This window comes from Corynebacterium maris DSM 45190, assembly GCF_000442645.1.
In the GTDB taxonomy this organism is placed as follows: Bacteria; Actinomycetota; Actinomycetes; order Mycobacteriales; family Mycobacteriaceae; genus Corynebacterium; species Corynebacterium maris.
This window is the reverse complement of sequence record NC_021915.1, coordinates 1,422,680-1,884,052: the sequence shown is the minus strand read 5'-3', so window position 1 is coordinate 1,884,052 and position 461,373 is coordinate 1,422,680. Positions and strand designations below refer to the sequence as shown.

General features: G+C 66.7%; 426 protein-coding genes, 8 tRNA genes, 3 pseudogenes and 2 riboswitches (2 of these 439 only partly in view). Of the genes and pseudogenes, 290 read left to right on the top strand and 147 right to left on the bottom strand.

Annotated elements, in window-relative coordinates:
* The 3 genes from B841_RS08860 to ileS form a co-directional block, all read left to right on the top strand.
* Positions 1 to 197: the 3' portion of a YggT family protein gene (locus B841_RS08860; RefSeq protein ID WP_020935156.1), read on the top strand. Its footprint begins 94 nt before the window's first position; the window shows 197 of its 291 coding nt (coding positions 95–291); its start codon lies beyond the left edge, outside the window; its stop codon occupies positions 195 to 197.
* Positions 198 to 405: 208 nt separating this feature from the next.
* On the top strand, positions 406 to 1,488 hold the full coding sequence (locus tag B841_RS08855; protein ID WP_020935155.1) for a DivIVA domain-containing protein: 1,083 nt from the start codon (positions 406 to 408) through the stop codon (positions 1,486 to 1,488).
* 376 nt (positions 1,489 to 1,864) lie between these two features.
* Complete coding sequence (ileS, locus tag B841_RS08850; RefSeq protein WP_020935154.1) at positions 1,865 to 5,077, top strand: isoleucine--tRNA ligase; 3,213 nt, start codon at positions 1,865 to 1,867, stop codon at positions 5,075 to 5,077.
* On the opposite strand, the gene B841_RS08845 is transcribed toward ileS, so the two are convergent.
* A complete protein-coding gene (locus tag B841_RS08845) occupies positions 5,074 to 5,439 on the bottom strand; it encodes a hypothetical protein (RefSeq protein ID WP_020935153.1) in 366 nt (121 codons plus the stop codon). The genes ileS and B841_RS08845 overlap by 4 nt on opposite strands.
* 28 nt (positions 5,440 to 5,467) lie before the next feature.
* Here B841_RS08845 and B841_RS08840 point away from each other — a divergent pair, with 28 nt between their 5' ends.
* Positions 5,468 to 6,319, top strand: coding sequence for an EamA family transporter (locus tag B841_RS08840; protein WP_020935152.1), 852 nt, complete (start codon positions 5,468 to 5,470; stop codon positions 6,317 to 6,319).
* A 24-nt stretch (positions 6,320 to 6,343) separates the two neighbouring features.
* The gene (locus B841_RS08835) at positions 6,344 to 7,744 is read left to right on the top strand and encodes a DNA polymerase IV (RefSeq protein ID WP_020935151.1); all 1,401 of its coding nucleotides are present in this window, start codon (positions 6,344 to 6,346) and stop codon (positions 7,742 to 7,744) included.
* Here the strand turns inward: B841_RS08835 and B841_RS08830 are convergent.
* Positions 7,741 to 8,655 carry an asparaginase gene (locus B841_RS08830; protein WP_041632243.1) on the bottom strand — a complete coding sequence of 305 codons (915 nt, stop codon included), beginning with the start codon at positions 8,653 to 8,655 and terminating at the stop codon, positions 7,741 to 7,743. The genes B841_RS08835 and B841_RS08830 overlap by 4 nt on opposite strands.
* Before the next feature lie 175 nt (positions 8,656 to 8,830).
* Here B841_RS08830 and B841_RS08825 point away from each other — a divergent pair, with 175 nt between their 5' ends.
* Positions 8,831 to 9,457 (top strand): hypothetical protein, encoded by a 627-nt coding sequence (locus B841_RS08825; RefSeq protein WP_020935149.1) that lies wholly within the window; start codon positions 8,831 to 8,833, stop codon positions 9,455 to 9,457.
* Positions 9,458 to 9,464: 7 nt separating this feature from the next.
* On the opposite strand, the gene B841_RS08820 is transcribed toward B841_RS08825, so the two are convergent.
* Positions 9,465 to 10,475, bottom strand: coding sequence for a hypothetical protein (locus B841_RS08820; protein WP_020935148.1), 1,011 nt, complete (start codon positions 10,473 to 10,475; stop codon positions 9,465 to 9,467).
* A 55-nt stretch (positions 10,476 to 10,530) separates the two neighbouring features.
* Here B841_RS08820 and lspA point away from each other — a divergent pair, with 55 nt between their 5' ends.
* The 3 genes from lspA to B841_RS08805 are packed head-to-tail and all read left to right on the top strand — an operon-like array spanning position 10,531 to position 12,643.
* On the top strand, positions 10,531 to 11,124 hold the full coding sequence (lspA, locus tag B841_RS08815) for a signal peptidase II (protein ID WP_404825438.1): 594 nt from the start codon (positions 10,531 to 10,533) through the stop codon (positions 11,122 to 11,124).
* Complete coding sequence (locus tag B841_RS08810; RefSeq protein WP_041631848.1) at positions 11,121 to 12,047, top strand: RluA family pseudouridine synthase; 927 nt, start codon at positions 11,121 to 11,123, stop codon at positions 12,045 to 12,047. The genes lspA and B841_RS08810 overlap by 4 nt, the downstream gene beginning before the upstream one ends.
* Positions 12,044 to 12,643, top strand: coding sequence for a hypothetical protein (locus tag B841_RS08805; RefSeq protein ID WP_020935145.1), 600 nt, complete (start codon positions 12,044 to 12,046; stop codon positions 12,641 to 12,643). The genes B841_RS08810 and B841_RS08805 overlap by 4 nt, the downstream gene beginning before the upstream one ends.
* On the opposite strand, the gene rarD is transcribed toward B841_RS08805, so the two are convergent.
* Complete coding sequence (gene rarD / locus B841_RS08800; protein WP_020935144.1) at positions 12,640 to 13,509, bottom strand: EamA family transporter RarD; 870 nt, start codon at positions 13,507 to 13,509, stop codon at positions 12,640 to 12,642. The genes B841_RS08805 and rarD overlap by 4 nt on opposite strands.
* 56 nt (positions 13,510 to 13,565) lie before the next feature.
* Between rarD and B841_RS08795 the strand changes: the two genes are divergently transcribed.
* The 6 genes from B841_RS08795 (at position 13,566) to B841_RS08770 (ending at position 22,483) form a co-directional block, all read left to right on the top strand.
* On the top strand, positions 13,566 to 14,252 hold the full coding sequence (locus B841_RS08795; protein WP_020935143.1) for a DUF6308 family protein: 687 nt from the start codon (positions 13,566 to 13,568) through the stop codon (positions 14,250 to 14,252).
* 51 nt (positions 14,253 to 14,303) lie between these two features.
* Entirely contained in the window at positions 14,304 to 17,867 is a 3,564-nt protein-coding gene (dnaE, locus tag B841_RS08790) for a DNA polymerase III subunit alpha (protein WP_020935142.1), read from the top strand.
* 146 nt (positions 17,868 to 18,013) lie between these two features.
* On the top strand, positions 18,014 to 19,228 hold the full coding sequence (locus tag B841_RS08785) for an epoxyalkane--coenzyme M transferase (RefSeq protein ID WP_020935141.1): 1,215 nt from the start codon (positions 18,014 to 18,016) through the stop codon (positions 19,226 to 19,228).
* 11 nt (positions 19,229 to 19,239) lie between these two features.
* Complete coding sequence (locus B841_RS08780; RefSeq protein ID WP_020935140.1) at positions 19,240 to 19,761, top strand: GNAT family N-acetyltransferase; 522 nt, start codon at positions 19,240 to 19,242, stop codon at positions 19,759 to 19,761.
* Between the two features lie 111 nt (positions 19,762 to 19,872).
* Complete coding sequence (locus B841_RS08775; protein ID WP_041631847.1) at positions 19,873 to 20,985, top strand: MFS transporter; 1,113 nt, start codon at positions 19,873 to 19,875, stop codon at positions 20,983 to 20,985.
* Between the two features lie 295 nt (positions 20,986 to 21,280).
* A complete protein-coding gene (locus B841_RS08770) occupies positions 21,281 to 22,483 on the top strand; it encodes a cobalamin-independent methionine synthase II family protein (RefSeq protein ID WP_020935138.1) in 1,203 nt (400 codons plus the stop codon).
* Positions 22,484 to 22,553: 70 nt separating this feature from the next.
* Here the strand turns inward: B841_RS08770 and B841_RS08765 are convergent, their stop codons facing one another.
* Positions 22,554 to 23,723 (bottom strand): PucR family transcriptional regulator, encoded by a 1,170-nt coding sequence (locus B841_RS08765; RefSeq protein ID WP_020935137.1) that lies wholly within the window; start codon positions 23,721 to 23,723, stop codon positions 22,554 to 22,556.
* Between the two features lie 133 nt (positions 23,724 to 23,856).
* Between B841_RS08765 and B841_RS08760 the strand changes: the two genes are divergently transcribed.
* Entirely contained in the window at positions 23,857 to 25,080 is a 1,224-nt protein-coding gene (locus tag B841_RS08760; protein ID WP_020935136.1) for an FAD-dependent monooxygenase, read from the top strand.
* 27 nt (positions 25,081 to 25,107) lie between these two features.
* Here B841_RS08760 and B841_RS08755 read toward each other — a convergent pair whose 3' ends face one another.
* A complete protein-coding gene (locus B841_RS08755; RefSeq protein ID WP_041632238.1) occupies positions 25,108 to 26,958 on the bottom strand; it encodes a choice-of-anchor I family protein in 1,851 nt (616 codons plus the stop codon).
* A 223-nt stretch (positions 26,959 to 27,181) separates the two neighbouring features.
* Here B841_RS08755 and ilvA point away from each other — a divergent pair, with 223 nt between their 5' ends.
* Positions 27,182 to 28,474 carry a threonine ammonia-lyase IlvA gene (ilvA, locus tag B841_RS08750; protein ID WP_020935134.1) on the top strand — a complete coding sequence of 431 codons (1,293 nt, stop codon included), beginning with the start codon at positions 27,182 to 27,184 and terminating at the stop codon, positions 28,472 to 28,474.
* Here the strand turns inward: ilvA and treZ are convergent, their stop codons facing one another.
* A complete protein-coding gene (gene treZ, locus B841_RS08745; RefSeq protein ID WP_020935133.1) occupies positions 28,475 to 30,244 on the bottom strand; it encodes a malto-oligosyltrehalose trehalohydrolase in 1,770 nt (589 codons plus the stop codon).
* A 55-nt stretch (positions 30,245 to 30,299) separates the two neighbouring features.
* Between treZ and B841_RS08740 the strand changes: the two genes are divergently transcribed.
* From B841_RS08740 to B841_RS08725, 4 genes are all read left to right on the top strand, one after another.
* The gene (locus B841_RS08740; protein WP_020935132.1) at positions 30,300 to 30,947 is read left to right on the top strand and encodes a YigZ family protein; all 648 of its coding nucleotides are present in this window, start codon (positions 30,300 to 30,302) and stop codon (positions 30,945 to 30,947) included.
* Positions 30,948 to 30,961: 14 nt separating this feature from the next.
* On the top strand, positions 30,962 to 31,192 hold the full coding sequence (locus B841_RS08735; RefSeq protein ID WP_041631846.1) for a hypothetical protein: 231 nt from the start codon (positions 30,962 to 30,964) through the stop codon (positions 31,190 to 31,192).
* Positions 31,193 to 31,201: 9 nt separating this feature from the next.
* Positions 31,202 to 31,582, top strand: a complete 381-nt coding sequence (locus B841_RS08730; protein WP_020935130.1) for an RNA-binding S4 domain-containing protein — start codon at positions 31,202 to 31,204, stop codon at positions 31,580 to 31,582.
* A gap of 91 nt (positions 31,583 to 31,673) precedes the next feature.
* Positions 31,674 to 33,383 (top strand): FAD-binding protein, encoded by a 1,710-nt coding sequence (locus B841_RS08725; protein ID WP_020935129.1) that lies wholly within the window; start codon positions 31,674 to 31,676, stop codon positions 33,381 to 33,383.
* Here B841_RS08725 and B841_RS13405 read toward each other — a convergent pair.
* The 8 genes and pseudogenes from B841_RS13405 to B841_RS08685 form a co-directional block, all read right to left on the bottom strand.
* Entirely contained in the window at positions 33,376 to 33,834 is a 459-nt protein-coding gene (locus tag B841_RS13405) for a hypothetical protein (protein ID WP_020935128.1), read from the bottom strand. The genes B841_RS08725 and B841_RS13405 overlap by 8 nt on opposite strands.
* Positions 33,831 to 34,307: a hypothetical protein gene (locus B841_RS08715; protein ID WP_020935127.1), complete on the bottom strand. Its 477-nt coding sequence runs from the start codon at positions 34,305 to 34,307 to the stop codon at positions 33,831 to 33,833. Before B841_RS08715 ends, B841_RS13405 begins: the two co-directional genes overlap by 4 nt.
* Before the next feature lie 29 nt (positions 34,308 to 34,336).
* Positions 34,337 to 35,401 carry an Atu2307/SP_0267 family LLM class monooxygenase gene (locus B841_RS08710; RefSeq protein ID WP_020935126.1) on the bottom strand — a complete coding sequence of 355 codons (1,065 nt, stop codon included), beginning with the start codon at positions 35,399 to 35,401 and terminating at the stop codon, positions 34,337 to 34,339.
* Positions 35,402 to 35,476: 75 nt separating this feature from the next.
* Positions 35,477 to 36,538: pseudogene (locus tag B841_RS08705) on the bottom strand (LLM class flavin-dependent oxidoreductase).
* A gap of 28 nt (positions 36,539 to 36,566) precedes the next feature.
* Positions 36,567 to 37,601 carry a GTP pyrophosphokinase gene (locus B841_RS08700; protein ID WP_020935123.1) on the bottom strand — a complete coding sequence of 345 codons (1,035 nt, stop codon included), beginning with the start codon at positions 37,599 to 37,601 and terminating at the stop codon, positions 36,567 to 36,569.
* 28 nt (positions 37,602 to 37,629) lie between these two features.
* The gene (treY, locus tag B841_RS08695; protein WP_020935122.1) at positions 37,630 to 40,155 is read right to left on the bottom strand and encodes a malto-oligosyltrehalose synthase; all 2,526 of its coding nucleotides are present in this window, start codon (positions 40,153 to 40,155) and stop codon (positions 37,630 to 37,632) included.
* A 105-nt stretch (positions 40,156 to 40,260) separates the two neighbouring features.
* A complete protein-coding gene (locus tag B841_RS13400; protein WP_020935121.1) occupies positions 40,261 to 40,806 on the bottom strand; it encodes a hypothetical protein in 546 nt (181 codons plus the stop codon).
* A gap of 162 nt (positions 40,807 to 40,968) precedes the next feature.
* Positions 40,969 to 42,384 carry an MFS transporter gene (locus B841_RS08685; protein WP_020935120.1) on the bottom strand — a complete coding sequence of 472 codons (1,416 nt, stop codon included), beginning with the start codon at positions 42,382 to 42,384 and terminating at the stop codon, positions 40,969 to 40,971.
* A gap of 162 nt (positions 42,385 to 42,546) precedes the next feature.
* Here B841_RS08685 and B841_RS08680 point away from each other — a divergent pair, with 162 nt between their 5' ends.
* Positions 42,547 to 43,710: a PucR family transcriptional regulator gene (locus B841_RS08680; protein WP_020935119.1), complete on the top strand. Its 1,164-nt coding sequence runs from the start codon at positions 42,547 to 42,549 to the stop codon at positions 43,708 to 43,710.
* Here B841_RS08680 and B841_RS08675 read toward each other — a convergent pair.
* The 3 genes from B841_RS08675 to B841_RS08665 all read right to left on the bottom strand — a co-directional run bounded on the left by B841_RS08675 (position 43,707) and on the right by B841_RS08665 (position 48,165).
* Positions 43,707 to 45,104 carry an exonuclease domain-containing protein gene (locus tag B841_RS08675; protein WP_318532925.1) on the bottom strand — a complete coding sequence of 466 codons (1,398 nt, stop codon included), beginning with the start codon at positions 45,102 to 45,104 and terminating at the stop codon, positions 43,707 to 43,709. The genes B841_RS08680 and B841_RS08675 overlap by 4 nt on opposite strands.
* 89 nt (positions 45,105 to 45,193) lie before the next feature.
* The gene (glgX, locus tag B841_RS08670; protein WP_020935117.1) at positions 45,194 to 47,593 is read right to left on the bottom strand and encodes a glycogen debranching protein GlgX; all 2,400 of its coding nucleotides are present in this window, start codon (positions 47,591 to 47,593) and stop codon (positions 45,194 to 45,196) included.
* A 35-nt stretch (positions 47,594 to 47,628) separates the two neighbouring features.
* Positions 47,629 to 48,165, bottom strand: a complete 537-nt coding sequence (locus B841_RS08665; RefSeq protein WP_020935116.1) for a TetR family transcriptional regulator — start codon at positions 48,163 to 48,165, stop codon at positions 47,629 to 47,631.
* 247 nt (positions 48,166 to 48,412) lie between these two features.
* Between B841_RS08665 and B841_RS08660 the strand changes: the two genes are divergently transcribed.
* Together B841_RS08660 and B841_RS08655 are read left to right on the top strand one after the other, a co-directional pair.
* Complete coding sequence (locus tag B841_RS08660) at positions 48,413 to 49,159, top strand: hypothetical protein (RefSeq protein ID WP_041631845.1); 747 nt, start codon at positions 48,413 to 48,415, stop codon at positions 49,157 to 49,159.
* A 45-nt stretch (positions 49,160 to 49,204) separates the two neighbouring features.
* A complete protein-coding gene (locus B841_RS08655) occupies positions 49,205 to 49,792 on the top strand; it encodes a hypothetical protein (protein WP_156844743.1) in 588 nt (195 codons plus the stop codon).
* Between the two features lie 7 nt (positions 49,793 to 49,799).
* Here the strand turns inward: B841_RS08655 and B841_RS13395 are convergent, their stop codons facing one another.
* Positions 49,800 to 50,894 carry a YbjN domain-containing protein gene (locus tag B841_RS13395; RefSeq protein WP_020935113.1) on the bottom strand — a complete coding sequence of 365 codons (1,095 nt, stop codon included), beginning with the start codon at positions 50,892 to 50,894 and terminating at the stop codon, positions 49,800 to 49,802.
* A gap of 204 nt (positions 50,895 to 51,098) precedes the next feature.
* Here B841_RS13395 and hisD point away from each other — a divergent pair, with 204 nt between their 5' ends.
* The 6 genes from hisD to hisH are packed head-to-tail and all read left to right on the top strand — an operon-like array spanning position 51,099 to position 56,391.
* Entirely contained in the window at positions 51,099 to 52,409 is a 1,311-nt protein-coding gene (gene hisD, locus B841_RS08645) for a histidinol dehydrogenase (RefSeq protein ID WP_020935112.1), read from the top strand.
* A gap of 3 nt (positions 52,410 to 52,412) precedes the next feature.
* Entirely contained in the window at positions 52,413 to 53,546 is a 1,134-nt protein-coding gene (locus B841_RS08640) for a histidinol-phosphate transaminase (protein ID WP_020935111.1), read from the top strand.
* Positions 53,547 to 53,574: 28 nt separating this feature from the next.
* On the top strand, positions 53,575 to 54,177 hold the full coding sequence (gene hisB, locus B841_RS08635; RefSeq protein WP_020935110.1) for an imidazoleglycerol-phosphate dehydratase HisB: 603 nt from the start codon (positions 53,575 to 53,577) through the stop codon (positions 54,175 to 54,177).
* Between the two features lie 10 nt (positions 54,178 to 54,187).
* Complete coding sequence (locus B841_RS08630; protein ID WP_245561036.1) at positions 54,188 to 54,412, top strand: hypothetical protein; 225 nt, start codon at positions 54,188 to 54,190, stop codon at positions 54,410 to 54,412.
* Positions 54,390 to 55,721, top strand: a complete 1,332-nt coding sequence (locus B841_RS08625; protein WP_020935108.1) for an MFS transporter — start codon at positions 54,390 to 54,392, stop codon at positions 55,719 to 55,721. The genes B841_RS08630 and B841_RS08625 overlap by 23 nt, the downstream gene beginning before the upstream one ends.
* Before the next feature lie 34 nt (positions 55,722 to 55,755).
* On the top strand, positions 55,756 to 56,391 hold the full coding sequence (hisH, locus tag B841_RS08620; RefSeq protein WP_020935107.1) for an imidazole glycerol phosphate synthase subunit HisH: 636 nt from the start codon (positions 55,756 to 55,758) through the stop codon (positions 56,389 to 56,391).
* A 13-nt stretch (positions 56,392 to 56,404) separates the two neighbouring features.
* On the opposite strand, the gene B841_RS08615 is transcribed toward hisH, so the two are convergent.
* The 5 genes from B841_RS08615 to B841_RS08595 form a co-directional block, all read right to left on the bottom strand.
* Entirely contained in the window at positions 56,405 to 56,938 is a 534-nt protein-coding gene (locus B841_RS08615; RefSeq protein ID WP_020935106.1) for a DinB family protein, read from the bottom strand.
* Positions 56,931 to 57,872, bottom strand: coding sequence for a glycine betaine ABC transporter substrate-binding protein (locus B841_RS08610; RefSeq protein ID WP_020935105.1), 942 nt, complete (start codon positions 57,870 to 57,872; stop codon positions 56,931 to 56,933). Before B841_RS08610 ends, B841_RS08615 begins: the two co-directional genes overlap by 8 nt.
* A gap of 67 nt (positions 57,873 to 57,939) precedes the next feature.
* Positions 57,940 to 58,605 (bottom strand): ABC transporter permease, encoded by a 666-nt coding sequence (locus tag B841_RS08605; protein ID WP_020935104.1) that lies wholly within the window; start codon positions 58,603 to 58,605, stop codon positions 57,940 to 57,942.
* Positions 58,602 to 59,243 (bottom strand): ABC transporter permease, encoded by a 642-nt coding sequence (locus B841_RS08600; protein ID WP_020935103.1) that lies wholly within the window; start codon positions 59,241 to 59,243, stop codon positions 58,602 to 58,604. Before B841_RS08600 ends, B841_RS08605 begins: the two co-directional genes overlap by 4 nt.
* On the bottom strand, positions 59,240 to 60,058 hold the full coding sequence (locus B841_RS08595) for an ABC transporter ATP-binding protein (RefSeq protein WP_020935102.1): 819 nt from the start codon (positions 60,056 to 60,058) through the stop codon (positions 59,240 to 59,242). Before B841_RS08595 ends, B841_RS08600 begins: the two co-directional genes overlap by 4 nt.
* A 129-nt stretch (positions 60,059 to 60,187) precedes the next feature.
* On the opposite strand from B841_RS08595, the gene priA reads away from it, so the two are divergent.
* From priA to B841_RS08550, 9 genes are all read left to right on the top strand, one after another.
* Positions 60,188 to 60,925, top strand: coding sequence for a bifunctional 1-(5-phosphoribosyl)-5-((5-phosphoribosylamino)methylideneamino)imidazole-4-carboxamide isomerase/phosphoribosylanthranilate isomerase PriA (gene priA / locus B841_RS08590; RefSeq protein WP_020935101.1), 738 nt, complete (start codon positions 60,188 to 60,190; stop codon positions 60,923 to 60,925).
* A gap of 6 nt (positions 60,926 to 60,931) precedes the next feature.
* Entirely contained in the window at positions 60,932 to 61,723 is a 792-nt protein-coding gene (locus B841_RS08585; RefSeq protein WP_020935100.1) for an inositol monophosphatase family protein, read from the top strand.
* A gap of 44 nt (positions 61,724 to 61,767) precedes the next feature.
* Positions 61,768 to 62,544, top strand: coding sequence for an imidazole glycerol phosphate synthase subunit HisF (gene hisF, locus B841_RS08580; protein WP_020935099.1), 777 nt, complete (start codon positions 61,768 to 61,770; stop codon positions 62,542 to 62,544).
* Positions 62,544 to 62,906: a phosphoribosyl-AMP cyclohydrolase gene (gene hisI / locus B841_RS08575; RefSeq protein WP_020935098.1), complete on the top strand. Its 363-nt coding sequence runs from the start codon at positions 62,544 to 62,546 to the stop codon at positions 62,904 to 62,906. Before hisF ends, hisI begins: the two co-directional genes overlap by 1 nt.
* Positions 62,903 to 63,574, top strand: a complete 672-nt coding sequence (locus B841_RS08570) for a TIGR02234 family membrane protein (RefSeq protein WP_245561035.1) — start codon at positions 62,903 to 62,905, stop codon at positions 63,572 to 63,574. The genes hisI and B841_RS08570 overlap by 4 nt, the downstream gene beginning before the upstream one ends.
* Before the next feature lie 108 nt (positions 63,575 to 63,682).
* On the top strand, positions 63,683 to 64,498 hold the full coding sequence (locus tag B841_RS08565; protein ID WP_020935096.1) for an indole-3-glycerol phosphate synthase TrpC: 816 nt from the start codon (positions 63,683 to 63,685) through the stop codon (positions 64,496 to 64,498).
* A 62-nt stretch (positions 64,499 to 64,560) separates the two neighbouring features.
* Positions 64,561 to 65,535 carry a prolipoprotein diacylglyceryl transferase gene (gene lgt / locus B841_RS08560; protein ID WP_020935095.1) on the top strand — a complete coding sequence of 325 codons (975 nt, stop codon included), beginning with the start codon at positions 64,561 to 64,563 and terminating at the stop codon, positions 65,533 to 65,535.
* 129 nt (positions 65,536 to 65,664) lie between these two features.
* Complete coding sequence (gene pyk, locus B841_RS08555) at positions 65,665 to 67,089, top strand: pyruvate kinase (RefSeq protein WP_020935094.1); 1,425 nt, start codon at positions 65,665 to 65,667, stop codon at positions 67,087 to 67,089.
* A 195-nt stretch (positions 67,090 to 67,284) separates the two neighbouring features.
* Positions 67,285 to 68,517, top strand: coding sequence for an NAD(P)/FAD-dependent oxidoreductase (locus B841_RS08550; protein ID WP_020935093.1), 1,233 nt, complete (start codon positions 67,285 to 67,287; stop codon positions 68,515 to 68,517).
* A gap of 4 nt (positions 68,518 to 68,521) precedes the next feature.
* Here the strand turns inward: B841_RS08550 and B841_RS08545 are convergent, their stop codons facing one another.
* The 3 genes from B841_RS08545 to B841_RS08535 form a co-directional block, all read right to left on the bottom strand.
* Positions 68,522 to 70,918 carry a glycogen/starch/alpha-glucan phosphorylase gene (locus tag B841_RS08545; RefSeq protein WP_041631842.1) on the bottom strand — a complete coding sequence of 799 codons (2,397 nt, stop codon included), beginning with the start codon at positions 70,916 to 70,918 and terminating at the stop codon, positions 68,522 to 68,524.
* A gap of 154 nt (positions 70,919 to 71,072) precedes the next feature.
* A complete protein-coding gene (locus tag B841_RS08540; protein WP_020935091.1) occupies positions 71,073 to 72,326 on the bottom strand; it encodes an amidohydrolase in 1,254 nt (417 codons plus the stop codon).
* A gap of 52 nt (positions 72,327 to 72,378) precedes the next feature.
* A complete protein-coding gene (locus B841_RS08535) occupies positions 72,379 to 73,707 on the bottom strand; it encodes a DUF4921 family protein (RefSeq protein WP_020935090.1) in 1,329 nt (442 codons plus the stop codon).
* Between the two features lie 36 nt (positions 73,708 to 73,743).
* Here B841_RS08535 and B841_RS08530 point away from each other — a divergent pair, with 36 nt between their 5' ends.
* Complete coding sequence (locus B841_RS08530; protein WP_020935089.1) at positions 73,744 to 74,145, top strand: hypothetical protein; 402 nt, start codon at positions 73,744 to 73,746, stop codon at positions 74,143 to 74,145.
* Here B841_RS08530 and B841_RS08525 read toward each other — a convergent pair.
* On the bottom strand, positions 74,115 to 75,170 hold the full coding sequence (locus tag B841_RS08525) for a glycerate kinase (protein ID WP_020935088.1): 1,056 nt from the start codon (positions 75,168 to 75,170) through the stop codon (positions 74,115 to 74,117). The two genes, B841_RS08530 and B841_RS08525, sit on opposite strands and share 31 nt — an antisense overlap.
* Before the next feature lie 350 nt (positions 75,171 to 75,520).
* Here B841_RS08525 and gdhA point away from each other — a divergent pair, with 350 nt between their 5' ends.
* Positions 75,521 to 76,867 carry an NADP-specific glutamate dehydrogenase gene (gdhA, locus tag B841_RS08520; protein ID WP_020935087.1) on the top strand — a complete coding sequence of 449 codons (1,347 nt, stop codon included), beginning with the start codon at positions 75,521 to 75,523 and terminating at the stop codon, positions 76,865 to 76,867.
* A gap of 102 nt (positions 76,868 to 76,969) precedes the next feature.
* Here gdhA and B841_RS08515 read toward each other — a convergent pair whose 3' ends face one another.
* The 3 genes from B841_RS08515 to B841_RS08505 all read right to left on the bottom strand — a co-directional run bounded on the left by B841_RS08515 (position 76,970) and on the right by B841_RS08505 (position 78,951).
* Entirely contained in the window at positions 76,970 to 77,380 is a 411-nt protein-coding gene (locus B841_RS08515; RefSeq protein WP_020935086.1) for an ATP-binding protein, read from the bottom strand.
* On the bottom strand, positions 77,373 to 77,702 hold the full coding sequence (locus B841_RS08510; protein ID WP_020935085.1) for an STAS domain-containing protein: 330 nt from the start codon (positions 77,700 to 77,702) through the stop codon (positions 77,373 to 77,375). The genes B841_RS08515 and B841_RS08510 overlap by 8 nt, the downstream gene beginning before the upstream one ends.
* Positions 77,703 to 77,799: 97 nt before the next feature.
* The gene (locus tag B841_RS08505) at positions 77,800 to 78,951 is read right to left on the bottom strand and encodes a PP2C family protein-serine/threonine phosphatase (RefSeq protein ID WP_052337744.1); all 1,152 of its coding nucleotides are present in this window, start codon (positions 78,949 to 78,951) and stop codon (positions 77,800 to 77,802) included.
* Between the two features lie 323 nt (positions 78,952 to 79,274).
* Here B841_RS08505 and B841_RS08500 point away from each other — a divergent pair, with 323 nt between their 5' ends.
* From B841_RS08500 to ffh, 18 genes are all read left to right on the top strand, one after another.
* Complete coding sequence (locus tag B841_RS08500; protein WP_020935083.1) at positions 79,275 to 80,036, top strand: DivIVA domain-containing protein; 762 nt, start codon at positions 79,275 to 79,277, stop codon at positions 80,034 to 80,036.
* 47 nt (positions 80,037 to 80,083) lie between these two features.
* Positions 80,084 to 80,623 (top strand): YceD family protein, encoded by a 540-nt coding sequence (locus B841_RS08495; protein ID WP_020935082.1) that lies wholly within the window; start codon positions 80,084 to 80,086, stop codon positions 80,621 to 80,623.
* On the top strand, positions 80,620 to 81,384 hold the full coding sequence (gene rnc, locus B841_RS08490; protein WP_020935081.1) for a ribonuclease III: 765 nt from the start codon (positions 80,620 to 80,622) through the stop codon (positions 81,382 to 81,384). Before B841_RS08495 ends, rnc begins: the two co-directional genes overlap by 4 nt.
* Entirely contained in the window at positions 81,377 to 82,213 is an 837-nt protein-coding gene (gene mutM, locus B841_RS08485; RefSeq protein ID WP_020935080.1) for a bifunctional DNA-formamidopyrimidine glycosylase/DNA-(apurinic or apyrimidinic site) lyase, read from the top strand. Before rnc ends, mutM begins: the two co-directional genes overlap by 8 nt.
* Positions 82,214 to 82,303: 90 nt before the next feature.
* Positions 82,304 to 83,767 carry an alanine/glycine:cation symporter family protein gene (locus B841_RS08480; RefSeq protein ID WP_020935079.1) on the top strand — a complete coding sequence of 488 codons (1,464 nt, stop codon included), beginning with the start codon at positions 82,304 to 82,306 and terminating at the stop codon, positions 83,765 to 83,767.
* Positions 83,768 to 83,810: 43 nt separating this feature from the next.
* Positions 83,811 to 83,999: a hypothetical protein gene (locus B841_RS08475; RefSeq protein WP_020935078.1), complete on the top strand. Its 189-nt coding sequence runs from the start codon at positions 83,811 to 83,813 to the stop codon at positions 83,997 to 83,999.
* Positions 84,000 to 84,011: 12 nt separating this feature from the next.
* On the top strand, positions 84,012 to 84,296 hold the full coding sequence (locus B841_RS08470) for an acylphosphatase (protein WP_041631840.1): 285 nt from the start codon (positions 84,012 to 84,014) through the stop codon (positions 84,294 to 84,296).
* A 21-nt stretch (positions 84,297 to 84,317) separates the two neighbouring features.
* Positions 84,318 to 87,785, top strand: coding sequence for a chromosome segregation protein SMC (gene smc / locus B841_RS08465; protein WP_020935076.1), 3,468 nt, complete (start codon positions 84,318 to 84,320; stop codon positions 87,783 to 87,785).
* A gap of 51 nt (positions 87,786 to 87,836) precedes the next feature.
* On the top strand, positions 87,837 to 89,771 hold the full coding sequence (ftsY, locus tag B841_RS08460; protein ID WP_020935075.1) for a signal recognition particle-docking protein FtsY: 1,935 nt from the start codon (positions 87,837 to 87,839) through the stop codon (positions 89,769 to 89,771).
* A gap of 213 nt (positions 89,772 to 89,984) precedes the next feature.
* Complete coding sequence (locus B841_RS08455) at positions 89,985 to 91,469, top strand: ammonium transporter (protein ID WP_020935074.1); 1,485 nt, start codon at positions 89,985 to 89,987, stop codon at positions 91,467 to 91,469.
* A gap of 6 nt (positions 91,470 to 91,475) precedes the next feature.
* Entirely contained in the window at positions 91,476 to 91,814 is a 339-nt protein-coding gene (locus B841_RS08450) for a P-II family nitrogen regulator (protein ID WP_020935073.1), read from the top strand.
* Between the two features lie 377 nt (positions 91,815 to 92,191).
* The gene (locus tag B841_RS08445; protein WP_020935072.1) at positions 92,192 to 95,065 is read left to right on the top strand and encodes a DUF4040 family protein; all 2,874 of its coding nucleotides are present in this window, start codon (positions 92,192 to 92,194) and stop codon (positions 95,063 to 95,065) included.
* Positions 95,062 to 95,424 carry a cation:proton antiporter subunit C gene (locus B841_RS08440; protein ID WP_020935071.1) on the top strand — a complete coding sequence of 121 codons (363 nt, stop codon included), beginning with the start codon at positions 95,062 to 95,064 and terminating at the stop codon, positions 95,422 to 95,424. The genes B841_RS08445 and B841_RS08440 overlap by 4 nt, the downstream gene beginning before the upstream one ends.
* On the top strand, positions 95,424 to 97,037 hold the full coding sequence (locus tag B841_RS08435) for a monovalent cation/H+ antiporter subunit D family protein (protein ID WP_020935070.1): 1,614 nt from the start codon (positions 95,424 to 95,426) through the stop codon (positions 97,035 to 97,037). The genes B841_RS08440 and B841_RS08435 overlap by 1 nt, the downstream gene beginning before the upstream one ends.
* On the top strand, positions 97,037 to 97,414 hold the full coding sequence (locus B841_RS08430; RefSeq protein WP_020935069.1) for a Na+/H+ antiporter subunit E: 378 nt from the start codon (positions 97,037 to 97,039) through the stop codon (positions 97,412 to 97,414). The genes B841_RS08435 and B841_RS08430 overlap by 1 nt, the downstream gene beginning before the upstream one ends.
* Complete coding sequence (locus B841_RS08425; RefSeq protein ID WP_020935068.1) at positions 97,411 to 97,668, top strand: monovalent cation/H+ antiporter complex subunit F; 258 nt, start codon at positions 97,411 to 97,413, stop codon at positions 97,666 to 97,668. Before B841_RS08430 ends, B841_RS08425 begins: the two co-directional genes overlap by 4 nt.
* On the top strand, positions 97,668 to 98,000 hold the full coding sequence (locus tag B841_RS08420) for a cation:proton antiporter (protein ID WP_020935067.1): 333 nt from the start codon (positions 97,668 to 97,670) through the stop codon (positions 97,998 to 98,000). Before B841_RS08425 ends, B841_RS08420 begins: the two co-directional genes overlap by 1 nt.
* 136 nt (positions 98,001 to 98,136) lie before the next feature.
* The gene (gene ffh / locus B841_RS08415; protein ID WP_020935066.1) at positions 98,137 to 99,744 is read left to right on the top strand and encodes a signal recognition particle protein; all 1,608 of its coding nucleotides are present in this window, start codon (positions 98,137 to 98,139) and stop codon (positions 99,742 to 99,744) included.
* Positions 99,745 to 99,823: 79 nt separating this feature from the next.
* Here the strand turns inward: ffh and B841_RS08410 are convergent, their stop codons facing one another.
* Entirely contained in the window at positions 99,824 to 101,956 is a 2,133-nt protein-coding gene (locus tag B841_RS08410) for an acyltransferase family protein (RefSeq protein ID WP_020935065.1), read from the bottom strand.
* A gap of 334 nt (positions 101,957 to 102,290) precedes the next feature.
* Here B841_RS08410 and rpsP point away from each other — a divergent pair, with 334 nt between their 5' ends.
* Positions 102,291 to 102,794, top strand: a complete 504-nt coding sequence (rpsP, locus tag B841_RS08405) for a 30S ribosomal protein S16 (RefSeq protein WP_020935064.1) — start codon at positions 102,291 to 102,293, stop codon at positions 102,792 to 102,794.
* 241 nt (positions 102,795 to 103,035) lie between these two features.
* Entirely contained in the window at positions 103,036 to 104,199 is a 1,164-nt protein-coding gene (locus B841_RS08400) for a TIGR04053 family radical SAM/SPASM domain-containing protein (RefSeq protein ID WP_020935063.1), read from the top strand.
* Here the strand turns inward: B841_RS08400 and B841_RS08395 are convergent.
* Positions 104,196 to 104,540 (bottom strand): cupin domain-containing protein, encoded by a 345-nt coding sequence (locus tag B841_RS08395; RefSeq protein WP_041632224.1) that lies wholly within the window; start codon positions 104,538 to 104,540, stop codon positions 104,196 to 104,198. The two genes, B841_RS08400 and B841_RS08395, sit on opposite strands and share 4 nt — an antisense overlap.
* Positions 104,541 to 104,632: 92 nt before the next feature.
* The gene (locus tag B841_RS08390; protein ID WP_020935061.1) at positions 104,633 to 105,421 is read right to left on the bottom strand and encodes a class I SAM-dependent methyltransferase; all 789 of its coding nucleotides are present in this window, start codon (positions 105,419 to 105,421) and stop codon (positions 104,633 to 104,635) included.
* Positions 105,422 to 105,518: 97 nt separating this feature from the next.
* On the opposite strand from B841_RS08390, the gene rimM reads away from it, so the two are divergent.
* The 4 genes from rimM to B841_RS08370 all read left to right on the top strand — a co-directional run bounded on the left by rimM (position 105,519) and on the right by B841_RS08370 (position 110,048).
* On the top strand, positions 105,519 to 106,022 hold the full coding sequence (gene rimM / locus B841_RS08385; protein WP_020935060.1) for a ribosome maturation factor RimM: 504 nt from the start codon (positions 105,519 to 105,521) through the stop codon (positions 106,020 to 106,022).
* Between the two features lies 1 nt (position 106,023).
* Positions 106,024 to 106,869, top strand: a complete 846-nt coding sequence (gene trmD, locus B841_RS08380) for a tRNA (guanosine(37)-N1)-methyltransferase TrmD (RefSeq protein WP_020935059.1) — start codon at positions 106,024 to 106,026, stop codon at positions 106,867 to 106,869.
* Positions 106,870 to 106,970: 101 nt separating this feature from the next.
* Positions 106,971 to 107,693: a DedA family protein gene (locus tag B841_RS08375; protein WP_041632223.1), complete on the top strand. Its 723-nt coding sequence runs from the start codon at positions 106,971 to 106,973 to the stop codon at positions 107,691 to 107,693.
* 39 nt (positions 107,694 to 107,732) lie between these two features.
* A complete protein-coding gene (locus B841_RS08370) occupies positions 107,733 to 110,048 on the top strand; it encodes a Tex family protein (RefSeq protein WP_020935057.1) in 2,316 nt (771 codons plus the stop codon).
* Positions 110,049 to 110,056: 8 nt separating this feature from the next.
* Here B841_RS08370 and B841_RS08365 read toward each other — a convergent pair whose 3' ends face one another.
* The 5 genes from B841_RS08365 to B841_RS08345 all read right to left on the bottom strand — a co-directional run bounded on the left by B841_RS08365 (position 110,057) and on the right by B841_RS08345 (position 113,963).
* The gene (locus B841_RS08365; RefSeq protein ID WP_020935056.1) at positions 110,057 to 111,160 is read right to left on the bottom strand and encodes a ThiF family adenylyltransferase; all 1,104 of its coding nucleotides are present in this window, start codon (positions 111,158 to 111,160) and stop codon (positions 110,057 to 110,059) included.
* Positions 111,161 to 111,949: a thiazole synthase gene (locus B841_RS08360; protein WP_020935055.1), complete on the bottom strand. Its 789-nt coding sequence runs from the start codon at positions 111,947 to 111,949 to the stop codon at positions 111,161 to 111,163.
* A 6-nt stretch (positions 111,950 to 111,955) separates the two neighbouring features.
* Positions 111,956 to 112,156: a sulfur carrier protein ThiS gene (thiS, locus tag B841_RS08355; RefSeq protein WP_020935054.1), complete on the bottom strand. Its 201-nt coding sequence runs from the start codon at positions 112,154 to 112,156 to the stop codon at positions 111,956 to 111,958.
* A gap of 10 nt (positions 112,157 to 112,166) precedes the next feature.
* Positions 112,167 to 113,312 (bottom strand): glycine oxidase ThiO, encoded by a 1,146-nt coding sequence (gene thiO, locus B841_RS08350; protein ID WP_020935053.1) that lies wholly within the window; start codon positions 113,310 to 113,312, stop codon positions 112,167 to 112,169.
* Positions 113,313 to 113,963: a thiamine phosphate synthase gene (locus B841_RS08345; protein ID WP_020935052.1), complete on the bottom strand. Its 651-nt coding sequence runs from the start codon at positions 113,961 to 113,963 to the stop codon at positions 113,313 to 113,315.
* A riboswitch (TPP riboswitch) is annotated at positions 113,963 to 114,076 on the bottom strand. (Overlaps the previous gene by 1 nt.)
* A 227-nt stretch (positions 114,077 to 114,303) precedes the next feature.
* On the opposite strand from B841_RS08345, the gene rplS reads away from it, so the two are divergent.
* The 11 genes from rplS (at position 114,304) to B841_RS08290 (ending at position 123,040) form a co-directional block, all read left to right on the top strand.
* Entirely contained in the window at positions 114,304 to 114,648 is a 345-nt protein-coding gene (gene rplS, locus B841_RS08340; protein ID WP_020935051.1) for a 50S ribosomal protein L19, read from the top strand.
* Positions 114,649 to 114,866: 218 nt separating this feature from the next.
* Entirely contained in the window at positions 114,867 to 116,252 is a 1,386-nt protein-coding gene (locus B841_RS08335) for a GntP family permease (protein ID WP_020935050.1), read from the top strand.
* A gap of 66 nt (positions 116,253 to 116,318) precedes the next feature.
* Positions 116,319 to 117,095: a signal peptidase I gene (gene lepB / locus B841_RS08330; RefSeq protein ID WP_020935049.1), complete on the top strand. Its 777-nt coding sequence runs from the start codon at positions 116,319 to 116,321 to the stop codon at positions 117,093 to 117,095.
* Positions 117,096 to 117,107: 12 nt separating this feature from the next.
* The gene (locus tag B841_RS08325; protein ID WP_020935048.1) at positions 117,108 to 117,755 is read left to right on the top strand and encodes a ribonuclease HII; all 648 of its coding nucleotides are present in this window, start codon (positions 117,108 to 117,110) and stop codon (positions 117,753 to 117,755) included.
* On the top strand, positions 117,752 to 118,057 hold the full coding sequence (locus B841_RS08320; RefSeq protein ID WP_020935047.1) for a DUF2469 domain-containing protein: 306 nt from the start codon (positions 117,752 to 117,754) through the stop codon (positions 118,055 to 118,057). The genes B841_RS08325 and B841_RS08320 overlap by 4 nt, the downstream gene beginning before the upstream one ends.
* 23 nt (positions 118,058 to 118,080) lie before the next feature.
* Entirely contained in the window at positions 118,081 to 118,545 is a 465-nt protein-coding gene (locus tag B841_RS08315) for an SRPBCC family protein (protein WP_052337743.1), read from the top strand.
* 159 nt (positions 118,546 to 118,704) lie between these two features.
* A complete protein-coding gene (locus B841_RS08310; RefSeq protein WP_020935045.1) occupies positions 118,705 to 119,100 on the top strand; it encodes a YraN family protein in 396 nt (131 codons plus the stop codon).
* Entirely contained in the window at positions 119,087 to 120,607 is a 1,521-nt protein-coding gene (locus B841_RS08305; RefSeq protein WP_020935044.1) for a YifB family Mg chelatase-like AAA ATPase, read from the top strand. The genes B841_RS08310 and B841_RS08305 overlap by 14 nt, the downstream gene beginning before the upstream one ends.
* Positions 120,604 to 121,773 carry a DNA-processing protein DprA gene (gene dprA, locus B841_RS08300; RefSeq protein WP_020935043.1) on the top strand — a complete coding sequence of 390 codons (1,170 nt, stop codon included), beginning with the start codon at positions 120,604 to 120,606 and terminating at the stop codon, positions 121,771 to 121,773. The genes B841_RS08305 and dprA overlap by 4 nt, the downstream gene beginning before the upstream one ends.
* A 20-nt stretch (positions 121,774 to 121,793) precedes the next feature.
* On the top strand, positions 121,794 to 122,030 hold the full coding sequence (locus B841_RS08295) for a DUF5808 domain-containing protein (protein ID WP_020935042.1): 237 nt from the start codon (positions 121,794 to 121,796) through the stop codon (positions 122,028 to 122,030).
* A gap of 59 nt (positions 122,031 to 122,089) precedes the next feature.
* Positions 122,090 to 123,040: a tyrosine recombinase XerC gene (locus B841_RS08290; protein WP_020935041.1), complete on the top strand. Its 951-nt coding sequence runs from the start codon at positions 122,090 to 122,092 to the stop codon at positions 123,038 to 123,040.
* Here B841_RS08290 and B841_RS08285 read toward each other — a convergent pair.
* On the bottom strand, positions 123,037 to 123,531 hold the full coding sequence (locus B841_RS08285; RefSeq protein WP_020935040.1) for a M23 family metallopeptidase: 495 nt from the start codon (positions 123,529 to 123,531) through the stop codon (positions 123,037 to 123,039). The genes B841_RS08290 and B841_RS08285 overlap by 4 nt on opposite strands.
* A 378-nt stretch (positions 123,532 to 123,909) precedes the next feature.
* Between B841_RS08285 and rpsB the strand changes: the two genes are divergently transcribed.
* From rpsB to B841_RS08260, 5 genes are all read left to right on the top strand, one after another.
* The gene (gene rpsB, locus B841_RS08280) at positions 123,910 to 124,821 is read left to right on the top strand and encodes a 30S ribosomal protein S2 (RefSeq protein WP_020935039.1); all 912 of its coding nucleotides are present in this window, start codon (positions 123,910 to 123,912) and stop codon (positions 124,819 to 124,821) included.
* Positions 124,822 to 124,996: 175 nt separating this feature from the next.
* Positions 124,997 to 125,821: a translation elongation factor Ts gene (tsf, locus tag B841_RS08275; RefSeq protein ID WP_020935038.1), complete on the top strand. Its 825-nt coding sequence runs from the start codon at positions 124,997 to 124,999 to the stop codon at positions 125,819 to 125,821.
* Between the two features lie 254 nt (positions 125,822 to 126,075).
* Positions 126,076 to 126,759 carry a UMP kinase gene (gene pyrH, locus B841_RS08270; RefSeq protein ID WP_052337820.1) on the top strand — a complete coding sequence of 228 codons (684 nt, stop codon included), beginning with the start codon at positions 126,076 to 126,078 and terminating at the stop codon, positions 126,757 to 126,759.
* A 101-nt stretch (positions 126,760 to 126,860) separates the two neighbouring features.
* Positions 126,861 to 127,418, top strand: a complete 558-nt coding sequence (frr, locus tag B841_RS08265) for a ribosome recycling factor (RefSeq protein WP_020935036.1) — start codon at positions 126,861 to 126,863, stop codon at positions 127,416 to 127,418.
* Positions 127,419 to 127,548: 130 nt separating this feature from the next.
* Positions 127,549 to 128,484: a phosphatidate cytidylyltransferase gene (locus B841_RS08260; protein WP_020935035.1), complete on the top strand. Its 936-nt coding sequence runs from the start codon at positions 127,549 to 127,551 to the stop codon at positions 128,482 to 128,484.
* Positions 128,485 to 128,501: 17 nt separating this feature from the next.
* Here the strand turns inward: B841_RS08260 and B841_RS08255 are convergent, their stop codons facing one another.
* Entirely contained in the window at positions 128,502 to 128,957 is a 456-nt protein-coding gene (locus tag B841_RS08255) for a LapA family protein (RefSeq protein WP_020935034.1), read from the bottom strand.
* A 105-nt stretch (positions 128,958 to 129,062) separates the two neighbouring features.
* Between B841_RS08255 and rlmN the strand changes: the two genes are divergently transcribed.
* The gene (gene rlmN / locus B841_RS08250) at positions 129,063 to 130,160 is read left to right on the top strand and encodes a 23S rRNA (adenine(2503)-C(2))-methyltransferase RlmN (protein ID WP_020935033.1); all 1,098 of its coding nucleotides are present in this window, start codon (positions 129,063 to 129,065) and stop codon (positions 130,158 to 130,160) included.
* Positions 130,161 to 130,291: 131 nt separating this feature from the next.
* On the opposite strand, the gene B841_RS08245 is transcribed toward rlmN, so the two are convergent.
* Complete coding sequence (locus B841_RS08245) at positions 130,292 to 130,804, bottom strand: DUF2631 domain-containing protein (protein ID WP_020935032.1); 513 nt, start codon at positions 130,802 to 130,804, stop codon at positions 130,292 to 130,294.
* 205 nt (positions 130,805 to 131,009) lie between these two features.
* On the opposite strand from B841_RS08245, the gene dxr reads away from it, so the two are divergent.
* From dxr to B841_RS08225, 4 genes are all read left to right on the top strand, one after another.
* Positions 131,010 to 132,194, top strand: coding sequence for a 1-deoxy-D-xylulose-5-phosphate reductoisomerase (gene dxr, locus B841_RS08240; RefSeq protein WP_020935031.1), 1,185 nt, complete (start codon positions 131,010 to 131,012; stop codon positions 132,192 to 132,194).
* Between the two features lie 29 nt (positions 132,195 to 132,223).
* Positions 132,224 to 133,435, top strand: a complete 1,212-nt coding sequence (locus B841_RS08235) for a M50 family metallopeptidase (RefSeq protein ID WP_020935030.1) — start codon at positions 132,224 to 132,226, stop codon at positions 133,433 to 133,435.
* A 213-nt stretch (positions 133,436 to 133,648) separates the two neighbouring features.
* The gene (gene ispG, locus B841_RS08230) at positions 133,649 to 134,815 is read left to right on the top strand and encodes a flavodoxin-dependent (E)-4-hydroxy-3-methylbut-2-enyl-diphosphate synthase (RefSeq protein ID WP_020935029.1); all 1,167 of its coding nucleotides are present in this window, start codon (positions 133,649 to 133,651) and stop codon (positions 134,813 to 134,815) included.
* 62 nt (positions 134,816 to 134,877) lie between these two features.
* Entirely contained in the window at positions 134,878 to 136,728 is a 1,851-nt protein-coding gene (locus B841_RS08225) for a penicillin-binding transpeptidase domain-containing protein (RefSeq protein ID WP_041632218.1), read from the top strand.
* A 7-nt stretch (positions 136,729 to 136,735) separates the two neighbouring features.
* Here B841_RS08225 and B841_RS08220 read toward each other — a convergent pair whose 3' ends face one another.
* Positions 136,736 to 138,274: a DUF5129 domain-containing protein gene (locus tag B841_RS08220; RefSeq protein WP_020935027.1), complete on the bottom strand. Its 1,539-nt coding sequence runs from the start codon at positions 138,272 to 138,274 to the stop codon at positions 136,736 to 136,738.
* 110 nt (positions 138,275 to 138,384) lie between these two features.
* Between B841_RS08220 and map the strand changes: the two genes are divergently transcribed.
* The gene (map, locus tag B841_RS08215; RefSeq protein ID WP_404825437.1) at positions 138,385 to 139,260 is read left to right on the top strand and encodes a type I methionyl aminopeptidase; all 876 of its coding nucleotides are present in this window, start codon (positions 138,385 to 138,387) and stop codon (positions 139,258 to 139,260) included.
* A gap of 134 nt (positions 139,261 to 139,394) precedes the next feature.
* On the opposite strand, the gene B841_RS08210 is transcribed toward map, so the two are convergent.
* The 4 genes from B841_RS08210 to B841_RS08195 form a co-directional block, all read right to left on the bottom strand.
* On the bottom strand, positions 139,395 to 139,787 hold the full coding sequence (locus tag B841_RS08210; protein ID WP_020935025.1) for a hypothetical protein: 393 nt from the start codon (positions 139,785 to 139,787) through the stop codon (positions 139,395 to 139,397).
* Positions 139,788 to 139,829: 42 nt separating this feature from the next.
* Positions 139,830 to 140,201, bottom strand: a complete 372-nt coding sequence (locus B841_RS08205) for a hypothetical protein (RefSeq protein WP_020935024.1) — start codon at positions 140,199 to 140,201, stop codon at positions 139,830 to 139,832.
* A gap of 481 nt (positions 140,202 to 140,682) precedes the next feature.
* Positions 140,683 to 142,086, bottom strand: coding sequence for a mycothione reductase (gene mtr, locus B841_RS08200; RefSeq protein WP_020935023.1), 1,404 nt, complete (start codon positions 142,084 to 142,086; stop codon positions 140,683 to 140,685).
* A gap of 83 nt (positions 142,087 to 142,169) precedes the next feature.
* A complete protein-coding gene (locus tag B841_RS08195; protein ID WP_020935022.1) occupies positions 142,170 to 143,216 on the bottom strand; it encodes an alpha/beta hydrolase in 1,047 nt (348 codons plus the stop codon).
* A 253-nt stretch (positions 143,217 to 143,469) separates the two neighbouring features.
* Between B841_RS08195 and mqo the strand changes: the two genes are divergently transcribed.
* The gene (gene mqo, locus B841_RS08190; protein ID WP_020935021.1) at positions 143,470 to 144,969 is read left to right on the top strand and encodes a malate dehydrogenase (quinone); all 1,500 of its coding nucleotides are present in this window, start codon (positions 143,470 to 143,472) and stop codon (positions 144,967 to 144,969) included.
* Positions 144,970 to 145,280: 311 nt separating this feature from the next.
* Here mqo and B841_RS08180 read toward each other — a convergent pair whose 3' ends face one another.
* Positions 145,281 to 146,732: a protein adenylyltransferase SelO gene (locus tag B841_RS08180; protein WP_020935019.1), complete on the bottom strand. Its 1,452-nt coding sequence runs from the start codon at positions 146,730 to 146,732 to the stop codon at positions 145,281 to 145,283.
* A gap of 57 nt (positions 146,733 to 146,789) precedes the next feature.
* On the opposite strand from B841_RS08180, the gene cobA reads away from it, so the two are divergent.
* The 4 genes from cobA to B841_RS08160 all read left to right on the top strand — a co-directional run bounded on the left by cobA (position 146,790) and on the right by B841_RS08160 (position 150,885).
* Entirely contained in the window at positions 146,790 to 147,545 is a 756-nt protein-coding gene (gene cobA / locus B841_RS08175) for a uroporphyrinogen-III C-methyltransferase (protein WP_084482010.1), read from the top strand.
* A 323-nt stretch (positions 147,546 to 147,868) separates the two neighbouring features.
* Positions 147,869 to 148,972: a TRAP transporter substrate-binding protein gene (locus B841_RS08170; RefSeq protein ID WP_020935017.1), complete on the top strand. Its 1,104-nt coding sequence runs from the start codon at positions 147,869 to 147,871 to the stop codon at positions 148,970 to 148,972.
* Positions 148,973 to 149,563, top strand: coding sequence for a TRAP transporter small permease (locus tag B841_RS08165; protein WP_020935016.1), 591 nt, complete (start codon positions 148,973 to 148,975; stop codon positions 149,561 to 149,563). It begins immediately after the preceding gene.
* The gene (locus tag B841_RS08160; protein ID WP_020935015.1) at positions 149,563 to 150,885 is read left to right on the top strand and encodes a TRAP transporter large permease; all 1,323 of its coding nucleotides are present in this window, start codon (positions 149,563 to 149,565) and stop codon (positions 150,883 to 150,885) included. The genes B841_RS08165 and B841_RS08160 overlap by 1 nt, the downstream gene beginning before the upstream one ends.
* A 192-nt stretch (positions 150,886 to 151,077) precedes the next feature.
* On the opposite strand, the gene B841_RS08155 is transcribed toward B841_RS08160, so the two are convergent.
* From B841_RS08155 to yaaA, 3 genes are read right to left on the bottom strand one after another with little or no spacing between them, the layout of a single operon-like run.
* Positions 151,078 to 151,842 carry a DUF1648 domain-containing protein gene (locus B841_RS08155; protein WP_020935014.1) on the bottom strand — a complete coding sequence of 255 codons (765 nt, stop codon included), beginning with the start codon at positions 151,840 to 151,842 and terminating at the stop codon, positions 151,078 to 151,080.
* A gap of 34 nt (positions 151,843 to 151,876) precedes the next feature.
* Positions 151,877 to 152,662, bottom strand: a complete 786-nt coding sequence (locus tag B841_RS08150; protein ID WP_041631838.1) for a DUF1648 domain-containing protein — start codon at positions 152,660 to 152,662, stop codon at positions 151,877 to 151,879.
* 10 nt (positions 152,663 to 152,672) lie between these two features.
* Positions 152,673 to 153,377, bottom strand: a complete 705-nt coding sequence (gene yaaA / locus B841_RS08145) for a peroxide stress protein YaaA (RefSeq protein ID WP_020935012.1) — start codon at positions 153,375 to 153,377, stop codon at positions 152,673 to 152,675.
* 32 nt (positions 153,378 to 153,409) lie between these two features.
* On the opposite strand from yaaA, the gene B841_RS08140 reads away from it, so the two are divergent.
* Both B841_RS08140 and B841_RS08135 read left to right on the top strand, forming a co-directional pair.
* A complete protein-coding gene (locus B841_RS08140) occupies positions 153,410 to 155,167 on the top strand; it encodes a proline--tRNA ligase (RefSeq protein ID WP_020935011.1) in 1,758 nt (585 codons plus the stop codon).
* 25 nt (positions 155,168 to 155,192) lie between these two features.
* The gene (locus tag B841_RS08135; protein WP_020935010.1) at positions 155,193 to 155,561 is read left to right on the top strand and encodes a DoxX family protein; all 369 of its coding nucleotides are present in this window, start codon (positions 155,193 to 155,195) and stop codon (positions 155,559 to 155,561) included.
* On the opposite strand, the gene B841_RS13390 is transcribed toward B841_RS08135, so the two are convergent.
* Positions 155,558 to 156,400, bottom strand: a complete 843-nt coding sequence (locus B841_RS13390; protein ID WP_020935009.1) for a DUF4439 domain-containing protein — start codon at positions 156,398 to 156,400, stop codon at positions 155,558 to 155,560. The genes B841_RS08135 and B841_RS13390 overlap by 4 nt on opposite strands.
* Positions 156,401 to 156,437: 37 nt before the next feature.
* On the opposite strand from B841_RS13390, the gene rimP reads away from it, so the two are divergent.
* From rimP to B841_RS08080, 10 genes are all read left to right on the top strand, one after another.
* Positions 156,438 to 157,022 carry a ribosome maturation factor RimP gene (gene rimP, locus B841_RS08125; RefSeq protein ID WP_020935008.1) on the top strand — a complete coding sequence of 195 codons (585 nt, stop codon included), beginning with the start codon at positions 156,438 to 156,440 and terminating at the stop codon, positions 157,020 to 157,022.
* Complete coding sequence (gene nusA / locus B841_RS08120; RefSeq protein WP_020935007.1) at positions 157,019 to 158,041, top strand: transcription termination factor NusA; 1,023 nt, start codon at positions 157,019 to 157,021, stop codon at positions 158,039 to 158,041. The genes rimP and nusA overlap by 4 nt, the downstream gene beginning before the upstream one ends.
* Before the next feature lie 151 nt (positions 158,042 to 158,192).
* Complete coding sequence (locus B841_RS08115; RefSeq protein ID WP_020935006.1) at positions 158,193 to 158,537, top strand: YlxR family protein; 345 nt, start codon at positions 158,193 to 158,195, stop codon at positions 158,535 to 158,537.
* Positions 158,538 to 158,641: 104 nt separating this feature from the next.
* Entirely contained in the window at positions 158,642 to 161,515 is a 2,874-nt protein-coding gene (gene infB, locus B841_RS08110) for a translation initiation factor IF-2 (RefSeq protein WP_020935005.1), read from the top strand.
* A gap of 99 nt (positions 161,516 to 161,614) precedes the next feature.
* The gene (locus tag B841_RS08105) at positions 161,615 to 162,424 is read left to right on the top strand and encodes a metallophosphoesterase family protein (protein WP_020935004.1); all 810 of its coding nucleotides are present in this window, start codon (positions 161,615 to 161,617) and stop codon (positions 162,422 to 162,424) included.
* A gap of 78 nt (positions 162,425 to 162,502) precedes the next feature.
* Positions 162,503 to 162,964, top strand: a complete 462-nt coding sequence (rbfA, locus tag B841_RS08100) for a 30S ribosome-binding factor RbfA (protein WP_020935003.1) — start codon at positions 162,503 to 162,505, stop codon at positions 162,962 to 162,964.
* Complete coding sequence (locus B841_RS08095; RefSeq protein ID WP_020935002.1) at positions 162,964 to 163,956, top strand: DHH family phosphoesterase; 993 nt, start codon at positions 162,964 to 162,966, stop codon at positions 163,954 to 163,956. The genes rbfA and B841_RS08095 overlap by 1 nt, the downstream gene beginning before the upstream one ends.
* A complete protein-coding gene (locus B841_RS08090; protein WP_020935001.1) occupies positions 163,953 to 165,293 on the top strand; it encodes an MATE family efflux transporter in 1,341 nt (446 codons plus the stop codon). Before B841_RS08095 ends, B841_RS08090 begins: the two co-directional genes overlap by 4 nt.
* Positions 165,290 to 166,114: a metallophosphoesterase family protein gene (locus B841_RS08085; RefSeq protein ID WP_020935000.1), complete on the top strand. Its 825-nt coding sequence runs from the start codon at positions 165,290 to 165,292 to the stop codon at positions 166,112 to 166,114. Before B841_RS08090 ends, B841_RS08085 begins: the two co-directional genes overlap by 4 nt.
* A 16-nt stretch (positions 166,115 to 166,130) precedes the next feature.
* Entirely contained in the window at positions 166,131 to 166,781 is a 651-nt protein-coding gene (locus B841_RS08080) for a 4'-phosphopantetheinyl transferase family protein (RefSeq protein ID WP_020934999.1), read from the top strand.
* A gap of 18 nt (positions 166,782 to 166,799) precedes the next feature.
* Here the strand turns inward: B841_RS08080 and truB are convergent, their stop codons facing one another.
* Positions 166,800 to 167,693 (bottom strand): tRNA pseudouridine(55) synthase TruB, encoded by an 894-nt coding sequence (truB, locus tag B841_RS08075; RefSeq protein ID WP_020934998.1) that lies wholly within the window; start codon positions 167,691 to 167,693, stop codon positions 166,800 to 166,802.
* A 29-nt stretch (positions 167,694 to 167,722) separates the two neighbouring features.
* Here truB and B841_RS08070 point away from each other — a divergent pair, with 29 nt between their 5' ends.
* The 4 genes from B841_RS08070 (at position 167,723) to B841_RS08055 (ending at position 172,610) form a co-directional block, all read left to right on the top strand.
* Positions 167,723 to 168,712, top strand: a complete 990-nt coding sequence (locus tag B841_RS08070) for a bifunctional riboflavin kinase/FAD synthetase (RefSeq protein ID WP_041631837.1) — start codon at positions 167,723 to 167,725, stop codon at positions 168,710 to 168,712.
* Positions 168,713 to 168,771: 59 nt separating this feature from the next.
* Entirely contained in the window at positions 168,772 to 169,734 is a 963-nt protein-coding gene (locus B841_RS08065) for a nucleoside hydrolase (protein WP_020934996.1), read from the top strand.
* Between the two features lie 125 nt (positions 169,735 to 169,859).
* A complete protein-coding gene (gene rpsO / locus B841_RS08060) occupies positions 169,860 to 170,132 on the top strand; it encodes a 30S ribosomal protein S15 (RefSeq protein WP_020934995.1) in 273 nt (90 codons plus the stop codon).
* Between the two features lie 204 nt (positions 170,133 to 170,336).
* Positions 170,337 to 172,610, top strand: a complete 2,274-nt coding sequence (locus tag B841_RS08055) for a polyribonucleotide nucleotidyltransferase (RefSeq protein ID WP_020934994.1) — start codon at positions 170,337 to 170,339, stop codon at positions 172,608 to 172,610.
* A gap of 79 nt (positions 172,611 to 172,689) precedes the next feature.
* On the opposite strand, the gene B841_RS13870 is transcribed toward B841_RS08055, so the two are convergent.
* Both B841_RS13870 and B841_RS13380 read right to left on the bottom strand, forming a co-directional pair.
* Entirely contained in the window at positions 172,690 to 173,466 is a 777-nt protein-coding gene (locus tag B841_RS13870; protein WP_156844739.1) for an AMIN-like domain-containing (lipo)protein, read from the bottom strand.
* Positions 173,467 to 173,539: 73 nt separating this feature from the next.
* On the bottom strand, positions 173,540 to 173,935 hold the full coding sequence (locus B841_RS13380; protein ID WP_020934992.1) for a hypothetical protein: 396 nt from the start codon (positions 173,933 to 173,935) through the stop codon (positions 173,540 to 173,542).
* A gap of 123 nt (positions 173,936 to 174,058) precedes the next feature.
* Between B841_RS13380 and dapB the strand changes: the two genes are divergently transcribed.
* From dapB to B841_RS08010, 7 genes are all read left to right on the top strand, one after another.
* A complete protein-coding gene (dapB, locus tag B841_RS08040) occupies positions 174,059 to 174,805 on the top strand; it encodes a 4-hydroxy-tetrahydrodipicolinate reductase (protein WP_020934991.1) in 747 nt (248 codons plus the stop codon).
* Positions 174,806 to 174,808: 3 nt separating this feature from the next.
* A complete protein-coding gene (thyX, locus tag B841_RS08035; RefSeq protein WP_020934990.1) occupies positions 174,809 to 175,567 on the top strand; it encodes an FAD-dependent thymidylate synthase in 759 nt (252 codons plus the stop codon).
* 66 nt (positions 175,568 to 175,633) lie between these two features.
* Positions 175,634 to 176,542, top strand: a complete 909-nt coding sequence (dapA, locus tag B841_RS08030; RefSeq protein ID WP_020934989.1) for a 4-hydroxy-tetrahydrodipicolinate synthase — start codon at positions 175,634 to 175,636, stop codon at positions 176,540 to 176,542.
* A gap of 2 nt (positions 176,543 to 176,544) precedes the next feature.
* The gene (locus tag B841_RS08025) at positions 176,545 to 178,659 is read left to right on the top strand and encodes a ribonuclease J (RefSeq protein WP_020934988.1); all 2,115 of its coding nucleotides are present in this window, start codon (positions 176,545 to 176,547) and stop codon (positions 178,657 to 178,659) included.
* A gap of 75 nt (positions 178,660 to 178,734) precedes the next feature.
* Positions 178,735 to 179,358 carry a TIGR03085 family metal-binding protein gene (locus B841_RS08020; RefSeq protein WP_245561033.1) on the top strand — a complete coding sequence of 208 codons (624 nt, stop codon included), beginning with the start codon at positions 178,735 to 178,737 and terminating at the stop codon, positions 179,356 to 179,358.
* Between the two features lie 68 nt (positions 179,359 to 179,426).
* Positions 179,427 to 182,615, top strand: coding sequence for an FtsK/SpoIIIE family DNA translocase (locus B841_RS08015; RefSeq protein ID WP_084482006.1), 3,189 nt, complete (start codon positions 179,427 to 179,429; stop codon positions 182,613 to 182,615).
* Positions 182,616 to 182,860: 245 nt separating this feature from the next.
* Positions 182,861 to 184,009 carry a TerC family protein gene (locus B841_RS08010; protein ID WP_041631836.1) on the top strand — a complete coding sequence of 383 codons (1,149 nt, stop codon included), beginning with the start codon at positions 182,861 to 182,863 and terminating at the stop codon, positions 184,007 to 184,009.
* Between the two features lie 79 nt (positions 184,010 to 184,088).
* Here B841_RS08010 and B841_RS08005 read toward each other — a convergent pair whose 3' ends face one another.
* Positions 184,089 to 184,391: a YciI family protein gene (locus B841_RS08005; RefSeq protein WP_020934984.1), complete on the bottom strand. Its 303-nt coding sequence runs from the start codon at positions 184,389 to 184,391 to the stop codon at positions 184,089 to 184,091.
* Between the two features lie 77 nt (positions 184,392 to 184,468).
* Here B841_RS08005 and pgsA (B841_RS08000) point away from each other — a divergent pair, with 77 nt between their 5' ends.
* The 4 genes from pgsA (B841_RS08000) to B841_RS07985 all read left to right on the top strand — a co-directional run bounded on the left by pgsA (B841_RS08000) (position 184,469) and on the right by B841_RS07985 (position 186,950).
* Positions 184,469 to 185,062, top strand: a complete 594-nt coding sequence (gene pgsA / locus B841_RS08000; RefSeq protein ID WP_245561032.1) for a CDP-diacylglycerol--glycerol-3-phosphate 3-phosphatidyltransferase — start codon at positions 184,469 to 184,471, stop codon at positions 185,060 to 185,062.
* The gene (locus B841_RS07995; protein ID WP_020934982.1) at positions 185,062 to 185,598 is read left to right on the top strand and encodes a CinA family protein; all 537 of its coding nucleotides are present in this window, start codon (positions 185,062 to 185,064) and stop codon (positions 185,596 to 185,598) included. The genes pgsA (B841_RS08000) and B841_RS07995 overlap by 1 nt, the downstream gene beginning before the upstream one ends.
* Positions 185,599 to 185,640: 42 nt before the next feature.
* The gene (locus B841_RS07990; protein ID WP_020934981.1) at positions 185,641 to 185,988 is read left to right on the top strand and encodes a helix-turn-helix domain-containing protein; all 348 of its coding nucleotides are present in this window, start codon (positions 185,641 to 185,643) and stop codon (positions 185,986 to 185,988) included.
* 119 nt (positions 185,989 to 186,107) lie between these two features.
* Complete coding sequence (locus tag B841_RS07985; protein WP_020934980.1) at positions 186,108 to 186,950, top strand: PspA/IM30 family protein; 843 nt, start codon at positions 186,108 to 186,110, stop codon at positions 186,948 to 186,950.
* A 98-nt stretch (positions 186,951 to 187,048) separates the two neighbouring features.
* On the opposite strand, the gene B841_RS07980 is transcribed toward B841_RS07985, so the two are convergent.
* Genes B841_RS07980 through B841_RS07970 form a run of 3 tightly spaced genes read right to left on the bottom strand, consistent with a single transcriptional unit; the run spans position 187,049 to position 188,958 of the window.
* On the bottom strand, positions 187,049 to 187,663 hold the full coding sequence (locus B841_RS07980; protein WP_020934979.1) for an energy-coupling factor transporter transmembrane component T family protein: 615 nt from the start codon (positions 187,661 to 187,663) through the stop codon (positions 187,049 to 187,051).
* A complete protein-coding gene (locus B841_RS07975; protein ID WP_020934978.1) occupies positions 187,660 to 188,364 on the bottom strand; it encodes an energy-coupling factor ABC transporter ATP-binding protein in 705 nt (234 codons plus the stop codon). Before B841_RS07975 ends, B841_RS07980 begins: the two co-directional genes overlap by 4 nt.
* A gap of 3 nt (positions 188,365 to 188,367) precedes the next feature.
* Positions 188,368 to 188,958 (bottom strand): biotin transporter BioY, encoded by a 591-nt coding sequence (locus B841_RS07970; protein WP_020934977.1) that lies wholly within the window; start codon positions 188,956 to 188,958, stop codon positions 188,368 to 188,370.
* An 89-nt stretch (positions 188,959 to 189,047) separates the two neighbouring features.
* Between B841_RS07970 and B841_RS07965 the strand changes: the two genes are divergently transcribed.
* The 6 genes from B841_RS07965 (at position 189,048) to B841_RS07940 (ending at position 194,885) form a co-directional block, all read left to right on the top strand.
* On the top strand, positions 189,048 to 189,263 hold the full coding sequence (locus B841_RS07965; RefSeq protein ID WP_020934976.1) for a DUF3046 domain-containing protein: 216 nt from the start codon (positions 189,048 to 189,050) through the stop codon (positions 189,261 to 189,263).
* A gap of 249 nt (positions 189,264 to 189,512) precedes the next feature.
* Positions 189,513 to 190,664 (top strand): recombinase RecA, encoded by a 1,152-nt coding sequence (recA, locus tag B841_RS07960; RefSeq protein ID WP_020934975.1) that lies wholly within the window; start codon positions 189,513 to 189,515, stop codon positions 190,662 to 190,664.
* Positions 190,654 to 191,250, top strand: a complete 597-nt coding sequence (gene recX / locus B841_RS07955; RefSeq protein WP_020934974.1) for a recombination regulator RecX — start codon at positions 190,654 to 190,656, stop codon at positions 191,248 to 191,250. The genes recA and recX overlap by 11 nt, the downstream gene beginning before the upstream one ends.
* A 399-nt stretch (positions 191,251 to 191,649) precedes the next feature.
* Positions 191,650 to 192,861, top strand: coding sequence for a quaternary amine ABC transporter ATP-binding protein (locus tag B841_RS07950; RefSeq protein WP_020934973.1), 1,212 nt, complete (start codon positions 191,650 to 191,652; stop codon positions 192,859 to 192,861).
* A 4-nt stretch (positions 192,862 to 192,865) separates the two neighbouring features.
* A complete protein-coding gene (locus tag B841_RS07945; RefSeq protein ID WP_020934972.1) occupies positions 192,866 to 193,921 on the top strand; it encodes an ABC transporter permease in 1,056 nt (351 codons plus the stop codon).
* Positions 193,922 to 193,979: 58 nt separating this feature from the next.
* The gene (locus B841_RS07940) at positions 193,980 to 194,885 is read left to right on the top strand and encodes a glycine betaine ABC transporter substrate-binding protein (protein WP_020934971.1); all 906 of its coding nucleotides are present in this window, start codon (positions 193,980 to 193,982) and stop codon (positions 194,883 to 194,885) included.
* A gap of 90 nt (positions 194,886 to 194,975) precedes the next feature.
* Here B841_RS07940 and B841_RS07935 read toward each other — a convergent pair whose 3' ends face one another.
* Genes B841_RS07935 through gluA form a run of 4 tightly spaced genes read right to left on the bottom strand, consistent with a single transcriptional unit; the run spans position 194,976 to position 198,285 of the window.
* Positions 194,976 to 195,914, bottom strand: a complete 939-nt coding sequence (locus B841_RS07935; RefSeq protein WP_020934970.1) for an amino acid ABC transporter permease — start codon at positions 195,912 to 195,914, stop codon at positions 194,976 to 194,978.
* Positions 195,915 to 196,601: an amino acid ABC transporter permease gene (locus B841_RS07930; RefSeq protein ID WP_020934969.1), complete on the bottom strand. Its 687-nt coding sequence runs from the start codon at positions 196,599 to 196,601 to the stop codon at positions 195,915 to 195,917. It abuts the gene before it with no gap.
* A gap of 48 nt (positions 196,602 to 196,649) precedes the next feature.
* Positions 196,650 to 197,525 (bottom strand): glutamate ABC transporter substrate-binding protein, encoded by an 876-nt coding sequence (locus tag B841_RS07925; RefSeq protein ID WP_020934968.1) that lies wholly within the window; start codon positions 197,523 to 197,525, stop codon positions 196,650 to 196,652.
* A 31-nt stretch (positions 197,526 to 197,556) separates the two neighbouring features.
* On the bottom strand, positions 197,557 to 198,285 hold the full coding sequence (gene gluA, locus B841_RS07920) for a glutamate ABC transporter ATP-binding protein GluA (RefSeq protein ID WP_020934967.1): 729 nt from the start codon (positions 198,283 to 198,285) through the stop codon (positions 197,557 to 197,559).
* 203 nt (positions 198,286 to 198,488) lie between these two features.
* On the opposite strand from gluA, the gene miaB reads away from it, so the two are divergent.
* The 3 genes from miaB to B841_RS07905 all read left to right on the top strand — a co-directional run bounded on the left by miaB (position 198,489) and on the right by B841_RS07905 (position 201,857).
* On the top strand, positions 198,489 to 200,042 hold the full coding sequence (gene miaB, locus B841_RS07915; protein WP_020934966.1) for a tRNA (N6-isopentenyl adenosine(37)-C2)-methylthiotransferase MiaB: 1,554 nt from the start codon (positions 198,489 to 198,491) through the stop codon (positions 200,040 to 200,042).
* Positions 200,043 to 200,158: 116 nt separating this feature from the next.
* On the top strand, positions 200,159 to 200,881 hold the full coding sequence (locus tag B841_RS07910) for an Rv2732c family membrane protein (protein ID WP_020934965.1): 723 nt from the start codon (positions 200,159 to 200,161) through the stop codon (positions 200,879 to 200,881).
* A gap of 55 nt (positions 200,882 to 200,936) precedes the next feature.
* On the top strand, positions 200,937 to 201,857 hold the full coding sequence (locus B841_RS07905; RefSeq protein ID WP_020934964.1) for a quinone oxidoreductase family protein: 921 nt from the start codon (positions 200,937 to 200,939) through the stop codon (positions 201,855 to 201,857).
* Positions 201,858 to 201,873: 16 nt separating this feature from the next.
* Here the strand turns inward: B841_RS07905 and B841_RS07900 are convergent, their stop codons facing one another.
* The 3 genes from B841_RS07900 to B841_RS07890 form a co-directional block, all read right to left on the bottom strand.
* Positions 201,874 to 203,049: a baeRF2 domain-containing protein gene (locus B841_RS07900; RefSeq protein WP_020934963.1), complete on the bottom strand. Its 1,176-nt coding sequence runs from the start codon at positions 203,047 to 203,049 to the stop codon at positions 201,874 to 201,876.
* A 188-nt stretch (positions 203,050 to 203,237) separates the two neighbouring features.
* Complete coding sequence (locus B841_RS07895; protein ID WP_156844737.1) at positions 203,238 to 204,383, bottom strand: GNAT family acetyltransferase; 1,146 nt, start codon at positions 204,381 to 204,383, stop codon at positions 203,238 to 203,240.
* A 1-nt stretch (position 204,384) separates the two neighbouring features.
* On the bottom strand, positions 204,385 to 205,758 hold the full coding sequence (locus tag B841_RS07890) for a DUF349 domain-containing protein (protein WP_052337742.1): 1,374 nt from the start codon (positions 205,756 to 205,758) through the stop codon (positions 204,385 to 204,387).
* A gap of 165 nt (positions 205,759 to 205,923) precedes the next feature.
* On the opposite strand from B841_RS07890, the gene B841_RS07885 reads away from it, so the two are divergent.
* Both B841_RS07885 and miaA read left to right on the top strand, forming a co-directional pair.
* A complete protein-coding gene (locus B841_RS07885; protein ID WP_020934960.1) occupies positions 205,924 to 206,547 on the top strand; it encodes a hypothetical protein in 624 nt (207 codons plus the stop codon).
* A 2-nt stretch (positions 206,548 to 206,549) separates the two neighbouring features.
* Positions 206,550 to 207,470: a tRNA (adenosine(37)-N6)-dimethylallyltransferase MiaA gene (gene miaA / locus B841_RS07880; RefSeq protein ID WP_041632205.1), complete on the top strand. Its 921-nt coding sequence runs from the start codon at positions 206,550 to 206,552 to the stop codon at positions 207,468 to 207,470.
* A gap of 12 nt (positions 207,471 to 207,482) precedes the next feature.
* Here miaA and B841_RS07875 read toward each other — a convergent pair whose 3' ends face one another.
* Both B841_RS07875 and B841_RS07870 read right to left on the bottom strand, forming a co-directional pair.
* Positions 207,483 to 208,013, bottom strand: coding sequence for a hypothetical protein (locus B841_RS07875; RefSeq protein WP_020934958.1), 531 nt, complete (start codon positions 208,011 to 208,013; stop codon positions 207,483 to 207,485).
* 50 nt (positions 208,014 to 208,063) lie between these two features.
* The gene (locus tag B841_RS07870) at positions 208,064 to 208,807 is read right to left on the bottom strand and encodes a hypothetical protein (protein WP_041631833.1); all 744 of its coding nucleotides are present in this window, start codon (positions 208,805 to 208,807) and stop codon (positions 208,064 to 208,066) included.
* A 295-nt stretch (positions 208,808 to 209,102) separates the two neighbouring features.
* Here B841_RS07870 and B841_RS07865 point away from each other — a divergent pair, with 295 nt between their 5' ends.
* From B841_RS07865 to B841_RS07835, 7 genes are all read left to right on the top strand, one after another.
* Entirely contained in the window at positions 209,103 to 210,056 is a 954-nt protein-coding gene (locus B841_RS07865; RefSeq protein ID WP_041631832.1) for a carbohydrate ABC transporter permease, read from the top strand.
* A 2-nt stretch (positions 210,057 to 210,058) separates the two neighbouring features.
* Positions 210,059 to 211,078, top strand: a complete 1,020-nt coding sequence (locus B841_RS07860) for a carbohydrate ABC transporter permease (protein ID WP_084482005.1) — start codon at positions 210,059 to 210,061, stop codon at positions 211,076 to 211,078.
* Between the two features lie 63 nt (positions 211,079 to 211,141).
* Entirely contained in the window at positions 211,142 to 212,455 is a 1,314-nt protein-coding gene (locus B841_RS07855) for an ABC transporter substrate-binding protein (protein ID WP_020934954.1), read from the top strand.
* Between the two features lie 53 nt (positions 212,456 to 212,508).
* Positions 212,509 to 213,642, top strand: a complete 1,134-nt coding sequence (locus B841_RS07850; protein WP_020934953.1) for an ABC transporter ATP-binding protein — start codon at positions 212,509 to 212,511, stop codon at positions 213,640 to 213,642.
* Between the two features lie 77 nt (positions 213,643 to 213,719).
* Positions 213,720 to 215,294 carry a GTPase HflX gene (hflX, locus tag B841_RS07845; RefSeq protein WP_020934952.1) on the top strand — a complete coding sequence of 525 codons (1,575 nt, stop codon included), beginning with the start codon at positions 213,720 to 213,722 and terminating at the stop codon, positions 215,292 to 215,294.
* 46 nt (positions 215,295 to 215,340) lie between these two features.
* Entirely contained in the window at positions 215,341 to 216,633 is a 1,293-nt protein-coding gene (locus B841_RS07840; protein ID WP_020934951.1) for a uracil-xanthine permease family protein, read from the top strand.
* Positions 216,634 to 216,647: 14 nt separating this feature from the next.
* Positions 216,648 to 217,121 carry a hypothetical protein gene (locus B841_RS07835; RefSeq protein WP_020934950.1) on the top strand — a complete coding sequence of 158 codons (474 nt, stop codon included), beginning with the start codon at positions 216,648 to 216,650 and terminating at the stop codon, positions 217,119 to 217,121.
* Between the two features lie 3 nt (positions 217,122 to 217,124).
* On the opposite strand, the gene B841_RS07830 is transcribed toward B841_RS07835, so the two are convergent.
* The 4 genes from B841_RS07830 to lexA all read right to left on the bottom strand — a co-directional run bounded on the left by B841_RS07830 (position 217,125) and on the right by lexA (position 220,354).
* Positions 217,125 to 217,397: an HPr family phosphocarrier protein gene (locus B841_RS07830; RefSeq protein WP_020934949.1), complete on the bottom strand. Its 273-nt coding sequence runs from the start codon at positions 217,395 to 217,397 to the stop codon at positions 217,125 to 217,127.
* A gap of 97 nt (positions 217,398 to 217,494) precedes the next feature.
* The gene (locus B841_RS07825; protein ID WP_020934948.1) at positions 217,495 to 218,505 is read right to left on the bottom strand and encodes a 1-phosphofructokinase family hexose kinase; all 1,011 of its coding nucleotides are present in this window, start codon (positions 218,503 to 218,505) and stop codon (positions 217,495 to 217,497) included.
* A 179-nt stretch (positions 218,506 to 218,684) separates the two neighbouring features.
* Positions 218,685 to 219,464, bottom strand: a complete 780-nt coding sequence (locus B841_RS07820) for a DeoR/GlpR family DNA-binding transcription regulator (protein ID WP_020934947.1) — start codon at positions 219,462 to 219,464, stop codon at positions 218,685 to 218,687.
* A gap of 167 nt (positions 219,465 to 219,631) precedes the next feature.
* A complete protein-coding gene (gene lexA, locus B841_RS07815) occupies positions 219,632 to 220,354 on the bottom strand; it encodes a transcriptional repressor LexA (protein WP_020934946.1) in 723 nt (240 codons plus the stop codon).
* A 667-nt stretch (positions 220,355 to 221,021) separates the two neighbouring features.
* Between lexA and nrdR the strand changes: the two genes are divergently transcribed.
* A complete protein-coding gene (gene nrdR / locus B841_RS07810; protein WP_020934945.1) occupies positions 221,022 to 221,477 on the top strand; it encodes a transcriptional regulator NrdR in 456 nt (151 codons plus the stop codon).
* 37 nt (positions 221,478 to 221,514) lie between these two features.
* Here nrdR and hrpA read toward each other — a convergent pair whose 3' ends face one another.
* The gene (gene hrpA / locus B841_RS07805) at positions 221,515 to 225,420 is read right to left on the bottom strand and encodes an ATP-dependent RNA helicase HrpA (RefSeq protein ID WP_041631831.1); all 3,906 of its coding nucleotides are present in this window, start codon (positions 225,418 to 225,420) and stop codon (positions 221,515 to 221,517) included.
* 135 nt (positions 225,421 to 225,555) lie between these two features.
* Here hrpA and B841_RS07800 point away from each other — a divergent pair, with 135 nt between their 5' ends.
* Positions 225,556 to 226,713 carry an ICP22 family protein gene (locus B841_RS07800; protein WP_020934943.1) on the top strand — a complete coding sequence of 386 codons (1,158 nt, stop codon included), beginning with the start codon at positions 225,556 to 225,558 and terminating at the stop codon, positions 226,711 to 226,713.
* A gap of 137 nt (positions 226,714 to 226,850) precedes the next feature.
* Here the strand turns inward: B841_RS07800 and B841_RS07795 are convergent, their stop codons facing one another.
* Positions 226,851 to 227,828, bottom strand: coding sequence for a hydrogen peroxide-inducible genes activator (locus B841_RS07795; RefSeq protein WP_041631830.1), 978 nt, complete (start codon positions 227,826 to 227,828; stop codon positions 226,851 to 226,853).
* Positions 227,829 to 228,117: 289 nt separating this feature from the next.
* Between B841_RS07795 and B841_RS07790 the strand changes: the two genes are divergently transcribed.
* From B841_RS07790 to B841_RS07780, 3 genes are all read left to right on the top strand, one after another.
* The gene (locus B841_RS07790; protein ID WP_020934941.1) at positions 228,118 to 228,438 is read left to right on the top strand and encodes a PadR family transcriptional regulator; all 321 of its coding nucleotides are present in this window, start codon (positions 228,118 to 228,120) and stop codon (positions 228,436 to 228,438) included.
* A gap of 6 nt (positions 228,439 to 228,444) precedes the next feature.
* Entirely contained in the window at positions 228,445 to 229,158 is a 714-nt protein-coding gene (locus tag B841_RS07785; protein ID WP_020934940.1) for a hypothetical protein, read from the top strand.
* A gap of 95 nt (positions 229,159 to 229,253) precedes the next feature.
* Positions 229,254 to 230,132 (top strand): sulfurtransferase, encoded by an 879-nt coding sequence (locus B841_RS07780; protein ID WP_020934939.1) that lies wholly within the window; start codon positions 229,254 to 229,256, stop codon positions 230,130 to 230,132.
* A 94-nt stretch (positions 230,133 to 230,226) separates the two neighbouring features.
* Here the strand turns inward: B841_RS07780 and B841_RS07775 are convergent, their stop codons facing one another.
* Positions 230,227 to 231,030: a metal-dependent hydrolase gene (locus B841_RS07775; RefSeq protein WP_041631829.1), complete on the bottom strand. Its 804-nt coding sequence runs from the start codon at positions 231,028 to 231,030 to the stop codon at positions 230,227 to 230,229.
* A gap of 165 nt (positions 231,031 to 231,195) precedes the next feature.
* Here B841_RS07775 and B841_RS13375 point away from each other — a divergent pair, with 165 nt between their 5' ends.
* The 3 genes from B841_RS13375 to B841_RS07760 all read left to right on the top strand — a co-directional run bounded on the left by B841_RS13375 (position 231,196) and on the right by B841_RS07760 (position 233,569).
* Positions 231,196 to 232,047, top strand: a complete 852-nt coding sequence (locus B841_RS13375) for a hypothetical protein (RefSeq protein WP_020934937.1) — start codon at positions 231,196 to 231,198, stop codon at positions 232,045 to 232,047.
* 329 nt (positions 232,048 to 232,376) lie between these two features.
* On the top strand, positions 232,377 to 232,688 hold the full coding sequence (locus tag B841_RS13370) for an SdpI family protein (RefSeq protein WP_020934936.1): 312 nt from the start codon (positions 232,377 to 232,379) through the stop codon (positions 232,686 to 232,688).
* Between the two features lie 251 nt (positions 232,689 to 232,939).
* Positions 232,940 to 233,569: a HEAT repeat domain-containing protein gene (locus tag B841_RS07760; RefSeq protein WP_020934935.1), complete on the top strand. Its 630-nt coding sequence runs from the start codon at positions 232,940 to 232,942 to the stop codon at positions 233,567 to 233,569.
* Here the strand turns inward: B841_RS07760 and B841_RS07755 are convergent, their stop codons facing one another.
* From B841_RS07755 to B841_RS07745, 3 genes are all read right to left on the bottom strand, one after another.
* Positions 233,570 to 234,904, bottom strand: coding sequence for a D-serine ammonia-lyase (locus B841_RS07755; RefSeq protein WP_020934934.1), 1,335 nt, complete (start codon positions 234,902 to 234,904; stop codon positions 233,570 to 233,572).
* Positions 234,905 to 234,993: 89 nt separating this feature from the next.
* Positions 234,994 to 237,534: a DEAD/DEAH box helicase gene (locus tag B841_RS07750; protein ID WP_020934933.1), complete on the bottom strand. Its 2,541-nt coding sequence runs from the start codon at positions 237,532 to 237,534 to the stop codon at positions 234,994 to 234,996.
* Positions 237,535 to 237,579: 45 nt separating this feature from the next.
* Complete coding sequence (locus B841_RS07745; protein WP_020934932.1) at positions 237,580 to 238,656, bottom strand: PAC2 family protein; 1,077 nt, start codon at positions 238,654 to 238,656, stop codon at positions 237,580 to 237,582.
* Between the two features lie 282 nt (positions 238,657 to 238,938).
* Between B841_RS07745 and B841_RS07740 the strand changes: the two genes are divergently transcribed.
* Positions 238,939 to 240,078 carry a DUF4192 domain-containing protein gene (locus B841_RS07740; protein ID WP_020934931.1) on the top strand — a complete coding sequence of 380 codons (1,140 nt, stop codon included), beginning with the start codon at positions 238,939 to 238,941 and terminating at the stop codon, positions 240,076 to 240,078.
* 9 nt (positions 240,079 to 240,087) lie between these two features.
* Here the strand turns inward: B841_RS07740 and galE are convergent, their stop codons facing one another.
* The 6 genes from galE to B841_RS07710 form a co-directional block, all read right to left on the bottom strand.
* Complete coding sequence (gene galE / locus B841_RS07735) at positions 240,088 to 241,077, bottom strand: UDP-glucose 4-epimerase GalE (RefSeq protein ID WP_020934930.1); 990 nt, start codon at positions 241,075 to 241,077, stop codon at positions 240,088 to 240,090.
* 48 nt (positions 241,078 to 241,125) lie between these two features.
* Positions 241,126 to 241,815 carry a metal-dependent transcriptional regulator gene (locus B841_RS07730; protein ID WP_020934929.1) on the bottom strand — a complete coding sequence of 230 codons (690 nt, stop codon included), beginning with the start codon at positions 241,813 to 241,815 and terminating at the stop codon, positions 241,126 to 241,128.
* A 236-nt stretch (positions 241,816 to 242,051) separates the two neighbouring features.
* Positions 242,052 to 243,032: a sigma-70 family RNA polymerase sigma factor gene (locus B841_RS07725; protein WP_020934928.1), complete on the bottom strand. Its 981-nt coding sequence runs from the start codon at positions 243,030 to 243,032 to the stop codon at positions 242,052 to 242,054.
* Between the two features lie 195 nt (positions 243,033 to 243,227).
* Positions 243,228 to 243,662 carry a D-aminoacyl-tRNA deacylase gene (gene dtd, locus B841_RS07720; RefSeq protein ID WP_020934927.1) on the bottom strand — a complete coding sequence of 145 codons (435 nt, stop codon included), beginning with the start codon at positions 243,660 to 243,662 and terminating at the stop codon, positions 243,228 to 243,230.
* Positions 243,663 to 243,666: 4 nt separating this feature from the next.
* Positions 243,667 to 245,217, bottom strand: a complete 1,551-nt coding sequence (locus tag B841_RS07715; RefSeq protein WP_020934926.1) for a DUF7782 domain-containing protein — start codon at positions 245,215 to 245,217, stop codon at positions 243,667 to 243,669.
* The gene (locus B841_RS07710; RefSeq protein ID WP_020934925.1) at positions 245,214 to 245,720 is read right to left on the bottom strand and encodes a DUF3099 domain-containing protein; all 507 of its coding nucleotides are present in this window, start codon (positions 245,718 to 245,720) and stop codon (positions 245,214 to 245,216) included. Before B841_RS07710 ends, B841_RS07715 begins: the two co-directional genes overlap by 4 nt.
* A 93-nt stretch (positions 245,721 to 245,813) precedes the next feature.
* Between B841_RS07710 and B841_RS07705 the strand changes: the two genes are divergently transcribed.
* From B841_RS07705 to B841_RS07690, 4 genes are all read left to right on the top strand, one after another.
* The gene (locus tag B841_RS07705; protein WP_020934924.1) at positions 245,814 to 246,053 is read left to right on the top strand and encodes a DUF3039 domain-containing protein; all 240 of its coding nucleotides are present in this window, start codon (positions 245,814 to 245,816) and stop codon (positions 246,051 to 246,053) included.
* Positions 246,050 to 247,813: a DEAD/DEAH box helicase gene (locus tag B841_RS07700; protein ID WP_041631828.1), complete on the top strand. Its 1,764-nt coding sequence runs from the start codon at positions 246,050 to 246,052 to the stop codon at positions 247,811 to 247,813. Before B841_RS07705 ends, B841_RS07700 begins: the two co-directional genes overlap by 4 nt.
* Positions 247,814 to 247,939: 126 nt before the next feature.
* A complete protein-coding gene (locus B841_RS07695; protein ID WP_020934922.1) occupies positions 247,940 to 248,392 on the top strand; it encodes a DUF4190 domain-containing protein in 453 nt (150 codons plus the stop codon).
* Entirely contained in the window at positions 248,382 to 249,683 is a 1,302-nt protein-coding gene (locus B841_RS07690) for a DUF418 domain-containing protein (RefSeq protein ID WP_020934921.1), read from the top strand. Before B841_RS07695 ends, B841_RS07690 begins: the two co-directional genes overlap by 11 nt.
* Before the next feature lie 67 nt (positions 249,684 to 249,750).
* On the opposite strand, the gene B841_RS07685 is transcribed toward B841_RS07690, so the two are convergent.
* A complete protein-coding gene (locus B841_RS07685) occupies positions 249,751 to 251,130 on the bottom strand; it encodes an RNA polymerase sigma factor (protein ID WP_041631826.1) in 1,380 nt (459 codons plus the stop codon).
* Between the two features lie 232 nt (positions 251,131 to 251,362).
* Entirely contained in the window at positions 251,363 to 252,157 is a 795-nt protein-coding gene (gene ppgK, locus B841_RS07680) for a polyphosphate--glucose phosphotransferase (protein WP_020934918.1), read from the bottom strand.
* Between the two features lie 51 nt (positions 252,158 to 252,208).
* Between ppgK and B841_RS07675 the strand changes: the two genes are divergently transcribed.
* Positions 252,209 to 253,081, top strand: coding sequence for an inositol monophosphatase family protein (locus B841_RS07675; protein WP_020934917.1), 873 nt, complete (start codon positions 252,209 to 252,211; stop codon positions 253,079 to 253,081).
* A gap of 122 nt (positions 253,082 to 253,203) precedes the next feature.
* Positions 253,204 to 253,497, top strand: coding sequence for a DUF4193 domain-containing protein (locus B841_RS07670; RefSeq protein WP_020934916.1), 294 nt, complete (start codon positions 253,204 to 253,206; stop codon positions 253,495 to 253,497).
* An 89-nt stretch (positions 253,498 to 253,586) separates the two neighbouring features.
* Here B841_RS07670 and B841_RS07665 read toward each other — a convergent pair whose 3' ends face one another.
* A complete protein-coding gene (locus tag B841_RS07665; RefSeq protein WP_156844866.1) occupies positions 253,587 to 254,117 on the bottom strand; it encodes a DUF3093 domain-containing protein in 531 nt (176 codons plus the stop codon).
* Between the two features lie 121 nt (positions 254,118 to 254,238).
* Between B841_RS07665 and dut the strand changes: the two genes are divergently transcribed.
* The 4 genes from dut to dxs all read left to right on the top strand — a co-directional run bounded on the left by dut (position 254,239) and on the right by dxs (position 259,140).
* Positions 254,239 to 254,709: a dUTP diphosphatase gene (gene dut / locus B841_RS07660; protein WP_020934914.1), complete on the top strand. Its 471-nt coding sequence runs from the start codon at positions 254,239 to 254,241 to the stop codon at positions 254,707 to 254,709.
* A gap of 113 nt (positions 254,710 to 254,822) precedes the next feature.
* Positions 254,823 to 255,674, top strand: a complete 852-nt coding sequence (locus B841_RS07655; protein WP_020934913.1) for a DUF3710 domain-containing protein — start codon at positions 254,823 to 254,825, stop codon at positions 255,672 to 255,674.
* Positions 255,675 to 255,897: 223 nt separating this feature from the next.
* Positions 255,898 to 257,151, top strand: coding sequence for a class I SAM-dependent RNA methyltransferase (locus B841_RS07650; RefSeq protein ID WP_020934912.1), 1,254 nt, complete (start codon positions 255,898 to 255,900; stop codon positions 257,149 to 257,151).
* A gap of 81 nt (positions 257,152 to 257,232) precedes the next feature.
* Positions 257,233 to 259,140 (top strand): 1-deoxy-D-xylulose-5-phosphate synthase, encoded by a 1,908-nt coding sequence (gene dxs, locus B841_RS07645; RefSeq protein ID WP_041631824.1) that lies wholly within the window; start codon positions 257,233 to 257,235, stop codon positions 259,138 to 259,140.
* A gap of 35 nt (positions 259,141 to 259,175) precedes the next feature.
* Here dxs and B841_RS07640 read toward each other — a convergent pair whose 3' ends face one another.
* On the bottom strand, positions 259,176 to 260,378 hold the full coding sequence (locus B841_RS07640; protein WP_020934910.1) for an HRDC domain-containing protein: 1,203 nt from the start codon (positions 260,376 to 260,378) through the stop codon (positions 259,176 to 259,178).
* A 5-nt stretch (positions 260,379 to 260,383) separates the two neighbouring features.
* Positions 260,384 to 261,040 (bottom strand): DUF3000 domain-containing protein, encoded by a 657-nt coding sequence (locus B841_RS07635; protein ID WP_052337818.1) that lies wholly within the window; start codon positions 261,038 to 261,040, stop codon positions 260,384 to 260,386.
* Positions 261,041 to 261,176: 136 nt separating this feature from the next.
* On the opposite strand from B841_RS07635, the gene hemQ reads away from it, so the two are divergent.
* Both hemQ and B841_RS13365 read left to right on the top strand, forming a co-directional pair.
* Positions 261,177 to 261,899, top strand: coding sequence for a hydrogen peroxide-dependent heme synthase (hemQ, locus tag B841_RS07630; protein ID WP_020934908.1), 723 nt, complete (start codon positions 261,177 to 261,179; stop codon positions 261,897 to 261,899).
* Positions 261,900 to 261,909: 10 nt separating this feature from the next.
* Positions 261,910 to 262,920 carry a serine hydrolase domain-containing protein gene (locus B841_RS13365; RefSeq protein ID WP_020934907.1) on the top strand — a complete coding sequence of 337 codons (1,011 nt, stop codon included), beginning with the start codon at positions 261,910 to 261,912 and terminating at the stop codon, positions 262,918 to 262,920.
* A 78-nt stretch (positions 262,921 to 262,998) separates the two neighbouring features.
* Here B841_RS13365 and msrB read toward each other — a convergent pair whose 3' ends face one another.
* The 9 genes from msrB to B841_RS07580 form a co-directional block, all read right to left on the bottom strand.
* Positions 262,999 to 263,430, bottom strand: coding sequence for a peptide-methionine (R)-S-oxide reductase MsrB (gene msrB / locus B841_RS07620; RefSeq protein WP_020934906.1), 432 nt, complete (start codon positions 263,428 to 263,430; stop codon positions 262,999 to 263,001).
* A complete protein-coding gene (locus B841_RS07615; protein WP_020934905.1) occupies positions 263,427 to 264,704 on the bottom strand; it encodes a glycosyltransferase family 87 protein in 1,278 nt (425 codons plus the stop codon). The genes msrB and B841_RS07615 overlap by 4 nt, the downstream gene beginning before the upstream one ends.
* Before the next feature lie 46 nt (positions 264,705 to 264,750).
* A complete protein-coding gene (locus B841_RS07610; RefSeq protein WP_052337817.1) occupies positions 264,751 to 265,524 on the bottom strand; it encodes a pyrimidine reductase family protein in 774 nt (257 codons plus the stop codon).
* Between the two features lie 52 nt (positions 265,525 to 265,576).
* A tRNA-Gly gene (locus B841_RS07605) sits at positions 265,577 to 265,652 on the bottom strand.
* Positions 265,653 to 265,671: 19 nt separating this feature from the next.
* A tRNA-Val gene (locus tag B841_RS07600) sits at positions 265,672 to 265,743 on the bottom strand.
* A 19-nt stretch (positions 265,744 to 265,762) separates the two neighbouring features.
* Positions 265,763 to 265,833: transfer RNA gene (locus B841_RS07595), tRNA-Cys, on the bottom strand.
* Between the two features lie 42 nt (positions 265,834 to 265,875).
* Positions 265,876 to 265,948 (bottom strand) — tRNA-Gly (locus B841_RS07590).
* A 19-nt stretch (positions 265,949 to 265,967) separates the two neighbouring features.
* Positions 265,968 to 266,039 (bottom strand) — tRNA-Val (locus tag B841_RS07585).
* Positions 266,040 to 266,061: 22 nt separating this feature from the next.
* Positions 266,062 to 266,137: transfer RNA gene (locus B841_RS07580), tRNA-Gly, on the bottom strand.
* A 251-nt stretch (positions 266,138 to 266,388) separates the two neighbouring features.
* Here B841_RS07580 and B841_RS07575 point away from each other — a divergent pair.
* The 11 genes from B841_RS07575 (at position 266,389) to B841_RS07525 (ending at position 276,377) form a co-directional block, all read left to right on the top strand.
* A tRNA-Val gene (locus B841_RS07575) sits at positions 266,389 to 266,460 on the top strand.
* Positions 266,461 to 267,301: 841 nt separating this feature from the next.
* Positions 267,302 to 267,580, top strand: a complete 279-nt coding sequence (locus B841_RS07570) for a hypothetical protein (RefSeq protein ID WP_020934903.1) — start codon at positions 267,302 to 267,304, stop codon at positions 267,578 to 267,580.
* A gap of 272 nt (positions 267,581 to 267,852) precedes the next feature.
* Positions 267,853 to 268,419, top strand: a complete 567-nt coding sequence (locus B841_RS07565) for a copper resistance CopC family protein (protein ID WP_020934902.1) — start codon at positions 267,853 to 267,855, stop codon at positions 268,417 to 268,419.
* A 12-nt stretch (positions 268,420 to 268,431) separates the two neighbouring features.
* A complete protein-coding gene (locus tag B841_RS07560) occupies positions 268,432 to 269,028 on the top strand; it encodes a copper chaperone PCu(A)C (RefSeq protein WP_020934901.1) in 597 nt (198 codons plus the stop codon).
* Positions 269,029 to 269,096: 68 nt separating this feature from the next.
* Positions 269,097 to 270,329: a Dyp-type peroxidase gene (locus B841_RS07555; RefSeq protein ID WP_020934900.1), complete on the top strand. Its 1,233-nt coding sequence runs from the start codon at positions 269,097 to 269,099 to the stop codon at positions 270,327 to 270,329.
* 179 nt (positions 270,330 to 270,508) lie between these two features.
* Entirely contained in the window at positions 270,509 to 272,572 is a 2,064-nt protein-coding gene (gene thrS / locus B841_RS07550; protein WP_020934899.1) for a threonine--tRNA ligase, read from the top strand.
* Positions 272,556 to 273,158 carry an HIT family protein gene (locus tag B841_RS07545; RefSeq protein WP_020934898.1) on the top strand — a complete coding sequence of 201 codons (603 nt, stop codon included), beginning with the start codon at positions 272,556 to 272,558 and terminating at the stop codon, positions 273,156 to 273,158. The genes thrS and B841_RS07545 overlap by 17 nt, the downstream gene beginning before the upstream one ends.
* A complete protein-coding gene (gene pgsA, locus B841_RS07540) occupies positions 273,151 to 273,837 on the top strand; it encodes a phosphatidylinositol phosphate synthase (protein WP_020934897.1) in 687 nt (228 codons plus the stop codon). Before B841_RS07545 ends, pgsA (B841_RS07540) begins: the two co-directional genes overlap by 8 nt.
* Before the next feature lie 6 nt (positions 273,838 to 273,843).
* Positions 273,844 to 274,800 carry a phosphatidylinositol mannoside acyltransferase gene (locus B841_RS07535; RefSeq protein WP_020934896.1) on the top strand — a complete coding sequence of 319 codons (957 nt, stop codon included), beginning with the start codon at positions 273,844 to 273,846 and terminating at the stop codon, positions 274,798 to 274,800.
* Between the two features lie 9 nt (positions 274,801 to 274,809).
* On the top strand, positions 274,810 to 275,928 hold the full coding sequence (locus tag B841_RS07530; RefSeq protein WP_041631822.1) for a glycosyltransferase family 4 protein: 1,119 nt from the start codon (positions 274,810 to 274,812) through the stop codon (positions 275,926 to 275,928).
* Entirely contained in the window at positions 275,925 to 276,377 is a 453-nt protein-coding gene (locus B841_RS07525) for a hypothetical protein (protein WP_020934894.1), read from the top strand. The genes B841_RS07530 and B841_RS07525 overlap by 4 nt, the downstream gene beginning before the upstream one ends.
* On the opposite strand, the gene B841_RS07520 is transcribed toward B841_RS07525, so the two are convergent.
* Positions 276,364 to 277,578, bottom strand: coding sequence for a glycosyltransferase 87 family protein (locus B841_RS07520; protein ID WP_020934893.1), 1,215 nt, complete (start codon positions 277,576 to 277,578; stop codon positions 276,364 to 276,366). The genes B841_RS07525 and B841_RS07520 overlap by 14 nt on opposite strands.
* A gap of 97 nt (positions 277,579 to 277,675) precedes the next feature.
* Here B841_RS07520 and B841_RS07515 point away from each other — a divergent pair, with 97 nt between their 5' ends.
* The 12 genes from B841_RS07515 to B841_RS07460 all read left to right on the top strand — a co-directional run bounded on the left by B841_RS07515 (position 277,676) and on the right by B841_RS07460 (position 292,463).
* On the top strand, positions 277,676 to 278,503 hold the full coding sequence (locus tag B841_RS07515; RefSeq protein WP_020934892.1) for an acyl-CoA thioesterase: 828 nt from the start codon (positions 277,676 to 277,678) through the stop codon (positions 278,501 to 278,503).
* A gap of 116 nt (positions 278,504 to 278,619) precedes the next feature.
* Positions 278,620 to 279,375 carry a YebC/PmpR family DNA-binding transcriptional regulator gene (locus B841_RS07510; RefSeq protein ID WP_020934891.1) on the top strand — a complete coding sequence of 252 codons (756 nt, stop codon included), beginning with the start codon at positions 278,620 to 278,622 and terminating at the stop codon, positions 279,373 to 279,375.
* A 161-nt stretch (positions 279,376 to 279,536) separates the two neighbouring features.
* Positions 279,537 to 280,112 carry a crossover junction endodeoxyribonuclease RuvC gene (gene ruvC, locus B841_RS07505; RefSeq protein WP_020934890.1) on the top strand — a complete coding sequence of 192 codons (576 nt, stop codon included), beginning with the start codon at positions 279,537 to 279,539 and terminating at the stop codon, positions 280,110 to 280,112.
* 12 nt (positions 280,113 to 280,124) lie between these two features.
* Positions 280,125 to 280,736: a Holliday junction branch migration protein RuvA gene (ruvA, locus tag B841_RS07500; RefSeq protein WP_020934889.1), complete on the top strand. Its 612-nt coding sequence runs from the start codon at positions 280,125 to 280,127 to the stop codon at positions 280,734 to 280,736.
* A gap of 6 nt (positions 280,737 to 280,742) precedes the next feature.
* On the top strand, positions 280,743 to 281,825 hold the full coding sequence (gene ruvB, locus B841_RS07495; RefSeq protein ID WP_020934888.1) for a Holliday junction branch migration DNA helicase RuvB: 1,083 nt from the start codon (positions 280,743 to 280,745) through the stop codon (positions 281,823 to 281,825).
* A gap of 81 nt (positions 281,826 to 281,906) precedes the next feature.
* On the top strand, positions 281,907 to 282,290 hold the full coding sequence (gene yajC, locus B841_RS13360) for a preprotein translocase subunit YajC (RefSeq protein ID WP_020934887.1): 384 nt from the start codon (positions 281,907 to 281,909) through the stop codon (positions 282,288 to 282,290).
* Between the two features lie 223 nt (positions 282,291 to 282,513).
* A complete protein-coding gene (gene secD / locus B841_RS07485; protein ID WP_041631821.1) occupies positions 282,514 to 284,385 on the top strand; it encodes a protein translocase subunit SecD in 1,872 nt (623 codons plus the stop codon).
* A 3-nt stretch (positions 284,386 to 284,388) separates the two neighbouring features.
* Positions 284,389 to 285,591 (top strand): protein translocase subunit SecF, encoded by a 1,203-nt coding sequence (gene secF / locus B841_RS07480; protein WP_020934885.1) that lies wholly within the window; start codon positions 284,389 to 284,391, stop codon positions 285,589 to 285,591.
* A 57-nt stretch (positions 285,592 to 285,648) separates the two neighbouring features.
* The gene (locus B841_RS07475) at positions 285,649 to 287,346 is read left to right on the top strand and encodes an ABC transporter substrate-binding protein (RefSeq protein ID WP_245561031.1); all 1,698 of its coding nucleotides are present in this window, start codon (positions 285,649 to 285,651) and stop codon (positions 287,344 to 287,346) included.
* A complete protein-coding gene (locus B841_RS07470; RefSeq protein WP_041631820.1) occupies positions 287,306 to 287,872 on the top strand; it encodes an adenine phosphoribosyltransferase in 567 nt (188 codons plus the stop codon). The genes B841_RS07475 and B841_RS07470 overlap by 41 nt, the downstream gene beginning before the upstream one ends.
* Positions 287,873 to 287,910: 38 nt before the next feature.
* On the top strand, positions 287,911 to 290,193 hold the full coding sequence (locus B841_RS07465; protein WP_020934882.1) for a RelA/SpoT family protein: 2,283 nt from the start codon (positions 287,911 to 287,913) through the stop codon (positions 290,191 to 290,193).
* A 245-nt stretch (positions 290,194 to 290,438) separates the two neighbouring features.
* Positions 290,439 to 292,463, top strand: a complete 2,025-nt coding sequence (locus tag B841_RS07460) for a bifunctional metallophosphatase/5'-nucleotidase (protein WP_020934881.1) — start codon at positions 290,439 to 290,441, stop codon at positions 292,461 to 292,463.
* A 234-nt stretch (positions 292,464 to 292,697) separates the two neighbouring features.
* Here the strand turns inward: B841_RS07460 and B841_RS07455 are convergent, their stop codons facing one another.
* From B841_RS07455 to B841_RS07445, 3 genes are all read right to left on the bottom strand, one after another.
* On the bottom strand, positions 292,698 to 293,045 hold the full coding sequence (locus B841_RS07455) for a hypothetical protein (protein WP_020934880.1): 348 nt from the start codon (positions 293,043 to 293,045) through the stop codon (positions 292,698 to 292,700).
* Between the two features lie 208 nt (positions 293,046 to 293,253).
* Positions 293,254 to 293,583: a hypothetical protein gene (locus B841_RS07450; protein WP_020934879.1), complete on the bottom strand. Its 330-nt coding sequence runs from the start codon at positions 293,581 to 293,583 to the stop codon at positions 293,254 to 293,256.
* Positions 293,584 to 293,706: 123 nt separating this feature from the next.
* Entirely contained in the window at positions 293,707 to 294,555 is an 849-nt protein-coding gene (locus B841_RS07445) for a peptidylprolyl isomerase (RefSeq protein WP_020934878.1), read from the bottom strand.
* Between the two features lie 153 nt (positions 294,556 to 294,708).
* On the opposite strand from B841_RS07445, the gene tpx reads away from it, so the two are divergent.
* The 3 genes from tpx to hisS all read left to right on the top strand — a co-directional run bounded on the left by tpx (position 294,709) and on the right by hisS (position 297,259).
* Complete coding sequence (gene tpx / locus B841_RS07440) at positions 294,709 to 295,206, top strand: thiol peroxidase (RefSeq protein WP_020934877.1); 498 nt, start codon at positions 294,709 to 294,711, stop codon at positions 295,204 to 295,206.
* A 90-nt stretch (positions 295,207 to 295,296) separates the two neighbouring features.
* Positions 295,297 to 295,938: an MBL fold metallo-hydrolase gene (locus tag B841_RS07435; protein WP_020934876.1), complete on the top strand. Its 642-nt coding sequence runs from the start codon at positions 295,297 to 295,299 to the stop codon at positions 295,936 to 295,938.
* A 37-nt stretch (positions 295,939 to 295,975) separates the two neighbouring features.
* Positions 295,976 to 297,259, top strand: a complete 1,284-nt coding sequence (gene hisS, locus B841_RS07430; protein WP_020934875.1) for a histidine--tRNA ligase — start codon at positions 295,976 to 295,978, stop codon at positions 297,257 to 297,259.
* 81 nt (positions 297,260 to 297,340) lie between these two features.
* Here hisS and B841_RS07425 read toward each other — a convergent pair whose 3' ends face one another.
* From B841_RS07425 to B841_RS07415, 3 genes are all read right to left on the bottom strand, one after another.
* A complete protein-coding gene (locus B841_RS07425) occupies positions 297,341 to 298,024 on the bottom strand; it encodes an FMN reductase (RefSeq protein WP_041631819.1) in 684 nt (227 codons plus the stop codon).
* 72 nt (positions 298,025 to 298,096) lie between these two features.
* Entirely contained in the window at positions 298,097 to 299,230 is a 1,134-nt protein-coding gene (locus tag B841_RS07420; RefSeq protein WP_020934873.1) for an LLM class flavin-dependent oxidoreductase, read from the bottom strand.
* A gap of 106 nt (positions 299,231 to 299,336) precedes the next feature.
* Positions 299,337 to 300,071 carry a CBS domain-containing protein gene (locus B841_RS07415; RefSeq protein ID WP_020934872.1) on the bottom strand — a complete coding sequence of 245 codons (735 nt, stop codon included), beginning with the start codon at positions 300,069 to 300,071 and terminating at the stop codon, positions 299,337 to 299,339.
* 62 nt (positions 300,072 to 300,133) lie between these two features.
* Between B841_RS07415 and B841_RS07410 the strand changes: the two genes are divergently transcribed.
* Complete coding sequence (locus B841_RS07410; RefSeq protein ID WP_020934871.1) at positions 300,134 to 302,863, top strand: SNF2-related protein; 2,730 nt, start codon at positions 300,134 to 300,136, stop codon at positions 302,861 to 302,863.
* A 31-nt stretch (positions 302,864 to 302,894) separates the two neighbouring features.
* Here the strand turns inward: B841_RS07410 and ypfJ are convergent, their stop codons facing one another.
* Positions 302,895 to 303,791 (bottom strand): KPN_02809 family neutral zinc metallopeptidase, encoded by an 897-nt coding sequence (ypfJ, locus tag B841_RS07405; protein WP_084482001.1) that lies wholly within the window; start codon positions 303,789 to 303,791, stop codon positions 302,895 to 302,897.
* A gap of 138 nt (positions 303,792 to 303,929) precedes the next feature.
* Here ypfJ and aspS point away from each other — a divergent pair, with 138 nt between their 5' ends.
* The 16 genes from aspS (at position 303,930) to B841_RS07325 (ending at position 321,015) form a co-directional block, all read left to right on the top strand.
* The gene (aspS, locus tag B841_RS07400) at positions 303,930 to 305,729 is read left to right on the top strand and encodes an aspartate--tRNA ligase (protein ID WP_020934869.1); all 1,800 of its coding nucleotides are present in this window, start codon (positions 303,930 to 303,932) and stop codon (positions 305,727 to 305,729) included.
* 120 nt (positions 305,730 to 305,849) lie between these two features.
* Positions 305,850 to 307,052, top strand: a complete 1,203-nt coding sequence (locus B841_RS07395; RefSeq protein WP_020934868.1) for a phosphotransferase family protein — start codon at positions 305,850 to 305,852, stop codon at positions 307,050 to 307,052.
* A gap of 15 nt (positions 307,053 to 307,067) precedes the next feature.
* Positions 307,068 to 308,432, top strand: coding sequence for a replication-associated recombination protein A (locus B841_RS07390; RefSeq protein WP_020934867.1), 1,365 nt, complete (start codon positions 307,068 to 307,070; stop codon positions 308,430 to 308,432).
* A 52-nt stretch (positions 308,433 to 308,484) separates the two neighbouring features.
* Complete coding sequence (gene alaS / locus B841_RS07385; RefSeq protein ID WP_020934866.1) at positions 308,485 to 311,148, top strand: alanine--tRNA ligase; 2,664 nt, start codon at positions 308,485 to 308,487, stop codon at positions 311,146 to 311,148.
* Between the two features lie 134 nt (positions 311,149 to 311,282).
* Positions 311,283 to 311,825: a Holliday junction resolvase RuvX gene (gene ruvX, locus B841_RS07380; RefSeq protein WP_020934865.1), complete on the top strand. Its 543-nt coding sequence runs from the start codon at positions 311,283 to 311,285 to the stop codon at positions 311,823 to 311,825.
* The gene (locus B841_RS07375; RefSeq protein WP_052337739.1) at positions 311,818 to 313,047 is read left to right on the top strand and encodes an endolytic transglycosylase MltG; all 1,230 of its coding nucleotides are present in this window, start codon (positions 311,818 to 311,820) and stop codon (positions 313,045 to 313,047) included. Before ruvX ends, B841_RS07375 begins: the two co-directional genes overlap by 8 nt.
* Before the next feature lie 15 nt (positions 313,048 to 313,062).
* Positions 313,063 to 313,881, top strand: a complete 819-nt coding sequence (locus B841_RS07370) for a shikimate dehydrogenase (protein ID WP_020934863.1) — start codon at positions 313,063 to 313,065, stop codon at positions 313,879 to 313,881.
* 10 nt (positions 313,882 to 313,891) lie between these two features.
* Positions 313,892 to 314,320, top strand: a complete 429-nt coding sequence (locus B841_RS07365) for a prepilin peptidase (protein WP_020934862.1) — start codon at positions 313,892 to 313,894, stop codon at positions 314,318 to 314,320.
* Positions 314,321 to 314,356: 36 nt separating this feature from the next.
* Complete coding sequence (gene aroC / locus B841_RS07360) at positions 314,357 to 315,574, top strand: chorismate synthase (protein ID WP_041631816.1); 1,218 nt, start codon at positions 314,357 to 314,359, stop codon at positions 315,572 to 315,574.
* A complete protein-coding gene (locus B841_RS07355; protein ID WP_020934860.1) occupies positions 315,567 to 316,154 on the top strand; it encodes a shikimate kinase in 588 nt (195 codons plus the stop codon). The genes aroC and B841_RS07355 overlap by 8 nt, the downstream gene beginning before the upstream one ends.
* Before the next feature lie 29 nt (positions 316,155 to 316,183).
* Positions 316,184 to 317,257, top strand: coding sequence for a 3-dehydroquinate synthase (gene aroB, locus B841_RS07350; RefSeq protein WP_020934859.1), 1,074 nt, complete (start codon positions 316,184 to 316,186; stop codon positions 317,255 to 317,257).
* Between the two features lie 18 nt (positions 317,258 to 317,275).
* Positions 317,276 to 317,725, top strand: coding sequence for a type II 3-dehydroquinate dehydratase (aroQ, locus tag B841_RS07345; protein ID WP_020934858.1), 450 nt, complete (start codon positions 317,276 to 317,278; stop codon positions 317,723 to 317,725).
* 44 nt (positions 317,726 to 317,769) lie between these two features.
* Positions 317,770 to 318,864, top strand: a complete 1,095-nt coding sequence (locus B841_RS07340) for an aminopeptidase P family protein (protein WP_020934857.1) — start codon at positions 317,770 to 317,772, stop codon at positions 318,862 to 318,864.
* A gap of 43 nt (positions 318,865 to 318,907) precedes the next feature.
* A complete protein-coding gene (gene efp / locus B841_RS07335; protein ID WP_020934856.1) occupies positions 318,908 to 319,471 on the top strand; it encodes an elongation factor P in 564 nt (187 codons plus the stop codon).
* Between the two features lie 11 nt (positions 319,472 to 319,482).
* Complete coding sequence (gene nusB / locus B841_RS07330) at positions 319,483 to 320,064, top strand: transcription antitermination factor NusB (protein ID WP_020934855.1); 582 nt, start codon at positions 319,483 to 319,485, stop codon at positions 320,062 to 320,064.
* Between the two features lie 93 nt (positions 320,065 to 320,157).
* On the top strand, positions 320,158 to 321,015 hold the full coding sequence (locus B841_RS07325; RefSeq protein ID WP_020934854.1) for a PPK2 family polyphosphate kinase: 858 nt from the start codon (positions 320,158 to 320,160) through the stop codon (positions 321,013 to 321,015).
* On the opposite strand, the gene B841_RS07320 is transcribed toward B841_RS07325, so the two are convergent.
* From B841_RS07320 to B841_RS07310, 3 genes are read right to left on the bottom strand one after another with little or no spacing between them, the layout of a single operon-like run.
* Positions 321,012 to 321,467, bottom strand: a complete 456-nt coding sequence (locus B841_RS07320; RefSeq protein WP_020934853.1) for a hypothetical protein — start codon at positions 321,465 to 321,467, stop codon at positions 321,012 to 321,014. The genes B841_RS07325 and B841_RS07320 overlap by 4 nt on opposite strands.
* Complete coding sequence (locus B841_RS07315; RefSeq protein ID WP_020934852.1) at positions 321,454 to 321,963, bottom strand: YbjN domain-containing protein; 510 nt, start codon at positions 321,961 to 321,963, stop codon at positions 321,454 to 321,456. The genes B841_RS07320 and B841_RS07315 overlap by 14 nt, the downstream gene beginning before the upstream one ends.
* A gap of 46 nt (positions 321,964 to 322,009) precedes the next feature.
* Positions 322,010 to 323,380, bottom strand: a complete 1,371-nt coding sequence (locus B841_RS07310; protein ID WP_020934851.1) for a TIGR01777 family oxidoreductase — start codon at positions 323,378 to 323,380, stop codon at positions 322,010 to 322,012.
* A 189-nt stretch (positions 323,381 to 323,569) separates the two neighbouring features.
* Between B841_RS07310 and pyrR the strand changes: the two genes are divergently transcribed.
* The 29 genes from pyrR (at position 323,570) to secG (ending at position 354,669) form a co-directional block, all read left to right on the top strand.
* Positions 323,570 to 324,145: a bifunctional pyr operon transcriptional regulator/uracil phosphoribosyltransferase PyrR gene (gene pyrR, locus B841_RS07305; RefSeq protein ID WP_020934850.1), complete on the top strand. Its 576-nt coding sequence runs from the start codon at positions 323,570 to 323,572 to the stop codon at positions 324,143 to 324,145.
* A complete protein-coding gene (locus B841_RS07300; RefSeq protein ID WP_020934849.1) occupies positions 324,142 to 325,062 on the top strand; it encodes an aspartate carbamoyltransferase catalytic subunit in 921 nt (306 codons plus the stop codon). The genes pyrR and B841_RS07300 overlap by 4 nt, the downstream gene beginning before the upstream one ends.
* A gap of 1 nt (position 325,063) precedes the next feature.
* Complete coding sequence (locus B841_RS07295) at positions 325,064 to 326,398, top strand: dihydroorotase (protein WP_020934848.1); 1,335 nt, start codon at positions 325,064 to 325,066, stop codon at positions 326,396 to 326,398.
* A 62-nt stretch (positions 326,399 to 326,460) separates the two neighbouring features.
* Positions 326,461 to 327,609, top strand: coding sequence for a glutamine-hydrolyzing carbamoyl-phosphate synthase small subunit (gene carA / locus B841_RS07290; RefSeq protein WP_020934847.1), 1,149 nt, complete (start codon positions 326,461 to 326,463; stop codon positions 327,607 to 327,609).
* Between the two features lie 36 nt (positions 327,610 to 327,645).
* Entirely contained in the window at positions 327,646 to 330,996 is a 3,351-nt protein-coding gene (gene carB / locus B841_RS07285) for a carbamoyl-phosphate synthase large subunit (RefSeq protein WP_020934846.1), read from the top strand.
* Positions 330,996 to 331,802 carry an orotidine-5'-phosphate decarboxylase gene (gene pyrF, locus B841_RS07280; RefSeq protein WP_020934845.1) on the top strand — a complete coding sequence of 269 codons (807 nt, stop codon included), beginning with the start codon at positions 330,996 to 330,998 and terminating at the stop codon, positions 331,800 to 331,802. Before carB ends, pyrF begins: the two co-directional genes overlap by 1 nt.
* Before the next feature lie 225 nt (positions 331,803 to 332,027).
* Positions 332,028 to 332,351, top strand: a complete 324-nt coding sequence (mihF, locus tag B841_RS07275) for an integration host factor, actinobacterial type (protein WP_020934844.1) — start codon at positions 332,028 to 332,030, stop codon at positions 332,349 to 332,351.
* A 3-nt stretch (positions 332,352 to 332,354) separates the two neighbouring features.
* On the top strand, positions 332,355 to 332,933 hold the full coding sequence (gmk, locus tag B841_RS07270; protein WP_020934843.1) for a guanylate kinase: 579 nt from the start codon (positions 332,355 to 332,357) through the stop codon (positions 332,931 to 332,933).
* Between the two features lie 29 nt (positions 332,934 to 332,962).
* Complete coding sequence (gene rpoZ / locus B841_RS07265) at positions 332,963 to 333,253, top strand: DNA-directed RNA polymerase subunit omega (protein WP_041631815.1); 291 nt, start codon at positions 332,963 to 332,965, stop codon at positions 333,251 to 333,253.
* Between the two features lie 147 nt (positions 333,254 to 333,400).
* Positions 333,401 to 334,702, top strand: coding sequence for a bifunctional phosphopantothenoylcysteine decarboxylase/phosphopantothenate--cysteine ligase CoaBC (gene coaBC / locus B841_RS07260; RefSeq protein ID WP_020934841.1), 1,302 nt, complete (start codon positions 333,401 to 333,403; stop codon positions 334,700 to 334,702).
* An 87-nt stretch (positions 334,703 to 334,789) separates the two neighbouring features.
* Positions 334,790 to 336,025: a methionine adenosyltransferase gene (metK, locus tag B841_RS07255; RefSeq protein WP_020934840.1), complete on the top strand. Its 1,236-nt coding sequence runs from the start codon at positions 334,790 to 334,792 to the stop codon at positions 336,023 to 336,025.
* Between the two features lie 11 nt (positions 336,026 to 336,036).
* Positions 336,037 to 338,067, top strand: coding sequence for a primosomal protein N' (locus tag B841_RS07250; RefSeq protein WP_020934839.1), 2,031 nt, complete (start codon positions 336,037 to 336,039; stop codon positions 338,065 to 338,067).
* Positions 338,068 to 338,122: 55 nt separating this feature from the next.
* Positions 338,123 to 338,632, top strand: coding sequence for a peptide deformylase (gene def, locus B841_RS07245; protein WP_020934838.1), 510 nt, complete (start codon positions 338,123 to 338,125; stop codon positions 338,630 to 338,632).
* Positions 338,633 to 338,680: 48 nt separating this feature from the next.
* A complete protein-coding gene (gene fmt, locus B841_RS07240) occupies positions 338,681 to 339,616 on the top strand; it encodes a methionyl-tRNA formyltransferase (protein WP_020934837.1) in 936 nt (311 codons plus the stop codon).
* Positions 339,613 to 341,097 (top strand): RsmB/NOP family class I SAM-dependent RNA methyltransferase, encoded by a 1,485-nt coding sequence (locus B841_RS07235; protein ID WP_041631814.1) that lies wholly within the window; start codon positions 339,613 to 339,615, stop codon positions 341,095 to 341,097. Before fmt ends, B841_RS07235 begins: the two co-directional genes overlap by 4 nt.
* Positions 341,098 to 341,107: 10 nt before the next feature.
* Positions 341,108 to 341,764 carry a ribulose-phosphate 3-epimerase gene (gene rpe, locus B841_RS07230; RefSeq protein ID WP_020934835.1) on the top strand — a complete coding sequence of 219 codons (657 nt, stop codon included), beginning with the start codon at positions 341,108 to 341,110 and terminating at the stop codon, positions 341,762 to 341,764.
* A complete protein-coding gene (gene ribD / locus B841_RS07225; protein ID WP_020934834.1) occupies positions 341,765 to 342,757 on the top strand; it encodes a bifunctional diaminohydroxyphosphoribosylaminopyrimidine deaminase/5-amino-6-(5-phosphoribosylamino)uracil reductase RibD in 993 nt (330 codons plus the stop codon). It abuts the gene before it with no gap.
* On the top strand, positions 342,757 to 343,374 hold the full coding sequence (locus tag B841_RS07220; protein WP_020934833.1) for a riboflavin synthase: 618 nt from the start codon (positions 342,757 to 342,759) through the stop codon (positions 343,372 to 343,374). Before ribD ends, B841_RS07220 begins: the two co-directional genes overlap by 1 nt.
* Before the next feature lie 11 nt (positions 343,375 to 343,385).
* Positions 343,386 to 344,657, top strand: a complete 1,272-nt coding sequence (locus tag B841_RS07215; RefSeq protein WP_020934832.1) for a bifunctional 3,4-dihydroxy-2-butanone-4-phosphate synthase/GTP cyclohydrolase II — start codon at positions 343,386 to 343,388, stop codon at positions 344,655 to 344,657.
* A 19-nt stretch (positions 344,658 to 344,676) separates the two neighbouring features.
* A complete protein-coding gene (ribH, locus tag B841_RS07210; RefSeq protein ID WP_020934831.1) occupies positions 344,677 to 345,150 on the top strand; it encodes a 6,7-dimethyl-8-ribityllumazine synthase in 474 nt (157 codons plus the stop codon).
* Between the two features lie 31 nt (positions 345,151 to 345,181).
* Positions 345,182 to 345,733, top strand: coding sequence for a PH domain-containing protein (locus tag B841_RS07205; protein ID WP_020934830.1), 552 nt, complete (start codon positions 345,182 to 345,184; stop codon positions 345,731 to 345,733).
* A 9-nt stretch (positions 345,734 to 345,742) separates the two neighbouring features.
* Complete coding sequence (gene uvrC, locus B841_RS07200) at positions 345,743 to 347,794, top strand: excinuclease ABC subunit UvrC (protein WP_020934829.1); 2,052 nt, start codon at positions 345,743 to 345,745, stop codon at positions 347,792 to 347,794.
* A gap of 46 nt (positions 347,795 to 347,840) precedes the next feature.
* Complete coding sequence (rapZ, locus tag B841_RS07195) at positions 347,841 to 348,740, top strand: RNase adapter RapZ (protein ID WP_020934828.1); 900 nt, start codon at positions 347,841 to 347,843, stop codon at positions 348,738 to 348,740.
* Between the two features lie 84 nt (positions 348,741 to 348,824).
* Complete coding sequence (locus B841_RS07190; RefSeq protein WP_041631812.1) at positions 348,825 to 349,778, top strand: gluconeogenesis factor YvcK family protein; 954 nt, start codon at positions 348,825 to 348,827, stop codon at positions 349,776 to 349,778.
* Positions 349,779 to 349,855: 77 nt separating this feature from the next.
* A complete protein-coding gene (gene whiA, locus B841_RS07185) occupies positions 349,856 to 350,836 on the top strand; it encodes a DNA-binding protein WhiA (RefSeq protein ID WP_020934826.1) in 981 nt (326 codons plus the stop codon).
* A 299-nt stretch (positions 350,837 to 351,135) separates the two neighbouring features.
* On the top strand, positions 351,136 to 352,140 hold the full coding sequence (gap, locus tag B841_RS07180; RefSeq protein WP_020934825.1) for a type I glyceraldehyde-3-phosphate dehydrogenase: 1,005 nt from the start codon (positions 351,136 to 351,138) through the stop codon (positions 352,138 to 352,140).
* Between the two features lie 148 nt (positions 352,141 to 352,288).
* The gene (locus B841_RS07175) at positions 352,289 to 353,506 is read left to right on the top strand and encodes a phosphoglycerate kinase (protein WP_020934824.1); all 1,218 of its coding nucleotides are present in this window, start codon (positions 352,289 to 352,291) and stop codon (positions 353,504 to 353,506) included.
* Positions 353,507 to 353,548: 42 nt separating this feature from the next.
* Complete coding sequence (gene tpiA, locus B841_RS07170) at positions 353,549 to 354,334, top strand: triose-phosphate isomerase (RefSeq protein ID WP_020934823.1); 786 nt, start codon at positions 353,549 to 353,551, stop codon at positions 354,332 to 354,334.
* Between the two features lie 101 nt (positions 354,335 to 354,435).
* A complete protein-coding gene (gene secG / locus B841_RS07165) occupies positions 354,436 to 354,669 on the top strand; it encodes a preprotein translocase subunit SecG (RefSeq protein ID WP_020934822.1) in 234 nt (77 codons plus the stop codon).
* 63 nt (positions 354,670 to 354,732) lie between these two features.
* Here the strand turns inward: secG and pgl are convergent, their stop codons facing one another.
* From pgl to tkt, 5 genes are all read right to left on the bottom strand, one after another.
* Complete coding sequence (gene pgl, locus B841_RS07160; RefSeq protein WP_020934821.1) at positions 354,733 to 355,500, bottom strand: 6-phosphogluconolactonase; 768 nt, start codon at positions 355,498 to 355,500, stop codon at positions 354,733 to 354,735.
* 22 nt (positions 355,501 to 355,522) lie between these two features.
* Positions 355,523 to 356,452, bottom strand: coding sequence for a glucose-6-phosphate dehydrogenase assembly protein OpcA (locus B841_RS07155; protein ID WP_020934820.1), 930 nt, complete (start codon positions 356,450 to 356,452; stop codon positions 355,523 to 355,525).
* A 21-nt stretch (positions 356,453 to 356,473) separates the two neighbouring features.
* Positions 356,474 to 358,012 (bottom strand): glucose-6-phosphate dehydrogenase, encoded by a 1,539-nt coding sequence (gene zwf / locus B841_RS07150; protein WP_020934819.1) that lies wholly within the window; start codon positions 358,010 to 358,012, stop codon positions 356,474 to 356,476.
* Between the two features lie 78 nt (positions 358,013 to 358,090).
* Positions 358,091 to 359,173: a transaldolase gene (tal, locus tag B841_RS07145; protein ID WP_020934818.1), complete on the bottom strand. Its 1,083-nt coding sequence runs from the start codon at positions 359,171 to 359,173 to the stop codon at positions 358,091 to 358,093.
* 26 nt (positions 359,174 to 359,199) lie between these two features.
* Entirely contained in the window at positions 359,200 to 361,302 is a 2,103-nt protein-coding gene (gene tkt, locus B841_RS07140; protein ID WP_020934817.1) for a transketolase, read from the bottom strand.
* Positions 361,303 to 361,575: 273 nt separating this feature from the next.
* Between tkt and B841_RS07135 the strand changes: the two genes are divergently transcribed.
* On the top strand, positions 361,576 to 362,523 hold the full coding sequence (locus B841_RS07135) for a heme o synthase (protein ID WP_318532939.1): 948 nt from the start codon (positions 361,576 to 361,578) through the stop codon (positions 362,521 to 362,523).
* Positions 362,524 to 362,979: 456 nt separating this feature from the next.
* Here the strand turns inward: B841_RS07135 and B841_RS07130 are convergent, their stop codons facing one another.
* The 4 genes from B841_RS07130 to mptB all read right to left on the bottom strand — a co-directional run bounded on the left by B841_RS07130 (position 362,980) and on the right by mptB (position 367,323).
* Positions 362,980 to 363,942 (bottom strand): COX15/CtaA family protein, encoded by a 963-nt coding sequence (locus B841_RS07130; RefSeq protein ID WP_020934815.1) that lies wholly within the window; start codon positions 363,940 to 363,942, stop codon positions 362,980 to 362,982.
* Positions 363,943 to 364,014: 72 nt separating this feature from the next.
* The gene (locus B841_RS07125; protein WP_052337816.1) at positions 364,015 to 364,716 is read right to left on the bottom strand and encodes an ABC transporter permease; all 702 of its coding nucleotides are present in this window, start codon (positions 364,714 to 364,716) and stop codon (positions 364,015 to 364,017) included.
* A 67-nt stretch (positions 364,717 to 364,783) separates the two neighbouring features.
* Positions 364,784 to 365,707, bottom strand: a complete 924-nt coding sequence (locus B841_RS07120) for an ABC transporter ATP-binding protein (RefSeq protein ID WP_041631811.1) — start codon at positions 365,705 to 365,707, stop codon at positions 364,784 to 364,786.
* A gap of 11 nt (positions 365,708 to 365,718) precedes the next feature.
* Positions 365,719 to 367,323 (bottom strand): polyprenol phosphomannose-dependent alpha 1,6 mannosyltransferase MptB, encoded by a 1,605-nt coding sequence (gene mptB, locus B841_RS07115; RefSeq protein ID WP_041631810.1) that lies wholly within the window; start codon positions 367,321 to 367,323, stop codon positions 365,719 to 365,721.
* 211 nt (positions 367,324 to 367,534) lie between these two features.
* Here mptB and B841_RS07110 point away from each other — a divergent pair, with 211 nt between their 5' ends.
* The 9 genes from B841_RS07110 to B841_RS13620 all read left to right on the top strand — a co-directional run bounded on the left by B841_RS07110 (position 367,535) and on the right by B841_RS13620 (position 377,332).
* On the top strand, positions 367,535 to 368,173 hold the full coding sequence (locus tag B841_RS07110; RefSeq protein ID WP_156844863.1) for a helix-turn-helix transcriptional regulator: 639 nt from the start codon (positions 367,535 to 367,537) through the stop codon (positions 368,171 to 368,173).
* Positions 368,170 to 369,615: a Fe-S cluster assembly protein SufB gene (gene sufB, locus B841_RS07105; protein WP_020934810.1), complete on the top strand. Its 1,446-nt coding sequence runs from the start codon at positions 368,170 to 368,172 to the stop codon at positions 369,613 to 369,615. The genes B841_RS07110 and sufB overlap by 4 nt, the downstream gene beginning before the upstream one ends.
* Before the next feature lie 6 nt (positions 369,616 to 369,621).
* Positions 369,622 to 370,785, top strand: coding sequence for a Fe-S cluster assembly protein SufD (sufD, locus tag B841_RS07100; protein ID WP_020934809.1), 1,164 nt, complete (start codon positions 369,622 to 369,624; stop codon positions 370,783 to 370,785).
* Between the two features lie 41 nt (positions 370,786 to 370,826).
* Positions 370,827 to 371,585 carry a Fe-S cluster assembly ATPase SufC gene (gene sufC, locus B841_RS07095; RefSeq protein ID WP_020934808.1) on the top strand — a complete coding sequence of 253 codons (759 nt, stop codon included), beginning with the start codon at positions 370,827 to 370,829 and terminating at the stop codon, positions 371,583 to 371,585.
* Between the two features lie 2 nt (positions 371,586 to 371,587).
* Entirely contained in the window at positions 371,588 to 372,850 is a 1,263-nt protein-coding gene (locus B841_RS07090) for a cysteine desulfurase (protein WP_020934807.1), read from the top strand.
* A 5-nt stretch (positions 372,851 to 372,855) separates the two neighbouring features.
* Positions 372,856 to 373,311, top strand: coding sequence for a Fe-S cluster assembly sulfur transfer protein SufU (gene sufU / locus B841_RS07085; RefSeq protein WP_020934806.1), 456 nt, complete (start codon positions 372,856 to 372,858; stop codon positions 373,309 to 373,311).
* A complete protein-coding gene (locus B841_RS07080) occupies positions 373,308 to 373,703 on the top strand; it encodes a metal-sulfur cluster assembly factor (protein ID WP_020934805.1) in 396 nt (131 codons plus the stop codon). Before sufU ends, B841_RS07080 begins: the two co-directional genes overlap by 4 nt.
* Before the next feature lie 99 nt (positions 373,704 to 373,802).
* On the top strand, positions 373,803 to 375,431 hold the full coding sequence (locus B841_RS07075; RefSeq protein WP_020934804.1) for an ABC-F family ATP-binding cassette domain-containing protein: 1,629 nt from the start codon (positions 373,803 to 373,805) through the stop codon (positions 375,429 to 375,431).
* A 185-nt stretch (positions 375,432 to 375,616) separates the two neighbouring features.
* Entirely contained in the window at positions 375,617 to 377,332 is a 1,716-nt protein-coding gene (locus B841_RS13620) for an RtcB family protein (protein ID WP_020934803.1), read from the top strand.
* A 21-nt stretch (positions 377,333 to 377,353) separates the two neighbouring features.
* On the opposite strand, the gene B841_RS07065 is transcribed toward B841_RS13620, so the two are convergent.
* The 3 genes from B841_RS07065 to B841_RS07055 form a co-directional block, all read right to left on the bottom strand.
* Positions 377,354 to 380,053: an HAD-IC family P-type ATPase gene (locus B841_RS07065; protein WP_020934802.1), complete on the bottom strand. Its 2,700-nt coding sequence runs from the start codon at positions 380,051 to 380,053 to the stop codon at positions 377,354 to 377,356.
* Positions 380,054 to 380,223: 170 nt separating this feature from the next.
* Positions 380,224 to 381,588 (bottom strand): PFL family protein, encoded by a 1,365-nt coding sequence (locus B841_RS07060; protein ID WP_020934801.1) that lies wholly within the window; start codon positions 381,586 to 381,588, stop codon positions 380,224 to 380,226.
* Positions 381,589 to 381,600: 12 nt separating this feature from the next.
* Complete coding sequence (locus tag B841_RS07055) at positions 381,601 to 381,870, bottom strand: ACT domain-containing protein (RefSeq protein ID WP_020934800.1); 270 nt, start codon at positions 381,868 to 381,870, stop codon at positions 381,601 to 381,603.
* 101 nt (positions 381,871 to 381,971) lie between these two features.
* On the opposite strand from B841_RS07055, the gene B841_RS07050 reads away from it, so the two are divergent.
* Positions 381,972 to 382,592 (top strand): NAD(P)H-binding protein, encoded by a 621-nt coding sequence (locus B841_RS07050; RefSeq protein ID WP_020934799.1) that lies wholly within the window; start codon positions 381,972 to 381,974, stop codon positions 382,590 to 382,592.
* A gap of 8 nt (positions 382,593 to 382,600) precedes the next feature.
* Here the strand turns inward: B841_RS07050 and B841_RS07045 are convergent, their stop codons facing one another.
* Both B841_RS07045 and acnA read right to left on the bottom strand, forming a co-directional pair.
* A complete protein-coding gene (locus B841_RS07045) occupies positions 382,601 to 383,164 on the bottom strand; it encodes a TetR/AcrR family transcriptional regulator (protein WP_020934798.1) in 564 nt (187 codons plus the stop codon).
* A 96-nt stretch (positions 383,165 to 383,260) separates the two neighbouring features.
* Complete coding sequence (acnA, locus tag B841_RS07040; protein WP_020934797.1) at positions 383,261 to 386,056, bottom strand: aconitate hydratase AcnA; 2,796 nt, start codon at positions 386,054 to 386,056, stop codon at positions 383,261 to 383,263.
* Between the two features lie 189 nt (positions 386,057 to 386,245).
* Between acnA and B841_RS07035 the strand changes: the two genes are divergently transcribed.
* The 3 genes and pseudogenes from B841_RS07035 (at position 386,246) to B841_RS07025 (ending at position 388,705) form a co-directional block, all read left to right on the top strand.
* Entirely contained in the window at positions 386,246 to 386,713 is a 468-nt protein-coding gene (locus B841_RS07035) for an Rv1476 family membrane protein (protein WP_020934796.1), read from the top strand.
* A gap of 470 nt (positions 386,714 to 387,183) precedes the next feature.
* Positions 387,184 to 387,591: pseudogene (locus B841_RS07030) on the top strand (NlpC/P60 family protein); the annotation flags it as partial.
* A 31-nt stretch (positions 387,592 to 387,622) separates the two neighbouring features.
* Entirely contained in the window at positions 387,623 to 388,705 is a 1,083-nt protein-coding gene (locus B841_RS07025; protein WP_020934794.1) for a ferrochelatase, read from the top strand.
* Here the strand turns inward: B841_RS07025 and B841_RS07020 are convergent.
* Complete coding sequence (locus B841_RS07020) at positions 388,672 to 389,433, bottom strand: hypothetical protein (RefSeq protein ID WP_020934793.1); 762 nt, start codon at positions 389,431 to 389,433, stop codon at positions 388,672 to 388,674. The two genes, B841_RS07025 and B841_RS07020, sit on opposite strands and share 34 nt — an antisense overlap.
* A gap of 34 nt (positions 389,434 to 389,467) precedes the next feature.
* Here B841_RS07020 and B841_RS07015 point away from each other — a divergent pair, with 34 nt between their 5' ends.
* From B841_RS07015 to B841_RS07005, 3 genes are read left to right on the top strand one after another with little or no spacing between them, the layout of a single operon-like run.
* Positions 389,468 to 390,301, top strand: a complete 834-nt coding sequence (locus tag B841_RS07015) for a DUF3097 domain-containing protein (RefSeq protein WP_020934792.1) — start codon at positions 389,468 to 389,470, stop codon at positions 390,299 to 390,301.
* 24 nt (positions 390,302 to 390,325) lie between these two features.
* Positions 390,326 to 390,754: an NfeD family protein gene (locus tag B841_RS07010; protein WP_084482089.1), complete on the top strand. Its 429-nt coding sequence runs from the start codon at positions 390,326 to 390,328 to the stop codon at positions 390,752 to 390,754.
* The gene (locus tag B841_RS07005) at positions 390,755 to 391,963 is read left to right on the top strand and encodes an SPFH domain-containing protein (protein ID WP_020934790.1); all 1,209 of its coding nucleotides are present in this window, start codon (positions 390,755 to 390,757) and stop codon (positions 391,961 to 391,963) included.
* Here the strand turns inward: B841_RS07005 and B841_RS07000 are convergent.
* From B841_RS07000 to B841_RS06985, 4 genes are all read right to left on the bottom strand, one after another.
* Complete coding sequence (locus B841_RS07000; RefSeq protein ID WP_041631806.1) at positions 391,928 to 392,467, bottom strand: hypothetical protein; 540 nt, start codon at positions 392,465 to 392,467, stop codon at positions 391,928 to 391,930. The genes B841_RS07005 and B841_RS07000 overlap by 36 nt on opposite strands.
* 22 nt (positions 392,468 to 392,489) lie before the next feature.
* Entirely contained in the window at positions 392,490 to 393,182 is a 693-nt protein-coding gene (locus B841_RS06995; RefSeq protein ID WP_052337738.1) for a TVP38/TMEM64 family protein, read from the bottom strand.
* A 54-nt stretch (positions 393,183 to 393,236) separates the two neighbouring features.
* Positions 393,237 to 393,746: a nuclear transport factor 2 family protein gene (locus tag B841_RS06990; RefSeq protein ID WP_020934787.1), complete on the bottom strand. Its 510-nt coding sequence runs from the start codon at positions 393,744 to 393,746 to the stop codon at positions 393,237 to 393,239.
* An 83-nt stretch (positions 393,747 to 393,829) separates the two neighbouring features.
* A tRNA-Leu gene (locus B841_RS06985) sits at positions 393,830 to 393,915 on the bottom strand.
* A 128-nt stretch (positions 393,916 to 394,043) separates the two neighbouring features.
* Here B841_RS06985 and B841_RS06980 point away from each other — a divergent pair.
* On the top strand, positions 394,044 to 394,583 hold the full coding sequence (locus B841_RS06980; protein ID WP_020934786.1) for a YbhB/YbcL family Raf kinase inhibitor-like protein: 540 nt from the start codon (positions 394,044 to 394,046) through the stop codon (positions 394,581 to 394,583).
* Here B841_RS06980 and B841_RS06975 read toward each other — a convergent pair.
* The 3 genes from B841_RS06975 to B841_RS06965 are packed head-to-tail and all read right to left on the bottom strand — an operon-like array spanning position 394,580 to position 397,515.
* Positions 394,580 to 395,677 (bottom strand): quinone-dependent dihydroorotate dehydrogenase, encoded by a 1,098-nt coding sequence (locus tag B841_RS06975; RefSeq protein WP_020934785.1) that lies wholly within the window; start codon positions 395,675 to 395,677, stop codon positions 394,580 to 394,582. The two genes, B841_RS06980 and B841_RS06975, sit on opposite strands and share 4 nt — an antisense overlap.
* A 4-nt stretch (positions 395,678 to 395,681) precedes the next feature.
* Complete coding sequence (locus B841_RS06970; protein WP_211215532.1) at positions 395,682 to 396,653, bottom strand: YncE family protein; 972 nt, start codon at positions 396,651 to 396,653, stop codon at positions 395,682 to 395,684.
* A 49-nt stretch (positions 396,654 to 396,702) separates the two neighbouring features.
* Entirely contained in the window at positions 396,703 to 397,515 is an 813-nt protein-coding gene (locus B841_RS06965; protein ID WP_020934783.1) for an aldo/keto reductase, read from the bottom strand.
* Positions 397,516 to 397,584: 69 nt separating this feature from the next.
* On the opposite strand from B841_RS06965, the gene B841_RS06960 reads away from it, so the two are divergent.
* From B841_RS06960 to B841_RS06920, 9 genes are all read left to right on the top strand, one after another.
* A complete protein-coding gene (locus B841_RS06960; RefSeq protein ID WP_020934782.1) occupies positions 397,585 to 398,412 on the top strand; it encodes an undecaprenyl-diphosphate phosphatase in 828 nt (275 codons plus the stop codon).
* 10 nt (positions 398,413 to 398,422) lie between these two features.
* On the top strand, positions 398,423 to 399,655 hold the full coding sequence (gene mshC, locus B841_RS06955) for a cysteine--1-D-myo-inosityl 2-amino-2-deoxy-alpha-D-glucopyranoside ligase (RefSeq protein WP_020934781.1): 1,233 nt from the start codon (positions 398,423 to 398,425) through the stop codon (positions 399,653 to 399,655).
* 15 nt (positions 399,656 to 399,670) lie between these two features.
* On the top strand, positions 399,671 to 400,054 hold the full coding sequence (locus B841_RS06950) for a hypothetical protein (RefSeq protein WP_211215531.1): 384 nt from the start codon (positions 399,671 to 399,673) through the stop codon (positions 400,052 to 400,054).
* On the top strand, positions 400,044 to 400,727 hold the full coding sequence (locus tag B841_RS06945) for an HAD family hydrolase (RefSeq protein WP_020934779.1): 684 nt from the start codon (positions 400,044 to 400,046) through the stop codon (positions 400,725 to 400,727). The genes B841_RS06950 and B841_RS06945 overlap by 11 nt, the downstream gene beginning before the upstream one ends.
* Positions 400,714 to 400,977: a phosphoribosyl-ATP diphosphatase gene (locus B841_RS06940; protein ID WP_020934778.1), complete on the top strand. Its 264-nt coding sequence runs from the start codon at positions 400,714 to 400,716 to the stop codon at positions 400,975 to 400,977. The genes B841_RS06945 and B841_RS06940 overlap by 14 nt, the downstream gene beginning before the upstream one ends.
* Positions 400,978 to 400,984: 7 nt before the next feature.
* Entirely contained in the window at positions 400,985 to 401,827 is an 843-nt protein-coding gene (hisG, locus tag B841_RS06935) for an ATP phosphoribosyltransferase (protein ID WP_020934777.1), read from the top strand.
* 52 nt (positions 401,828 to 401,879) lie between these two features.
* A complete protein-coding gene (gene aspA, locus B841_RS06930) occupies positions 401,880 to 403,310 on the top strand; it encodes an aspartate ammonia-lyase (RefSeq protein ID WP_020934776.1) in 1,431 nt (476 codons plus the stop codon).
* A 72-nt stretch (positions 403,311 to 403,382) separates the two neighbouring features.
* Positions 403,383 to 404,690, top strand: coding sequence for an anaerobic C4-dicarboxylate transporter (locus B841_RS06925; RefSeq protein WP_020934775.1), 1,308 nt, complete (start codon positions 403,383 to 403,385; stop codon positions 404,688 to 404,690).
* A 26-nt stretch (positions 404,691 to 404,716) separates the two neighbouring features.
* Positions 404,717 to 406,372: a formate--tetrahydrofolate ligase gene (locus B841_RS06920; RefSeq protein ID WP_020934774.1), complete on the top strand. Its 1,656-nt coding sequence runs from the start codon at positions 404,717 to 404,719 to the stop codon at positions 406,370 to 406,372.
* A 17-nt stretch (positions 406,373 to 406,389) separates the two neighbouring features.
* Here B841_RS06920 and B841_RS06915 read toward each other — a convergent pair whose 3' ends face one another.
* Positions 406,390 to 407,199, bottom strand: a complete 810-nt coding sequence (locus B841_RS06915; protein WP_020934773.1) for a RecB family exonuclease — start codon at positions 407,197 to 407,199, stop codon at positions 406,390 to 406,392.
* A gap of 36 nt (positions 407,200 to 407,235) precedes the next feature.
* Between B841_RS06915 and B841_RS06910 the strand changes: the two genes are divergently transcribed.
* The 11 genes from B841_RS06910 to B841_RS06860 are packed head-to-tail and all read left to right on the top strand — an operon-like array spanning position 407,236 to position 419,682.
* The gene (locus B841_RS06910; protein ID WP_020934772.1) at positions 407,236 to 408,435 is read left to right on the top strand and encodes a M18 family aminopeptidase; all 1,200 of its coding nucleotides are present in this window, start codon (positions 407,236 to 407,238) and stop codon (positions 408,433 to 408,435) included.
* A gap of 16 nt (positions 408,436 to 408,451) precedes the next feature.
* Positions 408,452 to 409,288: a tRNA (adenine-N1)-methyltransferase gene (locus tag B841_RS06905; protein ID WP_020934771.1), complete on the top strand. Its 837-nt coding sequence runs from the start codon at positions 408,452 to 408,454 to the stop codon at positions 409,286 to 409,288.
* Between the two features lie 9 nt (positions 409,289 to 409,297).
* On the top strand, positions 409,298 to 410,755 hold the full coding sequence (gene arc / locus B841_RS06900; RefSeq protein WP_020934770.1) for a proteasome ATPase: 1,458 nt from the start codon (positions 409,298 to 409,300) through the stop codon (positions 410,753 to 410,755).
* An 8-nt stretch (positions 410,756 to 410,763) separates the two neighbouring features.
* Complete coding sequence (dop, locus tag B841_RS06895) at positions 410,764 to 412,233, top strand: depupylase/deamidase Dop (RefSeq protein WP_052337815.1); 1,470 nt, start codon at positions 410,764 to 410,766, stop codon at positions 412,231 to 412,233.
* 2 nt (positions 412,234 to 412,235) lie between these two features.
* A complete protein-coding gene (locus tag B841_RS06890; RefSeq protein ID WP_020934768.1) occupies positions 412,236 to 412,427 on the top strand; it encodes a ubiquitin-like protein Pup in 192 nt (63 codons plus the stop codon).
* 17 nt (positions 412,428 to 412,444) lie between these two features.
* Entirely contained in the window at positions 412,445 to 413,752 is a 1,308-nt protein-coding gene (pafA, locus tag B841_RS06885; protein ID WP_084482088.1) for a Pup--protein ligase, read from the top strand.
* 14 nt (positions 413,753 to 413,766) lie between these two features.
* Positions 413,767 to 414,666 (top strand): helix-turn-helix transcriptional regulator, encoded by a 900-nt coding sequence (locus tag B841_RS06880; RefSeq protein WP_020934766.1) that lies wholly within the window; start codon positions 413,767 to 413,769, stop codon positions 414,664 to 414,666.
* Complete coding sequence (locus B841_RS06875) at positions 414,663 to 415,646, top strand: helix-turn-helix transcriptional regulator (RefSeq protein ID WP_020934765.1); 984 nt, start codon at positions 414,663 to 414,665, stop codon at positions 415,644 to 415,646. The genes B841_RS06880 and B841_RS06875 overlap by 4 nt, the downstream gene beginning before the upstream one ends.
* A gap of 10 nt (positions 415,647 to 415,656) precedes the next feature.
* A complete protein-coding gene (tatA, locus tag B841_RS06870; protein WP_020934764.1) occupies positions 415,657 to 415,956 on the top strand; it encodes a Sec-independent protein translocase subunit TatA in 300 nt (99 codons plus the stop codon).
* Between the two features lie 36 nt (positions 415,957 to 415,992).
* Positions 415,993 to 416,973, top strand: coding sequence for a twin-arginine translocase subunit TatC (tatC, locus tag B841_RS06865; protein WP_245561030.1), 981 nt, complete (start codon positions 415,993 to 415,995; stop codon positions 416,971 to 416,973).
* 21 nt (positions 416,974 to 416,994) lie between these two features.
* Positions 416,995 to 419,682, top strand: coding sequence for a DEAD/DEAH box helicase (locus B841_RS06860; protein ID WP_020934762.1), 2,688 nt, complete (start codon positions 416,995 to 416,997; stop codon positions 419,680 to 419,682).
* Positions 419,683 to 419,943: 261 nt separating this feature from the next.
* Here the strand turns inward: B841_RS06860 and B841_RS06855 are convergent, their stop codons facing one another.
* Both B841_RS06855 and B841_RS06850 read right to left on the bottom strand, forming a co-directional pair.
* Positions 419,944 to 421,440, bottom strand: a complete 1,497-nt coding sequence (locus B841_RS06855) for a DUF4389 domain-containing protein (RefSeq protein WP_020934761.1) — start codon at positions 421,438 to 421,440, stop codon at positions 419,944 to 419,946.
* Between the two features lie 338 nt (positions 421,441 to 421,778).
* A complete protein-coding gene (locus B841_RS06850) occupies positions 421,779 to 422,369 on the bottom strand; it encodes a DUF3267 domain-containing protein (protein ID WP_020934760.1) in 591 nt (196 codons plus the stop codon).
* Positions 422,370 to 422,711: 342 nt separating this feature from the next.
* On the opposite strand from B841_RS06850, the gene B841_RS06845 reads away from it, so the two are divergent.
* Positions 422,712 to 423,614, top strand: a complete 903-nt coding sequence (locus B841_RS06845) for a CPBP family intramembrane glutamic endopeptidase (protein ID WP_020934759.1) — start codon at positions 422,712 to 422,714, stop codon at positions 423,612 to 423,614.
* A gap of 272 nt (positions 423,615 to 423,886) precedes the next feature.
* On the opposite strand, the gene B841_RS06840 is transcribed toward B841_RS06845, so the two are convergent.
* Positions 423,887 to 424,489 carry a trypsin-like peptidase domain-containing protein gene (locus B841_RS06840; RefSeq protein ID WP_169466580.1) on the bottom strand — a complete coding sequence of 201 codons (603 nt, stop codon included), beginning with the start codon at positions 424,487 to 424,489 and terminating at the stop codon, positions 423,887 to 423,889.
* A gap of 22 nt (positions 424,490 to 424,511) precedes the next feature.
* On the opposite strand from B841_RS06840, the gene B841_RS06835 reads away from it, so the two are divergent.
* The 7 genes from B841_RS06835 to B841_RS06805 are packed head-to-tail and all read left to right on the top strand — an operon-like array spanning position 424,512 to position 431,236.
* Positions 424,512 to 425,591, top strand: coding sequence for a M24 family metallopeptidase (locus B841_RS06835; protein WP_020934757.1), 1,080 nt, complete (start codon positions 424,512 to 424,514; stop codon positions 425,589 to 425,591).
* A 5-nt stretch (positions 425,592 to 425,596) separates the two neighbouring features.
* Positions 425,597 to 426,379 (top strand): 4,5-DOPA-extradiol-dioxygenase, encoded by a 783-nt coding sequence (gene ygiD / locus B841_RS13865; protein WP_041631803.1) that lies wholly within the window; start codon positions 425,597 to 425,599, stop codon positions 426,377 to 426,379.
* A 3-nt stretch (positions 426,380 to 426,382) separates the two neighbouring features.
* On the top strand, positions 426,383 to 427,090 hold the full coding sequence (locus B841_RS13860; RefSeq protein ID WP_020934755.1) for an SDR family oxidoreductase: 708 nt from the start codon (positions 426,383 to 426,385) through the stop codon (positions 427,088 to 427,090).
* Positions 427,091 to 427,109: 19 nt separating this feature from the next.
* Positions 427,110 to 428,357, top strand: a complete 1,248-nt coding sequence (locus tag B841_RS06820; protein ID WP_020934754.1) for a lipase family protein — start codon at positions 427,110 to 427,112, stop codon at positions 428,355 to 428,357.
* 10 nt (positions 428,358 to 428,367) lie between these two features.
* On the top strand, positions 428,368 to 428,856 hold the full coding sequence (locus B841_RS06815; RefSeq protein ID WP_020934753.1) for an FxsA family protein: 489 nt from the start codon (positions 428,368 to 428,370) through the stop codon (positions 428,854 to 428,856).
* Positions 428,856 to 430,343: an apolipoprotein N-acyltransferase gene (gene lnt, locus B841_RS06810; protein WP_020934752.1), complete on the top strand. Its 1,488-nt coding sequence runs from the start codon at positions 428,856 to 428,858 to the stop codon at positions 430,341 to 430,343. Before B841_RS06815 ends, lnt begins: the two co-directional genes overlap by 1 nt.
* 2 nt (positions 430,344 to 430,345) lie before the next feature.
* Complete coding sequence (locus tag B841_RS06805) at positions 430,346 to 431,236, top strand: polyprenol monophosphomannose synthase (RefSeq protein ID WP_020934751.1); 891 nt, start codon at positions 430,346 to 430,348, stop codon at positions 431,234 to 431,236.
* A 63-nt stretch (positions 431,237 to 431,299) separates the two neighbouring features.
* Here B841_RS06805 and B841_RS06800 read toward each other — a convergent pair whose 3' ends face one another.
* Positions 431,300 to 431,683, bottom strand: coding sequence for an RNA polymerase-binding protein RbpA (locus B841_RS06800; RefSeq protein ID WP_041631802.1), 384 nt, complete (start codon positions 431,681 to 431,683; stop codon positions 431,300 to 431,302).
* An 18-nt stretch (positions 431,684 to 431,701) separates the two neighbouring features.
* Between B841_RS06800 and B841_RS14120 the strand changes: the two genes are divergently transcribed.
* The 5 genes and pseudogenes from B841_RS14120 to B841_RS06775 all read left to right on the top strand — a co-directional run bounded on the left by B841_RS14120 (position 431,702) and on the right by B841_RS06775 (position 438,255).
* Positions 431,702 to 432,106: a hypothetical protein gene (locus B841_RS14120; RefSeq protein WP_404825432.1), complete on the top strand. Its 405-nt coding sequence runs from the start codon at positions 431,702 to 431,704 to the stop codon at positions 432,104 to 432,106.
* Positions 432,107 to 432,123: 17 nt separating this feature from the next.
* Positions 432,124 to 432,819 carry a YceI family protein gene (locus B841_RS06795; protein WP_245561029.1) on the top strand — a complete coding sequence of 232 codons (696 nt, stop codon included), beginning with the start codon at positions 432,124 to 432,126 and terminating at the stop codon, positions 432,817 to 432,819.
* 868 nt (positions 432,820 to 433,687) lie between these two features.
* A complete protein-coding gene (locus B841_RS06790) occupies positions 433,688 to 435,049 on the top strand; it encodes an MFS transporter (RefSeq protein WP_041631801.1) in 1,362 nt (453 codons plus the stop codon).
* A gap of 201 nt (positions 435,050 to 435,250) precedes the next feature.
* A riboswitch (TPP riboswitch) is annotated at positions 435,251 to 435,355 on the top strand.
* Positions 435,345 to 436,139 (top strand): hydroxyethylthiazole kinase, encoded by a 795-nt coding sequence (thiM, locus tag B841_RS06785; protein WP_020934746.1) that lies wholly within the window; start codon positions 435,345 to 435,347, stop codon positions 436,137 to 436,139. (Overlaps the previous riboswitch by 11 nt.)
* Positions 436,136 to 438,255: pseudogene (locus B841_RS06775) on the top strand (bifunctional hydroxymethylpyrimidine kinase/phosphomethylpyrimidine kinase). Before thiM ends, B841_RS06775 begins: the two are co-directional and overlap by 4 nt.
* A gap of 4 nt (positions 438,256 to 438,259) precedes the next feature.
* Here the strand turns inward: B841_RS06775 and B841_RS06770 are convergent.
* Positions 438,260 to 439,531, bottom strand: a complete 1,272-nt coding sequence (locus B841_RS06770) for a class I SAM-dependent methyltransferase (protein WP_041631800.1) — start codon at positions 439,529 to 439,531, stop codon at positions 438,260 to 438,262.
* A gap of 142 nt (positions 439,532 to 439,673) precedes the next feature.
* Between B841_RS06770 and B841_RS06765 the strand changes: the two genes are divergently transcribed.
* A complete protein-coding gene (locus tag B841_RS06765) occupies positions 439,674 to 441,023 on the top strand; it encodes an NAD(P)/FAD-dependent oxidoreductase (protein ID WP_020934742.1) in 1,350 nt (449 codons plus the stop codon).
* Between the two features lie 71 nt (positions 441,024 to 441,094).
* Here B841_RS06765 and B841_RS06760 read toward each other — a convergent pair whose 3' ends face one another.
* On the bottom strand, positions 441,095 to 441,706 hold the full coding sequence (locus B841_RS06760) for a class I SAM-dependent methyltransferase (RefSeq protein ID WP_020934741.1): 612 nt from the start codon (positions 441,704 to 441,706) through the stop codon (positions 441,095 to 441,097).
* A gap of 89 nt (positions 441,707 to 441,795) precedes the next feature.
* Between B841_RS06760 and B841_RS06755 the strand changes: the two genes are divergently transcribed.
* From B841_RS06755 to B841_RS06750, 3 genes are read left to right on the top strand one after another with little or no spacing between them, the layout of a single operon-like run.
* Entirely contained in the window at positions 441,796 to 442,839 is a 1,044-nt protein-coding gene (locus B841_RS06755; protein ID WP_041631799.1) for a magnesium and cobalt transport protein CorA, read from the top strand.
* A gap of 58 nt (positions 442,840 to 442,897) precedes the next feature.
* Positions 442,898 to 443,377, top strand: a complete 480-nt coding sequence (locus tag B841_RS13350; protein WP_169466577.1) for a PhoD-like phosphatase N-terminal domain-containing protein — start codon at positions 442,898 to 442,900, stop codon at positions 443,375 to 443,377.
* A complete protein-coding gene (locus B841_RS06750) occupies positions 443,295 to 444,773 on the top strand; it encodes an alkaline phosphatase D family protein (RefSeq protein WP_245561082.1) in 1,479 nt (492 codons plus the stop codon). Before B841_RS13350 ends, B841_RS06750 begins: the two co-directional genes overlap by 83 nt.
* Here the strand turns inward: B841_RS06750 and B841_RS06745 are convergent.
* A complete protein-coding gene (locus B841_RS06745; RefSeq protein ID WP_020934737.1) occupies positions 444,770 to 445,204 on the bottom strand; it encodes a PaaI family thioesterase in 435 nt (144 codons plus the stop codon). The two genes, B841_RS06750 and B841_RS06745, sit on opposite strands and share 4 nt — an antisense overlap.
* A gap of 170 nt (positions 445,205 to 445,374) precedes the next feature.
* On the opposite strand from B841_RS06745, the gene gndA reads away from it, so the two are divergent.
* Positions 445,375 to 446,832: an NADP-dependent phosphogluconate dehydrogenase gene (gene gndA, locus B841_RS06740; protein WP_020934736.1), complete on the top strand. Its 1,458-nt coding sequence runs from the start codon at positions 445,375 to 445,377 to the stop codon at positions 446,830 to 446,832.
* Between the two features lie 77 nt (positions 446,833 to 446,909).
* Here the strand turns inward: gndA and B841_RS06735 are convergent, their stop codons facing one another.
* The 3 genes from B841_RS06735 to B841_RS06725 all read right to left on the bottom strand — a co-directional run bounded on the left by B841_RS06735 (position 446,910) and on the right by B841_RS06725 (position 452,268).
* Entirely contained in the window at positions 446,910 to 447,998 is a 1,089-nt protein-coding gene (locus B841_RS06735; RefSeq protein ID WP_169466574.1) for a hypothetical protein, read from the bottom strand.
* Between the two features lie 517 nt (positions 447,999 to 448,515).
* The gene (locus B841_RS06730; RefSeq protein WP_020934734.1) at positions 448,516 to 451,401 is read right to left on the bottom strand and encodes a hypothetical protein; all 2,886 of its coding nucleotides are present in this window, start codon (positions 451,399 to 451,401) and stop codon (positions 448,516 to 448,518) included.
* Positions 451,402 to 452,268, bottom strand: a complete 867-nt coding sequence (locus tag B841_RS06725; RefSeq protein WP_020934733.1) for a DUF4132 domain-containing protein — start codon at positions 452,266 to 452,268, stop codon at positions 451,402 to 451,404.
* A 358-nt stretch (positions 452,269 to 452,626) separates the two neighbouring features.
* On the opposite strand from B841_RS06725, the gene B841_RS06720 reads away from it, so the two are divergent.
* The 3 genes from B841_RS06720 to B841_RS13345 are packed head-to-tail and all read left to right on the top strand — an operon-like array spanning position 452,627 to position 456,278.
* The gene (locus B841_RS06720; RefSeq protein ID WP_020934732.1) at positions 452,627 to 453,943 is read left to right on the top strand and encodes a DEAD/DEAH box helicase; all 1,317 of its coding nucleotides are present in this window, start codon (positions 452,627 to 452,629) and stop codon (positions 453,941 to 453,943) included.
* A gap of 13 nt (positions 453,944 to 453,956) precedes the next feature.
* A complete protein-coding gene (locus B841_RS06715; RefSeq protein WP_020934731.1) occupies positions 453,957 to 454,835 on the top strand; it encodes a hypothetical protein in 879 nt (292 codons plus the stop codon).
* Positions 454,836 to 454,847: 12 nt separating this feature from the next.
* Positions 454,848 to 456,278 (top strand): vWA domain-containing protein, encoded by a 1,431-nt coding sequence (locus tag B841_RS13345; protein ID WP_020934730.1) that lies wholly within the window; start codon positions 454,848 to 454,850, stop codon positions 456,276 to 456,278.
* Positions 456,279 to 456,360: 82 nt separating this feature from the next.
* On the opposite strand, the gene B841_RS06705 is transcribed toward B841_RS13345, so the two are convergent.
* The 5 genes from B841_RS06705 to secA2 all read right to left on the bottom strand — a co-directional run bounded on the left by B841_RS06705 (position 456,361) and on the right by secA2 (position 461,284).
* A complete protein-coding gene (locus B841_RS06705; RefSeq protein ID WP_020934729.1) occupies positions 456,361 to 456,930 on the bottom strand; it encodes a MerR family transcriptional regulator in 570 nt (189 codons plus the stop codon).
* A gap of 124 nt (positions 456,931 to 457,054) precedes the next feature.
* Positions 457,055 to 457,651: a bifunctional nuclease family protein gene (locus B841_RS06700; RefSeq protein WP_020934728.1), complete on the bottom strand. Its 597-nt coding sequence runs from the start codon at positions 457,649 to 457,651 to the stop codon at positions 457,055 to 457,057.
* Positions 457,652 to 458,395 (bottom strand): transcriptional regulator FtsR, encoded by a 744-nt coding sequence (gene ftsR / locus B841_RS06695; RefSeq protein WP_084481994.1) that lies wholly within the window; start codon positions 458,393 to 458,395, stop codon positions 457,652 to 457,654.
* A gap of 47 nt (positions 458,396 to 458,442) precedes the next feature.
* Entirely contained in the window at positions 458,443 to 458,874 is a 432-nt protein-coding gene (gene odhI, locus B841_RS06690) for an oxoglutarate dehydrogenase inhibitor Odhl (protein ID WP_020934726.1), read from the bottom strand.
* Positions 458,875 to 458,992: 118 nt separating this feature from the next.
* Positions 458,993 to 461,284: an accessory Sec system translocase SecA2 gene (gene secA2 / locus B841_RS06685; protein WP_020934725.1), complete on the bottom strand. Its 2,292-nt coding sequence runs from the start codon at positions 461,282 to 461,284 to the stop codon at positions 458,993 to 458,995.
* A 64-nt stretch (positions 461,285 to 461,348) separates the two neighbouring features.
* Here secA2 and B841_RS06680 point away from each other — a divergent pair, with 64 nt between their 5' ends.
* Positions 461,349 to 461,373: the 5' end (the start) of a bifunctional alpha/beta hydrolase/OsmC family protein gene (locus tag B841_RS06680; RefSeq protein WP_041632163.1), read on the top strand. 1,133 nt of this gene lie beyond the right edge of the window; 25 of the gene's 1,158 nt are visible here — the first part of the coding sequence; its start codon is at positions 461,349 to 461,351; its stop codon lies beyond the right edge, outside the window.

Genomic DNA, 461,373 nt, shown 5'->3' with positions numbered 1-461,373 from the left:
CCCGCTCATTCTCACCCCCGCGGTGGTTCATGATGGTGGCGGAACCCATTTTCGTGCTGACGGATCCGCCGGTGCGGATGCTGCGCAGGTGGATTCCTCCCCTGCGCATGGGGGGAGTATCCCTGGATCTCAGTGTTCTGGTGTTGTTTTTCATCCTCCAGATCCTGCTCATCATCACGCAGGTCGTGTTCTTCTGACCGCTGCGCGGACAGTAGTGAAAAGGGTCGACCCCGGCCAGGGGTTCAGGCCGACCCCGCCGGAAAAAGTGCGCCGCCTACCGCTACACTTGGTGGAAACAACCGGTATTATGAATAGAAATGTCTCCGGTGGGGTCGTGTCTCCGCACACAACCCCACCTCACCCGCTAGGGTGGCATGGACGGATACAGACTCGAAGGGAACGCGAATGCCGCTGACACCAGCTGACGTGCACAATGTCGCTTTCAGTAAGCCGCCGATCGGCAAGCGAGGCTACAACGAGGACGAGGTCGACCAGTTCCTCGACCTCGTGGAAGACACGCTTGCGCAGCTCATTGATGACAATGAGAAGCTGCGGGCCGGCGCTGGCGCCGGCGCCGACGCCGCGAAGTCGCAGGACTCCGACTCCAAGGTCGATGAGGCTGAGCTGCGCCGCGAGGTCGAGGCGAAGCTGCGTGGCGAGTACGAGGCCAAGCTCGCCGACGCCAAGCGTTCCACGGAGAAGGCCGAGGCAGAGGCCAAGTCCGCCAAGGCCGACGCGGAGAAGGCGCGCAAGGCCGCCGATGAGGCGCAGCGCGCTTCCGCACAGCAGAGCAAGGCCCCGGCTCCGGCTCCGGCCGCCGCTCCCGCTGCAGCGGCCTCCGGCGCCGCGAACGTGGACACCCACATGCAGGCCGCCAAGGTTCTGGGCCTGGCCCAGGAGATGGCGGACCGTCTGACCTCCGAGGCGCAGGCCGAGTCCCGCTCCATGCTGGATGAGGCCCGCACGTCCGCGGAGAAGCAGCTCACCGACGCCGACACCCAGTCGCGTAGCCAGCTGGAGAACGCCCGTAAGCAGGCGGAGCAGACGACGTCTGAGGCGCAGCGCAAGGCCGAGGAAACCACCTCGCAGGCGCAGAAGCAGGCCGACCAGGTCACCTCCGAGGCGCAGCGCAAGGCCGAAGAGACCACGACGCAGGCGCAGAAGCAGGCGGAGCAGACGACGTCTGAGGCGCACCGCAAGGCCGAGGAAACAACCTCGCAGGCCAACGCCCGCGCCGAGGCCCAGATCAAGCAGGCCGAGGAGAAGGCCGCGTCCCTGCAGGCCGACGCCGAGCGCAAGCACGCCGAGATCATGAACACGGTAAAGCAGCAGCAGACCGCGCTGGAGCAGCGCATCGCCGAACTGCGCACCTTCGAGAAGGAATACCGCACCCGTCTCCAGACGCTGCTGCAGTCCCAGCTCGACGAACTCGAGTCGCGCGGCTCCTCCGCACCGAACGCGGACCCGAGCAACAGCAACACTCAGTAACGCCGCAGCCACCACGCTCCCTCGCTGACCGCCCTCCGGTCAGCCGGGGAGCGTCATGCTTTTCCCGGCTCTTCGCGCCCGGTTGGGCCAAGGAGGAGGCGGTGGGGTTATGATGGGCACAGACAAGCGCTGATCCGGCCATCACCGGGGAGCTTCCGGAAGAACGGCGCGGCCTGGCCGCGGCCCAGTAGAACCGGACGGGTGGGACCGTCACACACCTTCACCACACAACGAAGCGGAGCGGTCTCCGGCCACGGGGACGTTGCTCAAGCGGGGTGGTACCGCGCAGATTCGGGGCACTGTCCCCGGGCCGGCGTCCCCGCGACGATTGGCCCCAACCATTCCCGTTGTGCACGTGAAGGAAGATTTCGCTTAAATGACTGACGCGCAAAACACCACCGGAGCAGTAGGCAGCGCCTACCCCAAGGTCGACATGACCGGCGGCTCCTCCCGCTTCCCGCAGATGGAGGAGCAGGTCCTGCGGTACTGGCAGGAAGACGATACTTTCCAGGCGTCGTTGAAGAACCGGGAAGGCAACGAGGAGTACGTCTTCTACGACGGCCCGCCTTTCGCCAACGGGCTGCCGCACTACGGCCACCTGCTCACCGGTTACGTCAAGGACATCATCCCGCGCTACCGCACCATGGCCGGTTACCACGTGCCGCGCGTGTTCGGCTGGGACACCCACGGCCTGCCCGCGGAGCTGGAGGCGGAAAAGCAGCTGGGCATCACCGACAAAGGCCAGATCGAGGAGATGGGCCTGGCGAAGTTCAACGAGTACTGCGCCACCTCCGTGCTGAAGTACACGGAGGAGTGGAAGGAGTACGTCACCCGTCAGGCGCGCTGGGTGGACTTCGACAACGGCTACAAGACGATGGACTTGAGCTACATGGAGTCCGTCATCTGGGCGTTCAAGCAGCTCTACGACAAGGGCCTGGTCTACCAGGGCTTCCGGGTGCTGCCGTACTCGTGGGCGGAGCACACCCCGCTGTCGAACCAGGAGACCCGCCTCGACGACTCCTACAAGATGCGCCAAGACCCGACGCTGACGGTCACGCTGCCGCTCACCGGCGCCCGGGAGGGCACGGCCGGGGAGAAGACCCTTGCCGATAACCCGGTGCTGGCGGAGACCGCCGCCCTGGCGTGGACGACCACCCCCTGGACCCTGCCGTCGAACCTGGCGCTGGCGGTGCACCCGGAGGTCACCTACGCCGTGGTCAAGGTCGGCGCGGACTCCTCCGAGGCCGAGTTCGCGGGCAGCCACCTCATCCTGGCGGAGCCGCTGGTCGGCGCCTACGCCAAGGAGCTGGGGGAGGAGCGCGAGGTCGTCGCGACGTTTGCCGGCGCGGAGCTGGAGGGCCTGGTCTACGAGCCGGTCTTCGACTTCTTCGCCGACAACCCGAACTCCTTCCAGATCATCGTGGCCGACTACGTCACCACCGAGGACGGCACGGGCATCGTCCACCAGGCCCCGGCCTTCGGTGAAGAGGACATGGAGAGCTGCAAGGACTACGGCATCGAGCTGGTGATCCCGGTGGACATGGACGGCCAGTTCACCTCCTTGGTGCCGCCGTACGAGGGCCAGCTGGTCTTCGACGCGAACAAGGACATCATCAAGGACCTGAAGTCCGCCGGCCGGGTGCTGCGCCACCAGACCATCGAGCACTCCTACCCGCACTCCTGGCGTTCCGGCGAGCCGCTGATCTACATGGCGCTGCCGTCGTGGTTCGTCGACGTGACCAAGATCCGCGACCGCATGGTCGAGCTCAACCACGAGGGCATCGAGTGGTTGCCGGGGCACGTGCGCGACGGGCAGTTCGGCAAGTGGCTGGAAAACGCCCGCGACTGGAACATCTCGCGTACCCGCTACTGGGGATCGCCGATCCCCGCGTGGGTCTCCGACGACGAGAACTACCCGCGCATCGACGTCTACGGCTCCCTGGACGAGCTGGAGGCCGACTTCGGGGTGCGCCCCGAGTCGCTGCACCGCCCGTACATCGACGAGCTGACCCGTCCGAACCCGGACGACCCGACCGGCAAGTCCACCATGCGGCGCGTCACGGACGTCCTCGACGTGTGGTTCGACTCCGGCGCGATGCCGTTCGCGCAGTTCCACTACCCCTTCGAGAACAAGGAGTTCTTCGAGTCCCACCACCCGGCGGACTTCATCGTCGAGTACATCGGCCAGACCCGCGGCTGGTTCTACCTGCTGCACGTGCTGTCGGTGGCGCTGTTCGACCGCCCGGCGTTCAAGAAGGTCGTCGCCCACGGCATCGTGCTCGGCGACGACGGGCAGAAGATGTCGAAGTCCAAGGGCAACTACCCGAACGTCAACGAGGTCTTCGACCGCGACGGCTCAGACGCGATGCGCTGGTTCTTGATGAGCTCGCCGATCCTGCGCGGCGGCAACCTGATCGTCACGGAGCAGGGCATCCGCGAGGGCGTGCGCCAGGCGATTCTGCCGATCTGGAACGCGTACACCTTCCTGCAGCTCTACGCCTCGCAGGAGGCGGAGTTCTCCTTCGACTCCGAGGACGTGCTGGACCGCTACATCCTGGCGAAGCTGCATGACCTGGTCGAATCCGTGGAAAAGAGTTTGGACGGCACCGACATCGCGGCGGCCACCGAAGAGGTGCGCCTGTTCGCCGACGTGCTGACCAACTGGTACGTGCGACGTTCCCGCGACCGTTTCTGGGCGGGCCAGGAGGAGCACCCGGAGGCCTTCAACACGTTGTACACGGTCCTGGAGGTGCTCACCCGCACCGTGGCGCCGCTGCTGCCGTACGTCACCGAGGTCATCTGGCGCGCCCTGACCGGCGGCCGCTCGGTGCACCTGACGGACTTCCCGGACGCGGCGAAGATTCCGGCCGACGCCCAGCTGGTGTCCGCGATGGACGCGGTGCGCGGGGTGTGCTCGGCGGCGTCCTCGGTGCGCAAGTCGAATAAGCTGCGCAACCGCCTGCCGCTGCCGGGGTTGACCGTGGCGCTGGACGATTCCGCGCAGTTGGAGCCGTTCACCGCGGTCATCCGCGACGAGGTCAACGTCAAGGAGGTCACCCTCACCGACGACGTCGACGCGGTAGGCACCTTCGAGGTCGTGGTCAACGCCAAGGTCGCGGGACCGCGGCTGGGCCGCGACGTCCAGACCGTGATCAAGGCCGTGAAGTCCGGCGACTACCAGCGCGAGGGTGAGACGGTGGTGGCCGGCGGCATCGAGCTCAACGACGGCGAGTTCACCGAGCGTCTCGTGGCGGCCGACCCGGCCTCCACGGCGGCCATCGACGGCCTGGGCGGCCTGGTCGTGCTCGACATGACCGTCACCGAGGAGCTCGAAGCCGAGGGCTGGGCGGCGGACGTCATCCGCGGCCTGCAGGACGCGCGTAAGGCGGAGGACTTCGCGGTCTCCGACCGGATCGCCACGGTGCTGTCCGTTCCGGCCGACAAGAAGGACTGGGCCGAGCGCCACGCGGAGCACATCGCCGCGGAAACCCTGTCCACCGGCTTCACCGTCACCGTCGACGAGATCACCGAGGGCACCGCCCACCAGGTGGTCAAGGGCGTGCAGGCGAGCGTCGTCAAGCAGTCCTAACTGCCGCGGGTACGGCAGGCCTGACCGGTGCCGCGGGCCTCGAGCGCCCGCAGCACCGGGGAGGTGCTGGGCATGCTCAACCGCCCCGAGCCTGAGTGGTCGTAGACCGCGAGGCCGTGGTGCGCGGCGATAAGCTTGATGTCGTCGAGGTTGTCCTGCAGTCCGGCCCACGGCAGGCAGACCGCGATGTGGTCGACGTCGACGAGGCAGTCGCCCGGCAGTGTCTCGGCCACCGCCGCCAGCGGCAGGTGAGCCTCCGCCGCAGGGGCCGGGCGCAGCAGGCAGGCGTGAAACCACGCCTGGAATTCCGCGGCGTCGGTGGGGACCTGCGCCGGGTCGAGGAGAACAATGTCGTAGGCCATGTTCGGGGTAGCCTAACGGGAAGATCCCATGAACACCACACCTGACTCCTGGCGCACCCGGCTGCTGTCCCCGTCCCTGCTCGTCGGCTCCGGCGTGTCGATGTACCTCGGCGCGGCCCTGGCCGTCGGGCTTTTCGACGTCTTGCCGCCCACCGTCGTGGCCTGGCTGCGCATCTCCGCCGGCGCGCTGGTCCTGCTGGCGATCTTCCGCCCGCGGCCCCGCGACTTCTTCGGCGTCGCCGGCCGCAACGCCGCCGTCTACGGCGTGGCGACGATGGCGATGAACATGACGTTCTACGAGGCCATCGCCCGCATCCCGCTGGGCACCGCCGTCGCCGTCGAATTCTTAGGTCCCATCCTCATCGCCGCCGTCGGCTCGCGCAGCGGGCGCGACTGGCTGGCCTTATTCTTCGCCGCCGCCGGGGTCCTCGTCATTTCCGGGGCGAGCTGGGCGGATTCCGCCTCCGGCGTGCTGTTTGCCCTGCTGGCCGGCGCCATGTGGGCCGCCTACATCGTCACCGGCTCCCGCATCGCCGGTTCCGGAGGTTCTTCCGGGACATCCATGGCCGTCGGTTTCACCTGGGCGTCCGTGGCGGCGATCCCGCTGGTCGTGGTTTTGTGGCCGGAGGACGTGGCTATGGCAGGAACCACGATCTTGCTGCTGGCCCTGGGGCTGGGCTTTTTCTCCTCGGTGGTCCCGTACTCGCTGGACCAGGTGGTCATGCGCATGGCCGGGCCCGCCTACTTCGCCGTGCTGCAGGCGATCCTGCCGGTGGTGGCGGCGATCGTCGGCGCTCTGGCGCTGGGCCAATGGCTCAGCCTCGCCGAGGTCGCCGGCATCGCCCTGGTCGTGGTGGCCGTGGTGGTCAAACGTCCCTGACCCGAACGGATAGACTCGGAAGACATGCAACGCTGGGTCCTCCACATCGACATGGACGCGTTTTTCGCCTCCGTCGAGCAACTGACCCGCCCCACCCTGCGCGGTCGCCCAGTGCTCGTCGGCGGGGTCTCCGGTCGCGGCGTAGTCGCCGGGGCCTCCTACGAAGCGCGCGCCTACGGGGCGCACTCGGCGATGCCCACCTACCGGGCGCTCAACCTCGTCGGCCCGCGGGCGGTCGTGGTCGCCCCGCGCAAGGAGGTCTATGCGGCGGCCTCCCGCCGGGTGTTTTCCCTCATCGCTTCCCGCGTCGGGGTGGTGGAGCAGCTGTCCATCGACGAGGGGTTCATGGAGCCGGAGGAGCTCGTCGGTGCCGACGCCGAGGAGGTGCGGGCGTGGGCGGAACGCCTGCGCGCCGAGATCCGCGCGGTGACGGGGCTGCCGTCGTCAGTGGGGGCGGGCGCCGGCAAACAATACGCCAAAATCGCCTCCGACGAGGCCAAGCCCGACGGCACGTTCGTGATTCCGGCGCAGCGCCAGCAGGAGATCCTCGACCCCATGGCGGTGAGCAACTTGTGGGGCGTCGGCCCGGTGACGGAGGCGAAGCTGACCGCGGTCGGCATCGAGACGATCGGCGACCTGGCGGCGCTGAGTGAACGGGAGGTGGAGATCTCCCTGGGCGGGGCGAACGGTCTGGCGCTGTGGGAACTGGCCCGCGGCGTCGACGATCGTCCCGTCGCCCCGCGAGCGGAAGCCAAACAGATCTCCTCCGAGCACACCTACCCGGCGGATCTGACGACCCCGGCGGAGGTGGACGCGGCGCTGCGGCGCGCGGCCGCCGGCGCCCACCGTCGGCTGCTCACAGACGGCCGCGGGGCGCGAACCGTCACCGTGAAACTACGGATGGCGGATTTCCACATCGAGTCCCGCTCGGCGACGCTGGGTTATGCCACCGACGACCCCGACACCCTGGTGGCCACCGCTTTCCGGCTGGTGCGCTACCCGGACGAGGTCGGCCCCATCCGACTGGTGGGGGTCAGCTACTCCGGGCTGGAGGAGACGCTGCAAAACGTGCTCTTTCCCGAACTCGACCGCCAGATCGTGCGCCCGGAGCCCGTGGAGACCGACTATGAGACCGGCGTGTCCGACCACGCCGAGCCCGCCCCGGTCACGGTCACGGAAACCGACGGCATGGCCGTCGCGGCGGGGTGGCGGGCGACCCAGGACGTCCATCACCCCGAACATGGCCACGGCTGGGTGCAGGGCACCGGCAAAGGGGTGATGTCCGTGCGCTTTGAAACGCGCGCCACCGGCCCGGGCATAACGCGCACCTTCCGCGTCGACGACCCCGACCTGGTCCCCGCCGACCCGCTGGACTCGCTGGCGTGGGAGGAGTGGCTGGCGGCCGAGGCCGCCGCGGAGGACTAGAACAGCCCGGCCGGGTCGACGCCGGCGGCCAGCGCGGTGGCCAGGGTGATGCGGGCCTGGCCGGGGGAGAGCACCCCCGCCCCGATCGCACCGCGGGCCTTCAGGCTCGCCCCGCCGCCGGCGCCGCCGTAGGCCAGCGACACTGCCCCGAAGGGCACCCGGGTGGAGATCACCGTCGGCACACCCGCCGCCAGCACCCGGGCGACGCCTTCGCCCATGGCGGAGCCCATGTTCCCGGAACCGAGCGCCTCGATCACCACGCCGTCGGCGGGGGCGGTGGGGGAGAGGCAGGCGTCGACGAACTCGGCCCCCGCACCGGGCCAGGCGGCGAGGATCGGTATCCGCAGGCCCGTCAGTCCCTCGTGGGCGACGGGCGCGGGGCGGGGGCCGGCGTCGCCGGCGAGGGTGAAACCGGCCAGGTCACTGGTATGTGTTTTGATCAGGCCGCGGGCGGGCAGCAGCCGCCCGCCGAAGAACACCAGCACGCCGCGGCCGCGGTTGGCGGGGTCCGCGGCGGCGGCCGCCGCGCCCAGCAGGTTGTCCCGGCCGTCACCCTCCGGATGGTCGAAGGCCCGTTGCGCGCCGGTGAGCACCACCGGGGCGTCCGAGTCGTGGACCAGGTCGAGGGCCAGTGCGGTGTCTTCCAGGGAGTCGGTGCCGTGGGTGAGCACGACGCCGGATGCGCCGTGGTCGATGGCCTCGCGCACTGCGGCGAGGACGTGATCGAGGTCGGCGAGGGTGATGGAGGAGGAGTCCAGCCGGGTCAGGTCGCGGGCGGTGACCTCGGCGTCGCGCAGCCCCGCCGCGGCCACCAGGTCGCGGGCGGACATGGTGGGCACGAGCGCACCGTCGGCGTCGCGGGTGCAGGCGATGGTGCCGCCGGTGGTCAACAGATGAATCGGGCCGTTCATGCGTGTCAGCTTGCCATAACCGGGGTCGGCGGTGGCCGTGGTGGCGGGAAACACGTGGGGAGGGTGTGCGGCGCCCGGGCGGCGGGCGGGTAGACTTACGCGGAGAATTATTGGGTGGCGCGCCGTCGCACCGACTGGGCACTCAACGACGTTAAGAGCACAAGGAGAACTGACGATGAAGCTGACCAAACTGACCGCGCTGGTGGCGGCCGTCGCCGCGAGCACCGCGCTGGCCGCCTGCGGCGACGACGCCGGCTCCGAGGACACCACCACCGCGGAAACCACGGCAGAGACCACCGCCACCGAAACCGCGGTCGCGGAGATGCCGGCCGCTGCGGACCTCAACGAGGTGCTGACCACCGCCACGAACCCGGAGGCGCCCATTGAGGAGCGCCGTGAGACCGTGCAGGGCGGCGAGACCGTCGACCAGGAGCTCTTCGACACCATGGTCGCCTCTCAGCAGGAGTCGGGCGCCCAGTTCCAGGTGGTGGACCCGGTGCTGCCGGGCTACACGCCAGATTCCGTCCTGACCACGGTGAATTTCACGCTGCCGGACATGGAGCCGCAGGTCGCAGAGAACGTCGAATTCGTCTATGAGGACGACCGCTGGAAGCTCTCGCAGTCCTGGGCGTGCACCCTGGTCACCAACACGGTCGCTCCGGAGCAGGTGCCGACGATGTGCGTGGATCCGAACGCCGTGCCGGAGGAGGACGCCGCTCCGGCTGAGGAGCAGGCCCCGGCCGAGGAACCGGCCGCCGAGGACGCCCCGGCCGAGGAGCCGGCGGAGGCTCCGGCCCAGTAGCTTTCCGCTAGCCGTCGAGGCCCGCGGAGAACTCCAGCGCCGTCGTGGTGTCCTGGACGATGCGGGCGTCGTCGGCGCCGCCGTAGATGACGCGGGTGGTGAAGGTGAGCTCGCCGTCGACGGGCAGCGGCTGCGTCAGGTCCACGGTGAGGGCGCCCTCGGAGGCGGTGTTGGAGTTCAGCACCGAAAGGGACTGCTCCTCCAGGTCTTCCGCCCCGGCCACGCCCTCCAGCGACAGTGCGCCGAGCGCCGGGCGCTGCTGGACGTCCACGTCGAGTTCCACCCGGTCGCCGTCGAGCGCGGTGACGGTGTAGGTGGTGGTGCGCAGCATGGTGGAGTCGCCGGTCACCCGCGAGTCGACGGACCAGACGGCGCCCACGCCGATCTCCTCCTCCGGGAAAATCACCGGGGAGGAGATGACCTTCATCACCGCGGCCTCGACCAGGGCGCGGCCTTCGTCGCTGGCGTCCTCGGGGGCGGCGAGTTCCACGGTGGAGACCTGCCCGGTGTCCTCGGCGCGCCAGCCGAAGCGGAAGCCGTCGGTGGTGCGCAGGTCTTCCATCAAGTCCAGGTCGGAGGCTTCCGGGGAGCTCAGCCGGAAGGTGACGTCGCGGGTGGCCTCCTGTTCGCCTTCGAGCGGTTCGTCCGCCGGCGCGGCCACCCCGGTCAGCGGCAGGGTGAGCGTGTCGACGTGCGCGTCCAGCGGGGCCTGCGTGTCGACGGCGTCGGCGCGCATCACGGTCTGATCGAACCCGTCGGACACGGACACCGTGACCTCCTGGTCGGGCCGTTCGTCGTCGACGTCGAGGTAGGACAACACCCGGGTCTCGCCTGCCCCGGCGTCGGCGACGTTGACGCGGGCGGCGTCGACGGGCAGGGCGACGGCCTGTTCCAGGGCGTCGCCGTGGTCGCTGAACTGGTCACCGCCTTCATCGGCGCAGGCCGCCAGCAGCGGGGCCGCGAGTGCGACGGTCACGGTGGTGGTGAGGATCCGGCGGGAAAGACGCGAAAAAGACACACTGTTTAATCTACCGTGCGCCCCGGTGTGGAAGACACAGGGCTCAACGGTGATAATGGGAGGGGTGAGCACCCCTAACGCAGCTTCCCCGCGCCGTTCCCGAGGCCGTCTGGTCCCGTTGATGCTTAGTGTCGTCGTCGGCGTGGCAGTAGTCGATCAGCTGGTCAAGCAATGGATGCTCAATAACTTGGAGCCCGGCGTCCCGGTCCCGGTCCTCGGCGACTGGTTCCGGCTGTTTTTGCTGTTCAATCCGGGTGCGGCGTTCGGGATGGGGGAGGACGCCACGTGGTTGTTCACCACCATCCAGCTCGTGTTCGTCGTCGGCGTGCTGATCGCGGCCCCGTTCATGCGCGAGAAGTGGACGGCCGTGGGGTTGGCGATGATCGGCGGCGGCGCCTTGGGCAATTTGGTGGACCGGTTGTTCCGGGAGCCGGGGTTTTGGTTCGGTCACGTCGTGGATTACATCTCCATCGGTGATTTTGCGGTGTTCAACATCGCGGACGCGTCGATTTCAGTGGGGGTGGGGGTGTTTGTCCTCGCCATGGTTCTCGACGATAAGCGGCAGTCTGACGCCGCGAAGGCGGCGCAGACACAGGAGGCGGAGGGCGCCGATGACGGTGCCCCGGGCCGGAAGGATGTGGATCGATGAGTCGTGAAGTGCGTAGGTTGCCGGTGCCGGAAGGGCTGGAGGGGATGCGTGTCGACGCCGCGGTCTCCCGGTTGTTCGGTATTTCCAGGTCGGCGGCGGCGGAGTTGATCGCTGACGGCGACGTGTTGATCGATCATTCCGCGGCGATGAAGTCCGACCGCCTCAGCTCCGGGGTGATGCTGGAGGTGACCCTGCCGGCGCCGGAGGAGCCGTTGCTGCCGAAGGCGGAGGTGGTGGAGGGGTTGGACGTCATTTATTCGGACTCCGACCTGATTGCGGTGCATAAGCCGGTGGGGGTGGCGGCGCATCCCACGGTGGGGTGGGAGGGCCCGACGGTGTTGGGCGGGTTGGCGGCCGCCGGTTTCCGGATTTCGACGTCCGGCCCGCCAGAGCGCAAGGGCATCGTGCAGCGCCTGGACGTCGGCACCTCCGGGGTGATGGTGGTGGCGGCCAGCGAGCGCGGTTATTCGGTGTTGAAGCGGGCGTTCAAGGAACGCACCGTGGAAAAGACGTATCACGCGTTGGTCCAGGGGCTGCCGGATCCGTTGTCGGGCACCATTGACGCGCCGATCGGGCGACACCCGTCGGCGGGGTGGAAGTTCGCCGTCACCGCCGACGGCAAGGAGGCGATCACTCACTACAAGGTGGTCGAGGCGTTCCGGGAGGCGAGCCTGGTGGAGATTCAGCTGGAGACCGGGCGCACCCACCAGATTAGGGTGCACATGTCAGCCACGGGGCATCCGTGCTGCGGTGACCCGATGTACGGCTCCGATCCGAACCTGGGCAAGCGGCTGGGGCTGATCCGGCAGTGGCTGCATGCCGTGAAGCTGGGCTTCCATCACCCGGCCAACGGCGAATGGGTGGAGATCGAGGCACCGTACCCGGATGACCTGCACCACGCGTTGGAGGTGATCCGCGGATGACACGCAGCAAGGGGACGCTGGCCGCCGTCATCGTCGCCGTCCTGGTGGCGTTGGGGGTGGTGGTCTTCGCCTACAACGATGACGCTACGGGCCGGCCCGTGGCGGAGATCAACGGCGACATGCTGGGCATGGACCCCGAGGAGAGTTTCGGGGAGTACCAACGCCGCGCCGCAGAGTCCCTGGCGGCCGCCCCGGCGGGGGAGGAGGTCTTCGGGCTGATCACCTTCACCGAACCGCTGGCCAGCCCGGAGGCCGACCGGGTGACCGACGGGCTGCGACGCGTCAACGCGATGATCATCGGCATGTCCGCCCCCTACGGGTTGCCGGAGCCGACGGCAGGGGAGACTCGCACGGACGTGTTCGACCGGCAGTTTTCCCGCATCGCGGATTCCCTCGAGGGCGTCGGAGACGTTCCCGTGCCAGAGCGGATGACCGCCGTCATCGCCTACGACGACGGGGAGGCGTTGCGCTCGGTGGCCGAGGACGCCGACGTCGCGGCGGTGGAGACGTTGCCGCCGGACGCCGCCTGGGGGCGTTTCGGGGTGCGACCGGTCCAGGTGCCCGGCGTCGACCCGGCGGAACTGGTGGGACGCTAGCCCGCCGCGGCCGAGCGTCTTTCCCGGCGCTGGGCGAGCAGGTCGCTGAGATAGATCGCCACCGCGATCCAGATGATGATGTAGCCGAGCCAGCGCGCCGGGGACAGGTATTCCTGGGTGACGAACAACGCCCACAGCATCTGCATGGTGGGGGTGATGTACTGCAGCATGCCGATCGTGGTCAGCGGGAGCTGTTTCGCCCCACTGCCGTAAAACAGCAGCGGCAGCGCCGTGACCACGCCGGCGAGCATCAGCATCCCGGCGTGCGTGGGCCCTTCGGTGAGAAACGTCGACTCGTCCCGGCCGGACAGCCAGATCAGATAGGCGACGCCGGCGGGGGCGACGACGAGGGTTTCCGCCGCGACGGAGGCGGTGGCGGAGACGGTGATCTGCTTTTTGATCAGACCGTAGAAAGCGAAGGTCAGCGCCATCCCCAGCGCCATGACCGGGGGCTGGCCGGCCAGGAAGATCAGCACCACCACGCCGACGCCGGCGACGGCGATGGCCCGGACCTGTCTTTTCCGCAGCGTCTCCCGCAGCACGAGGGTGGCCAGCAGCACCGACAGCAGCGGGTTGATGAAATACCCCAGCGCGGCGTCGGCGACGTGGTCGGTGTTGACCGCCAGGACGTAGATGCCCCAGTTGGCGGTGATCAGCACCCCGGCCAGCGCCAGGTAACCCCAGGTTTTCGCCGACGCGTCGCGCAGTTCACGCCACGCGCCGTTGATCAGGATGACCAACACCATCAACACCGCCGTCCAGATCACGCGGTGGGCGATGATCTCCAGCGGCGAGGCCGGCAGCAGCAACGGGAAAAACGCCGGGAAGAACCCCCACAGCAGGTAGGCCAGGACGGTATTGAGCATGCGACTAACCGTAGACCTCCCCCTTTTCGACCGCGCGGGTTGGCTAGAGTGGGGACATGGACAGTGTGACTGGAATTACTCTTCCGCAGTCCCTGCGCGGCGACGCCGAGCGGGCCGTCGAGCATCTGCGCCGCTACTATTCGGCGCGGTTGGAGTCGGTGCCGGAGGACGAGCGCATGCTTTTCGACGGCGCGTTTTTCGACCACTGGGCCCCGGAAGATCCCCGCCCGAACGTCTTCACCGCCGAAGACGTCGTGGCGGTGCAGTTCCTCGATGCGCCCATCGACAACTGGTCGGCGATCGTCCGCATCCTCTACGAGCGTTCCGACGAGCTGTCCCGACTGCTCATCGAGATCGGGCATGACCGTGACCTGGCGACCGTGCCCGTGGCGGAACTCGGACCGGGGTGGCCCGCGGAGAAGCTGAACCGGGCGCTGCAGGAGATCGTGGGCATTGGCCCGGTCATCGCCAGCAAACTCATCGCGCGCAAACGCCCCCACCTGTATCCCATCCAGGACCAGCGGATCCGCGCCCTGACCGGATTGACGGAACACAACTTCGTCACGACCGTCCACGGTGAACTGACCCGCAACGACGTCTTCGCCGAACGGCTGGCGCAGGTGCGTGACCGCGCCGGGCTGGCCGAGAAGATCAGCGTCGTGCGGACCTTCGCCGTCATCGCCTGGTCGGAGCAGGCGCAGATTGACGCGCGTCAGCGTCGGGACTTTCCGTATCGTCCTTGAGGGCCGATCGGTGGATTCCCAACGTGTTCTTCGGCGGATAGGATGACCTTCATGGGGAAGAAGTCGTCATTCGTGCATCTGCACAACCACACCGAATATTCCATGCTCGACGGCATGGCCAAGATCGACATGCTCGCCGACGAGGTCGACCGGCAGGGCATGCCCGCCGTGGGGATCACGGACCACGGCAACATGTTCGGGTCGAACGCGTTTTACCGCAAGATGACCGAAGCCGGGGTCAAGCCGATCATCGGCATCGAGTCGTACATGGCGCCGGAATCGCGGTTCAACAAAAAGCGTGTCCGCTGGGGCACGCCCGACCAGAAGCGTGACGACGTTTCGGCGTCCGGCGCGTACCTGCACCAGACGATGCTGGCGGAAAACGCCACCGGCCTGCGCAACCTGTTCTACTTGTCGTCGATGGCCTCGTATGAAGGTCAGTTGGGCAAGTGGCCGCGGATGGACGCGGAGCTGATCGCGGAGCGCGCCGACGGCATCATCGCCACCACCGGCTGCCCGTCCGGCGACGTGCAGACCCGTCTGCGTCTGGGACAGTTCGACGAGGCCCTGGAGGCCGCGGCGATGTGGCAGGACATCTACGGCAAGGACAATTACTTCCTGGAGCTGATGGACCACGGCCTGCACATCGAGCAGCGCGTGCGCGACGATCTGCTGCGCATCGGCAAGATGCTGGAGCTGCCGGCCCTGGCCACCAACGACTGCCATTACGTGCTCGAGTCGCAGGCGCAGTCGCACGAGGCGATGCTGTGCGTGCAGACGGGCAAGACCCTCCTGGACCAGGACCGCTTCAAATTCGACGGCACCGGCTACTACATCAAGACGGCCGAGCAGATGCGCGATCTTTTCGACGACACGGTGCCCGACGCCTGCGACAACACCTTGTGGATCGCCGAGCGCGTCGAGGACTACGGCGAGATCTGGGAGGCGCACCCGCACGACCGGATGCCGGTCGCCGACGTCCCGGAGGGAGAGACCCCCACCACGTGGCTGGCGAAGGAAGTCCAGCGCGGGCTGGAGGAGCGTTTCGACGGCGCGGAGGTCCCCGAGGACTACCTCGAGCGTGCGAAGTACGAGATCGAAGTCATCGACATGAAGGGCTACCCCTCGTACTTCCTCATCGTCGCCGAGATCATCAAGCACGCCCGTTCCATCGGCATCCGCGTCGGCCCGGGCCGCGGCTCGGCCGCCGGTTCGTTGGTGGCCTACGCGCTGACGGTCACCAACATCGACCCGATGGAATACGGCCTGCTCTTCGAGCGTTTCCTCAACCCGGAACGCCCCTCCGCACCCGATATCGACATCGACTTCGACGACCGCCGCCGTGGGGAAATGATCACCTACGCCGCGGAACGTTGGGGCGAGGACAAGATCGCCCAGGTGGTGACCTTCGGCACCGTCAAGACCAAGCAGGCGATCAAGGACGCCGCCAAGGTCAACTACGGCCAGCCCGGTTTCCAGATGGCCGACCGCATCAACGGGGCACTCCCGCCGCCGATCATGGCCAAGGACATCCCGCTGTCCGGGATCACCGACCCCGAGCACGAGCGTTACTCGGAGGCCACCGAGGTGCGCAACCTGATCCAGAACGATCCGGACGTGGCCAAGATCTACGAGACCGCCCGTGGTCTCGAAGGCGTGGTGCGCCAGACCGGCGTGCACGCTTGCGCCGTGATCATGGCGTCGGTGCCGCTGCTGGATCACATCCCGATGTGGAAGCGGCCCGCCGACGGGGCGATCATCACCGGCTGGGATTACCCGGCCTGTGAGGAGATCGGCCTGCTGAAGATGGACTTCCTGGGGCTGCGCAACCTCACCGTGTTGGGCGACGCCGTGGACAACATCAAGAAGAACCGCGGCGAGTCGATCGACCTGGAAAACCTCGCGGTGGAGGACGAGGGCGTCTACGAGCTGCTCGGCCGCGGCGACACTCTGGGCGTGTTCCAGCTGGACGGCGGCGGCATGCAGGAGCTGCTCAAGCGCATGAAGCCCACGGGCTTCAATGACATCATCGCCTCCCTGGCGCTGTACCGGCCGGGACCGATGGGCGTCAACGCCCACTGGGACTATGCGGACCGCAAGAACGGGCGCAAGCCGATCACCCCGATCCACCCGGAGCTGGATGAGCCGCTGAAGGACATCCTCGACGAGACCTACGGCCTGATCGTGTATCAGGAGCAGATCATGGAGATCGCCCGCAAGGTGGCCAACTACACGGCCGGCGAAGCAGACGGTTTCCGTAAGGCCATGGGCAAGAAGAAGCCGGAGGTGCTGGCCAAGGAGTACGAGAAGTTCTCCGAGGGCATGTTTACCAACGGCTACACCCAGAGCGCCGTCGACGCGCTGTGGGGCACGATCGAGCCCTTCGCGTCGTACGCGTTCAACAAGTCGCACGCCGCGGGTTACGCGTTGGTCTCGTACTGGACCGGTTATCTCAAGGCCCACTATGCGCCGGAGTACATGGCGGCGCTGTTGACCTCGGTGGGCGACAAGAAGGACCGCTCCGCGATCTATCTCTCCGACTGTCGCCACCTGGGGATCCAGGTGCTGCCGCCGGACGTCAACGAGTCCGAGCAGGACTTCATGGCCGTGGGCGAGGACATCCGCTACGGCATGGGCGCCATCCGCAACGTCGGCCACGAGATCGTCGAATCCATCGTGGAGACCCGCCGCACGAAGGGACGGTTCACCTCCTTCGGCGACTACCTGGACAAGATCGACCTGGTGCCGTGCAATAAGCGCGTCACCGAGTCGCTGATCAAGGGCGGCGCCTTCGACTCGCTCGGACACCCGCGCAAGGGCCTGATGCTGATCTCGGACGACGCCGTCGACAGCGTGCTGACCACCAAGAAGGCCGCCGACAAGGGCCAGTTCGACCTGTTCGCCGCTCTGGGCGGGGGAGAAGACGGGCCCGCCGACAACGCCTTCAAGCTGGACGTGCCCGACGAGGAGTGGGACCGCAAGCACGAGCTGACCCTCGAGCGCGAGATGCTCGGCATGTACGTCTCCGGCCACCCGCTGGACGGCTTCGAAGAAGCCCTGGAGATGCAGACCGACACGGCGCTGACGCATATCCTGTCCGGGGAGATGCGCCACGGCCAGGAGGTCACCATCGGCGGCATCATCTCGGGCGTGGACCGGCGCTTCTCCAAGAAGGACGGTTCCCCGTGGGCGATCGTCACGGTGGAAGACCACAACGGCGCCCAGGTCGAGATCCTCGTGTTCAACAAGGTGTACTCGCTGGTGGCTCCGCAGATCGTGGAGGACAACATCATCCTGGCGAAGGCGCAGGTGCGCATCCGCGACGACCGGATGAGCCTGTTCTGCGATGACATCCGGGTCCCGGAGCTGGGCCCGGGCAACGGCGCGGGCCTGCCGTTGCGACTGACGATGCGCACGGAGCAGTGCACGATGGACAACATCCGCAAGCTCAAGGACGTGCTGGCCGCCAACCACGGCGACTCCGACGTGTACCTGAACCTGGTGCACGGCGACCAGTCCCAGTTGATGGTGTTGGGCGATCATCTGCGCGTGGAGCGCACCGGCAACCTGATGGGCGATCTGAAGGCCACGATGGGGCCGGGGATCCTGGGATAAGGCACAGATCTCCTTTCGTAGGTGAATATAAAACTGTGCATTCCTCGCACAGTTGGGCGTTAGGCGGCTAATTTGGGGCAGAGCCACAACCCGGAGCCCCGGTCTGGCTGGAAGCAACGTTTTCATTGATCCAGGAAGGGGCATCCATGTCCGCAGACCGTATTCTCACCACCCACGTCGGCTCCCTGCCGCGCCCGAAAGAGCTCATCGAGGCCAACTACCAGCGCAGCAAGGGACAGATCGACGACGCGGAATTCAACCGCGTGCTGGAGGAATCGGCCCGTCGCGTCGTCGCCAAGCAGCTGGAAATCGGCATCGACGTCATCAACGAGGGCGAGTACGGCCACCTGATGAACGCCGAGATCGACTACGGCGCCTGGTGGTCCTATGTCTTCACCCGCCTGTCCGGCCTCGAGGTCATCGACGCCGAGCGCCACGCCGCGGCACTGGCGAAGCGGCCGACCGACAAGGTCGTGCTCTCCGAGTTCATGGCGCGCCGCGACTTCGAGGCCTTCCCGGCCGTCTACGCGGAATCCGACGCCGGCGAGAACTTCGACAAGGAGGAAGGCGACGTCACCGAATTCCCGGCCGTCACCGGGCCGATCGAATACATCGGCGCCGACGCCGTCGCCCGCGACACCGCCCTGCTGCGTGGCGGCCTCGACGCCGCCGGCGCAGACAACGCCGGTTTCCTCGCCGCCGTGTCCCCGGGCTCCGCGGTGCGGTTGACCAACGAATACTACGAGGACCAGGACGCCGCCGTGTTGGCCGCCGCCAAGCCAATGGGCCAGGAGTACAAGGCCATCACGGACGCCGGTTTCACCGTCCAGATCGACGCCCCGGATCTGGCCGAGAGCTGGGATCAGATCAACCCGGAACCGACGCTCGACGGCTACCTCGACTTCCTTAAGGTACGCATCGACGCCATCAACACCGCCATCGAAGGCCTGCCGCGCGAGCAGACCCTGCTGCACATCTGCTGGGGGTCCTGGCACGGACCGCACTCCACCGACGTCCCCTTCGCCGACATCGTCGACGTCATCCTCGAGGCCAAGGTCGGCGGACTGTCCTTCGAGTCCGCCGGCCCGCGCCACGCGCACGAGTGGCGCGTCTGGCAGAACCGCGAACTGCCGGAGGGCCTCAAGCTCTACCCGGGCGTGATCTCCCACAACACCAACGCCCTTGAGCACCCGCGCTTGGTCGCCGACCGCATCATCCGTTTCGCCGACCTCGTCGGCCCGGAGAACGTCGTCGCCTCCGCTGATTGTGGCCTGGGCGGGCGCATCCACCGCGACATCGCGTGGGCCAAGCTCGGCTCGCTTGCGGAGGGCGCGAAGATCGCCTCCAGCGAGTTGTTCTAATCTGTTACTCCATGAGTAACTTTCACCTCCGTGAGACCACAGAATCCGACCGCACTTACATCGCGCGGCTGAACTATCTGACGGATGTGTTCGGGGACGAGACGCTCGACCCCGGCCCGGGGTTCGAGGAAGACACCCGTTTCTACGTCGACGCCTGGCGCGCTGAGCGCGGAGGCGTCGTCGCCTTCGACCACCGCGGTGTCCCGGCTGGCGCCGCCTGGTTGAACTGGGGCAGTGCTGAGCACCACGGCTTTGGATTCACCCGCCCGGAGGTGCCCGAGGTGGCCATCGCCGTCGAAGGCCGCCAGCGACGCCGCGGACTGGGCGCCCGCCTGTTGCGCGCCGCCACCGCGTTGGCCCAGGATCTGGGGTCTCCGGCGATCTCCCTGTGCGTCGACGAGGCCAACTTGCGCGCGCACGCGCTGTACGTGCGGGAAGGGTTCGTGCAGGTCCGACACGACGTCGCCGAAGGATTTTATGTGTTGGAGAAACCGGCCGTGGTGACGGATGTGCCCCGCGGTGGGCTTGCTTAGTTGACAGTCTGGACGTCGCCGACAGCGCAGGTGGGGGAGCGGCTGCGGTAACACCACCCTAGGTGGCAGGGGAGCCACCGTGTCGTCAGCGAACAGAGTGGGACGAGGCCGATGAGAAAATTACAGATTGCCACTATTTATGTGGGCGGTTTTATCAGTCCTTTCTGGGGACAATCTTTAGCCGCAGTCTTGCCGGAGTTCGCCGACAGTTTCGGTATCACTCTCGACCAAGCAGCAGCAACGATGGCGTTTTTTCTTTTCCCTTTCGCCACCGTGATGTTGTTTTCCTCCCGACTGGTCCGCGCGATCCCGCCGCACCGCGTCGTGCTCACCGCTTATGCGGTCACCCTGATATTTACGTTCGTGTTGATTTTCACCCCGTGGTGGGGTCTGTTCGTGGTGGGATTTTTCGTCATTGGCGTGGCCAGCGCCTTCATCACCCCCGTGCTCCAGGTCATCCTCAAGGCCCTCATCCCGCCCGAGGAACTCGGTTCGGCACTAGGCATATACGCCACCATGCAGTCGCTGGGCCTGTTGTCTGGTCCGTTAATTTCCGGCGTCGCCAGTCTTGTCGACTGGCGGCTGACCTACAGCGTCATCGCAGTAGCGATCATATTCATCCTCTTGGTACGCGTGCCCAACGTCCCTGCCCCGGTTACCGAGCCGGAGTCCTCCTCCGGGCCTGTCAGGTGGATTCCGCTTTTTGTCTACATGGCCGGTGGGTTTGTCGTCGGGGCGGGCATCTTCGGACTGGGTTTCCTGATTGCGCTGCATGTCGAAGACCAGTTTTCCCTCGGGCCGGTGGGAAGAGGGCTGGTCGTGATGAGCGGCGGTGTGGCAGCACTTATTGCCTCCCGCAGAATCGGGATCGCCGCCGATCGGCATGGAGCACACTCCGTATTCGCGGTCAGCGCCTTAAGCGGAACGATCGCGCTTGCTGTGGTTCCCCTAGCGCCGACGGCCTGGCTGGTTGCCCTTGCCTGGGCGGCCGCGGTGCTGGCAGCCCAAGGTGTGCAGATGACCATTAATTTGCTGGTTCTGCGCAGTCCCAGGGGGTCTTCTCTTCTCTCCACGGTTCAAGCCTTCCGGTTTTATGGCTCCGGGTTCGCGCCCCTGATTTTCTTGCCCGTCTATCAGCTGCATTCAGGTTGGGCATTTTGGCTTCCCGCTCTTGCATTAGGCGGGGTGGTGCTCGCACACAAAGCGACCTCCAGCCACCGATAACATCGGGCCCCGAGGCCAGTCACCGGCAGTTATAGGTACACCACGCTAACGGACGTAACCGTAACCATTCAGAAAACTGCAGTACACAACAGTGGGGATATCAGCGAAATCGGCTCAAATGTGAACTTGGAACAGCACCTTATGGACGTCTGCCCCTACGCCACCGTGAAGCCCCGGGGCCGGGCAGACAGCATGGTCTGTTAGGATTTCTCGGGGATGAAACGACGGCAGCGGCGTGACCCCGTCGATCGGATCGTCTCGTACGGACATGAACACGAGGAAAGGACACGCATCCATGGCGAATCACATTCGTACCACCCACGTCGGCTCCCTGCCGCGTACCCCGGAACTGCTGGAGGCCAACAACAAGCGCGCAGAAGGCGCGATCAGCGAAGAGCAGTACTTCGAGATCCTGCAGTCTTCCGTCGACGAGGTGGTCAAGCGCCAGGTCGATCTGGGCATCGACATCGTCAATGAGGGCGAGTACGGGCACATCACCTCCGGCAAGATCGACTACGGCGCGTGGTGGAACTACTCCTTCTCCCGACTCGGCGGCCTGACCATGACGGACGAGGATCGCTGGGCGAACCAGGAAAAGGTCCGCTCCACCCCGGGCAACATCCAGTTGACCTCTTTCTCCGATCGCCGCGACCGCGAGCGTTTCCGCGCTGCCTACGAGGACCCGGAGTCCGGCATCTTCACCGGCCGCGCCGCCGTGGGCAACCCGAAGTTCACCGGCCCGATCACCTACATCGGCCAGGAGGAAGTGGAGACGGACGCGAAGCTGCTGCGTAACGCCGTCGACAAGTTCGGCCGTTCCGACGCCTTCATCGCCGCCCTGTCCCCGGGCTCCGCCGCGCGCCTGAAGAACGAGTACTACGACACCGACGAAGAAATCGTGCAGGCGTGCGCCGACGCGCTGTCCAACGAGTACAAGGCCATCGCCGACGCCGGCTTCACGGTCCAGCTCGACGCCCCGGACCTGGCCGAGGCCTGGGACCAGATCAACCCGGAGCCGACGCTGTCCGACTTCCAGGACTGGCTGAAGATCCGCGTCGACGCCATCAACTCCGCACTCGAGGGCATCCCGCGCGAGCAGTCCCGCCTGCACGTCTGCTGGGGATCCTGGCACGGCCCGCACACCACCGACATCCCGTTTGAGGACATCATCGACGTCGTCCTCGAGGCCAACGTCGGCGGCATCTCCTTCGAGGCGTCCTCGCCGCGCCACGGCCACGAGTGGCGCGTCTGGCAGGACCGGAAGCTGCCGGAGAACTTCCTGCTCTACCCGGGCGTGATCTCCCACAACACCAACGCCGTCGAGCACCCGCGTCTGGTGGCGGACCGCATCATCAAGTTCGCCGAGCAGGTCGGACCGGAGCACGTCGTCGCCTCCACTGACTGCGGCCTGGGCGGGCGTCTGCACGAGCAGATCGCATGGGCCAAGCTCGAGTCCCTGGTCGAAGGCGCGAAGATCGCCTCCGCCGAGCTGTTCTAAGCTCCCGCCGCCGCGCACCTCGCGGCATCGACACGCAGCGCCTCCCCGAATGTGGGGAGGCGCTGCGTCGTCATTGCCTCGGCAGCAAGCCGGCGAGCCGGGCGAGGCGCAGCCCCGTGTGCAGCTCGCGGCGCACCACCCCGTCGCTGAGATCGCCGTCGATGATCGCCCGCAGCTTGTCCAACCGGTAATACAACGTGGAGCGGTGGATGTGCAGCAACCGGGCGGTACGCTGCGCGTCGCCGCCGGCGTCCAGATAGGTCTCCAAAGTCGAGATCAACGCCGGGGAATCCACGGCGCCCACCAGGTCGCGGACGGCGGGCGGCAGGTCGTCGGCCGTGAAATCCTCCACCGGCAACCGTGCCAACGTCCCGTCCAGGCCCACCGACTCCCACGAGGTGACCACGTCATGGTCCGTGGGCGCCAGCCACGAGGCCCGCCAGGCCAGCCGGGCCCGGGCGAAGGAAAGGTGCATGTCCGTCAGCGCAGTCAGCGGCCCGATCCCGGCGCGCACTGGGCTCACCTGTGGGCTGCGCAGAATTCGGGCGAGTCGCTCGGCGACCACCGGGCGAGGGAACACGAGCACGCCCGTGTGATCGTCGAGGACGCCGCCGACCACCGTCGCGGTGGAGGTTTCCCGGACGAACCGGAGCGTGCGCGCCACCGCCTGCGAGGTCTTCTCGTGCTCCAGCCGCGTGGCAGACCGGGGATCCACGCCCAGGGTGACGGCGCAGTAGTGCGGTGAGGAGCTGAGTCGGCGTTCCGCGAGCAGGGCCTCGGCCGCCGCCGTACGGGTGGACGGGTCGTCCGTGACTAGGTCGCGGGTGAGCTCGTGGGAACGCGCCATCCTGCCAGTTTCTTCGCTGCGCCTGGCGAGCAGTAACTCGGCCACCTGCTCGGCGGCGGCTGTGAGGGTTTCCGGCAACGTCGCGTCTTCCGTGGTGTCGCCTACCGGGACGAGCAGGTGGCCGATGATGTGTTTCTGCGGGTCGAGCAACCGGACGAAAGCCGTGGGGCGCAGGCCGGGCGGGGTGTCCACGGAATAGGGCGCGGTCGCCGTGGCCGGAGCGGGCCAGGAATCGCTGTGGGTCAGCAGGTGGAACAACCGCGTGCGATCTTCCGGGGATTCGTGGATGGAGTACGCCACCACGTGCATGGATTCGTCGACGACGACGAGTCGGCGGTCGAGGACTTCCGATAAGTCCTGCAGCGTGTCGTCGAGTTCGGGAAACCGCTCCATGCTCACACACCCTATCCGACACAGTGTCGGAATAGGGGGTGTAAACGCCCCACATTCTGCCGGTGCGCAGCGTCCCGTCCCGCTCCTATGCTCGTCTCCAGTCACCGTCACCCAGCACCCTAAGGAAACGAACATGACCTCGACGTCCACCTCTCGAGCCGGCACCCGTATCGCGATCGTGGGGGCCGGCATCGGCGGGCTCACCCTCGCCGCCGAATTACGTCGTCGCGGCCTCGAGCCCCAGGTCTTCGACCAGGCGGCGGAGCTGCGGGAAGTGGGCGCGGCCGTGGCGCTGTCCGCCAACGCCACCCGCTTCCTGCGCGATCGCATCGACATCGGCGAGGAACTCGCCGTCAAGGCCGCCGACATCGACGGGCTGGTGCTTCGCGACGGCCGCGACGGCCGCGTCCTCAACCGGACGCTGTCCCGGCAGGAATACCACGAGCGCGCCGGGGCGCCCTACTACGGCGTCCACCGGGCGGATCTGCAGCAGATGCTGAAGCAAGCGGTGGGCGACGAGGCCCTACACCTGAACAAACGCTGCGTCCGCGTCGAGGAGGGGCGACAGTCCGCGATCCTGCATTTCGCCGACGGCGACAGCGTCGAGGCGGACCTGGTCATCGGCGCGGACGGCATCCGGTCCCGCCTGCGCCGGGAGCTTCTCGGCTACGACGACGTGCAGTTCTCCGGCTGCCACGGCTGGCGCGGGTTGGTCCCGCCAGAGCAGACGCCCTCGCTGCCCGATCCGGAGGCCATCCAATTCTGGATGGGCCCGCAGGGCCACCTGCTGCATTACCCGATCGGCAACGGCGAACAGAACTTCCTGCTGGTACGCCGCCACCAGGGCCCGTGGGCGGAGAAGTCCTGGGTCACGCCCGCCGAGGAGAACGAGCACCTGGCGGCGTTTTCCGACTGGGACACGGCCGTCGTCGAGATGATCAGCGCGGCACCGGCGGCAGAACGCTGGGGGCTGTTCCACCGCCCGCCGCTGCAAAAGTGGAGCCGCGGGCGCATCACACTGATCGGCGACGCCGCCCACGCGATGGTGCCGCACCACGGGCAGGGTGCGAACCAGTCCATCGAAGACGCCATCGTGCTCGCGGACTGCTTGATGGACGGACTCGAGCAGGGCACCGGCTGGGACCGCGCCCGTCAGCGCTACCAGGAGATCCGGGCCGAGCGCGTCCGGCGGGTGCAGATCACCTCGTTGGCCACCGCCGACGCCCTGCATCTGCCTGACGGTCCGCTCGCCGAGGAGCGCAACGCCCGCTTCGCCGCAGAAGATTTCTGGCAGCGCAGCCTGGCGTGGATCCACGAGCACGTCGCCGCCGACGCCCCGGCGCCGGTCAGCGTGTGACCGGACAGCGGAAGCCGCGTCTGCTCACTACCTGAAGGAGGAGCTGAGCTGGCTGGACCCCGGCAGGCTGGTGGGGGCGGGGGAGGGGTCCTCGTTCTCGGCCGGGGCGCCGTCGGTCACGGAACCGGTGATCTCGAAGATCGTGGTCGTGCCGGAAACCTCGTTGCCTACCGCCAGCAGGTTCTCACCGTTGGGGGAGTCGGCGGCCGGGATGAACACCAGTCCCTCCGGGCCGAGGTCGCCGGACTCCTGCCAGTTCTCCACGACATCTTCGGTCTTTTCGTCGAGCGCGGAGACGGAGAAGTCGCGGTTGTTGACGTAGGCGACGTACCGGGATTCCGCCGGGTCGGTGACGTCGTAGACCATCACTCCGCCGAGGCGCTCCAAGCCGATGAACGCGTAGGTGCGGTCATTGATCTCGCCCAGGGCCACGCCCTCCGGCTCCGGGCCCTTGTTGTCGGAACGCGAATCGAACCATCCCTCGTCGTGGCCGGCGTTGAACAGCAACTCACCGTCTTCGTGCAGGCGCGCTGTGATCTGCTCGAAATCGTCGGCGGAGTTGAAGAGCTCGTTGCCCTCGACGTCGAAGATGGAGAAGGAACGCGACCCGTAGGAGTACAGCTGCTCGAAGCAGGTGCCGTCCTCGTTGAGCCCGTCGGCCACCGTGATGCGCAGCCGCCCGGCGCCGAGATCATCTTGCAGCTCGTCGATCTGTCCCGCGGTCAGGCCCTGGTAGCCCTCGCACAGCCCCGGCAGCGCGTCGCCCTTGTAGTCGACCTCTTCCGGATCACCCAGGTGCTTGATGCGGGCTTCTTCCGAGTAGACGTCCCAGTCGCGGGCGTCGCCCTCGTTGGCCATGACCAGGTATCCGGCGCCGTCCGCGCCGTGGTACGCCTCGATGGCGTCCGGCTGGTGGATGCCCAACACCGGCCAATTCTCGATGTTCACGGCGCCCGTGTCCGCGCCGCCCGAGTCCTCGCCGCCGTCGCGGTCGGAGGCATCCAGCGCAACGACATTGTGGTCCTGGAAACCGAGCGGGAAGATCTCCTCCACGGTCGCGGACTCCAGGTCGACGACGGCCACGGCGTTGTTCTCCTGCAGCGTGGTGTAGAGCTTGCCGTCGATCTCGGTGATGTATTCCGGCTCGAGGTTCTCCGCCACGGTGGTCTCATACGGCTGGCCGTCGACCTCGGTGGGGCCGAAGATACGGATGTCCTCATGCAGCTCGCGCGGTCCGTCGGCGTTCCAGGCGCGGAAATCGGCGACGCGGACGTCGTCCTGGGTCGGGGCCGCCAGTTCCTCCGGCAGCGCCACGACGGAGACAGATCCCTCCGGGTCGACGGAGTAGTCCTCCGCCGGCTCGCCCTCGTTGGCGGAAAACGCGTAGCGGCCGTCGGCGGAGATGCCCACCATGTCCGGCAGGGCTCCGCCCAGCATGACCCGGCCGAGCTCGTCGCCGGTGTTGGCGTCGAAGAAGAGCATGGAGCCTTCGTCGGTCTTGTCCGCCGGTTCGACGTTGGCTACCGCCAGCCCGTCGGCGCGCACGGCGACGGAGTTGATGCCGTTGCCCTCGCCGGCCTGCACCTCACCCGCTAGCACCGGGGCAGTGGGGTTGGAGACATCGAGCAGGTCGATGTTGCCGGACTGCGCGTTGACCACCAGCAGCTGCCGGGTCTGCGGGTGATAGGTGACGATCTCGGCGGCGGACTCGTCGAATTGACCCGAGTCGTAGGAACCGATCGGGGCGATGGAAAAGGCGTCGGCGTCGACGGCGTCAAGGATCGGTTCCTCGACGATGAGGGCGGCGGCCGGGGCCGCGAGCGTCAGGCTGGTGGCCGCGGCGGCGCACAAGGCCACGGCGGAACGGCGGACAGACAAGATTTCAGTCTCCAACTCTGTGAAAGGCATGGCTTCCCGGTGCCAGGCGCCGGGGAATTCTGTAAGTCCCCTCATCAATAGCCGGGCAAGGTGAGGGGAGGGGAAAATCCCGGCCAGTGACAGGTGGCCGCCCCGTGAACAATGAATGAAGCAAGGCCACCGCCCGCGGAAAGTGGGCCTGGCTTGACGGCGGGGCAGGAGGGGGAGACTAGACTCTACGGGCATGACGACCACGACGCAGTCCCAGGAATTCGAGCCCGTGCACGCCTCCGACATTCAGGCCGCCCAGGCGCGAATTTCCACGGTGATTGCGCCGACCCCGTTGCAGTACTGTCCGCGGTTAAGCGACGAGACGGGCTACGAGGTCTACCTCAAGCGCGAGGACCTGCAGGACGTGCGCTCGTACAAGATCCGCGGCGCCTACTACGCGATCTCCAACTTGAACGAGCAGGAGCGGGCCGCCGGCGTAGTGGCCGCCTCCGCCGGCAACCACGCCCAGGGCGTCGCCTACGCCTGCCGCACCATGGGCATCCGCGGCAAGATCTTCGTGCCGAACAAGACCCCGAAGCAAAAACGCGACCGCATCGCCGTCCATGGCGGTGACATGGTCGAGGTCATCCTCACCGGCGCGACCTTCGACGAAGCCTCCGCGGCCGCCCGCGCCGAGGCGGAGGCCACCGGCGCCACCGTCATCGAGCCTTTCGACGCCCGGGACACCGTCATCGGGCAGGGCACCGTCGCCGCGGAGATCCTTTCCCAGCTCACGACGCTGGGCAAGAACCTCGACGCCATCTTCGTGCCCGTCGGCGGCGGCGGCCTGTTGTCCGGGGTGCTCAGTTACTTCGCCGACATGACGCCGCGCACCGCGGTCATCGGCGTCGAACCGGCCGGAGCGAAGTCGCTGGCCGCGGCGCTGGACAACCGTGGCCCAATCGCCTTGGAACAGGTGGACACCTTCGTCGACGGCGCCTCGGTGGGCAAGACCGGCCAGGCCACCTACCAGATCGTGGAGAGCAACCTCGGGCGCCTGCATCTGGTCGACGTCGACGAAGGCGCGGTCTGCACCGACATGCTGGACCTCTACCAGTCGGAAGGCATCATCGCCGAGCCCGCCGGCGCCCTGTCCGTCGCGGGACTGCGTGAGGTCAACCTCGAAGAAGGCGACGTGGTCGTGGCGATCATCTCCGGCGGCAACAACGACGTGCTGCGCTACGCGGAGATCATGGAGCGCTCCCTGGTCCACCGCGGGCTCAAGCACTATTTCCTGGTGAACTTCCCTCAGGAGCCCGGCCAGCTGCGGCACTTCCTCAACGACATCCTCGGCCCCGAGGACGACATCACCCTGTTTGAATACCTCAAGCGCAACAATCGAGAGACCGGCGCCGCGCTCGTCGGCATCGAGCTGGGCAGCGCCAGCGATCTCAGTGGGCTGCTCGCCCGGATGAACGAGTCCCGGATCGACTGCCGCCAGCTCGAGCCAGACACCCCGGAGTACGAGTACCTGGTGAGCAACTAGCTAGGAACGTTTGACCAGCGCGAACTCCCACGGCGCCAATTCGGTGGCCTCGTCGCCGACCTGCGGGTCGGTGAAGGAATACACCAGCTGTCCGCCGTAGGGCACGTGTGCGGTGCGTCCGGAGAGGTTTGCCAGCAGCAGGTGCTCGTCGTTGCCCATCGCCAACCAGGGCGCCATTTCGTCGCCCCCGCCGTCGACCGTCAGCTCGCGCAGGTCCGGGCGCGCCAGCTGCAGCTCCCGGCGCAACCGCAGCAGGGTGGTGTAGCCCTCCAGGATGCGTTGTTGGTCGGCGTCGAAGTTCCAATCTAGCTTCGCGGAGGAATACGTCGCCTCCGACGCCGGGTCCGGCACCTCGTGGTCATCCCACCCGGAGTGGGCGAACTCGCGGCGACGCCCCTCCCGGGTCGCCTCATTGAGGTGCTCGTCAGTGTGCGAGCAGAAGAAGGGGAAAGGCGTCGTCGCGCCGAACTCCTCGCCCATGAACAGCATCGGGGTAAAGGGCGAGCAGTAGATCACCGCCGCTTTGAGCACCTGCTGCTCCGGGCTCAGGTTCATCGACGGGCGATCGCCCGCCGCCCGGTTGCCGGTCTGATCGTGCGTGGTGGTGTAGGTGACCAGCTTCCAGGCGGGCACGTGCTCCTTGTTGATCTCCCGCCCGTGGGTGCGTCCCCGATAAGAGGAATAGGTGCCGGTGAAAAACCAGCCCTCCCGCAGGGCCTTGAGCAGCACCTCCAGGGAACCGAAGTCTTCGTAGTAGGCGTGGTCTTCCCCGGACACCAGCGTGTGCAACGCGTGGTGGATGTCGTCGACCCACTGGCCGTCCAGGCCGTAGCCACCGCCGGCGCGGTCGGTGAGTAGGCGTGGGTCGTTCAGGTCGGATTCCGCGATGAGCGTCTTCGGGATGCCGGTGCGGCCCTGGACATCGTCTGCGACCGCCCGCATCTGTTCCATGATCGAGTAGGCGCCGCGGTCGTCGTAAGAGTGCACCGCATCCAAGCGCAGCCCGTCGATGTGGAATTCGCCCAGCCATTGGCGCACGGAGTCGAGCACGTAGGCGCGCACTTCATCCGACTGGTGGTTGGACAGGTTCACCGTCTCGCCCCAGCCGGTGGAGCCGCCGGCAGTATAGGGCCCGTAGAGGCCGTTGTAGTTTCCGTCGGGGCCGAAGTGGTTGTACACCACGTCCAAGATGACGGCGATCCCGCGGTTGTGGCACGCGTCGACCAGTCGCTTCAGTCCCTCCGGCCCACCGTAGGAGTGCTGGACGGCGAGCCAATCCACCCCGTCGTAGCCCCAGTTGCGCTCCCCGCCGAAGGGATTGACCGGCATCAGCTCGAGGGCGGTGACACCCAGATCACTCAGATGGTCGAGCTTGTCGATGACCGCGTCGAAGGTCCCCTCCGGGGTGAAGGTGCCCACGTGCAGCTCGTAGATCACCATCGACTCCAACGTCCGCCCGGTCCAGGCCTCGTCGGTCCAGGCGAAGTCCTCGGTCACCACCTCGGAAAGCCCGTGAATGCCGTCGGGCTGGGCGCGGGTGCGCGGATCGGGGAACGTGGGGGACCACTCGCCGTCGATGAGCAGCTCGAAGCCATACCGCAGGCCGGGTTCTTTCGTGACCCCCGGCTCCGAGCACACCCACCAGTCACCGGCGCGCTTGGCCATCGGATACACCGCGGAGTCCTCCACGCCGACGCGCAGACGAACCTCCTCAGGGGCAGGCGCCCAAACGGCGAAGAAGTCGGATCCCGGGTAAGTCGCTGTGTCCATGCCCTCCAGGCTATGGATTTTTCCCCCGCCCTGCACGGGTAGGCTCAAAGGCGACATGCAATCCTCCTACCGCCTGCCCCGCGCCGACGTCACCACCGAGTACGAATGGGAGATCAAACGCTCCCGCTTCATCACCCACATCCGCCGCGTCCGCGACTCGGATGAGGCCCGCGACTTCATCCAGGAAATCAAGGCCCGCTACCCGGACGCCACCCACAACTGCAGCGCCTACCTCCACCACGTCGAGGGCTCTAACCCCGTGGAACGCTCCTCCGACGACGGGGAGCCCTCCGGCACCGCCGGCAAGCCCATGCTCGAACAGCTCAAAGGCTCCGGGATGCTCGATATCGCCGCCGTGGTCACCCGCTACTTCGGCGGCGTCAAACTCGGCGGCGGGGGACTGGTGCACGCCTACTCCAACTCCGTCGGTGACGCCCTCCCGCTGGTCGAACAGGTCACCCGCTCCCAAAAAGAGCTCCGCCAGGCCGACTTCCCCCACGCCGACGCCGGCCGGATCGAAGCCGAGCTGCGCGCCCGGGGAGTCGAGGTGGTCGACGTGTCCTATGGAGCCCACGCCACCTACACCCTCGCCGTCGACCCCGGCGGGGCGGAGGAACTAAATGACCTCCTCGCGACGTTGACACAAGGACAGACCTCCACCCGTGAAGCCGGAACCGCCTGGGTGGAAACCGCCGGAGACTAAGTAGGATTGACCCCATGACAATGCAGCCCCGCCCCAGCAACCCCATCGAGAAGCGCAAATCCGACGTGCGCAAATACACCCGCAACACCGCCCTGTGGGTCGGCGGCGGCCTCGTCGGCGGCCTGGGCATGTTCCTCATCTCCGGGTTCGGATCCACCTGGCTCGTCCTCGGCTTCATCATCGCCGTCGTCGGCGGCCTGATCAACGCCAACAAGGTGCGCAAGACCCTCAACGGCAAGGACTAGGAGCACGGGATGACCCAGCCGGACGGAACCCCTGTGCGCATCGACGTGTGGGTGTGGGCGGTCCGCCTCTTCAAGACCCGCGGCGCCGCCGCCGACGCCGTGCGCGCCGGGCACGTCAAACTCAACGGTGCGTCGGTGAAGCCGGCCACGCAGGTCGTGCCCGGCGACACCGTACGCATCTGGAAAGACCACCGCGAAATGACGCTCGAGGTGCTGGCCACCGTGCGCAAGCGCGTCGGCGCGCCCGTCGCGCGGCGCTGCTACGCGGATCACTCGCCGCCGCCTCCGCCGAAGGAAGTGCTGGCGTCCATGCCGGTGCGCGACCGCGGTGCCGGGCGGCCGACGAAGAAGGAACGCCGCGAGCTGGACCGTTTGCACGGGCGCCGGTGAGCGGAAAGTCATACTTGTACGAAAGCCCTAAAATCGGCGCCCCCCGCTGCTACATTTAAGTGAATCACATCACAATGAGCGGGAGGCTATAGTGTCTGGCACTGAAAATGCGGGCAAGGCTTATGACCTGGTTGTCGTGGGCGCCGGCTCCGGCCTATTCGGGGCCATCACCGCGGCACGGGCGGGACTGAAGGTCCTCGTGGTAGAAAAGAGTTCCTATCTGGGCGGATCCACGGCACTGTCCGGCGGCGGCATGTGGCTTCCGGGCAACGACGTCGCCGCCAAGGGAGGGGCGGCCGACGCCCCAGAAAGAGCCGAAGCCTATCTCGATGCCGTGGTCGGCGACACCGCGCCCCGTGAACTGCGGACCACATACATCAAGCACGCAGCCACCGTCGCCGAAGAGCTCAGTACAGCGACGCCCCTGCAGTTTCTGCACATGCGCAACTACGCCGACTATTTTTCTGACGTGGTCGGCGGCTCCGCGACGGGCCGCTCCATTGAACCTCGGCCCTTCGATCTCAACTCACTGGGCGAAGACGCCGCCATGGTGCGCCGCAGCGCGATGCAGGCGCCCGTCCCTATGCCCATCACCGGTAGCGACTACCGCTCGATGAACCTCATGCGTAGCCTGCCTGCCCAGGCAATGCCGCAGATCGTCAAACGCGTCGCCCAGGGCGTCGGCGGGAAGATGCTGGGCAAGAACATGGTTGCAGGAGGGACCGCCCTGGCTGCGGGACTCGTCGCCGGAGCACGCAAAGCAGGCGTGGAGATGTGGACAGACAGCCCCCTGTCCGACCTGATCGTCGACGACGGCCGCATCACCGGCGTCGTCGTGGACAGAAACGGGGAAGCGGTACGGGTCAACACGGCTGGCGGGGTGCTGCTGGCCGCCGGCGGTTTTGACCACAACCTGCAGCTGCGGCACAAGTACCAGTCCACCGCCTTGCGGAAAGGGTGGGCGTTCGGCAACCCCGCCAACACAGGCGATGTCCTGAACATAGCGCAGCAGGTCGGCGCCGCGACTTCTCTGCTGGATCAGGCATGGTGGTTCCCGGCAATCCCGCCCGCCGAGGAGGGCGCGGGGCCCTCCGTGCTCTTGGCCGAGCGTTCCTTGCCTGGCTCGATGATCGTCGACGCCACCGGCAATCGTTTCTTCAATGAGTCGGCGGACTACATGACCGCCGGAAAGATCATACTGGGCCAAGATGACGGACAAGCCCCGCACCTGCCTGCGTGGTTGATCTTCGACCGGCAGTACCGCAACAGCTATGTCTTCGGCGGGGGAGTGATGCCGGGCATGCCGCTCCCCAAGAGCTGGTACGACGGCGGCGTCGCCCACAAGGCCGCGAGCATCGAGGAACTGGCCGACGCCATCGGGGTGACGGGTCTGCCCGCAGGCGTGGAGCGCTTCAACTTGTTGGCGTCGCAAGGAAACGACGACGACTTCGGGCGCGGCCAATCCCACTACGACCGCTACTACGGGGACCCGACGAACACGCCCAACCCGAACCTGCGGCCGCTACGCAAGGGCCCCTTCTATGCGGTACAGGTCGTGCCGGGAGACCTCGGCACTTGTGGCGGGGTGGACGCCGACGAGCACGCCCGTGTCCTAGGAGAGGACGGCGCCCCGATCGAAGGCCTGTATGCCAGCGGAAACGTCTCGGCCAACGTCTTCGGCAAGTTCTATCCCGGCCCGGGCGCCACGATCGGGCAAGGTATGGTCTTTTCCTGGCTCGCCGCCCGGCACGTCACTGAACAGTTAGAGCAGCGGAAGAAGGCGCCAGTAAGCGCTACTTGAGCCGGAACATCCGGGACAGAAAATAGACGGCCGCCGCCCCGATCGCGGCGAGGGGAACGAACACCAGAATGATCGGCCAGCCGTGCAGCCATTCGCCGACCATGATGATCTGCACGCCGACGAAGGTCGCAGCCAGCCAGAGCATCATCTGCACGGCGTTGCGGTATTGTCGCAGTTTGTTGTCTTCGGTGATGGCGACCAGGTAGTTGAAGGTGTGTGGAAAGCGGGCCAAGACGATCAGGCCAATGGCCACGACACCCAGGACAGCCACCGTCACGCGGGCCTCTGTGACGGAACCGGTGCGGGAGACTTCCCCGTCGAAGGAGTATTGCATCGGCAGTTCGCTTGCTAGGCCGAGGGATCCCACCAGGAAATAAAGGGGCACGAGCACCGCGGCGACCACGGTGCCGGCCCGCAGCGCCCGGTGGACGGGATCCAAGGTGATGTTCATGGCTGCACCTTCGTTGACAGGGTCGCGACGAGGGCGTGGGCGTGCTCCGGCGAGGACATGCCAAGACGAATCACGGAGCCGTCGAGAAGATAGACGGCCAGGCAGGTCGTCGAGTGCCCGGCGTCGACGAAGATCTCACCGTCGCGCCGCAGGGAGCCGCGGTTACCCCACTCCCTGCCGAGGGGTGCGATGGGCTCGACGGCGACGGTCTGGATCTGCTCGAAACGCACGCGGGTGCCCCAGAGAGGGAAAAGACGCAGATGGATAACCCCGCCACGTATGGACACCGTCGTGCCGGCTTTCCAGTACGCGGCGACGAACCCCACGCCGAGCAGCATGACGAGAAACGCCGACGTCGGGCTGACGAGGCCAGCCGCAGCGGCCCACCCTAAAAACGCCAGCGGCACGAGCACCAACATGGTCACCGCCCACCGGTAGGAGGGCGGGATCCGGTTGCCGTAGGTCGTGTCCACACCGGTCAGCTTAATCCCTGCGCAGGAGGCTACTGCTCCTCGGCGAGGATCTCGCGCACGCGTGGGATGACTTGCTCGCCGATCAGGCGGATCGACTCCATGGAGTACTCGTGCGGGATCGGGCCGTTGGAGTACTTGAACACGAAACGGTCCAGACCGAGCTGCCGGATGGAACGGGCGGTTTTCTGGGCGACGGTCTCCACCGAACCCAGGTGCATGGCTCCGCGGTCCACCTCATGCAGGAACTTGTGTTTGGTCGGCGCCGGCCAGCCGCGGTCCTTGCCGACGAGCCGCTGCACCGCGTCCCAGTACGGGTACATCTTTTCTTGGGCCTCCTCGTCGGTTTCTGCGACGAAGCCGTAGAAGTGGGCGCCCACGGGCAGTCGTTCGTTGCCGAGCTGCTCATTCGCGCGTTCGTAGAGGTCGACGAAGGGGCGGAAGCGGCGCGGGGCGCCGCCGATGATGGCCAGCATCAGCGGCATCTTGTGCCGGGCGGCACGCACCACGGACTCCGGGGATCCGCCGACCGCCACCCAGGCTTTCAGCGGGGTTTCGGTCGGCGGGTAGAGCTTTTGGTCCTTCAGTCCCGCGCGCGTGGAGCCGGACCAGGTGACAGATCCCCCGGTGCGGTCGGCTTCGAGGATGTGTGCCATGAGGTCGAGTTTCTCCTCGAAGAGCGCCTCGTAGTCGCGCAGGTCGTAGCCGAAGAGCGGGAAGGACTCGGTGAAGGAACCGCGCCCCAGGGTCATTTCCGCGCGCCCGTTCGACAGCGCCTGCAGGGAGGAGAAACGTTCGAAGACGCGGACCGGGTCGTCGGAGGACAACACGATGACAGAGGTCGTGAGCTTGATGTTGTCGGTGCGGGCCGCGATGTTGGCCAGCAGCATGTCGGGCGAGGGCACGGCGTAGTCCTCGCGGTGGTGTTCGCCGATGCCGAAGACGTCGATGCCGACCTCGTCGGCGAGCACCGCTTCGTCGACGACGTTGCGGATGACCTGGCCGTGGGGCAGCAGGTTGCCGTCGGTATCGGATTGGACGTCGCCGAAGGTGTCGAGGCCGAATTCAATGGCGTGCGGGTCGATGAGCTGGGTCATGGGTTTTCTCCTGAAGTTTGTGGATCGTCTATAAAATGAGGATACGTCAACAATGTGTGTCGGTGGGTCGAGGGGTCACGCTGGGCGCCCGAGGATCTCGCGCACCAGCGGGATGACATCTTCGCCGTAGAGACGGATGCTCTCCAGGGCGTGCTCGTGTGGGGCCGGACCGTTGGAGTACTTCAACACGAACCGGTCCAGGTTCAGGTTCTTTACTGTCCGGGCGATTTTCTTCGCCACGGTCTCCGGCGAGCCGGCGTACAAGGAGCCGTGGTCGAGCTCCATGTTGAACTGCCCGTTGGTCGGCGCCGGCCAGCCGCGTTCGGCGCCGGTGTGTCGTTGCTGTGTCTTCCAGTCCTCGAAGATCCGCTCGCGGGCCTCCGCGTCCGTCGCCGCGACCAGCCCGGGGGAGTGCACGCTGACCGGGCCCCGCGGGTGTCCCAGCTGTTCGTTGGCGCGGTGATAAAGGTCGGCGTAGGTCTTGAAGTACATGGGGTTGCCGCCGATGACGGCGATCGCGAGGCCGAAGCGCTGTCGGGCCGCGCGCAGCGCCGACTTGGGGTTGCCGCCGACGGCCACTCAGGCGGACAGAGGGGCGGCGGTCGGCGGGTGCAGGCGTTGTTCGCTTATCGACGCCCGCGTGCTCCCCTCCCAGCTCACCGCCGCATCGTCGCGGTCGGCGTCAAGGACCGCGCGCAATAGGTCGAGCTTCTCCTCGAAGAGCACCTCGTAGTCGCTCAGGTCGTAACCGAACAGGGAAAAAGACTCGGTGAAGGAGCCGCGTCCCACGGTCAACTCCGCCCGGCCCCGCGAGATGGCGTGCAGCGTGGAGAAGCGTTCAAAGACGCGCACCGGATCATCCGAGGACAGCACGACCACCGAGGAGCCGAGCCGGATGCGTTTGGTGCGGGAGGCGATCGCCGCCAGGACGACGTCCGGGGCGGAGACCGCGTAGTCGGGGCGGTGATGTTCGCCGACGCCGAAGAAGTCCACGTCGACCCCCTCGGCGAGCACCGCCTCCTCGATGACGTTGCGGATGACCTGATCCGCCGGCAGCAGGTCCCCGGCCGGGGAGCGGGTGAGGTCGCCGAAGGTGTCGAGGCCGAAGCTGACGGGGCCGGCCGATTTATGTGTCATATCAACAACAGCGCGCCCGGGCGCCGTTTTATTCCCCGACCTCCGGCATGACCCCCGCCTGGCGCAGCGCCTTCAGCCGCGCCGCCAACCGCCGCGGCCGCTGTCCTGCGCGGGTGCCGGTGTCACCGGTGCGCTCCACGTGCAGCTCACCGAAGCGGCGCAGCAGGAGATCGTCGATGAGCCTGACCTGACCGGGGCGGAAACGGTAGGTCAACGCCTTGTTCAACGCGGCGATGTCGTCGTCGTCGAGCAGCTCCGTCAACTGCGCCACCGTCGTGACGCCGTTGGCGGTCAGCAGCTCCTCCAGCCACGGGTAGTGCTCGGAGCGTGACGGCGGGAACCGGTTGCCCACCAACACCGCCAGGATGCCGGGCAGGGTCTCCGCCGACAGCGTCACGTCCCCGGGGCCGTCGCCGCTGCCTTTGGGGCTTTTCAACGCGGCGATCTGGTCGAATTGCTGGTCCGCCAGCTCAATCAACCCCGCAGCCAAGGTGAAGGCGCGGTCGACCTGCGGATCCAGCGGCGTAGAGCCGCGCTTGTAGCGGATGTCGTGCTCGAACTCGGCCCACGCGTGCTGCAGCACGGTGCGCACCTGCACCTCGAAGTGCAGGCCCGCGTATTCGGCCAGGTCCTCGAAATCGTCTGTGACTTCCAGCACCAGGTGGTGCGAGCCATACCCGAAGCCGCCGGCGATGCGGGTTTCCGCGGCCTTGTCCACACTGCGCAGAACAGAGAAAGACTCCCCTAAGGCGTCCAGCGTCACCGGAATCTCGGTGGAGTGGAACACGGTGACCCGCACGCCGATGATGTCGTGGATGTCGGCCAGCGGGTTCGGGTACACCAGGGAGCCGTCGGACCGCTTTTTGCGGGCCTTGGCCTTCAATGAGCGCCATGACTTGGCCCGGGCGGAGACGCGGTCGAAAGTGACGCCGGCGTCGGAGAGGAGGTCCTCGATGGCGTCGGCGAAATCTTGCGCGGCAGTCGGATGGGCGCGCAACCACTCGTGGTAGCGGCTGCCCAGCAGACTGATGGACTGGGTGGCGTCAGAGGTTGGTTCGGGCATCGCCCCTCAATTTACCCTCACCGGGGGGTTAGACGTAGGACGCCTCAATCCGGTCAGAGACCAGCAAAGCAGTGGGGAAGAGATTGAACACCTCAGCGACCGGGACGGTGCCCTCGAAGCTCTGGCCGGTCAACCGGTCGGTCCAGGTGCCCTCCGGCAGGGTCAGCGTGGTGTCCAGCCACCCGCCACGGCCGGCCAACTTGAGCGGACGGCGCGTCGCCAAGGCGATGACCGCAAGTCCGTCGGTGCTGGGGGAATCCGCGAAACCACGGGCCAAGCCGATCAGGTAACGGTCCGAGGGGCCCTCGGCGGACACGGCCTGGTGGGTGCCGTCGATGAACAGCCCGCTGAGTAACCTGCGCGTCTTCAGCGCCTCGTGCACCACGTGCTGCTTCACCCGGTCCGGATTCGCTTCAATGTGCAGGTAGGGGCGCTGCTCCAAGGCTGATTCCCCGGCTTCTTCGGCCGCGGCGCGGGCGGCGTCGGCCTCCGCCTGCCAGTCCACCCCCTCGCACAGTTGCTCCAGCGACTGACTGCGGGCGGTGTAGTCGACGAAACGGCGGTTGTCCGGGTCAACCAGGGAGTCATCGAAAAACTCCTGCCCCTGGTACGTGTCCGGCACGCCGGGGCCGATCAGCTGCAGCATCTTGCGGCCCAAAGACACGGTCAACGCGCCGCGATGCAGCGGCTGAATGAAGGAAGTGATCATGGAGGCCACCGGCCCGTCGATCAACGCGTCGATCCAGTCGATCACGGAACGTTCGAATGCGTCGTCCGGATCGAACCAGGTGGTGCGCAGGCTGGCTTCGCGCACGGCCTTGATGGCGTAGTCGTGGATGCGCTGACGCAGGGCGTCGGACACCTGCCCGTCGACGGGCCACACGCCGATGATGTTCTGAAAGAGGAAGAGCCCGGTCGCGGAGTCCGGGGCCGGCACCTGGGCGATGACCCGGCGCACCAGCTCCGCGAAGTCCTGCGGCGCCTCCGTGAGCTCGATGATGCGGGCGCGGACGTCCTCGGACCGCTTCGCGTCGTGGGTGGACAGAGTCGTCATCGCCTGCGGCCACAGGTTGGCGCGCTCCTGCTGCAACAAGTGGAATTCCGCGGCGGAGACGCCGAAGCTGCCCGGAGCGCCGCCGACCTCCTGGAGCGCCACCAGACGGGTGGCACGGTAGAAGGTGGTGTCCTCGACGCCCTTGGCCATGACGGCGCCGCACACCTGGGCGAAGCGGACTTTGGCCTCGCCGTTGGCCAGCAACGCCGCGGAGATCAGGTCGAGGGCGTCGCTGCGGGAGGGAAAGCGCCTGCCCATCTCGGCGATGACGGAGGCGGTCACCCGCGACAAGGAGATGTAGTCGGCGCGGTAGACGGGGATGGCGGCGACGAGTTCGACGATGGTGAGCTTGAGTTGCTCCTCGGTCACGAAGCGACCGGCGGTGGAGAAGTTGTCGCGGCGGATGGCGCGGGCGAGGCGGCGGACTTCGGCGTCGAGTTCGGTGGCGGCGACTTGGCGTTTGAGTTGTTGTTCCGCGGCGTCGACGGTGGTGTGGTCCCAGGTGGAGCCGGTCAGCTGCAAAGAAAGCATGCTCATGGTGTCTTCGGCGCCGCGGTTGATGAACACGCCGTCGAGTTCACGCAGCGCGTCGTAGCCGGTGGTGCCGTCGACCGCCAGGCGCGGGTCCAGCGGCTCGGTTTCTCCGAGGATCTTCTCGACGAGCAGCCAGCGGTCGGGGCCGACGAGGTTGCGCAGCCGGTTGAGGTATTCAAAGGGGTCGGACAACCCGTCCGGGTGGTCGACGCGGACGCCGTCGATGAGGTCTTCGGCGATCAGTTGGCGCAGCACCCGGTGGGTGTGCTCGAACACGAGGGGATCTTCCTGACGGACGCCGGCGAGTTCGTTGACGGAGAAGAAGCGGCGGTAGGAGATGACGCCGTCGCGCCAGTACATGAGCTTGTAGCTTTGTTTGCGGTAGACCTCGACGGGGTCGTCGTCGACCCCGTCGCAGGTGCCGTCGGCCACAGGGTAGTAGTTGTCGTAGTAGGCGATGACCGTTTCGTCGACGTCTTCGTCGTGGAGCAGTTCGAGTTTGTCCTCGTCGTCGGGTTCGCCGAAGACGGGGATGCCGAGTTTTCCGCCCGCGCCGTTGTCCTCGTGCCAGTCGATGTCGAAGTAATTTTCGTACTCCGACTCCTGCCCGTTTTTCAGGACGTCCCACCACCACTTGTTGAGTTTGGGCACGGCGACGCTCATGTGGTTGGGGACGATGTCGACGACCAAGCCGAGACCGGCTTCGTGGGCGGCGGCGGCCAGGGCGCGGAAGCCGTCGATGCCGCCGAGTTCCGGGTTGACTTCGGTGGGATCGATGACGTCGTAGCCGTGGTTGGAGTCGGGGATCGCCGTCAGGATGGGCGAGAGGTACAGGTGGCTGACGCCGAGGTCGCGCAAGTAGGGAACCAGTTCGGCGGCTTTGTCGAAGCCGAAGGACCGGCCACCGGGGTCCGCCTTGGGGCCGCGGAGTTGCAGGCGGTAGGTGGCGGTGATGGGGCGACGCATAAAGAATCCTCCGAGTGGGTCGACGAGCACTTTTCCACCCCACCCTATTGAATTTGGCGTTTTGGGGGCCGATAAAAGGCGACCACCAGTAAATATTTATCTTTTCTAATGGGATTCGGCAGGAAATCCCCGCTGCCAGACAAGGGGACGCGGTGACAGCCAGGATTCTCGGCCGGCGGATGAGGCAGGCGGCGAAGGGAGATCGGGGAAAGCGAGCAGGGTGTGGCTGTCCGGGAGGAGATACACCGGCTGCGGGGTGGCCAGCAGGGCGCTGAGATGTTCGTTGAGCAGGCGGAAGGGGTGCGGGTGTGCCAGCCAGGCGGAGGCGGGCGCCGCATCCGTGCGGATCTGTAGTCCGCCGCCCTGGACAGGGCGGGTCCAGAAGCGGGTGCCGTGGAGGGTCTGCGCGGCGGCGATCAGCTGGTGGGCGGACTCGTCCCACGCCTGCCTGATGCGTAGGCCGCGCCGGGCCAGGGCGTCTTCGCTCTGCGCGTGGCCGTCCACCTCCACGACGGCGGTCAACGTGCCCGACAGGGCGATGGCGGCGGTGCGCCCGGGACGGTTCAGGTGTTCTCGCCGACGCACGGCGGGCAACAGCACAGGAAGCGGCGGGTCAGCGGGACGGGGTGGGGCGGTCAGCGTGGCGATCATGCGGGGCGGGTCCTTCCTCGACGGTGTCGATGCGGTCTCACTTCCTTAGACTGCGCGGCGCCGTCGTCCGGTTCCGCAGACCCCTAAAGACAGACCACGGGGCGCGGAGGTGAGGTTCACCTCCGCGCCCTGTGGGTCGCGTCGTCACGTGTAGCCGTGCGGTTAGCCGATGCGCTGGCGAACCACCGGCTGCTTCTGCTCGGTCGCGGCGAACGCGGACTGTGCGTCGGCCGGAGTGTCCTGGGAGTCGGCGATCTTCTGCTTGAGCTCCAGGTTGGCCTCCTCCACCCGCTGGTAGTCGCGGGGCGAGATGATGCAGACCGCGATCAGGCTGATGACGGCGGTGGTGATGAAGAACCAGGCCGGGGAGCTGATGTTGCCGGTGCCCGAGATCAGGGCGGAGGCGATCAGTGGGGCAGAGCCGCCGAAGACGGCGATCGGAATGTTGTAGGCCAGGGAAATGCCGCTGGCGCGAACGTTGGTCGGGAAGAGGTCGCTCATCACCGCGTACGGGGTGGAGGCGTACAGGCCCAGGCTGGCCGCGCAGGCCATCAGCGGCCAGAAGAACTCGGCCGGGGTGGCGCCCGGGGCGCTGAAGAAGAACCAGGCGAAGGAAACGATCGCCATGATGGAGGTGGCGATGAGGAAGTTCTTGCGGCCGAAACGGTCAGTGAACATTCCGCCCAGCGGCATGAGCACGGCGGCGGTGCCGGCGGCGATCATGACGAACCAGAAGCGGGTCGTGTTGTCGAATCCGAGGATGGTGGTCAGATAGGTCGAGACGTAGGTCAAGACCATGTAAAACAGGGAAGCCAGCAGGGTGATGCAGCCGGCGACCAGCAGCAGCGACCGCTTCCAGGACATCAAGGCCTTGAGCGGCTGCTTCTCCGTGTGGCCGGAGTGCGCCAGCGCCTTGAACTCGGGGCTGTCCTCGAGCTTGGAGCGGATGTAGGCGGCGATCAGCCCGAGCGGGCCGGCGATCAGGAACGGGATGCGCCATCCCCACTCCTGCATGAATTCGGTGCCGAAGACGGCGGTCATGCCGTTGGCGACGATGCTGCCGACCATCAGGCCCAGGACCGCGGTCATCATCAGCAGGCTGGTGGAAAAGCCGCGGCGCTTCGGACCGGCGTACTCGGCGATGAAGGTGGTCACGGTGCCGATTTCACCGCCGGCGGACAGCCCCTGCACGCAGCGGGCGAAGATCAGCAGGGCCGGCGCGAGGAAGCCGACCGTCTCGTACGTCGGAAGCAGGCCGATGGTGAAAGTGGAGCCGGCCATGAGGAACATGACCAAGGCCATGGTGCGCTGGCGGCCGATGCGATCCCCCAGCGGGCCGAAAACCAGCCCGCCCAGCGGCCGGACGAAGAAGCTGAGGGCGAAGGTGGCGAAGCTGCTGATCAGCGCGACGGTCGGGGAGGCCGAGGAGAAGAAAGCCTGGCCCATGTACACGGCGAGGAAGCCGTAGATTCCGTAGTCGTACCACTCGATGAGGTGTCCGGAGGTGGCGCCGACGAATGCTTTACGACGCCCGCGGGCGCTGATCCCGGCTGGAGGAGAGGACTTGGTGACGGTCATGAAGGCTTCCTTTTGCTCGAACGGGGTGGGTGCGTGACTTCCTCATCACCAGGGACCGTGGCCCGCAGTGCGTTTTGGATACGAGAAGTCTGCAACGTGACCTACACCACAAACAATGTGTAATACCATGAGTTCACGACCGCCCAATTGGAGAAACCCACAATGGAAAAACTCACGTCCGCCACCTCTGACACGACCCTGACCGACCTCGCCAGACTGCTGGAGGAAGAAGCCCACGATCTCTCAGAAGAGGCCATGAACAGGGTGTTCGCGGAAGTGCCGGAATACGCGAACATCGCCCCGGACGACTTACGCCTCTCCGCTCTGACCAACACCCGGCGCGGGGTCGATTGCCTCACTCACCGCAAAATCCGGAACCCCGACGACGCCACCGAACCGCAGCGCATCACCCGCAAACGCATTTCCCAGGGGTTGGCGATCGAATCCATCATCCGGGCTTACCGCCTCACCCTCACGGTCGTGCACGACCGTTTCGTCCAATTGGCGATGGACTCGGACCTTAAGACCCGCGACACGCTGCTCGGCTCCACGCTGCTGTGGCGGCTCGGCGACTGGTTCATCGACCGGGCGGTACGCGCTTACTGCACGTCGGCCGTCACGGAGGAGGTGCGCCGCCAGATCGAAAAAGTGGAGTTGCTGCGCGCCTTGCGCGCCGGGACCCAGGATGCGGAGACGTGGCGGCTCCGCGCCGTCGGGCTGGGGCTGTCGCCGGTCGCCGCCTACCGGGTGCTGATCACCTCCACGGAGGCAAAGCCCCGGTGGGTGGAGTTGGTGGAGAAGTCCTGTTCGCTGCCGCAGGCCAGGGCGGTCGCCGCGGACCTGGGCGATGTGGCCGTCGCGCTGGTCGCAGAGAAGCCCCCCGGGGTCAGGGAGTCGCTCGCGGAGCACCCGGTGGCGGCCGGGCCCGCCCGCATGCTTGCCGACGCCCGCGAGTCTTGTCGCTCGGCGGAGGCGGCCTTCCAGGCGATGCCGCCGGATGTGGCGGGGTGGTGGGACGTGGGCGCGCTCAGCTGGCGCATCGCCGTCCGCGGTTCCGCCGCCATGGCGGAGCTGGTCGCAGCCAAATACACCGCTCCCCTCGAGGAGGAGGGCGAGTTCGGAGAGGTGCTCATGGAATCGGTGTCGGTGTTCATCGATCACCGTCGCGTCCTGCGCAAGGCGGCGGCGGAATTATTCGTGCACGAAAACACCCTGCGTCACCGGCTGCAGCGCTTCGAGCAGGTCACCGGCTCCCGGCTCTCGGAAGCCGACACCTTGATCGAGGTCAGTTGGCTGCGGCACCTGCGGGTGCTCGGGCTGGCTTAGAACGGGGGCTGTTCGTTGAGCCCCAACGCGTCGTAGAGCTTCTCGGCGGGCCAGATCTGGATCCCCTGGCCCTTGTCGTTGAGTTCCTCGGCGCGCTTTTCCTTGCTTGTTTTTGTCGCCCACGTGCCGGTGACCAGGACCGTCGTCTTCTTCGTCACGTTCTTGCCCACCTGGCCGCCGTGCTCGGCGATGCCCGCCCAGAGACGTCCCTTGTCATAGGGGTCGAAATCGCCGGTCAGGGTGACGTTCTGGCCGTGCAGTGGATGATCAGGGTCGGCGGCGGCGTTCGGCTCGGGGATCTCGTCCGGAGTCGCGACCGACTGCCACGGCGCCGGGCCGCGGCGACGCCCGCCCCCGGACTCGGTGCTGACCTGCTCTTCCGTCACTGTGACCTCGTCGGCCGCGGCCTTCGTGCGGTCCGTGTCCCGGAAGTCGGTCCCGGCTCCGCCGACCACCGTCGCGGAGCTCGCCCCCGCGGCCTGGAGGCTACGGGCGGCGCCGGAGCGGTCGCGGAGCACCGGGATGACTTTCTCGGCGGTGATCTCGCCGAGGGTGAAACCGCAGGAGTGCAGAAATTCCATCAGCGTGCCGGAAAAACCGTGCGTGCGGGCCAGGGCGACGGTGATCTCGCCGCAGGCGCGGGCGTCGGCCAACGCGTCGTGGTGGGAGGTCAGGTCCACCCCGAAGTGCTCGGCGACGGTGGGCAGCTTGTTGTTGGCCACCGCCAGCTTGCTGTGTCGCGCCAACGTCAACGAACAGCCGAAGTCCGCGGGGGCGATGGTGACCTCGGAAGCGACGGCGGCGCGGCGCAGCGCGGTGGCGTCGAACTGGGCGTTGTGGGCGACGAACGGCAGCCCGTCCAGGAAATCCACGACCTCCGCCATGATTTCACCGATGCGGGGGCGTCCCGCGACGTCGTCGGCGGTGATGCCGTGGACGTTGATGTTGGCGGGGGAGAAATCGTCCAGGCCGGCCGGCGGGCGGCACAGCCAGGACGCGGAGTCAGCCTCGACGCCGTCGATGTAGCGGACCACGCCGACCTGGCAGATCGAGCCGAAGTCCGAGTTGGCGGTCTCCACGTCGAGCGCGACGAAGTTCAGGCCCGGGATGCCCGACTCTGCGGGGTCGTCGCCGCGCAGCGCGGCTTCGACGTCGGTGACGAAGCGTCGGAGGCTCTCCTCCTGGTGGGGGGAAAACCGCACCCGGACCCCCGCCCCGGACAACTCCACCCAGCCAGGCTCGTAGCGGGTGGGGGACTGGGTGGTGACGCCGGTGATGTCGGCCACCTCCACGGACTCGACCGCGCCGGCGGTGACGTCCTCGCCCTCGACGGCGTGTCCGCGTAGGGCGGCCGACAGGCCGGACCGGTGGATGGTCACGGCCGTGTCGGACACGGTCAGAGTTGCTCCGTGAGCGGCGATCACTTCAGCCTCAACTTTCCTCGCATGGTGGGCCGTGCTGCGGCCCGTGGAACCACCTCAGTCTACTGCTGCGGGTCGTCCTCCCCGTCATCCTCTCCGTTCTGCAGGAGGTCGGGGTTGCCCTGGTATCCCAGGCCCGGGGTGAGTTCGGTTTCGCGTTCGACTTCCATCGGCTCCGAGTTCTCGGTGCCCTCGTCCTCCTCGGGGGCCTGGGCCTGCGCCCGCTCGGCGCCGCCGGTGTCGATCTTGTTGTCCTTGTAGGATTCCTCGACCAACTTGACGCTCTCGCCGTCGTTCTCGTCGTCGTAGACGGGTTTTTCAACCTGCTTGAGCACCGCAGTGGAGCGGGCGTGGACCGTGATCGTGCCCTCGGCTTCGATGATCGCGGATTCCTCCGGGTAGCCGGAGGCCTCGGTGGTGTCGACGACCAGCTGCCACTTCGCGCCCAGGAAGCGGGGCGGGAGAGTGAACTCGATGTCTTCGTGGTGGGCGTTGAACATCAGGATGAACGAGTCGTCCGTGATCGGCTGCCCGCGGCGGTCCGGCTCGGTGATGGCGTCGCCGTTGAGGTAGACCATCAAGGCCTTGCCGAAAGCGAAGTCCCAGTCGTCCTGGGTCATCAACGTGCCCTCCGGGACGAGCCACGCGATGTCGCGGTCGCGCACGTCAGAGCCCAGCGGGCCGCCGGCCAGGAAACGACGGCGGCGGAAGACCGGATGACGGCGGCGGATGTCGATCAACCGCCTGGTGAACTCGTGCAGCGACGCGTTTTCCTCGAGCTGCTTCCAATCCATCCACGCCAGTTCGTTGTCTTGGCAGTAGACGTTGTTGTTGCCGTTTTGCGTGCGCCCCAACTCGTCGCCGTGGCTGAGCATCGGGGTGCCCAGCGACAACAGCAGCGTGGTCAGGAAGTTACGGCGTTGCCGGCCACGCAGCGCCAGAATCTCCGGGTCGTCGGTCGGTCCTTCCACCCCGTGGTTCCAGGAACGGTTGAAGGACTCGCCGTCGTTGTTGTCCTCGCCGTTGGCCATGTTGTGCTTCTCGTTGTAGCTGACCAGGTCGTTGAGCGTGAAGCCGTCATGGGCGGTGATGAAGTTGATCGAGGCGGTGGGGCGGCGGTCGTTGTTGGCGTACAAGTCCGAGGAGCCCGTCAGCCGGGAGGCGAATTCGCCGAGGGTGGACGGCTCGCCGCGCCAGAAATCGCGGACGGTGTCGCGGTACTTGCCGTTCCATTCCGTCCACAGGGGCGGGAAGTTGCCCACCTGGTAGCCGTTGTGCCCGACGTCCCACGGCTCCGCGATGAGTTTGACCTGTGACACGATCGGGTCCTGCTGGACCAGGTCGAAGAAGGTGGCCAGCCGGTCGACGTCGTTGAACTCACGCGCCAGGGTGGAGGCCAGGTCGAAGCGGAACCCGTCGACGCGCATCTCGGTGACCCAGTAGCGCAGCGAGTCGAGGATCAACTGCAGGGAGTGCGGGTCGCGCACATTCAGGGAGTTGCCGGTGCCCGTGTAGTCCATGTAATGGAACTTGTCGCCGTCGACGAGCCGGTAGTACGCCTCGTTGTCGATGCCGCGGAAACAGATCGTCGGGCCGAGGTGGTTGCCTTCGGCGGTGTGGTTGTACACCACGTCCAGGATGACCTCCATCCCGGCCTCATGGAAAGCACGCACCATGCCCTTGAACTCGGCGACGGACGAACCCGGGGTCTGGGCGGCGCTGTAGTCGTGCTGGGGGGCGAAGAACCCGAAGGTATTGTATCCCCAGTAGTTGCGCAGGCCGAGATCGCGCAGGCGGTCGTCCTGCAGGAATTGATGCACCGGCAGCAGCTCGATGGCCGTGACGCCCAAGTCCTTGAGGTAGTCGATGATCGACGGATGCGCCAGGCCCGCGTAGGTGCCCCGCAAGTTTTCCGGCACGTCCGGGTGCGTCATGGTCATGCCCTTGACGTGCGCCTCGTAGATGACGGTCTCGTTGTACGGGATGTTCGGGGAGCGGTCGTCGCCCCAGTCGAAAAACGGGTTGATCACCACCGAGGTCATCGTGTGGCCGAGGCTGTCCTCCTCGTTGCGGCCCGACCCGGGCTCATCGGCGAAGATGTCGTAGGAGAACAGGGACGGGTGGCCGTCGAATTCACCGTCGAAGGCGCGGGCGTACGGATCCACCAGCAGCTTGTTCGGATCGCAGCGCTTGCCGTCGGCCGGGTCGTAGGGGCCGTGGACGCGGTAACCGTAACGCTGGCCGGGCTGGACGCCGGGAAGGTAGCAGTGCCAGATGTAGGCGTCGACCTCTTCGAGGTTGATGCGCTGCTCAGCGCCGTCGTCGTCGATCAGGCACAGCTCCACCCGCTCAGCGACGTTCGAAAAAAGGGCGAAGTTGGTGCCGGCGCCGTCATAGGTCGAGCCGAGGGGATAAGCCTCTCCTGGCCAGACCTGGTCGGCGTATACGTTCGGGTTGCTCATGAGGACAAAGTGTAGCCAAGGAACGCTCCGTGTCCTTATGTCGCTCTCCCGGCCAGCCCTTCCAGAAGCAGATCCACGCCGTATCCGGGATCCATGGCCCCCGGATACGGGACATCGGTGACTTCGGCGAACTGCAGCTGCGACTGCTCCAGGCCAGTGGCTCCGAGCACCTGGTGCAAGAGCGCCCGAGCCCCGGCGCGGCGTTCTTCCGCGGGCAGATTCATCGTCGCCAACGACTGCGCGAAGACGTCGGTGAGTCGGTCGGCGAGGGTCGAGGCCGGCACGGATAAGGCTGCGCCGACCAGCTCGGCGCCGTCCCGGCGGCCCAGCAAGGCGCGGCGCAGGGCGCCGGCGGTGGCACGTGCGTCGGCGCCGGGCCCGGCCAGGACCGGGGCCAGGACCTGTTCCGCGATGGCGCCGATGAGCTCCTGCTTGTTCGCGATGTGCCAGTACAGGGCGCCCGGGGCCACGCTGAGGTGGGAGGCGACTCGGCGCATGCTCATGTCCGCCAGGCCGTAGGAGTCCAGGATTTCGACGGCGGCGTTGATGATGGAGTCGGCGTTTAACTGCACGGTGCCTCACCTTACTCGGCGTTGAAAACACCAAGGGTCCACCCAGCGGGCACGGCTTTCTCACAGCGAGCTGTGAGGCGATGGAGCGGGAAGATCACGAATCGGTTGCTACAGTGAATCACCACGGTGGCGTAGACGTACCGTCAGTCGACGGGAAGTGTCGACGCCACCCGTAAGAACTATCGTAGGCGCAGGTCCAGTCTCAGGCACTGCGCCCCAGCGAACCGACAACACTGAGGAGAACACCGTGACGCTCTACCCCCTCGCGAGGAAGGCGTGTGCCGCGCTGGTCGTGGCGGCGCCCCTTACTCTGGTTGCGTGCGGAGCCGGCGACGTGGATGAAAGTGCCCAGGCCTCCGCCGAGAAAAGCACCGTGACCAGCACCACGGATGCTGAGGAGAGCGAGAATCCGGAGACCGAGGAAAGGTCGGAGGACGCTGAGGAAGACGACGCCGCCCCCGCCCCCGCCCCCGCCTCGACGGAGCCGGAGATCGAGCGGACCGCCGGTGACAATGATCCGGCCGCGGCTGAGGCCGCCGGGGCGGAACTGGCGGCTTCCCTCGATGAGAACACCGAGGTGCGCACCCAGGCTCCGGTCCGGGCTGGCGCGCCGGCAGACGGGGCCGACGTGGCCGCCATCAATGACCTCGTCGGCGGCGCCTACGAGCAGACCACCCTGCGCGGTTGGGTCAGCTACATCCCGAACAACAGCTGCCAGGCGTTGCTCAACGACGTCAACGCTCAGGTGCAGGAGCAGTACGGCACGACGGACATCCTCGACTTCTCCGTCATCCCGGAGACCCCGCTCTCAGAGGTGCCCCAGTACACCGAGGCGCAGGCGACTCTGCAGTCCGTGGACAACGTCGCCGTCGACGGCGCCCAGGCTTCGGCCGACGTCACCGTCAACTCCGGCGGCCAGACCGACACGTCCACCATGCGCTTCCTGCGGGAGGGCGACCGCTGGACCTTCTGTTCGGACGAGTACGCCAGCTAGTCCCGTCCCGAGGTCTGCCCGGGCCAGGGGAGTAGTCTGAAAGCCATGACGGTTTCCACTCCCGAGCCCCAGGCTTCGTCCCCGCCCCGTCGTCAAGCTCAGTCCCGTGGCCCACGTGTGCCGCGGGCCGTGGGCGCCGGCGCGGGGCTTTTTGCCGTCTCCGTGCTCATCTACGGCGTCGTCGGCGCGCTGTGGGGGCTGTGGCGCCCGGCGTATTCCGGGACGGTCACCGACGACGGCGGTTTCGCCGTCGCCGGCGGCGGCAACGTCGCCTTCACCGGCTACATCACCTTCGCCGTCATCACCGGCCTGATGTCCGCGGTCATGGCGATCCTGATGTTCCAGGCCTCACCCGCCACCCGCGGGGCGCCCATGTTGTGGTGGGTCGGGGTCGTGGCTTTCATCGCCGCCGTGGCGTTTTTGGTGGTCGGGGACCTGGTGGCGGCGGCTAGGCACCCGATGCCGGAGGACGTGGATGCGATCACCCCGGACGCGACTTTCAGTGTGGCGCCCGTCTTCCAGCCCGGGGTCGCCTGGCTGGTGGCCCCGTTCATGGCGGTCCTGGCGTACTGGTTCTCGGCGCTGACCGCCGTCCCCGAGCCGGAGCCTTACCTGCCGGCACAGCGCATGTGACCGACCGCTACGGGCCGGGCCACCCAACCGCCGAGGTTCCCGTGACCGCCGCGCTGACGGTGTGCACGGCGTACAGCAGCTGGGACACGGCCACCGCCGTCATATGATCCAGCTGCGCGTCCGTCAACCCGTCGCCCGCGGGGACGGTGTATTCCACCCGCACCTGCACCCCGTCGTCGCCGAGGTGGGCGTAGGCCTTGGCTCCCGCCTTGCCCGCGGCGACGTTGAAGTCGTTGCACACCAGGGCCACCCGCATCCGCGACGCGGGATCCAGGTTCGGATTCCAATGCGCTTTGACCAGGTAACTCGGCCCGTTGTCGACGAAGAAGCCGAAGAGCACCGAGTTGATCCACGCGATGACCACCTCGTCCGTCGTCGCGGTGTTCGGGATGTCCAGATCCGCCAAAATCCCGTCGATGCGCGGCAGGGTGACCGGCTCCGGTTCCAATGAGGGGGCGGGTTCCGGCAATCCGATGAAATTTTTTCCCGACGGATGCTCGATGCGCGATTCGGCGGGGGAGGGAAACAGCGACTCCGCCGCCGCGTCCCAGTCCCCACCCTCGAGGAAGGCCGCCGAGTCCTGGCGCCGCCGATCCTGCTCCGCCTCGTCGGTGTCCGGCGTGGACAGCTCCGGAAAATGTTCGAGCAGATGCGAGACCGCCAGCACCGAGGTCTCCACGGCCACGCTCATCACGGTGGCCAGCTGTTCGTCGCTGAGTCCCGGGCCGGTCAGGCTCATCGAGCACAGGTGCAGGTCCACCCCGCCGTCGTCGAGGTCTCCGCCCAGCGCCATCGACATGGTCGGGGACAGCGACTGCGCGTTCCACTCGTTGAGCACGTCGACGACCCGGTCGACCGCCGAGAAATCCAGCCGGCGGCGCAACCGGGTCCGGCACACCAAAGCTTCCGGGCGCAGCGTCGCCTGCGCCGCGCCGCCGCCTTCGACGGTGACCGTCATCAGATGGTCCAACCAGGGAAAGAGCAACCGGTCCTCGTCCGCCAGGCTCTGAAAACCGAAGCTGTCGGCGGCCTCCTTGGCGCGCCGCACAGTGACGGGACGGACGGGGCCCGGGCCGGGCGAGGGCGCGGAGCGTCGGCCCATGGCGTACCTCCCTTGTCCGGAACCGGGGCGGCCATCTCCCTGGCTGGGTCGGCCGCGTCATTGGCAGCCAGTCTACGGACACCCGGGGCGGGGTTGGCCGACCGCCTCCGTGGCGCGTACCTCAACTCCGAGGGTGACCAGGGCAGGCCTATAATAAAGGAGGTAACGACACAACAGCCGAATCACTTAAGGGAAGTAACGAGGATGCTCAACGTCATCGACCTGCGCGGTCGCACCCCGTCCACCGCCGAATTGCGCCGGGTGCTTCCGCGCGGCGGGACCGACGTCCATTCCGTGCTGTCCACGGTCACCCCGATCGTCGAGGAGGTCCGCGACCGCGGCGCCGCCGCGGCCCTCGACTACGGCGAGCGCTTCGACAAGGTCCGCCCGGCCGCCGTCCGGGTCTCCGCGGAGGAGATCGCCGGCGCCGTCGACACGCTCGACGAGAAAGTCGTCGACGCGCTCAAAGAATCGATCACCCGCATCCGCAAGGTCCACGCGGAGCAGAAGCCTAAGCCGCACACTACGACGCTGGCCGACGGCGCCACCGTCACCGAGGTGTTCCTGCCGATCGAGCGCGTCGGCCTGTACGTCCCCGGCGGCCAGGCCGTCTACCCCTCCAGCGTGCTCATGAACGTCATCCCGGCGCAGGAGGCCGGCGCCACCAGCCTGGTCGTGGCGACCCCGCCGCAGGCCGATTTCGGTGGCCTGCCGCACCCGACCATCCTCGCGGCCTGCCACCTGCTCGGCGTCGACGAAGTCTGGGCCGTCGGCGGCGCTCAAGCCGTCGCCCTGCTGGCCTACGGCGACGACGGGGAGGACCTCGAACCCGTCGACATCGTCACCGGGCCGGGCAACATTTTCGTCACCGCCGCCAAGCGCCTGGTCAACGGCGTCGTCGGCATCGACTCTGAAGCCGGCCCCTCCGAAATCGCGGTGCTGGCCGACGACTCCGCCGACGCCGTCACCGTCGCCTACGACCTGATCAGCCAGGCCGAGCACGACGAGCTCGCCGCGTCTGTGTTGATCACCGACGACGAGGACTTCGCCGAGCGCGTCAACCGGGAGATCGAGGACCGTTACACCGTCACCCTCAACTCCGACCGCGTCAAGCACGCCTTGACGGGCCAGCAATCCGGCGTGGTCTTGGTCGACGACCTGGAGGCCGGCGTCGCCGTGGCCGACGCCTACGCCGCCGAACACCTGGAGATCCACACCCGTGACTCCCGGGCCGTGGCCGAGCGCATCCGGCATGCCGGCGCCATCTTCGTGGGCAACTACTCGCCGGTCCCGCTCGGCGACTACGCCGCCGGCTCCAACCACGTCCTGCCGACCTCCGGCACGGCACGGTTCAGTGCCGGGCTGTCCACCCACACTTTCCTGCGCCCGGTCAACCTCGTCGAATACGACAAAGACGCCCTGGCCGAGATCGGCCCCCACATCATCGCCCTGGCCGACGCGGAAGCGTTGCCCGCCCACGGCGAAGCCATCCGAGCCCGTTTCGAGGAGAACTAGAACGTGAACCACCCTGAATTCCAGTCCGGCACCGTCGCCGCCGACGTCGCACTCGGGCAGCTTCCCCTGCGCGAGGAGCTGCGTGGCAAGTCCGCCTACGGGGCCCCGCAACTGGATGTGCCGGTGCGCCTGAACACCAACGAAAACCCGTACTCGCCGTCGCAGGGACTCATCGACGACCTGGTCGCGCGCGTCGCCACGCTCGCTCCGGAGCTCAACCGCTACCCGGAGCGCGACGCCGTCGAGTTGCGCGATGAACTGGCCGCCTACGTCAGCCGACAGACCGGCGTGACCGTCACCCGCGACAACCTGTGGGCGGCCAACGGCTCCAACGAGATCCTCCAGCAGCTGCTGCAGGCCTTCGGCGGGCCCGGCCGCAGCGCCCTGGGCTTTTTACCCAGCTACTCCATGCACCCGATCCTGGCCTCCGGCACGCAGACGCAGTTCCTCGACTGCCCGCGCGGTGAGGATTTCCGCATCGACATGACCGCCGCGCTCGCCGCCATCGCCGAGCACGCCCCGGACGTGGTGTTCATCACCACCCCGAACAACCCCACCGGCGACGTCACGTCCCTGGCCGACGTCGAAAAGCTGATCCACGCCGCCCCCGGCGTCGTCGTGGTCGACGAGGCCTACGCCGAGTTCTCCCCGTCGCCGTCCGCGGTGACCCTGCTGGAGAAGTACCCCACCAAACTGGTGGTCTCGCGCACGATGAGCAAGGCCTTCGACTTCGCCGGCGGACGCCTCGGCTACTTCGTCGCGGCGCCGGCCTTCATCGAGGCCGTCATGCTGGTGCGTCTTCCGTACCACCTGTCGGTGCTGTCCCAGGCCGCCGCCATCGTGGCGCTGCAACACTCGGAGGACACCCTGGCGACGGTGGACAAGCTGGCCGCCGAACGCGAACGCGTGGCCGCCCGCCTGACCGAACTCGGGTATGCGCTGGTGCCGAGCGAATCCAACTTCATCTTCTTCGGCGACTTCACCGACCAGCACGCCGCCTGGGAAGCTTTCTTGGAACATGGCGTGCTCATCCGCGACGTCGGCGTCGCCGGGCACCTGCGCGTGACCGTCGGTCTGCCGGAAGAAAACGACGCTTTCCTCGCCGCCGCCGAGACAGTCCGCGGCCGAAACCTCTGACCGCCCCATAAGACAAGGAGCCACCGACATGGCTGAGCGCATCGGGAGCCACACCCGCACCACCTCCGAATCCGACATCACCGTCGAGATCAACCTCGACGGCACCGGCCAGACCGACGTCTCCACCGGCCTGCCCTTCTTCGACCACATGCTCACCGCCTTCGGCACCCACGGCGCCTTCGACCTGACCGTGCACGCTCAAGGCGACGTCGAGATCGACGCCCACCACACCGTCGAAGACACCGCCATCGTGCTGGGCGTCGCCTTGCTCGAGGCGGTCGGCGACAAGAAGGGCATCCGCCGCTTCGGCCAGCGTCAGCTGCCGATGGACGAGGCCCTGGTCGAAGCCGTCATCGACATCTCCGGCCGCCCCTACTTCGTCATGAACGGCGAACCGGACTACCTGCACCACACCATCATCGGCGGGCACTACCCGACGGTGATCAACCAGCACTTCTTCGAGACCCTGGCCCTGAACTCGCGGACCACCCTGCACGTCAACGTGCACTACGGCCGCGACCCCCACCACATCACCGAGGCGGAGTACAAGGCCGTCGCCCGCGCCCTGCGCGAGGCCACGGAAGCCGACACGCGCCTGACCGGGATCCCGTCCACGAAGGGCGCGCTGTAACCCGATGGATATGGTTCTGGCCGCTGAGACAAGTGGCCTCGGCGGGTCCCAGTGGTTAATCTGGGGGCTGTTCCTCGTCGCCGGCCTGCTGGTCGGCGGCGTGTATTCCGCCTACCAGAACGGCTCCAAGGCGGCCACGCTGATCATGGCGGTCGTCGCCGCGGTCGCCGTGCTGACGGCGGTGCTGATGTTGTTGGGAGTGATCGGAGAAAGTGTCGGGGCAGGCGAGGCCTAACACCGGGGACGGACAAAACACCAACGTCTGGGCGATCCCCGGGGTGCTGGCCACCCTGGTGGCCGTCGCCTCCGCCTTCGGCGCCTGGTCGCTGCTGCTGCCGGTGCTGCCCACCGCCGTCTTAGAACACGGCGGCTCCGCCACCCTGGCCGGCGGCACGACCGGCATCTTCATGGCCGCCACCGTCGTCACGCAAGTGTTCACCCCGTGGATGCTGCGGCGCTTCGGCTACCGGCCGGTGATGACCGTGGCCGCGTTCATGCTGGGCGTGCCCGCGCTGGGGCACACCTTAGGGATGGACGCCTGGATCGTCCTGCTGTTCTCCGCGCTGCGCGGCACCGGCTTCGGCGCGATCACCGTCGCGCAGTCGGCGCTGGTCGCCGAACTCGTGCCCGCGCGCCTGCTGGGCAAAGCCACCGGACTGATCGGCGTGTTCATCGGACTGTCCCAGATGGTCGGGCTCCCGCTGGGCCTGTTCCTCGCCGACGCCTTCAGCTATAACACCGTGTTCGTCGTCGCCGCGGTGGTCGCCTCCGTCGCGGCCGTGATGTGCCTGCGCATCCCCGCGCTCAAGGCGGACCCGGCGCCGCTGGCGGACCCTGCGGCCGACGTCGCGCCCACCCCGATGTGGAAGCTGGTGGCCGTACCGGCGCTGGCGCTGCTGACGATCTCCATGAGCTTCGGTGCGGTGTCGTCCTTCCTGCCGGCGGCGGTGGAGGACTTGGACGCGGCCGCCGGTTCCGTGCTCGGCGGATTCATGCTGTCCATCGTGGGCGGCGCCTCCCTGGTGTTCCGCTACCTGGTGGGCATGGCCGCGGACCGCTCAGGCCAGCCCGGCCGGCTGCTCGTGCCCTCCCAGCTGCTGGCCCTGACCGGCATGGCGCTGATGACGGCGACGGTCGTGTTCGGCTGGCCGGTCTGGCTGCTGGTGCTGGCGGCGCTGCTCTTCGGCGGCGGTTTCGGCGCCGTCCAGAACGAATCTCTGCTGGCGATGTTCCAGCGCACCCCGCGCTCCAAACTCTCGGAGGCGTCCGCGGTGTGGAACATCTTCTTCGACACGGGCACGGGTCTCGGCTCCGTGGTCTTCGGCGCCGTCGCCTCCATGTTCCTGTTCTCCGGCGCATTCGGGGCGGGCGCCGCCGTCATCGTCCTCGGCCTGGTCATCACCGTCGCCGACCGGATCCTGGGCATCCGCCGCGGCCGGGTCACCCCGATCAGCTTCGGCCGGCCTCGACGTCAGATCACCTCCGGCATGCGGCGCAACCGGCGCCCGCGCCGACCGGGTTTCCGCCGCTCCAGGCAGAAATAACGCGCCGCCGGGGCGGGGCATTAAGCTGGGGAACATGGCTAAAACTGTCGCTCTGCTCGACTACGGATCCGGCAACATCCGCTCCGCCCAGCGCGCCCTCGAGCGCGTCGGCGCCGACGTGACGGTCACCTCCGACCCGAAGATCGCGGTGGCCAAGGACGGGCTCGTGGTGCCCGGCGTCGGCGCGTACGCCGCCTGCATGGCCGGGCTGCGGGACGTCTACGGGCCGCGCGCCATCGGCGAACGACTCGCCGGCGGCCGCCCGGTGTTGGGCATCTGCGTCGGCATGCAGGTGCTGTTCGACTCCGGCACGGAACACGGCGTGACTACCCAAGGGTGCGGGGAGTGGCCCGGCAGCGTCGATAAGCTGCAGGCCGAGATCCTGCCGCACATGGGCTGGAACACCGTCGAGACCTCGGCGGGCTCGGAGATGTTCGCCGGACTCGACGAAGACACGCGATTTTACTTCGTGCACTCCTACGCCGCGCGCACGTGGGACCTGGAGACCGACGGGCTGACCACCCCGCCGACGGTGTCCTGGGCGCAGCACGAGGACGACCGTTTCGTCGCCGCCGTGGAAAACGGCCCGCTGTGGGCCACCCAGTTCCACCCGGAGAAGTCCGGCGACGCCGGCGCGCAGCTGCTGCGCAACTGGCTGCACTCCTTCTGATCCGCCGGCGCCGCTAGAAGATGCCGGCGGGGGCGCCCAACAGCGCGCCGGCGATGTGGTTCGCCGTGCCGACGTGCTGCTGGCAGTCGTCGATGAGCGAGACCAACCGCACCCCGCGGCTGACGTGTGGGGTGTAGGAGACGTCGATGATCTCGGCGAGTTCGGCCTCGCTCAGCGAACGCCAGTACTCGACGACGGCCTGGAGCGTGGCCTCCAGATAGTCGCAGAGCAGCGCCCAATCCTCGACGACGATCGCCCGCGCCTGCTGCTCCGAATGCCCGATGCCGTCGTGGTCGCCCGCCGGCCCCAGCCCGAAACGCTCCTTGAAACCGCCCCGGAACCACAGCTGTTTGTCACCGGTCAGCTCCGCGAGCTGGGAGTCGACCTGGCGACCGGAGTGCCACAGCAACCAGGCGATCGAGTTGGGATGCCCGCCCGGATGCGCGTTGAGCTGCTCGCCGGTCAGTTCCGGGAAGGCGCGGACTGCGTCGACGGGGCGGGCGGCGAATTCCGCGATGACCGCAGCGGCGTCCATGACGTTAATCACGCTCCGCGATGAAGTCCTCGGCGATGACGGAGGGGTCGGCCTTCTCCTCGCCGATGTTGCGCTCGTTGAACTCGATGAGCCGCTCGGTGGTCAGGTCCGCGTTTACGCCGTTGATCACGTCGAGCACTTCCGCCGGGACGTCGTCGGCGCGGTAGAGCGCGGTGACGTTCTCCGGCAGGATGATGGACTCCGGGTCCTCCAAGGTGACCAGCTCGACGGGGTTGCCCTCGGAGTCGTAGTTCGGTGTGGTGGTGTAGATGTTGGCCACGTCCGCCGCCCCCTGCACCAGCGCGGAAACGGTGAGCGGGCCGCCGCCGTCGGAGATGGCGTTGAGTTCGATGGACTCCGCCGGCACCCCGTAGACGGCTTCCAGGCCCTCGGGGTTGAAGGGGCGTTCCATCGTCTCCGGTTGGGAGGCCAGCACGATCTCGTCCAGGTTCGCCAGATCCCCGATGGTGGTCAGGTCATATTCTTCGGCGGTTTCGGGCAGCACCTGGAAGGAATCCGAGTTCTGTCCCGGGGCTAGCTCGCTGATCGCCAGGTCCCCCGGCAGCGCCTCTCTCAGCGCGGCGGCGACCTCCTCGGAATCCGCGCCGGCGGGGACCTCGGCGTCGTAGAACTGCGCCAGCGAACCCGTGTACTCCGGGAACACGTGGACGGAGCCTTCCTCGATCGCGCCGGTGTAGACCTCGCGGGAACCGATGCCGGAGTTGACCTCCACGTCGAATCCCTCTTCTTCGAGGGCGACCGCCCAGACCTGGCCGATGATCTCGGACTCGGGGAAGTTGGCGGTGCCGATGACGATGGTCTCCGCCGCGGCGGCGCCACCCGTGCCGGCGGCGTCCTCGCCGCCCGTCGGATCAGAGTCGGTGCAGCCGACGAGCACGACTGCGGAGGCCGTGAGGGCTGCGAGGAGAGAAAAACGTTTCTTCATGGCGGGGCACTGCTTTCTAGGATATCCGGCGGACGGGTTTCCCGCCATCATAGGTAGGCGGGGACGCTCACGCCGTGACTCCCCGCGGCCGGACCATCCGCTGCGCCCAGCCCAACACCCCGTCGAGGACGAGGGTGACGGCCATGATCAGCAGCGCGCCGGCCAACATGCGGGCATAGTCCTGGACGGCGAGCCCGTCCAGCAGGTAGCGGCCCAGCCCGCCGAGGCCGATGTAGGCGGCGACGGTGGCTGTGGCCATGGTCTGCACCACCGCGGAGCGGAGCCCGCCGACGATGGTCGGGGCCGCCAGGGGAAGTTCCACCTGGCGCAGAATCTGGGCTTCCGTATGCCCGACCGCGCGGGCGGAATCCACCACGTCGGCGGGCACCGACGCCAACCCGGAAAACGAATTGGCCAGGATCGGCGCCAGACCGAGCAGCAACAACACGATGGTGGTGGGCACGATCGGCATCCTGATCCCGAAGCTCAGCTCCAGGGTCAGCCACGTCAACAGCCCCAGCGACGGCAGCGCCCGAAATGCGCCGGAGAGCGCCAACACCGCGGACGCCCCGCGGCGCCGATGCCCCAGCCACAACCCGACCGGCAGGCCGATCAGCGCGGCGAATAAGACCCCGAGCCCGGCGAGCACGAGATGTTCGCCGATGCGCCGAAGATGTTCCGCGACGTAAGCCGGGTCGACGATCAGGCCCAGGGCCTCAAGGAGAAAAGTCATGCGGCTCGCTTCCACGGCATGGTCAGCCGCCCGATGAGGACGAGGACGGCGTCGAACAGCAGCGCCAGCAGCACGGTGGCCACGATGCCCACCGCGATTTCAGTGGGGAAGGAACGCTGGAAACCCTCGGTGAAGAAGGACCCCAGGGAGGAGACGCCGATCAGGGCGCCCACCGAGATCAGGCTGATCGTCGACGCCGAAACCACCCGGGCGCCGCCCAGAATGATCGGGCCCGCCAACGGCAGCTCCACCTGCATCACCCGGCGCAGAGGCCCGTAACCCAACGCCACCGCCGTCTGCCGCTGCACGGCAGGCACGGAGTCGAAGGCGTCCGCCGTGGTGCGCACCTGCAGCGCGATTCCGTACAGCGTCAACGCCACCACCACGTTCAGCGGGGAGACGATCGAGGTGCCCAGCACCAGCGGCATGACGATGAACAACGCCAGTGAGGGGATGGCGTACAGGACGCCCGCCAAGGACACCAGCACGTCGCGGCCGCGCGGCCACCGATGCGCCACCCACCCGATGGGCAGGGCGACGACGACGGAAGCGAGGATCGCGGGCAACGCCAACGACGCGTGCGTCACCGCGAGCTCGCCGATGCGATCCAGGTTGTTTCCGATCCAGGTGAGGTTCATGAGGAGGCGTTCCCCGCCGCCCCGGCCGCGTCGGGCAGAAATCCGACGATGCGGCCTTCCCCGTCGCGCACCGCGTCCCCGTCGATGTGCACGGTGCGGCGGTCACTGCCGATGAAACGGCGGACGAAGTCGCTGGCGGGGTTGCGCAGCAGCTCAGCCGGCGGGCCGGCCTGGGCGATGCGCGCGCCGTCCGCCAGCAACACGATCTCGTCGGCCAAGGAGACCGCCTCGTCCATGTCGTGGGTGACCAGCAGGATGGTCTTGTTCATCGTGTCCTGCAGGGAACGTAGCCCGGCCTGCAACTCCCGGCGCACGACCGGATCCACCGCGCCGAAAGGCTCATCCATCAACAGGATCTTCGGGTCATGCGCCAGGGCGCGGGCCACGCCGACGCGCTGCGCCTGCCCGCCGGACAACTCCGCCGGATAGCGCCGCCGCAACGACTCCGGCAACCCCACCAACTCCAACAGCTCGCCGACGTCACGGGCGGGCGGCTCGCGGCGCAGCGACGGCACCGTCAAGACGTTCTGCTCCACGGTGCGGTGCGGCAGCAGGCCCGAGCCTTGGATGACGTACCCGATGCGGCGGCGCACCTGCACCGGATCGAGCTCGGCGACGTCCTCGCCGTCGATGAGCACCCGGCCCGCCGTAGGGTCGACCATTCGATTGATCATGCGCAACAAGGTGGTTTTTCCGCAGCCGGACGAGCCCACCAGGGCCGTGATGGTGCCCTCGCTGAAAGTGTGGTCGAAGTCCTCGACCGCGGGGCCGGCCGACCCGGGGTAATCCTTGGTGACGCCGTCGAAGGTGATCATCGCGTCCATGTCCTGTCTGTCTGCGGGAGGCGGGCGGCTACCCGGGGAGTGTAAAAAGTGTAGCAACGCCTGGGGCGGGGGAGAGGGGATACCGGGGGCGGCCGGCGGGCTGCCGCTAGGATAGGGCACATGACTTTTACCCTTCTTCCCGCCGTGGACGTCGTCGATGGCCAGGCCGTCCGCCTCGACCAGGGCGAAGCCGGCACCGAAAAATCCTACGGAACCCCGCTGGAATCCGCGCTGAAGTGGCAGGAACAGGGCGCCGAATGGCTGCATTTCGTGGACCTCGACGCCGCCTTCGGCCGCGGCTCCAACCATGAGCTCATGGCGGAGATCACCGGGAAACTCGACGTCAAGGTCGAGCTGACCGGCGGCATCCGCGACGACGAGTCCCTGCAACGCGCGCTGGCGACCGGGGCGCAGCGCGTCAACATCGGCACCGCCGCCCTGCAGAAACCGGAGTGGATCGCCCGCGTGCTCGGCGACTACGGCGACAAAGTGGCCGTGGACATCGCGGTGCGCAACGAAAACGGCGAATGGCGCACGAAGGGCAACGGGTGGGTCTCCGACGGCGGCGACCTGTGGGAGGTGCTCGAGCGGCTCGACTCCGCCGGCTGCCAGCGCTTCGTGGTCACCGACGTGTCGAAGGACGGCACCCTGGCCGGGCCGAACATCGACCTGCTGCGCGAAGTCTCCGCCGCCACCGACGCCGCCATCACCGCTTCCGGCGGAATCTCCTCCATCGCGGACGTCACCGCCGTCGCCGCCCACGCGGACGAAGACATTGACTCCGTCATCATCGGCAAAGCCCTCTACGAAAACCGCTTCACCCTGACCGACGCCCTGGCCGCCGTGGCAGGCAAGTAACCGACGATGCGCACCCTGGAGAACATGCTCGAGGTGGCGGTCGCCGCCGTCGAAGACGCGGAGCGCCTGTTCACGGACGGATTGGGCGCCATGCCCGCCCACCACAAGAAGCAGGGCGACTTCGCCACCGAGGTGGACCTGGCGATTGAAGCGCTGCTGCGCTCTCGCCTGCGCGAAGAGACCGGCATCGACGTCTACGGGGAAGAAGCCGGCGGCGTCTACAACCCCGAAGCCACCTGGATCGTCGATCCGATCGACGGCACCTCCAACTACGCCGCGGGCAACCCCTCCTGCGCCATCCTCGCCACCCTCGTCCTCGACGACGAACCCGTCGTGGCCGTCACCTCGATTCCCACGCTGCGCACCCGCCTGACCGCGGTGAAAGGCGGCCCGGTCCATCTCGGCGGCCGCCCGCTGCCGGCCATCACCGAACGCGACGCCCTGGTCGCCCAAGTCGGGTTCTCCTCGCTGGGCTCCAAAGCCGGCCACGTGTTCTCCGAAACCTCCCGCTTTGAACTGCTGGCCCGGCTGACCGCCTCGCCGCTGCGCCCGCGCATCACCGGCTCCGTCGGCATCGACTTAGGCTTCACCGCCCAAGGCATCTTCGACGCCGCGATCAGCTTTTCGCCGTACATGTGGGACAACGCGGCCGGCGTCCTGCTGGTGCGTTCCGCCGGGGGCGTGGTCACCGACGCCTTCGGCCAGCCGTGGACCCCACGCTCCACGGGCGTCATCGCCGGCACCTCCCCGGCCCACCGCCTCATCCTGAACACGATGAACGACATCCTCGAGACCTAAACACCCCAGCCCCCATCATGACGACACAAAGGACCCCAGAACCCATGTCGGTTGCCATCCGCATCATCCCCTGCCTCGACGTCGACAACGGCCGCGTGGTCAAAGGCGTCAACTTCGCCAACCTGCGCGACGCCGGCGACCCCGTCGAACTCGCCGCCCGTTACAACCAGGAAGGCGCCGATGAACTGACCTTCCTCGACGTCTCCGCCTCCAAGGACGGCCGCGGCACCATGCTCGACGTCGTGCGCCGCACCGCCGAAGAAGTCTTCATCCCGCTGACCGTCGGCGGTGGCGTGCGCTCCGTCGAAGACGTCGATGAGCTGCTGCGCGCCGGGGCGGACAAGGTCTCGGTCAACACCTCCGCGATCGCCCGCCCGGAGCTGCTGCGCGAGCTGTCCGAACGTTTCGGCTCCCAGTGCATCGTGCTGTCCGTCGACGCCCGCCGCGTGCCGGAGGGCTCCGGCCCGCAGCCCTCCGGCTTCGAGGTCACCACCCATGGCGGCACCCGCTCCGCCGGCCTCGACGCCGTTGAATGGGCGCGTCGCGGCCAGGAGATGGGCGTCGGCGAGATTTTGTTGAACTCCATGGACGGCGACGGCACGAAGGACGGCTTCGACCTCGAGCTGCTCCAGAAGGTCCGCGCGGCCGTGTCCATCCCAATCATCGCCTCCGGCGGCGCCGGCAAGGCGGAGCACTTCCCGCCGGCCGTCGACGCCGGCGCAGACGCGGTGCTGGCGGCCACGATCTTCCACTTCGGCGAGGTCTCTCTCACAGAAGTCAAGGACGCGCTGGCGGACGCCGGCCAGGAGGTGCGCCGCTGATGACCCATTCCGATGACCCGGCCGACTACGAGCTGGACCCGCGGATCGCGCAGCGGCTGACGCTCAACGACGCCGGCCTGGTGCCTGCCATCGTCCAAGCCGAGGGGAGCGGGGAAGTGCTCATGCTCGCCTGGATGGACGCCCACGCCCTGGCGTACACGCTGGACACCCGCCGCGGCACCTACTGGTCCCGCTCGCGCGGCGAGTACTGGATCAAGGGGCTGACCTCGGGGCACACCCAGGAAGTCACGGGCGTGCGGCTGGACTGCGACGCCGACGCCGTGCTGGTGACGGTGAAGCAGGTCGGGGCGGCCTGCCACACCGGAACCCGCACCTGTTTCGATGCGGATGTGCTGCTGTGAGTACTTCGGTGACCCCCGCCCCGACCGACCGGAAGGCCTCGCGCATCGGCGCGTTGGCGCTGTTGCTCGCCGGACTGGTGCTGCTCCTGGGCTCGCGCATGGAGTGGCTGGTGGTCGACGTCTTCGACGACAAGTCCGGCGCCGCGTCCCTTTCGGTTCCGGGTTCGTCCTGGTCCACGGAAGCCACCGCCGTGGCCCTGTTGTTGCTCGCCGGCGGGGTGGCGGGTTTCGTGTTGCGCAAGTGGGGCAGACGTATCGTCGGCGCGATCTCGGCGCTGGCGGCCATAGGCGCCAGCTGGAGCCCGATGGCCCTGCTCGCGGGGGAGCCGGACCCGGAGCGGGCCCGCCAAATCCTGGCGGTGGGATCCGCCAGCCAGCGGGCGGATAATCCCGTCACAATTTCCTCGTGGGCGGAAGTCACCGGCATGGAGGTGGCGTCGGCCGGTCCCTCACTGGCGTTGATGGGCGCCGCCGTCGCCTTGTTCGGTGGTGTGCTGCTGGCGTTCAAGCCAGGATCGGACGGGCCGCGACTGAACAAATACGAGAAGAAGTCCCAACGAGAGGCGAAGTTGGCGGAGGACTTGAAAACCAGCCCGGACTCCGGACGCGTCATCTGGGACGCGCTCGACGCCGACATCGATCCCACCGACATCGACCGCGAGAGATAGTCGGGGGTGCTCCGCGATTTTTTCGGCGGGCGGGAAGCAGGCTAACCTTGGTCCATCACTCTCCGGTGTGAGCTTCATCTCTTAAGCGACAAGCGGGAAAGGGGGACAATGACGGTGTCGTTGGCGATACACAATATTGTGGCCGGGGTACTCGAGGACGTCGCGAAGCGCGAAGCCGTCATCCCGTTTGCGGAGATCAAGGCGCGCTCGCGCGACACCGCCCCCACCCGCGACGCCGTCGCCGCGTTGTCCCGCTCCGGCTGTGGCGTCGCCGTCGAGATCAAACGCGCCCTGCCGCACCGCGGCGCCACCGTCGACATTGAATCGATCGCCGCCCTCGCCCGTGACTTCGAGGGCGCGGGGGCACACCTGGTGGCCTGCCAGACGGAGAAGCTGCGCTTCCACGGTTCCCTGGCCGACATGCAGGAGGCGAGGGAGGCCGTGGACCTGCCGATGATGTGCCGTGACATCATCGTCGACCCCTACCAGATCCACGAGGCCCGCTGTTACGGCGCCGACGTGGTCCCACTGCAGGTGGAGCTGCTGGAGCAGGCCCGCTTCGAATCGTTGACGGACCGCATCGAGTCGTTGGGGATGACGGCGCTGGCGGAGGTGCGCACACCGGAGGAGGCCGACCGGGCCATGTCTGCGGGGGTGCGCGTCATCGGGGTGAATGCGTGGTCGATCGCCTCCGACATCCTCAACCGGGAGATCTTCGCGGAGATCGTGCCCGGCCTGCCGCAGGAGATCATGCGTATCGCGCTCGGCGGAGTGCGCTCCGCCGGCGACGTGATCAAGTACGCGTCGGCGGGGGCGGATGCGGTGCTGGTGGGGGAGACCATCATGTCGGCGGAGGACCCGCGCCAGGCGGCGCGCGGCTTCGTCGCGGCCGGGCAACATCCGGCGTGTCCCTCGCGCTGGTGAAACGTCGCCACCCGTAGATCGCGTGAGCCAGGGCGATGAGGCACACTGAGGGGGTGCAAACGATGACTCTCGCGAACATTCCCTCCCCGCCGCAGGGCGTGTGGCACATCGGCCCGCTCCCGCTCCGCGCCTACGCGCTGTGCATCATCGCCGGCATGCTGGTGGCCCTCTGGCTGACCCTGCGGCGCTACACCGCCCGGGGCGGCAACCCCGACACGGTGTGGGACGCGGCGATCGTCGCCATTCCCGCCGGCATCATCGGCGGCCGGATTTACCATGTCATCACGGACGCGGACAAGTACTTCTGCGAAGGGTGCGATCCGTGGGCCGCGCTGAATATCACCGGCGGCGGCCTGGGGATCTGGGGGGCGGTGCTCCTGGGCGGCGTGGCCGTGTGGGTGCTGTTCCGGGTCAAGAAGGTCCCGTTGGGCCCCTTCGCCGACGCCGTGGCCCCCGGCATCATCCTCGCCCAGGCCATCGGTCGGTTGGGCAACTGGTTCAACCAGGAGATCTACGGCCGCCCCACCGATGTGCCGTGGGCGCTGGAGATCTACTACCGCGTCGACGACGACGGGCAGTTCGCCCCGCTGACGGGGCGCTCGACCGGGGAAGTCATCGCCACGGTGCACCCGACGTTTCTCTATGAGCTGCTGTGGAACGTGCTCATCTTCGCGCTCTTGCTGTGGGCGGACCGCCGCTTCCGCCTTGGCCACGGCCGGGTCTTCGCCCTGTACGTGGCCGGCTACACGGCGGGCCGTTTCTGGATCGAGCTGCTGCGCGACGACGCCGCCACCATGATCCTGGGGCAGCGGGTCAACACTTGGGTCTCGGCGATCGTGTTCATCGCCGCCGTCGTCGTGTTCCTGTTGCTGTCCAAGGGTCGGGAGACCCCGGAGGAGGTCGACCCGAAGTTCCACGCGGAGCGGGAGGAAGCGGAGTCGTCCGCAGAAAACACGGCCGAGGGTAAGTCGCAGGTTGCCACAGGATCCGGTTCGACCGCGGTGTCGGAGAAGAAAACACCTGGTAAACGCCAATGACTCCCGCCTCCCGCGTAGCGGGTGCCCTGGAAGGGGCGTAGGTTGGTGAGATGAGTCCGGTCCTGGGTTTCCCGACGTGGGCACCCGGAATCGTGTAAATCATATCTTTGTCAGGATAAGGTGGAGAGCGTGACTAGAAGAACCAAGATCGTCTGTACACTCGGCCCGGCCGTCGCCAGCAAGGAAGGCGTGCTGGAGCTCGTTGAGGCGGGCATGGACGTCGCCCGCATGAACTTCTCCCACGGCGACCACGCCGACCACAAGCAGAATTACGACTGGGTCCGCGAGGCCACCGACGAGACCGGCCGCGCGGTCGGCATCCTCGCCGACCTGCAGGGCCCGAAGATTCGTCTCGGCCGTTTCGTGGAAGGCTCGACCTACTGGGCCACCGGCGAAATCGTGCGCATCACCGTCGACGACGTCGAGGGCACCCACGACCGTGTCTCCACCACCTACAAGGGCCTGGCGCAGGACGCCAAGGCGGGCGACAAGCTGCTCGTCGACGACGGCAAGGTCGGCCTCGAGTGCATCGAGGTCGACGGCAACGACGTCGTCTGCCGCGTCACCGAGGGTGGCCCGGTGTCCAACAACAAGGGCGTCTCCCTGCCGGGGATGAACATCTCGGCGCCGCCGCTGTCCGAGAAGGACAAGAAGGATCTGCGCTACGCCCTGGAACTCGGCGTCGACCTCGTCGCCCTGTCCTTCGTGCGTTCGCCCTCGGACGTGGACCTGGTCCACGAAATCATGGACGAGGTCGGCTACCGCGTCCCCGTCATCGCCAAGCTGGAGAAGCCGGAGGCCATCGACGCGCTCGAGCCGATCGTGCTGGCTTTCGACGGCATCATGGTCGCCCGCGGTGACCTGGGCGTGGAAATCCCGCTGGAGCAGGTGCCGATGGTGCAGAAGCGCGCCATCCAGATCGCCCGCGAAAACGCCAAGCCGGCGATCGTCGCCACCCAGATGCTCGACTCCATGATCGAGAACTCCACCCCCACCCGCGCAGAGACCTCGGACGTGGCCAACGCCGTGCTCGACGGCTCGGACGCGGTCATGCTCTCCGGCGAGGTGTCGGTGGGCAAGTTCCCGCACACCACCGTGCGCACCATGGCGCGCATCGTCCAGGCCGCGGAAACCGGCGGCCTCGTCCCGCCGCTGACGCACCTGCCGCGCACCAAGCGCGGCGTGATCTCCTACTCGGCCCGCGACATCGCGGAGCGGCTCAACGCCCGGGCGTTGGTGGCCTTCACCACCTCGGGTGACACCGCCAAGCGCGTGGCCCGCCTCCATTCCCACCTGCCGCTGCTGGTGTTCACCCCGGACCAGTCGGTGCGTTCCCAGCTCGCTCTGACCTGGGGCGCGGAGACCTTCCTGTGCCGCAAGGTCGACTCCACCGATGACATGATGGCCGAAGTCGACCGCCAGCTGCTGGCGCTGGACGACTACGCCGAGGACGACCTCGTGGTCATCGTGGCGGGCACCCCGCCGGGGGTGTCCGGCAACACCAACATGATTCATGTCCACCACCTCGGTGAAGACGTGAACATCCCGCGCTAGCGCACACCTTCTCCCACCTTCGGCGGGCCCTCTGCGACGCTGTGTCGCAGAGGGCCCGCCGAAGGTGTCCCTGACTTTTCCGCGCCGAACTTTTTCGCTGCGCGGTCGACGGTTTTTCTTCATACTTGGAGGGAAGGACACAGACCCCTGCACGGAAGCGACGTCGCGCGGGGCATGCCGACCGGAGGAGCAGCCATGAAGAAAACCATCGTCGTCGGGGCCGGGATGGTGGGCCTGGCCACCGCCTGGCACCTGCAGCAGCGCGGTTACGACGTCGAGGTGCTGGACAAACACGGCGTCGCCGGTGGGGCGTCCTGGGGCAACGCCGGTTGGCTGGCCCCGGCCAAGACCATCCCGTTGTCGGATCCCAGCCTGTGGCGCTACGGCCCGAAGGCGTTGTTCGACCCGGACGCCGCGCTGTCCATGCCGGTGCGGTTCAACCCGTCCCTGTGGCTGTTTTTGGCCCGCTTCATGGCGCAGGCCACCCAGCGGGCGTGGGACGAGACGATGGCCGCGCTCACCCCGATCGACCGGGCCGCGCTGGTGGCCTTCGAGGAACTCGAGCTGGGCGGGGTGGAGGCGACGTCCACGTCGGGGCCATTCGTCATCGGGTTTGAGGAGGAGTCGCAGTCGCACGGCTTTCTGCGGGAGATCGACGGCGTCGTCCGCCACGGCCAGCAGGCCCCGCTGGAACGGCTGGATGACCCGCGGGAGCTCGCCCCGATGCTCTCCGAGGAGATCCGGGTCGCCTACCGGTTAGAGGGCCAGCGCTTCATCGAACCAGGCCCCTACGTCGAGGCGGTCGCCGAGGCGGTGCGTCGTCGCGGCGGAACCATCCGCACGGGGGCGGAGGTCGTCCACGTCGCCCACCCGGGCGTCGACCGGCGCCCCGCCGTGCTGCTGCGCACCGGGGAAAGGTTGGAGGCGGACACGATCGTCGTGGCCACCGGGGCGTGGTTGTCAGATCTCGCCCGCCCGTTGGGGGTGCGCACCCTGGTGCAGGCCGGCCGCGGATACTCGTTTTCCGTGCCCACAGACGTCCCCGCCCGTCATCCGGTGTATCTGCCGCATCACCGCATGGCTTGTACCCCGTATCAGGGCAGGTTCCGGATCGCGGGCACGATGGAGTTCCGCGGCCCGGACGAGCCGTTGTACCCGCGGCGCATCGAGTCCATCGTGCGGCAGGCCGGCCGCGTCATGACGGGGGTGGACCTGGATGATCGGCAGGACGAGTGGGTCGGCTCCCGTCCGGTCACCCCGGATGGGAAGCCGCTGCTCGGCCGGACGGCGGTGGAAAACGTGTACGTCGCCGGCGGCCACGGCATGTGGGGCGTGGTGCTGGGCCCCGCCTCCGGCAAGTACCTGGCCGAGTTGATCGACACGGGGCAAACCCACCCGGTGATCAGGGACTTCGACCCGTTGCGGTGACCGGTTACTTACGCACCGGGGTCGCTTCCAGCTTCCACACCTCGTCGGCGTAGTCGTGGATGGTGCGGTCGGAGGAGAAGCGGCCGGACTCGCAGACGTTGACCCAGCACATGCGCGCCCAGTCCATCGGGTCGCCGACGTAGTCGGCGGCCATGCGGTCGCGGGTGGCGCGGTAGTCCTCGAAATCGCCGAGCACATAGTACGTGTCGTTGGAATGCGGGCCGTAGCCGTGGATCAGCGAGTTCTTCAGGTCGTGGAACATGCCCGTGCCGCCGTCGTCGAGGGTGCCGTCGTCGAAGGCGTCCAGGGTGCGCTTGAGGCCGGGCGTCGTCTCGTAGAGCTCGTGCGGGGAGTAGTGCTCGAGCAGCTCGTCGAACTGCTCGACGCGGGCGCCGAAGATGTAGGCGTTGTCCTCGCCGACGGCGTCGGCGATCTCGACGTTGGCGCCGTCCATGGTGCCCAGCGTCAGCGCGCCGTTCATCATGAACTTCATGTTGCCGGTGCCGGAGGCCTCCTTGCCCGCGGTGGAGATCTGCTCGGAGACGTCGGTGGCCGGGATGATGTGCTCGGCGGGGGAGACGTTGTAGTTCTCGATGAACACGACCTTGAGGGTCTTCGAGACCTCCGGGTCGTTGTTGACCAGCTCACCGATCTCGTTGATCAGCTTGATGATGGCCTTGGCCCGCACATAGCCCGGGGCGGCCTTCGCGCCGAAGACGAAGGTGCGCGGCGGGACGTCCTGCTCGCCGTCCTCCTTGATGCGGAAGTACAGGTCGAGGATGTACAGGGCGTTCATCAGCTGACGCTTGTACTCGTGCAGGCGCTTGATCTGCACGTCGTAGATCGACTCCGGGTCAATGTCGATGCCCTGGCGGTCCTTGATCCACTCCGCGAAATCGACCTTGTTGGCGGCCTTGATTTCCATCAGCTCGCCCAAGACCTTCTCGTCCGTCTCGTAGGGGCGCAGCGACTTGAGCACGTCCAGGTCGGTGACCCACTCGTCGGAGCCGACCAGGCGGGTCAGCAGCGCCGACAGCCGTGGGTTGCACATCTTCAGCCAACGGCGCGGGGTCACGCCGTTGGTCTTGTTGTTGAACTTCTCCGGCCAGATCGCGTGCCAGTCGCCGAGGGTCTCGGCCTTGATGATCTCGGTGTGGATCGCGGCGACGCCGTTGATCGAGTACGCGGCGTAGCAGGCGATCCAGGCCATGTGGACCAGCCCGTCGGAGACCGGCGCCATGCGGTGGATGGCATCCTCGTCAAGCCCGCGCTCGGTCATGTCCAGGCGGAAGCGGCGGTCGATCTCCTCGATGATCTGCCAGATGCGCCAGAACATCTGCTGGAAGATCGAGATCTCCCAGGTTTCCAGCGCCTCGGTGAGGACGGTGTGGTTGGTGTAGGCGAAAGTCTCGGAGGTGATTTTCCAGGCCTCGTCCCAGCCCAGGCCGTGCTTGTCCATGAGCAGTCGCATCAGCTCCGGGATGGCCAGCACCGGGTGGGTGTCGTTGAGCTGCACGGAGTTGTACTCCGCGAAGTCCGAGAGGTCCTCCCCGTGGTGCTTGATGTAATTGGCGACGATTTCCTGCAGGGACGCGGAGGTGAAGAAGTACTGCTGGCGTACGCGCAGCTTCTTGCCTTCGTAGGAGGTGTCGTTGGGGTACAGGACGCGGCAGATGTCGTTGACGCGTTCGCGCTCGACGATCGCCTCGGTGAAGTGCTGCGAGTTGAAGGCGTCGTAGTCGAAGTCCTCGATCGGCTCCGACTTCCACAGCCGCAGCGTGCCGACGTTGTCGGTGCCGTAACCGGTGATCGGCATGTCGTAGGGGATCGCGAAGACGTCCATGTCGTCGAAACGCACGGTGCGGCGCTGGTGGCCGCGGCGGATGGTGAAGGGGGAGCCGTCCTCGCGCCACGGGTCCGGGTTCTCCTTCTGGAAACCGTCGACGAACTCCTGGCGGAACAGGCCGTAGCGGTACAGCAGCCCGTAGCCGGTGACGGGCAGGTCATGGGTGACCGCGGAATCCAAGAAACAGGCCGCCAGCCGGCCCAGGCCGCCGTTGCCCAACGCGGCGTCGTTCTCCGACTCGAGCACGTCCACCAGGTCGTGGCCCAGCTCTGCGGCGGTCTCTTTGGCGGTCTCCTCCAACTCCAGGTTGGTGAGGTTGTTCAGCAGCGCCCGGCCCATCAGGAACTCAGCGGAGAAGTAGTGCTGCTGACGCGTGGCGCCGTAGGCCTGCCGGGTGTCCTCCCAGTTCTCGGCGATGCGCGCGACGACCGCGCGGGACAGGCCGAACCAGAACTTCCGGCGGGTGGACACGTCCGGGGGCGTTCCTGCCGCTGCGGCGACGTGACTGCCGACCAGGGCGGTGACATTCGATGACGGCGTCGACGATGACGACACTGGACTACCTACCTTCACTCAACGGGATTGCATGACTGATTCGGAGCGGGAAAAGGGGCGCCGCAGAGAAAGCGGACGCGCCTTCAACACACCCGTCCAGCTTATACGCCAGCCCCGCGGTTTTCCGGGCGAGTCACCCCTGCCACGGGCCCCGTCACTTCGCGAGGTAACTCAACACCGCCGCCGCCCCGGCCTGCGTCGTCGCCGTCACCGTCGGCTCATAGTCCGGCAGAAACGTCGACATGTGGTTGACGGGCACATCCGTGTCCAACCGGTTGTTTTTCACGGCCGCATCCCACTGCTCCCGCGGGGTGCAGCCCACCGTCCAAAACAGGTACGGCACGCCGAAGGCCCGCGGGATGAACGCGAAGTCCTCGGAGACCGAGGTGCGCTGGGCGTCGACGGAGTCGGCGCCGAAGACCGCGTCGAAGGTGGGGCGCACCTGCCCGAAGACCTCCAGGTCATTGTTGATCCGCTCGCCGCGGGCGAAGAACTCGAACGTCGGCTCCCCCGGGGCGTCGGAGGCCACACACTCGGCGGTGACGATGCGCTGGATGGAAGTCAGGACCCGCCTACGGGTGGCGGTGGAGAAATACCGGCAGTTGAGCACCAGCTCCGCCGACGGCGGAATGATGTTGTTGGTGGCCCCGGAACGCAACGTGCCCACGGACACCACCGCGAAATCATCGGGGTCGACCTCACGGCCCACCAACCCCTGCAGCCGCACCACGACCATCGCCGCGATGAACGTCGGATCCACCGCCTTATGCGGCATCGAACCGTGCGCGCTGACCCCGGGGATGGTGATCCGGATGGAGTCCGTGGCGGCGAACTGCGGACCGGACATCGTCTGCACCTCCCCGGCGCGACCGGGCATGACGTGCTGGCCGAAGCAGACGTCGGGCCGCGGAACGCGGTGGACCAGGCCGTCGGAGACCATGGCATTGGCGCCGGCGCCGTTTTCCTCCGAGGGCTGGAACAAGGCGATGAACGTGCCGTGCCAGGCGTCGCGGCGGGCGTCGAGAAGCGCGCAGACGCCCATGAGCGCGGTGACGTGCATGTCGTGGCCGCAGGCGTGCATGACGCCGGTCATCGTGCCGTCCGGGCCGGGGCGCAACCGGGTGGAGGCGAAGGGCACGCCGGTGGTTTCCTTGACGGGCAGCCCGTCGAAGTCGGCGCGGAAGAGCACGGAGGGGCCTTCGCCGTTGCGGAAGACGGCGACGAGCCCGAAGCCGCCGATGGGGGAGATGACTTCGCAGTCGAACTTCTCCAATTCCTCGGCGATGGTCGCGGAGGTTTCGGCTTCGTGGCCGGACAGCTCCGGGTGTTCGTGGAGGTGTTCATACAGCGGACGCTGGAAGGACAGGTCCACACCGGAGGTGTGCAGCAGATGGGCGATGGTACTCATGCGCTGGGGCGAGACTCTTTTCTGGGTCGGGGACGTGGTGTTTCGACTATAGCTAGCGCAGATAGGGGTTATAGCGCAGCATGTTGCGGCCGGTGGCGCATTCCATGGCGATGCGGATGCCCTCGTCGATGCGGCGGGCGTCGCGGAGCGCATAGAGTTGCGGGACCACGCGGTCGCGGATGTCGGTGGGGGAGAGGGTGTTGACGTAGATTTTCGTGCCGCCCTCGAAACCGGCGAGGGTGGACACGCGCCATTTGATGTTGATCCGCCACGGCATGGGCATGTCCAGGTCGATGGGTTTATGGTGCCATTCCTCGTTGCAGGGCACGTCCGCGCCGGCGGCGGCGTGGGCGGCATGCACCATGTCGCTCATCGCGCGGATCTCTTCCTGGGTCTGCAGCCAGGGCTCCGGGGTGGGGGATTTGGAGTAGATCTCCAAGGTGGGGAAGCGGTGCCCGACGCCGGCGACCATGACGGCGTGGTCGTTTTCGGCGATGGTGAGGTTGTGATAACCGGCGTAATCCACGGCCCACTCGTTGTACATGTTCGGGTTCCGCCGCAGCCGCTCGATCTCCAGGGCGGACTGGACGCCGCGTTCGTCGATGGCCACCAGTTGTTTGTGCAGGTGATCGAAGGAGGCGCCCGCCGGGGCCAGCCAGTTCTGAAATGCCGCGACATAGGGGACGTAGCGGTTGCGGGCATAAAGGTCGGCGATGGATTCCACGGTCAGCAGGATCAGGCCGAAGTGTTCCTCGGTGGTCAAGGAACCGGAGGAGGCCAGTTGAGAGGTGTCCGTGGCGCCGTCGGCGAAGTGCCGACGAGCCACGATGACGTCGTGCCCGCCCGCGAAGTAGGATTTTTCCAGCTCGTGCCACCCGGCGGGATCGACGGTCTCCGGGGCACGGCCGTTGGCTTTCAGCCGGGTCCGGATGATGGCGTCCACGTGCTGTTTACCCGCCGGGTCCGCCAGGTAGCGCTCCATCCGGCGGTGGACGTCCTCGTTCATCAAAAACCCGTAGTTGTCCACCCAATAGCTGTAGGGCACGATCTCAAACAGGTTGGGCACCCGCCGAAACTCCGCCACGGAATCGCCGTACTGGCCGGGCAGCAGGTCGGTCAGCGTACGCCACCGCCCCTCGTGCCGGATGATGCGGGACTTTTCCGGCGGGGTGTCCAGCGGCCGGCCGGAGCAGAACGCGCACGTGTGCGTCGTCGCGCCGGGCCCCAGCGGGGCGGGGTTCGGAATCGGGACGGACAGCGGTCGTTGGCCCCGCCCGGGCACCGTCCAGACTTGCGTGCCGGAAAACGGGTTCACCTGTTTGATGGTCCCGTCCGTCATGGTCGTCATCGGGTGGAAATGGTCGGGTGAGGGGACGGTCATGCCTCAACAATATTGAAGATTGCCTAATGTGGTGTCATGCCGACAATTCAATTCGACGTTCTCGTTCCGCCCGCCGACGCGACGACGGTGCGTGACACCTTCCAGAACGCCCTCGACATTCTCGCCGACAAAGACAAGATCACCTCCGGCGCCGTCACCATGCAGGAAGCCCCGGACGTCGACGACGCCGTCGTGCAGCAGCTGCACGCCAACCACCGCAACGACCACGACGGCGCGGAGCTGGCGGACGCCACGGTGCACCGCTACCAGATCGTCGTGGACGGGGTCGTGAGCTCCTACAACCAGCTGGCGATGGGGCTGTCGCGCGTGCTGACCCCGGCGGCGACCCTGCCGAACGACCCGCTCGCGGAAATCTCGCGCGAGGCCGACTTCGAGATGCCCGCGACCTACCCCTGGACCGTCGAGATCGTCAGGTAGTCGGCCGCCAGCTGCGCCCCGGCCGTGCGCAGCGCCTCTTCCCGCTGCCCCGGCGTGAGCTCCGCCAGGTCGGCGAGGTCCGCGGCCACGGCCCGCGTGCCGGGGACGTCAGGCTTGTCGACGCCCACCAGCCCCACGACCGCCTCGCCCGCGGCGGTGAGGATCTGCCCGGCGACGGACTGCGCGGCCGGCCCGCCGGTGATGACGAAATCATGGGCCGCGACGTGGGCCGGTAGATCCAGCGCCTGGGCGACGACCTCCACCCCCGGCACGACGTGGACGTGGTCGGCGCTGCCGTGCAGCAGGGCGGACAGCCAGTGCAGCGCGACGGGGATCGCGCCGCCGGCGCCGTAGCCCGGGGTCTCCGGGTCCACCCCGGTGATCTCGCACAGCTGGGCCAGGCCCGGGTGCGAGACGTCCACGCCGGCCATGTCGTCGGCCAACAGCACCCATTCCAGGGCGCCGGCGGCGACGTTGAGCTTTGCGGTGTCGAAATCCGCCAGCGACTCCAACGCGGCGGCCCCTTTACCCAGGGTGAAGCCGGCGGCGTTGAGGGGGTTGACGGCCAGGGCCACGAGGATGCCGGTGCCGCCGTCGACGGTGACGACGTCGCCGAGGCTCAGCACGACGCGGCGGGCGCCGCGGGTGGCGGCGTCGGCGACGAGCACACCCACCCCGTAGGTGTCGCCCTTGTCTCCGACGCCGGCCGGGGCGCCGACCACGGAGGCGGCGTCGATGTAGGCGGTCGCGGTGGCTTGGTCGAAGGTGTAGGCGGCTTCCGTCAGCTGTCCGGCGGCGTCGGTGGTGGGCAGAGTCACGCGTTGCCCGGCGAAGAGCTCGCTCGTCCCGGCCCCGCCATTGGGCAGGGGAGCCAGGGTGACGTCGGCGTCACGGATGACGGAGCGCACCCCTTCGCCGAGGAACTGGGCGGCGTCCTCCGCGGAGACGCCGGGGCAGTCGCTCGGCGCGACGAGCACGCGGGTGGATCCGGAGGCGGGTGCGGGGGCGGAGGAAAATTGGGACATGGCGTTCATCCTTCACGTTTGGAGCGGTGCGCGGGAGGGGTGGTGCGGGGTAAATCCGCGCGATCGTGACAATTATCGCAATGGGTTCCTCCGGCTTTACGCTCACCCCAAGGAAATTGCAGGTTAGTGGCAAGTACCGTGGGGAACACATAGCCGTGTCGGAGCAGCCAAACCGGCGGGCGCGTGAAACTATCTGTGAGTGCGGGTTGCACAGCGGAAATCGACGGTGAAAACTGGCTCCCGTCGGAGATTCTGAGACGAACCCCCAGCGCACCGGCGCCGAGGCAGAATTTCATGAGACGAGTTGGACGCCCCTCGCAGTCGCGGCGGGCAATGAGAAAGGACCCATGATGACGCAGGTCGACGAGCAAGTAACCGAGTATTACAACAAGCTGCTTCAGCGCAACGCCGGTGAGCCCGAATTTCACCAAGCCGTCCGAGAGGTTCTCGACTCGCTGAAGATCGTGCTCGAGAAGGATCCCCACTACGCCGACTACGGCCTGATCCAGCGTCTGTGCGAGCCGGAGCGCCAGGTGATCTTCCGCGTCCCGTGGGTCTCCGACAACAACAACGTCCACGTCTCCCGGGGCTTTCGCGTCCAGTTCAACTCCGCCCTCGGCCCCTACAAGGGCGGCCTGCGTTTCCACCCGTCCGTCAACCTCGGCATCATCAAGTTCCTCGGTTTCGAGCAGATCTTCAAGAACTCCCTGACCGGCCTGCCCATCGGCGGCGGCAAGGGCGGTTCCGACTTCAACCCCAAGGGTCGCTCCGAAGGCGAGATCATGCGCTTTTGCCAGTCGTTCATGACGGAGCTGCACCGCCACATCGGCGAGCAGACCGACGTCCCGGCCGGCGACATCGGCGTGGGCAAGCGCGAAATCGGTTTCCTCTTCGGCCAGTACCGCCGCCTGACCAACCGCCACGAGTCCGGAGTGCTCACCGGCAAGGGCCTGAGCTGGGGTGGCTCGCTGGTGCGCACCGAGGCCACCGGCTACGGCTGCGTCTACCTGACCAAGGAGATGATGAAGGAGCACGGCGAGTCCCTCGACGGCGCCGAGGTCATCGTCTCCGGCTCCGGCAACGTCGCCGTCTACGCCATCGAGAAGGCCCAGGAACTCGGCGCCACCGTGGTCGGTTTCTCCGACTCCTCCGGCTGGGTGCACACCCCCAACGGCGTCGACGTCGAGCTGCTGCGCGACATCAAGGAAAACCGTCGCGAGCGCGTTTCCGCCTACGTCGAAGAAACCACCGGCGACACCTTCCACTCCGACAGCTCCATCTGGTCGCTGGCCGCCGACGTCGCGCTGCCGTGCGCCACCCAGAATGAGCTGACCGGCGAGCACGCCCGGACGCTGGTGGACAACGGCGTGAAGTACGTCGCCGAGGGCGCCAACATGCCGTCCACCCCGGAGGCCATCGAGGTCTTCCGTGAGAAGGGCGTGTGCTTCGCTCCGGGCAAGGCCGCCAACGCCGGCGGCGTGGCCACCTCCGCGCTCGAGATGCAGCAGAACGCCACCCGCGATTCCTGGAGCTTCGACTACACCGACGAGCGCCTGCACCAGATCATGTCCAACATCTTCCGTGTCACGGCCGACACCGCCGCCGAATACGACCACGAAGGCAACTACGTGATCGGCGCGAACATCGCCGGCTTCCGCAAGGTCGCCGACGCCATGCTCGCCCAGGGCGTCATCTAAGCCACCGCCACCGCAATCGCCCCTCGTCGTTGATCGGCGGGGGCGTCGTCTGGGGCGGTGGGCGGTGGATTCTGGGGCCGGCGGGCCGACTGACCCGGGGGATCAGTGGGGGTGCAGCGTCCGCCACAGCGTCCAGGTGTTGCCCTCCGGGCCGGATTCGTGGCGCAACCCGTCCAGGACCGCGTGCGCCAGCGCCAACCCGCGACCCGATTCGGCGTCTGGGCCGGGCAGGCGCACGTCGTCGACGTCGACGGCGGCGGGTGGGGCCGTGTCGCGGATGACGGCGCGTAATTCCTGCGGGCTCGCGTCCAACTCGACGCGCACAGACGCCTCGCCCTCGTTGTGCATCACGATGTTCGTCGTGATCTCACTGACCGCCAGCATAAACAGGGTGCGATCCTGCTCAAAGCCGCTCTGCAACTCTGTGCCCAGGCTCTGGACGGCGTCCAGCACCCGGTCGACGAAGGCCAGTTCTGCGGGGCCGTCGACCACCTGGTCGGGACTGTCACTCATCGAAGGCCTCCTCCGCCGTCGCGTGGCTGCGCAGCACACGATCAAGGTTAGTCAGCTTGAGCACCGTCTGCACGCTTTCGGGCACGGCCGCGATCCGTAAGTCTCCGCCTTTGATCCGGGCGTTCTTCAGCCCGCCGATGAGCGCACCGAGTCCGGAGGAATCCACGAATTCAGTCTGCCCGAGGTCGACGACGATGCGGTGGGTTCCGGCGGCGATCAAGTCGTTGACCGCTGCCCGCAGGCGGGGCGCTCCGGCGGCGGTCAACCGGCCGGCAATGGACACGATGGCGGTGGTGTCGCGGATGTCGGTGGTCAGGTTCATCGGGGCCTTTCAGGTGTGGTTGGTCTTGTCGTTTGACAATGCTGCGACCGGTGCGCGGCAGGCACCGCCAGAATGCCGCTCGCGAGAAAGCGCGCGGTCACCGGTCTCTCCTGACGACGACGACGGTGATGTCGTCCGTGGCGCGTTCGTCGTATGCGAGGTCTTGCACTAGGGCGACGGCCCGTTCCGGGCCGAATTTGCGGATGGTGCGCTCCACGTGCCCGAACGGGTCGGCGGGGTCGAGGACGTCGAGAAGCCCGTCGCTGCAGCAGACGAAGTGGTCCCCGGGTTCCAGCGTGGCGGTCACGGCCGCGCAGGCTTCGGCGTCGCCCGCATCCATGCCCAGCGGCAGGCCCCGGGACCGGAGCGGTTGCCACGATCCGTCGCGGCAGATGATGAAGGCGAGGCCGTGACCGGCGTCGATGAGCTCCATCTTCCCGGTGGCGAGTTCGATGTCGGCGTGCACGGCGGTGACGAACATGTCGAGGTCGCGAAAGTCCTCGATCAGGAGGCGGTCGACCTCCGCCATCGCCTGCCCCACCGGACGGGAAGGTTCCGTGCGTAACGACGCCCGCACCCCGGCGGCGACCAGCGCCGGCCCAATGCCGGAGCCCATGACGTCGGCGAGGGTCACCCGCACGGCGCCGGGCAGCGTCGTCACGTCGTAGAAATCCCCGGCCAGACCCAAATGGGCGGTGGAGTCGGCGGCGATCGTGTAACCCGGGACGGGCGGCCAGGCGGGAGGGACGGTCAGGCGCCGGGCGGCGTCGATTTCTTCGATCTGCTGGTCGCGGCCGAGCTCAATCTCGATCCAATGGGCCATGTCGCGCAACAGTTCGCGCTGACGTTCGCTGAAGGTGCGCGGTTCGGTGTCGATCAGACACAACGCCCCGACCGGTTGTCCGTCCGGCGAGTGCACCGGGTGGCCGGCGTAGAAACGCAGTCCCGGCTCGTTCACGACGGCGGGGTGATCGGCGAGTTCGGCGGATGTGGTCGTGTCCTCGACCACGAAGGCGGCGTTACGCTCCACGGTGTGCTGACAAAACGACACCTCCCGCGGCACCTCCGTGGCGGGCAGTCCGACGCGGGACTTGGACCACTGTCGATCGCGGTCGATGAGATTGACGGCCACCATCGGGACGCCGAATATTTCTTTCGCCAGACGGGTGACACGGTCGACCCGTTCATCGGGAAGGGTGTCCAGGACGTTCATCGCATCCAGTGCGGCCTGTCGTCTTTGCTCACCCATGTGCGTCATTCCCTTCACCACGCGTGCTCGATATGTCGCGACGTGCGTCCTCCAGCCTAATTGGTGGCAGGGTCAGCTGTTTCACAGGTCGGCGGGAGCAACCGAAACGCCCGCTTCCCGATGACTGGGACCAGCGCCGCCGACGGCGAGCCACACGTCGGGTCGGGAGTCGGGAGCCAGCGAAATGCGCACGACCCCGTGTGCCCCACGTTAATAATCTCACTGTGCTGCACCTGTGCGCTGGCCGGGAGGGAGAGGGACGTCGTTGACACGCCGCCCGGTTTCCCGGTCGTGGCGGCGATGCGGAAGGTACGCTTGTCCGCATGTACCGCGTTTTTGAGTCACTCGACGAACTAGTCCAGACCGTGGAGCAGGCCTACGGCGTGCCCATGACCTCCAACTGCATGGTTCCGCGCAACGAGATGCTCGCCCTGCTCGATGATCTCCGCAACGCGCTGCCCATCGACCTGGACAACGCGCAGGACGTCCTGGACCAGCAGGACGAGATCATCGCCGCCGCCGAGGAGCGCGCCCGCGTCACCGTCGAGGACGCCGACCGACAGGCACAAGACATCGTCACCGACGCCCACAACGAGGCTGAGGCGATCGTGGGCAACGCGCAGACCCACGCCACCAACGCCGTCGCGCAGGCCGAGGACCAGGCCGACCGCACCCTCGCGAACGCACAGGCCGAAGCGGACCGATTGGTCTCCGAAGGCAACGCCTCCTACGAACGCAGCGTCAACGAGGGCGTCGCAGAACAGGCCCGATTGGTCGACGAGTCCGAGGTCGTGCGCCGCGCCGACGAAGAGGCCCACCGCATCGTCGACTCCGCCCACGCCGAATCCGACCGGTTGCGCAACGAGGCGGACACCTTCGTCGACGGCAAGCTCGGCGAGTTCGAAGAATCCCTGACCGGTATTTTGCGCACCGTCACCTCTGATCGGGCGGCGCTGCGCCGCGGCGCCGGCGTCGGCCAGCCGACCGGAACGACCGGGGTGACCGGGGCGGGCTATCAACCCCGCGAACGCGTGGAGCGCCGCCCCCGCACCCGTCGCCCGCGCACTGAGAACTACGAGGACTAGCACGGTATACGCATTCCCTGAGGCGGACGGGTAAGCTCAGAACCGTTATGAAATCACCGTTCGTTTTCAACGTTTCCGAACTGCTCCACCAAGGTGCCGCCGGCATGCCCGAGCACCGCACCCAGGTCGGCCCCTCGCCCTCTCGCATCGGCAACGAAATGATCGCCGTCGAGGAAGGGGCGGAGGTCACCCTCGCAGCTGACCTGACCATGCTCGGCTCCGGCATCCTCGTCGACGCCGACGTCACCGCCCAGCTCAGCGGACAGTGCGTGCGCTGCCTCCGCGACCTGAACCGAGATTTGAACCTGCACGTCAGCCAGGTGTTTTCCCTCGAGGACGACTTCGTCGGCGGCGATGAGGCCGAAGACGAGGAAGAAGACGTCCCGCAGGTCAACGAGGCCAACGAGATCGACCTCGAGCAGACCGTCATCGACGAAGCCGTGCTCAGCCTGCCGTTCAACCCCACCTGCGAAGGTGGCTGCGACAACCAGGCCACTGGCGTGCCCGCCCCGGACGGGGTTTCCGGCGAACAGCCCGAGGAGGAAAGGGTGGATCCGCGGTGGGCGGGTCTGGAAAAGTTCCTGTGAGCCGTTCCAAAAAGAAGAAGCTGACCGGGCCGGAAGCGCTCGCCGCGGCCTACGCCGCCGTCGACCACGCCCCGCTGTTGGCCCGACTCGGCGTCGCCCTCAGCGACGATTATCTGCGCCTGGCGCTGACGCACCGCTCCTTCGCCAACGAAAACGGCACCCTGCCGAACAACGAACGCCTGGAGTTCCTCGGCGACGCGGTCCTGGGGTTGTCCGTGGCCAGCCAGCTCTACGCGCAATACCCGTCGCGTCCGGAGTCGGACATCTCGAAGATGCGCGCCTCCATCGTCTCCCGGTACGGGCTCGCCGACGTCGCCCGCGACATCGGCCTGGGCGCTCACATTCTGCTGGGCAAAGGCGAGCTCGCCACTGACGGCCGTGACAAAGGATCCATCCTCGCCGACACCACGGAGGCGCTCTTCGGCGCCATTTACTTGGAGCACGGCTTCGAGGCCGCCCGTGACGTCATCTTGCGGCTGTTCAAAGAAAAGATCGACACCGCCTCCTCCCAGGGACGCCACATCGACTGGAAGACTGCCCTGCAGGAGCGGCTCGCCGAACTCAAGGCGCCCATGCCCGTGTATTCCGCCACCACCGAAGGCCCGGAGCACGACCTGATTTTCACGGCCCAGGCCACCGTCGGGGACCGGACGCTGGGGCAGGGCGTCGGCGGCAGCAAAAAACTCGCCGAGCAGGAAGCCGCCCGCGTCGCCTTCCTGTGGCTGCGTGAGCACCCGGAACAGGTGGCCGGCAGTGCCTGAGCTGCCTGAAGTCGAGGTCGTCCGCAGCGGCCTGGAAGCACACATTCTCCACGCCCGCTTCGACGACGTGGAAGTGCTGCACCCGCGCGCCAACCGGGGTCAGGACACCCCGCTGGAACACCTGTTGTCCGGAGCGACGGTCCGCGCGCTGCGCCGCCGCGGAAAGTACCTCTGGCTGGAGCTGGACCAGGAGCACGCCTTGTTCGTGCACCTGGGAATGAGCGGGCAGATGCTCGTCGGTGCGCCGGGGGCGTGCACGTCGCGGCATCTGCGCATCCGTGCGGAGCTGACGGATCCGGCGGGGGAGCCGGTGGAGTTGGCGTTCGTGGATCAACGCACTTTCGGCCGGTGGCTGTATACGCCGATGGTGGAGGGCGTGCCACAGCCGGTACGGCACATCGCCAAGGACCCGCTGGAGGGCGACTTCGACGCCGTGGCCGTCGCCCGGCGGATGCGTCGGTCGTCGTCGCCGGTGAAGACGGTGTTGCTCAATCAGGAGATCGTCTCCGGGATCGGCAACATTTACGCGGATGAATCCTTGTGGTTGGCCGGGATCAAACCCACGCGCAAGGCGTCGAGTCTGCGACAGCGTGACGCGGTGGCGCTGTTGGCGGCGGCCGAGGAGGTCATGCGCAAAGCCTTGGCGGCGGGCGGAACCAGCTTCGACGCACTGTACGTCAACGTCAACGGCGCCTCGGGGTATTTCTCGCGCTCGCTGAATGTCTACGGCCAGGAAGGCGAACCGTGCCCTCGCTGTGGCGGCCCGATTCACCGGGTGTCCTTCCAAAACCGGTCGACGCATTATTGCCCGGCCTGCCAGACGGGGTAGCGCCTGGTGCGCGGCCTCTGGCGGGGGTGCCCGGGGGTTAAGTGACCAGCGACGTTGGCTGGTGGTGCGGGAGGGGCGTATCTTTTCTTCATGGAAGCGATCGAGTCATTTCTCGCGGACACCGTCAACGGTTATCTCTGGTCCGTGATCCCGTTTTTGCTCATCGGGGCGGGCGTCTACTTTGGAATCCGCACCATTGTGGTGCAGATCCGCTACGTTCCCGACATGTTCCGCGCGGTCGCCGAACCCACCGCAGGTGCGGGCAACATTTCCGCGTTCAAGGCCTTCACCATCTCCGCGGCCTCGCGCGTGGGCACCGGCAACGTGGCCGGCGTCGCCCTGGCGATCAGCATCGGCGGCCCCGGCGCCGTCTTCTGGATGTGGATGATCGCCCTGCTCGGCGGGGCGACCGCCTTCATCGAGTCCACCCTCGCGCAGTTGTGGAAAACGCCGGAGGGCGACGCCTACCGCGGCGGCCCGGCCTATTACATGACCCGTGGCCTGGGGTGGAAGTGGCTGGCGGTCATCTTCGCCGTGGCCATCTCGATCACTTACGGGCTGGTGTACAACGCCATCCAGACCAACTCCATCGTCGAGGCGCTGGGCACGTCTCTGCAGCAGGACTCCCTGGGCTTTCGCGCGCTGGTCGGCGCGGTCATCGCGCTGCTGACCGCCGGGATCATCTTCGGCGGACTACAGCGCATCGCCAGCGTCACCCAGATCATCGTGCCGTTCATGGCCGGCGCCTACATCATCGTCGGCGTGCTGGTCGTGGCGCTGAACTTCTCCGAGGTGCCGGGGATGATCGCGGACATCGTCACCCACGCGCTCGGCATCCAGGAGATCGCGGGCGCCACGGTCGGCGCGGCCTTCATGCACGGCATGCGCCGCGGCCTGTTCTCCAACGAGGCGGGCGAAGGCTCCGCCCCGAACGCCGCGGCCACCGCCACTGTGTCGCATCCGGTCAAGCAGGGGCTGGTGCAGACCCTCGGCGTGTACTTCGACACCTTGCTGGTCTGCTCGATCACGGCGTTCATCATCCTGTTGGGTCCGCAGCCGGAGTACGGCGTCGAGGTCGCCGGGGCGTCGTTCACGCAGGAGGCCCTCGCCGCCTCCGTCGGTGGCTGGGGCGTCCACTTCGTCACCTTCATCCTCTTCTTCCTGGCCTTCAGCTCGATCATCGGCAACTACTACCTCGCCCAGGCCAACATCCAGTACCTCACCGGCTCGACGGCGTGGATGACCGTCTACCGCCTGCTCGTCGTCGCGTTCGTCTTCGTCGGCGCGATCGGTTCGTTGGCGCTGGTGTGGAACCTCGGCGACACGTTCGCGGGCACGATGGTGGTGATCAACTTGGTCGCCGTCGTCCCGCTCGGGGGAGTGGCGATCAAGCTGCTGAAGAACTACGCGGCGCAGAAGAAACTCGGCCTGGATCCCGTCTTCCACCGCGACATGCTGCCGGAGCTGCCCAACGTCGAATGTTGGGACGGCACGGATCCGGCCACCCGTCACGCCCCTGAACGGCTGGCCGCGCTGCGGGAGCGTCGCGGTTAAGCTGTCGGCACGACATCTGTAGACCCGGTGAGGGGGTGGCTCGATGACAATCGTCGTTTCCGTCGTCGCGTTCATCGCGGCCGGGGTGGCGCTGCTGTTGATCCTTGATGCGGTGGACACGCTGGTGGGGAAGGCGGTCCGTCGGTGCCGCCCGGCCCGTTCCCGGCAGCATTATCCGGGCGGGCCGTATCTGGCTGCGGACTCGGGTGCCGCTGACCCGATGTTCCACTAAAGTCGGGGAGCCATGACAGATACTCGCATGACCGCGTTCGTTCACGGCCACGTCCAGGGCGTGGGGTTTCGGTGGTGGGTCCGCTCCCAGGCGTTGGAATTGGAGTTGGCCGGGCACGCCAGCAACCTGCGTGACGGTCGCGTCGAGGTCGTCGCCGAAGGGCCCGAATCCCAGGTGCGCCGACTGTTGACGCTGCTGGAGGAGGAACCTTCCACGACCGCCCGGCCCGGGCGCGTGGACACCGTCGTGACGCAGTGGGCGCAGCCGAAGGGAGAGACCGGCTTCGGGCGCCGGTGAGGGGGTCGATATGCTGTTCGGGTGTATCTGAAAGCCCTGACCCTCAAAGGATTCAAGTCTTTCGCGTCGGCGACGAGCCTGAAGTTCGAGCCCGGAATCTGCGCGATCGTCGGACCGAACGGATCCGGAAAGTCGAATATCGTCGACGCCCTGCGTTGGGTGATGGGCGATCAGGGCGCCAAGAACCTGCGCGGCGGAAAGATGCAGGACGTCATCTTCGCCGGCGGCGGGGAACGTAAGCCGCTGGGGCGCGCCGAGGTCACCTTGACCATCGACAACCGGGATCAGCAGCTGCCCATCGACTACACCGAAGTGTCTGTCACGCGGCGGATGTTCCGTGACGGCGCCAGCGAGTACGAGATCAACGGGGCCAAGGCCCGGCTGATGGACATCCAGGAGCTGCTCAGCGACTCGGGCATCGGGCGCGAAATGCACATCATCGTCGGCCAGAACAAGCTCGGTGAGATCCTCGACTCGAAGCCGGAGGAGCGGCGCTCGTTCATCGAGGAGGCGGCCGGGGTACTCAAGCACCGACGGCGCAAGGAAAAGGCGCAGCGCAAGCTGCAGGGCATGCAAGCCAACCTGGATCGCCTCCGCGACCTGACCGATGAGTTGGGCAAGCAGCTCAAGCCCCTGGCCCGGCAGGCAGAGGCCGCGACGCGGGCGGCCACCGTGCAGGCCGACCTGCGCGACGCCCGGCTGCAGCTGGCCGGCGACCGGGTCGTCCGGTTGCGCCGCCAGCTTGACGACGTCGCCCATAACGCCACCGTGCTGGCGGAGCGGGTCGCCGAGGTCACCGCGGAGCTGGAGGAATCCACCGCCGTCCAGGTGGAGCTGGAGGGCCGGTTGGAGGAGCTCAGCCCACGGGTGGAGGCCGCCCAGCAGCTGTGGTTCCGCTTGTCGACGTTGGCCGAACGCGTTTCCGCGACGTCTCGCATCGCCGCGGAACGCGCCGGCAGCGTCGGCGACGCCGTGGCCTACAGCGGGCCCGACCCGGACGAGCTGGAACGCCGCGCCACACTGGCCGACGAAGACCACGAGGAGTTGCTCGCCGCGGCCGAGGAGGCGGCGGAACAGCTGGAGGTGCTACGCGAGGAGGTCGCCGACCGGCAAGAGGCGCACGACGAGGCGGAAGCGGAGCACCGGGCGCAGGTGCGGGCCATCGCGGATCGCCGCGAAGGTGTGGTGCGGCTGTTGGCCCGGGAGGAGTCCCTAGCAGAGCAGATCGTCGCCGTGGAGGAGCAGATTGCGCGGCAGGGGGAGACGCTCGCGGACACGTTGGAGCGCACCCGCCTGGCGCAGGCCCAGGCGCAGGAGGTGGCCGAGAAACTCACCGAGCTGCAGGGAGGCCGAGCACCGTTGGAGGGGGCGCAGGCGCAGGCCGGCGTCGAATCCCAGGCCGCGGAGGCGCGTCTGGAACAGCTCCAGGAGGAGCAGCGCCAGCGCGAGCGCACCGTCTACTCGTTGTCGTCGCGCATTGAGACGCTGACGGAGTCCGCGCCCAAGGTCGACGCCGCCGAGCTGCTGGACGGGGCATGGGCGCCGTTGGCGGAGTCCGTGCGTGCCGACGCCGGGTTGGAACGGGCGCTGGCCGCGGCGCTGGGGGCGCACGCCTCCGCGCTGAGCGGCGTGCTGAGCGGCGAGGACGTCGCGGCGCTCGCCGACGCTTCCCGCACCGTCCTAGTGGACAACACCACCCAGGGGCAAGGGTGGAGACTGGACACGGGTCTGCCGGCGGGTACAGGATGGTTGCTCGATCACGTGCGCGTCGACGACGCGGTCGTAGGGCCCGTCACCCGTCTGCTCGCCGACGTCGTGCTCACGGGCGACCTCACCCAGGCCCGAGAGGTGGTGGCTGAGGATCCCCGCCTGCGGGCGGTCACTCGCGACGGAACGCTGGTGGGCGAGGGGTGGGTGGCCGCCGGTTCCGGCGTGTCCACGGCCGTGGAGGTCACCGCCCAGATCTCCGCCGCCCACACGAAGCTGACCGCCGCCCGCGCAGAGCGGGAGGACTTGGCCGGCACTGTGGCCGGGGCCAAACAAGCCGCGGAAGACGCCCGGATCAATGCCGCCGCCACCACCGCGGCCCTGCGCGAGCACGACGCTGAGGTGGACGCCTGGCAGCGTGAACACGGTCGACTGGTCAAGCAGCACGAGGTCAACGAGGCCGAATACGCCCGCGCGGTGGAGCGCTCCGCCGGCGCCGACGAGCACGTGGCGCAGTTGCGCGGCGAACTCGCCGACGTGCGGGACCGCATGGCCCGCGTCGGGGACTCGGACGCCCCGCAAGAGGCGTCCACCGCAGAGCGCGATCAGACTGCAGCGGCGCTGAGCCAGGTAAAGGCCATGGAGATGGAGGCGAACCTCGCCGCCCGCAGCGCCGCGGACCGAGCCGCGCAATCCGCCGGCAAGGGGGACGGGCTGCGCCGTCAGGCCGCGCACGAGCGGGAGGCGAAGAACCGCCATGAGCACGCGATGCAACGTCGGCGGCTGGCCGGAGAGCTGGCGGCGGCCGTCGAAAAGCACGCCCGCGACATCGCCGCGCGCGTCGCCGACGCCCTGGAGCGCGCCACCGCCGAACATGACCGTCTCAACGACCAGAAGGCACAGGTCACCGCAGCGTTGGGGCAGGCGAAAAACACGGTCTCCGCCGCCCGTCAGCGGGCGGGGAGGTTGACGGACACCGCGCACGCCTCCGAGATCGCGAAATCGCAGGCGCAGGTGCGCATCGACGAGGCGGAGGCGAAGATCGTCGAACAGCTCGGCGTCCCCATCGCGGATCTGCTGGCCGACTATTCCCCGGATGAGGGCTTTGACCGGGCGGAGCAGGAGGCGCGCCTGAAGCAGGCGGAAAAAGACCTGCGCTCCCTGGGCAAGGTCAACCCGCTCGCGCTGGAAGAGTATCGGGCGCTGGAGGAGCGCCATGAATTCCTGTCGACGCAGCTGGACGACGTGGTCCAGGCACGCGCGGACCTGTCGGACGTGATCGAGAACGTCGACGCCCAGATTTTGCACCTGTTCACCGAGGCGTGGCGGGACGTGGAGAGGGAATTCCCCGCCGTCTTCGACACCCTCTTCCCGGGCGGCGAGGGACGGTTGATCCTCACGGAGCCGGAGGACCTGCTGGCCACCGGCATCGAGGTCGAAGCCCGCCCGCCAGGCAAGAAAGTCAAGCGTCTGTCCTTGCTTTCCGGCGGTGAGAAGTCTCTCACGGCGCTGGCGTTTCTCGTCGCGATCTTCCGCGCTCGGCCCAGCCCGTTCTATGTCATGGACGAGGTGGAGGCCGCCTTGGACGACGTCAACCTGCGCCGGCTCATCGCCTTGTTCGACGAGATGCGTAAGGACTCGCAGCTGATCGTGATCACGCACCAGAAGCCGACCATGGACATCGCCAACGTGCTCTACGGCGTGACGATGCGCGGCGACGGCGTGACCCGGGTGCTCAGTCAGCGGTTGAATCAGGCGGGACAAGCCCCGGATTCCGCATAAACCTGCATGTTCAGCGTGATTTTCGTAGACGATGGTGGCACTGTTGGGAGCATGGACGCAACCCTTATCTGGACTATCGTCGCGATCATCGTCGTCGTTCTCATTGTGGTGGGAATCGTCGTCATCGTCGCCGGCAACAAGCGCAAAGAGTCAAAGACCGTCAGCTTCGAGAAGAAGGAAGAACCGAAACAGCTGACGCAAGAGGAAAAGTCGGGCAATTACCAAGCCCAGGGCGGCTTCAATTTCGCGGCCGCCGCACCGGCGGAACCGGTGGAGAAGGCCCCGCCGGCCGCTCCCACCGAGCCGAAGATGGCCCAACCGCCGCACCCTGAGCCGTCGGCCCCCGAATCCGCCGCGCCGGCGGAGCCGGTGGAACCGAAGGCCTCGGAGCAGCCGAAGATGGCGCAGCCCCCGGCCGAGGAGAAGCCGACGGAGCAGGCGCAGCCTGAGCGGCCGGCCACGCCGTCGACGCCGGGCGGTTCCACTCGGGCGGAGCCCGTGCCGGCCGCCACCGAGCCGGAGATGCAGAAGCCGGCGGTCGGCAAGGATCAGCCGAAGCCTAAGGCCACCGAAAAGCCTGCCGAAACCGCCGCCGACAAGACGGATTCGGAGCAGGAGAAGCTGTCTGCGGCCGGCGCCGCAGCCGCCGCGGGCGCCAGTGGGGTGGCAGGTGCCGCAGCAACAGCCGCCACCACCGGCCCCGACGCCGAAGATGATTCCGAGGAACGAGACGTCACCGTCTCCGAGGACACGGCCGACGTCGCCGAAGAGGTCTCATCCGACACAGGCACGGACACGAGCTCTGCCCCGGAGAAGGTCTCCACGGAGGGGGCGGTGGCGGAGGAGCCGGTCGTGGAGGAAGCGGTCACCGAAGAGCCGGAGATCGTCGAGGAGACCGTCAGTGAGGCGCCGGTCGCCGAAGAGCCGGAGATCGTCGAGGAAGCCGAAGAGGCCGCCGGCATCGCCGCAGTGACGGCTGACGTGGCGGAAAGCGCGCGTGCACAGACCCCGGTTCCCACCGAGCCGGAGCAGTCCCCGGAACCGGCCGAACCGATCGACGAAATCGACCCCGTCTCCGGCCGCATCGGCCGACTCCGCGGACGCCTCTCCCGCTCCCAGAACGCCATCGGGCAGGGCTTGTTGGGCATCCTGACCGCCGGTGACCTCGACGAAGACGCCTGGGAGGAGATCGAGGACACGCTGATCATGGCGGACCTGGGCGCCACGTTGACCATGAAGGTCACCGACTCCCTGCGCGACAAGATCGCGGAACGCGGCGTGGCCTCGGAGGACGAGGCCCGCGCGATGCTGCGGGAAACCCTCATCGAGGCCGGTCGCCCGGAGATGGACCGCTCCATCAGGGCCCTGCCTTTCGAGGGCAAACCCGCCGTCATCCTCGTCGTCGGCGTCAACGGCACCGGCAAAACCACCACGACCGGCAAGCTCGCCCGCGTGCTGGTGTCCATGGGCTCGACGGTGGTGCTCGGCGCGGCGGACACCTTCCGCGCCGCGGCGGCGGACCAGCTGGAGACCTGGGGCCGCCGCGTCGGCGCGACCACGGTGCGTGGCGCCGAAGGGGCGGACCCGGCGTCCGTCGCCTTCGACGCGGTGGCCAAGGGCGTGGAGCAGCAGGCCGACGTCGTGCTCGTCGACACCGCAGGCCGCCTGCACACCGCCACGGGCCTGATGGACCAGCTGGGCAAGGTCAAGCGCGTCGTGGAGAAGAAGTCGAACGTGGACGAGGTGCTGCTGGTGCTCGACGCGACGGTCGGCCAGAACGGCCTGACTCAGGCGCGCGTGTTCGCTGAAGTGGTGGACATCACCGGCGTGGTGCTGACCAAGCTGGACGGCACCGCCAAGGGCGGCATCGTCTTCCAGGTGCAGGAGGAGCTCGGCGTACCGGTCAAGCTCGTCGGCCTGGGTGAGGGGTCGGACGACCTCGCCCCCTTCGAGATCGAGGGGTTCGTCGACGCCCTGCTGGGCTAAATTCGCGGTCCCTGATTTTTGGGCGCTCACCGGGGCATTGGCCATGGTGGGCGCCTTTCTCGTTCTCAAAAAGGTTTCCCCTATATGAGGGTGACCGCATGATTTAAAATGCCCGGCCGCCCTTTCCGGCGCTAACAAACCGGACGTACTGTTTGTTTGTTGGCATCGAAGCCGACAGGCAGAAAACCGAATGAGAATGAAGGAGGGTCGAAGATGAGCCCCGAAGAAACCATGATTGCCTCCGGCAACGCAGGCTGGATGTTGACGTCCGCCTCTCTAGTGCTCCTGATGACCCCCGCCCTCGCGATGTTCTACGGCGGCATGACCTCGCGCCGTGCCGCCCTCAACATGATGATGATGTCTTTCGGCGCCCTCGGCGTCGTCGCCTTGGTCTATATCCTGTGGGGCTGGTCGATGTCCTACGGCACCCAGTCCTGGGCCGGGATCGTCGCCAACCCGCTGGAGTTTTTCGGACTCCGCGACGCAGTCGTCGACGCCGACGGGAATTACCTCGTCGGCGAGTCCGGCTACGCCAACGTCATCGACGTCGCGTTCCAACTGACCTTCGCCGTGATCTCCACGGCCATCATCTCCGGCGCCCTCGCCGAGCGCGTGAAGTTCTCCACCTGGCTGGTCTTCTCCGGCCTGTGGGTGACCTTCGCCTACTTCCCGCTCGCCCACATGGTATGGGGCGGCGGCCTCCTCTCTCACAGTGAAAGCTCCCTCGCAGCCTGGATGTTCGGCGTCACTGACGGAGAGGCCACCATCGCTCCGATCGACTTCGCCGGCGGCACCGTGGTCCACATCTCCGCCGGCACCGCAGCCCTGGTCCTGGCCCTGGTCGTCGGAACGCGCCGCACCTTCCCGACGGGCATCAACCGCCCGCACAACCTCCCGCTGGTCATGCTCGGCGCCGCCCTCCTGTGGTTCGGCTGGTTCGGCTTCAACGGCGGCTCCGCTTTCGCCGCCGATGGGTTGGCGGGGATGGCCTGGCTGAACACGACCGTCGCCACCGCCGCCGCGATGCTCGGCTGGCTCCTGGTCGAGCGCCTGCGCTTCGGCGGCGGCACCTCCCTCGGCGCCGCTTCCGGCGTCGTGGCCGGGCTGGTCACCATCACCCCGGCCGCCGGCGACGTCCACCCGCTCGGCGCCCTGCTGCTCGGCCTGATCGGTGGCGGCCTCGCCTCCTGGGCCATCAGCCTGAAGTTTCGCTTCGGGTTCGATGACTCCCTCGACGTCGTCGGAGTCCACCTGGTCGCCGGCCTGTGGGGCACCGTCGGCCTGGCCTTCGTCTCCACCGACACCGGCGTCTTCACCGGCGGGGGAGCGGACGGCTGGCTTCTGCTGATCGTCCAGGCGGTCATCGCGATCGTCGCCATGGTCTTCTCCGGGGCCGTCACCCTGATCATCGCCCTGCTCCTCAAGGCTGTGATGGGCTGGCGCGTCGACAAGAGAACCGAGCTGGAAGGCATCGATCGTCTGCAGCACCGCGAAACCGGTTACGACATCGCCGGCGAAGGCTCCCGCGGCAGCCAGGTGATCAACCTGCGGGCCATCAAGCCTCAGCCCCATGAGCGGGACGCGACCCCGGAGCCCCGGGAATCCCGCGAGGACCAGCTCCCGCAGCACCCCCAGGCGCGACCCGCGCCGCACGCCCAGGAACCGGCGTCCGCCGGCCCCGCGACAGGACAGGAGTAAAGCGCGATGAAACTCGTGACAGCAGTGGTCAAGCCCTTCACCCTCGGTGAAATCCATTCCGCCCTCGACCGGCTCGGCGTCTCCGGCATGACCGCCACCGAGACCCTCGGCTACGGCCGGCAACGCGGCCACACCGAGGTCTACCGCGGAGCGGAGATCGCCACCGAGTTCGTCACCAAGATCAAGGTGGAGGTTCTGATCTCGGACGCCCAGCTCGACGAGGTGTGCGACGCCGTGATCGCCGCGGCCCACACCGGCGAGGTCGGCGATGGCAAGCTCTGGGTCACCGAGGTAGACCGCGTCGTGCGCGTGCGCACCGGTGAAACCAACGAGGTGGCCGTCTGACCGGGCGCTGACCTCCCCTGAAAACCCGCCGCTCCCTTAGTGGGGGGCGACGGGGTTTTCTTCGTGTCACGGGGGCACTGGGGTGATGTTATCGTGTGACCTGCGACCGGCCGGTGACGAGGTGTGATGATAGCCTTCTGTCTATGTTGCTGAGGGTCGAAGGGAACCAGGACGCGCCGAAACGGGCCAACCGTCGGCGACGTCACGGCGGAACCAACGGCTACACCACGTCCTGGGGGCCGCACCTGTCCGGTCTCGTTCCCTGAGCTGCGCGACTGGAATCCACGACATGTCAGTTCAGTGATCGACCCGTGCCTGCCCGCCCCGCCGCGGCGGGCGTCCGGGTCGTCACGTAAACCTCAAGAACCCGGAATCCGATGTTATTACTCATTCTCGCGTTACTTCTCGCGACGGTGGCATTGGCTCCGCTGGCGGCCCGGCTCCTCGGGCGCAACGCCGGTTGGGCGTTGTCTGTCCCGTTGCTGGCCAGCGCCGTGCTGGCGGCGGTGACCTACGTGCCGTCGTCAAGCGGGGCGCCGCACACCGAAAGCCTGACTTGGTTGCCCTCCCTGGGGGCGAACCTGACCGTCCGCATCGACGGCCTCTCCCTGATTTTTCTCATGCTGGTGCTCATCATCGGCGCCGGCGTGCTGATCTACAGCACCCGCTACCTGGGGAAGGGGCGCCCCTCCTCCTTCTACTTCTACATCAGCGGATTCGCCGCCGCGATGTCGCTGCTCGTGCTCACCGACGACCTCATGGTCTTCTACGTCGCCTGGGAGCTGACCACCTTCTGCTCGTTCTTCCTCATCGCGGACGCGGGGGAGAAGGGACGCCAACCGGCGATCCGCACGCTGCTGGTCACCGTCTTCGGCGGACTGCTGCTGCTGACGGCCACCGTCATCATGGCCGTGACCACCTCGTCGATGCGCATCAGCGAGATCCTCGTCGACCCGGTCTGGACCGACAGCCCCGGGCTGACCGCGATCGTCGCCGTGCTGCTGGCCGGCGCCGCGTTCACCAAGTCCGCCCAGTTTCCCTTCCAGGCCTGGCTGCCGGACTCCATGGTCGCCATCGCCCCAGTCTCTGCCTACCTGCACGCCGCCGCCATGGTCAAGGCCGGCATCTATCTCATTCTGCGGTACACGCCGATGCTCGGTGAGGTGGCCGTCTGGAACGTCCTGCTGATCAGCGTCGGACTGTTCACCGCGTTGTTCGGGGCGATGACCGCGATCCGCCGCGACGACTTAAAGGAACTGTTGGCGTACTCGACCATGAGCCAACTGGGCCTGCTCGTGGCGGTCGTCGGCATCGGCACCCCCACCGCCGTGGCCGCTGCCATCACCCACACCATCGCCCACGCTATTTTCAAGGCGGCGCTGTTCATGTCCGTCGGCATCGTCGAGCACGAAACCGGCACCCGCAGCTACGCCCAGTTGCGCACGATGCGGTTGAAGACGCCGGTGACCAAGGCCATCGTGGTCGTCTCCGCGCTGTCGATGGCCGGCGTCCCGCTGTTCTTCGGCTTCATCAGCAAGGAATACCTCCTGCAGGCCGGCGTCGCCGCGGAATTCCCGCCGAGCGCCGTGGTCCTCATCGTCGCGGCGATCACCGTGACCTCGATGTTCACCTTCGCCTACTCGCTGCGCTACATCATCGGCGTCTTCGGCGGCACGACAAAGACCCTCGCCGAGGTCGACGAGCCCGTCACGGTGCGGGAGGCCGCGCCGACTTTCTGGCTGGTCCCCGCGCTGCTGTCCCTCGCCACGGTCGTCTTCGGGCTGCTGCCGTGGCTGTTGGAAAACCCCGTCGCCGACGCCTCCTCCGCAGCGGCCGGCCAACCCTATGAACCGGGGCTGGCCCTGTGGCACGGCTTCACCGTCCCGTTGGGCCTGTCGGCGCTCATCATCGCCGTCGGCGCCCTCCTGGTGGTCTACTCCGGGCAGGTCGGCCAGGCGCTGCGCGCCTACCGGGCCCCGATCCGGGGCGTCGACGCGGTGGAATACCTGCGCCAAGGCACCATCGATCTGGGCGCGAAGCTGGTCACCGGACCCAGCGGCACGACCTCCATGCGCCGCCACCTGGCGGCCCCGATGCTGGGCCTGCTGGTCATCGCCGTGGTCGGCGTGTGGACCCTGACGGACATCCCCGACGTCGTCGCGGACCGCTCGCGGCCGCTGGACTGGATCTTCGTGCTCATCGTCGCCCTCGGCGTCGCGGCGTCCGTCTCCGCGAAATCGCGGCTGACCGTCGTCGTGGTCATCAGCATCGCCGGTTTCGGCGTGACCCTGTGGTTCTTCAGCCTCGGCGCCGCGGACGTGGCCACCACCCAGCTGACGGTGGAGATCCTCACCGTGGTCATCCTCGTACTCATCCTGCGTCGCCTGCCGGACCGCTTCACGCCGGAGACCAAGGCCGCCAACGTCAGCTCCATCGCCCTGGCCGCGGCCCTGGGCGTGGCGGCGATGCTCGCCGTGTTGGCGCTGACCGGCCGCCGCGAGAAGTCGGCCGCCGCCGAATACTATCTGCGCGAAGCCGAGAACGTCACCGGCGGTTCGAACATCGTCAACACCATCCTGGTGGAGTTCCGTGCCCTGGATACCCTCGGCGAACTGACCGTCCTGGGCTTTGCCGGCATCGGCATCTACGCGCTGCTGAAGTCGCGCCCGCTGCTGCCGGCCCGCCCCGCGCTGATGGACGAGGCCTCCCCGGTGCGCAGCGCACTGGCGAACTCCGTGTTCCTGCGCGTGACCACCCGCCTGATCGGCCCGCTGATCATCGTGATCTCCGTGCTGTTGTTCTTCCGCGGACACAACGAAACCGGCGGCGGCTTCGTCGCCGCCCTGGTGGGCGCGGCCGGATTCGGCCTGCTGTATCTGTCTGCGCCGACGGACCGGGCGGCGAAGGTCAAGTGGCCGTTCCTGGCGTTGATCGGCGCCGGCGTCGCCGTCGGCGCCGCCACCGGGCTGGTCGGTTACCTGGCGGGCTCTTTCCTCGAGCCGATCCAGTTCGAGGTCTTCGGCCTGGCCCAGACGACCTCCCTGGTCTTCGACCTCGGCGTGTACCTGGCGGTGGTGGGCATGGTGCTCACCGCGGTCAACATGCTCGGCGGGGTCCAGGACCCCGGCTCACCGGACGCGCCGCTGGAGCGCGAGCCGGAAGACCATGAACCCGATCCGATGGACACGGCGCCGGTCGTCGGCAGCACCGCCGCGTCCGCCGTCTCCGGCACAGAAGGGATTGACCGATGACACTCGCACTTTCCGTGGGGTTGCTGGTCGGCGGCGGCGTGTATCTGATGATGCGCCGCGACATGCTGCGCATCGCCCTGGGATTCACGTTGCTCAGCCACGGCGTCAACCTGATGCTCATTTCCGCCGGCGGCACCGCCTGGCGCGACGAACCTTTCGGCACACACACGGACACGGCCACGGTGGCCGACCCGCTGCCGCAGGCTTTCGTCCTCACCGCCATCGTGATCTCGTTTTCCATCTCGGTGCTGCTGTTCGTCACCGCGGCCGTGGGCCGCCGCAACGACAACACCCGCCCAGAAATCGACGAGCAGGACGGCGACCCCGCCCGTGACCCCGCTTCGGAGGTGAAGCACTGATGGACACCGGAATGTCCCATGACACGATCGGCGCCATGTTGGCGCTGTTCGTCGCTGTGCCGCTGCTGGCGGCCGGCCTGCTGGTCATCTTTCGCAAGGTCGTCTGGCTGCAGCCGGTCGTCTTATTCGCCGTCCTCGGCGCGTCGTTGGCGGGAGCACTTGCCCTCATCGCCGAACTCGCCGGCGGGGAGGTCATCGCCCACGGGGTGGGCAACTTCGCCTTCGGCGTGGCGATCCCCTTCGCGGCCGACATGTTCACCGCGCTGATGCTGACCACCACCGCGATCCTCGCCCTGCTCAGCGCCTGGTTCGCCGCCGCCTCCGGGCACCTCCGCGAACCTTTCTTCGCGCCCATGGTGCTGGTGCTCATGACCGGCGTGTACGGTGCGCTGCTGACCGCGGACGCGTTCAACTTCTTCGTCTTCATCGAGGTCATGCTGCTGCCGTCCTACGGCCTGTACGCCACCACGATCCACCGCCGCGGCGGGGACCTCATGCTCGGCGGCATGCGCCTGTACATCGCCGCCAACCTGTTGGCGTCGACGACGCTGCTGGCCGGCGTCGCGATGGTCTACGCCACCGCCGGCACGGTCAACCTCGGCCAGCTGGCGGGCGCCGCCTCGGAAGACCCGATGGTGGCCATCGCCATGAGCATCGTGCTGCTGGCGATGCTGACGAAGGCGGCCGTCGTGCCCGTCCACAGCTGGCTGGCGCGGACCTACGCCTACACCTCGCCCGCGATGACGGCCCTGATCTCCGGGCTGCACACCAAGGTGGCGGTCTACGCGATCTACCGCTTCTACGCGGTGGTCTTCGACGGCGACACCCGCTTCCTGTGGATCCTGGTCGCCCTGTTCACCGCGACGATGCTCATCGGCGTGCTGGGTGCGGTGGGGGAGAAGACCACCCGCTCGATCCTGGTGTTCCACATGATCAGCCAGCTCGGCTACATCCTCATGGGCGTCGCGCTGTTCACGGAGCTGGGCCTGACCGCGGGCATCTTCTACCTGGTGCACCACATGCTGGTCAAGGCGTCGCTGTTCCTGTCCACCGGCGCCGTCGAGGTCAAATACGGCACCGGTGAACTGGACAAGGTCACCGACATCGCCCGCCGGGAGCCGCTCATCGCGGTGTCCTTCTTCGCGGCCGCGTTGTCGCTGGCGGGCATCCCGCCGTTCTCCGGCTTCGTGGCCAAGTTCTCCCTCATGCTGGGCACCTTCGAGGCCGGCCGCTACATCGCGCTGGCGGTCATGGTCATCGTCAGCCTGATCACGCTGCTGTCGATGCTCAAGATCTGGAACGGCATGTTCTGGGGCGATCCGAAGACCCCGGCCCCGGACCCGGCCGCCGGGCAAGACCCGGACGGCGAGGGCGCCACCTTAGGCGGCGGCGTCGCGCTGGTGACCCGCACCGAAGAAACCCGCACCGAGGACGACACTGAGACCGCCCCTCGTCGGCGCATCAGCCTGTGGTTGGCGGCCCCGGCGGCCATCCTCGCGCTGTTGACCCTGGCGATCGGGCTCGGCGGAGAAGTCCTGCTCGGCTGGGCGGAAACCGCCGCCCATGGCCTGATGGACACCACCGGCTACGTGGAGGCGGTGAGCAACTCCTAATGACGAACATACTTTCCTGGCCGTTCCGCGTGATCGGATTCTGGCTCTGGTACCTCAAAGAATTCCTGACCTCGAACATGTCGGTGCTCAAAGACATCGTCACGCCCGGACACCTGTCGACGCCCGGCATCGCGCGCTACGAGTGCCGCAGCCTGACCGACGGCTACTACACGCTGTTCGCGGCGTTGGTGACCGTCACCCCGGGCACGCTGGTCGTCGGCGCGGCGGAGACCACCGACGAGGGCGTGCGCGTCATGTACGTCCACGGCATGTACAACGAATCGGCCGACGAGCTGCGCGCAGACCTCCGCGACATGGAGGAACGCATGCTCAAAGGGCTGATGCTGCAGCCGAAGTTCAACGAAGGAGCGCAATGACAGTCATCAACATCGCGATCGTCATCATCGGCCTGACGGCGCTGCCCGGCGCCTACCGGATGCTGATGGGCCCGACCCGCGCCGACCGGGTGTCCGCGGCCGACTTCCTGCTGTTCATCCTGGTGGCGCTGCTGGCGCTGGTCGGCGTGTCCAAGGCCAGCGGCTTCACCTTCGACCTGGTGTTCGTCGCGGCGCTCGTGGGCTTCCTCAGCGCAGTCTCGCTGTCGCGCGCACTGATGAGGGGGACCCGCTGATGGATGCCCTGACCATAATCGCCAACATCCTCGTCATTCTCGGCGCCGTCAACCTCGCCGTCTGCGGCGCGGGCATGCTGTATTTCCGGGACGTCTTCGCCCGGATGTCGGTGCTGGGCACCGCCTCCGGGTTCGGCGTCAGCTTCATCGTCATCGGTGCGTTCCTGCTCGACCCGAGCTGGTGGAACGCGCTGGTCGGAGTGGCCGCCGTGATCCTGTTGATCGGCACCTCCGCCATCGGTTCGACCCTGATCGCACGTTCGGCGCTGCTGCGCGGCAACCGGATCGTGGATCAGCGCTTCAATGAAGCGGAGGTGGAGACAACTTCCTAGGACGGCCGCGCCCCGGGGCGCGGCCGGGAAAGATGTGACTGTCGCGCAGGTGACCGGCTAAGCTGTAGCGGATACCGGATCTGCCGGTCACCTGATTGACCCTGATCGACGAACGCCACGCTAGGGAGTGCACAACGTGTTTGAGTCTCTGTCCGACCGCCTCCAATCATCCCTCAAGGGGCTGCGGGGCAAGGGCAAGCTGACCGAAGAGGACATCAACGCCACCATGCGCGAGATCCGTCTCGCGCTGCTGGAGGCGGACGTGTCGCTCGCGGTCGTGCGTGGCTTTGTCAAGCGTGTCAAGGCGCGCGCCCTCGGCGCCGAGGTGTCGGAGGCGCTGAACCCGGCGCAGCAGGTCATCAAGATCGTCAACGAGGAACTCGTCGACATCCTCGGCGGGGAAACCCGCCGCGTGCAGCTGGCGAAGAACCCGCCGACCGTGATCATGCTCGCCGGCCTCCAGGGCGCGGGTAAAACCACCCTGGCCGGCAAACTGGCCAAGTACTTCAGCAAGCAGGGCCACACCCCGATGCTGGTGGCCTGTGACCTGCAGCGCCCCGGCGCGGTGCAGCAGCTGGAGATCGTCGGTCAGCGCGCCGAGGTGCCCACCTTCGCCCCGGACCCGGGGACCTCGATCGATTCCCACGGCCACGAGATGGGCACCTCCCACGGCGACCCCGTCGCCGTGGCGCAGGCGGGCGTCGAGGAGGCGCGCCGCTCCCAGCACGACATCGTGATCATCGATACCGCGGGCCGTCTCGGCATCGACGAGACGTTGATGACCCAGGCACGCGACATCCGCGAGGCCGTCGACCCGGATGAGGTCCTCTTCGTCATCGACGCGATGATCGGCCAGGACGCGGTGACCACCGCGCAGGCCTTCGCCGACGGCGTCGATTTCACCGGCGTGGTGCTGACCAAGCTCGACGGCGACGCCCGCGGCGGCGCCGCCCTGTCCATCCGTGAGGTCACCGGCAAGCCGATCCTGTTCGCCTCCACCGGCGAGAAGCTCGACGCTTTCGACGTCTTCCACCCGGACCGCATGGCCAACCGCATTCTGGGCATGGGCGACATGCTCTCGCTCATCGAGCAGGCCGAGACGGTCATGGACCAGTCCAAGGCAGAGGAAGCCGCCGCCAAGATCGGCACCGGCGAAATGACGCTGGATGACTTCCTCGACCAGCTGCTCATGGTGCGCAAGATGGGCCCGTTGGGCAACATCATGAAGATGCTGCCGGGCGGCAAGCAGATGAACGACATGGCCGACATGGTCGACGAGAAGCAGCTCGACCGGATTCAGGCCATCATCCGCGGCATGACGCCGGCGGAGCGCACGAACCCGAAGATCTTGAACGCGTCGCGCCGTAAGCGCATCGCGGGTGGTTCGGGTGTGACCGTGGCGGACATCAACCAGCTCATCGAACGCTTCAACGAGGCGAAGAAGATGATGGGCAAGATGGCCGGCCAGATGGGGATGGGCGGGGTGAAGCGTTCGGCGACGAAGAAGAAGCCGAAGGGTCGCCGCACCAAGAGCGGCAAGCGTAAGCCCGTGAAGAACCGGCAGTCCGGCGGCGGCATGCCGAACATGGCGCAGTTGCAGCAGATGCAGCAGCAGATGGGCGGCGGGGGCATGCCCGACCTGTCGCAGATGGGAAATCTGCCGAAGGACATGGACGGCATCGACTTGAATAACCTCGATTTCAACGAGGCCATGAAGCGCATGGGCGGCAAGAAGAAGTTCTAGGCGATCACTCCCGCACGAGCGTGGCGACGGCCCGTCTCACCGATCACGGTGGGGCGGGCCGTCTTCTTGTTTCCTGTCCTTAACGGCCGAGGGCCGGGCCGAGGTAATCCCACACCAGGCCACGCATCGACGAGGCATAGGCGTTGGAGATGTGGTCTTTATCCCGATAGACGGGGATGTTGCCGATGATCGGCGGGCATGTTTCAGCGGCGCAGAACCAGTCGGCGGTGTCTACGGCGACGGCGTTCGGGTACTGCTCGAGCACCGCTGCGGCGGGGTCCACTGGGGAATACACCTGCTCGCGGGGAATGGAGCAAGCGAGGATCGGATCCTCATGGTGGAAGAAGGTGTCTCCGCCAGCCTGGTGTTGCAGCAGGCATTGGTTCGCGTCTTCGACGCCGTCGGCCGGGGGGACGATCCAGGGGTTGTCGCGTAACCCGAGGAAGGGGATCTGGGAGTCGTCCAGGGCCCGCCAAAACGCCTCATAACCCAGTGGCACCGCGTCCGGCCCTGTGCCGTCCCAGTTCAGCGGGCGGGTGGAAGTGGAGACCACCGCCTCCGGATCCAAGTCGATGATCTGGGCCACGGCGCCTTCATTCCAGGCGGCGCAGTCGGCGTCGACGCCGAAATTTTCGCCCAACACCGTCGGGCAAGACTGCCGGAGGAAAGGGATGACCCGGAAACCGAACTCCTGACCGAGCTCATCCAGCGGCACCATCCACGTTTCCGCGTGGGAGCCACCTGCTAAGACGACCGTTTGCTCGGCCGCCGGGTCCCCGTAGACGCACGGATCCCCGTCGATGTTTTCGGTGGCGTAGCGGTCGTGCGGCTCATCGTTGTAGATCAGGCAACCGTCTCCTGCGGGAGCGGGAAAAATGTCGGAAACAAGGGCAAGGTCGGGGCGGGGGTCAACGCCGCCGGGAGCATCGGCCCCCGCGACGACGCGGGCCCCGGGATAGACCGCGGGGTCGAGCTCCTGGTCGTCTATGCGACTGAGATAGCCGGCGTAGAGCGGACCTACGCTGAGTAGAGTGGCGACCAGTCCCGCGACCATCACACCACCGGCTGCGCGACGCTGTCCGGGAGCTCGTCGCAGCGACTCGAGCGCGACCTTGGCGGGGGTTTCTTCGGCGGTCGGCCGGCGGCGGTGTTGCCGCAGCGGGGTTTCCACGAAGCGGTGCGTGACGTCCGCCAGGATCAGGGAGAGCGCGACCACGAGCACGCCCAGCCAGAGCGGGGGCGTCTCGTTGCCCGTGGCGGTGGTCAAGATGATCAGCAGCGGCCAGTGCCACAGGTAGAGCGAGTAGGCGACGTCGCCCAGCCAGATCGCCGGTTTGGAGGCCATCAGCTTCGCTGTGTTCCCGTGGCCGCCACCCACGATGATCAGCACGGCGCCGCTGATCGGGATGAGGGCGGCGGGGCCGGGGAAGGCCAGCGAGGTCGGAATGATCAGGCCCGTGACGGCGATCAGGGCCAGCCCCAGGCCGGTGGCCGGGCCGGCCAGGCGTCGCGGCAACTGCAGGTGCGGCAGGTACAGCACGAGCACCGCGCCCAGGGTCAGCTCCCACATCCGAGCGAACGTCGAGTAGTAGTTTCCCGGGGTGCCGACGAAGCCGTGGCGGCAGGCCCACGCGAAGGAGAGCACAGTGAGCAGGATCAGTATGGGCCCGGCCAGGCGGCGCACCCGTCGGCCGGTCCATCCGTGACGGCTGACCAGCCAGGCGAAGAACAGGGCGAAGGCGATCGCGAACAGGTAGAACTGCCCCTGCACAGACATCGACCACAGGTGCTGCAGCGGGGAGGTGTCCGCGGAGGCCGCGGCGTAGGCGGCCTGCTGGTCGATGAGCTCCCAGTTGAGGTAGTAGAAGAGGCTGGCGTTCAACTGTGACGTCAGCTCCGGGGTGATCAGCTGCGGCGTCAACCACCAGGCGAGGGCGACCGTCGCGATGAGCACCACGGCCAGGGCCGGGAGCAGTCGGCGCACGGTGCGCCACAACGGCCACCAGGGGTTTAAGGAGGCGTTGCGGCGGGCCGCGTAACGCAGCTGCGAGCCGAGGAAAAAGTATCCGGACAGGAGCAGGAAGACGTCCACGCCGCCGGAGACCCGGCCGACGAAGACATGGAAGATGACGACCAGTCCGATGGCGATGCCGCGCAGGCCGTCGAGTTCTGGCCGGTAGGTCGATGAGCGAGTGGTTGTGGTGGTGGACACCCGGCGAATCCTCCTCGCTGGCGATACGGCTATGTGGATATTGACGCAAATAGTCTAGCCGGGGCCCCGAACTCGGGTGGGGAGGGCAGAGCGTAGTCGGACGCAATTTCTTTCCGGACACCCGGGGCGGTACAATCTTTGAGGTTGTGTGCATGTCCTCGTCCGTGAGGGTGTGTCCGCCACATGAACCTGACGCTGCGTCAGCGCCGATCGCGATTATCCGTATCGCCCGGCCAGGCACGCGCAGCACAAGCAAAGGGCTGAACCGGCCCACCGCGCAGACGATGCGGGTGGGTGACTGTACTGCCCGGTGACCACATATTAAGGAGCCATCATGGCCGTCAAGATCAAGCTGCAGCGCATCGGTAAGATCCGCACCCCGCACTACCGCGTCATCATCGCCGACGCCCGCACCCGTCGTTCGGGCAGCGTCATCGAGAACATCGGCGTCTACGAGCCGAAGCAGGAGCCGTCCCGCATCGAGATCGATTCCGAGCGCGCACAGTACTGGCTGGGAGTCGGCGCACAGCCGACCGAGCCGGTGCTCGCCCTGCTGAAGGTGACCGGCGACTGGCAGAAGCACAAGGGACTTGAGGGCGCCGAGGGCACCCTCAAGGTCGCGGAAGAGAAGCCGTCCAAGCTGGACCTGTTCAACCAGGCCCTGGCTGAGGCCAACGACGCTCCGTCCGCCGAGTCCGTCGTCGAGAAGAAGCAGAAGGCCAAGGAAGAGGCGGAGGCCAAGGCCGCCGCTGAGGCTGAGGCTGCCGCCGCCGCTGAGGCCGCCGCCGAGACCGAGTCCGCTGAGGGCGAGGCCGAGGAGAAGAAGGACGAGGAGTAAAGCCTCTCCCGCTCCCTCGAGCTCTTCGGCGCCCCGTGCGAACCTTTACTGGTTCGGGCGGGGCGCCTTTGTGCTTTCCGACGGGCGGTGGACTCAAGGGCTGCGCCGCCCCGGCGGGGATCGCCGCCTGACCCCGTCTTCCGCTGAAGACCCACCCTGATTACCGGGAACCACCTTTAGTTCGGCTATAGTCGTTTTATTAGCCAATAGGTTGATTCTTGACCGACAAAAGGTGGAACCCATGACCGTCTCCCCGCCTCGGCGCTCCCGCGCGGTGCGCACCGTGCGCCACGACATCGCCAGCAAGCCTTTCATCGCCATCTGGGAGGTCACCCGCGCCTGCCAGCTGGTCTGTCAGCACTGCCGCGCCGATGCCCAGCACGAGCCCGCCCCGGGGCAGTTGAGCACCGAGCAGGGTAAGCGGTTGCTGGAGTCCTTGGCCGGGTACGACACACCGCGCCCGCTGGTGGTGCTCACTGGCGGCGACCCCTTTGAGCGGGGTGACTTGGAGGAGCTGACGGCCTACGGTACCGCGCTCGGCCTGAACGTCTCCTTGTCGCCGTCGGTGACCCCGCGCCTGACGCGGGAGCGCCTGGCCGGGCTGCGTGCCGCCGGGGGATCGGCGCTGTCGCTGTCCCTCGACGGGGCCTGCGCCGAGACCCATGACAGCTTCCGCGGTTTCGGCGGCACCTTCGACCGCACCCTGGAGATCGCCCGCGACGTCACGGACCTGGGCTACCGGCTGCAGGTCAACTCCACGCTCACCGCGGACAACGTCCGGGAGGCCCCGGACATGCTGGCCCGCGTGCTGGAGATGGGCGCCAAGCTGTGGAGCGTGTTCTTCCTCGTGCCCACCGGGCGCGGCAGCAGCCTGCGCGGCCTGAGCGCGCAGCAGCGGGAGGACGCGTTGTGGTGGCTGGCGGAGGTCGCCGACCGGGTGGCGATCAAGACGACGGAGGCGCCGCAGTATCGGCGGGTGGCCCTGCAGCGCCGACAGGGCGTGACCCACGAAGGTGGTGAGTTGTACCGGGAATTGACCGCGCGCACCGCCGAGTTGCTCGGCCCGAATGAGCGCCCGCGCACCCCGCGCCCGCCCATGGCGGTCAACGCCGGCAGCGGGTTCGTGTTCATCGACCACGTCGGCGACGTCTACCCCAACGGTTTCCTCCCCTTGCGCTGCGGAAACGTCACAGACGAGGAGTTGGCGGCGATCTACTCGCACTCGCCGGTGTTTCAGGCGTTGCGCGACCCCTCCCGATGGGAGGGAAAGTGCTCGGTGTGCGAGTTCGCCGACGTGTGCGGCGGTTCGCGATCGACGGCCTACGCCCTGACGGGCAATGCGTTGGCCTCTGACCCGACGTGCGCGTATGTCCCCGACCGCGCGGCAGAGGGGGCGGGCCGCTAGTCCTGCTGGTGACGCTCGCCGGTGAGCATCGTCAGCAGCAGGACCGCCACCCCTTGTGCGTCGGCGGGGCATTCCACCGCATGAATGACGTGCTCGCGCAGGTGGATCACCGTGCCCGGCTCCATGCGCACGCGTTCGCCGCCGCAGGTGAAGTCGAGCGTGCCGCTCAGGCACTGCACGGTGATGGGGTGGGCGGCCTTGTGGTCCGGCAGGTCCTGGCCGGGGGCGAAGGAGAAGACGATGAGATTGGCGCCGTCGCCCTGCAGCAGGCGCTTGACTCCGGGGCGGGGACGGTCCGGGTTCGGCTGCGGCGCCAGCTCCGGCAAGGCCAGCACGGTCATGTGGTCGGAGTCGCGCAGCTGACTGTCGCCGAAGGTCTCTGGGTCGTTGACGGGGATGATGTCGTCGGGTCGGTGGGTCATGGCGCTCCAATCTAGCGTTTGGTCAGGATCAGGCCGACGCCGCGCAGGTGTGCGCGGTGCTCGGTGAAGACTCTGCGCATGGCGAGGACGCGGCGGCGAACGTCCGGTTGCCGGGCGACGTTGAAGGCGATGCGTGCCACGCCGAAGACGCCTTCGTCGGCCACTAGGCGGCGTGGATCGAGAAGGCCCATGTCCGTGACGTAGGTGGCGGTGACCTCGAAGCCGGTGTCCTCGGCGAGGGTGACCCATTCGGCGATGGTCAGGGGGCGGGCGTTGACGCGGATGGTTTTCGCCAGCGTGGCGCGGATGTCCGTGGCCACGACGTCCGGAAGGTCGTCGGGGGTCAGGGCCATTTCATGCACGGCGTACGTGCCGCCGGGGCGCAGGAGACGGGCTGCTTCGGCCATGATCTCGCGTTTGGTGCGGTCGCCCTGCATGGTGAGCATCGCCTCGCTGAGGACCATGTCGGCGCAGGCGTCGTCGAGTCCGGTGGCGGAGGCGTCGGCGGTGACCGCCCGGTGGGGAGGGGCGAGGAGGTCGTCGAGCCGGGCGCTGGCTGCCGGGTCGGAGTCGACGCCGAGGTATCTCCCCGGCCCGCGGGCGAGGACGGCGCGGGCGGTGACGCCGAGGCCGGGCGCGAATTCGACGACAGTGCGGCCGGCGACGTCCGCTTGGTCGAGCAGCCAGTCGGTGGTTTCGCGGCCGCCGGGGCGCAGCACCTTCTTGCCCGCACGCGCGAGCAGCCAGTGGCCGCCGACTTTGTCCGCGGGGCGGTCGGAGCCGGGCAGGTGAGTGGTCATGGCGGAAACCTCCTGAAGAAATTTTAAGGTTAGCCTAACCTATCCATCCTGAATAGGGAAGTGTCATCTGTGGCGCCGACCGCTAGACTTTTCAGCCATGGAATTGATGATCGGCCGAGTGATCAAGTCGCACGGCATCCGCGGCGAAGTGGCCGTCGACGTGACCACCGACGAACCTGAGACCCGCTACGCCGTCGGCGCAGAACTCACCGGTCGGCAAGGCAACCGCGAGCAGTCGCTGACCGTGGCCACCGTTCGGCCGCACCAGGGCCGCCTGCTGGTCAAATTCGAGGAGATCCCCGACCGCACCGCCGCCGACGGCCTGCGCGGCATGCGCTTTTTCGCCGCCCCGCTGGAGGCCGACGACAACGACGACGGCTTCTACGACCACGAACTCGAAGGGCTGCGCGTCCTGCACGAGGGCGCCGACATCGGCGAGGTCACCGGCGTGCTGCACAACCCCGGCCAGGACGTCCTGGAGGTCCGGCTCACCGACGGCGCCGAAGCCCTCATCCCCTTCGTCCTGGCCATCGTCCCCGAGGTCGATCTCGACGCGGGCGCCGTGACCGTCACCCCGCCGGAAGGGTTGCTGGATCTCTGACATGCGCCTCGACGTCCTCACCATCTTCCCGGAATACCTCGAACCGCTGCGCCACGCCCTGCTGGGCAAAGCCATCGAACAAAAAATCCTGAGCATCGGCGTCCACGACCTGCGCCAGTGGGCCACCGACCGTCACAAGTCCGTCGACGACACCCCGATGGGCGGTGGCCCCGGCATGGTCATGAAACCGGAGGTCTGGGGCCCGGCGCTCGACGACGCCGCGGCCGGCGCCGGGCCCGTGGCGGAGACCCTTGACCTGACCACCGCCAGCCCGCACCTGAGCGCGCCGCGCCACGACGACTTGGCGGGCGTCGACACACAGACCTACGAGACGGGCGACGAGGACCGCTCCAAGCCGTTGCTGCTCGTGCCCACCCCCGCCGGAAAGCCTTTCACGCAGGCCGACGCACAAGCCTGGTCCACCGAGGAACACATCGTCTTCGCGTGTGGCCGCTACGAGGGCATCGACCAGCGCGTCGTCGACGACGCCGCGAACCGCTACCGGGTGCGCGAGGTCTCCATCGGCGACTACGTGCTCATCGGCGGAGAAGTGGCCGTCCTCGTCATCGCCGAGGCCGTCGTGCGCCTAGTCCCCGGCGTGTTGGGCAATCAGTCCAGCCACCAAGAGGACAGCTTCTCTGACGGGTTGTTGGAAGGCCCCAGCTACACCAAGCCCCGTTCCTGGCGCGGACTCGACGTGCCCGAGGTGCTCACCAGCGGCAACCATGCCCTGATCGACCGGTGGCGCCGCGACCAGTCGCTGCTGCGCACCCGCGCCGTACGTCCGGAGCTGCTGGACGCCGTGGAGCTCAGCGCCGCCGATCGCCGGGCGCTCGAGCAAGGCTGATCCGGGAGGGCTCGTGTCCGGGGCGGGGGAGCACTAGCATTGAGGCGGTGCTCCCCCAAGACCCTTCCCCGAAAGACCGCGACGCCCCGGCCGACGCGGCGATGACGACTGCCTCCGCTGCGCCCGCCGAGAAACAAGAACCGGAGCTGCCGGATTTCCTCGAAAATCCCGACCGCACCGACAAACTCCTGTTCGCGGCGTTGCTCCTCATGGGCCTCTGGTCGCTGGCGTTGATCCCGCTGCGCGCCTGGCTGCTGTCGCACCCGTTGGCTTACACCCTGATGGTCGGCGGCTACACCAGCGCGGTGGTCTCCGGGGCCAACGCCTCGGTGGGTAACGGCCACTGGCTGGTCTTTTTGTTGTGCACGGTGGTGGGGGCGGTGAAATTCATGCCGATCTACTGGGCGATGGGCCGCAAATGGGGTCTGGAATTCATCGACATGTCTCTGCAGTACATGCCGCGGGCGCACCGTGTCTTCCGTCGCGCGGTGGACTCGGAATCCCCGCGGCTGCTGGCAGGCACCGTGGCGCTGATCCCCGTCGCCTACCTGCCGGGCCCGGTGCCGGGCACAGTAGTCAACGCCGTGGCGGGGCTGCTGCGCATCCGCTTCTGGGTCATGCTGGCCATCAACGTCGCCAGCATCCTCGTCGTCAACGGACTGATGATGTGGCTGGGCTATAGCTTCGGCGACCAGGTGCTGGACGTGGTGGAGGTGGTCAACCGCTACCTGCTGTGGATCACCCTGGGACTGCTCGCGCTGATGATCTTCCGGGCCTGGTGGCGCAACCGTAAGAAGGCGGAGGCAGGCGAGCGCGGGAAGTAGACGGCCGACCACGTGGGCGTCCTGCCGTAGAATGATCAAATGATCTTCACCACCATCGCCCGCGAACTCGGCGTGCGCGACGACCAGGTCCGGGCCGCCCTGGACTTGCTCGCCGCCGGCAACACCGTCCCCTTCATCGCCCGCTACCGCAAGGAGGCGACCGGGGGATTGGACGACACGCAGCTGCGCGCCATCGAAGAACGCAACACTTACCTCGTCGAACTCGCCGAGCGCAAGGACACGGTGCTCGCCGCGATCGAGGAACAAGGCAAGCTCACCGACGCCCTGCGCGCCGAGATCACCGCCTGCGAGACCAAGGCCCGCCTCGAAGACCTGTACCTGCCGTACAAGAAGCGCCGGAAAACCAAGGCCGACACCGCCCGCGAGGCGGGCTTGGAGGCACTGACCGACCGGCTCATCGCCGATCCCGAGGTCGATCCCGCCGCGGTGGCCGAAGGCTTTCTCACCGACGGCTTCGCCGACGCCAAAGCAGCCCTGGAAGGCGCACGTGCCATCCTCATCGACCGTTTCGCCACCGACGCCGACCTCGTCGGCGAGGTTCGGGAGAAGATGTACTCCGAAGGGCGGATGACCGCCACGGTGATCGAGGGCAAGGAGACCGAAGGCGCGAAGTACAAGGACTACTTCGACTTCGCCGAACCCTTCACCGCCCTGCCCTCACACCGCACCCTCGCCCTGCTGCGCGGAGAAAAGGAAGGCGTGCTGCAGCTGACTCTCGACGCCGGGGACGACCAGGAGTACGAGAACCTCATCGCCGCGCGCTTCGACCTGCCCACCGCCCGCTCCGAATGGGTCGCCAAGGCCGTGCGCTTCGGCTGGCGCACCAAACTCCAGATCTCCTCCGGTCTGGACGTGCGCCTGCGGCTGAAGGAAACCGCGGAGCAGGGCGCGCTGGACATCTTCGCCACCAACCTGCGTGACGTCTTGCTCGCCGCCCCCGCCGGGCAGCGGGCCACCCTGGCGCTGGACCCGGGCTACCGCAACGGCGTCAAGTGCGCCGCCGTCGACCACACCGGCAAGGTGCTGGCCACCGCCATCGTCTACCCGCACCAGCCACAGAACCAGTGGGAGCGGGCCAAGCAGGAACTCGCCGGCCTGGTGGCCTCGCACGGCGTGGAACTGATTGCCGTGGGCAACGGCACCGCCTCGCGGGAATCGGAGAAACTCGCCGCCGAGGTCGCCGACCTGATCGCCGCCGCCGGCGGGACACGCCCCACCCCGGTCATGGTCTCCGAATCGGGCGCCTCGGTGTACTCCGCCAGCGAGATCGCCGCCGCCGAATTTCCCGACATGGACGTCTCCCTGCGCGGCGCGGTCTCCATCGCCCGCCGCCTGCAGGACCCGCTGGCGGAGCTGGTCAAGATCGACCCCAAATCCATCGGCGTGGGCCAGTACCAGCACGACGTCAACCAGACCGCCCTGGCCACGACGCTTGACGGCGTGGTCGAGGCGGCCGTCAACGCCGTGGGCGTCGACGTCAACACCGCCTCGGTCCCGCTGCTGGAACGCGTCGCCGGGGTGACCGCCACCCTGGCCACAAACATCGTCGCCCACCGCGACGAACACGGCGCCTTCACCACCCGCAAGGAACTGGGCAAGGTGCCCCGCCTGGGCCCCAAGGCCTTCGAACAGTGCGCCGGCTTCCTGCGCCTGCGCGGCGACAACCCGCTGGACGCCTCCGCCGTGCACCCGGAGTCCTACCCCGTGGTCGAACGCATCGCCGCGGCCACCGGCCTGGGCGTCGCCGAGCTCATCGGCAACACCCGCGTGCTGTCGGGCCTTCGCCCGCAAGACTTCGCCGACGAGCGCTTCGGCGTGCCCACCGTCACCGACATCATCGCCGAGCTGGACAAACCCGGCCGCGACCCGCGCCCTGAGTTCAAGACGGCCGAATTCCGCGACGGCGTGGAAAAGATCTCCGATCTTCATCCCGGCATGATCCTCGAAGGCGCGGTCACCAACGTCGCCGCCTTCGGGGCCTTCGTCGACGTCGGCGTCCACCAGGACGGCCTGGTGCACGTCTCCGCGATGAGCGAGAAGTTCGTCGCCGACCCACGTGAGGTCGTCCGCTCCGGGCAAGTGGTCAAAGTCAAAGTCATGGAGGTCGACGTCGAGCGTCAGCGCATCGGCCTGTCCCTGCGACTGGGCGACGAGCCCGGCCAGGACCGCACACCCGCCAAGCGGGAACGGAACAAGGGTGGGCGGGGCGGGGGCCGTGCCACAGCCAGTCAGAAGCCGCGCGGCGGCCGCCCGCAGAAGAATAACCCGCAGAAAAACAAGCAGGACAGCGGCTCCATGGCCGACGCGTTGAAACGCGCCGGATTCGGCAGGTAACCGCGGCCTTAAAGCCCGTTGACCCCGCCCGGCAGGCTGATCAGCTCCACGGACACCAGATCGGCGTGGGCGTCAACGAACTCCGCGCTGCGCCTGCCCGATGCGCAATAGACCACGACGGGCGCGGCGACCCCGTCCAACAGTGCCCTCACGCGCTCCGGGCTGACTTCCGACGTCGGCAGGTGCAGATCCGCGCCCGACGGGATGTCCGCGAGCAGCTTCTCGTGCGGCTCCCGGACGTCGAGTGCCCGCGCCCGGCCCTCCCGCACCAAATCCAGCAGTCTTGCCGCCGCCGGATCACTTTCCATCACCGGGGGAGCGGCGCAGGCGCCCGCCCCGTAGAAATCCTCCAGCTCGGTGACGGGCAGGCGCGCCGGGTCGGCGCGCACGGTGAAAGAGCGCAGAGAGGTGCCCAGGGCGTCGTAGCCGTAGACGCGGCCGGGCACGCTCTCACCGAGTCCGGTGAGGTGTTTGATCGCCTCGGTGGCCATGAGGTTGCCCACCACCGCCGTGGTCACCCCGAGCACGCCGGCGGTGGCGCAGTCCGGCGTGGAGTCCGCGGCCGGCTGGGTAGGGAAGAAGTCGCGCAGGCTCACGCCGCCGTCCACGCCCGGGCCGGAGTGCCACAGCGCGACCTGCCCGGCGTAGCGCAACACGGTGCCCCAGATCAATGGCGTGCCGGTGATCTCGGCGGCGTCGGCGACGAGGTATTTCGTGGCGAAGGTGTCGGAACCGTCGAGCACCAGGTCCACGCGCGCCAGCGCCGAGACGATGTTGTCCGGCGTCAGGCGTTCATGGATAGCGTCGATCTCGATGCCCGGCTGAATCTGGCGCAGCCGATCCGCGGCGGCGTCGACCTTGCGGCGCCCCACGTCGTGCGCGCCGAAGAGGATCTGACGGTGAATGTTGGTCAGGTCGACCACGTCGTCGTCGTAGAGCAGGATCCGGCCGAGGCCGACCGCAGCCAGCGACTGCATGGCGGGGCAGCCGAGGCCGCCGGCGCCGACGACGAGGACGCGGGCATCGGCGAGTCTCTGGGCCTGCGCCATGTCGAAGCCGGGCAGGTTGAGTTGACGGGCGATGCGGCGCAGTTCGTTGTCGGGCAGCGACATTTACAGCACCTGGTCGGCCCAGCTGGCCAAGCCCTCGAAGCTGGAGGAGGCCACGGCGTGCTCGCGTTTGGGGATGCGCCCGGCGGCGCGTGCCAGGCGGCCGGCCTCGACGGCGTGGCGCATCGCTTCGGCCATGGTCACGGGGTCCTGGCAACGGTTGATGGCGCTGGCCAGCAGCACGCCGTCGCAGCCGAGTTCCATGGCTAAGGCAGCATCGGAGGCGGTGCCCACCCCGGCGTCGAGCAGCACCGGCACGTTCGCCCGCGAGCAGATCAGCTCGATGTTGTGCGGGTTGAGCACGCCCAGGCCCGTGCCGATCGGCGAGCCCAGCGGCATGACCGCCGCGCAACCGACGTCCTCCAGGCGCGTGGCCACGATCGGATCGTCGGAGGTGTAGGCCAAGACCGTGAAACCCTCGTGGACGAGCGTTTCGCAGGCGTCGATGAGCTCGGTGGTGTCCGGCAGCAGGGTGTGTTCGTCGGCGATGACCTCGACCTTGACCCAGCTGGTGCCGAGCGCCTCGCGGGCGAGGCGGGCCGTGATCACGGCGTCGCGGGCGGTGCGGCACCCCGCGGTGTTGGGCAACGGGGCGATGCTCAGGCGACGCAGCAGCTCGAAGACGGATTCGCCGGTTGAGCCGGTGCTGGGGGAGTGGCGGCGCATGGCGACGGTGGTCAGCTCCGTGCCGGAGGCCACCAGCGCCTGCTCCAGCAAGTCGTGGGAGCTGGCGCCGCCGGTGCCCATCACGAGGTGGGAATCGAAAGTGACGTCGGCGATGGTCAGGGACATGGCTGCTTAACCTCCCTGCACGGCGGTGAGGACGTCGACCTCGGCGCCCTCGGCAATACGGGTGTCCGCCCATGCGGAGGCGGGCACGACGGCGCCGTCGAGTGCGACGGCGACGCCCTCCCGGGCGCCGACGATGTCGTCGACGAGCTCGGTGACGGTGGGGGCGGCCGCGGCGGTGTGGGACTCGCCGTTGACGGTGAACTTCATGATGGTCTCCTTATAGGTGGGAGTGACGGACAGGGGCGCAGGCACGGAGGTCGACGTCGGGACTCTCCCCTAAGGCGAGCCGGGCGCCGGCCTCCGCGCCGAGGGCGGCCAATAAGATGCCGTGGCGGAAATACCCGGTGGAGACCACCAGGTTCTCCGCCACCGCCCCGAGGTAGGGAAGATCGTCGGGCGTGCCGGGGCGAGCGCCGACGGTGGTCTCCAACAACGTGGTTTCCTCCACGCCCGGCGCCAGGGCGACCGCATCACGGATGAGGTCGTAGACGCCGCCCAGGCGAGGCTTCGGCTGGATGTCTTCGCGACTGGTCGCCCCGAGGGTCAGGGTGCCGTCGTCGCGCGGGATGAGGTAGACGGGCCGGTCCTCGACGAAGCCGCGGATCACCTTGCTCACCAGCGGATCGAGGGCGGCGGGCACCCCCAAGCGCAGAATGTCGCCGTAGACGGGGCGCAGCCGCAGCGGGTTGGTCTCGTCGAACCAGCCGCCCACGCGCCCGGCGCCGAGGCCGTTGGCCAGGATGACCTGGGCGCCGGTGGCATCGTGGCGGGTCCGCTCGCCGACGACCTCAGTCACCGCGCCCGCCCCGTCGCGGACCAGGTTGGTGACCTCGTCTGCGACGAACCGCACGCCCCGGCGCGTCAACGCATCGCGCAGCGCGGCGACCAGCAGTCTGGGGGAGACCTGGTGGTCGCCCGGGATGTGCACGGCTCCGGCGATGGCGGGGCTCAACGACGGTTCCATCCGGCGGGCCTCGCGCACCGTGATGCGCTCGACGGCCATGCCGTGGGTGTGCTGATACCGCGTCAGATCCTCTAAGTGGCCGGCGTCGGCGCGGTCGCCGGCGACGACCAGGGTGCCGTCGGTGCGGTGGCCGGTCGGCAGCGGGGTGGCGGAGTGGAGTCGGTCCACGAAAGACGGGTAGCGGGCCGCGGATTCCAACATGAGCGGAAACAGCGGTTCTTGGCGATACTGCACTTCGGCGGCCGGGGCGAGCATGCCGCCGGCGTGGTGGGTGGCCCCGCTCGCCGGGTCCGGGTCGAGGATCGTGACCCGGGCGCCCGGCACGCCACGTTCGGTGAGTTCAAAGGCGGTGGCCAGCCCGATCACGCCGGCGCCGATGACGTGGGCGGTCTGTGGCATTTAGAACGCCTCCACGATGCGGCGGGCATACGCCTCGGGGTCGGCGGCGTTCATCAGGCCACGCACCACGGCGACTCCGTCGACGCCGGTGGCGGCGAGGTCGGCGGCGTCGTCGGCGGTGACGTCGCCGATGGCGATCAGGGGGACCGGGGAGGCGGCGGCGAGGTCGGGGTATCCGGCCAGGCCGATCGGGGCACGGCCGGAGTCTTTCGTCGGGGTGGCGCGGAACGGCCCGCAGCCGAGGTAGTCCAGGGCGTCGGCCACGTCGTGGGTGGCACGCACCAGCTCCAGCGTGCCGGTGGTCAGCCCGACGACCGCGTCTGGGCCGAGCAGGGCGCGCACGTCACGCACCGGCAGATCGTCTTGGCCGACGTGGACGCCGTGGACGGGGGCGCCGCGGGCACGCAGGGCCAGGGCGACGTCGACGCGGTCGTCCACGAGCACCTTCGCCCGCGGGTTGATCTCGGTGACTGCTTCGGCGACGGCCGCGGTCAGCTCCGTCAAGGTGCGTGCGTCAATGGGTTTGCTGCGCACCTGCACTACGCCGGCGCCGCCGGCCACCGCGGCGCGGGCGGTGTCCACGACTCGGGCGGGGTCGCCTGGGCCGGTCACGAAGTAGCAGCGTAAATCCAGGTTTCGGGTAGGCGTCATGGCGGCATGCCCTCACTTCCTTCGCCGGTGCTAGCCGGACAGGTTCGAACGGTGTCTCGCGCGGGTTACAGCGCGATCTCAGCCCGATGCCTCGGGCGCCCGTGGGTGTGTCTGGGGTCATCTCACAGTGTCACATACTTGATCGACGGCTCAAGAGCCGGGCGGATATTTGGATTCAGTCGCGTCGGTGTGGGACAATGTGCCGGTTGACTGTGCGATCTCCGGACGACGTCCGGGTTTCGGCAGTTCGCGTGACTCTGTTTACGGATACGAACCGGTTGAGCCTCCCGCCAGGGAAGCGCCGCCAGGGTCCTCTGTCCCGAAAAGCTAAGGAATTGCAATGAGCAACATGATCGACAAGGTCGACGCAGCGTCGCTGCGCGACGACATCCCGGCTTTCCGTCCGGGCGACACCCTCGACGTGCACGTCAAGGTCATCGAGGGCGCCACCGAGCGTACCCAGCTGTTCACCGGCGTTGTCCTGCGTCGTCAGGGCTCCGGCATCCGCGAGACCTTCACCGTCCGCAAGGTCTCCTTCGGCATCGGCGTGGAGCGTACCTTCCCGGTCCACACCCCGAACATCGCCAAGATCGAGGTCAAGCGCAAGGGCGACGTCCGTCGCGCGAAGCTGTACTACCTGCGCGAGCTGCGCGGTAAGGCCGCCCGCATCAAGGAGCGTCGCTAAGCCGTCAGTCCCTTGAGGGGACGCGCTTCGACACCCCGTCGCAGACTGGCATACGTGCCGGTCGCGGCGGGGTGTCTTGCTTTCAATGAGAAACCGGGCATGTCGTGGGCGCCTGCGGTGGGGGCCAGTGCTATTTTTAGCCCGCCGGCACACCGCCGGTCAGCCGTAGGCCCGCCGTCGGAACCGGGACGCGGGCTCATCGAGAAACGGATTCACGCATGGACACCTGGGAGCAAACCCTAGGGGCAGGCCCCCTGCTCGGCATCGCCGCGGCGGGCATCGCCCTCATCCTCATCCTCATCATCAAGTTCAAGCTGCACGCCTTCATCACGTTGGTGCTGGTGTCCGTCCTCACGGCCATCGCCGCCGGCATCCCGCTCGGCGACGTCTACGACGTCTCCATGGCCGGGTTCCGCTCCACCCTCGGCGACGTCGGCATCCTCGTCGGCCTCGGCGCGATGCTGGGTAAACTCATCGAGCATTCCGGCGGCGCCCAAGTGCTCGCCGACACCATGATCAGGCGCTTCGGCGAAAAGCGTGCCCCGCTCGCGCTCGGCGTGGCGTCGTTGTTCCTGGGCTTTCCCATGTTCTTCGACGCCGGCCTGGTGGTCATGCTGCCCATCATCTTCGCCGTCGCCACCCGCCTGGGCGGGCCGGTCCTGCTCTACGCCATCCCGGTGGCCGCGTCGTTTTCCGTCATGCACGTCTTCGTGCCCCCGCACCCGGGGCCGGTCGCCGCCAGCACCTTCTTCGGCACGAACTTGGGCCTGCTGATCATCGTCGGACTGCTCGTGGCGGTGCCGACCTTCTATGTCACCGGTTATCTCTGGGGAAAGTTCGTGTCCAGGCGGTTTTCCTTCAGCGTGGACGACCTGCCCCGGGCCATCTTCGGCGGGGACGCCGAAGAGGTGAAGGATCCGCCGAAGGTCGGCACCGTCATCGCCATGCTGCTGTTGCCGATGCTGTTGATCTTCCTCAACACCGGCGCCGACTTCGCCACCAAGGCCGGCCTGATCGCCGGCGACGAGCTGTGGGCGCAGGCCTTCAGCATGCTGGGCACCTCCGGCGTCGCGCTGCTGATCTCCGTGCTGGTCGCGATCCCGGTGCTCGGGCTGCGCCGCGGTGAGACGGGCTCGGCGGTGGAAAAGATCCTCGACTCCTCCCTCGGCCCGATCGCCTCCGTCGTGTTCATCACCGGCGCCGGCGGCATGTACGGCGGCGTGCTGCGTTCCTCGGGCATCGGCGACGCGCTCAAAGACACCATGGACGGCATCGGCCTGCCGGTCATTCTCGCGGTCTACCTCGTCGCCGCCGTCCTGCGCGTCGCCCAGGGCTCCGCGACCGTCGCGCTGACCACCGCCGCCGGCCTGATGGCCCCGGCCGTGCTCGCCGGCGGGTTCAGCGACATGCAGATCGTGGCGATCACCATCGCGTGCGCCGCCGGCTCCGTCATCGCCTCCCACGTCAATGACTCGGGCTTCTGGCTGGTCGGCAGGCTCTTCGGCATGAACGTCTCGACGACGCTGCGCACCTGGACGATCCAGCAGACGCTGGAATCCGTCATGGCCTTCGCCATCGCCGCGGTGATCTTCCTGCTCTTCTGACGCGGCGACCGGGACATCGGATGCGGGCTGCTAAGCTCTGGCAGCGTGAGTGACACTTCCCGCCCGATGCCCGCAGACAACGACGATCCCGGTTCCGCTGCCGGATCCTCGGGGGCCACGGCCGCGGCGGAGAAGAAGCCCACCCCGTGGTACATCGAATTGCCGATCGTGGTGGTGCTGACCCTGATCATCATCGCGGTGCTGCAGACCTTCATCGGGCGGGTCTACCTGATCCCCTCGCAGTCGATGGAGCCGACGCTGCACGGCTGCGAAGGATGCACCGGTGACCGCATCTTCGTGGAGAAGGTCTCCTACTACTTCAGCGACCCGACTCCGGGCGACGTCGTCGTCTACGAGGGCACCGACTCCTGGGACATGGGATATGTCTCCAGCCGGTCGGAAAACGACGTCGTGCGTACGCTGCAGAACATCGGCTCCTACGTCGGCCTCGTCGCCCCGGATGAAAACAACCTGGTCAAGCGCATCATCGCCGAGGGCGGCCAGACCGTCTCCTGCCAGGAGGGCGACCCGTCCGTCATGGTCGACGGCCAACCCACCGACCAGTCCTTCGTCCTGCAGCCCCCGGCCTTCCCGGTGAACCCGACGACCGGTTCCGAGGCGTGCGGCGGCGACTACTTCGGCCCCCTGACGGTGCCCGAGGACCACTACTTCATGATGGGTGACAACCGCACCAACTCCCTGGACTCGCGCGCCCACATCGGCGATCCGCACCAGGGCGCCATCCCGGCGGAGAACATCCGTGGCAAGGTCCAGGCGATCATCCTGCCGTTCAGTCGCATCGGCACCATCGACGACCCGGACATCCAGCCGCAGCAGCTGTAGCGCCGGCGCACCGTGCGACGTCTGAAGCACCTGCGCACCTACGAGGTGGCGCTGTCGAAGGCCGGCCTGGGCCCCGTCGCCGGGGTCGATGAAGCCGGCCGCGGGGCCTGCGCCGGGCCGATCACCGTCGCCGCCTGCATCCTGCCCGAGCACCCCATCGAGGAACTGGCCCGGCTGACGGACTCGAAGAAACTCTCGCCGGCGCTGCGCGAAAAACTCGCCCCCGCCATCCGGCGCCACGCCCTGGCGTGGGCGGTGGTGTCCATCGACGCCGCCGCCATCGACGCCCGCGGCATCCAACCCGCCAACCTCGACGGCATGCGCCGCGCCGTCGCCCGCCTGGACACGCGTCCCGGGTACGTGCTCACCGACGCCTGGAAAATCCCCGGATTGCCCGTCCCGCACCTGCCGATCGTCGGGGGAGACGCGGCCACCCGCTGCATCGCGGCCGCCAGCGTGTTGGCCAAAGTCGCCCGCGACCACGCCATGGTGGAACTGGCCGTCGAACATCCGGCCTACGGCTTCGACGGGCACAAGGGATACTCCACCCGAGCGCACCTGGCTGCGGTGCGCCGCCACGGCGCGAGTCCGGTCCATCGCTACACTTATGCCAACGTCGTTAAGGCGCACCAAGACTTTTTGAAGGAGGCCAGCCCGTGAGCGCTGAGGAGCTCGACAACTATGAGGCCGAGGTGGAGCTGTCGCTCTACCGCGAATACCGGGACGTGGTCAGCCAATTCTCCTACGTCGTGGAGACGGACCGCCGCTTTTACCTGGCCAACGCCGTCGAGCTGATCCCGCACACCAACGGCTCCGACGTCTACTACGAAGTACGCATGTCGGACGCCTGGGTGTGGGACATGTACCGGTCCGTGCGTTTCGTCCGCTACGTGCGCGTGATCACGTACAAAGACGTCAACATCGAGGAACTGGACAAACCCGACCTCATCATGCCGGAATAGCGGACCCGCCTTCCGACGACGCCGTGACCGCACACCGACACACCGCCCCCGAGCCAGGGGAGTCCGCCGCCTTCCACTTCGAGACCACCTGGCGGATCGCAGCGAGCCGACGGCGGGTGTGGGACGTGTTGTCCGACGTCTCCTCCTGGCAAGACTGGTGGCCCGGGCTCTCCTATAGCCGACGAGACGGCGACCACGCCCAGCTGGTGGTGCGCAGCCCCCTGGGATACCGGCTGCGTTTCACCCTGGCCCTGCTGGCTTCAGACCCGCCCGAGGACGCCCGCTTCGGCGTGGCCGGTGATCTGCGCGGCATAGGCCACTTCACCGGCGTGCCCGACGGCGACGGGACCCGGGTGCAGATCGTGTGGTGCGTGGTCACCCGCCGCCGACTGGTGGGGCTGCTGCGGCCGGTCGCCAGGTGGGCGCACGGCGCCGTCATGCGCGCCGGGGAAAAGGGGTTGCGCACCGCGATAGCACACCGCGGATAAACGACGACGGGCGCACCCGCCCACTCTGTGGACAACCCGCGGCGCGGCGCACTTGTCCACAGTCCGCCCAGACCGGGCCGAGGCGAGGGCGCGCCGCAGGGGAGAGTGGCTCAGTGAACACAGCGACACCGACACGTTCACTGAAACGGGGGACCCACCATGACCACACCACACTCCACCGGCGCCACCCGCCCGCGGCGGCGTTCCGCCCGCCTTGGCGCCCGGGGCGAAGACTACGCCGCCGGCTACTACATCCGACGCGGCGCCCGCGTCCTCGCCCGCAACGTCCGCTATCCCGTGGGCGAACTCGACCTGATCGTCGAAGAGGCCGACCGCACCATCGTCTTCGTCGAAGTCAAGACCCGCTCCGGCCACGGCTACGGCGGCGCCGAAGCAGTCACCGGACGCAAACTCGCCCGCATGCGCCGGGCCGCCGCCCGCTGGCTCGACGGGCGCACCTTCCAACCCGTGCGCTTCGACGTCCTCGCCTTGACCGTCCGCGGCCGCAGCTTCGACGCCGACCTCTACGAGGGAGTCGAACATGGCGCTTGGTAGCACGCTCACGACCGCCCTCGACGGCGTCGCCGCCCGCCCCGTCACCGTCGAAGCCAACATCGGCCCCGGACTGCCCGGAATTCACGTCGTCGGCCTCGGCGACGCCTCCGTCCGTGAATCCCGCGACCGCATCCGCACCGCCGTGGCGAACGCCCGCCTGGACTGGCCCAAAACCAAGATCGTCATCTCCATGTCCCCGGCCGCGATGCCCAAGTCCGGCTCCCACTTCGATCTACCCATCTCGTTGGCGGTGCTCTCCGCCCGACACCCGGGCGCAGCCCACCGACTCGCCGAGGCGCTCGTGCTCGGGGAGCTGGGCCTCGACGGCTCCGTCCGGCCCGTCACCGGGGTGCTGCCCGCACTGCTCACCGCCCGGCGCCGCGGCATCCGCACCGTGCTCATCCCGCCCGGCAACGCCGCCGAAGCGGCCTTGGTCGACGACGTGGACGTGCGCTGCGTGCCCAGCCTCGCCGCCGCCTGGGACTGGGCCACCGGGGTAGGCGAGCTGCCCGCCGCCCGCCCCGCCCGTCGCACGACGCCCACCCCGCCCGGACTGGGCGACTTCGCCGACGTCGCCGGCCAGCAGGAAGCCCGCTTCGCCACCGAAATCGCCGCCGCCGGCGCCCACCACATGCTCATGATCGGCCCGCCCGGCTCCGGAAAATCCATGATCGCCCAGCGCCTGCCCGGCGTCCTGCCCGCCCTCACCGGCCACCAGGCGGTTGAAGCCACCGCCATCCACTCCGTCGCCGGCGCCATGGAACCCGTCGTCCACCGCCCGCCATTTATTGCCCCGCACCATTCCGTCACCCGCTCCGCACTGCTCGGCGGCGGCTCCGGCAACCCCCGACCCGGCGCGATCAGCCTCGCCCACCACGGGGTGCTCTTCCTCGACGAGGCCTCTGAAATCCCTGCCCGCACCCTCGACAGCCTGCGCACCCCGCTGGAGCACGGCCGCGTCAAACTCAGCCGGGCCCGCAACGAAGTGATGTTCCCCGCCCAGTTCCAGCTCATCCTCGCGGCCAACCCGTGCCGGTGCGGGGCGGAGGAACCCGCGGCCTGTCGCTGCACCGCCAAGGAACGCGCCACGTATCTGGCGAACCTGTCCGGGCCGTTGCGCGACCGGCTCGACATCGGGGTGCGGATGCATTCCGCCGGCGCGGTCCTGCGCACCGAGGGCGCCGAAGATTCCGCCGCCATCGCGGAACGGGTGGCGCAGGCCCGGGAACGCTCCTGCCTGCGGTGGTCGCGCCACGGCCTGGGGGTCGAGGCCAACGCCCACGTCGAGTCGTCCTACCTGCGCCGGCACGCCCCGGCGGACGACGCCGCCATGGCCCTGCTCGGCGCTTACCTGGCCGCCGGCGACGTCAGCCAGCGCGGCGTGGACCGGGCGCTGAAAGTGGCCTGGAGCATCTGCGACGTAGAGGGCGGCGCAACGCCCACCCTCGACCACGTGGCCCGGGCCGTGGAACTGCGCGCCGGGACGGCAGTGGAGGTGCCGGCATGAGCGTCACCCGACAGGCGTGGGCGTATCTCAACCGGGTGGTGGAAGGCCCCAGCCGGGCGCTGCAGGCACACCTGCAGGCGGGACGCGACGCCGAGGAACTCGCCCGGGGCATACGCGCGCGGGCCTCGTGGCTGGGGCCGTTAGGCCCGGAGACCGAAGCCCGCCACGCTTGGCAGCGCTCCGAGGAAGACCTCGCCGCCGCAGCGCTGGTCGGTGGCCGACTGGTCACCCCGGACGACGCCGAATGGCCGGCAGACGCGCTCGACCACGCCTTCGGCTTCGCCGCCACCGGCTTAAGCGAGCATCTGCGCACCTACCAGTCCGATGCAGTGGCCCCGCACGGGTTATGGGTGCGCGGCCCGGCGCTCACCGGGGCGTTCGCCCAGGCGGTCGGCGTAGTCGGCACCCGGGCAACCAGCGCCTACGGCAGAAAAGTCACGGCCGACCTCGTCCGCGGACTCGCCCCCGCCCAATGGACGATCCTCTCCGGCGGGGCCCTGGGCGTGGACGCCGTCGCCCACGAGACCGCGCTGTCCGTCGGCGGACGCACCGTCGTCGTCGCCGCCTGCGGCCTGGATCAGACCTACCCGAAGACACACCGCGATCTGTTCGCCCGCATCGTGGATTCCGACGGCGCCGTGATCACCGAATATCCGCCAGGCACCACCCCGCAACGCCACCGCTTCCTCACCCGCAACCGACTGGTCGCAGCACTGAGCGCCGGCACCGTGGTCATCGAAGCCGGGTGGCGCTCCGGCGCCTTGAACACCCTCAGCTGGGCCGAAGCCCTCGGCAGAATCCCCATGGCGGTGCCCGGGCCCGTGACCAGCGCTGCCTCCTCCGGCTGCCACGCCCGACTCCGAGAACACCGCGCCCAGCTGGTCACCAGCGCCGACGACATCCGGGCCTTGCTCGAGGCCCTCGGCTCCGTGGACGCCGAATCCCAATACGAACTCGCCTTCGCCCCGGACCAGATCCAGCAGCTCTCCCGCAACGAACTCCGCGTCTACGACGCGCTGCCGCTGCGAGGCGGCGCCGACGCCGACCGCATCGCCACCGCCGCGGGCCTGCCGCTGCCGTTGACGATCCACCTCCTGCTGGATCTGGAACGCCGCGGCATGCTCATCCGGGAGGGAAACGACTGGCGGCGCGCCGGGTTAGGATAGCGAGGAAAAAGGGGGAGAAGGTGAAGGAATCGTCGGCTGGCCAGGCGGCGCGCCGGAGGCGGGCCACAGATCTGACCGGGGACGCCGGAAATTACCGGTGGAAGATCTTTTATGCCAACCCGGAGGACGAGGCGTTCTTCGTGCCCATGCGCTACGGCGGCGGGATGGACTTCAACTATGCGCGGTGGCCGGGCAAGCTCATGGTCGCCCCAGTCATGATTGGGCTGGGGTGGATTCTGTTGTCCCGGTTCTTGTGAACGCCAGCGTCGATCCTGTCGTCACACGAGTACACTCCTGTCACATGGGAGCACAGGAGATGGGCGAGCACGAGACGACGTCGCTGGACGGATCCGACGGATCCCGCAACCGGCAGATGGTGGAAGCGATCGAAGATTTCGCGGAACATCAGTCACTGGTTCTCGGCCGTTCCCCAGCCACGGTGAAAAGTTATCGCTCGGACTTGCTCGACATGGCGGAGCACATCCCCACCTTCACACAGTTCACGATCAACAAACTTCGCTCCTGGCTGGGCCGTTCCGTCGCACAAGGCAAGGCGCGGTCCACGCTGGCCCGCCGGACCGCCGCGGTGCGGGCGTTTTCCAAGTGGGCGCTGCGCCGGGGGCACATCTCCGCCGACGCCGCGGCCCGGTTGGCCACGCCCAAACTGGGCCGCAACCTTCCTTCGGTGCTCACCGCGGATGACGCTGAAAGCGTGGTCACCCGCCCGTTGGCCGCCGACGGCCCCGCCGAACCCGAGGCCTTGCGCGACGCCGCGATGTTGGAGCTGCTGTACGCCACCGGCATGCGCGTCGCCGAACTCTGCGGACTCGACCTGGGCGACGTGGACCTTGACCGGGGCCATGCCCGGGTCACCGGCAAAGGCAACAAGCAACGCGTCGTCCCCTTCGGCGCCTCCGCCGCCGACGCCGTCAAGCAGTGGCTCGCACATGGGCGCAGCCCGCTGGTCTCCGCCAACACCACCGGGGACGCCTACCAGGCTCTGTTCTTGGGCGCCCGCGGCGGGCGCATAGATCAGCGCCAGGTGCGCCGCATCGTCGACAAGATCGCCGCGGAAACCGGGACCGGGGACCTCACCCCGCACGGGTTGCGGCATTCCGCGGCCACCCATCTGTTGGAGGGCGGCGCCGATCTGCGCGTGGTCCAGGAGCTGCTGGGGCACTCCTCCCTGCAGACCACCCAGCTCTACACCCATGTCTCCGCCGAGCGGCTCAAGGAAGTGTTCAAGCAGGCGCATCCGCGGGCTTAAGACACGGGCTTGAGGCGAATCGTGGGGGATTCGAGCAACGATAACGGGTTGAGGTAGACGTCCGGGCCGGTGCGCGCGCCCCAGTGCAGGCCGTCGTGGCCGCTGACCGGAGCGGCCAACGTGCCGATCACTTGCCCGGCGGTGACGCGCTCGCCTTCCGTCACCCGGGCGTGGACCGGCAGGTAACTGGTGCGCACCCCGTCGGCGTGATCCACGGAGACCGAAGGGGTGCCCGCGACGACCCCGGCGAAGGCGACGGTTCCGTCTTCCGCGGCGAGCACGTCCTCGCCGACGGCCAGCGCCAGATCCACGCCACGGTGCCCGCGATGCCAGTTGCGTTCCGGGATGTCCGCCGGGCGCAGCACCCCGGTGGCGCGGGAATCGCCGGTGCTCGGGTCGATGTAGGCGTGGGCGAGAAGGGGAGCGGTCGTCACCGTCAACGCGGCGGCGAGCAACAGGGCCAGGGCGACGGGGTGCGGAAGTCGGTGCATGCCGCCAGCGTGACGGATAGGACGACGGCCCGGCCCGGGCGCTAGGGGCGGGCTGTGGAGAAAGTGGCGGGTGGGGTGACACGGGACGGCGCCTGTGGATGACCTGCGCAGACGGTTTGGCGTAGGGGGCAAAACCCGATATTGTGGGCTCAGCAGTGTGTCTCCAGCGATGGAGGGGCGCTGACTACGCGCGGCGAAAGACCTGTTGCACAGGCATCGCCGCCGACGAGGTCCCGCACCCTCGAGGATTCAAGGGCGCGGGTGTCGGCGGAGATTTCGTCGCCAGGGCGTAGGCAAACCCCATGCCGCAAGGCGGGGGTAAAAACCTGCGTACACCATTGAAAACCTAAACCTTCACTCTTTAAGGAGAGAACCCCCATGGCAGTCGTAACCATGCGCGAACTCCTCGACGCCGGCGTCCACTTCGGACACCAGACCCGTCGTTGGAACCCGAAGATGCGTCGTTTCATCTTCACCGACCGCAACGGCATCTACATCATCGACCTGCAGCAGACGCTGACCTACATCGATCAGGCCTACGAGTTCGTCAAGGCCACCGTCGCCCACGGCGGCCACATCCTGTTCGTCGGCACCAAGAAGCAGGCGCAGGAAGCCGTCCGCGACGAGGCTGAGCGCGTCGGCATGCCGTACGTCAACCACCGTTGGCTCGGCGGCATGCTGACCAACTTCCAGACCGTCTCCAAGCGTCTGAAGCGTCTGCACGAGCTGCGCGCCATGGACGAGGCGGAGGACGGCTACAAGGGTCGCGGCAAGAAGGAAATCCTGATGCTGACCCGCGAGCGCACCAAGCTCGAGCGCGTTCTCGGCGGCATCTCCGACATGACCAAGACGCCGTCCGCCCTGTGGATCGTCGACACCAACAAGGAGCACATCGCCGTCAACGAGGCGCACAAGCTCAACATCCCGGTCGTCGCCATCCTGGACACCAACTGCGACCCGGACGTCGTCGACTTCCCGATCCCGGGCAACGACGACGCCATCCGCTCCGTCAAGGTCCTCAGCAAGATCATCGGCGAGGCCGTCATCGAGGGCAAGCGCGCCCGCGAGGAGCGTCAGCTGGCCGCGGCCAAGGAAGCCGCCGGCGACACCGACGAGAAGGCCACCGCAGAGGCTGAGGCCGCTGCCGAGGCCGTCGCCGCCGCCGACGCTGAGGCCGCCGCCCCGGCGGAGACCGAGTCCCGCGAGAAGGCCGAGGACATCGCTGAGACCGTTGCCCCGAACGAAGAGGCTGTCCCGCCTCAGGCCGAGGCTCCGGCCACCGAGCAGTAAAACCCCCGGCGCGCCCATCACGGTGCGCCCGCAGCCAGCCCCCGGACTGTTTCACCTCCCGCCCTCGCGGCGGACAGGGGAGCAGCCGGGGGCTGGCCCAATCTCGGCGAGATCATTCTGCGTCGAGTAGTCTTTTCCAACGAATACCGTTCCTATACGAGGAGGACCGCCCCCAATGGCGAACTACACTGCTGCAGACGTCAAGAAGCTGCGCGAGATGACCGGCTCCGGCATGATGGACTGCAAGAAGGCTCTCGAGGAAACCGGCGGCGACTTCGACAAGGCCGTCGAGGTTCTGCGTGTGCAGGGCGCCAAGGACGTCGGCAAGCGTGCCGACCGTAACGCCCTGGAGGGCCTGATCGCCGTCTCCGGCAACACCATGGTCGAGGTCAACTCCGAGACCGACTTCGTGGCCAAGAACGCCGACTTCGTCGAGTTCGCCGCCAAGGTCGCCGAGGCCGCCGCCGCCGCCAAGGCCAACACCCCGGAGGAGCTCAAGGCAGCCACCCTCGACGGCCAGTCCGTCGAAGACGCCGTCACCGACATGTCCGCCCGTTCCGGCGAGAAGCTCGAGGCACGTCGCGCCGTCACCGTCGAAGGCGAGAACATCACCTCCTACCTGCACCAGCGTTCCGCTGACCTGCCGCCGGCCGTCGGCGTGCTCGTCGCCTACAACGGCTCCGGCGAGGAAGCCGCCCAGGGCGCGCACCAGGTCGCTCTGCAGATCGCCGCACTCAAGGCCCAGTACCTCACCCGTGAGGACGTCCCGGCCGAGGTCCTGGAGAAGGAGCGCTCCGTCGCCGAGCAGATCACTCGCGAAGAGGGCAAGCCGGAGCAGGCCATCCCGAAGATCGTGGAAGGCCGCCTGAACGGCTTCTACAAGGACGTCGTCCTGCTGGAGCAGGCCTCCGTGTCCGACTCCAAGAAGACCGTCAAGCAGGTCGCCGACGAAGCCGGCGTGGAGATCACCCGCTTCGAGCGTTTCGAGGTCGGCCAGTAGCACTTCCGGCCCCTGACCTGACGCCTGCCCAGGCCGCCAGGTGAACACACCCCACGTGCGTCGCAGAAAAAGCGACTCACGTGGGGTTTGTCGCTATAAAGGCACCATTGGCGCTAAGATGATCACGACCAGAAGGACCGTCGCCACCGCAGCCGAATCGACGGCGGGCGGTGCGACACTACCCACAAGGAGACACCCCGGTGACCACCGCACCCGAGTCAGCGAATCAGGCAACGAACGGCTATAAGCGTGTGATGCTCAAACTCGGGGGTGAGATGTTCGGCGGGGGCACCGTGGGCATCGACCCGGACGTCGTGGAAAACGTCGCCAAGCAGATCGCGGAGGTCGCCCGCACCGGCACCGAAATCGCCGTGGTCATCGGCGGCGGCAACTTCTTCCGCGGCGCCGAACTGCAGCAGCGCGGCATGGATCGCGCCCGCTCCGACTACATGGGCATGCTCGGCACCGTCATGAACTCCCTCGCGCTGCAGGACTTCCTGCTGCAGGAGGGCATCGAATGCCGCGTCCAGACCGCCGTCAACATGGCCCAGATCGCCGAGCCCTACCTGCCGCTGCGCGCCTCGCGTCACCTGGAGAAGGGGCGCGTGGTCATCTTCGGCGCGGGCATGGGCATGCCGTATTTCTCCACGGACACCACCGCCGCCCAGCGCGCCCTGGAGATCAACTGCGACGTCCTCTTCCTGGCCAAGGCCGTCGATGGAGTCTACGACTCTGATCCGCGCGTCAACCCGGACGCCCAGCTCCACAAGGAGATCACCCACCGTGAGGTCATCGAGAAGGGGCTGAAGGTCGCCGACGCCACCGCCTTCAGTCTCTGCATGGACAACGACATGCCGATCCTCGTGTTCAACCTGCTCACCGAGGGCAACATCGCCCGTGCGGTGCGCGGCGAAAAACTCGGCACTCTGGTCGCCTAAACGTCAGTCACCTGCTCGAAACTGATAGATTTGTACGAACAGCACGCGTAAAATCCGGTCTGTTTCTGCAAAGAACGAACACCAACCTGTAAGGACCCCACATGATCAAGGACATTCTGGACGATGCGGCCACGAGCATGGCCGCCTCCGTGGACCACACCCGTGAAGAGCTCGTCACCATTCGCACCGGCCGCGCGAACCCGGCCATGTTCAACAGCCTCGTCGCCGAGTTTTACGGCCAGCTGACCCCGATTCCGCAGATGGCGTCGATTTCTGTGCCGGAGCCGCGCATGCTGCTGATCAAGCCTTACGACCCCTCCTCGATGAGCGAGATCGAAAACGCGATCCGCAACTCCGACCTCGGCGTCAACCCGACCAACGACGGCCAGGTTCTGCGTGTGACCATCCCGCAGCTGACCGAGGAACGCCGCAAGGACATGGTCAAGCTGGCCAAGAGCAAGGGCGAGGACGGCAAGATCGCCGTGCGCAACATCCGCCGCAAGGGCATGGATTCCCTGAAGAAGCTCCAGAAGGACGGCGACGCCGGCGAGGACGAGGTCAACGCAGGGGAGAAGGACCTGGACAAGGTCACCAACGACTACGTCTCCCGCATCGACGACCTCGTCGCCTCCAAGGAAGAGGAGCTGATGGAGGTCTAGCACCTTCACTCTGCGCCTGATTTGCGCCCGCCGCCGGATTAGCATTCCCACCCCGGGGCGGGCGACAATACTATCTGACCTAAAAACAGCCGATCAGCTTGGACGGCACCATGACCCGCAGGAGGACCACATGGGCGTAGCCGATGGCCCCGACGCCTCCCGCGTCGGCCGCATCGGGCTTTTCCGCCGATCGCGCTCAGGACAGGGCAACCCCGACGATCTGCCCAAGCCGAAAAAATCGGCCGGCCGTAACCTGCCCGTCGCCATCGCGGTGGGCGCCGCCCTCGCCGCGGTGGTGCTGCTGTCGGTGTGGATCGGACCCGTCGCCTGGTACCCGCTCGTGGCCGTGGCCATGGGTTTCGCCATGTGGGAAGTCTTGGGTCAGCTGCGGGACAAGGGTTACCGCCTGCCCATGTGGCGGATGATCGCCCTCGGCCAGGCCATCGTCTGGATTTCCTGGCCCTTCGGGGCGACCGGCGTGGTGGCGGTCTTCGCGCTGTCGGCGATGGTGGCGATGTTCAGCCAGCTCTTCCGCTACGGTCGCAAAGCCCCGCCGCAGAATTACCTGCGCGACACCGCCACGGCCGTGTTCATCCTCGCCTGGATTCCGCTCTTCGGCTCTTTCGCGGCGATGCTGTCGTTGTTCGAGTCGAACGGCGTCCCCGGCGGGCTGTACATCATCACTTTCATGCTGTGCGTCGTGGCGTCGGACACCGGCGGATACACGGCCGGCGTGATGTTCGGCACCCACCCGATGGCCCCGGCCATCAGTCCGAAGAAAACCTGGGAGGGCTTCGCCGGCTCTCTTGTCGCCGGGGTGCTCGCCGGGGCACTGGCATTTCAGTTCCTCATCCACGAGCCCTGGTGGCTGGGCCTCGTGTTCGGTGCGCTGCTGGTCGTCGCCTCGAGCCTGGGAGACCTGGTGGAGTCACAGTTCAAACGCGAGCTGGGCATCAAGGACATGTCTGGCCTGTTGCCGGGGCACGGCGGTTTCATGGACCGGCTGGACGGGATGTTGCCGTCGGCGGCCGTCACCTGGATCTTTTTCACCCTCGTCGTCCTCTGAGCCACGCCGCGGTCCCGCTACCTGTACTTCGCGGCCTTTTTCGCCTGCCGACGCAGCTCGAATATGCGCCAGCCGCCGACGAGCGCGGTGATCAAAGCACCGGTGATCGCGGCGAACAGGTAGGCCACGCCCGCCGGGAAGTTCCAGGACCAGGCAAACAGGTTCATCTCGACCTGTTGCTGATTCTGCAGGATGAACACCAGCAGCAGGATCAACAGCAGCGCCCCCAGAATCAACGCCACCCACGCGCCCCCGGCGAGGGACCCGCGGGGCGCGCCGTCGCGGGGTACGTTGTCCCGCTCCGGTTGCGCAGGAGGCTCCGGAGGCACGTCGATCTCGGCGGAGGCGGGGGCCACTTCAGCGGGCATGGCGTCCGGGGTGTATTCCGCCGAAGGGTTGGTCGAATCAAAGCCGTCGCTCGGGCCATGTTCGGACCGGTCGGCGCTGTGGGGCTGATAGTCACGTCGTTCCATGCCCCCATTTAATACCTTTTGAGGCGATTGTGCCGTTGACAGAAGGACGTGGAGAGGTCAACAATTGGGTAACCCCAGGTGAAACATGCAAAGATGGGAACCGTTATGGCTGAACCAGTAAAATTGCAATTCATTGCACCGAAGCGCGGCATGCCGCGCAAGCATTTCGCCGACCTGACCCACCAGCAGCGCGTCGACGCGCTCGCGGAGCTCGGCCTGCCCAAATTCCGCGTCAACCAGATCGCCAAGCACTACTACGGGCGCTTTGAGGCTGACCCGTCTACGATGACCGACCTGCCGGAGGACAAACGCGCACTCGTCGCGGAGAAGCTGTTTCCGGTGCTCATGGATCCGATCCGTGTCAAGGAGACTGACGACGGGGCCACCTCGAAGTCGCTGTGGCGGCTCAACGACGGCACCCTGCTGGAGTCGGTGCTCATGCGCTACGCCGACCGCACGACGCTGTGCATCTCCTCCCAGGCGGGCTGCGGCATGAACTGCCCGTTCTGCGCCACCGGCCAGGGCGGGTTGGACCGCAACCTCTCCACCGGCGAGATCGTCGAGCAGGTGCGCCACGCCGCCGCCACCATGGAGGCCGAGGGCGGACGCCTGTCCAACATCGTGTTCATGGGCATGGGGGAGCCGCTGGCCAACTACAAGCGGGTGCTGTCCGCAGTCCGCCAGATCACCAGCCCGGCCCCGGACGGCTTCGGCATTTCCGCGCGCAACGTCACCGTCTCGACGGTGGGGCTGGCCCCGCAGGTGCGTCTGCTCGCCGACGAAGGGATTCCGGTCACGCTGGCCGTTTCCCTGCACACGCCGGACGACGAGCTCCGTGATGAGCTCGTGCCCATCAACAATCGTTTCTCGGTGGACGACATCCTGGACGCCGCCGTCTACTTCGCGGACAAGACGGGGCGCCGCATCTCCATCGAGTACGCCCTGATCCGCGACATCAACGACCATGACTTCCGCGCAGACATGCTGGGCAGGAAGCTCTACGAGGCATTGGGCCACCGGGTGCACGTGAACCTGATCCCGTTGAACCCCACCCCGGGATCCAAGTGGGACGCCGCGCCGAAGGAACGCCAGGACGAGTTCGTCCGCCGTGTCCGCGCCCAGGGGGTCACCTGCACCGTCCGCGACACCAAGGGTCAGGAGATCGCCGCCGCCTGCGGCCAGCTCGCAGCTGAAGAGCAGTAGGCCCCTGTTCCTCACCCCCGCTCCGCGTATCGACGGAGTGGGGGTGAGACCTCAGCAGGGCAGAGAAGAGACAAAGAAACCGTCCGGCGCCGAAATTTCGGCGCCGGACGGTTGTCGTGGCTGATCAGCGTTTAGCGGAAGGTGTCCTTGACGCCTTCTGCGGCGCCGGAGCGGCCGGCGTCCAGGTTGGCGGTGGACTGGACGGTGCCCTCGGTCAGGCCCGGGGTCGCGCGCAGGTGCTGGACGCGGGCCGGATCGATGTTCATCGAGCGCAGCTGCGAGTCGCTCAGGGTGGAGTAGGCGCCGGAGAGCGTCTTCTGGTCGTAGGTCCAGTCCGGCTCCACGTGGCCGACCGGCTTGTTGTGGCCGGTGAGGGTGCGGGTCTGGCTCCACTTCGGCTCGAAGGCGAAGAGCAGCAGCCCGATGGCGATCAAGGCGGTGAGGACGAGGATCCAGATGGTCTCGACGTGGCCCTCATGGTTGCCGAAGAGGAAGGCGAGCATGATGAACACGCTGATCCAGCCGGTGATCTGAATCGCGGGGCGGGACAGTTCGCTCCAGCCCCAGCCGGCGGACGGAACATCCTCCGTGGAGACGCCGTCGTAAATCTCGGGTTCCTTCTTGTGGGACGCGGTCGATGCCACCTCAAACTCCTTACGCTGATCACTCCTGCCCGGCCCGCCCGGAAGGTGGACGGGGGAGAAGTAATACCGATACTTAATTACCTATTCTTGCATAACCATGTCCGACTCGGAGACCTACCCCACCCGCTCGGGTGCAAACCGAAGGATGATGGCGGGGGTCACCAGGTGCGGACGCACCGGGAGGGGACATGACAGAATAGGGGTCGTGAGCAACCCCAACACTACCGGCCCTTCCCGCGTCCTGATTCTCGGGTCGACGGGCTCCATCGGCACCCAGGCGCTCGAGGTCATCGCCGACCACCCCGACCGCTTCGACGTCGTCGGCGTCGCGGCGGGAGGCTCCGACCCGGACCTGATCATCGCGCAGGCCCGCGCTTTGGGGCTCAAGCCGGAGCAGGTGGCCGTCGCCAAGCGGGAGGCCGCGCAGGCCGTCGGCCGGGCGCTCGGCGGCGAGGTCATCGCCGGCGAGGACGCCGCCCGCACCCTGGTCGAGACGACTCCCGCCGACACCGTCCTCAACGCCCTGGTCGGGTCATTGGGGCTGGCCGCGACGCTGGCGACCATCGAATCGGGCGCCACGTTGGCGCTGGCCAACAAGGAGTCGTTGGTCGCCGGCGGGGATCTGGTGATCTCCGCCGCGCGCCCGGGCCAGATCGTGCCCGTCGACTCCGAGCACTCCGCCATGGCCCAGTGCCTGCGCTCCGGCACGGCGGAAGAAGTCGAGCGGCTGGTGCTGACCGCGTCCGGCGGGCCGTTTCGCGGATGGAGCAGGGAGCAGATGTGGGAGGTGACCCCGCAACAGGCGGCCCAGCACCCGACGTGGTCGATGGGGCAGATGAACACCCTGAATTCCGCGACGCTGATCAACAAGGGCCTGGAGCTCATCGAGGCGAGCCTGCTGTTCGGCATGGCGCCTGAGCGCATCGACGTCACCGTGCACCCGCAGTCGATCATCCACTCCATGGTCACCTTCGTCGACGGCGGCACCGTCGCGCAGGCCTCCCCGCCGTCGATGAAGCTGCCGATCGCGCACGCGCTCGCGTGGCCCTCCCGGGTGCCGAAGGCCCAGCCGGCCCTCGATTTCGCCCGGGCCCACGACTGGCGCTTCGAACCGCTTGACGACGAGGCTTTTCCCGCCGTCGGGCTGGCCCGCCACGTCGCGGCTAAACGCGGTTCTTACCCGGCGGTGTACAACGCCGCCAACGAAGAGGCCGCCGCGGCCTTCCTCGCCGGACGCATCGCCTTTCCCCAGATCGTCGACGTGGTCGGTGAGATCGTGACTTCTGCCGACGAATTCGCGGGTGTAGCCTCAAGCGTCGACGACATACTCACCGTCGAGGCGGAAGCCCGTCGCCGCGCGAACGCGCTCGTTGACACGCTGACCCGCTAAACCACCCCCAGACTTATACGAGGAGCTTCGTGGGCGCTTACCTGCTCGGAGTCCTGCTTTTCGCGCTAGGCATCGCCGTGACCATCGCGCTGCACGAGGCGGGGCACATGCTGACGGCGCGTGCCTTCGGCATGCGCGTGCGTCGATATTTCATCGGCTTCGGCCCCACCCTCTTCTCCAGAAAGAAAGGCCACACGGAATACGGCGTCGCGGCGGTGCCCTTCGGCGGGTACTGCGAGATAGCCGGCATGACCGCGCTCGACGAGGTCACCGAGGAGGAGGCTCCGCACGCGATGCGCACCAAGCCCGCGTGGCAGCGCATCGTCGTCCTGTCCGGGGGAGTGGCGGTCAACCTGCTGCTCGGTCTGGTCGTCATCTACGGCGTCGCGGTCGCCTCTGGCATCCCCAACCCGTATGCGGACACCCGCCCGGTGGTCGGTGAGGTGGTGTGCACCTCCGATCAGCGTGCCGACGGCGCCCTGTCCGAGTGCTCCGGCGCCGGGCCCGCCGGTGACGCCGGCGTCGAAGAGGGCGACCGGATCCTGGCGCTCAACGGGGAGGAACTCGCCGACTTCCATCAGCTGCGCGATACCGTGCTGGAGCTGCCGGGGGAGACGGTCACCCTGACCGTGGAGCGCGGTGAGCGGGTCTCCGAGATCCCCGTCGAGTTGGATTCGGTGACGCGGTACACCACCTCCGGCGACACCTATGAGGCCGGTTCCATCGGGTTGGCGAGCAGCCCCGTCGCCGACGCCGTCCGGCAGTTCGGCCCCGTGGAGGCGGTGCCCGCCACCTTCGCCTACACCGGCCAACTGTTGCAGGCCACGGTGGAGGGGGTGCTGCAGCTGCCGGCGAAGATCCCGGGTGTGGTCGCGGCCATCTTCGGCGCGGAGCGTCAGATGGACGGGCCGATGAGCGTGGTCGGCGCCTCCTTCATCGGCGGCGAGTTGGTGGAGCGTTCCCTGTGGGACTCCTTCTGGCTCATGCTCGCCTCGTTGAACTTTTTCCTGGCGCTGTTCAACCTGTTGCCGCTGCCGCCGCTGGACGGCGGTCACATCGCCGTGGTCATCTACGAGAAGATCCGCGACGTCTTCCGCCGACTGCGCGGCCAGACCCCCGGCGGGCCGGCCAACTACGAAAAGCTCATGCCGGTGACGATCGTGATGGCGGCGCTGCTGATTTCGCTCGGCGGCGTCGTCCTGATCGCGGACGTGGTCAACCCTGTGCGGCTCTTCGGCTGACCTCCGTTGCGGGGTCTGCCCCGTGCCTGCGAAGGCGGCGGGGACAGTCCCAGGAAACGCTCAGGGGATGACCCCGCAGATGCCAGACCCATGCGCTATAACTACGAATTCAACCGTGTAAACGTGGTGTTAGAGTAGGTGCACTGCGCGACGCCGCCCACGAACTACACTGTGCCACCAAGCACGAACACATAACTCATACGAGGAGATTTCATGGCCACACCGATCGGACTCGGTCTTCCCGACGCCCCGCCTCCGACCTTGGCTCCGCGACGCGTCACCCGCCAGCTCAAGGTCGGCGACGTGGGCGTGGGGTCGGACTACCCGGTGTCGGTGCAGTCGATGACCACCACCCAGACCCACGACATCAACTCCACCCTGCAGCAAATCGCCCAGCTGACCACCGCCGGCTGCGACATCGTGCGCGTGGCCGTGCCCAAGCCGGCCGACGCCGAGGCGCTGGAGGCGATCGCCAAGAAGTCGCCGATCCCGGTCATCGCGGACATTCACTTTCAGCCGAAGTACATCTTCTCCGCAATCGACGCCGGCGTCGCCGCAGTGCGCGTGAACCCGGGCAACATCAAGGAGTTCGACGGCCGCGTCAAGGAAGTCGCCCAGGCCGCCGGCGATGCGGGCGTGCCGATCCGCATCGGCGTCAACGGCGGTTCCCTGGATCAGCGCATCCTGACCAAATACAACGGCAAGGCGACGCCGGAGGCGCTCGTGGAGTCCGCCCTCTGGGAGGCCGGCCTCTTCGAGGAGCACGGCTTCGGTGACATCGCCATCTCCGTCAAGCACTCCGACCCGGTCCTGATGGTCGAGGCCTACCGCCAGCTGGCGGCGCAGTGCGACTACCCGCTGCACCTCGGGGTGACGGAGGCGGGCCCGAAGTTCATGGGCACCATCAAGTCTTCCGTCGCCTTCGGCGCCCTGCTGTCGCAGGGCATCGGCGACACCATCCGCGTGTCCCTGTCCGCCGACCCGGTCGAAGAGATCAAGGTCGGCGACCAGATCCTGCAGTCGCTGAACCTGCGTCAGCGCGGCCTGGAGATCGTGTCCTGCCCGTCCTGCGGCCGCGCCCAGGTCGACGTGTACACCCTCGCCGAAGAAGTCACCGCCGGACTGGAGGGCATGGAATTTCCGCTGCGCGTGGCCGTCATGGGCTGTGTGGTCAACGGGCCGGGAGAAGCCCGCGACGCGGATCTCGGCGTGGCCTCCGGCAACGGCAAGGGCCAGATCTTCGTCAAGGGCGAAGTGATCAAGACGGTGCCGGAGGCCAAGATCGTCGAGACCCTCATCGAGGAGGCCTACCGCATCGCCGAGGAGCAGGGGCTGGAAGAGATCCAGGGCACCAAGGCAGAAGTCAAGGTCACCCGCTAGACACGGGAGATCTTGTGCGTGGCAGCGTCGAAGCAGTCTTCGGCGCTGCTATTTTTATGCCCATGAAAAGGGTCGGTGGACTGGTCGCGGTGCTGTTGCTGGTGGCCGGGGTGATCGCGGGCTGCACTCCGAAACCCGTGTCCGCCGAGCCGACCGCCGAAGAATTTCTGTCGGCCTTCGCCGCCCGCGACGCCGACACGGTCGCGGGCCTGGTGGACCAACCGGAGCCCGCCCTCAAGATGATTACCCAGTCCTACGACGGCCTCCAAGCGGAAGGGCTGAGCGCAGAGCTCACCGGAGTCTCCCAAGACGGCACACACGCCACCGCCAGCTACCGCCTGAACTGGCAGCTGCCCCGGGACCGCAACGTGGCCTACGACACGCAGATGGTGCTCACCCAGACGTCCGGGGAGTGGACCGTCCGCTGGCAACCGACCGTCGTGCACCCGCAGATCGGCGCAAATCAACACCTGGAGCTGCGCTCCGTGCCGGCGATGAAAGCCAGCGTCGTCAGTTCGGACGGGGCGGAGCTGATGGCCCCGGGCAGCATGTACCGCGTCCTGGTCGACACGGAGGTGATGCGCGACCCGGAGGAGACCGCCGGGGCGATCGCCCGCGCCGTCAACGCGGCCCACGACCGCGACGAGACGGTGCCCACGATTGATGCGGCGGCCCTGACGGAGGAGCTGTCCGCGGCGGGCGGGACGTATTCGGTGGCTATGATCAACGCCGTTGAAGGCCCCGCCGTGGAGACTGACCTGGCTGAGCGCCGGGAAGTCTTCCTCAACGAAGAGGCCGCCATGGTCTCCACCGACCCCGGTTTCGCACCGGACATCATGGCCCGGATCGGCCCGCTGGTCGCCGACGACTTGGAGGGCGACGCCGGGTGGAAGGTCTCCGCCGTCAACGACAACGGCGCCGTGATCGGCGATCTGGTGTACCACGAACCACACCCCGAACCGGCGGTGCGGGTGAGCCTGGACCGCGACGCACAGGTCGCCGCAGAGCAATCCCTGTCGCAACTGCCGCAGGACATGGAAGCGATGCTCGTCGCGATCCGCCCCTCCACCGGGCAGGTGCTGGCCGTCGCCCAAACGGAAGCCGCCGACCGCGCCGGGGATCTCGCGCTGATGGGCCAGTACCCGCCGGGATCGATTTTCAAGGTCATCACCGCGGCGTCCGGAGTGCAGCAATTGGGGATGGACGCCGACATGGTCGTCGGCTGCCCGGGCACCCAGAACATCTACGGGCGCGTCGTCACCAACTTCAACGGATTCTCCCTGGGCAACGTCCCGCTGAACAACGCTTTCGCGCAGTCCTGCAACACCACCTTCGCGGACATGTCCACGCAGTTGGAACCCGGTCAGCTGCAGGAGATGGGCAAGGCCTTCGGGTTGGGCGTCGACTACGACATTCCCGGGTTGAACACCGCCACCGGTGCGGTCCCGGAGGGGGAAACCCCGCTGGAGCGCACCGAAGCCGGCTACGGGCAGGGGCTGACCCTGTCGAGCCCGTTCGGGGCGGCGCTGATGTCCGCGACCGCGGCCGCCGGCACCCGCCCGGTTCCGTACCTGATCGAAGGCCACGAGACCACGGTCAGCGAGGACGTGCCGTCCCCGGCGCCGGAAACCATCGACCAGGTGCAGCGGATGATGCGCTCGGTGGTGACCTCCGGCACGGCGGCCGGGATGACCGCATCCGGTGACATCCACGGCAAGACCGGCGAAGCCGAAGTCAACGACGGTTCCCACGCGTGGTTCACCGGCTACCGCGATGACCTGGCCTTCGCCTCGCTCATCGTCTACGGCGGCGGGTCGACGATCGCCGTCAACGCGGCGGACCGCTTCCTGAACGCGCTCGACGAGCTGAAGGCCGGACCGCAGATCGCCCCGGCACAGGAGCCGGCCGCCTGATTTCGCGCTAGAAGCTTGAGGAGCCGCCGGCGCCGGAGAACCCGGAACTGAAAGACGTGTTCGTGGCCCCGGAGGACGCCGCCTGTTGTGCCTGGACATTGCTGGTGTGCCAGGACGCCATCACCCAAAACGGGACGAAGTCGTGGTAGCCGTATCCCGGGCGCCAGCCGCGCTCGTACACGGCCGGGGACTTGAGGGCGGTGGCCTCCGCTTCGTCGACGTCGTCGAACTGCTGGCGGCGCAGCTCACCCAGCACGGAACGGTAATCCGCCAGCAGGACCACGAAGTGGTCGAGGAAGTCCTCGTCGCCGGTGCGGGAGGACAGAGAGTCGGCCTGGTCGCGTACCCGTTGCAGTTCGCGGTACAGTCCGCTGTCGGTGTCCTCCAGGCTGACCTGCGCCTCCACGACGTCGGAACGCAGCGCTTCCAGTTCGGTGCGGCGGACGACGTCGTCGCCGTGTTCGAGGCGAAAGAGCGTGTCGATGTTGTCTTCGGCGTAACTGACCTGCCGGGTCGTCAACGCGGCCTCGGTGATTTCGTCTGTTTTGGCCAGGAACTCCTTGTCGGGGGAGGAGGGCGTCAGTTCTCCGAGTGCGTCCACCTCGTCGTGTAGCCGCAGGAAGCGGTCCCGGACCTCCTCCCACTGCCTGCGCATCGTGGCGTCGGCGAAAGGCGAGGCCAGCGAGTGGGCGCGCACGTCGATCTGGTCGAGACGCCCGGCGAGCTGGCCGTATTCCGCGGACACCAGGTCCATTTCCGCGCGTGCCTGGGCGATCTTCCGGGAGCGGGTGCGGGCGGTGGCGCCGGCGGCGGCGGCGAGGGATCCGCCCAGCGCGCCTGCGCCCACGCCGCCGCCGATGATGCCGGCGGTGCGGGAGCCGACGGCGTCGTCGTAGAGGGTTTGACTGAGTTCCTCGACGTCGGTGGCGGAGTTCGCGCCCGCGAATAGCCCGGCGGGGATGTTGTCGTCGCGCACGCCCGGCTGGATGGCGGTGACCGCGTCGTCGAGGTGGCGGCCATCCCGCAGGTGCAGCGCGTCGGCGACGTCGTTGCCGGCGAAGACAAACGACTGGCGCGGATCCAGGCCGACGCCGACGATGAGCACGCCGTCGGCGAAAGAGTCGTCGTCGGCGCCGATCAGCTCAGGGCGGGCGTCGCGGATGAATTCTTCGACGGTGTCGTTGACGTTCTCGTGGTTTTCTGCGAACACCAGGTAGTGCAGCTGGGCGACCACGGCGGGGGCGTCCAACCGTTCCGCGTCGCGCAGCAGGCGTTGTTCGTCGTCGGCGCTGAGCACGCCGTGCGGGTCATGTACCTCGGTGGCCAGCTGCGTCGACGGGGCCAGCGGCCCGGTCGCAGAGACCGCGTAGTCCTGCTGCTGCGGGGTGGGCGTCGCCGCCCCGATCCCCAGGCCTGCGCCCGCGCCGACGAGGAGCGCCACACCAGCGGTGCCGAGGACGATTTTCCCGATCGACGGCGACGAGGACTTGTCGACGGCGGCAGATTCTTCCTCAGTCAAGGCGGTGCTTGGTTTCTCCTCGCTCATAGGGCCATCTTAACTGCATAAATAGGTCTGTGACTAGGGACACTTCTCCTGTCGGTCGTCGGAAGGTCCCGAATCCGTGAATCGCGGGGACCGGGGCTAGCATGGTCGGCATGACTGAACGTGCAATGCTCACCCCCGGAAAACCCGTCCCCGCTCCGCCCGTGCCCGACCACATCGAACGTCCGGAGTACGTGTGGAAGGACACGGTCCAAGAAAACATCGGCGAGCCGTTCGTCCAGACCCCGGAGACGATCGAGAAGATGCGCGAGGCTTCCCGTATCGCAGCCAACGCCCTGGCCTTGGCCGGTGCGGCCGTAGAGCCGGGCAAAACCACCTCGGAGATCGACGCCATCGCCCACGAGTACATGATCGACCACGGCGCCTACCCCTCGAGCCTCGGTTACCGCGGCTTCACCCGCGGCAGCTGCATCTCCCTCAATGAGATCGTCTGCCACGGCATCCCCGATTCCACGGTGATCCAGGACGGCGACATCGTCAACATCGACGTCACCGCCTACAAAAACGGCGTCCATGGCGACACCAACGCGACCTTCCTGGCGGGCAACGTCTCCGAGGAGCACCGACTGTTGGTCGAGCGCACCCGTGAAGCCACGATGCGCGGCATCAAGGTGGCCAAGCCGGGCCGACAGATCAACGTCATCGGCAGGGTCATCGAGTCCTACGCCAAGCGTTTCGGTTACAACGTGGTGCAGGACTTCACCGGTCACGGCGTCGGCCCGACCTTCCACAACGGCCTGGTCGTGCTGCACTATGACTCGGACGCCTACACGGACCTCCTCGAGCCGGGCATGACCTTGACCATTGAACCGATGATCAACTTGGGAGAGCTGCCGTACCGGATGTGGGACGACGGCTGGACCATTCAGAACCGGGACGGGAAATTCACCGCGCAGTTCGAGCACACCATCGTCATCACCGAGGACGGCAACGAGATCCTCACCCTCCCGGACGAGGGCATCGTTTAGCTGCACGCCCGTGCGTCGGCGGTTTCCCGGCAATCGTTCAATGCAAAACACCGCCCGGGCCCCTGAGGGGCCCGGGCGGTGTCGCGTCAGGAGGGGGAAGCCGAAGGATGTTCTCCCCGCATTCCCCACAAGCCTTAGCGCGGCAGCAATCCGACGTACTTGGCGGCGTTGACGGCGGCGACGATCAGGCCGACGACGGCGCCGACGCTGGCGACGGTGTTGAAGTCTTTCCAGTTCTGGGCCCAGGCCGGCAGATCAGGGGAGACGTCGTCGCCGAACATGTCTCCGCCGGTGACCAGAGGGGCCTCGATCTGGCCGTCTTCATTTTCTTTCCAGGCTTCCTGGTCGTGGCCGGCCGCGGAGGAGCCGCTGCTGAGCGCGGTGGTGATGCCGGAGGAGAGCGAGGCGTTCTGCTCCTGGGTCTCGGTGACGTCATCGCCTTCTTGGGCGCCGGCGACGGCGGTGCCGGTCAGTCCGAGGGTGAGGGCGGTGGCTGCGGCCACGGCGGCGGTACGGAAGTTACGCATGATATTCCTTTTCTGAAGGTAGCGGGACTGCGCTGAAGTGGATTAGCCGTGGACGATGGCGTTGTAGATCGGGCCCACCACGAGGCCGATCAGGGAACCGAGGCCGGCGACGACGGTCAGGGCCTGGAAAGCCTGCGCCCAGGCCGGCGCGGAGGACAGGTCGGTGTCCACGCCGAACAGCTCGGTGCCGGTGACGCCTTCGTCACGGTCCAGGGAGCGGCCGATCTGGGAGGACAGGGACGGGTTATTCGGGTCGTTGTCCGTCTCGTAGTCCTTGTCGAGGGGAACGCACGCGTCGACGTTGTCGGTGTGGGTGGAGCAGACGTCATCTTGGGCGACCGCGACAGAGGTGGAGCCAAAAGCCATCGTGACGGCTGCGGCGCCGGCGACGGCTGCTTTACGGATGGAGCGCATGGGGGAATATCCTTTGTGTTTCTTCAAGATCAGCGGGCGAACCGGATGGAAACGCCCGCGCATCCGGCGGCCGGGTTTCGGACTGCGAGGGGGAGAGGCCGGTGCCTGCCTGAGCATAGTTTTGGTGTTGCGTGTGTGCAGTTGGGGAGATGGCTGTGCAGTGGCTTTCTGGTGGGCAGGAACGCCCTGCAAGCCACATCCGTGTGACAGAAGGGGAGGAAGTGACGTTAATCTCAGTGAAAATTTAGTTAGCGCCCTTTAGTTTGGGGGGAAACTTATTTTTGCAATAGGTGGTGACGGGGGTGGCTTTCAGGGGTGATATGTTGCATTTGTACATACTTTGCCCATCGGTCGCTCCGGGGCAGGCCGAGTCCGGTTTCGGGTGGGCTTTCAGGCGCGCAGAAAAGCCGGCGCCCCTTATGGGGGCGCCGGCTGGACACTCGGGGAGAGGGCCCCGTCGGGGCCTCTCGGGCGCCGAGTGTCAGTCCTCGTTGAACTCGAGGCCGAGCAGTGCGTTCTCGGTGACCTCCGGCAGCGCCGGGTGGATCCAGTACTGCTTGGTGGCGACGGTGCGCACGTCCAGGTCGAAGGCCATGATGGTGATCACCTGCTGAATCAGGGTGGCCGCCTGCGGGCCCATGAAGTGCGCGCCGAGCAGCCGGCCGCTCTTCTTGTCGGCGATCAGCTTGACGATGCCGGTGTCATCCTCCATGGCCCAGCCATAGGCGACGTCACCGTAGTTCTGCACCTTGACGGTCAGGTCGAAACCGGCGGAACGGGCCAGCTCTTCGGTCAGGCCGACGGCGGCGATCTGCGGGTGGGTGAAGATCGCGGACGGCACCAGATCGTGCGGCATCGGCTCCATGTCATCGGGGTTCAGGATGTTGTGACGCACCTTGCGGGTTTCCGCGTTGGCGACGTGCTTGAGCTGGAACGGGGAGGAAACGTCGCCGAGGGCCCACACGCCCTCGGCCGTGGTGCGACCGAACTCGTCGACCTTGATGCGCCCGTCCTCGCGCATCTCGATGCCGGCTGCGTCCAGGTTCATCTGATCGCCGTTGGGGGTGCGTCCGGTGGCCACCAGCAGGGCGTCGGCGGTGATCTCGGTGCCGTCGTCGAGCGTCAGCGTGACTTCGTTCTCATCGCCGGAGAATTCCGTGACCAGACGGCCGACGTGAGTGGTGTAACGTTCGGCGGCGAGTTTGTTGAAGCGCTCGGAGATGTCGGAGTCGATCGGACGCAGCAGCGGGGAGCGGTTGACCACCGTGACCTCGGTGCCCAGCGCCTCGAAGACGTGCGCGAACTCCATGGCGATGAATCCGCCGCCGAGGATGGCCAGCCGTTTCGGCTGCTCCGGCAGGCGCATGATGTCTTCGTTGGTGTGGTACGGCACGCCGGAGTCCGCGATGACCGGAGGAATCGACGGTCGCGATCCGGTGGCGACGATGATCGTGTCGCCGGAGATGACCTTCTCCTCCGCGCCCTGGCCGGTCTTGATGGTTTTCGGGCCGACGAAGGAGGCGTGCTGGTCGTAGACGGTGATGTTCGGGGTCTCGTCGCCCCGGCGGTAGGCTTCGCCGCCCTCGGCGATCTTGTCGATCCGGTTGGCGAAGACACGGTCGACGATGCCGGACCAGTCGGCGCCGTGGTACTCGGTGGAGATGTTCAACCGCTCGGACTCTCGGGCCGCGAGGGCCACGTCCGCGGCATAGACGTACATCTTCGTCGGGATGCAACCGACGTTCATGCACGTTCCGCCGAATTTGTCCTTTTCGACGATCGCGATGGATTTGTCGTCGAAATCCTCGGTCGGAATGGAGTTGCCGGACCCGGCTCCGATGATGACGTAGTCATAGTGGGCGTCGACGGCGGGGGTGGTGGTCACTGTGAGAAACGCTCCTGAAATTGAAGATTGCTGTCTTTAATCAACAATAACCCATCTTGGTCGGACTATTCCTGGGGGTTCGCCTATGAAACGCCCTGATCACCGGTGCCGCGCGCCCGTTCGTCCAGCCAACGCGTCGACGTCGTCAGCGCTTCCTCCCGGGCGTGGGGAAGTGACAGGAACACGTCGTGCCGGGCGCCGTCCAGGGCGGCCACGGTCATGTCCTGGCCCAGCGCCGGGGCCCACCGCTGAATCTGGTTCACGTCGAGCACCGTGTCCGCGGTGTCGCTGGCCGCAGAATAGGGCTGCCCCAGATAAGACTTCGTCGAGCACAGCGTCAAAGCGGGGACGCCCACGTCCACCTCGCCGCGGTGCACTTTCGCCTGCCCGGCGAGGACGGCACGCAGCCAGATGACGTACTTGGGGTGCCCGCCCAGCGGCTTCATCCGGGTGTCGAAGTCCCATTCGCCGTGCCGGGACGAGTGGATCGATGCGCCGTAGGTGCCCAGGTTGCCGCCCGGGATCTTGAGGTTGGGCAACTTGGCGCCGAAGGCCTTCAGTGCTGGCCGCAGCAGACGCACCAGCCAGTCCGGGTACTGCATGTCCAGCCACGGTGAGTTCAGGATCAGCCCGCCGATCCGGTTGTGGCGGGCGGGGGAGGTGCGGCGCAGGCGGTCGAGCCACAGCGCTGCGACCAGGCCGCCGGTGGAGTGGGCGATCGGCGTCAGCGACGGGTGGCCCGCCTCGGTGATCAGGGACAGGGAGGCGGTGAGGTCCGGGAAATAGTTGGCCAGGTCGGCGGAGTAGTGCCAGCGCTGACCGTCTTGCCGGGCACGCCCGCATTTACGCAGGTCGACAGCGTAAAAAGCGTAGCCGTGCTCGTGGAAGTGGCGGGCGACGTGCTCCTGGAAGAAGTAGTCCGTCATGCCGGAGACCCACAGCAGTGCCGGCCGGCCGGAAAAATCGGCGTCGTCGCCGGGCGGGCGATGGCGCACCACCGTGGCGACCGCGTCGCCCTCGCCCTCCGGGTCCGGCCCCAGGTGGAGGTCCCGGGATTGGAAATCGGGGCCGAGCAGGTCCTCGTGCCAACGGTCGGAGGGGGCGTCGGTGGGTCCCGGGGTGGTGCTCATAGCCGCCCAGAATAACGGTCATGTAGCACCTGCGCATATGTTGTTCAGGTCACAGCGGGGGCGTGGGCGCCGGGTGGGGAACGGAAATAAGGCACGAAAGGGGGTAAGAAGTCACATCTTCCCACAGCTTTCAACAGTCAAATGCCACCCCCTAATATATGAGGCGTAAGCTGGATTGGAATCTTCGGCCGCCCATTCCTGATGGCTGTCCGAGGCTGATCGACGAGAATCGACAATGAAGAGGTAACAAGAGGTGTCCAACGCCAACGACAGCACCCAAATCACTGATGAGGTCGATGTCGCCCTAGTCGGTGCGGGTGTTATGAGCGCAACGCTCGGAGCCCTGCTTCGTGAGCTTGAGCCGAGCTGGTCGCAGATCATTTTCGAACGACTGGACGGCCCCGCCGAGGAGTCCTCCTCGCCGTGGAACAACGCGGGCACCGGGCACTCTGCGCTCTGCGAGCTGAACTACACGCCGGACCAGAACGGCACGGTGAACATCACCAAGGCCCTGAACATCAACGAGAAGTTCCAGGTTTCCCGTCAGTTCTGGTCGCATCAGCTCAACAACGGCGTCCTCGATGACCCACGCGAGTTCATCAACCCGGTCGATCACGTCTCCTTCGGCCAAGGCGCCGACCAGGTCGACTACATCAAGCGCCGCTACGAAGCGCTGTCCGCCAGCCACCTCTTCCCGGAGATGGAGTACTCGGACGACAAGGACGTCTTCAGCGAGAAGTTGCCGCTGATGGCCGAAGGGCGCGACTTCGAGTCCAACCCGGTCGCCATTTCCTGGACCCCGGTCGGCACCGACGTCAACTTCGGCGCCCAGACCCGCCAGTTCATCACTGCCGCCAAGGCCGCTGGCACCGAGGTCCGCTACGGCCACGAGGTGCTGAGCATCCGCGAAGACGGCGCGAAGTGGAAGATCACCGCGAAAAACGTCCACACCGGCGATAAGCAGGTCGTGCGCGCGAACTTCGTGTTCGTCGGCGCCGGCGGTTACGCCCTGGACCTGCTGCGCGGGGCCGGCGTCCCCGAGGTCAAGGGCTACGCCGGTTTCCCGGTCTCCGGCATGTGGCTGCGCTGCACCAACCCCGAGCTCGTGGAGAAGCACTCCGCCAAGGTCTACGGCAAGGCCTCGGTCGGCGCTCCGCCGATGTCGGTTCCGCACCTGGACACCCGCGTGATCGACGGCGAGAAGGGCCTCATGTTCGGCCCGTACGGAGGATGGACCCCCAAGTTCCTCAAGGAGGGATCCTTCCTCGACCTGTTCAAGTCGATCCGCCCGGACAACCTCACCTCCTACCTGGGCGTCGGCGTCCAGGAGCTCGGTCTGGTCAAGTACCTGGTCCAGGAGATCCTCAAGGACTTCGACGACAAGGTCGAGACCCTGCGCGAGTACATCCCGGAAGCCGACGGCAAGGACTGGGAGACCGTCGTCGCCGGTCAGCGCGTTCAGGTGATCAAGCCGGTCGGCTTCCCGCGCTTCGGATCCCTCGAATTCGGCACCACCCTGATCAGCAACCCGACCGGCACCATCGCGGGCCTGTTGGGCGCCTCCCCGGGCGCTTCCATCGCCCCGGCGGCGATGCTCGAGGTCCTGGAGCGGTGCTTCGGTGACCGCATGATCGAGTGGGCCCCGAAGATCGAGGAGATGTTCCCGTCCTACGGCATCGACCTGGCCGAGGATGAGAAGCTCTACGACGAGATGTGGGAGTACACCCAGAAGACCCTCAAGCTGGACCGCTAACCACGTCCAGCGTCGCCAAGCCGCACCATTTGGTTACCCAAATGGTGCGGCTTTGTGCATGCCCGGGTGCCGGTGGCCGCCGGCGGAGACACCCGCAGCCGCGCCTGCCACCTGGACGGCCGCCGCCTGACATCGACCGTTTTTGGGCCTGTCCGCCGCACCGGAAGCGAAGACCCGCGGCTGGCTCAAGGACCGCTGGGGAGTGTCCTGGTAGATCGTGCCCGCCGACATGGCCGAACTCATGGCCAAACCCCGCGCGTGGGACACGCTCCCGGGCGGGGCAGGCGTTCGTCATCGACGAGTTCCGACGGTTACGTCCCGCAGTAGGTGATGAACGGCCCGAAGGTCTCCGGCGCGGGGCCCACCAGCTCCAGGAGCTGCGAGGAGGCGTTGAACGGGTCCGTCACCGCCGCCAACAGCCGCTGATAGGCGGCCAGATCCCCGCGCTCCGCGTGGCGCAGCGCGTCGTCGACCAGGTGGTTGCGCGGAATGTAGATCGGATGCAGCCGGGCCAGCGTCGCCGCATCAGGAGACGTCTTCCGCCAGGAGGCCACAAACGACTCGACCGCTCCATGATGTTCCGGGGTGACCGACGACAGCACCATACGATCGTCGCCTTCGGCCGCGGGGATCAGCCCCCGGTGAAAGCTCGTGAGGTCCGGAGCGGTCGCCTGTACCAGCGACAGATAAGCCTCCACCAGCGGTGAATCCGCAGTCACGTCGAGCGCCTCACCGATGGAGGCGTGCCGGGCGGCGGTGTAGATCCCAGGGAAGGCGTCGATGGCCTCCTGCGCCCACTCCAGGGCCGTGTTCGGGTCGTCGTCGAACAACGGCAACATCGACTCCGCCAGGCGGGCCAGGTTCCACCCCAGGATCGTCGGCTGCCGGCCGAAGGCGTAGCGTGCACCGTGGTCGATGGAGGAAAACACCGCGTCCGGATCATAACGGTCGGTGAAGGCGCACGGCCCGTAGTCGATGGTCTCGCCCGTGAGCGTGGTGTTGTCCGTGTTCATTACCCCGTGCACGAACCCCAGCCGCAGCCACTGCGCCACCGTGGCGGACTGCGCGTGGGCGACGGCGGTGAACAGTTCCCGGTGCGGGTGCCGTGCCTGGGCGAGCTCCGGGTAGTGCCGACCGATCACATAATCGGCCAACCGTCCGGTCAGGCCGCCCTCCCCGTCCAGCAGGCGGGTGTACTGCATCGTGCCCACCCGGTTGTGCCCCCGTGCCACCCGCACCAGCAGCGCCCCGCGCTCGGGCCCGCCGGCGCGCGGAATGGATCGGCCCGTGGCCACCACCGCCAGTGAACGGGTGGTCGGCGTCCCCAGCGCCGCCATCGCCTCCGACATGAGGTATTCGCGCAGCATCGGCCCCACGGCCCCGCGCCCGTCGCCGCCCCGGGAGAAGGGGGTCGGGCCGGAACCTTTGAGGTGCAGGTCGCGCAGGGATCCGTCGGCGGCGGAGATCTCCCCGAGCAGCAGGGCGCGGCCGTCGCCAAGCCTGGGGGACAGCTGCCCGAACTGGTGCCCGGCATAACCCATCGCCACCGGGCGTGCCGTATCCGGCAGGGCACGGCCGATGAGGAACTGCACCCCCTCGGCGGAGCGCAGCCACTCGGGGTCCAACCCCAGTTCCCGGGCCAGTGGTTCATTGAGGACCAGCAAGTGCGGATCCGGTTGCTCTTCGGCGGACCAGTCGACCGTCAATTCCGGCAGGGCGTCGGCGTAGTCGTGGTGCAGGGTGATCGATGTGAGAGGCGACATGCCCCGAGGGTAACCGTGTGGCCGCGTTCACTGGTAGGGGCCGTACACTATTCAGCCATGACGACACCAACGACCCCTCAGCCCGCGGCAGTCACCCTCATCGGAGGCGGCCCCGGAGCATGGGACTTGATCACGTTGCGTGGCGCGCACGCCCTGCGTGACGCGGACGTGATCCTCACCGACCACCTGGGCCCCACGGGCCAGCTCGCGCAGATCATCGGCGAGGAGGCGGTGGCGGACAAGGAAATCATCGACGTCTCCAAACTGCCTTATGGCCGGCAGGTCGCCCAGGAGGAGACCAACCGGCTGATGGTCGAACACGCCCGCGCCGGGCGGCGGGTCGCGCGGTTGAAGGGCGGTGACCCGTTTGTGTTCGGGCGTGGCTTCGAGGAGGTGCAGGCGTGTGCTGCGGCCGGGATCGCCTGCGAGGTGGTGCCGGGGGTGACCAGCGCTGTCTCTGTGCCGGCGGCGGCGGGGGTTCCCGTGACCAACCGTGGGGTGGTGCATGCGTTTACGGTCGTGTCCGGGCACCTGGCGCCGGAGAATCCGGGGTCGTTGGTGGACTGGGGCGCGCTGGCCCGGCTCGGCGGGACGATCGTGGTGATCATGGGGGTGCGTCACGTGGCGGCGATCACGGCGGCGCTCATGGCGGCGGGGTTGGCGCCGGAGACTCCGGCGGCGGCGATTCAGGACGGGACGACCTCGGGGCAGGTGTCGGTGCGGGCGACGGCGGCCACGCTCGCTGAGGCGATGGCTGAAGCGCGGATCACTTCGCCTGCGGTCTATGTGATCGGCGATGTCGCGGGGCTCTGACGGGGCGCGAATATAGGTATTATCAAATGTGGTAAATACTGACACGGCACCCCCTAAAGGGGGTTAAATGCAAGTAAGGTTCCGGTTATTTCTCCTGCATATGCCGTGCTTAACCGGGGCGGGCTTCCCCTCCTCCTACTTTTTATGGAAATGTAGCACGTAACACCTATTGGATTGTTGCCTGAATTACACTCCCACCCCATGTGTGGCGGCCACCGGGAAGGCCACCGTGACCGTGGGCGGGGGAAGCCCATAGCGCGTGCAACCGGTTCTGTCCGGGCCAGGGCACGCCCCGACACTGAACCTGAACACGGAGTCAGCCCATGAAGCCCAGTGCACTGACGGCCCCGAAACCGGAAGTACCCCGACGTCGCCGCCCCCGGTGGGCCCGCATCGCCCTCACCGCGACGATGGCCGCGGCCGCCCTCGGCCTCAGCGCCTGCGCCAACCTGGGGGGACTGAACCTGGAGACCGTCGGCCAGGAAGACCAGACCACCTACGTCAAGCTCGCGTTGAACCAGACCGAGGCGCACCCCAGCTACATCGCCCTGGACAATTTCTCTGAACGCTTCGCGGAGCGCACCGACGATCGCTGGGTCATCGACATCTACCCCAACGAACAGCTCGGCTCCCAGCAGGAGGTGCTCCAGTTCGTCTCCTCCGGCGCCATCGAGATGGCGATCGTTTCCGGCACCCAGCTGGAAAACCTCAACCGCGATTTCCAGGTGCTGAACATGCCGACGACCTTCAGCGACGTCGAGCACCAGATGGGGGTCATCCGCGACCAGGATATCGTCGGCTCCTTGTTCGACTCCCTGGAAGACTCCAACAACATCACCGTCATCGGCGGCTTCACCCAAGGCTCGCGCTCCATCTACACCGCCGATGGGCCTCTTCGGGTGCCGGCCGACCTGGCGGGGCAGAAGATCCGCGTCCAGGAATCGGACATGCACATCCGCATGATCGAGCTCATGGGCGGCGCAGCCACGCCGCTGTCCTACGGCGAGGTCTACACCGCGATCCAGTCCGGCGTGCTCGACGGCGCGGAAAACAACGAGGTCTCCTACGTCACCCAGCAGCACCACGAGGTCGCCCCGTATTGGTCCTACACCAACCACCTCGTCGGCCTGGACTACATGATCATGCGCTCGGACCTGCGGGAGGCGATGAGCGAAGAGGACCGCCGCATCTTCGACGAGGAGTGGGAGACCGCCATGGTCGAGCACACCGAACTCTGGGACGTCGAAACCCGGGAGTCCATCGAGCGCGGCGAGGCCGCCGGCGCCACCTTTACCGAAATCGACCAGGAAGCGTTCCAGGAGGCGCTGGCGCCGATCGCCGACGAATTCCTGACCACCGACTACCAGCGTGATCTCTACGACGCGATCCGCGCGGACGACGTGGATTCCGCCGGGGAGGAGAGCTAGATGTTGCCCACGATCCGTGACTTCCTGAAGTCCATCCTGGCCGTGCTCAGCGTGACGCTGTTCGCGGTCCTGGTGGCCACGACGACCTGGCAGGTCGTCAGCCGCCAGATCCTCAATGAGCCGTCGACCTGGTCCGAGGAGCTCGCCCGCCTGTTGTTCGTCTGGCTCTCCTTCCTGGGCTCCGCGTTCCTGTTCGGGGAACGCGGCCACATCGCCGTCGATTTCCTGGCCCGCAAGCTTCCCTTCGCCGGCCAGCGCGTGGCCCAACTCTTCGTGCAGGTCATGGTTCTGCTCTTCGCCCTCGTCGGCCTGGTGTGGGGCGGCTACCTGGCGGCGTCCATCGCCTGGGAGCAAAACCTGACGGCCCTGCCGTTCACCATCGGCTGGGTCTACCTGGTCATTCCGATCGCCGGCGTGTTCATCGCCGTTTTCGCACTCATGGACATCGTCGGCCTGTTCCTGGGCGAGATCGAGCCCTACCCGGAGATCGATGACCCCGTCGCCGAGCCGACGGAGCCAGCCGCCTCCGATTCCACCCTTGTCGTGTCCGCCGAGGCGGACTCCACCGATTCGAAGGAGGCAGACCGCTGATGTTGTCCCCTTCTGCGGTGGCCGCACTCATCCTGCTCGTCGGCATCGTCTTGTTGATCGCCGCGTCCGTCCCGATCGCGATCGCCATCGGCTTGCCGTCATTGATCGCCGCCATGGCGGTGCTGGGCCCGGAAAACGCCGCCCAGGCCGTCGCCCAGCGCATGTTCACGGGCACCAACTCATTTTCCCTGCTGGCCATTCCGTTCTTCGTGTTGGCGGGGGCGTTGATGAACTCCGGCGGCATCGCCTCCAGACTCATCGACGCCGCCAAAGTCCTCGTCGGGCGGATGCCGGCCAACCTGGCGATGACCAACGTCGTCGCCAACGGCATGTTCGGCTCCGTCTCCGGCGCCGCCGTGGCCTCCGCGTCCGCGGTGGGCACGGTCATGAGCCCGCGCATGCGCCAGGAAGGCTACGACCGCGCCTATTCCGCCGCCGTGAACGTGGCCTCTGCGCCGGCCGGCATGCTGCTGCCGCCGTCGAACACCTTCATCGTCTACTCCCTGGTCTCTTCGACCTCGATCGCCGCGCTGTTCATGGCCGGCGTCGGCCCCGGCGTCCTCTGGCTGCTGGCGGTCCTGCTGATCGCCGTGTGGCTCGCCCGCAAGGAAAACTACAAGCGCCAGACGGAACACCCCACGATCGCGCAGGCGCTGTACGTCATCTGGCGCGCGGTGCCCAGCCTGTTCATGATCTTCATCGTCATCGGCGGCATCCTGCTCGGCTGGTTCACCCCGACCGAGTCCGCGGCCATCGCCGTGATCTACTGCCTGGTGCTCGGCTTCCTCTACCGCACCTTGCGGATCAAGGACCTGCCCGGCATCCTGCTCAACGCCACCCGCACCACCTGCATCGTCATGCTGCTCGTGGCGGCGTCCTCGGCGCTGTCGTGGGTGATGGCCTTCGCCGGCATCCCGGACCTGATCGCCAGCGGCCTGCTGAGTGTGTCCGAGAGCAAGGTGATCATCCTCTTCATCATCATGATCATCCTGCTGCTCATCGGCACCTTCATGGATCCGACCCCGGCGATCCTGATCTTCGTGCCCATCTTCCTGCCGATCGTCACCGAACTCGGCGTCGACCCGGTGCACTTCGGCGCCATGGTCGTGATGAACCTCTCGCTGGGCGTGATCACCCCGCCGATCGGCAACGTCCTCTTCGTCGGCGCCCAAGTGGCGGGACTGCGCATCGAACCGGTCATCCGCAGGCTGTGGCCGTACCTCGGCGGTCTGATCCTGGCGCTGTTCGCCGTGGTGTTCATCCCGCAGCTATCCATCTGGCTGCCCACCACCCTGGGGCTGATGACGCCCCTGGGTGGATGATGACACACCACTGACTCACGCCCGACGCCGCCGAGGCAGGGAGAACGCACCACAGCGTCCCGTCCCTCGGCGGCGTTGTCCTGTGCGCTCCACGCGGCCCTCACCTCACGTCGGCCCTAGGGGAGGGGACACGGCGCGGACGCCGCCGGGGAACGGGACCGCCCTTCGGCCCCACACATCCCGGCGAGGAGGCTACATCGTCGTGAAAGTCGGGATGACCACGACCGCGGCCACCACCACGAACACCGCCAGCAACGACCACAAAAACCGGCGCCCGGGGCCGTGGGCGTAATTGAACTCCATCGCATCGGGCTGACGCCGGGCCTTGACGATCGGCATCGGGTCCAGCCGGTTGTAATAAAACGCCCCCAGCCGAAACACCTTCTTCTCCTCACCCAACGCCTCCGCCCGCTGCACCTCCTCCAGGTCCGGCTCCGCCTCCGCGCGCACCCGCCGACCCGTGGCGACCACCAGGTTCAGCATCTTCAACAGCCCCAGGAAAGTGGCGACCACGATCACCGGCAACGACAACCGCGACGCCGGGGCCAAGGCGGGCAGCACCGCGACGGGACCGGCGTAAGCCACGCCGACGGCAAAGCCCAGCGCCAACCAGGACCACCCCAGGTTGACGGCCTCGATCTGCTCACGCTGCCGCCTGGCCATCGCGGGGGAGTAGGGCACCGCGACGCCCCTGCCGTCGCGCACCGGCTGCGGGTCCGTCGATCTGCGCGCGTCCGTGCACAACAGCACCGACAGCACGAGCGCCACCCCGCCGAGCACGGGCAGAAACAGCGCCGACCACCACGACCTGTCTTGCACGGTCGACGGGTCCGCCCCCGCGTAATGCACGGGCATCGGATCCGGGATCGAGGGATAACCCACCACAATCACCAGCGCCGACATCACCAACAAAGCCACGGTGGCCGCACGCAGGACGTTGGCCGGGATCTTTTCCATAAAACATCAATCTACCAGCCGGGAAGAAGTCATACTAAAGAATGGTCATCACTATCGGCAGGATGGTCACCGCCCCCACCAACAGCGCCACACACCGATAGAACAGCGCGCCGGGGGGATGCGCCACATTGATGTCGATGTTGCCGGAATTGGCGTACGACAGCCCGATCACGGCCGGATCAGCCGGGTTGCGGTAAAAGAACCCGCCGAGCCGGTACACCTGCCGCTGTGCGTCAGCGGGGGAGAGCAGCCGGTCGCGTTCCAGTTCCTCCTCGTCCGGGGGAAACCATTCCTTCGCCTGCGATTCGGCCCGGAAACTCAGGAACAGCCCCACGACCACGACCACCACCGTGCCCAGCAGCACCAGCACGAGCGCCGGGGTGAACAACCACCGGTAGTCCGGCACCAGCGACGCCGCCGCCAACATGCTCAGCCCCGCCGAGACGGTCAGGCCCAACCACGCCAGCCACCGGTTCGTGGCCGCCAGAAAATGATGCGCCCGCGCATGCGCGGACTCCGAAAACGGCACCCGGACCGCCTGCTCCGTCGCCCCGTCCGTCGGCTGCGGTTCCCACGCCTGGCGACGGACCACCTCCATCACCACGAACATCCCCGCGACGGCCAGGGCAATCGCGGGCAACGCAAACACCGTCGCCCACGACTTGTCCGCGAAGCCGTCCGGCTCCCCGGCGGCGTTGAAGTGCACCGGAATCACCTCCGGCAGGCGCGGATAATGCAGCGCCAGCACGATCGCGGCCACTACCGGCGCACCCAGCGACACGAGGTACACCCAGGAGGCGGCGGAAGGTGGAAGCTGCATACTTCCGAGGCTAGACCACCAGCGTCAACTGTGTGTCTGAAATCACTTCTACGGTCATGCCCGCCGCCTCCGCCAACGAGGCGACGTCGTCGATCGAATCCGCCCGCTTATCCGCCAATTCGCGGGCCAGGACCCCCTTGTGATGCTTGTTGAAGTGGCTGACGACCTTTCGCGTGCCGTCGTCGAGCACACTCTCGACCCGCACCGTCACCGCCCGCTTCAGCGGGCCCAGCTGCTGATACGCCCCAGAACGAAGATCCACCACTAGGCCATCCACCTCTGACAACGCCTCCGTGACGGACGCGCCCCACCGGGATTTCATCGTCCGCCGGTCCAACTTCGAACCCCCGGACAGCCGGTAGCGCGGGATCGGGTCATCCGCCCCCAGGACGCCGAACAGGGCGGACCCCACCGCCAGCTGCCTCCGGTCCGGCAGGGTCGCCGCATCCAACGCGTCGTACAGCACGCCCGTGTACCGCTCCACCGCGGGCATCGTCGGCGCTGAAAACAGCTCTCGATTTGCCTCCGCCTCACCCCGCAACCGCTCCGACAGCCCCAGCTGCGCCATCGCTTCCTCGACCTGCAGCGCAGACAATGCGGCCACCAATTCTTCCCGCACCGGGTTCAGCGAGGGGAAGGACAGGCGGGAAAATTCCAACGGCGCCCCGGCGCCACCGGGGGCCTTGGTCTCAGAAGGGGGCAGGACGATCAACATGTGGATTACGGTACCGGGTACAGTTCTTTGACATGATCACCCGCATGTCTCAGCTGTTCCTGCGCACTTTGCGCGAGGACCCTGCCGACGCTGAAGTCCCCTCCCACAAGCTGCTCGTCCGCGCCGGTTATATCCGCCGTGCCGCGCCAGGAGTCTACTCCTGGCTCCCGCTGGGGCTGCGCACTCTCCGCAAGCTCGAAAACGTCGTCCGCGCCGAAATGGACGCCCTCGGCGGGCAGGAACTGCTCTTCCCGGCGCTGCTGCCACGCGAACCCTTTGACACCACCGGCCGCTGGACCGAGTACGGCGAGGAACTCTTCCGCCTCCAGGACCGCCGGGGCACGGACATGCTGCTGGGTCCGACGCACGAGGAGATGTTCGCCGCCACGGTCAAGGACCTTTACTCCTCCTACAAGGACTTCCCGGTCACGCTCTATCAGATCCAGACCAAGTACCGGGACGAGGCGCGTCCGCGCGCAGGGATTCTGCGCGGCCGCGAGTTCGTGATGAAGGACTCCTACTCCTTCGACATGACCGACGCCGGGCTGGAGGAGGCTTATGCGAAGCACCGCGCCGCCTATCAGCGCATCTTCGATTCGTTGAACATCGACTACGTCATCTGTAAGGCGACGTCCGGAGCCATGGGCGGGTCGGCCTCCGAGGAGTTCCTGGCCGTCAGCCCCACGGGCGAGGACACGTTCGTGCGCGCCACCGAGGGCGACTACGCCGCCAACGTCGAGGCCGTGGTGACCCCGCCGGCCGCCGAACGCGACGTCTCCGGGCTGCCGGAAGCCGTGGTCCATGAGACCCCGGACGCCGAAACCATCGACACGTTGGTGGAGTGGGCCAACGGCGCCGGCGTCACCGTCGACGGTCGGGCCGTCACCGCCGCGGACACCCTCAAGACCATGACCGTCATCGTCAGCGAACCGGGCGTCGAGGAAGACGAGCTCGTCGGCGTGCTCATCCCGGGCGACCGCGAGCTCGACGTCAAGCGGCTCGAGGCCTCCCTCGAGCCGGCCGAGTTCCGGCTGGCCGAGGGCGAGGACTTCGAGAAATACCCCTTCCTGATCAAGGGCTACATCGGCCCGAAGGGGCTCAACGACAGCGGCGTGCGGGTGCTGGCCGACCCGCGCGTGGCCACCGGCACCTCCTGGATCACCGGAGCCGACGAGAAGCGGCGCCACGTCGTCGGCCTGGTCGCCGGCCGCGACTTCACCGTCGACGGCCACGTCGAGGCCGCCGAGGTCAAAGAAGGCGACCCTGCCCCGGAGGGCCAGGGCACGCTGACCCTGGCGCGCGGCATCGAGCTGGGCCACATCTTCCAGTTGGGGCGCAAGTACACCGAAGCCTTCGACATGCAGATCCTCGACGAGAACGGCAAGCGCGCCGTGCCCACCATGGGTTCCTACGGCATCGGCGTCTCCCGCATGATGGCCGTCCTGGCGGAACAAAACCACGATGACAAGGGCCTGAAGTGGCCCGTCGCGGTCGCGCCGTACCAGGTGCATGTGGCCGTGGCGAACAAAGACGCCGCCGCGATGGAAGCCGGCGACACGCTCGTCGAAGAGCTCGACGCCGCCGGCGTCGAGGTGCTGTTCGACGACCGCCCCAAGGTTTCCCCGGGCGTGAAATTCAAGGACGCCGAGCTGCTGGGCATGCCCTTCGCCGTCATCCTGGGCCGCGCCTTCGCCGACGGCAAGGTCGAACTGCGCATCCGCGGCGGAGAAACCCACGAGGTCGCCGCAGACGAGATCGTCGACAAGGTCATCGAGCTCGTGCGGGGCTGAGCGGAGCCGGCGTAGCATCTCCCTCATGCACCGATTCTTCTCAGTCCTGTACGGCGCGGCCGGGGTCGCGCATTTTGCCCGGCCGCAGGTCTTCGACCGGATCGTCCCGACCCGGCTGCCCGGACCGCCCCGGTGGTGGACATACGCCTCCGGCGCCGCCGAACTGGCGGTCGCCGGGCTCATGGCGCGGCCGAAGACCCGCCGGACGGCGGGATACGCCTCGGCCGCGCTGCTGATCGCCGTGTTCCCGGCCAACATCAAGATGGCGTGGGACTGGCGGAACGAACCGGCCCGGCGACGGGCCATCGCCTACGGGCGTCTGCCGCTGCAGTTTCCCCTGATCCGGTGGTCGATGCAGGTGGCTCGCGAGGCGCCGGCGGGGGCCGGTGATTAAAAGGCGTGTAGCTGCGTGGCCTTAGCCGCGTGACCCGCCATCGAGACCAGCCACTCGCGGGTGGCCAGGGAACCGGCGCCCGCGGCGGCGTTGCGCCACGTCAGGTCGGTCGTCTCCGTAATGCGGTTGACCAACTGCCCCGCCTCCGTCTGATCCGTCGGGGCGGCGACGGCGTCGAAGACGTATCCGGGGGCGGCGGCGGGCACCACCCCGGTGGGCTCGAGCGTCTGCGTCAACACCGTGATGCGCTGTTCATGGGCGTCGATGAGGTCCGCGACCCGGGCGTCCCCGGCGTCGTCGAGATACGCCTGCGCGATGTCTAAGGCGTACACCGCGGCGTGCTCGTCCGCCAGCAGAGCGCGGAGCGTCTCGGCGTCGGCGGCGGTCACCGGATCAAGCGGGGCGGGAAGGTCCGGCAATTCCGTCGACGAAGGTGTCGCGGCCACGTCGACGGCCTGGGAGACCAGCAGGTCCACGGACTCCGCCGGCACCCGGGGCAGCGCCTCAAGGTACCCCGCCAGCGACGCTGCGTCGTCGCCGGGGACCGTGTCCGTGTCGCCGGCGGCGTCCTCGAAGTCGCAGGACGGCGGCGGGGTACCATCTTCACCGACGCCACACAAGCGTTCAACTTCCGCGAACAACTCTGTGGCATGGTCGGCACGCAACTCAGCCACAGACGCTTCCGCGCCGGCGTCGGCGCGGGCCTGCCGGGCGAGTTCGAGGACCGCTTCGTTGGGACGCGGACCAAACTGCTCGACGACGCCGTCCACCGCAGCGCACGAGGACAGCGCGGCGGTGAGCAGGGGAGCGGCGAGAAGGGCGGTCAGTCGACGGTTCACGTATGGGACTGTACCGGGCGGCGGTAGAGTAAAACGCATGGCATTCCCGGACGTTGCACAATTGACCGCTCTGATCAGCCCCGCCGTCGACCCGCGCGGATGGGACGTCGAGGCGGTGAAGGTGACCAAGGCGGGCAAGAAATCTGTCGTGGCCGTCAAGCTCGACGCCGACGACCGCCCCACCCTCGACGACCTGGAGGTCGTCTCCACCGAGATCTCTGAGCTGTTGGACGCCGCCGAGGAACGCGGCGACGCGAACTTCGGCGCCGGCTACACCCTGGAGGTCTCCACCCCGGGCGTCGACCTGCCGCTGACCGCGCCGCGCCACTGGCGTCGCAACCGTCACCGGTTGGTGGCCCTGACAGAGGAGGGGCAGAAGTCCCTGTGGCGCATCGGCGCGCTCGCCGAGGACGACAGCGCAGTGATCCTGGTCGCAGCCGACAAGAAGAAAAGCGGTAACCGCGACGTTTCCGTGTTCCCGGAGGACGTCCGTGAGCTGCAACTTTCTTCTGCGCCGATCGCAGTGGTAGAAGTTGAGTTCAACGAATCTCCGGCGACGCAGCTGGAGATCACCGCCAAGACATATCAGGAAGCCACGCAGTGGCGAGAGGAACACAAGTGAATATCGACATCGACGCAATCAGGGGCATCGAAAAAACGCAGGGGGTACGCGTCGAAGACATGATGTCGACGATCGCGCGTGCCCTGCTGCAGGCCTACCGCGAATACCGCGACGGCGACGTCCCTGCCGGCGACGAAGCGATGGACTCCAAGGCGCGGGTCGACATCAACGGCGACACCGGCGAGGTCGCCGTGATCGTCTCTGAATTGGACGAGGAAGGCGCCGTCGTCACCGAATACGACGACACCCCCTCGAACTTCGCCCGTATCGGGGCGCCGACCGTGCGGGACGCCATCGTCCGCCGCTTGCGCGAGGCGGAGGCCGGCCGGGCCTTCGAGGAGTACTCCGAGTACGAGGGCCGGGTCGTCACCGGCCTGGTGCAGCGCGACGTCAAGGCTAATCAGCGCGGGATCGTCATCGTTCAGCTCGGCACCGAAAACGACGCCCAGGACGGCATTCTGCTGCCCGCCGAGCAGATCCCGGGCGAGAAGCTCGAGCACGGTGACCGGGTCAAGGCCTACATCGTCGGCGTCAACCGTTCCAACGCCAACGTGCAGGTCAACCTGTCGCGCACGCACCCGGAACTGGTCCGCGGCCTGTTCGAGCTGGAGGTGCCGGAGGTCGCCGACGGTTCCGTCGAGATCATCAACATCGCCCGGGAAGCCGGTCACCGCTCCAAGGTCGCGGTCATCGGGGGCGTCAAGGGCATCAACGCCAAGGGCGCCTGCATCGGCCCGCGCGGCCAGCGCGTGAACAACATAATGGCCGCCCTCGGCGGCGAAAAGATCGACATCATCGACTACAATGAGGATCCGGGAGTCTACGTGGGCAACGCGTTGGCCCCGTCCAAGGTCGTCCGCGTGGAGGTCCTCGACGAAGAAGAGCAGAGCGCGCGGGTGACGGTGCCCGATTATCAGCTGTCGCTGGCCATCGGCAAGGAGGGCCAGAACGCCCGTCTGGCCGCGCGGCTGACGGGCTGGAAGATCGACATCCATTCCGACGTCGACGCCCAGGCGTAGTCCGGGGCTGCCGCGGAAAACGCCATAGAACCACCGGGAATTCAATTTCCGGTAGTTTTGTTCTAAACTGAGAGACGGCCCATTGGCCGATTGCCGTCAACGACGGTTACTTACCGAACGGTACACGCATCAGCGAGCAGCAAGGAGACGAATGACACAGCCGGGTATTGACGCAGCAGACGCTGCCTCCCCGCGCCGTATTCGCATTCGCACCTGTGTCGCCACCCGTGAACGCCACTCGGATGAGAAACTGCTCCGCGTGGTGGTGGATCCGGAAGATTTCACCGGCCGTCGGCTTCTGGCCGACCCCAAGCGCCGCCTGCCCGGCAGGGGCGCCTGGATCACCCCGCAGTTGTCGGCGCTCGAGACAGCGGAGAAACGTCGCGCCTTCCCGCGCGCCCTCCGACTCTCTACGGCCGTGGACACTGGTCATGTACGCACGTACCTCGCAGAACTTGCAGACGGACCCGACATTGTAAGGAAGACCGAACACTGATGAGCACACAGCGATGAAGCATCAGCGATGAAAGTCCATATTCATTCCTAGAGGTCGAGCTGCCTTCCCGGCACTCGCCCTCTGGCAAACCCTAGAGGAGACAAGTGCCCGGAAAGCTACGCGTCCACGAGCTGGCAAAGCAGCTCGGCGTAACCAGTAAGGAACTTCTCGCCACGCTCAAAGAGCAGGGCGAATTCGTCAAAACCGCATCGTCGACCATCGAACCCCCGGTGATCAAGAAGATGCGTGCACACTACAACGAGGGCGAGGCCGACGACTCGGCTGCGCCCAAGCCGGGTGCAGCGGCACCGAAGCCGGGCGCACCCAAGCCCGCAGCCCCCAAGCCGGGCGCACCCAAGCCCGCAGCCCCCAAGCCGGGCGCAGCGAAGTCGGCTGCCCCGAAGCCGGGATCCGCCGCGCCCAAACCGGGCGCAGCGGCACCGAAGGCTGCCGCCCCGAAGCAGGAGGCCGCCCCGAAGCAGGAGGCCGCCCCGAAGCAGGAGGCCGCCCCGCAGGGCCGCGCCGTGCCGAAGCCCGGCGCAGCGAAGTCGGCTGCCCCGAAGCCGGGATCCGCCGCGCCCAAGCCGGGCGCAGCGGCACCGAAGCCGGGCGCACCCAAGCCCGCAGCCCCCAAGCCGGGCGCCCCGGCGCAGAAGGCCGACGGCGACCGGGCGATGCCGCGTCCCATGCCCAAGCCGGGCGGCAAGCCCCGCGTCGCGAACAACCCGTTCTCGTCGGGCGGCGGCGAACGCCCCGCTCCGCGTCCGGGTGGGCGCCCCAAGCCGGGCCAGGGCGCAGCACGCCCGCGTCCGGGTCAGGGCCAGGGCGGTCCCAAGCCGGGCGGTCGCGCAGGTCAGGGCGGCTCCTCCGAGCGTCCGGCACCGCGTCCGGGCGGCAAGCGTCCGTCGCCGGCGATGATGCCGTCCCACCCGTCCCCGGGCCAGATGCCGTCTAAGGCGGCAGGCACCCGTGGCGGACGTGGCGGCGGCCGTGGCACAGGTGGAGGCCCGCGCCCCGGTGGCGGCGGCGGTTTCGGCCGTGGCGGCCGCCGCGGCGGCACCGCCGGTGCTTTCGGACGTCCGGGCGGCGCACCGCGTCGCGGACGTAAGTCGAAGCGTCAGAAGAGGAACGAATACGAGGAGATGAGGCAGCCGAAGGTCGTCGGCGGCGTTCGTCTCCCCGACGGCAAGGGCCAGACCATCCGTCTGCGCCAGGGCGCGTCCCTCTCCGACTTCGCGGAAAAGATCAACGCCGATCCGGCCGCTCTGGTCCAGGCTCTGTTCAACCTGGGCGAGATGGTCACCGCAACCGCATCGGTCTCCGAGGAGACCCTGCAGCTGCTGGGCGCCGAGGTCAACTACAACGTCGAGGTCGTTTCCCCGGAGGACGAGGATCGCGAACTGCTCGATTCCTTCGACCTGCAATTCGGCGAGGACGAAGGCGACGAAGAGGCGCTCGAGCAGCGCCCGCCGGTCGTCACCGTCATGGGTCACGTCGACCACGGTAAGACCCGCCTGCTGGACACCATCCGTAAGGCGAACGTGGGCAAGGGCGAAGCCGGCGGCATCACCCAGGGCATCGGCGCCTACCAGGTTCCGCTGGAAATCGACGGTGAAGAGCGTCGCATCACGTTCCTGGATACCCCGGGTCACGAGGCCTTCACGGCCATGCGTGCCCGCGGCGCCAAGTCCACGGACCTGGCGATCCTGGTCGTCGCCGCCGACGACGGCGTCATGCCGCAGACGGTGGAGGCCATCAACCACGCCAAGGCCGCGGACATCCCGTTGGTCGTGGCCGTGAACAAGATCGATAAGCCCGAGGCACAGCCGGACAAGATCCGTGGCCAGCTCACCGAGTACGGCATCATTCCGGAGGAGTACGGCGGCGACACCCAGTTCGTCGACATCTCCGCCCGGGAGAACATCAACATCGACGGACTGCTCGAGTCCGTCGTGCTGACCGCTGACGCGGCTCTCGAGTTGACCGCCAACCCGGACATGGACGCGCAGGGGCTCGCCATCGAGGCGCACCTGGACCGCGGCCGTGGCCCGGTGGCCACCGTCATCGTCCAGCGCGGCACCATGCGGGTCGGCGACTCCATCGTCGTCGGCTCCGCACACGGCCGCGTCCGCCGCATGCTCAACGAGTGGGGCGAGGACGTCGAAGAGGCTGGCCCGTCCACGCCGGTGCAGGTCCAGGGCCTGAACGGCGTGCCGGGGGCAGGCGACAACCTGCTCGTGGTCGAAGACGACCGCATGGCCCGTCAGATCGCCGCCCAGCGCGACGCCCGCCGTCGCTCCGCAGAGCAGGCACGCCGTAAGAAGCGCGTCTCTCTGGCGGACCTGGATGCGGTGCTGAAGGAGACCAGCGTCCTCAACCTCATCCTCAAGGGCGACAACGCCGGCTCCGTGGAGGCGCTGGAAGAGTCCCTGATGAAGATCGAGATGGAGGACGAGGTCGAGCTCAACATCATCGACCGCGGCGTCGGCGCCGTCACGCAGACCAACGTCACGTTGGCCGCCGCCTCTGACGCCGTCATCATCGCCTTCAACGTCCGCTCTGAGGGCAAGGCCACGGAAGAGGCCAACGCCGAGGGCGTGGAGATCCGTTACTACACGGTGATTTACCAGGCCATCGAAGAGGTCGAGCAGGCTCTCAAGGGCATGCTCAAGCCGATCTACGAGGAGCGCGATCTGGGCAAGGCCGAGATCCGTCAGATCTTCAAGGCTTCCTCCGTGGGCAACATCGCGGGTTCGATGATCACCGATGGCAAGATGCGCCGCAACGCCAAGGTGCGCATCGTCCGCGACGGCACCGTCGTGGCCTCCGAGGTCAACATCAACTCGCTGCGTCACGAGAAGGACGACGTCACCGAGCTGAACGCCGGTTACGAGTGCGGCATGGTGCTCTCCTTCCAGGACATTCAGGTCGGGGACATCATCGAGGCCTACGAAATGGTCGAGGTGCCGCGCACCTAATGACCCTTGCGGTCTGAAGTGGCGAAGCCACACCGAGAAGCGCCGGGCGGGCGAAGGCAGTGACCTTCGCCCGCCCGGCGCTTCATTACACTCGGTGCCATGCCAGCTACCCTGTGGGCCGTCAGTGACCTCCACGTCACCTTCGAGGAAAACCGGCGGCGCGTGGACGCGCTGCAGCCGCAGCACCCGGACGACTGGCTGATCGTCGCCGGGGACGTCGCCGAACGTATCCCGACGGTCGTCGAGACTCTCGCGGAGCTGAAGGCACGGTTCCGGCGGGTGATCTGGACGCCAGGCAACCATGAACTATTCAACCGTTCCTCCGACCGCGTCAACGGCGAGGCCCGGTACCGGGCGCTGGTGGGGGAGTTGCGCGCCGCCGGCGTCGACACCCCGGAGGATGCGTTCCCGGTCTTCGACGGCGTGACGGTCTGTCCGCTGTTCACCCTCTACGACTACTCTTTCCGCCGCCTCGGACTGACGGCGGCGCAGGCGGTGGCGCAAGCAAACGTCGTCCTCGACGATGAGTTGGCCATCGCCCCCTATGTCGACGTCGTCGACTGGTGCACCCGGCGCCTGGAGTATTCGCGCGCCCGGCTGGAACGGGTCACCGGCCCGACCGTCCTGGTCAATCACTGGCCGTTGGTGGTCGAACCGACGCACCGGCTCACCGAACCCGACATCGCGCTCTGGTCCGGCACCACGGCCACCCGTGACTGGGCGCAGCGCTACCACGCCCGCATCGTTCTCCACGGTCACCTCCACATCCCGGCGGAAACCCGCGTCGACGGCGTCAGCCACGTGGACGTGTCCCTGGGATACCCGTTCGAACCCCGACCGGTGCCGCGCCCTTGGCCGTTCCCGGTGTTGCGGGCCACAGGCAGAGAAAACCTCGCCCGTCAGCGGTAGTGAGGGGTGTGCGACGCAGCTTGCCCCGCCGGGTACGATAAAGGTCATCTGTCCGTCCGACTCAAGGAGGAATCTCCCATGGCTGACTCCGCCCGCGCAGGCCGCATGGCCAAGCGCATCCAGACCATCGTGGCCACGGCCATCGATCAGCAGAACTGGGACCGGCGCCTGGAGCTGGTCACCGTCACCGACGCCCGCGTGACCGGGGACCTGCACGACGCCACCGTCTACTACACCGTCCGCGGACGCGAAATTGAGGACGCCCCCGACCACGAAGGCGCGGAGGAAGCGCTGAACCGTGTCAAGGGGCAACTGCGCAAGATAGTCGGTGACCAGCTCGGCGTGCGTTTCACGCCCACCCTGTCCTTCGCGCTCGACACTGTGCCGGAGGCCTCCGCCCACATGGAGGCGCTGTTGGCGAAGGCCCGCGCCCGCGACGCGGAGCTGGCCAAACTGGCGGAGAACGCCACCCCCGCCGGCGCCGAAGACCCCTACAAGAAGACATCGGGTGAGGACGTAGCCGACGGATCGGACCGCTAGTGGAAGCCGCCGCTGAGAGGGCCGCCCGGTATGCGCGGGCGGCGCATAAACTCGCCGTCGCGAAGACTGTGGCGGTGGTCGGGCATCTGCGGCCGGACGCGGACGCCATCGGCTCGGTCACGGCCCTGACCTTGGGGCTGGAGAAAATCGGCAAGACGGTCACCCCGCTGGTCGGGCAACCGGTTCCGTTCTCCCGCAACCTGCTCAGCATCCCGGGCGCGGACCGGGTGTCGCCGGCCACGGACATCCCGGGCGAGCACGACCTCATCGTCGCCGTCGACTGCGGGTCGGTCGACCGGACCGGCACCTTGACCGGCGCGGTCCTGGCCGCCGCGGAAGATGAGAAGCTGCTGGTCATCGACCACCACGTCTCCAACACCGGCTTCGGCACGGTCAACCTGATCGACACCCGGGAATCCACCACGTCGATGATCCGCGAACTGCTGCTGATGATCGGCGTGCCGCTCGACCGCGACATCGCCCATTGCCTGTACGCGGGCCTGATGACCGACACCGGATCCTTCCGGTGGGGCACCGCCTCCATGCACACGCTGGCGGCGGAGCTGATGTCCTACGGGCTCGACCCCCGCCGCATCGCCGCCGACCTGGTGGACTCCACTTCGGTGGCGGACTTGCAGATGGTCGGCCACGTGCTGGCCAACACCCGCATGGTCGAGGCCGGCGGATTCAACGCGGCGGTGCTGATCGCCGACCAGGCCACCATTGCGGGGCACTCCGAGTCGGCGGTGGAGTCGCTGGCGGATTACGTCCGCGAACTCAACGGCTCCAACCTGGGCGTCGTGCTCAAAGAGCAGGGCCCCGGCTGGTGGGCGGTGTCGCTGCGCTCCTCGCGCTGCGACGTCAGCCAGGTCGCGATCCGACTCGGCGGCGGAGGACACGTCGCCGCCGCCGGCTACACCTCCCGCGGCACCGCTGAGGAGGCTCTCGCGGAACTCGCCACGGTCCTGTCCACGACAGACGTGTCGCTGTGACCCGTACCCAGACCGAGGCCGGGCAGGTGTCGGCCCGGCAGATCTTCGCCCTCGCCTTCCCCGCCCTGGGCGTGCTCGCCGCCACCCCCTTGTATCTGCTGTTGGACACTGCCGTGGTGGGGCAGATGCTGGGGGCCTTCGAGTTGGCGGCGTTGGCCGTCGGCGCTGCCCTGCAGTCTTCCGTGACCACCCAACTGACGTTCTTGTCCTACGGCACCACGGCGCGCGCCTCCCGTCTGTACGGGGCAGGCCGTCGCGCCGACGCCGTGGCCGAAGGCGTGCAGGCCACGTGGGTGGGGCTCGGAGTAGGGGCGCTGCTGGCGGTGCTCGTCTGGCTGTTCGGAGACACCTTCGCGTGGTGGCTGACCGGCGACGAAGCCATCGCAGCAGAAACCGCGCGCTGGCTGTACGTCTCCGCCTTCGCCATTCCGCTGACGCTGGTCGTCATGGCCGGCAACGGCTGGCTGCGCGGCATCCAGGACACCAGAAGGCCGTTGCTGTTCGTGCTGGCCGGCGTGATCCCCGGGGCCGTGGCCATTCCGGTGCTGGTGTCCCGGTTCGGGCTGGTCGGGTCCGCCTGGGCGAATGTGCTCGGCATGGCGATCACCTCCACCTTGTTCGTGGTCTGCCTGGCCAAGGAGCATGAGGGGGACTGGCGGCCGCGGTGGTCGGTGATGGTGCGGCAGCTGGTGCTCGGTCGCGACCTGATTCTGCGGTCGCTGTCTTTCCAGGTGGCGTTTTTGTCGGCGGCCGCGGTGGCCGCGCGTTTCGGCACGGCGCCGCTGGCCGCCCACCAAGTGCTGTTGCAGCTGTGGAACTTCATCACCCTGGTGTTGGACTCTTTGGCGATCGCGGCGCAGACCCTGACCGGTGCGGCGCTCGGTCGGGGTGTGGTGGCGGTGGCCCGGAAAGTGGGCGTCCGCATCATTGTGTATTCGGTGATCTTCGCCGGCGCGTTGGCGGCGGTGTTCGCTGCCGGGTGGACCGTGATCCCGCGGATCTTCACCACCGACGAGTCGGTGTTGGCGGCCATGGCCGGGCCGTGGTGGCTGCTGCTGCTCATGATCGTGCTCGGCGGGGTGGTCTTCGCCATTGACGGGGTGCTGTTGGGGGCCGGCGACGCGGCGTTCCTGCGCACGATCTCATTGCTGTCGGTGCTGCTCGGCTTCCTGCCGGGGGTGTGGTTGGCCTACTTCTTCGATGGCGGGCTCGTCGGCGTCTGGTGGGGGCTGGTGGCGTTCATCGTCATCCGGCTCGTCGCGGTCGTCTGGCGGTTCCAATCGATGCGGTGGGCGGTCGTGGACGAAGAATTGGGCCCCCGGAAGGAGTCGTCGTGAGCGGTCGCACCACGCTGTGGGCGGTGTCGGATCTGCATGCCGCGGTGACGGCGAATGCGGGCCGCATCGATTCGATCCGCCCGGCGGATCCCTCGGATTGGCTGATTGTGGCCGGCGACGTCGCGGAGCGGACCGATCTGGTGCTCAGCGAGCTGGAGTTGTTGCGCCGCCGGTTTGCGCGGGTGATCTGGACCCCGGGCAACCACGAGCTGTTTTCCCGCAGCGGAGACCGGTTCCGCGGCAAGGACAAATACAAGGAGCTGGTGGAGGGCTGTCGGGACCTGGGGGTGGATACCCCGGAGGACCCGTACCCGGTGTTCGGGGCCACGACGATCGCGCCGTTGTTCACGCTCTACGACTATTCTTTCCGCCACCCCGGATTGACGGTGGAGGAGGCGCTGCGGCAGGCGCACGACAACCAGGTGGTGATGACCGACGAGTTCGCGATCGCCCCTTTCGTGGACGTTCGCGGTTGGTGCTGGGAGCGGCTGGCGTATTCGGTCAAGCGGCTGGCGCAGGTGGAGGGGCCGACGATCCTGGTCAATCACTGGCCGCTGGTGCAGGAGCCCACGCTGCGGTTGCGGCACCCGGAGATCGGCCTGTGGTCCGGGACCCGGCACACGCGCAGCTGGCCGTCGCGCTATCACGCCCGCGCGGTGGTGTACGGCCATTTGCACACTCCCTCTGAGCTGATCGTCGACGGAGTGCCGCACTACGAGGTGTCGTTGGGGTACCCGCGGGAATGGCGGGCGTGGGAGAATTCCCCGGCGCCGCGGCCGTGGCCGGTGGAATTGACCTCCCTGCCGAAGGAGGAGATCTAAGGTGCGTGGGTTCGGAATGCTGCCGGATTCGGCGGCGTACTGCTACATGTTCACCGACCCGAGTTCGAACGACCTGACCCGTTTCGAACAGTTGCATCCGCTGGAGAAGACGCTGGTGTCGCAGGCGGTGGATCGCCGAAAGGCGGAATTCGGTGATGCGCGGTGGTGCGCGCATCAAGCCCTGGAGCAGCTCGGGGCGCAGAAAGAGGTCGCCCGTCAACCCATCTTGCGCGGGGAGCGGGGGGCGCCGATCTGGCCGGAAGGCTACACCGGGTCGATGACGCACACCGACGGGTACCGGGCGGCGGTGGTGGCCCCGCTGTCGACGGTGCGCTCGGTGGGGGTGGACGCGGAGCCGGCCGAACGGCTTCCGGACGGGGTGCTCAACTCCATCGCGCTGCGCAGCGAAATCGGGCAGCTGACGAAACTCGTCGATGCGGGCCTGGATCACGCCGACCGGTTGTTGTTTTGCGCGAAGGAGGCCACGTACAAGGCGTGGTTCCCGCTGACCCGTCGGTTCCTGGATTTCCACGAGGCCGAGATTGACTTGCGTGCCGACGGCACGTTCTTCTCCTACCTGCTGGTGCGCCCGACGCCGGTGCCGTTCATCACCGGCACCTGGATGCAGCGCAGCGGCTTCCTCATCACCACCGCGGTGGTGCAGTAGCGCCGCGGGGGAGAAGCGTCAGAGGGTGTTGGGGCGGGCGACGAAGACCGTCGACAGGCGTTTGCCCTTTTCCCGCACCAGGGCGATGGCGCGGCCGTCGGGGGCCACGGCCGCGCGCACGCCTTTTACGCCGCGCGGCTGCAGCCATTTGCCCATGGACAGCGCGTCCGCTTCCTCGTCGGTGACGGCGAGGGTGGGGTAGGCGCGGGGCAGGGCGTCGTCGAGGGGCAGCGACAGCTGCGCCTGCGTCTCCAGATCGGCCAGGGTGCGGGCGTCGTCGAGAGAGAACGGCCCGACGGCTGTGCGGCGCAGCTCGGTCAAGTGCCCGCCGACCCCGAGCGCCTCGCCGAGATCCCGTCCCAGCGAGCGGATGTAGGTGCCCGAGGAGCAGTCGACGCTGACGCGGACGTCGAGCAGGTCGCCGCGGCGGGTGATCTCGTGGACGTCGAAACGCGAGACGGTCACGGGCCGGGCGGGAAGCTCGACCTCCTCGCCGTCGCGCACGCGTTCGTGGGCGCGGCGGCCGTCGATCTTGATGGCGGACACGCTCGCCGGACGCTGCATGATCTCGCCGGTCAGCGCGGCGACGGCGGCCGTGATCTGCTCGTCGGTCACGGCGGCCGCGGAGGCCCCGCCGGTGACCTCTCCGTCAGCGTCGTCGGTGTCGGTGGACTGCCCCAGGCGGATGACGGCGTCGTAGGACTTGGTGGCCAACACGAGGTGCGCCAGAAATCTCGTGCCGCGCTCGATTCCGGCGACGAGCACGCCCGTGGCCATCGGGTCCAGGGTTCCCGCGTGGCCGACCTTGCGCGTCGAAAAATATTTACGCAGGCGCGATACGACGTCGTGAGAGGTCATGCCGGCGGGCTTATCCACCACGACGAGTCCGGAAGTAGAGAGCGAATCGGTCATAACCGGATTCTATGTCGTAGTCTGGGGCGGTGATTATTTGGCATGGACAAGGCGAAGTCCACGAAGAGCTCGACGCCAGCGTGGTGACCATCGGCGTCTTCGACGGCGTGCACCGCGGGCATCAACGTCTGATCAACACGGCGGTGTCCATCGCCGGCGAATTGAAGTTGCCCAGCGTGCTGGTGACCTTTGACCCCCACCCGGTCGAGGTGTTCGCCCCGGAGCGCACCCCCTCGCTGTTGACCAGCACGGCGGACCGGGAACTGATGTGCGCGGAGCTGGGCATCGACGCGGCGCTGGTCATCGACTTCACCACGGAGCTCGCCGGGTTGAGCCCGGAGGAGTACTTCAAGACGATGCTGATCGACGTCCTCGGCGCGAAGCACGTCGTCGTCGGCGAGAACTTCACCTTCGGCGCCGGCGCCGGCGGCACGGCGGAAACCATGATAGAACTCGGCGAAAAATACGACGTCGGCGTGACCATCGTGGAACTGCTCTACGACGACGGCGAGCGGATCTGCTCCACGCACGTGCGCCAGCACTTGGCCGCCGGCGACGTGGCGCGCGCGAACTGGGCGCTGGGACGCACCTACTCATTGACCGGAGAAGTCGTCCGCGGCGCCGGCCGCGGCGGACGGGAATTGGGATACCCCACCGCGAACCAGTATTTCCCGGACTCTGCGACCGTCCCCGCCGACGGAGTCTACGCCGGCTGGTTCGTCGTCGAAGGCAACGTGGCCTTGTCCGGCGACATGGAGGCCGGCGTGGCCTACCCGGCGGCGATTTCCGTGGGCACCAACCCGACTTTCGGGGATGAGCGGCGTTCCGTGGAGTCCTTCGTGCTGGACCGCACGGCGGACCTGTACGGGCAGGTGGCCAGCGTGTATTTCGTGGACAAGGTCCGCGACATGGTCAAATTCCACTCGGTGGACGAATTGATGGACAGCATCGCCAACGACGTCCGCCGCACCCGCCAGCTCCTCATCGACGCACCGCGCCCCAAACCGTTGGGTTATTAGACTGGTCTCCGGGGCGGAAACGCCCCGCCGTCTCATAGTCATCTTTCAAGGAGTTTTGCGTGAAGAAAGTCATTCTCGACCTGGACACCGGCATCGACGACGCCCTGGCCCTGGCCTATGCCCTGGCCTCGCCGGAGCTGGAGTTGATCGGCGTCACCGGCACCTACGGCAACGTGCTGGTCGACACCGGCGTGCGCAACGCGCTGGCCATCCTGGAGCTCTTCGACCGAACCGACGTGCCGGTCTACGCGGGCGTCACGCACGCCTCCACGAAGGACTCCTTCGAGGTGCTGCCGGTCTCTGAGTTCATCCACGGCAAAAACGGCGTGGGCGAAGCCGTCATCCCGGACGCCCGGCGTCAGGTCGAAGACTCCTCCGCCGTGGACTTTCTCATTGAGTCGGTCCGCGAACACGGCGACGACCTGATCATCGTGCCCACGGGCCCGTCCACCACCATCGCCGCCGCCATCGAGCAGGACCGGTCCTTCGCCGAGAACGCCCGCATCATCATGATGGGCGGCGCGCTGACCGTGCCGGGCAACGTGTCCCCGGTGGCCGAAGCCAACGTCAACCAGGACCCGGCGGCCAGCGACACCCTGTTCCGCACGGCCAAAGACGTCACGATGATCGGCCTCGACGTCACCCTCCAGACGCTGCTGACCTACGAAGAGACCAAGACCTGGCACGACCTGGGCACCGTCGGCGGCGACTTCCTGGGCGTGGCCACCGACTACTACATCAAGAGCTACGAGACGAACTCCCCGCACCTGGGCGGCTGCGGCCTGCACGACCCCCTGGCCGTCGCCGTGGCCGTGGACCCGACGCTGGTGGAGACCCTGGACATCAATCTCAAAGTGGAGACCGAAGGGGAGCTGCACGGCCGCGTCATCGCCGACGAGACCCGCATCAACGACCCGGTCAAGACCGCGCACGTGGCGGTCACGGTCGACGTCGAGCGCTTCCTGGAAGAGTTCATGACGCGCCTGACCGGGCTGGCGAAGAACACCGCCGCTCGCGCCTGATTTGGGGTTGGGCCAGCAGGGGGAGTAGAATTTTCCGAGGTATTGCGCGACTGCGGTCCACAGCAGTCGCACCCGCCGAATTCTCGGCGCCTTTCATGTGGACTGAAATAATCAAGGAGAATCTCATGGCGGCTCTGACCACCGAGAAGAAGAAGGAAATCCTTTCCGAGTACGGCATCCACGAGACCGACACCGGCTCGCCGGAAGCCCAGGTCGCTCTGCTGACCCACCGCATCAAGAACCTGACCGACCACCTGCAGTTCCACAAGCATGACCACCACTCCCGTCGTGGCCTGCTGCTGCTGGTCGGTCGTCGTCGCGGCCTGCTGAAGTACCTGGCGGCCGAGGACATCGAGCGCTACCGCTCCCTGATCTCCCGTCTGGGCCTGCGCCGCTAAGTCAGCGACCGGCACAAGACCTCACGCCACCCGCCCCGCCGTTTCGGTGGGGCGGGTGGCGTCGTTTATGGGGTGGGGGAGGTCAGGCGGCGGGGTAGCGTTCTCCGCTGTGAGATCCACCCTGTGCCTGGTAGGATCCGGGCGTTGTACAAAACATCTGATATGCGGCGGCACCGATGATCGCCGAGAGTGGAGAATATACGTATGAGCAGCAAGCACAATCCCAACAATTCTTTTGAGGTCTTCTTCGACGAAGACTTCGGCATCACCGAAGCCGTCGCCACGATCGACAACGGTGACTTCGGCACCCGCACCGTCCGCTTCGAGACCGGTCAGCTCGCCCGTCAGGCCGGCGGCTCCGTCGCCACCTACCTGGATGACGATTCGATGCTGCTGGCCACCACCACCGCCTCCCGGAACCCGCGGGAAGGGCTTGACTTCTTCCCGCTGACCGTGGACGTGGAAGAGCGCATGTACGCTGCCGGCCAGATCCCGGGCGGTTTCTTCCGCCGTGAGGGCCGCCCGTCGACCAACGCCATCTTGGCCGCCCGCCTCATCGACCGCCCGCTGCGCCCGACCTTCGTCAAGGGGTTGCGCAACGAGGTGCAGATCGTGATCACGGTCATGAGCCAGAACCCGGAGGACTACTACGACGTCGTCGCCATCAACGGTGCTTCCGCCGCCACGCAGCTGTCCGGTCTGCCGGTGTCCGGCCCGGTGGGCGCCGTGCGCATGGCGCTGATCGCCGACGATCAGCACCCGGAGGGCCAGTGGGTCGCGTTCCCCAACCAGACCCAGCATGAGCGCGCCGTCTTCGAGATGGTCGTCTCTGGCCGCCTGACCGACGCTGAGCAGGGACGTAAGGGCTCGCAGGACGTCGCCATCATGATGGTGGAGGCCAGCGCCGGCGCGAACGTCGTCCAGCAGGTCAAGGACGGCGCCCCGGCCCCGACCGAGTCCGTCGTCGCCGAGGGCGTCGAAGCGGCGAAGCCGTTCATCCAGACCCTGTGCCAGGCGCAGCAGGGGCTGGCGGAGCACGCCGCCCGCGAAACGCAGGAGTTCGAACTCTTCCTGGCCTACAGCGACAAGGTTTACCAGCTGGTGGAGAAGAAGGCCGCCAAGAAGCTCGGCGAGCTGCTGACCACCGACGGCAAGGCGGCCCGCGACGAGGCCACCAACGAGTACATGGCGCAGATCGAGGAGCAGCTGCTCGACCAGGTCGACGCCGAAGACGCCACGGACGCCTCCAAGCAGATCCGCGCCGCCTACAACGACCTGATGAAGAACCTCGTCCGCGAGAAGATCCTCACCGAGAGCTACCGCATCGACGGCCGCGGCCTGGACCACATCCGCGACCTGGGCGTCGAGGTCGACGTCTTGCCGCGCGTCCACGGCTCCTCCCTCTTTGAGCGCGGCGAGACCCAGATTCTGGGCGTGACCACCCTGGACATGCTCAAGATGGAGCAGCAGATCGACGCGCTGACCCCGCAGACCTCGAAGCGCTACATCCACCACTACAACTTCCCGCCGTACACCACCGGCGAGACCGGGCGCGTCGGCTCTCCGAAGCGCCGCGAGATCGGCCACGGCGCCCTCGCCGAGCGTGCCCTGGAACCGGTCATCCCGTCGCGTGAGGAATTCCCGTACACCATCCGTCAGGTCTCTGAGGCGCTGGGCTCCAACGGCTCCACGTCCATGGGCTCGGTGTGCGCCTCCACGTTGTCGCTGTACAACGCCGGTGTGCCGCTGGTGGCCCCGGTCGCGGGCATCGCCATGGGACTGGTCTCCGGCGAGGTCGACGGCGACACCAAGTACGTCGCCCTGACCGATATTCTCGGCGCCGAGGACGCGTTCGGCGACATGGACTTCAAGGTCGCCGGCACCGCCGAGTTCATCACGGCCCTGCAACTGGACACCAAGCTCGACGGCCTGCCCTCCCAGGTGCTCGCCGACTCGCTGGCGCAGGCCAAGAAGGCCCGCCTGGAGATCTTGGACACCATGGCCGTGGTCATCAGCGGTCCGGACGAGATGAGCCCGAACGCCCCGAAGATCACCGCCATCAACGTGCCGGTGAACAAGATCGGCGAGCTGATCGGCCCGAAGGGCAAGAACATCAACTCGATCACCGAGGACACCGGCGCGGACATCTCCATCGAGGACGACGGCACCGTCTACGTCTCCGCCGCCACGGGCGAGGCCGCCGACGCCGCGATCGAGCGCGTCAACGCGATCGCGAACCCGCAGTTGCCGAAGGTCGGCGAACGTTACCTGGGCACCGTCGTCAAGACCGTCGCCTTCGGCGCGTTCGTGTCCCTGACTCCGGGCAAGGACGGCCTGCTGCACATCTCCAACCTGGGCGGGGGCGAGCGCGTCGAGAAGACCGAGGACGTGGTCAACGTCGGCGAGAAGATTCAGGTCGAGATCGCCGACATCGACAACCGCGGCAAGATCTCGCTGGTGCTGGTCCAGGAGGGTTAGAACCGCAGGAGTTCACCCCGTAAAAAGCGCTGCGACGAGGGAAATCTCGTCGCAGCGCTTTGTCGTGTACGGGGTTGGGTCAGTGCGCGACGTCGACGACGACCCGGGTCGGTTCTTCCAGGAGAGTGACCGAAAAGGCCGACGGGCCGTCGAGGCCGATGACGTACTGGCTGGTGGCCTCGAAAATTCCGTGGAAGGAGACCCCCTGGACGGTGTCCGCGGCCCCGGCGACGGGGCCGGTTTGCGGCCATTCGTCTTCGGGGATGCCAAGGTCGAAGGGGTAGGGGGTGCCGTTGATCATGACGTTGATGGCGTGCGACCCCGGGTAGTCGGCGAGGTGGCCGGAGCCTTGCAGTCGAGGTTCTGGGGTGGACGTCGCATACCAGCCGGGCTGGCCGTCGCCGCTGAACTCGAAGACGACGCGGTCAAAGCCGTCATGGGCGCCCACGCGGACGTTAGTGACCTCCAAGTCGAAGGCCCCGGTGGAAGACGCCTGTTTGATCTCGGTGGTGGGCTGACCGAGCATGCCAGCGCCGGTGCCCCCGGAGTTCTGGCCGGTGGTTTCGGCAGGGGGTGCGGAAGAGGTCGTTTCCGTCGTGGCGGGCGTGTCGGTGGCGGTGTTTTCCGAGGTGGCGTCCTCGGACTGCGCCGTGGTCTCTTCCGAGTCGGCGGTGCCGTCGGCGGGGGCGGCGGTGGACGTGGAGGTGACCGTGGGGCGCACTGTCTCCTCGGCGTCCTGGTCAGTGTCGCCGGTGCCGCAGGCGGCGAGGAAAAGACCGGCTGACAGCGTCAGTGCGGCGGTTGCCGTCAGGCGTGACCGACGAAAGGGGCGTGAATTCTGGGCTGTAGCTGTCATAACTTCAACTCTAGCCGGGAGGGGCCGCTCATCGGGTGGAAAACTCGGATGTGAGGAAATCGTTAAAACGACGTTAAGGAATTCGGACGTCGTCCCCGGCACGGCGCACGATCGCCTGGACGTGTTCGATCGTGGCGTCGGTGACCGGCGCTTGCTCCGCGTGCAGGTACCAGGCGGCCTCCGTGAGCTGGGAGGGTCCTTCAGCAGTGATGTTCGACCTCTCGGTCACCCCTACGCTCATCAGATCTTCATCCACGCGGTAAAACAGCAGCACCGGATCGGAATGGGAGCGTGCGTAGCCGACCCCGCCGTACCAGAGGCGGGCCTGCAGTCCGTCGTCGACGGCCATGACCGCCTCGTGCAGCTGCCGCGCCACCTCCGGGTAGGGCGTGGGCCAGGAATCCATCTTCTCCCGGGCCATGGCCAGGTTGTCCGCGACTTTCTGCTCGGGAGTTCTGCGTGCAGCCATCGTGCGCCTCCTTGTCGTCGATGGGCGGGGAGATCAGAGTGGTCGAGGCCGAGTGTACTGTCGGCCCGCCTAGACTGGTTGACTGAAAGCGACAGTAATGAACCGAAACGTGAAGGAGAACGCATGACCATCAAGGTGGGAGTGGTGGGCGCGGCCGGCCGCGTCGGAACCGCAGTCGTCGACGGGGTCAAGGCCGCGGACGACCTGGAGCTGGTGGCCACCGTCGACAAAGATGACGCGCTGCAGACGCTGGTGGACAACGGGGCAGAGGTCATCGTCGACTTCACCACGCCTTCCGCGGTCATGGGCACCCTCGATTTCTGTGTCAACCACGGCATCCACTGTGTGGTGGGCACCACTGGCTTTGACGACGAGCGCTACGACCAGGTGCGCGCCTGGTGCGAGGCCAACCCTTCGGTCGGCGTGTTGGTGGCCCCGAACTTCGCCATCTCCGCGGTGTTGACCATGGCGTTCGCCAAGCAGGCGGCTCCTTTCTTCGACTCCGCGGAGGTCATCGAATACCACCACCCGACCAAGCTGGACTCGCCGTCCGGCACCGCGCTGAAGACCGCGCAGGGCATCGCGGAGGCACGCCGGGAAGCCGGCATGGGGGAGATGCCGGACGCCACCGAGCAGTCCGTCGAAGGGTCCCGCGGCGCCGACGTCGACGGGGTCAAGGTCCATGCGGTGCGGATGACCGGCATGGTCGCGCACGAGGACGTCATCTTCGGCACCCAAGACCAGTCACTGACCATCCGTCAGGACTCCTACGGGCGCACCTCCTTCGTGCCGGGCGTGCTCACCGGTGTGCGTGGCGTGGCTGAGCGCCCGGGCCTGACCATCGGCCTGGACTCGTACCTGGGGCTGTAGATCATGGCGCATGCTACTGAGCTGGACGTGCAACTGATCGCCGCCACGCAGTTCACCGCGCCGACGGGCGTCGACTGGAGCGCGGACGCCGGGGCCAGCGACGCGGAGGCGCTCGTCGAGTTCGCGGGCCGCGCCTGCTACGAATCCTTCGACAAGCCGAACCCGCGGACGGCGGCGAACGACGCCTACCTCAGCCACATCATGGAGGTCGGCCACCACGCCCTGTTGGAGCACGCGACGGCGACGATGTACGTCCGCGGCATCTCCCGTTCGTGCACCCATGAGCTCGTCCGGCACCGGCATTTCTCGTTCTCCCAGCTGTCGCAGCGTTTCGTCCACACCGACGATGCCCAGGTGGTGGTGCCGCCGGCGATCGCCAAGGACGAGGAGCTGAGCACCCTGCTGCTGCGCGCGGCGGATGAGGCCCGGTTCGTCTACGAGGAGCTGCTCGCCGCGTTGGAGGAGAAGCTCGCGGATGAGCCGAACGCCTTGCTGCGCAAGAAGCAGGCTCGGCAGGCGGCGCGTTCGGTGCTGCCCAACGCCGCTGAATCGCGGCTCGTGGTCACGGGCAACTACCGGGCGTGGCGTCATTTCATCGCGGCGCGCGCCAGCGAGCACGCCGACGTGGAGATCCGCACCCTGGCGGTCACCTGCCTGGACATCCTCGCCGAGCAGGCGCCGGCGTTATTCTCCGACTTCATCGTCACTGAGCTTGACGACGGGACGCGGATGGCCGTCAGCCCCTACGTCAGCGATATCTAACCCTATTTGGGACTGGCGGGGCCTGGATACGCCCATTGCCGCCGGGGCAGGGTAACCTAGGGCACCATGAGCACAGGTTTGACCGCGAAGACCGGAGTAGAAGATTTCGGAACCGTCTGCGTTGCCATGGTCACCCCGTTTGACCGTGACGGCGCCCTCGACGTAGCCGCCGGGCGGCGTCTCGCCGCCCATCTGGTGGATAACGGCGTCGACTCGTTGGTGCTCGCCGGAACCACCGGCGAGTCACCGACGGTGACGGTCGCGGAGAAAATGGACCTGCTCAAAGCCGTGAAGGAAGAGGTCGGCGACCGCGCGAAACTCATCGCGGGCGCCGGCACCAACAACACCGCCACCTCCATCGAGATCGCGCGTGCTTCCGCAGACGCGGGAGCGGACGCGCTGCTGGTGGTGACCCCGTACTACTCCAAGCCGAGTCAGCGGGGGCTGTTGGAGCACTTCACGGCCGTCGCACGCGCCACGGATCTTCCGGTGTGCCTCTACGACATCCCCGGTCGTTCCGGCGTCCCGATCGAGTTCGACACCCTCCGCGCGCTCGCGGAGGTCCCCACGATCAAGGCCGTCAAGGACGCCAAGGGCGATCTGCATGAGGCGGCTCTGCTCATCCAGGAGACCGGCCTGGCCTGGTACTCCGGGGACGATCCCCTCAACGTGCCGTGGTTGTCCGTCGGGGCGTCCGGGTTCATCTCCGTCGTGGGGCACGCCGCCCCGGCGCAGTTGCGTGAGCTCTACACGAGTTTCGAGAATGGCGATCTCGCCCGCACGCGGGAAATCAACGCCGAAGTACTTGCCCCGCTGGTCGCTTCCCAGGCTCGCCTGGGCGGCGCCAGCTTCGCCAAAGCCGCCCTGCGACTGCAGGGCATCGAGGTGGGGGACCCGCGTCTGCCCGTCATCGCACCGAATGACGAGGAGATCGCAGCCCTCCGCCGTGACATGACACAAGCTGGAGTCCTATAAATATGACTGAACCCCGTAATCGTTCCCGTAAGGTCACCCGCAAGGCGGGCCCGCCCGAGGAGAACGCCGGCGCCAACGCGGCCACCAAACAGACCGCACCCGTCTTCCAGGCGCCGGACAAGGCCGACGCCGAGGCTGCGCCCGCCGCACAGCAGGAGCAGGCGCCGAAGGCCAACGCACCGGCCAACCAGAAGGAAGACCGCGGCGCTACGGAGCAGGGCAACCGGAACGAGCGTTCCGGGTCCAACCGTTCGCGCGGCGGCCGCTCCCGCGGCGGCCGTGGCCGTGGTCGCGGTGGCCAGCAGAACCAGGGCGGCCAGCAGAACCAGGGTGGCCGTGGCCGTCGCAACGTGGTCAAGTCGATGCAGGGCAACGACATGACCCAGCGTCTGCCGGAGCCGGGCCGTCAGGCCAAGGGCAGCCTGCGCATCTACAATCTCGGCGGCATCTCCGAGATCGGCCGCAACATGACGGTCTTCGAGTACAACGGCCGTCTGCTCATCGTCGACGCCGGCGTGCTGTTTCCGACCTCCACCGAGCCGGGCGTGGATCTGATCCTGCCGGACTTCGGCCCGATCGAGGACAAGCTGGACAAGATCGACGCGCTCGTCATCACCCACGGGCACGAGGACCACATCGGCGCCATCCCGTGGCTGCTGAAGATGCGTCATGACATCCCGATTTACTCCGCGAAGTTCACCCTCGCGTTGATCGCGGCCAAGACCAAGGAGCACCGCCAGCGTCCGAAGATGCACGAAGTCACCAAGGACTCCGACCTCAACATCGGTCAGTTCCGGGTGCGCTTCTGGACGGTCGGCCACTCCATCCCGGACGCGCTCGGCGTCTCCGTCAAGGCCGGCAACAACCACGTCGTCATGACCGGCGACGTCAAGTTGGACCAGACCCCCTACGATGGCAAGCCGACCGACCTGCCGGCGCTGTCGCGCCTGGGCGACGAGGGCATCGACCTGTTCCTCTGCGATTCGACCAACGCCAGCACCCCGGGCATCTCCAACTCGGAGGCGGGCATCGAAGACACGCTCCTGCGCATCGTCGGCAACGCTCGTCAGCGCGTCCTGCTGGCGTCCTTCGCCTCCAACGTCTCGCGAGTGCAGATGGCGGTCAACGCCGCCGTCGCCGCCAACCGCAAGGTCGCCTTCAACGGCCGCTCGATGATCCGCAACATGGAGATCGCGGAGAAGATGGGCTACCTCAAGGCCCCGCGCGGCACCATCGTCAGCATCGAGGACGCCTCGAAGATGGCCCCGCACAAGGTCATGCTCATCACCACCGGCACCCAGGGCGAGCCGATGGCGGCCCTGTCGCGCATGTCGCGCCGTGAGCACCGTCAGATCACCGTCCGCGACGGCGATCTGATCATCCTGTCGTCGTCCATGATCCCGGGCAACGAAGAGGCGATCTTCCACGTGATCAACAACCTGGCGCAGATCGGCGCCGAGGTGATCACCAACAAGGACGCGAACGTGCACGCCTCCGGCCACGGTTACGCCGGTGAACTGCTGTTCCTGTACAACGCCGCCCGCCCGAAGAACGCCATGCCGGTGCACGGCGAGTGGCGCCACCTACGCGCCAACGGCGACTTGGCGGTCGCCACCGGCGTCAAGCGCGAGAACGTCATGCTGGCGCAGAACGGCGTCGTGGTCGAGCTCAACAACGGCAAGGCCCAGACCGTCGGCCAGTACCCGGTCGGTCACCTCTACGTCGACGGCGTGTCCATGGGTGAGGTCGAGGCCGACACCCTGGCGGATCGCACCTCCCTGGGCTCGGGCGGCGCGGTGTCGGTCACGGCCGTGGTCGACGGTTCGACCGGCCGCCTCCTGGAGGCTCCGCAGGTGTCCACCACCGGCGTCGCCGAGGACGACCGCAAGGTCATCCCGGAGCTGGTTGAGGTCGCCGAGAACACGATGAACAACCTCGCCGGAGAAGGCGAGAACGACCTGTACCGTATGGCGCAGCAGCTGCGCCGCCGGATGAGCCGCCACATCGAGCAGAAGTACAAGCGCGAGCCGGTGATCTTGCCGACCATCGTGCCGCTGAGCTCCACGGCGGGCGACGTCGCGGACGAGGACGTCGAGGCCGCTCGCGAATCCCTCTAAAGTCAAGGATTAAAACTGGACTTTTCCGCACCCCAGCAGCAGTCGCGTAAAGAAAACGTGGCTATGCTGGGGTGCATGTCTTTTGCCTCCGCTGAACGCCGACGCCTCGCCGACCTCTTCCATGAACTCGGCCCTGACGTGCCCACCCTCTGCGAGGGGTGGACCGCCCACCACCTGGCCGCCCACCTGCTGGTGCGCGAAAACCAGCCGCTGGCCACGGCCGGAATGTTTGTGTCACCGCTGGCCGGGCGTCTGGAGTCGGCCATGCAGACTCAGCTGGACCGTGATTTCAGTGCGGTCGTGGAGGAGTGGGCGGCGGGGCCGGGAAAGCTCAACCCGATGCGGTTCGCCGACACGGTGATCAACACCGCGGAGCATTTCGTCCACCACGAGGATCTGCGCCGGGGCGGGGGACTGACGGAATGGGAGCCGCGTGATTTCTCGCAGGCGGTCGACGACCAGCTCTATTCGTCGTTGGCGACCATCGCGCGCGGCCTGGTGAAGGGGTCGGACAAGCCGGTGGTGTTCGTGGCCGGCGGGCGCAAGCCGGTCGTGGCGGCCCGCGGCCGGGGCGTCGCGGAGCGCGGCGATGACGTCGTCCGGGTCAGCGGCGAGCCCGGTGAGCTGCTGTTGTGGGCTTTCGGCCGTGACGCCGTCGAGGTAAGCGTCGAGGGGGATGCGGCGGCAGTGAGTCGTTGATGCAGACGCCGCCGTGAGAAGGTGTGGCGGATGTGAATAGAGGGAATAAAGACACTAAAGTGGCTCGTATGTCTGTGAAGAACACGACGAAGAAGTCCGCCACGTCCGCGAAGAAGAAACCGGCGCCCCGGTCCTCGACGCGTTCTTCCGCGCGCCCGGGAGGTCGAACCAAGACCACGCCACGGGTGTCCAGGCCCTCCGGCCCGTCCACCAAAACGGACCTGACCACCGCCCACCGCGCTGCCGCCACCTCCACAGAGAGGACCGGCAGCGCTTTTAAGCCGGTGGGGGAGGGCATCAGCACGATGTTCGGCGCCGCCGCCCGCGGAGTCGGGTCCCTGACCCGGGGAGTGTCTTCGCTGGGTAAGTCGCCCCGCGGCCGGGCCGACGAGGAGCTGGACCTTTCCGAGACCACCGTCATCAGTCAGAAGGATGCCCCAGTGAGCGATGAGAAAGATTCCCGCAGATCTGCGCGCCCGCGCCGTCGGCAGGCGGATCGTTCGGACCCGGCCCCGGCCAGCCGCCGCGCCGCCAAGACCGATGTCGCCGACGAACCCGGGCAGGACGATGATGGACGGGGAGGCCCGAGCCCCGACGCCATCGGTCTGCTGCTGCTCGCCCTGGCGGCCATTCTCGGCGCCTCCGTGTGGCTGAACATCGCCGGACCCGTCGGCGAGGTCATCGCCACCGGCGTGCACCTGGTCGTCGGCGCCGGTGCGCTCATCTTGCCGGTCGCACTGATCGCGCTCGCGATTGTCCTCATGCTCGATCTGCACCGCAACCGGGAAACCAACGGCAGGGTCGCCCTCGGGGTGGCCATCATCGTGGTCGGGATGCTCGGCCTCATCCACGTCTTCGCCGGCAACCCGGGGGAGTGGGACGGCCGGATGAACGCTGGCGGGGCGATCGGCGCCTGGACCGGAGGTCTGCTGGCCGCCGCGTTCAGCCCGTACGTGGCCATTCCGCTGCTCATCCTCGTGATCGTGTACGGCGCCCTGAAAGTCACCGGCATCACCGTGCGTCAAGGCATCGACGCCCTGACCGAGATGTTCCGGGAACACCGCGAAGCCGCCCTCCTCGACGACGAGGACAACGACGACGACTTGTACGGCGGCGTCGACGACGAGATTGAAGAGCTGGCGGCCGGACGCGGAACCTCCCGCCGCCGCGCCCGCACGCGCTCCGCCCCGGCAGCGTCCCCGATGGAGAATTACCCGCCGGATGAGACTGCCCGCGCCGCGGAAAAGCAGCAGGCGGAAGAAGCCCCGGCCCTGCATCAAGAGCCGCCCGCACGCCGTCCGAAGCAGAGCCGTGCGCCGCAGCCGACGGCGGAGGACGAAGCGCCGGACACCAACGAATTCCCGCCGGTGACGGCCACCCCGCAGTCGGCAGCAGACCAGCCGTCGGCTGAATCGGAGAGCGACGCCGTCAACGTGGCGCAAGAAGGAATGCGCCGGGCCCGGAGCGCGTACTCCAAAAATCAGGCCGCGTCCCTCCCCGCCAGCGCCGTTCCCGCCAGCACGCCGAAGAGCGAGCTGGCGGAGCAGGAGCAGGAGGAGCCGGGGTCGGAACCCGTCGCCCGTGCCCTAGAACCCGCCGGCGATTACGTGCTGCCGTCCACGGAGCTGCTCATCGCGGGCGAGGCGCCGAAGACCCGTACCGAAGCCAACGACCGCATGATCGAGGCCATCACCGACGTCTTCGAGGAATTCAACGTCGACGCCGCGGTCACCGGTTTCTCCCGCGGCCCCACCGTCACCCGCTACGAGGTGGAACTGGGCCCCGGCGTCAAGGTCTCGAAGATCACCAACCTGCAGTCCAACCTCGCCTACGCCGCCGCGACCGACAACGTGCGGCTGCTGACTCCGATCCCGGGCAAGTCTGCGGTGGGCATTGAGGTGCCCAACGCCGACCGCGAGATGGTGCGGCTGGCGGACGTGCTCGAGGCGCCGAACGTGGTGGCCAACCAGGACCCGATGGTCATCGGGCTGGGCAAGGACATCGAAGGCGAGTTCGTCTCCCACTCGGTGCAGAAGATGCCGCACCTGCTGGTCGCCGGTTCCACCGGTTCCGGTAAGTCCGCCTTCGTCAACTCCCTGCTGATGTCGGTGCTCACGCGCGCCACACCGGAGGAGGTGCGTCTGATTCTGGTGGATCCGAAGATGGTGGAGCTGACTCCGTACGAGGGCATCCCGCACCTGATCACCCCGATCATCACGCAGCCGAAGAAGGCGTCCGCCGCGCTGCAGTGGCTGGTCGAGGAGATGGAGCAGCGCTACATGGACATGAAGGCCGGCCGGGTGCGCCACATCAAGGACTACAACGCCAAGGTCAAGGCCGGGGACATCCAGGCCCCGGCGGGTTCGCAACGTGAACTGGCCCCGTACCCCTACATCGTCTGCGTGGTCGATGAGTTGGCGGACCTGATGATGACCGCGCCGAAGGAGATCGAGGAGTCGATCGTCCGCATCACCCAGAAGGCGCGCGCGGCCGGCATCCACCTGGTGCTGGCCACCCAACGTCCGTCCGTCGATGTGGTCACCGGTCTGATCAAGACGAACGTGCCGTCGCGTCTGGCGTTCGCCACCTCGTCGCTGACCGACTCGCGTGTCATCTTGGATCAGGGTGGCGCAGAGAAACTCATCGGCATGGGCGACGCGTTGTTCATCCCGCAGGGTGCGGGCAAACCGCAGCGGCTGCAGGGCGCGTTCGTCACCGACGAAGAAATTGAGGCCGTCGTCGAGGCCGCCAAGGAACAGGCGGCGCCGACCTACACAGAGGGTGTCACCGACGACAAATCTTCGGAGGCCAAGAAGGAGATCGACGAGGACATCGGCAAGGACATGGACGACTTGCTGGAGGCCGTCGAGCTCGTCGTCACCTCCCAGCTGGGTTCCACGTCGATGTTGCAGCGCAAGCTGCGCATCGGCTTCGCCAAGGCAGGCCGGTTGATGGACCTGATGGAATCCCGCGGCGTGGTGGGCCCGTCGCTGGGCTCGAAGGCACGCGACGTGCTGGTCAAGCCCGAGGAATTGGACACCATGTTGTGGGTGATCAAGGGCGCCGACCCGGCGGAGGCGCCGCAGGAGGTGCGCGACGAATGGGAGGTCGCCGACGCCGGAGGCGACGCTCCTGGCGAGGAAGCCGGGTCGACGCCCGCGGACGGCGGGGATCCGGATTCGGAGGGCGCGGAACACACCGGGGAACAGCCCCGCGTGGTCACCGCCACCTACAATCCCTCGGGCGGCGCGGTCTGACCTGCCCGCGGGTAAAATATGGTTGCGGGATGAACTTTAAGCCATGGGTTCGGCTACACTGGCACATCGTGGTGGAGGGGAGTACCCCGAACACGGCATGGACCGTCAGCACGGACGGCGTGCCCCGCGGCTAGCGGGGCACAGCTACCCGGTCATGTCGGCCCCGCGGCCTTGGATAAGGTCACGGGGTGGGGGAGACCTCCGGTCACGTTTCTTATTGATGCGACCGGAGGGATAATTTTCTCATGAGTGTTCCGCTATGGATTTGGGTGCTCACCAGCGTGGTGATCCTCGGCTTCTTCATCTTCGACTTTGTGTCGAACGCGCGCACCCCGCACGAACCCACCCTGAAGGAATCGACCTGGTGGTCGCTCTTCTACGTGGGTCTGGCCCTGCTGTTCGGCGTCTTCGTCTGGGTGCTCTGGGACGCGGAGCACGGGCTGCAGTACTACACGGGCTACGTGACCGAAAAGGCCCTCAGCGTCGACAACCTCTTTGTCTTCGCGCTGATTTTTGCGGCGTTCAAGATTCCCCGTCGCTACCAGCAAAAAGTGCTGCTGATCGGCATCATGATGGCCCTGTTCTTCCGCCTGATCTTCATTCTGCTGGGTGCGTCGCTGATTGCGGCCTGGTCTGACGTCTTCTACATCTTCGCGGCTTTCCTGTTGGTCATGGGCGTCAAGACGATCGTCGACGAAGCCCGCGACGCCGAGCAGACGGACCCGAAGGACATGCGGGTGATCAAGTGGCTGGGCAAGGTCATCCCGATCTCGGACAGCTACAAGCGTGACAACCTGTGGTACCGGGACAAGGGCAAGTTGATCTTCACGCCGCTGTTCATCGCGCTGGTGGCCATCGGCCTGATCGACGTGGTCTTCGCACTGGACTCCATCCCGGCGATCTACGGCATCACGTCTGAGGCGTACCTGGTGTTCACCACCAACGCCTTCTCCTTGATGGGGCTGCGCCAGCTGTACTTCCTTTTGGACGGGCTGCTCGACCGCATCGTCTACTTGGCCTACGGCCTTGGCGCCATCCTGGCGTTCATCGGAGTGAAGCTGCTGTTGCACGCCCTGCACGAGAACAACCTGCCGTTCATCAACGGTGGCGAGGACGTTTCGGTCCCCGAGGTCGGCACGCTGACCTCGCTCGTGGTGATCGTCGGGATCTTGGTGGTCACGGTGCTGCTGTCGCTGTGGAAGGACGCCCGCGACCGCGCCCGCGGCATGGTGTCGAAGGACAAGAACCTCAAGACCGACTACGACGACCACGGCAACAAGCATTACGTGGACAAGGACGGTTACATGATCGACGAGGACGGCAACGAACTCGACTGGGACGGCAACGTGCTGACGGAAAAGGGCGGGGATCCTTCCGCAGGCCATTACCACTAGCGCGCGCCCCGCATAGGACGGCCCCGCCGCACCGCTGACAAACTCAGCGGTGCGGCGGGGCCGTCGGCGTCAGGGAGCGTTAAGAGTTCGACGGGAAAATGTTGATCACCGGGTTCCACTGGCGGATCCGGCGGCCCGCCAGCACCCCTTCCTGATGGAACGGGTCCTGATCCATGAGTTCTACGGCGTCGTGGTAACCGTCGTGTTCACCCAGCTGGAGCAAAATCAGCGCGGATCCGTGGCCGTCGTTGTACGGTCCGGAGGCGACCAGTTTCCCTTGGTCTTTGAGCGAGCCCAGGAATTCGCGGTGGGCCGGACGTAAGCGAACGATGTCCTGGTCGCCGTCGGCGTAGGTGTAGTGGACTGCAAAGTAGTTCGTCATGGTTTTATTCTAGACGGCCCATATCGTTGAACAGGTGAATCAGGGACTATTACCCCCCGCCGGGTAGGGTGGCCGATGTGAATGCAGAATCGACGCGCTCCGGCAGCTCCTACTTTAAGGAGAATTTTAACCTGCCCAATGTGCTGACCAGCCTGCGCATTCTGTTTATCCCGCTGTTCGCTTTTCTGGTGCTCCGCGGGGACGACGAGCATCTCGGCTGGATGTGGGCTGCCTTCGGGCTGTTCGCGGCGCTGATGATCACGGACAAACTCGACGGCGACATCGCCCGCGCCCGCAACCTGGTCACGGACTTCGGCAAGATCGCCGATCCGATCGCGGACAAGGCCTTGATGACGACGGCGTTGGTGTGCCTGAACGCCATCGGCGTGCTGCCGGTGTGGGTGACCGTGGTGATCGTGCTCCGTGAATTCGGCATCACTCTGTGGCGCATGTGGATGCTGCGCCGCGGCAAGGTGATGCCGGCGTCCAAGGGCGGCAAGCTCAAGACCGTGCTGCAGACCCTGGCCGTGGGCCTGTACCTGTGCCCGTTGCCGGAATGGATGGACACGCCCACGTTTATCGTCATGCTCGCCGCCGTGGCGGTCACGGTGGTCACCGGCGTGCAGTACTTGTGGGACGCCCGCGTCCTGGAGCGGCGGGAGCGGAACTGATGTCGACGGCGCAGCGTGTCGTCGCCGGGTTGACCCGGCGGGCAGAGAGCTTGTCGACGTGTGAGTCACTCACCGCCGGGCTACTCGCCGCCGCCGTCGCCGACGTTCCCGGAGCCTCCGCCGTGCTGCGCGGCGGGCTGGTGACGTATGCGACGGACCTGAAGGCGAAGTTGGCGGGCGTCGATGAGCGGATCCTGGCCGAATACGGGCCGGTATCGGAGGAGACCGCGGCGGCGATGGCCGCCGGGGCACGCGAGACGTGCGGCTCCGATTGGGCGCTCGCGCTGACCGGGGTGGCGGGCCCGGAGGGCCAGGACGGGCACCCGGTCGGTGAGGTGTTCATCGGCCTGGCCCGCCCGGACGGCTCCGTCGTGGTTCGTCGCGCCGGACGGGACGGGCACATGCGCTACGCCTGGTCAGCACATGAGGACAAACAGATGGCCGTGCTGGTGGGGGACCGTGGCCAAATCAGGGCGTGGGCGGTCGAGTCCGCCCTTGAATTGATACATGGCGAACTGGGGTACCTCGCGGAGTAGGCTGGTGGAACAAAAATGGGGAGGCCAACGTTGACTTCAGTAATGACGACTAAAACCGCACTGCGATACACACAACTCGCCGCGCCGACTGCCACCGTTACACCTAAGTCCCAGATGCTGCTGCGCGAGGCAATGGGCATGTCTCTGCGCGCCTATCGCGCCGACAAAGGAATGACCCTCCGCGACCTCGCGGAACACGCCCGAGTGTCCCCGGGGTATCTCTCGGAGCTGGAGCGGGGCCGTAAGGAAGTGTCCTCCGAGCTACTGGCTTCCGTGTGTCACGCGCTCGACGCCTCGGTGGCTGACGTCCTCATCGAGGCCGCCAGCATCATGACGATGCCGAGCGTGGACGAGGAGATGGCCAGCACCGCTCCCGCCGCGGCGGAGTAATAGGGCATGCTGGCCCACCCAGGCGCAGGCTCCTCCGCTACCATGGGAGCGAAGCGTCGTGCGTGAGCGACCAGAACGACACAATGAACATTATTTAGGCAGGAAAGGTCGGATCGGACATGGCTAACCCCTTTGTCAAGGCTTGGAAGTACCTCATGGCTCTCTTCGACAGCAAGATCGAAGAAAACGCCGATCCGAAGGTGCAGATCCAGCAGGCGATCGAGGACGCGCAGCGTCAGCACCAGGAGCTCTCGCAGCAGGCCGCCGCAGTCATCGGCAACCAGCGTCAGCTGGAGATGCAGCTGAACCGCCAGCTGGGCGAGATCGAGAAGCTGCAGGCGAACACCCGCCAGGCGTTGCAGCTCGCCGAGAAAGCCCGAGCCGAGGGGGACCAGCAGAAGGCCGTCGAGTACGAGAACGCCGCGGAGGCTTTCGCCGCCCAGCTGGTCACCGCGGAGCAGGGCGTCGAGGACACCAAGCAGCTCCACGACCAGTCCCTGCAGCAGGCGGATCAGGCGAAGAAGGCCGTCGAGCGTAACTCCATGGCACTGCAGCAGAAGGTCAACGAGCGCACCAAGCTGCTGTCGCAGCTGGAGCAGGCCAAGATGCAGGAGAAGGTCTCCGAGTCCCTGCAGTCGATGAACTCGATCACCTCCGGCTCCACCCCGAACTTGGATCAGGTGCGCGACAAGATCGAGAAGCGCTACGCCAACGCCCTCGGCGAGGCGGAGCTGGCGCAGAACTCCGTCCAAGGCCGGATGGCCGAGGTGGAGTCCGCCGGCGTGCAGATGGCCGGCCACTCCCGCCTCGAGCAGATCCGCGCCGAGATGGCCAACGAATCCCTCGGTTCCGGTGGCAGCGCCTCGAACCAGGCCATCACCTCAGGCAACCAGTCCTCCGGCACGACCCCGGCGGACGACGCCGTTCAGCAGCGGATGCGCGAATTGCGCGGCGAAGCCTAACGTCGCGCAGTCTCGGCGCTGGCCGAGCACGACCGCCCCCAGACCCCGCCCTGCAGGGACGCCCTCGTCGGCTCCCCGGGCGGGTTCTTTGTGTTTTCTCAGTCGCCGACGCCTCGGGCCATGAGCGCTTCACCGAGTGCGCGGGCCCGGGTGATGGACCGGATGACCACCGGGGTGCCGAAGGCCATCAACGAGCCACCCGCCCCTCGGGCTTTGCGGGCCTGCAGGACTTCGTGCACCGTGTGCAGGAGCAGGGGAATCAGCCGGATGGTCAACGAGATCGCCAGGGAGACGGTGTCCACGGGCACACCGAGGCGCGCCAACGGACGCAGCCCGTGCTCCAGCGCATCCATGAGTTCGGCGATGGCGGTGGTCAACGTCAGCAACGCGGCCGCCGCGACGGAGGCGCTCAACCCGATCACCATGGCCGCGGCAGAGGCGAGATCGTTCTGCCACCAGTGGAAGGCGCCCAGCGCCAGTAGCACCGGAAGGACCGGCAAGACCTGACCCGCGGCAGTTCGGAGCGGGATGCGGGCGAGGCCGTACCCCAGCACCACCACGGTCAGTGCGGCGGTGGCGCGCGGCAGATCATTCGCAAAAAAGGCGACGAGAATAATGAAGAAAATCAATCCCAGAAACTTGATTCCCGGGTTAATTCGGTGCAGGACGGTGGAACCGGGAACGTAGACGCCCATCGGCAAGCCGCGAATCATGGCTGGGCCGCCATCCGCGAGACGTAGAAGTCGATGACCTCGTCGGGCCGGCCGTCGGCGACGACCCGGGCGTCGTCGAGGCAGATGACCCGGTCGAAATCAGCCAGCAGCTCCAGGTCGTGGGTGACGACGATCAGCTGTTGTGCCAGGGCCGCGAACTCGCGGGCGATGCGGGTGCGGTTGCGCAAATCTAGCAGTGTCGTGGGCTCATCGGCGATGACCAGATCCGGTTCCAGCACCAGCACCGCCGCGAGGGCCAGCAACTGCTTTTGGCCGCCGGAGAGGGTGTGCGGGGAGTCTTGGGCGTGTTCCGTGAGTCCGAAGCGGGCGAGGGCGGCGTCGACCCGGGCAGAGCGTTCGGCCTTCGGCAATTTCAAGCGGCGTAAGGAGAAGTCGATGTCGTCGCGTACCTGGGGCATGACGATTTGGCTGTCTGCGTCGGAGAACACGAACCCCACGCGGCGGCGGATCTCACGGCCGTGCCGGGCGACGGACTTGCCGTCGACGAGCACCTCACCGGACGTCGGTTCCGCCAGTCCGTTGATCAGGCGCGCCAAGGTGGACTTGCCTGATCCGTTGGCGCCGATGACGCCGATTCGGTGCTCGCTCAAGGTCAGGTCGACGGGGCCGAGGATGGTGGCGGAATCGTCTCCCGCGGAGTCGACGTCCAGGCACACGGAACGAAATTCAATGGTGGTCACGGCTTAACGACGCTTCCGGGACAACAGGTCAGGAAACGCCACGTGGATGGCTAGGGCGATGGCGACCATGGCGGCAAATTTGAGGGTGTCCGGCACCAGGAACGGCGCCTGGGAGATGGTTGCGGCGCCGAGGTCGAGGTCCGCGCGCCACATCAGGCCGAGGATCCCGCATGCGTACTGGACCAGCAGGCCAAGGGCTGCGGCCAGCGAGAACCAGCCGAGCTGGGCGCGGCGGCGTCGGGCAGGGGCGCGGTAGGCGACGGCGCCGACGACCACTGCTGAGGCCAGGTATCCCGCCAGGTAACCGACTGTCGGGCCGGCCAGGGCCGCGAGCGTGGTGCGGCCGCCGGCGAGCACCGGCAGGCCGATCAGCCCGATCACCAGGAACAGCAGAACCGCCAGCCCCGCCCGACGGGGGCCCAGCACCAGGCCAGCGAGGACGACGGCGGCGTTTTGTAAGACGATGGGCACACCGGCGGCGCCGAGCGGAATGGCGACGAAGGCCAGCGCGATGATCAGTGCCGCAAAGACGGCGACATAAGCGAGATCCGCGGTCGTGCGACGGGACCCGACGTTCGAGACGGTGGTGGTCATGGAGGTCAAGCCTATCCTTAAACACCGTTCAAGGGGAGCCCGGGGGAGGGGCACGGGGTGGCGGCGGGGAGGCCGGTATCATCCGGGGCATGCGCCTAACGGAGTTTCATCGACTGATCACAGACGAGTTCGGCGAGCAGGAGGGCAAGTGGATCGCCCACTCCCACGTGCTTGCGGGGCTGGGCGGCACCGCCGAGGAGCTCATCGAACGCGGCGTCGACCCGCGGAAAGTGTGGGAGGGGCTCTGTGAGGATTTCGACGTCCCCGAGGGGCGGCGCCTGGGGGTCGACCGACCCGGGTTCTGAGGAGGAAGGACGGCCAAGTCACTTCGAATTGGGGTCGAACATGCGTTCGTGTATGTTCGGGGGTGATGTCAGTGTCCCCGGTTATCCTCGTGCACGTGAATGTGTCGCAGCCGGGAGCCATTCGACCGGACGGCAGAGTCTAAGACAATGAGGGGGTTTCCGCGCCGCCACAGCGCGCCTCGTGCCTGACCAGCACACCACAGCAGGGCCCGACCATCAGCTACTTTGAAGAGAACGGAAGTCAACCACATGGCAAAGAAGAGCGCGAAGACGCAGACCGCCGGCGGGGACCGGACGAAGGCACTCGACGCCGCAATGGCGATGATCGAGAAGGACTACGGCAAGGGCGCCGTCATGCGCCTGGGAGATGAGGATCGCCCGCCGATCCAGGCCATCTCCTCCGGCAACACCGCCATCGACGTCGCCCTAGGCATCGGCGGTTTCCCCCGTGGTCGTGTCGTGGAGGTCTACGGGCCGGAGTCCTCGGGCAAGACGACGGTGGCGCTCCACGCCATCGCCTCCGCCCAGAGGGACGGCGGCATCGCCGCCTTCATCGACGCCGAGCATGCCCTGGACCCCGACTACGCCAAGAAACTGGGCGTGGACACCGACAACCTGCTGGTCTCTCAGCCGGACACAGGTGAGCAGGCCTTGGAGATCGCCGACATGCTGGTGCGCTCCGGGGCGATTGACATCATCGTCATCGACTCCGTCGCGGCCCTGACCCCGAAGGCCGAGATCGAAGGCGAGATGGGCGACAGCCACGTCGGCCTGCAGGCTCGCCTGATGTCGCAGGCCCTGCGCAAGATGACCGGCGCGCTGTACAACTCCGGCACGACCGCGATCTTCATCAACCAGCTGCGCGAGAAGATCGGCGTCATGTTCGGCTCGCCGGAGACCACCACGGGCGGTAAGGCGCTGAAGTTCTACTCCTCCGTGCGCCTCGACGTCCGCCGCATCCAGACTCTCAAGGACGGTCAAGACGCCATCGGCAACCGCACCCGCGTCAAGGTGGTCAAGAACAAGGTGTCCCCGCCGTTCAAGATCGCAGAGTTCGACATCATGTATGGCGAGGGCATCTCGCGGGAATCCTCCGTCATTGACTTGGGCGTGGAGAACGGCATTGTCAAGAAGTCCGGCTCCTGGTTCACTTACGACGGTGACCAGCTGGGGCAGGGCAAGGAGAAGTCCCGGTTGTTCCTCAAGGACAACCCCGACCTGGCGGATGAGATCGAAAAGAAGATCTTCACCAAACTGGGCATCGGTGAGTTCGCCGCGGAAGAGTCCGCGGATGACCCGGCCCTGTCCGTGCCCGGGATCGAGGGCGAGGAAGGCCTGAGCGACGATCCGGTGGACATGGTTCCGAACGTCGACTTCGACGACGAGGACGATGACAAGTAACACCCCCGACCCCGAGAAGATCGCCCAGCTCCGTGAGTCCCTGGCGCAGTACGCGTCTGGGGAGGGAGGTGGTTTCTTCGACCGCGAGGCGGAAGAGGCCAAGGCGCAGGTGCGCAAACGCGCCCTGGGACTGCTTGATCAGCGGGCACGCTCCCGGGAAGAGCTGCGAGGTCGGCTCATCGACGCGGAATTCGACCCGGGCGTCGTGGACGAGGTGCTCGATGATCTGCAGCGTTCCAGATTGATAGACGACGCGACCTTCGCCCACGAGTGGGTGCGTCAGCGACATGCCCGGCGGGGAAAATCCGCCCGGGTGCTCGACCGCGAATTGCGGGAAAAAGGGGTGGACGCAGCTCTTCGGGCGGACGCCCTGGAACAGATCGACCAGTCCGACGAAGAGGCCACTGCACGTACCTTTGCGGAAAAGAAGGCCCGAGCGGTGAAAACCGCCCCCGTCGACCGCGACGACTATAACCGGCAACTGCGCCGCGTGGTCGGGGTGCTCGCCCGCAGAGGATTCGACGGCGGCATGTCGATGCGCCTCGCCCGTGAGGCCCTCGACGCCAGGATCGCAGAGCTGGACTGACACATAATTTCCAGCAAGGCCCCGGCCCCTTGAAGTTCGTACCTGAACTCGAGTGGCCGGGGTTTTGCCTGATCGACCGTCGTGCCGCCGTCTTTCCGTAGAGGCATGGGGAGAAAAATGCCCGCGAGCTGCAAAAACAAATATTGTTATTACTTGGCAATAACTACAGGTGCCGAGGGGCTAGCCCGTTACTGAGCTGGTGGTTTGCGAGTGCTACCCTGGAAAAGCCTGCTATTTCTATTAGGCAAAGCTGGATACTTCTGTTGTGATCAATAGATGTGCCTGTTCCCGACTGTAATATTCACGATGCAATGCGTCGAACGCCGTGGCGGCTAAAGGCATGTCGCGGCAAGACTACGGCGGCAGGAAAATAATTGATAACTTTTTAAGGAATACCTCATGGCAATCATTGAGGCCGAGGGCTTATTCAAAGTTTTTGGCAAACATCCCCGACAGGGCGTAGACGCGTTGCGGGCAGGGGAGCGACGGGAAACGCTTCGCGACCGCGGGCTGACCGCGGCGGTCATCGACGCTTCGTTCGACGTCCAGCCCAGCGAAATATTCGTGGTCATGGGGTTGTCCGGATCTGGAAAATCAACGCTGATCCGGATGGTCAACGGACTGCTTCCCGCGACGGCCGGAGAACTTCGCATCGACGGCCAAACACTGACCGGCATGACTGAAGCTGAAGTGCGCGAGGTACGGCGTCGGAAGATCTCCATGGTCTTCCAGAACTTCGCCCTCCTCCCGCATCGCACAGTCGGTGAAAACGCCGCTTACGCCCTGGAAATCCAAGGCATGAACAAAACAGATCGTGAGGCCAAGGCGGAAGAAGCGCTGTCCATGGTCGGGCTCCGCGGTTGGGGCGGTTACCGCCCCGATGCTCTGTCCGGTGGTATGCGGCAGCGCGTCGGCCTTGCCCGGGCGCTGGCCGCCGACACTGAGGTATTGCTCATGGACGAGGCATTCTCGGCGCTTGACCCGCTCATTCGCCGCGACATGCAGGACCAGTTGATGGAACTGCAGGCCCGACTGAACAAGACGATCTTGTTCATCACGCACGACCTCAACGAAGCAATGCGGCTGGGCGACCGGATCGCCATGATGCGAGACGGACGTATCGAGCAGGTCGGCACCGCAGAAGAGATCCTTCAAAAACCAGCCAACGACTACGTCTCGCGCTTTGTGCAGGACGTCGACCGCACCCGAGTCCTCACCGCCGGAGACATCACGGAGATGCCGCCGGAGACGCTCGGCCCCAACCAGGGACCACGCTCTGCTCACAAGCTGATGCGGGAAACCCAGAACCCCTGGCTCGTCGTACTTAAACGAGACCAGCGCCCCGTCGGCGTGGTGTGGGAACAAGACGTCGCGGAGGCGGTGCGCACCGGTTCCGAGGAGCTGCCTTTCTCCGCGGAGTATGAGGCCCCTGTCGTCCCTGCCACGACTCCGGTCTCGGAACTGTTCGGGCTGGCAGCCAACTACACCAGCCCCATCGTCGTGGTGGGGCATGACGGAAAGTTTCTCGGCGTCGTCCCGCGGGTGACCCTGCTGTCCGCCGTGGGCGACGTACCCAGCACCACCACCATGCTGACCGGAACGGAGGCGTAAGCACATGGACCTGAATTTTGTTCCCCGCCTGCCACTGGGCGACTGGGCAGAAGCGGTCGTTGACTGGCTGACTGACAACGTCGCCTGGTTCTTCAGTCTCATCAGCACGATCACCACCTTCTTGATCGACGGGCTGGCCGACGTTTTGCTGTCGATCCCGGCGTTGATCCTGCTGCTCATTTTCGCCGCGATCGCCTGGGCGATCCGTTCCTGGCGCCTGGCGGTGGGGTCTCTGATCGGGTTCCTGCTTGTGGTGGCGCTGGACCAGTGGGACACCATGCTGCAGACCATGGCGATGGTGCTGGTGGCGACAGTGTTCGCCGTCATCATTGCGGTGCCGCTCGGCATCTGGGCGGCCAGCAACGACACGGTCAGCGCCGTGGTCAAGCCAATCATGGACTTCATGCAGACGATGCCCGCCTTCGTCTACCTGATCCCCGCTGTTACGTTCTTTTCCATCGGCGTGGTTCCGGGGCTGGTGTCCACTGTGATTTTCGCGCTACCCCCTGGCGTGCGCATGACGGAACTCGGCATCCGCCAGGTCGATTCGGAGACCGTGGAGGCCGGACATTCCTTCGGAGCCACCCGCGGACAGATCTTGCGTGGCATTCAGCTGCCATTGGCGGTGCCGAGCATCATGGCGGGCATCAACCAGGTCATCATGTTGGCGCTGTCGATGGCGGTCATCGCTGGCATGGTCGGCGCTGACGGACTTGGCAAGGAAGTCATCGAGGCTATTTCCACTCTAAACCTGGGACTCGGCGTTGAAGCTGGACTGGCCGTGGTGATTCTCGCGGTGTATCTGGACCGCCTGACCGCGGCCCTAGGCTCACCGTCGTCATACCCGACTTCTCTGATGTCTATGGCTCGCACCCGCAGCGCGGAGAAAAAGCAGCGGGCGGACGCTGACCGGACCGCGGCCGAGGACGCGGAGACGAACCCCACCGCGACCCCGGCCAGCGCCCTAAACACCGGCGCCGTCAGCACCACGAGCAGCACCGCGGGGCAGACACACCGCGGTGCGCTCGCAGGCAATGACAACGACTCGAGCACGACATGACGGGCGCGCCGTTGCGCACCCGTCTATTCCTCCATCCACTTATTGAAAGGACATGACAATGTCTATCTTCCGTAAAGTCACCGGCCTACTGGCCGCTGGAACTCTGGCACTGGGCCTGACCGCCTGCGCGGAGTCCGAAGAGAACGCTTCCGGAGACCTGGGCACCATCACGCTCGGATACCTGCCGTCATGGACGGACGGGCTGTCCACCGCCCATCTGCTTGATGACCAGCTCACCGAGATGGGCTACTCCGTCGAGCATCAGACGCTGTCAGATGCGGCGGCCTTGTACACCGGAATGGCCAATGGCGACGTCGATATCTACCCGTCGGCCTGGCCGGAGGTCACCCACATCGAGTACTGGGAAGAGTACTCTGAGGGACTCGAGGATCTGGGGTCTTACTACGAGGGCGCTGCACTCAATATTTCCGTTCCGGAATACATGGAAGACATCAACTCGGTGGCGGATCTGGAAGGCCAGGGCGACCGCTTCGACAACACCATTTACGGCATTGAGCCGGGAGCTGGACTCACCCGCGCCACCCAGGATGACGTCCTGCTGGGCTATGGTCTTGACGACGAATACAACCTGGTGACCTCCTCGACCCCGGCGATGCTCTCCGAGCTGCAGAGCGCCGTGGACAACGAAGAGGACATTCTGGTCACTCTGTGGACCCCTTTCTGGGCGAACAACACCTTCCCGGTCAAGGCTCTCGAGGATCCGGAGGGGCACTTCGGTGAGGCAGAAGCCCTGCACTTCCTGGCGCGCGCCGGGTTTGCGGAGGAGCACCCGGAGTTGGCTGAGTGGATCGGCGAGATCGAGATGACCGACGAGGAGTACAACGACCTCGAGGACCTCGTGGTCAACGAATATGACGACGGTGAGGAGTCGGAGGCTATCCAGGCTTGGCTCGAGCAGTACCCGGACCTGATGCCGGAGCAGCCGGAGATTTCCGAGGAGTAAGCAGCAGGCAGCGCTGATTCTCAGCACTGACAGCGAGAACCGCCGCATCGAGGTATATCGATGCGGCGGTTCTCGTCGTCTGCGGGGCGGTCATTCGGCCGGGTTGCGGATCTCCCGGTAGCCGGGTGCGCGCCAGTCGACGTTGGCGTTGTCTTTGGTGTCGATGCCCTGATCGGGTTGTTCGGGCACGTGGGCGAAGATGTTCCGCCGGGCGCGACCGGCCCGGAGCTGGCGTTCCACCCGTTCCGCCAGGGCGGTCAACCCCCAGTTGAGCAAGATCATGATGATGGCCACGACGATCAGTGAGGCGAGGTAGTTCTGGTAGACCGAGGAGGCCTGGACGCCGGAGCGCACGATCTCCACGTACCCGATCTGGTAGCCGAGGGCGGAATCCTTCAAGGCGATGACCATCTGGGAGATCAGCGCCGGCAGCATCGCGGCGGTCGCCTGCGGCAGGAGCACTTTCCACATGGTCTGGCGGTGCGACAGCCCCAACGCCCGCGCGGCCTCCGTCTGTCCTTTGGGCAGCGATTTGATGCCGGCACGGAGCACTTCAGCGATGACGGAGCCGTTGTACAGGGTCAGCGACACCACCACGGCCGCGAAGGCGAGTTGCTGCGGCGGCACAATCCCATAGACGGCGAAGAGCTGGTAGGTGAAAATCATCAGCAGCAGCACGGGGATGGCGCGGAAGAATTCGACGATGACGCCGCACAACCAGCTGAGCGGGCGTGATTCCGAGAGCCTGCCGAGCCCCAGCAACACGCCGGCGACGATGGCCAGCAGGATGGAGGCGAACGCGGCCGTCAGCGTGCCCCACAGTCCCGGGAGCAGGTAGGTGGTCCAAGTCTGCGGCTGCAGAAACGGCTCCCACTTCACCGCGTCGAGCTGCCCCCGGGAATGAAGGGTCCAGCCGACCCAGCCCAGGGCCGCGAGCAGGACGATCAGCGCAACGAGCGACAGCAGGGTGTTGGTGCGTCGGCCGACGGGGCCGGGGGCGTCGTAGAGGACGGTGGCGCGCACGGTCATTTACTTTTTCACCGCCAGACGGTTCGACAGGGATCCCAGGGACAGCCCCATGGGCAAGGTGAGGATGATGAAGCCCAACGCGAAGGCGCCGAAGATGATGAAGAGCTGATTGGCGTGGATTTCGATGGTCTCTTTCATCAGCAGGGAGGCTTCCGCCACGCCGATGACGGAGGCGATGGTGGTGTTTTTGGTCAGTGCGATGAGCGTGTTGCCCAACGGCACGATGGAGGCGCGCACCGCCTGCGGGAAGATGATGAGCCGGAACAGTTGGCCGAAGCCCAGCCCCAGCGACCGGGCGGCCTCGGCCTGGCCGAAGTGCACCGTGTTGATGCCGGAGCGCAGTGACTCAGCGACGAAGGCGGAGGTGTAGAGGATGAACCCGAGGATGGCGAGACGGAAGTTTTGGTCCGTCAAGAAGGTCGGGGAGGAGCGCTCGGCCAGCTGCAGCCCCAAGTTTTGGTACAGGCCGAAGGAGCAGAACAGGATGATCAGCGTCAGCGGCGTGTTGCGGATCGTGGTGATGTAGAAGGTGGCCAGTGAACGCAGCACCCGCACGGGGGAGACGCGCATGGCGGTCAGCACGATTCCGAGCACCAGCGATCCCAGGGCCGACCAGAAGGTCAGCTGGATGGTGACCCAGAAGGCCGAGAGGATCGCCGGCCAGAGGTCGGCCCACAGTGCTTCCATGACGGTGCGCGTCTCCTTGTCCGTGCGGGCGGTGTATCGAGTGGCGGGTTACTGGTCCAGGAAGGACAGGTCGCCCGGGGTACCCGGGGTCACGCCGTCACCGGCGTCCAGGTTGTCGCTGACGAACTGGTCGAAGGAACCGTCGTCGTGCATTGCGGTCAAGGCGTCGTTGACGGCCTCGGTGGCTTCCTCGTCGCCCTTGGTCAGCCCGACGCCGTAGTGCTCGTCGGTGAAGGGTTGACCGTCCTGCTCCATGGCGACCACCCGGAATTCACCCTGGGACTGGGCGGCGTAGCCGTTGAGGATGGTGGCGTCCGTGGTCATCGCGTCGATGTTGCCCTGACGCAGCGCTTCCGTGCAGGAGGAGTAGGTGTCGTACTCCTGCAGTTGGACGCCGTCGAGGACGTCCTTGACTGTCTGCGCCGGGGTGGAGCCGGTCACGGAACACAGCAGCTTGCCGTCCAAGTCTTCGAGCGTTTCGATGGTGGTGTCGTCCTCGCGTACCAACAACGCCTGGTGGGTCAGGAGGTAGGGGCCGCCGAAGTTCACGGATTCGGCGCGGCCTTCGTTGATGGAGTAGGTCGCGGCGATCATGTCGACTTCACCGTTTTGGATGAGGGTTTCCCGCTGCGCGGAAGGGGTTTCCCGCCAGGAAATCGCGGGATCTTCCCAGCCGTTGGCTTCGGCGATGTGGTTGACCACGTAGGTGGCGACGTCCACGTCGAGGCCGGAGAGGGAGCCGTCGGGGTTGCGCAGGCCCAGGCCCGGCTGGTCGTACTTGGTGCCCAGGGTGACCTCGCCCGCCTCGATGTTGGCGAGCAGGCCGTCGCCGCCGGAGGAGTCGTCGCCGCAGGCGACGAGCGTGACGCCGGCGAGGCCGACGGCGGCGATGGTGGACAGGAGACGGATCGGGGTGCGGGACATGGTGAAACTCCTTAGGGGAAAGAAAGGGGATTTAGTGGGCGAGGATCTTGCCGAGGAAATCCTTGGCGCGACTGGAGGTCGGGGAGGTGAAGAAGTCCTCGGGGGAGGCGTCTTCGACGATGGCGCCGTCAGCCATGAACAGCACCCGGTCGGCGACTTTGCGGGCAAAACCCATTTCATGGCTGACGACGAGCATGGTCATGCCCTCGCGGGCGAGGTCCGCCATGACCTCCAGAACTTCGTTGACCATTTCCGGGTCGAGGGCGGAGGTCGGTTCGTCGAACAGCATGACCTTGGGACTCATCGCCAACGCCCGGGCGATGGCGACGCGTTGTTGCTGCCCGCCGGACAGCTGCGCGGGGTATTTGTGCGACTGGTTGGCGATGCCGACCCGGTCCAGCAGGGCCATCGCCCGTTTTTCGGCGTCGGCCTTTTTGAGTTTGCGCACTTTCATGGGGCCGAGGGTGACGTTGTCCTTGATGGTCATGTGGGGAAAGAGGTTGAACTGCTGAAAGACCATGCCGACGTCCGCGCGTAGCCGGGCGAGGGCCTTGCCTTCCTCGGGCAGGGGCACGCCGTCGATGGCGATGGCGCCGGATTCGACGGTTTCCAGGCGGTTGATGGTCCGGCACAGCGTGGATTTTCCGGAGCCGGACGGCCCGAGCACGACGACCACCTGGCCGGTGGGCACTTCCAGGTTGATGTCGGTCAGCGCCTGAAAGTCGTCGAAATATTTGTTCACGCCCTCCATGCGGATCATGTGGGAGGGGACGGAATTGTCGCGAACTGTGTCCCGTGTCATAGATAGGATGATAGTCAGGTGGGGGTGCGCCGGGAAGATAGTTGGCGGAAGAAACCATTGATACTTTCATTCAAATACCCCCGCACCTCCGGGGCCAGGAAAGAAGCGCTGGTCATAACCACCGGTTCAATGTTTAGGTCACCCCCGCGAGACTGACTACAATGACGCGCGTGGTGCAGCAGACGAGTGACATTTCCCAGACCATCGACGCCCGACGGACGGCCCCCACCTACGAGGTCCGCACGTTCGGCTGCCAGATGAACGTCCACGACTCCGAACGACTTTCCGGCCTGCTGGAGGACGCCGGTTACCTGGCGGCCGGTCAGGGGCAGGAACCCGACCTGGTGGTGTTCAACACTTGCGCGGTGCGCGACAACGCCGACCAGCGACTCTACGGCTCTTTGGGCCAGCTCAAGAGCACGAAGGACAATCATCCGGGCATGCAGATCGCCGTCGGCGGTTGCCTGGCCCAGAAGGACCGCGACACCGTCGTCGAGAAGGCCCCCTGGGTGGACGCGGTCTTCGGCACCCACAACATGGGCGCCCTGCCCGCGTTGCTGGAGCGCGCCCGGCACAACGACGAGGCGCAGGTCGAGATCGTCGAATCCCTCGAGCAATTCCCGAGCGTGCTGCCGGCCAAGCGGGAATCCGCCTACGCCGGCTGGGTGTCCATTTCCGTCGGCTGCAACAACACGTGCACTTTCTGCATCGTGCCCAGCCTGCGCGGCAAGGAAGTCGACCGCCGCCCGGGCGACATCCTGGCCGAGGTGCAGGCGCTGGTCGACCAGGGCGTCAGCGAAGTGACTTTGCTCGGCCAGAACGTCAATTCCTACGGGGTGAACTTCTCCGACCCGGACCTGGGGCGAGACCGCTCGGCGTTTTCCAAGCTGTTGCGCGCCTGCGGCGACATCGACGGCCTGGAGCGCGTGCGCTTCACTTCCCCGCACCCGGCGGAGTTCACCTCCGACGTCATCGACGCGATGGCGGAGACCCCGAACGTGTGCCCCCAGTTGCACATGCCGCTGCAGTCCGGCTCTGACAAGGTGCTCAAGGACATGCGCCGGTCCTACCGTTCGAAGAAGTTCCTGGCCATCCTGGACGAGGTGCGCGCCAAGCTTCCGCACGCCTCCATCACCACCGACATCATCGTCGGCTTCCCCGGTGAGACCGAGGAAGACTTTCAGGCCACTCTTGACGTGGTCGAGCGGGCCCGGTTCACCTCCGCCTTCACCTTCCAGTACTCGCCGCGCCCGGGCACCCCGGCCGCAGAGATGGAGCAGCAGATCCCCAAAGAGGTCGTCCAGGAGCGCTTCGAGCGGCTCGTCGCCCTGCAGGACCGGGTGGCGGGCGAAGAAAACGCCAAGCTCGTGGGCGTCGAAGTCGAGTTGCTCGTGCAAGAAAACGGCCGTAAGAACGACCGGACCAACCGTCTGTCCGGGCGCGCCCGCGACGGTCGCCTGGTGCACTTCACCCCGGAAGGAGCGCTCGACGGTGAGGTGCGGCCGGGAGACGTCGTGACCACGGTGGTCACCGACTCCAAGCCGTATTTCCTCATCGCCGACGCCGGCGTGCTCAGTCACCGCCGCACCCGGGCCGGCGACATGTCGGCCGCGGGCCAGGTGCCCACCACCGCACCGATCGGCGTCGGTCTGGGGTTGCCGCAGATCGGCGCCCCGGCGTCGACGCCGGACGCCGGTCCCGCCTGCCACGCCTGATCTTTCGCCTCCCGCCAGTAGGATGAACCCGTGAGACCCGGTCAGATCCTCGGCGGCCCCAGAGCCGTCGAGGCCTCCGGGGCCCGCACCAACGAGGAAAGCCGAGAAAAGTTTTCATGAGCAGCAGCAATCACGCGGACAACGCACGTGACGTCCAGGGCGCCGACGCCAGCCGCGATCTGGCCGCCGCGGAAAAGAAGGCCGCCCGGCGCATGGAGCTCGGCGGGCACCGGTGGGTGTTGCTCGCCGCGCTGGTGCTGTTCGTGATCTACCTGGTCACCCCGCACGCCGGGCATGTGCTCGGCTACGAGGTCGTCCTGCGCCTTCCGGAATCCGTCGACGGCGGCATCAAGATCACCGAATACCTCTACGCCTGGTTCAGCGCGCTGGGTATCGGCGTGTTCACCACGCTCACCTTGCTCACCCGCCGCGCGGTTTTCGGTCTGATCGCCTGGATGTTCAGCGTCGTCACGCTGATCTTCTCCCTGCTGGCGCTGTGGTTGCGCCAGACCCGCAGCGTCGCGGAGGAGGACATGAGCGTCGGCGTCGGATTTTTCCTCTCGCTCATCGGTGTGGTGCTGGCCGTCTACGCCTACAGTCGGATCGCGCTGCGACGCAGCCCCGAGCAGGCGCAGCTGGCGGACGCCCGCGCCCGGGACGAGAACCTCGACGAGGTCGGCTACGTGCAGCGCGAGGCCATGACCACCCGTCGGCACACCTCCTTCGACAACAACCCCCTTTTCGTCGACGACCGTCGCCAGCGTGCCACCGAGCGTTACCTGGCCTCCCGTCCGGACACCGACGGCAAGGAGGACGAGCAGGACACGCCCGCCCCCTGATCCGCCGAGCCGGAGCCCCTGGCGCATCCGCGCGGCGGTACCTACAGTTCGGGACATGAAGGTTATTGGATTCACCCAGCCCGGATCACCCGACGTCCTGACCGCTTTCGACCTCCCCGCCCCGGAACCAGCGGCCGGGGAAGTGCTCATCCGCGTGCACGCGGCCGCCGTCAACCCGACCGACACCGTGAAACGTGCAGGCGAGCATGCCGACGGGGTGAGCGTGCCCGGCATGGACGCCGCCGGGATCCTCGAGGCCATTGGCCCCGGCACCGAGACCGACCTGGTGATGGGGGACGCGGTCATGGCGATCGTCGTGCCGAACGGCGCGCACGGCGCGTATTCGGAAAAAATCGCGTTGCCGGCCGAGTCCGTGGTGCGCGCCCCTCGAGGGATCGGTCACGTGGAGGCGGCGTCGGTGCCGATGAACGCGCTGACCGCCCGGTTGGCGTTGGACACGCTGGCGCTTGCGCCGGGGCAGACGGTGGCGGTCACGGGCGCAGCCGGCGCCATGGGCGGCTACGCGGTGCAGCTGGCGAAAGCCGACGGACTCCGCGTCGTCGCCGACGCCGCCGACAAGGACAAAGAGCTGGTCACGCAGTTGGGTGCGGACACGGTGCTGCCGCGTGGCGCAGACTTCGCCGAGCGGGTACGCGAGGAGTTCCCAGACGGGGTCGACGGACTCATCGACGGCGCCGTGCAAGAAGACGAGATCACCGGCGCGGTCCGCGACGGCGGGGCAGTGATCAGCGTCCGCGGTTATGACGCCGCCGGGGAACGCGGCGTGGAGTTCCGGCCGATCAGCGTGCCCAGCTACGCTCGCGAGCACGCGAAACTGGATGCGCTGCGTCAGCAGGTGGAGGATGGGCAGTTGAGCCCGCGCGTCGCCGAGGAGTTCCCGGCGGAGCAGGCGGCAGAAGCACACCGCCGCCTCGAGGGCGGCGGTGTGCGCGGACGGTTGGTGCTGACGTTCTAGAAGTCAGCGATCCGGGTTAGTTGCTGCGGATCGCGGCCTCTTCCGCCTCCCTCGGGGAGACGTCGTCGCGGGTGGGGTCCACCGCGTCGATGCGACGGCGGTCATTGCCCATGCTGCCCAGCGCGTTCGACGGGGTGGCGTCGTCGCGCCAGCGCAACAAGGCGCCGACCCCGTCGAGCAGGTCCACGTGGCCGTCGTCGAGCGCGCTGACTCCGGCGTCGGTGGTGATGGCCTTGAGCAGCAGCTCCTCGATGTTGTCCGGCTCGTGGCCGATGACGAACAGCAGCTCCTCGACCTGTCCGCGATCCAGCGAGGCGCTGATTTCGGAGGCGCCGCCCACAGACGCGCCGTCGCGGGCCTGGCTCTCCCGGTACTGTTCCGCCAGATCGTTTTGGCGGTCGTCGGAGAACTTCTGCGTAGTCTCGGCGAGCGCCTCCAAGAAGGAGTCGCGCTGCATGCTCTGCCCGCGGGTGCCGCCGGGCACTTCAAAGATCCGGCTCGTGACCTCCTGTCGCAGATTGTCCTTCAGCAGCGACTGCGCGCGCACGTCGCCGGTGAGGATGACCATGTGCGGGTCGTGCTTGAGCACGAGCTTGTTGACCTGCTCGGCGACGGCCTCGGCGTTACGCTCCCAGGAGTCCTCGACGCGGGCCTCGAAGTTATCGCCGCGCCAACCGTGGCGGCTGGCTCCTGATTTGGTGGTCTTGTGCAGCTCGTCGTGGCCGCCCTCGACGGTGGCGTCCTCGCCGAGGGCCTCGGTGGTGTTGTCGATCGACGGATCGGTGGCGGCCCGCAGGTGCAGGTCCGCCCCGGCCCGGTCGACCTCGATGAGCAGCTGCCGGATGGCGTGCGGCGTCAGCTGCAGCAGCGGCAGCAGCAATGGCGTGTCGCCGTAGGCGCCGGCGTCCTCGCGGGGCGGGGCGGGAAGCACACGGTCGATGAGGATCTCATCGCCGGCGGCGATGATCGCCCGGCCGTGGTCGCCGCCGATGGAGGAGGGCCGGAGAATGGAATCCTCGATGCTGTCGAGCAAGGACTTTGGTGCGCCCTCTTGAGTGACCTTCTCCCGCAGATGCTGCCACCGGTTCGTGATTTCGGTGGCGGCGTTTTCATCGGTGCGGGTGGTGTCGATGTACAGCGAGAGGAACGGGCCCTCCTGCTCGAGAGCGGTTTTCAGCCAAGGGAATTTCACGGGTGGTCCTCCTTGAATCCGGTGGTGCGGCGACCGGACTGCCAGCTGGGCCGTTCGGCCACCGCCTGTTATCACCACCTTGGCAGCGCCGTGGGGCGACGGCAAGGAAAATCTTCCCGCCCACCTCATTTATGCTGCTCACGGGCACATGAGCGGGGGAATATTTGCGTCTGGGCAGGCGGGTGAGGCTAGTCGACGGTCTTTTCCCCGAGTGTCTTCTCCCAGGAGGACGAGCCGCTGATCGGTGTGGCGCCGAGGGCGGTGAGGATCGCCGCCATCGCCGGGTCGTCGGTGGCCTCGGAGGAATACACCCGCTCGGCGTCCGGCCAGGCGGTGCGCAGGGCTGCCAGGCCCCAGTGCGTGGCCGCCGTGCCCAGCCCGCGGCGGCGTCGGCCGCGGGCGACGATGGTGGCGCCCTGTTCCACGACGTCCGGCCGGGAGCCGGCGTGCCACAGGAATTCGCTGAGGGCGTGCGCTTCGCCGCCGGGGTCGATGAGCAGCGCCATGAGCTGCCGCCCGCCCCGGTCGTGCAGGCGGGCGGCGGCGTCCGCCAACCGGCGGGCGTCCCACCGGGCTGGCTCGGTGCTCATGGTGCCGTGGGGGACGTCGGTGCTGGCGGTGGTGAACAGGGCGGCGACGTCGTCGATGAGCTCGGGCGGCACCCGGTAGTCCTCGAGAATTTGCACGCGGTAACCCGCCGGCGGGTCCGTCGGATCGTGTTCGGGCACGGTGAGGACGGACTGCATTTCGGCCAAGCCGGCCCGGTACCCGTGCCCGCGCAACACCTCGGCCATCGCGCCGGTGCCGGGGCGCTGACCCGCCGGATGCATGATCGACAGCTGCAGGACGCTGCGCCCGCGCAGGCGGGCGACGTGTTCCACGCCGGACAACAGCGCGGCGATCGTGTCGCGGGCCTCGGGACTCAAGTCCTCGCCGGGCAGCGGCTGCAGGTCGGCGTCCAACACGATCTCGAACTCGAGGATGTGGCGTTCCTCCAGCTGGGGGAGGCTGATGTGCACGAAGCCCAGAAAATCGAAGAACCCGTCCGCCGTGGCGTCGGCGGGCTGCGTCGACGGGATCAGCGGGTAGCCCAGCGGGGACATCGGCAACGCATCCGCCGCCGCGGCGTCGGCCGTAGGCAGCAGGCCGAGCATCACCGAGTCGGACTCCGCTGACCCGGCGAGCCGGTGGGTCACCCGTTCCACGGAGATCGAGGCCGCCGGGTCGCCGCTGGCTTCCTGGGCCGCGAGGTTGGCCAGAAACGCGAAGGTGAGCACGCAATCGGCCGGCTCCTGCGAAGGAACCGGCCGGTCGAGATGGACCAGTCGCGGCAAACTACTCGTCCTCGAGCGCGTTGGCGGCGGTTTCCGCCCACTCGGCCCACTGGGCGGCCTGCTCGCGTAGCTGGGCGGCCTGCTTCGCCTTGCCCTTGGCCTCGGCGGACTCGGCCTGGGCAGTCAGGTCATCGACCTTGGCTTGGAACTGTGCGGCCCGTGCCTGCGCCTCCGGGTCGGTGCGACGCCACTGGGCGTCCTCCGCGTCGGCGACTCGCTTCTCCACGGCCGTGATCTTGTCTTCGTACTCGCGGACCTGTCCGCGCGGCACGTAACCGATCTCGTCCCACTTGTCCTGCAGCTCCCGCAGCTTCGCCTTGGCGCCGTCCAGGCCCTTGGCCGGGTCGATCTGCTCGTCGTATTCCGCCAGCAGCGCGTCCTTGGCGGCGGCGTTGGCCGCGAACTCTTCGTCGCGCTCGGCGTTGACCGCGTCCCGGGCGCCGAAGAAGTGATCCTGCGCGGCGCGGAACTGCGCCCACAATTTGTCGTCGACCTCGCGCGGGGCGCGGCCGGCGGCCTTCCACTCCGACATCAGATCGCGGTAGGCGCGCGCCGTCTCGTTCCAGTCGGTGGAGTTCTGCAATGCCTGGGCCCGCTCGACGAGCGCTTCCTTCTTGCGCTTGGCCTCCCCGCGCTGGCGGTCGAGGTCCGCGAAGTGGGAACCGCGGCGACGGTTGAAGGCGTCCCGGGCGCGCGAGTAGCGCTTCCACAGCGCGTCATCGGTCTTCCGATCGACGCCGCGGATGGTCTTCCACTCATCCAGAATGGCGCGGATCCGGTCCCCGCCGATCTTCCAGTCGGTGGAGTTCGCGGCGATCTCCTCCGCCTCCTCGGCGAGCCGCTCCTTCCGCGCGATGTCCTCCTCGCGGCGCTGTTCCTGCCGGGCGCGGGCCTTTTCGCCCGCGGCCTCCGAATGCGAGATGACGGCGCCGAGACGGGCGTCCAACGCGTCGAGATCGCCGATGACGGCCGCCTCAGGCAGGGAGGCACGCAGCTCCTCCGCCTGCTTACGGATATTGGCCGCCTCCTCCGGATGCGCCTTGAGGCGGGCCTCGAGGAGCTCCACCTCGGTGGCCAAGTCATCGAAACGGGCGCCGTAGTGGGCGAGCCCTTCAGCCGGGGTGCCGGCCTGCCAGGAGCCGATCTGACGCTCCCCGGCGGCCGTGGTGACGAACACGGACCCGTCCTCGGCGACGCGGCCGAACTTCGCGGGGTCGTTCTTGGGCGGAGCCGCCACCGGCACCGGCGACGGAGCCGGACGCGACGTGCCCGCTCCCGGCCGCGGCCCCGGCTTCGGCATGGTGCCCGGAGTCGGGCGCGGTCCCGGCTTCGGCGTGTTGCTGGGGCGGGGGGAAGGATTCGCAGGGGTCGTCATGAGTGCCGTCCTTGAGTGGTCGTTGCGCCGCGCGACACGGCTGCCGTTCAAAAATCCCGGGAACATTATCCCGGGAACAGTTAACAACATACCGCGTGCCCCCTCTCACCCGTGCGGCGCGGGGCCGGGAAGTACGCGGCGGGGGCAACGCTAAGGTGGAGTGCCGTGAAGGGTTATCTCGTGGTCATTCCTGGCTCGCCCGCGTTGGTGCGCGAGCTGGCCCCCGCCGACGACGCGGGCGCCCGGCTGCTCACCGCCGCCCGGCGCGTGCTGGGGGAGGTGCTCACCCACGCCCCCGACCTGGGCATTGAACTGGTCGGCAGTCGAGCGCCACAGTGGCGTACGCGCCGGGAGGGCTCGCTGGCGGCGTGGGGTGCGCCCCACGTCGAGGTCGGCACGGGCCGGTATCTGCCGGAGTTGATCCAGCGGTATGTGCTGGGCGACGACGCCCGGCGGGTGACGTCGGTGCGCGACGACGTCGGCAAGATCAATCCAGAGGCCTTGACTGTGGTGGCGGTGGACGGGAGCGCGGGTCTGACGGCCCGGGCCCCGCTCGCGCTCGTCGACGGCGCCGCGGACGCCGACGCCTGGTGCCGCGCCGTGCTCTCTGGGACCGCGCCGCCGGACATACCGCCCGAAGACGACGCCGCGGCGTGGCTGAGCGCCCGTGGCGTCCTCGAGCCCGACCTGTGGGTTCAGCTGGCCTCGCTGACCCCGGCGCGGGCCGAGCTCACCCTGGCCGACGCCTCCCTGGGCGTGGGCCGTTACGTAGCCACCTGGGAGATGTGATGATGACTGACCTGCCTCCGATCGCCGTGGTCGGGCCCACCGCCTCCGGCAAATCCGCCCTGTCTTTGGATCTGGCCGAGCGTTACGGCGGGGAGATCGTCAACGTCGACTCCATGCAGTTGTATCAGGGCATGGACATCGGCACCGCCAAGCTGCCCGTCGACGAACGCCGCGGTATCCCGCACCATCTCCTCGACGTCCTGGCGGTGACGGAAAAGGCGTCCGTCGCGCAGTACCAGGAGGCCGCCGTCGCCGCGGTCGAGGAGATCGCCGCTCGCGGCGTACGCCCCATCATGGTCGGCGGGTCGATGCTGTACGTGCAGTCACTCATCGACGACTGGCGGTTCCCGCCCACCGACCCACGGGTCCGCGCCACCTACGAGGCCCGCCTGGAGTCCGTCGGGATCGACCATCTGCATGCGGAGCTGGCCGCGGTCGATCCGGCGGCCGCCGCGGTGATCGAGGACAAGGATCCGCGCCGCACCGTCCGCGCCCTGGAGGTCATCCAACTGACGGGCCGGCCGTTTCAGGCCTCGCAACCCCCGCGCAACGCTCCGCCGCGCTGGGGCACGGTCATCCTCGGGCTGCGCACCGAGTCGGAATGGCTCAACCCGCGCATCGAGCAACGTACCCGGGAGATGTTCGAGGCCGGTTTCGTCGACGAGGTCGAGCAACTGGTGGCGGAGCACGGCCTGATCGCGGAGTCCACCGCCGGACGGGCGATCGGCTACGCCCAAGTGCTGGCAGCGCTGGCGGGGGAGTACTCGATGGAGGAGGCGCTGGAGCGCACAATCACCGGCACCCGCCGCTATGTGCGCCGACAGCGGTCCTGGTTCAACCGGGACACCCGCATCCAGTGGTTGGACGCGGCGGGCGACACCACCGCGCAGGCGATAGAGGTGCTGGAGCGGGTGGGGCAGTAGCCCCGTCCGCCGTCACTCAGAGCCCGGGCCCAGCCGCCGTGCGGCACGGCGGGCGTCCCACCAGGACTGCTCGAGCCGCCGGGCCCGCTCATCGGTAGTCTGCAGCAACGACTCGAGCTCCCGCACGGAAAGATTCGGATTCTGCAGGTGCCCTTCCAACCGCCGCAGAAAACGATCCGCCGCGTTACGGTGCTGATGGAATGCCGAGATATCCGCATCCCTGTTTCCCGGATCGAGCAGGGCGGGGCGATACAGCGTCCGGTCGGCCAACTGGTCGGCGTCCGGGGAGGACCTGAACTCGTCGTACTCTTCCAACACCGACGTCAGCGACTCCGCGGACAGGCGCACCGAACCGCGCAGCGACGCCGTTTCCGGCTTCGTCGAGGAACGCGCCAGGTACATGGCGAGCACGATCGTCGCGATCACCACGATGACCACCCCGGCGGTGCGCAGCATGGCGATGGCCGCCACGGCAGAGACCACCAACAACAAGAGGGTGAGGTAGTCGCGGCGGCCATTCTCCCGCGAAGAGAAAGGGCTCACGGATCATCCTCCCTGGTTTGGGGTGTGCCCGCGCCGCGCCGGGCGTGGGGCTAGTGTCCGCCGCAGGCGCAGTTTCCGCCGCAGCCTCCGCAGCCGCCGCCGATGGGCTGCAGCACGGACGCGGTCATCACGGCGGTGCCCGCCAGCACGGAATCACGCACGGGCAGTTCCGGGGCGTCCGGCAGGCAGACGTCGAAAGGCAGCGCCCCGTCGACGGTGGCGTGGATGAAGCGATGGCCGGTCAGCTGGTTCCACCGGTACTCCGCCTCGAGGACGCGGGCGGAGAACTGTGCCCCGGCGTCGGGGATCGCGGCGCCGGACCCGGAGGCCACCAACTGCGCCCCCTCAGAGATCAGCAGGCCGGTGACCTCGCCGGTCTCTGCCTCGTAGGACTGCGGGTCCGCATAGATCTGATGATCCAGCACCAGGGCGGTGATCCCCAGCTGCTGCCATTCCTGCGTGCCTTCATCCGACAGCAGCGGACCCTGGGCCAAGTTGACCGTCACCGAGGTCATGACCTTGCCGTAGGGGTTGAGCACCTCGCAGTAGGCCAACACGTCGTTGACCATCGTGACGTTGCCGTACGCCTGGGTCTCCGACTGGAACCCCGCGAAAGTGGCATAGGGCTCGACGGCCAAAATATTGATCTGCGCGCCGGAGTCGTCGCTGTACTGAATGAGTTGCCCGCCGCGGACCTCGCCGGTGACGGCGAGACGGTCGGTCGCGCTCGCAGCTTCGACGGCGTCCTGCCAGCGGTCAAACCCGAGGCCGATGCTCTTCAAATCAGTGCTCATGGTTAGGGAGTGTACCCCGGGGTCGTGACCGGGTGAAAGCATCGGGCGACGGGTTCGGCCTGGACAGTGGAGTTGGGATGTGGGGAGCGGGGCCGGAGGGGGACAAAGTGGTCGGCCGGAAGCCTGGTTAACCTCCCGGTCATCCGGGCGTGGCCGGGTGCGTGGCACGTGTCCCCGGTTGAAAGGTCAGATGAACGGAGGGTTTCCCGCGTCCATTAAAGATTGACCGACAATTCATAATGCCCTCACCCGGAGTTCGCTGAGCAGACTTTTCGTTCTCCTAGCCTGTGAAAACATGTCCACAACCATACCGGCCGTCACGAAGAGGCCCCCGGCCGCTGATGGGCCCGCGAGCGCCCGACCCAGGCGGCGTCGGAAGGTCGACTGGAGGGTCCTCGGTCTGGCCCTGCTCTTGGCGGGGCCGAACCTCATCCTCCTGGCAGTCTTCACCTACCGTCCGCTCATCGACAACATCCGGTTGTCCTTCTTCCACTGGAACCTCTCGTCGCCGAACCAGACCTTCATCGGGTTCGACAATTACATCGAGTGGTTCACCGCCGACAGCACCGGTCGGGTCGTGTTCAACACGGTGGTGTTCACCTTCTTCGCCGTGGTCGGGTCCATGGTGCTCGGCCTGGCGCTGGCGTTGTTGCTCGACCGGAAACTCTTCGGCAGGGGAGCGGCGCGCAGCATCGTCTTCGCCCCCTACGTGATCTCCGGGGCCGCGATCGGCGTGGCGTTCCAATTCGTGTTCGACCCGAATTACGGGCTCATCCAGTATTTCCTCGAGCTACTCAATCTGCCGGTCCCGAACTTCTACCAGAACTCCAACTGGGCGCTGTTCATGATCACGGTGACCTACATCTGGAAGAACCTCGGCTATGTCTTCGTCATCTACCTGGCCGCCCTCCAAGGGCGGCGCAAGGATCTCGACGAGGCCGCGGAGATCGACGGCACTCCGCCGGTGCGGCGCTTCTTCCGGGTGCTGATGCCCCAGCTGCGCGGCACGACGTTCTTCATCTCCATCACCGTGTTGCTGAATTCGTTTCAGGTCTTCGACATCATCCAGGCGATGACGGAGGGCGGTCCCTTCGGCTACGGCACCTCGACGATGGTCTATCAAGTTTACCAGGAGACCTTCGTCAACGGCCGGGCCGGTTATGGGGCGGCGGTCGCCACGATCATGTTCCTCGTCGTCCTGGTCATCACCGCGATCCAGATCCGCCACCAGGAAAAGGGGAGGGACTGAATATGTCCACGTCGATCAACAGAACCGAACGTCAGCACTCGGCGCCAACCGCGTCCAGCGTCCGGCCGTCGCCCTCAACCGCCGGGTCCCCGCCACCGGGCCGGGCGTTGCCGCCGACGCCCAGCTCCCGGGACGAGGGACAACCCGTCGTCACCGAAGCGCAACGCAAGCGCCGGCGCGACCGGGAGAAACCCCGGGCGGGGTCCGTGGTGACCAGGATCCTGGGCTACCTCGGCCTGATCCTCGCCGTCCTGGTGATTCTGGTTCCCCTCTACTTCATCGTCATCACCTCATTCAAGCAGTACGCCGAGATCTACGCGGACCCGATCACCTTCTGGCCCGACCCGTGGGAGATCGGCAACTATCTCCGGGTCCTGGAGACCTCGGGCTTCCTGGAGTACCTACGGAACTCGGTGATCATCACCACCGTGCTCACGGTCGTGCAGGTCACCTTCGGGGTGCTCAGCGCCTACGCGTTCGCCTTTCTCCGGTTCCCGGGGCGAAACCTCCTGTTCCTGGCCGTCATCGCCACCCTCATGGTCCCCAGTCAGATCACCATCATCTCCAACTACTCGCTGATCGCGGAGATGGGCCTGCGCAACACCTACATGGGCGTCATCCTGCCGCTGGCGGGCGTGGCCCTGGGCACCTTCCTGATGCGCAATCACTTCCAGTCCCTGCCGAAGGAGATCCTCGAAGCCGCCGCCATGGACGGCGCCGGGTTCTGGCGCACCCTGTTCAAGGTGGTCCTGCCGATGTCCTGGCCGACGCTCTCCGCCTTCATCCTCATCACCGCCGTCACCGAATGGAACCAGTACCTCTGGCCGTTCCTGATCACCGACACCTCGGCGCGGGCGCCGCTGCCGGTCGGCCTGACGTTGCTGCAGGACGCGGAGGGGCTGACCAACTGGGGTCCGGTCATGGCGGGCACCGTCCTGACCACCATCCCCATGCTCGTGGTCTTTCTCCTGCTGCAGAAGAACATGATCAAGGGCCTGACCGTCGGCGCGGTCAAGGGCTGACCGTCCGTCCCGTCTCGCCGACCACCGATCCATCCCCCATATTTTCCCACCAAGGAGACTCTCATGAACCCGTTGAACATCCACCTCAGCCGCCGATCCGTCTTCGGTCTCGGTGCCGTCGCCGCGTCCTCCGCCGCGCTGGCCGCCTGCGCCGGGGCCGGCGGCGCCAACACCGGCGGCCAGGATTCTGGTGGCCCCCTGCAGTTCTGGTCGAACCACCCGGGCTCCTCCCAGGATCTGGAACAGGCCATGATCGACGAGTGGAACGCCGCCAACCCGGACATCCAGGTGGAGCTCGTCACCGGTGGTTCCGACTACGAAGAGCTCGGCCAGAAGTTCAACGCCGCGCTCTCCGGCGGACAGCTGCCGGACATCATCATCGCCTCCGACGTCACCTGGTTCAACTTCGCGCTCAACGGCCAGACCACCAACCTCGACGAATACTGGGACCAGGCCGGAATCGACCCGGACTCCTACGTGGACACCCTGCGAGAGGACTATGCCTTCAGTGGTGGACACTACGGTGTGCCGTATGCCCGTTCCACCTGCCTGATGTACTGGAACACCGACATGCTGGAAGCCGCGGGCCTGCCGACCGACCGCGGCCCGGAGACCTGGGAGGAGTTCGCGGAGTGGGCCCCGCAGATCCGCGAGGTCAACGGCGACCTTCCCGTGATCGTGGTGCCGGACGGCACCAGCTACCTCGACTGGTACTTCCAGGGCATGATCTGGGCGCTCGGCAGCCAGTACTCCGAGGGATGGGAACCGACCTTCACCGACCCCGCGTCGATCGAAGCGGGAGAATTCCTGCAGCAGCAGGTCGCCGAGGGCAACATCGAGATCTCCACCGACCCGACCGTCGCGTTCGGCAACGGCAATGCCGCCGCGCTGTTGCAGTCCACCGGCGTGCTCGGCGGACTGACGGAGACCGCGACGGTCCCGTTCATCACGACCTACCTGCCGGGACCGGGCCCCTCGTGCGCCACCGGCGGCGCAGGTGTGGCCATTCCCAGCGGGATCGCCGAGGAACGCAAGGTCAACGCGCTGAAGTTCATCGACTTCCTCACCAACGTCGAGAACACCATCACCTTCACCCAGGCCACCGGATACATGCCGGTGCGCAAGGAGGCCATGGAGCACCCGGACGAAATCGCGTACCTCGAGGAGAACCCCAACGCCCGCACGGCCATCAACCAGCTGGAGGAGAACACCCAGCCGCAGGACTACGCCCGCGTCTTCGTGCCCGCCGGCGGCGACCGCATCGGCGCCGGCCTCGATCGCATCACCATCGGCCAGGAAGACGTGGCGACCGTGTTCGAGGAGCTGCAGAACGACACGCTGCGGACCTTCGAACGCGACGTCGAGCCGTTGCTCTGATCCCGCCCCGTAGACAACCCGACCGAAAAATGATGTGAAAGGACGGTAACGCCATGGCGACAGTGGAGTTCCGCCAAGTTTCCCGAATCTACGATCCGGAGCGCCCGCCCGCGGTCAATCGCTTCCACCTCGATATCCCGGACGGCGAGTTCCTGGTGTTGGTCGGCCCCTCCGGCTGCGGGAAATCCACCACCCTGCGGCTCCTGGCCGGGCTGGAGCCGATCGACGAGGGCCAGATCCTCATCGACGGACAAGACGTCTCCGAGACCCGGGCACGTGACCGGGACGTCGCCATGGTCTTCCAGTCCTACGCCCTGTACCCGAACATGACCGCCCGACAGAACATGTCCTTCGCGCTGGAAAACCAGAAGGTGGACAAGTCGATCATCGCCGAGCGCGTGGAAAAGGCCACCCGGATGCTCGAGCTGGAGGATCTGATCGACAAGAAACCCTCGGCGATGTCGGGTGGGCAGCGCCAGCGGGTGGCCATGGGCAGGGCCATCGTCCGTCACCCCAAGGTTTTTCTCATGGACGAGCCGCTGTCCAACCTCGACGCCAAACTCCGCGTCTCCACCCGCGCCCAAATCGCCGCGCTGCAGCGCGAACTGGGGGCCACCACCGTCTACGTCACCCACGACCAGACGGAGGCGATGACCCTGGGTGACCGGGTGTGCGTGCTCAAAGACGGCGTCATTCAGCAGGTCGACGTCCCGATGACGCTTTACGAGAGCCCGGGAAACACCTTCGTGGCGACGTTCATCGGTTCCCCGGCGATGACCCTGATGGACGGCGTCTCCGTCATCGACGGGCGGGCGACCCTCGGGGAGGGGCACCCCCTGGATCTGGGGCTGTCGCGGGAAAACGCCGCGAAGCTGACCTCCGACAAGCTCATCATCGGCGTGCGCCCAGAGAACTGGGAGATCGTGGCCGTCAACGAGGACACCCCGGCCAAGGTGGCCACTGTGCCCCTCGAAGTCGCCATCGTCGAGCACCTGGGCGTCGAGCAGTACGCCTACTGCACTCCCGTCATGTCCCCCGATTCGCCCATCGGGGTGCGGGGCGAGCGCGTCACCGTCCGCGCCGGGAAGAACTCCGTGAAGCAAGGCGATCGCCTCCACGTGCGCCCGGCGCTGGGCGGGGTCGTGTTCTTCGACCCGGAGACGGAGATCAACCTGGATTATCTCTGATCCCACCGTCATGTGATCGCTAAGAGCTATCGCCGTTCTATTCCAAAAGTCCATGGTCAATGGAACAATGGAAGCTAATGACGAAACGCGACAAAAATGACGAACTGCTGGCCCGCGCCTTCCGCGACAATACCCCGCAACCCGAGGAGCAGGAGGACCCGGGCGTCGACTTGAGCGACCTGACCTCCCCGCATCAGCCGGCCACGCCGACGACGGGTGAATTAGACCTGTCCGAACGCGACAGCTTCCGCCGCGCCACCCGGCAGACCACGATCCGCACCGAGGACGCCGCCGACGTCACCGAGGTCGAGTACCGCAAGCTGCGCCTGGAACAAGTCGTGCTGGTCGGCGTCTGGTCCACCGGCACCACCGCCGAAGTCGACGCCTCCATGAACGAACTCGCCGCCCTGGCCGAAACCGCCGGCGCCGAGGTCGTCGAAATGCTCTACCAAAAGCGCGACAAACCCGACCCCGGCACCTACATCGGCTCCGGCAAGGTCGACCAGCTTCGCGACGTCATCGACGCCACCGGCGCCGACACCGTCATCGCCGACGGCGAACTCTCGCCCGGCCAGCTCGTCGCCCTAGAGGACCGGCTCAACGCCAAGGTCATCGACCGCACCATGCTGATCCTGGACATCTTCGCCCAGCACGCGAAATCCAAGGAAGGTAAAGCGCAGGTCTCCCTCGCCCAGATGGAATACCTGTACAACCGCGTCCGTGGCTGGGGCGGCAACCTCTCCCGCCAGGCCGGCGGCCGCGCCGGCTCCAACGGCGGCGTGGGACTGCGCGGACCCGGTGAAACAAAAATCGAGTCCGACCGCCGCCGCCTGCGCACCGAAATGGCCAAACTGCGCAAGGAACTGACGGGCATGAAAACCGCCCGCGAAATCAAGCGCTCCCAACGACGCTCCTCCGTCGTGCCGCAGATCGCCATCGCCGGCTACACCAACGCCGGCAAATCCTCTCTCATCAACGCCATCACCGGGGCAGGCGTCCTAGTCGAAGACGCCCTCTTCGCCACCCTGGACCCCACCACCCGGCGCGCGCAGCTGGCCGACGGCCGCGCCGTCGTGTTCACCGACACCGTCGGATTCGTCCGCCACCTGCCGACGCAGCTGGTCGAAGCCTTCAAGTCGACCCTGGAGGAAGTTCTCGGCGCCGACCTCATCCTGCACGTCGTCGACGGGTCCGACCCGTTCCCGCTCAAGCAGATCGAGGCCGTGAACAAGGTCATCTACGACATCGTGCGGGAAACCGGCGAGGAGATGCCGGCGGAGATGATCGTGATCAACAAGATCGACCAGGCTGACCCGCTGGTGCTCGCCGAGCTGCGGCACGTGCTGGGACACGAAGACGTGGTCTTCCTTTCCGCCAAGACCGGCGAGGGCGTCGACGAACTGACCTCCCGGATCGAACTCTTCTTGAACTCCCGGGACGCGCACGTCCAGCTCGCCCTCCCGTTCACTCGCGGCGACCTCGTCTCCTACGTCCACGAGGTGGGCACCGTTTTGGAGGAGGAGTACTCGGGGGAGGGCACGCTCATCGACGTCCGCCTGCCGCGCCGGGTGGCGGAGGAGTTGGCGGAGTTCATCGTCTCCGGCGACGACGTCGAGGACGAGGTGGGGGAGCCGGAGGCGAAGCGGGCGTAGCGTTTCGTTTCGCCATCGGGCCGAGGGTGGAGGATAATCGGGGCTCGTGACCAATACCTTCGGCTGGGCCGTCCACGGCGACGGCAAGACAATTACCCCGGGCGCCGTCGTCGCCCCCGACGAGCGGCTGAGTTGGGGGCGAACCATCGGCATCGGCATGCAGCATGTCGTGGCCATGTTCGGCGCAACGCTGCTGGTGCCGACTCTGACGGGATTCCCGGTCAACACCACGTTGTTGTTCTCGGGTCTGGGCACGATTATTTTCCTGCTGCTCACCCGCAACCGTTTGCCCTCTTATCTGGGCTCGTCCTTCGCGTTCATCGCACCGCTGACTGCGAGCCAGGCCAGCGGCATGGCCGCCCAGTTGGGCGGTGTGCTGATCACCGGCCTGGCCCTGATTGTTGTGGGGGTGGTCGTGCATCTGGCCGGCCGCCGTTTCATTGACGCGGTCATGCCGCCGGCGGTGACGGGGGCGATCGTCGCGCTGATCGGATTCAACCTGGCGCCGACCGCGACCGCGAACGTGGAGGCGCAGCCGCTGGTCGCCGCGGTGACGTTGGTGGGCATTCTGGCGTGCACGGTCATGGGCCGTGGGATGATCTCGCGGTTGGCGATTTTGATCGGCGTGGCCGTCGGCTGGATCTTCGCCGCGGTGACCGGCAACCTCGCCGAGGACGCGGGCCAGACCATCGCCGAGGCGGCGTGGGTGGGGCTGCCGACGTTCACTGCCCCTGAGTTTCAGTTGCCCGCGATCCTGGTTACGCTGCCGGTGTTGATCGTCTTGGTCGCTGAGAACGTCGGCCACGTCAAGGCCGTCAGCGAGATGACCGGACGCAACTTGGACGACTTGTCCGGCCGGGCGCTGATCGGTGATGGCATGGCCACTGCCTTGGCCGGTTCTTTCGGCGGTTCGGGAACGACCACTTACGCGGAGAACATCGGCGTCATGGCCGCTACGCGAGTCTATTCGACGGCCGCCTATTGGGTGGCGGGCGCCTTTGCCATCGTGCTGGCCTTTGTGCCGAAGTTCGGCGCGTTGATCTTCACCATCCCCACCGGGGTGCTCGGCGGGGCGACGATCATGCTTTACGGCATGATCGGTTTGCTCGGCGTGCGGATCTGGATGGACAACAAGGTCGATTTCACTCACCCGGTCAACCTTTCCGCGGCGGCGGTGGCGCTGATCGCGGGCATCGGCAACCTGACGTTGACGGTGTTCGGGGTGCCCCTGGAAGGCATCGCGTGGGGTTCGATCGGCATTTTGCTCGGCTACCCGGCGATGATGCTGCTGTTTAACCGGGTCGGGGAGGGCCGCTACTTCACAATTCATAAAAAATAACTATCATTAGGGGCATGGATAATATTGCACAACGATTTGTTCCTGCCCATGCCGCCCTCGTCAACCGCCGCACCATCGACGTCGCGGAGATGCAGGGTTACTTCGACCGGGTCTTCTCGGACGCCACGGAGGCGCTGCGCTCGGCCAAGGTCCGCCCCGTCGGTCCCGCCCGCTGCTATTACTTCACCGCCCCCGGCGACGCCGTCGACTTGGCCGGCGGTTACCCGGTGCGCATGGACACCGTCAACATCTTGGGCGACGCCCTCGGCGACAACAACCCCTTCAAGGTCGTGCGCCACGGCGACCTGCGCACCGCGCATCTGCGTTTCCGGGGCAACGCCCACGGGCTGTCCCGTGCCTGGGAGAAGCTCTCTCAGTTCGTCCGTGACTCGGAGCACGACTTCGGGGAGATCGCCTGGGAGGACTACACCAGCCTGTCCTCCGACGACGACACGATGACCGTCGACCTGCACTGGGCCCTGAAGTAGCACTCAGCCCTGCGAAGCGTCGAGATCGCTGGCGATCAGTTCGGCGATCACCGTCACGGCGCGTTGATTCGGCGACTCCACCCGGATCCGGTCTCCGCGCTGCGCCCCGAGGGCCATGATCATCAGCGCCGAGGACGCGTCCGCGGGCTCGGTGTCCTCGCCGACCAGCGTGAGAGAGACCTCGTCGTGGAACCTCCCGGCGGCGTCTGCGATCAACGCCGCCGGGCGGGCATGCAGCCCCACCGCAGTTTGCACGGTCACGATGGATGAAGCCATGACGAGACGTCTCCCCTCTGATCGTTTCTGTTTCTCCCGGCAACCGCCGGGGCCGTCACGCCCCGATCCTAGGCGTCTAGCGCGCAGGAGGGGCGGGTCACGAGGAAAAAGCTTGCTGCGGTGACCGGTCGGACGTCGGGGGATCCGGGAACCGGTCCACGTGCACCACGGCGGAATTGACCTGACTCGGGGTCGGCATCGTCGTTCCCGGCAGTCCCGTCGCCGCTGTGCCGTAGGCGACGGCCCCGGCCAAACGTGTCTTGGGGCCGTCCCCGTCACACCAGCCCATCAGGTAACCGGCCAAAAACGCGTCGCCGGCGCCGACCGTGGAACGCACCGCGACCTTCGGGGCCCGCCCCCGCCAGACGCCGTCCGCATTGACCAGGACGGCGCCCGCGGCGCCGAGGGTGACCAGGACTTCCGCCACGCCGCGCCGATGGACGTCGAGGGCGGCCTGCACCGTGGGGGAGTAGTCGCCGGCCAGCGCGGCCTGCTCGAATTCCCCGCGTGGAGCACCCACCAACTGGCCGAGCTCATCGCCGTTCGGGGCGATGAGTCTGGGTGCGGCGAGGTCGAAATGCTCTCCGAGCGCTTCGATCGCCGCTTCAGAGGTGTCGACGGCGATGGGTAGCCACGGGCACCGGGCAGAGACCACCGTGATGATCTCGCTGTACAGATCCGCCGGCGTCCCCTGCGGCAGGGAACCCGCCATGACCAGGTACTGGGCCCGGTCGGCATGCTCGAGGATCTTGTCCGTCAACGCCCGCCGCGCCCGCGGGGACAGCGATGCGCCGGGGCCGTTGAGCTTGGTGGTGACCCCGCCCGGCTCCTCGACGGTGGTGTTGATGCGCACGCCTTCGGGCACGTCGATGTAGTCGAAGGGGATGCCCGCCTCGTCGGCGAGGGCGAGGAAAGGGTCGGTGCGCCGGGCGGGGAACAACGCCAGGCTATCGCGCCCCGCCAGGCGCACGGCCTGGGTGACGTTGACTCCTTTGCCTCCGGCCACGCGGGCGACCGCCCGCGGGCGTTGAACTTCTCCCCGCTCCAGGGGGCCGGACAGCACCAGCGTGGTGTCCAGGCTCGGGTTAGGAGTCACAGTTAAAATCACTCGGCCGACATCTCCTTGGTCGATGACGCATGTGCCCTGCCCGGGGTCAGGCAGGCGTTGCGCACTTCCCGTGGGGTGCGTGCGGGTCGCCGCAGACGGCAGGCGGCGACGGTAATGTCGCTTAATTTTTGCCCGATCGTGTCCGAATGTCAATGAGCCGGGAGCAGCTGTGCCCGGGATCAGTCGGCGATGACGACCTCAATTTCGCGTTCCCGCAGGGACTCCACGAAGGTTTCCGGGGCGGCTTTATCGGTGATGACCACGTCCACCTGGTCGAGGCTGGCGAAGCTGACCAGGTAGTCGTTGCCCAGTTTGGTGGCGTCGCACAGCACCACGACTTTATGCGCGTTGGTGACCATCGCGGATTTCACCGCCGCCTCCTGGGAGTCAGCGGTGGACAGTCCGTGGTCCAGGGTCAAGGCGTTGGTGCCCATGAAAGCGACGTCGGCGCGCATGAGGGCGAGCGTGCGCAGGGCGGTGTCTCCGACGACGGCCTGGGTGATCGCGCGGACCTGTCCTCCGAGCAGCTGGACCTCACCCAGACCTGCTTTGGACAGGTTCAGCGCAATGGGCAGGGAGTTGGTCACGATCGACCACTGCGCAGCGGTGGGGTTTTCGCTGACCAGATCCGCCAGGGCCGTGGTGGTGGTGCCCGCATCCAGGAAGATGCCGCCGCCGGCCGCCGGCAGGAAGCGCGCGGCCGCGTCCGCGATGGCCTGCTTGGCGGACGGTGCGGAACGGAACCGGGCGTCGAGGGTGAACTCGGCCGTCTGGAAGCTCTGGCTGGCCACGGCGCCGCCGTGCACGCGGTGGACGACCCCCTCGCGGTCGAGGACCGCCAGGTCGCGGCGGATGGTTTCTGCGGTGACGTTGAACTTCGCCGAGAGCTCGGTGACGTTGACGCGCCCTTCGACGGCGGTCAGGGAGGCGATTTGTCGGCGGCGTTCCTCTGCGTACATGCACCATGTCCTTCACGAGTTGCTGGGTCCGGCCCCGAGGGGTGTCCTTGAGGGCCGGAGCGACAGCGGCGGGTCAATGACAGTATGATTCCAGAGATCGCTCACCCGTCGGTGCACCGTCCCCCGTATGAGGGGGCAGGGTCACAGTCGCCTGCGGAAATCGTCGCTCACAGTTTACGCATCAGGGAGACGACCTTGCCCATGATCTGGGACTGATCCCCCTTGATGGGGGAGAAGGTCTCATTGTGCGGCAGCAGCCACACCCCGGTGGCGTCTTTGTGGAACTCCTTGACCGTGGCTTCCCCGTCGAGCATGGCGGCCACGAAATCGCCCTGCTCCGCGACCGGCTGAGAGCGCACGACCACCCAGTCGCCGTCGAGGATGCCCGCATCCTGCATGGATTCGCCGACCACCTGCAGCATGAACAGCTCGCCGTCGCCGACGAGTTCGGCGGGCATGGGATAGTACTCGTCGATGTTCTGCTCGGCGAGGATCGGCGAGCCGGCGGCGATGCGCCCGACCACCGGGACGTAGGTCGGGGCAGGGCCGGCGTCCGGGCTCTGCGGGGCGGGGTCCTTGTCGTCCTTCTGCTTCGGGGCGGTGTCCGTCAAGTGTCGGATGTCGACGGCGCGCGGCTTGTTCGGGTCCCGGCGCAAAAATCCCTTCTTCTCCAGCTCCTTGAGCTGGTAGGCGACCGAGGAGGTGGACTGCAGTCCGGCGGCGTCGCCGATTTCCCGGATGCTCGGCGGGTAGCCGCGCAGCACGATGGCGTCACGGATGACCTCCAGGATGCGACGCTGGCGGGCGGAGAGGGTGTCGACGTCGAGTTTTTTCTTGGCGGAGGATGCCGCGGCGGGGTCGGGCGTCGCGGCGGATTTCTTTGCGGCCATCGTGGGCCTCCTTTGAATCCGGGGCTAAAAGGTCGTTGCCCTTGTGTCTACCACGTCTTTGCACGAATGTTCGACTCTTTGCCCGTACATGTGGACAAAGTTTCGAAAGCCTGTTAGAAATCGAACATGTACGCGACATCGAACAGGCGATCGAACTCGGGCCTCGGCGGTGTCGGACACGCCTTGTACGTTAACGCCACACGCGACCCCAAGGACGGCGCCCCATGATATTTCCGCTTCTGCCACGCCACCGGCCTGGACCGACTTTCTCCCCCTCGTTCCACGTCGTTCCCGCAGCGTCCGTATGGGAACCCCCGTCCCCACCGCCCGGGCAGGCCCCGGCACCGCGGGTGCGCACACTGCGGGCGGCGCAGCCCTCGACGCCCGGCACGGCGCCCTGCCCGCCAGTGCGGACGGGGCATGCGGATCGGGCGACCGCCCGACGGGAGGCCGGTCGAACATACCTTCTGGGAGCGGTGCTGGGTTTTTCGGTGGTGTTGGGCACCGTCTACGCCGTGAACGGAGAAACTCCGAGCATTCCGCCGCCTCCCGCAGAGTCCGTCAGCGCCGTTGTGGCGAAATAGGCGGCGCGTGCGAAAAAGAGAAAAAGACCGGGGCTAGACTGATAAGCCCACAACATTTCAGCGTCCGACGGGAGCCGATCACCGTGCATTGCCCCTTTTGCCACCACGAGCATTCCCGCGTCATTGATTCCCGCGTCATCGAGGCGGGCACGGCGACGCGACGTCGCCGAGAGTGCACGCACTGCCAGGGGCGTTTCACCACGCTGGAAAAAGCGGTGCTCCTGGTCGTCAAGCGCAACGGCGTGACGGAGCCGTTCAGCAGGGAAAAGCTCATTCGCGGCGTGCGCCGGGCGTGCCAGGGGCGCGAAGTCTCCGACGACGCGTTGAAGAAGCTGGCCCAGCAGGTCGAGGAGACCGTGCGCGGACAGGGCAGCTCGCAGATCAACGCCAACGACATCGGGTTGGCGGTGCTGGAGCCGTTGCGCGAACTCGACGAGGTCGCCTATTTACGTTTCGCGTCCGTCTACAAGTCCTTCGAGTCGGCGGAGGACTTCGAGGCGGAGATCCGCCTGATGCGCCGCCGCGCGCGGGAGGACTGACTCTTCCGCGCCTGACCCTGCCCGCCCAGCCTCGGCGTCAGAGCTTGGCGATGGCCTTTTCGATCCGCCGCGCGGAGACCGGGTGGGCGGTGCCCAGCCGCTGGGCGAAGAGGCTGACCCGAAATTCCTGGATCATCCAGCCGATGTCGCGCACCGCCTTCGACTTCGCGCGGGCCTCGGGCAGCTGCTTCAACCGCGCCCGTAAGACGCTCTTGACCGCCCCGACCTCATCTTGCCGGTCCGCGTCCTTGTCCGGATCCAGGCCCATTTCCTCCAGCCGGATCTGCATCGCGCTTAAGTAGCGCGGCAGATGCCGCAGGTGCCCTATCCCGTGGGTCGTCACGGCGTTTTTGGGCAGCATGAACTCCAGTTGGGCGAGCATGTCGTCGATCGCCGGCCCGCTCCACTGCGCCAATTCGTCCTTGACTTTCGACAGCAGCACCAGCCCGGGGGCCAGGCCGACCACGGCGCGACGGACTTCACCGGGCACCTCCGGGGCGACTTTCGACTTCAGTGCGTCGAATTCCTCCGGGGCACGCACCGGCCCGCCGTGAGCGATCATCACGTCGCGGATGGCGGCGATACGCGCGTCTTCGACCAAGCCGTCGGCACCGCCGTGCGGGTAGTTGTCCACGGCGACTTTTTGCTGCAGCGGCAACCCCTTGGTCATTTGTTTGGCGTTGACGGTGATCTCGCGCATCAGCAGCGTCAAGGTGGCGGTCATCATGGAGGCGTCGGCGGCGGCCTTCGTGGGCCACACCTTGACTTCCACGCCGTCGGCGGTGGCCGACAACGCCGGGTAGGCGGCGACGGTGTGGCCGTCGACCGTGGTGCTGACCTCCTCCGGGACCTCGCCCAGATTCTCGGGCGTCCAGTTCTTGACGGCCGTGGCCTCCGCTTTGCGCCCGACCTTGCTCACCGAAGAGCGGATCTGCCCGGCCTGGCGTTGCTTGAGGGCGGCCAGATCCTTGTCGGAGTCGACGACTTTGCCGCGCTTGTCGATCGCCGCGTACGTCATCCGCAGGTGGGCGGGCAGCTTGTCGACGGCGAAGTCGCCGACGTTGATGCCGCTGCCGCCGAGTTGGCGCAGCGCGTCGGCCAACTGTTCCGTGATGGGGGAGTCGAAGGGGTGAAGCAGGGGCAGGGCGCGTTCGGCGAAGTTCGGGGCCGGCACCACAGACCGGCGGATGGCCTTGGGCAGCGAGCGGATCAGCTCGGTGACCAATTCTTCGCGCAGCCCGGGCACCAGCCAGTCGAAGCCTTCGTCGTCGATGCCGGCAAGCAGCGGGATCGGCACGTTGACGGTCACGCCGTCCTGGGGGTGGCCGGGTTCGAAGCGGTAGGTCAGATCGAAGGTCAAGGATCCGGTGCGCCAGGTGTCGGGGAAGGCTTCGCCGGTGACCTGGGTGGCGTCTTCGGCCAGCAGCGCCTCCGGGTCGAAGTCGAGCAGCTGCGGGTTGCGGGCCTTTTCTTTCTTCCACCAGGAATCGAAGTGCCGGGCGGTGGTCACGGTGGCGGGCAGCTTGTCGTCGTAGAAGTCGAAGAGAGTGTCCTCGTCGACGACCAGCCCGCGGCGGCGCGCCTTTTCCTCCAGTTCGCCTACTTCCTCCAGGCGGGCGACGTTGCGCTTGTAGAACTCGTGGTGGGTGTTCCAGTCGCCTTCGATCAGGGCGTGGCGGATGAACATGTCGCGGGCGGCCTCCGGGTCCACCCGGTGGTAGGGCACCAGCCGGTCGGCGACGACGGTGACGCCGTAGACCGTGGATTTTTGGTGCGCCATCGCGGCGGCCCGCTTACGCGACCACACCGGGTCGCTGTAAGTGTGCTTGAGCAGCGACCCCGCGACTTCTTCGACCCAGGCGGGCTCGATGGCGGCGACGTCGCGCGCCCACAGCCGGGAGGTCTCCACCAGTTCGGCGGCCATGAGGAACTCCGGCGGCTTCTTCGCCAGCGCGGAACCGGGGAAGACGAGAAAGCGGGTGCCGCGGGCGCCCTTGAATTCCTTGGAGTTGCCGTCCCGGGCGCCGATATTGGACAACAGGCCCGTCAGCATCGACTTGTGGATGCCGGTGGCGTCGCGTGCGCCCACGACCTTGTCCTTCGACGACCAGCCCAGCTGGCGGGAGACCCCGCGCAGCTGGCGCACCAGGTCGTACCACTCGCGGATGCGCATGTAGTGCAGGTATTCACCCTTCATGCGTTTGCGAAACGCGTTGCCGGACAGATCGTCGCGGGAGTCGTTGATGTAGTCCCACAGTTTCAGGGTGCTCAAAAAATCCGAGGTGGCGTCCTTGAACCGAGCGTGCGCCTGATCCGCCTGCGCCTGCTTCTCCAGGGGGCGCTCGCGCACGTCCTGGATGGTCATGGCGGCCACCAGCGCAGTGACGTCGTCGAGCACGCCCAGGCGGTTTCCCGCCACCAGCATGCGCGCCATCCGCGGGTCCACCGGCAGGCGGGAGAGGTCCCGGCCGATCGCGGTCAACACCGGCGCGCCGTCGCGCTCCTGGTTCGGTTCGATCGCGCCGAGTTCGTGCAACAGGGCCAGACCGTCGCGCACCGCGCGTTGTTCCGGCGGCTGCACGAACGGGAACTCCTCGATGTCGCCGAGCCGCAGCGAAATCATCTGCAGGATCACGCTGGCCAGGTTGGTGCGCAGAATTTCCGGGTCGGTAAACTCCGGCCGCGACTCGAAGTCTTCTTCCGAGTACAGGCGGATGGCCACGCCGTCGGCCACACGCCCGGAACGGCCCGAGCGCTGGTTCGCGCTGGCCTGGGAAATCGGCTCGATCGGGAGGCGTTGCACTTTCGTGCGCGTCGAGTAGCGCGAGATACGTGCCGTGCCGGTGTCCACCACGTAGTGGATGCCCGGCACCGTCAACGAGGTCTCCGCGATATTGGTCGCCAGCACGATGCGCCGACCCGAATGCGGGCTGAACACCCGGTGCTGTTCCTGGTTGGACAACCGGCCGAACAGCGGGGTGACCTCCACCCCGCGCCAGCGCCGGCCCTCGATGGCCTCCATGGCGTCGCGGATGTCGCGCTCGCCGGGGAAGAAGCACAGGATGTCGCCCGAGCCCTCGGCCATGAGTTCCTCGATGGCGTCGCACAGCCCGTCCAGCGGGTCGACGTCGATGAGTTTGCCGTCGACCTCCGCCTCCAGCGGCCGATAGCGGATCTCCACGGGGTAGGTGCGTCCGGAGACCTCGATGATGGGGGCGGGGGAGCCGTCGGCGGCGGCGAAGTGCTCCGCGAAACGCTCCGGGTCAATCGTCGCCGAAGTGATGATCACCTTCAGGTCCGGGCGCCTCGGCAGCAGCCGCTTGAGGTAGCCCAGCAAAAAGTCGATGTTCAGGCTGCGCTCGTGCGCCTCGTCGATGATGATCGTGTCGTAGGCGTTGAGGAAGCGGTCGCGCTGCATCTCCGCGAGCAGGATGCCGTCCGTCATCAGCTTCACGGCCGTCGACGGCGACACCCGGTCGTCGAAACGGATCGCGTAGCCGACGGTCTCGCCGATCTTCTGGCCCAGCTCCTCCGAGATCCGCTCCGCGACCGTGCGCGCCGCCAGCCGGCGGGGCTGCGTGTGCCCGATCAGCCCGCGCCGGCCCCGGCCCAGGTCCAGGCAGATCTTCGGGATCTGCGTCGTCTTTCCCGAACCGGTCTCACCTGCGACGATGACCACCTGGTTGTTGTCGATGGCCTCGGCGATGTCGTCGCGGCGGTCACTGACCGGCAGTTGCTCCGGGTAGGTGATCGAAGGAATCGCCTCCGCCACGCGCGTCACCCGCCGCGCGGCGGCGGTGATCTCGGCGCCGATCTCGCTCAACGCCTTGGGGGCACGCGCTTTACGCAGCCGCCGGCGGAAATTCCGTTCGTCGGCGAGCGTCACACCGTCAAGGGCCGCGTACAGGTCGTCGCGGGTGGGCACTGCATCGGAAGTAGTCATAGTCGTCTAGGCATGTTACCCGCCCAACCAGCGAGGAAGCCACCGTCAACGCCGCCTCCGTCGGAGACCGTGTGCAGCGAGGCGCGGTGGCCTGCCGTAATCTGGGCGGCGACCTAGGCGAAAGGGTGTTTCCTCATGAGCACACCATCTCACGGCGGGCCGGACGACCCGCACGACCCTGACGGGCACCGCCCCGACAGCGACAACACCGGCGACGGTAACGGAGCCGATCCGCAGCCCCCGGAATACCCGGACGGCTACCCCGACTATCTGTCCTACCCGCCGACGCCGCACCCCGAGGATCGCGGCGGCCACCCGCAGGATCCCGCGCGCGGCTACGGCGGTTACGACGAATCCGGCGGTTACACCCAGCCCGGCGCCTTCGGTCAGGACCCGGCCGCGCCCCAGGGCTACGGCGGCTACGGCGGTTACGCCGGGTACGGCGGGTACGGCGGATACCAGGACCCCTACGGTCAGTCCGGGTACGGCGCAGGACCCGGCGCCCCGGAACAAGGCACCGGCAAGATCGACGTGCTGCGCGCCGTCGGCTGGGGATTCCAGACCACCTTCCGCAACTGGAAGGTGTGGGTCATGGTCATCCTCGTGTTCCTGGCCCTCGCATTAGTGGGCGCGGGCGTGTACTTCGCCGTGGTGATGGCCCAGGTCGCCGCCATCGAAGCCGGCGAACCCATCGCCGGCGGCGGGGCGGGCACGGTGATCTTCGCGGTGGTCGTCACGATTGTCAGCCTGGCGGTGTGGCTGTGCCTGATCCGGGGCGCGCTGCACCAGATCGACACCCCGCAGATGGGGTGGCGGCACTTCTTCCGCGACGTCAACGTCTTTCCCGTCATCCTGCAGCAGCTGCTGGTCGGCGTGGTGCTGTCCGCGGTCATGCTGCTGCCCATGCTGCCGATGATGCTCTCGCTTGCCTCGGTGGAACAGCAGCCCGTTTCCGACGAAGAAGCGATCACGGCCATCGTCTTACCCCTGCTCGGCGGCATACTGGGCACGCTGCTGCTGGCCGTGCTGATCACCCCGTTCACCATGTTCATGCCTTATTACCTCGTGGAGCGCCGGGAGAAGTTCTTCGGCTCCATCGCAGAAGGCGTCAAGGCCGCCGGACGTAACTACGGCCGCCTGGTGCTCTACCAGGTGGTGGTCGCGCTGGTCAGCGGTGTGCTGTCGATGTTTACGTTGGGAGTGGGCTCCCTCCTGCTGACCCCGATACTCATCCTGGTCACCGCGCACATGTACCGCCAGGCCGCCGGCGGGCAGGTACCCGCGCAGGTCTAAGAGCAGCCAGCGGGAAGAGTCGGAAGCACAGACGCCCCGCCCAGGCACACGACCGGAAGCATTCCGGGACGGTGCTCGGGCGGGGCGTACGTCGTCGTTGGGGGCGCGGGCGGTGGGGATGCGGGCGCGCCGGGAAGTTAGGCGGCGTAGTCCGGGGCGAGGGTGGCGCGCTGGCGGGTGGCCTCCGGCAGGGACGCGGTGAAGGATTCCGCGATGATGGCGCCGAGCTTCTTGAATTCCTCGGCGCGTGAGGACGAGGAGCGGAACACCATGCCGACTTCGCGTTGGGCATTGACGCCCTCGGCGAAGTAGGACACCGACAGCCCTGGGCGGGAGCATTCCGCCTCGAGGGCGGAGATCGGCACCAGCGTGCCGCCGAGGCCGGCGACCACGAGCTGGATGACGGTGGTCAGCGACGCGGCGCGGGTGACGGTGTTGGCCGCCTCCGAGGGGTTGACCGAGGCGCGGCGGCACAGGTCGAGGACCTGGTCGCGCAGGCAGTGCCCGTCGTCGAGCAGCAGCAGGTCGATTTGGTGGAGTTCCTCGAGGGTGAGGTCGTCGCGTCCGCCGAGGGGGTGGCCTTCGGGGAGGACGACGACGAATTCCTCGCGGTAGAGGGGGACTTCGATCAGGCCGGAGGCCTCGGAGGGGAGCGCGATGACGCCGGCGTCGATTTGGCCGTCGCGCAGCTGCTGCAGCAGGTGCTTGGTCTGCTCCTCGACGATGCGCGGTTCCAGCTCCGGGTAGTTGTCCTTGAAGCCGGTGAGGACGCCGGTCAGCAGGTAGGGGGCGACGGTGGGGATCAGGCCCAAGGTCAGGGGGCCGGAAAGGGTGCCGTTGGCTCCGCGCGAGTGGGCGAGGAAAGTGTCGGCGGCTTCCAGGGTGGCCTTGGCGTAGGGCAGCAGCTCCTCACCGACGGGGGTGACGATGACTTTGCGGGTGGAGCGCTCGATCAGTTGGACGCCGAGCCCGTTCTCTAGGGCGACGAGGGCCTGGGAGAGGGAGGGCTGGGAAATGGACAGCTTGTTGGCTGCGGTGCCGAAGTGCTTGTTCTCGGCGATGGTCACAAACGTCCGCATCTGCGCGAGCGTGGGCCGGTATTCCTTAGTGCTCATACGTTTAAACTATATACCAGTCGATAGGCATTCCATACATTCGCCCTGATATGAATTCATGGTTTGCCTATTGTTGCAGGTGTGTGGCCTGGATTCCGGCACTGGCGGGGATGGTCCGCAATGATCGGCCCCTGGGCCGATAGGTTCCCTACACCGTAGTCCCTAGTGGAGCAGGAAATCCATTCCGCGACAAGTGTTGCCGAGATGGAGGGTGGCAGGGGCTTTACCTGAAAGTGCGCACCAGCTACTATGTAATACATAGTAGCTGGTAAAGAAAGGGAGGTTGACGATGGCCGAATCTCAGATGCGCAAAGGCGTGCTCGAACTGATGGTGCTCGCGGTCTTGGACCGTCATCCCTCCTACGGCGGCGCGCTGCGCGACACCCTGGCCCGCGCCGACGGGATGGAACTGTCCACCGGCACGCTGTACCCGCTGCTGTCCCGCCTGCGCACCAGCGGCGTGCTGGCCACCCACTGGGAGGAATCCCCGGTCGGCCCGCCCCGCAAGATCTACAGCCTCACCGACGTGGGCAGAACCCGCCTGGCCGGCTTGCGCGATGACTGGCACACCCTGTCGCAGGCCGTCACCGACATCCTGGAAGGACACTGATCCCCAATGAACACCCGACCTGACGACTCCGGCACCCACGACGACGGCATCCGGCGCATCTTCGGCGTCCCCGTTTCCCTGCCCGGGCTGGCCGACGCCCGCGCCCATCTGCGCGGCTTCGAACCGGAAAACCCCGACCTGTTCGTGCCTCGAACCTTCGGCGCCGGCTGGAACCTCAACGTCGGCGCCGTCGCCGTGAAGCTCGGCCTCATCCGCCCCGACGACTCGCTGCCCGATCTCGCCGAGCACATCCCGCCCGGGGTCGCCGGCGCCCTACGCGTCGCGCCGATCGTTGGCGGAGCAGTGGTGGCGGCCGCCGGGGTGCGCGCCGCGCTGACCCACAAACGACTGCCATCCAACTGGGGGATCACCTTCAAGCCCACCCGCTGGTCGAGCGGGCCCGCCGCCATGGCCGCGCCCGTGCTCATTTCCGCTGGCGCTGGGGCGTGGGCGGAGTTCTCCGCGCGTCAGGGGAGCGAGGGGGTGGAGGTCGACGCCACCGCCGCCGCCCAGGCCCTCAGCATGCAGGCCATGTCGCTGTTGCTGATCACCGCCGCCACCCGGCGCGCCGATGACCCACAATCCTCCCGGTTGTGGCCGGCGGCTGGGATCGTCGCCGCGCCCGTGGTGACCACCGGAGTGCTCGTGGCCACGGTGCGCAGCGCCCTGCGCCAGCTCGACGGGAGTCTGCGGGGGGCGCGCACCGACAAGAACGGATGACGTCGATGATTGTCAGCGCCGCATGACACGACGTCTGCCAGTAGGCCCGAATCTAAACCCGGCTTCTCACAGGCGTCGTTCCTACGGTGGGAAACATGACCGACGCACAATTCGAACATCCGCTGCTCCTCGACGCCGCCACCTTCCGCGACCACCTCGGCCACGACGACGTCGTTGTCCTGGACGCCACCACCTTCCTGGATCAGCCGGAAGGTGACGGTTATTACACCGTCAACTCCGGTCGCACCGCCTACGAAGCCGAGCACATCCCTGGCGCCGTCCACGCCGACCTGCACTTGGACCTGGCTGATCAGGACTCCGAACACGCCTTCACCGTGCTCGACTCCGCGACCTTCGCCGAACGCATCGGTGCCCTCGGCGTCACCAATGACTCCCATGTGCTCATTTACGACCAAGGCCAGATGATGTGGGCCACCCGCCTGTGGTGGAATCTGCGGCTGGAAGGACACGACCGCATCTCCATCCTCGACGGCGGGCTGCCCGCCTGGAAAGCCGCCGGCCTTCCGCTGGCCGCCGACGTCGAGGCCAACGAACCGGCCACCTTCACCCCGCACCGCCGCGACGCACTCCTCGCAGACGTTGACCTGGTCAAAGACTCCATCGTCAACGACGACGTCCTGCTGATCAATTCCCTTGACCTGCCCACCTACACCGGTGAGCGCAAGACGTATGAGCGCGCCGGGCATATCCCGTCCTCTGTCAACGTTCCGTTCCACGATCTGCTCACCGATGAGGGCAAAGCTGCCCCGCCGGAGCAGGTGCGCGGGCAGTACGAGGCGGTGGGCGCTCTGGACGAGGGAAAAACGCCGATCACATACTGTGGCGGAGGCATCGCCGCCACCCTGGAGGCCTTCCAGTTGGCACGCTTGGGCCGGGACGACGTCGCCGTTTATGACGGCTCGATGACCGAGTGGGCGGCGGATCACTCGCTGCCGCTGGAGGCCGTCGACTAAGCATGGCCCCGGACCTCGGCGGCGGGGGCCGGAAAGCGACAAAGCCGCACCCTGCAGATGGGCGCGGCTCTTGTCATGGGGAAGCGGTGGGAGCTCAGGGGGCGAAGCTAGCCAGCACGGGGCTGTCCAGTGCGATGGTCGTGCCGGTGACCACGACGTAGAGCTGCACCAGGGTCACGATCGTGAACGCAGAGAGCAGCACCTTGTCCATCGGGCCGGCGGCCGCGATCCGCAGCGGCCTGGGTACACCCAGGTTGCGCCACCGCTGTCGACCCAGCGGCAGTGGGGCGAGCAGCGGGATGCCGCGTTTGGTGATGAAGTCTCCCGCCAGGTGGGTGAGCACGCCGACCGTCACGGCTGAGCCCATGACGAGGCCGGAGCCGGAGTTCGGGGCCCACTCCCAGGCCGCCCACGCCACCAGTGCGGACACGCCGGTGACCACCAGCCAGTCCGCTTTTTTCGACCATTCGGGCAACAGTCCGCGTATCGCCAGGCCCAGGAAGAAGAACAGCAGTCCCACGGCCGCGCCCCTCTCGAAGGACGAGGACATCAAAAACGCGGCCGCGGCGCCGGTCAGCAGCGCGAACCAGAGGGTGTGGGTCGCGGTGCGATGCCCGTTGCGGCAATACGAGTCCTTCGATCCTCGGGTGAGGTTGACGAAGGTCTGGCATGAATTTTCCACCATGTGCGACAGGCCCTTCGACAACGGGCCGAAGGACCGCGAGACCGTCGCCTGCGGGGAATCCAGATCCGGTAGGAGGGCGGCGCCCGCGGCGATGCCGGCGTACATCAACGCGTCCGGGATGGTGGTGACTCCGCCCCACTCGGCGGGCAATGCCTGTGCCACCACTAAGCCGACGGCGGCCCCGCTCATTGCGTGGGTGGGCCCCATTACCATGCCTATCGTCCCTTCGCTCGGTGAAAGTTCTCCGGACTGACTGTAGCGCGTATCCCTGACACGCTTGTTCGAATGGTCGAACTAAAGAACGTACCAACCCCCGTAGTCACCGAAGATCGTCGAAAGTTCAGGCTATGGGCCCTGCGCACGGCTAATCTTGACACCATGAGCCCGGACCAGTCGAGAACCTCCCCGCCCGCGTCAGCACGCAATCGCACCGGCCTGCTGTGGTCGATCGCCGCCGTGCTGGCGGTCTTGATCGTCGGGCTCGTCATCGCCATCATCGCCTTGCAGACCTCGGGCAACTCAGACGTCACCCAGGCGGACGACCTCACCGAGACACACGTCGCCGAAGAGACCGTCGTCGTCACCGACACCACCGCCGCCGACCCCACCGAACCAGGGGAGAGCACCCCGCCCGCCGCGACCACCTCCACAACCCAGGGGGAAACGCGAGACGACGCCACCGAGGTCCGCCGCATCTCCCCGGTCACCGACGACTGGCTGCCCCGCGACGGCTGGACCGTCACCAACACCACCGAGATGATGCAGGGCGACTGCTACCCCTCACCGGTGGCGCTCGACGACGGCATCTACCGCTGCGGCCCCAGTGCAATGTCTGCCAACGCCTGCTTCCACAACCCCGACAGCGGCGTCTTTTACTGCCCGTTCAACCCTTTCACCCCGGAGTTCCGCGCCTATTACTTCGCCGGCGAGATCACCCACACCCCCGTCATCGACGACCCCATGCCCTGGGGACTAGAACTTGACGACGCCCGCCAGTGCACCGCCCGCCAAGGCGGTGCCTGGGGCTGGCGCGCCGACGACTACGTGGGCGCCTACAGCTGCGGCGGCGGCAGCGACGAAGTCATCCTCGCCCTGCCGGGAGAACCCGTCGTCGACGACAGCGATGACAAGTGGGCCGTGCTCATGGGGGAGATGGGCCAAGGCGAAGACTTTCCCGCCCCGCAACCCGTGGGCGTCGCCGTCGCCTACTACGCCGGTTGGCAAGACTAACCCCGGTTTTCTGGGTTATCCACCCAACATCTGATCGCTGCAGTGCTGCGTCCACCCGGGTGATCGCGGAAAGACTGTGTGCCCTGTTCAGCGAGGAAGCTACATTGCGAAGTCTCGCAGAAGGAATCCAAGTGACATTTCTAGAAGGAAGTGGACGGTAGGTAGAATTCACGCTGGGCGGGGCGGTTCACCGGCCGTAGTTATGAAGACGGGACACCTGATTAATACCCGTATCCACCCTTCCATCGTTATAGCGGCGTTCCTCTCACTGAAACACCTCACCGTGGGGGCATTATGGAGCAAAACTGATCCTTAAGAAGGAGCGATGCATGGACCCGTACCATCTCATTTCGGGCGGCACTTTGATCTTGGCAGGCGTCTTTATCGCATGGATGGCCTACGCAGCACGAAACGGCTCGCTTCAACCTAACTCATGGATAGGCATCAGAACCCCTGAGCTCATGGCCTCAGAAGAGAAGTGGAGGGCTGGGCACAAAGCTGCCTCCGCGACCTTGTTCGTCAGTGCCGCAGGCACCATCGTGACGGGTGTGATTTCCCTTTTCGTTTCTTTTGATGCGGTCGCCATCGTTTGCGATGGTCGGAATTGCTTGGCTGCTGGTGTTTTTGTTCCGGGGTGCTAGCCAAGCCAGCAAAGCTGCCAAGGCCGTATAAAGGGGACATCGTCGCGGCGCACTGAGTTTTCATTACGACGTTCTGCTTAGTCGCTGCTGGGGGTAGAGATCAGCTCCATAAAAGCCTTCCTCAGTGCGGGGACGATCGTCTTAGATCGCGCAACGCTGATATAGGAAAAGCGGCCCACGCAGGAATACGAGAATGAAACGTTACCCGTGACATTCGGTGTTGAATAAGAGGTTCAGAAAGAGAAACCCGCATGACTACTCTCATCCGTGCGCTGTCCGCGCCCAACGCCTCCATCCGGCTGCGCGCCGCCATGGTAGCCGGCACCGCACCTGACAGCGCCCATATCGGCCCGCTCGTCGACAAGCTCGGAACAGAGCCCGACTTCTTCGTCCGCGACATGCTCACCTGGGCACTCATCCGTCACCACAAGGAAGATACGCTCACGGCGCTGCTGCCACAGTTGTGTTCCGACAACCCTCAAGCACGCAGCCAGACGCTGCACACCCTGTCGAAGATCGGGGACCACGCGGCCTATGCGTCGATAAGCACAGACCTCCTGCACGATGCGGATAACGACGTCGCCCGCACCGCCTGGCGTGCAGCCACCGGCCTCGTCCCGGAAGGGAAAGAACAGGCCCTGGCAGAAGAACTCGTCATAGAACTCGGCGCCCGCGATGAAGAAACCCGACGCAGCCTCAGCCGCGCCTTAACGGAACTGGGGGAGAGCGCACGCCCACTGCTCGAACGCGCCCACCTGAACGAAGAGGCACAGACGCACGCCCAGGTCACCCTCGCCCTGCTTGATGACCCGGGCCTCGGCTTCACCCACGCCATGGAACAGGCACGGCGCCACCACAACACCAGCGAACTCCCCGAATAGCTAACGCAGCGCCACACCCTGCGCCAGGTACCCCGCCATCTCCTCCTCCGGCACCATCGACCCGCCCGTCACCCACGCCATATGCACACACTCCGCCAGCGCGCCGGGAGCAAGCCCCAACCACCCCAGATACCCCTCGTCCTCAGCCAGGCGCGCTGGGCCGACCAGTCCGGCGGCGGCGGAAGGCTCGATGCGGATGCCCTCCGTCTCGTCGAGGAGGCTGATCAAGCGGTAGAGGTTGTCGTCGTCGACGGTGAGGAAGCCGTCGAGAAGTTTCTCCATCCGCCTACCCACAAACCTAGACGGCCGCCCCACGGCCAGACCGTCGGCGGCGGTGACATTGTCGATGCCGAAGCCTTGGACGCTGACCTGATCGTGCAGACCGGTGTGCACGCCGAGGAGCATGGCCGGGGAATGGGTCGGCTCGACGAAGACGCACCGCACCGCGTCGCCGAGGACGGCCTTCAGGCCGAAGGCCACCCCGCCAGGTCCGCCGCCGACCCCGCACGGCAGATAGACGAACAGGGGCCGCTCGACGGTGGGGCGAATGTCGTGGGCCATGAGTTGGCCCGCGAAACGTAGTCCGGCGACGGCGTAGCCCAAAAACAGCGTCACCGAGTTTTCGTCGTCGACGAAGTGGGTCATCGGATCGCCGTCCGCTTCCGCCCGCCCCTGAGCGACGGCGACGGAGTAGTCAGATTCGTATTCGACGACGTTGACGCCATGGCTGCGCAGCCGATCCTTCTTCCACTGCCGGGCGTCGGCGGACATGTGCACCGACGCCTGGAAGCCCAGGGTGGCGCTCATGATCCCGATGGACAGGCCCAGGTTGCCGGTGGAGCCGACGGCGATCTTGTGCTGTGAGAACAGCTCACGCGCCGCGGGGGAGTTCAGCGCGCGGTAGTCGCTGTCGAGGGTGATCAAGCCGGCGTCGAGGGCGATTTTCTCGGCGTGGGCGAGCACCTCGTAGATGCCGCCGCGGGCCTTGATCGACCCGGAGATCGGCAGGTGCGAATCCAGCTTCGCCCACAGCTGGCCGGGCTGGTTCAGGGCGGACTGCAGGTTCGGTAGGCCTACCAGGGGAGATTCAATGATCCCGTAGGTCTTCGCGGCGTCGGGGAAGACCTCGGCCAGGTACGGGGCGAAGCGCTGGAGACGGTCGGCGGCGTCGCGGACGTCTGCCTCGTCCAGGCCGACGGCTGCGAGGCCTTCTGCGGCCGGGGTCGCGGTGGCCGCCGGATTGAACCAGGACAGCTCCTTCAAGCTCTGCAGATCCTTGATCAGCGGGAACTGTTCGGTGACGGCGACGATATCGACAGGATCGTGAGTGGTCATGCTGCGATTTCTACCAGACAGGACACCCCGTCAGCGCACACCGTTGCGTTGACGGGGCGGTGAAGAACGAGCAGGAGAGGGCCGGGAGCCTAGTTCTGCGTCACCCGCAGCTCCGACAGGCGCACCTCGCCGGCCTCGTCGGAGGCGTCCAAGTCGACTGTGCCCACGAACGAGAAGGAGTTGTCGCCCTCCGGGTCCTTGAGGATCTGGCGCACCTGCCACTGCCGCCCCTTATCCTGCAGCAGGAAATATTCCTTACCGCGGCTGGCCTGGCCGGTGTCCAGATCGTCGTATTCGTCGAAGTAATCGTCGAGCAACGACGGCCAGTCGGGGGCGTCCTCCAGGTACTCGGTCATCGCGTCCAGCTGCTCTTCGCGTTCGAAGGCGAACAGCTCCACCAAGCGGTAGAAGTGGTTGCGCACCATGACGGTGAAGGCGCGGCGGTTCGCCGTCACCGCCGTCGGGTCCTCGACGCCGAAGGCCAGCTCGCGCTCCAGGTCCTCCTTGGAAATGGGGGTGTCCTCGTCCGACATCTGCGCCCACTCGTCGATGAGCGAGGAGTCCACCTGCCGGATCAGCTCGCCCAGCCACTCCACGACGTCCTCGAGCTGCTCGGTGACGTACTCGGTGGGCACCGAGTGCTTCAGCGTGCGCCACGCGTCCGTGAGATACCGCAGGACCACGCCCTCTGACCGCGCCAGCGAATAGGTGGCCACCAGATCGGAGAACGTCATCGCGTGCTCGATCATGTCGCGCACGACCGACTTCGGCGAGATGTCGAACTCCTTGACCCACGGGTTGCCCTTGGCGAAGGTCTCGTAGGCGTCCTCGAGCATCTCCTCCAGCGGCTTCGGGTAGGTCACGTCCTCGATCAGCGCCATACGCTCGGTGTAGTCCACGCCCTCCGCCTTGAGGCGGCCGATCTCCTCGCCGCGGGCCTGCGACTCCTGCGCCCGCAGAATCGGGCGCGGGTCATCCAGGATCGCCTCGAACACCGAGATGACGTCCAGGGTGAACGTCTCCGACTCCGGGTCCAGCAGCGTCAGCGCCGCCAGGGCCAAGGGGCCCAGCGGCTGGTTGAGCGCGAAGTCGCGCGGCAGCTCCTGCGTCAGGTGGTACGTGCGCCCGTAGAGGTCCGTGCCCTCCTCGCGGCGGACCACCAGGCCCGCGTTGAGCAGGCCACGGAACAGCTCGAGTGCGGTGAGGATGTCCTTGTTCTGCTTCGATCGCGGATCGTGGTTGGTGCGCAGCAGGTGCTTCATGTGCTCGTAGCCGTCGCCGTGACGGGCCAGCACGTTGAGCAACATCGAGTTCGACACCCGGAACTGGCTGGTCATCTGCTCCGGCTCGGCGACGGTCAGGCGCTCGAAAGTCTTCTCCGACCACGAGACCTCCCCGTCACGGGCGGACTTCTTGCGGATCTTCTTCAGCTTCTTCGGGTCATCGCCCGCCTTGCGTCGCAGCTTCACGTTCTCGATCTCGTGCTCGGGGGCCTCGACCACGACGGTGCCCTCGGTGTCGTAGCCCGCGCGACCGGCACGACCGGCGATCTGGTGGAACTCCCGCGACTTCAGGATCCGCTGGCGGGTGCCGTCGAACTTCGCCAGGCCGGTCATCAGCACTGTGCGGATCGGCACGTTGATGCCCACTCCGAGGGTGTCCGTGCCGCAGATGACCTTCAACAGGCCCGTCTGGGAGAGCTTCTCCACCAGGCGGCGGTACTTCGGCAGCATGCCCGCGTGGTGCACGCCGATGCCGCGGCGCAGCAGCTTCGACAACTCCTTGCCGTAGGTGGTGGTGAACTTGAAGGCGCCGATCTCCGCGACGATCTTGTCTTTGGTGTCCTTGTCGATGATCGTCATGCTCGTCAGCGCCTGAGCACGTTCCGTGGCTTCGCGCTGGGAGAAATGCACCACGTAAATCGGGGCCTTGCCGTTGTCCAGCAGTTCCTCGATCGTCTCGTGGACGGGGGAGAAGACGTAGTGGAAGTCCAGCGGCACCGGCCGCGTGGTGCCGGTGACCAGGGTGGTCTCCCGGCCCGTGCGCTCGGTCAGGTCTTTTTCCAGCGACGAGGTGTCGCCGAGGGTGGCGGACATGAGCAGGAATTGCGCCTGCGGCAGCTCCAGCAGCGGGATCTGCCACGCGGAACCGCGCTCCGGGTCGGAGTAGTAGTGGAACTCGTCCATCACGACCTGGTCGATCTCCGCCTTGCTGCCGTCGCGCAGCGCGATGTTGGCGACGATCTCCGCGGTGGCCGCGATGATGGGCGCCTTGCCGTTGACGGTGGCGTCGCCGGTCATCATCCCGACGTTTTCAGGACCGAAGATCTCGCACAGCGCGAAGAACTTCTCGCTGACCAACGCCTTGATCGGGGCGGTGTAGAAGCTGCGCTGGCCGCGGGCCATGGCGATGAAGTGCGCGGCGTTGGCCACCATCGACTTACCCGATCCCGTGGGCGTGGCCAGGATGACGTTGTCGCCGGTCAACACCCCCAGGGAGGCCTCCTCCTGGGCGGGGTAGAGTTCGATGCCGCGCTGCGTCGTCCACGACACGAAGGAGCCCCAGATCGCCTCCTCAAAAAGCGACTCCGGGACTTCGGTTAAATCTGGCAGCAGGTCAGCGAGGTTCACGCTGTCCACCGTAGCTGACGCGGGGCCTCGGCCGGGGAGGAGCCCTTAGCGCTGCTCGCCGTCGTCGTCCTGCTCCGGGGAGTCCTCCGGGCCCGGGGAATCCTCCGGCTGCCCCTCGTCCTCACCGACGCCGGGTGGCAGGGCGCCGTTGGTCTTCGGGGCCTGCCCGGCGGCGTCGTCACGATCGTCGGCGGGAGCGTCCTCGTGGTTGATGGAGGCCAGGAAGCGCTCGAATTCCTCGCCGATCTCGTCGCTGGAGGGCACCTTCGCCTCGCCGGGCAGACGGGCGTCCGGGTGCTCGGAACGGTAGCGCTCCAGCTCGGCGTCGTACTGCTTCTCGAAGGCCTGGACCACCTGCGCGATCTCATGGTTGCCGGAGGTGTGCTCCGACAACTGCTCATCGGCGCGCTTGATGTCCTGTTCCAGGCTGCGCAGCGGGAAGTCCAGGTCCGCGACCTCAGAGACCGCGGTCAGCAGCTGGTAGGTGGCCTGCGGGTACGGCGACTGCGCCAGGTAGTGCGGCACCTGCGCGGTGTAGCCGCCGACCTTGTGGCCGCGCTTGTGCAGCTCGCGTTCAATGTAGAGTGAGGCGGCGCCAGGCACGGTCACGCGCGCGTCCCAGGTGTACAGATCGTCGACCAGCTCCGGGGAGTTGCCGTGCGCGAGCACCACCATCGGGCGGGTGTGCGGCACCTGCATGGGCGAGGCGTACAGGCACAGCGTCTGGGCGACGCCGTACTTGTCCGCCAAGTCGGCGACCGCGGTGGTGAAGGCCTCCCACCGGAAATCCGGCTCCGGGCCAGAAAGCAGCAGGAAGGACTTGCCCTTGTTGTCGCGCAACACCCGTAGGTCCAGGCTCAGGTCCGAAAAACCGTCCAGATGGTCGTCCTGGAGGGTGACCGCGGGGCGGCGGGAGCGGTAATCGATGAGCTCGTCGTTGTGGAACGACACCACCGGGTGGGACTCCAACGCGGCCTTGATGTGCGTCGCGGCCCCGTCGATCGCGTGGCCGGCGTCCGCGTAGCCCTGAAGTGCGACGATCAGGGTGGGTCCGTCGGAAGAATCAGTGGCCACCTCCGGTGACGGGTACTCCAATTCGTACATGCGGTTAACGTCCGACATGTCACTCCTCCTCCTGCTGTCAGCTATCGTCTATCTGCGCCGCAAGATGGTGCGTGCGCCATTATGCAGTGCAACGGTTGTCAGCCGAAATATATTCCGTGCCTGCCGCAGCGGTATCATTAACGACTCCTGCGTTAATCAATCCATTCTAGACGGCGACCGTCTTTTCCCCCAGGCACCACCCTGGGCTTCGGCTGTGGATGAACCGGGTTATCCACTTTTTACGGACGCTGCGACGGCGCAGCCCGGCGAGGACGTCGCCCGGTGCGGAGAGTGAGAGTCATGACGACACATTCCACGCCACTGCATGATCCGGGCCATCTGCTGGCCAACCTACCCGCCATCTTCGGTTTCTACCCGCAAGAATCCCTCGTGCTCGCCGCCTTCGACAACGTCGGCGGGCACCGCTACTGCCTCGGGCCGGTGCTGCGCCTCGACCTCGACGACGAGGAAGCCTTCCACTCCCTGCATGAGATTGCTGACGGCGCCCTGAGTGACTCCCACACTGACTTAGTCTTCGCCTTCGTCATCACCCGGCGTCGCCGGGGCGCCGACATCGATGAGGCCGTCGACCGTCTGCTCGAACTGGAGGATTACGGGGTGATGAGCATCGACGCCTGCTGGACCGTGCCGGAGGTGCTGACGGGGGAGCGCTACCGGCTGCTGTTCGGTCCGCCCCCGATCGGCGCAGACACAGCCTCCGCGTGGTCGGCGGGGCGGGTCGCGGACGTGGTCGGGGCGCAGTCGATGCAGCCCTGGATCGCACACGGCGCGCTGCCGGAGTTAAGTCGCAGTGACGCCGCCGCCCGCTTCGCCCCGATCAGGCCCGGCGACCGCGCCGACGACCCCGTGGACGCCGCGGAGATCGGGCAGTGGGAGGCGTTCGCTTACCGCATCGCTTTCAGCGCCTGCGAGGACGAGGGACCGGAGCAGGCGCGGTGGTTGGCCGCGGTGGCCACCGACCTGCATCTGCTGCTCGAAGAGATTGAGGCGACCGGGGCGGACGCGGAAGAACTTATCGACGACGCGGAAACCCTCGTGGTCGCGGCGATCGCCATGGCGCACGCCGAGCTGCGCGACATCGTGGCGGCCTCGGTGCTGGGCAACGCGGACGCCGCCGCCGAGCTGCTGTTGGCGGTGGCGAGGCGGTTCAGCGGGACGATCCGGGCGAATGCGCTGTCGCTGCACGCTTTGGCGATGATCCGCCGCAGGTTGCCGATGGTGGCGACCCCGGCGCTGGTGGCCGCCCAGGCAGAAGCGCCCGGACACACGCTCTCCGGGCTGTTGTTGGAGGCCAGCCAGCACGGGCTGGCGGACAAAGTCCTGCGCTGCGTGGAGGTCGGCAGTCGCGACACCCGCCGCCACTACGGCCTGACCGCGCACGATCCCGTCGACGTCGCGGGGGACACGCAAGTGGCGTAGCGGGAAGGTTCAGCGCACCCGCTGGGCGCTGTGCGCCTGCTCTCCCAGCAGGGAGGTGAAGTTCCACGCGTCGGTGACGATGGTTTCCAGGTCAGTGTGCCGCGGGTTCCAGCCGAGTTCCGCCGTGATCTTCTCCGAAGACGCGATCAGCGTGGCGGGGTCCCCGGCCCGGCGGGGCGCGACCTCCGCGGGGATGGGATGCCCGGTGACTTCCCGGCACATCTCGATGACCTCGCGCACGGAGTAGCCGTCGCCGGAGCCCAGGTTGTAGATGCGGTGGGCGCCGGACTCGTTGCTCTCCAGGGCGAGCACGTGGGCCTCGGCGAGGTCGCGGATGTGAATGTAGTCGCGGACCGGGGTGCCGTCCTTGGTGGGCCAGTCGTCGCCGAACAGGAAGATCTTGTCGCGATGCCCCAGGGCGACCTGCAACACCAACGGAATCAGATGGGTCTCCACCTCGCGGTTCTCACCGATCGGACCGTAGGCCCCGGCGACGTTGAAGTAACGCAGGGAGGTGGCCGCCAGGCCATGGGCCTGGGCATAAGAGGTGATGGCGTAGTCGATGGCCAGCTTGGTCGCACCGTAAGGGTTGGTCGGCGCGGTGGGCATGTCCTCGGTGATGGGGACCTGCTCCGGCTCGCCGTAGGTGGCCGCCGTGGAGGAGAACACCAGGTTGCGCACCCCGTGGGCGCGCATGGCCTCCAGCAGCGTCAGCGTGGCGCCGACGTTGTCGCGCCAGTACTGCTCGGGCACCTCCATGGATTCTCCGACCAGGGAGCGGGCGGCGAAATGCACGACGCCGTCGAAGTCACCCTCGGCGAGCACCTTCTCCGCGTCCTCGGCGACCTCACCTTCGACGAAAGTGGCCTCCGCGGGCACCGCGGAGCGGTTTCCGGTGCTCAAGTTGTCCAACACGGTGACGTCGTGGCCGGCCTCGATGAGGACCTGGGCGCATACGCTGCCCACATATCCTGCGCCGCCGGTGACTAGGAGTTTCATCTGCCCGTCGCTTTCCTGCTGAATCGTATGAAGCCGCTGGGTGCGTACTTAGTTCGCGACAGACTCTACCCGCACGGCGTGCGCGAGGTCGTCGGAAAGCTCGACGGTGGCGCCCTCGTCGGTGGTGATGGTGATGGCGCCGGCGTCGTTGACCACGCCGACTTCGGCGCCGACGGTCACCCCCGCCTCCTGCAGTGCGCGGAACTGCTCGACGTCGACCTGCAAAATCTCGTTGAGCTGGACGATGCGGGCGCGCAGCTGTTTTCCGCTGGGCAGATCAATGGCGCGCACCCCGAAAGTCAGTTCGCCGACCTCGTCTACGCCGAGTTCCTCCAGCCCCGGGATCGGGTTGCCGAAGGGGGAGCGGGAGACGTCGTCGAGGACGGCCACGACCCGCTTCTCCACCTCTTCGCTCATCACGTGCTCCCACCGGCAGGCCTCGTCGTGGACCTGGTGGATGTCGAGCTTGAGCACGTCCGTCAGGAGCCGCTCGGCGAGCCGGTGCTTGCGCATCACGGAGGTCGCCAGCTCACGTCCGGTCTCCGTCATTTCCAGGCTGCGGTCGGGACGGACGATGAGCAGCCCGTCACGCTCCATCCGGGCGACGGTCTGAGAGACCGTGGGGCCGGACTGTTCCAGCCGTTCGGCGATCCTGGCCCGGAGCGGGATGATGCCCTCTTCTTCGAGCTCGTAAATGGTTCGCAAATACATTTCGGTGGTATCCACCAAGTCACGCATGCCGCGAGGCCCTTTCTGTGGGATCGATGAGCCGTTCTGCAGGTCAGACCGGCGGACGACGGGGGTGTGCATCCAGGGGAGGTCGTTCACATGATACCCCATGCGAAAGGGAGCCTCATCGCCGTCTATCCTTTTCCCCTATATCTTAACGGAAATTGATAAGTATATGCCACTGCCGTCGCGGAGCGGTCTCGTCCGCGACGGCAGTGACGTCGGCCAGGGAAGAGGAGGGGCGGCTAGAGGGCGTAATCGCGCAGACGCTCCGCGCGGGTGCCCTCGCGGAGCTTGGACATGACTTCGCGTTCAATCTGGCGGACCCGCTCGCGGGAGAGCCCGAAGCGGCGGCCGATCTGGTCCAGCGTGCGCGGCACGCCGTCGTCCAGGCCGTAGCGCAGGCGGATGACGTCCTGCTCGCGCGTCTCGAGGGTGTCGATGACCTCACGGATGTCCTCGTGGCGCAGCGTGGCGACCACGGCGGATTCCGCGTCGGCGGCCTCGGCGTCCTCAATGAAATCGCCCAACGGGGCCTCTTCGTCGGCGCCGACCGGCATGTCCAGCGACACCGGGTCGCGCGACTGGCGCAGCAGCATCTCGATCTTGGATTCGTCGATGCCCGACTCGTCCGCGAGCTCCTCGTTCGTCGCCTCGCGGCCCAGGTTCTGGTACAGCTCGCGCTTGATGCGGGAGAGCTTGTTGACCTGCTCCACCAGATGGACCGGAAGCCGGATCGTGCGTGACTGATCGGCCATGCCGCGGGTGATCGCCTGGCGGATCCACCAGGTGGCGTACGTGGAGAATTTGAATCCCTTGGCGTAGTCGAACTTCTCCATGGCACGGATCAGGCCCAGGTTGCCCTCCTGGATCAGGTCCAGCAGCGGCATGCCGCGGCCGGTGTAGCGCTTGGCCAACGAGACCACCAGGCGCAGGTTCGCCTCCAGCAGGTGGGAGCGGGCCTTGCGGCCCTGCTTCGCCAGGATCTTCAAATCACGCTTCATGGCGCGGGTGGGCTTAATTTCCGGGTCATCGAGGCGGTGTTGGGCGTACAGGCCCACCTCGATCTGCTGGGCCAGGTCCACCTCCTCGTCCGCGGTCAGCAGCGCGGTCTTGCCGATTCCGTTGAGGTAAACCCTGACCAGATCAGCCGACGGGTTGTCGTTGGTCTGGTTGCGGCGGGAGCCACGGTCTACCTGCTGGTCCTGCGTGGATGGTTGGGTCATCACGGCCTCCTTGAAGTCCATTGCTAACCGTTCAACGTAAGTCTGCCCCACGAAGTTCCCCCAAAGAAGCAAAACATTATAGTTTCCGCGTCATGGGGGTGACCATAAGGGGCAACCGCCGACGATTCCCGCTGCGAGAGCGGACCATGGAAAGAATGGGTCCCTCAAATTAGACCACCCCTCGCACCAACCTGTCTACGTTTCGACCAAAACAGTGAACGGGCCGTCATTCACGGACGCCACCTGCATCATCGCCCCAAAACGACCTTCCTCCACGACCAGCCCCCGCTCCCGCAGCCCGGCCGCCACGCGCGCTATCAACGGTTCCGCCTGCGACCCCGGGGCGGCGTCCGACCACGACGGTCGACGCCCTTTTTTGGTCCGGCCCTGCAGCGTGAACTGGCTGACCAGCAACACCGGGGCTAAAACGTCGGAGACGGATTTCTCGCCGTCCAGGATCCGGAGCTCCGCGATCTTGCGGGCCATCTCGTCGGCGTTGGCGTCGCCGTCTTCGTGGGAGGCGCCCACCAGCGCCAGGATCCCGCCGGTGTCGGGGCACTCGATGGCGCCGACGACCTCGTCGTCGACCGTGACGGACGCCGACGTGACTCGGGTCAACACCGCTTTCATGGGGCTATTCCTCTCTATCCAGCACATCTGCGGGCACGACCAGTCCGTGGCGGATCAGGTCGACAACCGCGGTGATGGCTTCGCTGTGCAATTGGTTGGCTGAGGTCTCGTCGAGCCCGCGGGCGGCGGCGTACATGCCCACCACCTCACCCAGGTCCAAGCCGTCGGGGTGCAGCCCCGCCACGATGGCGGCCAACGCCTCGTCGATCTCGTGGCTCCACCGTGGCCCGTCGGTGCGCGTCAGACGCACGACCACGTCCTTGAACCCCATGCCGGTCTCGTCGTCGGTGACGGCCACCGTTTCTTTGGCCACGCCCGGCCGCAGCGCGAAACGCCCGGCGGCGACCCCGTCGCGGCCGTGCTCGCGCAGCCAGGCGGTGCGCACGAAGTACTCCTCGACTTCCGGGCCCAGCGGATCGGTGAACGCCTGCGGCATTTCCTCGACGAGCACCTCGGACGGGGCGTCGCCGATGTGGCGCAACGCCACGAAACCGTAGCCGACGCCGGCCACGTCCTGCGCGGCGAAATGATCCAGCCACGCCTCGGTGCGCTCCGCGGCCTCGGCGGAGCGCGGGTCGATGGACTCGTCCCGCAACCAGGTGCCCACGTACAGCTCCGGATCGGCGACGTCGCGCTGGATCACCCAGGCGTCGACGCCGGTGGCCGGCAGCCAGGAGGCCACCCGGTTGCGCCAGGAACCGCCCGCGGGATGAATCCACGCCGCCAGCAGGTGCGCGGTGCCGCCCTCGGTGAGGTGTTCGGCGGCCTGAGAGACGACGAGTTCGCTGGCCTCGTCCAAGTTCAGGCCCGAGTCGCGATAGACGTGGCCGACCTCTGGCAGCCCGACGACGAACGGCGGGTTGGCCACGATGCGGTCGAAACGGCGTCCGGCCACGGGCTCGAACCAGGGGCCCTGCAGCAACTCCACGCGCTCGGCCGCGTCGTTGGCCGCGAACGTCGCCTCCGCCAGATCGAGCGCGGGTCCGTGCACGTCGGTGGCGGTGACCGCGGCCGCGCATTCCAGTTGGCCAAGGGCCTGGACACCGGACCCGGTGCCCAGATCCAGCACCGACTCGACCGGGGTCGTGGGCGTGGACTGCAGCAGACTGACGCTCGCCGCGCCGACGCCCAGCACGTGCTCGGCGTCGGGGACATGCTCGGTCATGGCGGCGTCCGCGTCGGAGATCACCAACCGGTGGGCTCCGGCGATGACGTGCGGGCGCATGTCCATGACCATCCGCAGCCGGCCGGGATCAGGCTCGGCGAGCGCCGCCCGGGCCTCGAGGAGACCGGCGGCGACCCCTGATCCGCACAGCCCGTCGACCTCCTCGACGGAGGCGGGGTTGCGCAACAGGAAGAAGCGGATGAGGCGGGAGAACACCGAACCGTCCCGGGTGGCGGCGCGGACGGCGGCCGGCTCCCCACGGTGCACGGCGTCGGCGGCGGCGGGGCCGAGATGGGCGGCGACGGCGTCGGCGTGGAATTCGTGGCGTCGAAAAGCTGCGCCTACGGCAGCGGCGACGGTGGTCAGGGGAGTGCGGGGCGAAGTGCTCACGGGGTGTCGTCTTTCCGGGGGTCGGTGGGGTGGTCGGGGGTCGCCGGATCCGGGTCGGCGTCGATGACCTCGGGGCCTTGCTCCACTTCTTTCGGCGGCGGCGGTTCCAGCGCCTGCGCCTGACGAAGCTGGTTGTGGTGCATGCGCGCCGCGGCCGGCTTGTACGTCGACTGCTGCCGGTGGTCGCGTTTGGTTCCCTTCTCGTTGGCGAGCACGACGGCGACGCCCGGCAGGGGGATGGACACGACGAAGATGATCGCCGCCAGCCACCACAACCCCCACAGCGCCCACACGAGCATGGCCAGCAACAGCAACGGCACACGGATGATCTGCAAGATGACGTAGATGCGCTCGCGTTTGAGGCGGCGTTGATGCGGGGAGAGCTCGGCGTCGGTGATCAGTTCGACGGGCCGGCGGAACACCCGCGCGCGGCGGCGGGTCTCTTCTGCCTGCCCTTCGATGGATTCGGCGATGTCGTCATCGCTGGGATCGTGCTGCTCCATGGCCGTAAGCGTAGCCCCTCCCGGTGCGTGCGTCGGCGGCGGCGTTGCTGAGCCGAACTTCCCGATGCCGCGATCGTGGGGCATGATGGGGGTGTGAGAACTACGACGAAAACCATCGAACGCCCGGATATTCGGGAAGACACGCAGACCGGTGACGACACCCCGAAGTTCTTCCATTACGTCAAGAAGAACCAGATGACGGAGTCTGCGGTGACCGGCAAGATGGTCGTCGCCCTCTGCGGCGAGACCTTCCCCGTGACCAAACAGGCGAAGCCCGGGTCGCCGGTGTGCCCGGACTGCGAACGGATCTACAAGGGCCTGCGCAAGAAGTGAGTGCCTCACATGCCAAGCCCGCGGGATCGTTGCGCGCCTGGCAGCAGGCGGCCCTCGATCAATTCAACGCCACGCGGCCCAAGGATTTCCTGGCGGTGGCCACGCCCGGCGCCGGTAAGACGACCTTCGCGCTGACCCTCGCCCGAGAGCTCGTCGACGACCGCAGCGTCCAGCGCGTCATCGTCGTCGTCCCGACCGAGCACCTCAAACACCAGTGGTCCGAAGCCGCCGTCCGCGTCGGCCTATCGCTCGACCCCGACTTCACCAACGCCTCGGCGGTCAACCCGGCCTACCACGGCATCGTGGTCACCTACGCGCAGGTCGGCATGCACCCGTTCAAGCACCACGCGGTCACCTCCGCGCGGCGCAGCCTGGTGATCCTCGACGAGATCCACCACGCCGGCGACGCGAAGAGCTGGGGCGACGGCGTCCGCGAAGCCTACGAGGACGCCGAACACCGCCTGGCGCTGACCGGTACGCCGTTTCGTTCCGACGACTCGCAGATCCCCTTCGTGCGCTACGAAGAAGACGGCGAAGGACACCTGGTCTCCCGCGCCGACTACACCTACGGGTACTCGCACGCGCTCACCGACGGAGTCGTCCGACCCGTCGTCTTCCTCGCCTACTCGGGCGAAGCCCGGTGGCGCGACAGCGCCGGCGAAGAGTACGCCGCCCGTCTCGGAGAGCCGCTCAACGCGGAACACACCGCCCGCGCGTGGCGCACCGCCCTCGACCCGAAGGGCGAGTGGATGCCCGCCGTGCTGCAGGCGGCGCACACTCGGCTGATGCAGCTGCGCCGCCACATCCCGGACGCCGGCGGCCTGGTCATCGCCTCCGACACGAAGACGGCCCGCGCTTATGCGAAGATCCTGCAGAAGCTGTCGTCGACCCCGGTGGCGGTCGTGCTGTCGGACGAACCCGGCTCCTCCGAGCGGATCAGCGAATTCTCCGAATCCACCGACCAGTGGATGGTCGCCGTGCGCATGGTCTCCGAAGGCGTGGACGTGCCGCGCCTGGCCGTGGGCGTGTACGCCACCTCGGCGGCCACCCCGCTGTTCTTCGCCCAGGCGATCGGACGTTTCGTGCGTTCCCGCCGCAAAGGGGAGACGGCGAGCGTGTTCCTGCCGTCGGTCCCGGTCCTGCTCAACCTCGCCGAGCACATGGAAAAGCAACGCGACCATGTGCTGGGAAAACCCGACCGCCCGAAACAGGGGTGGGAGGACGATCTGTTGGCGGAAGCCAACCGAGAGCAGAACGAACCGGACGACGTCGGCTCCTACGAGTCCCTCGGCGCCGACGCGGAACTGGACTCGCTGATCTACGACGGGTCCACCTACGGCACCGGCACCTTTTCGGGATCCGAGGAAGAAGCCGATTACCTCGGTCTGCCCGGCCTGCTGGATGCGGACCAAGTCAAGGCACTGCTGCGCAAACGGCAGGAAGAACAGCTCGACGCCCGCGACGAGCAGGAACGTCTGCGCCGCGAGCGCGAAGCCGAGGACGCCAAGCGCAAAGAGATCGAAGGCACCTCCTTCCGCGGCAAGACGGCCGCCGCCGTCGACGAGGACGAAACCGCCAGCGAAGAGATCCCGCGCCTGCGCAAGGAACTCAATACCGTCGTGTCCATCGTGGCGGGTAAGCGCAAACGCCCCCACGGGGCCATTCACACCGAGGCACGCAAGGCCTGCGGCGGCCCACCCACCGCCTTATGCAGCGCAGAGCAGCTGCGCGACCGGATCGCCTACCTCCGGGACTGGTGACCCCACAAGCGGCGCCCGTCGCCGGGGAGTAGCGTGAGACGGGCTGCGTGTCAGCGCAGCCGACATGCCTCCCCGGATCAGCCCCGGGGACGTTACCCACCCCTGACAGGCAGGAGGCGCCCGCCGATGACTACACCCCATGACCACCACCCGCCGGGTGAGCCCGTGGACTACCGGGACTTCCAGACGGACCCGTCGACGGCCCACCGCCCAGATCACCCCGCCGCACCGAAGAACCGCGTCGCGGTCTGGGCGCTGATCGTCGCGATCCTCGGCCTGCTGACCGGGCTGACCGTGCTGGGAGCGACGATCTCGTTTCTCATCGGCCTGATTGCGCTGGTGCTGGCCATCGTCGCCATCCGCACAGCAGGAAAGATCCCGCCGCAACGCCCCGGCCGACGGCTGGGCATGGCGTGGACGGCACTGATCCTGTCGATCTTCGCGATCCTGATGTCAGTGTTCTTCTACCTCACGCTGTTTTGGCTCCAGCAGGTCGACGGCATCCAAGACTGCCTGCACCTTCCCACCTACGAACAACGCCAGGTGTGCCTGGAGCAGGAGCTGACCAGTGGCCGATGACACCACCTCCCGCGCCGCAGCCAGGACGGCGGTGCGCACCCGCATCCTGGCCCCCGACGTCGCCCGCGGCCTGGCCCTGTTGAGCATCGGGTGGGCGAACCTCTCCACGGCCTGGGCACTGAGCGACACGGACGCGCCGGGCGCCTACTTCGGCGGCGTCGTCGACGGCAGTCTCCTCGACCAGCTCTTCGTCGTGCTCTCCGCCATGTTCGCGCACGTGCGCGGGCTGCCGATGTTCACCGTGTTGCTCGGCTTCGGCGTCGGCCTGATCACGATGAGTCTGTCGCGGCGGATGTACCCGCCAAAACATGCCCGCCGCGCGCTGTTGCGGCGCTACGGTTTCCTCGCGCTTTTCGGTGCGGTGCATCTGGTGCTGCTCTTCTACGGCGACATCATGCTGCAATACGGCGCACTGGCCATGACGGTGGCGCTGATGATCACCCTCCGGGACAAGACGTTGCTGTGGATCGGCGGCGTGCTGCTCGGGCTGTCCACCCTGGTTGGCCTGGCCGGCGCGGTAGCGACGATGGTCATCGACCTCGGGGACATGGCCGGGGCCGGGGCAGGGGCTTGGATGCCGGACTTTAGCGGGTACGCGCACTACCTCGGATTCAACGCCTCCATGCTGGCGGTGGTCGTGTTCTCCCTGCCGGCTACGGCGATGTCGCTGCTGCCGCTGGTCATCCTCGGTTTCGTCGCCGCCCGCCGCGGCGTGCACCGCAACCCGCGCGCCTACGTCCGGCACCTGTGGGCCTGGGTGTGGGTGGCCGTGGCCATCATCGTGCTCGTCGGCCTGCCGTGGGGCCTTTCCTCGATCGGGGTGCTGCCCGCGGCGTGGGAGCCGCTCTTCGCCGGGATCAACGCCGCCGTCGGCTACTGGACGGGACCCGGCATCGCGGCCGCGGTCCTGCTGGCCTGCCAACCGCTGCAGGAAAAAATCCAGGCCGCGCAGGAGAAGGGGGAGGTGTTCCGGCCCGCCTGGCCGCTGCGGGTGGTGGCCGCCCTGGGCAAGCGGTCCATGAGCGCCTACATCCTCCAGTCGATTCTCTTCCTGATTCTGGTCCTGCCGTTCACACTCGACTTAGCCGACGGCCTCGGCGCCGCCGGATACTTCCTCATCGCCTTCGGGGTCTGGGTGGTCAGTCTGCTCGGCGCTTGGCTGCTGGAGGCCGCCGCTCAGCCGGGCCCCTTCGAACGGGTCCACCGCCGGTTGAGCTACGGCACGAGCGGTCTGCAGGATCCGTGGGTCCCGGAGGAACACCGGTGGGCTGAGCAACGACAGTCCTCGTGACCTCGCGACGGCAAACGCCCCGGCCCGAGTTTTCCTCGGGCCGGGGCGTTATTCGCGGCGATGTGCCTTAGTCCAGGTAGTCGCGCAGAACCTGGCTGCGCGACGGGTGGCGCAGCTTGGACATCGTCTTCGATTCGATCTGGCGGATGCGCTCGCGCGTGACGCCGTAGACCTGGCCGATCTCGTCTAAAGTGCGCGGCATGCCGTCGGTCAGGCCGAAGCGCAGACGCACGACGCCGGCCTCACGCTCAGACAGGGTGTGCAGCACATCCTGCAGCTGATCCTGCAGGAGGGTGAAGGACACGGCGTCGACCGCGATGACGGCCTCCGAGTCCTCGATGAAGTCGCCGAGCTGGCTGTCGCCCTCGTCGCCGATGGTCTGGTCCAGGGAGATCGGCTCGCGCGCGTACTGCTGGATCTCGAGGACCTTCTCCTCGGTGATGTCCATTTCCTTCGCCAGTTCCTGCGGGGTGGGTTCGCGACCCAGGTCCTGCAGCAGCTCACGCTGGATACGTCCGAGCTTGTTGATGACCTCGACCATGTGCACCGGAATACGGATGGTGCGGGCTTGGTCGGCCATTGCGCGGGTGATCGCCTGGCGGATCCACCAGGTGGCGTAGGTCGAGAACTTGTAGCCCTTGGAGTAGTCGAACTTCTCCACCGCGCGGATCAGGCCCAGGTTGCCTTCCTGAATCAGGTCCAGGAACGCCATGCCTCGGCCCGTGTAGCGCTTGGCCAGCGACACCACGAGACGGAGGTTGGCCTCCAGCAGGTGGTTCTTGGCCTTGCGGCCGTCACGGGCGATCATGCGCAGGTCGCGCTTGAGCGACGGCGCCAGCTTAGCGTCCTTGTCGCCGCCCTCCAGGGCCTTGTTCATCTCGTCGAGGCGGTGCTGGGCGTAGAGGCCGGCCTCGATGCGCTTGGCCAGCGAGACCTCTTCCTCCGCGTTCAGCAAGGCAACCTTGCCGATCTGCTTGAGGTAGGCGCGCACGGAGTCCGCGGAAGCGGTCAGCTGCGCGTCCTTGCGGGCCTGTCGCAGGGCGGCGGACTCGTCCTCGTCCCAGACGGAAGAACCCTCTTCTTCCTCCTCGTCCTCCTCGACGGCTTCGTCTTCGGGGAACTCGTCGGCGCCCGGGTTGTAGTCCTCCTCGACCTCAGCGTCCGGATCCTCCACCTCGAGATCCGGATCGGTCTCTGCGGCCGTAGCCGGAGTGGTCGCCTTCTTCGCGGTCGTTTTCTTGGCGGCTGACTTACGGGTGGTTTTCTTCGCTGTCTTCTTCGCCGTCTTCCTGGTGGTTTTCTTGGCGGTCTTTTTCGCCGTCTTCCTGGCCGGGGCCTTTTTCGCCGTCTTCTTCGCCGTCTTCTTGGCTGCGGAAGGCGAAGCCCCCGAGGTCACGTCCTCGGCTGCTCCGTTCGTTGCCTGATCTGAAGCTTCAGTGGCTGCCACGTACGCCCTTTCGCCGAACTTGGTGCTAAATGAACAGTAGGGGCTAGGCGGCTCCGAAAGCAGTGTTCAAGGAGCCCGGCCGAAACTGTACCGGCCACACTAGCCCAACATCGATGCTCGGGTCGCACGCGGCCGACGGTCGCGAGGAGACCCGTAGTGCTGGATCGACCACCCACTATATGCGATTGCTGCTGGTTGGTTCGAACCAGGCTCCCTTTCAGCCCACGCGAATCTACGGAGCCAGATGCCGGGACACCGCCATCGCGGCGCCCACGATGCCCGCCCGGTTGCGCAGCTGGGCCGCATGCACCGGGGTGCGCAGGTCCAGCCGGGGGACCCATTTCTCGTGATCCCGGGAAATCCCGCCACCGACGATGAAGGCGTCCGGGTAAAACAGACGCTCGTACTCCGTCAGCACGGCGTTCACGCGCTTCGCCCACTTCTTGAAGCTCAGTTCCTCGCGCTCCTTCACGGCGGACGAGGCGGTCCACTCCGCCTCCTGGCCATCGATGACGAGATGCCCGAGTTCCGTGTTCGGGAAGAGCTGCCCGTCCAGCAGCATTGCCGAGCCGATGCCGGTGCCGAAAGTCAGGAAAATCACGCTGCCGGCGCCCGCGACGGGGTTGCCGTGGGCGACCTCGGCGAGGCCGGCGGCGTCCGCGTCGTTGAGCACCGTGACCTCCCGGCCCGGCAGGTGCCGGTCGAAGAGCTCACCGGTGTCGGCGCCCACCCAGCTCGGATCGATGTTGGCGGCGGTGAGTGCGACCCGGTCTTTGACCACCGACGGCAGCGTGATCCCGACCGGGCCCTCCCATTCGGCGCGGTCCAGCAGCTCGGCGATGGTCTCGGCCACGGCGTCCGGGGTGGCCGGCTGCGGGGTCAGGATCTTGATCCGGTCGCCGATGAATTCGCCGGTGGTCAGGTCGACGATCGCGCCTTTGATGCCGGAGCCACCCACGTCCACTCCGAAAGCGGTGGTGGCGGTGTCGTTCTGCGTCGCGGAAGAAGCCGCTGAGGTGTGTGACATAGCCACTGAGTATACAAAGCGAGACACGGGCACGCAGGGCACAATGAGCACATGAGTGCAGAACAGAATTCCTCCGCCGCAACTACCCCGGCAGCTCTCCGCGACCTCGCGGTCAGCCTCGTCGCCGACACCGCCGCCATCATCCGTGCCAAACGCTCTGAGCTGACCACGGACCACGACATCCGCGAATTCACGCAGACGAAGTCCAGCGCCGTCGATCCGGTCACGATCGTCGACACGCTCGCCGAGGACGCCATCGTCGAGACGCTCGCACAGCGCCGGCCGGACGACGGGATCCGTGGGGAGGAGGGCAGCAGCAAACCGTCCGCCAGCGGCGTCACCTGGATCATCGACCCGATCGACGGCACCGTCAACTTCATCTACGGGGTTCCGCAGTACGCGGTGTCCGTCGGGGCGGCGGTCGACGGCCGGGTGGTGGCCGGGGCCGTCATCAACGTGGTCGACGGGCGCCTCTACTCCGCGGTTCGGGACGGCGGCGCCACCGTCGAGGACACCGCCACCGGAGAGGTCACGACGCTGCGGGCGAGCCTGGCCGAGGACCCGGCGCGCGCCCTGCTGGGCACGGGTTTCGCCTACGACTCGGACATGCGGCGGACGCAGGCTGAGCTGTTGACCGCCGTGCTGCCGCACGTGCGCGATATCCGCCGCATGGGCTCCGCCGCCCTGGACCTGTGCGCCGTCGCCGAGGGGCGGCTGGACGCCTACTACGAGCACGGCATCCACAGCTGGGATTGGGCCGCCGGGGGACTCATCGCGGAGGAAGCGGGCGCCGTGGTGGACTTGCCGCCGTCGTCCTCTTCGGGGGCGGAGGGAATCCCGGCGGTGGTGATGGCCCCGGGGCTGTCGGAAAAGCTCGGGGACCTTTTCCGCGACCTGGGGGTCTACGCTCCGATTCGCCCGTGATGAACAGGGAAGATGACATAAGAAGAAGCGTCGTTTAGTATGCGGCTCGATACTCTTGCCGAGACGCCGATTTCACGGTAGAACGGCCCTACCCGCACATCGCCAGAATCGAAGGACAGATCATGGCCACTGATTACGACGCGCCGCGACGCCGCGCAGAAGACGAACTGGAAACCGACTCCCTGGAGGGGCTGAAGGCCGCTGAGCCGACCAGCAACGGCATGGACGAAGACGGAGAGATCGTCGAGGCTTTCGAGCCGCCGTCGGTCGACGTCTCCGGCGAAGAGCTCAACGTCGAGGTCGTTCCCCGCCGTGAGAACGAGTTCACCTGCGCCAGCTGCTTCCTGGTCCAGTCGAACAAGCGTAAGTCCCACGTCGAGGACGACGGCTCCATCATTTGCCTGGATTGCGCTTAAAGCCTCCCGCCGTCCCGGGAAAGCACGAACGCCGCCCCCCTGACCGTGAAGCGTGATGTTCACGGGCGAGGATGAGGGCGGCGTCGTCGTCAGGCGCGGTCTTTGGCGGGCATGTTGACCAATGCCTCCTCCGCCTGTTCCGGCACCAGGGCCCGCAGCAGGCGCGCCGGATCCTTGCAGGACAACAGCCAGTAGGGGGTGGGGTCGGCCGGGTCGTCGAGCACCAGCATCACCATGTCGCGCACCCAGCCGTGGGAGACGATGAAGGCCGCCGGATCCAGCTGACGGCCCATGGCGTTTTTCTTCGCGGACTTCGGCACCGCCAAGGAACGCGACACCACATCGGCCGGCAGGGTGGCTTTCTCCGCGAGCAGCCACCGGGTGCCGTCGGCGTCGAGCTCCACGCGCAACCTGGTCGACGACCAGTTGATCAGCACCCAGGCGGCCACCAGGCCCAGCACGACGCCGGGGATCAGCCCCCACCAGAAGTTACGGTTATGGGCCAGCTGCACGGCGATCAGGGCCACCAGCGCCGCCGCCAGCAGCCACCAGTACCACGGCACCCATTGGCGCTCCTGGTAGATCACCTGCGTTTCTTGCGGGGTCGCTGCGGTATTCATGTCCTCCGGCCTGCCAGTTTCAGTCACGGCACTTTAGTCTAGTCGACCTCAGGCCAGGCAGAAATGAGACTCCCGCGCCCGTCGAAAAGCTCCGGGGCAGGCGTTGCGTACTGTGTGAAGCGTGAATGCGACACCTTTCGATCCCACCGCCCCCGTCGGCCCCGTGCCCCTGCGCCGTCTCGACCCTGATCTTCCCCTGCCGCGTCGCGCGCACGCCGATGACGCCGGCGTCGACCTCTACAGCGCAGAAGACGTCGAGCTGGCCCCGGGGCAGCGCCAGCTCGTCGGCACCGGCGTGGCCGTGGCCCTGCCCACGGGAACGGTCGGCCTGGTCCACCCCCGCTCCGGGTTGGCCGCGCGCAACGGGCTGAGCATCGTCAACGCGCCCGGCACCGTCGACTCCGGTTACCGCGGCGAGATCAAGGTCAACCTGATCAACCTCGACCCCGACGCCCCGCTGAGCATCACTCGCGGCACGCGCATCGCCCAGCTGCTCGTCCAGCGGGTGGAATTGGTCGATTTCGTCGAGGTCGACGAACTCGACGAGACCGTCCGCGGCGACGCCGGACACGGGTCGACGGGTACCCGATAGCGGATACAGTGGGCGACACCGAGAACAACGCGGACTCGCCCGCAGCCTCGTCTCGTCACGGCGAGGACTGACCCGAGCACACCCGCCAATCACCGTGAGGAAGGGACCCCACCATGGCACTGTGGCCATTCGGCAAGAAGAAACGAAACGACCAGGAGCCCGCCGCCCCGACGCCGGAACCCACTGAGCAGCCGGTCGCAGACGCCCCGGCGGCCGTCGAAGACACCGCGGCGGATCAGGCGGCGGCCCAGGGCGGTCCGGCGGCGAGCATCGAGCACGACGCCGTCAACGGCGCGACCGGCCCCTTCGACGGCGACAACGTCAACATCGACGACTTCGACTTCTCCGATTTCGCCAGCGGCGTCCTCGACCTGGGATCCATGAAGCTGGCCATCCCGCAGGGGGCGCAGGTGCAGGTGGAAATGGGGGAGAAGGGGCCCAAGATGCTGCATCTGGTCACCACCTCCGGCCGGATCACCCCGGTGGCCTTCGCCGCGCCCACCCAGGGCGGCCAGTGGGAGACCGCGTCGCAGGACATCCTCGACGGCATGCGCCGCGAAGGCAGCGACGCCGGCTTCGAACCCGGCCCCTGGGGCCGCGAGGTCGTGGCCGCCGCCAACAACAACGTCATGCGCATCATCGGCGTCGACGGGCCCCGCTGGATGCTGCGCCTGACCGTTGCCGCGCCGCAGGACAAGGCCGACGCCGCCGCCGACATCGCCCGCGACATCGCGGCCCGCACCTTCGTCTACCGCGGGGCCGACCCGATCCTGGCCGGAAACTCCCTGCCCGTGGTCATGCCCGCCCAGCTCGTGGAGCAGGTGCAAAAGGCCATGGAACAGCGCGCCCAGCAGAACCAGGCCAACCAGCAGGCCGCGCAGACCGCGCAGGAAAGTGACGCCGTCCGGGAGGCGGCCCAGGCGCTGCGCAACCTCAACCAGCAGACCCCGCCGGAGAACAAATAACCGGCCGCCTCGTCTCTGTGGGCGGGGCATGCGTGCATTTCGCCACTGCTCGTGCACAATAGTTTTTACGACGCTGATGCGACCAATGCGCTCTCCGCCCCGCACATCCTCCCGATGGCCCGCCGAGCCCACCGCTTCGCCGACGACGCCGCTGCGCAGGAGAAGCCCCCGACGACCCGGACGACGCACAGCACCACCTTCCCCAAGAAACGGAGCCCCGCTCGTGAGCGAGACCACCCCCGCCGTGAACACCGGTGACACCCGCACCCTGACCGCCACCCGGATGGCGCACGGCGGTGAAGCCATCGCCCGTGACGCCGACGGACGCGTGGTCTTCATCCGGGGCGCCTACCCCGGCGACACCGTGACGGCCGAGGTCACCGAGGTCAAAAAGCGTTTCGCCCGGGCCCACGTGCACAGCGTGGAGCAGGCCGGCGACTACCGCGGGCAGCAGCGCTGCCCGGCCGCCGCCCAGGGCGCCGGCTGTTGCGACTTCGGTGACATCGACCCGAGCAAGGAACTCGAGCTGAAAACCGACGTGCTCCTCGGACAGCTCAGCCGCGTCGTCGACGCCGAGACGCTGCCCACCCCGGAACTCATCGACCTGACCCCGCATCGCGGCTGGCGCACCCGCGTGCGCCTCGGCGTCGACGAGCAGGGTCGGGCCGGAACCCGGAAGCTCAGGTCGCACGACCTGGTCACCGACGTCGCCTGCACCCAGGTCGCCGAAGGCCTGCTCGACGGCGTCGTCGGACCCGGGGCCCGCACCTTCACCCCCGGCTCCGAGATCATCGTGGCGCGCGATGGGGAAGGCAAGCGCCACATCGTGGAAACCCGCAAGGCCCGCCGCGGGTCGCGGGTGGAGAAGTTCACCGAGGTCGTCGAAGGCGGCGGCACCGTCACCGAGCACGCCGACGGCGTCGAATTCTCCTTCCCGCCCACCGCGTTCTGGCAGGCGCACGCACAGGCCCCGGACGCCTACACCTCGCTGGTGCGCCGGTGGCTCGCCGACCTGGAGACGGACGCCAAGAAACCGGTCGCCTGGGACCTCTACGGCGGCGTCGGCCTGTTCGTCCCCGCCTTGGGCGACGCCCTCGGCGACAAGGCACAGATCTTCTCCGTGGATTACTCGAAGGCGGCCAGCGGCCGGGAACAAGAGGGCCTGGCCGACTACGACGTCGAGCGCGTGAACAAGCGCGTGGACAACGCGGTGGGCAACTTGCCGGCCGCGGACGTCGTGCTGTTGGATCCGCCGCGGACCGGCGCCGGCGACAAGGTGGTGGAGCTGACCGCGCAGGACAAGCCCGCCCGCGTCATCCACGTCGGCTGCGATCCGGCGACCTTCACCCGCGACGCCAAGGCGTGGCTGCGGGCCGGTTACGCGATTGACCGGCTGGCCGTGATCAACGCCTTCCCCGGCACCCACCACTTCGAAGTGATCGCGGAACTGACTCCGGAATTCCCGCAGTCAGACTAGGTGACGGTACGGTAAGCAGTTAACCGCGACTGGTCTCATCAACGGCCGGTCGCCTGAGGAGATGAAAACGGAAGGCCTCTCATGGGAATTCTCAGTGGAATAGCCTCTCCCGCGGATCTGAAGGCACTCCCCGCCGACATGCTCAACGATCTGGCGGCGGAAGTGCGCGCGTTGCTGGTCGAGAAAGTGTCCGCCACCGGCGGCCACCTCGGCCCTAACCTGGGCGTGGTGGAGTTGAGCATCGCGCTGCACCGGGTGTTCGATTCCCCGCAGGAGCCGATCATCTTCGACACCTCACACCAGTCCTACGTGCACAAGATGCTCACCGGCCGCTCCCACCAGTTCGACACCCTGCGTAAGAAAGGCGGGCTGTCCGGGTACACCGACCGGGCGGAGTCCGAGCACGACTGGACGGAATCGTCCCACGCCTCCGCCGCGCTGTCGTACGCGGACGGCTTGGCGAAGGCGAAGGAGCTCACCGGGGACGGGGAGCGCAACGTCGTCGCCGTCGTCGGCGACGGCGCACTGACCGGCGGCATGTGTTGGGAAGCTCTGAACAACATCGCCTCCGGGGACCGCAACGTCGTCGTGGTCATCAACGACAACGGCCGCAGTTACTCGCCGACGATCGGCGGCATCGCGGACAACCTCTCGGCGATCCGCACCCGCCACGGTTACGACGAGCTCATGGAAGAGGGCAAGAAGCGGCTCAAGCAGATGGGCTGGGTCGGGGAGCGCACCTATGAGGCGCTCGCCGCCTTCAAGGAGGGCGTGAAATCCCAGCTCGTGCCCACCGAGATGTTCTCCGACCTCGGTCTCAAGTACGTCGGCCCCGTCAACGGCCATGACCTGGACCACCTGCTGCACGATCTCGAGTACGCGAAGGGCTACGACGGGCCGATCATCGTGCATGTGGTCACGGAGAAGGGCCACGGGTTCGCCCCGGCGGTCAACGACGTGAAAGACCAGATGCACGCCACGGGAATCATCGACCCGGTCACCGGGCTCCCGTCCGGCAATGCCCCCGGACCGAAGTGGACGTCGGCCTTTTCCGAGGAGCTGATCCAGGCCGGCCGTGACCGCGACGACATCGTGGCGATCACCGCCGCCATGGCCGGGCCGACGGGGCTGCAGCCTTTCGCCGACGAGTTCCCGGACCGCTTCTTCGACGTCGGCATCGCCGAGGCACACGCCTTAACCTCCGCCGCCGGACTGGCGCTCGGCGGGATGCACCCGGTCGTCGCCCTGTACTCGACGTTCCTTAACCGCGGTTTCGACCAGTTGCTCATGGACGTCGGCCTGCTGAAGCTGCCGGTGACGCTCGTGCTCGACCGAGCGGGCGTGACGGGCTCCGACGGCGCCAGCCACAACGGGGTCTGGGACTTGGCGATCGCCTCGATCGTGCCGGGGATCCGGATCGCCGCGCCCCGGGACGGCGCCCGGCTGCGCGAGCAGTTCCAGGAAGCCATCACCGTCGACGACGGCCCGACCGCCGTGCGTTTCCCCAAGGGTGAGTTGCCCGCGGACGTGGAGGCCGTGTCCCGGCTCAACGACGGCGTCGACATTCTGCGTTACTCCGACGCCGGCGACGAGGACCCCGACGCGGTCAGCGTGCTCATCGTCTCGGTCGGTGCGCTCGCAGACGTCGCCCTGGCCGTGGCCGAGTCGCTCGCGGAAGAACACGTCGACGTCACCGTCGTCGACCCCCGGTGGGTGGCGCCGGTGCCCGGCTCCGTGCTGGCGCTGGCCGACGACCACGACCTGGTGGTCACCGTCGAAGACGGCGTCATCCGGGGTGGGGTGGGCTCCTTGATCTCCGAGGCGATGAACGCCGCCGAGATCGACACCCCGATCCGCCACCTGGCGTTCCCGGACGTCTTCCCGAAGCACGCCTCGCGCTCCGAGCTGTTGGCGGAGGTGGGGCTCGACGCCGAAGGCGCGACCGCCTCGGTCATGGGCTGGATGGAGAATATCTTCGACCGGGACTGACGCCCTTCCGGCAACGCGTGCGGATGAGGGGGCGCTTAGGAGGCGAGCGCGTCGGTGAGAAGGGGCCCGACCAGCTGGATCTGCCACGGCCGGGCGTCGCGGGAGCGCAGCCACTCACCCAGCTGGGTGGGGGAGATGATCTCCCCGGTTTCCCGGCCCGCCCAGACGGCCTCGCGCACGATGGCGGGGCGCAGCAGGTTCTCGGTAGGGATCCCGGTGGCCTCCGACAGCTCGCCGATCTGCTCCCGGACCGTCTCGTAGGTGGCCCAGGAATCGGGGAACTCCCGCTGCCACAGTGGTTTGGACGGCACTGACTCCCGGCGGGGAAGCGGCGCCGGCCAGTGATCCCGCGCAACGTGGCGGGCGTGGGTGAGCTCGGTGAACCAGAACCTGGTGGCGGAGTTTCGGCGGGCGGGGAAGCCGCGGACGGAACTCAAGTCGCGGCGGTCGGTCGGCAGGGTGCGGGCGATCTCGACGAGGACCTTGTTCGGCAAGATCTTCGACACCGCCCGGTCTTCGGCCACGGCGATGTCCTCGCGGGCCCGCCACAGATGACGGGCCACGTTGAGTTGTTCGGGACGTCGCAGCGTCCCCACGCCTTTGACGTCGCGCCACGTCGTCGGTTCGGGGGCGAGGCTGTGGGCGTCGACGAGGTGGTCAAATTCCTGCTCGGCGAACTCCAGCTTGCCTTGGCCGTCGAGAAGTTCGGTCATGGCCTCGGCGAGATCCAGCAGCAATTCGACGTCGAGGGCCGCGTAGGCGAGCCACTTCTCCGGGAGGGGGCGCTGCGACCAGTCCTCGGCGCCGTGGCCTTTGGCCAGGCGGAAGTCGAAGAAATGTTCGATCATGGCGGCGAGATTAACGTGCTCCAGCCCGGCCAGGCGCCCCGCCAGCTCCGTGTCGAAGAGTCGGGCGGGGTGGAAGCCCAGCATGGCCAGCGACGGCAGGTCGGAGGCGGCGGCGTGCAGCACCCAGTCCGCGGCATTGAGCACCCCCGCGAACGCGGCCGTGACGTCGTCTCGGTGGCCTTCCGGGTCGATGAGTAAAGTGCCGGTGCCCTTGCGGCGCAGTTGGAGGACGAAGGCGCGGTCGTCGTAGCGGAATCCGGAGGCGCGTTCGGTGTCGATGGCGACGGGGCCGATGCCTGCGGCCAGCGCCGCGGCGGCGCGTGCGAAGCCCGCCGGCGTGTCCACCAGTTCAGGCAGCCCCTCGCGGGGCCAGGTGAGGTCAGTGGTCACCGCCTTCAGCCCTTCAACGAGGTGACGCCGGCGGGCGGGAGTCCGGCGACGTTGGCCAGCACCTGTCCGAAAGCTTCGACGTGGGCGGTCAGGTCGGGGGTCTCGGCGGTCCAGGAGGCGCGCATTTCCAGTTGATGGGCGCGCGGCGGTCCGCTCAAATCGCCGAAGCGGACGGAGGCGGTGGCGGTGACGGTGCCGCCCAGGTTGGTGTAACCGGCGTCGGCGTGGCCGAGCCCTTCGGTCAGCCACTGCCACGCCACCTCCGGCAGCAGGGGGTCGGCGGCGACGACGTCGTCCATGTCGGCCTGGATGTAGGCCACCAGCCGCATTTCCCCCTCCCAGGCCTCCTCGGCCGCCGGGTCGTGCAACAGGATGAGACGGCCGAAGGCGTCGCCCTCCGAGTCGGGCAAGACGATGTCGTCTGGTTGGGCGCCGCCGACCTCGATGCCGACGGCGTGTGAGAACGGCGCCAGTCGCTGGGGCGGGCGGATGGTGCCGAGGGTGAGCTCCGGACGCAGCTGGGCGGCGTGCATGGACTCCACGGCGGCGGTGAACACGGGCGGTGTGGAAGGCGAGTCGGCTGATTCGCGCTCGGCCTTTTCCGCCGCCTTGGCCGCGAGCGAAGTCGTCGGATTGGTATCGGAGTTCGTCACAGGGTTCACGCTATCGACCCCGGTGGGGCACTCGGTGGAGACTCGCCGCATGGGCGAGTGCCCACCTGAGTGTGTATCCAACTTATGATTGAGTAGTACTGTGGTCGGAAGCCCCCTTCCGATGTTCGATGAAAGGATCTCACCCATGGCAGACAACACCGAAAAAACCGCGGACGAGCTCGACTACGTCGCGCTGAACCGTGTTCAGCGTTATAGCCAGTTCGCCGTCTTCCGCGCCATCCCCGGAGCGCTGGGCTCTGAGCGCGACGCCCTGACCGCCGAGGCCCGCGACTTCTTCGCGGCACTCGCAGAGGAAGGCAAGGTCACCGTCCGCGGGCTGTACGACGTCTCCGCCATCCGCGCCGACGCCGACTTCATGATCTGGTGGCACGCAGAGAACTTCGATGAGATCCAGGACGCCTACCAGCGCTTCCGCCGCACCACGCTCGGCCAGTCGCTGGAGACCTGGTGGATCGGCAACGGCGTGCACCGCCCGGCCGAGTTCAATAAGCGCCACCTGCCGTCCTTCATCATGGGCGAGGAAGCGGAACGGTGGATCACGGTCTACCCCTTCAACCGCTCCTACGAGTGGTACCTGCTGGAAGGCACCGAGCGCTCCCGCATCCTGCGCCAGCACGGCCAGGCCGCGAAGGACTTCGCCGACGTGCGCGCCAACACCATCCCCGCCTTCGCCCTCGGCGACTACGAGTGGATGCTGGCCTTCGAAGGCCCGGAGCTGGGCCGCATCGTCGACCTGATGCACACCATGCGCTACACCGAGGCCCGCCTGCACGTGCGGGAGGAGACCCCGTTCGTCTCCGGCCGCCGCGTCGATGACGTGGCCGAGGCCATCAACGCGCTGCCGTAACGCAGCCGCAATGCCGGACGCAGCGGAGATCGCCGCCGCCCGCCCCGGAGCCAGTCAGCTGACGGTCATCCGCGACGGCGTGGTGGACATAGACGCTGCGTTCCGGGGCGGGAAGGACGGTTTGTTCATGTCGTTTTCCGCCTTCAAACCGATGATCAGCGTCCTGATCCACCAACTGGCCGAGCGCGGCCGCTTGGATCTGGACACCCCGGTCGCGTGGGTGTGGCCGGAGTTTTCCGCCCGCGGCAAGCACGCCGTGACCGTCCGGCACGTGTTGCAGCACCGCTCGGGGTTGGACGTGGCCCCGGCGGAGTTGGCGGCGGTGGCGAATCCGCGGGCTGCGGTCCGGGTCGTCGAAAGGCTCCCGCTGCGACGTCCGCCTGGGGCACGACCGCATTATGAGGTGCTCAGCTATGGCGTCATCCTCGCTGAAATCTGCCGGCGGGTGACCGGGCGGGGCCTCGGTGAGCTTCTCGACGCTCGTGTCCTGGCCCCGCTCGGGCTGTCCGGGCAGGCGTTTCTAGGCTTGCCCGCCGCCGTCGACGATCGAGGCGTGCGGCTGACCGGCTCTGGCGTCCCGTGGCGGCAGATCGCCGCGGTCGCCCGCTCCGCACGAATCCGCCGGGCGCAGATCGCCTCCGGCGGGTTGTGGTGTTCCAGCCGGGTGTTGGCGACCTTCTACGACGCCCTCGGCCGCACGTGGGCGGGGGAGCGGGTGCTGCCCGACCTGTCACCGGAGCGTGTGCGGGACATGGCGTCCCTGACCTTCGACGGCGTCGACGGCGGCACGGGTCTGCACACCCGGTGGGCGAACGGGGTGCAGCTCGGCGGGACGGCCGGCACTTTCTTCGGCTCTACACCTGGGTCACGCACCTTCGGCCACAACGGCTCCAACATCGCCATCGGATGGCATGACCCGCAGCGGCGGGTGTCTTTCTCGTTGATGACGTCGCATATCTGGCCGCCGCGGCGCGCGGTGCGTCACTTCCGGGACGTCGCCGACGCCGCGCTCGCCGGGTGAGTGTTCTACGGGCAGTGACAGCAAGACTCCCCGCCAGCGCCCGGGACTGGGCGCGCGGGGAGTGAAGCAAGCGCTGCTTTAGTTCTCGGCCTGGGCCGGCTCGAGCTTCATCGACAGCGAGTTGATGCAGTAACGCAGGTCCGTCGGGGTGGGGTAGCCCTCGCCCTCAAAGACGTGCCCCAGGTGGGACTCGCAGTTCGCGCAGAGCACCTCTACGCGGACCATGCCGTGGGAGGTGTCGCGGCGCTCGATGACGGCGTCGTTGCCCGCGGGGGAGTGAAACGACGGCCAGCCGCAGTTGGAGGCGAACTTCTCGGTCGAGCGGAAGATCTCCGCCCCGCAGGCCCGGCACGAGTAGACGCCCTCGGTGGTGGTGTGCTCGTATTCACCGGTCCCCGGCGGCTCGGTGCCGGCCTGACGCAGAACGTAGTATTCTTCCGGGCTCAGGCGCTGGCGCCATTCGTCGTCGGCGATCAGCTTGAAGTTGGTCTGCTGGGTATCGTCGCTCATGAAACCGTCCTTTGCGTCGAGGGTAAGCCCCGGTCGGGGGACTCATCGGCCACAACACTATCCGATCGCCCGATATTCCCCCGCCACTCGCGCAGCAGGGGCACGGTCCACACCGCCACGGTCACGGCGGTGACGAGCAGCAGCAGCGACCAGCCGGCGGTGGCGGCGAACAGGCTGGCCCAAATACCGGCCACCGGGAAGTCTTCGCGGTACCAACCGTCCGGAAACAGCACCAGGAAAGCCGCCACCCACGCGGGCCAGACGTGGAAGACGCTGACTTTACGCAGCGCGGTCATGATCATGGGGAACAACATCATGGAGTAATACATCTGTCCCAGTGAGCTCATCACGAATACGCCGGTCAGCAGCACCCCGGAGGTGGTCAGCGCCCAGAACACCGGGTCGCGGTCGCGCCAGAACCACAGGCCGACGACGGCCACGGCCACGCAGACCCCGAGCACCAGCCACAGCGCCCATTCCAACCCGGCGGGCATGTCGAAATACACCGCCAGCCCCGCCAGCGAGGCGTTGGCGTAATCGCGGGTCTGGCTGAGGTACGGCATCACGCGGGTCACGTAGTCACTGGCCTGCGGAACGAGCGGCCAGGCGATGAGGTTGGCGATCACCGGCACCCCGACGCCGCCGACGATGGTGCGCCAGTCCAGGCGCAGGACAGGCAACAGCAAGACCGGGGCGAACATGGGCTTGACGACGATCGCCACGCCCAGCATCAGCCCCGCCCACCAGCGCCGGCCGTGCACAAACAGCCACAGAAAGGTGGTGAACACCAACAGCAGCACACCGTTGATGTTGGAGAACACCAACGTGTTGACTACGGATTCGGTGAGGAACGCGACCGCCACGGCCGCGGGCCACACCCACGAGGACAATCGGTGGCCGACCAAACGGGTGGCGATCGCCAGCGCGATGACGATGGCGGCCGCGTTGACCACGATGAACACCGCCCGGGAGGCGTCCAGGTCAGCGCTGATCCCCATCGGGGCGAGCAGCAGCGTGGCTCCGGGGTTGTACAGGTAGTGCGGGTCCACCGTCGCGTAGTTCTCGTTGTAGACCGGCACCCCGGTCAAAAACCTGCGGACGGCGGAATACACCGTGGTGAAATCGTCGGTGGGCGAACCGTTGGCGGCCAAAAAGAACACGCGGTGCACCACCAGCAGCACCGCGATCGGCCAGAGGGCCGCGCGGGCGAGGACGTTGGCCCGCGCCCCAGGGGGAAGCAGGGGAGGCGGGGCGGCAGAGACGGCGACAGACACGCCCTCACGCTAGTCGAGGCGCCGCCGGCGTTCCAGCAGCCACACCCTAGGAAACGTCTTGGTGCAGGCGCCGGTAGCGGAGAAAAAGTCGGCTGTCGGCCGTCGCCTGCGCGTCTTCCAGGCGCAGGGGATGGGCGAAGCCACCGCCGTCGGGTCGGACGGCGAACAACGGCTTTTCGACGGGCGCCGCCACCCTCGGTTCCAGGGTCAGGTGCAAGACGTCGATGAGCTCGGCCTCCCACATCATCGCGTAGATGCCGGGTCCGCCCTCACACGCGATGCGGGACAGACCCCGGGCGTGCAGCGCATTGACCATGTCAGTGGCGGAACCGCTGCCGGTGCCGACCAGTTCCACCCCGGCGGCGGTGAGTTCTGCGCGCCGGCCGGCGAGGCTTTCGTCATCGAGGGAGTGTTGTGGGGTGAGCACCAACGGCGGGAAATCGGGGTCGAATTCATGCAGGGCGCGCAGCGCGGGCGGGAAATTCAAGGATCGGGAGATCACGGCCATCCGAGGGAGGGCCGGCAGTCCCTCCAAGAGCCTGTTCGCGCGGAGTCCGTCGCTGAGATAGGCGGGCCCGTAGTCTTCCGATCGCGCCGTCTGCGCTCCGACCAGAATGGCGTCCGCCCACCCCCGGACTCGTTGCAGCAGTGCGGCGTCGGTGGGGTTGCCCATCGCCGCCGACGTTCCGGATACGGTCGCGGAGCCGTTGATGGTGGAGATTGCGATCGCCCGCAGCTCCGGGTGACGGGCCGGCTGGGTGGGGCCGAGCAGGGAATCGACGTCGAGGGCGTCGGGGAAAGAATCGGGTAGGGGGCTCATGAACATGAGAGTACGCAACGCAAAAACCGCCAGGGGTTACCTGGCGGTTATGTGGAGCGGATGACGAGACTCGAACTCGCGACCCTCACCTTGGCAAGGTGATGCGCTACCAGCTGCGCTACATCCGCGTAGAGGTTTGACCCTCTGTGCGCGATACTGGGATTGAACCAGTGACCCCTTCCGTGTCGGGGAAGTGCTCTACCGCTGAGCTAATCGCGCTTAAAGCAATGATGCTTTGAGGTGAGAACGGGAATCGAACCCGTGTAAACGGTTTTGCAGACCGTTGCCTAACCACTCGGCCATCCCACCGTCGAGGTTTCACCTCAGGCAACCTCAGCTACAGGTTACCAGAGCGGATGACGAGACTCGAACTCGCGACCCTCACCTTGGCAAGGTGATGCGCTACCAGCTGCGCTACATCCGCGTAGAGGTTTGACCCTCTGTGCGCGATACTGGGATTGAACCAGTGACCCCTTCCGTGTCGGGGAAGTGCTCTACCGCTGAGCTAATCGCGCGGATAAATTCCACCAGGGAATTTGGAGCGGATGACGAGACTCGAACTCGCGACCCTCACCTTGGCAAGGTGATGCGCTACCAGCTGCGCTACATCCGCATGCACTGTCACTCTGGGGCGTTGTGCCCGTTTGTGCGGTGCGAGAAATGACTTTATCCGCATTGGGCGTTTTAATACAAATCGCCAGGTCAGGGCTAGAAGTGCGGCCGTGGCACGCGGGAGAGTTACGTGGATGTAATTCAGCGTCGCTGCCAGAGGGGTCGGGCCGTTGGGTGGCGACGGGAATCCCCTTGGCCTGCCGATTAGGGATTTTTGAGCACTGTCAGGTAGATTGTTTTAAGCACAAGCACGGTCCTATGGCTCAGTGGAAGAGCGTTCCGTTCACACCGGAAAGGTCGCTGGTTCGAACCCAGCTAGGACCACTACATATACCGCACCGCCGACAGGTGGTGCGGTTTTTGCTTTCCGCTTCAGGCTGGGGTTAAGGGGCAAAAGGGGGGGGGGTAAGGGACAAAAAGTGTGCCTGACCCGGGCGTGTCGCCCCGGGGCTTCACCTGGTGGGTTTAGCTTCCTGCCCATCCCTTCTGGATGCCCATCGAGTGCTGGTAGCCGGAATCGATGGCTGAGGGGCCGGTGGCGGCCGTGTTCTTGAGCGAGCTCCGTGCCGGCGATTGTGTGCCGATGGCCTAAGCAATGAACATCCGCATGGTGGTAGCGCAGATGGTCGTGACCTTGTGGTCGACGAGGGGGCATCCGCGGATTGGGCAGCGTGGTCGGTTGGCCACCACCAGCAATATCCAGCCGAGTGGGCCTAGCAGAAGACGTGGTCGGGGCGGGGTCGGCCGTCTAGGCGCTTCACGCATGGCGGGGCAGTCCTGCCTTCTGGCGCCCTGAACTTGTCACATCCGGGCGGCCCGTAACTGTACTGACGCCTGTTCCACCGCGGGGATTGCGGCGATGAAGGGGGGGGGGACGCGATCCCCTCCTTTGCTTTGGGTGGGGAAAGGGGTTGCCGAGGAGGTTTCATGGCTCGACCCCGCCTAGGTCCATAACCCGCGGCATATAAATTTTTCACGCTTCCCCCTTACCGATGGCTGGGGGCGAACCTTCCTTGGTGCTGGCTGTGTGAATTTTGCCATTTTTGCCCCCGGGTGAGGGCGACTATTCGTATATTTGATTTGACTTTACCCCTTGCATATCTTTCGAAAGTTTGATACGGTAGAGGTCTAAGCCATTTTGGGGAGACGGGGAGGAAGGGATTTCATGGCATTTGATGTCGAGAAGATGAAGAAGTGGATCGCCCAGGAGGATGCGGTCGTGGTTGACCGGGTTCTGTGGCAGCTGCGCATGCACGCGATCTACGAGTGCGAAGGATTCGCCGACCTGACGGATATCACTGAAAAGGATCAGACGAAGGCGGCGCGCGACCGCGAGCTCGCGGAGATTCGCCGCGAAGCGAAGAAGCTCTTCCGTGAGCGGAAGAAGAACGCGGAGATCGAGGCGGAGGTCAGCCGACTCGAAGACGAGGCGCGCGCCGCATAGTTATGCGCTAGGGGCAGGGTCGCGGCCTTGCCTCGAAAAACGCTTTGGGTGGGACGACGACATGATGTCGGCGTCCCACTTTTTGTTTCCTTTGATTGATTTGGCTTTAACCTGGATGCACCGGCCCCGTCGGAATCATCGTCGCAGTGGGGAACTATTAGCGCGGTCATTCCGACTACTGGGTAAGGCATCCACCTTCTGATGGGTGCCCCATGAGGTCGCTCAAGAGGCGGCCTGACTGTCAACAATTGCTTGGAGTGAAGCCTGTGCACATGTTTCCCCGCGTCCGTTCCCGCGTCGCCTTCGTTGCGACCGCTTTTGCCGCCACCGCCGCAGTGGCCGGCGCTCCGCTCGTCGGCGCCCATGATGTGGTGGTGGGCGGGGACCCTGCGGACGGAGAAGTGCTGCAGGAGTTTCCGGGCTCGGTGACCCTGGAGTTTTCCGGGGAGCCGAGGGACGGATTCAACACCTTCGCCATCACTGAAGCGGAGTCGGGGGAGACCGTCTACTCCGGTGAACCCACAGTGTCCGGGCGAGACGTCTCGCTTGAACTACCGCAGGACCTGGACGCCGGGAGCGGCGACTACAACCTCGGCTTCCAGATCACCTCCTCTGACGGGCACTCCACCCGAGGGATGACGACGTTCTCCGTCGCCGACGACGGCGAGGCGGCCAGCGCCCCCGCCGAAGGCAATGACGAGGCCGAAGCGTCGGAGACCACGGAAGACGAGGGCGAAGGGCTGAGCACCACCCTGCAAATTGTTCTCGCGGCAGTCGGAGTACTTGTCCTTCTTTCCGTCGTCGCCATGGCTGTCGCCAGGCAGCGACGTAACCGTTAAAAGGAGTTTGACGTGAACATCAGAAACATCAAAAAGAGTGCCGTGGCAGGCGTCGCATCCGGCGCGCTTCTGCTCACCGCCTGCGCAGATCAAGGGACTGAGACAGGCGATGAGGCGGCGTCTGCAACGGCAGAAACCACCTCGGCGGCAGACGGGGAGGCCGTGACTCTGACCAACGGAGTAGTCCGCGCGAAGGGCACCGACGTCGAGATGACCGCCATTTTCGGCACCCTGACGAACGCCTTGGACGAGGACGTCCAAATCGTCGGGATCGACACCGGGCTGGAAGCCGGCAGCTACGAGATCCACGAGGTCGTGGACGGCGTCATGCAGGAAAAGGAAGAACCGTTGACCATCCCCGCGGGGCAGGACCATGTCCTTGAGCCCGGCGGCGACCACTTCATGATCATGGGCCACGTCGGGGAGATCCTCGCCGGAGACGTCGTGCCCGTCACGATCGAGCTCGCCGACGGCGACGTCATCGAACTCGGTGAAGTCCCCGTCCGCACGATGAACGCCGGTGACGAAGACTACGGGGAAGACGGCACTCTCCAAGGCCACAGCGGCGGCATGGGCTCCGCGGAGGACGGCGCCGAGGAGAACGACTGACGGGCGTCGATAAGCGGGTACGCCGTCAGCTCCGCGCTGACGGCCGGTAGAAAGGAGTGTCCATCACCATGAGCAAGAAGGTCCGTTTCTCGCGGCGTAATTTCTTCGCGGGAGTCACCACCGCGGCCGCGGCGTCCACCCTGGCGGCGTGCGCCTCTGAACCGGACGGTGATAACCCGGCTGCGCCGCCGACGGAGGCCACGGGCCTGCGGACGGCCACCGTCGATTTCGACGGGCCGCACCAGGCGGGCGTCGCCACGCCCGCCCAGGCGCATCTCAACCTCGTGGGCTTCAACCTCCACGACGACGTCGACCGGGACGGGGTGATCCGTCTCATGCGCTCTTGGAGCCACGACGCCCGTGCCCTTGCCGTGGGGGAGGCCCCGCCCGGCAGTCTCGAGCCGGAATTGGTGCAGGCGCCGGCGAACCTGACCGTCACCTGCGGATTCGGTCCCCGCGTGTTCGAGATCGCCGACCTCGAGGCGCAACGCCCCGACTGGCTGGCGCCGATCCCCGAGTTTCAGCGCGATCAGCTCGAAGACGCCTGGGGGCAAAGCGACGTCGTCCTGCAGATCTGCTCGGATGACCCGCTCACCGTTTCCCACACCACCCGGCACATGGTGCGCACCAGCCCCAGGTACGCCGCGCCGGTGTGGATGCAGCAGGGCTTCCTCCACGCCGCCGGGACCAGGGAAGAAGGGCAAACCCCACGCAACCTCTTCGGCCAGAAGGACGGCACCGCCAACCTCACCACGGACGAAGAACAGCTGGAGCACGTCTGGCACGGTGCAGAAGCGCCCGCCTGGTCGCAGGGCGGCACCGCCATGGTGGTGCGCCGCGTCCGGATGAACATGGACACCTGGGAGATGCTCGACCGCACCTCCCGGGAAGAATCCATCGGCCGCACCCTCGATGAGGGCGGCCCGTTGTCCGGCGGCGATGAATTCACGGAGCCGGACTACTCCGCGACCGACGAATACGGGCTGCCCGTCATCGACGCCGCCAGCCATATGGCACGCGCCCGGCCGCCGGCGGACCACCCGGAGCAGACGATGCTGCGGCGTTCGTACAACTACGACCTGCCGCCGGTCGACGGGATCTCTAATTCGGGGCAGGTGTTCATCTGTTTCCAGAAGAACCCCGACCGGCAATTCACCCCGGTGCAGGCCCGGCTGGACGAGCAGGACCGCCTCAACGAGTGGATCACCCACATCGGCTCCGCGGTGTACTTGTTGCCGCCCGGGACGGGTGCGGCCACCGGGGAGGATTATTGGGGACAAAGTCTGCTCGAAAGAACGTGACGCTCGTCGGCGGGTCCTGACCGCCCCGCTGACGGGGTGATCGCGCTAAGATATCCCCGAAGCGCCGAAGGGCGGGACCCGTCCCGCCCGAACGGACGTGGATGAGAACTTTCTTATGAAGTGGGTGACGGCCAGGTATGCCGTGGCCCACATGAGCGCGAGAAGGAGCGCAATCGAATATGACTAACGTCGATCCCCGCCAGGCTGAGGTACCCGCACCGTTCACCGTCCCCGCCGGCACTGCCGTCGGCGCGGCGATGCGTGAGCTGGAGCTGCCGAACAAGGGACCCGAGGCCATCGTCTGCGTCAAGGACGCCGAGGGGGAGCTGAAGGATCTTTCCCACGTCCCGGACGCCGAGGCCGAATTCACCCCGGTCCCGGCGTATACCGAAGACGGCCGTTCCGTCATCCGGCACTCCTGCGCCCATGTTCTGGCCCAGGCCGTGCAGCTGGAGTTTCCCGGCACCAAGCTGGGCATCGGCCCGGCCATCGACAACGGCTTCTACTACGACTTCCAGGTCGCCGAGCCCTTCACTCCGGAGGATCTCAAGGCCATCGAGAAGCGGATGAAGAAGATCATCAAGTCCGGTCAGCGTTTCGAGCGCCGCGTCTACGCCTCCACCGAAGCCGCCGCCGAGGAACTCGCCGATGAGCCGTTCAAGCTCGAGCTGGTCCGGGACAAGGGCAACGTCGACCCTGATTCGGACGAGGCCACCGAAGTCGGCGCCGGTGACCTGACCGCCTACGACAACATCAACCCGCGCACCAACGAGATCGAGTGGTCTGACCTGTGCCGCGGCCCGCACATCCCGACGACCCGCTACATCCCGGCGTTCACCCTGACCCGTTCCTCCGCGGCCTACTGGCGCGGCGACCAGGACAACGCCGGCCTGCAGCGCATCTACGGCACCGCCTGGGAAGACAAGGAGAAACTGGAGGAGTACCAGACGATGCTCGCGGAGGCGGAAAAGCGCGATCACCGCCGCCTGGGCACCGAGCTGGACCTGTTCTCCTTCCCCGACGAGATCGGCTCCGGCCTGCCGGTGTTCCACCCCAACGGCGCGATCGTGCGCCTGGAGATGGAGGAGCACTCCCGCCGCCGCCACCTCGAGGCCGGCTACTCCTTCGTCAACACCCCGCACGCCACGAAGGCGGACCTTTTTGAGAAGTCCGGGCACCTCGGCTTCTACAAGGAGGGCATGTTCCCGCCACTGCAGCTCGACGCCGAATACGACGACGACGGCAACGAGACCAAGCCGGGCCAAGACTACTACCTCAAGCCCATGAACTGCCCGATGCACAACCTGATCTTCGATTCCCGCGGGCGCTCCTACCGTGAGCTGCCGCTGCGCTTGTTCGAGTTCGGCACCGTGTACCGCTACGAAAAATCCGGCGTCGTGCACGGCCTGACCCGGGCCCGCGGCTTCACCCAGGACGACGCCCACATCTACTGCACCGAGGATCAGCTGGAGGAAGAGCTGACCACGGTGCTGGAGTTCATCATCTCGCTGCTCAAGGACTACGGCCTGGACGACTTTTACCTGGAGTTGTCGACCCGCGACCCGAAGAAGTCCGTCGGTTCGGAAGAAATTTGGGAGACCTCCACCGAGATCCTGGAGCGCGTGGCCACCAACTCCGGCCTCGACCTGGTGCCGGACCCGGAGGGCGCCGCCTTCTACGGGCCGAAGATCTCCGTCCAGGCCAAGGACGCCATCGGCCGCACCTGGCAGATGTCCACCGTCCAGCTGGACTTCAACCTGCCGGAGCGCTTCGACCTGGAGTACACCGCGCCGGACGGCTCCAAGAAGCAGCCCATCATGATCCACCGCGCGCTCTTCGGCTCCATCGAGCGCTTCTTCGCCGTGCTGCTGGAGCACTACGCCGGCGCTTTCCCGGCGTGGCTGGCGCCGCAGCAGGTCATGGGCATCCCGGTGGCCGAGGACTTCGCCCCACACCTGGAGGGGGTGGTCGCGGAGCTGCGCAAGCGCGGCGTCCGCGCCGACGTCGACGTCTCCGACGACCGCATGCAGAAGAAGATCCGCAACCACACCACCGGCAAAATCCCGTTCATGCTGCTCGCCGGCGGCCGCGACGTGGAGGCGGACGCCGTGAGTTTCCGGTTCCTCGACGGCACCCAGATCAACGGCGTGCCAGTGGCCGAAGCCGTCGACCTGATCGCAGATTGGGTGGGCGAGCGCATCAACGAGCAACCGAGCGAGGAAGCCATTGCCGCACGCCGATAACGCCACCGAATCCGCTGGCCAGCCCGAGCGGCGCGTCGTCGACCACGGAGTCGGCAAGGACGATGAGCTGCAGCGCCTGTGGGCGCCGTACCGCTCGGCGTACCTGGCGGAATCCCCGCGGATGAACGGCAACGACGTCGAAGACCCCGGCGACCCTTTCCTCGACGCGCCTCAACGCTCCGACGAAGAGTCGCTGATCATCGCCCGCGGCGAGCACGTCTACGTGATCCTGAACCTCTACCCGTACAACGCGGGCCATCTGATGGTCATCCCGTACCGGAAAGTCTCCGAGCTGGAGGACCTGACGGCCGAGGAGGACCTGGAGGTGATGGCGTTCACCAAACGCGCCATCCGCGTGCTCAAGCGGGTGTCCAACCCGGAAGCCTTCAACGTGGGCTTCAACCTGGGCTCCGCCTCCGGCGGTTCGGTCGGCGACCACCTGCACCTGCATGTGGTGCCGAGGTGGTCCGGTGACGCGAACTTCGTCACCGTGATCGGCAAAACCAAAGTGTTGCCGCAGTTGTTGCGGGACACCCGCGCCCTGCTCGCCCGCGGATGGGCCGAGATTGAGGCCGCTGATGCTTAGCGTCCACGGGCGAAAGCCGGCGGCGGTCGTCATTGAGCCGGTGGCCAAAACGCTGAACCGGTTGGGCGTCTCCCCGAACGCGGTCACGATCATCGGCGCGGTGATCACCACCGCCATCGTCGTGACGCTCATTCCGGCGGGGCACCTGGTGTGGGCCGCGGTGCTCACCGGGCTGTTCGCGGCCTTCGACATGGTCGACGGCACCATGGCGCGGCTGCGCGGCGGCGGTACCCGGTTCGGGGCGACGCTGGACGCGACCTGCGACCGCATCACCGACGGGGCGACCTTCGCCGCCATCACCTGGTGGCTGATCTACTCCTATGACGCCCATCCTTCCCTGGTGGCGGCGTCGCTGGTGGTGCTCATCGGTTCGCAGGTGATCAGCTACGTCAAGGCCAGGGGAGAGGCCTCCGGCTTTGCCATGGTCGGCGGGCTGATCGAACGCCCCGAGCGCCTCATCATCGGCCTCGTCGGCATCGGCCTCCACGGCTTTGGCGTTCCCTACGCCGTCGACGTGGCCATCTGGGTGCTGGCCGCGGGCAGCGTCTTCACCGTCGTCCAGCGCATCGCGATGGCCTGGAACGACCCGAAGGCGATGGACGAGGCGGCGGCCCCGGCGGGGACGAAGGACGCGGCAGCACACGATCATTCCTGGTCCGTCGACACGAAGGAGAAGTAGACGTTGATGGAGGATGTCACCCGCCTGCTGCGTGACCGCGACTTTGCGGCGGCCGGCTACCTGGCGGGATGGTCGATCGTGCGCAAGCTGCCGGCCCCCGTGGCCGCCCGGCTGTTTCGGTTCGGCGCTGACCGGGTCAGCGACGACGGCAAGGGACTGGAGATGCTGCGGCGTAATCTCAGCCGCGTCGTGGGGCCGGAAAACGTCACCCGGGAACTGGTGCGCGACGCCATGCGCTCCTACGCCCGCTACTGGCTGGAGGCCTTCCGGCTGCCGACGCTGACCGACGACGAGAAGCTGCACGCCCGGCTGACTGAGGGGGTGGTCGGCCGCGAGGCCTTCGATGCGTCGGTGCAGTCGGGCAGGGGCGTGATCCTGACCCTGCCGCACTCCGGTAACTGGGACATGGCCGGCACGTGGCTGGTCAAAAACTACGGACAATTCGCCACCGTCGCGGAAAGAGTCAAGCCTGAAGTCTTGTTCAACGCCTTCGTCGAGTTCCGCGAGTCCCTCGGCTTCGAGGTTCTCCCTCTCACGGGCGGACAGCGGCCGCCCTTCGACAGGCTCCGCGAAGTGCTGGAGCAAGGCGGAATCGTGTGCCTGCTGGGCGAGCGCGACCTCAAACAAACCGGCGTGGAAGTCGATTTCTTCGGGGAGAAGACCACGATGCCGGCGGGCAGCGCCCAGCTGGCCCTCGAAACCGGCGCCGCCCTGCACGTCGTGCACTCCTGGTTCTACGAGGACGACGACGGCCCAGGGTGGGGGCTGAGCGCCTCCGATGAAGTGGAGGTCACCGACCTGCCGGCCACCGTGCAGCGCATCGCGGATCTCTTCGCGGCCAACATCGCCGCCCACCCGGAGGACTGGCACATGCTGCAGCCGCAGTGGACCGTCGACGTCGACGAGGCCAAGGCGGCCCGCCGGGCACGCCGTCAGCGGGCGGAACGCGAACGGAAAGGCTAGGTCGGCGCTGTGCGAGTGGGAATCGTCTGCCCGTATTCTTTCGACGAGCCCGGCGGAGTTCAGGCCCACATCCTTGACCTGGCCAAGGTGTTGATCGGTCAGGGACATGAGGTGCGGGTCATCGGCCCCGCCTCGGAGGACACGGAGTTGCCCGACTTCGTGGTCAGGGGCGGCGGTTCCATGGCCATCCCCTATAACGGATCGGTGGCCCGCCTGGCTTTCGGGCCGGGCGTGCGCCGCCGGGTGCGCCGCTTCCTTCAGGAGGGGCAGTTCGACGTGCTCCACATCCACGAGCCGAACTCGCCGAGTTATTCCATGCACGCCCTGTTCCTGGCGTCCGGGCCGATCGTCGCGACCTATCACGCCTCAGCCGCCGGTTCTCGGGTGCTGCGGGCTTTCCGTCGGGTGCTCGCCCCGGCGCTGGAGAAGATCCGCGGCGGCATCGCCGTCTCCGAGATGGCCAGGCGGTGGCAGGTGGAGCAGCTCGGCGGCGACCCGGTCCTGATCCCCAACGGGGTGGACACCGCCGTGTACCGCGACGCGATCGTCGCTGCGGAGCACAAAACGGGCAAACCCGTGGAGATCGTGTTTCTGGGGCGCCTCGACGAGCCCCGCAAAGGCCTGGACATCCTGCTGCGGGCTCTCGCCCGCATCGACCGGGGCCACCGCGCGTTCACGGTCACCGTCATGGGCGGCGGACGGGAACGCCAGGCCGAGGGGGTCAACTTCATCGGCCGGGTCAGCGACGAGGAGAAAGTGGCGGTCCTGGGGCGCGCAGACATCTACGTGGCGCCGAACACCGGCGGGGAGAGCTTCGGCATCGTCCTCGTCGAGGCGATGGCCGCCGGATGCGCCGTGGTGGCCTCCGACATCGAAGCGTTCGCCACCGTCTGCGACGCCGCCTCCGAGACCCCGGCGGGAGTGCTCTTCCGCAACGGCTCCGACGCCGACCTCGCCGACAAACTCACCGGCCTCATCGACGACGCCGCGCTCCGGAACCGCTACATCGCCGCCGGGGACAAGCGGGCCCTCCGGTACGACTGGGAGCGCGTGGCCAAGGACGTGGTCACCGTCTACGAGACCGTCGTGGACGGCACCGTGGTGACCCCGGGCAGGGGTGACCGGTGACCTGGATCGTCGTGCTGGCGGCGGTGCTGCTCACCGTCGTCGTGTTGTGGGCCTACTTCACCGCGCAACGGCTCAACCGGCTGCACATCCGCACGGATTCGGCGCGACTGTCGCTGCAGGCGTCGCTCGACAGACGCGCCGCCGTGGTGGGGGCGCTGATCCCGGAGGCCTCCGCCACGGCGACGGAGGCCGAATCCATCCCGCTGGAATACGGCAACTTCGACCGGCGGGCCAGCGTGGAACGGGCCATCAGCGCGGCGATCTCTGAGCTGGAACCGCAGGTGCCGGCCCAGCTCATCGACGCCGACGTCCGCGTGCAGCTGGCCCACCGGTTCTACAACGAAGCCGTCGCCGACACCCGTGCCCTGCGCCTGCAGCAACCGGTGCGAGCCCTACGGCTGGGAGGAACGGCCGACCTGCCGGAATTCTTCGAGTTCAGCGCACTATGACCCGGCTGCGAGAACGGGCGGCGGCGCGCATTTCCGCCCGCAGCCACCGCAGTGAACCGATGAGGATCGCCACCACCAAGACGTTGCGGGCAAGGAGTGCGACGACCCCGACCACGCCGCTGGCGGGCGAGAGCACGTCACCGTAGAAGAAGGGGTAGATCACCGTGCTCAGCGCCGCGGCCGCGACGGCGAGCACGCCCAACCACCGGGGATGGGAGAAAGCGGAGGTGCGCAACGCCACCGCGAGAATCGGCCCCAGCCAGATGACGTACTGCGGGGAGAACACCTTGTTCGCGACGAGCAGCCCCGCGACTATCGTCACGCCGAACGCCACGGCGACCGAAGGAGTGAAGCGGCCCCGCCACAGCGCGAACAACGCCCACCCCAACGCGCCCGCCACGACCGACACCATCGCAGCGTCAGCCACACCGATCAGTGCGTCGACCCCCGGGCCGGCGATCTCCCAGCTCTTGGAGTCGGCGAAGTGGACGTCGTACAGCTCCGGGCGGAACTGGGCGGCGGCCACGGCCACCGTCGCCGCGACCGACTCCACCTGCAGCCCGCGTTCCCCTTGGTAGGTGAGCGGGGAGAGGAGTCTATCGAGCCCTCCCACGGCGAGAGTGATCAAAACCAACCCGGCCAGCGCCGCGAAGAAAGCCGTCACGCGCACCCAGGTCCCTCGCTCCCGGAGCCCGCCGACCAGCCCTGCGCCGAGGACTCCCGGCCACAATTTCACCGCCGTCGCCGCCGCCAGCAACACCGAGGCGAGCACCCCGTTGAGAAATAGCAGGGCCGCAAACGCGCCGACCAGCACCGCCGGGATGAGATCCAGACGCATGAGAAGCACCTGCCCGCAGGCGGTGCCGAAAAACACCCAGAACCACCCGGCCTGCGCCGCCTGCCGCGCCGGGAGCCGGCCGTGGAGCAGGAGGGCGAGGAAGAGGGCGTCGATAAGCAGGTTCATCGCCAAAAACGCGACCTGGAACGCCGGCAGGTCAGGCGCGGTGAGCCAGTGGAGGAGGTAAATCACCCACGTCGCGGCGTGCGGGTATTCCCGCAGGCCGTCCTCCTGCCCGGCGCCACCGAAGTAGTAGTTCACGTCCGTCATCGGCCCCGGCTCGTAGACGATGAGGGCGAGCAGGGCGACCCGGGCGACGGCCCAGCCGGCCCAGACGGCGCAGGCGGAGGAGAGACGGGGCATGGCCGCAAGTGTAGACACCGAGGGGACCTGGCCGCGGGAAGGATCGGTACGCTGGGAACGCAGTGAAATACGTATCTCGTCTGAGGGAGTTGAGCGCGTGAGCGATATTCGGGAAGTTCTGGACTTGGAGGCCGTCGACGCCGACATCTTCCGGGGGCGGGCCGTGCCATCCAAACACAAGCGGACCTTCGGCGGCCAGGTCGCGGCGCAGGCGCTCGTCGCCGCGACGAAGACCGTCTCCGCCGACAAACAGGTCCACTCGCTGCACGGCTACTTCATCCGGGGAGGCAAGTCCGCCGAGCCGACGGTCTTTCTCGTCGACCGGCTCCGCGACGGACGCAGCTTCGCCACCCGTCAGGTCCGTGCCGTGCAAAACGGCGAGACCATCTTCAGCATGCAGGCCAGCTTCCACATCCCCGACGACGTGGGCCCCGAACACGCCGACCGCATGCGTGACGTGCCGGCGCCGGAGGAGGTCGTCGACGAACGCGCCTTACCGCGGCCGGGCACCCGGGCGTTGCTCGACGACTGGGTCGATTGGGACGTCCGCGTCATCGACCCGGCCTACTACGAGAAAAACCCCTACACCGCCAGCCAACAGATGGTCTGGTTCCGCTCCACCAAGGCCCTTCCCGACGACGACACCTTCCACGTCTGCACCCTGGCGTACATGTCGGACATGACGCTGCTGTATTCCTCCCTGGTCCCGCACCCGGAGCACAAGGTGCAGATGGCCAGCCTGGATCACGCGATGTGGTTCCTGCGCCCCTTCCGCGCCGACGAGTGGCTGCTCTACGACCAGATTTCCCCGTCCGCCGCCGGGGGCAGGGGATTGACCCACGGCCGCATCTTCAACCGCGACGGGGACCTCGTCGCCGTCGTCATCCAGGAAGGCCTGACCAGGACACTGGATCCCGACAAATAAAACGGGTTGCGAGGGTGCGTATACTGGTTAAAGCTCACACACCAGGTGACGCGCTACTCCTCCAGCCCTGGAGTCGAGTCGGCGGCAAATGACCGCGAAAGCGAGAAAGGGGCGACATGGCAGGCCACTCAAAGTGGGCGACCACGAAGCACAAGAAGGCTGCGAACGACGCCAAGCGCAGCAAGGAATGGGCCAAGGCGATCAAGAACATCGAGGTCGCGGCCCGGATGGGCGGCGGCGACCCCGCCGGTAACCCAACCTTGGACGACATGATCAAGAAGGCCAAGAAGGCCTCCGTCCCCAACGACAACATCGAGCGCGCCCGCAAGCGCGGCGCCGGTGAAGAAGAGGGCGGCTCCGACTGGGAGACCATCATGTACGAAGGCTACGGCCCCTCCGGCGTGGCCATCCTGGTCGAGTGCCTCACCGACAACCGCAACCGCGCCGCCACCGAGGTACGCACCGCGATGACCCGCAACAACGGCAACCTCGGCGAGTCCGGCTCGGTGGCCTACATGTTCAACCGCGTGGGCTACGTCCTGGTCAAGAAGGGCGATCTGACCGAGGACGACGTGCTCATGGCGGTGCTCGAGGCAGGCGCCGAAGAGGTCAATGACCTCGGCGAGCACTTCGAGGTCATCTGCGAACCCACGGACACCGCCACTGTCCGCGACGCCCTCGAGGCGGCCGACATCGAGGTGGAGGAGTGGGACCAGGATTTCCGCGCGGACGTCAACGTCCCGCTGGAGCTCGAGGACGCGCAGAAGGTCACGAAGCTCATCGACGCGCTCGAGGACGCCGACGACGTCCAGAACGTCTACACCAACCTGGACATCTCCGACGAGGTCGCCGAGGCGCTGGCCGAAGCCTAGCCCCGACCGCGTCGTCGACGCGCCCGCCCGGCCTCGGCGACTCACCTGCGTGAGTCACCGGGGCCGTACGTGTGTGCAGGTCACTGTCCTTTGTCCGAAAGTGTGTGCCCACCGGCTACACTGTGGACACTGCACATGGAGCGTGAAAGTAAGGAGGCCGCGTGAACCTGGAAGGCATGCGTGTGATGGGCATCGACCCGGGTTTGACCCGGTGCGGCCTGTCCGTCGTCCAAGCCGGCCGCGGCCGTGGCGTGCTCCCGGTGTCGGTCGGGGTGGTGCGCACCCCGAGCGACGTGGATCTCAGCGAACGCCTGCTGCGGATCTCCAAGGCGGTCGGGGAGTGGATGGACGACTACCGGCCGGACGTCGTGGCCATCGAGCGACTCTTCGAGCGCGGCAACGTCTCCACCGTGATTTTCACGGCGCATGCCGTCGGCGTGCTCATCCTCGCCGCCGCGGAACGGGGCATCCCCGTGCACCACTACACGCCGTCGGAAGTGAAGAAGGCCATCTCCGGCAACGGCCGGGCGGACAAGAAGCAGATGACCGTGATGGTCACGCGCATTCTGGGGCTGTCCGAGCCGCCCAAACCCGCCGACGCGGCCGACGCCCTGGCCCTGGCGATCTGCCACTGCTGGCGCGCCCCGACCATCGCGCGGACGCGACAGGCGCAGGAGCGCGCCGCAGCCAAACAACGAGAACTGGCGGAGATCGCCAAAACCCACCGCAACGTCTAAGGAGTCGCCGCCGTGATCGCATCACTTCGGGGAGAGGTTCTGAGCATCGGGCTCGACCACGCAGTCATCGAGTGCGCCGGGGTCGGCTACCAGGTGCTGGCCACCCCGCCCACGCTGGGGCGCCTGCGCCGCGGCGAGGAAACGCTGGTGCTGACCAGCATGGTCGCCGTCAAAGACAACGTGCCCAACCTCTACGGCTTCGGCTCGGACGAGGAGCGTCGCATGTTCCACCTGTTGCAGACCCTCTCCGGGCTGGGGCCGAAGCTGGCGATCGCCTGCCTCACCACGCTCCAACCCGCGGAGATCTCCAAGGCCGTGGCGGAGAAGGACCCCAAGACCCTGCAAACCATCCCCGGGGTGGGCAAGCGGATGGCCGATCGCATGGTCGTCGAACTCGGCGGAAAAGTGGACGAATACTTGCCCGCTCCAGACGAGGCCCCGGAGCTTCCGATCGTGCCGGCCCACGCAGCCGATGTGGCGGAGCAGGTCGTCGAGGCCCTGGTGGGGCTCGGCTTCACCGACCGCGTCGCCGGCCCGGTCGTCGACGGGATCCTCGCCGAGAACCCGGACCTGGACACCGCCGCCGCGCTGCGCTCCGCGCTGAGCCAGCTGGGAAGGAAGTAAACCACCGTGTCAGATGTGGAACGCACCGAATTTGAACTGCCGCCTGACCTGCAGCGGCAGGCCTCCAGCCGTCCGGACGACGCACCGGTCAACCCCGTCGCGCAGGCGGGGGAGCAGGACGTGGAGAAGTCACTGCGCCCGAAATCCCTGGACGAGTTCATCGGCCAGCCCAAGGTCCGGGAACAGCTGTCCCTCGTCCTCACCGGCGCGAAGCGCCGCGGCGTCACGCCCGACCACATCCTGATGTCCGGGCCACCCGGCCTGGGCAAGACGACGATGGCCATGATCATCGCCGAGGAGCTCGGCACGAGCCTGCGCATGACCTCCGGGCCGGCGCTGGAACGGGCGGGAGATCTGGCGGCGATGCTGTCCAACATCGTCGAAGGCGACGTCATGTTCATCGACGAGATCCACCGCATCGCCCGCCCGGCAGAAGAGATGCTGTACATGGCGATGGAGGACTTCCGCATCGACGTCATCGTGGGCAAGGGGCCGGGGGCGACGTCGATTCCGCTGGAGATCCCGCCCTTTACCCTGGTCGGGGCCACCACCCGCGCGGGCATGCTCACCGGCCCGCTGCGGGACCGGTTCGGCTTCACCGCCCAGATGGAGTTCTACGACGTCGACGACCTGACCCGGGTGGTGCGCCGCGCCTCCCGGATCCTCGGCGTCGAGATCGACGACGACGCCGCCGTCGAGGTCGCATCCCGCTCTCGGGGGACTCCGCGCATCGCGAACCGGCTGCTGCGGCGCGTGCGCGACTTCGCCGAGGTCAACGGCGACGGCCACATCACGCTTGCCAGCGCGCAGGGGGCGTTGGCGGTCTTCGACGTCGACGAGCTCGGCCTTGACCGGCTGGATCGGGCGGTGTTGGGTTCCTTGATCCGCGGCCACGGCGGCGGTCCCGTGGGAGTGAACACCCTGGCCATTGCGGTGGGTGAGGAGCCCGGCACCGTCGAGGAGGTCTGCGAGCCCTATCTGGTGCGGGCCGGCCTGATGGCGCGTACCGGCCGCGGGCGCGTCGCCACCGCTGCCGCGTGGCGCCACCTCGGCTTGACACCGCCGGACAACGCCCCGGGAATGCTTTGACGCTCGCCGCCTGCGGGCGCGCGACATGCCACTCACCCCGGTTCGACATGAACCGGGGTGTCTCTGGCACACTTGGGGCCCATGGAATTCCTTATTCTTCTCGTCCTTCTGGCAGTGTTTCTGCTCCCGTCCTTCTTCATGATGCGCAAGCAGAATCAACGACAGAAGGACATGGCGGCCATGCAGGCCGGGCTGCAGCCGGGCAACCGGGTCGTCACCGGCGCCGGCCTGCACGGCACCGTCCACCAGGTTCGGGAGACGGAGATCGACCTGGAGGTCGCCCCCGGCACCGTCGTCACCGTGGAGAAGCAGGCCATCCTGCGCCACGCCGAACCCCCGGCCCCGATCGCCGACCCGCAGGACCCCGCCGTCGGCGAGGCCGACGGGCAGTGGACCGACTCCCAGTTCACCGAGGACAACCGCCCCGATGACGGCGATAACCCGCACCCGGAGAACCTCCGCTAACCTCACACCCTGCACCGCCGGTCCGTACCGAGAGCCGGGCTGCGTCCGCACCTGTGGCAGCGATGTCGTAACATCGTCCATTGTGTCAATTCACCCTTGGTAGGTGGGCGGTCGCAGCCCGGCCCGTCGTTTGTGCGGGCGGGCGTTGTTTTCCAGGCGAGTAAGAATACACGGCCCCTGCGGCCCTGTTTCGCGCCGAACCAGTCGATGAGGAGAGACTGCATTGTCAGCTGATACCCGACGCGCCGGAAACGGCAGCACACAGCGGGCCTGGCCGAAACGAGCGCTCGCGCTTTTCGTGCTCTTGCTCGCCCTGACCTACGCCTTGCTCTTTTTCACGCCGGGGGCCAACACCCCGAAGCTGGGCATCGATTTGCAGGGCGGCACCCGGGTGACCCTCGTCCCGCAGGGTGAGGAACCGACCCAGGACCAGCTCAGCCAGGCACGGGTGATTCTGGAAAACCGCGTCAACGGCCTCGGCGTCTCGGGCGCCGACGTCGTCGTCGACGGCAACACCCTGGTGATCACCGTCCCGGGCGAAGACACCTCCGAGGCCCGCGCCGTCGGCCAGACTTCCCAGCTGCTGTTCCGCCCGGTCGCCTCCCCGGCGGTCCCGAACACCGTGGAGCTGCCCGGAGTCCTCGAGGACATGGCCAACCGCTGGGTGGAACAAGGCGTGATCACCCAGGAGCAGGCGCAGACGAGCGTCGAGCAAATCTTCGACGCCATCAACCAGACTCAGGCGCAGGAAAACCCGGACGCCGAGGAACTGGAGGCCCCGAGCATCGACGCGGAGCCGCTGCCGGAGCCGGCCAACTCCCTCGAGGCGGGCGAACGCCGCGACGAGACCATCGAGATACTGCGCGCAGACCGCCAGTCGACCGACCCGACGGTGCAGGCCGCGGCCAGTGCGCTGCTCGTGTGCGACGGCAGCCCGGACCAGCTGGCCGGCACCGATGACCCGGCGCTGCCGCTGGTCACCTGCGACCCGGGCACCGGGCAGGTCTACCTGCTGGAGCCCGCGCCGCTGCTCACCGGCGTCACCGACCCGGAAGGTCAGCGCCTGACCGGCAACGAGATCGACACGGACAGCCCCATCAACGGCGGCTTCAACTCCCAGACCGGCCAGATGGAGATCAGCTTCTCCTTCGATGACTCCGGTGAGATCAACGGCTCGCGCACCTGGGCAGAGCTGACCACCGACTACCTGAACCAGCAGATCGCCATCACGCTGGACTCGCAGATCATCTCCGCCCCGGTCATCCAGTCGCCCACCCCGGTGGGCATGGCCACCTCCATCACCGGCGAGTTCACTCAGGAAGAGGCCACCGAGCTGGCCAACAACCTGCGCTACGGCGCTCTGCCGCTGTCCTTCGCCGGCGAGAGCGGCGAGCCGGGCGGCACCGCGGAAACCGTGCCGGCGACGCTGGGTCAGGCGGCGCTGCAGGTGGCCGTGATCGCCGGCCTGGTCGGCCTCGCGCTGATCGCGCTCTACGTGTTCTTCTACTTCCGGATGTTCGGCTTCGTCTCGCTGATCACGCTGGTCGCTTCCGGCGTCCTGGTGTACGGATCGCTGGTGCTGCTGGGCCGGTGGATCGGCTACTCGCTCGACCTGTCGGGCGTGGCCGGCATCATCATCGGCATCGGCGCGACCGCCGACTCCTTCGTGGTGCTCTACGAGCGCATCAAGGACGAGGTCAGAAACGGACGGACCTTCCGCTCCGCCACCACCCGCGGTTGGGACCGCGCGAAGCGCACCATCGTCACGGGCAACATGGTCACCCTCATCGGTGCGGTGGTCATCTACTTCCTCGCCGTGGGCGAGGTCAGGGGATTCGCCTTCACCCTGGGCCTGACCACGGTCTTCGACCTGCTGGTCACCTTCCTGATCACCGCTCCGTTGATGATCCTGGCGTCGCGCACCCGGTACTTCTCCCAGCCCGGCGTCAACGGCATGGGCAAGGCCTTCGAGGCCGCCGAGCGCAGCCGGGCAGAGCGCGAGGCCGCGGGCCTGCCGGAGCAAGGCGCCGACCGGGACGGCACGCTCGTCGCCACCGCCGCATCCACTGATTCCAGCGAAGCCGAGGAGAAGTAAGCCATGTCCACTTCCACCACCACGAAACGGGCCTCCTGGTCCGAGCGCCTGTACTCCCGGGACGGCGGCTTCGACTTCATCGGCCGCTCCAAACTCTGGTACGGCATCGCCGTCGTCCTCCTGCTCGTCAGCCTCGGTTCGATCGCGTTCCGCGGGTTCGAGCTCGGCATTGATTTCGAGGGCGGCACGAAACTGTCGATGCAGGCGGGCGACCTGGTCGCGGAAGAAGTCGAGGAGACCTTCGTCGACGCCACCGGGGTGGAGCCGGAATTGACGCAGATCGTCGGGTCCGGCGACTCGGAAACCCTGGAAATCCAGGCCGAACACTTGACGCAGGAGCAGATCGACTCCGCCCGCCTGGCCATCTACGAGGAGCATGAGCCCCTCGACGCAGAGGGCGAACCTTCCCCGGACGCGATCGGCGACAGCACCGTCTCCGAATCGTGGGGCTCCACGATCACCGAACGCATGCTGCTGGCGCTGGTCGTGTTCCTGGCGCTGGCGGCCCTGTACGTCGGCATGCGCCTGCAGCGGGAGATGGCGCTGGCGGCGATGCTGGGCCTGGCCTTCGACGCGATCCTGATCGCGGGCATCTACTCCCTGTTCGGACTCGAGGTGACCCCGGCGGTCGTCATCGGTCTGCTCACGGTGCTGGCGTTTTCCATCTATGACACGGTCATCGTCTTCGACAAGGTCAAGGAAAACACGACCGGCGTCCTCGATTCGCGGCGCAGCACCTACGGGGAACAGGCCAACCTGGCGGTCAACCAGACCGTCATGCGTTCGCTGTCCACCTCGGTGATTTCCGCGCTGCCGATCATCGCGTTGCTGGTCGTGGCCGTGTGGCTGATGGGCGTGGGCACGTTGCGCGACCTGGCCCTGATTCAGCTCATCGGCGTGGTTGAAGGCATCTTCGCCTCCCTGTTCCTGTCGACTCCGCTGTTGGTCAGCATCGTCAACCGCCGAAAGGACGTCAAGGAGCACAACGCGGCCGTCGCAGCCTACCGGGAGGGGCGCGACGAGACGTCCGAGCAGGAGTATGCGGAGGCCTCTCTGGGGGCTTCCGCCGACGCGGACGGCGCCTCCGGGCACCTCTCCGAGGTCGCGGACTCCGGGGAATCCGCGAAGCGCACCGTCTCGACGCCGACGAACCCGAATCTCGGGCAGCCGGGATCCAGTTCGACCTGGCGGCCCAACCGTCGTTAAACTGGGTCGACCTGGGCGATCGCCCACGGCGTAGTCACAGGTGAGGGAGGACGCGCGGTGAACCCATTCCGACGTAATAGGCAGGGCAAAGCTGCCCGCGCCACAGTGGGGCTGCTCGCGGCCGTCGGTGTGGCGTTGGCCGCCTGCAGCCCGGCCGAAGAGCCCGGCGAAACCGGCGGCGACGCCGAGGCAGACTTCGTCAGCACCGACCACTTCGGATATCAGGTCAATAAACCGTTGCTGACCACCAACGCCGGCAGCGCCATCGGCGCCTCGGTCAACGCGCACCTCATCGCTGGCCGGCTCTATCCGGCCGTGTACGTTCCGGGCCCTTCCGGGCAGATGATCCCGAACACGGATCTGCTGTCCGCCCAGTCCTTGCCCGGCCCGCAACGGCAGGTCGTCTACACCCTCAACGAGGACGCGACCTTCTCCGACGGCACTCCAGTCACCTGCGTCGACTTCCTGTTGGCCCAGACCGCCGGGCAGATGGACGCTTTGTTTGACTCCCATATGCCGCTGATGAACCAGATCGACCGCATGGACTGCGACTTGGGGGACCGTCAATTCACCACCGTCTACGACCAGGGGGACGGCGGCCGGTGGCGACAGGTCTTCGGCCCGGGCACCGTACTGCCCGCCCATGCGATCGCCCGCGAAGCCGGCGTCAGCATGGAAGACCTCGTCCCTGCGCTGCACCGCCAGGACGCCGATGCGCTGGCCGAGGTGGCACGCGTCTGGCGGGAAGGCTTTTCCCTGGAGAACTTCAACCCCGACCTCCAGGTCTCCTTCGGCCCTTTCACCGTCGGGGACGTCGGACCGGACGGGGAGGTCGTCTTGGAGCGCAACGAGCACTACATGGGCGACGACGCGGAACTGGAGACGCTGGTGGTCTGGCCGGCGGACGCCGATTCCGCCGCGCTCGCCGACGCCGGGGCCTTGAAAATCGCCGACGCGCCCACCGCTGACGTGGGCTGGGTCGACCGGGACGACCCGACGAACCCCTACGCCATGGAGACCGTCGTGGGCACGCTGACCGAATCGTTGACCATGTCGGAGACCGGTGTGCTGGGGCAGCAGTGGGCGCGGCAGGCGTTTGCCGCGTGCGTGGATCAGGGCGCCGTCGCGGCCGCGTCTTCGCGTGTGTCCGGCGTCGAGGTGCCGCCGGTGACCGTGCACGTGGTCGAGCACCAGGAACCGGTCGCCGACCACTTAAGCGACGTCGCCGGCCAATACGCGGGCGTGGACGTCGCCACCGCCAGCGGGCTGTGGGGAACGACGATCCGCATCGGTTACCGGGGCCCGGACGAGCGCAAGGCCGCCATGGTCGAGGCGATCGCCGAGTCCTGCGCCCCGGCCGGGATCACGGTCGTGGACGCCTCCGAGGAGGGGTCGACGATCGAACAACTCGGCAGTGCGACCGTGGGGCAGTGGGGAGAGACCATCGCCCAGGAAGGCGCCATTGACGCCTACCTCGGCGCCGTCGACCCGATGAGCGAGTACGGCGCGGTCAGCGTCTCCATGAGCGACGTGGAACGGCTGCGCGAAAGTGAGGAAGCCCTCTGGGAGGAGCTGCCCGTGCTGCCGTTGTCTGCACAGCCCCGCATCTTCGTCATCCACGAGTCGGTGGGTAACGTGGTGGTGCACACTGGGCTGGCCGGCATCGGCTGGAACATGGACCGTTGGCAAGTATCAAGTGAGGACACCAGTAACGATGACGACGTCGCAGCCACTGAAACAGAACAGGTACAGTAGCGCAGCCGAGGCGATTGAGGACAAGATCCGCTACGTGCAGGATTTCCCCGAGGAGGGCGTCCTCTTCGAGGACTTGACGCCGGTGCTCGCCGACGCCCACGCCTTCAACGCCGTCGTCGAGGACCTTTCAGAAACCTGCCGCAAGTTGGGCGCCGACCTCATCGGCGGCCTCGACGCCCGCGGCTTCCTGCTGGGATCGGCGGTGGCGTTCAACATGGGCTTGGGCATCCTCGCGATTCGTAAGCGCGGCAAGCTGCCCCCGCCGGTCCATACCGAGGAGTATGAACTGGAGTACGGCACCGCCGCCTTGGAGGTCCCGGCGGAGACAGACGTCGCGGGAAAGAACGTGGTGCTCGTCGACGACGTGCTGGCCACCGGCGGCACTCTGGTCGCCGCACGCAACCTGCTGGAGAAGATCGGCGCGAACGTCATCGGCAACGTCGTGGTGCTCGAAGTCGAGGGCCTGGGCGGGCGCGAAAAACTCGCCGGCGCACCGCTGGTGGTCGTCAGCCACCAAGACTCCTAGCTCACCTTCGGCACCAGGAACCCACTAGGCTGAACCACATGGCACAGGACAAGATTCAGAGGCGCTCCTCCCCGGGAGTGCGCAGCATGTCGGCGCGACTCGCGCGGTCGTTGACCGGGAGCAGAGTCCGGACGAACCCTGTGCTGGATCCGGTGCTGTCGATTCACCGCCAGTTCCACCCCAAGGCCGACGCCGTCACCCTCACCCGCGCCTACGAGCGCGCCGAGGAGCTGCACCAGGGCGTCTACCGCAAGTCCGGCGACCCCTACATCACCCACCCGTTGGCGGTGGCGGCGATCTGTGCGGAGATCGGCATGGACACCACCACGCTGGTGGCGGCGCTGTTGCACGACACGGTGGAGGACACCGACTACAGCCTGGAGCAGCTGACCGAGGAGTTCGGCCCGGAGGTCGCCCGGTTGGTGGACGGGGTGACCAAGCTGGACAAGGTCGCCCTCGGCGCCGCGGCGGAGGCGGAGACCATCCGCAAGATGATCGTGGCCATGGCCAACGATCCGCGGGTGCTGGTGATCAAGGTCGCCGACCGGCTCCACAACATGCGCACCATGCGGTTTTTGCCGCCCGAGAAGCAGGCGAAGAAAGCCCGGCAGACCCTCGAGGTCATCGCCCCCTTGGCGCACCGGCTGGGCATGGCGTCGATCAAGTGGGAACTCGAGGACCTGTCGTTCGCCATTTTGTACCCGAAGAAATACGACGAGATCGTCCGGCTCGTCGCTGACCGGGCGCCGTCGCGGGATCGGGCGCTGCACGAGATCATCGACCAGACCACCGCGGCGTTGCGGGAGAACGGCGTCAGCGCGGAGGTCCAGGGGCGCCCCAAGCACTATTGGTCGATCTATCAGAAGATGATCGTCCGGGGCCGCGACTTCGACGAGATCTTCGACCTCGTCGGCACCCGCGTGCTGGTCGACTCCGTGAAGGACTGCTACGCCGCGATCGGCGTGGTCCACTCCATCTACTCGCCGCTGCCCGGCCGGTTCAAGGACTACATCTCGAACCCACGTTTCGGCGTATACCAGTCGTTGCACACCACGGTGATGGCCGGCAGCGGACGTCCCCTGGAGGTGCAGGTGCGCACCCACGAGATGCACTACAACGCGGAGTTCGGCGTCGCGGCGCACTGGCGCTACAAGGAGACGAAGGGCTCCCACAAGGGCGACCAGAATGAAGTCGAGCAGATGTCCTGGATGCGTCAGCTCCTGGACTGGCAGAAGGAAGCCGCAGACCCGAACGAGTTCCTCGATTCGCTGCGTTACGACCTGTCGAGTCAGCAGATCTTCGCGTTCACCCCGAAAGGTGACGTGGTGAACCTGCCCGCGGACTCCACCCCGGTGGACTTCGCGTACTCGGTGCACACGGAAGTCGGGCACCGGTGCATCGGGGCCAAGGTCAACGGCAAGTTGGTCGCGTTGGAGTCCCCGCTCAAGTCGGGCGACCGGGTGGAGATCTTCACCTCCAAGGACGCCAACGCCGGGCCGTCGCGGGACTGGCAGGATTTCGTCGTCTCGCCGCGGGCGAAAGCGAAGATCCGGCAGTGGTTCGCCAAAGAACGCCGCGAGGAGCACCTGGAGGCCGGCCGCGACGCCCTGGCGGCGGAGGTGCAGCGCGGCGGGCTGCCGATGCACCGCCTGTTCACGGCGGATTCGATGAAGCAGGTGGCCAAGCAACTGCACTACCCGGACATCGACGCGCTGTACACGGCGATCGGCGCGGGGCATGTCTCCGCCCAGAACGTCATGCACCGGCTGATGGCGATCTTCGGCGACGAAGACGACGCCGTCGACGCACTCGCCGCGCGCACCCCGATGTCGGAGATCATCAACACGCGGGCGAAGGTGGCGGACGCCGGCGAGGGGATTCTCGTCGAGGGAAGCCCCGACGTCATGGCGAAGATGGCCAAATGTTGCCTGCCGGTCCCCGGCGACGAGATCTTCGGTTTCGTCACCCGGGGCGGTGGCGTGTCCGTGCACCGCACCGACTGCACGAACGCGGAGAAATTGCGGCAGGAGCCGGAACGCCTGATCCGCGTCGAGTGGGGCGGGATGGACAGTGCTGCGGGCGCTTTCGCGGCGACGCTGCAGGTGGAGGCGCTGGAGCGGCAGGGGCTGCTGGCGGAGCTGACGCGCGTGCTCAGCGAACAGCACCTGTCCATCGTGGCGTTGGATTCCCATGTCTCCGATGACCGGATCGCGATGATCAAGTTCACGATCACGGTCTCGGACACCAAGCAGCTGGGCACGTTGATGACCACGTTGCGCAACACCGAAAGCGTCTTCGACATCTACCGCGTCAACGCTTGACGGGCCGCGCCTGCGGGGGCGGGGAGCGCTTGACGACGTCCGCCCGCCACTTCTAGACAGCCGCCTGACCATGAGGTGACGGAGGTGGAATCTGGTTATACCTTTATTGGCCGGCAGATGAATTCTTGGCGTAGCCACGGTAAAGGCACAGGAGAAGGGGAGTCCTCCCCATGCCTAGCAGGGAAAAGTCAGCTAAAAGTTGACTGTTCCTTATTAGTTTTTCCACGTTTCAGGAGTACCTCCCCGTGCATAAGTTCCGTCGCTTCGGTCGTCTGCTGGCCGCGACCACGACCACCAGCCTTGTCCTCACCGGCGCCGCCGTCGCCGGTGCGCAGGAAGACACCACCGTCGACTTCTCCGTCACCAACATCACCGACTTCCACGGATACCTGGTCGAGGACGAAGACATCGCAGAGGATGGTTCCGCGGATTCTCCGCTCGGCGCAGCGCGTCTGGCCGCGCTGATGGACTACGTCGGTCAGGACAACGAGGCCCAGATCCGTACCACCTCCGGCGACAACGTCGGCGGATCCGCGTTCGTCTCCGCGATCTCGGACGACGTCTACACCCTCGAAGCCCTCAATGAAATGGGCATCGACGTCTCCGCAGTCGGCAACCACGAGTTCGACAGCGGCTTCGACGACCTGCAGGGCCGGATCCAGCAGGATTCCGATTACCCGATCTTGGGCGCCAACGTCCTCGGTGCGGACGGCGCCCCGGCGCTGCCGGCCTCGCACGTCATTGAGGAGCAGGGGGTGAAGGTCGGCTTCATCGGCACCGTCACTCAGCAGACTCCGAACAAGGTCTCCCCGGCCGGCGTCGAAGGGCTGACCTTCACCGATCCGGTCGCGGCGGCCAACACTGAAGCCACCCGCCTGAAGGAAGCCGGGGAGGCGGACGTGGTCATCGTCCTACAGCACGAGGACATCCAGGCCTTCAACGCCTTCAACGACGACGTGGACGCGGCCTTCGGCGGCGATTCCCACCTGCGCTACAACAACGGCACCGACTTGGCACAGAGCCACGAATACGGCAAGGCGCTGTCCGAGCTGGAGTTCACCTACGACACCGCCACCGGTGAAATCACCGAGCAGTCGATCACCCAGTACGACTACACCTCCGGGGGCGTCGCAGGATTATCGGTGGATCCGGTGGTCGCCGAGACCGTCGCGAACGCCGAAGCACAGGCGGCTGTCTTGGGCTCTGAGGTCGTCGCGAGCATCGAAAACGACTACCTGCGCGGAAGTAACCCGGGCGCTGAAACCGGCTCCAACCGCGGCACGGAATCCACCGCCAACAACATGCTGGCCGAGTCCAACCTGCGGGCGATGAATGCGTTTTTGGGCAGCGACGTCATCGACCTCGGCGTCATGAACGCCGGCGGCGTCCGCGCCGACCTGCTGGCCGGAGACGTCACCTACGAGGAGGCCATGACCGTCCAGCCGTTCGGAAACAACCTCGGTTACGCCACCGTCACCGGCCAGGCGCTTCTGGACGCCCTTGAAAACCAGTGGAAGGGCCCGGAGGAAGGCCGCCCGCGCCTGTCACTGGGTGTGTCCGACAACGTCTCCTATATGTATGACCCGACCGCAGGGCAGGGCGAGCGCATCATCAACGTCATGATCAACGGTGAGCCGCTCGACCCGGCCGGGGAATACACTGTGGCCACCGCCAGCTTCCTCTTCGAGGGCGGCGACGGGTATTTCGAGCCGACCGAGTTCACCGACGTCGGCTACTTGGACGTCACCGCCTTCACCGATTACCTCGGCAACGACAACGGCCCGTCCTACCGCGCCGGCCAGGCTGAAGTCGGCGTGACCGGCCTCGAGGGCCTGACCGCGGGCGAGACCGCCACCCTGGAGCTGACCTCCCTGAGCTACTCCTCCGAGGGGGAGCCGGACGCCACCACCGTCACCGTGGACGGCTTCGGTCAGACCGCCACGGCAGAGGTGGACAACACTGCCACCGAGGCTGACGCCGGATACGGCGAGCAGGGGCGCGCGACCGTCGAGATCGAGGTTCCGGCCGACGCCGCCGGCGAGCACACTCTGACTATCACCACCGACGCCGGCACAGAGATCGCCGTCCCGGTCACCGTCGGTGCGACAGACACAACCCCGGAAGAGCCCGAAGATCCGGGGCTGCCGGATACCGGCAACCGTTTTATTGACGCCCTGCTAGCTATCGTGGCCACCGTCGGCGGTGTCTTCGGTGGTCTGCTGGAGGGAGTGCAGCAGTTTTTCGAGGCACTCGGTCGTCTGAGCAGCTAAGCATGTGACCTGCTCTGCCGACTGCATGATTCAGTACACAACAGTTGGTTATAGATTAAACACTGAAGGCGTGGTTTCTGAACTGTTCAGAAACCACGCCTTCAGTGTTTACAGCACCCTCAGAATAGCGAGCGTGAGGGCTAAAAACAACGGCACTCCGGTTCGAGGCAGTTTTCCGCCTGATCGAATCGGGGTGTGCAAAATTCTCTATGCGTTCAGAGAATGAAACGTCACTTACTTGAAGTAACGGTTGAAGAAAGCAAAGGCCGCAGAGAGCGCAGAGATCACAGCGGTGAAGACACCGATCCATGCCTTGATGTCAGTCGGGTTGGCATCAGAAGAGGAGGAGGATCCCTCTTTATTCTCTTCCTTCTCGGTCTCGTCGCCGCCGGTCTCGCCTTCACCGCTGGGGCCGTCTTCGACGTTGCCGTTCTCGCCTTCGCCGGGCTCACCGCCATTGTCGGTGGCCTCGACCTCTTGATCTTCAACCTTGGTATTCTCCTGCGCGGAAACAGCGGCGACGCCAGTGAAAGACACGGCGGCGACGGTGGCGGCGGCGATCAAGCCTTTGCGAATGTTCATGCGGGGTCCAATCCAGAAGGGAGACAGGGGATCACAAGGAAGTGTAGACGAGTTTTACAGCTTCGCAAACATTGCCACATCCTGCTTCATACGTGGGGAGACCAGGGGTTCTGTAGAGAAAAGCCCCCTAAAAACATATAGCCCGCTGCCGAAAGGGCAGCGGGCTATATGGCGACTTAAGTCTCGCCATGATTACGTTTGGTGCAGATTAGGCCATGAACTTGCTGATGAAGCCAGCCAGAGCGGAAGCAGCACCGATGATGGCGGTGAACACGCCGAGCCAACCCGTAACATCCTCAACGTCGATGTCGGAGGAGCCACCGTCAGTGACCTCTCCGCCTTCCTCTTTCTTATCGTCGTTGCTGCTGCCCAGGGAAGAGGAGCTGCTGCCCTTATCGTCGTTACCGTCGGCGGCCAGGATGAACTGGCTGGACTGGTTGGTGTCGGTGGCCGGCTCCGCAGCGGAGGCGACGCCGACACCGGCGGCGGAGACAGTGAGGGCGGTGGCGGCGGCGACGAGGCTCTTGCGCAGGGTCATGGGGTTCCTAACCGTGGAAATATAGGGGGACAAAGACAACGAGCTGGACTTTACTTCCTTACTAAGCAGTAATCAAGGAAAACTCAGGAAAATATAAGATAAGGCCAGCTCGCTGCTCAGGCGTTAAGCGACGTCGGCGGATTCGATACGCACTTCCTCCGCCGGGGCGCCGTCGCCCATGCCGCCCTGCACGCCGGTCTCTGCGATGGCGTCCAGCGTCGCCAGACCCTCCTCGGAGATCTGGCCGAAGTAGGTGTAGTTCGGCTGTAGCGGGGAATCGTCGTAGTTGAGGAAGAACTGGGAGCCGTTGGTGTCCGGGCCGGCGTTGGCCATGGCGATGGAACCACGCGGGTAGACGACCGGGCTGCTGGTGTCCTCGGCCTCATCGGTCGGGTATTCGTTCGGGAACTCAAAGCCCGGGCCGCCGGCGCCGGTGCCGGTCGGGTCGCCGCACTGCAGGACATGCAGGCCGGAGGTGGTCAGGCGGTGGCAGACGGTGTCGTCGTAGAAGCCTTCGTCCGCGAGGTGCTCCACTGCGTTGACGGTGCACGGGGCGACGGTGCGGTCGAGTTCCATGCCGATCTCGCCCTGGTTGGTGGTCAGGTTCACCGTGACGGTGCCCTCCGCGGAAATATCCTCGGTCGGCGGGAGGGTCGCGCCGTTGGTGTCTTCGCCGGTCTCCTCGTAGGTGCAGGACACCGTCGCCGGCAGCGCCTCATTGCGCTCCATCGACAGCACCTGGAAATCTTCCTGCTCCGGGGTGGGGGCGGCGGTGGTCTCGTCGTCGGCCACGACGGTTTCATCGCCGGGCTGGGTCGCCAGGTACAGGATGCCGCCGGCGATGGCCAGGATGATGACGGCGGCCGCGGCCGCGACGATCCAGGGGCCACGCTTCTGCTTCCGGTCGCGGGCCTTCAGTTCTTTTTCGAGGCTGTTGAGCGCCTGTTGTCCGCGCTCTTTGTTGCTGCTCACCTGAATGTGTTCCTCACCTGATCGATCGGGGTACTGACGCCGGCCGAAATACGGTGCAGGCGCCAGAGGGGGCTGCCGGGTAATTCTAGCGGGCGGAGCGGCAGACAGCGGAGGAGAGGGCGGGCCGATGCGAAACTCACTAAGGTAGTGGGCATGGCTAACGTTAAATTTTCTGATGATCCCACCACCACCGTCGGCGAGCTGCCTGCCGTCGGCACGCACTTGCCGCCGTTTGAACTGACCGACGGCGAGCTCGGGGAGTTCTCCTCCGAGAAGTTCGCCGGCAAGCGCCTGGTGCTGAACATTTTCCCGTCCCTGGACACCGGCGTGTGCGCCGCTTCGGTCCGGGAATTCAACAACCGCGCCGCCGATTTGGACAACACCGTCGTGCTCGGCGTGTCCAAGGACCTGCCGTTCGCGCAGTCCCGCTTCGTGGGCGACGAGGGCATCGGCGACGTCACGATGGGATCCGCCTTCCGTTCCTCCTTCGGCGAGGACTTCGGCGTCACCCTCGAGGGCTCCCCGCTGAAGGGGCTGCTGTCCCGCGCGGTCGTGGTCACCGACGCCAACCACCAGGTCATCTACACCGAGCTGCTCGAGGAAATCACGCAGGAGCCGAACTACGACGCCGCCGTCGACGCGCTGAAGTAACGCTTTCGCCGGCGTCGTCACGCAGGACGCCTGCCCCGCCCAGTCGCCGGCCGTTTCGCGGTCGCCGGCTGGGCGTTAGACTTACCGGCCATGAAGCTCTCGGGATTTGCCGCCGGCCCTTATAAAACAAACACCTACCTGCTGGAGAACGACGGCACGGTGGCCGTCGTCGACCCCGGCATGCACACCCACGACCGGATCGTCGCCCACCTCAGCGAGAATTCCCTGACGCTGGAGGCGATCATCCTCACGCACGGCCACCTCGATCACACGCGCGACGCCGGCGACCTGGCGCGGCGTTTCGACGTGCCCGTCTACATCCACCCCGAAGACGCCTTCATGCTGGAAGCCGGTAAGGGCGGTTCGCCGCAGACCCGGGCGATGTTCGACGCGGACAAGATGACCCCGGTCGACGACGTGCGCGACCTCGTGGCGGGGGAGACGGCCACCTTCGTCGGCCACGACTTCGAGGTGCTGCACGCTCCGGGGCACTCGCCGGGGTCAGTGCTGCTGGTGACCGAGGAGTTCGCGATCGTCGGCGACGTGGTGTTCCGAGGCTCCATCGGGCGCACGGATCTGGCGTTCTCCGACCCGGCGGCGATGGACGCGACGTTGCGCGGGCCGGTGTGGGGGTTGGCGGATAAGCTGGCGCTGCTGCCCGGCCACGGCCCGACGACCACCATGCGCGCAGAGCGGGTCAGCAACCCCTTCCTCACCTCGTTGGGGCAATGACCTGGTCGGCCCGACATACGGGGTAGAATGAGCGCCCGTGAGCGACAAGCAGAAATTCCAGGCCCTGTCGGCGCCCAAGGGCGTGCCCGACTACGTTCCTCCGACTTCAGCGACCTTCCTCGCGGTGCGCGACGAGTTCGTGCGTCAGGCCCATCTGGCCGGCTTCCAGCACATTGAGTTGCCGATCTTCGAGGACACGAGCCTGTTCGCCCGCGGCGTCGGCGAATCCACCGACGTGGTGTCCAAGGAAATGTACACTTTCGCCGACCGCGGGGAGCGCTCCGTCACCTTGCGCCCGGAGGGCACCGCGGGCGTCATGCGCGCGGTCATCCAGCACAACCTGGACCGCGGTCAGCTGCCCGTGAAGCTGAACTACTACGGCCCCTTCTTCCGCTATGAGCGCCCGCAGGCCGGCCGTTACCGCCAGCTGCAGCAGGTCGGCATTGAGGCCATCGGGGTCGACGACCCGGCGCTGGACGCTGAGGTCATCGCGCTGGCGGACCGTTCCTACCGCAGCCTTGGCCTGACCGGTTTCCGCCTGGAGCTGACCAGCTTGGGCGACGAGAACTGCCGTCCGGCCTACCGCGAGGCACTGCAGAAATTCCTCTTCGACCTGCCGCTAGACGAGGAGACCCGCGAGCGGGCGGAAATCAACCCCTTGCGCGTCCTCGACGACAAGCGCGAAGAGGTCCGCGAGATGACCGCCGACGCCCCGCTGATGCGCGATCACCTCTGCGACGACTGCCGCGCGCACTTCGACACGGTGCTGGGTCTTCTCGACGACATGGGCGTGGCTTATGAGCTCAACCCGCGCATGGTCCGCGGCCTGGACTACTACACGAAGACCACCTTCGAGTTCGTCCACGACGGGCTCGGCGCACAGTCGGGCATCGGCGGCGGCGGCCGTTACGACGGTCTGATGGCGCAGCTCGGCGGCCAGGACCTGTCGGGCATCGGCTACGGCCTGGGTGTCGACCGCACCGTCCTCGCCCTGGAGGCGGAAGGCATTTCCCTCGCCGCGGCGGAGCGTCGCGTCGAGGTCTACGGCGTCGCGTTGGGGGCGGACGCCAAGCGTCGCATGGCGCTGCTCATCGACGAGCTGCGCACCGCCGGGGTCACCGCGGACATGGCCTACGGCGACCGCGGGCTCAAGGGCGCGATGAAAGGCGCCAGCCGCGCGGGCGCCCGCCTGGCGCTGGTGCTCGGCGAGTCCGAGCTGGAGTCCGGCACCGTGTCCGTGAAGGACATGGCGGATCAGTCGCAGCAGCCGGTGGCGCTGACTGACGTGGTCACCGCCATTCAGGCGGCCCTGTCCGAGTAGGCCCCTTGGGGGCAAAGACGATCGCCCACTCCGCGCATGCGGGGTGGGCGATCGTTATCGTTATGCGGGCAGGGAAGCGGGCTACTTGCTGGGAGTGCCGTCGAGCCCCTTGAGCATCTCCGCGAACGGGGTGATCTCATCGTCGGCTTCGAGCACGCCGGTCTTGCGACGTCGCTCGGTGCCCTGTCCCTCAGCGGTGACGCCGCCGAGGCCGCCGACGGCGCTGGCGGAGTCGACCATCATGTCGGCGAGCTCTCCGGCCGCGCGGTGGATGCGGCGTTCGAAGGCGGCGCCTTCGGAGCTGCCGAAGTCCTCGGTGGCGGCAAAAAGGCTGGTGGGGGCGACGCGGGAGCGCAGGTAGACCAGCAGCGGGCGCACGGCGAACTCCAGGACGAGGGAGTGGCGGGCGCTGCCGGCGGTGGCGGCGATGATCGTGGGCATGCCGTTGAGGGCGTCCTGGTCCAAGACGTCGAAGAACATTTTGAACAGCCCGGAGTAGCTGGCCTTGAACACGGGGGTGACGGCGATGAGTCCGTCGGCGGCCGACAGGTCCCGCTTGATCTCGTCGAGGCGCTGCGTGGACATTCCGGTCGACATGACCTGGGCGAGGTCGTTGATGATCTCGCGCAGTTCGACGACCTTGACCTCCAATGCTTCGCCCCGGGCGGTCACGGCGGTGGTGACGGCGTCCGAGATGCGGTCGGCGACCTGGCGGGTGCTCGACGGATTGGAGAGGCCGGCCGTGACGACCATGAGTGTGCGCATTTCTTCCCCTGTACCTACTTGAAAGTTCAATCTAGACTGCTCTGTCCAACGCTATCATACGGAGTGGTCGGACTAAATCGTGTAGCTGTCCTGAATGCCGTCGGCGCCCGGGGTGATCCGGAAGTGCGGGTGGTTGCGGTCGGCGCTGAGGGAGGCGTGGGTCGGCGGGCCGGAGGGGACGTGCTCCGGCCGGCGGGCCGCCATGCGCTTGCGCAGTTCCGGCACGACTTGGGTGCCCAGGATCTCGATTTGGTTCAGGACGGTCTCCAGCGGCAGGCCGGCGTGGTCCATGAGGAAGAGCTGTCGCTGGTAGTCGCCGACCCAGTCGGCGAACTCCATGGTGCGCTCGATGACCTGCTCGACGGTGCCGACGGTCAGCGGCGTCATCTCGGTGAACTCCTCCAGCGTCGGGCCGTGGCCGTAGACGGGGGCGTTGTCGAAGTAGGGGCGGAACTCCCGCTTGGCCTGCTCCTCGGTGTCGGCGATGTAGACCTGGCCGCCGAGGCCCACGATGGCCTGGTCGGCGCGGCCGTGGCCGTAGGCCTCGTAGCGACGGCGGTACAGCGAGACCATGCGGGTGATGTGTTCTTTGTTCCAGAAGATGTTGTTGTGGAAAAACCCGTCGCCGTAGTAGGCGGCCTGCTCCGCGATTTCGACGGAGCGGATGGAACCGTGCCAGACGAACGGCGGGACGCCGTCGAGCGGGGCGGGGGTGGAGGTGTAGCCCTGCAGCGGGGTGCGGAATTTCCCTTCCCAGTTGACGGTCTGCTCGCGCCACAGTCGGCGCAGCAGGTGGTAGTTCTCGATGGCCAGGGGGATGCCCTGACGGATGTCCTTGCCGAACCACGGGTAGACCGGGCCGGTGTTGCCGCGGCCCATCATCAGGTCGACCCGCCCGCCGGACAGGTGCTGCAGGAAGGCGTAGTCCTCGGCGATCTTCACCGGGTCGTTGGTGGTGATCAGTGTGGTGGCGGTCGACAGCTGGAGCTTTTCGGTCTTGGCCGCGATGTAGCCCAGGTGGGTGGTGGGCGAGGAGGGGACGAAGGGCGGGTTGTGGTGCTCGCCGGTGGCGAAGACGTCTAAGCCGACCTCCTCGGCCTTGAGCGCGATCTGGGTCATCGCGTTGATGCGCTCATGTTCGGTGGGGGTGGTGCCGGTGGTGGGGTCGGTGGTGACGTCACCGATGGTGAAGATGCCGAACTGCATGGTGGGATGTCCTTGTGCTTTAGGGGGGCCGTTTAACTTTATGGGTGCTACTCAACCACCAACTTTATGACGTGTCAACAAAGGGGTGGTTGTGCCTGCGCGCGTTTCACCTGAGCGGGCTGACCGCCTCGACCAGCGCTGCGATGTCTGACCCGCCGATGACCCGCACCGGCCGATGATCGGCGCGACCGACCTCCGTGATGATCGCCGCCCGCGGCAACGGCTTCCCCTTCGGCGGAGTGGTCAACGCCTCCAACGCCTCCTGGGCCAACACGTCGCGGGGCAAAAAGACCGCGTAATCCGAGGACTCCGCGTAATCCAACACGTCGCGCACCGTGCGCCCGTCCAAATGGTCGTTGTCGTCCAAGTCCGCCGCCACCCACCGGGCGATCGTGTTCGTGGTCAGCAAATCGACGCAGCGGCCGGTGTCATACACCGGAAACTGGGAGATCGTGGTGGTCCGCAGAATCTGCAGCGCGACGCGAATGTCATCGCCGGGGGAGACGGTCACGACCTGTTGATCGCCGAGCACGGACATGGCCGTCGGCGGATCATGCAGCGCATCGCGGATGAACTCGATCGCCGCCACCGTCTCCGGCAACGGTTCCGCGATCGGCCGATAGTCCCGATAAGGGCCGTGGCTGATCGCGTTGCGCAGCTGCGCAAATTCCTGCAACTCGTCGGCGAAAGCCTCGTTGATCACACTCCGGCGCCTGGCCTGGCCGACCATCCACCGAAAAGAATCGCTGCGCTTGGCGTCCAGCATGTCGCGAAGATGCGCCTCGATGTCATTGAAGGCGGCCAGAAACGGAACGGCCCGGTTGGGCGGGGCGGAACTCATGGCCCCGACTGTAATGAGGGACAGCCTGCTCCGCTGAGTGGGCTCTGGCAGAATCGACCGCCATGACCGGTTCCTTCCCCGCCCCGGAGATCACCGAGGAGCAACTGCGCACGCTGACGTGGCGAGCCGAATCCGTCGTGGCGACCGCGCGGCGGGCCCGAGAGCGCATCCGGCACCTGAGCAGCGTCTCGCAACGGGGCCTGGCCACCGGGAACCTCGGGGCCTACCACTTCGACGACGATGAGTCCGCGGACCTCATCTACCTCGTTCCGCCGTGGCGGGTCGACTGGCCGGAGTCCATGTACGAGCTGGCGGCCGCGCAGCGCCGCCCCGACCTGGCCGATGTGCTGGCCCAGCTGGTGGAAGCGGCCGCACCGGTGCCGGATCTGCTTGCCGACGCCCGCCACGCCGCCCCCGGATTCCTGCGGCGGCTCTTCGCCGCCGCCCGCACCACCCGGGCCCGGGAGGCCGCCCACCGGCTCAGCGGGCTCCTCGAGGACCTAGAACGCCGCCGTCTGCCCGCGCAGGTGGGCAAGCTGTTGGACGATCTGGACCAGGCAGTGCATACACAGCGGCGCGGCGTGCATCTTTTTCCCGGCGCGCACGGCACGCCGGAGCGCCTCATGGATCAGGCGCGCACCGTGTTGCGTGACACCCTGGGAAAACACGCCGGTGAAGGGCGGGAACTGGCGCTCGTTCCGTTCCGTGCCGATGACTTGGTGGCGGTGACCGCGCGGGGCCGGCGTCTGCTTGCTGACCCGAACTCCGAGCCCGCTCTGAGCAAGCGTGCGGAAGAGCTGCTCGATGACCTGACCGCCGAGCACACCCGGGATTTTCTGGGCAAGTTGCCTGTGGAGGCGTTGCGGGCGGCCACCGCCGAGAGAGTACGCACCGACGGGTTGGACGCCGTCGGCGTGACCAGCGTCGCCGACGTGCTCGACGCCCCGGAGGCGCTGTTGCGGCAGGTGCCGGGCATCGGGGAGCGCACCGCCGCCCGGATCAAGGCCGCGGCCAGGACGATGCATCGTGAAGCGGCGGCCACACACAGCACGAGCATCGGCGAGCGCTGGAGCGCCACGGCCGGACAGCTGGTGGAGGCGCTCGCCCGGTTCGACGCCGGGGACCGTTTCGACGACGTGGAGCGTGCCCGCCGCGACCGGGTGCTGGAATACGCCGGCGTGATGCCCGCGGGCGTGGAGGGAGGGTGGTGGGCCGCGGCGATCACCGGCTCGCAGACCACCAACGGCCTATGGCGCCGTTTCACCGACGATCTGGCCTGGGCGCAGGCACACCCGCGGCTGATGGAGCCGGTGCGGCTGCGGGAGGTGGTCGCCGACCCGTGGGCGGACTACCTCGCCCGCCCCGCCCATTACCAGGGGCTGCTGGTCACGCTGCTGCAACGCGAGGTCGAAGGCGGCGAGGACCTCGACGCCCCGACCCTGGAGGCGGTCCGCGCGCTGCAGCTCGACCGCACCCATCTGGACGAGGAACTGCACCTGCGCGGTTACCAGTCTTTCGGCGCGCGTTTCGCGGTGGTGCGCAAGAAAGTGATCCTCGGCGATGAGATGGGCCTGGGCAAGACGGTGCAGGCCTTGGCCGCCGCCAGCCATGTCGCGGCAGCCCGCGCGAGTGAGCTCACCCGCATTCTCGTGGTATGTCCGGCGGCCGTGGTGGTCAACTGGATCCGGGAAGCCAGGTCCTTCACCCGGGGCATGCCGATCTACCGCGCCCACGGCGACGGCAAAGAAGACGCCGTCGGCGCCTGGCGGGGCACCGGCGGCATCTGCGTGGTCACCTACGACGGCGCCCGCACCATGGACCTGGGGGAGCCGGAATTCGTGGTCGTCGATGAGGCGCACCAGGTGAAAAACCCGCAGGCACAACGCTCCGTGGCGGTGCGCGCCCTCATCGACGCCGCCGACCACGCCATGCTGCTCAGCGGCACCCCGCTGGAAAACCGGGTGGAGGAGTTCGCCACGCTGGTGGGCTACGTCGCCCCCGACCTGCTCAGCGCCGGCATGGAGACAATGAACGCCGCCGATTTCCGGGCCCACATCGCCCCGGCGTATCTGCGCCGCAACCAGGCCGACGTGCTGGATGAGCTGCCGGAGAAAACCGAGGGCATAGACTGGATCGACCTGCACGAAGCAGACCAGGCCCACTACGCGGCGGCCGTGGCGGGAGGCAACTGGATGGCCGTGCGGCGCGCCCCCATGACCACCCCGGACGCGGCGCCCGCCAAGCTGGGCCGCATCCACGAGATCGTGGACGAAGCCCACGAGGCCGGCCGGAAAGTCCTCGTGTTCTCTTTCTTCCTCGACGTCCTCGAGCGCCTGACGCACTCCCTCGGCGGGCGCGTCGTGGGAACGCTGACCGGGTCGGTGTCGCCGACGGGGCGCCAAGAGCTCGTCGACAAGCTCGCCGCGGCTGAGCCCGGGGCGGTGCTGCTCGCCCAGATCAACGCCGGCGGCACCGGTTTGAACATCCAGTCCGCCAGCGTCGTTATCCTGGCGGAACCACAGGTCAAGCCCTCAACTGAGGCACAGGCCGTCGCGCGCGTGCACCGCATGGGACAGACCTCCACGGTGATGGTGCACCGGTTGATCGCCGAAGACACCGCCGAGGAAAAGCTTCTGGCCGCGGTCGGACGTAAGACGCAGATCTTCGACGCCTACGCCCGCCGCTCCGATGCGGCCGAGGTGCACGACGCCGTCGACGTCACCGAAGCGGACCTCGCGGCCCAGATCATCGCCGCAGAGCGGCAACGATTGGGACACGCCCCAGAGCAGTGAGGTCGCGCCGGGACCGTGGCCTGCCACCGGACTAACTGGTGTACACGCCCCGGTCGAGGGTGTCGCAGGAGCCCATCTGCCCGGTCTCGTAGCCGGCCATGAACGCGTCCTGGCGCTGCTGGGACGACCCGTGCGTCCACTGGTCCGGGTTGACCTCACCGCCGGAACGCTGCTGAATGTTGTCGTCGCCGACGGCCCGGGCCGTCTCAATCGCGCTGGCCAGCTGCTCTTGCGTGATCGGCTCCAGCATCGCGTCCTCGCCCTCGTCCGCATAGTGCGCCCAGACGCCGCCGTAACAGTCCGCCTGCAACTCCAACGCCACCGCCGCCGACGTCGGCCCCGGATCGTTGTAGTTGCTCAGGCCGAGAGTGCCCTCCAGATTCTGGATGTGATGGCCGAATTCATGCGCGACGATGTACATCTGCGCCAGCGGGGCGTTTTCGGCGCCGAACTGCTCCATCTGGTCGAAGAAACTGACGTCGAGGTAGGCGGACTCATCGGCGGGGCAGTAGAAGGGGCCGGTCGCGGCTGAGGCCGCGCCGCACCCGGTGGTGGTCTGCCCCTGGAAAATCTCGATGCCCGGCACCGAGTACTCCAACCCGGCCTGGGCGGGCAGGACGTCGACCCACACCTGATCCAGCGACGTGGCCGTGGCCTCGATGCGACAGTCGGTGTAGGTGTTCGCGTCTTCAATGGTCTGGCAGTGCGCCAGCGTGTCGCTGTCCCCGAGCGGCAGTTGCTCCTGCTGTCCCTGTCCCGTGCCCAGCAGGTTGCCCAGCTGCGCCGGGTTTCCTCCGAGCAGAAGAAACAACCCCACGAGCACGAGGCCACCGAGGCCGCCGCCCACGCCGATGGCCGTGCCCCGGCCCCTGCCCCCGCCGGAGCGTGCCCGGTTCGAATCGTAACTCGCGTCACTTCTGAAGGTCATAGGCCTAAATATGCCATAGCTTTCGCCCGCTCCACAGGGACACTCGGTGGGGCCACGACTTCCGGGTCAACAATGGGCAGGTAGACTTTGTGCCGACTCAAGCCGAACGAACGACACTTGGAAGGACGTGGAAACACCGTGCTGCGTACTCATCTAGCCGGAGATCTCCGCAAAGAACTAGCCGGAGAATCCGTCACCCTGACCGGTTGGGTGGCTCGCCGCCGCGATCACGGAGGCGTGATCTTCATCGATCTCCGCGACCGCTCGGGCTACGCCCAGGTGGTCTTCCGCGAATCCGCCGTCGCCGAAGCCGCCCATGACCTGCGCAGCGAATACTGCGTCCAGATCACCGGCGTGGTCGAGCCGCGTCCGGAGGGCTCCGAAAACCCGAACCTCGCCTCCGGCGACATCGAGGTCAACGTTTCCGAGCTGATCGTGCTCAGCGAATCCGAGGCCCTGCCCTTCCAGATCGAAGACGCCTCCGGCTCCTCCGAGGTCGGCGAAGAGACCCGCCTGAAGCACCGCTACCTGGACCTGCGCCGCCAGCGCCAGGCCGAGGCCATCCGCCTGCGCTCCCAGGTCAACAAGGCCGCCCGCACGGTCCTCGACAACCACGACTTCCTCGAGATCGAAACCCCGACGCTGACCCGCTCCACCCCCGAGGGCGCCCGCGACTTCCTCGTCCCGGCGCGCCTGAAGCCGGGCAGCTTCTACGCCCTGCCGCAGTCCCCGCAGCTGTTCAAGCAGCTGCTCATGGTCGGCGGCATGGAGCGCTACTACCAGATCGCCCGCTGCTACCGCGACGAAGACTTCCGTGCCGACCGCCAGCCGGAGTTCACCCAGCTCGACGTCGAGATGAGCTTCGTGGACCAGGAAGACGTCATCGCCCTGGGCGAGGAGATCATCGCTGAGCTGTGGAAGCTGATCGGCCACGAGGTCACCACCCCGATCCCACGCATCACCTACGCCGAGGCCATGCGCCGCTACGGTTCCGACAAGCCGGACCTGCGCTTCGACATCGAGATCGTCGAATGCACGGACTTTTTCGCCGACACCACCTTCCGCGTGTTCAAGAACGAGTACGTCGGCGCCGTCGTCATGGACGGCGGGGCCTCCCAGCCGCGTCGCCAGCTCGACGCCTGGCAGGAATGGGCGAAGCAGCGCGGCGCCAAGGGACTGGCCTACATCCTGGTCGGCGAGGACGGCGAGCTGTCTGGCCCGGTGGCCAAGAACATCACCGACGCTGAGCGCGCCGGGATCGCCGAGCACGTCGGCGCCAAGCCGGGCGACTGCATCTTCTTCGCCGCCGGCGAGACCAAGTCCTCCCGCGCCCTGCTCGGCGCCGCCCGCGGCGAAATCGCCGAGAAGCTCGGTCTGATCAAGGACGGCGACTGGGCTTTCGTGTGGGTCGTCGACGCCCCGATGTTCGAGTCCGCCGCGGACGCCACCGCCTCCGGCGACGTGGCGCTGGGCAGCTCCGCCTGGACCGCGGTGCACCACGCGTTCACCTCTCCCAAGCCGGAATACCTGGACAGCTTCGACGAGAACCCGGGCGAGGCCCTGGCGTATGCCTACGACATCGTCTGCAACGGCAATGAGATCGGCGGCGGTTCCATCCGTAACCACCGCCGCGACGTGCAGGAGCGGGTGTTCTCCGTCATGGGGATCGGTGAGGAGGAAGCCCAGGAGAAGTTCGGCTTCCTGCTCGACGCCATGAACTACGGCGCTCCGCCGCACGGCGGCATCGCCTTCGGCTGGGACCGCATCGTGTCCCTGCTCGGCGGCTTCGATTCCATCCGCGACGTCATCGCCTTCCCGAAGTCGGGCGGCGGCGTGGACCCGTTGACCGACGCTCCGGCCCCGATCACGGCGCAGCAGCGCCGCGAGGCCGGCCTGGACGCCAAGCCGAAGAAGGATGCGAAGGAGCCGGTGAAGTAACCGGTCTTCCCCGGGCCACCTCTTGTGGCCCGGGACAACGGTGCGCGCACTGGCCGACTCCGCCAGTGTGCGCGCCGCCAACCCGGTGGCGTGACCTGCCCGCCGCCAAGGAGAATGAGAGTGCCCAGCGACCAAGAAATCGTCGACATCGCCCAGGATCTGCTGTCCGACCGTTTCGGTGACCCCCAGCACCTGTCCGAGATCGAGCCGTTGTCCGGATCGGGATCCGCTGTGGTCCTGCGCGCGAAATCGGCGCCCTCTCCGTTCTTTCAGTACCGCTCCGTGGTGCTGAAGTTCATCCCGGAAACCGGCGATCCGCTCGATGACGTGGCGCTGCTGCGCGAGATTGCGGCGTACCAGTTCACCAACGCCCTGTCGGAGGAGATCCGGCCGGGGCCGGTGCTGTTGGCCCACGACGTGGACCGGCGCATCATCGTGCTCTCCGACTCCGGCGACGGCGACACGTTCGCGCACCTGCTGGAACGGGAAAACCAGGAGGAACGGGTCCAGATCCTGCGCAACCTGGGGGCGTCGCTGGGCCGCATGCATGCCGGCACGGCAGACAAACAGGACGCCTTTTACACGCTCATCTCGCGTATTCTGCGCAAGCACCCGGACGCCGCGAACCTGCACACGGAACGCGAACAGCTCTTCGCCCGGGCCATCGAGACCGGCTTGAAGACCCTGGAGCACGCCGGCCTCGCCACCCCGGAGTTGGTGCGCGAATTCTCCGTCCAGGCGGAACACCGCCTCACCGGCGGAGGGTCCCGCGCCTTCACCCCTTTCGACCTGTCGCCGGACAACATCATCGTCGCCGACCGCACCCAGTTCCTCGACTACGAGTGGGCGAATTTCCATGACGTCTCCTTCGATCTGGCCTGCGTCATCGCCGGCTTCCCGCAGTACCTGTCGACCCATCCGATCAGCGATGACGAGGCCGCGGCATTCGTCGAGGCCTGGGTCGCAGAGGTGGGGGAGACGTGGCCGAACGCGAAGAACGAGGACTTGCTGCACGCCCGCATCCTGGCCGCTCTCGTGGGGTGGGCGAGCGCGTCGGTGGCCATGATGCAGTACGGCACCCTTGGTGCGGCCGGGGAACACGCCTCCGGTGATGATGTGCTGCCGACCGGGGTGGACGCCCTGCTGCGCCCGGCGGACGTGGGGCCCTTCGAGGTCGACGAGTTGCTGGCCCGCCGCGACCTCTACGAGACTTTTGAGGCGTTGGCTCGTTTCACCCGCGCGAGCAAGGACCCGAAGGACGAGGTCGTCGCCGTGTGGGCCACTGACGTGGCGGAGCGGGTCCGCACCCCGAGAATCACCTAGGAGAGGCACCCCGACATGTCCCAAGACGCCCTATTCGACGCCGGACCGCCCGGCCAGGAACCGGACGGGGCGGGAGCGCGCGGTTCCACCTTCTTCCAGGCGGGGCCGGGGGCGCCGCTGGCCGCGCGGATGCGGCCGCGCACGCTGGACGAGATCGTCGGCCAAGACCACCTGCTCGGCGAGGGCAAGCCGTTGCGCCGGTTGGTGGAAGGCTCCGGCGAGGCCTCCGTCATCCTGTATGGCCCACCCGGCACCGGGAAGACGACGGTGGCCTCCCTGATCGCGGCGGCGATGGGGCAGAACTTCGTCGGCCTGTCCGCGCTGAATTCCGGGGTGAAGCAGGTGCGCGCCGTGATCGACCGGGCCCGCCGGGACCTCATCGACGGACAGCGCACCGTCTTGTTCATCGATGAAGTGCACCGATTTTCCAAGACCCAGCAGGACGCGCTGCTGGGGGCGGTGGAAAACCGCACTGTGCTGCTGGTGGCGGCCACCACCGAAAACCCCTCCTTCAGTGTGGTCTCGCCGTTGCTGTCGCGCTCCCTGCTGCTGCAGTTGCGTTCGCTCGAGCCGACTGACCTGCGCACGGTCGTGGGCCGGGCGTTGGCCGACGAACGGGGCCTGGGCGCTCGTGTCACCGCGGACGAAGACGCGGTGGAACAAATCGTGCTGCTGGCCGGCGGCGACGCCCGCCGCGCCCTGACCTACCTCGACGCGGCCGCGGAATCGGTGGCCGACGGCGGCCGGCTGGATCTGGAGACCGTCACCAATAACGTCAACCGCGCTGTCGTGCGCTACGACCGGGACGGCGACCAGCACTACGACGTGGTCAGCGCGTTCATCAAGTCCATCCGCGGCTCTGACGTCGACGCCGCGTTGCACTACCTGGCGCGGATGCTGGAGGCGGGGGAGGACCCCCGGTTCATCGCCCGCCGCCTGGTGGTCCACGCCTCCGAGGACATCGGGATGGCGGATCCCACCGCGTTGCAGACCGCCGTCGCCGCGGCCCAGGCCGTCCAGCTGATCGGCATGCCGGAAGGACGGTTGACGTTGGCACAGGCGACGATCCATCTGGCGACCGCGCCGAAGTCCCCGGCCGTGATCAACGCGATCGGCAAGGCGCAGGCCGACGTGCAGGCGGGTAAAGCAGGGGCGGTGCCGGCACACCTGCGCGACGGGCACTACGAGGGCGCCAAAAAGCTAGGTAACGCCGTGGGCTATAAGTTCCCGCACGACGACCCGCGCGGCGTGGTCACCCAGCAATACCTGCCGGACGAGTTGCGCGACGCCGTCTATTACGAACCCACCGACCATGGCGCGGAGAACCGGATCCAGGGGTTTTTGGGACGGCTTCGTCGCATCGTCCGGGGGCGGGGGTAGAGTAAGGCGCTGTCAACAATTCGCCGACCATAATGCCACGGAGGACCTCGACGTGCAGACCCATGAGATCCGGGACCGGTTCACCAACCACTTCGTCACAGCCGGCCACACCGCGGTGGCGAGTGCCTCGCTGCTCCTGGACGACCCGACCCTGCTGTTCGTCAACGCCGGCATGGTCCCGTTCAAGCCATATTTCCTGGGCCAGCAGAACCCTCCCTTCGACAACGGCACCGCCACCTCGATCCAGAAGTGCGTGCGCACCCTGGACATCGAGGAAGTCGGCGTGACCACCCGCCACAACACCTTCTTCCAGATGGCGGGCAACTTCTCCTTCGGCGCCTACTTCAAAGAAGGCGCCATCACGCACGCCTGGGCGCTGCTGACCAATCCGGTGGATCAGGGCGGTTACGGACTCGACCCGGAGCGCCTCTGGGTGACCGTCTACCTCGACGACGACGAGGCCGCCGAGATCTGGGAGAAGAAGATCGGCGTGCCCGCCGAGCGCATCCAGCGGATGGGCATGGAGGACAACTACTGGTCCATGGGCGTGCCCGGCCCGGCCGGCCCCTGCTCCGAGATCTACTACGACCGGGGCCCCGAGTACGGCGAGGAAGGTGGCCCGGCCGTCGACGACGGCCGCTACCTGGAGATCTGGAACCTCGTGTTCATGCAGTACGAGCGCGGCGCCTCCGACAGCGAAGACGACTACCCGATTCTGGGTGAGCTGCCGAAGAAGAACATCGACACCGGCATGGGCGTCGAGCGCGTCGCCTGCATCCTGCAGGGCGTGGACAACGTCTACGAGACCGACCTGCTGCGCCCGGTCATCGAGGCCGCCGAGAAGGTCACAGGCACCACTTACGGCGCGAGCGAGGAAGGCGACGTGCGCTTCCGCGTCATCGCCGACCACGCCCGCACCTCGATGATGCTCATCCTCGACGGCGTCACCCCCGGCAACGAAGGCCGCGGTTACATCCTGCGCCGCTTGCTGCGCCGCATGATCCGCTCCGCACGGCTGCTGGGCGCCACCGGCGCCACCGTCGAGACGTTCATCTCCACGATCATGGACACCATGACGCCGTCGTTCCCGGAGATCATCGACAACCGCGAACGCATCCTGCGGGTGGCCCTCAACGAGGAAAAGGCGTTTTTGAAGACCCTCGAGTCCGGCACCAAGCTCTTCGACGAGACCGCCGCCGCCGTAAAGAACTCCGGCAAGTCCGTCGTCGGCGGCCACGAGGCCTTCGAGCTGCACGACACCTACGGCTTCCCGATCGACCTGACCCTGGAGATGGCCGCCGAGGCAGGCCTGGAAGTCGACATGGCGCAGTTCGACGCAGAGATGCAGCAGCAGCGTGACCGGGCCAAGGCCGACAGCAAGGCCAAGAAACACGGCCACACCGATGAAACCGTCTACCGCGAGTGGGTGGACGCCCACCCGACCGAGTTCATCGGCTACAACGAACTGACCGCGGAGGCCACCGTTCTCGGCCTGGTCGCTGACGGCGCCTCCGTGACGTCGGCCCCGGCCGGAACCGACGTCGAGGTCATCTTGGACGCCACCCCGATGTACGCCGAGTCCGGCGGACAGCTGGGCGACCGCGGCCGCCTGGTGGCCGGCGACACCGTCCTGGAGGTGGCGGACGTGCAGAAGATCGGCAAGAAGATCTGGGTGCACAAGGCCACCGTCATCGCCGGCGGCGTGGAGCTGGGCATGAAGGTCAACGCGGAGGTCGACGAGAACTGGCGCCACGGCGCCCGCCAGGCGCACACCGCCACCCACCTCATCCACGGCGCCCTGCGCCAGGTGCTCGGCCCCACCGCCGTCCAGGCGGGCTCCCTGAACCGCCCGGGCTACCTGCGTTTCGACTTCAACTACACCGAGCAGCTGTCTCCGGACCAGCTCGACGAGATCGCCCTGATCACCAACCAGGCCGTCGACACCGACTGGTCCGTCAACACCATTGAAACCACCCTCGACGAGGCGAAGGCGATGGGCGCGACCGCGCTGTTCGGCGAGACCTACGCCGACGACGTCCGCGTCGTCGAGATCGGCGGGCCGTTCTCGATCGAGCTCTGCGGCGGCACCCACGTCGACACCTCCGCGCAGATCGGCCCGGTCGCGGTCCTCGGCGAAACGTCCGTCGGCTCCGGCGCCCGCCGCATCGAGGCCTACTCGGGCCTGGACGCGTTCAAGTACTACTCCAAGGAGGCCGCTCTGGCCTCCGGTCTGGCCTCGAACATGAAGGCCAAGACCGAGGAGCTGCCGGGCCGCATCGCCCAGCTGACGGACCGGCTGAAGGCCGCGGAGAAGGAAATCCAGAACCTGCACCGCCAGCAGCTCACCGCCCAGACCGGGCAGCTGCTGGAGCGGGCGGAAACCGTCGGCGACGTGCGACTGCTCATGGTCAAGCTCGACGGCGTCGCCGCCGGCGACCTGCGCACCGTCGCCACGGACCTGCGCGGCCGACTGAAGGGCGAAACCGCCGTGATTGTTTTGGCCAGCGACGTCGACGGCAAGGTTCCGTTCGTCGTCGGCGCCACGCAGGCAGCGGTGGACAAGGGCATCAAGTCGGGTGACCTGGTCAAGCTCTTCGGCGAATACGTCGGTGGCCGCGGCGGCGGCAAGCCGGATATGGCCCAAGGTTCCGGCAACGACGTCGCTGGTGTGGAAGCAGGCTTCAGCGCCGTCCGCGACCGGGTGGCAAATTCCTGAGAATCTGCATATGATCACGAAACGGTCACGAAGCAGGAGGGGACGCCCGCAGCCTCAGCGCTCACACGCCACCTGACAGTGCCCGGCCGGCGAGACGGCCGGCAGCCCAGCGAGAAGAAAGGTTTACCCCGACGATGAAGGCAACCCCCGACGTCCCCGGCGTCGATGACCCGGGGCCAGGAAGGCGCCTGGGGATCGACGTGGGCACCGTGCGCATCGGCGTGGCTTCCTCCGACCGGGACGCCAAGCTCGCGACCCCCGTGGAAACCGTCGACCGGGAAACCGGTTTCAAGGACCGGGACAAAGCCGACATCGACCGGCTGGTCGAGCTCGTCGACGAGTACGCCGCCGTCGAGGTCGTGGTAGGCCTGCCCCGCACTCTCAAAGGACACGGCTCCGCTTCCGTCAAGCATGCGAAGGAAATAGCTTTCCGGATCCGCCGGCGACTCACCGGCGCTGGTCGCGACGTCCCCGTCCGCTTGGCAGACGAAAGGCTCTCGACGGTCGTCGCCACCACCGCGCTACGCTCGTCAGGAGTATCGGAAAAAGCAGGGCGCGCCATCATCGACCAGGTGGCTGCCGTAGAGATCCTGCAGTCCTGGCTCGATGGCCGCGCCACGACCTTGGCCGCCAGCGAAACCGCCACCCAGACAGACAAGGATCACCGCGATGACTAAGCCCTCCCGTCGCTCCGGAGGTACACCGACCCGGAACATGAAGCCGATGTACGTCAAGCGCCGGCAGCGAGGCCTGGCCGTGCTCATCGCCTCCGTCGTCCTGATTTTCGGATCGGTGATCTACATCGCTTACCAGGTGTTCAGCGACGACTCCTCCACCGCAGCCAGCGGCAACACCTCCGATTACGAGGGGACGGGCAACGACGTCCAAGAACTCGTTCAAATCCCCGAAGGCGCGTCCATGGGCGAACTCGCCCCGGAACTGGCTGAACGCGACATCGTCGCCACCGAATCCGCCTTCCTCACCGCCGCCGGAAACAACCCCGACGCCAACTCCATCACCCCCGGTTTCTACCGGCTCCAGGGGCAGATGAGCGCTGCAGCGGCGGTCGAGGCGCTGCTCGACCCGGAAAACCAAGTCGACATGCTGGACATCCCGGGCGGAGCGACGCTGATGGACCTCAACGTCCTCGGCGGGGACGTCCGGTACGGCATCTACAGCCAGATCTCCCAAGTTTCCTGCGACAACGGGGGCGACGAAGCATGCGTGCAGGTCGAAGACCTCGAACAGGCCGCCGCCACCGTCGACCCGGCCGAGCTGGGCGCCCCCGAGTGGGCGCTGGAGCAGGTCCGCTCCCGCGGCGAAGACCCCAAACGCATCGAGGGACTCATCGCCCCGGGCCAGTACGTGATCGACCCGAGCCATGACGCCCAGACCATTCTGACGGACCTGATCACCCGCTCGACGACGCAGTACAACCAGACCGGCATCACCGACCGCGCCGGGGCCATCGGCCTGACCCCCTATGAGCTGCTCATCGCGGCTTCCCTGGTGGAGCGCGAGGCGCCGGCCGGGGAGTTCGACAAGGTCGGCCGCGTCATCCTCAACCGCTTGGAAGCGCCCATGCGCCTGGAGTTCGACTCCACCGTCAACTACGGCTTGCCGGACGTGGAGGTCGCCACCACCGACGAGGACCGCGCGCGTGTGACCCCGTGGAACACCTACGCCTCCGACGGGTTGCCCCAGACCCCGATCGCGTCGCCTTCGCAGGAGGCCGTGCTCGCCATGGAAAACCCGGCGGAAGGTGACTGGCTCTTCTTCGTCACCATCGACCATGACGGCACGACGGTGTTCAACGACACGTTCGAGGAACACCTCGACGACGTCCAGTCCGCGTTGGAGTCCGGGGTCCTCGACCACTACGACCCCGCCGCCGAGTAGAAAGAACCGCCGAACATGACTGCCACCCACCGCGCCGCAGTGCTGGGATCGCCGATCGAACACTCGCGTTCACCGATCCTGCACAACGCCGGTTACGCCGCCGCCGGACTCGACGACTGGGCCTACACCTGCATCGAGGCCACCGCCGACACTTTGGCGGATGTGGTGGGGGACGCGGACGAGTCCTACGCCGGGTTTTCCGTGACCATGCCCGCGAAGTTTGCGGCCCTGGAGTGTGCCACGGAGGTCACCGACCGAGCCGCCGCCATCGGTTCCGCGAACACCCTGGTGCGGACGACGGCCGGGTGGCGCGCAGACAACACCGATTGCGACGGGGTCGCGGGCGCGCTCGGTGAACTCTTCGACGGTCGGACTCCGCCCACCCGCGCCGTGATCGTGGGCGCCGGCGGCACCGCCCGCCCGGCTCTCTGGGCGCTGGCCGACTTCGGGGTCACTCACATCACGGTCATCAACCGCTCGGACCGGCGTGCGGAGCTGGCGCCGCTGGCGCAGACACGTTCCGTGGAGCTGGACTTCGTGAGCTTTGACGCGGACCTCGCCGCCGTCGTGTCCGCCGCCGGCGTCCTGGTGTCCACGGTGCCGTCGGCGGCCGTGGAGGAGCATGTGCCGCAGCTGGGGCACGCTCCCGTCCTGGACGTCATCTACGAGCCCTGGCCGACCCCCTTGACCATTCGGGCCGCGGCCAACGGCCACCCGGTGGTGGGCGGACACGTCATGTTGGCCCACCAGTCCTACCCGCAGTTCGAGGCCTTCACCGGCGAGCCCGCCCCGCGGGCGGCCATGCGTCGGGCGCTGGAGGAGTCTCTGCGCTAGTTTTAAGGCCATGTGGCCGATCACCGCGCTCGGGGGAGCGGGGACCGTGCTGGGGGCTTGGGCGGGACTGCTTGTCCACGCCGACCTCACGTGGCGTCGCCTTCCCGACCGTCTCACTCTTCCCGCCGCCGCCGGCGCCCTCGTCGGCGCACTGCTGGTGGACCCTTTCCTGCTTATGCCGGGGCTGGTGTGGCCCGCGCTTTATCTGCTGGTCGGAATCATCGCCGGGGGAGTCGGGGGAGGGGACCTCAAGCTCGCGGTACCCCTGGGCGTGCTGGTGGCGGCCGCCGGCGGCGCGCCCGCTGTGCTCGCCGCGGTTTTTGCTTCCGCCGCAGGTGGGGCGGTGGCGGGGATCGTTTCGCGGAGCAAAGAAAGTGCGCATGGACCAGCGATGATCCTGGCCGCCACGGCAGTGGGGTGCTGGTTTGTCACCCACTAAGTTCCGGTTTGGGCGTTCTCGTGGGATAATGCCTCCATGCTTCGTTGGACTACAGCCGGGGAATCCCACGGTCAGGCACTGATCGCCATGCTCGAGAACATGCCGGCTGGTGTGCCGGTCACCACAGACGAGATTTCGGACCAGCTGGCCCGGCGCCGCCTCGGCTACGGCCGGGGCGCCCGCATGAAGTTTGAGGCGGACGAACTCACCCTGCTGACCGGCATCCGTCACGGAGAGACGCTCGGCGGGCCGGTCGCGATCATGATCGGCAACACCGAGTGGCCGAAGTGGACCACCATCATGTCGCCGGCCCCCCTCGATCCCGAGGACGAAGACGCCCAGAAGGCGATGAACTCCGGGCGCGGCGCCAAACTGACCCGCCCGCGCCCCGGGCACGCGGACTTTGCCGGCATGGTCAAGTACGGCTTCGATGAGGCTCGCCCCGTGCTGGAGCGTTCCTCCGCGCGGGAAACCGCGGCCCGCGTCGCGGCGGCCACGGTGGCCCGCAATTTGCTGCGCGAAACCCTCGGCGTGGAGGTGCTCAGCCACGTCATCTCCATCGGCGCCTCTGAGCCTTACGACGGCCCGACCCCGACCCCGGCGAACATCGAGGCCATCGACGCCAACCCCACCCGTGCCTTCGGCGCGGCGGCGGGGGAGTCGATGGTCGCGGAAATCGACGCGGCGAAGAAGGCCGGGGACACGCTCGGCGGCATCGTCGAGGTCGTCGTCGACGGGTTGCCCATCGGGCTCGGCTCCCACATTTCCGGCGACGAGCGTCTCGACGCGCAGTTGGCGCAGGCGCTGATGGGCATCCAGGCGATCAAGGGCGTCGAGGTCGGCGACGGCTTCGAGGAAGCCCGCCGACGCGGCTCCGAAGCACACGACGAGATGGTGCGTAGCGACGAGGGCGTCGACCGGCTGAGCAACCGCGCCGGCGGTCTGGAGGGCGGCATGACCAACGGTCAGCCGTTGCGGGTGCGGGCGGCCATGAAGCCGATTTCCACGGTGCCGCGCGCGCTGAAGACCGTCGACATGGCCGACGGCTCCGCCGCCACCGGCATTCATCAGCGCTCCGACGTGTGCGCCGTCCCCGCCGCCGGTGTGGTGGCAGAAGCCATGGTCGCGCTCGTCCTGGCGCGGGCCGTGCTGCAGAAGTTCGGGGGTGACTCGCTTGCGGAGACCAAGCGTAATATCGACAGCTATCAGGAATACGTCGCCGAGCGCCTGAACTTTGGAGGAAGCAATGACTGAGTCGGAAACCTCGACCGTGGCCACGGACGTACCGCTGCTGCCGGAGGACAACCCTGCCCCCGCCGTGTGCCACACCCGGCCGAAGGTGGTGTTGGTCGGTCCGCCCGGCGCAGGCAAGACCACCATCGGACGTCGGCTGGGCCGGGCGCTGAGCCTGCCGCTGGTCGACTCCGACCAACTCATCGAGCAAGAGTCCGGCCGCCCCTGCGGCTCGGTGTTCGCCGAGCTGGGCGAGCAGGCCTTCCGCGAGCTCGAGGCCCGCCACGTGGCCGACGCGCTGGCCACCGGCGGGGTCGTGAGCCTGGGTGGGGGCGCGATCCTCACGGAGTCGACCCGGGCGCTGCTCAGCCAGCACACCGTCGTGTGGATCGACATTTCCGCCGACGAGGGCATCCGACGCACCTCCGGGGACAACTCCCGCCCGGTGCTGGAGTCCATGGACCCGGCCGCCCATTACCGGCGCCTGCTCGACACCCGCGGGCCCTACTACCGCGAAGTCGCGGATCACCGCGTCCGCAGTGACCGCCGCACACCGCAGCAGATCGTGGCCGACGTCCTCAGCTTCCTGGAATCGCTCTAACCGTCCCCTAGAAAGGCCCCGCCCCTCTCATGACCGTCATCCCCGTCAACGGCCCCTCACCCTACGAGGTCGTCATCGACCACGATCTCGCAGACAGCATCGCCGACCGGGGCGTGGCCCTGAAGGCCGCGAAAGTCGCGCTGGTGCACCAGCCGCCGCTGGCGGCCGCTGCCCGGCAGATCGCCGCGAGCCTGCGGCCTTCCGGCGTCGACGCCCACCTGGTGCAGGTTCCGGACGCGGAAGCCGGCAAGACCCTGGAGACGGCGGGTCAGCTCTGGGACAGGTTCGGAGAGCTCGGCTTAAGCCGACGTGACCTCGTCATCGGCGTCGGCGGCGGGGCCGCCACCGACCTGGCCGGTTTCGTCGCCGCCACGTGGATGCGCGGCCTCAACGTCATTCAGGTGCCGACCACCCTGCTGGCGATGGTCGACGCCGCCGTGGGAGGAAAGACCGGCATCAACACCGCGGCCGGCAAAAACCTCGTCGGTTCTTTCCACGAGCCGTCCGGGGTCTTCATCGACATGGAGATCCTGGCGACGCTGCCGGAGGAGGAAATGATCGCCGGTTCCGCGGAGATCATCAAGGCGGGCTTCATCGCCGATGAGCGCATCCTGGAGCTGTACGAGGAGAATCCGGAGGAGTGCCTGCGACCGTCGGCGCGCCTGACCGAACTGGTGACCCGCTCCGTGGCCGTCAAAGCCGAGGTTGTGGGCCAGGACCTCAAGGAGTCCGGGCTGCGCGAGATCCTCAACTACGGGCACACCTTCGGCCACGCCGTGGAACTGCGGGAAAACTACCGGTGGCGCCACGGCCACGCCGTGGCCGTCGGCATGATGTTCGTCGCCCACCTCGCGCACCAGCGGGGGCTGATCGACGCCGACCTGGTGGAGCGCCACCGGGCGATCCTGTCGTCCATCGGCCTGCCCACCAGCTACCCCGGCGGGCATTTCGACGAACTCCACGACGCCATGACCCGCGACAAGAAAAACCGCGACGGCATCATCCGCTTTGTCGCCCTGGACGGGGCGGTCGGCGAGATGACCCGGCTCGAGGGGCCCAGCCTCGACGAGTTGCAGGCCGCCTACGCGGCGCTTGCGGAATAACGGGACAGGGGATAAAGCATGCGACCGCACACCGTCCTCGTCCTCAACGGGCCGAACCTCAACCGACTGGGCAAAAGGCAGCCCGACGTCTACGGCGCCACCACCCTCGCCGACATCGAAGCTGATCTCGCCGCTCATGCCCAGGACCTGGGCGTCGGGCTCGAATGCCGACAGTCCAACCACGAAGGCGACCTGCTCGACTGGGTGCACGAGGCCGCGGACAAAGGCTGGGGAGTGATCATCAACCCCGGCGGATTCACCCACACGTCCGTGGCGCTACGCGACGCATTGGCGGAGGTGGCCGACCGGGCCGGATTCATCGAGGTGCACATCTCCAACGTGCACGCCCGCGAGGAGTTCCGGCATCATTCCTTCCTTTCCCCGATCGCCCGCGGGGTAATCGCCGGGCTGGGGGTGGCCGGGTACCGGTACGCCTTGCAGGACTTCGCGGGGCGGTTGAGCCAGTAGAGTGAGGGGGATATCACCTTCCCCCTGACCCCGGAGAGTATTTCATGGCTTACGCTGACACCCGTTTCGCTACCCGACGCCGAGCACTGGCGGCCACTCTCGCCGGCCAGCGCATCGACGCCATGCTGGTGACCCGGATGATCCACGTCCGGTATTATTCCGGGTTTTCAGGATCCAACGGCGCGATGGTGATCAGCAAGGATTTGAGCGTCTCGATCGCCACCGACGGCCGTTACACCACCCAGATCGCCGAGGAAGTCCCGGACATCGAGGCGGACATTGCGAGGAACAGCGCGGTCAGCCTGTTGCGCGAGATCGAAGGGCCCCGCCGCATCGGTTTCGAAGCCGACGCCGTGACGGTGTCCCAGCTGGAAAAACTGCAGGAGGCCTGCGGGGACGACGTGACTCTCGTGCCGGTGTCCGGGGTCATCGAAGATCAGCGCCTAGTCAAGGACAACGTCGAGTTAGAGCGGTTGACCGCTGTCGCGGGGATCGCCGTCGACGCGTTCAACGAGTTGCTGGCGGCCGACCAGATCGCCCCCGGCCGCCGGGAGCGCGACGTGGCCGCGGACCTCGAGTATCACATGCGCACACTGGGGTCGGAGCGCCCCAGCTTCGACACCATCGTGGCCTCCGGCCCGAACTCCTCGCGTCCCCACCACGGGGCAGGCGACCGGGTCCTTGAACGCGGCGACCTGGTCACCGTCGATTTCGGCGCGCACCGCGCCGGTTTCAACTCAGACATGACCCGCACGGTGGTGGTCGGGGAAGCCGACGACTTCTCCCGGGAAATCTACGAGGTCGTGGCCCGTGCCCAACGCGCCGGCGTCGACGCCGCCCGGGCAGGGACAGCGCTGGTGGACGTGGACTCCGTGTGCCGGGACATCATCACCGAGGCCGGCTACGGGGAATACTTCGTGCACTCCACCGGCCACGGCATCGGCTTAGAGGTCCACGAGGCGCCGTCCGCTTCCACTGTGGGCAAGGGGCGCCTGGCGGAGAACATGACGTTGACCATTGAGCCGGGGATTTACGTGCCCGGCCGCGGCGGCGTGCGGATCGAGGACACGGTGATCATCACGCAAGGATCGCCCCGGGTGATCACGGCTGGTGTGAGTAAAGAGCTGCTGGTGGTGTAGTTTTAATCAACAGCACCCGCTTCAACGCCAAAGGAGAACATTCGTGGCAACAACCGCCGACTTCAAGAACGGCCTTGTTCTGGTCATCGATGGCAAGCTTTCGCAGATCGTCGAATTCCAGCACGTCAAGCCGGGCAAGGGCCCCGCTTTCGTCCGCACCAAGCTGAAGGAGATCGTCTCCGGCAAGACCGTGGACAAGACCTTCAACGCCGGCGTCAAGGTCGAGACCGCGACCGTCGACCGCCGCGACATGACCTACCTGTACAACGACGGCACCGCCTTCGTGGTCATGGACGACTCCAACTACGAGCAGTTTGAGCTGCCGACCGAGAAGTTCGGCGACGCCGGCGCCTTCCTCAAGGAAAACATGCGCGTGCAGGTGTCCTTCTACGAAGGTGAAGCGCTCTTCGGCGAGCTGCCGGTGTCCGTGGATCTGGAAATCACCCACACCGAGCCGGGCCTGCAGGGCGACCGCTCCACCGGCGGCAGCAAGCCCGCCACCCTGGAGACCGGCGCGGAGATTCAAGTTCCGCTGTTCATCGAGACCGGCAACGTGGTTAAGGTCGACACCCGCACGGGTGAGTACCTCTCCCGCACCAACAACTAGGAACGGCCACGTTGTCAGAGGCAACCCCGAATAACGTCGAGCCTGCGGGCTCCGACAAGATCAACTACCGTCGCCGCGGCGCCCGCTACCGGGCCCGCCGCCGCGCCGCCGACATTCTCTTTGAAGCGGAATCCCGCGACGTCGACCCGGTCGCCATCGTCGAGGATCGCGTGGACTTGGCGCGCCGCCCCAACGCCATCGTCGCTCCGGTGGCCGAGTACACCCGGGAAATCATCACGGGTGCGGCGGAAAAGCTCGACGACATCGATGAGGCGATCGCCCGGTACCTCTCGGAGGACTGGGAGCTGCACCGCCTGCCGGCCGTCGACCGCGCCATCCTCCGGGTGAGCGCCTGGGAACTGCTCTTCAATCCGGACGTCCCGCCGGCGACCGCCGTCGTCGACGGCGTCGAGATGGCGGCGCAGTATTCGACCGATGCCGCTTCGCCGTACATTCACGCGGTGCTGGACGACATCGCCCAGTCGCGTTCCGCGGACAACCCCATGAACCAGGAGCCCGTCGACGCAGAGGGCGTCGATGATGAGGACCTGGACGATGAGGACTTGGGCGAGGACGCCGACGCCCGCTCCTGACCTGGGGCGGAGACACCGGCCGGCCGCAGCATGGGTTGCGGCCGGCCGTTTTTTCATGGGCGGGCCCGCCCGGCATGGTTACACTGGGCGGGCATGCCGGAGAAAATCAGAATCAAAGACATTCACGCACTGCGGGTCACGGAAGGCTTCGACCTCGCGGACGTGGATCCCGCCAGCACCCCTTTCTTCCGGGGCGACGACGATGACCTGGATCAGGAGTACGAGCAGCACGATGACACTCTCGAGGACCTGCAGACCAACCTCTGGGCGAACGCGAAGACGGGAAACCAGGAGACGGGGTCAGTGCTGCTGATCCTCCAGGGGATGGACACCTCAGGCAAAGGTGGCGCGATCCGCCACGTGTTCAAACCGCTGCACCCGCTCGGTTACCGGACGGCGGCGTTCGGGAAACCCAGTAAGGAGGAGGCCAAGCACGATTTCCTGTGGCGGGTCACGCAGCATATGCCGGCCCGGGGAGAGATCGTCGCCTTCGACCGCTCCCATTACGAGGACGTGTTGGTCCAGCGGGTGGAAAAGATGGCGCCGGAAGAAGAGATTGAGCGCCGCTACGGCGCCATCGTCGACTTTGAACGGGCGGCGGCGGGTTTCGGCACCCGCATCATCAAGGTGATGCTGCATATTTCGCCGGAGTTTCAGAAAGAGAATCTGCTGGACAGGTTGCAGGACCCGGAGAAGTTCTGGAAGTTCCATCCCAGCGATCTGGAGACGCGCGCCAAGTGGAATGAGCACATGGCGGCCTACCAGCTGGCCATGGAGCGCACGTCCACGGAGCAGGCGCCGTGGTACTGCGTCCCGGGCGACAACAAGAAGTACGCCCGCACGGTGATCAAACACCTGCTGGTCGACGCGCTGCGCGATCTGCAGCAGCCGTGGCCGAGCCCGGACTACGACCCGGCGGAACTGCTCCGCCGGGTCGAGGAAGAACGTTAAGCCTCCGGGGTCTGCGCGCCCATCTGCTCGGAGATCTGCTCCGCCACCGTCCGCAGGGCGTCGTGGGTCGTGATGACCTGGTCGACGCAGTACCGCAGGCCGGCGGCGAGCTGCTCGTCGCTGACGCCTGCGGCGACGGGCAGGCTGCGCTCCGTGCGCACGACCAGGGTTTCGAAGGCGTCGACGATCACGGCGCGGGCGCTGGCGGTGGTGCTGTTGAGCTGATTGGCCGCCAGGTACCAGGTCGCGTCCGCGGTCTTGGTGTCGATGCCGCTGTCGGCCTCGGCGCGCACGATGAGCACCGAACCCAGGATCGCGAAGGTCACGGACAGGCCGTTGAGGTTGGCCTTGGCCACCTCCAGTTGCTCGGCTTTGTTCACCTCGACGCCGAATCCGGACATCGCGTCAGCCACGCGATCGATGGTGGCGGGGGTGAGGTCAGCTGTGGTCATGGTCGTCCTCCGTCCAGGTCACAAGGTCAGGGAAATCTTCCCCCAGCTCGCGGAACGCCCGGGAGACGTTGTCCAGGCAGCTGAGGACGAACACGGCGAGCTGATTGCGGCTCAAGCCCGCGGCCACGGGCACCATGTCGATGGCGCTGGCCACCAGCAGGCCGTCGCCCTGTTCGAAAAAGCGCATCGTGGGCGCGAATTGCATCTGGTTCCAGTTGTTGATCCAGGCCAGCAACCGGACGGCGCGGTCAGCGTCAAAAAAACCTCGCCAGAGCGCCTCCATGACGAGTTGGTCGTCGGCGATGGTGTAGGAGACCGCGGAGTTGACGAAGCCGGTGCGCACCACGGTGACGGGGGTCTCGTTCGCGCCGACGGCGGCAGAGTCGAGGCGGTGTTCGAGGTCTTCCGCCTGCAAGATTTCTGCCACGCGCGTCGGCGTCACCTCGGCGATGGGGGTGTCCGGCTCAGAGTCGGCGGGGCTGTCGATGTCGGTCACGTCGGTGACACGGTCCTTTCAGCGGTAGGGGCGGGGATGAACTACCTCAGCCTACTTCCTCGTCTCCGGGCGGCAGGAGGGCCTCCCCGCCGAGTTCGTGGGCGAGCGCCGCGGCCAGGGCGTCGAAGCGGAAGGTGTGGCCGACCGAGCGGAGTCGGCCGGGGAGTACCCGCTGGCTGGCCAGCGCCAACTCGGCCGCGCCTTCTCTGCCGAGCAGCATGGCCGGGCCGAAGGTGGGCAGCGGCATCCGGGCCGGGCGGTTGAGTTCGGCGGCGAGTACGTCGGCCATTTCCCGGTTGGTGACCGGGGCGGGGGAGACGGCGTTGACGGGGCCGGCCAGCGATTCGTCGACGACGGCGTGGGCGTAGACGTCGGTGAGGTCGTCCTGGGCCACCCACGACGCCCACATGGACCCGTCGCCGAAGGCCCCGCCGAGCCCGGTGGAAAACAGGGCGGACAGCAACGGCAGCATGCCGGCGCCGCCGTTCATGGATAACCCGGTGCGCACCGTGACGACGCGTTTGCCGGCGTCCCGGGCGGGGGCGGTGGCGGCCTCCCAGTCGGAGACGACGTCGGCTAAGAAGCCGTCGCCGCGGTCGGAGTCCTCGGTCAGCTCCTCGTCGCCGCGGTCCGCGCCGTAGTAGCCGATCGCGGAGGCGCTGACCAGGGCGGTGACCGAAGGGCTGTCGGCCACCAGCTGCGCCAGCCTGGTGGTCGGGCCCACGCGGGAATCGCGGATGGCGTCTTTGTGGGCGTCGTTGAAGCGCCCGAAGATCGGTTCACCCGCCAGATGCACGAGGACGTCGACGCCGTCGAGAAGATCGGCCGCGGGCTGTTCCGGATTCCAGCGGCGCTCGCCGGCCGCGGGGTCCCGGCGGACGAGGCGGATGACCTCGTGCCCGGCGGTGGTCAGTTGGGCGCGGAGGTCGGTGCCGACGGAACCGCCGGCGCCGGTCATCGCCACGGTCAGCCGCCGATCGGGGTCCGCGGAGAGTGCCGCCAGTCGTTCCAGGAACTGCAGGTCGGCCAACAGCTGGCGTTGCCGGTAGGCGAAGGTGGAGGTCAGCAGCTTCCCGGGGACGCGGGTCGCGACGTCGTCGGTGATGCGGGTGCCGCCGCCGACGTCGGTGAAGGTGTGCGTGTGGCGCCAGTTGGCCAGCTGTTTGATGGGCGCGGTGAGGCAGACGTCGGAAAATTGCGCGCCGGAACGGTAGTGGGCCAGGTCGTGGCGGGCGACCCACGTCAATCCCGCGGGCAGGGAAAATGTCGTGGTGCCGGTGGCCAGGTTGTCCGCCTCCTGGGTCACGGACATCGGCACGAAGGAGGGCGTGAGCCGGGTGACGGCTCCGGGACGGGTGTGCCAGTCCCAGACCAGCTGACGTGGAAACGGGATGTCGTGCGATGCGTGAAAGCCCATGGTGGCCCTTCCAACTGGAGCTAGTGGTCGAGGGGGTGCGGCGGGGTAGCAGGCGCAGCGTGGTTCTCGCAGGGGGACTCGCGCGGTGTTACTATCGTCGGCAGTCGCCAGCTTAGACAAAAGACGACTCAACTGAATCTTCCAGGCATCCTTTAAAGACCGCACAGAGAGGCGGGGAAGGAGGTCACGATGAGTTCACCGGATACGCCCCAGGCCACAGAGCTGCTCAGTTCTGCGGAGGTAGGGCGAACCGTCGCACGCATCGCGCACCAGATCATCGAAAAGACGGCGCTGGATTCTGATCCGGCGCCCCGTGCCGTGTTGCTCGGCATCCCTTCGGGCGGGGTGCCCTTGGCGGAGCGCCTGCGCGACAAGATCGCCGAGTTTTCCGGCGTGGACGTCCCCACGGGCGCGCTCGACATCACCTTGTATCGCGACGACTTGCGCACGAAGCCGCACCGCGCGTTGCGCCCGACCACCATCCCCGATGGCGGCATCGACGGCGCGACCGTGATTTTGGTCGACGACGTGCTGTTTTCGGGCCGCACCATCCGCGCGGCGCTGGACGCGTTGCGTGACATCGGCCGCCCGGCCGCGGTGCAGCTGGCGGTCTTGGTCGACCGGGGCCACCGCGAATTGCCGATCCGCGCCGATTACGTGGGCAAGAACTTGCCGACGGCGCGCGACGAGGACGTCACCGTGTTGAACGAGCGCATCGACGGCCGCGACGCCGTCGTCCTGAGCAAAAACGAGGCCCGCCCATGAAGCACCTGCTGTCCATCGCGGATTTGAGCCGCGACGAAATCATCGGCCTCATGGACGAGGCCGACCGGTTCCGCGACACGTTGCTGGACCGGGAAATCAAGAAGCTGCCGACCCTGCGCGGGCGCACCATCTTCACGATGTTCTACGAAAACTCCACCCGCACGCGCGCCTCCTTCGAGACCGCCGGCAAGTGGATGAGCGCCGACGTGATCAATGTCTCCGCCTCGTCGTCGTCGGTGAAGAAGGGCGAGTCGCTCAAAGACACCGCCTCGACCCTGGCCGCGATCGGGGCCGACGCCATCGTCATGCGCCACCCTTCCTCGGGGGCGGCGCAGCTGGTCTCCCAGTGGCTGGGCGGCACGAGCGTGATCAACGCGGGCGACGGTGCGCATCAGCACCCCACCCAGGCGTTGCTGGACGCCGTCACCATGCGTCAGCGACTCGGCGGCGTCGACGGCCGCAAGGTCCTCATCGTCGGCGATTGCCTGCATTCCCGGGTCGTGCGTTCGAACGTGGACCTGCTGTCGAAGCTCGGCGCCGAGGTCGTGCTCGTCGCCCCGCCGACGCTGCTGCCCGCCGGGGTCGAGACCTGGCCGGTGCGCGTGGCCCACGACTTCGACGCCGAGATCCCGGACGCCGACGTCGTCATGATGCTGCGGGTGCAGCAGGAACGCATGAACGGCGGTTTCTACCCGTCGCACCGCGAATACGCCACGCTCTACGGGCTGTCCAAGGCCCGCTCGGCCGCCATGAAGGACGGCGCCGTCATCATGCACCCGGGGCCGATGCTGCGGGGCATGGAAATCAACCACGACGTCGCGGATCAAGACCGCGCCGCGATGCTGCAGCAGGTGGAAAACGGCGTCCACGTGCGCATGGCCGTGCTGTTCACCTTGTTGGTGGGGGAAGGAAAATAAGATGAGTGACATGAACTACCCGCCGACCGGCCCGCTGTCCCCGGCCACCGGCGTCACGGTGATCAACGACGTCCGCCCCTACGGGGAAGGTGACGCGGTCTCCGTCCGCATCGTCGACGGCGTCATCGAAGAGATCGGCCCGGAGGTCTCCGCCGCCGACGCAGGCCACGTCGTCGACGGCCGCGGCGGCGTCCTGCTGCCTGGCCTGGTGGACATGCACGTGCACCTGCGCGAACCGGGCCGCGAGGACACCGAAACCATCGAGACCGGCTCCACTGCCGCCGCCAAGGGCGGATTCACCGCGGTGTTCACCATGGCCAACACCATGCCGGTGACTGACCAGCCGATCATCGCCGAATCCGTCTGGGCCAAGGGTCAGGCCCTGGGCCTGTGCGACGTGCACCCGGTCGGGTCCATCACCAAGGGACTCGAAGGCAAGACACTCACCGAGTTCGGCATGATGGCCAATTCAGACGCCAAGGTGCGCATGTTCTCCGACGACGGCAAGTGCGTCACCGACCCGCTGATCATGCGCCGCGCCATTGAATACGCCGGCGGGCTGGACGTGCTGGTCGCCCAGCACGCCGAAGACCACCGGCTGACCGACGGCGCCGTCGCCCACGAAGGCCCGACCGCCGCGCGGTTGGGACTGCGGGGCTGGCCGCGCACCGCCGAGGAGTCCGTGGTCGCCCGCGACATCATGCTCGCCCGCGACTACCACGCCCGCGTGCACGTCTGCCACGCCACCACCGCCGGGACCGTCGACCTGCTGCGCCTGGCCAAGGAGCAGGGGATCACGGTCACCGCCGAGGTCACCCCGCACCACCTGACGCTGACCGACGAGAAGCTGGAGACCTTCGACGGCAACTACCGGGTCAACCCGCCGCTGCGCGAGGACACGGACGCGGCGGCGCTGCGCCAGGCACTGATCGACGGCGTCATCGACGTCGTCGCCACCGACCACGCCCCGCACGGGGCGGAAGACAAATGCATCGAGTTCGACCAGGCGAAGCCGGGCATGCTCGGGCTGGAGACCTCGCTGGCGATCATCGCCGAACTCTTCGTGCACACCGGACTGAAGGACTGGCGCTGGGTGGCGCAGGTGATGAGCGAGCGACCCGCCGAGATCACCCGGCTGCCGGGCCACGGCCGCCCCATCGCCGTCGGTGAGCCGGGCAACCTCACCGTGGTCGTCGATGAATCCTGGACCGTCGACCGGACTGAGCTCGCCTCGAAGACGGAAAACTCCCCCTTCGACGGAGAGTCCTACGCCACCCGGGTGCAGGCCACGCTCCTGCGCGGGGTCCCGACGTGGGATGCGGACACCGCCAGCTAACGCATATAATGCGAACCATTGTATAATTTTCAGAAAATCACCAGCACCCGAAAGGCGCACCAGTGACCTCCACTGAGCACACCCCCGCAGTCTTAGTCCTTTCCGACGGCCGCATCTTCCGCGGCCGCGGTTTCGGCGCCGCCGGCACCACCCTCGGCGAAGCAGTGTTCACCACCGCCATGACCGGCTACCAGGAGACGCTGACCGACCCGTCGTACCACCGCCAGCTCGTGGTGGCCACCGCCCCCCAGATCGGCAACACCGGCTGGAACGACGAGGACTCCGAGTCCCGCGACGGAAAGATCTGGGCAGCCGGCCTGGTCGTCCACGACCTCGCCCGCCGCGTCTCCAACTGGCGCGCGCAGCGCTCCCTGACCGATGAGCTGCAGGCCCAAAACATCATCGGCATCCACAGCGTCGACACCCGCGCGCTCGTACGCCACCTGCGCGACAACGGCTCCGCCCGCGCCGGGATCTTCTCCGGCGCGGACGCCGACAAGACCGACGCGGAGCTCGTCGAGATCGTCCGCGCCCAGCCGGCCATGACCGGGGCCGACCTCACCGCAGAGGTCACCACCGACGAGCCCTACACCATCGCGGCGGAGGGGGAGAAGAAGTACACCGTCGTCGCCTACGACATGGGCATCAAGTCCGCCACCCCGCTGCAGTTCGCCGCCCGCGGCATCGAGACCGTCGTCGTCCCGGCGAACACCCCGCTGGACGAGATCCGCCAGCACCAGCCGGACGGCGTGTTCATCTCCAACGGCCCCGGCGACCCCGCCACGGCCGACGCCATGGTCCAGATCACCCGCGACGTCATCGCCGCTGAGATCCCGCTGTTCGGCATCTGCTTCGGCAACCAGATCCTCGGCCGCGCCCTGGGCAAGGCCACCTACAAGATGAAGTTCGGCCACCGCGGCATCAACGTCCCCGTGCTCAACCACCTGACCGGCAAGGTCGACATCACCTCCCAGAACCACGGCTTCGCCCTGGAAGGGACCCCGGGCGAGAAGTTCGACACTGATTTCGGCCCCGCCACGGTCACCCACTCCTGCCTCAACGACGACTGCGTCGAAGGCGTCGCCTTGGACGACGGCATGGCCTTCTCCGTGCAGTACCACCCGGAATCCGCCGCCGGCCCCAACGACGCCAACCCGCTGTTCGACCACTTCGTCGAGCTGATGTCCAACCATTCGCCAAACCGTAAGTAACCGGGACCTTCGAAAACCAAAGGTAGGAAACAACACATGCCTAAGCGCACCGACATCAACCACGTCCTGGTCATCGGCTCCGGCCCCATCGTCATCGGCCAGGCCAGCGAATTCGACTACTCGGGCACCCAGGCCTGCCGCGTCCTCAAGGAAGAGGGCCTGCGAGTCACCCTGATCAACTCCAACCCGGCGACCATCATGACCGACCCGGAGTTCGCCGACCACACCTACGTCGAGCCCATCCAGCCGGAGTACATCGACCAGATCTTCACCCGCGAAGCCGAGCAGGGCCACCCGATCGACGCCGTCCTGGCCACCCTCGGCGGCCAGACCGCCCTGAACGCAGCCATCCAGCTCGACCGGCTGGGCATCCTGGACAAGCACGGCGTCGAGCTCATCGGAGCCGACATCGACGCCATCGAGCGCGGCGAAGACCGTCAGAAGTTCAAGGACATCGTCGCCTCCATCGGCGGCGAGTCCGCCCGCTCGCGGGTCTGCCACAACATGGAGGAAGTCCACGAGACCGTCGCCGAACTCGGCCTGCCGGTCGTCGTGCGCCCGTCCTTCACCATGGGCGGCCTCGGATCCGGCCTCGCCTACGACAACGACGACCTCGAGCGCATCGCCGGCGGCGGCCTGGCCGCCTCCCCGGAGGCCAACGTCCTGATCGAGGAGTCCATCCTCGGCTGGAAGGAGTTCGAGCTCGAGCTCATGCGGGACGGCGACGACAACGTGGTCGCCGTGGCCTCCATCGAAAACGTTGACGCCATGGGCGTGCACACCGGCGACTCGGTCACCGTCGCCCCGGCGCTGACCCTGACCGACCGCGAGTTCCAGAAGATGCGCGACCTGGGCATCGCCATCATCCGCGAGGTCGGCGTGGACACCGGCGGCTGCAACATCCAGTTCGCCATCGACCCGGCCGACGGCCGACTCATCGTCATCGAGATGAACCCGCGCGTGTCGCGCTCCTCGGCGCTGGCGTCCAAGGCGACCGGCTTCCCGATCGCGAAGCTGGCCGCCAAGCTGGCCATCGGTTACACCCTCGACGAGGTAACCAACGACATCACCGGGGTGACCCCGGCCGCCTTCGAGCCGAGCTTGGACTACGTCATCGTCAAGATGCCGCGGTTCGCCTTCGAGAAGTTCCCCGGCGCCGACGACACCCTGACCACGACCATGAAGTCCGTCGGCGAGGCCATGGGCATCGGCCGCAACTACCTGCAGGGACTGAACAAGGTCATGCGCTCCATGGAGACGTCGCAGACCGGGTTCTGGACGAAGCCGGACGAGTACTTCGCCGGCGAGCGCGCCGACGACCTCGACGCCGTGCTCGAGGACCTCAAGCGCCCGACCGAGGGCCGCCACTACGACGTGGAGCTCGCCCTGCGTCTGGGCGCCAGCATCGAGGAAGTCCACGAGGCCTCAAGCGTCGACCCGTGGTTCCTGGCCGAGACCCAGGCGTTGGTCGATTTCCGCGCCCGCCTGGTCGAGGCGCCCGTGCTCGACGCCGATCTGCTGCGCGAGGCCAAGTTCCACGGCCTGTCCGACCTGCAGATCGCCACGCTGCGCCCCGAGTTGGCCGGCGAGGACGGGGTGCGTTCCCTGCGCTGGTCGCTGGGCGTGCACCCGGTGTACAAGACCGTCGACACCTGCGCCGGCGAGTTCGAGGCCCAGACGCCGTACCACTATTCGGCCTACGAGCTGGACCCGGCCGCCGAGAGCGAGATCGCGCCGCAGACCGAGCGGGAGAAGGTCATCATCTTGGGCTCCGGTCCGAACCGCATCGGCCAGGGCATCGAGTTCGACTACTCCTGCGTGCACGCCGCGCTCGAGCTCTCCCGCGTCGGTTACGAGACGGTCATGGTCAACTGCAACCCGGAGACCGTCTCCACGGACTACGACACCGCCGACCGCCTGTACTTCGAGCCGCTGACCTTCGAGGACGTCATGGAGGTCTACCGCGCCGAGGCCGCTTCCGGCACCGTCGCCGGCGTCATCGTCCAGCTCGGCGGCCAGACCCCGCTCGGCCTGGCCCAGCGCCTGGCCGACGCCGGCGTGCCCATCGTCGGCACCACCCCGGAGGCCATCAACCTGGCCGAGGACCGCGGCGAGTTCGGCGAGGTCCTGGACAAGGCCGGCCTGCCGGCACCTGCCTTCGGCACCGCCACCACCTTCGCCGAGGCCAAGGCCGTCGCCGCCGACGTCGGCTACCCGGTGCTGGTACGCCCGTCCTACGTGCTGGGCGGGCGCGGCATGGAGATCGTCTACGACGAAGCCTCCCTCGAGGACTACATCGACCGCGCCACCGAGCTCAGCCCGGACCACCCGGTGCTGGTCGACCGCTTCCTCGACTCCGCGATCGAGATCGACGTCGACGCCCTGTGCGACGGTGAAGAGGTCTACCTCGGCGGGGTCATGGAACACATCGAAGAGGCCGGCATCCACTCCGGCGACTCCGCCTGCGCCCTGCCGCCGATGACCCTGGGCCCGGAGGACATCGAGAAGGTCCGTGAGTCCACCGCCGCCATCGCCCACGGCGTCGGCGTCCAGGGCCTGCTCAACATCCAGTTCGCCCTCAAGGACGACATCCTCTACGTCATCGAGGCCAACCCGCGCGCCTCCCGCACCGCCCCGTTCGTCTCCAAGGCGACGGGTGTGCACCTGGCCAAGGCCGCGTCCCGCATCATGATGGGGGCGAGCCTGGCGGAGCTGCGCACGGAAGGCATGATCCCGTCCGACTACGACGGCGGCTCCCTGCCACTGGATCACCCGATCTCGGTCAAGGAAGCGGTCCTGCCCTTCAACCGTTTCCGCCACCCGGACGGGACCATGGTCGACACCCTGCTCAGCCCGGAGATGAAGTCCACCGGTGAGGTCATGGGCTTGGCCGACAACTTCGGCGCGGCCTATGCCAAGGCCGAGGCCGGGGCCTTCGGCGACCTGCCGACCGAGGGCACGGTCTTCGTGACCGTGGCCAACCGGGACAAGCGCTCGTTGATCTTCCCGATCCAGCGTCTGGCCAGCCTCGGCTTCCGCATCCTGGCGACCGCCGGCACCGCGAACATGCTGCGCCGCAACGGCGTCGAGTGCGAGGTCGCGCTGAAGTCCTCCGAGGTCCGCGCAGGCGCCGAGGGCGATTCCATCGTGGACCGCATCTTGGCCGGGGAAGTGGACATGATCCTCAACACCCCGGCCGGTTCCGCGGGCGCCCGTCATGACGGCTACGAGATCCGCGGCGCGGCCGTGGCCTCCGGCATTCCGCTGATGACCACGGTGCAGGGCGTCACTGCGGCGGTGCAGGGCATCGAGGCATTGCGCATCGGGAACCTGCAGGTTCGCGCGTTGCAGGAGCTCGACCACACCCCGACGGGCGGCGACCGGTAATGAAGGGCTTCGGTCAGCGACTGTCGGAGGCCGCCGAACATCACGGCGCGTTGTGCGTGGGCATTGATCCGCACGCGTCATTGTTGCAGGCCTGGGGCCTGGACGATGACGTGGACGGCCTGCGTGAATTCAGCCGCCGCTGCGTCGAGGCTTTCGCGGGCCACGTCGCCCTCGTCAAACCCCAGGTGGCGTTCTACGAGCGGTTCGGCTCCCAGGGTTTCGCGATCCTGGAGGAGACGATCGCGCAGCTGCGTTCCACCGGCACCCTGGTGGTCGCCGACGCCAAGCGCGGAGACATCGGCTCGACGATGGCCGGCTACGCGGACGCCTGGCTGGGGGAGGGGTCGCCTCTGCAATCTGATGCGGTCACGGTCAGCCCGTACCTCGGCGTCGGTGCGCTCGGGGCGGTCTTCGACCGCAGCAAAGAATCCGGCGCCGGCGTGTTCGTCCTCGCTGCGACCTCCAACCCGGAGGCCGTGAGCCTGCAGACGACCACGGGGGCGGACGGCCGCACGTTGGCGCAACGGGTCGTCGACGAATGCGCGTCCTACAACCCCATGGGGCGTGTGGGCGACGTCGGCGTCGTGGTCGGCGCGACGGTGGAAAAGGCCCCTGAACTGGTAAGTCTCAACGGTCCGGTGCTCATGCCCGGCGTCGGCGCCCAGGGTGGTTCCGCCGCGGACGTGGCCCGTATCGCGGCCGGGGCGCTGGCCGTCCCGAACGTGTCTCGCTCGGTGCTTTCGGCAGGTCCGGGAGTCGCTGAACTCCGCGAGGCGGCGGTGCGGGTAGCATCCGGGTATCGGTGAAAGCCGATTTAGCACCGCAGGGCCCACCTGGTACTTTGTGAAAGGTATTTCCTAGGGACATGCTTCAAAGAAGCCGGTCAATAGGGAATTTACGCAGGTGGTGCTAAACTTGCCCCAGTCAGTCGGTCGTCGCACAGTGGTGCGACGGTCGCGCTGGAGTCGGGTGCAGTATGGCCCGTACACAATTGAGAATCTTTTTAAGAACCAACGAATCGGAGGAACCCCGTGGCACTTCCCCAGCTGACCGATGAGCAGCGTAAGGCTGCCCTGGCAAAAGCCGCAGAGGCACGCAAGGTCCGTGCAGAGCTGAAGGCAGAACTCAAGCGCGGAGGCACCAACCTCAAGGAGGTGCTGGAGAAGGCTGAAACGGACGAGATCATTGGCAAGACCAAGGTTTCCGCTCTGCTGGAGGCCCTCCCGAAGGTCGGCAAGGTCAAGGCCCGCGAGATCATGGAGGAGCTCGAGATCGCTCAGACCCGTCGTCTGCGTGGCCTGGGCGACCGTCAGCGCCGTGCCCTGCTCGAGCGTTTCGGCTTCACTGAGGACTAATCGGTGACCGGCGAGAACACCACTAATCGTCTCGTCGTCCTCGCCGGACCTTCTGCCGTCGGTAAATCGACGGTGGTGCACCGGCTCCGCAGTCTGGTTGATGATCTGTACTTCAGCGTCTCCATGACCACGCGTGAGCCGCGGCCCGGGGAAGTCGACGGAGTGGACTACTACTTCGTTTCCCCAGAGGCGTTCGAGCAGCGTATCGCTGCCGGTGAGATGCTGGAATGGGCTGATATCCACGGTGGCCTGCAGCGTTCCGGGACCCCTGCGGGCCCGGTGCGCGAGGCACTGTCGGGTGGCCGGCCGGTGTTGGTCGAAGTCGACCTGGTGGGCGCCCGCAACGTGAAGGCGCTCATGCCGGAGGCGGTGACCGTGTTCCTGTCGCCCCCTTCGTGGGAGGTGTTGGTGGACCGGTTGACCGGACGAGGCACCGAGCCGCAGGAGGTCATCGACCGCCGCCTGGCGACCGCCCGGGAAGAACTCAGCCATCAAGAGGAGTTCGATCACGTCGTGATCAACAACGACCTTGATTCGGCAGTGTCCGAAATCAGTGCTATCCTGCGTGGATTGACGCCCTAACCCCCAAATCTCTGCATGAAAAGGTGCAAGTGAGCAACGTGACGAACGAGAACACTCAGAACGAGGCAGTGTACGACGACCCGCAGGGCATCACCGCCCCGCCGATCGACACGCTGCTGGAGAAGGTGTCCTCGAAGTATGCTCTGGCGATCTTCGCCGCCAAGCGGGCGCGCCAGATCAACAGCTACTACCAGCAGCACGACGAAGGCGTCTTCGAATTCGTCGGACCGTTGGTCACCCCGCTGCCGGGGGAGAAGCCGCTGTCCATCGCCCTGCGCGAAATTGACGCCGGCCTGCTCGAGCACGAGGAAGGCCAGTAACGGCCACACCGTCGCAACTGACGCCACCCCAGGTTTCCTGCCCCAGGAAACCTGGGGTTCGTCGTTTCCGGCCACGTCTTCTTCCGCTCACGCCCGTCGCTAGACTCGGAGTCTGTCACCGTCTCCTCGATGAAAAGGTTTTCCTCCATGGCTGTCGCTGATCTTCCGGAAGAGTCGCTCCGCACCGATTCCGCGGTCGTCCCCCAGGACGCCGAACCGCGGGAGCGGCGCATCGTGGTCGGGGTCGGAGGCGGCATCGCCGCCTACAAAACCTGTCATGTGGTGCGTAACCTCAAAGAACGCGGCGATGACGTGCGCGTGGTCCCGACGGAGGGGGCCTTGAATTTCGTGGGTGCGGCCACCTGGGAGGCGTTGTCGGGACACCCGGTGTCGACGACGGTCTTCGACGCCGTCGACGAAGTCCAGCATGTGCGGGTGGGGCAGGAGGCGGACCTCATCGTCATCGCCCCGGCGACCGCGGACCTGATGGCCCGGTTGGCGGCCGGCCGGGGAGACGATCTGCTCACCGCCACCGTGTTGGTGGCGACCTGCCCGGTGCTCATCGTGCCGGCGATGCACACCGAGATGTGGCAGAACCCGGCGACCCGCCGCAACGTCGAGGTTCTGCGGGGCTACGGCTACACCGTCATGGAACCGGCGCATGGCCGGCTGACGGGCAAAGACACTGGGGCCGGGCGCCTGCCGGAACCGGAGCAGATCGCGGAATTGGCCCGCACGTTGGTGAACGGGCACCACGTCGACCGGGACTGGGAGGGACGCGAGGTCCTCATCACCGCCGGCGGCACGCAGGAGGACCTGGATCCGGTGCGCTACATCGGCAACCGCTCCTCCGGGCGGCAGGGGTACGCGCTGGCGGAGGCCGCGGTGCAGCGTGGCGCGAAGGTGAAGATCGTGGCGGGCAATACCGCGGACCTGCCGACGCCGCCGGGGGCGACCGTCATCAAGGTTTCCTCCACACAGGAGATGTACGACGCCGTCCGACTGCACGCCGCAGAGTCAGACGTGATCATCATGGCCGCGGCCGTCGCCGATTTCCGTCCGGCGTCGAGTGCGGAGACGAAGATGAAGAAGGGCGGCGACACGGAGGCGGGGCTGCAGCGCATCGAGATGGTGGAAAACCCGGATATTTTGGCCACCGTGGTCGCCCGCCGAGAAGAAGGGGCGGTGCCCGCCGAGACCCTGATCGTCGGATTCGCCGCGGAGACCGGCGACGAGGAGACTTCGGCGCTGGAGTATGCGCAAGCAAAGTTGAAGCGTAAAGGGTGCGACCTGCTCATGTGCAACGACGTCTCCGGCGGGGGAGTCTTCGGCCAGCCGAACAATCAGGGGTGGCTGCTGGGAAAGGACGGGTCGGTGCGCGATATCGCGGACGGGTCGAAGTTGGATGTGGCGGTACAGATCCTCAACGGCGTGGATACCCTGAAATAAGTCGCTCGTTGCCAGTTTAGACAGCTTAGTCTATATTGGGTCGGGCACGACTTTAAATATTGTCCAAAAAATTAGGGAGTTCACCCCGTGGCTGAATCCACCACTGCACCCGCCTCTTCCGCCGTCCGCCTGTTCACCAGCGAATCGGTCACCGAGGGCCACCCCGACAAAATCTGCGACGCCATCTCAGACACCATCCTCGACGCCCTCCTCGAGGCCGACCCGGCCTCCCGCGTCGCGGTGGAAACCCTCGTGACCACCGGCCAGGTGCACGTGGTCGGCGAAGTGCGGACAAACTCCTACGTCGAGATCCCCAGCCTGGTGCGCGACAAGCTCGTCGAAATCGGCTTCACCTCCTCCGACGTCGGATTCGACGGACACACCTGCGGCGTGAACATCGCCATCGGCGAGCAGTCGCTCGAAATCGGCAGCGGCGTCGACACCGCCCTGGAGGCCCGCAACGGCGAAGAATTCGAGGAAGAAGATAAAGCCGGCGCCGGCGACCAGGGGCTGATGTTCGGTTACGCCACCAACGAAACCCCGGAGTTCATGCCGCTGCCGATCGCCACGGCCCACCGGCTGGCACGCCGCCTGACCCAGGTGCGCAAGGAGGGCATCGTCGACCACCTGCGCCCGGACGGCAAGACCCAGGTCACCTTCGGCTACCGGGGCGACGAACCGGCCTACCTGGACACCGTGGTCATCTCCACGCAGCACGACCCGGACGTCACCCAGGAATGGCTCGCCGAGCAACTGCGCGAGCACGTCATCGACTGGGTCATCCAGGACGCGGACTTGGTCAAGTACGTCACCGACGAGTTGACCGTCCTGATCAACCCGTCCGGCTCCTTCATCGTGGGCGGGCCGATGGGCGACGCTGGCCTGACCGGCCGCAAGATCATCGTCGACACCTACGGCGGCATGGCCCGCCACGGCGGCGGCGCCTTCTCCGGCAAGGACCCCTCCAAGGTCGACCGCTCGGCGGCCTACGCCATGCGCTGGGTGGCCAAGACCATCGTGGCGGCGGGACTGGCGGACCGCGCTGAAGTGCAGGTGGCCTACGCCATCGGCCGCGCCAAGCCGGTCGGCCTGTACGTCGAGACCTTCGGCACCGCCGCCCAAGGACTGACCGACGAAACCATCCAGGCGGCCGTGGAACAGGTCTTCGACCTGCGCCCGGCCGCGATCATCCGCGACCTGGACCTGCTGCGCCCGATGTACGCGCAGACCGCCGCCTACGGCCACTTCGGCCGCACCGACATCGACCTGCCGTGGGAGTCCACGGACCGGGCAGACGCGCTCCGCGCAGCGGCCGGCCTGTAGAATCCGGCCGTATGGCCACCACCGACGGCACCCGCACCACCGCAGACTCTTCTCCGGTGGTGCGGGTGTTGCCGCTTCTGGGACTGCCGCACCTGGACCGCCCCTTCGATTACCTGATCACACCCGAGGACGCCACGGCCGCCCAACCCGGCGTCAAAGTCAGGGTCCGCTTCGGCGGCCGACTCGTCGACGCCATCGTGCTCTCCCGCCACACCAACAGCGAGCACGGCGGCAGACTGCGCCACATCGACCGGGTCATCTCTCCCGAGGTCGTGTACCCGCCGCGCATCGCCGAACTCATCGACCAGCTCGCCGACCGCTACGCCGCCACCCGCTCCGACCTGATCCGCACGGCCATCCCGCCCCGCCACGCCGGCGCGGAGGCCGCAGACCACGCCACCGCCTGGGAAGAACTGGGAACGGCGACGGAACCGGACTTATCCGCCTGGTCGGCATACGGATTCGGAGAAAGCTTCGTCGACGCCGTCTTAGCCGGCGCCACGGCCCGGGCAGTGTGGCAGATCGCCCCCGGAGAAGACTGGGCGGAAGCGCTCATCGCGCTCGCGGTGAAAGTCGTGCTCGACGGGGGCGGCGCGTTGCTGGTGGTCCCGGACCAGCGCGACGTCGACATGCTGGAGGCCGCCGCCCGCAAAATCGTGGGGCCCCGGCAAATCACCACCCTGACCGCCGGACTCGGCCCACAGGCACGCTACCGCCGCTACCTGTCCATCCTCAACGGACAAGGCAGGCTGGTCATCGGGACGCGCTCGGCGGCGTTCGCCCCCGTCGACAAGCTCACACTCGCCGTGATCCTGCACGACGGCGACGACAACCTCGTCGACCCGCGAGCCCCGTACCACCACGCCCGGGAAGTGCTGACCACCCGCTCCGCCATCGAAGGATGCTCACTGATCGTGGCGGGCCACGCCCGCACCGCAGAAGCACAACTGCTCGTGGAGTCCGGGTGGGCGCACGACCTGATCGCCCCGCGCGACACGCTGCGCACCCGCTCACCGCACATCCGGGCGGCCGCAGACTCTGAATTCGAACTCACCCGGGACCCCCGGGCAGGGTCAGCGCGTCTGCCGGCCGCCGCTTTCGACGCCGCTCGCCGGGCGTTGGCCCGGGCGGAGCCGGTGCTCGTGCAGGTGCCGCGCAAGGGCTACGTGCCCACGTTGGCGTGCCGAATCTGCCGTTTTCCCGCCAGGTGCCGCGCCTGCAACGGACCGCTCGGCCTTCCCGAGGGTGGGGGAGCCAGCGTGCCCACCTGCCGGTGGTGTGGGCGCCCGGACGCCCGGTTCCGGTGCGGGGAATGTGGCTCGCAGAAACTGCGGGCGACGGTGCTCGGTGCCCAGCGCACGGCGGAAGAGCTCGGGCGGGCTTTCGCCCAGACCCGGGTCGTCGCCTCCGGCGGCAACCGCATAGTCGAGGAAATCTCGCCCGGCGCGGCCTTGGTCGTGGCGACGCCCGGCGCTGAGCCTGCGATCGCGGGCGGCGGCAGATACGGTGCGGCGTTGTTGTTGGACACGTGGGCGTTGCTCGGGCGGCAAGATTTGCGCGCGACGGAGGACACGTTGGCGAAGTGGGCGGCCGTGGCCACTCAGGTGGTGTCGGCGAAGGACGGCGGGGAGGTCATCGTGATGGCGGACCCGGGGTTGCCGGTGGTGCAGCATTTCATCCGCTGGGACATGGCCGGGGCGGCCGCCCGGGAGCTCGCGCAGCGCGCGGAGGTCCGGTTTCCGCCGACGGTGCATATGGCGGCGGTGGACGGGGCGCAGGCGAGTTTGGACACTTTCCTCGAGTTGGTGGAGCTGCCGGAGCAGGCAGAGGTGCTCGGGCCGGTGGATCTGCCGGCCAGCGAGAAGTTGCCCGGCGAGTATGACGAGCGGGTCTACGGCCCGCCGCAGCGGTTGCTCATCCGGACCCCGTTGGGGCCGCGGTCGGAGTTGGGGATGGCGTTGCGCCGCGGCGCCGTCCAGCGTGCGACGAGGAAGGATGATCTTCCGCTGCGGATCCAGGTTGACCCGGTGCACGTCGGCTAGGGCCCGGGTCGCTCGGCGACGTACGATGTAGCTCGTACGTGAAGGGAGCACCCATATGACCATTCGGGAGATCCGCCTGTTCGGCGACCCCGTCCTGACCACTGTGGCCGACGGGGTCACTGTTTTTGACCGGCGGCTGCGCACGACCGTCGCCGATATGCTGGACACCATGGACGATGCTGGCGGCGTCGGGTTGGCGGCGAATCAGATCGGATTGACCAAGCGCGTCTTCGTCTTCGACACGACGGGGACGCAAAACGGGTTGCGGGGCCACATCGTCAACCCGGTGTGGGAGCCGGTCGGTGAGGACCGCCAGTTCGGGCCCGAGGGATGCCTGTCCATCCCGGAGTTGTCGGCGGACACTGAACGCTACGAGACGGTGCGGGTGCACGGCCGAAACGTCGACGGCGCCCCGATCTCCCTGGTCGCCTCCGGTCTGTTGTCGCGGTGCATTCAGCACGAGACGGATCACTTGGATGGCGTCCTGTTCCTCAAGCGTCTCGACGACGACCGCCGCCGCGACGCGATGGCCGCGATCCGCAGCAGCGACTGGTTCAACGTTTAATCCCACCTCAATCACGCTCAATCACGAAAAGGACGTTTCTGAAGTCACATGCGCCTCATTTTCGCCGGAACCCCGGAACCCGCCGTGGTCGCACTGCAGCGGCTGCTCGACTCCGAGCATGAGATCGTCGCCGTGCTCACCCGCCCCGACGCCCCCCGGGGGCGCGGCCGCACCCTCCATCCTTCGCCGGTCTCGGCGCTGGCCCAGGACAACGGCATCGAGGTGTTGACGCCGCGCACGCTGAAGGCGGGCACAGACGACGGCGACGCCGTCCGCGCGCGGCTGCGGGAACTCGCCCCCGACGCCGTCCCGGTGGTCGCCTACGGCAACCTGATTCCGGCGGACTTGTTGGACGTGCCGGCACACGGATGGATCAACCTGCACTTTTCGCTGCTGCCAGCCTGGCGCGGAGCGGCCCCGGTGCAGGCGGCGATCCGAGCGGGGGAGAAGACCACCGGCGCCACCACTTTCCGCATCGACGAAGGCCTGGACACCGGGGACGTCATCGCGACGGTGCAGGAGGAGATCCGCGACACGGACACCGCGGATGACCTGCTCACGCGCCTGGCGTACGCCGGCGCGGACCTGTTGGCGGAGACGATGGACGGCCTGGCGGACGGATCGGCCGTCCCGCGTCCGCAGAAAGGGGAGGCGACCCACGTCGGCAAGATCACCACCGACGACGCGCGGATCGACTGGAGCGCCCCGGCGCAGGTCGTGGACCGGCACATCCGGGCGGTCACGCCCGGGCCCGGCGCGTGGACGATGCTGGGTGAGCAGCGGATCAAGCTCGGCCCCGTCACCCCGGCGGAGACGGCGGAGCTGGCTCCGGGTGAGGTGAAGGTGGAGAAAAACCGCGTGCGCGCGGGCACCGGTGACGGAGACGTCGTGTTGGGCGGGCTCCAGTCCCCGGGCAAGAAGATGATGGACGCGGCTGATTGGGGCCGCGGTCTGCAGGAGACGGAAGGACTGGTGATGGCATGAGTGGGGGATTCCGGTCGCGTAGCGCCGGCGGCGACAGCAATCGTGGCGGCGCCCCGAAGAAGTCTGCGCGCCCGCCCCGGCGCGCCCGGCAGGGCGGAGGGCGGCAGCGGTCGAAGGGGCCGCAGCAGCAGGACCGGCGCCCGGTGGAGCGTAAGGACACGGGCGTGGATAAACCCCGGGTCGTGGCCTTTGACGTGCTGCGCCGGGTCAACGAGGACGACGCGTTCGCGAACCTGACGCTGCCGAAGCTGCTCAAGGACCGGAAGATCTCCGGTCGGGACGCGGCGTTCGCCACGGAGCTGACCTACGGCACTCTGCGTACCCTCGGGGTGTTGGACACGGTGATCCAGGAGTGCTCGAGCCGTCCGCTGGAGCAGATCGCCCCGGAGGTGCTCGACGCGCTTCGGCTGGGCGTCTACCAGCTGTTGTACACGCGTGTCGACGACCACGCGGCGGTCGACACGACCGTGCGGCTCGTGGAATCCACCGGCCACGTCAAGGCCAAGGGCTTCGCCAACGCGATCATGCGCACTGTAACGCGCACGCCGGCGGCGAAGTGGATCGAGAAGTTGACGCCGACCGGGGAGATCGACGCCATCGCTTTCCGCACCGCCCATCCGCGCTGGATCGCGGAGTCGTTCTCCCGGGTGTTGGGGCTCGGGGAACTGGAGGAGGCGTTGGCAGCCGATTCCGAGCGGCCCATCGTGCATTTGGCGGCGCGTCCCGGCGAGATGACGGCGGAGGAACTCGCGCTGATCACCGGCGGCGAGGAAGGCACGTATTCGCCGTACGCCGTGTACTTGGAGTCCGGCAACCCGGCGAACGTGGAGCCGGTGAAGGATGGTCTGGCCACGGTGCAGGACGAGGGGTCGCAGCTGATCGCCCGCGCGGCGGCGGAGGCGCCCGTCGAGGGCGAAGACGCCGGCCGATGGCTGGACCTGTGCGCGGGCCCGGGCGGCAAGGCCGCGCTCATGGGCGCGTTGGCGCGCATCGACGGCGCCCGGGTCGACGCCGTGGAAATCTCGGATCACCGCGCGGAGCTGATCCGGCGGGCCGTGGGCGATCTGCCGGTCACCGTGCACACCGCCGACGGCCGCGACCCCGGGTTGGAGCCGGGCTACGACCGAGTGCTCGTCGACGCCCCGTGCACCGGCCTGGGGGCGCTGCGCCGCCGGGCGGAGGCGCGGTGGCGCAAGGACGAGACGGACGTGCCGGGACTCAACGTCTTGCAGTACGAGCTGCTGTCCTCGGCGTTGCGGCTCGTGCGCCCGGGTGGTGTGGTCGTCTACTCCACGTGTTCGCCGGATCTGCGCGAGACCCGCGCCGTGGTGGACAAGGCCGTGGCCGAGTTGGGAGCGACGGAGCTCGACGCGCACGGACTGGTGCCCGGCATGAGCGACGTCGGCGAGGACAAGAGCGTGCAGATGTGGCCGCACCGCCACGGCACCGACGCCATGTTTTTCGCGGTCCTGCGCAGGTAAGGTAATCGGTATGTCATCACCTAAAATCGCCCCGTCCATCCTCAACGCCGACTTCGGCCGACTCGGCGAGGAAATCGCCGCCATCGCGAACGCGGACTGGGTTCACGTGGACATCATGGACGGCCATTTCGTGCCGAACCTCTCCTTCGGCCCGGACGTCACGGCCGCCGTCGACAAGCTCACTGACCTGGAGCTCGACGTGCACCTGATGATCGAGGAGCCGGAGAAGTGGGTCGAGCGCTACATCGACGCGGGGGCGGACACGATCATCTTCCACGTCGAGGCCGTCGACGATCACGTCGGCCTGGCCCGGAGTCTGCGCGGCAAGGGCGTCAAGGCCGGGTTCTGCGTCAAGCCGGGCACCCCGATCGAGCCTTACTTGGATGACCTGGCGGAGTTCGACGAAGTGCTGGTGATGAGCGTCGAGCCCGGCTTCGGCGGGCAGTCCTTCATGCCGGAGATGTTGGACAAGGTGCGCGTGTTGCGGGAGCGCATCGACGCGGAGGGGTTGGACGTTGTCATCGAGATCGACGGCGGCATCAACCTGGAGACCATCGGCCAGGCCGCCGCGGCCGGCGTCGACGCCTTCGTCGCCGGCTCCGCGGTGTACAAGGCCGGCGACCCGTCCGCCGCGGTGGAGGAGCTCCGCGCGGCGGCCAGCGTCTAGATGTACGCCGAAGCCCTCGCCGCGGCCGTCGCCGCCGGCGACGACGCCCGCGGCACCACCAGCCCGAACCCGCCCGTCGGCGCGGCGATCGTCAGCGCCGACGGCCGTCTCGTCGGCGTCGGCGCGACCCGGCCCGCCGGCGGCGAACACGCGGAGATCGTGGCGCTGCGCCAGGCCGGCGACGACGCCCGCGGCGGCACCGCCGTGGTCACGCTGGAACCCTGCAACCACACCGGCCGGACCGGACCCTGCTCCCACGCCCTGCTGGCCGCGGGCGTCGCGGAAGTCCGCTACGTCCACGCCGACCCCAACCCGGACGCCTCCGGGGGAGCGCAGTGGCTCGCCGAGCAGGGCGTGGCCGTCGGCCCGATCACCGGCCGGGCGGCGGCCCTGGAACCCTGGCTGGCGGCGGTGCGGCTCGGACGCCCGCACGTGACCCTGAAATTCGCCCAGACGCTCGACGGGTTCACCGCCGCCGTGGACGGCACCAGCCAGTGGATCACGTCCGCGGCGGCCCGCCGTGACGTGCACCGCGACCGACGCACGCGCGACGCCATCATCATCGGCACGGGCACCGCCCTGGCGGATGATCCGTCGCTGACCGCGCGCACCAGCGACGGCGAACTCTTCGACCAACAACCCCGGCGGGTGGTGATCGGCGCCCGGAACATCACCGGCGCGGCCGCCAACCTGGTGCGGCTGGGCTACGAGCAGTACCCGAGCCTCGACGACGCGCTGACACACCTGTGGGACACCGGCGCCCGCGACGTGCTCATCGAAGGCGGCGCCGGGCTCGCGGCCGGCGCCGTCACCGCCGGCCTCGTGGACGCGGTGCGCGCCTACGTCGCCCCCCTGCTGTTGGGCGACGGGCGGGGAGTGCTCGCCGGGGCGGGCGTCGGCACCCTCGCCGACGCCCGTCGTTTCGACCTCGTCGACGTGACCACGCTCGGCGCGGACGTCTTATTGAACATGACCCGAAAGGACCATCCCTGATGTTCACCGGACTAGTGGAAGAACTCGGCGCCGTCACCGCCGTCGAAGAACAGGGCGACGCGATCCGCCTGACCATCGAGGCACCCGTCGTGCTCACCGACGCCTCGCACGGCGACTCCATCGCCGTCGACGGCGTCTGCCTGACCGTCGCAGACATGGCCGACGACGCGTTCACCGCCGACGTGATGCGCCAGACGCTCACCCACACCGCCCTGTCGCGCCTGGCGGTCGGGGCGAAGGTGAACCTGGAACGCGCGCTGGCCGTCGGCGCCCGGCTCGGCGGCCACATCATGCAAGGCCACGTGGACGGCACGGCCACGCTGTTGTCGCGCACCACGTCAGAACACTGGGACGTGCTGCGCTTCAGTCTGCCCGCGGACCTCGCCCGCTACGTGGTGGACAAAGGATCCATCGCCGTCAGCGGCACCTCCTTGACGGTGGCGAACCTGGGGGAGGGCTGGTTCGAGGTGTCGTTGATCCCGACGACGCTGGCAGAGACGATCCACGGCGAATTGGCCGTGGGGGACCCGGTGAATCTGGAGGTGGATGTGCTGGCGAAGTACGTGGAAAAACTGCTGGGCGATCCCGTCGGCGGGGACGGACGGGCCACAGACTAAGGTTAACGGGCATGACGCAGCAGAATTCCGGTCAGATCCGGCTCGATACGGTCGAACGCGCCATCTCCGACGTCGCCGCGGGCAAGGCCGTCGTCGTCGTGGACAACGAGGACCGAGAAAACGAAGGCGACCTCATCTTCGCCGCCGACCTCGCCACGCCCGAGCTGGTGGCCTTCATGGTGCGCTACACCTCCGGCTACATCTGTGTGGCCATGACGGAGTCCGACGCCGACCGGCTGGGTCTTCCCCCCATGGTCGCGCGCAACCAGGACGCCCGGCAGACCGCCTACACCGTCACCGTGGACGCCGCGACCGGAACGACCGGCATCTCCGCCGCCGACCGTTCGGAAACCATCCAGCGCCTCGCCGACCCGGCCCGCGGCCGGGAGGACTTCACCCGCCCCGGCCACGTCGTTCCGCTGCGCGCCCGCCCCGGCGGCGTGCTCGTCCGGGACGGTCACACCGAGGCCAGCGTCGACCTCGCCGTCCTGGCCGGGCGCGCCCCCGCAGGGGCGCTGTGCGAGATCGTCTCCGAACAGGATCCGACGGACATGGCCCGCGGCCCGGAGCTGCGCGAGTTCGCCGACCGCCACGATCTGGCGATGATCTCCATCGAGCAGCTCATCGACTGGCGCCGCCACAACGAAAGCCAGATCGAATTGGCCCAGCCGACCCGGCTGCCGACCGCCTCCGGCGTGTTCTCCGCCTACGGGGTCCGCGACACAGTCACCGGCTTCGAGCACGTGGCGCTCGTCGCCGGAGACCCGAAGCAGCTGCGCGGCGCCGAGGACGTGCTCGTGCGCGTGCACTCGGAATGTCTCACCGGCGACGTCTTCGCCTCCCACCGCTGCGACTGCGGCGAGCAGCTGCAGACCTCCATGGAGAACATTCAGGAGGCTGGCCGCGGCGTCATCGTCTACCTGCGCGGACACGAGGGGCGTGGCATCGGGTTGCTGAATAAGCTGCACGCCTACCGGCTGCAGGACGCGGGGCTGGACACCGTCGACGCGAACCTCGAGCAGGGGCTGCCGGCGGACGCCCGGGACTTCTCCGTCGCCGGCCAGATTCTGCGTGAGCTCGGCATCGCCTCGTTCACGCTGCTGACCAACAACCCCCACAAGCATCACTCCCTGACGGGGTTCGGCCCGGAACCGGTCGGCCACCAGGCACTGGACATCACCCCGAACCCCGATAACATCGACTACCTGCGCACCAAGCGCGACCGCATGGGGCACGTGCTGCCCGCGGTCGCCGCCTACGACGCCGAGCACCCCATCACCTAAGCCTGTAAACGAGGAGACCATGAGCAAGGAAGGCCTGCCCCAGATCGAGAAGGTCGACGCCACCGGACTGCGCGTCGCCGTCGTCACCGCCACCTGGAACGCCGACATTTGCGACGTCCTGCACGAACGGGCCGTGTCCACCGGCCGCGCCGCGGGCGCCCAGGTCGCTGAATTCCGTGTCGTCGGCGCACTCGAACTGCCGGTCGTCGTCCAGGAAGCCGCCCGGCGCTACGACGCGGTCGTCGCGCTCGGCTGCGTCATCAAGGGAGGCACCCCGCACTTCGATTACGTCTGCGATTCCGTCACCGCGGGACTGACCCGCATCGCCCTCGACGAATCCACCCCCGTGGGCAACGGCGTGCTGACGACCCTGACCCACGAACAGGCCGTCGAACGTTCCGGCGCGGAAGGCTCCGTCGAGGACAAGGGCGCCGAGTCCATGATCGCGGCGCTGTCCACCGCGCTGACTTTGCGCCAGTTGCGCGACGAGTAGACTGCTACGGATAAGCGAGGAGAGTGTGACATTGGCTGAGCAGACCGGGCAGCCCCGGCGGGACACCGCGCAACGACGTCTGAGCGACGAGGAGATCGCGCTGCTGAACGCGGCGGACCCGTACGCCGTGGTGACCGACAAACCCTGGGAATTCGAGGCGCGTTCGAAGTTCCTGCGCAACCTGTCGATCGTGGCCGTCATCGTGGTGATGGCGATCCACATCTTCGTCGGCGCCGTCCTGGACATCGAGTGGACGGGTGCGACGATCACCCAGCTCGACAAATGGGCCTTCCCCGGGGTGGGGCTGGTGATCTCGATTTTCTTGTGGATCATCATGAACCGCCCGCGGGTGCGCGCCAACGCCGACGGCGTGGAAGTCCGCAACATCATCGGCACCCGCTTCTACGCCTGGGTGATCGTCTACGGACTGTCTTTCCCGGAGGGCGCGCGCATGGCCCGGCTGGAGCTGCCGGAGTTCGAGTACGTGCCGCTGTGGGGCATGCAGTCCGCGGACGGCGCCAGCACGGTCAAGGCCGTGCGCGAATTCCGTGAACTCGAAGCCAAGTACATGCCGAAGGAATAACACCAGCACATGGCTGACCCCACCACCTACCGCCCGGCCCCGTCATCCATCCCGACGGAGCCGGGCGTCTACAAATTCCGGGACGAGCACCGCCGCGTGATCTACGTAGGCAAAGCGAAGAACCTGCGCTCGCGCCTGGGCAGTTATTTCCAGGACCTCACGCAGCTACATCCACGCACCCGGCAGATGGTCACCACCGCCGCCGACGTCGAATGGACCGTCGTCGCCAGCGAAGTGGAAGCCTTGCAGCTGGAATACACGTGGATCAAGCGCTTCGACCCCCGGTTCAACGTCAAATACCGCGACGACAAGACTTACCCGGTGCTGGCGGTCTCCACCCGCGAGGAGGTGCCGCGCGCGTTCTTCTACCGCGGCCCCCGTCGCAAAGGCGTGCGCTACTTCGGGCCGTATTCGCACGCCTGGGCCGTGCGGCAGACCATTGACTCGCTGATCCGGGTCTTTCCCATGCGCACCTGCACCAAGGGCGTCTACAACCGACACGAGAGCCTCGGTCGGCCCTGCCTACTGGGATACATCGACAAATGCTCCGCCCCGTGCGTGGGACGCGTCAGCCCCGAGGAGCACCGTGAGATCGTCGACGGCTTCGTCTCTTTCATGGGCGGCAACACCGACAAGGTGGTCAAGTCGCTGAACCGGGACATGCTGCAGGCCGCCGAGAACCTGGAGTTCGAGCGCGCGGCCAAACTACGCGACGACCTCGAGGCGATAGACAAAGTCATGGAACAACAGGCCGTGGTCTTGGGCGACGGCACCGACGCCGACCTCATCGCCTTCGACACCGACCAGCTCGAGGCGGCGGTGCAGATCTTCCACGTGCGCGGCGGACGCATCCGCGGACAGCGCGGCTGGGTCGTGGAAAAGGCGGGCGACCAGGCCCGCCCCGACATGGGGGAGGAGGGGCAACCGGATCCCGCGCTGCCCGCCCTGATGCAAAATTTCCTCGTGCAGTTCTACGGCGACGCCGTCGAGCGGGAGAAAAGCGAGGACGCCGAGGACGACGCCCAGATCCGGCGCAGGGGGGTGGATCAGTTCTCCCGCACCGAGCCCAAGACCGTGCAGGTCGTGCCGCGGGAAATCCTCGTCCAGGCCATGCCCGAAGAAGCGGCGGAAGTCACCACGGTGCTCTCTGAACTGCGTGGCGCGGCCGTCGACCTACGTGTGCCGCAGCGCGGTGACAAGCGCGCCCTGATGGAGACGGTGCAGCGTAACGCCAAGGAAGCGCTGCACCAGCACAAATTGAAGCGGGTGGGCGATCTGACGGCCCGGTCCGCCGCCCTACAGCAACTGCAGGAGGCGCTCGGCATGGATCAGGCGCCGCTGCGCGTCGAGTGCACGGACGTCTCCCACATCCAGGGCACCGACGTGGTCGCCTCGCTGGTGGTCTTCGAGGACGGGACGCCCAAGAAGCAGGATTACCGCCGCTACCGGATCAAGGAGGCGGCCGGCGACGGGCATTCGGACGACGTCGCCTCCATCGCGGAAATCACCCGGCGCCGCTTCAAACGGCACCACGAAGACAAACTCGCCCACCCGGACGAAGACGACACCGTGTTCGAGGATGAAGAAGTCGAGGTCGAATCCACCGACAACCGACGCTTCGCCTACCCGCCGCAGCTGTTCATCGTGGATGGCGGCGCCCCTCAGGTAGCCGCCGCACAAGCGGTCTTCGATGAGCTCGGCGTCATCGACGTCACCTTGATCGGCCTGGCGAAGCGACTCGAGGAGGTCTGGCTGCCGGGTGATGACGAGCCCGTGATCCTGCCGCGCAACTCCGAGGCCCTGTACCTGCTGCAGCAGATTCGCGACGAGGCGCACCGCTTCGCCATCAATTACCATCGCCAGCAGCGCTCCAAGCGGATGCGGGCCAGCCAGCTGGACGGCATTCCCGGCCTCGGCCCCGCCCGGCGAAGCGACCTGGTCAAGCACTTCGGCTCCGTGAAAAAACTCCGGGAGGCCACCGTGGAGCAGATCGCCGACGTCAGAGGATTCGGCCCGAAACTGGCGCAGACCGTCTACGAGCACCTGCGTGTGAAGAAGTGACTCTGCGCCGCAGCGGGCAGTCGGTGCGCGGGCTAGACTCACGGGTATGACCGACGCGAACTTTTCGGGAGAAGAACAGCGATTTTCCGTACCGCCCATTCTGATCACCGGCATGTCCGGCGGGGGTCTTGGCAGCGCGGCCAAAGTGATGGAGGACAAGGGGTTTTACGTCGCCCACAACCTTCCGCCACGCATCCTCGTGGACCTGCTGGAGATGTGCGCCGCAGATGATTCACCGGTGGACAAAGTCGCGGTGGTCACGGACGTGCGCTCCCGCATGTTCCCCGGGTCGCTGCAAGAGGCCCTGACCGAACTGGATGAGCGCAAGATGACCCCGACGGTGCTGTTCATGGACGCGCGCGACGACGTCCTCATCCGTCGCTTCGACAGTGTCCGACGCACCCACCCGCTGCAGGGCGACGACACGTTGCAGCAGGGGATCCTGCGTGAGCGCGAGGTCACCGGGCCGGTCAAGGAACGCGCCGACATCGTCATGGACACATCCAACCTCTCGGTGCACGACCTCCGCCGTGCGATTGAGGCCAGCTTCGGCACGATGGCCACGGACCGCCAACACGTCACTCTCCAGTCCTTCGGCTTCAAACACGGGGCTCCACGCGACGCCGACTTGGTGGTGGACATGCGATTTTTGCCGAACCCGTACTGGGAGCCGGAGTTGCGGGGGTTCCGGGGCGTGGACAAACCTGTCTCCGACTACGTGCTCAGCCGTCCGGCGACGGAAGGGTTCATCGACAAATTCATGTCGATGCTTGACTCGATGCTCGACGGTTACCGGCACGAAGGGAAAAACTTCATCACCGTGGGCGTGGGCTGCACCGGCGGCCACCATCGCTCAGTGGCGGTGACCGAAGAGATCGCCCGCCGTCTCCGGGAGGAAGACAAGATCGACGTCAATGTGATTCATCGCGATATAGAACATGGTTGAGCCGATCGGCTATTCTCTGCCTCATTAATTATTTCCACGGACCAGGAGACCAGCATCACCCAACAAGCTTCCAGCGGCCCCCGCATCGCCAGCCTCGGCGGGGGACACGGCCTGTATCAGACGCTGCTCGCCGCCCGCCGCTGTGAGGCGGAGGCCCTCACCGCGGTAGTGACGGTCGCGGACGACGGCGGTTCTTCCGGCCGGTTACGGCGAGAGTTGGACATTATTCCGCCGGGGGATCTACGCATGGCGCTCGCCGCCCTGTCCGCCGAGGACGAGGAAGGACAGCTGTGGGCGGACACCCTGCAGCACCGCTTCGGCGGGAACGGGGCCATGGCGGGGCACGCCGTGGGCAATCTTCTCATCGCGGGGCTTACCGGAGTGCTGGGCTCAGAGCAGGCCGCCCTTGACCGGGTGGCGGCTCTCACACGTTCCTGCGGCCGGGTGGTGCCGGTCTGCCACGAAGCGCTGGAGATTGAAGCGGACGTGGCCGGCCTGGACGACGACCCACGCGTCATCCTTCCCGTCCGCGGCCAGGTGGCGGTGGCCTCCACCCCGGGAGTGGTGCGGCGCGTACGCATCCTCCCGGAACGCCCAGCGGCGAACGGGTTGGCCGTGGAGGCCATCCGGGAGGCGGACCTGGTCACGCTGGGGCCGGGCTCCTGGTTTTCCAGCGTCATTCCGCACCTGCTGGTGCCTGAGATCGTGGAGGCGATCAACGACACCGACGCACTGCGTGTGGTGATGCTCAACCTTTCCCCGGAGGTGGGGGAGACGCAGGGCTTTTCCTCCGAACGGCACATCCACATGCTCGCCCAGCATGCGCCGACGTTGCGAGTGGACCGCATCGTCATCGACGGACACAGCGTCACGACCACCTCCGAGCGGGGCCACATCGCGCGAGCGGCCCGCGCGTTGGGAGCGGAGGTCACCTACCGTGACATCCGTATGCAAGAGGAGGGCCACCGGCGCCTCAACCTCCACGACCCGGACAAGGTGGCCGCGACACTGCTCGACATTCTCGCTGAAAGGCGCTGACGCTAGACTGGGTCAGATTCAAGGCTTTCCCGCCGAGGAGAAAGCTCGGCGTCTTTCGAGAAGGGCAGGACAAGGCAGTGGCATTGACGGCTAAGGTCAAAGACGAGCTGTTGAGAGTCGATGTGGCGAGGTCTGCGGCGCGGGCGGCGGAGGCCGCTGCGCTGCTGCGTTTCGCCGGCCGTTTCGAGGTCGACCGCGGCCGGCTCGTGGTGGAGGCGGAGCTGCAGGAGCAGGCGGTGGCGGAGCGCCTCCGGGAGCTCCTGACGAGCCTGTATCACGTGGGCGTCACCGTGCGGGCGGGCTACCCGGGCGCCAACTCCAAGGCCACGCTTTACCATGTGAGCGTGTCGGGCAACACTGAGGACATGGTTCGTCGGCTGGGGCTGGTGACGCGTTCCGGGACGCAGGTGGTCGGCCTGCCGCCGCAGGTGATCTCGGGGGCGGTGGAGGACAGCGAGGCCGCATGGCGGGGCGCTTTCCTTGCTTCCGGGGTACTGACGGAGCCGGGCCGGACAGCGGCCCTGGAGGTCATTTGCCCGCAGCCGGAGGCGGCGCTGGCGTTGGTCGGTTGCGCTCGTCGGCTGGGGATCGCCGCGAAGACGAAGGAGAGCCGGGGGGTCGACCGGGTGGCGGTCAGGGACGGGGAGGCGATCGGGGCGTTGCTGACCCGGATGGGCGCCGTTCAAGCCCGTCTGGAGTGGGATGAGAAACGCCAGCGTCGACAAGTTCGGACGTCGACCAGCCGGTTAGCCAATTTCGACGACGCCAACCTGCGCCGTTCCGCCCGGGCCGCGGTGGCTGCCGCGGCCCGCGTGGAACGGGCGATGGAGCTTTTGGGGGACGACGTCCCGGAGCACCTCGCCGAGGCCGGGCAGCTGCGGGTGCAGCACCGGCACGCCTCGCTCGAAGAGCTCGGCCGGCTGGCGGATCCACAGATGACGAAGGACGCGGTGGCGGGACGTATTCGCCGGCTGTTGTCGATGGCGGACAAGCACGCGCAAGAAGCGGGAATCGCCGATACGCACGCGGCTGTCCCGGAGGAGACTTTCGACGGCTAGCGAGGGGTGACGAACGTCACTTATGTGCCCCTCCCAGGCTTGGGGTTCGCATCGTCGCCCCGCAATCCCGCATTGGTCGCACCTTTTGGGGGTGGTCCTGCCGTAGGTCGAACTTCCCCGTAGTGAAAAATGTCTGAAAATAGCCCTGGCCAGCATAAGTTTTCCGCGGGGGAGGAATTGCACGCGGTCTCCGCTCTGCGGTGCCACCGGTAAATCGTTAGACTTCGAGGTGGTGGGCCAGGGCCTGACAACAGGCCCGCGAGCCCGTAACTAACTCTCTACCTCAGAGGAGAACAGCAGTGACTATCCGCGTTGGCATCAACGGTTTTGGCCGCATCGGACGCAACTTCTTCCGAGCGGTCCTGGACCGTTCGGAAAACCTCGAGATCGTTGCGGTGAACGACCTCACCGACATTAAGACCCTCACCACCCTGCTTAAGTTCGATTCCATTCTTGGCCGCCTCGGTCGCGAGGTGGAGTTCGACGACGAATCCATCACCATCGACGGCAAGCGGGTGGCCGTGCACGCCGAGCGCGACCCGAAGAACCTGGACTGGTCCAAGCACGACGTGGACATCGTCATCGAGTCCACCGGCATCTACAAAGACCGTGAAGGCGCGCAGCTGCACCTCGACTCCGGCGCCAAAAAGGTCATCATCTCCGCCCCCGCCAAGGGCGAGGACGCCACCTTCGTGTACGGCGTCAACCACGAAGATTACGACCCCGCCAACCACCACATCATCTCCGGCGCCTCCTGCACCACCAACTGCCTGGCCCCGATGGCCAAGGCGCTGAACGACGGGCTGGGCATCGAGCGTGGCCTGATGACCACCATCCACGCCTACACCGGTGACCAGCGTCTGCACGACGCCCCGCACCGTGACCTGCGCCGGGCCCGCGCCGCGGCCCAGAACATTGTCCCGACCTCCACCGGCGCGGCCAAGGCCGTGGCCACGGTCCTGCCGGAGCTTAAGGGCAAGCTCGACGGTTACGCGCTGCGCGTTCCGGTGATCACCGGTTCCGCCACCGATCTGACCTTCACCGCCTCCCGCGAGACCACCGCCGAGGAGGTCAACGAGATCATGAAGGCGGCCGCGGAGGCGGACTCCACCGGCGCTCTGGGTTACACCGATGAGCCGCTGGTCTCCACCGACATCATCACCGACGACCACGGTTCCCTCTTCGACTCCGGCTTGACCAAGGTCGTCGGCGACCAGGTCAAGGTCGTGTCCTGGTACGACAACGAGTGGGGCTACACGGTCCAGCTGCTGCGTCTGACTGAAATGGTCGCCGCCAAGCTCTAAGATATTCTTCGGCGCGTGAACCGTGAACGGCGCAGCGCCCAGAACCCTCGTGGCCCGGGGTGTGCCTCGGCACACCCCGGGCCACGTTTAGGTAGCTACACTAAAGTCCGGTTATTCAATCACAGACAACCCAGACACTAGGAGTGCCATGACCGTCAAGAACCTCCAAGACCTGCTGGACGAAGGCGTCGACGGACGCCACGTTCTCGTTCGCTCCGACTTCAACGTCCCGCTCAACGACGCCGGGGAGATCACCGACGCCGGGCGCATCACCGCGTCGCTGCCGACGCTGAACGCCCTCCTCGAAGGCAGCGCCAAGGTCATCGTCATGGCTCACCTGGGCCGTCCCAAGGGCGAGGTCAACGCCAAGTACTCCCTTCAGCCGGTCGCCGACGCCCTGAGCGACGAACTCGGACAGTTCGTCGCTTTGGCCGGCGACGTCTCCGGTGAAGACGCCCACGAGCGCGCCAACGGCTTGACCGAGGGGGAGATCCTCCTGCTCGAGAACGTGCGCTTCGACCCGCGTGAGACCTCCAAGGATGAGGCGGAACGGGAAGCTTTCGCAGCGGAACTCGTCGATCTGGCCGCCGACGACGGCGCCTTCGTCTCCGACGGCTTCGGCGTCGTTCACCGTGCCCAGGCTTCCGTCTACGACGTCGCCAAGCGCCTGCCGGCCTACGCAGGTGCGCTCGTCGGCGCGGAAATGGAAGAGCTGACCAAGGTCGCCTCCGACCCGGACCACCCGTACGTCGTCGTCCTCGGCGGCTCCAAGGTCTCCGACAAGCTCGGCGTGATCGAGGCGCTCGCGGACAAGGCGGACAAGCTCATCATCGGCGGCGGCATGTGCTACACCTTCCTCACCGCCCAGGGACACAACACCCAGAAGTCCCTGCTGCAGGAGGAAATGGTCGACACCTGCAAGGATCTCCTGGAGCGCTTCGGCGACAAAATCGTCCTGCCGGTCGATCTGGTCTCCGCCCCGGAGTTCAGCAACGACGTCGAGACCACCGTCACCGACGTGGACGGGATGCCGGAGGACTGGCTGTCGCTGGACATCGGCCCGGAGTCGGTGAAGAAATTCGCCGAGGTGATCGCCACCTCCAAGACTGTCTTCTGGAATGGGCCGATGGGCGTGTTCGAGATGGAGAACTTCTCCCAGGGCACGGCCGGGGTGGCTCAGGCCATCATTGACGCCACCCGAAACAACGGTTCCTTCACCGTCGTCGGCGGCGGCGATTCCGCGGCCTCCGTCCGCGTGCTCGGCCTGGATGAAGACGGTTTCAGCCACATCTCCACCGGCGGCGGCGCCTCCCTGGAACTGCTCGAAGGAAAGGAACTGCCGGGCCTGGCGGTCCTCAACGACTAACGCATGAAACTGTTCAGCCGATTCACCAAGGAAAAGGAAACCATGGCCCGCAAAACCCTCATCGCCGGTAACTGGAAGATGAACCTGGACCACATCCAGGCCATCGGTACCGTGCAAAAACTCGCCTTCGCCCTACCCAAGGAATACTACAAGCACGTCGACGTGGCGCTGACCGTCCCGTACACCGACATCCGTTCCGTGCAGACGCTGGTGGAGGGCGACAAACTGCCGGTCACCTACGGCGCCCAGGACGTCTCGGAGCACGAGTCCGGCGCCTACACCGGTGACATCTCCGCCCAGATGCTGGCCAAACTCGGTTGCCGCTGGGTCGTCGTCGGCCACTCCGAGCGACGTGAGCACCACAGTGAATCCGACGAGCTCGTCGCGGCGAAGGCCAAGGCCGCGCTCCAGCACGGCGTCACCCCGATCGTGTGCGTCGGTGAACCGCTGGACGTCCGGGAGGCCGGCGACCACGTCAATTACGTGGTCGACCAGACCCGCGCCTCTCTGTCAGGCCTGTCCGCCGAAAATCTGGCGAAGACCGTCATCGCCTATGAACCGGTGTGGGCGATCGGCACCGGCAAGGTCGCCTCGGCCGCTGACGCGCAGGAAGTGTGCGCCGCGATCCGTGGCCTGCTGCGCGAGCTGACCGACGAGCAGACCGCCGACGCCATCCGCATCCTCTACGGCGGTTCCGTCAAGACCGACACCATCGCCGAGATCGTCGAACAGCCGGACGTCGACGGTGGTCTGGTCGGCGGCGCTTCCCTGGACGGCGAAGAATTCGCCCGCCTCATCGCCGCCGCCGCGGGACCGGTCGACTACTGACAGGATCTTGTCTGCCCCGGTAGCGTGACAGCAGGCCGGAGAGTGTAGACTGTTCAAAGTTCCCTGTTCGCCGTCGACTCACTGGTCGGAGGAACCATCACATGGTTTTGCCCCTGCAGATCATCCTCATGATCGCATCGCTTCTACTCATTGTCTTTGTGCTGCTGCACAAGGGTAAGGGTGGCGGCCTGTCCAGCCTGTTCGGCGGCGGCGTGCAGTCGAACCTCTCCGGTTCGACGGTGGTGGAGAAAAACCTCACCCGCTACACGATCATCGTGGCGCTGGTCTGGATCGCGTGCGTCATCGCGCTGAACCTCATCACCGCGTACAGCTAAACAGCGCGAAGAAAAACCCGGAACGAGAACGTCGTTCCGGGTTTTCTTGTGTCGAGCGAAAAACTAGCCGTCGATCTCGCCGGCGGCGTCCTCCGACACGAACAGCACCGTTTCTACGGCGCCGACAGCGCCAGCGGCGGGCCAGTCGGCGGGGGAGGAGCGGCGGACGACATGCCCCGCAGCCTCCGCCTTGTCCTTTCCGGACACCAAGAACCAGACGCGCTCGGCCTTGGCCACGGCCGGCAGCGTCAGCGTCGCCCGCTCCGCCGGCGGCTTGGGCGAATCGTACTCCGCGACGACCAGCTTCTCGGTCTCCGCGACGGCCGCGGTGTGCGGGAAAAGGGTGTTGATGTGGCCTTCGGGACCCATGCCCAGCAGGTGGACGTCGAACCCTTCGGGCGCGAATTCCGCCAGCACCGTCTCATACGCCGCCGCGGCCTCGCTCAGGTCTCGCTCGCCGAGGCCGTAGCCGTGGATCTGCTCCGCCGGGATCGCCACGTGGTCGAGCAACGCCTCGCGGGCCTGCCCTTCATTGGAGTCCTCGTGACTGACCGGCACGTTGCGCTCGTCGCCGAAAAAGATCCGCACCCGGGACCAGTCGATACGCTGGGCGGGGAAAGTCTCGGCCTGCTCATCGGCGGCGGCGTCAAACTCCCGCAGCTGGGCCAGGACCCGGACGCCGGCGGTACCGCCGGTGAGCACGAGACGGGCGACCCCGTCGTTGTGCCGGCCCCCGGAGGTGGCCTGAATGTTGGAGACGACGTCGATGATTCGGCCCGCAACGGTGCGGACCAGTTCGTCGAGATCGGAAACGCGGTTGACGGTGACCATAAAAATTCCTTCCGTAGAGGGGTTAAGTGACGGACACTTGGCCGAGGCCGCGCAGCGCGGCCGCGTAGGCGAGGTCCGGGTCGAGGTGACGCAGTTCTTCGGCGAGGCAGTCGGCGTCCTGCCGCACGCTCATCGCGACCTTTGAATTCGGGTGACCTGGCATGGTCAGGCTGACGGTGTGCGCGTCGGCGATATTCACCACGATGGGCCCGGAGGGTCGGTGCAGGGTGAGCGTGCGGATCGGGAACATGTTGTCGTCGTCCTCGCATTCCTGCACGGTCCGCTCGACGGGGGTGCCGAGACGGTCCGCCAACCAGCCTGCCGCAATATCGACCGAGGGGTTGTCTGCGGGGCCAGTGACCTCCACCGACAGCACGTCTTCGTGCGGGTAGCGATCCAGCGCGGAGGCGACGATGCCGCGCCAGTTGGTGATGCGCGACCACATCATGTCCGAATCGCCCGGCGTGTAGCCGGAGCTCAGCCGCAGCAGCGCATTGCCGGAGATATTGTGCCTGGCGTTGGTGACCCGGCGTTGGGCGATCCTGCCGATCGGGTGCTCGGCGGGGCGGGCCGGGGCGGCCGTCGGCCACCAGGCCACGATCGGGGTGTCGGGCAGGAGCAGGGGCGTGACGACGTCGTCCAGGTGCTTCGCCATTTCCCCGAACAGTCGCATCAGGACGAGCTCGGACGCGCCCGAGTCCTCACCGAGCATGATCTTCGCGTCGAGCCTGGAGGTCTGGGCTCCGGGGTCGGTGAGCATGACCAGCACACGGGCGGGGTGCTCGTGGGAGGCGTCGCGGACGGGCACCAAGATGGCGTCGAGGTCGTCGTCGACGGAAGCGACGACGATGAGCGTCAACACCCGGCCGGTGGCCAGGGAGTAGTTTTCCTGCGAATTAAGCAGAGCCTTGGAAACCTCGCGGGTGGTGGTGTCGTTGAGCGTGATAATCATGTGTGCAACCCTCTCGGTTCTTTAGGGACGACGCCAGGTGCGATCGTCGCGGCGAAGCATTGCGTCCGCGCTTTCCGGGCCCCAGGACCCGGCCCGGTACTCGTCCGGGCGGCCGTTGGCGTCCCAATACTCCAGGATGGGGTCCAGGATCGCCCACGACAGCTCGACCTCGGCGTTGGTGGGGAAGAGGCTGGCCTCATCCAGCAAGGCGTCCAGGATGAGTCGCTCGTAGGCCTCCGGGGATTCTTCGGTGAACGCCTCCGAGTAGGAGAAGTCCATGTTCACGTCGCGGACTTCCATGGTGGTGCCCGGGATCTTCGAGCCGAACCGCATCAGGACGCCCTCGTCCGGTTGGACCCGGATGACGACCGCGTTGTTGCCGAGCGCGGTGACGTCGTTGGCGTCGAAAGGCTGGTGCGGCGCATCCTTGAACACCAGGGCGATTTCGCTGACCCGGCGACCGAGGCGTTTGCCGGTGCGCAGGTAGAAAGGCACCCCGGCCCAGCGACGGGACTTGATCTCCAGGGTGCAGGCCGCGTAGGTCTCGGTGTTCGAGTTCGGGTCGAACCCATCTTCCTCCCGTAGCCCGGGGACCCATTTGGATCCCTGCCAGCCGGCGACGTACTGGCCGCGGGCGGTGGTTTTGCTCAGCGGATACACCGGGTGAGCGGCGCGCAGCACCTTCACCTTCTCCGCCTGCAGCTCAGCCGGCTCAAAGGAGATGGGTTCCTCCATGGCCATCAGGGCGAGCAGCTGAAGCAGATGGTTCTGGATGACGTCGCGCGCGGCGCCGATGCCGTCGTAATATCCCGCGCGGCCGCCCAGTCCGATGTCCTCGGCCATGGTGATCTGCACGTGGTCGATGTACTGGGAGTTCCACAGCGGGTCGAAGAGCTGGTTGGCGAAGCGCAGCGCCAGGATATTCTGGACGGTTTCCTTGCCCAGGTAGTGGTCGATGCGGAAGACGGCGTCCTCGGGGAAGACGGCGTTGACGATCTCGTTGAGTTCCCGCGCCGACTCTTGGTCGTGGCCGAACGGCTTCTCGATGATCACGCGGCGCCAACTCTGTTCGTCGGCGGTGGCCATGCCGGTGCGTTCGAGCTGGTGGCAGACGTCCGCGAAAGAATTCGGCGGGATGGAGAGGTAAAAAGCCCAGTTTCCGCCGGTGCCGCGGGTGGCGTCCATCTCGGCGATGGTCTCCGCCAGCGTGTCGAAGGCGACGTCGTCGTCGAAATTGCCCCGCACGAAATGCATGCCCTCGGCGAGGCGCTCCCAGACCGTCTCGTTGAGCTTGGTGCGGGCGCCTTCGGTCACGGCCTGCCAGACGTAATCCTCGAAGTCCTGTTTGGACCAGTCGCGGCGGCCGAATCCGATGAGGGTGAAGCCGGCGGGCAGCAGGCCGCGGTTGGCGAGGTCGTAGATCGCGGGCAGAAGCTTCTTGCGGGCCAGGTCGCCGGTGACGCCGAAAATCACCATGCCCGACGGGCCGGCGATACGGGGTAACCGCTTGTCGTTGTGGCTGTGAAGCGGGTTAACCCAGGTGCCGTTCTTATCGGGCACAGTATGATCCTTTCGACGAAGGTGCTGCGAAAATGGAAATGTCCCACTCAAGACTACTGAAGTGGGACATTCTTTCTCTTACTTGAGTCGCTCAGCCATGGACTCCAACAGTTCGGACCAGGAGGCGACGAACTTGTCGACGCCTTCCCTCTCCAGAACAGTGACCACGTCATCCATGTCGACGCCGACGGCCTTCAGCTGATCGAAGACCTCCTTGGCCTCGGCCTGGGTGCCGTTGAGGGTGTCGCCGTGGAGGTTTCCTTCCTCAAGGACGGCGTCGATGGTGTCCTCCGGCATGGTGTTGACCGTGTTCGGCCCGGCCAGCTCGGAGACGTACAGCGTCTTCGGGTAGTCCGGGTTCTTCACGCCGGTCGAGGCCCAGAGGGGGCGCTGCGGGTTAGTGCCTGCCGGCAGGTCGCTCGCGTCGAACTCCTCCAGGAAGAGACCGTAGGCCAGGCGGGCGTTGGCCACGCCGGCCTGGCCGCGCAGCGCCAGCGCCTCGTCGCCGCCGATGGCCTCCAGCCGCTTGTCGACTTCGGTGTCCATGCGGGAGACGAAGAAGGAGGCGACCGAGTGGATGGCGGAGACGTCCTTGCCGTTGTCGGCGGCACGCTGGATGCCGTCCTTGAACGCGTCGATGACCTGCTGGTAGCGGCCGACGGAGAAAATCAGGGTCACGTTGACGGAGATGCCCTCGGCCAAGGCGTCGGAGATCGCCGGCAGCGACTCATCGGTGGCCGGGATCTTGATCATCACGTTCGGGCGGTCGACTTTCTCCCACAGCTCCTTCGCCTGGGCGATGGTCGCGTCGCGATCCGCGGACATGCGCGGGTCGACCTCGATGGAGACGCGGCCGTCCTGGCCGTCCGTCTTCTCGTAGATGTCGGCGAAGACGTCGCAGGCGTCGCGCACGTCGTCGATGGTCATGGCGTAGACGGCTTCGTCCACGTCCACGCCTGCGGCCTTGAGCTGCGCGATCTGCTCGTCGTAGGCGGTGCCCTTGCTCATCGCGGAGGCGAAGATGGAGGGGTTGGTCGTGACGCCGACGATCGACTTGGAGTCGATGACGTCACGGAGGTTGCCGGATTTGATGCGGTCCCGGGACAGGTCATCCAACCAGGTGGACGTGCCGATCTCGAAAAGGTCGTCGATATAAGTCATGGAAAGTCCTTTGCTGACGGTCGGTGCTAGTCGTTGACGGCGGCGAGGGAGTCCTGGGCGGCGGCGACCACTGCCTCGGCGGTCATGCCGAACTCCTCGAAGAGCTTCTGGTACGGGGCGGAGGCGCCGAAGTGCTCGAGCGAGACGTTGCGGCCCTTGAACCCGGTGAACTGGTGCCACGGCATGGCCACCCCGGCCTCCACGGAGACGCGGGCTTCGACGGCGGCCGGAAGCACGGACTCGCGGTAGTCGTCGTCCTGCTCCAGGAACCAGTCCATGCAGGGGACGGAGACGACGCGGGCGGCGGTGCCCGCCGACTCCAGCTCCCGGGCGGCCTCGACGGCCATCTGCACTTCGGAGCCGGAGGCCATGAGAATGACGTCCGGGGTCTCCTGGGAACCTTCCACCAAGACGTAGGCGCCGCGGCGGACGCCCTCGCGGGCCTTTTCCTTGGTGCCTTCCAGAACCGGCAGGTTCTGGCGGGACAGGGCCAGACCCTTCGGGCCCTTCTTGTACTCCAGGGCGGTGGCCCAGGCGGCGGCGGTCTCGTTGGCGTCGGCCGGACGCAGCATGCTCATGCCCGGGATGGCGCGCAGCGACGCCAACTGCTCGATGGGCTGGTGGGTCGGCCCGTCCTCGCCGAGGCCGATGGAGTCGTGGGTCCACACGTAGTAGGCCTCGGTCTCCATCAGCGCCGCCAGGCGGACGGCCGGGCGCATGTAATCGGAGAAGATGAGGAAGGTGCCGCCGTACGGGCGGGTCGGGCCGTGCAGGGCGATGCCGTTCATGATCGCGCCCATCGCGTGCTCACGGATGCCGAAGTGCAGGTTACGGCCGTAGGGATCCATCGTGAACATGTCGGAGGAGCGGGATTCCGGTCCGAACGACGCCTCGCCCTTGATGATGGTGTTGTTGGATCCGGCCAGGTCAGCGGAGCCGCCCCACAGCTCCGGGAGGGTCTTGCCCAGCGCCTGCAGCACGGCCTCGGAAGCCTTGCGGGTGGCCAGGCCCTTCTCGTCCGGCTCCCAGGTCGGCAGTTCGGCGTCCCAGCCCTCGGGCAGGGCGCCGTCGCGCAGACGGTCGAAGAGCGTCTTGCGCTCCGGGTTGGCCTCAGCCCAGGCGTCGAACTGCTCGCGCCACGCGGCCTGCTTCTCTGCGCCACGCTCGACGAGCTTGCGGGTGTGAGAGAGCACGTCTTCATCGATGTGGAAGTGCTTCTCGGGGTCGAAGCCGAGGGCTTTCTTCGTCGCGGCGACTTCGTCCTCGCCGAGGGCGGCGCCGTGGGAGGCGCCGGTGTTCATCTTGGTCGGCGCCGGGTAAGCGATCACGGTGCGTACCCGGATGAAGGACGGCTTGTCGGTGACCTGCTGGGCGTTGGCGATGGCCTCTTCCAGGGCGACGACGTCCTCGCCGCCCTCAACCTCCTGGGTGTGCCAGCCGTAAGAAGCGTAGCGGGCAACGACGTCCTCGTTGAAGGCGATGTTGGTGTCGTCCTCGATCGAGATGCGGTTGTCGTCCCACAGCACGATCAGGTTCCCCAGCTGCTGGGTGCCGGCCAGGGACGACGCCTCGGAAGTCACGCCCTCCTGGACGTCGCCGTCAGAGGCGATGGTGTAAATGAAATGGTCGAAAGGCGACTCGCCGGCCGGGGCCTCCGGGTCGAACAGCCCGCGCTCCCGGCGGGCGGCCATGGCCATGCCGACGGACGACGCCAGGCCCTGGCCCAACGGGCCGGTGGTGATTTCGACGCCGCGGGTGTGGCTGTACTCCGGGTGGCCCGGGGTCTTGGAGCCCCAAGTGCGCAGTTCCTTCAAGTCCTGCATCTCCAGGCCGTATCCGCCCAGGAACAGCTGGATGTACTGGGTCAGGGACGTGTGGCCGGGGGAGAGGACGAAACGGTCGCGTCCGGACCACTGGTCGTCGGTGGGGTCTAAGTTCATCACGCGCTGGTACAGGGTGTACGCGAGCGGCGCCAACGACATGGCGGTGCCGGGATGTCCGGAACCGATGTTCTGGACGGCGTCGGCGGCGAGGATGCGAGCCGTGTCGACGGCCTTCGTGTCGAGATCGCTCCAGTCGGTGGGGTAGCTGCGTTCGGTCAGAGCCTGCAGTTCAGGTGACAGGGTCACAGTGATGTCCTCGCTTTTAAATCGACGGTGATGGATGGTTCCGGGAACCAGGGCATGTCGGCCAACGCCTATTCTACCCTTTACCCCATGTTAATTGGTGCTACTTGGGGGAGGGAATGTGGTCTACGCAATTGCCCTGGGCGGGGATTGGTTCAGGCTGTCCCCCACGCACTAAGATGAGCGAGGATTATTTCGGTTATAAACGGCCGGGAACTTTCGGTCCTCCACAGCCGACAACTGTGGTAGCGAGTTGAAAACGAAGAACACTGGAGGATTCACCCCTTGGACGTCATTAAGGCCTATTTAGCGCTGACCAAACCGCGGGTGATCGAACTCCTCCTGGTCGCCGCCATCCCGGCGATGCTGCAGGCGAACCGAGGGTGGGAGAACGTCGATCTCCTGCTCGTCCTCGGAACCCTGCTGGGCGGGTGGATGGGCGCCGCGGCCGCGAACACCTTCAACATGGTCGAGGACTATGACATCGACCAGAAGATGGGCCGCACCCGTGCGCGTCCGCTGGTGCGCGCGAAGATCACCAAACAGCGGGCCGCGATTTTCGCCTGGGTCCTGCTGATCGCCAGTGTGCTGTGGCTCGGACTGGTCTGCAATTCCTGGCTGGCCGCGCTGTTCATCGTCATCACCAACTGGTTCTACATCTTCGTCTACACCAAGTGGCTCAAGCGTCGCACCTGGCAGAACGTGATCTGGGGCGGCGCCGCCGGCTGCATGCCGGTGCTGGTGGGCTGGGCCGTGATCCGCGACAACGTCGCCGACGATTCGCCGGACCAGTGGTGGCAGGCCATCGTGATGTTCCTGATCATCTTCTTCTGGACCCCGCCGCACACCTGGGCGTTGGCCATGAAGTACCGGGACGACTACGCCAAGGCTGAAGTCCCGATGCTGCCGGTCATCGCCTCCCCAGCAGAGACCACCAAGCAGATCTTGATCTACACCTGGGCGACCGTGCTGGTGTCCTTCCTGTTGATCCCGGGCACGTCGTGGATCTACCTGGCCGGCGCCATCATCTGTGGCGTGCTGTTCATCGGCATGGCCACCAAGCTGCACATCGGCGTGACCAAGGGGGAAGAAGTCAAGCCGCTGAAGCTGTTCATCCTCTCGAACAACTACCTGGCGATCCTCTTCATCGCGCTGTCTGTGGACGCGGTGATCGGGATGCCCACGATCAGTGACTACCTGGGATGGAACACGACCTTCTTCTAACTCAGAGACCGCATGAATAAGGTAACGGGCCGCAGTGGGGGCATCCACCGCGGCCCGTTTCTTAATCTTTTGGCCCACGGCCTCGGCCGATGACTTATCGGAGCTGCAGTCCGCGTGCACAACCATCCTTGAGGGGCGCTCCTGCGGCGTGTTGGGAAGCGCGGTTCGTTTTGAGCTGACCGGGGAATACGGGGCGTCGGAAAATGCCACACAGCACGGGTGCGCTCATCTTCATTCCGCCAGCTGAAGGAGAAAATTAAGCGCGGCGGGGAAGCGACTTTCCGACGCCTCGTATTTTCTGCGGCGGCACATCGCTCACCGAGATGGGGACATGGCCGTGCGCCACGCGGCGGGAGCGACGAGCGCCGCCAGAACCCCTGGGGGACGGGCTCATGGGGCGATAAAAAGCCCCTTGCCGCTGAGCGGGAAGGGGCGGAGGGAGCCGGGGTAATTCAGCTACACAGTGCTGGCGACTTTATCCGTAGCGGTGGCCTGGGAGGCGTCCGCTTCCGGGCGGCGACGGCCATGCGCCCAGAGGAAGGCCGTGAAGGCGACGACGACCGAGCTCATGGCGATGTGCGCCGGGATCGTCCAGCGGGGTACGCCCAGGTAGTACTGGGTGAGCCCGATGGCCCACTGGACAATGATCATGGCGATCAGCACCCAGGCGGTGTTGATGGCGGCCTTCGGGGCCTTCGACCGGTAGAGCATGAACAGCACGAGCGCAGTCAGGCCGAGGTAGACGTACATGGCGGCGGAGTGGACGTAGGTCAGCATCCGGGTGTCGAGCTCGAGGCGGCCTTCCATGCCGATGCCCTCGTCGCCGGAGTGCGGGCCGGAACCGGTCACCATGGTGCCGGTGAACAAGACGACTGCGAGCGCGACGGCGGCGACGGCGGCCAGGGTGCGGATGTAGTCCGGGAAGCGACGCACGGGGGCGGCGTCATCGGGCTCGGCGATCCGCATATACAGCAACGCGGCAATCCAGACCAGCACCATGGACGGCAGGAAGTGGATCGCGACGGCCCACCACTGCAGGTTCAGGATCACCGAAATACCGCCGATGACGGCCTGCACAATGACGCCGAGGCCGGAGACGAAGGAAAGCCACAGGATTTCGCGGCGGCGCTTCGCCCGCACCAGCACAATGAACAATGCCAGAGCGATGAGCGCGAGCACGATCGCCAGCAGGCGGTTGCCGAACTCGATGAACTGGTGGACGGCGGGCGCCGCCCCGGCGACGGGAACGAGAGAGCCTTCGTGGCAGTTGGGCCATGTGTCACAACCGAGGCCGGAGCCGGTCACACGGACAATGGAGCCGGTGACGGTGATTCCTCCCTGTGCAACGAGAAGGATCATCGCCAGAATGCGCTGAATGCGCAGAGACGGACCCCGGCGAACGGAGGGCTCGGATGTCATGGTAGTCACGGTGAAAAATTCTACCTTTCACAGCAGTGAATAAGTAAGTGGTCGGGGAGTGGGAAAGATCAACTAATCGAAGCGGAACCATTTGATGGCCGCAACCGACGCAAGCAGCGCCCACCCCATCAGGACGATGATCTGCGCCCAGGGGATCATTCCGTCAAAGGCGACGGTCAACCCGGAGGCCAACGCGACGGAGGGCACGAGGTTCCACCAGCCCGGATCCATCAGGCCCTGCGAGTACAGGACCCAACCGACGAGGGCGATGAGCACCAACCAGATGGCGTTGCCCAGAGCGAGGACGAATTCGGCGCTGAGTGATCCGCCCATGAGCAGTCCCAGGGCGGTGAAGGCGATGACGCCGAACAACAGCGTCACCACCCCGAACACGACGCCCACGGCGTCGGTGCGCCAGCCCAGGACCAAGGCGGCGCCGCCGAGCAGGACGACCTGGACCACCACCATCGACAACACGGCGATGATTTTGCCGACGATGATCGTGCGCGCCGGTACCCCGGACGCGCCGGAGCGCTTCAATGCGCCGTAGCGGCGGTCGAAGGCGAGGCCGATGGCCTGTCCGGTGAAACCGGCGCTGGTGGTGGCCACCGCCAGGATCATCGGGAAAATCTGTTCCAGCCCCCGATCTTCTCCCAACAGCGGAATAAAGGCCGCCACCAGCAGCATCGCCAAGGGGATGATGAGGTTCAGCAGCTGCTGTTCTCCGTGGCGGATCATCAGCTTGGTTTCGATGCGTCCTTGGGCGAGCGCCATCGCGGTCGCGGACGCCCGTTTCGGCGCCGGGGCGAAGGTTCCGGCGGGGTACAGGTCGGTGTGCACGTCAGCTCCTCAATTCTCTGCCGGTGATGTCGAGGAACACGTCCTCCAGGTTGCGGTGGGCGACGTCCACGGAGCGGATCAGCACGCCCTGCGCTGCGGCGGCCGCGGCGAGATCCCGGATCAGTTCCGGAGTCGCTGCAGCGGCCACACGATAATGCAGCGGTCGGTTCATGGATACGTCGACGCCGAGGCCGTCAGCGTTGAAATCACGGTCGGTGCTGAAGTGCAGTTCGTCGCGCACCGCTCCGCCCGCCGTCGTCAAGTCTGTCGGGGTGCCCTCGGCGACGACTTTGCCGTGGTCGATGATCACGATGTCGTCGGCGAGCGCTTCGGCCTCGTCCATGAGGTGGGTGGTCAAAATGACCGTCACCCCGTCACGGCGCAGTGCCCGGATCAGCTCCCACACGGCCAGTCGGGACTGGGCGTCCATGCCGGCGGTCGGCTCGTCCAGAAAAATGAGCTCCGGGCGCCCGAGCAGGGCGATGCCGAGGGAGAGACGCTGTTTCTGGCCGCCTGACAGCCGCCGGTACGTGGTTTTGCGCACCCCGTCCAAGCCGAGCTGGGAGATCAGCCAGTCGGGGTCGTGCGGGTCTGCGTTATAGGCCGCGGTCAGATGCATCATCTCCGCCACCCGAATGCCGTTGTAGGAGCCCCCGCCCTGGAGCATGACGCCGATGCGGCTGCGAACCTCCTCCGGATGAGTGGCCGGGTCCATCCCGAGCACCCGGATGCTGCCTGAGGTCGGCTTCTGGAAGCCCTCGCACATCTCGATGGTTGTGGTCTTTCCCGCGCCGTTGGGGCCGAGAAGGGCCAACACCGTCCCGGGTCGGGCGGTCAGGGACAGGTCGTTGACGGCGGTTTTATCGCCGAATACCTTGACCACGCCCTCCAGCTGCAGCGCTGCTCCGTCGAAAGTTGTAGTCACGACATGACAGTCTAGGCCATCGCCCGTGATCTGCGAATAATGAGCCACCCCAAAGCGAGGACGGCCACCGCGCCCAGCAACGCAGCCACGTAGATCGTGAGGACGGTGGCCGGGGGCAGCGACAAGCCGCGGGGGAGCACGAAGAAGCTCATCGCCGCGGAATAGGCCACCACCGCAATGCGGAACTCGGATCGGTTCGCCCACGCCGCCAGCGGCAGGATCGCCCACAGCATGTACCAGGGGTGCACCACCGGGAACAGGATGACCAGCACAAAAGTCCCGACTCCGAGGCCTCCGACGGGGTGGATGGTGCCGCGGAAAGTGGCGAAAAGCATCCGCAGAATAAACGCCGCCGCGACGAGCACGCCGATCGCACGGGTGATGGAGAGGACGGCGTCCGTGTGGTCGCCGAGGTTGAGAAGCATGCCGAACCAGCCGAAGACGACGCCCACGTCCGTCGTGACGGACATCCAGCTGCGGATCGTCGCCGCCCCTCCCTGACCGGTGATCCACCCCAATCCGATGCCGGTCAGGGCGGAGACGACCGCCGTCGTGATCACCAGGCACGCCAGTTTGACGGCCGCAGCCCCGACGATCGCGAGGAAAGGGTGGACGCCGCGCTCATGCCGGTATTTCGCCAGGGACATGCCGACGAACCCGAGCGCGAGGAAGCCGGTCACCTTGACCAGGCCAGCGCAGGAGATCAGCGCGCCGGCGGCCAAGACCAGGAGCCAGCCGTCCCTGTTTTCGCCGCGACGCAACCGGTCCACTCCGCGGAGACCGACCTCCATGCCCACGAGCATGAAGCCGAGCAGAATGGCCTCGTTGTGGATGCCCCCGATCAGGTGCAGCAGGGTGAGCGGGTTGAGCAGGCCCAGCCACACGGCGGCGGGAGGGTTCACGTGACAGCGTCTCGCAAGCCTGGCCACCGCCCAACCCGCGGCGATGAGGCCGATGAGTGCGGTCAGCCGGTGGGCCAGCACCCCCCACACGATGGCGTCGTCGGTCAGTCTGCTGATGGCCGCGGCGATGCCCAGGGCCACGGGTCCATAGGGGGAGGGGGATTCCGCCCAGATGAACGGGACGGACCTGGCCAGGTGGTGCTCCGCGCCCAACAGCTGCACGGGGCCGGCCGCGTACGGGTCCATGCCTTGGGCGACGATCGAGCCTTGCGCCAGATACGAGTAGATGTCCTGGGTAAAGATGGGTGCGGTGATCAGGATCGGGGCCGTCCAGGCGGCGAACGTTCGCTTGAGCAGGGACATCGACACCGATTCCCGGGCTTTCGTGCCCACTCCGACGAAGGGGGCCATCAGCACCCATGCGACCACCATCAACGCCACGCCGATGAAAACGACGGCGGACGAAGTCTGGAGCATCCTCGACAGCAGGGAGCCGGCGGGGAAGTGGACGTAGGGGTTTCCGACGACCGGGAGGGCGCCGGCGCCCAGTGCGCCGACCCCGATCAGAAGCGCGCCGACCGCTCCGACCCACCGTAAGACGAGGAAGCGGTTGAGCGTCCGGGTGCCGCTGGCTGCGGGACGGGTCACCAACGCTTCATCGTGAAGCCCTGCGGCGACTGAACCGGCGGGGGATCGCCTCGACTTGGAATGCACAGATCCTCATCCTAGGGGCCGGGTCCGCCGTACGGGGAAAACCGCGCTGGTGGACAACGGGAATGAATTAAGGAACACTAGTGTTGTCTTAAGATGAACGCCGAAGATCCGGCAAACAAGCAAGTGCAAGGTGGTGAATGCAGTGGCGAACAATGACAAAGCCAAAGTTCCTGAAGCGCGATCCGTGGAAGGCGAAACCCGAAGCCAGGTCATGACCCTGCTGCTTAAGCACGGCCCTGACACTGCGACGGGTCTCGGTGATCGTCTCGGCCTTTCGGCCGCCGGTGTCAGACGACACCTAGACATCCTGGTCGAGGAAGGGCTCGCGGAGACGGTCGACTGGCGCGCAGGAAAAAGCGCCGGCCGAGGCCGCCCCGCGAAGCACTATCGACTCACAAACGCAGGACGTGCCGAATTCGGGCACGCCTACGACACCCTGGCTTCCGAAGCCCTGGACACTCTGCGTGAGGTCGGGGGGACGGAAGCGGTGCACAGGTTCGCGCGAAAAAGGATTGAGGAGATCGTCGACGGAATCATGCCGTCCGACGGATCCGGGCAGTCCATCGAAGACACGACGGAACAGCTGACGGAGGCGTTTGACCGCCACGGGTACGCCGCCTCGGTGACGAAAGCCGGGGCGGGGATCCAGATCTGTCAGCACCATTGCCCGGTGGCTAATGTGGCCTCCGAGCACCCGGAAATTTGTGAGGCCGAACATGAGGTAATTTCCTCATTGGTCGGCGTGCACGTCCAACCGCTCGCGTCCATCACGGACGGGCACGGTATCTGTACGACGAACATTCCTTTGACCCCGACCGAGCACATCAACAGCGAGAGGAGCGGATCATGACCCAAGCAAAACCGTCACCCGGTCTCGAGACCGACATGACCGATGACCAGATCATCGATTCCATTGGCCCGTACAACTATGGCTGGCACGACTCTGACGAGGCAGGCGCTTCCGCGCGCCGCGGCCTCAGCGAAGAAGTCGTCCGCGACATTTCCGGCCTCAAGAATGAGTCCGAGTGGATGCTGGAGCAGCGTCTGAAGGCGCTGAAGATCTTCGACAAGCAGCCGATGCCGAAGTGGGGCGCCGACCTGTCGGGCATCGACTTCGACCGGATCAAGTACTTCGTCCGCTCCACCGAGGGCCAGGTCACCGACTGGAACGACCTGCCCCAGGACATCAAGGACACCTACGACAAGCTGGGTATCCCGGAGGCGGAGAAGCAGCGCCTGGTCGCCGGCGTCGCCGCCCAGTACGAGTCTGAGGTCGTCTACCACCAGATCCGCGAGGACCTGGAGGAAAAGGGCGTCATCTTCGTCGACACCGACACCGCCCTGCAGGAGTACCCGGAGCTGTTCAAGGAGTACTTCGGCACGGTCATCCCGGCCGGCGACAACAAGTTCTCCGCGCTGAACACCGCGGTCTGGTCCGGTGGTTCCTTCATCTACGTCCCGCCGGGAGTCCACGTGGACATCCCGCTGCAGGCCTACTTCCGCATCAACACCGAGAACATGGGCCAGTTCGAGCGCACCCTGATCATCGCGGACGAGGGTTCCTACGTCCACTACGTCGAGGGTTGCACGGCGCCGATCTACAAGTCGGATTCGCTGCACTCCGCCGTGGTCGAGATCATCGTCAAGAAGGACGCCCGCGTGCGTTACACGACCATCCAGAACTGGTCGAACAACGTCTACAACCTGGTCACCAAGCGTGCCAAGGCCGAGCAGGGCGCCACCATGGAGTGGGTCGACGGCAACATCGGCTCCAAGGTCACTATGAAGTACCCGGCGGTCTGGCTGACCGGCGAGCACGCCAAGGGCGAGGTCCTCTCCGTCGCTTTCGCCGGCGAGGGCCAGTTCCAGGACACCGGCGCCAAGATGACCCACATGGCGCCGCACACGTCCTCGAACGTCGTGTCCAAGTCCGTGGCCCGCGCGGGCGGCCGCACGTCCTACCGAGGCTTGATCCAGGTCAACGCCAACGCCCACAACTCCACCTCCCAGGTCGAGTGTGACGCGCTGCTGGTCGACAACATCTCGCGTTCGGACACCTACCCGTACAACGACATTCGCAACGACCATGTCGTGCTGGGTCATGAGGCCACGGTGTCGCAGGTCTCCGAGGAGCAGCTCTTCTACCTGCAGAGCCGCGGTATCCCGGAGGAAGAGGCGATGGCGATGATCGTGCGCGGCTTCGTCGAGCCCGTCGCCAAGGAGCTGCCGATGGAATACGCCCTCGAGCTCAACCGTTTGATCGAACTGCAGATGGAAGGATCGGTGGGCTAGACCACAATGGCTACCGCAACAGTCAAGAACGCGTCCGGAGAAAACAACAAGGGAGACGCGTTCACCTCGTTCAACGTCGACGACTTCGCAGTTCCGGGAGGACGTGACGAGGTCTGGCGCTTCATCGCGCTGCGCCGCATCCGCGGACTGCACAACGGCAAGTTCGCTCCGGCCACCGAGCAGGACGTTAAGGTCGAGGCCGCCGAGAACGTCACCGTCGAAACGGTGTCCAAGGACGACGAGCGACTCGGCACCGCCGGCGCCCCCGTCGACCGGGTCGCCGCACAGGCCTGGACGTCGATGGAGTCCGCCCAGCTCGTGACGGTCTCGGCCAACGAGCAGGTCACTGAGCCAATCCGCATCACGATCACCGGCAAGGGCGAGGACGTGACCTCTTTCGGCGCGACCAGCGTCCACGTCGGAGCGAACGCGGAAGCCACCGTCGTGCTGACCTACCGTGGTTCCGGCACCCACGCCGACAACGTCGAATTCATCGTCGGTGACAACGCCAACGTCAACGTCATCGTCGACGCGAACTGGGACACTGACGCGATTCACCTGTCCAACCAGATCGTTCAGGTCGGCCGCGACGCCCATGTGCGCCACACCGTGGCCACCTTCGGCGGCCAGATCGTCCGCATCGTTCCGCGCGTGAAGTACACGGCCCAGGGCGGCAACGCCGAAATGTACGGCATGTACTTCGCAGATGACGGCCAGTACATCGAAAACCGCCTGACGGTGGACCACTCCGAGCCGAACTGCCGCTCCCGTGTCCTGTACAAGGGTGCGCTGCAGGCGGATCCGACCTCCGGCAAGCCGGAGGCCCGCACCTGCTGGGTCGGCGACGTGCTGATCCGCGCCAACGCGGACAACACCGACACCTACGAGACCAACCGCAACCTGGTGCTCAGCGACGGTGCCCGCGCCGACGCCATCCCGAACCTCGAGATCGAGACCGGCGAAATCGCCGGCGCCGGCCACGCCGCCACCGTCGGACGTTTCGACGACGAGCAGATGTTCTACCTGATGTCCCGCGGTATCCCGAAGGAAGACGCCCGCCGCATGATCATCCGCGGATTCTTCAGCGAGATCATCAACAACGTCTCCGTCGAGTCCATCCGCGAAGACCTAGAGAGCCGGGTCATCGAAGAACTCGGCGTCCTCGCCTAACCCCAGATCGTCACCTGAAACGAAAAGAGCCTGTAAAAGATATGTCCACTCTGGAAATCAAGAACCTCCACGCGCAGGTCCTGCCGAACGAGGAGGGCGCCGAGCCGATCGAGATTCTCAAGGGCGTCAACCTGACCATCAAGTCCGGTGAGACTCACGCCATCATGGGGCCGAACGGCTCCGGCAAGTCCACCCTGTCCTACACCCTGGCCGGTCACCCGAAGTACGAGGTCACCGCCGGCGAAGTTCTGCTCGACGGCGTCAACGTCCTCGAGCTCGAGGTCGACGAGCGTGCCCGCGCCGGCCTGTTCCTGGCGATGCAGTACCCGACCGAGGTGCCGGGCGTGTCGTCGTCGAACTTCCTGCGCTCCGCGGCCACCCACGTCCGCGGCGAGGCTCCCTCCCTGCGTAACTGGGTCAAGGAAGTCAACGGCGCCCGCGACGCCCTGAAGATCGACAAGTCCTTCGGTGAGCGCTCGGTGAACGAGGGCTTCTCCGGCGGCGAGAAGAAGCGTCACGAGGTCCTGCAGCTGGGCATCCTGAAGCCGAAGTTCGCCGTCATGGACGAGACCGACTCCGGCCTGGACGTCGACGCCCTGCAGGTCGTCTCCGAGGGCATCAACACCTACCAGGAGGAGACCAACGGCGGCGTCCTGATGATCACGCACTACAAGCGCATCCTCAACCACGTCCAGCCCGACTACGTCCATGTCTTCGCCGACGGCAAGATCGTCGCCACCGGCGGCGCCGAGATGGCCGACAAGCTGGAAGCCGACGGCTACGAGCAGTTCATCGCATAAATATGGCTTACACGAACCCAGACGGAACGCTGAACACCGACGCCATCCGCGCCGAATTCCCGATTCTCGAACGTACTGTGCGTGATGATAAGCCCCTCGTCTACTTGGACTCCGGGGCCACGTCGCAGCGTCCTGAACGGGTTTGGCGTGCGGAAGAGCGCTTTGTCCTCCACACGAACGCACCGGTCCACCGCGGCGCCTACCAGCTCGCGGAGGAAGCCACCGACGCCTACGAAAGCGCCCGTGAGAAGATCGCGGCTTTCGTCGGCGCCCGCGGTCACGAGATCGCCTTCACCAAGAACGCCACGGAGGCGCTCAACCTGGTCGCCTTCACCCTCGGTGACGACCGGTCCGGTGACCTTCAGGTCCGGGAGGGCGACACCGTCGTCGTCACGGAGCTGGAACACCACGCGAACCTGGTGCCTTGGCAGGAGCTGTGCCGACGTACCGGCGCCACGCTGAAGTGGTATGCCGCCACTGACGACGGGCGCGTCGACCTCGATTCCCTCGAGCTCGACGAGACCGTCAAGGTAGTGGCTTTCACCCACCAGTCCAACGTCACCGGCGCCATCGTCGACGTCGACGAGTTGGTGCGTCGCGCCCGGGCCGTCGACGCAGTGACGGTGCTCGACGCCTGCCAGTCGGTGCCGCACATGCCGGTCGACTTCCATGCGCTCGACGTCGACTTCGCGGCTTTCTCCGGTCACAAGATGCTCGGCCCCTCCGGGGTCGGCGCGGTCTACGGCAAGGCCGCCCTGCTCAACCAGTTGCCGCCTTTTTTGACCGGCGGCTCCATGATCGAGGTTGTGGCGATGGACGGGACCACCTTTGCGGAGGCCCCGCAGCGCTTTGAGGCGGGCACCCAGATGACCAGCCAGGTCGTGGGGCTCGGCGCCGCAGTCGATTTCCTGAACGAGGTGGGCATGGAGAACATCCACGCCCACGAACAGGATCTGACGGCCTACGCGCTGGAGCGCATGCGCGGAATCGACGGTCTGCGCATCGTCGGTCCGCTGGCGGCGGAGAACCGGGGAGGGGCGATGTCCTTCGTGGTCGACGGGCTTCACCCGCATGACCTCGGCCAGCTGCTCGACGACAGTGGGGTAGCCATCCGGGTCGGCCACCATTGCGCGTGGCCGGCGCACCGTGCGCTGAACGCGCAGTCGACGGCGCGTGCTAGCTTCTACCTGTACAACACCCGCGAAGAGATCGACGTGTTGGTCGACTCGATTGAGCGGGCCCGCGAGTTCTTTGGGGTGAAATAGAAGCAGTGAGTATGGAAGCGATGTACCAGGAAGTCATCCTGGACCATTACAAGCATCCGAAGCACACCGGGTTGCGTGACCCGTACGGCGCGGAGGTCCACCACGTCAACCCGTCCTGCGGCGACGAGATCACCCTCCGGGTGCGTCTGAGCAGTGACGGAAAGATCGTGGAGGACGTCTCCTACGACGCCGAGGGGTGCTCCATTTCGCAGGCCTCCACCTCCGTCATGACCGATGAGATCATCGGCCAGAGCGTGGAGAAGGCGATGGAGAAGCTCGCGAGTTTCGAGGAAATGATTATGTCCCGCGGCGCAGTGGAAGGAAACGACGAGCTCATCGGAGACGGCGTCGCTTTCGTGGGCGTCGCAAAGTTCCCGGCACGTGTGAAATGCGCGCTGTTGGGATGGAAGGCGTTTCAGGCGGCCACCGCAGAGACGCTCAATGAATTGGAGGAAAAATGACCGATCCAGCCACTAGTTCGTCCAACTTCGACGGCGCACGCACCCGCCCTGAGATGACCGAAGAGCAGATTGCTCTGGCCTCTGAAGTCGAAGAGTACATGCACGACGTCATCGACCCCGAGCTCGGCATCAACGTCGTCGACCTCGGCCTCGTCTACGACGTCTGGGTGGAGGAAGACGACGGCGAGAAGATCGCCGTCGTCAACATGACCCTGACCTCGCCGGCGTGCCCGCTGACCGACGTCATCGAGGATCAAGCCACCCAGGCCGTCCTCGGCAACACCGAGTGCGAGGCACTCGAGCTCAACTGGGTGTGGATGCCGCCGTGGGGTCCGCACATGATCACCGAGGACGGGCGCGAGCAGCTGCGCGCCATCGGTTTCGCGGTCTAGGACCGGCACGACCGAAAAACACACGCGACGAGGCAGTCGCCGGGGGATTCGCCCCGGCGACTGCCTCGTCGTTTGCCATGGTTGATAGACTGATCTGTTGTGATTGTCACCAATGACCTTGAGGTCCGTGTCGGCGCCCGAACCCTCCTGACGGCCCCGGGCCAACATCTGCGTGTCCAGCCGGGGGACCGCGTCGGCCTGGTCGGACGCAACGGCGCGGGCAAAACCACCACCATGCGCATCCTGTCGGGGGAGACGAAGCCCTACGGGGGCGAGGTCACCACCTCCGGAGAGATCGGCTACCTGCCGCAGGATTCCCGCGAGGGCAACATCGAACAAACCGCCCGCGACCGGGTGCTCTCCGCCCGGGGGCTCGACGAGATCCGCCGTTCCATGGCCAAGCAGCAGGAGCTGATGGAATCCGACGATGACCGCAAGCGCGACAAGGCCATCGCGAAGTACTCCCGGCTGGAGGAGCGCTACAGCTCGCTCGGCGGCTACGAGGCCGACAGCGAAGCCGCCGCCATCTGCGACAACCTCGGTTTGGAGCAGCGCGTGCTGGACCAGCAGCTCAAGACGCTCTCCGGCGGTCAGCGACGCCGCGTGGAGCTCGCGCAGATCCTCTTCGCCGCCACCAACGGCTCGGGCAAGTCCCAGACGACGCTGCTTCTCGACGAGCCGACCAACCACCTCGACGCCGATTCCATCACCTGGCTGCGGGAGTTTTTGTCCAAGCATGAGGGTGGGCTGGTCATGATCTCCCACGACGTCGAGCTGCTCGACGCCGTGTGCAACAAAGTCTGGTACCTCGACGCCGTGCGTGCCGAGGCGGACGTGTACAACATGGGCTTCGCCAAGTACAAGGACGCCCGTGCCGGGGATGAGGCACGTCGCCGCCGGGAGCGCGCCAACGCGGAGAAGAAGGCTTCCGCACTGAAGAAGCAGGCCGCCCGTTTCGGGGCGAAAGCCAACAAGGCGGCCGCCTCCAAGCAGATGGTCGCCCGCGCGGACCGCCTGCTGGACCAGCTGGACGAGGTGCGGATCGAAGACAAGGTCGCCTCCATCAAGTTCCCCGAGCCGGCCGCCTGCGGCAAAACCCCGATGTTCGCCAAGGGGCTGACCAAGATGTACGGGTCGCTGGAAGTCTTCGCCGGCGTGGACCTGGCGATCGACAAGGGATCGCGGGTGGTCGTGCTCGGCTACAACGGCGCCGGCAAAACGACCCTGCTGAAACTGCTCGCCGGTGTGGAGCGCACCGACGGCGAAGGCGGCATCGTTTCCGGGCACGGCCTCAAGGTGGGTTATTTCGCCCAGGAGCACGACACCATCGACGGCGACAAGTCGGTGTGGCAAAACACCCTCGACGCCTGCCCCGACGCCGACGAGCAGGATCTGCGCAGTCTGCTGGGGGCGTTCATGTTCTCCGGCGACAAGCTCGAACAGCCCGCCGGGACGCTGTCCGGCGGCGAGAAGACCCGACTGGCCTTGGCCACGCTCGTCTCCTCGCGCGCCAACGTCCTGCTCCTCGACGAGCCGACTAACAACCTGGACCCGCAGTCCCGCGAACAGGTCCTCGACGCGCTCAAGACCTACACCGGCGCAGTCGTCCTGGTCACCCACGACCCCGGCGCGGTGCGCGCCCTGGAGCCCGAGCGCGTGATCATCATGCCCGAAGGCGACGAGGATCTGTGGTCGGACGAATACATGGAGATCGTGGAGCTGGCGTAAGCCTTACACACGCGCACACGCAGGCTCAGAGCACCGACGGGGGACAGTAAACCCCTAGGTCTCTGCGCCCGCGTTGTCTGTGCTGGGTGTAGCCGACCACGACGCGTCGGCCGGAAAACACGGCAGATCATCTTCTCGCGACACCCGCTACCGTGGAGTCAACCGGGTTTAAACAAGGAGACACCATGCCGACACAGCTCGCCCCCAACGTCCTCAGCTGGGCCAGCATCATCGACGACACCACCCGCGAGCAGGCCCTAGCCCTCGCTGAACTGCCATTCATCACCCCGCACGTCGCCCTCATGCCCGACGCCCACGCCGGAAAAGGCAGCGCGGTCGGCACCGTCATCCCGACCGACGGCGCCGTGATTCCCGCCGCCGTCGGCGTCGACATCGGATGTTTCGTAGGGGAGACGAGAGTCTCCCTCGTGGACGGTCGCCAGAAAACACTCAAGCAGATGACCGAAGAAGGCGGCATTCACTGGGTCTATTCGCGAGACAACAACCTGCAGACCGTCGCCGGCCGGGCGACTGCGCTCAAAACCCGCGCCAACGCGCCACTGATGAGCGTGACTATCTCCGGCGGGGAGGACATCATCTGCACCCCAGACCATGAGTTCATGCTCACTGACGGCACCTACCTCGAAGCTCAGCACCTCACATGCGATGACAGCCTCATGTCCCTCGACCACCGCCGCCAGACTCGACACGGACAGCAACGCGCGCACACCGGCACGCCAGAGACGCAGCCGACCCGGGCTTTAACCTCAACACCAGCCGCGACCGTCACCACGATCCCACACACAGACGCTGAGCACGCCCACCACCGCACAGTGATCAAAACTGAGCACCTGGACCGCCGCGAAGACGTCTACTGCCTACAGATCGAGGACCACAACAACTTCGCCCTCGCCGCCGGCGTCTTCGTCCACAACTGCGGGATGATCGCCGCACACACCCGCTACACCGCCGACGACCTCGACACCATCGACCTGACCGAGCTCCGCGACCAGATCGAACGCTCCATCCCCCTCAGCCCAGGCAACTACAACCGCAAAATCCACCACCAACACACCCAGCAACGCATCGCTGAACTCGAAGCCCAAGCCAAAAAAGAAAGCGTCGACCTGTCACACTCTCCACAGTGGCGCGTCCAACTCGGCTCCCTGGGCGGAGGCAACCACTTCATCGAACTCTGCCTCGACGAACAAGACCGCGTCTGGTGCTTCCTGCACTCCGGCAGCCGAGGCGTCGGAAACAAGATCGCCCAAAAACACATCAAGATCGCCCGCGGGCTCATGAAGAAGCAGAACATCACCCTCGCCGACCAGGACCACGCCTACCTCACCGAAGACACCCCGGAGTTCGACCAGTACCTCACGGAGCTGCGCTGGGCCCAGAGGTTCGCTCTGCTCAACCGGGAGGAGATGATGGACCGCTTCGTCAGCCAACTCGCCCGCCTCATGGGCGACGCCCCACACGACGTGGAGGTACGACGAGTGAACACACACCACAACTACACCGAGAAAATCCCCCTCCGCGGCACAGACCTCTGGCTCACCCGCAAAGGAGCCATCGACGCCCGCGACGGCGTCATGGGCCTGATCCCCGGCAGCATGGGCACCCGCTCTTATGTCACCCGCGGCAAAGGCAACGCCGACGCCCTCTACTCCGCGCCCCACGGCGCCGGCCGAGTCATGTCCCGTCGCCAAGCCAAAAAACACTTCACCGCCGCCGACCTCGACCACGCCATGAAAGGCATCGTCTACCGGCCCGGCGCGCAATGGGTGGATGAAATCCCCGCGGCCTACAAAGACATCGACCAGGTCATGGCAGACGCCGCCGACCTCGTCGAGATCGTCCATGAGCTACGTCAGGTGCTTAACGTCAAGGGCACGTGAGTGACTGAGCCGCCCGGGCCCTCACACGGTGGCGCGCCGGGTCTCCGCGCCCCGGCGGAGGGCCTTGTCGACCTCCACGGCGGCGAAGATCACGGCCCCGACGGTGACTGAGAGGAGCCAGGATTGCAGGGATACGGCCGTCGTCTGGAAGGCCACCTGCGCGAAGGGCAGGTACACGAAGGCCAGTTGCAACACCAGCATGGCCCCCACGCACAGCCAGGAGATCGGGTTGGTGGTGAACAGTTCTTTGCGCAGGGCGCTGACCCGGGAGAAGCGGGCGGTAAAAAGGTAGAAGACCTGGCCCATGACGAGGGTGTTGACCGCCCAGGTGCGCGCCACGTCTAGCTGGGCGCCGGCGGAGATCGCCCATTCGAACACCAGCGTCGTCGCCCCGCCCAGCAGCAGGGAGACATAGAGGATCCTGAGGATCGCCTCGGAATCCAGAAACGAGGCGTCCGGGTCACGTGGTTTCCGCTTCATGATGTCCGGTTCCGCCGGCTCGAAGGACAAGGCCAGCGACAGCGTCACCGCGGTGATCAGGTTGACCCAGAGCACCTGCAGGGGAGTGATGGGCAGCGTCATCCCCAGCAGCATGGCGACGAAGATGACCAGTCCCTGTGCGCCGTTGGTCGGCAGCATGAACACGATCGCCTTCTTGAGGTTGTCGTAGATGTTGCGGCCCATGCTGACGGCCCGGGAAATCGTCGCAAAGTTGTCGTCGGCGAGCACGATGTCGGCGGCGTCCTTGGTGGCCTCCGTGCCCTTGACGCCCATGGCCACGCCGACGTCCGCCTGTTTGAGGGAGGGGGCGTCGTTGACGCCGTCGCCGGTCATGGCGACGACTTCCCCGTTGCGTTGGAGTGCCTGCACCAAGCGGAGTTTGTGCTCCGGGGAGGTGCGGGCGTACACGGTCGTGTCGGCGACGATCCGCTGGAGGTCCTCGTCGCTGGCGGATTCCAGTTCGGGGCCGGTGATGGTGCGGCCGTCGGCGATGCCCACTTCTTTTGCGATCGCCGTCGCGGTGGAGGCGTGGTCGCCGGTGATCATGCGCACCCGGATGCCGGCGTCCTGCACGATGCGGACCGCTTCGATGGCCTCCTCGCGGGGCGGGTCGATGATGCCGTACAGCCCGATAAAGGTGAATTCGCCTTCGTCGACGTCCGCGTTGCTCACTCGATCTGCGTGGGTGGCGTCACGGCGGGCGGCGGCGAGCACGCGTAGTCCGTGGCCGCCGAGCTCATCGACGGCGTCTTCCCAGAATGCCCGATCCAGCGGTTCCGTGGAGCCGTCCGCGGAAATCTGGGCGGAGCTGCGATCCAGGAGCCGGTCGGGGGCGCCTTTGAGGTGGAGGAAGACGTCGCCGTCGAGGTCGTCGAGGGTGGCCATGTATTTGTGCTCGGAGTCGAAAGGAACGGTGGCGAGGCGGGAGCCGTTGTCCTCGCAACCGGTTTTCAGGGCGAAGACCTTGATGCCGCCGTCGGTGGGTTCGCCGGCGAGTTTCCAGGCTCCGTCTTCTGTCTGCCGCACCGCAGAGTCGTTGGCATAGGCGGCGACTTCGGCGATGAGGGCGAGGTCCCGGTGCTCGGCGAGGGCAGCGGGTTCCCCGTCGACGGCGACTGATCCTTCCGGGGCGTAACCGACGCCGGAGACCTGGTAGGTGTGTGCCCGAGTCAGTACGTGTTGCACGGTCATTTCATTGCGGGTCAAGGTTCCGGTCTTGTCTGAGCAGATCGTGGTGACGGAACCGAGGGTCTCGACTGAATTCATGCGGCGGGTGATGGCGTTCTGGCCCGCCATCTTCTGCACCCCCAGCGCCAGGGTGATGGCCATGACGGCGGGAAGGCCTTCGGGGATGGCGGCGACGGCGAAGCCGATGGCGCTCATGAGCAGGTCGGCCCAGCCGGTCCGGTACAGCAACCAACTGACCAGGACCATGAGCACGGCCAGGACAAGGGCGATGACGGCGATGATCGAGGAGAACTTGCCCATCGCCTTCGTCAGGGGCGTCTCCACCTGCTCGACGTCCTGGATCATGCCGGTGATGCGGCCGATCTCGGTGCCTGCACCGGTCACGGCGACCACGCCCACGCCTGATCCGGCGGCGACCGTCGTCCCGGAGAAGACCATGGACGGGCGATCCCCGACGCCGGCCGCCTCGTCGACTGCGGCGAGGGACTTCTCGGCGGTGAGGGACTCACCCGTCAGCGCGGATTCTTCGGTGCGCAGACTCGCGGCCTCCAGCAGCCGCAGATCGGCGGGGATCTTATCGCCGGCCCGGAGTTTGACGACGTCGCCCGGCACCAGCTCCTCCGACGGCACCTGTACCCACGTGCCGTCGCGCAGCACCTCGGATTCGGGGGAGAGCATGTCGCGGATGGACTCCAGCGCGTCCGCGGCTTTTCCTTCCTGGATGAAACCGACCAGGCCGTTGATGACGACGACGGCGGCGATGACCGCAGTGTCGATGACCTGGCCCATGATCGCGGTGAGCACGCCTGCGGTGATCAGCACGTAGATCATCGGGTCGTTGAACTGCCGTAGCAGCCGTTGCCACCAGGTCTCTTGCTCGGCCTGGGGGAGGGCGTTGGGGCCGTGCTCCGCCAGTCGGTCCGCGACAGCGCCGGCGGAAAGCCCCTTCACCGAGCTGCCCAGCCGGTCCAACACCTGGTCTACCGGGAGGGCATGCGCATCCGGCACAGGCGCTCCGGCAGTGGTCGACATGGCTGAAGTCATCCTGGATAAGTCCTTCCGGTCGGATACCTTCCCCAGCCTAGGTACGCGGCCAGAGCCTTGCCCACCGATTCAGGGGCGATCACCCGCCCCATGAAAAACACACGCGCGCCCTGGCACACAATGTTCCGGGGCGCGCGTGCGTTTGTTTAGGCCGCCACCTAGTTTCGGAAGCCGTGCACCGGGGCGGGGATGAATCCGCCACGCTCGATGAACCGGCGGTTACCCACGGTGTTGACGGGGATGACGGGAGCGTAGCCGAGCAGTCCACCGAAATTGACTTCGTCACCGGAGACCGTGCCCGGAGTCGGAATAACGCGCACCGCGGTGGTCTTATGGTTCATCACGCCGATCGCCGCCTCATCGGCGATCATGCCGGCGATGGTCTCCGCCGGGGTATCTCCCGGGATAGCGATCATGTCCAACCCCACCGAGCAGATGGCGGTCATGGCCTCAAGCTTGTCTATGGAAATGGCGCCGGAGCGCACCGCATCAATCATGCCCTTGTCCTCTGAGACGGGGATGAAGGAACCGGACAGGCCGCCGACGCGGGCCGAGGCCATCATGCCGCCCTTCTTGACCGCGTCATTGAGCAGGGCGAGCGCCGCAGTGGTGCCGTGCGTACCCACTTGGTCCAGGCCCATGTGTTCGAGAATGTGAGCCACGGAATCACCCATCTCGGCGGTGGGGGCCAGGGAGAGGTCCACGATGCCGAAGGGGACTCCGAGCCGTTCAGCGGCCATGGCGCCGACCAGCTGTCCGGTGCGGGTGATCTTGAAGGCGGCCTTCTTGATTTCCTCGGCGACCTGATTCAGGCTCGCCCCCTCCAGGGACCCCAGCGCCCGGTCGACCACGCCGGGGCCGGACACGCCGACGGAGACGACGCAGTCGGGTTCTTCGATGCCGTGGAAAGCGCCGGCCATGAAAGGGTTGTCCCCCACGGAGTTGGCGAAGACCACCAGCTTGGCGCAGGCGATCGCGGAGTTGTCCTTGGTCAGCTCGGCGGCTTCCTTGATCACGTGCCCCATGGCTGCGGCCGCGTTCATGTTGATGCCGGCCCGGGAGGAGGCGATGTTCACGGAACCGCACACCAGGTCGGTCACGGACAACGCCTCGGGGATGGAGTCGATCAGCTTTTTCTCCGCGGTCGTGGCGCCTTTCTCCACGAGAGCGGAGTAACCGCCGATGAAATCCACCCCGGTCGCCGCGGCGGCCTTGTCCAGGGCGTGTGCGACGTCCACAGGGTTGCCGTCCACACCCGCCGTGATGAGCGAGATCGGTGTGACGGAAATCCGCTTGTTGACGATGGGCACGCCCAATTCGGCTTCGATGTCTTCGCATACGTCGACGAGCCGGCCCGCTTGCGCCGTGACGCGGTCGTAGACGGCCTGAGCGGTTTCGGCCATGGTGGTGCGGGTGCATTCCAGCAGGGAGACGCCCATGGTCACGGTACGGATGTCGAGACGGTATTTCTCGATCATCTCGATCGTGTCGAGGATGCCCTTGGATTGGAAATTCAGCGACATGAGGGGCGCCTCCTAAATTTCGTTGACGGCGGAAAAGAGGGCTTCGGACTGCACGCGAATGACGAGGGACTGCTGAGTCCCCACCTCGTCCAAGGCGTCCTGCAACCGGGCGATGGGCAAGACGGTCTCGTCGAACTCGACGCGGAGAATCATCGTGAACCACTTGTCCATCAAGGTTTGGGAGACGTCGACGATATTGACGTCCTTCTCGGCGAGGGTGGTGGTCACGGCGGCGATGATTCCGGTGTGGTCCGCACCGGTGACAGTGATGATGGCGAACATGACGCCATCATATCTTCCGGCCGCCGTCTGCTGCGCGCCGTCCCTCGGTTGACCTACCGTGGTGGGTGACCCGCGTAACAAGAAGACAAGGATGTCACGGCATGACGAAAGCATTGATTATCGGAGGCCACGGACGGGTGGCTCAAATGGCGACGGCTCAACTCGTGGACGCCGGGGTGGAGGTGGCCTCATTGATCCGTAATCCGGACCACGAAGCTGATATCCGGGGGCTCGGCGCTGAAGTCATTGTTCAGGACTTGACTGAAGTGGAAGACTGGTCGGCCATCTTATCGGGTTTCGACGTCGTGGCTTGGTCCGCCGGCAACGGCGGCAAGGCAGGCGCAGAGGGCACGCTCGCCATCGACCGGGATGGAGAGCTCGCGGTGATCTCTGGGCTGGAATCTATGGAAAAGCCGCCGTACTATCTCACAGTGTCTTATCTGGGATGGGACCGCCTCGACCCGGAAGACGACGGTTCCAGCTGGGCGGCCTACGTCAAGGCGAAGAAGGCGGTCGGCAAGCGGTTGACCGGAAGTCATCTCAACTACACGATCCTCGCTCCGGCCCGACTCACCGATGAACCGGCCGGCGCTTACGATCACGTGGAAAACTCCCGGGAGGCGGCGGAGGCCACCACGTCCCGGGAGTTGGTCGCGCAGGTTCTGGCTGAGTTCGCGCAGGCGCCGGCCCAATCCGGCACCTACGCATTCATCGACGCCTGATCGCGCCGTCAGTGCTTGCGCACTGCGTCCTCGGTCACGTCGAGCACGGCGTCGAGCCGGTCGGTCGGTTCTCCTGACGCCAGCCGGGTGATGAAACCGTCCATGACGGTTTCCAGAAACATCTGGAGGACAGACAGGTCCACGTCGTCACGCATCCGGTCTTCCTCGGCGTTGCGCGCCAACCGGTCCCGGACGGCCTGATCCAGTGTTTGTTGATGTTCCTTCCACCGGGCCCGAAAATCCGGCTCGGTGCGCAACTTGCGGGAGATCTCCAGCCGCGTGGCCAACCATTCGTGCCGTTCGGGGCGTTTGAGCATGTCCCGCATCACTTCGACCAGACCGGCTTCGGCGACGACGGCCGCCTGTCGTTCGGCGTCTTCGTGAGCGATCGACAGAAACAGGTTTTCCTTGTCTCCGAAGTGGTGGAAGATGGCGCCCCGGGATTTGCCGGTGGCTTTCTCCAGGCGACGGACCGTCGCTCCTTCATATCCGTATTCGGCGAAGCAACCGCGTGCCTTTTCCATGATGTCGTGACGACGACGGGCGAGTTCCTCGTCGCTGACGACGGGCATGTGAGTCTCTCCTTATGTGGGTAAACGTAGAGCCCGCGCCCGGACTTCCGGGCGCGGGCTCTACATGGGGGTCAGATCAAGCGAAAGGCTAGGGGCCTACTTGACCATTCCGCGCAGGACGTACTGCAGAATACCGTCGTGACGGTAGTAGTCTGCCTCGCCCGGGGTGTCGATGCGCACGACTGCGTCGAACTCGACCTTGTCGCCGCCTTCCTTCGTGGCGGTGACCTTGATCGTGGACGGGATTTCCTCGCTGTCGTTGAGGGAGGACAGGCCCTCGATGTCGAAGGTCTCGGTGCCGTCGAGACCCAGCGACTGCCAGGACTCGCCCTCCGGGAACTGCAGCGGGGCGACGCCCATGCCGATGAGGTTCGAGCGGTGGATGCGCTCGAAGGACTCGGCGATGACGGCCTTCACGCCCAGCAGACGGGTGCCCTTGGCGGCCCAGTCGCGGGAGGAGCCGGAGCCGTACTCCTTGCCGCCGAGAACGACCAACGGAATATCCGCTTCCTGGTAGTTCTGCGAGGCGTCGTAAATGAACGCCTGCGGTCCACCCTCCTGGGTGAAGTCGCGGGTGTAGCCACCGGAAACGTCGTCCAGGAGCAGGTTACGCAGACGGATGTTGGCGAAGGTGCCGCGCACCATGACCTCGTGGTTGCCGCGACGGGAGCCGAAGGAGTTGTAGTCCTTGCGCTCAACGCCGTTGGCGTCCAGGTACTGGGCGGCCGGGGTGCCCGGCTTGATGGTGGAGGCGGGGGAGATGTGGTCGGTGGTGACCGAGTCGCCCAGCAGTGCCAGGGTGCGGGCGCCCTTGATGTCGGAGATCGGGGCCGGATCCAGCTCCATGCCGTCGAAGTACGGGGCCTTACGGATGTAGGTGGAGCCCTCGTCCCACTCGTAGACCTTCCCGGTCGGGGTCTCCAGTGCGCGCCAGCGCTCATCACCGGTGAAGACGTCGGCGTAGTCCTCGGCGTACATCTCGGAAGTGATGGACGCGTCAATGGTCTTCTGGATTTCCTCGGTGGAGGGCCAGATGTCCTTCAGGAAGACGTCGTTGCCTTCCTTGTCCTTGCCCAGAGCCTGGGTCTCGAAGTCGAAGTCCATGGTGCCGGCGATGGCGTAGGCGATGACCAGCATCGGGGACGCCAGGTAGTTCATCTTGACGTCCGGGGAGATGCGGCCTTCGAAGTTACGGTTGCCGGACAGGACTGCGGTGGCGGCCAGGTCGGTGTCGTTGATGGCCTCGGAGATCGGCTCCGGCAGCGGGCCGGAGTTGCCGATGCAGGTCGTGCAGCCGTAGCCGACGAGGTAGAAGCCCAGGGCCTCCAGGTCCTTCCACAGGTCAGCCTTGTCGTAGTAGGCGGTGACGACCTGGGAGCCCGGCGCCATGGAGGTCTTGACCCACGGCTTGGACTGCAGCCCGAGCTCGTTGGCCTTACGGGCCAGCAGGCCGGCGCCCAGCATGACCTGCGGGTTGGAGGTGTTGGTGCACGAGGTGATGGAGGCGATGGCCACCATGCCGTGATCCAGGACCATCTCTTCGCCGTCGTAGTCGACCTTGACGGGGTTGGAGGCGCGGCCGTCGGAGGTACGGGCGAGGTTGAAGGATTCCGGAGCGACGGACGGCAGCTCGCTGCGGCCGTGCTTGCCCGGGTTGCCGCCCTCGGCGACGAAGTCCTGCACGTCCGGGTTGCCGGAGGTGGAGGTGTAGTTGTTCAGGTCGGAGCGGAACTGGTCCTTGGACTTGGACAGCTCGATGCGGTCCTGCGGACGCTTCGGGCCGGCGACGGACGGCACGACGGTGGACAGGTCCAGCTCGAGGTACTCGGAGAACTCCGGCTCGGCCGGGCTCTGCGGGTCGAGCCACATGCCCTGAGCCTTGGCGTACGCTCCGACGCGATCGATGGTTTCCTCGTCGCGGCTGGTCAGGCGCAGGTAATCGAGAGTGACCTCGTCGATCGGGAACATGGCGGCGGTGGAGCCGAACTCCGGCGACATGTTGCCGATGGTGGCGCGGTTGGCCAGCGGCAGGGCTGCGACGCCGGCGCCGTAGAACTCGACGATCTTGCCGACGACGCCGTGCTCGCGCAGCATCTGGGTAATGGTCAGGACGACGTCGGTGGCAGTGACGCCGGCCGGGATGTCGCCGGACAGCTTGAAGCCCACGACCTTCGGGATCAGCATGGAGACCGGCTGACCGAGCATGGCGGCTTCGGCCTCGATGCCGCCGACGCCCCAGCCCAGGATGCCCAGGCCGTTTTCCATGGTGGTGTGGGAGTCGGTGCCGATGCAGGTGTCCGGGTACGCCAGTCCGTCGTTGTCGAAGACGACGCGGGACAGGTACTCGATGTTGACCTGGTGGACGATGCCGGTTCCCGGGGGAACGACGCGGAAGTTGGAGAAGTTCTCGGCGCCCCAACGCAGGAACTTGTAGCGCTCTTCGTTGCGCTCGTATTCGATGTTGACGTTCTGCTCGAACGCGTCGGAGGTGCCGAAGGCGTCGATGATCACGGAGTGGTCGATGACCATCTCAGCCGGGTTCAGCGGGTTGACGTCGTTCGGGTTGCCGCCGAGGGTTTCGACGGCCTCGCGCATGGTGGCCAGGTCGACGACACAGGGGACGCCGGTGAAGTCCTGCATGAGGACGCGGGCCGGGGTGAACTGGATTTCGGTGGAGGGCTCAGCCGTCGGATCCCAGTTTGCGATGGCCTCAATGTGCTTGGTGGTCACATTCTTGCCGTCTTCGGTGCGCAGCAGGTTCTCGGCGAGGACCTTGAGGGAGTACGGAAGCTTCTCCATGCCTTCGACTGCGTCGAGTGCGAAATAGTCGTAGGATTTGTCGCCTACTTCGAGGGTGCGCTTGGCGTTGAAAGAGTTCAGACTTTCAGTCAAGGGGACGCTCCATTTCCTGATATTGGGTGATTTCGTCATTAACGAGCAACTCGTCACCCAGAAGTCTACTGGGAGAGGGGTGTCGTTTCCTGCCATTTTAACAGTACAATCGTCCGGTTTCTATTTTACGAAGAACGTGTCGGGGGTGCCCGCCCCCGTCCCGGGTAGAACTTCCGTATCGTATTGCCCATGATTCCAGCCGACGTAGACATTTCTGCCCTGTCCCGGCAGCTCGAGGATGCCCCGGTCGCCTTCACCTCCCCCGAGATGGTGGATCCCGTGTTGGCGGAGCAGTTGCGGGAGGTCGTGGCAGGGGAGTCGGCGGCGGTGATCGTCTCTGGCCCGGGAAGCCCCGTCCACCTGAGGGACGTCGGGCAAGCCGTGCTCGACGGCATGGATTTCTCCACCGTGATCGTCCGCGGGCCCGGAACCGGCGCAGCGGTCAGCGAGGAGCACTCCCGCGCGGCCATCGAAACTTCCCGAAATACCCTGCTGGCGGAGCCGGACTACGTGGTGGGCGTCGCAGAGTTTTTGTCCGAGGCGAACTCCTTTTCTGTGAACTGGGCGGCGGTCTCGGCGGTGATCGTCGTCTGTGCGGTGGCGGCCACTCTGTGCGTGTGGTGGTCGGCCAGGGGTCAAGTTCAGGAACTTGATTGAATAAAAGAGTTACGCAATCGTAGCTAATTGTGTGACGAGTATCACACACCCTTCGCCGCCATTGAACCTGCAGGTCACGGCCGGGTGACTGTTATGTAACGGCCACATAACGGGAGAGAGCGGTCGGACGCGTGTACGGCTGCGTCGATTGTGGAATATGGTCCTGCCTTGTGATCCCGGCCCGGGCCAGACCGGGCAGGGCGCACCTTTGCGAACCATGGGGTTCGACGCACGGGCATGTGGGGAAGCACGCTGGCGCGGAAGGTGGGCCAGGCGGGAAGTCCGTACGTAGGGTCAAGTCTCGAAACTTGACCGAGTGAGGAGATTTTTTGTCTGTACGCAGTCGTTCTCGCGTGGTGGCGGCTACCGCCCTGCTTGGCCTCCTCGGCGGGGTCGCCCCGGCGGCCGCACAACAAGGGGCGGCCCCTGTTGTTTCTGGAACCGAGTCTGGCGTGAGCAATGAGCAGGTGGAGACGGCCATTGCTCGGGCGCAATCTCAGGTGGGCATCCCGTATGCGTGGGGCGGCGGAAACGCTTTTGGGCCCACCGCCGGGGTTCGCGATGGGGCGAGCGCCGACATTTTCGGCGATTTCCGGAAAGTCGGCTTCGACTGTTCGGGCCTGGTTCAATACGCCTTCTCAGGGGCGGGAATCCAGCTCCCCCAGTACACGGGGCATCAGTACCTTCGTGGGGAGCATGTCGCTCCGCAGGACATGCAGCGCGGGGATCTGATCTTTTACGGGCCGGGCGGCTCTGCCCACGTGGCGATCTACCTCGGCGACGGCATGATGGTCGAAGCCCCCACTTCCGGCGGAGTGGTGCAGGAGACTCCGGTGCGCTGGGAGGGCATGTCGGAGCACGTGGTGCGCCTAATCTAATCAATCGAACTAAAGTTGGTAGTCTCTTGTTATGACCGATTCGCAAGAACATGACTACGACGCGTTGCTCGTCCTGTCCTTTGGAGGGCCGGAGGGCAATGAGGACGTCGTCCCCTTCCTCCGCAACGTCACTGCCGGTCGAGGCATCCCGGATGAGCGACTGGAAGAGGTGGGGGAGCATTACTACCACTTCAACGGCGTCAGCCCGATCAATGAACTGAACAAAGAAATCATCGCCAATATTGAGGCGGAACTGGCCCGGCGAGGTATGGACCTGCCCGTGTATTTCGGGAACCGGAACTGGCACCCGCTCGCTGGGGACACCGCAGAGAAAATGGCTGCCGACGGCATCCGTAACGCGCTGGTCTTCGCCACGTCCGCGTGGGGCGGGTATTCCGCCTGCCTGCAGTACGACGAAGACATCCGAGCGATGCGCAGGCACCTCGCCGATCAGGGGCTGCCGGAGATCCGCTTCACTAAGCTGCGCCAGTTCTACAGCCATCCCACCTTTGTCACGCTGATGGCCGACGCCGTGCGAGAAGCCTACGCGGGCGTGCCCGCCGAGCGTCGCGGGCAGACCCGCATGCTGTTCACCGCTCACTCGGTGCCGAACGCCGCGGACGACGCCTCCGGCGGGGAGGGGGACAAGAACCTCTACTCCCGGCAGGTGGCCGAGGCTTCCCAGCTTATCGCCGAGGAGGCGGGCGTCGATTCTTACGACGTGGTGTGGCAGTCGCGTTCAGGAAACCCGGCGACGCCGTGGCTCGAGCCCGACATCGTCGACCACACCGAGGCCATCGCCGAAAGAGACGGTGTGCGTGCCGTCGTCGTGTGCCCGGTCGGGTTTATCTCGGACCATATGGAAGTCCTCTGGGACCTGGACACGGAGTTGAAGGAAGCCGCCGACAAGGTCGGCGTCACCCTCCATCGCACCCGTACCGCCGGCCCAGAACAGGAGTTCGCGGGCATGGTCGTCGACATCATCACGGAGCTTACCGACGATCAGCCGTGGGCCAGCCTTGGTGAGGTCACGGTATCCGGTTGCACGGTCAACGGAGCCCCGTGCTTCCCGGGCTGCTGTCAGATCGCCCGGCCGAAGTCGGCCACGGCATAAGCCACGCCCGCCATGCGGGCGGCCCGGATGTGACGCCACAGGCTCAGTAATTGGGGGTCGAGAGTGTGGTCGCCAATCCGGGCCGTCACTGTTTCCACGATGGCGGCGACCCGGTCGGCGCGAGCGAAGAGCTTCGCCGCACGACCGGGGACAGCGGACGGCAGCCCCGGCGTGTCGTAGAAGTCGGAGAGAGCCCCCACCGTCAGGCGTGGGGTGTTCAACGCGTCTGTCCGGTAGCCGCTGCGTTCGATGATGTCGGCGGCTTGGCGGGTGGCTTCAGCCAGGAGCCGGTCAGCCTCGCCGGGGGAGAGCCACGCCGACGCAGGGAGCGGATCGGTGAAGGTGAACCATTCCCACCGAGTGAGGGGTCCGGCCAAGTCAGGGACTAGGACATGGGAGGAAATCAAGTCATTGTCCTTGACGGTGATTGCTCCCACCCCGTTGCGCGCCGCTTTCTGCGCAGCGTCGCTGCCTGCCGGCAGCGCAGGGGCCTCGCCTGGTCCCGAGAGCACAAGCCGCAGGACAGGATCTTCCCCCTCCACGTCGGCCACCGAACGAAGTTGCGCGAGCAGGTCGGTCAACGGGCGGCCGTCGATGAGTTCGTGCCGCCCCCCTAAATCGCGGAGAGCCTGCAACAGGTCGTCTGTCGTTTCATGTCCGTGCAGCCAGGCACCCAACCACACGGCGGTGTGCTGCAGGGGAGACCACACTTCGGCGCGCATATCCATGGCTGGCGATCATAGCGGCTAGAATCCTGGCCCCATGAACCGTTACGCAGGCGACATCTTTTCCGGCCATTCTCGCAACCGCCCTGTCGAGTATCCGATCCTGCCGGCCGAGCCCGGCATGGTGGTGGAGGTCTTCGGCGATGAGTTCGTGGGCGCCGTGGTCGGGACACAGAAGACGCACCAGGGGGATCTGGTGCGGCTGGAGGACCGACATGGCCGCCAGCGGTTGTTTCAGATGGTTCGGGGCGGATTCCTGCATGAGGGGCGCCGGATCTCACTTACCCGGCACATCCCGAAACGGGCGCCGCAACGGTCGAACTCCGGTTCACGAAAGGTGCAGAACGCTCAGGCGAAGGTGGCCGCGCCGTCGCGGATCTGGGTGGAGGGCGTCCACGACGCCGCGATCGTGGAGAAAGTCTGGGGGCACGACCTCCGGGTGGAAGGCGTCGTGGTGGAGTTCCTGGAGGGGCTGGACAATCTGTGGGCGCGGCTCGAGGAATTTCAACCCGGCCCCGGGCGACGGGTGGGTGTGCTCGCCGACCACCTGGTGGAAGGTTCCAAGGAATCCAGGTTGACCGAGTCCGTCGGCCCCCATGTCATGGTGACCGGGCATCCGTACATTGATATTTGGGCCGCCGTGAAGCCGGAGCGCCTCGGATTGGCGGCCTGGCCGGACGTGCCTTACGGAGAGGACTGGAAAACCGGAATTTGCCGGCGTGTCGGATGGAACGACCCCAAGGAGGGGTGGAGCCGGGTCTACAACGCCGTCGGCTCTTTCCGGGACTTGGATTCCACCCTCATCGGAGCGGTGGAACGTCTCGTCGACTTCGTGACCAACCCGGAATTGTCGAAATCTGACCTCTCATAGCCCAAGTCCTGTACCTTGGGCGCTGTGGGAGCAATTGTCTGGTTGATCGTCGCCGCAGTGCTCGCCGTCCTGGAGTTAGCCGCCGGCGAGTTTACTTTGCTGATGCTTGCGGGAGGGGCGCTGGCCACGGTCGGCGTCGCGGTGTTTGATGTCCCGATCTGGGCCGAAGTCCTTACTTTTGCGGTTTCCTCTATTGGCTTGCTGGTCTTTTTGCGTCCATACCTCAAGAAGCGCCTGCACCGTCCCCAGGCTCTGGACACTTCACCGAAGGCCCTGGTGGGACACAGCGCGGAAGTGTTGGAGGAAATTGGCGGGGGAAGCGGTCAGATCCGCTTGGAAGGCTCCATTTGGTCCGCTCGGGCCCTGGATCCCACCACCACGTTCGCTGTCGGCGAACATGTCACTGTCATCAGCATCGACGGCCCTACCGCCGTCGTGTGGAAGGAGCCCTAAATGGGAATTGGCGCCATTTTATTGATCGTCCTCTTGGTGCTCGTCGTCGCCATCGTCGTCACGGCCATCGTCGTGGTGCCTCAGGGAGAAGCCGCCGTCATCGAGCGTCTCGGCAGCTACACCCGGACGGTGTCCGGCGGAATCACTCTGTTGGTCCCGTTCATTGACCGGGTGCGCGAACGCGTCGACACCCGTGAACGCGTCGTGTCGTTCCCGCCGCAGGCCGTCATCACCCGCGACAACCTGACCGTGGCCATCGACATCGTGGTGACGTTCCAGGTCAACGACCCCGCCCGCGCCACCTACGGCGTGGACAACTACATCGTCGGCGTCGAGCAGATTTCGGTGGCCACGCTCCGTGACGTCGTCGGTGGATTGACCTTGGAGGAGTCGCTGACCTCTCGCGACACGATCAACCGACGTCTACGCGGTGAACTCGACGCGGCCACCGGCAAGTGGGGGTTGCGCATCAGCCGAGTCGAGTTGAAGGCCATTGACCCGCCGGCGTCCGTTCAGCAGTCGATGGAGATGCAGATGAAGGCGGACCGCGAAAAGCGCGCCATGATCCTCACTGCGGAAGGCCAGCGAGAGTCTGACATCAAGACCGCCGAGGGGCAGAAGCAGGCGCGCATCCTCTCCGCGGAGGGCGAGAAACACGCGGCGATTCTCTCCGCGGAGGCAGAGCGCCAGGGCACGATGCTCCGCGCCGAAGGTGAGCGCGCCGCCACCTACCTGCACGCCCAAGGTGAGGCCCGGGCGATCCAGAAGGTCAACGCCGCCATCAAGTCGGCGAAGGTCACCCCAGAGGTGCTGGCCTACCAATACCTGGACAAGCTGCCGAAGATCGCCGACGGCCAGTCGTCGAAGATGTGGATGATCCCCTCCCAGTTCGGCGACACCCTGCAGGACTTCGCGAAGTCCTTCGCCCAGAAGGACGAGGACGGGGTCTTTCGTTACGAGCCGCCGCAGGTCGACGACGCCACCCGTGACCTCGCCGAGGCAGAAGACACAGAAGGATGGTTCAGCACCGAATCCTCCCCGGAGATCGCCGAAGCCGTCGCCGCCGCCAACGCCGTGGCCAAGAAGCCGATTGACCCGGAAGTGCACGAGCTCGCCGCGAAGCAGCAGGACCCGCAGGGTGTGCAGGACCTGCAGAACCAGGACGACGAGGGCCTAGCGGTCCGCCATCGAGATGAGGTTGACGGCTAGGCGCCACCCCGCCAGCTCAGCCTGCCAACCAGCGGCGTGCAGACGCTGGGACATCGCCTGTTTGGAGATGCCCAGTTCTGCCGCCGCTTCGTTTTGGTTAAAACCCGCCCGCATCAGCGACGTCGCTTCCCGCCCCTCCACGGAACGTTTGCTGAGCGCGTGCGCGATCAGCAAAAACACCGCCGCGATCTCATCCTTCAACAGCCGTGAACTGACTTTGACCGTGCCGGCCCGGCCCCCGGCGCCGAGCGCGTGCGTGGCTGCCTCGCTGGCCCACCCTTCCTCCGCGATGCCCACGCCGATGGCCCAGGCTCCGTCACTGAGCAGCGCCATCACCACGTTGCACAAGGCTTCTGCGGAGTCGATGTCGGAGCGGATGTCTTCGACGCCCAAGGACTCAAATCCCGCCACTCCGGACATGGTGGACAAGGCTTCCCCGGATCGGCGGACAAGGTCGGCGCGGCGTGTTTCACGCCCACGGTAACGTGCATGTACAGCTAGCATGGGCCACAGTCTATCCTGCTGTCTAGGGCTGCTCCTTGACGGGGAGGCGGGAGTCCAGAAGTAGACCAGCGATGCCCGCCAGTGCCAACACCACGGTAATGACGATGATGACCGGGTCAGCTTCACCCGTCAGCGTGTCCCCGAAAAACACCATCGCGACGGTTCCCGGGGCGGATCCGATGAACGTGGCGACGGTAAATGGCACTAACCGGACGCTGGTGAGCGCAGCCGCATAATTGAGGACGGAAAAAGGAATGCCGGCGATCATGCGCAGACTGGTGACCGCCAACCAGCCACGCTGTTCCAGGCGCCGGTTGATCCCTGCCACCGCCGGGTGCCTCAGATAGGGGCGAATCCACTCACCGAGTAACCCACGCACGATCGACAGGCTGACGGCGGCGGCCACGGCAGTCGCTGTCAGAGAAAGCAGGATGCCGACCCAGGGGCCGAACAGCACGCCCGCAGAAAGCGTCAGGATGGTGCGAGGGACCGGGAATTGAGTGATGAGGACATAAGCGAACCAGAAGGCCACCACGAACCAACCGCCGACGGAATCCGCCCACGCGCGCAGCGTGGACAGCGGGGGGACGTCAAAAAGAACGGTCACCGCGATAAAGGCCACGACCGCGGCGGCGACCAGAATTTTCTTGGCCCACGACCATTGCCGGACAGCATCGACGGCGTCGCGACAGAGCCCGCCGAGAAGAGCGGCCAAGGATCGTAGAAAGCGCACCCGTCCACCCTACTCGGCGCGTTGTGTTCAGCGTGTTCAGCTGCCGAGGAACCAGTTGGTGTTCAATGCGTGCTTCCGGATGCCATCGATGCGGGACTGCGGATAATAGACGCCTTCGGTGCGCTTGTGCTTGGTCACCAGCGTCCGTTTCGCGATACGCCAACCTTCCGACGTCTTGATCAGGTCGTCGACGTACATGCCGCCGGCGATCACCTGGAAGACCATGTTGGGCTTGTCCATCGTCTGCTGGGTCACCCAGGTGACCTCGGAGATGGTGCGCGCAGTGTCGCCGTCGAACTCGAAGTGGATGTTCGATAGCAGATGCTGACCGGAGATGCGGTCGCCGTCGTTATTTTCCTGTAGTCGGGACTTCAGTCCCTGCACGGAGATTTCTTCGATGCCTTCACCGGGGGCGGTGAATGTGGCCTCAGGGGTGAAGGCGCGGTCAAAGAGCTTCCAGTTTCGCTGGTCGAGCCCTTGGGAATAGGCGTTCAGGGCGTCACGAATTTCTTCCCGTGCGATGAGATCGTCGATGGTCAGGCTCATGGGGCTTACCTTTCGTAGGGGCTACCCGAACCCTACACATCTGCACAAGCAGAAATCCCCGCCGAAGCGGGGATTTTTCTTTGTGCCCGGAGGGGGACTTGAACCCCCACGTCCGTTAATAGGACACTAGCACCTCAAGCTAGCGCGTCTGCCATTCCGCCACCCGGGCTGGGTGTTGTTCTCAACCTCTCGGTTGGGCACTTGAAATAATATAGCCCGAACGCACATAGTGTTCCAAATCGCCTGGTCGCAGGCTTAGGGCGGTGCGGTTCCCGGACTTCAGGTAGACAGGGAGACATGAGCTATTCCTACGCAGATGATTCCCGTTTCCCAGGCCCCGATCCCTACGCGCCCCTGAAGGATCTCCCAGAGTTTCCGCTCACCTCCACCGACCTAGAGGAAGGCACGGAACTCCCGGAGCAGTTGCGGGCGCCCAGCTCTGTCTCCCCACAGTTGAGTTGGTCAGATTTGCCCGCCGGGACCAAGTCCCTGGCCGTCACGTGCTTCGACCCGGACGCTCCCACCGCGTCCGGTTTCTGGCACTGGGCCGCTTTCGATATTCCGGTGGACGTCACTGAGTTGCCTTCTAATGCGGGAGCGAAGGAGGATCTCGGCGTCGGGGCGCGTTCGCTGGCCAACGATTCCGGCGAGCGCACCCATTACGGCGCCGCCCCGCCGGCCGGCCACGCGCCGCACCGTTACCTGTATGCGGTGCATGCCGTGGACGTGGAGAAGCTGGACATCCCGGAGGACGCCACCGCCACAGTCCTCGGGTTCAACCTGTACTTCCACTCCATCGGCCGTACCGTGCTGTGGGGCTGGTACGAAGCCTCTTAGGGCTTTTTCCAGTCGAGGCCGGAACCGACGGCCTCGGTGATGGACGTCAGGCCGTGGGCCCGCAGCTGATCCGCGATACCCGCATGGATGTCGCGGATCCAGTCCGGGCCACCGTAAATCATGCCGGTGTATCCCTGGAGGAGGGAAGCGCCGGCGGTGATGCGTTCCCAGGCGTCCTGGGGCGTGGAAATGCCCCCGACGCCGATCAGGGTGAGATCTTTACCCACGCGTGCATAGAGACGCTGCAGGACTGCGGTGGCCCGGTTTTTTAACGGGGCCCCGGAAATTCCGCCGGCCCCCAAGGAGGCGACTTTAGCGGCGTCGGTGCGCAACCCCTCGCGGGAGATCGTCGTGTTGGTCGCGACGATGCCGTCCAGCCCGATGTCCACGGCGAGGTCAGCCACGGCGTCGATGTCCTCGTCGGAGAGGTCTGGGGCGATCTTGACCAGCACCGGCGTGTCGGTCGACTCCTGAACGGCTGTAAGGATCGGGCGCAGAGCGCTGACGGCTTGCAGGTCCCGCAGTCCCGGCGTGTTGGGGGAAGAGACGTTGACCACCAGAAAATCCGCCAACGGACCCAGCGTCGTGGCGGAGATGCGGTAGTCTTCGACCGCTTCTTCCGCGGGCACGACTTTCGTTTTTCCGATGTTGACCCCGATGACGTCCGCCGTGGAACGGCGGCTCAGATTCCTCGCGGCCGCGGCAGCGCCGTCGTTGTTGAAGCCCATGCGGTTGAGGATGGCCTTGTCCTCAATCAGGCGAAAGAGGCGGGGGGCAGGATTTCCCGGCTGCGGGGAAGCGGTGATGGTCCCCAGCTCCGCATATCCGAACCCCAGCGGGGACCAGACGTCGGCGGAACTGCCGTTTTTGTCGAACCCCGCGGCCAGGCCCAGGGGGCGGGGGAAGGTGACTCCGAAAAGCTCCTGGGACAAGGATTCTTCCTTGACTGGCATGACCCGGCCCAGGGCGCGGTTAAGCGGAGTGGCCCGCTGCGCCACCGAGAGACCGGCGTTGATGATTCCGTGAATGCGTTCCGGATCGACCCGGAACATGACTTTCAGAGCTGCCTGATAGGCGGTGGCGCGCAGTGACATGGTTTTACAGTCCCGTCGGTTCGTCGACGATCTGGAGGCCTTCGCCGGTGGCGGAGGCGGCGAGGAAGGTGCCGTCAGGAAGAAACGCGATGTTGTGCGCGTCCGCGACGGTGTTGATTTCGTGGGTGCTAATGGGCACGCCGCCGGAAATGTCGTGGCCGATGGCGCGGTTTTCCGCGGTTGACGCGACCCAGGCGAGTTTGCGCTCCGGATCCCAGGCCGCGCCCCACGGGCTGTCGTCGACCGGCGCGGTCTGCTGGAGTCGGACGACGTCGTCGGTGGTGTAGATGGCGATCTCCGGCGCCAACGTGTCGGCGACGACGACGATGCCGTCCTCGCCCGGCGATCCCTGGCCCACGCCGATGCCGACGCGCAGAGTGCCGCCCTGACGTTCGTTGGCCAGGTCAATGTTCTGGATGGTGGTGCTGGCGCGGTGGATGCGGACAATGCTGTCCGGGCTTCCCTCCCTGGGGGTGGCGATCAGCTGATCGGCGGGGTGCGCCATGGCGAGGGACTCGGGATCTTCGCCCTGGGCGTAGATCGTGATCTCCTCGTCGTCGGGATTGCCGGCGAACATGCGCCCGTCCACGAGAACGGCGGTGGTGGCGGGGGCCTCGGTGTCCCAGGCAGTGACGTCGGCCGGGTCAGCGGCGGGAACCTGCAGGATCTCGTCCCCGCAGGCGACGATGAAGTTATCGGCTGAGGCGGCGAGATCCTCACAGTCTGCGCCAAGGACGGTCTCCGTGGCCGTCCCGGCGCGAAAGTCCTCCAGCCCGCCGACGTAGAGGCTCTCCGCGGAACGCGCCGCGATGACGTCACCGACGACGGCGAGGTCAGAGAACTCGACGCCGGCGTGGACGACGTCCCCATCCGGATCAGAGGCAGGAGAGGGGGCGGGCGTGGCGTCGCCCATCTCCGGCCCAGGCTCCGGCACGCTTCCTGCCTGACAGGCGGTGAGAAGCGTGGCGCTTGCCACGATAACGAGGGAAAGGCGTCGTTTAATCACAGATATTTAGCCTACCCCGTCAACGGGAAACATCGTCCAACGCCTGGTGGATGGTCGGCGGCAACGCGGTGCCCAAAGAGTCGGTCAATTCACGCAATTGCGCGGCATTGGAGACGCCGACCGTCACCGCGTCGATGCCTTCTCGCTCCCGGACCCAGGCCAGGGCGACGGCGGCCGAGGACAGCCCCAGCCCCGCCGCGGCGGTGGAAGCGGCCTCCAGGACCGTGTCAGTCTTGGTGCTGAGATAGGTGTGCGCCTCGGCCCGGCCCGTCCGCCCGGCGAGCACGCCCCGGGCCAGCGGGGCGCCTGCGATCACGCCGACGCCCAGGTAGGAGGCGGCCGGAATCAGCTCCTCCTCGGCGTCGCGTTGCAGCAGAGAATATTCCTGGGCGGCGGCGACCACGCCCGGGGTGACGGCCAGCTGCCACCCCCGGTAACCGCGCACCCCCGCGTACCTGACCCGCCCGGAGTCGACCGCCCACTGCAGTGTCGCGGCCACCTCTTCAGGAGGAGTGTGCGGATCGAAATGCCCCACGGACCACAGGTCGAGGTGATCCGTGCGCAACTGTTCAAGCAAGTCGTCGAGCTGCCGGATGAGATTGCGGCGGGAGCAGTCGACCCGCTGCCCGAGGGGTGCGGCCGGATCGACGCCGCTGGCGGCGGTGAGAACCAGATCGCGGCGGGAAAAACCGCTGAGGTCCGCTCCCTCAGAGACGTCGATGAGCGTGCCTCCGGCGTCGAGGAAGGCACTGATGATCTCTGGCTCCGTGGGAGTCCCCAGGCCCAATTCGGACACTTTCAATCCGCTGGCGCCGACGTTTCGTTGCTTCACTCCCTCCACACTAGTTGTAGGGTGTTGCGAGTGAACATCACTTTGCATGCTGCCGAGGCCGTGGACCAGATGAGCTGGTCACAGGTCATCGTGTTATCCATCGTCCAAGGCCTGACGGAGTTTCTCCCGGTCAGCTCGTCGGGGCACCTCCGGATCGTCTCGGAGCTGTTCTGGGGCCAGGACGCGGGCGCGTCTTTCACCGCGGTCATTCAGCTGGGCACGGAACTGGCCGTGCTGGTGTACTTCGCGAAAGAGATCTGGCAGATTCTGACCGGCTGGTTCCGCGGCGTATTCAACAAAGAACAGCGCGGACTGGACTACCGGATGGGCTGGATGATCATCATCGGCTCCATCCCGGTCGGCATCATCGGCCTGCTGTTCCGGGACCTCATCCGCGACCAGCTGCGCAACCTCTGGATCACGGCGGCAGTGCTGGTGATCTTCTCCTTCGTCTTCATTTTCGCCGAAAAATTCGCCAAGCACGAGCGCAAGCTCGAGGACATGACGATCAAGGACGCCCTGATCATGGGGCTGTGGCAGTGCCTGTCGCTGATCCCGGGCGTCTCCCGCTCCGGCGCGACGATCTCCGGCGGACTCTTCCTGAACATCGACCGCGAGGTCGCCACCCGGTTCAGCTTCCTGCTCGCCATCCCCGCGGTGCTGGCCTCCGGACTGTTCTCACTTCCCGACGCCTTCGACCCGCAAGCCGGCCAAGCCGCCACGGGACCGATGCTGATCGTCGGCGTAGTCATCTGTTTCGTGCTGGGCTACGCCTCCATCGCCTGGCTGCTGCGCTTCGTGGCCAACCACTCCTTCGCCTGGTTCGCGGCCTACCGCATCCCGGTCGGACTGCTCGTCATGCTCCTGCTGATGCTCGGCGTACTGCAGCCCTACTAGGGTGGGGGCCATGCATTCATGGCCTCACCCCGCCGTCCCCGATGTGGGCGGCGTTTCCGTTCCTCTGCACCTGTACGACTCCGCCGACGAGGTGATCAAACCCGTCCAGGGCTCCGGCATGTACGTCTGCGGCATCACCCCTTATGACTCCACCCACCTAGGCCACGCCGCCACCTACGTCACCTTCGACGTCGTCTACCGCGTACTGAAGGACAACGGCCACGACGTCCATTACGTACAAAACATCACCGACGTCGACGACCCGCTGTTCGAACGCGCACAACGCGACGGCGTCGACTGGCGCGAGCTGGGCGAAAGCCAGATCGAACTGTTCCGCACGGACATGGAGCAGTTGTCCGTCATCCCGCCCCGCGATTACATCGGCGCGGTGGAATCCGTGGACGAAGTCATCGACCTGGTCCAACGACTCCTCGACGTCGGCGCGGCCTACGTGGTCGACGACGCCGAGCACCCGGACGTCTACGCCTCCATCGAGGCGACGGAACAATTCGGCTACCAGTCCAACTACTCACGCGCCCAAATGGAGGAATTCTTCGCCGAGCGCGGGGGAGACCCCGAACGCCCGGGCAAGCGAGACCCGCTGGACGCCCTGGTGTGGCAGGCGCGCCGGGAGGGGGAGCCGCATTGGGAGTCCCCGTTCGGGCCGGGCCGGCCGGGTTGGCACGTCGAATGCTCCGCGATCGCGACCAACCGGCTCGGCTCCAATTTCGCCATTCAGGGCGGCGGCTCGGATCTGAAGTTCCCGCACCATGAGTTTTCTGCCGCTCATGCGGAAGCCGCCTCCGGCGGTGAGCGCATGGCGGAGCACTACGTGCACGCCGGGATGATCGGCCTCGAGGGCACCAAGATGTCCAAGTCCTTGGGCAACCTCGTGTTCGTGCACAAGCTGACGGAAGCGGGCCATGACCCGGCCGCCATCCGGCTCGGCATTTACGCGTCGCACTACCGCTCTGACCGGGACTGGTCCGACGATATTTTGGCCGTGGCGGAGAAGCGGCTGGCCGTGTGGCGCGAAGCGCTGCAGACGCCGGGCTCGCTGGCGGACGCTGAGGCGGCCGTCGCCAAGCTGCGGGAGCGGTTGTCCGATGACTTGGACACCGCCGGGGCCATGGAGGCGATCGACGAGTGGGCGCAGGCCGACTCTCTGGACGATGCGGCCGCCGCGGAGCTGATGGCGGACTCCGTCGAGGGATTGCTCGGCGTGCGCCTGCGCGAAAAGTAGGCGACAATGAACGCCATGACGATTCGCTCGGATTTTCAGCCTCAGGTCGATGAATTCATCGGCGAGCTCGAGGAGTTCGCCACCGGCGCCTACCTGCAGGACGGTGAGACGGAATTCTGGGAGGCTCCTTTCGATGCGGCGGCGCTCCCGGAGCTCAAGGCCATTCTCGAGCGGACGCTCGACGCGTTGGAGATGCTTCCCGATGATCCCCCCGGTGAGGCTCTGGCGAAGGTCGTCACCGGATCGCTTACGCAGCTGCGCGACTTCAATGAACGCCATCAGGACGCGGTGCTCGAGGACGAGGAAATGTCCGAGGTCCGCACCCTGCTGCTCGACGCCGCCGCGGCGACCGGGGCCGAGGACGAGGCGCTGACGGAGTTGCCTGACATTGAGCTCTGATCAGTCACGCCCCTGGGCGGTGTTCTGGGACATGGACGGTACCTTGGTCGACACGGAGCCGCTCTGGGGGATGGCGACCTATGAGATGAGCGAGTTGCTCGGTCGCCGGCTCACCCCTGAATTGAGGGAACAGACGGTGGGTGGGCCGTTCGCCAGCACCCTGAGCATCTGCGCGGAACACGCGGGCGTCGACGCTGACTACGACCAGTGGCGCCGGTGGATGTACGACCGCATGGCGCAGCTCATGCCCGGCAACGTCATCCCCGGCCCGGGGGTCACCGAGCTGCTGGGGGAGCTCGACATGCCGATGTTGGTGACCACGAACACGGAACGTGAGCTGGCTGACCCCTGCATCGACGCTATCGGGCGCGACTTTTTCTCCGGCTCCATCACCGGCGATGAAGTGCCCCACCCGAAACCCGCGCCGGACATGTACCTGGCCGCCGCTGAGCGGGTCGGGCAGCGGCCGCAGGACTGCCTGGTCTTCGAGGACTCGTGGAACGGCATGACCGCCGCCGCGCATGCCGGGTGCCGTGTGATCGGGTTGGCGCACAAGGTGCCGGCAGGGGTGGTCAGCATGGTGGATCTGCAGGGAGAAATTGGTTTCGCAGGGGTCACCGCGCAGACCGTGGGACACTGGTGGACTACGCTGATTGACCGTGAAGAACTTTGACTCTCTCTACGCCGAACTGACCGACAAGGCCGCCTCCCGCCCCGAGGGCTCGGGGACGGTCGAAGCCCTCGATAAGGGTGTGCACCATATCGGGAAAAAGGTCATCGAGGAGGCGGGCGAAGTCTGGATCGCCGCCGAATATCAGACCGACGAGGAGCTGGCGGAAGAAATGTCCCAGCTCATTTACTGGACGCAGGTGATGATGGTCGCCCGCGGGCTGTCTCCAGACGACATCTACAAATACCTCTAGGAGAGTCATGTTGAAGATCGCAGTGCCGAACAAGGGGGCCCTGTCCGAGGCCGCCGCCAAAATCCTGTCCGAGGCCGGCTACAAGGGCCGCCGCGACAAGGAACTCAACGTCGTGGACACCGTCAACGAGGTGGAGTTTTTCTTCCTCCGGCCCAAGGACATCGCCATTTACGTGGCCGAGGGGCGCCTGGACCTGGGCATCACCGGCCGTGACCTGGCGGGCGATTCGTTGGCGGACGTCGACGAGGTCCTCGGCTTGGGCTTCGGCGGCTCCACTTTCCGTTACGCCGCCCCCGCCGGCGAGGACTGGACCGTCGAGGGTCTCAACGGTAAGCGAATCGCCACGTCGTATCCCAACCTGGTGCGCAAGGACATCGCCGCCCGTGGCATGGAGGCAGAGGTCATCCGGCTGGACGGGGCGGTGGAGATTTCGATCCACCTGGGCGTCGCGGACGTCATCGCCGACGTCGTGTCCACGGGCAACACGCTGCGGCAGCAGGGGCTGGCTCCGTTCGGCGAGTCGATCCTGACCAGCGAGGCGGTCGTGGTCAAGCGCGCCGGGCGGAAGCTGGGGGAGGACGCCGAGCGTCTGCTGCGCCGTATCCAGGGCATCCTGACCGCGCACAATTATCTCATGCTCGACTACAACATCGCCCGCGCCAACCTGGACAGCGTGTCCGAAATGACGCCCGGCTTGTCTGGACCAACGATCTCGCCGTTGTCCCGGGAAGGGTGGGTCGCCGTGCGGGCGATGGTCCACCGGAAAGAGGCCAATTCCGTCATGGACCGGCTGTCTGCGGCGGGGGCAGAGGCGATTCTTGCGTCTGAGCTGCAAATTGCTCGTATCTAGAAACGGGCTACTATAAGCGGGATAGTTTCCCCATACTTGGAAAGGCCCGGAGATGACACAGAGCACGGCTACCAGAACTGAGGAAGACCTTATCGGCGCCCTGGAGGTGCCGGCGGACGCGTACTACGGCATCCACACCCAGCGCGCCGTGGACAACTTCCCCATTTCTCGGACGAAGATGAATGACCTGCCGCATTTCATTCGCGGCATGGCCATCACCAAGAAAGCCGTCGCCATGGCGAACCGTCGCCTGAAGGTGTTGCCGAAGCACAAGTATGAGGCCATCGCCTGGGCCTGCGATCAGATCCTCCTTGAAGGCCGGTGCATGGATCAATTCCCCCTGGACGTGTTCCAGGGCGGCGCCGGTACGTCGACCAACATGAACGCCAATGAGGTCGTGGCCAACCTGGCGCTGGAGTACCTGGGTGAAGCCAAGGGCACCTACTCCGTCATCAACCCCAACGACGACGTCAACATGTCGCAGTCGACCAATGACGCCTACCCCACCGGGCTGCGGGTGGGGCTCTACATCGCGCTGCGCGAACTCAATGAGAAGCTCAACAACCTGGAGCACGCCTTCCGCCAGAAGGGCCAAGAGTTCGACGGCATCCTGAAGATGGGACGCACGCAACTGCAGGATGCGGTCCCGATGACCCTCGGGGATGAATTCACCGCCTTCGCCAACAACATCGCCGAGGAAGAAAACATCCTCAAGGTCACCGCGACGGCGCTGCTGGCCGTCAACTTGGGCGCCACCGCCATCGGGACCGGCGTCAACACCCCTGACGGGTACCGCGAGGAAGTCGTCCAGGCACTCTCCGAGGTCACCGGCTTGGACATTGAAGGGTCCTTCGACCTCATCGAGGCGACCTCCGACACCGGCGACTACGTCCACGCGCACGCCGCCGTCAAGCGCGCGGCCATGAAGATGTCCAAGATCTCCAATGACCTGCGTCTGCTGTCCTCGGGGCCGCGCGCCGGCCTCAACGAGATCAACTTGCCCGCCCGTCAGGCCGGCTCCTCGATCATGCCGGGCAAGGTCAACCCGGTGATCCCGGAGGTCGTCAACCAGGTGGCCTTCAAGGTCTTCGGCAACGACGTGACCGTCGGCATGGCGGCGGAGGCCGGGCAGCTGCAGCTCAACGTCATGGAACCGGTCATCGCCCAAGCGCTGTTTGAGTCGATCCGGCTGTTGGGCAACGCCGCCGATACGCTGCGCGAGTTCTGTGTGGTGGGAATCACGGCGAACGAGGACGTCTGTCGCACCTATGTGGAAAGCTCTGCCGGCATCGTCACCTACCTCAACCCCTTCATCGGCCATAACAACGGGGACGCCGTAGTCAAGGAGGTGTTGACGACCGGGCGCACACCGCGGGAAGTCATCTTGGAGCGCGGCCTGATGGATGAGCAGACCCTGGACCGGGTGCTGTCCACCGATAATCTGCGCAATCCGGCGTTTTCGGGGAAGCACTACAACGACTAAAGTAGTACCATTGACTGTGTTATAGATCCATAAGGTGAATTTCACTAGTCAATAGGGGGCTCATCGAGCATGATGCTGATCGTTCACACGGCCATCCTGCTGGGCGCCATAGTCCTCGGCGCCCGGTTGGGCTCCATCGCCATCGGACTGGCCGGCGGTCTCGGCGTGCTGCTGTTGGGCGCCACCGGCGTGCCGGTCACCCAAGACGACATCCCCTTCGACGTCGTCGGCATCATCATGTGCGTGATCGCCGCCATCGCGGCCATGCAACGGGCCGGGGGCATGGATTACCTGGTGCACCTCGCCGAGCGGTTTCTCCGCCGCAACCCGCGCCAGATCACCTTGTGGGCGCCGGTCGTGACCTGGGCGATGACCGTCGCCGCCGGCACCGGCCACACGGCGTATTCGACTCTGCCGGTCATCGTCGAAGTCGCCAAAGAAGGCGGGGTACGCCCCGCCCGGCCGCTGTCCGTCGCCGTCGTCGCCTCCCAGATGGCGATCGTGGCCTCGCCGATCTCGGCCGCGGTGGTGTTCATGGCGGCCTTACTGGAGGAGTACGGCGTCGGGTACCTGCAGCTGCTCGGCGTGATGGTTCCGGCGACTTTCCTGGCCATCTTTCCCACGGCGTGGCTGGTCAACCGGCTGGGCCCGGAGCTGGAGCAGGACCCGGTGTACCAGCAGCGGCTGGCCCGGGGGCTGGTGTCGAAACCGAGCGGGTTGGTCACCTACACCGCCCCTGAAGGGGCAAAAGCCTCGGTGGGGATCTTCCTCGGGGCCATCATCCTCGTGGTCGGGTACGCCACCGCCATTTCCGAGCAGGTGGGGCTGATCGCCGAACCCACGATCCCGCGCAACGAGGCGATCATGGCCATCATGCTGGCCGCCGGCACCCTGATCGTGCTGGTCAGCAAAATACCCGCCGCCGAGTTGCTGGCGACCCAGGTGTTTCGATCCGGGATGTCCGCCACGATCTGCGTCCTCGGCGTCGCTTGGCTCGGCACGACCTTCATCAACCATTACCTGGACGAGATTCAGGTGCTCGCCGGAGATCTCCTTCAGTCGCAGCCATGGTTGCTGGCTGTGGTCCTGTTTTTCGCCGCGGCGCTGCTGTATTCGCAGGCCGCGACGGCGAAGGCGCTCATGCCGGCGGCGTTGGCCATCGGCGTGTCCCCGTTGACAGCGGTCGCGGCGTTTCCCGCCGTCTCTGCCCTGTTCATCCTGCCGACCTACCCGACCCTATTGGCGGCCGTGGAGATGGATGACACCGGCTCGACCAGAATCGGCAAGTACGTGTTCAACCACTCGTTTCTGATCCCGGGGACGGTGTGCATCGTGACCTCCGTGCTGCTGGCCTACGGCATCGGCGCGCTCATCATCTAAAAACTCCCTGGACAAGGACCTTTTCCATGCTCACTGACGCCGACATCGCCAACGCCCACCCACTCGAGCCGATCACGGCCATCGCCCGCCGCGCAGGCCTTCCCGCAGACTCCATCAGCCCCTACGGCGACAACAAAGCCAAGATCGAGGTGACTAAGATCGACTGGTCCCGGCCGGACGGAAAGCTGGTCCTGGTCACCGGCGTCTCGCCGACCCCCGCCGGGGAGGGCAAGTCGACGACGTTGATCGGGCTCACCGACGCACTGGCCGCCCTGGGCGAAAACGTGCTCGTCTCTATCCGCGAACCTTCGCTTGGCCCGGTCATGGGCCTCAAAGGCGGCGCCGCCGGCGGAGGCTATTCCCAGATCGTGCCCATGGACGACATCAACCTGCACTTCACCGGAGACTTCCACGCGGTCTCGGCCGCGAACAACACGCTGGCGGCGATGGTGGACAACCACATCCAGCAGGGCAACGAACTGCGCATCGACCCCCGCCAGGTGACCTGGCAGCGCTGCGTCGACGTCAACGACCGCTCGCTGCGTCGGGTGGTCACCGGCCTCGGCGGCCCCGCCAGCGGCGTCCCGCAGGAGACCGGCTTCACGATCACCGCGGCGTCGGAAATCATGGCGATCCTCGGACTGGCCACCGACCTGGACGACCTCACGCAGCGGCTCGGCGCCATCACGGTCGGGGACTCTTTCGACGGTAGACCGATCACCGCCGCAGAGCTGGGGGCGGCCGGAGCGTTGACCGCCCTGCTCAAAGACGCTATCAACCCGAACCTCGTGCAGACCCTCGGCGGAACGCCCGCCTTCTGCCACGGCGGCCCGTTCGCCAATATTGCGCACGGGTGCAGCACGCTGCTGGGAACTCAGGTGGCGCTGAAGTACGGCAACCTCGTGTTGACGGAAGCCGGATTCGGCTCTGATTTAGGCGCAGAAAAATTCTTCGACATCAAGGCCCGCTACGGCGGACTCGACGTCGCCGGGGCGGTGGTCGTGACGACGATCCGCTCCATGAAATACCACGGCGGAGTGCCGACAGATCAGCTCGACGCCGAAAACGTCGACGCGCTGCGGAAGGGAATCGTCAACCTGGAGCGCCACGTCGACAACATCCGCACATTCGGCGTGACCCCGGTGGTGGCGTTGAACCTGTTCACCTCCGATGCAGGCGCCGAGCGGGAGTTCCTGCGGCAGTGGGCCGACGACGCCGAAGTGGCGATGGCGGAAGCCGACGTGTGGGCGAAAGGCGGCGACGGCGCCGTGGAGCTGGCGAGGCTGCTGCTGGACAACCTCTCCGAGGGCTCACACACGCTCTACGACACAGCCGACGGGGTGGAGGCCGCCATCACGACGATCGCGACCGAGATCTACCGGGCAGGCAAGGTCGAGCTGTCCTGGAACGCGAAGAACGATCTGGCCCGCATCAAAGAAAACGGGTGGGACACCCTGCCGGTCTGTGTCTCGAAGACCCCGTATTCTTTTTCGGACAACCCGGCGCGCCTGGGTGCGCCGGAAGGACACACCCTGCACGTCCGGAAATTGATTCCGCGCACGGGGGCGGGCTTTATCGTGGCGCTCACCGGTGACGTCATGACGATGCCGGGGCTGCCGAAGCGGCCGGCCGCAGAAGGCATCGAGGTCGACTCCGCCGGGCGTGTCACCGGCTTGTTCTAGCCGCTGCGCCGCCCCTATTAGTCCGCGACGGAACCCGGCCAGCCCGGGTACTCCGGCGGCGTGCCGCCCCAAGCGGGGCAGAGGTCCTGAAAGTGGCACCAGCCGCACAGCTTGGACGTTTTGGGGCGGAAGACGCCCGACTTACCGTCGCCTTCGATCTTCGCCCATAATTCGCCGAGGTCGCGTTCGAAGTACTCCAGCTCCTCTTTGGAGGGGGAGAGGCACATCGAATCGATGACCTTGAGATACATCAGGCGCAGCTGGTGGGGGATGACGTCGAACAGCCGCCAATAGACCAGCGCATAAAACCGCATCTGGAATTTCGCCTCGTGGGAGAAACGCGGCGAGGGCTTCTTTCCAGTCTTGTAGTCGACGACCCGGATCTCCCCGGAGGGGGCGATGTCGACGCGGTCGATGAAACCACGCACCGGCACACCGTTGGGCAACACGGCGTTGACGTACAGCTCAATCTCGTCGGAGTCGAAGGCCTGCGGGTTTTCCATCTCGAAGTAGCCGCGCAGCAGGCTGCGGCACTCGACGAGAAAATCATAGAGTTCGACGTCGGGAACCAGCTCGACCAGCTCCGGGTCCTCGGAGCACATCTTCTCCCAATTGGGCTTGAGCCTTTTGACCGCCGCCGGATACGTGCGCTCGTCGCGCTCAAGGGCGTGAATGTCCTCCAGGGCAGCGTGCACCAGCGTTCCCTTGACCTGGGCGACGGTCTTGGGCTCCGGCAGCTTGTCGATGGTGCGGAGCCGGTACTTGAGCGGGCACTGCTGGTAGTCGTTGGCGCGGGACGGCGAGAGGGCGAGCGGTCGGGGTGTCATAATGCTGCACACCATAGCCGTGGCAAAGTGGGTTTCATGAAACAGACCCTTGACCTCATCGATTTTATCGCTGATTCGCCCAGCTCCTACCACGCCGCCCACGTGGTCGCGCAGCGGCTCGAGGAGCACGGCTTCCGCCGCCAGGACGAAACCGCCGAGTGGGAGGCGGCCCCCGGCGGGCACTACCTCATCCGCGGCGGCGCCGTCATGGCCTGGTGGGTGCCGGAAGGGGCCACGGCCTTTCGCATCATCGGCTCCCACACCGACTCGCCGGGGTTCAAACTCAAGCCGCAGCCGGACTTTGTCAACCAGGGCTGGCAGCAGATCGCGACGGAAGTCTACGGCGGACCGATCCTGCGTTCCTGGTTCGACCGCGAACTGACCATCGCGGGCAGGGTCGTGCTCGCCGACGGCTCCGAACACCTGGTCAACACCGGCCCCGTGGCCCGTATCCCCAACCTGGCGATCCACCTCGACCGCGACCCCGCCGTCGAACGCCAGACGCACACCCAGATGATCACCGACGCCCCCGTCATGGAGATCCTCGCGGGCGCACTCGGCGTCGACGCCCAAGACATCTGCGCACACGACCTGATCACCGCCGACGCCCAGCGCGGCGCCGTGTTCGGCGACTTCCTCGCCGCCGGCCGACTCGACAACCTCACCAGCGTGCACTCCTCACTGGTGGCCTTCCTCAACGCCATCGACTCCGGCGACGCCACAGACGTCCTGGTGCTCGCCGCCTTCGACCACGAAGAAGTCGGCTCCCAGACCACCACCGGCGCCGGCGGCCCCATCCTCGAAGACGTCATCGTCCGCACCGCCCAGGCGCTCGGCCACGACCACCGCCGCATGATCGCTGGCTCCAGCTGCGTCTCCGCCGACGCCGCCCACGCCGTCCACCCCAACTACGCCGGCAAACACGATCCCACCCACCGGCCACTGCTCAACCACGGCCCCGTCACCAAGGTCAACGCCAACCAGCGCTACGCCTCCGACGCCACCACCATCGCCCTGTGGGAACAAGGCTCCGGCGTCCCCACCCAAAGCTTCGTCTCCCACAACGACGTCCCCTGCGGCTCCACCATCGGCCCCATCACCGCCACCCGCCTCGGCATCCCCACCGTCGACGTCGGCGTCCCCCTGCTGAGCATGCACTCCGCCCGCGAAATGGCCGGCGTCAAAGACCTGGCGTGGTTCACGCAAGCCCTTGAGGCATACTTGACCGGTTACTGATTAGGAGAAAGCACCCATGGCATATTCCGGACCCTTCCACGAAGGCGACAAAGTCCAGCTCACGGACCCCAAACGCCGACACTTCACCATCACTCTGACCCCCGGCGACAACTTCCACACCCACAAAGGCATCGTCGCCCACGACGACATCATCGGCGCCCACGAAGGCTCCGTCGTCACCTCCACCATGGGCACAGAATTCCTCTGCTTCCGCCACCTCATGGTCGACCACATGCTCTCCATGCCCCGCGGCGCCGCCGTCATCTACCCCAAAGACTCCGCCCAGATCCTCATCGAAGGCGACATCTTCAACGGCGCCCGCGTCTTAGAAGCCGGCGCCGGCTCCGGCGCACTGTCCATGGCACTGCTGCGCGCCGTCGGCGCCGACGGCCACGTCTTCTCCTACGAAATCCGGGAAGACCACCTGAACTACGCCATCGACAACGTCACCGACTACTTCGGCCAACAACCCCCACAATGGTCCCCCCGACTCGGAGACTTCGGCGAGATCACCACCGACGACCTCGACGGCCCCGTCGACCGAGTCATCCTCGACATGGTCGAACCCTGGCACTTCCTCGACACCGTCCGCGACATCCTCATCCCCGGCGGCGTCTTCATGACCTACGTGGCCACCGTCCCACAACTGATGAACACCATGGAAGGCATCCGCGAACTCGGCTGCTTCACCGAACCCCGCGCCTGGGAATCACTCGTGCGCGAATGGAAAGTCGAAGGACTCGCCACCCGACCCGAACACCGCATGAACGCCCACACCGCATTCCTGGTCTGGACGCGCCGCCTCGCAGACGGAGTCACACCACCTCGCCCGCAACGCCGCGCCCGGCGCTAGGCTGAACACATGAACACCTCCGACGACACCAACCAGACCCTCACCGCCCGCAATCACAAGCTCGCCGCACTCCTCAAAGAATCACGCGACAAGCTCAGCGAAATGCGCGAACAACTCGAGGAACTGGCCGAACCGCCGTCCACCTACGGAGTGTTCCTCAACTACAATGAACGCACCGCAGAAATCGTCGCCCACGGACGCCGCATGCGCGTGCACGTCACCCCCAACCTCAGCGCCGGCGCACTCAAACCCGGCGCACTGGTCCGCCTCGGCGAAGGCAACACCATCGTCGACGACGCCGGCTACCCCGACACCGGCTCCCTGGTCACCATCATGGAAAAAGTCGGCCACGACCGCGCCATCGTGACCACCCACTCCGGCGAAGAACACGTCGTGTACTTGGCTGACCCGATCCGGGACTCAGCCCGCGCCGGCGACACGCTGCTGGCGGACCCGCGCGCCGGGTACGCGTTCGAGGTCATCGAGAAGACCGAGGTCTCGCAGCTCTCGCTCGATGAGATTCCGGACGTCACGTGGGAGGACATCGGCGGTCTGGACGATCAGATCGAGGAGATCCGTGACGCAATCGAGCTGCCGTTCAATCACCCGGAGCTCTACCGCACCTACGACCTCAACCCGCCGAAGGGCATCTTGCTCTACGGCCCGCCCGGGGTGGGCAAGACGCTGATCGCGAAGGCCATCGCCAATCAGCTGGGCGGGGGCACCTCCTACTTCCTCAACGTCAAGGGCCCGGAGCTGCTGAACAAGTACGTCGGCGAGACCGAGCGCCGCATCCGTCTGATCTTCGAGCGGGCGCGCGAAATGTCGAACGACGGCCACCCGGTGGTCGTGTTCTTCGACGAGATGGAGTCGATCTTCCGCACCCGCGGTTCCGGCGTCTCCTCCGACATGGAGACCACGGTCGTTCCGCAGCTGTTGACGGAGCTCGACGGCGTGGAGTCGCTGTCGAACGTCATCGTCATCGGCGCGACCAACCGCGAGGAACTCATCGACCCGGCGATTCTGCGCCCCGGCCGACTGGACCTGAAGGTGCGGGTGGCGCGCCCGGACCGGGAGGGCGCCCGGCAGATCTTCAGCCGTTACCTCACCGAGGAGATGCCGCGCCATGATTCCGTGGACAAGCTCATCGCAGCGGGCGTCGACGCGATCTACACGGACCGTCCTTTCGTGGAGCTGAAGATGGACGACGCGGACGTCGTCATGCACTACCGGGACTTCGTTTCCGGCGCGATGATCGCCAACGTGGTGGATCGGGCGAAGAAGGAAGCGATCAAGGATCACATCGCCGGGCGCACCACGGGGGTGAGCGTGGGGCACGTCATCACGGCCGTGGAGACGGAGCTGAAGGAGAGCGGCGATCTGCCGAACACGGCGGATCCCGACGCCTGGGCGCGGATCGCCGGCATCCAGGGTTCGCGCATCACGGAGATCAAGGTGGTCGGCTAATGCGGTACATGGGAATGGAAACCGAATACGGCATCATGTGCGAGGACACGACGATTTCACCGATCGTGACCTCCACGCACGCGGTGGTGGCGTACGCTGCCCTGCACACCGGGGCGCGGTCGCGCTGGGACTACGCGGCGGAAAAGCCGTTGTCGGATTCCCGCGGCTTCGACCTGCGCCGCTACCACACGACTCCGGTCGTCGACCCGGACGCGGTCGGGGTGGCCAACGTGGTGTTGCCCAACGGGGCGCGATATTACGTCGATCACGCGCACCCGGAGTACGCCAGCCCAGAGGTCCCGAACGCCTGGGACGCGATGATCTACGACGCGGCGGGGGATCTGGTGCTCAACCAGGCGACGCGCGACATCGCGAAACTCTGGGAGCGCAAGGAGTCCGTCTTAAACGGCCACGACCCGTGCCCGCCGATTCGCATCTACAAGAACAACGTCGACGGTAAAGGCGCCTCCTACGGCAGCCACGAAAACTACCAGTATCTGCGCTCGACGGATTTCGACGTGCTCACGCAGGCGCTCATCCCGTTTTTCGTCGCCCGGCAAGTGATCGTGGGGGCGGGTCGGGTCGGGATCGGTGAGGAAGGCGAGCGCGAGGGCTTTCAGATCTCGCAGCGGGCCGACTACTTCGTGCAGGAAGTCTCGCTGGAGACGACGCTCAACCGCGGCATCGTCAACACCCGTGACGAACCGCACGCCGACGCCCTGAAGTTTCGCCGCCTGCACACCATCATCGGTGACGCGAACATGTCCCAGACCTCGAACTTCCTCAAGCTGGGCATGACCAAGCTCGTCATCGACGCGATTGAGCGGGGCGTGGATTTCTCCGACCTGAAATTGCAGCGCCCGGTGCCGGAGCTGAAGTTCGTCTCCCGGGATCTGACGCTGACCCACGAAACCCGTCTGGTCGACGGCCGGAAACTCACCGCGCTGGGGCTGCTGCGCGAGTATCGGGAGCGGGTGCTGGCCACCGACGACGTCGACAGGCGCGTCATCGAGATGTGGGGGGAGGTCATGGACTTGCTCGCCGAGGACCCGTTGAAGACCTCGCATCTGCTGGACTGGACCGCGAAGTATGCCCTCATTAAGGGGTACGTGGACAAGGGGGTGGCGTGGTCGGACCCGAAACTGCGCGTCATCGATCTGCAGTACTCCGACATCGACTCGGCCCGTTCGCTGTATCACGCGTTGGTGCGCAAGGGCAGGATGACCACCTTGGTGGACGATGAAACCCTGGAGAACGCCCTGCACAACCCGCCCGCCGACTCGCGGGCGTGGTTCCGCGGCCGGGTGACCGAGAAGTTCGCCGACGACGTCGCCGCAGCCAGTTGGCAGTCCGTCGAGTTCGTCGACGGCCGCCGCATCGACATCAGCGACGTCGACGGGTGGACCCGCGAGGAGGTGGGGGAGGTCGTGGAGCGCGCTGAAACCGTCGAGGAACTCGTGGCGGGGGTAACATCGTAGCCATGACGAATCCGCAGTCTCAGATCAGTGGGGGCGGCGACCGCCCCGAAGACACCAACGATGACGCGCAGGGCCTCGGCCAGGCGCAGGTCAACACCGCCGGGACGGACGATCTTCTCGACGAGATCGACGGCCTGCTGGAGGAAAACGCCGAGGAGTTCGTCAGCTCCTACGTGCAAAAGGGCGGCCAGTGATCTTCCACCGCCGCATCATGGGGGTGGAGACCGAATACGGCATCTCCGGGGCGCTGAGCCCGGAGGACACGGCCCGGTACCTCTTCCGGCCGATCGTCGCCAAGTATTCTTCGACGAACGTCTTCGCCCCCAACAGCTCCCGCCTCTACCTCGACGTCGGCTCGCACCCGGAGATCGCCACCGCTGAGTGCGACGACCTGCGCCAGCTGTTGGCGCACGAGAAAGCCGGCGACGCCATGCTCAACGACTTGGCGGTCCAGGCTGAGGCGGCGCAGGCGGCGGAAGGCATCGAGGGACCGATCTACCTGTTCAAGAACAACGTGGACTCGGTGGGCAACTCCTACGGTTGCCACGAGAACTACCTCATCGGCCGCGACATGGTGCTCAAGACGCTGGGCAAGCAGCTGTTGCCGTTTTTGGTCACCCGCCAGTTGACCAGCGGCGCCGGCATGCTCAGCGCCACGGACGGCTTCCTCGTCTCGCAGCGCGCGGACCAGGTGTGGGAGGGCATCTCTTCGGCGACGACCCGTTCCCGCCCCGTCATCAACACCCGTGATGAGCCGCACGGGGATTCGAAGAAATACCGCCGCATGCACGTGATCGTCGGCGACTCCAACATGTCGGAGCCGACGTTCCTGCTCAAGGTCGGCTCCACCCTGCTGGTGCTGGAAATGCTCGAGGCCGGGCTGACGTTTCCCGACCTGGAGCTGCAGAACTCCATCCTGGATCTGCGCGCCATCGCCCGGGATCGCACCGGGCGCTTACCGCTGCAGTTGAAAAACGGCGGCACCATCACCGCCTTGGAGATCCAGGAGATCTTCTACGAGCACGCCCTGAAGTGGTTCACCGAGCGCCCCGACGAGGGGACTTCGCGTGCGGACCTGGAGCGGGTGCTGGATCTGTGGGGGCGCACGCTGACGGCGATCCGCACACAAGATTACGCGGCGGTGGACACCGAGATCGACTGGATGATCAAGCTGAAGCTGCTGCGCCGCTACGCGGACAAGCTCGGCGAGGACCACCCCAAGCTCGCCCAGGTCGACTTGACTTACCACGACATCCGCCCGGATCGGGGCGTGTTCCACCTGCTTACCCGCAAGGGGCTGGCGGCGACCGCCGACGTCGAGCCGGAGATGACCGCGCCGGCCACCACCCGTGCCACGCTGCGCGGCAAGTTCCTGGCGGCCGCAGAAGAGACCGGCACGCCCGTCACCGTGGACTGGACCCACCTGAAGATCAACGGGGCCGAGTCCGTCGAGCTGCTGGATCCGTTCAGCACCGTCGATGAGCGCGTGGACGAGTTGATCGCGGGGATGGCGCGGTAGAGGTGTCCACGTCGGTGCAGCGCCTGACCAACCTGGCTTTCGCCCTGCTCGGGGCAGGGCAGGTGCGCACCCCTGACTGGATCCGCCGCCACGTCGACGGGTATCCGCCGGGGCAGTCGCAGGAGGCGTTTCGGCGGATGCTGGGCCGGGACGTCCAGACGTTGCGGCGGGCGGGGGTGCCGGTGGTCCAGACCGACGGCTACGGCATCGTCCAGGACGACTACGAGCTGCCGGAGGTCACTTTCACCCCGGAAGAGGCGACGGTGCTGGGGCTGGCAGGGGAGATGGGCCAAGCCGGGGAGCTAGGCCTGTTCGGTCGTTCCGGGTGGACGAAGATCGCCGCCGCCGGGGCGGACCGGGATTTGTCGGAGGCGCCCGTCTACACCGCCGACACCGACCTCAACCGCATTCCCGCGGCGTCGCTGACCGCGGTGCTGACCTGTGTGCGCGCCCAGAAGCGGATGCGCTTCGACTACCAGGCGGTGCCCACCAAGGAGCGGGTCCGGCGCACGATGGATCCGTGGGGAGTGGTGGTGCTCAACAGCCGCGTCTACGTAGTCGGCTGGGACGTCGACCGGCAGAATCCGCGGAGTTTCCGGATGCTGCGCATCAGCGACGTCAAGGCCTCCCATGAGCCGCCCACGCACATGGAGGCGACGGCCCCGCTGCAGGACATCGTCGCCGCCGGGTTGAAGCAGGGGCGGGAATACGTCGACGCGGTGGTGCGGGTGCCGCACGGCATGGCGAAGGAACTCGTCGACGCCGGCGAGCGCGACCAGGACCTGGTGCGGTTGACGGAGGTGGATCAGGACTGGCTGGTGCGCACCGCCGCGGGCTATGCCCCGGAGGTCGAGGTCATTGAGCCCGCCGACGTGCGCGCCCTGATCGGCGACCTGCTCAAGGAGGCGCTGTGAACGACGATAGCCCGGAGAAGCTCTCTGATTTAGTGCGGGCGCTGAACCTCATCCCGTATTTTCAGGCGCATCCGGGGCGCACGCTGTTCGAGGCCTCCCGGGATCTGGGGCGGGAGCCGCAGGAGTTGATGGGGGATCTGGCCCGGTTGCACTGCACCGGGGTGGGCGCCAGCCCGGAGGAATTGATCGATCTGACCTACAGCTACACCAACGTCCATGTCCGGGAGGATCAGGGCGTCGGGCGGGTGTTGCGGCTGACCCCGACGGAGGCGGGCACCCTGCTGCTGACCCTGGAGGCGCTAGAGTCGACGCCGGGGCTGATCGACGCCTCCGCGGTGGAGTCGGCTGCGGCGAAGCTGCGCGGCATCATGGACGATAAGGCCGTGGCCGTGTACGACACGATCTCGGAGGTCGACCCGGAGGAGTCCGCGGTCCAGCAGACGGTCGCAGAAGCGTTGCAGCGGCGTCGCCGGCTCCGGCTGACGTATTTCTCCGCGTCGTCGAACGCCTCCACCACGCGCACCGTCGACCCGGCCCAGCTGGTCGTCCGCGACGGGGAGCCGTATTTGATCGCCTGGGAGGAAGGGCAAGGCCACCGCACCTTTCGACTGGACCGGATGACGGGGGTGGAGCTTCTCGACGACGCCGCCGAGCCGCACTCCGCCGAGCTGGACGGAAGGGAAGGCTTCGGGTTCACGCACACAGCCAAGCTGCTCCTGCGGACGGACGCGACGTGGCTGGCGGAGTACCACGACATCACTTTGGGACGAGATCGCGGCGACGGGTGGGTGGAGGCCGCCATGCCCTATGGCTCCCGGCAGTGGTTGATGCGTTTTGCGATCGCCCAGGGGGACCGGTTGACCGTCGTGCGACCAAGCTCACTGGCAGAAGACGTCTCTCGACGCGCAGAAGCTGGGCTGAAGCGCTATGATGAGCCGACAAGTTCGGGTAGGGTTACCCGGAATACTGAAGAAAGGTGAGTACCTCCGGATGAATATTGGGCCCGCGCAAATTCTCATCATCATTTTGGTGATTGTGCTGCTCTTTGGAGCTCGTAAATTGCCTGAACTCGCCCGTTCCGTGGGTCGTTCCATGCGCATCTTCAAGTCTGAGGTCAAGGAGATGAAGGACGAGGACGCAGGCTCCACGGCGGCCTCCGCCACCCAGCCCACCGACGAGGATTTCTGGAACTCCCCGGAAAACCAGCCCCGCCAGATTCCGCCGCAGCAGCCGAATCCGCAGCAGCCGCAGGCGCAGAACTACCAGCAGCCGAACCAGCAGAACCAGTAACGGTATCCCTGCCCCGCAGGGAAAGGTAGTTGTGAAATGAGTAATGCAATCAGCCGTGTGTGGAGCAAGCGTGCCCGGAAGAAGCCGAAGAACCGCACCGGCGACATGTCGCTGGTGGAGCACCTTCAGGAACTCCGCAAGCGTCTGATCATTGCGGTGGTGGCGTTTATCCTGGCCACCACCATCGGTTTCGTGTGGTACCAGTGGGCGCCTCCGGGAGTGATGACGCTCGGGGAAATCATCCGCGGTCCGTACTGCTCATTGCCGCCGGAGACCCGGGCGGATTTCACCCCGGGAGACGAGTGCCGGCTGCTGGCCACCAGCCCCATCGAGATGCTGATGCTGCGTCTGAAGGTCGCGGCGGTGGCCGGGCTGATCCTGTCGTCGCCGGTGTGGCTGTACCAGATTTGGGCGTTCGTCACCCCGGGGCTGTACAAGACGGAGCGCCGTTGGACGCTGTCGTTTGTCGGCGTCGCCGTCCTGCTGTTCGTCTCTGGCGCGTTGTTGGCGTATCTCATCGTCGACAGGGGGCTGGAGTTTCTGGTCACCATCGGCGGGGAGACGCAGGTGGCCGCGCTGACCGGTGAGTCTTACTTCAATTTCGTCCTGGCGTTGATCGTCATTTTCGGCGTCAGCTTTGAAGTGCCGTTGTTCATCGTCATGCTCAACATCGTCGACGTGCTGCGGTATCACGACCTCAAGGAAAAGCGCCGCATCATCATCTTGCTGGTGTTCGTGTTCTCCGCGCTGCTGACCCCCAGCGGCGACGCTTACTCGATGCTGGTGTTGGCGTTTGCGGTGGGGATCCTGGTGGAACTGGCCATCCAGTTCTGTCGGATCAACGACAAGCGTCGCGGCATCGTCGGGGGAGTCGCGTTGGCCGATCTCGACGATGAGGAGGCCTCCGAGCTGGAGTACACCCCGGAGCCGGTGGAGCCGGCGGCGTCGGTGAAGGATCCGGAGCCGACCCGGCGTCGAAACACCGCGGAAACGGATTACTTCGACGACGTGCTTTAGGGGTATGAGTACCCTGGGGGCATGACCCACCTCGACGAATTTATTTCCGGCCTCGACTTCGCCCTCGATGATTTTCAGATCGCAGGCTGCAAGGCAGTCGAGGCCGATCACGGGGTGTTGGTGTGCGCCCCGACCGGAGCGGGAAAAACCATCGTCGGTGAATTCGCCGTCTCGGTGGCCTTGTCCCGCGGCACCAAGTGTTTCTACACCACCCCGATCAAGGCGCTGAGCAACCAGAAGTACCACGACTTGGTCGCGGTCCACGGCGAGGAGGCCGTGGGACTGCTCACCGGGGATGTGTCGATCAACTCGAACGCAGAGGTGGTCGTCATGACCACCGAGGTGCTGCGCAACATGATCTACGCCGGGTCGCACACGTTGGACCGGTTGACGCACGTGGTGATGGATGAGATCCATTTCTTGGGCGACCGCGACCGCGGGGCGGTGTGGGAGGAGATCATTCTCAACCTCGATGAGTCGGTCAACGTCATCGGGCTGTCCGCGACGGTGTCCAACTCGGAGCAGTTCGGCGATTGGCTCAGTGCCGTACGCGGAGACACGGAGGTCATCGTCACCGACCACCGGCCGGTGCCGCTGGATCAGTGGATGATGGTCGGCCGGAAGATCTACCCGCTGTTTGAACCCGGGTCCGATGTGGTCAACGACGAGCTGGAGCGCCGGATCGAGCGGATCGAGTCCACGGACACCTCCGGCGAAGACTACCGCCAGGGGCGTGGTTTCCGGGCGCGCAGCGACAACGGCGGCGACAAGTACCGCCCGTTGGGTCGCCCGGAAGTCGTCCAGGTGCTGGAGGGGCGCAACATGCTGCCTGCGATCTTCTTCATCTTCTCCCGCGCCGGTTGTGACGGCGCGCTGGCGCAGTGCCACCGCTCCCGCAAGGTGCTGACCACGCAGGAAGAGGGCGAGGAGATCAAGCGCATCATCGACGAAGGCGTCGAGGGCATCCCGGAGGAGGATCTGGAGGTGCTGCGCTTTCGGCAGTGGCGCTCGGCGTTGTCGCGCGGTTTCGCCGCCCACCACGCGGGCATGTTGCCGGCGTTTCGCCACATCGTGGAGGAGCTGTTCGTCAAGGGGCTGGTCCGGGTGGTCTTTGCCACGGAGACGTTGGCGTTGGGCATCAACATGCCGGCGCGCAGCGTGGTGCTGGAGAAGTTGGTGAAGTTCAACGGCGAGGCCCATGTGGATCTGACGCCGGGGCAGTACACGCAGCTGACGGGCCGGGCGGGGCGCCGCGGCATCGACGTCATGGGCAACGCGGTGGTGCAGTGGGCGCCGGCGATGGACCCGCGTGCGGTGGCGGGGTTGGCGTCGACGCGGATGTATCCGCTGTTGTCGACGTTTGAGCCGGGCTACAACATGGCCGTCAACCTGTTGAACATGAACGGCTTCGAGGCGTCGTTGCGGTTGCTGGAGAAGTCTTTCGCCCAGTATCAGACCGACGGGTCGGTGGTCGACGACGTGCGTCAGATGGAACGGGTGGAGGATCGGATCGCGCAGCTGCGCTCGCAGCTGCCGCCGGAGGACGCCGAGGAGGTGATGGAGTATGCGCGCCTGCGCCGCGAGTTGAGCGACGAGGAGCGCGAGTCGCGCCGCCACAGCGTGGAACAGCGTTCGATGGAGACGTCGGCGGTGCTGTCCAAGTTGCAGGTCGGGGAGGTCATCGCGGTGGCCGGGCGCAAGAAGCCGATCCTGGCGGTGGTGGTGACCCCGGCGAATCAGACGCGGGACCCGCGTCCGTGGGTGACCACGGAGTCCGGCTGGTCGGGGCGGATCGACGCCTCCGGTTTCCAGAACCCGCCGATTGTGGTGGGCCGGATGCGGCTGCCACGCAATGTGACGCATCATCCGCGCAAGAACACGAAGTTCGTGGTGGATTCTTTCCGTCGGCAGCGCTTCGACCGGCCGAAGAAGATGAAGACCACCCCGCGGGCCCGGGATTCGAAGAAGGTGGTGGCGCTGCGTAGGCAGTTGCGTGATCATCCGGTGCACGCGTGGCCGGCCCGGGAGCGCGAAGAGATGGCGCGCATCGGGGAGAAGTTCACCCGCGCGGAGCGGGATTTGGCGCGGCTGCAGAAGAAGGTGACCCCCTCGGACACGCTGGGCAAGCATTTCGAGCGCATCATCAACCTGCTCACGGAGATGGACTACGTCGAGATCTCCTCCGGGGAGCCGGAGGTCACCGATGAAGGCGAGCGGTTGGCGAAGATCCACAACGTGTCGGATCTGTTGGTCGCCCAGTGCCTCAAGCGTGGCATCTGGGATGAGCTGGATCCGGCGGAGTTGGCCGGGGTGGCGTCGTTGTGCGCTTTTGAGGCGCGCAAAACCACCGGCGGGGAGCCGACGGCGCCGACGGATCCGATGGTGGATGCGATGAACGCGACCGAGCGCCTGTGGACGCAGCTGGCCGCGGACGAAAAACGCCACCGGCTGCCGGTCTCGAAGGAGCCGGAGGCGCAGTTCGCGTTGGCGATGCATCAATGGACGGCCGGTGCGCCGCTGGGATATTGCCTGGCGGCGGCCGCGGAGTCCGGGGCGGAATTGACCGCCGGTGACTTCGTGCGCTCGGTGCTGCAGGTCATCGATCTGCTGGAGCAGGTGGCCAAGACCGGTTACACCGACGAGATCCGCCGCAACGCCCGGCGCGCGGTGGATTCCGCCCGGCGCGGGGTCGTGGCGATCGGGACGTAGGCTCCCGCCGCCGGCGCCGTCGCCGTCCCTGGTCGATGCTCGCGTCGCCCAGGTCATTTCAAGGCCGTCTCAAGACGCGCAGTTGTGCCATAGCACTGAGGCCACGACGTACGCTGTTTCCTGTGGAGGGGGCGTCTTCGGCTTCTATGCCGGGGCGTCAGTGAAGTTTTGTCTCAGGTGACAGGGTCATGATGACCCTGCCCGGGGAGTGGACACCGGGGCGGGGTCATGATGATTCGGCTACGCCGACGTTGCTGGGGGTTAGGCGGCGGGGTTGTCGGGTGTTGCCTCGGATCCTGTGAGCACGGGCTGGCGAGGCGGGTCGGTCGGTCCTTGGTCGAGGCGGAACGGGGGGTAGTCATCACGTAGCAGCAGCGTGTATGACCAGACGCGGTAGACCCATCGGTTGAGGCCGACGATCAGGGCGAAGAGGCCGGGAAGGTATCGGCCGGTCAACAGCAGCGCTACCGCGGCGATGAGTACGAGCAGCCCGAGCAGGGACAGTCCCCAGCCGGTGTTGTCGCGGATCGAGCCGATTCCGATGGCGCCGCCACCGCCGCTGAGGATGCCGAGGATCAGTAGGTGCGGGAGGGCCAGCAGCCACCATTTCACCAGCACCAAGCCCCGGGAGAGGTGGTCAGGGTAGTTCACTTCCAGCGCCGCTGGGTAGTTGGCCCGGGCGAGGGTGAAAGGGGGATAGCGGTCGGTGCCCAAGGTCGCGTAGGCGTAGAAGCCTACCCGCCAGTTCCAGCGCAGCACCCCGACGCTGAAGGCGAACCAGGACCGGGGATAGCGGCCGGTGAACAAGATGCTTATCCCGGCGGCAATCGTGGTGACCACCAGCGAAAACCAGAGCAGGGCCAGGACTAAATAGTGCGGGAGGGCCAGCAGCCATTTGATCAGCCATAGCCCTCGGGAGAGCTTCTCGTCCAGCTGGCCGGTGAATGACAGCGGGGAGGCCGCGTGGCCGGTCACACCGCGAGGGCTTTCGCCCGGCACATCCCCGGAGGTGGGGGTGGGCCGTGGTGTTCCCTGGTCGATGTCACGGCCTAGGCCGGCGGCGCCGAACAGCAGCAGCGGGATACCCAGGAGCAGTCCGATCAGCCCGGCGATCAACAGGCCGGGGTTGACGGCGCCGAGGACGTCGGTGCGGGCCCCGGGCTGCAGGTCGACCCACACCGGGGAGGTGCCGTCGGCGTTCATCACCACCAGTGTCCATTGGCCTTCCTGCAGGTCAAAGGTGATCTCCTGGGTGTCGGTGCCCGTGGTGGAGGCCACCCAAAAGTCTTGGTCGGTCGGGGCGGCCGGGTTCCGGGTGCCCGGGGTTTCCTGCAGTTGCCCCTCGGCATCGGATGCCCAGGACCATTGGCCCGATAATTGGTCTTCCTCGGTCCAGGTCACGCCTCCAATAGCGGCGTGAGGGACGTCGTTCAGGTAATCAGCGACCTCAGAAGCGTCTCCTACGCCGACGAAGATGGGCTGGTCAGGAACCACGGGGTTCACCCGGACTTGGATGCTGGCCAGCTCTTCCAGCGGGGGCAGGCCGGTCATCCCGGATTCTCCCGGATCCAGTACCAGGGAGGGGGTGGTGATGGCGTGGCCGGTGCTTTGGTAACGCTGCGAGTCCAGGGTGAGGTATTGCCCGTTTTGTTGGGCGGATTGGGCGCCCATGAGCACTGCTCCGCCGATAGTCAGGCTCAGTCCCAAGGCGGTGAGCAGAAATCCCGCCACCAACAGGACCCAGTTCAGCGGTCTCATCCGGGCGGGTTGTCGAGGGGAGGGGGAGGAAACGGTGGGAGAGGTCGGATAGGCATCCATGATGCTTCCTTAAGGGGTGGAGACAGTGAGTGGCATCCATGACTGGTGCAGATGAGGTCGGCTTGTCAGAATCACTTCATCCGTGTTGTCCATACTACTAGCCTCCTAATGGATTTATCAGCATTTTTTAAGATAAGTTCCTGGTGAGAGTGGCCCCACCGGGCGAGGAGGCTTGTTGCGCCTGGACCGGACGATAAAGGCGCTCTCCAAGGCGTCGACGAGTGCGGGGAAGGGATCCTCGGCGCGCCCTCGCCCCACCGGGGCTTTTGGTAGGGGCGTTACGTGTTTTCTGCCCTGCCTGGCAGGAAGACATGCACGCAGTCACCCTCATCCTGCAGGAGCGCCTCCCGTCGCTGACGCAGCGCTAGGACGGCTTCGAGGTAGTCCCCGGCGGATCCGGCGAAATTCAGGGCCAGGAGAATATAGACCGTCAGACGCAGATCCACGGGAACCAAAAGCAGGGCGGTAACCAGCACCGCTCCCCAGATGAGGCAGGGCGCCAAGGCCACGATGACGGTGCTGCCGCGGGTGAGGTAGAGAGGACTGCTGGTGGCCAGAAAGGGAAACCGCACCGCGTAGGACGGTTGGGTGCCGGTCAGCAGTCGCAGTGTGACGCCATGGGTGGCTTCATGGGCCGCCATGTACACCAGCAATAAGAGCAGGGTGGCCAGGGTCGTGACCACGGGATTCCACCCGGAGGTCAAAGGTAAGTCAAATATCAGGGCGACTGTTACAGCGATAAGAATCACGGCCAGGAATATTCCCTGGAGCGTAACGGAGAACTTTCGGTCCTTCTTGAAGTCCACCGTGAGGTACCGGTGATAGTTCGTAGGCAGTTCGAGGGTGCCTCGGTGTTGCTGCGTGTTCATGGTCGGCTCTTCTCGCCTTGCCGACACTGCGGAAGTTGAGGAGGGGAAACTGCGGTGGCCGCCCCCGAAGAGTGCCCGGGGCGCCGCCTGCCTTCAGTATGCGCCACTCTGCCGATCGATGAAAGGGAAAACGTCTCAGCGGGGCCTGATTGGGTGGCTTCCTACACCGAGAAAAACTGCGACCGGGGCCAGCGGAAAGTCTCAGAGACACACTCTTGGTAGGGCCATGTTCCATCTCGTCTTTCCTGCGTCGCCCAGCCCTGGCGGGGCGGCGGCGAGCACCAAACATCGCGCGAAACCCTGCCGCTTGTTTCGTGGGCGCGGATAGCGGATAATGGAACCGTGCACAGGCGCCAGACGTCGCTGACGAAGACGACGGCCTCACGCGGCGTCTCTTCCGGGACGCTCGTTCTGGTGGTGGCCGTGGATCTCCTCGTGGTCGCTCTCATCACCTGGCTATTTCGTACGGAAGTATTCACCCCTGTCGTGGACGCCACCGCTGGATTGGTCAACCGGACCCTGCTGGGCAACGCCCTGCCGCTCGCCTTGGTCGTCGGTCTCCTCATCGTTCGTCTCGGCGATCTGCGGGCCCGGGATATCGGGCTCGTCTGGTCCCGGATCCCCCTCGGCATCACGGTCACGGCGAGCATCTGGCTCCTGGTGCAGGGGATCCAGGCGGTGAGCGCCCAACTGCTCAACGGCACTGTTGAACCGGCGGCAAAGTGGTCGGAGTGGGGGATTACCCCGGTCCTCGGGGCGCTGATTGGTCAGCTGCTGGGCAACGCCTTATACGAGGAGTTAGTCTACCGCGGATTCCTGTTTGCGCAGATCCTGCTTCAGCTGCGGCGCCGGTGGCCGACCTCCGCCTACCGTCCGTTGGTGGCGGCTTCGCTGACCTCGCAGGCCCTGTTCGCCGCCCGGCATATTCCGAGTGCGCTCGCCGAAGGCATGCCGGCCATCGACATGGCGCTGGATCTGCTCCGGCTGATCGTCCTGGGCATCCTGTTGGCCTTGTTGTATGTGCGCACCGCCAATTTGTTCATCGTCATCGGCGTCCACACGCTCATGAATGCCCCGACGGCGCTGTTCAGTTCGGTGATCATCGACGCGTCGGTGCTTGTCATACTGCTGGCGATCCTGCTGCTGTGCTTGTGGCCAGGCCGAAAGAAGCGGGTAAATCCGAACGGCCCTGCCGAGCACGTCACCCCCGGTCCGCGCCGGGAAGCGCCGCCCAGGAAATCGTGATCATGATGACCTCGACGGCATGGTGTCGTCACTATCCCCGCGGAGCAACGCGGAGGTGATCACCGGCGAGACCAACGACAAGATCTCCTCCCTCCTCAACGGGCACCCCATCTCTTCCAGGGCGATGGGTTTGTTGAAGCAGACTCCTCTTTGCTCGAGCTAGCATGCGGACCCCGGCTCTAGGTCTGCCCCGACACGACGCCTAGGCCAGCCCTACGCTGAGGACTGGCCGTCTCGTGTGCGTGCCCGCCGAATGTGTCGTAGCGCAGGCTTCAACGGCGGGCGTCGAGTTCGGCGACGGCCGCGGCAAGGGAGTCTCGGTGCGGGGCGGTCTGGGCGACGGTGGCTACGCCGGTGTGGTGGCCGGCAACGGTCAGGATCATGGATTGCACCGCGGCGATACGGCCGTGGACAAGCACCGGCCCGCCGGAGTCGCCGTTGACCGCCGGTGGGCTGTTATACAGGAAGACTGGGGCACGCACGACGGTGCAGTCACGGGAGACGGCCAGGGGAAAAGACCACAGGGCGCGGCCGCGGCGGGTGCGTGCCCGGTAGCGGCTGCCACCGAAAGCCTGGGTGGTGGTGCGGGCGAGCAGGGGAATTCTGGCCCGAGCCAGGCCCGGCAACGTCCGCGGCGTGCAAGGACGGGTGAGACGAACGACCGCGAGGTCCGTTCCCTTGACCACCGCGAGGTCGGCGATGCGGGCGTGGAAGTGGGCGCCGCCGATTTTTCCTTCTGGCGAATCGCGGAAGAAGTGCGCGCACGTCAACACCAAATCAGTGACGCCGTGGTCGCGGGGCGCGAGGTCCGCGGCGATCAGGACACCTGAACAGTAGGAGCGGCCGCGGGAGATACGCACTGTAAACGGGCTCACGGGCAAACCGTAGCATGGGGGCATGACACAATATTTCGACGCAGACATCTATACCCGCCGGATCGATCGGGCCCGCACCTCCGTCACGGAGCAGGGCCTGGGCGCCTTGGTGGTGGGCACCGGACCGGAGCTGGCGTATCTCACGGGCAGCTGGATGAGTTCACATGAGCGCTTGACGGCGCTGGTGGTGACCGGGGAGGCGGCGGTACTGATCGCGCCGGCGACGGATATCGCGGAGGTCGCGCACCTGGATCTGGAGGTCCTCGGCTGGGCCGACGGCCAGGACGCGCACGCGCTGGTCGCGGAGCGGGTGGGCGACGGCCCGGTCGGGTTGGGCTCGTCGTTGACGGCGGATCATGTGCTGGCGCTGCAGGCGGCGTTGCCTGCGCGCGAGTGGCGCCTACCGACGCATCTGGCCGTACTCAAGGAGGACGCGGAGCTCAAGCAGCTGGCGCGCGCCGGGGCGGCGATCGACGCGGTGCATGCGCAGGTGCCGTCGCTATTGGGTGCGGGCCGGACGGAGGCCGAGGTCGCCGCGGAGTTGAAGCACCTGATCTTGGCGGAGCACGAGGCGGTGGATTTCATCATCGTCGGCTCCGGGCCCAACGGGGCGAACCCGCACCACTCCTTCTCTGATCGGGTGCTGCAGGCCGGCGACCCGGTGGTCGTCGATGTCGGCGGCACCCTGGACTCGGGGTATCACTCGGACTGCACGCGCACGTACGTGGTGCCGGGCGGTGAGCCGCCGGCGGAGTTCACCAGCGCCTATGGGGTGCTGCAGCGGGCGTTTTCCGCGGCAGTGAATGCGGTCCGTCCCGGCGCGACGGCGCAGAGCGTGGATGCGGCCGCCCGCGAGGTCATCGAAGAGGGCGGGTTCGGCGAGTTTTTCACGCACCGCACCGGGCACGGCATCGGCTTGTCGACCCATGAGGAGCCGTTCATCATCCAAGGCAATGAGCTGGTGCTCAAGGAAGGGATGTGTTTCTCGGTGGAGCCGGGCATTTACGTTCCCGGCCAGTGGGGGATGCGCATCGAGGACATCTGTGCGGTGGGCGGGAAAAAGGCCCAACAGTTGAACCTTCAACCAATTGCGCTAAGCTAGGCGCCATGACAACCAACGCACTCTTCGTCGGCCACGGATCCCCCATGAACGCCATCGAAGACAACACCTTCACCCGCACCTGGCGCACCCTGGGCGAAGACATCTCCGACCAAGCACCCCGAGCGATCCTGTCGATCTCCGCACACTGGTACACCCGCGGCACCGGGGTCACCGCCATGACCAACCCCAAAACCATCCACGACTTCTGGGGCTTCCCACCCGAACTTCAGACCACCCAATACAACGCGCCGGGTGACCCGGAGATCGCCGAACTGGTCAAGGACCTCGCCAAGCCCGACCTGGTCGCCTCCGACTACAACTGGGGACTCGACCACGGCACCTGGTCCGTGCTCAAGCACATGTTCCCGGAAGCCAAGATTCCGGTCGTGCAGCTGTCCATCGACGGCACCAAACCCTTCGACCACCACGTCCAGCTCGGGCACAAGCTCGCCCGCCTGGCCACCGAGAACAACGTGCTGATCGTCGGCTCCGGCAACGTCGTCCACAACCTGTCCATGGTCCAAGCCCGCGCCGGCGACACCGGCTTCGGGTGGGCGGACTCCTTCGACGAGACCGCCAAACACCTCATGACCGACAGCCCCGAACGCGTCGAGACACTCCTTGAGCACGAGGCCTTCAGCCGCGCCGTGCCCACCCCGGACCACTTCCTGCCACTGGCCTACATCGCCGGCGTCACCGCCGCCCTGGACAACCAGAACGTCACCGCCTTCAACGACAAACGCACCATGGGATCTCTGTCGATGACCGGCTACCGGGTAGCCTCCTAAACCATGATCCTTCTGCTTGGCGGCACCAGCGACATCGGCGTCGAACTGACCCGACGCCTATGCGCCGGCCAACACGTCGTCGTCTGCGCCCGACGCCCCGAAAACATCGGGGACTTCCCGGGCGCGGCCAGCGTGTCCACCCTCGCCTTCGACGCCACCGACCTGCACACCCACCGCAACGTGATCGACGAAGCCGAACGCCTGGCAGGGGAGAAGACCACCACCGCCATCCTCGCCTTCGGCGTCCTGGGAGACCAACACCGCGCCGAAACCGACGAAACCCACGCCGCACACATCGCCACCGTCGACTACACCGCCCAGATCTCCATGCTCACGGTCCTGGCCGACCACATGGACCACGGCCACATCGTCGCCTTCTCCTCCATCGCCGGCTGGCGCCCCCGCCGCGCCAACTACGTCTACGGCTCCACCAAAGCCGGCCTCGACGCCTTCTGCCAAGGCCTGGCCGACCGCCTCCACGGCACCGGGCTCGGACTCTACCTCGCCCGCCCCGGATTCGTCATCGGCTCCATGACCGAGGGCATGACACCGGCCATCATGTCCGTGCGCCCCCACGACGTCGCCGAAGCCGTCGCCGACCGCATCCGGGCCAACCAGCCGGGCACCTTTTGGATACCCAAAAAGCTGGCCCTGCTCGCCGCCGTCATGAAACTCGTCCCACGCCCGATCTGGCGGCACATGCCCCGCTAAACCAGTTAAATGGAACACCATGAACGAGACCCACCGATCCGGAACCCTCCGGACCACCCTGCGCTCCCTCGTTCCCCTGCTTAAAGACACCGCCCACGGCGTGACCACCCGGGCGCTCAAACTCAGCCCTCAACCACACCGCACTACCGAAGACCCCACCTTCACCACGCCGACCTACCTCGCCGGCACCGCCCCGGGCACCCTCCTCAACCACCACAAAATCACCGCCGTCGGCACCCGCGGCAGCTCCACCCGCTACGAATACGTCACCACCGACTCCCGCGACCGACTCCTCACCGCCACCGGCGCCATATTCCGACCCCGCCTCCCACGCGGACCCGTCATCGCCCTCGCCCCCTCCACCCAAGGCGTCGCCCCACACTGCGACCCCTCCTACTCCTGCGCCGTCGGCGTCAACGCCTTCCGCAACCCCGTCGACGTCATCGCGGCCTACGAACAACCCACCATCAACTGGCTGCTGACCGCCGGCGCCACCGTCATCATCAGCGACTACCCGCGCGACCCCGCACTCGGCGTACAAATGTACTGCGACCACCCCTCCTCTGCACGCGCCCTCTACGACGCCATCCGCGCCGCCCGCCACCTCGGCGTCGACGACCAACCCCTCGGCCTCTGGGGATACTCCCAAGGCGGCGGAGCCATCGGCGCCATGCTCGAAGAACCCGACTACGCACCCGACGTCTGCCCGCGCGCGGCCTTCATCGGCGCCCCACCCGCCGACCTCACCGACGTCCTGCACCACGTCGACGGAACACTCGCCACCAGCGTCATCGCCTACACCACCGCCGGACTCATGGTCACCTCCGAAGAGATCCAAACAGAAATTTTCACCGAACTCACCGACGCCGGACTCCGCGAACTCCTCGACAACATCCAACGCTGCGTCGGCGGCTCCCTCCTGATCTCCGCCTGGCGCTCCACCGCCCAATGGACGCGCCGGGGCCTGACCTTCGGGGCCCTGTGCGAAGACCTGTCGGCCACGGGGGAGGAGTTGGAGAAGCGTCGGCTGGGTGGGCGGGCGCCGCAAATTCCGGTGCGGTTGCGGGCGGCCCGCCACGATGACGTCGTTCCCTACGAGACGGTGCGCCGTCTGCGCATGAAGTGGGCGACCGCGGGCGCCGACGTCGACTGGCGGGTGAGTGAGATTCCTCGGATCCCGGGCGGGCTGGGAATCAATCATGTATTGCCGTATATCCGGCATTTCACCGACGACGCCGGGTGGTTACTCGACCGTCTGGCCCGGTAGGGTGTACCCCATGCCCATTCTTCTGGTGTTCTCATACATCATGCTCGAAACCGTCGCTTTCTGGGCGGTGTCGACCTGGCTGGGGTTCTGGGGGGCTTTCTTCGCAATGTTCGCCCTCATGTTCCTGGGCAGCGTCCTCGCCGGCGTGCAGATCCGCCGGGCCCGCTCCGTCGGCAGCCTGGGGCTGCTCATGGTCGCGACGGTCTTAAGCTCCATCCCGGGGTACGCCACCTCCGTGCTCGGCCTGCTGCTGATCTTCCCGCCCACCCGCGAACTGGTGCGCGGGGCGGCGGCGAAGCGGTTGACTGCCAAGCTGGAGGACTTCGGCACCCGCATCTACGAACATTCCCCCATGTCCTCCATGAAGACGCAGTACGGCACCTTCGCCGACGCAGATTCTCCCGCGCAGCCGAAATCCGCGGAGGTCATCGACGAAGAGGAAATCCGCGAGTGGACCGACAACCTCTCACCCGATGACTTCAAGAAGGGCCCGCAGTAGTGCACCTGCTCCTCCGGTTACTCGCCGCGGCGGTCTCCGGGTTCATCACCTACGCCTCGTATGAGCCGCTCGGCTGGTGGGTCGCGGGCGTCCTCGGCGTCGGCCTGCTGTACGCCTGCCTGGTGCCCTGGGGCCGGAGGGTCCAGCTCTGGGCGGGCGCCCTGATCGCTTTCGTCCACTCCGTCATCCTGTACCTGCTGTTGCTGCCGTGGGTGGGCGAGTTCGTCGGCGCGGTGCCGTATGTCGCCCTGAGCATCGCCTGCGCGATTTACGCCTTATTGACGGGCGTCGGGGGCGTGTGGATCGCCCGGTGGCGCTACGGATTCCTGGCCTTCCCGTTCTTCTACGTCGCCGTCGAATTCCTGCGCAGCTCCATGCCCTTCGGCGGCTTTTCCTGGGTACGGCTCGCCTGGGGGCAAGTCAACGGGCCACTGGTCAACCTGTCTGTCTGGGGTGGCCCGGCGCTGGTGACCCTGGCGGCCGTACTCGTCGGCGCCGGCCTGACGGGACTGTATTACCGGCGCACCAGGGTCATCGCGGCCGGCGCGGTCATCGCCCCATTGATCCTGGGGCTCATCGCGGGCATCGGCGTCAACCGCCCGGACGCCACCGTCGGTTCCGTCGACGTCGCCGCCATCCAGGGCAACGTTCCTCGCATGGGCCTCGACACCCACACCCAAGAGCGTGCCGTGCTGCGCAATCACGCCCGCGTAACCGAGGAGTTGGCCGCTTCCGGCGCCGAGCCCGACCTGGTGTTCTGGCCGGAGAACTCCTCCGACGTCAACCCGTTGACCAACGAGGAGGCCGGCGCCATCGTCGATGAAGCGGTGCAGGCCATCGACGCGCCGGTGATGGTGGGCACCATCACCGGCGCCGAGGACGGCACCTACAACACCATGCAGGTATTCGACCCGGTCACCGGGCCAGGGGAGGACCACCACAAGCGTTTTCTCGTTCCCTTCGGGGAATGGATGCCCTACCGTGACTTCTTCCGTAACTTCTCCGAGCTCGTCGACTACGCCGGCAACTTCGTCCCCGGCGACGGCAACGGCGTGGTCGACATGGGCGGTCTGCCCGTCGGTGTGGCCACCTGTTATGAGGTCGCCTACGATCCCGCGTACCGCACGGCGGTGCTCGACGGGGCCCAGATTCTGACGACGCCCACCAACAACGCGACCTTCGGGTTCACCGACCAGACGTATCAGCAGTTGGCGATGAGCCGGTTCCGTGCCATCGAAACCGACCGCGCCGTCGTGGTCGCCGCCACCTCGGGCACTTCTGCGATCGTTCACCCGGACGGGACCGTCACCCAGGACACCAACCTGTTCGAACCCGCCGTCCTGCAGGAGACGCTGCCGTTGCGGGATTCGGTGACGTTCGCCGTCCGCCACGGGGAGAAGGTACAGTTGGCCCTGATAATTATTGGTTTGTTCCTCGTGCTTGCCGCTTGGTGGACGAACCGTCGCAGGTCTCTAAGGAGCGAATAGCCGTGAACAATCCCAGCACCTTGGTCATCATCCCGACCTACAATGAGCTGGAGAACCTCCCGCTGATCACGGGGAGAGTCCGTGACGCAGCGCCGCAGGTCGACGTCCTCGTCGTCGACGACAATTCTCCCGATGGCACGGGTGGCAAGGCCGACGAGCTCGCCGCCGACGACGACCAGATCCATGTCCTGCACCGCACGAAGAAAGACGGTCTGCTGGGCGCTTACCTCGCCGGTTTCGAGTGGGGGAAGGAGCGCGGCTATGACGTTCTCTGCCAGATGGACGCTGACGGCTCCCATGCCCCGGAAGAACTGCACCGCCTGCTGGACCAGATCGAGGACGGAGCCGACATGGTCATCGGCTCCCGTTACGTGGAGGGTGGCAAGGTCGTGGATTGGCCGCGCGACCGTTTCCTGCTGTCCAAGGGCGGCAATCTGTACATCTCGGTGGCGTTGGGGACCGGACTGACCGACATGACCGCCGGTTACCGGGCGATCCGCCGGGAGGTCCTGGAGGGCATTGACCTGGCCGAGCTGTCCGACGCCGGCTACATCTTCCAGGTGGATCTCGCTTACCGCGCGGTCGAGGCCGGCTTCGACGTCCGGGAGGTGCCGATCACCTTCACCGAGCGTGCGATCGGTGAGTCCAAGCTGGACGGCAGCTTCGTCAAGGACTCGTTGGTGGAGGTCACCAAGTGGGGTGCTCAGCATCACACCACCCAGGCCACCGAGCTGGCTTCCGAGCTGGGCAGACTGGCGGCCTACGAGTATCGCCATTCTCCGCTGGCGGGCCTCGGCTCCAAAGCCAAAAACGCCGCCACGTTCGTCTCTGATCTGGCCGGTGAATTGGGGAAGCTGGCGAAGTACGAGATCGATCGGAAAGTCCGGAAATAAACCACGTGCGGCAATGAGAAAAGCGCAGGGAGTTCCCTGCGCTTTTCTTTTGTGGGGCCGGGGTTATTTTCCGGCGGCCTCGGCTTCCTGCTGCTCCTTCAGGAGACGAGCAGCGGCGCGACGCTTCTTGCGCAACGTGTCCAGTCGCTCCTCGAGCAGAACGTCGAGTTCCTCGATGGTGCGACGTTCACGGAGCATGTCCCAGTGCGTACGCGGCGGCTTGACCGGCTTCGATTCGACGCCCTCGCCCTCAATGAGGATGCCCACCTGGCCGTTCTTGCACAGCCACTCCTCGGGGATCTCGGCGTCGTCAGCAAACGGCACGTCGAAGATTTCGCCCGAGGGGGTGCGGTACTTGACCATCTGGCGCGGAGCGAGATCGTGGTCACGATCCGTCTCGTAGCTGACGGCGCCCATTCGGCTGCCACGGAGAACGCGGTCTGCCATGCGTCATCATCCCTTTCAATGGAAGTGGAGTGTAGGTCTAACAGTATAACGCGGATAGGGGAGTGTTTGTTCCCGTGGGCTAGGATATCGGATGTGAATGCTACCCCTGCGACGTGTGCCTGGTGTGGGGTGGAGATTGCGCAGAGTGGCCGGGGGCGGCCGCGGAAATTTTGTCGCGCCTCGTGCAGGCAACGGGCTTACACCCAAAGGAATAACGTTTCCCTATCAGGCTCCACAATTTCGCCCGATTCGGTTATCATGCAGCCAGACCGATACCAACTTTTGAAGGACGAGCTGTTTGAGCTCCGCTGCGCTGCAGAGGATATCGCCACGGCCAGCTCGGAGGGCGCCTCCGCGGGTGAGATTCGAGACTTATGTGATGAGCTGGTTCACTTGGCCAAACGTATTGAGAAACTGAGGTAAGAATGAAAAAGCTCCTGATGAATCAGAAGCTGGTGATCACGGTATTCTCCGTTTTGATCGTCGGCCTGGCGCTGTTCGCCCTGGTTCCCATGGTCGTGGCGTTGGTCATGGGGCCCGGTGTACGCACCGAACCCGTCAACGCCGAGAATGCCGAACCTGCCACCACGGACGTCAACGGCGAGTGGACGGTCGCGCAGGGCCGTCCGCCGAACACGTCGTCGGTCGGATTTACGTTCGACGAGGTGTTGCCGGGGGAGCGCACCCGCACGTCGGGGTCGACCCAGGACGTCTCCGGGGCTGTGACCGTTGAAGAAGGCGCGTTGACCGCCGGCGAGATCGTGGTCGACCTGACCAATATCGTCACCGACAGGGACGTGCGCGACGAGAACGTGCGCAACAAGCTGCTGGAGACTCACGATTACCCGGAGGCCACCTTCGAGATCACCGAGCCGGCCGACCTCTCTGAGGTCCCGGACGACGGCACCCTCGGCGAGGTGGAGCTGACCGGCGAGCTGACCATCAAGGGCAACACCGAGGAGGTCGTGCAGCCTTTTCAGGTGCTGCGGGACGGTGAACTGATCATCGTCTCCGGCGACGTGGTCATCGATCGCAATGAATACGGAGTGGAGTCTCCGGAGATGATCGCCGCCGATATCGCCGACGAGGGCGAAATCAACATCCGAGTGGCGCTGAGTAAGGGCGGACAAGAATAAATCGCGGTATAGGAAAACCTCGTCGATTAACGTCACGTGACGGAATTAAGGTGGGTTCCCGTCCCTGAAAAATCAGACACAAACGGGCTTTGGGGGCGGAGGCGCGACGTAAGGCGCATGCGTGCCGTATCCTGAGAAATCGCCGGGATCCTGAGAATGCTGGCCCCGCGAACGAATTTCGTTCGCGGGGCCAGTCGCATGTGCGGGGAGGAGAAACTTGTCGACGTCCGCGCGAGCCCGTGGGAGTGATCGAGCGCTGAAGCGCTCGTGGCGACGACGGTGACAGTGACGGAGGGCCCGGCATGATGGAAAGCGCTTGAGGGGTCAGGTCACGGAGCGTCAACATGGCGTTGCAGGCCCAGGCTGTGCGCTGTCGAACCTGCTGGCCTAAATGTCCGATAATGTACATTATGTCAGATTAACTGGCGACCCTGCACCCCATCGGGCAGGCTTATCGACGTCGCGTCACATGAAGCCCATTCCGCCTCGATGTCTCGCTCACCGCGGCTACGACCCTGCCCGGGCGCCAGCCGCGCGCAGGCCTGTCGCCTGATGTCTGGCCGCTTGGCCCGCACGTCCGTGTTTCGGGCGTCGTACCTTGCGTGGCCGGACATTCGCAGAGAGTTCCCGCATCAGGGTCGACGTCTCGCCCGCCGTGCGCCCGACGCGCCCATCATCGCAAACTCGGCAATCGGGACTGTCTGCCCGTTGCCTCTCGCTGGGTAGTCCAGCATCTCCCCATCGTCATGCGGTTCTACGCCACGACGGGAATTTCCCAAATAGTGAATATTGACTCCCACTATTTGGGAAAGTAATGTTTCTTTCGCTAAAGCGTGATCATTCTTATCACTGAGAAAGTTGGGACCGTATGTCAATTACCACTGGCGAAAGCCGGGTGGCCTCCCCGGAACCGACGGCTCAAGACCGTCGTCGGGTGGCGTTTGCCTCGACGATTGGCACGACCGTCGAATTCTACGATTTCTACGCCTACGCCACCGCCGCAGTCGCCGTGTTCCCCTACCTGTTTTTCCCGAACACCGACAATTCCACCGTGGCGCTGCTGCAGTCCTTCGCCACCTTCGGCCTGGCGTTTATCGCCCGGCCGCTCGGCTCCGTCGTCTTCGGTCACTTCGGTGACCGGGTCGGCCGAAAGGCCACCCTCGTCGGCGCTTTGCTGACGATGGGCATCGCCACTTTCATCATCGGCTTACTGCCCACCTATGCGCAGGTCGGCCTCATCGCGCCGGCACTGCTGGCCGTGATGCGCTTCTGCCAGGGTCTTGGCCTGGGTGGCGAATGGTCCGGCGCGGCACTGCTGTCGAGCGAATACGCCGCCCCCGGCAAGCGGGCCCAGGCCGCAATGTGGCCGCAGCTGGGCGCCCCGTTCGGCTTCTTCCTGGCCAACGGACTCTTCCTCGTCCTGGTTTCCCTACTCGGTTACGAGCTCGGTGACACCACCGGCGCCTTCATGGAATGGGGCTGGCGCATTCCCTTCCTGTTGTCCGCGGTCATGGTGCTCATCGGCCTGTACGTGCGCGTCAAGCTCGAAGAAACCCCGGTTTTCCAGGAGGCGGCCAACACCGGCAAGAAGGTCAAATCCCCGCTCAGTGCAGTCTTCCGCACCGCGTGGAAGGCCCTGTTCTCCGGCACCTTCGTCATGGTGGGCACCTACACCCTGTTTTACCTGGTCACCACCTGGATACTGTCCTTCGGCATCGCCGATCCCGACGCCGGTGTCGGCCTGGGAATCCCCTACCTCCGCTTCCTGCAGATTCAACTGCTGACGATCTTTTTGTTCATGCTCGGCATTCCGGTCGCCGCCTGGCTCGCGGACAATTGGGGCCGCAAACCCACTCTGTTCTGGACGACGGCGGCCATCATCGTCTTCGGTTTCACTTTCAGCTTCTTCCTGGAGCCGGGCGAAGCGACCATGGGCACCGTCACCGCGTTTCTGGCCATCGGCATGTTCTTGATGGGAATGATCTTCGGCCCCATGGCCGCTGTGTTGCCGGAGCTCTTCCCCACCAATGTCCGATACACCGGCTCGGGCATCGCCTACAACGTCTCGTCGATCCTCGGCGCGGCGGTGGCCCCCTTCATCGCCACGGCACTGGCCGCGCAATTCGGGGTGCAGGCCGTCGGCTGGTACTTGGTCGCCGTATCCGTCGTCTCCCTGATCGCGATCATCGTCATGCGTGAAACAAAAGACGACGACATGACCACGATTTAACGGATCAGGGCACCGTCCCTAAGCGCTGAATAATCCCCGACGCCGATCTTCCTGACCGGCTCGGGGATCAGTGTTTTTCGACCCTTGCGGGGCTGCTCCCCCGTTCCTGAACCCACCTTCCCCTCCTCTTCATTTCGTCAATTGGCGAAACTAAGGATCCACCCCGCCATTCCCGTGAGACGGTCAGATAGATACACTAGATCAGTGACATTGGGGTGCATCGCCCGATTCTCGGGCGCTGCTGAGATCACACCCATCGAACCTGCTCTAGCTAGCACTAGCGAAGGAATTGTCCTTGGAAGACTTATATCGTCATGCCCATAAACTGCGTGAAGTGAACCCGCTGGTTCACTGCCTGACCAACCAAGTCGTCATGCAGACCACCGCGAACGTCCTGCTGGCCGCCGGCGCCTCCCCCGCCATGCTGGACGCCCCGGAAGACGCCGCCGCGTTCGCAAAGAACTCCTCTGCGGTATTGGTCAACACCGGGACCCCGCACGCCGCGAAATACGTCGCCTCCCGCGAGGCGATCCGTGGCGCCCGTGAGGCGGGCGTACCGTGGGTGCTGGATCCCATCGGGGCCGGCGCCCCCAACGCCGTCGGCGACTTCTGCTCGTCCATCCTCGCCGATAAACCTGACGTGATCAGTGGAAACGCCTCCGAGATCGTCGCCCTGGCCGGAATGGGAGACACCGCCCGAGGCGTGGACGCCACCATCGACGTCGACGACGCGCTCGACGCTGCGATAAGCCTCGCCGCCCGCACCGGCGGCGTCGTCGCCGTCACCGGCGCCCGGGACCTGACCGTCTCCGCCGGACGCAGCACCTGGCTGACCTCCGGGGTGCCCATGCTGCAACAGGTTATCGGCACAGGCTGCTCCCTCGGGGCGCTGTGCGCCGCCTATGCCAGCCTCGACATGGACCCGCACGACGCCGTCGTCACCGCACACGCGCACCTGGGCGCCGCCGCCCAGATCGCCGCGGAGACGGCACACGGTCCGGGGTCTTTCGCCGTCGCCTGGCTCGACGCCATTGCCGCCGTCACCCCGGAGCGCATGCGGGAGCTCACCAGCGTGGAGGAGACCCGATGAGCCCCGTCGACTGGAGCCTGTACCTGGTCACTGACCCGGTCATCGGCGGCGGCGACGTCGTGGAGACCGTGGCCCAAGCCCTCGACGGCGGGGTCAGCGTCGTCCAGTTGCGCGACAAACACGCCGGCGACGACGAGTTTCGCCGCACCACCGAGCAGCTGCTCGAGATCCTCGGCGAGGTGCCGCTGTTTCTCAACGACCGCGCGCACATCGCCGCAGAATTTCGCACCCACCTGCACATCGGGCAGGACGATGTGGCATATGCCCAGGCACGCGAGCTCCTCCACGAAGATCAGCTGATCGGGCTGTCCGTCGGCTCCGACGCCGAGCTGGACGCCGCACTCGCGCTTCCCGGGCGCCGACCGGACGTCCTGGGGCTCGGGCCGGTGTATTCGACCACCACCAAAACCAACGCGCCGGCCGGGGTCGGGCCGGAGGCCGTCGCGGCTTGGGCGGCCCGATCAGAAGACATGGCCACCGTGGCCATCGGCGGCGTCGACGCCGCCAACGCCCACACGATCCACGGGGTCGACGGCATCTGCGTCGTCTCCGCGATCATGGGCGCCGCCGACCCCGCGGCCGCCGCCCGAGAATTATTGAAAGAGGCATACCGTTGATCCCCCGCATTTTGTCCATCGCCGGCACCGACCCGACCGGCGGCGCCGGAATCCAAGCCGATTTGAAGGCCATCGGCGCCGCGGGCGGTTACGGGATGAGCGTGGTCACCGCACTCGTCGCCCAGAACACCACCGGGGTGCAGTCGATCCACACCCCGCCGATTGATTTCCTGCGCGAGCAGCTCGAGTCGGTCGTCTCGGACGTGCAGGTCGACGCGGTCAAGATCGGCATGCTCGGCAGCGCCGACGTCGCGCAGGTGGTCTCGGAGTTCCTGGAACGGGTGCCGGACGCCGTGGTCGTGCTCGACCCGGTCATGGTCGCCACCAGCGGTGATCGTCTGCTGGCGAAGGAAGCGGAAGACGCCGTCCGCGATCTCGCCACCCGAGTCGACGTCATCACCCCGAACCTCCCGGAGTTGGCCACCTTGACCGGCACAGAGCAGGCCACGAGCCTGGAGGAAGCGATCGAACATGCCCGTGCCTTCGCCGCCGAGCACGGGACGACGGTCATCGTCAAGGGCGGGCACCTGACCGGGCCCCGGGCGGACAACGCCGTCGTCTCCCCCGACGGCCGCGTTCACCGCGTGCCCAGCGCGCGGATCGACACACCGCACACCCACGGCACCGGCTGCTCGCTGTCTTCTGCGCTGGCCACCCGTTTGGGCGCCGGCGCCGAGATCACCGACGCCCTGAGCTGGTCCACGCACTGGCTGCACGAGTCCATCACCCATGCCGCGCAGCTGGAGGTCGGACAAGGAAACGGGCCGGTCGACCACTTCCACCGCGCCCGCCGCCTCCAGGAGGCGGCCAGCTCCCGGCCGTGGCGCGCCACCGGCACGGCCGGGGATCCGCAGATTCCCGCCGCCGGGCCGCACACCGCCGCGCTCTGGGAGGCCACCGGCGACGTCACCGAACAGGTCATGGCCTTGCCGTTCATCCGGAAACTGGCCGACGGCACCCTGTCGCAAAAACACTTCGAGTTCTACCTCGCGCAGGACTCGGCGTACCTCATCCGGTACGGACGGGCGTTGGCGCACCTGGCACGCACTTCCCCGGAGCCGGAGGGCATCGTCGCCTGGGGCGAGATGGCCGCCGGCTGCATCGTCGATGAACGCGAGATGCAGCAGACCTGGCTGGCCGGGGCGCAACTGCGCGACGAGGACATCTCCCCGATCACCCTGGCCTACACTGACCATCTGCTCGCCACAACCTTGGGCAGTGACCACGTCGTCGGCGCCGCGGCGGTGCTGCCGTGCGCCTGGCTGTATGCGGAAGTCGGCCTGCGGCTGGCGGACAGCGATCACCCCGACCACCCGTACCACGACTGGTTGGACATGTATTCGGGAACGGATTTTCTCGAAGCCGCCCGGGCCGCGGTCGATCGCACCGAACGACTGCTCGCCGCCGCCACAAAGGCTCAACGTGCGCAGGCGCACCGGGCGTACGTTCTCTCGACCTTGCACGAGTGTGAGTTCTTCGACCAGGCGGAGCGCGGCTGATCTCTCAGCGGTGACCGCCGCGGTTGCGGTGTCGCAGCGTCAATTGCACGGCGTCTAACATCCCGAGGTTGAACAGTGCTTCGCGCACGGCGAACTGGAAGACCCACAGTCGGCGGAAGACCTGGTCGAAACCCTCGGCGGCGGCCTCGCGCAGGTGTCCTTCAAACAAGGAGCGTTGGGCGCGCAGCGTCTCAAGGTAGTGGGTGTTGGAGTGCACCTGGGCCGTGATGCGCAGTCCGGTGCGCCGGTCGAAGAGCTTGTGTAATTCGGCGACCGTCGCAAAGTTCAGTCCGGGCCACACATAGGCCCGCAGCGCCTGGGGCGCGGCAGCGCCGGCGGCGGTCATCTCCTCGGTGGCCACGACCGTCTGCAGCGCCGCGCGCCCGCCGATCGCCAGCAACCGGTCCAGGCCGCGGACATACGCGTCGCGCTGGCGCCCGCCGAGCGTTTCCAGGGTCTCGACGCCGATGATCGCGTCGTATCTCCCCCGCCACGCCCGCGGGTCGTCCACCAGCTCCGTGTGGACGGCCTCGTCGACGCCGGCCAGCAGCATCCGCTCCTCCAGCGCAGACGCCAGCTTCGGGTCCCCGGTCAGCACGTCGACGGCGGCGCGCCGCTGAGCGGCGGCGATCGCCACCTCCCCACCCGAGGAGGGGTACTCGAGCACGTGCGTGCCGCGGGTGACCTGAGCGGCGTCGAGAAGCTTCTCGACGGCCCGACGTTGCCCGTCACCCAAGTCGGCGCGTTCGACCGAGGTCGGCTCCGCCACCGTCGTCACGTCGACGAAATGCTTCGCCGGTTCACTTCCTCTGCCGGCGCCCGGAACATAGCTAGGCACCGATTCACGCACCGTCGTCGGCACACCCGAGGCATAGACCGCCCCGAAGGCGCTCATGCCGTCGCCGGAGAACTGCCGGATCAACTCCGACGGCAGCTCCCCCTCCTTCCGCCCCACGGGCACCTGCCGGACGCGCGGGCGGTACCCCGCAGAGATCAGAGCCTGCAAAACATCCACCAAGGCGTCAGAATCCCGGGTATGCCATTCCCCCGCCATATATGATTCAGCCAGACCCAGCCAACCAGACACCGCGACACGGTCAAAGAGTTCCTCGTGGTCGATCACCAGGTCCGGATCATCGAGCAAGTCTAACCCGGCTTTATCGACGGTTCGGGCGAAGTATGCCTCCGCTACCCTGGCCCGCAGCCTGGCAGAAGGCGGCTGGGCGACGCCGGGCCATTGGTCCGCGTCAATCGCCAGCAGGTGATCCCGACTCACAAATCCAGCCTCCTACAACCAGGAATGAGGTTCTAAACAGAACCAGCGTATTATTAAAGCCGTCTCGTCGAGCCGACTGAAACGCCGCAACTCGATAAACAAAATTTTAGAGTCAAGCACGCTAGTGAAGGAGCAATGCTGAATGACTTCAAAAAACTTTCGCGCAGAAAGTAACCGGAAACACGTCGTCATCGTCGGCGGTGGTTTCGCCGGCGTCTACGCCGCGAAGCGCCTCGCCGACGCAGACGTAGACATTACCCTGATTGACCGTAACAACTATTTCCTTTTCCAGCCCTTGCTGTACCAGGTGGCCACCGGCCTGCTGGAGCCGTCCGAGGTGGCCCCGACGCTGCGTCAACTGTTTCGCAAGCAGAACAACGTGCGCGTGATCAAGGGTGAGGTCACCGACATTGACACCACCGCGAAGACCGTCACCTCCGAGCTGGACGACGTCTCCACCTCCTTCGACTACGACTACCTCGTCGTCGGCGCCGGCTCGACCCAGGGATATTTCGGCAACGATCATTTCGCGGAGTTCGCGCCGGGCATGAAGTCCATCGACGTCGCGCTGGAAATCCGCTCCTCGCTCATGCACGCCTTCGAGATGGCCGAGCTGACCGAAGACCCCGCCGAGCGCGAGCGTCTGATGACGTTCGTCATCGTCGGCGCCGGCCCCACCGGCGTGGAGCTGGCCGGTCAGTTCGCGGAGTTGTCGCATCGCAGCTCCAAGGATCAGTTCACCACGTTGAACCCGCGGGACGCGAAGATCATCCTGCTGGACGGCGCGCCGCAGGTGTTGCCGCCCTTCGGCAAGCGTCTGGGACGTAAAGTGCAGCGTGCGCTGGAGGCTGAGGGGGTGGACGTGCGGCTGAACGCCATGGTCACCGACGTCGACGCGAACTCGGTCACCTACAAGACCAAGAAGGGCGAGGACGTCACGATCGAGACGGACTTCAAGATCTGGTCGGCGGGTGTGGCCGGTTCCCCGCTGGGCGCGATGGTCGCGGATCAGCTCGGCGCCGAGGTCGACCGCGCCGGTCGGGTCGTGGTCAACCCCGATCTGACCGTCGGCGACGACAAGACCGTCTTCGTCACCGGCGACATGATGGGCAACGGCACCCCCGGCCTGGCGCAGGGTGGCATCCAGTCCGGCGAGTACGCCGCGGAACGCATCATCGACGCTGTCGAGGCTGAGGCCAATGACGAGGAGGTCCAGGAGCCGGAGCAGTTCGCCTACTTCGACAAGGGCTCCATGGCCATCGTCAAACGCTTCTACGCCGTCATCAAGATGAACAACGTGGAGTTCACCGGATTCCTCGGCTGGCTCGGCTGGCTCATCATTCACGTCGGCTTCCTGCAGGGCACCCGCGCGAAGATCGTGTCGATGGTCAACTGGGCCGTCAACGCCATCTCTCGTAACCGCTTCGCCCTCAACACCACGGAGCAGCAGCGCAAGGGGCGAGCCGCCCTCGAGTTGCTCGACGAAGCCTAACGGCCCTCTCCCCTTGGCCCTCCCCCATCCGCGGCGGAGGGCCTTCGTCGTTAATGAGGGAGGCGTGCTTTCTACGCCAGCAGGCTGCCGCCCGTGACCCCCGGGCGGGAAAACAGCGTCACCAGGAAGGTGGAGGAATCGTCGAACGGGCTCAGGTCCCACCCGCCGAAACGGTAATCGACGACGAAGCCGACCTTTTCCGCGTCCGCGATGAAATCCGCGAAGTCCCAGCCCCGCCCCGACCCGAAGCCCACGATGAAGCGCCCGCCCGGCTTGACGGCGGCGTGGATGTTGCGCAGCGCGGTCTCCCGGCCCTCCGGGGCGAGGAAGCCCATGACGTTGCCCGCAGAGACGGCGACGTCGAAGTCGCCTTCCGGGATCTCGTCGTGGGACAGGTCGCCGACGTGCCATGTGCCCTTGGGGTGATCGTGTTCGGCGTGCCCGATCAGAACCGGGTCAAGGTCGGTGCCGACGACCGTGTGCCCCGCCTCAATCAGGTATCCGCCCAACCGGCCGGTGCCGCAGCCGGCGTCGAGGATGCGGGATTCGCGCTCCGCGATCGCGTCGACGAGCCGCGCCTCGCCGTGGATATCCTGTCCCTGGGACTCCATGATCTTCCAGCGGCGGGCGTAATTCTCGGAATGCGACGGATTTTGCTCAGTGACTTCTTTCCAGGTGGCCATGATCCCGAGTTTAGCCGGAGGAAGAACTACCATGGACTCTCGCCCTTACGGCTCCTGCCCGCCACTCCCGGATACGCGAAGGAACGTCCATGCCTCCACCCCGTCCATCGAAGCGCTCCGAGACTCCCCTGCGAGTGCCGGTCGAACGCGCCATCGAGCATTGCCGCGTCTTCGTCGACGGGGTGATGCAGCGTGGCGAATACCGCCCTGCGGAAGCGGTGCGGATGGCTCGCGAACAGGGCGGCTACGTGTGGTTGGGCCTGCACGAACCGGACGAGCGCCAGATGCTGGGCGTCGCCGAAGAATTCGGGATCCACGAACTCATCGTCGAAGACGCCGTCACCGCCCACCAGCGGCCCAAGGTGGAACGCTACGACGACCAGATCTTCTTCGTCGTGCGCTCCGTGGAATACAACGACGACGACACCGTGCGGGACTCCCGCGACGTCATCGAAACCCTCGGCGAAGTGCAGATGCTCGTCGGCCCGGACTTCATCATCACCGTCCGGCACGATTCCACCCTGCCCGGCATCAACCGCATCGACCGCGACCAGGAACTCGCCCGGCTGGGCCCGTCCGCGCTGTCTTACCTGGTCGCCGACTACCTGGTCGAGCAGTACGTGCGCATCGTGGGCCTGCTGGAACACGAGGTGGACACGTTGGAGGAAGAGGTGTTTACCCCCGGCGTCGACATCAACGTGGACAAGATCTACATGTTCAAGCGCGAAGTCCTGGAGATGCGCCACGCCACCGACCCGTTGGCGCCGGCATTGAATTTACTGATCAAAGACCACAAGGACCTCATCCCGAAGCAGATCCGCTCCTATTTCCGTGACGTGTTGGACAATGAGCTGCACGTGAGAGACCAGATCGCCGGATTCGATGAACGACTGACCTCCCTGATCGACGCGTCGGTGGCGAAGGTGACCATGCAGCAGAACCGGGACATGCGCACGATCTCCGCATTCGTGGGCATGGCGGCGGTGCCCACCCTGATCGCCGGGATCTACGGCATGAACTTCGAAGTCATGCCGGAATTGCAGTGGGAATACGGCTACTACGTGGTGCTGACAATCATCGTGGTGGTCATCGCCGTGTTGTGGTGGCTGTTCCGCCGCAACAAATGGCTTTAGATTTCCTCAGTAGGCTCGGGGCCATGAAGATTTCTCGGCGATGGTGGCGGGTGCGGCGGTGACGGCGATTGCAGGGGCGGTAGCCGCGGCCAGGTGGGCGGCGACCCGCCCCGTCGACGGGACCACCGCCCGGTCGGACTATCCCCTCGGCGGCGAGCTGCCCTTCGCGCACGGCGTCGCCAGCGGCGACCCGTTGGTCGACCGTGTGATCATCTGGACCCGGCACACCGCCCGTGGGCGGCGTCCCCGCACCGTGGACTGGGAGATGGCCACCGACACGGGCTTCGAGCACGTGGTCGCCGCCGGCGCGCAGCAGGCCACCCGGCACCGGGACTGGACCGTCAAAGTCGACGTCACCGGCCTGCAGCCGGGCACGACGTACTTCTACCGCTTCTCGCACCGAGGAAAAGCTTCGGAGGTGGGCAAAACCCGGACCTTGCCCGAAGACCCGGAGCATCTGCGGCTGGCTGCGCTGTTCGTCGTGGTGGTCGTCGTACTTCTCCGGCTTCGGTCACCTGGCGCAGCGGAAGGACATTGACCTGGTCGTACACCTGGGCGACTACGTCTATGACTTCCCGGATTCCGGCGAACTGGTGCGCTCCCGGGTGGGGTTTGAGCACACCGCGCATCCGGACAACCGGAATTGGCGCACCCTGGCGGAAATGCGCCGACGCTACGCGCTGTGGCGCTCGGACGAGAATTTACGGCGCGCCCACCGCAGCCACCCCTTTTTCATGGTGTGGGACAACCACGACCTGACGACGCTGGGCGAGAACCAGCTCTCGGTGCCCGACGTGAACGTCCCCCGTACAGTCACCATCGAGGACACGATGCGGGCGTTTTGGGAATGGACGCCGACGCGCCCGACGAAGGGCGACGCTTCCGGCGAGTGGCTGCTCGTCGACGACCATTCCTACCCCGAGCCGGAAACCCTGAAATACATCTACCGCTCACTGCGCATCGGCGACCTGGTGGAAATATGGGCGATGGACGCGCAGTCGGGATTACCGGAATACGAAATCGACCACGACCACTCGCACGTGGGCAGCTCCTCCCTGCTGGGGTGCAAGCAATACGAGTGGTTGGTGGATGGCCTGCAGGCGGCAGAGAAACGCGGGACGAGTTGGAAGTTCGTGCTGAACCAGGCGTGGTTCACCACCAACGGCGTCCCCGACCCGTTGGAGTCGCGGGGTGTGCCGCATCTGGGGATCTCCCGGTGGACCGACTTCCAGTCGGAGCGGGAACTGCTCATCGAACAGATGAAGACGGTGAGCAACGTCGTCATGGTCACCGGCGACGCCCACGGAAACCTGGCCTCGGACGTTGTCCCGGACACCGCGCTGGAAGAAGGCTACGACGCCGGTCCCATCGGGTACAGCGATCGACACGGCGCGGAGCCAGGGAATCTGCGCGCCGGGGCGTTGCGCCGTGCGCCGCAGGGCGAGCATCGGCGGCAGTCGGTGGCGGTGGAATTCGCGGCGTCGTCGATGGGCCGGGGCGGGGTCGACGACACGTTGGCCAAGGAGTTGCCGGACATGGTCAAGGACGCCGGACAGACCGTGATTGATCTGCTCAGCGACGACGACCGGGCGGTGTTGCCTGAGGAATTGTTGGACGGCGACGACGACCGCGCCGCGGTGATTGCCCTGACCCGGGTGGCGGAGGCGGGTTTCCTGCGGGCGAACTACGCGTGTCAGTACCTGGACTGGGTGGATCACGGTTACGGGATCTTGGACGTCACGCGGGAGCGGGTGGTGGCGGAGTTCTGGTGGCAGGACAAGCGCACGCCGGACTCTGCGGAAATCCTGGGGCAACAGCTGGTGGTGTGGGGCGAGGAAGACACCTCAGTCGATCCCCCGCGTTTTCCGCACCAGATTGATCCGGTGAACCACCACGGTTTTGTGGTGCGCCCTACCCCACGGACGGACCTTTAGTTCACGGGCATGGTGCGCAGGGTAGTGCGGGCGACGAGTTTGTCGCGATGGTGCATCTCGACCTGCCAGAGCTGGGTACGGCGGCCGAGCTGGATCGGGGTGGCTTCCGCCTCGATGACGCCGGCCTTGACGGCGGAGATGAAATCGGTGTCGTTGTTTATGCCGACGACGGGGCCACCGGCGGCGACCATGCCGGCCAGGGAGGCCGTTGATTCGGCGAGGGCGCAGTAGACGCCGCCGTTGACCAGGCCCGCCGGCTGCAGGTGGTGGGAGGCGACGTGCAGGGCGGTGCGCACCCGGCCATGGGCGACGTGCAGGTAACGGATGCCCAAAGCCGCGTCGAGTCCGGCGGTGGCCTCGTTGAGCTGCTGGAGCGCGCCGTTGTTTAAAGGGGCACGGGCCGCGGCCGTCAAGATCTCATCTAGCTTCATGGCCTTGAGGCTACTGCACCGCGGTCAGGGTAATGACGGGCCATCCACATGGGGTCAGCCAGGACAGGTGGGGCTCCTGCTTCTCGGAGGGCCCCGCGCCACCCCCAAAAGATAGCACCTTTATGTGTCCCTGGCTGACGCTCACGCCCCCGGTGCGTAGACTTTGAGACATGACTTCCCAGAACGAACAACTCGCCCAGATCGGCGTCGTCGGACTCGCAGTGATGGGTTCCAACCTCGCCCGCAACTTCGCTTCCCGCGGCCACACCGTCGCCGTCTACAACCGCTCCCCGGAAAAGACCCGCACGCTCATCGCCGATCACGGCTCCGAGGGAGATTTCCTCCCCTCCGAGACCGTCGAGGACTTCGTCGCCTCCCTGGAACGCCCGCGCAAGGCCATCATCATGGTCCAGGCGGGCAAGGCCACCGACGCCGTCATCAACCAGCTCGCCGACGCGATGGATGACGGCGACATCATCATCGACGGCGGCAACGCGTTGTTCACCGACACCATCCGCCGCGAGAAGGAGATGCGCGAGCGCAACCGCCACTTCGTCGGCGCCGGCATCTCCGGCGGCGAAGAAGGCGCCCTCACTGGCCCGTCCATCATGCCGGGCGGCCCGAAGGAGTCCTGGGAAACCCTCGGCCCGCTGCTCGAATCGATCGCCGCCGTCGTCGACGGCACCCCGTGCGTGACCCACATCGGCCCGGACGGCGCCGGGCACTTCGTCAAGATGGTGCACAACGGCATCGAATACGCCGACATGCAGGTCATCGGCGAGGCCTACCAGCTGCTGCGTTTCGGCGCGGGCATGGAGCCGGCGGAGATCGCCGACGTCTTCGCGGAGTGGAACAAGGGCGACCTGGATTCCTACCTCATCGAGATCACCGCCGAGGTGCTGCGCCAGGTCGACGCCGAGACCGGCAAGCCGCTCGTGGACGTCATCCTCGACGCCGCCGGCCAGAAGGGCACCGGCCGCTGGACCGTCAAGGAAGCCCTCGACCTGGGCGTGCCGACCACCGGCATCGGCGAAGCCGTCTTTGCCCGCGCCCTGTCCTCCTCCTTGGACCAGCGCGCCGCCGCCAAGGGCAAGCTGCCCACCGGCGCCCTGAAGACGTTCGAAGACCTCGGCCTGAGCAAGGAAGAGTTCATCGAGGACGTCCGCCTCGCTCTGTACGCCTCCAAGCTGGTGGCCTACTCCCAGGGCTTCGACGAGATCCAGGCCGGCTCCGACGAACACGATTGGGGCGTCGACCCCCGTGACCTGGCCACCATCTGGCGTGGCGGTTGCATCATCCGCGCAAAGTTCCTCAACCGCATCGTCGAGGCCTACGACAACGACTCCGATCTGCCCTCCCTGCTGCTTGACCCGTACTTCAACGGCGAGCTCAAGGATCTGATCGACCCGTGGCGCAAGGTCGTCCTCTACGCCACGCAGCTCGGCCTGCCGGCGCCGGTGTTCACCTCTTCGCTGGCCTACTACGACTCCCTGCGTGCCGAGCGTCTGCCGGCCGCCATCGTCCAGGGCCAGCGCGACTTCTTCGGTGCACACACCTACAAGCGCATCGACAAGGAAGGCACCTTCCACACCCTGTGGTCCGGCGACCGTTCCGAGATCGAGGTCTAAGCCTCACCTCTCCCCTGCATTCCCCCTCACCCGGCGCGCCTTGGGTGAGGGGGTTTCTGTGTCTGGGGTGTGGACGTTCAGTGACGTCGCCGGTAACGGTCGGTGCGTAACTGTTCGTATCCCGGCGCGTCGCCGTCGCGGACTCGTTGCCAGGCATCGGTGAAGAGTCGTCGGTGGGTGGAGAGTAAGGGGCTGGCCCACACCACGGGGCGTGCTTTGGTGTCGCGCCACATCAGGTATAGCGGCGCCTTCCAGACCTCTGTGGCTTTGGAGCCGGGTGCCGCTGGTAGCCAGCCGCCGGGGAGGAACCTGCTGCGGCGGGCCCCGGGGCGTTTGGCTTCCAGTATCAACTTTTTGTCCACCAGTGGTGCGGCGGCTGCGTCAATGTCTTTGTTGCGCCAGTCGTTCCAGGCGCGGATGTTGGCGTCGGTGGGTTCTATCGGTGCCAGCAGCTGGAGGTAGTAGGTCGCGGACTCTTCGGGGAGGTCGTAGCGCTGTTCTATGGCTCGTACGGTGTCGGGTGCGCTGGTGCGGGGGTCCCAGGGGCAGCCGTGGGTGTTCGCCGGGTGGTCGAGGTCGGCGATCAACTCGTCGAGGTGTCCTTCGAGCAGTGCTCGGATGCCGTGGTCGAAGGGGTCGGTGAGGGTGTGGACCTTGGGGTCGTTGTAGTCGGTTCCGAGTTCTGCGGCGTGGAGGTCGTCGTTGCCGACGGTGTGTTCTGTGGCGTGGGTTTTCAGCCACTGGAGTTTCGCGGCGAGGAAGGCGCTTTCGTCGGTGTTCCAGGAGCGTAGTTGGATGAGCTGCAGCAGTGTGGACAGGTAGGCGTGTAAGTCTCGCAGGCTTACGTATTCGGGGAGGTGGGACAGTTGCACCGGGGTGAGGAGGTCGATGAACAGGTGCTCGGTCATGTGCCAGGTGGTTTTGATGGCGGCGTAGTCCGAGGTTGCCAGGCGTATGGCTGGGGCGCCGAACTCTTGGTGCCAGTAGGAGATGACTGCGTCGGCGTCGGGTGTGCCGTGGAGGAAGGAGGTGGGGTCGTCGGCGGGGACGGTGGCGCAGACGATGTTGTCCCAGTGGCCGCGTAGTTCCCGGGTTTGGATGAGCACGGCTGCGGCTTGTGTCGTGGAGAAGCCGAAGAGGTCTCGGGTGCTCTTCCATGGCTTCATAGCCGTGGTAGCCGGGTGCGCGGTTGAGCAGGTAGAGCAGGGTTTGGGGTAGTAGGCCGGTGTGTGCGGTGATGCGGTCCATCGCGGCGTGGTCCAGCTGGTCGATATCAATGGTCTCGTCTGGGTCGAGGGCGTCGGCGGCGTCGAGCACGGCCTGTAGGTCGGGTGCGGTCATCGGCCAGGTGCGGGGGTGTGTCAGCGGGGTGCCGCACAGGTCGGGTCGGTGGTCGGTGAGCAGGACCGGGTACACCTCCCCTGTCTGCGGGGTCCAGTGCCCGGAACGTTGGAAGGTCACCGCTTGGTCGACGACCGCTTGGAAAGGCACTTGTTTCTTTCGGTCGTAGCGTCTGGGTTCGATGAGATACGTGCTGTGCCACGGTCCGCACAGCAGGCCGGCGTCGATCATCGTGCGCACCAGGTCGGTGACTTCCCGGCGCGCCTGGGGTGGCCAGAAGCGGCGGGCGTGGGGGCCGAGGGAGCGGGCGATGAGCAGGGTTTCGTTGCCGATGATGCGGTTCTAGCCGGTGACGTGCAGGCCGTGGTCGTCGGTGGGGGTGGCGTCGGGGTTGCGGGCGTGGCGCAGTAGGCCGGCGATGCCTGCGACGGTGTGGGGGTGAGCCGTCGGGGCGGGTGTGGCGCCTGGGGTGGCCGCCGTGTCCGGGTTGAGCAGTTGGCTGGCTGCGCCGGAGAGCGTCAGTTCCGGTTCCGGGGTGTCGGTGTCTGGGCTCTGGTCGAGACCGGCGGTGTGGCGCAGTGTGGCGTAGTCCGTGGCCACTGCGTGCACTGCGTGGGCGAGGGTGGCGATGGCGTCGATGAGTTCGGGGTCGTCGGTGCCGAGTGGCGCGGCGATGACGTTTGTGTGGTTGTCGTTTTCGGTGTGTAGGGCGTTGAGTAGTTCTTCTGCGTGGGTGCGGGGGTAGGAGCGCATGCGGGTGCTGGCGGCGTCGTCGCGCGGGACGGTCTGGTGCAGGGCCGCCACGGGGAAGTGTTCGATCATGCGCATGGGGGTGGTGTTGCGGGCGGTGAGGTCGAGGTCGCGGCCGGTGTCGTGGTCGAGGAGGCGGTGGGAGTCGCGTAGCCAGACCCCTCCCCCGGGCCGGCGCAGGACTGCGGGGCAGTCGTGGGCGTCGAAAGTGCCGAAGGCCGTGACGATGCTCTCGTGTCCGCCTTGGTTCAGGTGGATTTGGGCGTGGACGCCGTTGATCGTTCCCAGGGGGCTGTCGGCCGTGCCCGGTTGGGCGGGCACGAGGGTGGAGTGCTCCAGTCGGATCTCGGTGTCGGGGCCCAGCTCCGGGATGTCCAGGCCCAGCTCGCGGAGGCCGAGGTCACGGGTGAGTTCCTCGGCGGTGTACTGGACCTGGTGGAAGCTTTCGCCGTCCCAGCGGTAGGTGCGGGAGTGGCCGCCGTCGGCGAGGACGGTGGCGGTGTCCGGGTCGGTGGTGAGCACGGTGGTGGCGGGGCCGAAGTGGGTGGTGTCCCCGACGGTCAGGTGGCCCTTGCCTGTCAGTCTGCCGTCCCGGTACGGCAGAGAGTAGTTGACGGCGGAGAACGTGCTGCTGGGGTCCGTGACCGTGGTGGCGGCCTGTGTGTGCAGCCAGTAGGCGAGGTAGTCGCCGCCGGTGTCGCGGTAGTAGCAGACGGCGGTCTCGCCCATGTGCTGGACGCCGAAGATCCAGTCCATGTCTTCCGGTAGCTGTCCGGACGCGATGACCTGATCGCCGTCGATGACCTCGAGGTGGCGGCCGGCGACCACGGCGACGGCCGGGTAAGTGCTAAAAAGCCGGTACTTCTCCGTGCCCGCCTGGGCGCAGAGCCGGCGGATGGCCTCTTCCGCGGCGGGCCAGGTGAGCTCGGCCAATACTCCGCCCCGGACGCTGTGCTGCAGCAGTGCGGCGGCGTCGACGTCGAGGACCTCCCGCAGGGGCTCTGGGAGGTGTTCCGCGATGGGTGGCTGGGCCAGGTCGGCTGCAGTGGCGTGAAACTCGCGTAAGCCTGCCACGCTCAGTGCCGGGCCGTCGCGCAGCTGGCGGTGGCGTTGCAGCACGTCGTCGAGGATCTGCCGGGTGCCGGATGTGGCCAGCAAGATATCGGCGTGTGAGCGGATCTCCGCGCTGCGCAGCGCCTGTCGGGCATCCTCGCCGAGGACGGGATCCGCCGCGACGTAATCGAGCGCCCGTGCGCGCACGCCGTTGGTGGCCTGCAGCCACGACGACCAGTTGACGGAGTGGTACCACAAGTCCGACTCCGGCCCGGCGATGCGCACCCCGCACTCCAATAAAGCGTCGAGCACGTCCAGATCCACATACTGCAAGGGCAACTGCACTTCATGTCCGGCGAGCTGCTCCCGGGTATCTAACACCTGGTCCACGAGCGTGCCCTGTCGGTCCGGGCGCTGCGGCATCTGCGCGATCAGCTCCAATAACCACTCGGCCCACGCCTGCGGATCAGCGCGCAGCTCGGCCACTGTCCCGCTTTCTTCCAGCAAGGCGAGGTATTCGTCGGTGTTCATCTCTCGAGGGTGAATCCGGGCCAGCAAGGAGCGCGCCGCAGGACGGGTCCGGGCATAGCGCACCAGGGAGTCACGTATCCCGCTCAGAAAGTCAGCCGGGGCGTGCAGTACAGCTGGAATGTCCACCACGGCGTCGAAGAACCGGTCGTCGGTCTCCGCGGCGCTGAGTCCGGAGATTTTTCCCGCCGCGCGCAGATCTTTCACCAGCCCCCGGTAGGGCTCATGCCCGGCGCGCAGGCGCGTGGCGTTGAGATCTATCAGGTAGTCGAGCACCCCGTGCGGGTCGCCGTCGCGCGCCGGGACGGCTTGCGCCTCGGCGCGCAACGCCTTGATGCCGACCACACCGAGGGCGGTGAACTCCTGAAACATCGCGCGGTGGCGCTGGTCGTCCACCGCCAGACTGCGGGTGCGTTCGGTCTCCCGTGCCTGGTTGAACATCTGTGTGGCGTAGGTGAGGTTGTCTGCGGCCGCGAAGATCCGGGCGGCTTCCTCCAGCAGGGTGGGCACAAAATGCGGGGCGGAAGCACTGAGGGTGGCGGCCAGCTGATTCAGCCGCTGCTTGACTGTGTTTTTCGCGCTCCCGGCGCGGCGTCGTGCCCACTCCAGTTCGCCGACCAGGTGCAGGGCGTGATGCGCGTTGTCCGGGTCGGAGAGGATCGGCCAGGCCGGGAAGCCGATGGCGCGTGGGGTGGTGTAGCCCACTGGGGCGTGGCTGACCGGCTGGGCTCCGATGGTGTCCAGAGTGCGGTCTTCTGCCTCGGTCAGGGCTTCGGGCACCAGGCGGACGATGGTGCGGCCCGGGAGGGTGTAGGCGGCGGCGGTCAGGTGCTGGGTCTGTCCCTGGGGTAGGTGGGTCAACGGTTCGATGCCGACGTGGGTACGTATGCGGGTCATTTAGTTGTCCTTGTGAGTGCGGCCGGCCCAGAGGTAGTCGGCCATGCGGATGGCTTCGGACCAGGCGATGGGCCCGACGTCAGCGGGATTAAGCGGTGTGTGGTCGGTGTGGAAGGACAGTTCTCCCAAGGTGGCGTCCTCATCCGGCAGATAGGCGTGGACCCCGAGTTCGGCGGTGACGCGGCGGCCGGCCTCAGTGACCTGGGTGCTCACGGTGCTGAGGGTGGCGGTGAATCCGGCGCTGCGGGCCCGGCCGATCAGGTGCCCGGCGCGTTCGTAGCGTGCGTGCCGATAGGCGTTGAGTGCGGTGGATTGCGCCTGGGCCCCGGCGGGTTTGTGGGTGATCTCCCGCCACAGTTGATCGACGCTCTGGTCGATGCCGAGTTCGACGGCCAGTTCCCGCCAGTCGTCGAGCCGCGTCAGCGTGATCGGATGCGGGATGCGCACGGCGGCGGCGTCGGTGCGGGTAATCCTCACGCTCTCGCGGTCCAGGCCCATCAGGTACAAGGCGACGGGGTCGGCGTGGCGCAGTAGACCGGTGACGACGCCGTCGGTGAGCACCAGATCAGTGAGCACGTCTTGCCAGACGTCGTCGGGCCAGACGGCGGTGAGCACGCTGACAGGTACTACCGCCCCGACGCTGAACCAGCCCCGGACGACGTCCCGGCAGGCGGCGGCGTGGTGGGCGAGGAAGGCGCGCCGGGCGTCCAGCTGTTCGTACACCTCGTGTGTGGTGGCCGCGGCGGGCACGGCGGGCAGTGGTTGGCCGTCGGCGTCAGCGGCGATGATCGCATCTCCTGCCAGGCGCAGCAGATAGCCGCCGGCGGGCAGCCAGTGCGTGGAGGCGTCGTCGAGGGGCTCGGTCATGGAAGGTGGCCCATTTCTGTGGGGCGGAGCACTGCGTCGGGGATCATCTGTTCGACAATAGTTTTGCCCGGCCCATGTCGCGCGCTTAAGCCCTCTCACCGGTAAGCGGGGCCGCGTGGTTGACGATCACCCCCCCCGCCTGCGGGTCGAGACAGATTGCCGCGAGCATCCTGATGCTGCTCAAAAACGGGTGACACACGTCTGTGACATCTTCCAGCGCCTGGGCCTGCACTACGGCGAAGACCATCGCCGGGTGCGCGCCATCTTGCGGTACCTGTCCGCCACCGGCGGGCTGGTGCAGGCCGTCACCGGTCCACCGATTCCCGCACCGGCTCCACCTGCGACTACACTTTGTGCAATGACTTCATTCGCTGACCTCGGTCTTCCCCGTCCTATCGTTCAGGTACTGGAGAAGCAAGGCATCACCGAACCTTTCCCCATTCAGGCCGCGGCCATTCCGGACGCTTTGGCCGGCCGTGACGTCTTGGGCCGCGGTCCGACCGGCTCCGGCAAAACCTTCACCTTCGGCCTGCCCATGCTCACCCGCTTGGCTAAGTCCGGGGCCTCGCGTCCCGGGCATCCGCGCGGGCTGATCCTGACCCCCACCCGCGAGCTGGCCTCCCAGATCAAGCAGCGTCTCGAAGATCCGGCTGCCGCCCTGGGGCTGCGCGTGCTCGAGGTCGTCGGCGGGGTGAGCATCAACCGCCAGATCACCTCGCTGGCCGCCCCGGTCGATCTGCTGGTGGCCACGCCGGGTCGTGCCCAGGACCTGATCAATCAGGGCAAGCTGTTTTTCGACCAGGTGCAGATCACCGCGGTGGACGAGGCCGACCAGATGTCGGACATGGGATTTTTGCCCCAGATCCGGAAACTGCTGGACACCACCCCCAAGCGTGGACAGCGGCTGCTGTTTTCCGCGACCCTGGACGGCGACGTGCAAAAACTCGTCGACCGCTACTTACACGACGAGGTCACCCACTCGACTGCCCCCGCCCAGGGCGCGGTGGACACCATGACGCACTACCGTCTGCTGGTCGGCAGCCGCGAGCAGCGCAACGAGATCATCCCGCACATCGCCGCGCGTGCCGGCAAGACCATCATGTTCATGCGCACCAAGCACGGCGTCGACCGACAGGTCAAGAAGTTGCGCCGCGTCGGCGTCAACGCCGAAGGCATCCACGGCGACAAGACCCAGGGTGCGCGCACGCGTGCGATCACCGGTTTCGGTGACGGCTCCCTGCCGGTGTTGGTGGCTACCGACATCGCCGCCCGCGGCATCGACATCAGCGACGTCTCGCTGGTGGTCCACATTGACCCGCCCGCCGAGCACAAGGCCTACCTGCACCGCTCGGGACGTACGGCCCGGGCCGGCACCGCGGGTGTGGTGGTCACCCTGGTGATGGACGAGCAGCGCAAGGAAGTGACCCAACTGCTGAAAAAGGCCGGCGTCGACGCTAAAGAAGTCTCCGTCTCCGTCGGCTCGCCGCAGTTGCACGAGATCACCGGCGCCCAGCAGCCGTCGGGGAGCCCGTTGCCGCCGCCGGGACAAAAGCAGGCGCAGCAGCAGGGGCGTAAGCCCTCGCAGCAGGGCCGCGGCGGGCGCAAGCCGCAGGGTGCCGGCCAGCGTCGCTCCGGGCAGTCGCGCTCGCGCGGACGTGGCCCCCGTGCCAAGTAAAGGCGCGTAGACCGTGATCCTCGACGCCCAGGTGTGGCGGGAGCGCCAGCAGGCGCACCACGACGCCGTGGATCAGCGCACCGCCGCGCACCTCACGCGCCGGCGCCGGCAGGAAAAACACCCCGTCTACGATTTTCTCTTCGAGTACTACCCCGTGCGTCCGGCGCATCTGCGCCGCTGGCACCCCGGGGCCGGCGTGTGGCTGGAAGATCCGGAAGGCCACGCGGTGCACAACCGCTGGCGCGACTACACCCGCCACCACGCGGCGGTGGGCGTCGACGTCGCCTCGTTTCTGGCGCGCCGCGGTACCGCGGTCGACGACATCGAGCACCTGTTGTGCTCCACCGCCGCCAATTCGGCGCACTTCGACTGTTTCGGCCTGCATGAATGGGCCATGTGCTACCGAGGCGGCGAACTTCGCCACGACCTGCCGCTGCGGTTGGGGCGTGCCGGCACAGACGCCGTCGTCGAGGACCATCAGCTCAAGTGCACGCACTACGACGCCTACCGGTTTTTCACCGCCCCGGCCCGGCCGTTGAACCTCACGGTGCTCCACCGCGACGAACAACCCCGCAACGATCAGCCCGGTTGCGTGCACGCGACGATGGATCTGTACAAGTGGGCCGCCAAACTCGCCCCGCTCGTGCCCTCCGAGGTGTGGCTGGAGACCTTCGACCTGGCGATGGACGCCCGGGTCCTGGACATGGAGGCCTCACCGTATGACTGCCGCGGAGTAGGCTTCGGGGTCGTCGCCGTCGAGACGCCGGAGGGCAAGGCGGAGTACGTTCGCAGGCAACGGCGCCTGGCGGAACGCGCAGACCTGCTGCGTGCTCGGCTTGTCGCACTCATCCAGGCCGCCCGGCGGGTTAAACTGCCAGCTAACACTGACTGAAAGGGATGACTCGTGGGCCGACACTCTGACGGGAAATCAAACTTCTCCTTATCGGCGAACGCGATCGTGGTGCTCGTCATCGTTATCGCCCTGATCGCCGGACTGATCTGGTGGTTCGGCTTCCGTCAGCCCGCCGGAGACGACACCACCGCAGTCGCCGGCGGCCAGGACAACGCGGAATGCCTCGAAGGCGAGCTAAGCCTGCCGCTGGCCGCGGAAGACGACGTCGACGGGCAGCGGCTGCTCGCCGCTTGGCAGGACACCGACCCCGTCGTGCGTGATCACTGCGTGCAGCCGGAACTGGTCGATGATCCGGCTGAGGCCGCCGCCTATATCGGCACCTGGCCCGCCTACGAGGCCGCCGGCCGCAGTGCCGCGGGCTCGGCGACCGTCGTGGATTCCCTTCCGGTCGGCGTCGTCGCCACTGGCGACGTCGACGTCTCTGAGTTGGCCGCCGACGAGCTCGCCTACCCGGTCGCGGATCACCCGGCGGTGGCTGCCGCGGTGGCCGCGGAACTGACCGCCGATGACGACGCCGCCGCAGCACTGCTGGATCGCGACGCGGAACTGACCCTGGCCCAGGCACAAGCGACCGGCCTCTACGCCGCCCCGCAGACGGCTACCGGCGAGGACGCGACCTTCACCGAACTCGGCTCCCTCGCCGTCGAGGCCGTGGCCTTGACCCCTGCCGGGGAGGTCTCTGAGGAGCAGTCCCGCGCCGCCGCGGAGTTCGTGGACTACTCCGCCGAGCAGCACTCCCCGACCGGGGATGTGCTCGCCGTGGAAAAACGACTGCTGGCCCAGGCCACCGGCGAGGTCGACGCCCAGGAAGACACCACCCCGCAGGAGAGCACCGCAGAGCAGAGCACTGCGCAGGAAACTACCCCCACCGAGGAGCCGGCCCCCGCCCCGGCGACGCCCCAACCGGTCACCACCCTGCTTCTGTTGGACACTTCCGAGCGGATCACCGGGCGTTTCGACGCGGTACGTGACGAACTCGCCGGCGTCGCCGCCGGACTGACCGACCAGGGCAACACCGTCGCGATCTGGAACTACTCCTCCCCGATCAACCCGGGCGTGCAAAAAGGCTGGCGCCGCAACCTCACCTTCACTGACGACGCCGACGCCGTGGCCAACGTGCTGCGCCAGCTGGGCACCGGCGGCGTCCCGCAGACGCGCTCGGCCGTGGTGGCCGCCGCAAACACCGCCGCCGATCAGGCCCGACTGGCCGACGAACCCGTCCGCGTGCTGGTGGTGACCACCGGCACCGAAGCCGACCTAAGCGACGAGGATTTCCGCCAGGCGCTCGGCCGGGCCCAGAGCGAGAACGTCATGATCGACGTCATCCACGTCGGTGACGCCCCCGTCGATCAGGCGCTGGCCGACGTCGCCGACTCCTCGACGACGGGGATTGGATCCCTGCGTGGCGCCGCCGGCCTGTAGCCGGAAAGCACGAGAACCCGCATACCGCCCGTGAGCTGGCGGTATGCGGGTTGTTGCGTGTGGTCCCGCGGAGTGGAAAGGTCTAGGAGGTCTTCAGACGCCGACGGGCGGCGAGCTCGTCCATGCCGACGACCTCGGCGCTGTCCTCGGCTTCCTGCGGGCTGACCCGCTCGGAGGGGAATTCGGCGATGGTGCCGGTCAGCTCCTTCATGATGCTCGGCACCGCGATGCCGAACACGCCTTGACCTCCCCCGAGCAGGTCGATGACCTCGTCGTTGGAGCGACACTCGTAGACTGTGGTGCCGTCGGAGACCAGCGTGATCTCCGCGATGTCGTTGACGCCGCGGTGGCGCAGCTTCTCCACCGCCAAGCGGATGTTCTGTAAGGAGATGCCGGTGTCGAGCAGACGCTTGACGATCTTCAAGACGAGGATGTCCTTGAAGGAGTACAGGCGCTGGGAGCCGGAGCCCTTGGCGTTGCGGATGGAGGGCTTGACCAGATCGGTGCGCGCCCAGTAGTCGAGCTGGCGGTAGGTGATGCCGGCGACCTGGCAGGTGATGGGCACGCGGTAGCCCACCTCCTCGCCCGGTCCGATGTCGAAGAGTGACTCTTGGACGGGCACTTGATTCTCGGCGTCTTCGAGGATGCTCACGTGATTACTCCCATGGGGTTGACAAAAAGCCTTAAAGCTCATTAAAAGCCAAGGTTATAACCAAGTCAACATTAAACGGGTTGACACGCCGAAAATCTAGACCTCTAAAGGTCTATTGAGTTCCTTAATTATCCGGATCCTCTTCGGGGTCTTCTTCCGGATTGTCGTTCTCGCCGTTTTCCGTGGAGTCTTCCTCTCCTGCCTCATCGGCGATGCCCAGCGACCGCATCATCTCCCGAAAATCCGCGTCCACGTCAGTGCCCGCCAAAAGATCCTGCTCAGCGGGCTCGTCGACGTCGACGTCCAGGTACTGTTCGAGGTCTTCGTCGCTGAGGAAAATCGCGGTCTGGCTCCACACGTCCTCATCGATCAGGATCGGAATATCCAGAATCTGCGACAGAACGAGGGCGTCGGAGGTGCGGGCGTCGAACTCCTCACCCGCCTGTGTGATTGTCGTCACAAATACGCCTTCGTAGTGGCTGGTGATCGCAATGGTGGGCGTGTCCCCCTCTTGCCGCGACAGTACGTCGGCGAGCAGATCGTGGGTGCCGGGACGCCGAGGACTCTCATCCTGCTCACGGGCGGCGAGGTTCGAGCCTTCGACGATGGAGATCCAGATCGGCAAGATCTTGCCGTCCTCCGGGCTGCGCAAAATCGCGCACATGAAGTTCTCCGGACCGACCATGTGCACACCGTGATACTCCACGAGGTTAAGGCTCATTTATTTGTCCAGTTCATCTCGAAGTGCGTTTTTGACCAGACCGGCGTGCAATGAGACCACCAACGCGCTCATCTGCTGGCCGATTTCCTCGGCCCGGGCCTTGGCGGTCGCCTCCTTGCCGTGGGCGATCGGGCCGGCGACCTGGGCGATGAGATCCGCCTGCCGGTCGGCGGCGGTGCGCAGCCGCTTCAGATGATTCGCCGTGAAACCGAACTCCCGCAATGCCTGGGCGGTGGTCACGGTGCGCACGTCATCGGCCGTGTAAAAACCCGAGGCGTCCGGGCAGATCACGCTGATCTCCATCAGCTCCGCGACCGCCTCGACGTGGCAGCCGGCCTGCTCCGCCACGTCCTCGTCGGTCAACCGGGTCAGCGCGGGTTTACGAAAGTTCTCCGCGGAGATCATCGGCTCCGCATCGCCTGCGGACAACAACGCGGTCACCTGACCGGAGTCCATCGCCTGCAACTGTTCCCGGATCACCTTCAGCGGGGTGTAGTTGTCCCGCTGCGTGACGAGGATGTAGCGCAATCGCTTAATGTCCTCGTCGGTGAAACGACGATAACCGGACGCCGTGCGTTGCGGCGTGATCAACCCCTCCGATTCGAGGAAACGAATCTTGGAGACGGTGACGTCGGGGAATTCGGCACGCAGGCGCTCGAGCACCACGCCGATGGACATGGTCTTCGGCTTGGCCTGCTTCTTGACGCCTGCGTGCGGCGTTACGGATTTATGAACTGCGCTCACGGTGAAGAACTTGCTGTGCTTTTATCGTAACTTTCGGTGACGGGTGCTTAGTTGGACTGGCCGGCGATAAACACTAGGCGGAACTTGCCGATCTGGATTTCGTCTCCGGTGGCCAACGCCTGCGCGTTTTTCGGCTCGCGGTTGACGTACGTGCCGTTGAGCGAGCCGACGTCGACGACCTCGAAGTCGCCCTCGGAGATCCTAAATTCCGCGTGGCGACGCGACACCGTCACGTCGTCGAGGAAAATATCGGCCTCCGGGTGGCGGCCTGCGGTGGTGGTTTCCTGATCCAACAGGAACCGGGCGCCGGCGTTCGGACCCCGCTTGACTACGAGAAGAGCCGCACCCTCGGGCAGGTTGTCCACGTTGGTGTCGGTCGCAGCGGCGCCCTGCCCGGCTTCCATCTCTTTGAGCAGGTCTGCGCGGAAGACCGAAGTGGTCTCAACCTGAGCCTCAGGTGTCGCGTTGTTCTCGCTCATGTACATGCCTCCGGATCGTCGTGATGAATGAATTGATCTCAATCATAGTCAGTAGTTTGTTTCGCCGTGGCGCGAACCCGCCCCCGTGGGGGTTTTCACAGTCCGCAGCCAGAATGGATCAGCGGAAAAGGTCGCCGATCCCGCCGACCGCGGAGTTGCCGGACCCCGCCAACGGGTTGTCCGACACCATATAGGTCCACGTCGCGGACGGCCGCGCCAACCCCTCATCGTCAAGGTGCACGCCCTCGTCGTCGATGTGGACGGACCGGAAAGTCTCCGCCGCCTTGTCCACGGCCCGCTGCGCCACGTCCCGGAATTCCCGGACCGCGATGCGATGGAACTCGTCGATCGGGGTTTCCTTGGCGATGGCGCGCAGGTGGATCGACTCGCGTACATCGTCCATGTGCCCGAGATGCTCCGACCACTGCGTGTCCAGGTGATAGAGCATGATCTCACGCGCGGCCTGCTCGATAACGCCCGCCTCGAGGTCGGCCAGTTCCGCGACGCGGTCGGGGGCGCGCTCGGACAGCTCGCGCAGGGCCTTGTCGGTGTCGAGCAAGGTGGCGCGGCGTTCGTCGACGATCTCGCGCTGATCGGCCAGCAACCGGTTGTATTTCCAGGTCTGGGCGTGGATCTCCAGCAGCTGGCCCTCCATCACCCGCTGGGTGTGCTCGACAAAACGCAGGATGCGCTTGGAGGTCACTTCCCCGTGTTCGTCCGGGTGGGCGGTGACCTCTTCCCCGCCACCGCCGGAGGCGACGACGTCGTCGTCGAGGGAGACGAAAAACTGCGAGCGGCCCGGATCGCCCTGCCGGCCCGCGCGTCCGCGCAGCTGGTTGTCCAGACGCGAGGAGCGGTGCAGGGCGGTGCCGATGACCGTCAGCCCGCCGAGGGCGGCGACCTCGTCGTGGTCGGCGCCGTCGGCGCCGCCGAGTTTGATGTCGGTGCCGCGCCCGGCCATCTGCGTGGAGACGGTGACTCGGCCGATGTCGCCGGCTTCTGCGACGATGCGGGCTTCTTCCGCGTCGTTTTTCGCGTTGAGGACGTTGACCTCGATGCCTTGCTGGCCCAACGCCTCGGCCAGCAACTCCGATTCGGCGACGTCGTGCGTGCCCACCAGCACCGGCTGGCCGGTCGCGTGCACGCGCGTGATTTCTTCGATGATCGCCCGGTGCTTGTCCGCCATGGTGGCGAAGACGCGTTCGGGCTCGTCGACGCGGCACAAGGGTTTGTTGCGGTCGATGACAGACACCCGCAGCCCGTAAAATTGGCGCAGCTGGTCGGTGGCCTCCACGGCGGTGCCGGTCATCCCGCAGATCATCGGGTAGCGGCGCATGAGCGCCTGCAGGGTGATCTGATCCAAGATCTTCCCGCCCTCGGTGACGTCGAGGCCTTCCTTGGCCTCCACGGCGGCCTGCAGCCCGTCGGGCCAGCGCTGCAGGTCGGCCACCCGTCCGCGGGAGGCGTCGATGAGTTCGACCTTGCCCTCGGAGACCAGGTAGTGCACGTCCCGGATCAGCAGCACCTTAGCGTGCAGCGCCAGGTTGACCCGCACCAGCACGGAGCCGATGTTGTCCTCGGAGTACAGCGAGTCCAGGCCCAGTACGCGCTCCAGATGCGTGGCGCCGGCGTCGGTGAGAAAGACGTTGCGGCGCTCGTCGTCGGTGGTGTAGTGCTCTTTTTCTCGCAGGCGCGCGACGGCGGCGGTGATTTCGCCGGTCGCGTGCACACCGGGCTGGGAACCGGCAAGCACCAACGGCACCAGGGCTTCGTCGACGAGCACGCTGTCCGCCTCATCGACCAAGGCCACGTCGGCGGGCGCCTGGACCGTCTCTGCGCGGTGGGTGATCTGGTTGTCACGCAGGTGATCGAAGCCGATTTCGTTGACGGGCCCGTAGACCACATCCGCCAGGTAGGCTTCTCGGCGCTGCTGCGGACCCATCTTCTCGGTGACGGCGGAGACTGACAGGCCGAAGAAGCTCACCAGCGGACGCATCCACTCGGCGTCGCGGGTGGCGAGGTAGTCGTTGACCGTGATCAGGTGCACCCGTTTGCCGGTCAGCGCGAAACCGGTCGCGGCCATCGCCCCGACCAGGGTCTTGCCTTCGCCGGTGGCCATCTGGATCACGTCGGATTCCAACAGGCGCAACACCGCCTGGGACTGGACGTTGTACGGGGTCATCCCCAGGGTGCGGGTGGCGGCGACGGACAAAATCGCGAGGAATTCGGACTTGTCGGCGATCTCCCCGTCGGCGGTGAGTTCGCGGGCGCGGGCGGCCAGGGCGGCGTCGTCAAGCTCGGTGAGCTGCGCGGTTCTTTCATCCGCCCCGGCGACGACGCGCTTGGAGCGGTTGTCGTTGCGCTCGCTTTGCGCCCCCATCGCCTTCCAGAACCAGTCGAATGCGCCCACGGGTGTCCTTTCCACGAAGGGTTGTGTGGCAACGATGGTACTTGACTGGCATATGCTGATGGCCATGCAGTCCGTCAACGTGACAGTCC

Bases quoted from the DNA above. Each gene is read 5' to 3' on its own strand.
- B841_RS06815 (WP_020934753.1), top strand. From the start codon at position 428,368: ATGCCCATTCTTCTGGTGTTCTCATACATCATGCTCGAAACCGTCGCT.
- B841_RS08605 (WP_020935104.1), bottom strand. From the start codon at position 58,605: ATGACTTTTCTCCTTGAGGCCCTGGGCCTGATCGTCGACCCGGCTTAC.
- B841_RS08165 (WP_020935016.1), top strand. From the start codon at position 148,973: ATGTTGCCCACGATCCGTGACTTCCTGAAGTCCATCCTGGCCGTGCTC.
- B841_RS06860 (WP_020934762.1), top strand. From the start codon at position 416,995: ATGACCCACCTCGACGAATTTATTTCCGGCCTCGACTTCGCCCTCGAT.
- B841_RS06890 (WP_020934768.1), top strand. From the start codon at position 412,236: ATGACGAATCCGCAGTCTCAGATCAGTGGGGGCGGCGACCGCCCCGAA.
- B841_RS08445 (WP_020935072.1), top strand. From the start codon at position 92,192: ATGTTATTACTCATTCTCGCGTTACTTCTCGCGACGGTGGCATTGGCT.
- B841_RS07295 (WP_020934848.1), top strand. From the start codon at position 325,064: ATGAGTGACATGAACTACCCGCCGACCGGCCCGCTGTCCCCGGCCACC.
- B841_RS07655 (WP_020934913.1), top strand. From the start codon at position 254,823: ATGGCACTGTGGCCATTCGGCAAGAAGAAACGAAACGACCAGGAGCCC.
- B841_RS07220 (WP_020934833.1), top strand. From the start codon at position 342,757: ATGTTCACCGGACTAGTGGAAGAACTCGGCGCCGTCACCGCCGTCGAA.
- ppgK (WP_020934918.1), bottom strand. From the start codon at position 252,157: ATGTCACACACCTCAGCGGCTTCTTCCGCGACGCAGAACGACACCGCC.
- B841_RS06820 (WP_020934754.1), top strand. From the start codon at position 427,110: ATGAACGAGACCCACCGATCCGGAACCCTCCGGACCACCCTGCGCTCC.
- B841_RS08195 (WP_020935022.1), bottom strand. From the start codon at position 143,216: ATGAGCACCACCCCGGGACCCACCGACGCCCCCTCCGACCGTTGGCAC.
- recX (WP_020934974.1), top strand. From the start codon at position 190,654: ATGACAAGTAACACCCCCGACCCCGAGAAGATCGCCCAGCTCCGTGAG.
- B841_RS07035 (WP_020934796.1), top strand. From the start codon at position 386,246: ATGATTCCAGCCGACGTAGACATTTCTGCCCTGTCCCGGCAGCTCGAG.
- B841_RS07950 (WP_020934973.1), top strand. From the start codon at position 191,650: ATGGCAATCATTGAGGCCGAGGGCTTATTCAAAGTTTTTGGCAAACAT.
- B841_RS07775 (WP_041631829.1), bottom strand. From the start codon at position 231,030: ATGGTAATGGGGCCCACCCACGCAATGAGCGGGGCCGCCGTCGGCTTA.
- B841_RS07005 (WP_020934790.1), top strand. From the start codon at position 390,755: ATGGGAATTGGCGCCATTTTATTGATCGTCCTCTTGGTGCTCGTCGTC.
- treY (WP_020935122.1), bottom strand. From the start codon at position 40,155: ATGCGTCGCCCCATCACCGCCACCTACCGCCTGCAACTCCGCGGCCCC.
- B841_RS08535 (WP_020935090.1), bottom strand. From the start codon at position 73,707: ATGACCGTCCCCTCACCCGACCATTTCCACCCGATGACGACCATGACG.
- B841_RS08765 (WP_020935137.1), bottom strand. From the start codon at position 23,723: ATGGAGCGGTTTCCCGAACTCGACGACACGCTGCAGGACTTATCGGAA.
- B841_RS07855 (WP_020934954.1), top strand. From the start codon at position 211,142: ATGAACCCGTTGAACATCCACCTCAGCCGCCGATCCGTCTTCGGTCTC.
- aroQ (WP_020934858.1), top strand. From the start codon at position 317,276: ATGCGACCGCACACCGTCCTCGTCCTCAACGGGCCGAACCTCAACCGA.
- B841_RS06950 (WP_211215531.1), top strand. From the start codon at position 399,671: ATGACGATTCGCTCGGATTTTCAGCCTCAGGTCGATGAATTCATCGGC.
- B841_RS13395 (WP_020935113.1), bottom strand. From the start codon at position 50,894: ATGGGCCGACGCTCCGCGCCCTCGCCCGGCCCGGGCCCCGTCCGTCCC.
- B841_RS08400 (WP_020935063.1), top strand. From the start codon at position 103,036: ATGACCGTCTCCCCGCCTCGGCGCTCCCGCGCGGTGCGCACCGTGCGC.
- B841_RS07420 (WP_020934873.1), bottom strand. From the start codon at position 299,230: ATGCAGTTCGGCATCTTCACCATCGGTGACGTCACCACCGACCCCACC.
- B841_RS07695 (WP_020934922.1), top strand. From the start codon at position 247,940: ATGACTACACCCCATGACCACCACCCGCCGGGTGAGCCCGTGGACTAC.
- B841_RS07535 (WP_020934896.1), top strand. From the start codon at position 273,844: ATGGAGGATGTCACCCGCCTGCTGCGTGACCGCGACTTTGCGGCGGCC.
- pyrH (WP_052337820.1), top strand. From the start codon at position 126,076: ATGCTCAAACTCGGGGGTGAGATGTTCGGCGGGGGCACCGTGGGCATC.
- B841_RS06725 (WP_020934733.1), bottom strand. From the start codon at position 452,268: ATGACCGAGCCCCTCGACGACGCCTCCACGCACTGGCTGCCCGCCGGC.
- B841_RS08855 (WP_020935155.1), top strand. From the start codon at position 406: ATGCCGCTGACACCAGCTGACGTGCACAATGTCGCTTTCAGTAAGCCG.
- rarD (WP_020935144.1), bottom strand. From the start codon at position 13,509: ATGCTCAATACCGTCCTGGCCTACCTGCTGTGGGGGTTCTTCCCGGCG.
- mshC (WP_020934781.1), top strand. From the start codon at position 398,423: ATGCATTCATGGCCTCACCCCGCCGTCCCCGATGTGGGCGGCGTTTCC.
- B841_RS08435 (WP_020935070.1), top strand. From the start codon at position 95,424: ATGGACACCGGAATGTCCCATGACACGATCGGCGCCATGTTGGCGCTG.
- B841_RS08530 (WP_020935089.1), top strand. From the start codon at position 73,744: ATGCCGACAATTCAATTCGACGTTCTCGTTCCGCCCGCCGACGCGACG.
- B841_RS08140 (WP_020935011.1), top strand. From the start codon at position 153,410: ATGATCACCCGCATGTCTCAGCTGTTCCTGCGCACTTTGCGCGAGGAC.
- B841_RS07890 (WP_052337742.1), bottom strand. From the start codon at position 205,758: ATGACGACCCCTGCGAATCCTTCCCCCCGCCCCAGCAACACGCCGAAG.
- B841_RS06720 (WP_020934732.1), top strand. From the start codon at position 452,627: ATGACTTCATTCGCTGACCTCGGTCTTCCCCGTCCTATCGTTCAGGTA.
- B841_RS07665 (WP_156844866.1), bottom strand. From the start codon at position 254,117: ATGAATACCGCAGCGACCCCGCAAGAAACGCAGGTGATCTACCAGGAG.
- galE (WP_020934930.1), bottom strand. From the start codon at position 241,077: ATGAAACTCCTAGTCACCGGCGGCGCAGGATATGTGGGCAGCGTATGC.
- gluA (WP_020934967.1), bottom strand. From the start codon at position 198,285: ATGATCCGCATGGAGGGCGTGAACAAATATTTCGACGACTTTCAGGCG.
- B841_RS06975 (WP_020934785.1), bottom strand. From the start codon at position 395,677: ATGTCACTGCGCGCCACCGCCTATCAGGCAGCTCTGAAAGTCATGTTC.
- B841_RS08220 (WP_020935027.1), bottom strand. From the start codon at position 138,274: ATGAGCGAGGAGAAACCAAGCACCGCCTTGACTGAGGAAGAATCTGCC.
- B841_RS08505 (WP_052337744.1), bottom strand. From the start codon at position 78,951: ATGGGTGAGCAAAGACGACAGGCCGCACTGGATGCGATGAACGTCCTG.
- B841_RS08160 (WP_020935015.1), top strand. From the start codon at position 149,563: ATGTTGTCCCCTTCTGCGGTGGCCGCACTCATCCTGCTCGTCGGCATC.
- arc (WP_020934770.1), top strand. From the start codon at position 409,298: ATGAACACCTCCGACGACACCAACCAGACCCTCACCGCCCGCAATCAC.
- B841_RS07725 (WP_020934928.1), bottom strand. From the start codon at position 243,032: ATGACCCAACCATCCACGCAGGACCAGCAGGTAGACCGTGGCTCCCGC.
- rbfA (WP_020935003.1), top strand. From the start codon at position 162,503: ATGGCTGACTCCGCCCGCGCAGGCCGCATGGCCAAGCGCATCCAGACC.
- hrpA (WP_041631831.1), bottom strand. From the start codon at position 225,420: ATGACTACTTCCGATGCAGTGCCCACCCGCGACGACCTGTACGCGGCC.
- B841_RS07060 (WP_020934801.1), bottom strand. From the start codon at position 381,588: ATGTCGCTGAATTTCCAATCCAAGGGCATCCTCGACACGATCGAGATG.
- B841_RS08525 (WP_020935088.1), bottom strand. From the start codon at position 75,170: ATGTCCCAATTTTCCTCCGCCCCCGCACCCGCCTCCGGATCCACCCGC.
- B841_RS08150 (WP_041631838.1), bottom strand. From the start codon at position 152,662: ATGCAGCTTCCACCTTCCGCCGCCTCCTGGGTGTACCTCGTGTCGCTG.
- B841_RS08170 (WP_020935017.1), top strand. From the start codon at position 147,869: ATGAAGCCCAGTGCACTGACGGCCCCGAAACCGGAAGTACCCCGACGT.
- B841_RS07130 (WP_020934815.1), bottom strand. From the start codon at position 363,942: ATGACATCCGAGCCCTCCGTTCGCCGGGGTCCGTCTCTGCGCATTCAG.
- ruvX (WP_020934865.1), top strand. From the start codon at position 311,283: ATGAAGGCAACCCCCGACGTCCCCGGCGTCGATGACCCGGGGCCAGGA.
- B841_RS08425 (WP_020935068.1), top strand. From the start codon at position 97,411: ATGACAGTCATCAACATCGCGATCGTCATCATCGGCCTGACGGCGCTG.
- sufC (WP_020934808.1), top strand. From the start codon at position 370,827: ATGTCCACTCTGGAAATCAAGAACCTCCACGCGCAGGTCCTGCCGAAC.
- B841_RS08115 (WP_020935006.1), top strand. From the start codon at position 158,193: ATGACACAGCCGGGTATTGACGCAGCAGACGCTGCCTCCCCGCGCCGT.
- B841_RS08740 (WP_020935132.1), top strand. From the start codon at position 30,300: ATGCAATCCTCCTACCGCCTGCCCCGCGCCGACGTCACCACCGAGTAC.
- B841_RS07015 (WP_020934792.1), top strand. From the start codon at position 389,468: ATGAACCGTTACGCAGGCGACATCTTTTCCGGCCATTCTCGCAACCGC.
- B841_RS06915 (WP_020934773.1), bottom strand. From the start codon at position 407,199: ATGACACCCCGACCGCTCGCCCTCTCGCCGTCCCGCGCCAACGACTAC.
- B841_RS07125 (WP_052337816.1), bottom strand. From the start codon at position 364,716: ATGGCGCTCGCCCAAGGACGCATCGAAACCAAGCTGATGATCCGCCAC.
- B841_RS07355 (WP_020934860.1), top strand. From the start codon at position 315,567: ATGACTGAGTCGGAAACCTCGACCGTGGCCACGGACGTACCGCTGCTG.
- B841_RS07675 (WP_020934917.1), top strand. From the start codon at position 252,209: ATGAGTGCAGAACAGAATTCCTCCGCCGCAACTACCCCGGCAGCTCTC.
- B841_RS08395 (WP_041632224.1), bottom strand. From the start codon at position 104,540: ATGACCGTGCTGGCCTTGCCGGAGCTGGCGCCGCAGCCGAACCCGGAC.
- B841_RS08515 (WP_020935086.1), bottom strand. From the start codon at position 77,380: ATGAGTGACAGTCCCGACCAGGTGGTCGACGGCCCCGCAGAACTGGCC.
- B841_RS07740 (WP_020934931.1), top strand. From the start codon at position 238,939: ATGACGACACATTCCACGCCACTGCATGATCCGGGCCATCTGCTGGCC.
- B841_RS13370 (WP_020934936.1), top strand. From the start codon at position 232,377: ATGGACCCGTACCATCTCATTTCGGGCGGCACTTTGATCTTGGCAGGC.
- lspA (WP_404825438.1), top strand. From the start codon at position 10,531: ATGGGAGGGGTGAGCACCCCTAACGCAGCTTCCCCGCGCCGTTCCCGA.
- B841_RS07020 (WP_020934793.1), bottom strand. From the start codon at position 389,433: ATGGATATGCGCGCCGAAGTGTGGTCTCCCCTGCAGCACACCGCCGTG.
- B841_RS08335 (WP_020935050.1), top strand. From the start codon at position 114,867: ATGGACACCTGGGAGCAAACCCTAGGGGCAGGCCCCCTGCTCGGCATC.
- tsf (WP_020935038.1), top strand. From the start codon at position 124,997: ATGGCGAACTACACTGCTGCAGACGTCAAGAAGCTGCGCGAGATGACC.
- B841_RS08480 (WP_020935079.1), top strand. From the start codon at position 82,304: ATGGAAGCGATCGAGTCATTTCTCGCGGACACCGTCAACGGTTATCTC.
- B841_RS07800 (WP_020934943.1), top strand. From the start codon at position 225,556: ATGAGCACACCATCTCACGGCGGGCCGGACGACCCGCACGACCCTGAC.
- B841_RS08025 (WP_020934988.1), top strand. From the start codon at position 176,545: ATGACTGAACCCCGTAATCGTTCCCGTAAGGTCACCCGCAAGGCGGGC.
- lepB (WP_020935049.1), top strand. From the start codon at position 116,319: ATGCCCGCAGACAACGACGATCCCGGTTCCGCTGCCGGATCCTCGGGG.
- ileS (WP_020935154.1), top strand. From the start codon at position 1,865: ATGACTGACGCGCAAAACACCACCGGAGCAGTAGGCAGCGCCTACCCC.
- B841_RS08365 (WP_020935056.1), bottom strand. From the start codon at position 111,160: ATGTCGCTGCCCGACAACGAACTGCGCCGCATCGCCCGTCAACTCAAC.
- B841_RS06910 (WP_020934772.1), top strand. From the start codon at position 407,236: ATGAAACAGACCCTTGACCTCATCGATTTTATCGCTGATTCGCCCAGC.
- B841_RS08225 (WP_041632218.1), top strand. From the start codon at position 134,878: ATGAAAAGGGTCGGTGGACTGGTCGCGGTGCTGTTGCTGGTGGCCGGG.
- rapZ (WP_020934828.1), top strand. From the start codon at position 347,841: ATGACCGACGCGAACTTTTCGGGAGAAGAACAGCGATTTTCCGTACCG.
- B841_RS08305 (WP_020935044.1), top strand. From the start codon at position 119,087: ATGGCGCTTGGTAGCACGCTCACGACCGCCCTCGACGGCGTCGCCGCC.
- recA (WP_020934975.1), top strand. From the start codon at position 189,513: ATGGCAAAGAAGAGCGCGAAGACGCAGACCGCCGGCGGGGACCGGACG.
- tatC (WP_245561030.1), top strand. From the start codon at position 415,993: ATGAGTAATGCAATCAGCCGTGTGTGGAGCAAGCGTGCCCGGAAGAAG.
- B841_RS08610 (WP_020935105.1), bottom strand. From the start codon at position 57,872: ATGAAGAAACGTTTTTCTCTCCTCGCAGCCCTCACGGCCTCCGCAGTC.
- B841_RS07155 (WP_020934820.1), bottom strand. From the start codon at position 356,452: ATGATTATCACGCTCAACGACACCACCACCCGCGAGGTTTCCAAGGCT.
- rimP (WP_020935008.1), top strand. From the start codon at position 156,438: ATGGCATTCCCGGACGTTGCACAATTGACCGCTCTGATCAGCCCCGCC.
- B841_RS07940 (WP_020934971.1), top strand. From the start codon at position 193,980: ATGTCTATCTTCCGTAAAGTCACCGGCCTACTGGCCGCTGGAACTCTG.
- yaaA (WP_020935012.1), bottom strand. From the start codon at position 153,377: ATGTTGATCGTCCTGCCCCCTTCTGAGACCAAGGCCCCCGGTGGCGCC.
- B841_RS07090 (WP_020934807.1), top strand. From the start codon at position 371,588: ATGGCTTACACGAACCCAGACGGAACGCTGAACACCGACGCCATCCGC.
- B841_RS06800 (WP_041631802.1), bottom strand. From the start codon at position 431,683: ATGGCAGACCGCGTTCTCCGTGGCAGCCGAATGGGCGCCGTCAGCTAC.
- B841_RS08370 (WP_020935057.1), top strand. From the start codon at position 107,733: ATGATCTTCACCACCATCGCCCGCGAACTCGGCGTGCGCGACGACCAG.
- B841_RS07365 (WP_020934862.1), top strand. From the start codon at position 313,892: ATGTGGCCGATCACCGCGCTCGGGGGAGCGGGGACCGTGCTGGGGGCT.
- B841_RS08595 (WP_020935102.1), bottom strand. From the start codon at position 60,058: ATGATCACCTTCGACGGCGTCACCAAGGATTACCCCGGGTCGGCCGGC.
- B841_RS08470 (WP_041631840.1), top strand. From the start codon at position 84,012: ATGACAGATACTCGCATGACCGCGTTCGTTCACGGCCACGTCCAGGGC.
- B841_RS07215 (WP_020934832.1), top strand. From the start codon at position 343,386: ATGACGCAGCAGAATTCCGGTCAGATCCGGCTCGATACGGTCGAACGC.
- B841_RS07820 (WP_020934947.1), bottom strand. From the start codon at position 219,464: ATGTACGCAGAGGAACGCCGCCGACAAATCGCCTCCCTGACCGCCGTC.
- B841_RS08630 (WP_245561036.1), top strand. From the start codon at position 54,188: ATGGTTCTGGCCGCTGAGACAAGTGGCCTCGGCGGGTCCCAGTGGTTA.
- B841_RS07065 (WP_020934802.1), bottom strand. From the start codon at position 380,053: ATGTCGACCACTGCCGGAGCGCCTGTGCCGGATGCGCATGCCCTCCCG.
- B841_RS08840 (WP_020935152.1), top strand. From the start codon at position 5,468: ATGAACACCACACCTGACTCCTGGCGCACCCGGCTGCTGTCCCCGTCC.
- B841_RS07415 (WP_020934872.1), bottom strand. From the start codon at position 300,071: ATGAGTTCCGCCCCGCCCAACCGGGCCGTTCCGTTTCTGGCCGCCTTC.
- B841_RS07985 (WP_020934980.1), top strand. From the start codon at position 186,108: ATGGCTAACCCCTTTGTCAAGGCTTGGAAGTACCTCATGGCTCTCTTC.
- miaB (WP_020934966.1), top strand. From the start codon at position 198,489: ATGACGCGCGTGGTGCAGCAGACGAGTGACATTTCCCAGACCATCGAC.
- B841_RS07925 (WP_020934968.1), bottom strand. From the start codon at position 197,525: ATGTCCCGCACCCCGATCCGTCTCCTGTCCACCATCGCCGCCGTCGGC.
- B841_RS07710 (WP_020934925.1), bottom strand. From the start codon at position 245,720: ATGGAGCAGCACGATCCCAGCGATGACGACATCGCCGAATCCATCGAA.
- B841_RS07450 (WP_020934879.1), bottom strand. From the start codon at position 293,583: ATGACCCTGCGCAAGAGCCTCGTCGCCGCCGCCACCGCCCTCACTGTC.
- B841_RS08180 (WP_020935019.1), bottom strand. From the start codon at position 146,732: ATGTCGCCTCTCACATCGATCACCCTGCACCACGACTACGCCGACGCC.
- hisG (WP_020934777.1), top strand. From the start codon at position 400,985: ATGTTGAAGATCGCAGTGCCGAACAAGGGGGCCCTGTCCGAGGCCGCC.
- ygiD (WP_041631803.1), top strand. From the start codon at position 425,597: ATGACAACCAACGCACTCTTCGTCGGCCACGGATCCCCCATGAACGCC.
- B841_RS07870 (WP_041631833.1), bottom strand. From the start codon at position 208,807: ATGAGCACTGATTTGAAGAGCATCGGCCTCGGGTTTGACCGCTGGCAG.
- B841_RS08450 (WP_020935073.1), top strand. From the start codon at position 91,476: ATGAAACTCGTGACAGCAGTGGTCAAGCCCTTCACCCTCGGTGAAATC.
- hemQ (WP_020934908.1), top strand. From the start codon at position 261,177: ATGGCAGACAACACCGAAAAAACCGCGGACGAGCTCGACTACGTCGCG.
- B841_RS08005 (WP_020934984.1), bottom strand. From the start codon at position 184,391: ATGACGAACTACTTTGCAGTCCACTACACCTACGCCGACGGCGACCAG.
- B841_RS07310 (WP_020934851.1), bottom strand. From the start codon at position 323,380: ATGGGCTTTCACGCATCGCACGACATCCCGTTTCCACGTCAGCTGGTC.
- B841_RS08835 (WP_020935151.1), top strand. From the start codon at position 6,344: ATGCAACGCTGGGTCCTCCACATCGACATGGACGCGTTTTTCGCCTCC.
- B841_RS07520 (WP_020934893.1), bottom strand. From the start codon at position 277,578: ATGCCCCGTCTCTCCTCCGCCTGCGCCGTCTGGGCCGGCTGGGCCGTC.
- B841_RS08775 (WP_041631847.1), top strand. From the start codon at position 19,873: ATGAGAAAATTACAGATTGCCACTATTTATGTGGGCGGTTTTATCAGT.
- B841_RS07795 (WP_041631830.1), bottom strand. From the start codon at position 227,828: ATGAGCACTAAGGAATACCGGCCCACGCTCGCGCAGATGCGGACGTTT.
- B841_RS08020 (WP_245561033.1), top strand. From the start codon at position 178,735: ATGTCTTTTGCCTCCGCTGAACGCCGACGCCTCGCCGACCTCTTCCAT.
- B841_RS07610 (WP_052337817.1), bottom strand. From the start codon at position 265,524: ATGAGCCCCCTACCCGATTCTTTCCCCGACGCCCTCGACGTCGATTCC.
- msrB (WP_020934906.1), bottom strand. From the start codon at position 263,430: ATGAGCGACGATACCCAGCAGACCAACTTCAAGCTGATCGCCGACGAC.
- pafA (WP_084482088.1), top strand. From the start codon at position 412,445: ATGGGGGTGGAGACCGAATACGGCATCTCCGGGGCGCTGAGCCCGGAG.
- B841_RS08550 (WP_020935093.1), top strand. From the start codon at position 67,285: ATGAAGAAAACCATCGTCGTCGGGGCCGGGATGGTGGGCCTGGCCACC.
- B841_RS07410 (WP_020934871.1), top strand. From the start codon at position 300,134: ATGACCGGTTCCTTCCCCGCCCCGGAGATCACCGAGGAGCAACTGCGC.
- B841_RS07250 (WP_020934839.1), top strand. From the start codon at position 336,037: ATGGCCACCACCGACGGCACCCGCACCACCGCAGACTCTTCTCCGGTG.
- B841_RS07470 (WP_041631820.1), top strand. From the start codon at position 287,306: ATGACGACGTCGCAGCCACTGAAACAGAACAGGTACAGTAGCGCAGCC.
- B841_RS07080 (WP_020934805.1), top strand. From the start codon at position 373,308: ATGACCGATCCAGCCACTAGTTCGTCCAACTTCGACGGCGCACGCACC.
- truB (WP_020934998.1), bottom strand. From the start codon at position 167,693: ATGACCGATTCGCTCTCTACTTCCGGACTCGTCGTGGTGGATAAGCCC.
- B841_RS13400 (WP_020935121.1), bottom strand. From the start codon at position 40,806: ATGATCGCCACGCTGACCGCCCCACCCCGTCCCGCTGACCCGCCGCTT.
- carB (WP_020934846.1), top strand. From the start codon at position 327,646: ATGCCTAAGCGCACCGACATCAACCACGTCCTGGTCATCGGCTCCGGC.
- B841_RS08730 (WP_020935130.1), top strand. From the start codon at position 31,202: ATGACCCAGCCGGACGGAACCCCTGTGCGCATCGACGTGTGGGTGTGG.
- ispG (WP_020935029.1), top strand. From the start codon at position 133,649: ATGGCCACACCGATCGGACTCGGTCTTCCCGACGCCCCGCCTCCGACC.
- B841_RS08780 (WP_020935140.1), top strand. From the start codon at position 19,240: ATGAGTAACTTTCACCTCCGTGAGACCACAGAATCCGACCGCACTTAC.
- B841_RS07865 (WP_041631832.1), top strand. From the start codon at position 209,103: ATGTCCACAACCATACCGGCCGTCACGAAGAGGCCCCCGGCCGCTGAT.
- hisD (WP_020935112.1), top strand. From the start codon at position 51,099: ATGCTCAACGTCATCGACCTGCGCGGTCGCACCCCGTCCACCGCCGAA.
- rpsO (WP_020934995.1), top strand. From the start codon at position 169,860: ATGGCGGCTCTGACCACCGAGAAGAAGAAGGAAATCCTTTCCGAGTAC.
- B841_RS08210 (WP_020935025.1), bottom strand. From the start codon at position 139,787: ATGCGTAACTTCCGTACCGCCGCCGTGGCCGCAGCCACCGCCCTCACC.
- lexA (WP_020934946.1), bottom strand. From the start codon at position 220,354: ATGGCCGCAAAGAAATCCGCCGCGACGCCCGACCCCGCCGCGGCATCC.
- rlmN (WP_020935033.1), top strand. From the start codon at position 129,063: ATGGCTGAACCAGTAAAATTGCAATTCATTGCACCGAAGCGCGGCATG.
- ftsY (WP_020935075.1), top strand. From the start codon at position 87,837: ATGGACGCAACCCTTATCTGGACTATCGTCGCGATCATCGTCGTCGTT.
- B841_RS07300 (WP_020934849.1), top strand. From the start codon at position 324,142: ATGAAGCACCTGCTGTCCATCGCGGATTTGAGCCGCGACGAAATCATC.
- B841_RS08015 (WP_084482006.1), top strand. From the start codon at position 179,427: ATGTCTGTGAAGAACACGACGAAGAAGTCCGCCACGTCCGCGAAGAAG.
- aspA (WP_020934776.1), top strand. From the start codon at position 401,880: ATGACACAGAGCACGGCTACCAGAACTGAGGAAGACCTTATCGGCGCC.
- B841_RS07050 (WP_020934799.1), top strand. From the start codon at position 381,972: ATGACGAAAGCATTGATTATCGGAGGCCACGGACGGGTGGCTCAAATG.
- coaBC (WP_020934841.1), top strand. From the start codon at position 333,401: ATGGCTGTCGCTGATCTTCCGGAAGAGTCGCTCCGCACCGATTCCGCG.
- cobA (WP_084482010.1), top strand. From the start codon at position 146,790: ATGACGACACCAACGACCCCTCAGCCCGCGGCAGTCACCCTCATCGGA.
- B841_RS08360 (WP_020935055.1), bottom strand. From the start codon at position 111,949: ATGTCCCTGACCATCGCCGACGTCACTTTCGATTCCCACCTCGTGATG.
- B841_RS07730 (WP_020934929.1), bottom strand. From the start codon at position 241,815: ATGCGTGACTTGGTGGATACCACCGAAATGTATTTGCGAACCATTTAC.
- B841_RS06790 (WP_041631801.1), top strand. From the start codon at position 433,688: ATGTCAATTACCACTGGCGAAAGCCGGGTGGCCTCCCCGGAACCGACG.
- B841_RS08770 (WP_020935138.1), top strand. From the start codon at position 21,281: ATGGCGAATCACATTCGTACCACCCACGTCGGCTCCCTGCCGCGTACC.
- B841_RS07995 (WP_020934982.1), top strand. From the start codon at position 185,062: ATGTCGACGGCGCAGCGTGTCGTCGCCGGGTTGACCCGGCGGGCAGAG.
- B841_RS08390 (WP_020935061.1), bottom strand. From the start codon at position 105,421: ATGACCACTCACCTGCCCGGCTCCGACCGCCCCGCGGACAAAGTCGGC.
- B841_RS08540 (WP_020935091.1), bottom strand. From the start codon at position 72,326: ATGAGTACCATCGCCCATCTGCTGCACACCTCCGGTGTGGACCTGTCC.
- B841_RS07990 (WP_020934981.1), top strand. From the start codon at position 185,641: ATGACGACTAAAACCGCACTGCGATACACACAACTCGCCGCGCCGACT.
- dapA (WP_020934989.1), top strand. From the start codon at position 175,634: ATGAGCACAGGTTTGACCGCGAAGACCGGAGTAGAAGATTTCGGAACC.
- fmt (WP_020934837.1), top strand. From the start codon at position 338,681: ATGCGCCTCATTTTCGCCGGAACCCCGGAACCCGCCGTGGTCGCACTG.
- B841_RS08285 (WP_020935040.1), bottom strand. From the start codon at position 123,531: ATGCACCGACTTCCGCACCCCGTCGCCCTGGCCCTGTTGCTCGCCGCC.
- B841_RS13860 (WP_020934755.1), top strand. From the start codon at position 426,383: ATGATCCTTCTGCTTGGCGGCACCAGCGACATCGGCGTCGAACTGACC.
- B841_RS07340 (WP_020934857.1), top strand. From the start codon at position 317,770: ATGGCTTACGCTGACACCCGTTTCGCTACCCGACGCCGAGCACTGGCG.
- B841_RS08080 (WP_020934999.1), top strand. From the start codon at position 166,131: ATGCTGCCGGATTCGGCGGCGTACTGCTACATGTTCACCGACCCGAGT.
- B841_RS07970 (WP_020934977.1), bottom strand. From the start codon at position 188,958: ATGACCACCACCGTCTCGAACGTCGGGTCCCGTCGCACGACCGCGGAT.
- B841_RS08375 (WP_041632223.1), top strand. From the start codon at position 106,971: ATGACGACTGCCTCCGCTGCGCCCGCCGAGAAACAAGAACCGGAGCTG.
- map (WP_404825437.1), top strand. From the start codon at position 138,385: ATGACTGAACGTGCAATGCTCACCCCCGGAAAACCCGTCCCCGCTCCG.
- B841_RS06700 (WP_020934728.1), bottom strand. From the start codon at position 457,651: ATGAGCCTTAACCTCGTGGAGTATCACGGTGTGCACATGGTCGGTCCG.
- B841_RS08440 (WP_020935071.1), top strand. From the start codon at position 95,062: ATGACACTCGCACTTTCCGTGGGGTTGCTGGTCGGCGGCGGCGTGTAT.
- rimM (WP_020935060.1), top strand. From the start codon at position 105,519: ATGGAATTGATGATCGGCCGAGTGATCAAGTCGCACGGCATCCGCGGC.
- hisF (WP_020935099.1), top strand. From the start codon at position 61,768: ATGTCGGTTGCCATCCGCATCATCCCCTGCCTCGACGTCGACAACGGC.
- B841_RS06745 (WP_020934737.1), bottom strand. From the start codon at position 445,204: ATGAAGCTAGATGAGATCTTGACGGCCGCGGCCCGTGCCCCTTTAAAC.
- hflX (WP_020934952.1), top strand. From the start codon at position 213,720: ATGACGAAACGCGACAAAAATGACGAACTGCTGGCCCGCGCCTTCCGC.
- rpe (WP_020934835.1), top strand. From the start codon at position 341,108: ATGTCATCACCTAAAATCGCCCCGTCCATCCTCAACGCCGACTTCGGC.
- B841_RS07435 (WP_020934876.1), top strand. From the start codon at position 295,297: ATGAAGCTCTCGGGATTTGCCGCCGGCCCTTATAAAACAAACACCTAC.
- B841_RS08420 (WP_020935067.1), top strand. From the start codon at position 97,668: ATGGATGCCCTGACCATAATCGCCAACATCCTCGTCATTCTCGGCGCC.
- B841_RS14120 (WP_404825432.1), top strand. From the start codon at position 431,702: ATGGAAGTGGAGTGTAGGTCTAACAGTATAACGCGGATAGGGGAGTGT.
- trmD (WP_020935059.1), top strand. From the start codon at position 106,024: ATGCGCCTCGACGTCCTCACCATCTTCCCGGAATACCTCGAACCGCTG.
- gndA (WP_020934736.1), top strand. From the start codon at position 445,375: ATGACTTCCCAGAACGAACAACTCGCCCAGATCGGCGTCGTCGGACTC.
- B841_RS08310 (WP_020935045.1), top strand. From the start codon at position 118,705: ATGACCACACCACACTCCACCGGCGCCACCCGCCCGCGGCGGCGTTCC.
- pyrR (WP_020934850.1), top strand. From the start codon at position 323,570: ATGAGTTCACCGGATACGCCCCAGGCCACAGAGCTGCTCAGTTCTGCG.
- hisI (WP_020935098.1), top strand. From the start codon at position 62,544: ATGACCCATTCCGATGACCCGGCCGACTACGAGCTGGACCCGCGGATC.
- B841_RS08495 (WP_020935082.1), top strand. From the start codon at position 80,084: ATGAAATCACCGTTCGTTTTCAACGTTTCCGAACTGCTCCACCAAGGT.
- B841_RS08680 (WP_020935119.1), top strand. From the start codon at position 42,547: ATGGAAAAACTCACGTCCGCCACCTCTGACACGACCCTGACCGACCTC.
- B841_RS13870 (WP_156844739.1), bottom strand. From the start codon at position 173,466: ATGACAGCTACAGCCCAGAATTCACGCCCCTTTCGTCGGTCACGCCTG.
- dop (WP_052337815.1), top strand. From the start codon at position 410,764: ATGGGAATGGAAACCGAATACGGCATCATGTGCGAGGACACGACGATT.
- gdhA (WP_020935087.1), top strand. From the start codon at position 75,521: ATGACGCAGGTCGACGAGCAAGTAACCGAGTATTACAACAAGCTGCTT.
- B841_RS08585 (WP_020935100.1), top strand. From the start codon at position 60,932: ATGCGCACCCTGGAGAACATGCTCGAGGTGGCGGTCGCCGCCGTCGAA.
- uvrC (WP_020934829.1), top strand. From the start codon at position 345,743: ATGGCTGACCCCACCACCTACCGCCCGGCCCCGTCATCCATCCCGACG.
- B841_RS07760 (WP_020934935.1), top strand. From the start codon at position 232,940: ATGACTACTCTCATCCGTGCGCTGTCCGCGCCCAACGCCTCCATCCGG.
- B841_RS08735 (WP_041631846.1), top strand. From the start codon at position 30,962: ATGACAATGCAGCCCCGCCCCAGCAACCCCATCGAGAAGCGCAAATCC.
- B841_RS13620 (WP_020934803.1), top strand. From the start codon at position 375,617: ATGCCGACACAGCTCGCCCCCAACGTCCTCAGCTGGGCCAGCATCATC.
- secF (WP_020934885.1), top strand. From the start codon at position 284,389: ATGTCCACTTCCACCACCACGAAACGGGCCTCCTGGTCCGAGCGCCTG.
- B841_RS13365 (WP_020934907.1), top strand. From the start codon at position 261,910: ATGCCGGACGCAGCGGAGATCGCCGCCGCCCGCCCCGGAGCCAGTCAG.
- hisH (WP_020935107.1), top strand. From the start codon at position 55,756: ATGGCTAAAACTGTCGCTCTGCTCGACTACGGATCCGGCAACATCCGC.
- B841_RS07555 (WP_020934900.1), top strand. From the start codon at position 269,097: ATGAGCAAGAAGGTCCGTTTCTCGCGGCGTAATTTCTTCGCGGGAGTC.
- ribD (WP_020934834.1), top strand. From the start codon at position 341,765: ATGTACGCCGAAGCCCTCGCCGCGGCCGTCGCCGCCGGCGACGACGCC.
- ribH (WP_020934831.1), top strand. From the start codon at position 344,677: ATGAGCAAGGAAGGCCTGCCCCAGATCGAGAAGGTCGACGCCACCGGA.
- B841_RS08510 (WP_020935085.1), bottom strand. From the start codon at position 77,702: ATGAACCTGACCACCGACATCCGCGACACCACCGCCATCGTGTCCATT.
- B841_RS08135 (WP_020935010.1), top strand. From the start codon at position 155,193: ATGCACCGATTCTTCTCAGTCCTGTACGGCGCGGCCGGGGTCGCGCAT.
- aroC (WP_041631816.1), top strand. From the start codon at position 314,357: ATGCTTCGTTGGACTACAGCCGGGGAATCCCACGGTCAGGCACTGATC.
- B841_RS07325 (WP_020934854.1), top strand. From the start codon at position 320,158: ATGCCGGAGAAAATCAGAATCAAAGACATTCACGCACTGCGGGTCACG.
- dprA (WP_020935043.1), top strand. From the start codon at position 120,604: ATGAGCGTCACCCGACAGGCGTGGGCGTATCTCAACCGGGTGGTGGAA.
- B841_RS06850 (WP_020934760.1), bottom strand. From the start codon at position 422,369: ATGAACACGCAGCAACACCGAGGCACCCTCGAACTGCCTACGAACTAT.
- B841_RS08260 (WP_020935035.1), top strand. From the start codon at position 127,549: ATGGGCGTAGCCGATGGCCCCGACGCCTCCCGCGTCGGCCGCATCGGG.
- B841_RS08105 (WP_020935004.1), top strand. From the start codon at position 161,615: ATGCCAGCTACCCTGTGGGCCGTCAGTGACCTCCACGTCACCTTCGAG.
- B841_RS08785 (WP_020935141.1), top strand. From the start codon at position 18,014: ATGTCCGCAGACCGTATTCTCACCACCCACGTCGGCTCCCTGCCGCGC.
- B841_RS07110 (WP_156844863.1), top strand. From the start codon at position 367,535: ATGACCCTGCTGCTTAAGCACGGCCCTGACACTGCGACGGGTCTCGGT.
- B841_RS08010 (WP_041631836.1), top strand. From the start codon at position 182,861: ATGAGTGTTCCGCTATGGATTTGGGTGCTCACCAGCGTGGTGATCCTC.
- B841_RS08685 (WP_020935120.1), bottom strand. From the start codon at position 42,384: ATGACCGTCACCAAGTCCTCTCCTCCAGCCGGGATCAGCGCCCGCGGG.
- miaA (WP_041632205.1), top strand. From the start codon at position 206,550: ATGACTGACCTGCCTCCGATCGCCGTGGTCGGGCCCACCGCCTCCGGC.
- B841_RS08830 (WP_041632243.1), bottom strand. From the start codon at position 8,655: ATGAACGGCCCGATTCATCTGTTGACCACCGGCGGCACCATCGCCTGC.
- thyX (WP_020934990.1), top strand. From the start codon at position 174,809: ATGGCGCATGCTACTGAGCTGGACGTGCAACTGATCGCCGCCACGCAG.
- B841_RS08760 (WP_020935136.1), top strand. From the start codon at position 23,857: ATGACCTCGACGTCCACCTCTCGAGCCGGCACCCGTATCGCGATCGTG.
- B841_RS07905 (WP_020934964.1), top strand. From the start codon at position 200,937: ATGAAGGTTATTGGATTCACCCAGCCCGGATCACCCGACGTCCTGACC.
- B841_RS13380 (WP_020934992.1), bottom strand. From the start codon at position 173,935: ATGGCTGCACGCAGAACTCCCGAGCAGAAAGTCGCGGACAACCTGGCC.
- B841_RS06835 (WP_020934757.1), top strand. From the start codon at position 424,512: ATGACACAATATTTCGACGCAGACATCTATACCCGCCGGATCGATCGG.
- B841_RS08290 (WP_020935041.1), top strand. From the start codon at position 122,090: ATGGGCGAGCACGAGACGACGTCGCTGGACGGATCCGACGGATCCCGC.
- B841_RS07930 (WP_020934969.1), bottom strand. From the start codon at position 196,601: ATGGAAGCACTGTGGGCCGACCTCTGGCCGGCGATCCTCTCGGCCTTC.
- B841_RS07980 (WP_020934979.1), bottom strand. From the start codon at position 187,663: ATGATTCGCGGCTTGCCGATGGGCGTCTACGTTCCCGGTTCCACCGTC.
- tpx (WP_020934877.1), top strand. From the start codon at position 294,709: ATGGCTAACGTTAAATTTTCTGATGATCCCACCACCACCGTCGGCGAG.
- B841_RS07370 (WP_020934863.1), top strand. From the start codon at position 313,063: ATGACTGCCACCCACCGCGCCGCAGTGCTGGGATCGCCGATCGAACAC.
- B841_RS06760 (WP_020934741.1), bottom strand. From the start codon at position 441,706: ATGGCCACCTGGAAAGAAGTCACTGAGCAAAATCCGTCGCATTCCGAG.
- B841_RS07785 (WP_020934940.1), top strand. From the start codon at position 228,445: ATGAACACCCGACCTGACGACTCCGGCACCCACGACGACGGCATCCGG.
- B841_RS08845 (WP_020935153.1), bottom strand. From the start codon at position 5,439: ATGGCCTACGACATTGTTCTCCTCGACCCGGCGCAGGTCCCCACCGAC.
- B841_RS08500 (WP_020935083.1), top strand. From the start codon at position 79,275: ATGTACCGCGTTTTTGAGTCACTCGACGAACTAGTCCAGACCGTGGAG.
- B841_RS07510 (WP_020934891.1), top strand. From the start codon at position 278,620: ATGGCAGGCCACTCAAAGTGGGCGACCACGAAGCACAAGAAGGCTGCG.
- B841_RS06795 (WP_245561029.1), top strand. From the start codon at position 432,124: ATGAATCAGAAGCTGGTGATCACGGTATTCTCCGTTTTGATCGTCGGC.
- thrS (WP_020934899.1), top strand. From the start codon at position 270,509: ATGACTAACGTCGATCCCCGCCAGGCTGAGGTACCCGCACCGTTCACC.
- B841_RS07565 (WP_020934902.1), top strand. From the start codon at position 267,853: ATGTTTCCCCGCGTCCGTTCCCGCGTCGCCTTCGTTGCGACCGCTTTT.
- rplS (WP_020935051.1), top strand. From the start codon at position 114,304: ATGAGCAACATGATCGACAAGGTCGACGCAGCGTCGCTGCGCGACGAC.
- pgsA (WP_020934897.1), top strand. From the start codon at position 273,151: ATGCTTAGCGTCCACGGGCGAAAGCCGGCGGCGGTCGTCATTGAGCCG.
- dapB (WP_020934991.1), top strand. From the start codon at position 174,059: ATGACCATCAAGGTGGGAGTGGTGGGCGCGGCCGGCCGCGTCGGAACC.
- B841_RS07570 (WP_020934903.1), top strand. From the start codon at position 267,302: ATGGCATTTGATGTCGAGAAGATGAAGAAGTGGATCGCCCAGGAGGAT.
- hisB (WP_020935110.1), top strand. From the start codon at position 53,575: ATGGCTGAGCGCATCGGGAGCCACACCCGCACCACCTCCGAATCCGAC.
- dxs (WP_041631824.1), top strand. From the start codon at position 257,233: ATGGGAATTCTCAGTGGAATAGCCTCTCCCGCGGATCTGAAGGCACTC.
- B841_RS08565 (WP_020935096.1), top strand. From the start codon at position 63,683: ATGACGGTGTCGTTGGCGATACACAATATTGTGGCCGGGGTACTCGAG.
- pgl (WP_020934821.1), bottom strand. From the start codon at position 355,500: ATGGTCACCGTCAACCGCGTTTCCGATCTCGACGAACTGGTCCGCACC.
- B841_RS13405 (WP_020935128.1), bottom strand. From the start codon at position 33,834: ATGAACATCACCTTGGATCCCGTCCACCGGGCGCTGCGGGCCGGCACC.
- sufD (WP_020934809.1), top strand. From the start codon at position 369,622: ATGGCTACCGCAACAGTCAAGAACGCGTCCGGAGAAAACAACAAGGGA.
- B841_RS08255 (WP_020935034.1), bottom strand. From the start codon at position 128,957: ATGGAACGACGTGACTATCAGCCCCACAGCGCCGACCGGTCCGAACAT.
- B841_RS07945 (WP_020934972.1), top strand. From the start codon at position 192,866: ATGGACCTGAATTTTGTTCCCCGCCTGCCACTGGGCGACTGGGCAGAA.
- B841_RS07935 (WP_020934970.1), bottom strand. From the start codon at position 195,914: ATGACCGTGCGCGCCACCGTCCTCTACGACGCCCCCGGCCCCGTCGGC.
- B841_RS08155 (WP_020935014.1), bottom strand. From the start codon at position 151,842: ATGGAAAAGATCCCGGCCAACGTCCTGCGTGCGGCCACCGTGGCTTTG.
- B841_RS06730 (WP_020934734.1), bottom strand. From the start codon at position 451,401: ATGACCCGCATACGTACCCACGTCGGCATCGAACCGTTGACCCACCTA.
- B841_RS06735 (WP_169466574.1), bottom strand. From the start codon at position 447,998: ATGAAGCCATGGAAGAGCACCCGAGACCTCTTCGGCTTCTCCACGACA.
- B841_RS08430 (WP_020935069.1), top strand. From the start codon at position 97,037: ATGACGAACATACTTTCCTGGCCGTTCCGCGTGATCGGATTCTGGCTC.
- def (WP_020934838.1), top strand. From the start codon at position 338,123: ATGACCATTCGGGAGATCCGCCTGTTCGGCGACCCCGTCCTGACCACT.
- B841_RS06960 (WP_020934782.1), top strand. From the start codon at position 397,585: ATGAGCTGGTCACAGGTCATCGTGTTATCCATCGTCCAAGGCCTGACG.
- B841_RS07175 (WP_020934824.1), top strand. From the start codon at position 352,289: ATGACCGTCAAGAACCTCCAAGACCTGCTGGACGAAGGCGTCGACGGA.
- B841_RS08455 (WP_020935074.1), top strand. From the start codon at position 89,985: ATGAGCCCCGAAGAAACCATGATTGCCTCCGGCAACGCAGGCTGGATG.
- rpsP (WP_020935064.1), top strand. From the start codon at position 102,291: ATGGCCGTCAAGATCAAGCTGCAGCGCATCGGTAAGATCCGCACCCCG.
- B841_RS06905 (WP_020934771.1), top strand. From the start codon at position 408,452: ATGGCATATTCCGGACCCTTCCACGAAGGCGACAAAGTCCAGCTCACG.
- B841_RS07910 (WP_020934965.1), top strand. From the start codon at position 200,159: ATGAGCAGCAGCAATCACGCGGACAACGCACGTGACGTCCAGGGCGCC.
- tal (WP_020934818.1), bottom strand. From the start codon at position 359,173: ATGACTTATATCGACGACCTTTTCGAGATCGGCACGTCCACCTGGTTG.
- B841_RS07850 (WP_020934953.1), top strand. From the start codon at position 212,509: ATGGCGACAGTGGAGTTCCGCCAAGTTTCCCGAATCTACGATCCGGAG.
- B841_RS07965 (WP_020934976.1), top strand. From the start codon at position 189,048: ATGCGCCTAACGGAGTTTCATCGACTGATCACAGACGAGTTCGGCGAG.
- B841_RS07745 (WP_020934932.1), bottom strand. From the start codon at position 238,656: ATGTCGGACGTTAACCGCATGTACGAATTGGAGTACCCGTCACCGGAG.
- B841_RS08055 (WP_020934994.1), top strand. From the start codon at position 170,337: ATGAGCAGCAAGCACAATCCCAACAATTCTTTTGAGGTCTTCTTCGAC.
- B841_RS07045 (WP_020934798.1), bottom strand. From the start codon at position 383,164: ATGCCCGTCGTCAGCGACGAGGAACTCGCCCGTCGTCGTCACGACATC.
- B841_RS06755 (WP_041631799.1), top strand. From the start codon at position 441,796: ATGCCTCCACCCCGTCCATCGAAGCGCTCCGAGACTCCCCTGCGAGTG.
- aroB (WP_020934859.1), top strand. From the start codon at position 316,184: ATGACCGTCATCCCCGTCAACGGCCCCTCACCCTACGAGGTCGTCATC.
- B841_RS07835 (WP_020934950.1), top strand. From the start codon at position 216,648: ATGGATAATATTGCACAACGATTTGTTCCTGCCCATGCCGCCCTCGTC.
- B841_RS08700 (WP_020935123.1), bottom strand. From the start codon at position 37,601: ATGCCCGAACCAACCTCTGACGCCACCCAGTCCATCAGTCTGCTGGGC.
- B841_RS08825 (WP_020935149.1), top strand. From the start codon at position 8,831: ATGAAGCTGACCAAACTGACCGCGCTGGTGGCGGCCGTCGCCGCGAGC.
- thiS (WP_020935054.1), bottom strand. From the start codon at position 112,156: ATGAAGTTCACCGTCAACGGCGAGTCCCACACCGCCGCGGCCGCCCCC.
- B841_RS06765 (WP_020934742.1), top strand. From the start codon at position 439,674: ATGACTTCAAAAAACTTTCGCGCAGAAAGTAACCGGAAACACGTCGTC.
- B841_RS08345 (WP_020935052.1), bottom strand. From the start codon at position 113,963: ATGACGCCTACCCGAAACCTGGATTTACGCTGCTACTTCGTGACCGGC.
- B841_RS08805 (WP_020935145.1), top strand. From the start codon at position 12,044: ATGACACGCAGCAAGGGGACGCTGGCCGCCGTCATCGTCGCCGTCCTG.
- B841_RS07375 (WP_052337739.1), top strand. From the start codon at position 311,818: ATGACTAAGCCCTCCCGTCGCTCCGGAGGTACACCGACCCGGAACATG.
- B841_RS08205 (WP_020935024.1), bottom strand. From the start codon at position 140,201: ATGCGCTCCATCCGTAAAGCAGCCGTCGCCGGCGCCGCAGCCGTCACG.
- B841_RS07025 (WP_020934794.1), top strand. From the start codon at position 387,623: ATGACCGATTCGCAAGAACATGACTACGACGCGTTGCTCGTCCTGTCC.
- B841_RS07235 (WP_041631814.1), top strand. From the start codon at position 339,613: ATGAGTGGGGGATTCCGGTCGCGTAGCGCCGGCGGCGACAGCAATCGT.
- frr (WP_020935036.1), top strand. From the start codon at position 126,861: ATGATCAAGGACATTCTGGACGATGCGGCCACGAGCATGGCCGCCTCC.
- B841_RS08810 (WP_041631848.1), top strand. From the start codon at position 11,121: ATGAGTCGTGAAGTGCGTAGGTTGCCGGTGCCGGAAGGGCTGGAGGGG.
- B841_RS13375 (WP_020934937.1), top strand. From the start codon at position 231,196: ATGAGCCCGGACCAGTCGAGAACCTCCCCGCCCGCGTCAGCACGCAAT.
- B841_RS06990 (WP_020934787.1), bottom strand. From the start codon at position 393,746: ATGAGCCTGACCATCGACGATCTCATCGCACGGGAAGAAATTCGTGAC.
- tpiA (WP_020934823.1), top strand. From the start codon at position 353,549: ATGGCCCGCAAAACCCTCATCGCCGGTAACTGGAAGATGAACCTGGAC.
- pyrF (WP_020934845.1), top strand. From the start codon at position 330,996: ATGAAGGGCTTCGGTCAGCGACTGTCGGAGGCCGCCGAACATCACGGC.
- B841_RS06920 (WP_020934774.1), top strand. From the start codon at position 404,717: ATGCTCACTGACGCCGACATCGCCAACGCCCACCCACTCGAGCCGATC.
- B841_RS08475 (WP_020935078.1), top strand. From the start codon at position 83,811: ATGACAATCGTCGTTTCCGTCGTCGCGTTCATCGCGGCCGGGGTGGCG.
- thiO (WP_020935053.1), bottom strand. From the start codon at position 113,312: ATGCCACAGACCGCCCACGTCATCGGCGCCGGCGTGATCGGGCTGGCC.
- sufB (WP_020934810.1), top strand. From the start codon at position 368,170: ATGACCCAAGCAAAACCGTCACCCGGTCTCGAGACCGACATGACCGAT.
- tatA (WP_020934764.1), top strand. From the start codon at position 415,657: ATGAATATTGGGCCCGCGCAAATTCTCATCATCATTTTGGTGATTGTG.
- glgX (WP_020935117.1), bottom strand. From the start codon at position 47,593: ATGAGCAACCCGAACGTATACGCCGACCAGGTCTGGCCAGGAGAGGCT.
- priA (WP_020935101.1), top strand. From the start codon at position 60,188: ATGACTTTTACCCTTCTTCCCGCCGTGGACGTCGTCGATGGCCAGGCC.
- B841_RS06925 (WP_020934775.1), top strand. From the start codon at position 403,383: ATGCTGATCGTTCACACGGCCATCCTGCTGGGCGCCATAGTCCTCGGC.
- B841_RS07390 (WP_020934867.1), top strand. From the start codon at position 307,068: ATGTCCCAAGACGCCCTATTCGACGCCGGACCGCCCGGCCAGGAACCG.
- B841_RS07425 (WP_041631819.1), bottom strand. From the start codon at position 298,024: ATGCGCACACTCATGGTCGTCACGGCCGGCCTCTCCAATCCGTCGAGC.
- B841_RS06980 (WP_020934786.1), top strand. From the start codon at position 394,044: ATGAGCTATTCCTACGCAGATGATTCCCGTTTCCCAGGCCCCGATCCC.
- B841_RS07055 (WP_020934800.1), bottom strand. From the start codon at position 381,870: ATGTTCGCCATCATCACTGTCACCGGTGCGGACCACACCGGAATCATC.
- B841_RS07860 (WP_084482005.1), top strand. From the start codon at position 210,059: ATGTCCACGTCGATCAACAGAACCGAACGTCAGCACTCGGCGCCAACC.
- yajC (WP_020934887.1), top strand. From the start codon at position 281,907: ATGGAATTCCTTATTCTTCTCGTCCTTCTGGCAGTGTTTCTGCTCCCG.
- B841_RS07670 (WP_020934916.1), top strand. From the start codon at position 253,204: ATGGCCACTGATTACGACGCGCCGCGACGCCGCGCAGAAGACGAACTG.
- B841_RS07320 (WP_020934853.1), bottom strand. From the start codon at position 321,467: ATGACCACAGCTGACCTCACCCCCGCCACCATCGATCGCGTGGCTGAC.
- B841_RS07465 (WP_020934882.1), top strand. From the start codon at position 287,911: ATGGCACAGGACAAGATTCAGAGGCGCTCCTCCCCGGGAGTGCGCAGC.
- dtd (WP_020934927.1), bottom strand. From the start codon at position 243,662: ATGAAAGCGGTGTTGACCCGAGTCACGTCGGCGTCCGTCACGGTCGAC.
- odhI (WP_020934726.1), bottom strand. From the start codon at position 458,874: ATGAGCGAGAACAACGCGACACCTGAGGCTCAGGTTGAGACCACTTCG.
- rpsB (WP_020935039.1), top strand. From the start codon at position 123,910: ATGGCAGTCGTAACCATGCGCGAACTCCTCGACGCCGGCGTCCACTTC.
- B841_RS07780 (WP_020934939.1), top strand. From the start codon at position 229,254: ATGACCGACGCACAATTCGAACATCCGCTGCTCCTCGACGCCGCCACC.
- B841_RS07000 (WP_041631806.1), bottom strand. From the start codon at position 392,467: ATGCTAGCTGTACATGCACGTTACCGTGGGCGTGAAACACGCCGCGCC.
- treZ (WP_020935133.1), bottom strand. From the start codon at position 30,244: ATGGACACAGCGACTTACCCGGGATCCGACTTCTTCGCCGTTTGGGCG.
- ilvA (WP_020935134.1), top strand. From the start codon at position 27,182: ATGACGACCACGACGCAGTCCCAGGAATTCGAGCCCGTGCACGCCTCC.
- B841_RS07455 (WP_020934880.1), bottom strand. From the start codon at position 293,045: ATGAACATTCGCAAAGGCTTGATCGCCGCCGCCACCGTCGCCGCCGTG.
- B841_RS08710 (WP_020935126.1), bottom strand. From the start codon at position 35,401: ATGACCCAGCTCATCGACCCGCACGCCATTGAATTCGGCCTCGACACC.
- B841_RS06855 (WP_020934761.1), bottom strand. From the start codon at position 421,440: ATGAGACCGCTGAACTGGGTCCTGTTGGTGGCGGGATTTCTGCTCACC.
- B841_RS07830 (WP_020934949.1), bottom strand. From the start codon at position 217,397: ATGGCTTCATCCATCGTGACCGTGCAAACTGCGGTGGGGCTGCATGCC.
- ypfJ (WP_084482001.1), bottom strand. From the start codon at position 303,791: ATGACCTTCAGAAGTGACGCGAGTTACGATTCGAACCGGGCACGCTCC.
- B841_RS08795 (WP_020935143.1), top strand. From the start codon at position 13,566: ATGGACAGTGTGACTGGAATTACTCTTCCGCAGTCCCTGCGCGGCGAC.
- B841_RS08655 (WP_156844743.1), top strand. From the start codon at position 49,205: ATGACGGTTTCCACTCCCGAGCCCCAGGCTTCGTCCCCGCCCCGTCGT.
- lgt (WP_020935095.1), top strand. From the start codon at position 64,561: ATGACTCTCGCGAACATTCCCTCCCCGCCGCAGGGCGTGTGGCACATC.
- B841_RS08600 (WP_020935103.1), bottom strand. From the start codon at position 59,243: ATGAACCTCACCTGGATCGGAAACAACCTGGATCGCATCGGCGAGCTC.
- dnaE (WP_020935142.1), top strand. From the start codon at position 14,304: ATGGGGAAGAAGTCGTCATTCGTGCATCTGCACAACCACACCGAATAT.
- B841_RS07790 (WP_020934941.1), top strand. From the start codon at position 228,118: ATGGCCGAATCTCAGATGCGCAAAGGCGTGCTCGAACTGATGGTGCTC.
- secG (WP_020934822.1), top strand. From the start codon at position 354,436: ATGGTTTTGCCCCTGCAGATCATCCTCATGATCGCATCGCTTCTACTC.
- B841_RS07755 (WP_020934934.1), bottom strand. From the start codon at position 234,904: ATGACCACTCACGATCCTGTCGATATCGTCGCCGTCACCGAACAGTTC.